General features: G+C 71.4%; 411 protein-coding genes, 8 pseudogenes and 2 riboswitches (1 of these 421 cut by a window edge). Of the genes and pseudogenes, 203 read left to right on the top strand and 216 right to left on the bottom strand.

What is annotated here, in order from left to right; genetic code table 11:
• Positions 1–5,434 carry the 5' portion of an SDR family NAD(P)-dependent oxidoreductase gene (locus ACIOHP_RS22175; RefSeq protein ID WP_401889927.1) on the bottom strand. The gene continues 2,414 nt to the left of window position 1, outside the view, so 5,434 of the gene's 7,848 nt are visible here — the first part of the coding sequence; it begins with the start codon at positions 5,432–5,434; its stop codon lies beyond the left edge, outside the window.
• A 250-nt stretch (positions 5,435–5,684) separates the two neighbouring features.
• On the opposite strand from ACIOHP_RS22175, the gene ACIOHP_RS22170 reads away from it, so the two are divergent.
• Entirely contained in the window at positions 5,685–6,836 is a 1,152-nt protein-coding gene (locus tag ACIOHP_RS22170; RefSeq protein ID WP_401889924.1) for a S1 family peptidase, read from the top strand.
• 90 nt (positions 6,837–6,926) lie between these two features.
• On the opposite strand, the gene ACIOHP_RS22165 is transcribed toward ACIOHP_RS22170, so the two are convergent.
• Complete coding sequence (locus tag ACIOHP_RS22165; protein WP_401889922.1) at positions 6,927–7,973, bottom strand: LacI family DNA-binding transcriptional regulator; 1,047 nt, start codon at positions 7,971–7,973, stop codon at positions 6,927–6,929.
• Between the two features lie 148 nt (positions 7,974–8,121).
• On the opposite strand from ACIOHP_RS22165, the gene ACIOHP_RS22160 reads away from it, so the two are divergent.
• The gene (locus ACIOHP_RS22160) at positions 8,122–9,177 is read left to right on the top strand and encodes a glycoside hydrolase family 5 protein (protein WP_401889919.1); all 1,056 of its coding nucleotides are present in this window, start codon (positions 8,122–8,124) and stop codon (positions 9,175–9,177) included.
• Positions 9,178–9,240: 63 nt separating this feature from the next.
• On the opposite strand, the gene ACIOHP_RS22155 is transcribed toward ACIOHP_RS22160, so the two are convergent.
• Positions 9,241–9,759: a CGNR zinc finger domain-containing protein gene (locus tag ACIOHP_RS22155; protein WP_401889917.1), complete on the bottom strand. Its 519-nt coding sequence runs from the start codon at positions 9,757–9,759 to the stop codon at positions 9,241–9,243.
• 26 nt (positions 9,760–9,785) lie between these two features.
• Between ACIOHP_RS22155 and ACIOHP_RS22150 the strand changes: the two genes are divergently transcribed.
• Positions 9,786–10,280, top strand: a complete 495-nt coding sequence (locus tag ACIOHP_RS22150) for a GNAT family N-acetyltransferase (protein ID WP_401889914.1) — start codon at positions 9,786–9,788, stop codon at positions 10,278–10,280.
• Between the two features lie 19 nt (positions 10,281–10,299).
• On the opposite strand, the gene ACIOHP_RS22145 is transcribed toward ACIOHP_RS22150, so the two are convergent.
• The 3 genes from ACIOHP_RS22145 to ACIOHP_RS22135 are packed head-to-tail and all read right to left on the bottom strand — an operon-like array spanning position 10,300 to position 13,120.
• Positions 10,300–11,286, bottom strand: a complete 987-nt coding sequence (locus ACIOHP_RS22145) for an ABC transporter substrate-binding protein (RefSeq protein WP_401889912.1) — start codon at positions 11,284–11,286, stop codon at positions 10,300–10,302.
• Between the two features lie 8 nt (positions 11,287–11,294).
• The gene (locus ACIOHP_RS22140; RefSeq protein WP_401889910.1) at positions 11,295–12,062 is read right to left on the bottom strand and encodes an ABC transporter ATP-binding protein; all 768 of its coding nucleotides are present in this window, start codon (positions 12,060–12,062) and stop codon (positions 11,295–11,297) included.
• A gap of 2 nt (positions 12,063–12,064) precedes the next feature.
• The gene (locus ACIOHP_RS22135; protein WP_401889908.1) at positions 12,065–13,120 is read right to left on the bottom strand and encodes a FecCD family ABC transporter permease; all 1,056 of its coding nucleotides are present in this window, start codon (positions 13,118–13,120) and stop codon (positions 12,065–12,067) included.
• A gap of 124 nt (positions 13,121–13,244) precedes the next feature.
• Positions 13,245–13,319: riboswitch (cobalamin riboswitch) on the bottom strand.
• A gap of 124 nt (positions 13,320–13,443) precedes the next feature.
• Here ACIOHP_RS22135 and ACIOHP_RS22130 point away from each other — a divergent pair.
• Positions 13,444–14,457: a serine/threonine-protein kinase gene (locus tag ACIOHP_RS22130; RefSeq protein ID WP_401889905.1), complete on the top strand. Its 1,014-nt coding sequence runs from the start codon at positions 13,444–13,446 to the stop codon at positions 14,455–14,457.
• 2 nt (positions 14,458–14,459) lie between these two features.
• Here ACIOHP_RS22130 and ACIOHP_RS22125 read toward each other — a convergent pair whose 3' ends face one another.
• The 9 genes from ACIOHP_RS22125 to ACIOHP_RS22085 form a co-directional block, all read right to left on the bottom strand.
• Positions 14,460–15,488 carry an acyltransferase family protein gene (locus ACIOHP_RS22125; RefSeq protein WP_401890078.1) on the bottom strand — a complete coding sequence of 343 codons (1,029 nt, stop codon included), beginning with the start codon at positions 15,486–15,488 and terminating at the stop codon, positions 14,460–14,462.
• A 186-nt stretch (positions 15,489–15,674) separates the two neighbouring features.
• Complete coding sequence (locus ACIOHP_RS22120) at positions 15,675–16,361, bottom strand: LuxR C-terminal-related transcriptional regulator (RefSeq protein ID WP_401889902.1); 687 nt, start codon at positions 16,359–16,361, stop codon at positions 15,675–15,677.
• 105 nt (positions 16,362–16,466) lie between these two features.
• On the bottom strand, positions 16,467–17,630 hold the full coding sequence (locus ACIOHP_RS22115) for an acyl-CoA dehydrogenase family protein (RefSeq protein ID WP_401889900.1): 1,164 nt from the start codon (positions 17,628–17,630) through the stop codon (positions 16,467–16,469).
• An 89-nt stretch (positions 17,631–17,719) separates the two neighbouring features.
• Positions 17,720–18,709: an ABC transporter ATP-binding protein gene (locus ACIOHP_RS22110; RefSeq protein ID WP_401890075.1), complete on the bottom strand. Its 990-nt coding sequence runs from the start codon at positions 18,707–18,709 to the stop codon at positions 17,720–17,722.
• Positions 18,703–19,719, bottom strand: a complete 1,017-nt coding sequence (locus ACIOHP_RS22105) for an ABC transporter ATP-binding protein (protein WP_401889897.1) — start codon at positions 19,717–19,719, stop codon at positions 18,703–18,705. The genes ACIOHP_RS22110 and ACIOHP_RS22105 overlap by 7 nt, the downstream gene beginning before the upstream one ends.
• Positions 19,712–20,680 (bottom strand): ABC transporter permease, encoded by a 969-nt coding sequence (locus ACIOHP_RS22100; RefSeq protein ID WP_361557425.1) that lies wholly within the window; start codon positions 20,678–20,680, stop codon positions 19,712–19,714. The genes ACIOHP_RS22105 and ACIOHP_RS22100 overlap by 8 nt, the downstream gene beginning before the upstream one ends.
• Before the next feature lie 5 nt (positions 20,681–20,685).
• Positions 20,686–21,711: an ABC transporter permease gene (locus ACIOHP_RS22095; RefSeq protein WP_361557428.1), complete on the bottom strand. Its 1,026-nt coding sequence runs from the start codon at positions 21,709–21,711 to the stop codon at positions 20,686–20,688.
• Complete coding sequence (locus tag ACIOHP_RS22090; RefSeq protein WP_401889894.1) at positions 21,699–23,435, bottom strand: ABC transporter substrate-binding protein; 1,737 nt, start codon at positions 23,433–23,435, stop codon at positions 21,699–21,701. The genes ACIOHP_RS22095 and ACIOHP_RS22090 overlap by 13 nt, the downstream gene beginning before the upstream one ends.
• 18 nt (positions 23,436–23,453) lie before the next feature.
• Positions 23,454–24,350: a proline iminopeptidase-family hydrolase gene (locus tag ACIOHP_RS22085; RefSeq protein WP_401889892.1), complete on the bottom strand. Its 897-nt coding sequence runs from the start codon at positions 24,348–24,350 to the stop codon at positions 23,454–23,456.
• 232 nt (positions 24,351–24,582) lie between these two features.
• On the opposite strand from ACIOHP_RS22085, the gene ACIOHP_RS22080 reads away from it, so the two are divergent.
• On the top strand, positions 24,583–25,350 hold the full coding sequence (locus tag ACIOHP_RS22080) for an FCD domain-containing protein (protein WP_361557437.1): 768 nt from the start codon (positions 24,583–24,585) through the stop codon (positions 25,348–25,350).
• Here the strand turns inward: ACIOHP_RS22080 and ACIOHP_RS22075 are convergent.
• Positions 25,292–25,831 carry a DUF2269 domain-containing protein gene (locus ACIOHP_RS22075; protein ID WP_361557440.1) on the bottom strand — a complete coding sequence of 180 codons (540 nt, stop codon included), beginning with the start codon at positions 25,829–25,831 and terminating at the stop codon, positions 25,292–25,294. The genes ACIOHP_RS22080 and ACIOHP_RS22075 overlap by 59 nt on opposite strands.
• Positions 25,832–25,912: 81 nt before the next feature.
• The gene (locus ACIOHP_RS22070; RefSeq protein WP_401889889.1) at positions 25,913–26,230 is read right to left on the bottom strand and encodes a hypothetical protein; all 318 of its coding nucleotides are present in this window, start codon (positions 26,228–26,230) and stop codon (positions 25,913–25,915) included.
• 361 nt (positions 26,231–26,591) lie between these two features.
• Between ACIOHP_RS22070 and ACIOHP_RS22065 the strand changes: the two genes are divergently transcribed.
• Positions 26,592–28,673, top strand: coding sequence for a SpoIIE family protein phosphatase (locus tag ACIOHP_RS22065; RefSeq protein ID WP_401890072.1), 2,082 nt, complete (start codon positions 26,592–26,594; stop codon positions 28,671–28,673).
• Between the two features lie 25 nt (positions 28,674–28,698).
• Here ACIOHP_RS22065 and ACIOHP_RS22060 read toward each other — a convergent pair whose 3' ends face one another.
• Entirely contained in the window at positions 28,699–29,016 is a 318-nt protein-coding gene (locus ACIOHP_RS22060) for a hypothetical protein (RefSeq protein ID WP_401889887.1), read from the bottom strand.
• A gap of 180 nt (positions 29,017–29,196) precedes the next feature.
• Between ACIOHP_RS22060 and ACIOHP_RS22055 the strand changes: the two genes are divergently transcribed.
• On the top strand, positions 29,197–30,147 hold the full coding sequence (locus tag ACIOHP_RS22055) for a zinc metalloprotease (RefSeq protein ID WP_401889884.1): 951 nt from the start codon (positions 29,197–29,199) through the stop codon (positions 30,145–30,147).
• Between the two features lie 3 nt (positions 30,148–30,150).
• On the opposite strand, the gene ACIOHP_RS22050 is transcribed toward ACIOHP_RS22055, so the two are convergent.
• Positions 30,151–31,077, bottom strand: coding sequence for a LysR family transcriptional regulator (locus ACIOHP_RS22050; protein ID WP_401889882.1), 927 nt, complete (start codon positions 31,075–31,077; stop codon positions 30,151–30,153).
• Between the two features lie 50 nt (positions 31,078–31,127).
• Here ACIOHP_RS22050 and ACIOHP_RS22045 point away from each other — a divergent pair, with 50 nt between their 5' ends.
• The gene (locus ACIOHP_RS22045; RefSeq protein WP_361557458.1) at positions 31,128–31,823 is read left to right on the top strand and encodes a type 1 glutamine amidotransferase domain-containing protein; all 696 of its coding nucleotides are present in this window, start codon (positions 31,128–31,130) and stop codon (positions 31,821–31,823) included.
• 193 nt (positions 31,824–32,016) lie between these two features.
• Here the strand turns inward: ACIOHP_RS22045 and ACIOHP_RS22040 are convergent, their stop codons facing one another.
• Positions 32,017–34,299 carry a heavy metal translocating P-type ATPase gene (locus ACIOHP_RS22040; protein WP_401889879.1) on the bottom strand — a complete coding sequence of 761 codons (2,283 nt, stop codon included), beginning with the start codon at positions 34,297–34,299 and terminating at the stop codon, positions 32,017–32,019.
• Positions 34,300–34,477: 178 nt separating this feature from the next.
• Here ACIOHP_RS22040 and ACIOHP_RS22035 point away from each other — a divergent pair, with 178 nt between their 5' ends.
• Positions 34,478–35,416 (top strand): hypothetical protein, encoded by a 939-nt coding sequence (locus tag ACIOHP_RS22035; protein ID WP_401889876.1) that lies wholly within the window; start codon positions 34,478–34,480, stop codon positions 35,414–35,416.
• Positions 35,417–35,507: 91 nt separating this feature from the next.
• Here ACIOHP_RS22035 and ACIOHP_RS22030 read toward each other — a convergent pair whose 3' ends face one another.
• Both ACIOHP_RS22030 and ACIOHP_RS22025 read right to left on the bottom strand, forming a co-directional pair.
• Positions 35,508–37,334 carry a glycoside hydrolase family 15 protein gene (locus ACIOHP_RS22030; protein WP_401889873.1) on the bottom strand — a complete coding sequence of 609 codons (1,827 nt, stop codon included), beginning with the start codon at positions 37,332–37,334 and terminating at the stop codon, positions 35,508–35,510.
• Positions 37,335–37,392: 58 nt separating this feature from the next.
• A complete protein-coding gene (locus ACIOHP_RS22025) occupies positions 37,393–38,172 on the bottom strand; it encodes a DeoR/GlpR family DNA-binding transcription regulator (protein ID WP_401889870.1) in 780 nt (259 codons plus the stop codon).
• Between the two features lie 137 nt (positions 38,173–38,309).
• Between ACIOHP_RS22025 and ACIOHP_RS22020 the strand changes: the two genes are divergently transcribed.
• Together ACIOHP_RS22020 and ACIOHP_RS22015 are read left to right on the top strand one after the other, a co-directional pair.
• Positions 38,310–39,194, top strand: coding sequence for an SIS domain-containing protein (locus ACIOHP_RS22020; RefSeq protein WP_401889867.1), 885 nt, complete (start codon positions 38,310–38,312; stop codon positions 39,192–39,194).
• Between the two features lie 8 nt (positions 39,195–39,202).
• Complete coding sequence (locus tag ACIOHP_RS22015; RefSeq protein ID WP_401889864.1) at positions 39,203–40,051, top strand: ketose-bisphosphate aldolase; 849 nt, start codon at positions 39,203–39,205, stop codon at positions 40,049–40,051.
• Positions 40,052–40,056: 5 nt separating this feature from the next.
• On the opposite strand, the gene ACIOHP_RS22010 is transcribed toward ACIOHP_RS22015, so the two are convergent.
• Positions 40,057–41,190 carry a methyltransferase gene (locus ACIOHP_RS22010; protein WP_361544644.1) on the bottom strand — a complete coding sequence of 378 codons (1,134 nt, stop codon included), beginning with the start codon at positions 41,188–41,190 and terminating at the stop codon, positions 40,057–40,059.
• A 67-nt stretch (positions 41,191–41,257) separates the two neighbouring features.
• On the opposite strand from ACIOHP_RS22010, the gene ACIOHP_RS22005 reads away from it, so the two are divergent.
• Both ACIOHP_RS22005 and ACIOHP_RS22000 read left to right on the top strand, forming a co-directional pair.
• Positions 41,258–41,932 carry an alpha-ketoglutarate-dependent dioxygenase AlkB family protein gene (locus tag ACIOHP_RS22005; RefSeq protein ID WP_401889861.1) on the top strand — a complete coding sequence of 225 codons (675 nt, stop codon included), beginning with the start codon at positions 41,258–41,260 and terminating at the stop codon, positions 41,930–41,932.
• A 36-nt stretch (positions 41,933–41,968) separates the two neighbouring features.
• Positions 41,969–43,213 (top strand): ROK family protein, encoded by a 1,245-nt coding sequence (locus tag ACIOHP_RS22000; protein ID WP_401889859.1) that lies wholly within the window; start codon positions 41,969–41,971, stop codon positions 43,211–43,213.
• On the opposite strand, the gene ACIOHP_RS21995 is transcribed toward ACIOHP_RS22000, so the two are convergent.
• Positions 43,199–44,038, bottom strand: coding sequence for a helix-turn-helix transcriptional regulator (locus ACIOHP_RS21995; protein WP_361543848.1), 840 nt, complete (start codon positions 44,036–44,038; stop codon positions 43,199–43,201). The genes ACIOHP_RS22000 and ACIOHP_RS21995 overlap by 15 nt on opposite strands.
• 101 nt (positions 44,039–44,139) lie before the next feature.
• On the opposite strand from ACIOHP_RS21995, the gene ACIOHP_RS21990 reads away from it, so the two are divergent.
• On the top strand, positions 44,140–44,847 hold the full coding sequence (locus ACIOHP_RS21990) for an SDR family NAD(P)-dependent oxidoreductase (protein WP_401889856.1): 708 nt from the start codon (positions 44,140–44,142) through the stop codon (positions 44,845–44,847).
• On the opposite strand, the gene ACIOHP_RS21985 is transcribed toward ACIOHP_RS21990, so the two are convergent.
• On the bottom strand, positions 44,814–45,128 hold the full coding sequence (locus ACIOHP_RS21985; RefSeq protein ID WP_401889854.1) for a hypothetical protein: 315 nt from the start codon (positions 45,126–45,128) through the stop codon (positions 44,814–44,816). The genes ACIOHP_RS21990 and ACIOHP_RS21985 overlap by 34 nt on opposite strands.
• An 83-nt stretch (positions 45,129–45,211) precedes the next feature.
• Between ACIOHP_RS21985 and ACIOHP_RS21980 the strand changes: the two genes are divergently transcribed.
• Both ACIOHP_RS21980 and ACIOHP_RS21975 read left to right on the top strand, forming a co-directional pair.
• A complete protein-coding gene (locus ACIOHP_RS21980) occupies positions 45,212–46,213 on the top strand; it encodes a LuxR C-terminal-related transcriptional regulator (protein WP_401889852.1) in 1,002 nt (333 codons plus the stop codon).
• 10 nt (positions 46,214–46,223) lie between these two features.
• Positions 46,224–46,673 (top strand): RpiB/LacA/LacB family sugar-phosphate isomerase, encoded by a 450-nt coding sequence (locus ACIOHP_RS21975; RefSeq protein ID WP_401889850.1) that lies wholly within the window; start codon positions 46,224–46,226, stop codon positions 46,671–46,673.
• Positions 46,674–46,685: 12 nt separating this feature from the next.
• On the opposite strand, the pseudogene ACIOHP_RS21970 reads toward ACIOHP_RS21975, so the two are convergent.
• Positions 46,686–46,814, bottom strand: a pseudogene (locus ACIOHP_RS21970) (transcriptional regulator); the annotation flags it as partial.
• A 1-nt stretch (position 46,815) separates the two neighbouring features.
• Here ACIOHP_RS21970 and ACIOHP_RS21965 point away from each other — a divergent pair.
• Positions 46,816–47,055: pseudogene (locus tag ACIOHP_RS21965) on the top strand (ketol-acid reductoisomerase); the annotation flags it as partial.
• 47 nt (positions 47,056–47,102) lie between these two features.
• Positions 47,103–47,645: a GNAT family N-acetyltransferase gene (locus tag ACIOHP_RS21960; protein WP_401889847.1), complete on the top strand. Its 543-nt coding sequence runs from the start codon at positions 47,103–47,105 to the stop codon at positions 47,643–47,645.
• On the opposite strand, the gene ACIOHP_RS21955 is transcribed toward ACIOHP_RS21960, so the two are convergent.
• From ACIOHP_RS21955 to ACIOHP_RS21935, 5 genes are read right to left on the bottom strand one after another with little or no spacing between them, the layout of a single operon-like run.
• Positions 47,642–47,818, bottom strand: a complete 177-nt coding sequence (locus ACIOHP_RS21955) for a DUF1272 domain-containing protein (protein WP_401889845.1) — start codon at positions 47,816–47,818, stop codon at positions 47,642–47,644. The two genes, ACIOHP_RS21960 and ACIOHP_RS21955, sit on opposite strands and share 4 nt — an antisense overlap.
• Before the next feature lie 21 nt (positions 47,819–47,839).
• Entirely contained in the window at positions 47,840–48,748 is a 909-nt protein-coding gene (locus tag ACIOHP_RS21950; RefSeq protein ID WP_401889842.1) for a phosphotriesterase, read from the bottom strand.
• The gene (locus ACIOHP_RS21945; protein WP_401889839.1) at positions 48,745–49,329 is read right to left on the bottom strand and encodes a DUF4865 family protein; all 585 of its coding nucleotides are present in this window, start codon (positions 49,327–49,329) and stop codon (positions 48,745–48,747) included. The genes ACIOHP_RS21950 and ACIOHP_RS21945 overlap by 4 nt, the downstream gene beginning before the upstream one ends.
• 11 nt (positions 49,330–49,340) lie before the next feature.
• The gene (locus tag ACIOHP_RS21940; RefSeq protein ID WP_401889836.1) at positions 49,341–49,736 is read right to left on the bottom strand and encodes a cupin domain-containing protein; all 396 of its coding nucleotides are present in this window, start codon (positions 49,734–49,736) and stop codon (positions 49,341–49,343) included.
• A gap of 12 nt (positions 49,737–49,748) precedes the next feature.
• Positions 49,749–50,309, bottom strand: coding sequence for a TetR/AcrR family transcriptional regulator (locus tag ACIOHP_RS21935; protein ID WP_401889833.1), 561 nt, complete (start codon positions 50,307–50,309; stop codon positions 49,749–49,751).
• Positions 50,310–50,486: 177 nt separating this feature from the next.
• On the opposite strand from ACIOHP_RS21935, the gene ACIOHP_RS21930 reads away from it, so the two are divergent.
• The 3 genes from ACIOHP_RS21930 to ACIOHP_RS21920 are packed head-to-tail and all read left to right on the top strand — an operon-like array spanning position 50,487 to position 54,099.
• Entirely contained in the window at positions 50,487–50,777 is a 291-nt protein-coding gene (locus tag ACIOHP_RS21930; RefSeq protein ID WP_401889831.1) for an SHOCT domain-containing protein, read from the top strand.
• Positions 50,774–51,541 carry an ABC transporter ATP-binding protein gene (locus ACIOHP_RS21925; protein WP_267017672.1) on the top strand — a complete coding sequence of 256 codons (768 nt, stop codon included), beginning with the start codon at positions 50,774–50,776 and terminating at the stop codon, positions 51,539–51,541. The genes ACIOHP_RS21930 and ACIOHP_RS21925 overlap by 4 nt, the downstream gene beginning before the upstream one ends.
• Complete coding sequence (locus tag ACIOHP_RS21920; RefSeq protein ID WP_401889829.1) at positions 51,538–54,099, top strand: ABC transporter permease; 2,562 nt, start codon at positions 51,538–51,540, stop codon at positions 54,097–54,099. Before ACIOHP_RS21925 ends, ACIOHP_RS21920 begins: the two co-directional genes overlap by 4 nt.
• Positions 54,100–54,134: 35 nt before the next feature.
• Here ACIOHP_RS21920 and ACIOHP_RS21915 read toward each other — a convergent pair whose 3' ends face one another.
• Entirely contained in the window at positions 54,135–54,674 is a 540-nt protein-coding gene (locus ACIOHP_RS21915) for an ATP-binding protein (RefSeq protein WP_401889826.1), read from the bottom strand.
• Positions 54,675–54,861: 187 nt separating this feature from the next.
• A complete protein-coding gene (locus tag ACIOHP_RS21910) occupies positions 54,862–55,185 on the bottom strand; it encodes a hypothetical protein (RefSeq protein WP_307034315.1) in 324 nt (107 codons plus the stop codon).
• A 332-nt stretch (positions 55,186–55,517) separates the two neighbouring features.
• Between ACIOHP_RS21910 and ACIOHP_RS21905 the strand changes: the two genes are divergently transcribed.
• Entirely contained in the window at positions 55,518–56,642 is a 1,125-nt protein-coding gene (locus ACIOHP_RS21905) for a PLP-dependent cysteine synthase family protein (RefSeq protein ID WP_307034317.1), read from the top strand.
• On the opposite strand, the gene ACIOHP_RS21900 is transcribed toward ACIOHP_RS21905, so the two are convergent.
• The gene (locus ACIOHP_RS21900; protein WP_401890069.1) at positions 56,639–57,109 is read right to left on the bottom strand and encodes an SRPBCC family protein; all 471 of its coding nucleotides are present in this window, start codon (positions 57,107–57,109) and stop codon (positions 56,639–56,641) included. The two genes, ACIOHP_RS21905 and ACIOHP_RS21900, sit on opposite strands and share 4 nt — an antisense overlap.
• A gap of 51 nt (positions 57,110–57,160) precedes the next feature.
• Positions 57,161–57,991: a DeoR/GlpR family DNA-binding transcription regulator gene (locus ACIOHP_RS21895; protein WP_327715361.1), complete on the bottom strand. Its 831-nt coding sequence runs from the start codon at positions 57,989–57,991 to the stop codon at positions 57,161–57,163.
• A 292-nt stretch (positions 57,992–58,283) separates the two neighbouring features.
• Here ACIOHP_RS21895 and ACIOHP_RS21890 point away from each other — a divergent pair, with 292 nt between their 5' ends.
• Positions 58,284–60,575: a hypothetical protein gene (locus tag ACIOHP_RS21890; protein WP_401889823.1), complete on the top strand. Its 2,292-nt coding sequence runs from the start codon at positions 58,284–58,286 to the stop codon at positions 60,573–60,575.
• A gap of 9 nt (positions 60,576–60,584) precedes the next feature.
• Here the strand turns inward: ACIOHP_RS21890 and ACIOHP_RS21885 are convergent, their stop codons facing one another.
• From ACIOHP_RS21885 to ACIOHP_RS21870, 4 genes are all read right to left on the bottom strand, one after another.
• Positions 60,585–63,023, bottom strand: a complete 2,439-nt coding sequence (locus ACIOHP_RS21885) for a right-handed parallel beta-helix repeat-containing protein (RefSeq protein ID WP_361544647.1) — start codon at positions 63,021–63,023, stop codon at positions 60,585–60,587.
• Positions 63,024–63,212: 189 nt separating this feature from the next.
• Positions 63,213–63,818: a hypothetical protein gene (locus tag ACIOHP_RS21880; RefSeq protein ID WP_361543900.1), complete on the bottom strand. Its 606-nt coding sequence runs from the start codon at positions 63,816–63,818 to the stop codon at positions 63,213–63,215.
• A 169-nt stretch (positions 63,819–63,987) separates the two neighbouring features.
• Positions 63,988–64,818 carry an MOSC domain-containing protein gene (locus ACIOHP_RS21875; RefSeq protein WP_401889820.1) on the bottom strand — a complete coding sequence of 277 codons (831 nt, stop codon included), beginning with the start codon at positions 64,816–64,818 and terminating at the stop codon, positions 63,988–63,990.
• 42 nt (positions 64,819–64,860) lie between these two features.
• Positions 64,861–65,298 carry a DUF6643 family protein gene (locus tag ACIOHP_RS21870; protein ID WP_046258145.1) on the bottom strand — a complete coding sequence of 146 codons (438 nt, stop codon included), beginning with the start codon at positions 65,296–65,298 and terminating at the stop codon, positions 64,861–64,863.
• Between the two features lie 295 nt (positions 65,299–65,593).
• Here ACIOHP_RS21870 and ACIOHP_RS21865 point away from each other — a divergent pair, with 295 nt between their 5' ends.
• On the top strand, positions 65,594–66,868 hold the full coding sequence (locus ACIOHP_RS21865; protein WP_361544650.1) for a TerD family protein: 1,275 nt from the start codon (positions 65,594–65,596) through the stop codon (positions 66,866–66,868).
• 4 nt (positions 66,869–66,872) lie between these two features.
• On the opposite strand, the gene ACIOHP_RS21860 is transcribed toward ACIOHP_RS21865, so the two are convergent.
• Positions 66,873–68,039 carry a glycosyltransferase gene (locus ACIOHP_RS21860; protein ID WP_401890065.1) on the bottom strand — a complete coding sequence of 389 codons (1,167 nt, stop codon included), beginning with the start codon at positions 68,037–68,039 and terminating at the stop codon, positions 66,873–66,875.
• 66 nt (positions 68,040–68,105) lie between these two features.
• Between ACIOHP_RS21860 and ACIOHP_RS21855 the strand changes: the two genes are divergently transcribed.
• Positions 68,106–68,891, top strand: coding sequence for an aspartate/glutamate racemase family protein (locus ACIOHP_RS21855; RefSeq protein ID WP_361543907.1), 786 nt, complete (start codon positions 68,106–68,108; stop codon positions 68,889–68,891).
• Between the two features lie 94 nt (positions 68,892–68,985).
• Complete coding sequence (locus ACIOHP_RS21850) at positions 68,986–69,531, top strand: hypothetical protein (RefSeq protein WP_361543910.1); 546 nt, start codon at positions 68,986–68,988, stop codon at positions 69,529–69,531.
• Between the two features lies 1 nt (position 69,532).
• Here the strand turns inward: ACIOHP_RS21850 and ACIOHP_RS21845 are convergent, their stop codons facing one another.
• Positions 69,533–70,606, bottom strand: coding sequence for an O-antigen ligase family protein (locus ACIOHP_RS21845; RefSeq protein ID WP_401889815.1), 1,074 nt, complete (start codon positions 70,604–70,606; stop codon positions 69,533–69,535).
• A gap of 235 nt (positions 70,607–70,841) precedes the next feature.
• On the opposite strand from ACIOHP_RS21845, the gene lnt reads away from it, so the two are divergent.
• The 4 genes from lnt (at position 70,842) to ACIOHP_RS21825 (ending at position 75,789) form a co-directional block, all read left to right on the top strand.
• Positions 70,842–72,452 (top strand): apolipoprotein N-acyltransferase, encoded by a 1,611-nt coding sequence (gene lnt / locus ACIOHP_RS21840; RefSeq protein WP_401889813.1) that lies wholly within the window; start codon positions 70,842–70,844, stop codon positions 72,450–72,452.
• Between the two features lie 10 nt (positions 72,453–72,462).
• Positions 72,463–72,942 (top strand): NUDIX hydrolase, encoded by a 480-nt coding sequence (locus ACIOHP_RS21835; protein ID WP_401889810.1) that lies wholly within the window; start codon positions 72,463–72,465, stop codon positions 72,940–72,942.
• A 54-nt stretch (positions 72,943–72,996) separates the two neighbouring features.
• Positions 72,997–73,797 carry a 3-hydroxybutyrate dehydrogenase gene (locus tag ACIOHP_RS21830; RefSeq protein ID WP_401889808.1) on the top strand — a complete coding sequence of 267 codons (801 nt, stop codon included), beginning with the start codon at positions 72,997–72,999 and terminating at the stop codon, positions 73,795–73,797.
• Positions 73,798–73,863: 66 nt separating this feature from the next.
• Complete coding sequence (locus ACIOHP_RS21825; protein ID WP_401889806.1) at positions 73,864–75,789, top strand: helix-turn-helix domain-containing protein; 1,926 nt, start codon at positions 73,864–73,866, stop codon at positions 75,787–75,789.
• Positions 75,790–75,853: 64 nt separating this feature from the next.
• On the opposite strand, the gene ACIOHP_RS21820 is transcribed toward ACIOHP_RS21825, so the two are convergent.
• Positions 75,854–77,239, bottom strand: a complete 1,386-nt coding sequence (locus tag ACIOHP_RS21820; RefSeq protein ID WP_361543928.1) for an MFS transporter — start codon at positions 77,237–77,239, stop codon at positions 75,854–75,856.
• Positions 77,240–77,498: 259 nt separating this feature from the next.
• On the opposite strand from ACIOHP_RS21820, the gene ACIOHP_RS21815 reads away from it, so the two are divergent.
• Entirely contained in the window at positions 77,499–78,392 is an 894-nt protein-coding gene (locus ACIOHP_RS21815; protein ID WP_401889802.1) for an alpha/beta hydrolase, read from the top strand.
• Positions 78,393–78,419: 27 nt separating this feature from the next.
• Here ACIOHP_RS21815 and ACIOHP_RS21810 read toward each other — a convergent pair whose 3' ends face one another.
• The 6 genes from ACIOHP_RS21810 to ACIOHP_RS21785 form a co-directional block, all read right to left on the bottom strand.
• The gene (locus ACIOHP_RS21810; RefSeq protein WP_401889799.1) at positions 78,420–79,271 is read right to left on the bottom strand and encodes a hypothetical protein; all 852 of its coding nucleotides are present in this window, start codon (positions 79,269–79,271) and stop codon (positions 78,420–78,422) included.
• 174 nt (positions 79,272–79,445) lie between these two features.
• Complete coding sequence (locus tag ACIOHP_RS21805; RefSeq protein WP_401890062.1) at positions 79,446–80,099, bottom strand: DNA alkylation repair protein; 654 nt, start codon at positions 80,097–80,099, stop codon at positions 79,446–79,448.
• Between the two features lie 157 nt (positions 80,100–80,256).
• A complete protein-coding gene (locus tag ACIOHP_RS21800; protein ID WP_401889796.1) occupies positions 80,257–81,108 on the bottom strand; it encodes an SDR family oxidoreductase in 852 nt (283 codons plus the stop codon).
• 123 nt (positions 81,109–81,231) lie between these two features.
• The gene (locus ACIOHP_RS21795) at positions 81,232–82,716 is read right to left on the bottom strand and encodes a family 43 glycosylhydrolase (protein WP_401889794.1); all 1,485 of its coding nucleotides are present in this window, start codon (positions 82,714–82,716) and stop codon (positions 81,232–81,234) included.
• Entirely contained in the window at positions 82,713–85,988 is a 3,276-nt protein-coding gene (locus tag ACIOHP_RS21790; RefSeq protein ID WP_401889792.1) for an MGH1-like glycoside hydrolase domain-containing protein, read from the bottom strand. Before ACIOHP_RS21790 ends, ACIOHP_RS21795 begins: the two co-directional genes overlap by 4 nt.
• Before the next feature lie 108 nt (positions 85,989–86,096).
• Complete coding sequence (locus ACIOHP_RS21785) at positions 86,097–87,125, bottom strand: LacI family DNA-binding transcriptional regulator (RefSeq protein ID WP_401889790.1); 1,029 nt, start codon at positions 87,123–87,125, stop codon at positions 86,097–86,099.
• Positions 87,126–87,295: 170 nt separating this feature from the next.
• Here ACIOHP_RS21785 and ACIOHP_RS21780 point away from each other — a divergent pair, with 170 nt between their 5' ends.
• The 4 genes from ACIOHP_RS21780 to ACIOHP_RS21765 are packed head-to-tail and all read left to right on the top strand — an operon-like array spanning position 87,296 to position 92,380.
• Complete coding sequence (locus tag ACIOHP_RS21780; protein ID WP_401889788.1) at positions 87,296–88,618, top strand: ABC transporter substrate-binding protein; 1,323 nt, start codon at positions 87,296–87,298, stop codon at positions 88,616–88,618.
• Between the two features lie 28 nt (positions 88,619–88,646).
• Positions 88,647–89,609, top strand: coding sequence for a carbohydrate ABC transporter permease (locus ACIOHP_RS21775; RefSeq protein ID WP_401889786.1), 963 nt, complete (start codon positions 88,647–88,649; stop codon positions 89,607–89,609).
• Between the two features lie 14 nt (positions 89,610–89,623).
• The gene (locus ACIOHP_RS21770) at positions 89,624–90,451 is read left to right on the top strand and encodes a carbohydrate ABC transporter permease (RefSeq protein WP_401889783.1); all 828 of its coding nucleotides are present in this window, start codon (positions 89,624–89,626) and stop codon (positions 90,449–90,451) included.
• Between the two features lie 39 nt (positions 90,452–90,490).
• Entirely contained in the window at positions 90,491–92,380 is a 1,890-nt protein-coding gene (locus ACIOHP_RS21765) for a glycoside hydrolase family 127 protein (RefSeq protein ID WP_401889780.1), read from the top strand.
• Here ACIOHP_RS21765 and ACIOHP_RS21760 read toward each other — a convergent pair.
• A complete protein-coding gene (locus ACIOHP_RS21760) occupies positions 92,369–95,533 on the bottom strand; it encodes an RICIN domain-containing protein (RefSeq protein WP_401889778.1) in 3,165 nt (1,054 codons plus the stop codon). The genes ACIOHP_RS21765 and ACIOHP_RS21760 overlap by 12 nt on opposite strands.
• A gap of 77 nt (positions 95,534–95,610) precedes the next feature.
• Here ACIOHP_RS21760 and ACIOHP_RS21755 point away from each other — a divergent pair, with 77 nt between their 5' ends.
• From ACIOHP_RS21755 to ACIOHP_RS21745, 3 genes are read left to right on the top strand one after another with little or no spacing between them, the layout of a single operon-like run.
• Complete coding sequence (locus ACIOHP_RS21755) at positions 95,611–95,784, top strand: hypothetical protein (protein WP_361543967.1); 174 nt, start codon at positions 95,611–95,613, stop codon at positions 95,782–95,784.
• Positions 95,781–97,835 (top strand): discoidin domain-containing protein, encoded by a 2,055-nt coding sequence (locus ACIOHP_RS21750; RefSeq protein WP_401889775.1) that lies wholly within the window; start codon positions 95,781–95,783, stop codon positions 97,833–97,835. The genes ACIOHP_RS21755 and ACIOHP_RS21750 overlap by 4 nt, the downstream gene beginning before the upstream one ends.
• 20 nt (positions 97,836–97,855) lie before the next feature.
• Positions 97,856–98,455, top strand: coding sequence for a TetR/AcrR family transcriptional regulator (locus ACIOHP_RS21745; RefSeq protein ID WP_401889773.1), 600 nt, complete (start codon positions 97,856–97,858; stop codon positions 98,453–98,455).
• Here the strand turns inward: ACIOHP_RS21745 and ACIOHP_RS21740 are convergent.
• Complete coding sequence (locus tag ACIOHP_RS21740) at positions 98,452–99,831, bottom strand: Tat pathway signal sequence domain protein (RefSeq protein WP_401889770.1); 1,380 nt, start codon at positions 99,829–99,831, stop codon at positions 98,452–98,454. The genes ACIOHP_RS21745 and ACIOHP_RS21740 overlap by 4 nt on opposite strands.
• A 368-nt stretch (positions 99,832–100,199) precedes the next feature.
• Between ACIOHP_RS21740 and ACIOHP_RS21735 the strand changes: the two are divergent.
• A pseudogene (locus tag ACIOHP_RS21735) lies at positions 100,200–100,682 on the top strand (hypothetical protein); the annotation flags it as partial.
• A 46-nt stretch (positions 100,683–100,728) separates the two neighbouring features.
• On the opposite strand, the gene ACIOHP_RS21730 reads toward ACIOHP_RS21735, so the two are convergent.
• Both ACIOHP_RS21730 and ACIOHP_RS21725 read right to left on the bottom strand, forming a co-directional pair.
• Complete coding sequence (locus ACIOHP_RS21730) at positions 100,729–102,183, bottom strand: glyceraldehyde-3-phosphate dehydrogenase (RefSeq protein ID WP_361489229.1); 1,455 nt, start codon at positions 102,181–102,183, stop codon at positions 100,729–100,731.
• A 79-nt stretch (positions 102,184–102,262) separates the two neighbouring features.
• Positions 102,263–103,366, bottom strand: coding sequence for a PP2C family protein-serine/threonine phosphatase (locus ACIOHP_RS21725; RefSeq protein WP_401889768.1), 1,104 nt, complete (start codon positions 103,364–103,366; stop codon positions 102,263–102,265).
• Positions 103,367–103,600: 234 nt separating this feature from the next.
• Here ACIOHP_RS21725 and gndA point away from each other — a divergent pair, with 234 nt between their 5' ends.
• The 11 genes from gndA (at position 103,601) to ACIOHP_RS21670 (ending at position 113,143) form a co-directional block, all read left to right on the top strand.
• Positions 103,601–105,040 carry an NADP-dependent phosphogluconate dehydrogenase gene (gene gndA, locus ACIOHP_RS21720; protein WP_401889766.1) on the top strand — a complete coding sequence of 480 codons (1,440 nt, stop codon included), beginning with the start codon at positions 103,601–103,603 and terminating at the stop codon, positions 105,038–105,040.
• 100 nt (positions 105,041–105,140) lie between these two features.
• Complete coding sequence (locus tag ACIOHP_RS21715) at positions 105,141–105,647, top strand: MarR family transcriptional regulator (RefSeq protein WP_361543991.1); 507 nt, start codon at positions 105,141–105,143, stop codon at positions 105,645–105,647.
• A gap of 147 nt (positions 105,648–105,794) precedes the next feature.
• Positions 105,795–107,852: a molybdopterin cofactor-binding domain-containing protein gene (locus ACIOHP_RS21710; protein ID WP_401890060.1), complete on the top strand. Its 2,058-nt coding sequence runs from the start codon at positions 105,795–105,797 to the stop codon at positions 107,850–107,852.
• Positions 107,853–107,862: 10 nt separating this feature from the next.
• Positions 107,863–108,315, top strand: a complete 453-nt coding sequence (locus ACIOHP_RS21705; protein WP_361543994.1) for a (2Fe-2S)-binding protein — start codon at positions 107,863–107,865, stop codon at positions 108,313–108,315.
• 47 nt (positions 108,316–108,362) lie between these two features.
• Entirely contained in the window at positions 108,363–108,836 is a 474-nt protein-coding gene (locus ACIOHP_RS21700; protein ID WP_401889762.1) for a hypothetical protein, read from the top strand.
• Between the two features lie 79 nt (positions 108,837–108,915).
• On the top strand, positions 108,916–110,406 hold the full coding sequence (locus ACIOHP_RS21695; protein WP_401889759.1) for a purine-cytosine permease family protein: 1,491 nt from the start codon (positions 108,916–108,918) through the stop codon (positions 110,404–110,406).
• Positions 110,403–110,951, top strand: coding sequence for an isochorismatase family protein (locus ACIOHP_RS21690; RefSeq protein WP_401889756.1), 549 nt, complete (start codon positions 110,403–110,405; stop codon positions 110,949–110,951). The genes ACIOHP_RS21695 and ACIOHP_RS21690 overlap by 4 nt, the downstream gene beginning before the upstream one ends.
• Positions 110,952–110,958: 7 nt before the next feature.
• Complete coding sequence (locus ACIOHP_RS21685) at positions 110,959–111,618, top strand: hypothetical protein (RefSeq protein WP_401889754.1); 660 nt, start codon at positions 110,959–110,961, stop codon at positions 111,616–111,618.
• 249 nt (positions 111,619–111,867) lie between these two features.
• A complete protein-coding gene (locus ACIOHP_RS21680) occupies positions 111,868–112,293 on the top strand; it encodes a hypothetical protein (RefSeq protein WP_401889752.1) in 426 nt (141 codons plus the stop codon).
• Entirely contained in the window at positions 112,290–112,628 is a 339-nt protein-coding gene (locus ACIOHP_RS21675) for a hypothetical protein (protein WP_401889749.1), read from the top strand. Before ACIOHP_RS21680 ends, ACIOHP_RS21675 begins: the two co-directional genes overlap by 4 nt.
• A gap of 107 nt (positions 112,629–112,735) precedes the next feature.
• Positions 112,736–113,143, top strand: a complete 408-nt coding sequence (locus ACIOHP_RS21670) for an SseB family protein (protein ID WP_361489205.1) — start codon at positions 112,736–112,738, stop codon at positions 113,141–113,143.
• A 165-nt stretch (positions 113,144–113,308) separates the two neighbouring features.
• On the opposite strand, the gene ACIOHP_RS21665 is transcribed toward ACIOHP_RS21670, so the two are convergent.
• From ACIOHP_RS21665 to ACIOHP_RS21620, 10 genes are all read right to left on the bottom strand, one after another.
• Positions 113,309–114,295: an AraC family transcriptional regulator gene (locus ACIOHP_RS21665; RefSeq protein WP_401889746.1), complete on the bottom strand. Its 987-nt coding sequence runs from the start codon at positions 114,293–114,295 to the stop codon at positions 113,309–113,311.
• A gap of 85 nt (positions 114,296–114,380) precedes the next feature.
• Positions 114,381–115,757, bottom strand: a complete 1,377-nt coding sequence (locus tag ACIOHP_RS21660) for an FAD-linked oxidase C-terminal domain-containing protein (RefSeq protein ID WP_361544024.1) — start codon at positions 115,755–115,757, stop codon at positions 114,381–114,383.
• Positions 115,754–116,860 (bottom strand): acyl-CoA dehydrogenase family protein, encoded by a 1,107-nt coding sequence (locus tag ACIOHP_RS21655; protein ID WP_401889743.1) that lies wholly within the window; start codon positions 116,858–116,860, stop codon positions 115,754–115,756. The genes ACIOHP_RS21660 and ACIOHP_RS21655 overlap by 4 nt, the downstream gene beginning before the upstream one ends.
• Entirely contained in the window at positions 116,857–117,855 is a 999-nt protein-coding gene (locus ACIOHP_RS21650) for an ABC transporter substrate-binding protein (protein WP_401889740.1), read from the bottom strand. The genes ACIOHP_RS21655 and ACIOHP_RS21650 overlap by 4 nt, the downstream gene beginning before the upstream one ends.
• 10 nt (positions 117,856–117,865) lie before the next feature.
• Complete coding sequence (locus ACIOHP_RS21645) at positions 117,866–118,969, bottom strand: LLM class flavin-dependent oxidoreductase (protein ID WP_361544033.1); 1,104 nt, start codon at positions 118,967–118,969, stop codon at positions 117,866–117,868.
• A 15-nt stretch (positions 118,970–118,984) separates the two neighbouring features.
• Positions 118,985–119,953, bottom strand: a complete 969-nt coding sequence (locus ACIOHP_RS21640) for an ABC transporter substrate-binding protein (RefSeq protein WP_401889738.1) — start codon at positions 119,951–119,953, stop codon at positions 118,985–118,987.
• Entirely contained in the window at positions 119,950–120,666 is a 717-nt protein-coding gene (locus ACIOHP_RS21635; protein ID WP_361544039.1) for an ABC transporter ATP-binding protein, read from the bottom strand. Before ACIOHP_RS21635 ends, ACIOHP_RS21640 begins: the two co-directional genes overlap by 4 nt.
• 2 nt (positions 120,667–120,668) lie before the next feature.
• Positions 120,669–121,502, bottom strand: a complete 834-nt coding sequence (locus ACIOHP_RS21630; protein ID WP_401890058.1) for an ABC transporter permease — start codon at positions 121,500–121,502, stop codon at positions 120,669–120,671.
• A 17-nt stretch (positions 121,503–121,519) separates the two neighbouring features.
• Positions 121,520–122,359, bottom strand: a complete 840-nt coding sequence (locus tag ACIOHP_RS21625) for a sulfurtransferase (RefSeq protein WP_401889735.1) — start codon at positions 122,357–122,359, stop codon at positions 121,520–121,522.
• A complete protein-coding gene (locus ACIOHP_RS21620; RefSeq protein ID WP_401889733.1) occupies positions 122,356–123,045 on the bottom strand; it encodes an alpha/beta hydrolase in 690 nt (229 codons plus the stop codon). Before ACIOHP_RS21620 ends, ACIOHP_RS21625 begins: the two co-directional genes overlap by 4 nt.
• Positions 123,046–123,386: 341 nt before the next feature.
• On the opposite strand from ACIOHP_RS21620, the gene ACIOHP_RS21615 reads away from it, so the two are divergent.
• A complete protein-coding gene (locus ACIOHP_RS21615; protein ID WP_401889730.1) occupies positions 123,387–124,238 on the top strand; it encodes a LysR family transcriptional regulator in 852 nt (283 codons plus the stop codon).
• Here ACIOHP_RS21615 and ACIOHP_RS21610 read toward each other — a convergent pair.
• The gene (locus tag ACIOHP_RS21610) at positions 124,207–124,848 is read right to left on the bottom strand and encodes a TetR family transcriptional regulator (protein WP_401889727.1); all 642 of its coding nucleotides are present in this window, start codon (positions 124,846–124,848) and stop codon (positions 124,207–124,209) included. The two genes, ACIOHP_RS21615 and ACIOHP_RS21610, sit on opposite strands and share 32 nt — an antisense overlap.
• A gap of 99 nt (positions 124,849–124,947) precedes the next feature.
• Between ACIOHP_RS21610 and ACIOHP_RS21605 the strand changes: the two genes are divergently transcribed.
• Complete coding sequence (locus tag ACIOHP_RS21605) at positions 124,948–125,361, top strand: nitroreductase family deazaflavin-dependent oxidoreductase (protein WP_401889725.1); 414 nt, start codon at positions 124,948–124,950, stop codon at positions 125,359–125,361.
• A gap of 6 nt (positions 125,362–125,367) precedes the next feature.
• On the opposite strand, the gene ACIOHP_RS21600 is transcribed toward ACIOHP_RS21605, so the two are convergent.
• The 6 genes from ACIOHP_RS21600 to ACIOHP_RS21575 form a co-directional block, all read right to left on the bottom strand.
• Positions 125,368–125,757: a MarR family transcriptional regulator gene (locus ACIOHP_RS21600; protein ID WP_361544060.1), complete on the bottom strand. Its 390-nt coding sequence runs from the start codon at positions 125,755–125,757 to the stop codon at positions 125,368–125,370.
• A 52-nt stretch (positions 125,758–125,809) separates the two neighbouring features.
• Positions 125,810–126,154, bottom strand: coding sequence for a VOC family protein (locus tag ACIOHP_RS21595; RefSeq protein ID WP_171140046.1), 345 nt, complete (start codon positions 126,152–126,154; stop codon positions 125,810–125,812).
• A 629-nt stretch (positions 126,155–126,783) separates the two neighbouring features.
• Entirely contained in the window at positions 126,784–127,815 is a 1,032-nt protein-coding gene (locus ACIOHP_RS21590; protein WP_361544066.1) for a LacI family DNA-binding transcriptional regulator, read from the bottom strand.
• Positions 127,812–128,717, bottom strand: coding sequence for a carbohydrate ABC transporter permease (locus ACIOHP_RS21585; protein ID WP_401889721.1), 906 nt, complete (start codon positions 128,715–128,717; stop codon positions 127,812–127,814). Before ACIOHP_RS21585 ends, ACIOHP_RS21590 begins: the two co-directional genes overlap by 4 nt.
• Positions 128,714–129,637 carry a sugar ABC transporter permease gene (locus tag ACIOHP_RS21580; protein ID WP_361544069.1) on the bottom strand — a complete coding sequence of 308 codons (924 nt, stop codon included), beginning with the start codon at positions 129,635–129,637 and terminating at the stop codon, positions 128,714–128,716. Before ACIOHP_RS21580 ends, ACIOHP_RS21585 begins: the two co-directional genes overlap by 4 nt.
• Positions 129,634–130,962 carry an extracellular solute-binding protein gene (locus ACIOHP_RS21575; protein ID WP_361489186.1) on the bottom strand — a complete coding sequence of 443 codons (1,329 nt, stop codon included), beginning with the start codon at positions 130,960–130,962 and terminating at the stop codon, positions 129,634–129,636. Before ACIOHP_RS21575 ends, ACIOHP_RS21580 begins: the two co-directional genes overlap by 4 nt.
• Positions 130,963–131,145: 183 nt before the next feature.
• On the opposite strand from ACIOHP_RS21575, the gene ACIOHP_RS21570 reads away from it, so the two are divergent.
• Complete coding sequence (locus tag ACIOHP_RS21570) at positions 131,146–133,167, top strand: beta-galactosidase (protein ID WP_401889717.1); 2,022 nt, start codon at positions 131,146–131,148, stop codon at positions 133,165–133,167.
• 133 nt (positions 133,168–133,300) lie between these two features.
• Positions 133,301–134,860, top strand: a complete 1,560-nt coding sequence (locus tag ACIOHP_RS21565; RefSeq protein ID WP_401889714.1) for a glycosyl hydrolase 53 family protein — start codon at positions 133,301–133,303, stop codon at positions 134,858–134,860.
• A 68-nt stretch (positions 134,861–134,928) separates the two neighbouring features.
• Here ACIOHP_RS21565 and ACIOHP_RS21560 read toward each other — a convergent pair whose 3' ends face one another.
• On the bottom strand, positions 134,929–135,165 hold the full coding sequence (locus tag ACIOHP_RS21560; protein WP_401890092.1) for a hypothetical protein: 237 nt from the start codon (positions 135,163–135,165) through the stop codon (positions 134,929–134,931).
• A 105-nt stretch (positions 135,166–135,270) separates the two neighbouring features.
• Here ACIOHP_RS21560 and ACIOHP_RS21555 point away from each other — a divergent pair, with 105 nt between their 5' ends.
• The 14 genes from ACIOHP_RS21555 (at position 135,271) to ACIOHP_RS21490 (ending at position 149,368) form a co-directional block, all read left to right on the top strand.
• Entirely contained in the window at positions 135,271–135,558 is a 288-nt protein-coding gene (locus ACIOHP_RS21555; RefSeq protein ID WP_361544079.1) for a helix-turn-helix domain-containing protein, read from the top strand.
• A gap of 45 nt (positions 135,559–135,603) precedes the next feature.
• The gene (locus ACIOHP_RS21550) at positions 135,604–136,572 is read left to right on the top strand and encodes an SMP-30/gluconolactonase/LRE family protein (RefSeq protein WP_401889711.1); all 969 of its coding nucleotides are present in this window, start codon (positions 135,604–135,606) and stop codon (positions 136,570–136,572) included.
• Positions 136,573–136,631: 59 nt separating this feature from the next.
• The gene (crcB, locus tag ACIOHP_RS21545; protein WP_361544082.1) at positions 136,632–137,087 is read left to right on the top strand and encodes a fluoride efflux transporter CrcB; all 456 of its coding nucleotides are present in this window, start codon (positions 136,632–136,634) and stop codon (positions 137,085–137,087) included.
• Positions 137,084–137,464: a DUF190 domain-containing protein gene (locus ACIOHP_RS21540; RefSeq protein ID WP_266831649.1), complete on the top strand. Its 381-nt coding sequence runs from the start codon at positions 137,084–137,086 to the stop codon at positions 137,462–137,464. The genes crcB (ACIOHP_RS21545) and ACIOHP_RS21540 overlap by 4 nt, the downstream gene beginning before the upstream one ends.
• A complete protein-coding gene (gene crcB / locus ACIOHP_RS21535) occupies positions 137,461–137,823 on the top strand; it encodes a fluoride efflux transporter CrcB (RefSeq protein WP_401889708.1) in 363 nt (120 codons plus the stop codon). The genes ACIOHP_RS21540 and crcB (ACIOHP_RS21535) overlap by 4 nt, the downstream gene beginning before the upstream one ends.
• Before the next feature lie 73 nt (positions 137,824–137,896).
• A complete protein-coding gene (locus ACIOHP_RS21530; protein WP_361544091.1) occupies positions 137,897–138,733 on the top strand; it encodes an undecaprenyl-diphosphate phosphatase in 837 nt (278 codons plus the stop codon).
• 159 nt (positions 138,734–138,892) lie between these two features.
• Positions 138,893–139,576, top strand: a complete 684-nt coding sequence (locus ACIOHP_RS21525) for a FadR/GntR family transcriptional regulator (protein WP_361489375.1) — start codon at positions 138,893–138,895, stop codon at positions 139,574–139,576.
• Entirely contained in the window at positions 139,573–141,027 is a 1,455-nt protein-coding gene (locus ACIOHP_RS21520; protein ID WP_361544094.1) for an amino acid permease, read from the top strand. The genes ACIOHP_RS21525 and ACIOHP_RS21520 overlap by 4 nt, the downstream gene beginning before the upstream one ends.
• A 32-nt stretch (positions 141,028–141,059) precedes the next feature.
• Positions 141,060–142,076 (top strand): asparaginase, encoded by a 1,017-nt coding sequence (locus tag ACIOHP_RS21515; RefSeq protein ID WP_361544097.1) that lies wholly within the window; start codon positions 141,060–141,062, stop codon positions 142,074–142,076.
• 113 nt (positions 142,077–142,189) lie between these two features.
• Positions 142,190–143,605 carry an aspartate ammonia-lyase gene (gene aspA / locus ACIOHP_RS21510; RefSeq protein WP_401889705.1) on the top strand — a complete coding sequence of 472 codons (1,416 nt, stop codon included), beginning with the start codon at positions 142,190–142,192 and terminating at the stop codon, positions 143,603–143,605.
• A gap of 320 nt (positions 143,606–143,925) precedes the next feature.
• The gene (locus tag ACIOHP_RS21505; protein ID WP_361544103.1) at positions 143,926–144,957 is read left to right on the top strand and encodes a UDP-glucuronic acid decarboxylase family protein; all 1,032 of its coding nucleotides are present in this window, start codon (positions 143,926–143,928) and stop codon (positions 144,955–144,957) included.
• On the top strand, positions 144,954–146,825 hold the full coding sequence (locus tag ACIOHP_RS21500; RefSeq protein WP_361544106.1) for a glycosyltransferase: 1,872 nt from the start codon (positions 144,954–144,956) through the stop codon (positions 146,823–146,825). The genes ACIOHP_RS21505 and ACIOHP_RS21500 overlap by 4 nt, the downstream gene beginning before the upstream one ends.
• Positions 146,826–146,880: 55 nt before the next feature.
• Positions 146,881–147,903 carry a UDP-glucose 4-epimerase GalE gene (gene galE / locus ACIOHP_RS21495; protein ID WP_401889702.1) on the top strand — a complete coding sequence of 341 codons (1,023 nt, stop codon included), beginning with the start codon at positions 146,881–146,883 and terminating at the stop codon, positions 147,901–147,903.
• 37 nt (positions 147,904–147,940) lie between these two features.
• Positions 147,941–149,368, top strand: coding sequence for a UDP-glucose dehydrogenase family protein (locus tag ACIOHP_RS21490; RefSeq protein ID WP_401889700.1), 1,428 nt, complete (start codon positions 147,941–147,943; stop codon positions 149,366–149,368).
• On the opposite strand, the gene ACIOHP_RS21485 is transcribed toward ACIOHP_RS21490, so the two are convergent.
• Positions 149,302–151,053 carry a right-handed parallel beta-helix repeat-containing protein gene (locus ACIOHP_RS21485; protein ID WP_401889698.1) on the bottom strand — a complete coding sequence of 584 codons (1,752 nt, stop codon included), beginning with the start codon at positions 151,051–151,053 and terminating at the stop codon, positions 149,302–149,304. The two genes, ACIOHP_RS21490 and ACIOHP_RS21485, sit on opposite strands and share 67 nt — an antisense overlap.
• Positions 151,054–151,280: 227 nt before the next feature.
• On the opposite strand from ACIOHP_RS21485, the gene ACIOHP_RS21480 reads away from it, so the two are divergent.
• From ACIOHP_RS21480 to ACIOHP_RS21470, 3 genes are all read left to right on the top strand, one after another.
• The gene (locus ACIOHP_RS21480; RefSeq protein WP_401889696.1) at positions 151,281–152,210 is read left to right on the top strand and encodes a glutaminase; all 930 of its coding nucleotides are present in this window, start codon (positions 151,281–151,283) and stop codon (positions 152,208–152,210) included.
• A gap of 90 nt (positions 152,211–152,300) precedes the next feature.
• Positions 152,301–153,695 (top strand): polyprenol phosphomannose-dependent alpha 1,6 mannosyltransferase MptB, encoded by a 1,395-nt coding sequence (gene mptB, locus ACIOHP_RS21475; RefSeq protein WP_401889694.1) that lies wholly within the window; start codon positions 152,301–152,303, stop codon positions 153,693–153,695.
• Complete coding sequence (locus ACIOHP_RS21470) at positions 153,692–155,074, top strand: glycosyltransferase 87 family protein (RefSeq protein ID WP_401889691.1); 1,383 nt, start codon at positions 153,692–153,694, stop codon at positions 155,072–155,074. Before mptB ends, ACIOHP_RS21470 begins: the two co-directional genes overlap by 4 nt.
• A 59-nt stretch (positions 155,075–155,133) precedes the next feature.
• Here ACIOHP_RS21470 and ACIOHP_RS21465 read toward each other — a convergent pair.
• The 4 genes and pseudogenes from ACIOHP_RS21465 to ACIOHP_RS21450 form a co-directional block, all read right to left on the bottom strand.
• Positions 155,134–155,970, bottom strand: a pseudogene (locus ACIOHP_RS21465) (D-alanyl-D-alanine carboxypeptidase family protein); the annotation flags it as partial.
• An 83-nt stretch (positions 155,971–156,053) separates the two neighbouring features.
• Positions 156,054–157,193: a transcription termination factor Rho gene (gene rho, locus ACIOHP_RS21460; RefSeq protein ID WP_361544124.1), complete on the bottom strand. Its 1,140-nt coding sequence runs from the start codon at positions 157,191–157,193 to the stop codon at positions 156,054–156,056.
• A gap of 242 nt (positions 157,194–157,435) precedes the next feature.
• Entirely contained in the window at positions 157,436–158,263 is an 828-nt protein-coding gene (locus tag ACIOHP_RS21455) for a class I SAM-dependent methyltransferase (RefSeq protein ID WP_401889688.1), read from the bottom strand.
• 89 nt (positions 158,264–158,352) lie between these two features.
• The gene (locus tag ACIOHP_RS21450; RefSeq protein ID WP_401889686.1) at positions 158,353–158,754 is read right to left on the bottom strand and encodes a nuclear transport factor 2 family protein; all 402 of its coding nucleotides are present in this window, start codon (positions 158,752–158,754) and stop codon (positions 158,353–158,355) included.
• A gap of 97 nt (positions 158,755–158,851) precedes the next feature.
• Between ACIOHP_RS21450 and ACIOHP_RS21445 the strand changes: the two genes are divergently transcribed.
• Positions 158,852–159,577, top strand: a complete 726-nt coding sequence (locus ACIOHP_RS21445) for a class I SAM-dependent methyltransferase (RefSeq protein WP_401889684.1) — start codon at positions 158,852–158,854, stop codon at positions 159,575–159,577.
• Between the two features lie 161 nt (positions 159,578–159,738).
• On the opposite strand, the gene ACIOHP_RS21440 is transcribed toward ACIOHP_RS21445, so the two are convergent.
• Positions 159,739–161,814 carry an ATP-binding protein gene (locus ACIOHP_RS21440; protein ID WP_401889682.1) on the bottom strand — a complete coding sequence of 692 codons (2,076 nt, stop codon included), beginning with the start codon at positions 161,812–161,814 and terminating at the stop codon, positions 159,739–159,741.
• A gap of 106 nt (positions 161,815–161,920) precedes the next feature.
• Between ACIOHP_RS21440 and ACIOHP_RS21435 the strand changes: the two genes are divergently transcribed.
• Both ACIOHP_RS21435 and ACIOHP_RS21430 read left to right on the top strand, forming a co-directional pair.
• Positions 161,921–162,802: an MEDS domain-containing protein gene (locus tag ACIOHP_RS21435; RefSeq protein ID WP_401889679.1), complete on the top strand. Its 882-nt coding sequence runs from the start codon at positions 161,921–161,923 to the stop codon at positions 162,800–162,802.
• Entirely contained in the window at positions 162,799–163,731 is a 933-nt protein-coding gene (locus ACIOHP_RS21430) for an anti-sigma factor RsbA family regulatory protein (RefSeq protein ID WP_401889677.1), read from the top strand. The genes ACIOHP_RS21435 and ACIOHP_RS21430 overlap by 4 nt, the downstream gene beginning before the upstream one ends.
• On the opposite strand, the gene ACIOHP_RS21425 is transcribed toward ACIOHP_RS21430, so the two are convergent.
• The 3 genes from ACIOHP_RS21425 to ACIOHP_RS21415 all read right to left on the bottom strand — a co-directional run bounded on the left by ACIOHP_RS21425 (position 163,667) and on the right by ACIOHP_RS21415 (position 166,778).
• A complete protein-coding gene (locus ACIOHP_RS21425; RefSeq protein WP_401889675.1) occupies positions 163,667–164,422 on the bottom strand; it encodes a GntR family transcriptional regulator in 756 nt (251 codons plus the stop codon). The genes ACIOHP_RS21430 and ACIOHP_RS21425 overlap by 65 nt on opposite strands.
• A 121-nt stretch (positions 164,423–164,543) precedes the next feature.
• Positions 164,544–165,710 (bottom strand): serine hydrolase domain-containing protein, encoded by a 1,167-nt coding sequence (locus ACIOHP_RS21420; protein ID WP_401889672.1) that lies wholly within the window; start codon positions 165,708–165,710, stop codon positions 164,544–164,546.
• A gap of 99 nt (positions 165,711–165,809) precedes the next feature.
• Complete coding sequence (locus ACIOHP_RS21415; RefSeq protein ID WP_361489117.1) at positions 165,810–166,778, bottom strand: acetylxylan esterase; 969 nt, start codon at positions 166,776–166,778, stop codon at positions 165,810–165,812.
• Positions 166,779–166,878: 100 nt separating this feature from the next.
• Between ACIOHP_RS21415 and ACIOHP_RS21410 the strand changes: the two genes are divergently transcribed.
• Positions 166,879–168,237, top strand: coding sequence for an 8-oxoguanine deaminase (locus ACIOHP_RS21410; RefSeq protein WP_401889670.1), 1,359 nt, complete (start codon positions 166,879–166,881; stop codon positions 168,235–168,237).
• A gap of 31 nt (positions 168,238–168,268) precedes the next feature.
• Here ACIOHP_RS21410 and ACIOHP_RS21405 read toward each other — a convergent pair whose 3' ends face one another.
• The 3 genes from ACIOHP_RS21405 to ACIOHP_RS21395 form a co-directional block, all read right to left on the bottom strand.
• Positions 168,269–168,856: a hypothetical protein gene (locus ACIOHP_RS21405; RefSeq protein ID WP_401889667.1), complete on the bottom strand. Its 588-nt coding sequence runs from the start codon at positions 168,854–168,856 to the stop codon at positions 168,269–168,271.
• 119 nt (positions 168,857–168,975) lie between these two features.
• Entirely contained in the window at positions 168,976–169,749 is a 774-nt protein-coding gene (locus tag ACIOHP_RS21400) for a ferredoxin reductase (protein ID WP_401889665.1), read from the bottom strand.
• Entirely contained in the window at positions 169,742–170,347 is a 606-nt protein-coding gene (locus ACIOHP_RS21395; protein WP_361544158.1) for a sulfite oxidase-like oxidoreductase, read from the bottom strand. Before ACIOHP_RS21395 ends, ACIOHP_RS21400 begins: the two co-directional genes overlap by 8 nt.
• Positions 170,348–170,498: 151 nt before the next feature.
• On the opposite strand from ACIOHP_RS21395, the gene ACIOHP_RS21390 reads away from it, so the two are divergent.
• Complete coding sequence (locus ACIOHP_RS21390; protein ID WP_401889662.1) at positions 170,499–171,425, top strand: zinc-binding alcohol dehydrogenase family protein; 927 nt, start codon at positions 170,499–170,501, stop codon at positions 171,423–171,425.
• Positions 171,422–172,159 (top strand): GNAT family N-acetyltransferase, encoded by a 738-nt coding sequence (locus ACIOHP_RS21385; protein ID WP_361544164.1) that lies wholly within the window; start codon positions 171,422–171,424, stop codon positions 172,157–172,159. Before ACIOHP_RS21390 ends, ACIOHP_RS21385 begins: the two co-directional genes overlap by 4 nt.
• A 4-nt stretch (positions 172,160–172,163) precedes the next feature.
• On the opposite strand, the gene ACIOHP_RS21380 is transcribed toward ACIOHP_RS21385, so the two are convergent.
• Positions 172,164–172,559 (bottom strand): MarR family winged helix-turn-helix transcriptional regulator, encoded by a 396-nt coding sequence (locus tag ACIOHP_RS21380; RefSeq protein WP_401890055.1) that lies wholly within the window; start codon positions 172,557–172,559, stop codon positions 172,164–172,166.
• 134 nt (positions 172,560–172,693) lie between these two features.
• Between ACIOHP_RS21380 and ACIOHP_RS21375 the strand changes: the two genes are divergently transcribed.
• Positions 172,694–173,479 carry a putative protein N(5)-glutamine methyltransferase gene (locus ACIOHP_RS21375; RefSeq protein ID WP_401889659.1) on the top strand — a complete coding sequence of 262 codons (786 nt, stop codon included), beginning with the start codon at positions 172,694–172,696 and terminating at the stop codon, positions 173,477–173,479.
• A gap of 108 nt (positions 173,480–173,587) precedes the next feature.
• On the opposite strand, the gene ACIOHP_RS21370 is transcribed toward ACIOHP_RS21375, so the two are convergent.
• Positions 173,588–175,666 (bottom strand): SpoIIE family protein phosphatase, encoded by a 2,079-nt coding sequence (locus tag ACIOHP_RS21370; RefSeq protein WP_401889656.1) that lies wholly within the window; start codon positions 175,664–175,666, stop codon positions 173,588–173,590.
• A 304-nt stretch (positions 175,667–175,970) separates the two neighbouring features.
• On the opposite strand from ACIOHP_RS21370, the gene ACIOHP_RS21365 reads away from it, so the two are divergent.
• Entirely contained in the window at positions 175,971–176,333 is a 363-nt protein-coding gene (locus tag ACIOHP_RS21365) for a hypothetical protein (protein WP_361544176.1), read from the top strand.
• A 79-nt stretch (positions 176,334–176,412) separates the two neighbouring features.
• Here the strand turns inward: ACIOHP_RS21365 and ACIOHP_RS21360 are convergent, their stop codons facing one another.
• Positions 176,413–177,579 carry a M20 family metallopeptidase gene (locus ACIOHP_RS21360; RefSeq protein WP_401889653.1) on the bottom strand — a complete coding sequence of 389 codons (1,167 nt, stop codon included), beginning with the start codon at positions 177,577–177,579 and terminating at the stop codon, positions 176,413–176,415.
• Positions 177,580–177,697: 118 nt separating this feature from the next.
• On the opposite strand from ACIOHP_RS21360, the gene ACIOHP_RS21355 reads away from it, so the two are divergent.
• Together ACIOHP_RS21355 and ACIOHP_RS21350 are read left to right on the top strand one after the other, a co-directional pair.
• Positions 177,698–179,713, top strand: coding sequence for an FAD-dependent oxidoreductase (locus ACIOHP_RS21355; protein WP_401889650.1), 2,016 nt, complete (start codon positions 177,698–177,700; stop codon positions 179,711–179,713).
• Positions 179,714–179,736: 23 nt separating this feature from the next.
• A complete protein-coding gene (locus ACIOHP_RS21350) occupies positions 179,737–180,285 on the top strand; it encodes a PadR family transcriptional regulator (protein WP_361544185.1) in 549 nt (182 codons plus the stop codon).
• Here ACIOHP_RS21350 and ACIOHP_RS21345 read toward each other — a convergent pair.
• Both ACIOHP_RS21345 and ACIOHP_RS21340 read right to left on the bottom strand, forming a co-directional pair.
• Positions 180,273–180,797, bottom strand: a complete 525-nt coding sequence (locus ACIOHP_RS21345; protein ID WP_361489081.1) for a hypothetical protein — start codon at positions 180,795–180,797, stop codon at positions 180,273–180,275. The two genes, ACIOHP_RS21350 and ACIOHP_RS21345, sit on opposite strands and share 13 nt — an antisense overlap.
• Positions 180,798–180,963: 166 nt before the next feature.
• On the bottom strand, positions 180,964–181,902 hold the full coding sequence (locus ACIOHP_RS21340; protein WP_401889647.1) for a fibronectin type III domain-containing protein: 939 nt from the start codon (positions 181,900–181,902) through the stop codon (positions 180,964–180,966).
• A 442-nt stretch (positions 181,903–182,344) separates the two neighbouring features.
• Between ACIOHP_RS21340 and ACIOHP_RS21335 the strand changes: the two genes are divergently transcribed.
• Complete coding sequence (locus ACIOHP_RS21335; RefSeq protein WP_401889645.1) at positions 182,345–183,046, top strand: glycoside hydrolase family 75 protein; 702 nt, start codon at positions 182,345–182,347, stop codon at positions 183,044–183,046.
• Positions 183,047–183,048: 2 nt separating this feature from the next.
• On the opposite strand, the gene ACIOHP_RS21330 is transcribed toward ACIOHP_RS21335, so the two are convergent.
• From ACIOHP_RS21330 to ACIOHP_RS21315, 4 genes are all read right to left on the bottom strand, one after another.
• Complete coding sequence (locus tag ACIOHP_RS21330) at positions 183,049–183,459, bottom strand: PTS-dependent dihydroxyacetone kinase phosphotransferase subunit DhaM (RefSeq protein WP_401889642.1); 411 nt, start codon at positions 183,457–183,459, stop codon at positions 183,049–183,051.
• On the bottom strand, positions 183,452–184,051 hold the full coding sequence (gene dhaL / locus ACIOHP_RS21325; protein WP_361544195.1) for a dihydroxyacetone kinase subunit DhaL: 600 nt from the start codon (positions 184,049–184,051) through the stop codon (positions 183,452–183,454). The genes ACIOHP_RS21330 and dhaL overlap by 8 nt, the downstream gene beginning before the upstream one ends.
• Positions 184,052–184,098: 47 nt before the next feature.
• Positions 184,099–185,091, bottom strand: coding sequence for a dihydroxyacetone kinase subunit DhaK (gene dhaK / locus ACIOHP_RS21320; protein ID WP_351688169.1), 993 nt, complete (start codon positions 185,089–185,091; stop codon positions 184,099–184,101).
• 111 nt (positions 185,092–185,202) lie between these two features.
• Positions 185,203–185,568, bottom strand: a complete 366-nt coding sequence (locus tag ACIOHP_RS21315; protein ID WP_401889639.1) for a DUF6479 family protein — start codon at positions 185,566–185,568, stop codon at positions 185,203–185,205.
• 107 nt (positions 185,569–185,675) lie between these two features.
• On the opposite strand from ACIOHP_RS21315, the gene ACIOHP_RS21310 reads away from it, so the two are divergent.
• A complete protein-coding gene (locus tag ACIOHP_RS21310) occupies positions 185,676–186,050 on the top strand; it encodes a ferredoxin (RefSeq protein WP_401889636.1) in 375 nt (124 codons plus the stop codon).
• A 12-nt stretch (positions 186,051–186,062) separates the two neighbouring features.
• Here ACIOHP_RS21310 and ACIOHP_RS21305 read toward each other — a convergent pair whose 3' ends face one another.
• Positions 186,063–186,635 (bottom strand): histidine phosphatase family protein, encoded by a 573-nt coding sequence (locus tag ACIOHP_RS21305; RefSeq protein ID WP_401889633.1) that lies wholly within the window; start codon positions 186,633–186,635, stop codon positions 186,063–186,065.
• 95 nt (positions 186,636–186,730) lie between these two features.
• Positions 186,731–186,884, top strand: a riboswitch (cobalamin riboswitch).
• A gap of 38 nt (positions 186,885–186,922) precedes the next feature.
• On the opposite strand from ACIOHP_RS21305, the gene ACIOHP_RS21300 reads away from it, so the two are divergent.
• From ACIOHP_RS21300 to ACIOHP_RS21275, 6 genes are all read left to right on the top strand, one after another.
• On the top strand, positions 186,923–187,144 hold the full coding sequence (locus tag ACIOHP_RS21300) for a CbtB-domain containing protein (protein WP_266896598.1): 222 nt from the start codon (positions 186,923–186,925) through the stop codon (positions 187,142–187,144).
• A 25-nt stretch (positions 187,145–187,169) separates the two neighbouring features.
• Positions 187,170–187,931, top strand: a complete 762-nt coding sequence (locus tag ACIOHP_RS21295; RefSeq protein WP_361544207.1) for a CbtA family protein — start codon at positions 187,170–187,172, stop codon at positions 187,929–187,931.
• Positions 187,932–188,071: 140 nt separating this feature from the next.
• A complete protein-coding gene (locus tag ACIOHP_RS21290; protein WP_361544210.1) occupies positions 188,072–189,250 on the top strand; it encodes an acyl-CoA dehydrogenase family protein in 1,179 nt (392 codons plus the stop codon).
• A 10-nt stretch (positions 189,251–189,260) separates the two neighbouring features.
• Entirely contained in the window at positions 189,261–190,103 is an 843-nt protein-coding gene (locus tag ACIOHP_RS21285; RefSeq protein WP_401889630.1) for an oxygenase MpaB family protein, read from the top strand.
• A 57-nt stretch (positions 190,104–190,160) separates the two neighbouring features.
• A complete protein-coding gene (locus ACIOHP_RS21280; RefSeq protein WP_401889628.1) occupies positions 190,161–192,398 on the top strand; it encodes a tetratricopeptide repeat protein in 2,238 nt (745 codons plus the stop codon).
• Positions 192,399–192,460: 62 nt separating this feature from the next.
• Entirely contained in the window at positions 192,461–194,029 is a 1,569-nt protein-coding gene (locus tag ACIOHP_RS21275; protein WP_401889625.1) for a phytoene desaturase family protein, read from the top strand.
• Positions 194,030–194,158: 129 nt separating this feature from the next.
• On the opposite strand, the gene ACIOHP_RS21270 is transcribed toward ACIOHP_RS21275, so the two are convergent.
• The gene (locus ACIOHP_RS21270; protein WP_401889623.1) at positions 194,159–195,916 is read right to left on the bottom strand and encodes a serine hydrolase; all 1,758 of its coding nucleotides are present in this window, start codon (positions 195,914–195,916) and stop codon (positions 194,159–194,161) included.
• An 85-nt stretch (positions 195,917–196,001) separates the two neighbouring features.
• On the opposite strand from ACIOHP_RS21270, the gene ACIOHP_RS21265 reads away from it, so the two are divergent.
• Both ACIOHP_RS21265 and ACIOHP_RS21260 read left to right on the top strand, forming a co-directional pair.
• Entirely contained in the window at positions 196,002–197,111 is a 1,110-nt protein-coding gene (locus ACIOHP_RS21265; protein ID WP_361544225.1) for a nitronate monooxygenase family protein, read from the top strand.
• Positions 197,108–198,661 carry an acyl-CoA synthetase gene (locus ACIOHP_RS21260; protein WP_401889620.1) on the top strand — a complete coding sequence of 518 codons (1,554 nt, stop codon included), beginning with the start codon at positions 197,108–197,110 and terminating at the stop codon, positions 198,659–198,661. The genes ACIOHP_RS21265 and ACIOHP_RS21260 overlap by 4 nt, the downstream gene beginning before the upstream one ends.
• A gap of 99 nt (positions 198,662–198,760) precedes the next feature.
• Here ACIOHP_RS21260 and ACIOHP_RS21255 read toward each other — a convergent pair whose 3' ends face one another.
• A complete protein-coding gene (locus tag ACIOHP_RS21255; protein ID WP_401889617.1) occupies positions 198,761–201,154 on the bottom strand; it encodes a penicillin acylase family protein in 2,394 nt (797 codons plus the stop codon).
• 107 nt (positions 201,155–201,261) lie between these two features.
• Between ACIOHP_RS21255 and ACIOHP_RS21250 the strand changes: the two genes are divergently transcribed.
• Entirely contained in the window at positions 201,262–202,761 is a 1,500-nt protein-coding gene (locus ACIOHP_RS21250; RefSeq protein WP_401889615.1) for an acyl-CoA synthetase, read from the top strand.
• Here ACIOHP_RS21250 and paaK read toward each other — a convergent pair.
• Positions 202,758–204,053, bottom strand: coding sequence for a phenylacetate--CoA ligase PaaK (paaK, locus tag ACIOHP_RS21245; RefSeq protein ID WP_401889613.1), 1,296 nt, complete (start codon positions 204,051–204,053; stop codon positions 202,758–202,760). The two genes, ACIOHP_RS21250 and paaK, sit on opposite strands and share 4 nt — an antisense overlap.
• A gap of 193 nt (positions 204,054–204,246) precedes the next feature.
• On the opposite strand from paaK, the gene ACIOHP_RS21240 reads away from it, so the two are divergent.
• Complete coding sequence (locus ACIOHP_RS21240; protein ID WP_401889610.1) at positions 204,247–205,101, top strand: alpha/beta fold hydrolase; 855 nt, start codon at positions 204,247–204,249, stop codon at positions 205,099–205,101.
• Positions 205,102–205,106: 5 nt separating this feature from the next.
• On the opposite strand, the gene ACIOHP_RS21235 is transcribed toward ACIOHP_RS21240, so the two are convergent.
• Both ACIOHP_RS21235 and ACIOHP_RS21230 read right to left on the bottom strand, forming a co-directional pair.
• The gene (locus ACIOHP_RS21235) at positions 205,107–206,861 is read right to left on the bottom strand and encodes a sulfatase (RefSeq protein ID WP_401889608.1); all 1,755 of its coding nucleotides are present in this window, start codon (positions 206,859–206,861) and stop codon (positions 205,107–205,109) included.
• 145 nt (positions 206,862–207,006) lie between these two features.
• The gene (locus tag ACIOHP_RS21230; protein ID WP_401889606.1) at positions 207,007–208,617 is read right to left on the bottom strand and encodes an acyl-CoA synthetase; all 1,611 of its coding nucleotides are present in this window, start codon (positions 208,615–208,617) and stop codon (positions 207,007–207,009) included.
• A gap of 165 nt (positions 208,618–208,782) precedes the next feature.
• Between ACIOHP_RS21230 and ACIOHP_RS21225 the strand changes: the two genes are divergently transcribed.
• The 10 genes from ACIOHP_RS21225 (at position 208,783) to ACIOHP_RS21180 (ending at position 221,026) form a co-directional block, all read left to right on the top strand.
• On the top strand, positions 208,783–209,583 hold the full coding sequence (locus ACIOHP_RS21225; protein ID WP_401889604.1) for a crotonase/enoyl-CoA hydratase family protein: 801 nt from the start codon (positions 208,783–208,785) through the stop codon (positions 209,581–209,583).
• Between the two features lie 115 nt (positions 209,584–209,698).
• Positions 209,699–210,640: a Zn-ribbon domain-containing OB-fold protein gene (locus ACIOHP_RS21220; RefSeq protein ID WP_401889601.1), complete on the top strand. Its 942-nt coding sequence runs from the start codon at positions 209,699–209,701 to the stop codon at positions 210,638–210,640.
• The gene (locus ACIOHP_RS21215) at positions 210,637–211,680 is read left to right on the top strand and encodes a thiolase domain-containing protein (protein WP_401889599.1); all 1,044 of its coding nucleotides are present in this window, start codon (positions 210,637–210,639) and stop codon (positions 211,678–211,680) included. Before ACIOHP_RS21220 ends, ACIOHP_RS21215 begins: the two co-directional genes overlap by 4 nt.
• A complete protein-coding gene (locus ACIOHP_RS21210; protein ID WP_384167870.1) occupies positions 211,677–212,843 on the top strand; it encodes a thiolase domain-containing protein in 1,167 nt (388 codons plus the stop codon). Before ACIOHP_RS21215 ends, ACIOHP_RS21210 begins: the two co-directional genes overlap by 4 nt.
• Positions 212,844–212,949: 106 nt before the next feature.
• Positions 212,950–213,192, top strand: coding sequence for a DUF397 domain-containing protein (locus ACIOHP_RS21205; protein WP_307034554.1), 243 nt, complete (start codon positions 212,950–212,952; stop codon positions 213,190–213,192).
• A 128-nt stretch (positions 213,193–213,320) separates the two neighbouring features.
• Positions 213,321–214,256: a universal stress protein gene (locus ACIOHP_RS21200; RefSeq protein ID WP_401889595.1), complete on the top strand. Its 936-nt coding sequence runs from the start codon at positions 213,321–213,323 to the stop codon at positions 214,254–214,256.
• A 30-nt stretch (positions 214,257–214,286) separates the two neighbouring features.
• Complete coding sequence (locus tag ACIOHP_RS21195; RefSeq protein ID WP_401889593.1) at positions 214,287–214,940, top strand: CGNR zinc finger domain-containing protein; 654 nt, start codon at positions 214,287–214,289, stop codon at positions 214,938–214,940.
• Between the two features lie 117 nt (positions 214,941–215,057).
• Entirely contained in the window at positions 215,058–217,940 is a 2,883-nt protein-coding gene (locus ACIOHP_RS21190; RefSeq protein ID WP_401889590.1) for an AAA family ATPase, read from the top strand.
• A 152-nt stretch (positions 217,941–218,092) separates the two neighbouring features.
• Positions 218,093–218,590: a hypothetical protein gene (locus ACIOHP_RS21185; protein ID WP_327715231.1), complete on the top strand. Its 498-nt coding sequence runs from the start codon at positions 218,093–218,095 to the stop codon at positions 218,588–218,590.
• A gap of 207 nt (positions 218,591–218,797) precedes the next feature.
• Positions 218,798–221,026, top strand: coding sequence for a glycosyl hydrolase family 95 catalytic domain-containing protein (locus ACIOHP_RS21180; RefSeq protein WP_401890053.1), 2,229 nt, complete (start codon positions 218,798–218,800; stop codon positions 221,024–221,026).
• Positions 221,027–221,124: 98 nt separating this feature from the next.
• Here ACIOHP_RS21180 and ACIOHP_RS21175 read toward each other — a convergent pair whose 3' ends face one another.
• Both ACIOHP_RS21175 and ACIOHP_RS21170 read right to left on the bottom strand, forming a co-directional pair.
• Positions 221,125–223,080 (bottom strand): N-acetylmuramoyl-L-alanine amidase, encoded by a 1,956-nt coding sequence (locus tag ACIOHP_RS21175; protein ID WP_401889587.1) that lies wholly within the window; start codon positions 223,078–223,080, stop codon positions 221,125–221,127.
• A 273-nt stretch (positions 223,081–223,353) separates the two neighbouring features.
• Positions 223,354–224,493: an aminoglycoside phosphotransferase family protein gene (locus ACIOHP_RS21170; RefSeq protein ID WP_401889584.1), complete on the bottom strand. Its 1,140-nt coding sequence runs from the start codon at positions 224,491–224,493 to the stop codon at positions 223,354–223,356.
• A gap of 252 nt (positions 224,494–224,745) precedes the next feature.
• Between ACIOHP_RS21170 and ACIOHP_RS21165 the strand changes: the two genes are divergently transcribed.
• Positions 224,746–226,236: a hypothetical protein gene (locus tag ACIOHP_RS21165; protein ID WP_361544279.1), complete on the top strand. Its 1,491-nt coding sequence runs from the start codon at positions 224,746–224,748 to the stop codon at positions 226,234–226,236.
• 48 nt (positions 226,237–226,284) lie between these two features.
• Here the strand turns inward: ACIOHP_RS21165 and ACIOHP_RS21160 are convergent, their stop codons facing one another.
• Complete coding sequence (locus tag ACIOHP_RS21160; RefSeq protein WP_401889582.1) at positions 226,285–227,712, bottom strand: PP2C family protein-serine/threonine phosphatase; 1,428 nt, start codon at positions 227,710–227,712, stop codon at positions 226,285–226,287.
• A gap of 479 nt (positions 227,713–228,191) precedes the next feature.
• Between ACIOHP_RS21160 and ACIOHP_RS21155 the strand changes: the two genes are divergently transcribed.
• On the top strand, positions 228,192–228,605 hold the full coding sequence (locus ACIOHP_RS21155; protein WP_361544285.1) for an SsgA family sporulation/cell division regulator: 414 nt from the start codon (positions 228,192–228,194) through the stop codon (positions 228,603–228,605).
• 13 nt (positions 228,606–228,618) lie between these two features.
• On the opposite strand, the gene ACIOHP_RS21150 is transcribed toward ACIOHP_RS21155, so the two are convergent.
• On the bottom strand, positions 228,619–229,716 hold the full coding sequence (locus ACIOHP_RS21150; protein WP_361544288.1) for a chemotaxis protein: 1,098 nt from the start codon (positions 229,714–229,716) through the stop codon (positions 228,619–228,621).
• A gap of 171 nt (positions 229,717–229,887) precedes the next feature.
• On the opposite strand from ACIOHP_RS21150, the gene ACIOHP_RS21145 reads away from it, so the two are divergent.
• Together ACIOHP_RS21145 and ACIOHP_RS21140 are read left to right on the top strand one after the other, a co-directional pair.
• The gene (locus tag ACIOHP_RS21145) at positions 229,888–231,306 is read left to right on the top strand and encodes a basic amino acid/polyamine antiporter (protein WP_401889580.1); all 1,419 of its coding nucleotides are present in this window, start codon (positions 229,888–229,890) and stop codon (positions 231,304–231,306) included.
• Between the two features lie 29 nt (positions 231,307–231,335).
• Positions 231,336–232,592: an arginine deiminase gene (locus ACIOHP_RS21140; RefSeq protein ID WP_401889577.1), complete on the top strand. Its 1,257-nt coding sequence runs from the start codon at positions 231,336–231,338 to the stop codon at positions 232,590–232,592.
• Here ACIOHP_RS21140 and ACIOHP_RS21135 read toward each other — a convergent pair whose 3' ends face one another.
• A complete protein-coding gene (locus tag ACIOHP_RS21135) occupies positions 232,593–233,006 on the bottom strand; it encodes a PaaI family thioesterase (RefSeq protein WP_401889575.1) in 414 nt (137 codons plus the stop codon).
• Between the two features lie 79 nt (positions 233,007–233,085).
• Here ACIOHP_RS21135 and ACIOHP_RS21130 point away from each other — a divergent pair, with 79 nt between their 5' ends.
• Positions 233,086–233,511 (top strand): MarR family winged helix-turn-helix transcriptional regulator, encoded by a 426-nt coding sequence (locus ACIOHP_RS21130; RefSeq protein WP_401889573.1) that lies wholly within the window; start codon positions 233,086–233,088, stop codon positions 233,509–233,511.
• Between the two features lie 40 nt (positions 233,512–233,551).
• On the opposite strand, the gene ACIOHP_RS21125 is transcribed toward ACIOHP_RS21130, so the two are convergent.
• Positions 233,552–235,108: an alpha/beta hydrolase gene (locus ACIOHP_RS21125; RefSeq protein WP_401889570.1), complete on the bottom strand. Its 1,557-nt coding sequence runs from the start codon at positions 235,106–235,108 to the stop codon at positions 233,552–233,554.
• Positions 235,109–235,381: 273 nt separating this feature from the next.
• Between ACIOHP_RS21125 and ACIOHP_RS21120 the strand changes: the two genes are divergently transcribed.
• Entirely contained in the window at positions 235,382–236,035 is a 654-nt protein-coding gene (locus ACIOHP_RS21120) for a chaplin (protein WP_401889568.1), read from the top strand.
• 179 nt (positions 236,036–236,214) lie between these two features.
• Here the strand turns inward: ACIOHP_RS21120 and ACIOHP_RS21115 are convergent, their stop codons facing one another.
• Positions 236,215–236,694, bottom strand: coding sequence for a nucleoside deaminase (locus ACIOHP_RS21115; RefSeq protein ID WP_401889565.1), 480 nt, complete (start codon positions 236,692–236,694; stop codon positions 236,215–236,217).
• 145 nt (positions 236,695–236,839) lie between these two features.
• Between ACIOHP_RS21115 and ACIOHP_RS21110 the strand changes: the two genes are divergently transcribed.
• Complete coding sequence (locus tag ACIOHP_RS21110; RefSeq protein ID WP_401889563.1) at positions 236,840–237,616, top strand: GNAT family N-acetyltransferase; 777 nt, start codon at positions 236,840–236,842, stop codon at positions 237,614–237,616.
• Positions 237,617–237,680: 64 nt separating this feature from the next.
• Complete coding sequence (locus ACIOHP_RS21105) at positions 237,681–238,589, top strand: NAD-dependent epimerase/dehydratase family protein (protein ID WP_401889561.1); 909 nt, start codon at positions 237,681–237,683, stop codon at positions 238,587–238,589.
• Here the strand turns inward: ACIOHP_RS21105 and ACIOHP_RS21100 are convergent.
• Complete coding sequence (locus ACIOHP_RS21100; protein ID WP_401889559.1) at positions 238,578–239,450, bottom strand: GNAT family N-acetyltransferase; 873 nt, start codon at positions 239,448–239,450, stop codon at positions 238,578–238,580. The two genes, ACIOHP_RS21105 and ACIOHP_RS21100, sit on opposite strands and share 12 nt — an antisense overlap.
• Positions 239,451–239,619: 169 nt before the next feature.
• Positions 239,620–239,889: a GlsB/YeaQ/YmgE family stress response membrane protein gene (locus ACIOHP_RS21095; RefSeq protein ID WP_361488962.1), complete on the bottom strand. Its 270-nt coding sequence runs from the start codon at positions 239,887–239,889 to the stop codon at positions 239,620–239,622.
• Between the two features lie 151 nt (positions 239,890–240,040).
• Here ACIOHP_RS21095 and ACIOHP_RS21090 point away from each other — a divergent pair, with 151 nt between their 5' ends.
• A complete protein-coding gene (locus ACIOHP_RS21090) occupies positions 240,041–240,802 on the top strand; it encodes an ArsR/SmtB family transcription factor (RefSeq protein ID WP_401889557.1) in 762 nt (253 codons plus the stop codon).
• A gap of 60 nt (positions 240,803–240,862) precedes the next feature.
• Here the strand turns inward: ACIOHP_RS21090 and ACIOHP_RS21085 are convergent, their stop codons facing one another.
• Both ACIOHP_RS21085 and ACIOHP_RS21080 read right to left on the bottom strand, forming a co-directional pair.
• Positions 240,863–241,303, bottom strand: a complete 441-nt coding sequence (locus ACIOHP_RS21085) for an SPW repeat protein (RefSeq protein WP_361544324.1) — start codon at positions 241,301–241,303, stop codon at positions 240,863–240,865.
• A gap of 383 nt (positions 241,304–241,686) precedes the next feature.
• Positions 241,687–242,298 (bottom strand): sigma-70 family RNA polymerase sigma factor, encoded by a 612-nt coding sequence (locus ACIOHP_RS21080; RefSeq protein ID WP_401889555.1) that lies wholly within the window; start codon positions 242,296–242,298, stop codon positions 241,687–241,689.
• Positions 242,299–242,408: 110 nt separating this feature from the next.
• On the opposite strand from ACIOHP_RS21080, the gene ACIOHP_RS21075 reads away from it, so the two are divergent.
• On the top strand, positions 242,409–243,437 hold the full coding sequence (locus ACIOHP_RS21075) for a MerR family transcriptional regulator (protein WP_401889553.1): 1,029 nt from the start codon (positions 242,409–242,411) through the stop codon (positions 243,435–243,437).
• Positions 243,438–243,463: 26 nt separating this feature from the next.
• On the opposite strand, the gene ACIOHP_RS21070 is transcribed toward ACIOHP_RS21075, so the two are convergent.
• Positions 243,464–244,837 carry a cryptochrome/photolyase family protein gene (locus tag ACIOHP_RS21070; RefSeq protein ID WP_401889550.1) on the bottom strand — a complete coding sequence of 458 codons (1,374 nt, stop codon included), beginning with the start codon at positions 244,835–244,837 and terminating at the stop codon, positions 243,464–243,466.
• 36 nt (positions 244,838–244,873) lie between these two features.
• Entirely contained in the window at positions 244,874–246,403 is a 1,530-nt protein-coding gene (locus tag ACIOHP_RS21065; protein WP_401889547.1) for an SDR family oxidoreductase, read from the bottom strand.
• Positions 246,404–246,494: 91 nt separating this feature from the next.
• Here ACIOHP_RS21065 and ACIOHP_RS21060 point away from each other — a divergent pair, with 91 nt between their 5' ends.
• The 8 genes from ACIOHP_RS21060 (at position 246,495) to ACIOHP_RS21025 (ending at position 254,360) form a co-directional block, all read left to right on the top strand.
• The gene (locus ACIOHP_RS21060) at positions 246,495–247,001 is read left to right on the top strand and encodes a MarR family winged helix-turn-helix transcriptional regulator (protein ID WP_401889544.1); all 507 of its coding nucleotides are present in this window, start codon (positions 246,495–246,497) and stop codon (positions 246,999–247,001) included.
• A gap of 117 nt (positions 247,002–247,118) precedes the next feature.
• Positions 247,119–249,215, top strand: a complete 2,097-nt coding sequence (locus tag ACIOHP_RS21055) for an MMPL family transporter (RefSeq protein ID WP_401889542.1) — start codon at positions 247,119–247,121, stop codon at positions 249,213–249,215.
• 101 nt (positions 249,216–249,316) lie between these two features.
• Positions 249,317–249,502, top strand: a complete 186-nt coding sequence (locus ACIOHP_RS21050; protein ID WP_401889539.1) for a hypothetical protein — start codon at positions 249,317–249,319, stop codon at positions 249,500–249,502.
• 349 nt (positions 249,503–249,851) lie between these two features.
• Positions 249,852–250,517 (top strand): hypothetical protein, encoded by a 666-nt coding sequence (locus ACIOHP_RS21045; protein ID WP_401889537.1) that lies wholly within the window; start codon positions 249,852–249,854, stop codon positions 250,515–250,517.
• A gap of 156 nt (positions 250,518–250,673) precedes the next feature.
• Complete coding sequence (locus tag ACIOHP_RS21040) at positions 250,674–251,288, top strand: sigma-70 family RNA polymerase sigma factor (protein WP_401889534.1); 615 nt, start codon at positions 250,674–250,676, stop codon at positions 251,286–251,288.
• A gap of 206 nt (positions 251,289–251,494) precedes the next feature.
• Positions 251,495–252,535: an ABC transporter substrate-binding protein gene (locus ACIOHP_RS21035; protein ID WP_401889531.1), complete on the top strand. Its 1,041-nt coding sequence runs from the start codon at positions 251,495–251,497 to the stop codon at positions 252,533–252,535.
• A 56-nt stretch (positions 252,536–252,591) separates the two neighbouring features.
• The gene (locus ACIOHP_RS21030; RefSeq protein ID WP_401890050.1) at positions 252,592–253,566 is read left to right on the top strand and encodes a FecCD family ABC transporter permease; all 975 of its coding nucleotides are present in this window, start codon (positions 252,592–252,594) and stop codon (positions 253,564–253,566) included.
• A complete protein-coding gene (locus ACIOHP_RS21025) occupies positions 253,563–254,360 on the top strand; it encodes an ABC transporter ATP-binding protein (protein ID WP_401889529.1) in 798 nt (265 codons plus the stop codon). The genes ACIOHP_RS21030 and ACIOHP_RS21025 overlap by 4 nt, the downstream gene beginning before the upstream one ends.
• Positions 254,361–254,415: 55 nt before the next feature.
• On the opposite strand, the gene ACIOHP_RS21020 is transcribed toward ACIOHP_RS21025, so the two are convergent.
• Positions 254,416–255,324, bottom strand: a complete 909-nt coding sequence (locus ACIOHP_RS21020) for a LysR family transcriptional regulator (protein WP_401889526.1) — start codon at positions 255,322–255,324, stop codon at positions 254,416–254,418.
• Between the two features lie 138 nt (positions 255,325–255,462).
• Between ACIOHP_RS21020 and ACIOHP_RS21015 the strand changes: the two genes are divergently transcribed.
• From ACIOHP_RS21015 to ACIOHP_RS20990, 6 genes are all read left to right on the top strand, one after another.
• Positions 255,463–255,546, top strand: a complete 84-nt coding sequence (locus ACIOHP_RS21015; RefSeq protein ID WP_350955400.1) for a putative leader peptide — start codon at positions 255,463–255,465, stop codon at positions 255,544–255,546.
• Between the two features lie 123 nt (positions 255,547–255,669).
• Positions 255,670–256,779 (top strand): dimethylsulfone monooxygenase SfnG, encoded by a 1,110-nt coding sequence (gene sfnG, locus ACIOHP_RS21010; RefSeq protein WP_401889524.1) that lies wholly within the window; start codon positions 255,670–255,672, stop codon positions 256,777–256,779.
• Positions 256,780–256,792: 13 nt separating this feature from the next.
• On the top strand, positions 256,793–258,010 hold the full coding sequence (locus ACIOHP_RS21005) for an acyl-CoA dehydrogenase family protein (RefSeq protein ID WP_401889521.1): 1,218 nt from the start codon (positions 256,793–256,795) through the stop codon (positions 258,008–258,010).
• Positions 258,011–258,068: 58 nt separating this feature from the next.
• Positions 258,069–258,623: an NADPH-dependent FMN reductase gene (ssuE, locus tag ACIOHP_RS21000; protein WP_361544366.1), complete on the top strand. Its 555-nt coding sequence runs from the start codon at positions 258,069–258,071 to the stop codon at positions 258,621–258,623.
• 5 nt (positions 258,624–258,628) lie between these two features.
• Positions 258,629–259,813: an SfnB family sulfur acquisition oxidoreductase gene (locus ACIOHP_RS20995; protein WP_401889519.1), complete on the top strand. Its 1,185-nt coding sequence runs from the start codon at positions 258,629–258,631 to the stop codon at positions 259,811–259,813.
• A gap of 37 nt (positions 259,814–259,850) precedes the next feature.
• Positions 259,851–260,996 carry an LLM class flavin-dependent oxidoreductase gene (locus tag ACIOHP_RS20990; protein WP_401889516.1) on the top strand — a complete coding sequence of 382 codons (1,146 nt, stop codon included), beginning with the start codon at positions 259,851–259,853 and terminating at the stop codon, positions 260,994–260,996.
• On the opposite strand, the gene ACIOHP_RS20985 is transcribed toward ACIOHP_RS20990, so the two are convergent.
• Positions 260,993–261,343 (bottom strand): nuclear transport factor 2 family protein, encoded by a 351-nt coding sequence (locus ACIOHP_RS20985; RefSeq protein WP_401889514.1) that lies wholly within the window; start codon positions 261,341–261,343, stop codon positions 260,993–260,995. The genes ACIOHP_RS20990 and ACIOHP_RS20985 overlap by 4 nt on opposite strands.
• A complete protein-coding gene (locus ACIOHP_RS20980) occupies positions 261,340–262,398 on the bottom strand; it encodes an acyl-CoA dehydrogenase family protein (RefSeq protein WP_401889512.1) in 1,059 nt (352 codons plus the stop codon). Before ACIOHP_RS20980 ends, ACIOHP_RS20985 begins: the two co-directional genes overlap by 4 nt.
• Before the next feature lie 98 nt (positions 262,399–262,496).
• Between ACIOHP_RS20980 and ACIOHP_RS20975 the strand changes: the two genes are divergently transcribed.
• Together ACIOHP_RS20975 and ACIOHP_RS20970 are read left to right on the top strand one after the other, a co-directional pair.
• Positions 262,497–262,853: a YciI family protein gene (locus ACIOHP_RS20975; RefSeq protein ID WP_361488914.1), complete on the top strand. Its 357-nt coding sequence runs from the start codon at positions 262,497–262,499 to the stop codon at positions 262,851–262,853.
• Positions 262,853–264,019 carry an RNA polymerase sigma factor gene (locus ACIOHP_RS20970; RefSeq protein WP_401889509.1) on the top strand — a complete coding sequence of 389 codons (1,167 nt, stop codon included), beginning with the start codon at positions 262,853–262,855 and terminating at the stop codon, positions 264,017–264,019. The genes ACIOHP_RS20975 and ACIOHP_RS20970 overlap by 1 nt, the downstream gene beginning before the upstream one ends.
• Here the strand turns inward: ACIOHP_RS20970 and urtE are convergent.
• The 6 genes from urtE to ACIOHP_RS20940 form a co-directional block, all read right to left on the bottom strand.
• Positions 264,009–264,701, bottom strand: coding sequence for an urea ABC transporter ATP-binding subunit UrtE (gene urtE / locus ACIOHP_RS20965; protein WP_361544384.1), 693 nt, complete (start codon positions 264,699–264,701; stop codon positions 264,009–264,011). The genes ACIOHP_RS20970 and urtE overlap by 11 nt on opposite strands.
• Positions 264,701–265,462 carry an urea ABC transporter ATP-binding protein UrtD gene (urtD, locus tag ACIOHP_RS20960; protein ID WP_361544387.1) on the bottom strand — a complete coding sequence of 254 codons (762 nt, stop codon included), beginning with the start codon at positions 265,460–265,462 and terminating at the stop codon, positions 264,701–264,703. Before urtD ends, urtE begins: the two co-directional genes overlap by 1 nt.
• On the bottom strand, positions 265,459–266,547 hold the full coding sequence (gene urtC, locus ACIOHP_RS20955; protein ID WP_361544390.1) for an urea ABC transporter permease subunit UrtC: 1,089 nt from the start codon (positions 266,545–266,547) through the stop codon (positions 265,459–265,461). Before urtC ends, urtD begins: the two co-directional genes overlap by 4 nt.
• On the bottom strand, positions 266,544–267,440 hold the full coding sequence (urtB, locus tag ACIOHP_RS20950) for an urea ABC transporter permease subunit UrtB (RefSeq protein ID WP_361488900.1): 897 nt from the start codon (positions 267,438–267,440) through the stop codon (positions 266,544–266,546). Before urtB ends, urtC begins: the two co-directional genes overlap by 4 nt.
• A 63-nt stretch (positions 267,441–267,503) precedes the next feature.
• Positions 267,504–268,772: an urea ABC transporter substrate-binding protein gene (gene urtA / locus ACIOHP_RS20945; RefSeq protein ID WP_401889504.1), complete on the bottom strand. Its 1,269-nt coding sequence runs from the start codon at positions 268,770–268,772 to the stop codon at positions 267,504–267,506.
• A 206-nt stretch (positions 268,773–268,978) separates the two neighbouring features.
• Positions 268,979–270,091, bottom strand: a complete 1,113-nt coding sequence (locus ACIOHP_RS20940; RefSeq protein WP_401889502.1) for a substrate-binding domain-containing protein — start codon at positions 270,089–270,091, stop codon at positions 268,979–268,981.
• A gap of 78 nt (positions 270,092–270,169) precedes the next feature.
• Between ACIOHP_RS20940 and ACIOHP_RS20935 the strand changes: the two genes are divergently transcribed.
• The 4 genes from ACIOHP_RS20935 (at position 270,170) to ACIOHP_RS20920 (ending at position 273,847) form a co-directional block, all read left to right on the top strand.
• Complete coding sequence (locus tag ACIOHP_RS20935; protein WP_401889500.1) at positions 270,170–270,607, top strand: MarR family winged helix-turn-helix transcriptional regulator; 438 nt, start codon at positions 270,170–270,172, stop codon at positions 270,605–270,607.
• 65 nt (positions 270,608–270,672) lie between these two features.
• The gene (locus ACIOHP_RS20930; protein ID WP_361544679.1) at positions 270,673–272,052 is read left to right on the top strand and encodes an aldehyde dehydrogenase family protein; all 1,380 of its coding nucleotides are present in this window, start codon (positions 270,673–270,675) and stop codon (positions 272,050–272,052) included.
• A 24-nt stretch (positions 272,053–272,076) separates the two neighbouring features.
• A complete protein-coding gene (locus tag ACIOHP_RS20925) occupies positions 272,077–272,739 on the top strand; it encodes a hypothetical protein (RefSeq protein ID WP_401889498.1) in 663 nt (220 codons plus the stop codon).
• A 214-nt stretch (positions 272,740–272,953) separates the two neighbouring features.
• The gene (locus ACIOHP_RS20920) at positions 272,954–273,847 is read left to right on the top strand and encodes an aldo/keto reductase (RefSeq protein WP_401889495.1); all 894 of its coding nucleotides are present in this window, start codon (positions 272,954–272,956) and stop codon (positions 273,845–273,847) included.
• On the opposite strand, the gene sph is transcribed toward ACIOHP_RS20920, so the two are convergent.
• Both sph and ACIOHP_RS20910 read right to left on the bottom strand, forming a co-directional pair.
• A complete protein-coding gene (gene sph / locus ACIOHP_RS20915) occupies positions 273,848–274,822 on the bottom strand; it encodes a sphingomyelin phosphodiesterase (RefSeq protein WP_401889492.1) in 975 nt (324 codons plus the stop codon).
• 158 nt (positions 274,823–274,980) lie between these two features.
• A complete protein-coding gene (locus ACIOHP_RS20910) occupies positions 274,981–275,439 on the bottom strand; it encodes a pyridoxamine 5'-phosphate oxidase family protein (RefSeq protein WP_361544405.1) in 459 nt (152 codons plus the stop codon).
• 174 nt (positions 275,440–275,613) lie between these two features.
• Here ACIOHP_RS20910 and ACIOHP_RS20905 point away from each other — a divergent pair, with 174 nt between their 5' ends.
• Together ACIOHP_RS20905 and ACIOHP_RS20900 are read left to right on the top strand one after the other, a co-directional pair.
• On the top strand, positions 275,614–276,009 hold the full coding sequence (locus tag ACIOHP_RS20905) for a VOC family protein (protein ID WP_401889489.1): 396 nt from the start codon (positions 275,614–275,616) through the stop codon (positions 276,007–276,009).
• Positions 276,010–276,075: 66 nt separating this feature from the next.
• Complete coding sequence (locus tag ACIOHP_RS20900; protein WP_401889486.1) at positions 276,076–277,149, top strand: adenosine deaminase; 1,074 nt, start codon at positions 276,076–276,078, stop codon at positions 277,147–277,149.
• On the opposite strand, the gene ACIOHP_RS20895 is transcribed toward ACIOHP_RS20900, so the two are convergent.
• The 3 genes from ACIOHP_RS20895 to ACIOHP_RS20885 form a co-directional block, all read right to left on the bottom strand.
• Positions 277,137–277,646: a DinB family protein gene (locus ACIOHP_RS20895; protein ID WP_401889484.1), complete on the bottom strand. Its 510-nt coding sequence runs from the start codon at positions 277,644–277,646 to the stop codon at positions 277,137–277,139. The genes ACIOHP_RS20900 and ACIOHP_RS20895 overlap by 13 nt on opposite strands.
• A gap of 28 nt (positions 277,647–277,674) precedes the next feature.
• The gene (locus tag ACIOHP_RS20890) at positions 277,675–279,168 is read right to left on the bottom strand and encodes a carotenoid oxygenase family protein (RefSeq protein ID WP_401889481.1); all 1,494 of its coding nucleotides are present in this window, start codon (positions 279,166–279,168) and stop codon (positions 277,675–277,677) included.
• A gap of 67 nt (positions 279,169–279,235) precedes the next feature.
• Positions 279,236–280,153 carry a LysR family transcriptional regulator gene (locus ACIOHP_RS20885; protein ID WP_401889479.1) on the bottom strand — a complete coding sequence of 306 codons (918 nt, stop codon included), beginning with the start codon at positions 280,151–280,153 and terminating at the stop codon, positions 279,236–279,238.
• A gap of 117 nt (positions 280,154–280,270) precedes the next feature.
• Here ACIOHP_RS20885 and mgrA point away from each other — a divergent pair, with 117 nt between their 5' ends.
• The gene (mgrA, locus tag ACIOHP_RS20880) at positions 280,271–281,266 is read left to right on the top strand and encodes an L-glyceraldehyde 3-phosphate reductase (protein ID WP_401889476.1); all 996 of its coding nucleotides are present in this window, start codon (positions 280,271–280,273) and stop codon (positions 281,264–281,266) included.
• Here the strand turns inward: mgrA and ACIOHP_RS20875 are convergent.
• Both ACIOHP_RS20875 and ACIOHP_RS20870 read right to left on the bottom strand, forming a co-directional pair.
• Positions 281,256–281,543 (bottom strand): DUF1905 domain-containing protein, encoded by a 288-nt coding sequence (locus ACIOHP_RS20875; protein ID WP_401889474.1) that lies wholly within the window; start codon positions 281,541–281,543, stop codon positions 281,256–281,258. The genes mgrA and ACIOHP_RS20875 overlap by 11 nt on opposite strands.
• Positions 281,544–281,621: 78 nt before the next feature.
• Positions 281,622–282,005, bottom strand: coding sequence for a nuclear transport factor 2 family protein (locus ACIOHP_RS20870; RefSeq protein ID WP_401889471.1), 384 nt, complete (start codon positions 282,003–282,005; stop codon positions 281,622–281,624).
• A 350-nt stretch (positions 282,006–282,355) separates the two neighbouring features.
• Between ACIOHP_RS20870 and ACIOHP_RS20865 the strand changes: the two genes are divergently transcribed.
• Genes ACIOHP_RS20865 through ACIOHP_RS20850 form a run of 4 tightly spaced genes read left to right on the top strand, consistent with a single transcriptional unit; the run spans position 282,356 to position 286,686 of the window.
• Positions 282,356–282,766 carry a hypothetical protein gene (locus ACIOHP_RS20865; protein ID WP_361544429.1) on the top strand — a complete coding sequence of 137 codons (411 nt, stop codon included), beginning with the start codon at positions 282,356–282,358 and terminating at the stop codon, positions 282,764–282,766.
• Between the two features lie 52 nt (positions 282,767–282,818).
• On the top strand, positions 282,819–285,158 hold the full coding sequence (locus ACIOHP_RS20860; protein WP_401889469.1) for an FHA domain-containing protein: 2,340 nt from the start codon (positions 282,819–282,821) through the stop codon (positions 285,156–285,158).
• Positions 285,159–285,167: 9 nt separating this feature from the next.
• Positions 285,168–285,707 carry a hypothetical protein gene (locus ACIOHP_RS20855; RefSeq protein WP_401889467.1) on the top strand — a complete coding sequence of 180 codons (540 nt, stop codon included), beginning with the start codon at positions 285,168–285,170 and terminating at the stop codon, positions 285,705–285,707.
• Entirely contained in the window at positions 285,697–286,686 is a 990-nt protein-coding gene (locus ACIOHP_RS20850; protein ID WP_401889465.1) for a serine/threonine-protein kinase, read from the top strand. Before ACIOHP_RS20855 ends, ACIOHP_RS20850 begins: the two co-directional genes overlap by 11 nt.
• Here the strand turns inward: ACIOHP_RS20850 and ACIOHP_RS20845 are convergent.
• Positions 286,673–287,086: a nuclear transport factor 2 family protein gene (locus ACIOHP_RS20845; RefSeq protein WP_401889462.1), complete on the bottom strand. Its 414-nt coding sequence runs from the start codon at positions 287,084–287,086 to the stop codon at positions 286,673–286,675. The two genes, ACIOHP_RS20850 and ACIOHP_RS20845, sit on opposite strands and share 14 nt — an antisense overlap.
• Positions 287,083–288,387, bottom strand: a complete 1,305-nt coding sequence (locus ACIOHP_RS20840) for a streptophobe family protein (RefSeq protein WP_401889459.1) — start codon at positions 288,385–288,387, stop codon at positions 287,083–287,085. Before ACIOHP_RS20840 ends, ACIOHP_RS20845 begins: the two co-directional genes overlap by 4 nt.
• A gap of 161 nt (positions 288,388–288,548) precedes the next feature.
• Here ACIOHP_RS20840 and ACIOHP_RS20835 point away from each other — a divergent pair, with 161 nt between their 5' ends.
• Both ACIOHP_RS20835 and ACIOHP_RS20830 read left to right on the top strand, forming a co-directional pair.
• Positions 288,549–289,784, top strand: a complete 1,236-nt coding sequence (locus ACIOHP_RS20835; protein ID WP_401889456.1) for a DUF6777 domain-containing protein — start codon at positions 288,549–288,551, stop codon at positions 289,782–289,784.
• Positions 289,785–289,920: 136 nt separating this feature from the next.
• Entirely contained in the window at positions 289,921–290,376 is a 456-nt protein-coding gene (locus ACIOHP_RS20830) for an ATP-binding protein (RefSeq protein ID WP_327715171.1), read from the top strand.
• 56 nt (positions 290,377–290,432) lie between these two features.
• Here ACIOHP_RS20830 and ACIOHP_RS20825 read toward each other — a convergent pair whose 3' ends face one another.
• The gene (locus tag ACIOHP_RS20825; protein ID WP_361544450.1) at positions 290,433–291,320 is read right to left on the bottom strand and encodes an RNA polymerase sigma factor SigF; all 888 of its coding nucleotides are present in this window, start codon (positions 291,318–291,320) and stop codon (positions 290,433–290,435) included.
• A gap of 354 nt (positions 291,321–291,674) precedes the next feature.
• Between ACIOHP_RS20825 and ACIOHP_RS20820 the strand changes: the two genes are divergently transcribed.
• Positions 291,675–292,064, top strand: coding sequence for a helix-turn-helix domain-containing protein (locus ACIOHP_RS20820; RefSeq protein WP_401889453.1), 390 nt, complete (start codon positions 291,675–291,677; stop codon positions 292,062–292,064).
• A gap of 15 nt (positions 292,065–292,079) precedes the next feature.
• Here ACIOHP_RS20820 and ACIOHP_RS20815 read toward each other — a convergent pair whose 3' ends face one another.
• The 3 genes from ACIOHP_RS20815 to ACIOHP_RS20805 all read right to left on the bottom strand — a co-directional run bounded on the left by ACIOHP_RS20815 (position 292,080) and on the right by ACIOHP_RS20805 (position 294,651).
• Complete coding sequence (locus ACIOHP_RS20815) at positions 292,080–292,682, bottom strand: ClpP family protease (RefSeq protein WP_266896808.1); 603 nt, start codon at positions 292,680–292,682, stop codon at positions 292,080–292,082.
• A gap of 1 nt (position 292,683) precedes the next feature.
• Positions 292,684–293,322, bottom strand: a complete 639-nt coding sequence (locus tag ACIOHP_RS20810; protein ID WP_361544459.1) for an ATP-dependent Clp protease proteolytic subunit — start codon at positions 293,320–293,322, stop codon at positions 292,684–292,686.
• A gap of 123 nt (positions 293,323–293,445) precedes the next feature.
• On the bottom strand, positions 293,446–294,651 hold the full coding sequence (locus ACIOHP_RS20805) for an epoxide hydrolase family protein (RefSeq protein WP_401889449.1): 1,206 nt from the start codon (positions 294,649–294,651) through the stop codon (positions 293,446–293,448).
• 124 nt (positions 294,652–294,775) lie between these two features.
• Here ACIOHP_RS20805 and ACIOHP_RS20800 point away from each other — a divergent pair, with 124 nt between their 5' ends.
• Positions 294,776–295,255 (top strand): VOC family protein, encoded by a 480-nt coding sequence (locus tag ACIOHP_RS20800; RefSeq protein ID WP_361544465.1) that lies wholly within the window; start codon positions 294,776–294,778, stop codon positions 295,253–295,255.
• Positions 295,256–295,258: 3 nt separating this feature from the next.
• Here ACIOHP_RS20800 and ACIOHP_RS20795 read toward each other — a convergent pair whose 3' ends face one another.
• From ACIOHP_RS20795 to ACIOHP_RS20785, 3 genes are all read right to left on the bottom strand, one after another.
• A complete protein-coding gene (locus tag ACIOHP_RS20795) occupies positions 295,259–296,164 on the bottom strand; it encodes an SGNH/GDSL hydrolase family protein (protein ID WP_401889446.1) in 906 nt (301 codons plus the stop codon).
• An 80-nt stretch (positions 296,165–296,244) separates the two neighbouring features.
• Positions 296,245–297,903, bottom strand: coding sequence for an ATP-binding protein (locus tag ACIOHP_RS20790; protein ID WP_401889444.1), 1,659 nt, complete (start codon positions 297,901–297,903; stop codon positions 296,245–296,247).
• 9 nt (positions 297,904–297,912) lie between these two features.
• On the bottom strand, positions 297,913–298,587 hold the full coding sequence (locus tag ACIOHP_RS20785; protein WP_361488827.1) for a response regulator transcription factor: 675 nt from the start codon (positions 298,585–298,587) through the stop codon (positions 297,913–297,915).
• 220 nt (positions 298,588–298,807) lie between these two features.
• Here ACIOHP_RS20785 and ACIOHP_RS20780 point away from each other — a divergent pair, with 220 nt between their 5' ends.
• The 3 genes from ACIOHP_RS20780 (at position 298,808) to ACIOHP_RS20770 (ending at position 300,854) form a co-directional block, all read left to right on the top strand.
• Positions 298,808–299,203: an STAS domain-containing protein gene (locus tag ACIOHP_RS20780; RefSeq protein WP_401889441.1), complete on the top strand. Its 396-nt coding sequence runs from the start codon at positions 298,808–298,810 to the stop codon at positions 299,201–299,203.
• A gap of 111 nt (positions 299,204–299,314) precedes the next feature.
• Positions 299,315–300,109, top strand: a complete 795-nt coding sequence (locus tag ACIOHP_RS20775; RefSeq protein WP_401889439.1) for a VOC family protein — start codon at positions 299,315–299,317, stop codon at positions 300,107–300,109.
• Between the two features lie 34 nt (positions 300,110–300,143).
• On the top strand, positions 300,144–300,854 hold the full coding sequence (locus tag ACIOHP_RS20770) for a ribonuclease H (protein WP_401889436.1): 711 nt from the start codon (positions 300,144–300,146) through the stop codon (positions 300,852–300,854).
• On the opposite strand, the gene ACIOHP_RS20765 is transcribed toward ACIOHP_RS20770, so the two are convergent.
• Both ACIOHP_RS20765 and ACIOHP_RS20760 read right to left on the bottom strand, forming a co-directional pair.
• Positions 300,855–301,679 (bottom strand): tyrosinase family protein, encoded by an 825-nt coding sequence (locus ACIOHP_RS20765; RefSeq protein ID WP_401889434.1) that lies wholly within the window; start codon positions 301,677–301,679, stop codon positions 300,855–300,857.
• A gap of 31 nt (positions 301,680–301,710) precedes the next feature.
• Entirely contained in the window at positions 301,711–302,058 is a 348-nt protein-coding gene (locus tag ACIOHP_RS20760; RefSeq protein WP_361488813.1) for a tyrosinase cofactor, read from the bottom strand.
• Positions 302,059–302,371: 313 nt separating this feature from the next.
• Between ACIOHP_RS20760 and ACIOHP_RS20755 the strand changes: the two genes are divergently transcribed.
• The 3 genes from ACIOHP_RS20755 to ACIOHP_RS20745 all read left to right on the top strand — a co-directional run bounded on the left by ACIOHP_RS20755 (position 302,372) and on the right by ACIOHP_RS20745 (position 305,699).
• Complete coding sequence (locus tag ACIOHP_RS20755; RefSeq protein ID WP_401890046.1) at positions 302,372–303,583, top strand: FAD-dependent monooxygenase; 1,212 nt, start codon at positions 302,372–302,374, stop codon at positions 303,581–303,583.
• Positions 303,584–303,663: 80 nt separating this feature from the next.
• On the top strand, positions 303,664–305,118 hold the full coding sequence (locus ACIOHP_RS20750) for an MFS transporter (RefSeq protein ID WP_401889431.1): 1,455 nt from the start codon (positions 303,664–303,666) through the stop codon (positions 305,116–305,118).
• On the top strand, positions 305,115–305,699 hold the full coding sequence (locus ACIOHP_RS20745) for a TetR family transcriptional regulator (protein WP_401889429.1): 585 nt from the start codon (positions 305,115–305,117) through the stop codon (positions 305,697–305,699). The genes ACIOHP_RS20750 and ACIOHP_RS20745 overlap by 4 nt, the downstream gene beginning before the upstream one ends.
• On the opposite strand, the gene ACIOHP_RS20740 is transcribed toward ACIOHP_RS20745, so the two are convergent.
• Positions 305,696–307,375 carry a cholesterol oxidase substrate-binding domain-containing protein gene (locus ACIOHP_RS20740; protein ID WP_401889426.1) on the bottom strand — a complete coding sequence of 560 codons (1,680 nt, stop codon included), beginning with the start codon at positions 307,373–307,375 and terminating at the stop codon, positions 305,696–305,698. The two genes, ACIOHP_RS20745 and ACIOHP_RS20740, sit on opposite strands and share 4 nt — an antisense overlap.
• 138 nt (positions 307,376–307,513) lie before the next feature.
• On the opposite strand from ACIOHP_RS20740, the gene ACIOHP_RS20735 reads away from it, so the two are divergent.
• Positions 307,514–308,497 carry an aldo/keto reductase gene (locus ACIOHP_RS20735; protein WP_361488799.1) on the top strand — a complete coding sequence of 328 codons (984 nt, stop codon included), beginning with the start codon at positions 307,514–307,516 and terminating at the stop codon, positions 308,495–308,497.
• Positions 308,498–308,555: 58 nt separating this feature from the next.
• Positions 308,556–309,044, top strand: a complete 489-nt coding sequence (locus ACIOHP_RS20730; protein ID WP_361544499.1) for a DUF6328 family protein — start codon at positions 308,556–308,558, stop codon at positions 309,042–309,044.
• A 24-nt stretch (positions 309,045–309,068) separates the two neighbouring features.
• Here ACIOHP_RS20730 and ACIOHP_RS20725 read toward each other — a convergent pair whose 3' ends face one another.
• The 3 genes from ACIOHP_RS20725 to ACIOHP_RS20715 all read right to left on the bottom strand — a co-directional run bounded on the left by ACIOHP_RS20725 (position 309,069) and on the right by ACIOHP_RS20715 (position 311,663).
• Positions 309,069–309,494, bottom strand: a complete 426-nt coding sequence (locus ACIOHP_RS20725; protein ID WP_361488796.1) for an SsgA family sporulation/cell division regulator — start codon at positions 309,492–309,494, stop codon at positions 309,069–309,071.
• Between the two features lie 65 nt (positions 309,495–309,559).
• Positions 309,560–310,591, bottom strand: a complete 1,032-nt coding sequence (locus ACIOHP_RS20720) for a hypothetical protein (RefSeq protein ID WP_361544502.1) — start codon at positions 310,589–310,591, stop codon at positions 309,560–309,562.
• A 97-nt stretch (positions 310,592–310,688) separates the two neighbouring features.
• A complete protein-coding gene (locus ACIOHP_RS20715; protein ID WP_401889423.1) occupies positions 310,689–311,663 on the bottom strand; it encodes an LLM class F420-dependent oxidoreductase in 975 nt (324 codons plus the stop codon).
• 84 nt (positions 311,664–311,747) lie between these two features.
• On the opposite strand from ACIOHP_RS20715, the gene ACIOHP_RS20710 reads away from it, so the two are divergent.
• Positions 311,748–313,160 (top strand): serine hydrolase domain-containing protein, encoded by a 1,413-nt coding sequence (locus ACIOHP_RS20710; protein WP_401889420.1) that lies wholly within the window; start codon positions 311,748–311,750, stop codon positions 313,158–313,160.
• Here the strand turns inward: ACIOHP_RS20710 and ACIOHP_RS20705 are convergent.
• From ACIOHP_RS20705 to ACIOHP_RS20685, 5 genes are all read right to left on the bottom strand, one after another.
• On the bottom strand, positions 313,152–314,759 hold the full coding sequence (locus tag ACIOHP_RS20705) for a serine/threonine protein kinase (protein WP_401889418.1): 1,608 nt from the start codon (positions 314,757–314,759) through the stop codon (positions 313,152–313,154). The two genes, ACIOHP_RS20710 and ACIOHP_RS20705, sit on opposite strands and share 9 nt — an antisense overlap.
• A gap of 119 nt (positions 314,760–314,878) precedes the next feature.
• Positions 314,879–315,838: a threonine/serine dehydratase gene (locus ACIOHP_RS20700; protein WP_401889415.1), complete on the bottom strand. Its 960-nt coding sequence runs from the start codon at positions 315,836–315,838 to the stop codon at positions 314,879–314,881.
• A gap of 97 nt (positions 315,839–315,935) precedes the next feature.
• The gene (locus tag ACIOHP_RS20695) at positions 315,936–316,613 is read right to left on the bottom strand and encodes an AIM24 family protein (RefSeq protein ID WP_327715148.1); all 678 of its coding nucleotides are present in this window, start codon (positions 316,611–316,613) and stop codon (positions 315,936–315,938) included.
• 56 nt (positions 316,614–316,669) lie between these two features.
• Positions 316,670–318,049 (bottom strand): CAP domain-containing protein, encoded by a 1,380-nt coding sequence (locus tag ACIOHP_RS20690; RefSeq protein ID WP_361544520.1) that lies wholly within the window; start codon positions 318,047–318,049, stop codon positions 316,670–316,672.
• Between the two features lie 81 nt (positions 318,050–318,130).
• Positions 318,131–319,357, bottom strand: coding sequence for a serine hydrolase domain-containing protein (locus tag ACIOHP_RS20685; RefSeq protein WP_401889412.1), 1,227 nt, complete (start codon positions 319,355–319,357; stop codon positions 318,131–318,133).
• 302 nt (positions 319,358–319,659) lie between these two features.
• Here ACIOHP_RS20685 and ACIOHP_RS20680 point away from each other — a divergent pair, with 302 nt between their 5' ends.
• Entirely contained in the window at positions 319,660–321,417 is a 1,758-nt protein-coding gene (locus tag ACIOHP_RS20680) for a M4 family metallopeptidase (protein ID WP_401889410.1), read from the top strand.
• A 15-nt stretch (positions 321,418–321,432) separates the two neighbouring features.
• On the opposite strand, the gene ACIOHP_RS20675 is transcribed toward ACIOHP_RS20680, so the two are convergent.
• Positions 321,433–322,173, bottom strand: coding sequence for a hypothetical protein (locus ACIOHP_RS20675; protein ID WP_401889407.1), 741 nt, complete (start codon positions 322,171–322,173; stop codon positions 321,433–321,435).
• 95 nt (positions 322,174–322,268) lie between these two features.
• Here ACIOHP_RS20675 and ACIOHP_RS20670 point away from each other — a divergent pair, with 95 nt between their 5' ends.
• The 4 genes from ACIOHP_RS20670 to ACIOHP_RS20655 are packed head-to-tail and all read left to right on the top strand — an operon-like array spanning position 322,269 to position 328,820.
• Entirely contained in the window at positions 322,269–323,435 is a 1,167-nt protein-coding gene (locus tag ACIOHP_RS20670) for an ROK family protein (protein WP_401889405.1), read from the top strand.
• Positions 323,436–323,461: 26 nt separating this feature from the next.
• Entirely contained in the window at positions 323,462–325,258 is a 1,797-nt protein-coding gene (locus ACIOHP_RS20665; protein WP_401889402.1) for an alpha-galactosidase D, read from the top strand.
• Between the two features lie 20 nt (positions 325,259–325,278).
• On the top strand, positions 325,279–327,624 hold the full coding sequence (locus ACIOHP_RS20660) for a glycosyl hydrolase family 95 catalytic domain-containing protein (RefSeq protein WP_401889400.1): 2,346 nt from the start codon (positions 325,279–325,281) through the stop codon (positions 327,622–327,624).
• Entirely contained in the window at positions 327,621–328,820 is a 1,200-nt protein-coding gene (locus ACIOHP_RS20655) for an SGNH/GDSL hydrolase family protein (RefSeq protein ID WP_401889397.1), read from the top strand. Before ACIOHP_RS20660 ends, ACIOHP_RS20655 begins: the two co-directional genes overlap by 4 nt.
• Here the strand turns inward: ACIOHP_RS20655 and ACIOHP_RS20650 are convergent, their stop codons facing one another.
• The 5 genes from ACIOHP_RS20650 to ACIOHP_RS20630 all read right to left on the bottom strand — a co-directional run bounded on the left by ACIOHP_RS20650 (position 328,821) and on the right by ACIOHP_RS20630 (position 335,686).
• The gene (locus tag ACIOHP_RS20650; protein WP_401889395.1) at positions 328,821–331,739 is read right to left on the bottom strand and encodes an AAA family ATPase; all 2,919 of its coding nucleotides are present in this window, start codon (positions 331,737–331,739) and stop codon (positions 328,821–328,823) included.
• A 41-nt stretch (positions 331,740–331,780) separates the two neighbouring features.
• Positions 331,781–332,134: a UBP-type zinc finger domain-containing protein gene (locus ACIOHP_RS20645; protein ID WP_307034738.1), complete on the bottom strand. Its 354-nt coding sequence runs from the start codon at positions 332,132–332,134 to the stop codon at positions 331,781–331,783.
• A complete protein-coding gene (locus ACIOHP_RS20640) occupies positions 332,131–333,588 on the bottom strand; it encodes an ATP-binding protein (protein ID WP_361544548.1) in 1,458 nt (485 codons plus the stop codon). The genes ACIOHP_RS20645 and ACIOHP_RS20640 overlap by 4 nt, the downstream gene beginning before the upstream one ends.
• Positions 333,585–335,261, bottom strand: a complete 1,677-nt coding sequence (locus ACIOHP_RS20635) for an FAD-dependent oxidoreductase (protein WP_401889391.1) — start codon at positions 335,259–335,261, stop codon at positions 333,585–333,587. Before ACIOHP_RS20635 ends, ACIOHP_RS20640 begins: the two co-directional genes overlap by 4 nt.
• A 65-nt stretch (positions 335,262–335,326) precedes the next feature.
• Positions 335,327–335,686, bottom strand: a complete 360-nt coding sequence (locus ACIOHP_RS20630; protein ID WP_361544554.1) for a VOC family protein — start codon at positions 335,684–335,686, stop codon at positions 335,327–335,329.
• Positions 335,687–335,747: 61 nt separating this feature from the next.
• Between ACIOHP_RS20630 and ACIOHP_RS20625 the strand changes: the two genes are divergently transcribed.
• Complete coding sequence (locus tag ACIOHP_RS20625; RefSeq protein WP_401889388.1) at positions 335,748–336,620, top strand: universal stress protein; 873 nt, start codon at positions 335,748–335,750, stop codon at positions 336,618–336,620.
• A gap of 1 nt (position 336,621) precedes the next feature.
• On the opposite strand, the gene ACIOHP_RS20620 is transcribed toward ACIOHP_RS20625, so the two are convergent.
• The 3 genes from ACIOHP_RS20620 to ACIOHP_RS20610 form a co-directional block, all read right to left on the bottom strand.
• On the bottom strand, positions 336,622–337,857 hold the full coding sequence (locus ACIOHP_RS20620) for a DUF4032 domain-containing protein (protein ID WP_361488744.1): 1,236 nt from the start codon (positions 337,855–337,857) through the stop codon (positions 336,622–336,624).
• 41 nt (positions 337,858–337,898) lie between these two features.
• A complete protein-coding gene (locus tag ACIOHP_RS20615) occupies positions 337,899–338,645 on the bottom strand; it encodes an MBL fold metallo-hydrolase (protein WP_401889385.1) in 747 nt (248 codons plus the stop codon).
• Between the two features lie 174 nt (positions 338,646–338,819).
• Entirely contained in the window at positions 338,820–339,446 is a 627-nt protein-coding gene (locus ACIOHP_RS20610; RefSeq protein WP_401889384.1) for an alpha-ketoglutarate-dependent dioxygenase AlkB, read from the bottom strand.
• Between the two features lie 118 nt (positions 339,447–339,564).
• On the opposite strand from ACIOHP_RS20610, the gene ACIOHP_RS20605 reads away from it, so the two are divergent.
• Entirely contained in the window at positions 339,565–340,284 is a 720-nt protein-coding gene (locus tag ACIOHP_RS20605; RefSeq protein ID WP_401889382.1) for a TetR/AcrR family transcriptional regulator, read from the top strand.
• Positions 340,285–340,300: 16 nt separating this feature from the next.
• Positions 340,301–341,974 (top strand): FAD-binding dehydrogenase, encoded by a 1,674-nt coding sequence (locus ACIOHP_RS20600; RefSeq protein ID WP_361488736.1) that lies wholly within the window; start codon positions 340,301–340,303, stop codon positions 341,972–341,974.
• Positions 341,975–341,995: 21 nt separating this feature from the next.
• Here the strand turns inward: ACIOHP_RS20600 and ACIOHP_RS20595 are convergent, their stop codons facing one another.
• A complete protein-coding gene (locus ACIOHP_RS20595; RefSeq protein WP_401889381.1) occupies positions 341,996–342,343 on the bottom strand; it encodes a DUF488 domain-containing protein in 348 nt (115 codons plus the stop codon).
• A 141-nt stretch (positions 342,344–342,484) separates the two neighbouring features.
• Between ACIOHP_RS20595 and ACIOHP_RS20590 the strand changes: the two genes are divergently transcribed.
• The 4 genes from ACIOHP_RS20590 to ACIOHP_RS20575 are packed head-to-tail and all read left to right on the top strand — an operon-like array spanning position 342,485 to position 347,172.
• Positions 342,485–343,870, top strand: a complete 1,386-nt coding sequence (locus tag ACIOHP_RS20590; RefSeq protein WP_401889378.1) for a M1 family metallopeptidase — start codon at positions 342,485–342,487, stop codon at positions 343,868–343,870.
• A 41-nt stretch (positions 343,871–343,911) separates the two neighbouring features.
• A complete protein-coding gene (locus ACIOHP_RS20585; protein ID WP_401889375.1) occupies positions 343,912–344,643 on the top strand; it encodes a L,D-transpeptidase family protein in 732 nt (243 codons plus the stop codon).
• A 19-nt stretch (positions 344,644–344,662) separates the two neighbouring features.
• Entirely contained in the window at positions 344,663–345,343 is a 681-nt protein-coding gene (locus ACIOHP_RS20580) for a response regulator (RefSeq protein ID WP_401889373.1), read from the top strand.
• A complete protein-coding gene (locus ACIOHP_RS20575) occupies positions 345,340–347,172 on the top strand; it encodes a sensor histidine kinase (RefSeq protein WP_401889371.1) in 1,833 nt (610 codons plus the stop codon). Before ACIOHP_RS20580 ends, ACIOHP_RS20575 begins: the two co-directional genes overlap by 4 nt.
• Here the strand turns inward: ACIOHP_RS20575 and ACIOHP_RS20570 are convergent.
• Together ACIOHP_RS20570 and ACIOHP_RS20565 are read right to left on the bottom strand one after the other, a co-directional pair.
• Positions 347,128–347,382: a WhiB family transcriptional regulator gene (locus ACIOHP_RS20570; protein ID WP_401889368.1), complete on the bottom strand. Its 255-nt coding sequence runs from the start codon at positions 347,380–347,382 to the stop codon at positions 347,128–347,130. The two genes, ACIOHP_RS20575 and ACIOHP_RS20570, sit on opposite strands and share 45 nt — an antisense overlap.
• 108 nt (positions 347,383–347,490) lie before the next feature.
• The gene (locus tag ACIOHP_RS20565) at positions 347,491–348,711 is read right to left on the bottom strand and encodes a saccharopine dehydrogenase family protein (RefSeq protein WP_401889366.1); all 1,221 of its coding nucleotides are present in this window, start codon (positions 348,709–348,711) and stop codon (positions 347,491–347,493) included.
• A 109-nt stretch (positions 348,712–348,820) separates the two neighbouring features.
• Between ACIOHP_RS20565 and ACIOHP_RS20560 the strand changes: the two genes are divergently transcribed.
• Positions 348,821–349,543, top strand: a complete 723-nt coding sequence (locus ACIOHP_RS20560; protein ID WP_401889364.1) for a TetR/AcrR family transcriptional regulator — start codon at positions 348,821–348,823, stop codon at positions 349,541–349,543.
• Between the two features lie 80 nt (positions 349,544–349,623).
• Here ACIOHP_RS20560 and ACIOHP_RS20555 read toward each other — a convergent pair whose 3' ends face one another.
• Positions 349,624–350,523 carry a LysR family transcriptional regulator ArgP gene (locus ACIOHP_RS20555; RefSeq protein WP_401889362.1) on the bottom strand — a complete coding sequence of 300 codons (900 nt, stop codon included), beginning with the start codon at positions 350,521–350,523 and terminating at the stop codon, positions 349,624–349,626.
• 66 nt (positions 350,524–350,589) lie between these two features.
• On the opposite strand from ACIOHP_RS20555, the gene ACIOHP_RS20550 reads away from it, so the two are divergent.
• Both ACIOHP_RS20550 and ACIOHP_RS20545 read left to right on the top strand, forming a co-directional pair.
• Entirely contained in the window at positions 350,590–351,207 is a 618-nt protein-coding gene (locus ACIOHP_RS20550; RefSeq protein WP_401889360.1) for a LysE/ArgO family amino acid transporter, read from the top strand.
• A 104-nt stretch (positions 351,208–351,311) separates the two neighbouring features.
• Positions 351,312–352,607: an MFS transporter gene (locus ACIOHP_RS20545; protein ID WP_401889358.1), complete on the top strand. Its 1,296-nt coding sequence runs from the start codon at positions 351,312–351,314 to the stop codon at positions 352,605–352,607.
• A gap of 4 nt (positions 352,608–352,611) precedes the next feature.
• Here the strand turns inward: ACIOHP_RS20545 and ACIOHP_RS20540 are convergent, their stop codons facing one another.
• The 3 genes and pseudogenes from ACIOHP_RS20540 to ACIOHP_RS20530 all read right to left on the bottom strand — a co-directional run bounded on the left by ACIOHP_RS20540 (position 352,612) and on the right by ACIOHP_RS20530 (position 353,930).
• Positions 352,612–353,064 (bottom strand): cyclic nucleotide-binding domain-containing protein, encoded by a 453-nt coding sequence (locus tag ACIOHP_RS20540; RefSeq protein WP_361544606.1) that lies wholly within the window; start codon positions 353,062–353,064, stop codon positions 352,612–352,614.
• 275 nt (positions 353,065–353,339) lie between these two features.
• Positions 353,340–353,558, bottom strand: a pseudogene (locus ACIOHP_RS20535) (ornithine decarboxylase); the annotation flags it as partial.
• 138 nt (positions 353,559–353,696) lie between these two features.
• A complete protein-coding gene (locus tag ACIOHP_RS20530) occupies positions 353,697–353,930 on the bottom strand; it encodes a hypothetical protein (protein WP_361544609.1) in 234 nt (77 codons plus the stop codon).
• A gap of 194 nt (positions 353,931–354,124) precedes the next feature.
• On the opposite strand from ACIOHP_RS20530, the gene ACIOHP_RS20525 reads away from it, so the two are divergent.
• The 4 genes from ACIOHP_RS20525 to ACIOHP_RS20510 all read left to right on the top strand — a co-directional run bounded on the left by ACIOHP_RS20525 (position 354,125) and on the right by ACIOHP_RS20510 (position 357,374).
• Positions 354,125–354,544 (top strand): ATP-binding protein, encoded by a 420-nt coding sequence (locus ACIOHP_RS20525; protein WP_361544612.1) that lies wholly within the window; start codon positions 354,125–354,127, stop codon positions 354,542–354,544.
• Positions 354,545–354,735: 191 nt separating this feature from the next.
• Entirely contained in the window at positions 354,736–355,563 is an 828-nt protein-coding gene (locus tag ACIOHP_RS20520) for a SigB/SigF/SigG family RNA polymerase sigma factor (RefSeq protein WP_401889355.1), read from the top strand.
• A gap of 58 nt (positions 355,564–355,621) precedes the next feature.
• Positions 355,622–356,473, top strand: coding sequence for an ANTAR domain-containing protein (locus ACIOHP_RS20515; protein ID WP_401889353.1), 852 nt, complete (start codon positions 355,622–355,624; stop codon positions 356,471–356,473).
• Positions 356,474–356,528: 55 nt separating this feature from the next.
• Complete coding sequence (locus tag ACIOHP_RS20510; protein WP_361544620.1) at positions 356,529–357,374, top strand: DUF1206 domain-containing protein; 846 nt, start codon at positions 356,529–356,531, stop codon at positions 357,372–357,374.
• 12 nt (positions 357,375–357,386) lie between these two features.
• On the opposite strand, the gene ACIOHP_RS20505 is transcribed toward ACIOHP_RS20510, so the two are convergent.
• The 10 genes from ACIOHP_RS20505 to ACIOHP_RS20460 form a co-directional block, all read right to left on the bottom strand.
• The gene (locus ACIOHP_RS20505) at positions 357,387–359,672 is read right to left on the bottom strand and encodes an FUSC family protein (RefSeq protein WP_401889351.1); all 2,286 of its coding nucleotides are present in this window, start codon (positions 359,670–359,672) and stop codon (positions 357,387–357,389) included.
• A complete protein-coding gene (locus ACIOHP_RS20500) occupies positions 359,644–360,987 on the bottom strand; it encodes an NAD(P)/FAD-dependent oxidoreductase (RefSeq protein WP_361544688.1) in 1,344 nt (447 codons plus the stop codon). Before ACIOHP_RS20500 ends, ACIOHP_RS20505 begins: the two co-directional genes overlap by 29 nt.
• Before the next feature lie 220 nt (positions 360,988–361,207).
• Positions 361,208–361,612, bottom strand: a complete 405-nt coding sequence (locus tag ACIOHP_RS20495; RefSeq protein ID WP_401889349.1) for an ATP-binding protein — start codon at positions 361,610–361,612, stop codon at positions 361,208–361,210.
• Between the two features lie 114 nt (positions 361,613–361,726).
• A complete protein-coding gene (locus ACIOHP_RS20490) occupies positions 361,727–363,631 on the bottom strand; it encodes an AMP-dependent synthetase/ligase (protein ID WP_401889347.1) in 1,905 nt (634 codons plus the stop codon).
• Between the two features lie 154 nt (positions 363,632–363,785).
• On the bottom strand, positions 363,786–364,871 hold the full coding sequence (locus ACIOHP_RS20485) for a glutamate--cysteine ligase (protein ID WP_401889345.1): 1,086 nt from the start codon (positions 364,869–364,871) through the stop codon (positions 363,786–363,788).
• A gap of 60 nt (positions 364,872–364,931) precedes the next feature.
• A complete protein-coding gene (glgB, locus tag ACIOHP_RS20480; protein WP_401889343.1) occupies positions 364,932–367,133 on the bottom strand; it encodes a 1,4-alpha-glucan branching enzyme in 2,202 nt (733 codons plus the stop codon).
• Between the two features lie 4 nt (positions 367,134–367,137).
• Positions 367,138–368,502, bottom strand: a complete 1,365-nt coding sequence (locus ACIOHP_RS20475) for a maltokinase N-terminal cap-like domain-containing protein (RefSeq protein WP_361544637.1) — start codon at positions 368,500–368,502, stop codon at positions 367,138–367,140.
• A gap of 28 nt (positions 368,503–368,530) precedes the next feature.
• The gene (gene treS, locus ACIOHP_RS20470) at positions 368,531–370,249 is read right to left on the bottom strand and encodes a maltose alpha-D-glucosyltransferase (protein ID WP_361544640.1); all 1,719 of its coding nucleotides are present in this window, start codon (positions 370,247–370,249) and stop codon (positions 368,531–368,533) included.
• Entirely contained in the window at positions 370,246–372,225 is a 1,980-nt protein-coding gene (locus ACIOHP_RS20465) for an alpha-1,4-glucan--maltose-1-phosphate maltosyltransferase (protein WP_401889340.1), read from the bottom strand. Before ACIOHP_RS20465 ends, treS begins: the two co-directional genes overlap by 4 nt.
• A gap of 71 nt (positions 372,226–372,296) precedes the next feature.
• Entirely contained in the window at positions 372,297–372,596 is a 300-nt protein-coding gene (locus ACIOHP_RS20460; protein ID WP_361559371.1) for a DUF5133 domain-containing protein, read from the bottom strand.
• A gap of 225 nt (positions 372,597–372,821) precedes the next feature.
• Between ACIOHP_RS20460 and ACIOHP_RS20455 the strand changes: the two genes are divergently transcribed.
• Together ACIOHP_RS20455 and glgX are read left to right on the top strand one after the other, a co-directional pair.
• The gene (locus ACIOHP_RS20455; protein ID WP_361489417.1) at positions 372,822–373,307 is read left to right on the top strand and encodes a pep a2; all 486 of its coding nucleotides are present in this window, start codon (positions 372,822–372,824) and stop codon (positions 373,305–373,307) included.
• A 26-nt stretch (positions 373,308–373,333) separates the two neighbouring features.
• Entirely contained in the window at positions 373,334–375,451 is a 2,118-nt protein-coding gene (gene glgX, locus ACIOHP_RS20450; protein WP_401890042.1) for a glycogen debranching protein GlgX, read from the top strand.
• Positions 375,452–375,476: 25 nt separating this feature from the next.
• On the opposite strand, the gene ACIOHP_RS20445 is transcribed toward glgX, so the two are convergent.
• Positions 375,477–376,280, bottom strand: coding sequence for a VOC family protein (locus tag ACIOHP_RS20445; protein WP_361559362.1), 804 nt, complete (start codon positions 376,278–376,280; stop codon positions 375,477–375,479).
• 162 nt (positions 376,281–376,442) lie between these two features.
• On the opposite strand from ACIOHP_RS20445, the gene ACIOHP_RS20440 reads away from it, so the two are divergent.
• A complete protein-coding gene (locus tag ACIOHP_RS20440) occupies positions 376,443–376,775 on the top strand; it encodes an ANTAR domain-containing protein (protein ID WP_401889336.1) in 333 nt (110 codons plus the stop codon).
• A 10-nt stretch (positions 376,776–376,785) separates the two neighbouring features.
• Here the strand turns inward: ACIOHP_RS20440 and ACIOHP_RS20435 are convergent, their stop codons facing one another.
• Positions 376,786–377,577, bottom strand: coding sequence for a SigB/SigF/SigG family RNA polymerase sigma factor (locus ACIOHP_RS20435; RefSeq protein ID WP_401889334.1), 792 nt, complete (start codon positions 377,575–377,577; stop codon positions 376,786–376,788).
• Positions 377,578–378,113: 536 nt separating this feature from the next.
• Here ACIOHP_RS20435 and ACIOHP_RS20430 point away from each other — a divergent pair.
• Positions 378,114–378,290: pseudogene (locus ACIOHP_RS20430) on the top strand (ABC transporter permease); the annotation flags it as partial.
• A 184-nt stretch (positions 378,291–378,474) separates the two neighbouring features.
• Positions 378,475–378,990 carry a hypothetical protein gene (locus tag ACIOHP_RS20425; protein ID WP_361489430.1) on the top strand — a complete coding sequence of 172 codons (516 nt, stop codon included), beginning with the start codon at positions 378,475–378,477 and terminating at the stop codon, positions 378,988–378,990.
• Positions 378,991–379,029: 39 nt separating this feature from the next.
• Here ACIOHP_RS20425 and hemC read toward each other — a convergent pair whose 3' ends face one another.
• From hemC to ACIOHP_RS20395, 6 genes are all read right to left on the bottom strand, one after another.
• Entirely contained in the window at positions 379,030–379,965 is a 936-nt protein-coding gene (hemC, locus tag ACIOHP_RS20420) for a hydroxymethylbilane synthase (protein WP_361559353.1), read from the bottom strand.
• A gap of 49 nt (positions 379,966–380,014) precedes the next feature.
• Positions 380,015–380,842, bottom strand: coding sequence for a hypothetical protein (locus ACIOHP_RS20415; RefSeq protein WP_401889331.1), 828 nt, complete (start codon positions 380,840–380,842; stop codon positions 380,015–380,017).
• A 41-nt stretch (positions 380,843–380,883) separates the two neighbouring features.
• Positions 380,884–381,903: a questin oxidase family protein gene (locus ACIOHP_RS20410; protein WP_401889328.1), complete on the bottom strand. Its 1,020-nt coding sequence runs from the start codon at positions 381,901–381,903 to the stop codon at positions 380,884–380,886.
• 100 nt (positions 381,904–382,003) lie between these two features.
• On the bottom strand, positions 382,004–382,780 hold the full coding sequence (locus tag ACIOHP_RS20405; RefSeq protein ID WP_401889325.1) for an NPP1 family protein: 777 nt from the start codon (positions 382,778–382,780) through the stop codon (positions 382,004–382,006).
• A gap of 144 nt (positions 382,781–382,924) precedes the next feature.
• Entirely contained in the window at positions 382,925–383,905 is a 981-nt protein-coding gene (ligD, locus tag ACIOHP_RS20400) for a non-homologous end-joining DNA ligase (protein WP_401889322.1), read from the bottom strand.
• 130 nt (positions 383,906–384,035) lie between these two features.
• The gene (locus tag ACIOHP_RS20395) at positions 384,036–384,773 is read right to left on the bottom strand and encodes an SDR family oxidoreductase (RefSeq protein ID WP_361559338.1); all 738 of its coding nucleotides are present in this window, start codon (positions 384,771–384,773) and stop codon (positions 384,036–384,038) included.
• 114 nt (positions 384,774–384,887) lie between these two features.
• On the opposite strand from ACIOHP_RS20395, the gene ACIOHP_RS20390 reads away from it, so the two are divergent.
• The gene (locus ACIOHP_RS20390) at positions 384,888–385,568 is read left to right on the top strand and encodes a TetR/AcrR family transcriptional regulator (RefSeq protein WP_401889319.1); all 681 of its coding nucleotides are present in this window, start codon (positions 384,888–384,890) and stop codon (positions 385,566–385,568) included.
• Between the two features lie 4 nt (positions 385,569–385,572).
• Here ACIOHP_RS20390 and ACIOHP_RS20385 read toward each other — a convergent pair whose 3' ends face one another.
• Positions 385,573–386,241, bottom strand: coding sequence for a response regulator (locus ACIOHP_RS20385; protein ID WP_401889315.1), 669 nt, complete (start codon positions 386,239–386,241; stop codon positions 385,573–385,575).
• Positions 386,238–387,440 (bottom strand): sensor histidine kinase, encoded by a 1,203-nt coding sequence (locus ACIOHP_RS20380; protein WP_401889312.1) that lies wholly within the window; start codon positions 387,438–387,440, stop codon positions 386,238–386,240. The genes ACIOHP_RS20385 and ACIOHP_RS20380 overlap by 4 nt, the downstream gene beginning before the upstream one ends.
• A 337-nt stretch (positions 387,441–387,777) precedes the next feature.
• On the opposite strand from ACIOHP_RS20380, the gene ACIOHP_RS20375 reads away from it, so the two are divergent.
• The 6 genes from ACIOHP_RS20375 to ACIOHP_RS20350 all read left to right on the top strand — a co-directional run bounded on the left by ACIOHP_RS20375 (position 387,778) and on the right by ACIOHP_RS20350 (position 392,714).
• Positions 387,778–388,461, top strand: a complete 684-nt coding sequence (locus tag ACIOHP_RS20375; RefSeq protein ID WP_401889309.1) for a TetR/AcrR family transcriptional regulator — start codon at positions 387,778–387,780, stop codon at positions 388,459–388,461.
• Positions 388,451–389,164, top strand: a complete 714-nt coding sequence (locus tag ACIOHP_RS20370) for a response regulator transcription factor (RefSeq protein ID WP_401889307.1) — start codon at positions 388,451–388,453, stop codon at positions 389,162–389,164. The genes ACIOHP_RS20375 and ACIOHP_RS20370 overlap by 11 nt, the downstream gene beginning before the upstream one ends.
• 280 nt (positions 389,165–389,444) lie before the next feature.
• Positions 389,445–390,650: a cytochrome P450 gene (locus ACIOHP_RS20365; RefSeq protein ID WP_401889305.1), complete on the top strand. Its 1,206-nt coding sequence runs from the start codon at positions 389,445–389,447 to the stop codon at positions 390,648–390,650.
• Positions 390,651–390,703: 53 nt separating this feature from the next.
• Positions 390,704–390,898 (top strand): ferredoxin, encoded by a 195-nt coding sequence (locus ACIOHP_RS20360; protein WP_327715088.1) that lies wholly within the window; start codon positions 390,704–390,706, stop codon positions 390,896–390,898.
• On the top strand, positions 390,895–392,064 hold the full coding sequence (locus tag ACIOHP_RS20355; protein ID WP_401889302.1) for an NAD(P)/FAD-dependent oxidoreductase: 1,170 nt from the start codon (positions 390,895–390,897) through the stop codon (positions 392,062–392,064). The genes ACIOHP_RS20360 and ACIOHP_RS20355 overlap by 4 nt, the downstream gene beginning before the upstream one ends.
• Before the next feature lie 134 nt (positions 392,065–392,198).
• Positions 392,199–392,714 carry a MarR family transcriptional regulator gene (locus ACIOHP_RS20350; RefSeq protein ID WP_361559314.1) on the top strand — a complete coding sequence of 172 codons (516 nt, stop codon included), beginning with the start codon at positions 392,199–392,201 and terminating at the stop codon, positions 392,712–392,714.
• Here the strand turns inward: ACIOHP_RS20350 and ACIOHP_RS20345 are convergent.
• Positions 392,672–393,841 carry an MFS transporter gene (locus tag ACIOHP_RS20345; RefSeq protein WP_401889299.1) on the bottom strand — a complete coding sequence of 390 codons (1,170 nt, stop codon included), beginning with the start codon at positions 393,839–393,841 and terminating at the stop codon, positions 392,672–392,674. The genes ACIOHP_RS20350 and ACIOHP_RS20345 overlap by 43 nt on opposite strands.
• A 54-nt stretch (positions 393,842–393,895) precedes the next feature.
• On the opposite strand from ACIOHP_RS20345, the gene ACIOHP_RS20340 reads away from it, so the two are divergent.
• From ACIOHP_RS20340 to ACIOHP_RS20325, 4 genes are all read left to right on the top strand, one after another.
• The gene (locus ACIOHP_RS20340) at positions 393,896–394,645 is read left to right on the top strand and encodes an AraC family transcriptional regulator (RefSeq protein WP_401889296.1); all 750 of its coding nucleotides are present in this window, start codon (positions 393,896–393,898) and stop codon (positions 394,643–394,645) included.
• Between the two features lie 71 nt (positions 394,646–394,716).
• Complete coding sequence (locus ACIOHP_RS20335; protein ID WP_327715083.1) at positions 394,717–395,097, top strand: DoxX family protein; 381 nt, start codon at positions 394,717–394,719, stop codon at positions 395,095–395,097.
• Positions 395,094–395,561, top strand: a complete 468-nt coding sequence (locus ACIOHP_RS20330; RefSeq protein WP_361559305.1) for a peroxiredoxin — start codon at positions 395,094–395,096, stop codon at positions 395,559–395,561. Before ACIOHP_RS20335 ends, ACIOHP_RS20330 begins: the two co-directional genes overlap by 4 nt.
• A gap of 64 nt (positions 395,562–395,625) precedes the next feature.
• Positions 395,626–397,965, top strand: a complete 2,340-nt coding sequence (locus ACIOHP_RS20325; protein WP_401889293.1) for a SpoIIE family protein phosphatase — start codon at positions 395,626–395,628, stop codon at positions 397,963–397,965.
• On the opposite strand, the gene ACIOHP_RS20320 is transcribed toward ACIOHP_RS20325, so the two are convergent.
• Positions 397,966–398,403, bottom strand: coding sequence for a cupin domain-containing protein (locus ACIOHP_RS20320; protein ID WP_361559299.1), 438 nt, complete (start codon positions 398,401–398,403; stop codon positions 397,966–397,968).
• Between the two features lie 92 nt (positions 398,404–398,495).
• On the bottom strand, positions 398,496–399,326 hold the full coding sequence (locus ACIOHP_RS20315) for an aldo/keto reductase (RefSeq protein WP_401889290.1): 831 nt from the start codon (positions 399,324–399,326) through the stop codon (positions 398,496–398,498).
• Positions 399,327–399,424: 98 nt separating this feature from the next.
• On the opposite strand from ACIOHP_RS20315, the gene ACIOHP_RS20310 reads away from it, so the two are divergent.
• Positions 399,425–400,486: a LacI family DNA-binding transcriptional regulator gene (locus tag ACIOHP_RS20310; protein WP_401890039.1), complete on the top strand. Its 1,062-nt coding sequence runs from the start codon at positions 399,425–399,427 to the stop codon at positions 400,484–400,486.
• On the opposite strand, the gene ACIOHP_RS20305 is transcribed toward ACIOHP_RS20310, so the two are convergent.
• Genes ACIOHP_RS20305 through ACIOHP_RS20290 form a run of 4 tightly spaced genes read right to left on the bottom strand, consistent with a single transcriptional unit; the run spans position 400,449 to position 405,053 of the window.
• Positions 400,449–401,834, bottom strand: a complete 1,386-nt coding sequence (locus ACIOHP_RS20305) for a glycoside hydrolase family 32 protein (protein ID WP_401889287.1) — start codon at positions 401,832–401,834, stop codon at positions 400,449–400,451. The two genes, ACIOHP_RS20310 and ACIOHP_RS20305, sit on opposite strands and share 38 nt — an antisense overlap.
• Positions 401,831–402,685, bottom strand: coding sequence for a carbohydrate ABC transporter permease (locus ACIOHP_RS20300; protein WP_401889284.1), 855 nt, complete (start codon positions 402,683–402,685; stop codon positions 401,831–401,833). Before ACIOHP_RS20300 ends, ACIOHP_RS20305 begins: the two co-directional genes overlap by 4 nt.
• 14 nt (positions 402,686–402,699) lie before the next feature.
• On the bottom strand, positions 402,700–403,647 hold the full coding sequence (locus ACIOHP_RS20295; protein WP_401889281.1) for a carbohydrate ABC transporter permease: 948 nt from the start codon (positions 403,645–403,647) through the stop codon (positions 402,700–402,702).
• Positions 403,644–405,053, bottom strand: coding sequence for an extracellular solute-binding protein (locus tag ACIOHP_RS20290; protein WP_401889278.1), 1,410 nt, complete (start codon positions 405,051–405,053; stop codon positions 403,644–403,646). The genes ACIOHP_RS20295 and ACIOHP_RS20290 overlap by 4 nt, the downstream gene beginning before the upstream one ends.
• Positions 405,054–405,212: 159 nt before the next feature.
• Between ACIOHP_RS20290 and ACIOHP_RS20285 the strand changes: the two genes are divergently transcribed.
• Positions 405,213–406,769 carry a glycoside hydrolase family 32 protein gene (locus ACIOHP_RS20285; RefSeq protein ID WP_401889275.1) on the top strand — a complete coding sequence of 519 codons (1,557 nt, stop codon included), beginning with the start codon at positions 405,213–405,215 and terminating at the stop codon, positions 406,767–406,769.
• Positions 406,770–406,928: 159 nt separating this feature from the next.
• A complete protein-coding gene (locus tag ACIOHP_RS20280; protein ID WP_401889273.1) occupies positions 406,929–407,900 on the top strand; it encodes a TauD/TfdA dioxygenase family protein in 972 nt (323 codons plus the stop codon).
• A 37-nt stretch (positions 407,901–407,937) separates the two neighbouring features.
• Here ACIOHP_RS20280 and ACIOHP_RS20275 read toward each other — a convergent pair whose 3' ends face one another.
• The 7 genes from ACIOHP_RS20275 to ACIOHP_RS20245 form a co-directional block, all read right to left on the bottom strand.
• Entirely contained in the window at positions 407,938–408,402 is a 465-nt protein-coding gene (locus ACIOHP_RS20275) for a Crp/Fnr family transcriptional regulator (protein WP_401889270.1), read from the bottom strand.
• 127 nt (positions 408,403–408,529) lie between these two features.
• Entirely contained in the window at positions 408,530–410,266 is a 1,737-nt protein-coding gene (locus ACIOHP_RS20270) for a SulP family inorganic anion transporter (protein ID WP_401889267.1), read from the bottom strand.
• A 262-nt stretch (positions 410,267–410,528) separates the two neighbouring features.
• Positions 410,529–411,731, bottom strand: a complete 1,203-nt coding sequence (locus tag ACIOHP_RS20265) for a globin domain-containing protein (protein ID WP_401889264.1) — start codon at positions 411,729–411,731, stop codon at positions 410,529–410,531.
• A gap of 523 nt (positions 411,732–412,254) precedes the next feature.
• Positions 412,255–413,283 (bottom strand): LLM class flavin-dependent oxidoreductase, encoded by a 1,029-nt coding sequence (locus tag ACIOHP_RS20260; protein WP_401889261.1) that lies wholly within the window; start codon positions 413,281–413,283, stop codon positions 412,255–412,257.
• Positions 413,284–413,365: 82 nt separating this feature from the next.
• On the bottom strand, positions 413,366–414,868 hold the full coding sequence (locus tag ACIOHP_RS20255) for a metallophosphoesterase family protein (protein ID WP_401889258.1): 1,503 nt from the start codon (positions 414,866–414,868) through the stop codon (positions 413,366–413,368).
• Between the two features lie 103 nt (positions 414,869–414,971).
• Positions 414,972–415,865, bottom strand: a complete 894-nt coding sequence (locus ACIOHP_RS20250) for an MHYT domain-containing protein (protein ID WP_361559260.1) — start codon at positions 415,863–415,865, stop codon at positions 414,972–414,974.
• A gap of 234 nt (positions 415,866–416,099) precedes the next feature.
• Positions 416,100–416,360: a ribosomal protein L7/L12 gene (locus ACIOHP_RS20245; protein ID WP_401889254.1), complete on the bottom strand. Its 261-nt coding sequence runs from the start codon at positions 416,358–416,360 to the stop codon at positions 416,100–416,102.
• Positions 416,361–416,503: 143 nt separating this feature from the next.
• Between ACIOHP_RS20245 and ACIOHP_RS20240 the strand changes: the two genes are divergently transcribed.
• Positions 416,504–417,028, top strand: a complete 525-nt coding sequence (locus ACIOHP_RS20240; RefSeq protein WP_401889251.1) for an FABP family protein — start codon at positions 416,504–416,506, stop codon at positions 417,026–417,028.
• Positions 417,029–417,242: 214 nt separating this feature from the next.
• A complete protein-coding gene (locus ACIOHP_RS20235; protein WP_401890037.1) occupies positions 417,243–417,752 on the top strand; it encodes a GNAT family N-acetyltransferase in 510 nt (169 codons plus the stop codon).
• 96 nt (positions 417,753–417,848) lie between these two features.
• Here the strand turns inward: ACIOHP_RS20235 and ACIOHP_RS20230 are convergent, their stop codons facing one another.
• The 4 genes from ACIOHP_RS20230 to ACIOHP_RS20215 all read right to left on the bottom strand — a co-directional run bounded on the left by ACIOHP_RS20230 (position 417,849) and on the right by ACIOHP_RS20215 (position 421,639).
• A complete protein-coding gene (locus ACIOHP_RS20230) occupies positions 417,849–418,628 on the bottom strand; it encodes an SDR family NAD(P)-dependent oxidoreductase (RefSeq protein WP_401889248.1) in 780 nt (259 codons plus the stop codon).
• 121 nt (positions 418,629–418,749) lie between these two features.
• Positions 418,750–419,949, bottom strand: a complete 1,200-nt coding sequence (locus tag ACIOHP_RS20225) for a glycoside hydrolase family 64 protein (RefSeq protein WP_401889246.1) — start codon at positions 419,947–419,949, stop codon at positions 418,750–418,752.
• 202 nt (positions 419,950–420,151) lie between these two features.
• On the bottom strand, positions 420,152–420,907 hold the full coding sequence (locus tag ACIOHP_RS20220) for a dienelactone hydrolase family protein (RefSeq protein WP_401889243.1): 756 nt from the start codon (positions 420,905–420,907) through the stop codon (positions 420,152–420,154).
• A gap of 111 nt (positions 420,908–421,018) precedes the next feature.
• The gene (locus ACIOHP_RS20215) at positions 421,019–421,639 is read right to left on the bottom strand and encodes an L-threonylcarbamoyladenylate synthase (RefSeq protein WP_266897055.1); all 621 of its coding nucleotides are present in this window, start codon (positions 421,637–421,639) and stop codon (positions 421,019–421,021) included.
• 159 nt (positions 421,640–421,798) lie between these two features.
• Between ACIOHP_RS20215 and ACIOHP_RS20210 the strand changes: the two genes are divergently transcribed.
• The gene (locus ACIOHP_RS20210; protein ID WP_401889241.1) at positions 421,799–423,307 is read left to right on the top strand and encodes a helix-turn-helix domain-containing protein; all 1,509 of its coding nucleotides are present in this window, start codon (positions 421,799–421,801) and stop codon (positions 423,305–423,307) included.
• 121 nt (positions 423,308–423,428) lie between these two features.
• Here the strand turns inward: ACIOHP_RS20210 and ACIOHP_RS20205 are convergent, their stop codons facing one another.
• The 9 genes from ACIOHP_RS20205 to ACIOHP_RS20165 all read right to left on the bottom strand — a co-directional run bounded on the left by ACIOHP_RS20205 (position 423,429) and on the right by ACIOHP_RS20165 (position 431,293).
• Complete coding sequence (locus ACIOHP_RS20205; protein WP_401889238.1) at positions 423,429–424,664, bottom strand: cytochrome P450; 1,236 nt, start codon at positions 424,662–424,664, stop codon at positions 423,429–423,431.
• Entirely contained in the window at positions 424,661–425,899 is a 1,239-nt protein-coding gene (locus ACIOHP_RS20200; RefSeq protein ID WP_361559236.1) for a cytochrome P450, read from the bottom strand. The genes ACIOHP_RS20205 and ACIOHP_RS20200 overlap by 4 nt, the downstream gene beginning before the upstream one ends.
• A complete protein-coding gene (locus ACIOHP_RS20195; protein ID WP_401889235.1) occupies positions 425,896–426,525 on the bottom strand; it encodes a GTP-binding protein in 630 nt (209 codons plus the stop codon). The genes ACIOHP_RS20200 and ACIOHP_RS20195 overlap by 4 nt, the downstream gene beginning before the upstream one ends.
• Positions 426,497–426,847, bottom strand: a complete 351-nt coding sequence (locus tag ACIOHP_RS20190) for a DUF742 domain-containing protein (protein ID WP_361559230.1) — start codon at positions 426,845–426,847, stop codon at positions 426,497–426,499. Before ACIOHP_RS20190 ends, ACIOHP_RS20195 begins: the two co-directional genes overlap by 29 nt.
• Positions 426,844–427,266, bottom strand: a complete 423-nt coding sequence (locus ACIOHP_RS20185) for a roadblock/LC7 domain-containing protein (protein ID WP_361559227.1) — start codon at positions 427,264–427,266, stop codon at positions 426,844–426,846. Before ACIOHP_RS20185 ends, ACIOHP_RS20190 begins: the two co-directional genes overlap by 4 nt.
• Positions 427,263–428,600: an ATP-binding protein gene (locus ACIOHP_RS20180; RefSeq protein WP_361559224.1), complete on the bottom strand. Its 1,338-nt coding sequence runs from the start codon at positions 428,598–428,600 to the stop codon at positions 427,263–427,265. The genes ACIOHP_RS20185 and ACIOHP_RS20180 overlap by 4 nt, the downstream gene beginning before the upstream one ends.
• 207 nt (positions 428,601–428,807) lie before the next feature.
• On the bottom strand, positions 428,808–429,848 hold the full coding sequence (locus ACIOHP_RS20175; RefSeq protein WP_401889230.1) for an NAD(P)-dependent alcohol dehydrogenase: 1,041 nt from the start codon (positions 429,846–429,848) through the stop codon (positions 428,808–428,810).
• A 19-nt stretch (positions 429,849–429,867) separates the two neighbouring features.
• Positions 429,868–430,641 carry an SDR family NAD(P)-dependent oxidoreductase gene (locus ACIOHP_RS20170; RefSeq protein ID WP_401889227.1) on the bottom strand — a complete coding sequence of 258 codons (774 nt, stop codon included), beginning with the start codon at positions 430,639–430,641 and terminating at the stop codon, positions 429,868–429,870.
• Positions 430,642–430,648: 7 nt separating this feature from the next.
• Positions 430,649–431,293, bottom strand: coding sequence for a TetR/AcrR family transcriptional regulator (locus tag ACIOHP_RS20165; protein WP_401889224.1), 645 nt, complete (start codon positions 431,291–431,293; stop codon positions 430,649–430,651).
• 138 nt (positions 431,294–431,431) lie between these two features.
• On the opposite strand from ACIOHP_RS20165, the gene ACIOHP_RS20160 reads away from it, so the two are divergent.
• The 5 genes from ACIOHP_RS20160 (at position 431,432) to ACIOHP_RS20140 (ending at position 435,342) form a co-directional block, all read left to right on the top strand.
• Positions 431,432–432,781 (top strand): transaminase, encoded by a 1,350-nt coding sequence (locus ACIOHP_RS20160; protein ID WP_401889221.1) that lies wholly within the window; start codon positions 431,432–431,434, stop codon positions 432,779–432,781.
• 20 nt (positions 432,782–432,801) lie between these two features.
• Entirely contained in the window at positions 432,802–433,242 is a 441-nt protein-coding gene (locus tag ACIOHP_RS20155) for an Lrp/AsnC family transcriptional regulator (RefSeq protein WP_361489549.1), read from the top strand.
• A gap of 62 nt (positions 433,243–433,304) precedes the next feature.
• Complete coding sequence (locus tag ACIOHP_RS20150; RefSeq protein ID WP_361489551.1) at positions 433,305–433,541, top strand: hypothetical protein; 237 nt, start codon at positions 433,305–433,307, stop codon at positions 433,539–433,541.
• Between the two features lie 102 nt (positions 433,542–433,643).
• A complete protein-coding gene (locus ACIOHP_RS20145) occupies positions 433,644–434,564 on the top strand; it encodes a phosphotransferase family protein (RefSeq protein ID WP_401890034.1) in 921 nt (306 codons plus the stop codon).
• A 145-nt stretch (positions 434,565–434,709) separates the two neighbouring features.
• Complete coding sequence (locus ACIOHP_RS20140; RefSeq protein ID WP_401889217.1) at positions 434,710–435,342, top strand: SRPBCC family protein; 633 nt, start codon at positions 434,710–434,712, stop codon at positions 435,340–435,342.
• 73 nt (positions 435,343–435,415) lie between these two features.
• On the opposite strand, the gene ACIOHP_RS20135 is transcribed toward ACIOHP_RS20140, so the two are convergent.
• Positions 435,416–435,976, bottom strand: coding sequence for a hypothetical protein (locus ACIOHP_RS20135; protein ID WP_401889214.1), 561 nt, complete (start codon positions 435,974–435,976; stop codon positions 435,416–435,418).
• A 324-nt stretch (positions 435,977–436,300) separates the two neighbouring features.
• Here ACIOHP_RS20135 and ACIOHP_RS20130 point away from each other — a divergent pair.
• Positions 436,301–436,486 (top strand): annotated as a pseudogene (locus ACIOHP_RS20130) (cellulose binding domain-containing protein); the annotation flags it as partial.
• A gap of 24 nt (positions 436,487–436,510) precedes the next feature.
• Here ACIOHP_RS20130 and ACIOHP_RS20125 read toward each other — a convergent pair.
• Positions 436,511–437,173: a lipoprotein gene (locus ACIOHP_RS20125; protein ID WP_361557965.1), complete on the bottom strand. Its 663-nt coding sequence runs from the start codon at positions 437,171–437,173 to the stop codon at positions 436,511–436,513.
• Positions 437,174–437,372: 199 nt separating this feature from the next.
• Here ACIOHP_RS20125 and ACIOHP_RS20120 point away from each other — a divergent pair, with 199 nt between their 5' ends.
• Entirely contained in the window at positions 437,373–438,074 is a 702-nt protein-coding gene (locus tag ACIOHP_RS20120) for a DNA polymerase beta superfamily protein (protein ID WP_401889211.1), read from the top strand.
• Here ACIOHP_RS20120 and ACIOHP_RS20115 read toward each other — a convergent pair.
• On the bottom strand, positions 438,047–438,340 hold the full coding sequence (locus tag ACIOHP_RS20115) for a hypothetical protein (RefSeq protein ID WP_401889208.1): 294 nt from the start codon (positions 438,338–438,340) through the stop codon (positions 438,047–438,049). The two genes, ACIOHP_RS20120 and ACIOHP_RS20115, sit on opposite strands and share 28 nt — an antisense overlap.
• A 214-nt stretch (positions 438,341–438,554) precedes the next feature.
• Here ACIOHP_RS20115 and metG point away from each other — a divergent pair, with 214 nt between their 5' ends.
• Positions 438,555–440,078, top strand: a complete 1,524-nt coding sequence (gene metG, locus ACIOHP_RS20110; protein WP_401889205.1) for a methionine--tRNA ligase — start codon at positions 438,555–438,557, stop codon at positions 440,076–440,078.
• Here the strand turns inward: metG and ACIOHP_RS20105 are convergent.
• Both ACIOHP_RS20105 and ACIOHP_RS20100 read right to left on the bottom strand, forming a co-directional pair.
• Positions 440,079–440,546 (bottom strand): annotated as a pseudogene (locus ACIOHP_RS20105) (enolase C-terminal domain-like protein); the annotation flags it as partial.
• A gap of 111 nt (positions 440,547–440,657) precedes the next feature.
• Positions 440,658–441,710, bottom strand: coding sequence for a sugar ABC transporter substrate-binding protein (locus ACIOHP_RS20100; RefSeq protein ID WP_401889202.1), 1,053 nt, complete (start codon positions 441,708–441,710; stop codon positions 440,658–440,660).
• A gap of 105 nt (positions 441,711–441,815) precedes the next feature.
• Here ACIOHP_RS20100 and ACIOHP_RS20095 point away from each other — a divergent pair, with 105 nt between their 5' ends.
• On the top strand, positions 441,816–442,337 hold the full coding sequence (locus tag ACIOHP_RS20095) for a hypothetical protein (RefSeq protein WP_401889200.1): 522 nt from the start codon (positions 441,816–441,818) through the stop codon (positions 442,335–442,337).
• 6 nt (positions 442,338–442,343) lie between these two features.
• Here the strand turns inward: ACIOHP_RS20095 and ACIOHP_RS20090 are convergent, their stop codons facing one another.
• Both ACIOHP_RS20090 and ACIOHP_RS20085 read right to left on the bottom strand, forming a co-directional pair.
• Positions 442,344–443,009 (bottom strand): formylglycine-generating enzyme family protein, encoded by a 666-nt coding sequence (locus ACIOHP_RS20090; RefSeq protein WP_401890032.1) that lies wholly within the window; start codon positions 443,007–443,009, stop codon positions 442,344–442,346.
• A gap of 18 nt (positions 443,010–443,027) precedes the next feature.
• Positions 443,028–444,203: an alanine--tRNA ligase-related protein gene (locus tag ACIOHP_RS20085; RefSeq protein ID WP_401889197.1), complete on the bottom strand. Its 1,176-nt coding sequence runs from the start codon at positions 444,201–444,203 to the stop codon at positions 443,028–443,030.
• Positions 444,204–444,391 lie beyond the last annotated feature (188 nt).

Here is a 444,391-nt window from a genome sequence, read left to right as displayed (position 1 = left end):
ACTCGACCGTGGCGATCGGCTGTCCGGCGTGGTCGGTGAGGGCGACCCGGACCTCGTCCGGGCCGAGCCGCTCCAGCTCCGCCCGGGCGGAGGTGGCGCCGGTGGCGTGCACCGTCAGTCCGGCGCAGGTGAGCGGGACCCGCGTCTCGCCCGGGTCTTCGGCCAGCAGGGCGGCGTGCAGCGCCGCGTCGAGGAGCGCGGGATGCAGGGTGTACGAGCCGGCGGTCGCCGCTTCCCGGGGCGGCAGGGCCAGTTCGGCGAACAGGGACGTCCCCCGGCGCCACAGCGCCGTCACCGCGCGGAAGGCCGGACCGTAGTGGTGGCCGTGCGCGGCGAGCCCGTCGTAGTCGACCGGCAGCCGCTCGGCACCGGCGGGCGGCCATGTCGCGCGCGCAACGACGGGCGCCGCGGCGGCCGGAGCGATGGTCGCGGTGGCGTGCCGCGTCCACGCGTCCCCCGCCCGGGCCCAGACCGTGACCGGCCGGTTCCCCGCCTCGTCCGGACCGTCGGTGACGACCTGAAGGCGCACCGGCTCCGATTCCGGCAGGACCAGCGGTTCCCGGAAGGCCAGTTCGGTCAGCCGGACCGGACCCGACGTCCCGGCCGCGTGGCAGACCAGCTCGGCGAACGCCGTCGCGGGTACCAGGACCCGGCCGCCGATCGCATGGTCGGCGAGCCAGGACTGACGTACGACGGACAGCACCCCGGTGTGCCGCACGCCCGGCCCGTCGGCGTCCGGCTGCGGCTCGCCCAGCAGCGGATGCCCGGCCGGGGCGGCGTGCCGTACCGCGTCCAGCCAGTAGCGCTGCCGCTGGAACGGATAGGTGGGCAGCGGGCGGCGACGGGCACCGCTGTCCGCGAACACCGACCGCCAGTCGACCGGGACGCCCTGCACATGGAGCGCGGCCAGCCCCGCGAGTGCGCCCCGGGCGTCGGCGCACGGAGTGAACACCGCGCCCGCGTCGGGGGCGACACAGTCCTCGGCCGCCACACTGAGCGCGGCGGCCGGACCGGCCTCGACGAACGCCGTCACGCCCGCCTCCGCCAGCCAGTTCACCGCGTCCGCGAACCGGACGGTCTCGCGCACCTGCCGTACCCAGTAGTCGGCGCCGGCCAGCGCCTCGGGCTCGGGACGGCCGGTCACCGTGGACACCACCGGTACCGACGGCCGGTGGTAGGTCACCGTCTCGGCGACCGCCCGGAACTCGGCCAGCATCGGGTCGAGCAGCGGCGAGTGGAAGGCATGGCTCACCCGCAGCCGGGTGCTCCGGCCGCCGAGCGAGTCGGCCAGCGCGGTCACCGCGTCCTCGTCACCGGACACCACGACGGACGCCGGCCCGTTGACCGCGGCGATCGCGACGCGACCGCGCGCCTCACCGAGCCGGCGTGCCACCTCGGTCTCCGGTGCCCGCACCGCGATCATCGCGCCACCGGCGGGCAGCGCGGCCATCAGCCGCCCGCGTGCGGCGACCAGCCGGACCGCGTCGCCGAGCGAGAACACTCCGGCGAGGTACGCGGCCGTCAGCTCGCCGACCGAGTGGCCGACCAGGTAGTCCGGCCGTACGCCCCAGTCGGCGAGCAAGGTGTGCACCGCGACCTCGAAGGCGAACAGCGCGGGTTGCGCGTAGTCCGTGCGGTCCAGCAGGTCGCCGTCGGGATCGTCGATCACTTCCCGCAACGGCCGGTCCAGCAACGGCCCGAACCACGCGCACACCTCGGAGAGCGCCGCGTCGAACACCGGGAAGGCCGCCGCGAGTTCACGGCCCATCCCGGCTCGCTGCATGCCTTGACCGGCGCAGAGCAGCGCCAGCCCGGGCGTCCCGCGCACGGAGTTCCTGAGCAGCGTCGGACCGTCCTCGCCGGCCGCCAACCGGCGCAGACCGGCGAGCAGTTCGGAGGCGTCGGAGCCCAGTACGGCCGCGCGATGAGGCAGGGGAGCCCTGGTGGTCGCCAGTGAGTACGCGATGTCCAGCGCGGCTTCGCCGGTCGCGTCCGACGCGGTGTCCGCGTCCGCCGCCAGTGTCGCCGCGAGCTTTTCGGCGTGGGCCCGGAGACCGGCCGCGTCGCCGCCGCTCACCAGCCAGGAGGCCACCGGCAGCCGACGCGTGGCCCCGGCCGTGCCGTCCGCCTCCGACGGCTGCTCGATGATCACATGCGCGTTGGTGCCCCCGATCCCGAACGAGGAGACCGCCGCCCGGCGCGGCCGGTCGCGCGGCGGCCACGGCCGCGCCCGGTCGAGCAGCCGTACCGCTCCCGCGGACCAGTCCACGTGCGGTGACGGCCGCTCCGCGTACAGCGAGCGGGGCAGTTCGCCGTGGTGCATCGCCTCGATCATCTTGATCACGCCGGCCACCCCGGCCGCGGCCTGCGAGTGCCCGAGGTTCGACTTGACCGAGCCCAGCCACACCGGATCGGCCCGGTCACGGTCCTGCCCGTAGGTGGCGAGCACGGCACCCGCCTCGATCGGGTCGCCGAGCGCGGTGCCCGTGCCGTGTCCCTCGACCACATCCACGTCGGCCGGTCCGAGGCCCGCGTCGGCCAGCGTCAGCCGGATCAGCTCGCGCTGCGCCTCGCCGTTGGGGGCCGTCAGCCCGTTGGACGCGCCGTCGGAGTTCACCGCGGACCCGCGCAGCACGGCCAGCACCGGATGGCCGTTGCACCGGGCGTCCGACAGCTTCTCCAGCAGCACCAGGCCCACGCCCTCGGCCCACGCGGTGCCTTCCGCGTCCGCCGCGAACGAACGGCACCGGCCGTCCGCCGACAGCCCGCGCTGCCGGCTGAACGCGATGAACGGCTGCGGGCTCGACAGCACGGTGACCCCACCGGCCAGCGCGAGCGTGCACTCACCCGCCCGCAGCGCCCGCGCCGCCAGGTCCATCGCGACCAGCGACGACGAACAGGCCGTGTCGACGGTCATCGTCGGGCCGCGCAGGCCCAGGACGTACGAGATCCGGCCCGAGGCCACACTGCCCGACGACCCGATGCCGATGTGCGACTCCAGCTCGTGCGGCGACAGGCCGGTGCCGTAACCGGCGTGCATCAGACCGACGTACACCCCGGTACGGGAGCCGCGCAGCGACGGCGCGGGGATGCCGGCGCGTTCCAGCGTCTCCCAGGCCACCTCCAGGAGCAGCCGGTGCTGGGGGTCGGTGGCCAGTGCCTCGCGCGGGGAGATACCGAAGAACAGCGGGTCGAAGTCGGCCACCCCGTCCAGGAAGCCGCCGCGCCGGGTGTAGGTCGTGCCGAGCCGGTCGGGGTCGGGATGGACGAGGGTGTCGATGTCCCAGCCGCGGTCGGTGGGGAAGTCGCCGGTGGCGTCCACGCCCTCGGAGACCAGCCGCCACAGGTCCTCGGGGGAGCTCACGCCGCCGGGGTATCGGCAGCCGACGGCCACGATCGCCACCGGTTCGGCGTCCGGGCCGCGGCGCGCTGCGGTCGTCGCGGCAGCGGGTGAGGACGCGGGAGCGAGGGGGTCACCGCTCATCCGGCTGTCCAGGTAGGCGGCGACCGCGGCCGGGTTGGGATGGTCCCAGACCAGCGTCGCCGGCAGCCGCAGTCCGGTGCGCAGACTGAGCCGGTGCCACAAGGTCATGGCGTCCAGCGAGGTCAGGCCGAGATCGGCGAACGCGGTGCCGGGATCGGCCGCCGTGCCCCGGATCGCCTCGGCCTGAGCGCACACCAACTCCGTGAGCGCGGTGCGTCGTTCGCCGGCCGTGAGACCGGCCAGCCGGGCCAGTTCCGGTGCCGGCGGACGTTCGGCGAGCGTCTCGCGCAGCACCGCCCGCCGGGGCTTGCCCGCCGCCGTGCGCGGGACGGCCGGCGTGAACAGGACCTCCTCGGGCACCTTGTGCGCCGACAGCACCTCGGCGCAGCCCCGCAGCAGACCGGCCGGGTCGAGCGACTGCTCCGCCGGCACCACGAACGCCACCGGGACCTCGCCGAGCAGCGGATGCTCCCGTGCCACCACGGCCGCGTCGCGCACCCCGGGCAGCGAGCGCAGCACCCGCTCGACCTCGGCGGGGTCGACGTTCTCGCCGCCGCGCACGATCCGGTCGCCCAGCCGGCCGGTGACGGTCAGAACGCCGTCCGCTCCGAGCCGGCCCAGGTCACCCGTGCGGTACCAGCCGTCGCGTACGGCATCGGCGGTCGCCTCGGGCCGGTTGTGGTAGCCGAGCATGACGCCGGGGCCACGTACCCAGATCTCACCTTCGCCGCCGTCCGAGTCCTCCCCGCCGTCCGAGTCTTCGGCGCCGTCCGCGTCCAGCCCGCTGTCGGGGTCGACCAGGCGGACCTCCATGCCGGGCACCGGAGTCCCGCTGCCGCCCCGTGCCCGCGGCCCGCTCACCGCCTCCATCGCGATCTTGCCGCAGGTCTCGGTGGAGCCGTAGCCGTCCAGGAGCGGTGCGCCGAGTCGCCGCTCGGCCTCCTCCCGCAGATCCGCGTCGCTCGGTGCGCCCGCGGTGACGCACAGCCGCAGCGAGGGCACCGCGCCCAGGCCGCTGTCGAGCAGCTGCCGGAAGGTGAGCGGCACGCCGCCCAGCACGGTCGGCGCGAACTCGCCGATCAGCCGGACCAGCCGGGCCGGGTCCGGCGTCGAGGTGATCCGCGCGCTCGCCCCGGCCACGGTCGTGCCCAGCACACAGAGGGAGTGGGCGTAGGTGTGGGCCAGTGGCAGCGGCCAGAGCACGCGGTCCGTGTCCGTGAGCCCCAGCCGTGGCAGATAGCAGGCGAACGAGGACCAGAGCGCGGACCGTTGGCTGGACACGGCCGCCGTCGGCGTCCCGGAGGTGCCGGAGGTGTAGAGCAGCCAGGCCGGTTCGTCCAGCCCGAGATCGTCACGGGGACCGGCCGAGCCCCCGGCCTCCAGGCTGCCCCCGACCCCTCCGAGACCGCCCTCGACTCCGAGGCTGCCCCCTGCTCCGGGACCACGCCTTGCCGTGAAAGCACCCCCAGCCGTGAAGCCGTCCCCGGCCAAGTGCGCGCCCTCGGCGATGAGTTCGTCGATGTGCGCGGCGTCGTCCGGCACCTCGCCCTCGCCGGTCACCACCAGACGCACCGACCGCCCGGCGACCATTCCGGCGATGCGCGGCAGACGCCGCTGATCGGTGACGACCACGGCCGGATCACAGTCGGCCAGCAGGTACGCGAGTTCGGCATGGGTGGCGCGCGGAGGAAGCGGCACACCGACCGCCGCGGCACGGACAGTGGCCAGCAGCCCCTCGACCAGCTCCACACTGTTGTCCAGGCAGAACGCCACCCGGGTACCGCGCTCCACCCCGAGTCCGGCCGCCAACCGGGCGGTCCGACGGTCCAGTTCGGCCCAGCTGACACCGCGCCGGTCGTCGGCGAACGCGAGCTTCTCGCCGTACCGCACGGCGTTCTCCGCGAGCAGCTCCGCCACCGGCCGAACCACGACCGCTTCCGCCAAACCCATCGGGCCTCCTGTCAGGGGGAATCCGCACCGCGGCGGATCTTGAAGCAGCGTACGTCGGTGCACCACAACCATGGCCGAAACCCGGCCAGTTGAGCGGGAGAGAGCAGTCGGAAGCAGACCGTCCGTTGGTATGGACCTGTTCCTGATCGGCCGCTAGGCTCTGCCACGCCACACCCCTGAGAGCGCTCTCAGAGATCCACTGCTCCTGCGGTTCCACCCCACTCCACTGGAACGACGAAGGGCAACCCCCATGAGACGCACCAGATTCACCCGTGCCGCGCTGGCCGTGCTGCTCACGCTCGGTGCGGGTCTCGCCGCGGGCACCACCCCCGCCTCGGCCGGTGATTCCGCTGCCAAGGCGCCCGCCTCGGCCGGTCTCCTCACCGCCATGCAGCGCGACCTGAACCTCTCGAAGGCCGAGGCCGAGGAGAGGCTCGCGGCCGAGCGGCGGGCCACGGCCCTGGAGCCCAAGGTCCGTCGGGCCGCCGGGACTTCCTTCGGCGGCACCTGGTTCGACGCCACCGCCGGCCGGCTGACCGTCGGCCTCACTCCGGACGCGACGCCGGCGACCCTTCGCGACGTACGGGCCACGGGCGCCGCCGTCCGCACCGTCACGCACAGCGCGCGCGAACTGGCCGCCACCCAGGCGCGACTCGACAAGCTGTCCGCGCCCGCGGGAGTGAGCAGCTGGCACGTGGACCCCGAGGTGAGCACGGTCGTCGTGAACGTCGTCGCGAGCGAGCGAGCCGACAACGATGTCCGGCGGTTCACGGACCGGGCCCACCGTGCGGGCCCCGTCACCGTCCGGCACGTCTCCGCCGCACCGCGGACCCTTGCCGCCGGAACCGTCGGCGGCGACCCCTACTACACCGGCAACGTCCGCTGCTCCATAGGGTTCTCGGTGCACGGCGGGTTCATCACCGCCGGGCACTGCGGGCAGCCGTCCGCCGCCGTCTACGGCTGGGACCGCAGCTATATCGGCAACTTCCAGGGCTCGTCCTTCCCGGAGAACGACTACGCCTGGGTCAACGTGGGCAGCGGCTGGTGGACGGTACCGGTCGTGCTCGGCTGGGGCACCGTCTCCGACCAGCTCGTGCGCGGCTCGAACGTGGCACCGGTCGGCTCCTCGGTCTGCCGCTCGGGTTCGACCACCCATTGGCACTGCGGCACGGTCCTCGCGATGAACGAGACCGTCAACTACAGCCAGGGCGCCGTGCGTCAGATGACCAAGACCAGCGTCTGCGCCGAACCCGGTGACTCCGGCGGCTCGTTCATCAGCGGCGACCAGGCGCAGGGTGTCACCTCCGGCGGCTGGGGCAACTGCGGCAGCGGGGGCGAGACCTGGTTCCAGCCCGTCAACGAGATCCTCAACCGGTACGGCCTGACCCTGCACACCGCCTGACCCGTGGGGCCCGGCCCGCCCGGCCGGGCCCTCACGCGTCCTCACGTCCGGGGCGTCGTCACCGCGGTTTCGCCCCACGGGCGAGTGGCTTCAGCTCCGTGGGGGTGCGGTGCTCTGTCTGAGCACCAGTCGGGTCGGGACCAGGTCGGTGCCGGGCCGGGAGCCGTCCCGGGTGCGGATCTGCTGGAGCGCCTTCTGCACACAGCGGTGCCCCACCTCGGCGAAGTCCTGGTGGACGGTGGTCAGGGGCGGCACGAAGAACGCGGCCTCGGGGATGTCGTCGAAGCCGACCACACTGATGTCGTCGGGGACGGCGCGGCCACGCTCGTGGAAGGCGCGCAACAGCCCCAGCGCCATCTGGTCGTTGGCCGCGAACACGGCCGTGCAGTCGGCCTGTTCGGCGAGCGCGAGGCCGGCCGTGTACCCCGACTCGGCCGACCAGTCGCCGTGCAGCGGCGGTGGTACCGGACGTCCGGCCTCCGCCAGGACCTCGCGCCACGCCTGGGACCGGCGCTGACCCGAGAAGGAGGTCTGCGGACCGGTGACATGCCATACGGTGCGATGGCCCAGGTCGAGCAGATGCTCCACTGCCTGGCGCGCGCCGTCCGCCTGGTCGGTGTCGACCACGGTGTAGCGGTCGCCGGCGTCGGAGTCCACGACCACGGCGTGCACGCCGGGCGGGAGTTGGACCGTTCCGGCGTCGAGGAGACGGATCTCCATGATGACGATGACGGCGTCGACGGCCAGCTCGCCCATGCGTGTGAAGGCGCCCAGCACATTGTCCTGCGTCGGGACGTCGATGGGGATCAGGGTGATCGCGTAGCCCTCGGCCGCCGCGTGGGTGGCGATCGCCTCCACGGTACGGCTGCTGCCGGTGGAGGAGAGGCTGAAGAGGATCACGCCGATGGTGTTGAACTGGCCGTAACGCAGGGCGCGGGCCGCGCTGTTGGGCCGGTAGCCCAGCTCCCGCATCGCCGCGAGCACCTGCTCCCGCGTCGAGTCGATCACCCCTGGCTGGCCGTTCGCGACCCGCGAGACCGTCTGGGACGAGACGCCCGCGAGCCGGGCGACGTCCGCCATGGACACCCGCTGTTTACGGCGTCCGCCCGGCACGTCGGAGCCACCCCGTTCCACCACTGATGCCTCCTTCGATCGGATGTGAGCGCGGTTGCGCGGCGCATCGGATGTTACGTGTGGGAAACCTTGACGGCTGCTGGGGCGGATGTCACGATTCCGGCGCCGTCATGTTTACGTAAACATGCTGTCGTTCCGGAAGGGCACGTCGATGCGCAAGACCCCTGTCAGCAATCGCCTCACCCCTCGACTGCGCGCCACCTTCGCCGCGGTCGCGGTCGCCGCAGTGACCGGCGCCACCCTGGCGGGCAGCCCGGCCTCCGCCGCGCCGAGCACCGACACCACCCAGTTCAAGGGTGTCAACTGGGCCGACCCCCGCGACAACTTCGCCGACGACCTGCTCCAGCTGTCCGGTCTGTCGACCTCGGACAGCTACCGGGAGACGTACACCAAGTCGAGCCGGATCATCGCGGCGTTCCGCGCGAACCTCGGCGCCAACACCGTCCGGCTGCCGATCAACCCGTACACCGTCAACGGCTCGTACTGGAAGTCGTACCGTGGTGTCATCGACGCGGCGACCGCGCAGGGCTTCAAGGTCATCGTGTCCTACTGGGAGGGCACGGGGGAGCGCAAGGACGGCTACATCGACGACACCGCCACCTACTGGCCCATGTGGGACACCGTGGTGAAGGCGTACAAGAACAACTCGAAGGTCTACTTCGAGCCGATGAACGAGCCCCACGGCTACACCGACACCGAGTGGGCCGACATAGCGGCGAAGTGGCTCCGGACCTACTCGAAGGTGCCGCGCAACCGGGTGTTCGTCAGCGGCGCCGGCTACAACGACCACGTCACCTCGGTCTGCGCCGACCCGCGCCTCAAGGGCACCTACCTGTCGCTGCACCACTACGGCTTCTGGAAGTCGTACGCCACCTACGACGAGTGGGTCGCCGACCTCAAGGTGCGCATCGGTGACTGCGCGAACCGGACCGTCGCGGACGAGTTCGGTGCCCCGATGACGACCGGCCTGAACTACAACGTGCCGACCCCGGACGACAACTACGTCAACTTCATCCAGGCCGTCACCGACACCTTCCGTGAGCTGAAGATGGGCTCCGTGTACTGGCCGGGGCTGCGGACCGACGACACGTACTCGATCCAGAAGCTGACCGGCGACCCGGCGAAGCCCTGGCTGGCCACCACCAACCAGTCCGGCGCGGACCGCCTCGCCTGGGCGTGGGGCCGGGGCAAGCCCGTCCAGGGCTGATCCTCTGCGACCGGTTCGGCCGCGGTGCGCGCTCGCGCCGCGGCCGACGGTTGTCCGGTACCCCTAGGCGGCGCGGGACCGGTGGCGGCGGACCGCGTCGCGGTTGGCGCAGCGTGGGGAGCAGTAGCGCTGTCTGCCCGTGCGTGAGGTGTCGGCGAAGGCCGTGGTGCACTCCGTCACGGCGCACCGCCTGAGACGGTGCACGCCGCGTCCCGTCAGGTGGAGTGCGGTGCCCACGGCGATCAGGGAGAACAGCACGCCGCTGAGGGGCTGTCCCTCGTCGCGGTAGTGCAGATGCCAGCCGGTGCCCACGTGGTCGCTCATCCGCGGGTAGGCGGCGGCCGCGGCCAGCATCCGGTTGACCAGCTCGGCGCGCTCGTGCTCGTCCGTGGTGTCGACGACCTTCTCCCAGGTGTCCAGCACGACCGCTGTGCGCTCCAGATCCTCCGGCGTGGCCGGACCCTCCACCACCAGACCGGCGGCACGGCAGCGGTCGGCGAGCTCCCCGGCGCTCGCCGGGCGGCGGTTGGCCAGGTCGGCCGCCAGATTCACGGCATCCTCGCCGTAAGGGTTGAGGTGCATAAGGTCATTACATCAGGGTCATGGTCATGGAACAACGCACCGGACCCCGATCCGACGTACGCCAGGCCGTGGAGTACGACCTCGTCGAACTCGTCCGCCTGCGGACGCTGCTGTTCGAGCACCTCGGAGGCGACTTCTTCGACCCCGCGGCCGCGGACGACGGCTGGCTGGACGCCCTGGCCGTGGTGCTCAAGGAGCAGCTGACCGCGGACGGCGTACGCATCCTCGTCGTGGACGGCACCGACGGAGGCCTCGCCGCCTGCGGGATCGGCACCATCGAGCAACGGCTGCCGGGGCCGCATCTGCACAACGGCCGGATCGGGCAGGTCATCGGAGTGATCACCGACCCCGCGCACCGGCGGCGCGGGCACAGCCGCGCGATCATGCGAGGCCTGCTCGACTGGTTCCGGGACCGCGAGGTCGCACGCGTGGACCTGTACGCCTCCGCGGAGGGCGCACCGCTCTACCGCGAGCTCGGCTTCACCCCGCACCCCGACCCCGCCCTGTACCGGCGCCCGTGAGGCGCCGTTCCCTGGCCGGTCACCCGGCCGTTCGCAGATACGCGCCGAGGCGGGCGATCGCCGAGGGATTGCGGGGGCTCTCGACCAGGTCGACGTAGTCGAGTGTGAAGATCCGCCGGTGCTTGACGGCGGAGACGTTGCGCAGGGGGGCGTAGGAGAGCAGGAACTTCCTCTTCTGCTCCGCGCTGACGTCCCCGTAGTCGCAGATCACGATGGTGTCGGGGTTCCGCTCCACCACGCTCTCCCAGCCGACCGTGGTCCAGGAGTCCCGCACGTCGTGCATGACGTTGACGCCGCCGGCCTCGCTGATGATCTGGTCGGGGGCGGCGTAACGGCCGGAAGTGAAGGGCTGGTCCTGGCCGCTGTCGTAGAGGAACACCGTCGGCTTCTTCGCCGGCGCCTGGGCATGGACGTCGGCGATCTCCTTCTTGAACCCGGAGATCAGCGTGGCCGCGCGCTTCTCCACGCCGAACAGTTTCCCGAGGTTGGTGAGGTCGGTGTAGAGGGCCTCCAACGGCGGCATGATGCCGCGCGAGGTCTTCGTCCGGTCGTTGCGGCAGGACTCGGTGAGGATGTACGAGGGGATGCCGAGCTTCTTCAGTGCGTCGGGGGTGAAGCCGGCGTCCTCGCGGAAGCCGTAGTTCCAGCCCGCGAAGACCATGTCGCCGCGGGCGTCGAGGACGTTCTCCTTGGTCAGCTGGTCCTTGGAGAGCCACGGGACCTTGTCGTAGCCGTCCTTCCAGGGGACGCCGCTGAGGTCGCCCTTGTCGTCGGGCATGGCGAACCCGGCCATCCGGTCCTCCAGGCCGAGCGCGAACATCAGCTCGGTGATCCCGACGTCGTTGGTGACGACACGCTCGGGGACCTTGTCGAACGTCACCTTCTTGCCGCAGTTGGTGAGGGTGACCGACGAGGACCTGGCGTCCTTCGGCGTCGTCTCGACCGACGCGCCGCATCCGGTGGCGGTCGCGGCGAGACACAGGGCGGCGGCGAGCAGTTTGCGCATGGGGGTCCTCACGGTGTGTGCGGGAGCAGGTCGAACAGGAGCTGGACGGCACCGGTCTCCGGATGCCGCACGGGATGCGCGCGCACCCCGAACACCTCGGCGAGCAGGTCCGGTTGAAGCACGTCGTGCGGTGATCCGGACGCGACGACACGGCCGTCCGCGATCACGTACAGGACATCGCAGTGCGCGGCGGCCAGGTTGAGGTCGTGCAGGGCGGCGAGCACGGTCACGCCGCTGGCGCGCACCAGGGACAGCACGTCCAACTGGTGGGCGATGTCAAGGTGGTTGGTGGGTTCGTCCAGGACGAGCACCCGGGGGCGCTGGGCGAGGGCGCGGGCGATCAGGACGCGTTGCTTCTCACCGCCGGACAGGGCGAGGAACCCCCGCTCGGCGAGGTGCTCCACACCGGTCCGCCCCATGGCCTCGGCGCAGATCTCCGCGTCGGCGGCGGCCGTACGGTCCCGGTGCGGCAGCCGCCCCATGGCGACCACCTCGGCGACCGTGAAGTCGAACTCCGCCGACGACTCCTGCGGCAGCGCCGCCAGCACCCGGGCGGTGTCCCGGGCCGGCATCGCGTGCACGTCCTGCCCGTCGAGCCGGACCACGCCCCCGGAGGGCCGCAGCGCCCGGTACACACAGCGCAGCAGCGTCGACTTGCCGCTGCCGTTGGGGCCGACGAGTCCGACGAACGCCCCGCTGTCCACGGCCAGTCGGAGGTCGTCGACGATTCGCGCCCCGGCGATCTCGACCGTGACGTCCTCGATGTCGAGCCTCATCGTCAGCGGCCTCCGAACGCGTAGCCGCCGCGCCGCATCAGCAGCAGGAAGGCGGGCACGCCCACCACGGCGGTGATCACTCCGACGGGCAGCTCCGCGGGCGCCAGCAGCAGCCGGGACAGTACATCCGCCCACACCAGCAGGACGGCCCCGGCGAGCGGCGCGACGGCCAGCACCCGCCGGTGGTCCGCGCCGACCAGCATCCGTACGACGTGCGGCACCATCAGCCCGACGAATCCGATGGCCCCGCTCACCGCGACCACGGTCCCGGTCACCGCGGCGGTCACGAGGAACAACTCCCGTCGCAGCGACGCCGGCCGGACACCCAGCGCGGACGAGGTCTCGTCGCCCATCGCCAGCGCGTTGAGCGACTCGGCCCGCCACCGCAGCCACGCCCACCCGGCCGCCACGGTCACGGCGACGAGCGGCACCTGCGCCCAGGTCGCCCCGCCCAGACTGCCGAGGAGCCACATCAGCGCCGACCGGGCCGCCTCACCGCGCGCCGCGCCGAACACCATCACCGTGGTGACCGCCTCGAATCCGTACGCCAGCGCCGTACCGGTGAGAACCAGCCGCAGCGGGGTCAGCCCGTGCGGAGACCGGGCCGCGGCGTACACCAGCACCATCGCCGCGAGCGCCGAGGCGAACGCCGCCCCCGACAGGGCCCAGATCCCGAGCCCGGCGAACGCGCCGAGCAGGATGACCGCGTTGGCGCCCACCGCGGCTCCGGAGGAGATGCCGAGCACGAAGGGGTCGGCGAGCGCGTTGCGGACCATCGCCTGCACGGCCACCCCGACGGCCGCGAGCCCCGCCCCGACGACGGCACCGAGCACGACCCGCGGCAGTCGGATCTCCCAGACGATGGTGTACGCGGCGACGTCGTCGGCGTGCACGGTCCCGCCGGTCAGCCCGGCCCACAGGAACCGGAAGACCTCCGCCCAGCCGATCCCGGCGGCCCCCAGCCCCACACCGCCGACCAGGGACACCAGAAGGAGCAGCGCCGCCCCTGTCACCAGCGGAGGCAGGGGTATGCGGCTCGGTGCGGTACTTCGGCGCACGATCGGGGCGGTCCTTCGGGTGGGGCCGCCTGATGAACGTCAAGGAGCCGGCCCGTACGACCCCGAGGTCGCGCGGTCCCCTCTCGCAGTCCTCGGCGAGCAGTCAACGGGTCGCGCCACCCACGGGCGATCGGGCTCACGCGACACACGGTCGCGCACACCGTTGCGGGTCAGCGCCGGACTCTCACCGGACTTCCCCCGCGGGAGGCTCGGGGAGCGTAACAAACCGGGGTGCCGACCGGCCGTGGGGGTAGGCGCAGTTGTGCCCTGTCCGGTGTCGGGCGGTCTGCGCTGTCATGGGAGGGGCGGGGAGGTGAACACCCATGCGCATCGGGGGCCGGTACCGGCTGGGGGAGCGGGTCGGGCAGGGTGGCATGGGGCGGGTGTGGCGGGCACGGGACGAGATGCTCGAACGGCCGGTCGCGGTCAAGGAGTTGTGGCTCGACGGCCCGGACGCGGGCGAGGATCCGGGCACCCGTCGGGAGCGGGCGTTGCGGGAGACCAGGGCGAGTGCGCGCGTCGACCACCCGGGCGTGGTCCGCGTCTACGACGTGGCCGAGGAGGACGACCGGCTGTGGATCGTCAAGGAGTTCGTCGAGGCGCCCTCGCTGGAGCGGTCGGTCGCCGAACGCGGCCCACTGGGCGTCCGGGAGACGGCACGGATCGGTCTCGCGCTCGCCGAGGCGCTGCGCCGGGTGCATGCCGCCGGGGTGCTGCACCGTGACGTCAAACCGGGCAACGTGCTGCTCGGCCCCGGCCGTCGGGTCGTCCTCACCGACTTCGGCATCGCCGCCCTCCAGGACGCCCAGGGCCTGACGAGGGGCGGCATGGTGATCGGCTCGCCGGAGCACCTCTCGCCGGAGCGGGCCACCGGCCGTGACCCGGGGCCCGCCTCCGACTGGTGGTCGCTCGGTGCCACTCTCCGCACGGCCCTGACCGGCCACTCGCCGTTCGCCCGGCCCTCGATGCCGGCGACGCTCCTCGCGGTGGTGTACGAGGAGCCCGAACTTCCCGGGGCCGACTGTCCGTTGACGCCTCTGCTGCGCGGGCTGCTTGCCAAGGACCCGGCCCTGCGGCCCGGCGCGGACGAGAGCGTGGCGTTCCTGACCGCGGTGGCCGCACGGCCCGAACCTGCGTGTGAGCAGCCGAGCGACCCGCGCTCCCGGCTGCTCACGGCCCTCGTGCTGATCGCCGCGGCCGCCGTCGCCGTGGTGATGGTCATGACCGCGATCCCGTCAGGGGGCGAGACCCGGCTGCCGGAGGTCACCCCGCCCCCCACGGTCGCGGGCACCTCACGGCCGCCGTCCTCGCCGGCCACCACCCCGGCGCCGCGCTGAGCTCATGCGCGCAGGACGACACGCTCCCGGTTCCGTTCGCCGCGGAAGGCCCACTTCAGGTCCGGCTCCATGACGAACCGGAACACCCTGCGCACGGGCGGGGTGCACAGCACGGTCACGATCGCGGCCGCGACGACGGTGACGACGATCTCGCCGAGCGGCTCGTACACCCAGGCGGGGTCGTACCAGCCCCAGGGCTTGGAGCCCTGGGCGACGAAGCCGTGCAGCAGATAGCCGTAGAGCGTGCCCGCGCCCAGCGCCGTGAACCACATCCGCCGTCCGGGCACCCAGGACAGGAAACAGGCCACCAGCAGCGTCGAGCAGGCGAAGACGACCAGGGTCATCAACGGGCCGTACCAGGCGGGCGCACCGAGTTCCTGGGCGCTGTCGCGGTGGTAGAACCAGGCGCCGCTCATCCGCGGCACCGCCCAGTACGCCGCCGCGAGCGCGACGGCGAACACCGGCACCGCCGCCATCCGCACCTTCCAGCGCCGGATCAGCCGGAAGTGGTCCGGCTTCATACACAGGCCGAGCACGAAGTACGGCAGGAACTGCAGGGTGCGTTGGAGGTCGAAGTCCTCGCCGATGGACGGTGCCGTGGTCGCCAGCATGGCGACGGCGAGGGCGAGCGGCAGCGGCCACCGTACGGAGCGCCACACCGGGGTGGTCAGCCGCCAGATGAACAGGGCGGCCAGGAACCACGTCAGATACAGCGGCTCCTGGAGGCTGACCGGGCGGTCCGGGACCCCGTCGGTCCACCGGGTGTAGAAGGTGTACGCCGTCTCGAAGACGACGTAAGGGACGGCGACCCCGGTCACCAGCCGCCTAAGCCGCTGCGGGCTCGCGTCGAAACTCCGGGAGAAGTAGCCGGCGATCATGATGAACGCGGGCATGTGGAAGGCGTAGACGAGCATGTAGAGCGCGGAGACGGCCCTGCTGCCGTCGCGCAGCGGCTCCCAGGCGTGTCCCGTCGCCACCAGCACGATCGCCAGGTACTTGGCGTTGTCGAAGAACGCGTCCCGCTGCTTCACCGGCTCCGTCCGCGGCGCCGTGTCCTGCCGGGGTGTCCTGGGCGGAACGTCCGTGGGCGCGCTCACCACACCGCCCCCTGCGCACCGCGCAGGAAGTCGGCCGATACGTGTCTGACGGAAGTGACTGCTGGGATGAGTACCTGGGACATCCCACGCGCCTGACCAGTTCTCGGCGCGGCAAACCTCTCAGGCCGCCGGACGCACCAGCCCGGACTCGTAGGCGAAGGTCACCGCCTGGACGCGGGCACGTCCGCCGATCTTGGCGAGGATGTGGCTGACATGCGATTTGACGGTGGTCGGCGCGATGGACAGCCGCGCGGCGATCTCGGCGTTCGACCAGCCGGAGGCGACGGCGGTCAGGACGTCGCGCTCCCGCTGGGTGAAGGTGTCGAGCCCCACGCCCGCCGCGGTGGGGCCGAGGGGCTGCAACTGGCGGACCGTGTCGATGAGAGCGCGGGTCAGATGGGGGGTGATGACCGAGTCCCCGGTGGCCACGACGCGGATGGCCGCGATCAGCTCGTCCGGGGTGGCGTCCTGGGGGAGGAAGCCGCCGGCTCCGGCGCGCAGGGCGGCGTAGGCGTGGCCCTCGTCGCTGGTGGGGGTGAGGACCAGGACGCGCGCCGGGCCGGCGGGCTGGGCCGACACGGCGAGGGCCGGGGGCCGGGTGATCCGGCGGATGACCTCGGTGCCTTCCGTCTCGTGGATACGGCCGTCCAGCAGGACGACGTCCGGGCGGAGCACGGCGGCCAGCCGGACCGCCTCGGTTCCGCTGCGGGCTTCACCGGCGACGGTCAGATCGGGCACGGCGGCCAGCAGGATGCGCAGGCCGTGGCGTTGGAGGGACTGATCGCTGGCGATGAGTACGGAGGTCATGCCGGCTCCTTCTAAACGAAACCGTTTCGTTCACCTGGACCTCAGAATACCCCTCCATCATCGAAACGGAGCCGTTTCTTTTGTGGTCTCGATCACCTCCTCCGCTCAGAGGAACGGCGTGCCCGGGTCCAGCCCGGCCAGGACCCGGCCGTACAGCTCCAGGTTGGTCGCCGGATTGACGAACGCATGCAGATTCAGCGCCTGCACATCCCGTACGGCCCGCTGGATCGGCACCTCCCGATGCAGGGAGGAGGCCCCGGAGGCGGAGGCGACGAGATCCACGGCCTCCTTGGCCAGCCGCGCCGCATAGCCCGTCTGCGCACGGATCCTCGCCCGCTCCTCGGTCGTGAACGGCTCACCGGCCTCGATCCGGGCTACGAGGTCACTCGTCAGCAGCTCGGCGCAGGAGACCTTCATCGCGGCCTCGGCCGACTGGAGATGGGTGACGGCGGCTTCGTGCTGCCGCTGATGGAAGGTGTACGTGATGCCCCGCCGATGGATGCGCTCGGTGAACTCCGCCAGGGCGCCCCGGGCCACACCGAGCGCGTGGGAGGCGGTCCAGACGCAGAACATCAGCAGCACGGGCATCCGGTAGAAGGGGTCGTCGGCGTTGGCCTTCGAGGGGAACTCGCCCGCCAGTAGCGGCCCGACGGGCAGGACCCGGTGCGCGGGCACGACGACGTCGCGTGCGACGACACTGTTGCTGCCGCTCCCGGCCAGCCCCGAGACGTACCAGTCGTCGAGAACCTCCAGCTCCGCCATGGGCACGGCGGTCCACAGCACCTCGGGCGGCCCCTCATCGGACTCGACCCGCGCCGTCAGCAGATGCCAGTCGGCGTCCTGGCAGCCGGTGGCGAAGCCCGAGGTGCCGTTGACGACATAGCCCTCGTCCGTCGCGACCGCCGTGGCGTCCGGGACCAGAGTCCCGCCGACCCGCACGTCGGGGCTCGCGAAGATCTCGTCCTGCGCCTCGTCGGGAAAGAGCGCGGCGATGAAGGCGCAGCCGGCCTGGATCAGCGCCGTGAACCCGGCCGAACCGCACGCGGCGGCGACCTCCGCCAGCGCGTCCACCTGGGTACGCGGCCGCGACTGATAACCGCCGTACCGCCGGGGCACGTTCATCCGGTACACCCCGGCGTCCGTCAACGCGGCGAGGACCTCGGTCGTCACCCTCCGCTGCTCCTCGGCGCGCAGCGCGTGCTCGCCGATCAATGGCCGGAGCGCGTGGAGACGCGCCACGAGGTCCGTGTCGGAACGGGGTGCTGGCATGGCGACCTCCGGGGCCTCGCGGGAACCCACACGGTTACCCGGATTGTCTCCATCGTCAATGACCGCACCAGTAAAGGGAGTTGAGGGGCTTATTCCGTCAGTGGGTAGTGGCAGGCGGTGAGCCGGCCCGAGGGCGCCGCCGTGAGCCGGGGGCGTTCCTCGGCGCAGCGCTCGCGGGCGTACGGGCAGCGGGTGCGGAACGCGCAGCCCGTCGGCCTGGCCACCGGGTCGGGCACCTCGCCGGTGAGGACGATGCGCTCCCGGACCGGCGTGCCGGTGCCGTCGTCGATGTCGGGCACCGCCGACAACAGCGCCTGTGTGTAGGGGTGGGCGGGGGACTCGTACAGCTCCTCCGTCCCGGCCAGTTCGACGATCTCGCCCAGATACATGACGGCGATCCGGTCCGACACATGGCGGACCACACCGAGGTCGTGCGCGATGAAGACGTAGGTGAGCGCGAACTCCTCCTGGAGATCGGCCAACAGGTTCAGCACCTGCGCCTGGATCGACACGTCCAGCGCGGACACCGGCTCGTCGGCGACGATCAGCTTCGGGTCCGTGGCCAACGCGCGGGCGATGCCGATGCGTTGCCGCTGACCGCCGGAGAACTCGTGCGGATACCGGTCCAGATGGGCCCCTGCCAGCCCTACGACGTCGAAGAGCTCGGCGACCCGGCGGCGGACCGCGGACACGTCGCCGTAGCGGTGCACGAGCAGTGGCTCGGCCACGATGTCCCCGGCGCGGCGGCGGGGGTTGAGCGAGGCCTGCGGGTCCTGGAAGACCAGCTGCATGCCCGGGCGCACGGGGCGCAGCCGGCGAGCGGACAGACCGGAGATGTCCTGGCCGTCGAACTCGACCTGTCCGCCGGTGAGTTCGGTGAGCCGGACCAGGCAGCGGCCCAGGGTGGACTTGCCGCACCCCGACTCGCCGACCACGCCGAGGGTTTCCCCGGTGCGCACCTCGAGGGACACGCCGTCGACGGCACGCAGCACCTTGCGGCCCAGGGGGTAGTGCTTGGAGACGTCCTTGGCGCGCAACAGGACGTCACCCGTCCTCGCGATGTCCTGTGCGGTCACGATGCCGCCTCCGTGTCGATGCCGGTTCTTGTCGTCAGGCGCAGTGAATCCCGGTCGTCCGGCGGCAGCCAGCACGCGTCGCGATGAGTGTCGCCGGCCAGCGCGGGCCGCTCCTCGCACCGCTCGTGCCGCAACCGGCAGCGCGGCGCGAAGGCGCACCCCTCCGGGACGGCACCGGGCGACACCGGTATGCCCGCGATGGTGGGAAGCCGCCGCAGCCGGGGCCCGCCGACGCGGGGCACCGAGTCGAGCAGCCCCCAGGTGTAGGGGTGCCGGGGACCGTGGAAGACCGCCCGGCGCGGACCCTCCTCCGCGGCCCGGCCGCCGTACATGACCAGGACCCGGTCGGCGATCCGGGAGACCACACCCATGTCGTGCGTGATGAGGACCATTGCCGAGCCGCGGGTGTTCAACTCGCGCATCAGGTCCAGGATCTGAGCCTGGACGGTGACGTCCAGGGCCGTGGTCGGCTCATCGGCGATCAGCAGCGCGGGACCGCACGAGAGGGCCATCGCGATGACCGCACGCTGGCGCATACCGCCGGAGAACTCGTGCGGATAGGCGTGCACCCGCGAGGCGGCGTCGGGGATGCCGACGTCGGAGAGCAGCTGGACGGCGCGGGCCCGTGCCTCCTTGCGGGACACCCGCTCGTGCGCCCGGATCTGTTCGGCGATCTGCCAGCCCACGGTGTAGACGGGTGTCAACGCGGTCATGGGGTCCTGGAAGACCATCGCGATCTCCCGGCCGCGCACCGCGCGCATCTCCTTGTCGGGCAGGGTGAGCAAGTCGCGCCCACGGAAGCGGACTTCGCCGGTCACCGTCACATTCGGGTTGGTGAGCAGCCGCAGTACGGCGAGCATGGACACGCTCTTGCCGGAACCCGACTCGCCCACCACGCCCAGGACTTCGCCGGGGTCGACCGAGAAGGAGAGCCCGTCGACGGCCGTGACGGGTCCGGAGCGGGTGCGGAAGGAGACCCGTAGATCCCTTACGTCCAGCAGAGGTTCAGGCATGGCGGGCCCTCGGGTCGAGTCGTGCGTACAGGATGTCCACCAGGGCGTTGGCGAGGACCACGAAGAACGCCGCGTACAGGACGGTGCCCATGATCACGGGCAGGTCCAGGTTCTGCAGGGCGTCGAAGGTGAGCTTGCCGATGCCGGGCAGGCCGAAGACCACCTCGGTCAGCAGGGCGGCGCCGCCCACGAGGGCGCCGAAGTCCAGGCCGAACAGCGACACGATCGGGATGAGCGAGCAGCGCAGGGCGTGGCGGACCAGGATCCGGCGCTCGGACAGCCCCTTGGCGCGGGCCGTGCGGACGTAGTCCTCGCTCAGGGCGCTGACGACCTCGCCGCGCAGGAGCCGGGCGTAGATCCCGGCGTACAGCAGGGCCAGGGTCAGCCAGGGGAAGAGCAGATGCAGGGCCCACTGGCCGGGATCGTGGCCGAGACCGACGTATCCGGGCGGTGGCACCCAGGAGAACACCGAGTCGTGCAGCTGCTTCTGGGTGATGAGGTTGACGACCTCGCCGAGCCAGTAGGCCGGGAGCGAGACGCCGACGACCCCGACCAGCATGATCAGGGGGTCGGCGGCCTTGCCGCGCAAGGTCGCCGCGGCCGTGCCCATGAGGATGCCGGCCGTCATCCAGATCAGCGCGGCGCCCACCACCAGCGACAGGGTCACCGGGGTCGCCTGCACGATCTGCGGGATGACCCGGGAGCCGCGGTTGACGAAGGACTCCAGGTCCCGGTCGATCAGCAGGTGGCGCATCATCAGCAGATAGCGGATCGGCAGCGGCCGGTCGAGGCCGAAGGAGTGGCGGACCTGGGCGAGGGTGGCCGGGTCGGCGTTGCGGCCCGCGATACGGGCGGCCGGGTCGACTCCCGGGGTGGCGAAGAAGATCAGGAACACCAGCACACTGATCGCGAACATCACCAGCAGGGCCGAGGTGAAGCGCTTGAGGGCGAACTGCAGCATGGAGGTCACACCCCTCCGCGCAGCCGGGCACCCGGGTCGAGGGCGTCGCGCACCCCGTCGCCCAGGACGTTGAGGGCAGCCGTGGTGAGGGCGATGAGCAGGCCCGGGGCGATGGTGACGGTCGGCCGGGTGTAGAGGAGGCCGAGTCCGTCCTGGATGATCGTGCCCCAGCTGGCGTCGGGCGGCTGCACCCCGACGGACAGGAAGGACAGGGCCGACTCGGTGAGCATGGCCAGCGCGGCCATCAGCGGGACGAAGACGATGGCGGTGGGTACGACGTTCGGCAGCACCTCGCGGCGCAGGATGCGCAGGGTGGGGGCGCCGGAGCCGACGGCCGCGTGGATGAACTCCTTGTTGCGCAGCACCAGCACCTGGCCGCGCATGGGGCGGGCGACGTAGGGCACATAGATCGCCGAGATGATCGTCACAGGCAGCCAGAGGCTTCCCGCTTCGACCGTGATCGGGCCCAGTTTCAGTCCGTCGGTCAGCAGGACCACCGACAGGCAGATGGCCAGCAGATATACCGGGAACGCCCAGATCACGTCCAGGATCCGGGAGATGACCGAGTCCACGACACCGCCCGCGTACCCGGCGACGACTCCGACGGCCGTCCCCAGCACGCAGGTGAGCAGAGCCGCGGTGACGCCGATGAACAGGCTGGTCCGGCCGCCGTAGAGCAGCCGGGCCATGACGTCGCGGCCCTGGTTGTCGGCGCCGAGGAAGTAGTGGGCGGGGTCCCAGGTCGGGCCGATCGGGGTGACGCCGAGGCCGAGACCGGTGCTGCTCGGGGTGAGCACCGGCACGGTCCTGCCGTCGACGACCGTGGTGCCGGAGACATGGGACTGGAAGGGGTCGGTGTGGGCGATGTGGTCCGCGTAGAGCGGGGCGCACAGGCTCGCCAGCACCACGAACAGCAGGACCGCGGCGGCGGCCAGCGCCGGCCTGTTGCGCAGCAGGTCGCCGGCGGCTGTCCGCCAGGGACCCGGCGAGCGCCGGGTCCCGAGCGACGGGGGCGGGATCACTTGACCCACAGCTGCCCCACCAGCATGTAGAACTGCTTGCTGAACTGGTAGTTGCCGACCCGCGTCGACGTGAAGTCGACGATCTTCGGGTTGATCAGCGGCACCACCGGGGACTCGGCCATGATCGCCTGGTCGATCGCGCCCCACTGCTTGTTCGCGCCCTGCGGATCGGTCTGGGCCGTCTTCAGCGCCGTCTGCATCCTGGCGTCGACGCCCTTGTCGCAGAAACCGGAGATGTTGATGCTGGAGTCGCTGCCCGGGTGGTAACTGGCGCAGGACAGCAGCACGTTCAGGAAGTCCGAGGCCGCCGGATAGTCCTGGTACCAGGACGTCAGAGCCAACTGCACCTTGTTCTTGGTGTTCTGGATGTAGGTGAACTGGATGTTCGCCGACAGCGGTTTGAGCGTCGCCTTGTACCCGAGCTGGGTGAGCAGACTCTGGAGATACTGCCCGATCGATTTGTTGACGTCGTCGTCCTGGACGACGATGCCGACCTCCTGACCGGCCGTACCGGACTTCTTCACCAGTTCCTTGGCCTTGGCCAGGTCCGCGGCCTTCCAGGTGGTGCCGCCGCCCTTGGTGTAGTCGCAGGAGTCGACGTGTCCGGGGAAGCCCGGTGGCAGGATCGTGCACGCGGGAGAGGCGAGGTTGGTGCCGCCGTACAGCCGCACCACGGCCGCCCGGTCCACCGCGTAGTTGATCGCCTGACGGGCCAACTTGTTGTCGAACGGTGCCATGTTGACGTTGAGCGTCGCGTACCAGAACGCGGTCAGCGGGTTCACATGGGCCTGGGAGGCGTACTTGGTGCCGATCTCGTTGAGCCGGTCGGCGGGCGGTGGGTCGTACATCCAGTCCGCCTGGCCGTTCTGGACGGCGGTGACCTCGGACTCCACGGTCTGACCGAAGGCGTAGTCGATGACGTCCGGGTAGCCCTGTGGCTCGGCCTCCCGCGACCACTCCTTGAAGTGCGGGTTGCGCACCAGCTTCAGCGCCCGGTTCGGGTCGTACGAGGCGGCCATGTAGGGACCGGTCGTCGGCAGCGGCTTGGTGCCGGAGTCCTTGGTGGGCGAGTCCTTCGGTACGACGACGGCGTGTGGGACGGCCAGTTTGTACGGGAACTCGGTGTCCGCCGCGGTGAGGTTGATGGTGACCGTGTTGGTCTTCGCGTCCCCGACGACGCCCTTGTCCAGCGTGCAGGAGGCGGGCTTCTTCAGACAGGCGTCGGCTCCGACGATGCCGTTGTAGAAGGTGCCGGCGGTGGGGCTGGAGACCTTGAAGATGCGCTGGAAGGAGGCCACCACGTCGTCCGTGGTCACCGCCTTGCCGGTGGAGAAGGAGATGCCCTTGCGGAGGGTGAAGGTGTAGGTCTTGCCACCGTTGGTCACCTTCGGCAGCGACGTGGCCAGGTCGGGGACGACAGTGAAGGACTGCTGCCCGCCGACCTTCTTGAACGCGAGCAGCCCGTCGTACATGGATTGGTACAACTGCCAGTACTGGAGCGTGTAGTTGACCTGCGGGTCGAAGGTGCCCGCGGCCGCGTGGGCGACGAGCTTCAGGGTGCCGCCCTGGTGCTGAGGCTGGAAGGCGGTGGTGCCGGAGCCGGAGGAGGAGGCGCTCGGGTCCGAGGAGGAGCCCGAGTCGGAGGAGGAACAGGCGGCGGCGGTGAGGGCGAGCGCGACGGCGGCGGCGGTCAGCGCACCTCGTCTGGCGCGACGGGTCAGGGGCACGGACATGGCGGACAACTCCCGGGATCAGTCGGTGGAGTCGAGGAACTCGCCGACGACCCGGAGGTAGAGCTCCTCCTCCTCGACGTGCGGCATATGGCTGGAGTGCTCGAACAGGTGCCAGCGCACGTCGGGAATGTGGTCGGCGAAGGGCTTGACGGTCTCCGGGGTCGCCTCGTCGTACCGTCCGGACACCAGCAGGGTCGGTGCCTCGATCAGCGGGAGCCGGTCGATGACGGACCAGTCCTTGAGGGTTCCGACGACATGGAACTCGTTCGGCCCGTTCATCGTGTGGTAGACGGTCGGGTCGGCGGCGATGTTGTCCCACGTGGCCTGTACTTCGGGCGGGTTGGGAGACAGTCGGCACACATGACGGTCGTTGAAGACCTGCTCGGCCGCCCGGTAGTCGGGGTGGTCCGTGGTCCCGGCGGCCTCGTGGGCGAGCAGGGTCTGCTGGACCTCGGCCGGAAGCCCGGCGCGCAGTTCGGCGGCTCCCTGGAGCCACAGCTCCATGGACGCGGGGGAGTTGGCGATCACCAGGCCGCGCAGCCCCGGCGGCCGCCGTACGGCGTGTTCGGCGGCGAGCATGCCGCCCCACGACTGACCGAGGACGTGGTAGCCGTCGGCGATGCCCAACTCCTGGAGGAGATGGTCGAGTTCGTCGAGGAAGAGCTGGACGGTCCAGAAGTCGGCGCCCTTGTCGGGCAGGTGGGTGGAGCGTCCGGTGCCGAGTTGGTCGTAGTGCACCACGGGGCGGCCCTGCTGGGCGATGTTCGCGATGCTGAGCGTGTAGTCGTGACCGGCGCCGGGTCCGCCGTGCAGGACCACCAGGGGTGTCCTGCCCGGTTCGCCCGTGATCCGGTACCAGGTGGACCCGCCGTTGAAGTCGACGGTGCCGGTGTGGTTCGGTTCGGGGATCGCCACGATGAGGCCTCCCAGGCCGGCCGGAAAGCATCGGCCGGTGTCTGAAAATCGTTGGGTGTGACGGGGATGGATGAGATAGTGGAGGCGTAAAAGGTCAGCGCACAAGACCTTTTAGTGGCGCCTGGGGAAGACGTAACGACGCATTCACGTGGACCGCGCGCGTTAACAGAAGCGGCGATCCGGAGGAGGACAACTGACATCCGCACCTGAGCCGGGGGACGAGTTCTCCCGGGTGCTCGACCGGGTCCTGCTCGGCGGCAACGCGTCGTCGGCCCTGCGCCCGGTGCGCGTGACCTCGGCGGTCGACGAGGTCTCCGACCGGCTGCTCACCGCGATCGCCGTCGGCGACTTCCTGCCGGGCGAACGGCTGCCCGCCGAGCGCGAACTCACCACACTGCTGCACGTCAGCCGGCCCACCGTGCGCGAGGCCGTCGCCCGCCTCCAGGCCCTCGGCGTCATCGAGATCCGCCGGGGCCGCAACGGGGGAGCCTTCGTCCGCGACAGCTGGAGCGAGTCCTCCGGCGCCGCGGTCCGCCGCACGCTGCTGCCCCGCTGGGAGGAGTTCGAGCAACTCTTCGACCTGCGCGGGCTGGTGGAGGGGATGGTGGCCGCGACGGCAGCGCGGCGCCGACGGCCGGAAGACCTGGAGCCGATGCGGGAGGCGCTGGCCGCGCACCTGGCGGCCGACACCCCCCGCGAGGAACAGGCCGCCGACAGCGCGTTCCATCAGGCCGTCTGCGCGGCCACCCGCAATCCGCAGATCGCCCTGCTCAGCCGTGACCTGCTCACCCGGATCAGCCTCGGCTTCCCGATCGAACCCTGGGGCAGGGGCGAGCGCTCCCACCACCACCGGGCCGGCCAGGGGCACACGGCCCTGTACGAGGCCATCGCGGCGGGGGAGCCCGAGCGGGCGGCGGAGACCGCCCGCGAGCACTTCATGATCAGCGCCGAGATGATTCGAGACGTGCTGGCGCGGGTGCGGGCCGGGGAGTCGCCCTGAGCCTGCGGCCCCGTCGGGTGAGGCCCCAGGGCTTGAGGATCGAGATCACCGTCATGAAGACGTAGGCGGACAGGGACACGATCGGCCCGAACAGCACGTCGCCGGCGTCGGGCAGCGGTCCGCCCGCGGCGACGGCCGCGACCGCGGAGTTCACCCCGGGGCGCAGCGCGAAGACCGTCGCGGTGGTCGTGGCGAGGGTCAGCCAGAACTTCGTCCAGACCCAGCGATGCCGCGCCAGACCCCACTGGGTGCCCAGCGAGAGCAGCAGGCCGCTGAGGAGCGTGAGGAACGCCAGCGGGAGCAGCAGCCAGTCCGCGAACAGCTTCATGGTCCGGACGGAGGCTTCGACGGTCACCGCCGACCCGGTGGTGGCCGCGGTGATCCCCAGCGCCAGCAGCCCGAGCGTGAGCCCGAGCCAGCCGGCGGAGGCGGTGACATGGACGACGAGGGAGGCCCGGCGGGCGGGACGTATCAGTTTCACCCGGGCCACGGTGCCGGGCCGGGGCTCCCGAGGCGTCTGACGGCGGGAGTAACCGCGCGTACTTGCCTCGGAGTACGGTGCTCAGCCCTTCGGCAGAAACGCGCTCAGGGCGCTGATGAGCGCGTCGAGGGGCGGCTGCTCGGCGGAGCGGTCCGTACGGACGGTGCGGCCCTCGAAGCGGACCTCGTACTGGAACATGTCCGCGGCACTCATGTTCATCGTGAAGTCCGATACGTCGTCCAGCGCCGGATCGCCGAGGAGCAGGCGCAGCTCCCTGAACTCGGCGGCGGTCGTCCGTCGCACCACCGAGCCCTCGCGGTCGTCCCTGGCGTGCACCGTGCCGTCGCCCCGCAGGACCACCGACCGGCCGACCCCGGCGAAGCCGCCGCTGATGTTCATGGACACCAGTGTCTGCCCCGGACTCCTGACGGGCACCGGTGTCGGCGACAGGCTCGCGCTCGCGCCCGGACCGGCAGTCGGACTCGCACTCGGGGACGCGGAGGCCGGCTCGGGTGACGAGGCGGGCGTGGACGGGGCACTCACCTCGGTCTCCGTCGCCTCGGCCGCCGTACTCCCGCTGCCCTCGAAAGCGCAGCCCGCCAGCGCCGGCACGCAGACCACCACCACAGCCGCCGAAACCCTGCCGAACACGGTGCCCCCACCTGTCGATCACCACAGCTGCAGAGTCCCTATCACGGAATCCCGCACTCCGACCCGGAAGCGGCCCCCACGCGACGGCGAGCGGCGTACCGTCGTAAGAGTGGACGTCACCGCGGACCGTCTCGTGTCCCGGGCCGCGCACGCCCTGAGCCGGGCGGCGGACGGGCTGATCCGTGATGTCGAGGAGTGTCTGCGCGACGAGGTCCCCGAGCTGTGGGACGACCCCGACGTCATGGCCTCGGCGAACATCGCCCACCATGTCGTCGCCGTACTGGACGGCCTGGAGCACGCCGTCGAGCCGAGCGGCATCGAACCGCCGGCCGCGGAGATCGAACGGGCCCGCCGGTTCGCCCGGCACGGCATCCCCGTCAGCACGCTGCTGCGGGCCTTCCGCCTCGGCCAGGGCGTCGTCCTGGACCGGCTGCTCCAGGAGCTGCCGCGGCTCACCGACGACGCCGAACTGCTCAGCGCCGCGACCCGCGAGCTGCTGGCGACCGGGACCGGCTATGTGGACCGCACGTCCGAGTACGGCGTCCTGGCCTACCAGGAGGAGCGGGAACACCGGCTGCGGGCACGCCTCTCCCTGGTCAACGAGGCGGGCCTGCGCATCGGGACCACGCTGGACATCACCCGCACCACCCAGGAACTGGCCGACCTCGCCGTCGAGCACTTCGCCGACCGCGTGACCGTGGACCTGCTCGACTCCGTCCTGCACGGACACGACGTCCCGACGACGGGCCCGCCCGTCCTGCGCCGGATCGCCCAGCGACCGCACGCGCGGGAACCGCGGCTCCACACCTGCCCGGACGGATCGCCACCGGCCCGGGCCCTGGCCACCGGAGAGCCCTACCGGGACCGTTCGACCCTGGTCGTGCCGCTGCGCGCCCGCGGCACGACCCTCGGCGTCGCCCAGTTCGTCCGTCACCGCATCGCCGACCCCTACGACGACGAGGACCTGCTGCTCGCCCAGGAGATCGCCGCGCGGGCCGCGGTCGCCGTCGACAACGCCCGCCGCTACACCCACGCCCGCGCCACCGCCCTCACCCTCCAGCACAGCCTGCTCCAGCAGCACATGCCGCAGCAGTCCGCCGTAGAGGTCGCCTGCCGCTATCTGCCCGCCGGCGACCGGCTCGGCGTGGGCGGCGACTGGTACGACGTCATCCCGCTCTCCGGCGCCCGGGTCGCCCTGGTGGTGGGCGACGTCGTCGGCCACGGCATCCACGCCGCCGCCACCATGGGCCGGCTGCGCACCGCCGTACGCACCCTCGCCGACTTCGACCTGCCACCCGACGAACTCCTCACCCACCTCGACGACATCGTCCTGCGCCTGTCCGCCGAGGCTGCCGGAGACCCGGACGGCGAGCTCGCCGGCGACATCGGCGCGACCTGCCTCTACGCCGTCTACGACCCCGTCTCCCGCCGCTGCACCCTGGCCCGCGCGGGTCATGTGCTGCCGGTCCTGGTGACCCGCGACGGCACCGTCGACCTCCTCGACCTGCCGCCGGGCCCGCCGCTGGGTCTGGGCGGCCTGCCCTTCGAGGCGGCGGAGGTCGACCTGGCCGAGGGCAGCCTCCTCGCCCTCTACACCGATGGACTGATCGAGGCCCGCGACCACGACGTCGAGACGGGCCTCGCCCTGCTGCGCGGCGCCCTCGCCGAGGCCGGCCCGTCCCTGGAGGCCGCCTGCGACTCCGTCCTGGAGGCCCTGCTGCCGACCCGCCCGGACGACGACGTCGCCCTTCTCCTCGCCCGCACCCACGCCCTGGGCGTCCGTCAGGTCGCCACCTGGGATCTGGAGGCCGACCCCGCCGCCGTCGGCCGGGCCCGGGCCGCCGTCGCCCGGCAACTGAGGATCTGGGGGCTGGAGGAGCTCGACTTCAGCACCGAACTGGTCGTCAGTGAACTGGTCACCAACGCCATCCGCCACGGCCGGCCCCCTATCCAGCTGCGCCTCATCCACGACCGGGGCCTGCTGTGCGAGGTCTCCGACGCCGGCGGCACCACCCCGCACCTGCGCCGGGCCCGCACCTTCGACGAGGGCGGCCGCGGACTGTTCCTGGTCGCCCAGCTCGCCGAGCACTGGGGCACCCGCCACGCCTCCCATGGCAAGACGGTCTGGGCCGAGCTCAACGAGTCCGACGAGGCGCTCCAGACGTTGTTGAAGGTCACCGTGCCAGAGTGAACGCCCGCCCGCCCCGCGGCCGTGATCAGTCGAGGGCCCGCACCTTGAGCACCTGATCGTCGACGTACAGAACCTCCAACTGGCGGTCCGCGCCAGGGACGCTGAGCGCGAGCCGATGCCCCTCCGCGTCCGCCGTCGCCCAGCGGCCGGTGCGCCGTCCGGGTGCGTCGGCGCGGCCGAGGGGGTGGTCGGTGAAGGTGCCGTCCGCGGCGAACTCCAGCCCCCGGCGGCCGCGTGCGGGCGGCAGCGGATAGCCCGCGGGGCGGTACACCGAGACGCCGGGGGAGTCCTCCTCGTACGCGTGCACCCATGTTCCGATCAGTTCCGGCGGCGGACCGCTCATGGCCGGGCACCTCCTGATCTGTGGCAGGTTGAACCGATACGGAAGCGAACGCCGTACTTACGGCGGAATTTGCGATTCTGCTTACCGTGTCCGTTCCGTCGCCCTACGGTAAACCTCAACGGGCCCGCTCCACCCTCCCCTCCGCGCCGATGCGGTGCGGCCATCTCCAGGCGGTGCGACGTGCCCGAGAACGAGACCGACGAGACCACCCCCACCCCCGCACACCGTGTCTGCGGCACGATGCCGGTGCACCGGCGGCTGCTGACCGAGGACCCCTCGTACGCCGTGGCGCGGGACGAGGTGGAGAACCGGGCCTTCGCCTTCGAGCAGGGTCTGGAGACGCCGGCCCGCGTCGGTGTGACGGTGATCCCCGTCGTGGTGCACGTCGTCCACCGCACCTCCGAGCAGGACATCGGCGACGACCAGATCGCCAGCCAGATCGACGTCCTGAACCAGGACTACCGGATGCTCAACCCGGACGTGTCGAAGGTGCCCGCGGTCTGGCAGCCCCTCGCCGCCGACTGCCGTATCGAGTTCCGGCTCGCCTCCCAGGACCCCGAGGGCCTGCCCACCAACGGCATCACCCGCACCCGGATCGGGACGGACACCTTCGGGATGGACGACGCGATCAAGTTCACGGCGAGCGGCGGACGGGACGCCTGGCCCGCCGACCGGTACCTCAACTTCTGGGTGGCCCCGCGCCTCGAGGACCCCACCGTCGGCGAGATTCTCGGCTACGCCCAGTTCCCGGGCGGCCCGGCCGCCACCGACGGCGTCGTCATCGCCCACCCCTTCGTCGGTACGACCGGTACGGCGAGGGCCCCGTTCGACCTCGGTCGCACGGCGACCCACGAGGTGGGCCACTGGCTCAACCTGTTCCACATCTGGGGCGACGACGGACAGGGCTGCAGCGGCAGCGACTTCGTCGCGGACACCCCCAACGCGGGCGGCCCCAACTTCGGCACACCCACGTTCCCCCATGTGACGTGCAACAACGCGCCCGACGGGGACATGTTCGTGAACTACATGGACTACACCGACGACGCCGGGATGTTCATGTTCACGCAGGGGCAGGTGGCCCGTATGGACGCCACTCTGGAGGGCCCGCGCTCGTCGTTCCTCAAGCTCTAGCCGTCAGTTCCGGGCGGCTCTCAGCAGGTGATCGCGGACCAGGGCCACGTGAGGATTGCCCGAGGCGCCCGGGCGCTGCACGAGGAAGCCGGTGTTGATGGGCGGGTCGTCCGGATCGTGGAGCAGGACGAGCGCGCCCGAGGCCAGTTCGGCCGCGCACAGATAGCGGGGGAGCACCGAGAACCCCGCCCCGCCCATGACCGCCGCCTTCACCGCGTTGAGGTCGGGCATCGTGACCGCGGGGTCACGCGCCAGGCGCTTGCCGAAGACATGCCGCCAGTAGCGGCGCACGATGGGGAGGTCCTCGGCGTACGCGACCAGGGGGACGCCGTGCAGCGCGGCCGCCCCTTCCGCCGCGATCCTGGCCGGAGAGCCGATCCGCTCCGCTCGCTCGGGGGCGGCTACCAGCACGAACTCCTCGTCGTTGAGGGCCACCGAGGTCAGCGTGCGCCCGCGCGGCCGGAAGGTGGCGATCACCAGGTCGTGGCGGCCCGCGCGCAGATCGTCCAGGAGCGGCTCGGTCAGACCCGGGGTCACGCGCAGCCGTACGCCCGACTCCACCAGCGGCGCGATGCCGGGCAGGACGGAGACGGTGAGGAACTCGGCCGGGCCGGCGAGGTGCACGGGCTCGGCCGGGGCGTCGTCCGCTCCCGTGGCCGTGGCGAGCGAGTCCAGGGGCTCGGTGATCCGGGCGGCGAGCTCGTCCGCGTAAGGCCTGGGCGCGACACCGCGGGCCATCCGCTCGAACAGCTCGCGGCCCAGTTGCCGCTCCAGGGCGCGGATCTGGGTGGTGACCGTGGGCTGGGACAGTCCGAGGAGCCGGGCGGCGGCGGTGAAGGAGCCGGTGCGGTACACGGTCAGGAACGTGCGGAGCAGATTCAGGTCCAGCGGTGCCGCGATCGAGTGGTGATTGGATTCCCTATCTCTCACATACGTGAGCCTATTGGATTCTTATGGGTGGATCGACTTACCGTCGGAGCATGGCAAAGATCCTCTTCGTAATCACCGGCGCCGACCACTGGACGCTGGCCGACGGCACGCAGCACCCCACCGGCTTCTGGGGCGAGGAGGCCGTGGCCCCCTACGAGGCCTTCAAGGCCGCCGGTCACGAGATCACCGTGGCCACCCCCGGCGGCGTCGTCCCCACCGTCGACAAGGGCAGCCTGGCCGCCGAGGTCAACGGCGGCCAGGAGAACGCCGACCGGATCGCGGGCGTCATCGCCGCGGCGACCGAGCTCCAGAACCCGATCCGCCTCGAGGACGTGCACCTGGACGACTACGCCGCCGTGTTCTACCCCGGCGGCCACGGCCCCATGGAGGACCTCGCGGTCAATACCGACTCCGGTGAACTGCTCACCAGCGCCCTGGAGTCCGGCAAGCCCCTCGGCGTCGTCTGCCACGCCCCGGCCGCGCTGCTCGCCGCGGTCAAGCCCGACGGAGGCAACTCCTTCGCCGGGTACCGGATCGCCGCCTTCACCAACGCCGAGGAGACCCAGGCCGGCTTCGCCGACAAGGCCAAGTGGCTCCTCCAGGACCGGCTGACCGAGGCCGGCGTCCAGGTCCAGGTGGGCGAGCCGTGGGTGCCGAACGTCGTGGTCGACCGCAACCTGGTCACCGGCCAGAACCCGGCGTCCTCGGCCCCGCTGGCCGTGGAGCTCCTGAAGAAGCTGGGCTGACTTCACCGGGGTGGGGGGGGCCCCCCCGGGGGGGGGGCCCCCCCCCCCCCCGGGGGGGGGGGGGCCCCCCCCCCCCCCCCCGGCCCCCCCCCCCCCCCCCCCCCCCCCGCGCCCGGGGGGGGGGTGTCGCCCTTTTCGTGGGGGGGGTGGGGGGGGGGGGGCCCCCCCCCCGGGGGGGGCCCCCCCACCCCGCTCACTCGGCTGCTGTGAACGACCGCAGCCGCAGCGAGTTCCCCACCACGAACACCGACGAGAACGCCATCGCCGCTCCGGCCAGCATCGGGTTCAGCAGGCCCGCCGCGGCCAGCGGCAGCGCTGCCACGTTGTAGGCGAACGCCCAGAACAGGTTGGACCGGATCGTGCCGAGGGTCCGGCGGGCGAGCCGGATCGCGTCCGCCGCCGCGCGCAGGTCGCCGCGGACCAGGGTCAGGTCACCGGCCTCGATCGCCGCGTCCGTGCCCGTGCCCATGGCCAGCCCCAGGTCCGCCTGGGCGAGCGCGGCCGCGTCGTTGACGCCGTCACCGACCATCGCGACCGAACGGCCCTCGCCCTGAAGCCGCTTGACGACATCGACCTTGTCCTGCGGCAGTACCTCGGCGATCACGTCCTGCGGTGCGATACCGACCTCGCGGGCGACGGCCCGCGCCACCGCCTCGTTGTCACCGGTCAGCAGGATCGGGGTCAGACCGAGCGCCCGCAGCCGCGTGATCGCCTCCGCGCTGGTCTCCTTCACCGCGTCGGCCACCTCGAGGACCGCCCGCGCCTCGCCGTCCCAGGCGACCGCGACGACCGTACGACCGGACGCCTCGGCCTCCGCCTTCAACCGGGCCAGCTCCACGGGCAGTTCCATCGCCCTCCCCCACTCTCGGCTGCGCTCGAGCGGGGGGACCCCCATGCCCAACAGCCGTTCCCGGCCGACGAGTACCGCGTGGCCCTCGACGATGCCCTGCACCCCGAGCCCCGGCACGTTCGCGAAGTCCTCGGGTGTGGGCAGCGCACCCAGCTTCTCCAGCGCCCCGTCGGCCACCGCCCGGGCGATCGGATGCTCCGAGGCGTGCTCCAACGCGCCCGCCAGCCGCAGCACGTCGGCCTCCCCCGTACCGTCCGCGGTGTGCACGGCCAGCAGCGTCATCCGGCCCGTGGTGACCGTGCCCGTCTTGTCGAGGACGACGGTGTCGACCTTGCGCGTGGACTCCAGGACCTCCGGACCCTTGATGAGAATCCCGAGCTGCGCGCCGCGCCCCGTACCCACCAGCAGCGCGGTCGGCGTCGCCAGCCCCAGGGCGCACGGGCACGCGATGATCAGCACGGCGACCGCGGCGGTGAACGCGGCTGTCAGACCGGCCCCGTTGCCGAGCCAGAAGCCGAGGGTGCCCAGCGCGAGGGCGATCACGACGGGCACGAACACGGCGGAGATCCGGTCCGCCAGCCGCTGGGCCGCGGCCTTCCCGTTCTGCGCGTCCTCCACCAGCTTCGCCATCCGCGCCAGCTGCGTGTCCGCGCCGACCCGGGTCGCCGCGACGACAAGCCGTCCGCCGACGTTGACCGTGGCCCCGGCGACCGCGTCACCCTGGGCGACCTCCACCGGCACGGACTCGCCGGTCAGCATCGACGCGTCCACCGCCGACGAGCCCTCGATGACGGTCCCGTCGGTCGCGATCTTCTCGCCCGGGCGGACGACGAAGTGGGTGGCGACCTTCAACTCGCTCACCGCAACAGTGTGTTCACTGCCGTCGGCCCGTAGCACGGTGACGTCCTTCGCGCCCAGCTCCAGCAGTGCCCGCAGCGCCGCGCCCGCCTTCCGCTTGGACCGCGCCTCGAAGTACCGCCCGGCCAGGATGAAGGCGGTGACCCCCGCGGCGGCCTCCAGGTAGATGTTCCCGGCACCGTCACCGCGAGCGATCGTCAGCTCGAAGGGGTGCGTCATGCCCGGCGTCCCCGCGGTCCCGAGGAACAGCGCCCACAGCGACCAGCCGAACGCGGCCAGCGTGCCGACGGAGATCAGCGTGTCCATCGTCGCCGCGCCGTGCCGCGCGTTGGTGAACGCCGCCTTGTGGAAGGGCCATGCGGCGTACGTCACCACGGGCGCGGCGAGGGTCAGCGAGAGCCACTGCCAGTACTCGAACTGCAGGGTCGGGATCATGGCCATCGCGACGACGGGGACGGCGAGGAGCGCCGCGGTGACCAACCGCTCGCGCAACGAACGGAGTTCATGGTCCACCGGTTCGTCCGAGGGTTCCTCCGGTACGGGTTCCTGCGCGGTGTACCCGGTCTTCTCGACGGTCGCGATCAGGTCCCGCACGCTGACCTCGCCGCCGTAGCTGACCTTGGCCTTCTCGGTGGCGTAGTTGACGGTCGCGGTGACCCCGGCCATGCGGTTCAGCTTCTTCTCGATGCGCGCGGCGCACGAGGCGCAGGTCATGCCGCCGATGGCGAGTTCTACCTCGGCAGGGGCTCCGGTCGCGGTGGTGGTCATCGCTACTCCTTGTGGAATACGGGGCAGGGGTATCTGCGGCACGTATTCCTGTATACCCATGGGGGGTATCAAAGGCAAGTGGTGCGAAGGGGTTGACTTCATACCCCCTAGGGGTATTGTCAGCTGCATCGAGGCCTCGTATCCCAGGCAGGAGGCCGTGTTTCTCCAGGAGCTGGCCATGCACGCAGGACTCAAGATCTCCGCGTTCGCCGCAGCACTGGCCGCGACGTTCGGCACCGCGTACGGAGTGGGCAAGGGCATCGACCCGTTCGTCACGGAGAGTGCGCCCGTGCGTCACGAAAGTCACGAAGAGTCGCCGGACGGCGGCGGCGCCGCGGATGCCGGAGGCGCCGGCCACGCGCCCGGGGGCCTGCAGATCTCCGAAGGCGGCTACACCCTCGACCTGCAGACCCCGAGTGTCGCCGCAGGGCAGCGAGCCGAGCTGCGGTTCGCCGTGCGCGACGCGAGCGGCCGTGCCGTCACCGCGTACCGGCGTGAGCACGAGAAGGAACTCCACCTCATCGTCGCCTCACGCGACCTGGTCACCTACCGCCATCTGCACCCCACCCGCGCCGCCGACGGCACCTGGAGCATCCCCGTCGAACTGCCCCGCGCCGGCGGCTACCGCGTCTTCGCCGACTTCACCCCGGCGAAGAAGGGCGCCGAGAACCTCACTCTCGGCGCGGACCTGGCGGCCTCGGGCTCCTACGCGCCACAGCGGCTTCCCGCGCCGGACGCCACAGCCGAGACGGACGGCTACGAGGTCGAGCTGAGCGGCGGCCTGCGCCCGGGCGGCGAGAGCGAGGTCAAGCTGACGGTCTCCCGTGACGGCAGGCCCGTCACCGACCTCCAGCCCTACCTCGGCGCCTACGGCCACCTCGTCGCCCTGCGCTCCGGCGACCTCGCCTACCTCCATGTCCACCCCAACGGTGAACCGGGCGACGGGAAGACCGCGTCGGGCCCGGGCATCTCCTTCACCGCCACGGCGCCGAGCGAGGGCTCGTACCGCCTGTTCCTGGACTTCAAGCACGAAGGTCAGGTGCACACGGCGGCGTTCACGGTCAGGACCGGAGCGCAGGCAGGTACGCATACCGACGAGGGCGGCCACGGCCACTGACCCGGATCCGAGCAACGCTCCACGCTCGAGCGACACCTTCGGCGAGGAGCGCGACCTGAACCTCTGGCGGCGCCTGCCGCCGTGACCGTGCTCAGCCCAGCGCGCGATCCAGGTTGAACGCCGCGCTGATGAGCGCGAGATGCGTGAACGCCTGCGGGAAGTTGCCCTGTTGCTCGCCGGTGTGGCTGATCTCCTCGGCGTACAGGCCCAGATGGTTGGCGTACGTGAGCATCTTCTCGAAGGCGAGCCGTGCCTCGTCGACCCGGCCGGCGTGCACCATCGCCTCGACGTACCAGAAGGAGCAGATGGAGAACGTGCCCTCGTCGCCGCGCAGTCCGTCGGGGCTGGCCAGCGGGTCGTAGCGGTAGACCAGGGAGTCGGAGACCAGCTCCTGGGTGAGCGCGTCCAGGGTGGACAGCCACTTGGGGTCGGTCGGGGCGATGAACTTCGTCAACGGCATCATGAGGACGGCCGCGTCCAGCACGTCGCCGTCCTCGTGCTGCACGAACGCCTTACGGGTCTCGGACCAGCCGCGGCTCATGATCCGCCGGTAGATCGTGTCCCGGCACTCCAGCCAGCGCGGCAGATCGGCCGGCAGACCACGGCGGTTCGCCATGCGGATCGCCCGCTCGATCGCCACCCAGCACATGAGACGTGAGTAGAGGAAGTTCTTGCGGCCGCCCCGGGTCTCCCAGATCCCCTCGTCGGGCTGGTCCCAGTGCGCGCACACCCACTCCACCAGGGCGCACACGTCGTCCCACTGGTCGCTGGAGATCGGCTTGGCCCACTTGTCGTAGAGGTAGATCGAGTCGATCAGCGCGCCGTAGATGTCCAGCTGGAGCTGGTCCGCCGCGGCGTTGCCGATCCGCACCGGCGCGGAGCCCTGATGCCCTTCGAGGTGGGGGAGTTCGATCTCGGTCAGGTCGGTGCGGCCGTCGATGCCGTACATGATCTGCAGCGGTCCGGAGGGTTTGCCGTCGCCCGGACTGATGTGCTTGGTCACGAAGTTCATGAACGCCTCGGCCTCGCCGGTGAAACCGAGCCGCAGCAGGGCGTACACGCAGAACGCGGCGTCCCGCACCCACACGTACCGGTAGTCCCAGTTGCGTTCCCCGCCCAGCTGCTCGGGCAGGCTCGTGGTCGGCGCGGCCACGATCGCGCCCGTCGGCGCGTAGGTGAGCAGCTTCAGGGTGAGGGCCGAGCGGTGCACCATCTCCCGCCACCGGCCCCGGTACTTGGAGGCGGAGAGCCAGCGGCGCCAGTAGGCGACCGTGCTGCTGAACTGCTCCTCGGCCTCGGTGCGGGCGCATCTGCGCGGGGTCACCTCACCACCGACCTGGTCCAGCGCGAACACCGCCGACTCGCCCTCGGCGAGCTTGAAGTCGGCACGGGCGTCCTGGCCGTCGGTCTCCAGGGGCACGGTCGCGGTCAGGCCGAGCGAAAGCTGTGCCGATTCGAAGACGGCGACGTCTCCGGCCATGCGCACGGCGTGCGGCTGCCTGCCGTAGTCGAACCGCGGGGCGACGCGGGTGCGGAACGGGATGGAGCCGCGTACGCACACCACCCGCCGGATCAGCCGGTGCCGCTCGGTCTCGGCCGACTCGCCGTCCACCGGCATGAAGTCCTGCACCTCGCCGACGCCGTCCTCGGTGAAGAAGCGGGTGATCAGGACGTTGGTGTCGGGGAAGTAGAACTGCTTCGTCTTCGCGGGCACCGATGCGGCGAGCTGGAAGGAGCCGCCGCGCTCCGCGTCGAGGATCGAGGCGAAGACGCTGGGGGCGTCGAAGGCCGGGCAGCAGTACCAGTCGATCGTGCCGTCCGTGCCCACCAGCGCCACGCTCCGCAGGTCGCCGATCAGCCCGTGCTCGGCGATCGGCAGATACGGCTGGTCCGGCTGGTCCAAAGGTGTTGCGCTCATCGCGGCCTCCCTGCAACCACCCTAGGTCGGTTCGGCCCGGCAGGTGCTGCGAACGGACTCAGACCGCGACGACCCGGACCCCCGCCTCCTCGAAGGACCGCACGGCGCCCTCGTCGGCCGCCGTGTCCGTGACCAGCGTGTCCACCGCGTCGGAGCCGCAGATCCGGGCGAAGGCGCGCTGCCCCAGCTTGCTGGAGTCGGCGGCGACGATCACCCGCGCGGCGCGCTCGCACAGCAGCCGGTTGATGGCGGCCTCGGCCTCGTCGTGCGCGGCCGCGCCGTGCGTGACGTCGAAGGCGACCACCCCGAGCACCGCCACGTCGATGGTGATCTGGCTCAGCACCCCGTCGGCGAGCGGCCCGATGAGCTCGTACGACTGCGGACGCGCCACCCCGCCGGTCACCACGATCTTGAACTGCGGGCGTACGGCCAGCTCGTTGGCGATGTTCAGCGCGTTGGTGACGACGGTGAGCGCGGGGGAGCCGGATGCCAGCTCAGGGCGCACGGCCAGGGCGCGGGCCACCTCGGTGGTGGTCGTGCCGCCGGTGAGGCCCACGGCTGTGCCGGGGGTGACGAGACCGGCGACGGCCCGGGCGATGCGCTGCTTCTCGGAGGCGTGCCGGGCCGTCTTGTAGCGCAGCGGCAGCTCGTAGGACACCCCGTGCACGACCGCGCCGCCCCGGGTGCGCACGAGCATCTGCTGCTCGGCCAGCTGGTCGAAGTCGCGGCGGATCGTGGCGGACGAGACCTGCAGCTCGGCGGCGGCCTCCTCGACGTCCAGCCGGCCGCGCTCCACGAGCAGTTCCAGCAGCGACTTCCAGCGGGCGTCGCGGGACATTCGCGCCCTCCATTCCTCGATCTCCCCGTGACCCTAGCGCACCCCGATGTCACGTGAATGCTTGATTCTGCTCGAAAACTCGCTATATCTTGCAGAAACAATCACCGCGGTGTTCGTTGACGGGGAGGGACCGCGACATGACGCATGTCGAGGACGAGCTGGTCAGTCAGCCCGAGTGCTGGATCCGCGCGGCGGCCGAGGCGCCGGACCATGCCGCCGTGCTGCCGGCGCCGGGGGAGCGGGTCGCGATCGTGGGGTGCGGCACCTCGTACTTCATGGCGCAGTCCGTCGCGGCGCTGCGCGAGGGCGCGGGCCAGGGCGAGACGGACGCCTTCGCCGCGTCGGAGTACCCGCACGGCCGCCCGTACGACCGTGTCCTCGCCCTCACCCGCTCCGGAACCACCACCGAAGTGCTGGAACTGCTCCGGCGGTTGAAGGGCCGTACCCGTACCACGGCCCTCACCGCCGACCCGCACACGCCGGTCATGCGGGCCGCCGACGACGTCGTCGTGCTCGACTTCGCGGACGAACGGTCCGTCGTGCAGACCCGGTTCGCGACCACCGCCCTGACCCTGCTCCGCGCCCACCTCGGGCTGCACACCGACGCCGTCGTCGCCGACGCCCGCACCGCACTCGCCGCCCCGCTGCCGGACGGACTCGTCGACTGCACGCAGTTCACCTTCCTCGGCCGCGGCTGGACCGTGGGGCTGGCCAACGAGGCCGGGCTGAAGATGCGCGAGGCGGCACTGTCCTGGACCGAGGCCTACCCGGCGATGGAGTACCGGCACGGCCCCATCAGCATCACCACCCGGGGGACCGCGACCTGGATGCTCGGCGAGGCGCCCGAGGGACTGGCCGAACAGGTGCGGGAGACCGGCGGACTGTGGGTCGCGGGCGGTCTCGACCCGCTCGCCGAACTGGTCCGCGCCCAGCGGCTCGCCGTGGCCGTCGCCGCGGACCGGGGGCTCGACCCGGACCGGCCACGCCATCTCACCCGTTCCGTGATCCTCGCCGGTTCGTAGGAGCAGCCGTGCCTCTGGTGACCACCGGCGAGCTCGTCGCGCGGGCCGCCGCCGCGCACCGCGCCGTCGCCGCGTTCAACGTCGTCACGCTCGAACATGTCGAGGCGGTCGTCGCCGGCGCCGAGTCGGCTGACGCCGCCGTCGTCCTCCAAGTCAGCGAGAACGCCGTCAAGTTCCGCCTCGGACGACTGCAACCCCTCGCCCGCGCCGCCGTCGCCGCGTGCGAACGTGCCGCCGTCCCCGTCGCGTTGCACCTGGACCACGTCCGCAGCGACTCCCTCCTGCGGCAGGCCGCGGACGCCGGATTCAGCTCCGTGATGTACGACGCAGCCCACCTGCCCTACCGGGAGAACCTCGCCGCCACCCGTGCCGCAGCGGACTGGGCCCATGCCCAAGGCCTCTGGATCGAGGCGGAGTTGGGCGAGGTCGGCGGCAAGAACGGCGAGCCTCCGCTCGACGCCCACACGCCCGGCGCCCGCACCGACCCCGCCGAGGCCCGCACCTTCGTGACCGACTCCGGCGTGGACGCTCTCGCCGTCGCCATCGGCAGCTCGCACGCGATGACCACCCGCACCGCGACCCTCGACCACGCCCTCCTCGCCCGCCTCTCCGGCGCGCTGGAGGTACCGCTCGTCCTGCACGGCTCGTCGGGTCTGCCGGACGACGAACTGACCGCCGCCGTCGCGGGCGGCATCACCAAGGTCAACATCGGCACCGCCCTCAACATCGCCATGACCGGCGCCATACGCGAGTTCCTCACCGCCCACCCCGAGGCGGTCGACTCGCGCAAGTACCTGGGTGTGGGGCGGGCGGCGATGGCGCGGGCCGTGGCGGAGATCATCCGGGTGCTGGGCTGACGCGGCTACTTCCTGACAGCCCTCAGCACCACGAACTTCGGGTCGCTGGCCATCAGTTCACTGTTCCCGAACAGCCGGCGCAGCTTGGCGTGGTAGCCCAGATGACGGTTGCCGATCACCCACAGCTCGCCGCCCGGCCGCAGTGCGCCGTGCGCGCCCGTGAACATCCGCCAGGCCGTGGCGTCGGTGGTGGTCTGATGGGAGTGGAACGGCGGATTGTTGAGCACGAGGTCGGCGCTCCCGTCCGCCACTCCGGCGAGCCCGTCCCCGACCCGGAACTCGGCATGCCCCGGAACGCCGTTCGCCTTGTACGTCGCCTCCGCCGAGGCCACGGCCTGGAACGACTCGTCCACGAACAGCACCTCGGCATCGGGGTTCGCCAGCGCCACCGCCGTACCGACGACCCCGTTGCCGCAGCCCAGGTCCACGACGCGCTGCGCACCCTTGCTGTCCGGCAGGTGCTGGAGGAAGAACCGGGTGCCGATGTCGAGCCGGTCGGCACAGAAGACACCCGCGTGATTGACCACGGTGCGCCCCGAGACCGCGCCGACGCCGTCGGGCAGCTCATAGCGGTACGGCCACGGGCTCGTGGTCGTGCGCGGCGCCGGCCCGGGCGTGCAGAAGATGAGCCGCGCCTTCTTCTCGGCGAGCGAGGTGCGGGTCGGTCCGAGGATCCGCTCGAACAGCTTCAGCGTCGAGGTGTGGATCTCCTTCGCCATCCCGGTCCCGACGACGACGGTGCCCTCGTGCACCGCGGGCGCCAGCCGCAGCAACTGGTCCTCCAGCAGGGCCAGGCTCTTCGGCACCCGCACCAGCAGGACGTCGATCCGGCCGGGCGGCGGGTCCTGGGTGGTGAGGAGCCGTACCGCCCCGGTCTCGACACCGCCCCGGGCCAGGTTCGCCCGGGTCGCCTCCTGGGAGAGGTACGAGTCGGTGATCTGCACCGGCCGGTGCGCGGCGAGCGCCGTGGCCAGCGCGCCCCAGCGGTCGCCCAGGACAACGACCGTGCCGGACAGCGGGACCGCCTGTTCGGCCAGGTGCGTCAGCAGGTACTCGTCCGAGGCGTCCCAGGCACGAAGCCTGTCACGCGGGTCCTCGGGGAAACGGGCCAGCGCGAGCTGGCCCCAGGGCGTCGCCATACGGTCGTTCATCGTGGGTCCAGGCTAGCGGAGCCGCAGCTCAGGACTGTTCGGGCAGGATGGCCTCATGGACACCGAGCTGTTCCCCAGGCCCCGCACGGAGGTCGCGCCGGGCGCGGTGCACCTGCCGGACTGGCTCGACGCGGGCCGGCAGCACGAGCTGCTGGGGGCCTGCCGCGAGTGGGCCCGCCCCCCGGCGGGGCTGCGTTCGGTCCGCACCCCCGGCGGCGGCACGATGACGGCCCGGCAGGTCTGTCTGGGCTGGCACTGGTACCCGTACGCCTACGCCCGCACCGTCGTCGACGGCGACGGCGCCCCGGTCAAGCCGTTCCCCGAGTGGCTGGGGGAGCTGGGCCGCAGCGCGGTGCGGGACGCGTTCGGGGCGCCCTCTGCCACGGCGGGGAGCGCACCCGGGGCGTCCTCACCGTCGTACGACATCGCACTGATCAATTTCTACGACGGCGACGCCCGCATGGGCATGCATCGCGACAGCGACGAGAGGGCGGACGACCCGGTGGTCTCCCTGAGCCTCGGCGACACCTGTGTCTTCCGGTTCGGCAACACCGAGACGCGGGCGAAGCCGTACACGGACGTCGAGCTGCGCAGCGGCGACCTGTTCGTGTTCGGCGGGCCCTCGCGGCTCGCTCACCACGGGGTGCCGAAGGTGTACCCGGGTACCGCGCCCCCGGAGTTGGGGCTGGCCGGGCGGCTGAACATCACGCTCAGAGTCAGTGGCCGGTAGGACGGCGGCACAGCGGATCATGGGAGACTCGCCCTCATGAGCGGCAAGGCGGACCCCCGGCCGACGGGGGAAGGAACGACCTCGAGGACGCGGTTGGACCGGGGACGCGGTGCGCTCGGGCCCGCTCTGGAGCTCGTGCACACCGGACGCGCCCCCACCCGTGCCGTGCTCACCGCCGAACTCGGAGTGACGCGCGCCACTGCCGGCGCGGTCGCCGCCGAACTGGAGGCCCTCGGGCTGATCCGGGTCGACGCCCGGCCCGGCGCGGCCGCCGGTTCGCAGGGCCGGCCCTCGCACCGGCTCGCGATCGCCGAGGAAGGCCCCGTCGTCCTCGCCGCGCAGGTGCACGCCGACGGATTCCGGGCGGCGCTGGTCGGCCTGGGCGGACGGATCGTCGCCACCGCACCCGGCTGCGAGACCGTCGACGCCGACCCGGCGAAGGTCCTCGCCTCGGTCGTCGAGGCGGGCGCCGAGCTGCTGCGTACCACCGGTCTGCGCTGCGTGGGCGCCGGTCTCGCGGTCCCCTCCGCCGTCGCCGAGCCCGACGGGACCGCGCTGAACCCGCTGCACCTGGCCTGGCCCGTGGGCGCCCCCGTCCGCCGGATCTTCGCGGAGTGCGTCCGTGCCGCCGGGATCGCCGGACCGGCCTTCGCGGGCAACGACGTCAACCTTGCCGCGCTCGCCGAGCACCGGCACGGCGCGGGCCGCGGCGCCCGCGACCTGCTGTGCGTGGCCACCGGGCACCGGGGCGTCGGCGGGGCGCTGGTCCTCGACGGCCGTCTGCACACCGGCAGTTCGGGCCTCGCGCTCGAAGTCGGCCACCTGACCGTCAACCCCGAGGGCCGTCCCTGCCACTGCGGCAGCCGCGGCTGCCTGGACGTCGAGGCCGACCCGCTCGCCTTCCTCGACGCCGTGGGCCGCGCGCCCGGACCCGAGGTGTCCCTGCTCCAGCAGTCCAACGAACTGATCCGCGACCACTACGACGACCCGGCCGTCCGCACCGCCACCGAGGCCCTCATCGACCGCCTCGGACTGGGCCTCGCGGGCCTGGTGAACATCCTCAACCCGGACCGCATCATCCTCGGCGGCCTGCACCGCACCCTCCTCGACGCCGACCCGCACCGGCTGCGCGCGGTCGTCGCCGACCGCAGCCTGTGGGGGCAGAGCGGCGGCGTACCGATCCTCGCGTGCACCCTCGACCACAACAGCCTGGTCGGTGCCGCCGAGTTGGCGTGGCAGCCGGTGCTGGACGACCCGCTGGGGGCGCTAACCCGCCAGTGACTGGATGCCGAGCACGGAGACCAACTCCAGCTTCTCGGCGGCCTCGGTGCCCGGTTCGGCCGAGTAGACGAGGATGTGCAGATCGCTGCCCTCGACCCGGAGCAGATCGCAGTCCAACGTCACCGGGCCCACCTGCGGATGCTCGATCGTCTTGCGCGAAGCCTCCAGCCGGCCGACCGCACCGGCGTCCCACAGCTCGGCGAACCGCTCGCTGCCCGCCCGCAACTCCGCTATCAGGCGCCGCAGTTGCGGGTCGGCGGGATACCGCGAGGCGGTCGAGCGCAGTTCGGCGACCATGCCGGCCTCGAAAGCGCGCCGCTCCTCGGGAGTGTGCCGGACCCGGCCGGGCGCGCCGAGGAAGTTGCGCCACACCCCGTTGCGTTCGAAGCCGCGCAGACCGGAGGGGTCGCCCATCAGCGCCGCGTACATCGGATTGGCCACGAGCAGGGTCATCGCCGCGTCGGAGACCCCGACGGGGGTGCCCACCAGCCGGTCAAGCAGCCGCTGCACGCTCGGCGTGATGTACCCGGGCACCGTCTCGGGACCCGGCGGCACCAGCCCGGCCAGCCGGAACAGATAACCCCGCTCGTCCCCCGACAGCCGCAGCGCCCGCGCCAGCGCCTCCACGACCTGTCCCGACGGACTGGCCGCCCGGCCCTGCTCGAGACGGGTGACGTAGTCGACCGAGATTCCCGCCAGCAGCGCCAGTTCCTCGCGCCGCAGCCCGGCCGCCCGCCGCTGACCACCGGACGGCAGCCCCGCGGCCCCGGGGGCGACCCGGTCGCGCCAGCGCCGCAGCGCCCGCCCCAGCTCCGTCGTCGTCATGCCTCCAGTCAACCGCGTCGGCCGACACCGTGCCTGGTACTGCCAGTCCCAGGAAGAAGGGTCTTCTGGCTGTCCCGCCGGTCCGGCGGGACGGTGGATCCATGACTACGACACTCATCACCGGAGCCAACAAGGGCCTGGGCCTCGAGGCCGCCCGCCAACTCGTCGCCGCAGGTCACACCGTCTACATCGGCGCCCGGAACGCCGAACGCGGCCGCCACGCCGCCGCACGGCTCGGCGCCCGCTTCGTCCAGCTCGACGTCACCGACGACGCCTCCGTCCAGGCCGCCGTGAAGACCATCGAGGCCGAGGGCGGGCTCGATGTCCTGGTCAACAACGCCGGCATCGAGGTCCGGGGCGAGAACAACGCCATCCCGGCCGCCGCCGACACCACCGCCGACGAGATGCGCACGGTGTTCGAGACCAACGTCTTCGGCGTCGTCCGTGTGACCCACGCCTTCCTGCCGCTGCTCCGGCGGTCCGCGGCCCCCGTCGTCGTGAACGTGAGCAGCGGCCTGGCCTCGCTGTCCCGGCTGTCCGACCCGGACTCACCGGCGCACTTCTACCCGGCCCTGGCGTACCCGGCCTCCAAGACCACGGTCAACATGATCACCGTGCAGTACGCGAAGGCGTTCCCCGAGATGCGTATCAACGCCGTCGAGCCGGGCTTCACCGCCACCGACCTCAACGGCCGCACGGGCACCCAGTCCGTCGAGCAGGGCGCCGAGATCATCGTCCGCATGGCCCGGCTGGGCCCCGACGGCCCGACCGGCCGCTATGTCGACGTCGACGGCTCGCTGCCCTGGTGATCCTCGGCGGTCTCCAGGATCCGCGTCCGAGGCGCCCCGGCCAGCGCCGGGGCGTTCCCGGGCGAGGCCCATACCGTCGACTTCAGGAATCCCAGGAACCGCTCGGCAGCCGCCACGTCGTCGAAGTCGAGGTCCACGACGACATAGGCGGGGTCGTCGACGGGCCGCTGGACGCGATGGCGCCTCACGCCCGCGTCGGCGCGCGCGGCCGCGAAGCGGTCGAAGGCCGTCTTCCAGGTGGCGAAGTCCGTGATCGGATGCTCGATGTGCAGGGTCGGCATGCTTCCTCCTCGGCGCTCGTCACCAGGCTGCGCCGGACCGCACACCGCCGTACATCCCAGAAATATGGGGATACGCTCGGACCATGTCCGGACGGGACCGCGTCGTGCGGCTGTGCGAGGCGGGCGGCGATGCCCGGGAACTGCGTCTGCGGCTCCTCGACGAGCTCCGCGCCACCATCGGGTTCGACGCGTACGCCTTCCTCCTCACCGACCCGGAGACCTCGGTGGGCTGTGCCCCGATCGCCGACGTCCCCGTCCTGCGGGAGCTGCCCCGGGCGATCCGCCTCAAGTACCTGACACGGGCGAACCGTTGGACGGAGCTGAGGGACGCCGCCCTGCTCAGCGACCTCCCCGACCGCTCGGCGAGCCCGCTCTGGAACGAGCTCCTGCGCCGGCACGGCATCCGCGACATCGCCTCGGCGGTCTTCCGGGACCGCCACGGCACTTGGGGCTTCCTCGACCTGTGGCGCCGCGACCGCGACTTCACCCCGGCGGAGGCGGCTCTCCTCGCCGACCTCACGGTCCCGATCACGACGGCGCTGCGCCGCAGCCAGGCCGCCACCTTCGTCGTGCGACCGCCCCACGAGCCCCGCTCCGAACCCCTGGTGCTGGTGCTCTCGCCCGACATGGGGGTCGTCGGCCAGACCCCGGGCACCCACGCCTACCTGCGTGTCCTGGTCCCTCCGGAGAACGGCCGCCCGACCGTGCCGGCCGGCGCCTACAACGTCGCCGCCCAGCTCCTGGCCGTGGAGGCCGGGGTCGACGACCATCCGGCACGGGCCCGCGTCCACCTCGCCGACGGACTCTGGCTGACCCTGCGCGCCGCGCGCATGGAAGGCGCCGTCGCCGTCACCATCGAGGAGTCCGCACCCGCCGAGCGGCTGTCCGTCTTCTGCCGGGCCCACGCCCTCAGCGCCCGGGAGACCGAACTCGTCGGCCTGCTCGCCAAGGGCGGCGACAGCCGTACGGTCGCCGCCACCATGCACGTCTCCGAACACACCGTGCAGGACCACCTGAAGTCGGTGTTCGCGAAGACGGGCACCCACAACCGCCGCGCCCTGCTCGCCCGCGCGCTCGGCGCGTAGGCTCGGGGGCATGCGGATCTCCGTCTCCTCGGACATGGACGAACCCGTGGCCCGCGGCCTCGTCGCCGAGCTGCGCGCACGCGGTCACGAAGTGACCGCCCACGGGGCGTTGCACCCCGGTTCCGACCCCCAGTGGGCGGCGTGCTCGGAGGCGGCGGCCCGGGACGTCGCCACCGGAGCGGCGGACCAGGCGGTCGTGTGCTGCTGGACCGGCACGGGCGCGTCGATCGCCGCGAACAAGGTCCCGGGCGTACGGGCCGCCCTGTGCACCGACGCCTACACCGCGGACGGCGCCCGCCGCTGGAACGACGCCAACGTCCTCGCCCTCAGTCTGCGCCTGACCTCCGAGCCGCTGCTCAAGGAGATCCTCGACGCCTGGTTCACCGCCGAGGCGAGCGAGGACGCCGAGGACCGGGAGAACATGGCCCGTATCGGGCGCCTGGACCGCAGGGAGCCCTGAACCCGGGCGGGCTCAGGGCGCCGTGAGGCTCCACAGCGCGGCCACCAGCGGTCGGCGCAGATCGGCCCGCCGTACACACAGCCCGATGGGGAACGGCTCCGGCGCGGGATCCGCCGCGACGACCGACAGCCGGTCGCGCACCATGCCCTACATGCACGCCCGCGACGTCGCCCACATGGTCGACAACTGCTCCCGCACGGCCCGCCTCGGCGCCCGCCGCCGGGGCCCGCGCTTCCAGAGCGCCTACGAGCAGATCGCCTTCCCGGCCGCCGGACTCCCGGCGGACACCGTCCTGTTGGCGGCCTTCGACGCCCACCCGGTGCACGACGCCCTGGCCGCGGCGGCCAAGCTGAGGCCGTCGGTGGACATCTCGGTGGCGTAGGAGGAAATGGTTTGTGGTCGGTGCTCCCGGTCGGATAGGAAGCCTGCATGCTCAAAGGCACCAAGGTCGGGCTCAGGGCCCGCCACGAGGACGACATCCCGATCCTGCGGACCGAGCTCTACGACGACGTGGCCAACTCCGCGCGGGCCGAGGGCCGGCCGTGGCGGCCGATCTCGCCGGGCTCCAAGGACTCGCGGCTCGTGGTGGACGACGAGCAGGAAGGGCACGTTCCGTTCTCCGTGGTGGAGCTGGACGGCGGCACCCTGATCGGCACCGCCACCCTGTGGGGCATCGACAACCACAACCGGTTCGCGCACATCGGCCTCGGACTGCGTCCGTCCGCTCGCGGCCAGGGCTACGGCACCGACGTGGTCGCGGTGCTGTGCCATTACGGCTTCATCGTGCGCGGCCTGCATCGGCTCCAGATCGAGACGCTGTCGGACAACGCCGCGATGCTGCGCTCGGCCGAGCGCAACGGCTTCGTCCGCGAGGGCGTGCTGCGCTCCTCGGCCTGGGTGATGGGCGAGTTCCTCGACGAGGTGCTGCTCGGGCTCCTCGCCCAGGACTGGAAGCCGGGTTCGAAGGGTTAGGTCCTCCGCGGCCGGGGGACCAGTTCGCCGCCGCAGTTGGGGCAGATGCCCTGCATCGCCTCGGTGCAGGGCACACAGAAGGTGCACTCGTACGAGCAGATGCGGGCCGGGGCGTCCGGTGGCAGCGCGGCCGTCTCACAGCGTTCGCATCTCTCGCGCATCTCCAGTGCCATCCGTACTCCCGCTTTCTCCGGTCAGTGCCACTCGACGGCGAGGGCCCGCCCAGGATTCTCGCTCATGATGCGTTCGACCAGTTCGGCGCCCAGTTCCGCCGCCAGTCGCGGCCGTACCCGGCGCAGCAGATACGGCATCCCGGGACCGCCGTTGACCGAACGGGCCGCCGCGGTCGTCGTGTCGCCGCCCAGGAGTAGTCGATCGCCGTGGCCCGCCTCGGCAAGGGCCCGTACGGCGTCCGGCATGCGCCAGTCCGTGGCGTGGTTCGCGCGTGAGGGACCGTCGAAGGCCAGGTAGCAGCCGGTCGCCGCGGCCTGCCGGTGCACCACGAGGTCGGGGGAGCGGTTCAGATGGCCCAGGATCACCCGGTTCGGCGCGACGCCCAATCCGCCGCACAGCAGGTCCAGTACGTCGAGCGCGCCGGTGCCCAGCTCCAGGTGGACCGCGATCGGCGCACCGGTCGCGTGGTGTGCCTCGGCGGCCGCGGTCATCGTCCAGCGGGCGTGTGCGTCGAGGGCGTGGAAACCGCCGGCGACCTTGATGAGTCCGGCGCGGACGCCCGATGTGCCGATCCCGTCGGTCAGTTCGGCGACGAAGACCTCGGCGAGCCTGTCGCCCAGTTCCCTCAGGGTCCGGTCGTCGTAGTGGACGGCCTGGTGCAGCCCGGTCGCGGCCACGATCAGGACCCCCGTCTCCCGGGACAGCGGCGGCAGGTCGGCGGCCCGTCTCCCCAGCCCGTACGGCGTCCACTGCACGACGCTGTGCCCGCCCTGGGCGCGGAACGCCGCCAGCTCCGCGCGGGCCGCGGACACGTCCCGCAACTCCTGCCCGGGCAACCGAGGGCTGCCGAAGAACAGATGGTCGTGCGCGTCGCACATACCGAGCCGCTCCGGCCCCACGTCCCCGGCAACCGTACGGACCGCGCTCACCACCGGCGCCCCCGCGGCAGCCCGGCGAGCCCCGGCGCCGACAGGTGCAGCACCTGGAACACATCGCCGTCGGCCTTGGGCGTGTCATGGGCCCAGAGCGAGAAGTGGAGCAACTCCCAACGGCTGGAGTCCACGACGGCTGCCGCGAGCACCGCCCCGTCCTGCGCCGCCAGCCGCCCCGCCTCACGCACCGCGTCTTCCATGACCTCCGCCAACTCCACTCCGTCCGGCACGGGTCGCCGCCTCCGTACGGCGACCTGTGCGGGCGAACCGGCGGCGCCGCCCTCCTCGTGGGCCAGCCCGGTCCACTGCCGGACCGACGGCCGCCCGAAGTCGTCGCTCAGCCTCTGGAAGGCACCTCCCCACAGGAAGGAGTTCATGCCCGCCAGGGTGTCCCAGAGGTAGAACGGTGCGTACTGGTTCACCGGCGAGCCGTGCACCCCGCGCTCACGCATCAGGTACGCCTTGAGTCCGAGGCCCTCCCACTCGTCGAGGAGATGTCCGACGCGGGCCACGCGACCGCGGATCACGCCCATGTCGTAGTCGGCGGGCAGGGTGAGTTCGTACTGCATGGCATGCATCGCGTGCCTCCTCAGGCGGGGTACTCCGCGGTGTCGACGTGTGCTTCCCAGTGCGTGGTCGTGCCGTCGTCGGTGGCCTCCACGACCGCGAGGTGGGTCATGAAGGTGCGCGGTCCTGCGCCGTGCCAGTGCCGTTCGCCCGGCTCGATCCACACGGTGTCGCCCGCCCGGATCGCCTCGATCTCGCCGCCCTCGCGCTGCACCAGCCCCTCGCCCTCCAGGACGTGCAGGACCTGGCCGCGCGGATGACGGTGCCAGGCGGTGTGCGCGCCCGGGGCGAAGTGGACGTTGAACATCCGCAGCCGTGAAGGGGGTTCGGGCGCGGCGATCTCGTCCAGCCACACCGTGCCGGTGAAGTTCTCCGCCGGACCCTGCCATGTGTCGGGACGCTTCCTCGTGATGTGCACGTGCGTGGACTCCTAAGGCCGTGGTGAGAGGAGGGAGAGCAGTCCGCGGACGCCCGCGTCGAAGGCGGCGGGGGAGCCCGAGGCGCGGGCGAGGACATAGCCGCCCTGCACGGTGGCGACGACCGTCGCCGCGATCGCCTCGCCGTCGAGCGAAGCCGCGAACTGCCCCTGCTCCCTGCCCTCCTCGACGATCCCGGCGATCCGTTCACGCAGCCAGTCGAGGGTCTCGTCCACCGGCTCGCGCAGCTCGTCGCTCGCGATGATGTCCGGATCCATCGTCAGCCGCCCGACCGGACACCCGCGCAACACCTCGCGCTCGCGCAGCAGATACGCCTCGATGCGCTCGTGCGGCGTCCCCGGCCCGCCGAGTACTTCCTCGGCGGTAGCACGCAACTCCGCGGCCGTGCGCCGGATCGCGGCCAGCGCGAGGTCGGGCTTGCCCTTGAAGTGGTGGTACATGCTGCCCTGCCCGGCACCCGAACGCTCCAGGATGGCCTTGGGGCTGGTGCCCACGTAACCGCGCTCCCACAGCAGCTCTCGGGTGGACTCGATCAGACGCTCCGGGGTGCTCATACACTGACTGTACATACTAGTAGTTACAGAAGTCGAGCCCTCGCGGAGCAGCCGGAACGGCCCCCCGTACTCCCCGGGAGGTACACGCACTGCCGCTGGCCGTACGACGACCCGCACCCCTGCCCGGAGCCAGTCTCGAGACATCAACCGGACACACCACAAGGGAGATGACCCGAGATGCAGACCCTGGCGCACTGGGACGGCGGGCCCGGCCCGTGGATCCTTCTCTTCCCGCTGATCTGGGCGGCCGTCGTGGTCGGCGCCGTCACCGTCCTGCGCCGCACCGGCCGACGCGGCCGCCGTGGCCCGTGGGGCGCGACGGCCGACACCGGTCCGTCCGGCGACTCGCCCATCGCGGTGCTCGGCCGCCGCTTCGCCTCCGGCGAGATCGACGAGGACGAGTACTGGCGTCGGCTGTCCGTCCTGGACGAGCAGTTCGGCCGCACGGGCAAGGGCGGTGCGGCATGACGACCACGACCGCGGTCCGGTCGGCCGCCCGGGTGGTCGACGCCGTGAAGGTCTACGGCACCGGCGACACCAGCGTGAGGGCCCTGGACGGGGTGAGCGTCGACTTCCCGGTCGGCCGCTTCACCGCGATCATGGGGCCCTCGGGCTCCGGCAAGTCCACCCTGATGCACTGCGCGGCCGGTCTCGACACGCTCACCTCGGGTACCGCCCACATCGGCGACACCGAACTGGGCTCCCTCGACGACCGCCGCCTGACCCTGCTGCGCCGCGACCGTGTGGGCTTCGTGTTCCAGGCGTTCAACCTGGTGCCCACCCTGACCGTCGAGGAGAACATCACGCTCCCCCTCGACCTGGCGGGCGGCAAGGGCGACCGCGAGTGGATCGACGCGCTCGTCGACGTCGTCGGTCTGCGCGACCGCCTCCACCATCGCCCCTCCGAACTCTCCGGCGGCCAGCAGCAACGCGTCGCCGTGGCGCGGGCGTTCGCCGGCCGGCCGGACGTCGTCTTCGCCGACGAACCGACCGGCAACCTGGACTCCCGCTCCGGCGGCGAGGTCCTCGGCCTCCTCGGCCGTGCCGTACGCCAGACGTCCCGCACGGTCGTCATGGTCACGCACGACCCCGTGGCCGCCGCCCACGCCGACGAGGTCGTCTTCCTCGCGGACGGGCGCCTGGTCGACCGTATGACCGCACCGACCGCCGACAAGGTCCTGGACCGCATGAAGGCCTTCGACACCACCTCACCCCTCGGAGGGCCGTCATGAACGCCTCCGTCCGTCTGAGCGTGTCCTCTCTGCGCGCGCACAAGCGCCGCTTCGCGGGAACCTTCCTCGCGGTGTTCCTCGGCGTCGCCTTCCTGGCCGGCACGCTCGTCATGGGCGACACCCTGCGCGCCGGCTTCGACACGATGTTCGGCAGGGCGACCAGCGGCACGGACGCCGTGGTCCGCAGCGCCGACGCCATCACCACACCGGGCGAGAGCGAGGGCGTTCGCCGGCCGGTCGCCACCGACCTGGTGCGGGCCGTCGAGCGCGTTCCCGGCGTGGCGGCCGCCGCCCCCAGCATCCAGGGCGCGGGCCAGCTGGTCGGCGCGAACGGCGACCCCATCGGCGGCCAGGGTCCGCCCACCCTCGCGGGCAACTGGATCGCCGACCCCGAGCTCAACGCCTACCAGCTCGCCGAGGGCCGTGCCCCGGCCACGTCGGGCGAGGTCGTCATCGACCGGGGCACCGCCGAGCGCGGCGACCTGAGGATCGGCGACACGACGACTCTCCGGACGCCGGACCCGCTCGAGGTGACGATCGTGGGCCTGGCGACGTTCGGCGGCGAGGACGGCATGGCCCAGGTGACGTTCACCGGCATGACGCGGGCCGACGCCGAGAAGTACCTCACCGCACGGCCCGGCGAGGCGGCCACCATCCAGGTGCGCGCCGGTCCCGGCGTCAGCCAGCAGGAGCTCGTCGACCGGCTGACTCCCGTACTGCCCGCGGGAGTCGAGGCGATCACCGGCCAGAAGTCGGCCGAGGAGAACACCGAGATGATCTCCAGCCAGTTCCTGACCGTCTTCACCCTCTTCCTCCTCGTCTTCTCCGGCGTCGCCCTGCTGGTGGCGACCTTCTCCATCCACAACACCTTCGCGATCGTCGTCGCCCAACGCACCCGCGAGAACGCCCTGTTGCGCGCCCTGGGCGCCTCCCGCCGCCAGGTCACCGCGTCGACCCTCGTGGAGGCGACCGCGGTCGCGGTGACGGCCTCGCTCGCGGGCCTGGCGGGGGGCATCGGCATCGCCGCGGGTCTCCAGATCCTGTTTCCGGCGATCGGATTCCCCTTCCCCGAGGGCGACTTGGTGGTCAGCGCACTGTCCATGCTGCTGCCGCTCGCGGTCGGCGTCGTGGTCTGCCTCGGCTCCGCGCTCCTGCCCGCCGTACGGGCGGGCCGCACCGCCCCCATGGCGGCACTGCGCGAAACCGCCGTCGACACCTCGGGCGCCTCCCGCGTGCGTGCCGTCACGGGAACGGGCCTCGCCGCCCTCGCCCTCGGCGTGACGATCAGCGGTGTCCTCGTCTCCCCGTCGCTCTGGCTCGCGGGCATCGGTGCCGTCCTGGCCCTGGCCTCGTTCGTGGTCCTCGGCCCGGTCGCCTCCACCACCGCCGTACGCGTCCTCGGCGGCCCCCTCGACCGACTGCGCGGAGTCACCGGGGGCCTCGCCCGCCGCAACGCCCTGCGCAGCCCCAAGCGCACGGCAGCCACCGCCGGCGCCCTGATGATCGGCGTCGCGGTGGTGTCCCTGTTCACCGTGTTCGCCGCGTCCCTGAAGGCGACCATGGACCAGACCGTCTCCCGTTCCTTCGCGGGCGACATCGCGGTGAGTACCCCGGCCTTCGGTGCGGGCGGCAGCGGCCTGAGCCCTCGTCTGGCCGGCGCCGTCGACAAGCTGCCCGAGGTGGACACGGCCGTCGGACTCGGCCGCGGAGTCGCCGAAGTCGACGGCAAGGGCAGGGCGTTGACCGTCACCGACCCCCTGGCGCTGGAGCGCACCTTCGACCTGGGCACGGTCAGGGGTTCCCTGAGCGGTCTCGGCACGGACGGCATCGCCATCACCGAGAGCGAGGCCGACCAGCAGGGACTGAAGACCGGCGACACGACCCGGCTGACGTTCACGGACGGCGAGAAGGAGACCTTCACGGTCCGTGCCGTCTACGGCCGGTCCGAGCTCGCGGGGGAGTACGTCATCACCCGCGCGGCCTGGGAACCGCACCGCACCCAGGACGCCGACACCCTCGTCGCCGTCTCGTTCGAGGACGGCGTGAGCGCGGACACCGGCAAGGCCGCGGTGGAGAAGGTGGCCGAGCGCTACGGCAACCCCGAGGTGCAGACCCGGGACGAGTACGCGCGGTCCTCGGCGGGCGGCATCGACATGATGCTCACCCTGGTCTACGCCCTGCTGGCCCTGGCGGTCCTCATCGCGCTCCTCGGCATCGCCAACACCCTGACCCTGGCGATCCACGAGCGCACCCGGGAACTGGGCCTGCTGCGGGCCGTCGGCCAGACCCGCTCCCAACTGCGGGCCATGGTCCGCTGGGAGTCGGTCCTGGTGGCCGCGTTCGGCACGGTCGGGGGACTGGCACTCGGAGGGTTCCTCGGCTGGGTCCTGGTCAAGGCCTCCGACGGCGCGAGCGACAGCGACTTCGCCTTCGCGGTGCCGCCGCTGAACCTCGCGATCGTGGCCCTGGTGGGCCTGGCGGCGGGCGCCTTGGCGGGCCTGCGCCCGGCCCGTCGCGCGGCACGCCTGGACGTGCTGCGGGCGATCGCCACCGAGTGAGACAGGGGCCGCCGCTACAGGATGTCACCGCCCGATCAGCCGACAACGGCCGACCGGGCGGGAGCATGTTCGGTCCTCAGGGCGTCGACCTCGGCGAACACCCGAGGTGTCTTCTCCGCGAGACGCCGCGGCGGCCGCCCCGTCCCGGCCTTCACGGCGGCGGGAGCGGAGAGCGCGAACCACACGACCTTGCCCGCCTCCCCGTCCGGCCGCACGCCCCAGCTCTCGCTGAAGGCGGCCACCATGGCGAGCCCTCGCCCACGGGTGGCGAGCGTCTCGGCTTCCAGGAGGTCGTCGGGCATGTCCTCCACGACCGGCAGACGCGGGTCGTGGTCGTGCACCGAGACCATGAGCCGGTCGAGGACCAGCTCGATCTCCACGGTGCACATCTTGTCGGGCTGGGCGTGCCGGTGGACGTTGGTCAAGAGCTCCGTCACACCGAGCGCCGCCCGGTCTATGAGGGGGTCGAGATGCCAGTAGCGCAACTGCGCAGAGACGATTCTGCGGACCTGGCCGATCCGCGACGGCAGGGCTTGGAGCTCCACCGTGCAGTGCCTGCTTGGGTGACTGATCACGGCTGCGACTCCCCGACTGAAGAGGTCCGGAAGAACACGGAGTTCGGATCGATCCAGCAAGGCGCCTGGTGAGACGGCTGCCTGCTGCCATGCCCGGCGGGCTGGTTCGCAGCGTTATCGCCGGTAAACCCAGAGTGACGTGAGAACAGCGTGACTCAGGGGGCGGGGTCCCGCAACTCGCGGTGCCTCACCCGTGACGTCCCGCGGCCCTCCGTACGGCCTCGATGAACCGGCGTGCCGCGGGTGGACCCGGCTCGCCCGGCGCTGGATCGTGATCGCCGAGGGTCAGCAGATACCGCTTGCCGTTGAGGTCGGCGAGTGCCCGGTCGTCGGCGGCGAACCAGGGTTTGGACGCCCGTACCGCCTGCACCGGCGCGCTGTCGATCTCGCTGCCGTAGCTGGTGAGCAACTCCAGCCTGCCGTCGCTGATCCGGACCTGTCCGGCCCGGGTGAGCGAACGCAGCCGCTTCCCGATCCGCACGCCCGTGGCCGTGAACTCCGGCTCCGCCATGCTCCCGCCCCCTAGTGCGTTCTCGGTGTGCCGGCCCATGATCCGGCTGGTTGTGTGACCCAGTGTGCGCCCCCGTCCGGGACCGGCGCGTCCCGTTCGGTGCAGTCTGCCCGCACCCGGCGTCGAGCACCAGTGCGCATGCGACCCCTGGTAGGGGAGCCCGGAGCACTCGTCCGAATGCGCCCCCATGGCCTTGCGGAGCCCGGCCCCCAGGGTGGCCTTTGAGGTGCTCAAAGGAGTGTTTATGCAGGTGAGAAGGGTGCGGAAGGTGCTTATGATCGATGCGTCGACAGCGCGACCCGCCGTCGGCGCGAAGCCTAAGGAGCCCCGCCGTGAGCACCCCTCAGCAGATCCGGACCGGCGCCACCCTCGACGTCGACCACAGCGACGCCGCCTACCGTGCCTGGCTGAAAGAGGCCGTCCGCAAGGTCCAGGCCGATGCCAACCGCTCGGCCGACACGCACCTCCTGCGCTTCCCGCTGCCGGAGCAGTGGGGCATCGACCTGTACCTCAAGGACGAGTCGACCCACCCGACCGGCAGCCTCAAGCACCGCCTCGCCCGCTCCCTGTTCCTCTACGGCCTGTGCAATGGCTGGATCCGGCCCGGCCGCCCGGTGATCGAGGCGTCCAGCGGCTCGACGGCCGTCTCCGAGGCGTACTTCGCCGGGCTGATCGGCGTGCCCTTCATCGCCGTCATGCCGCGCACGACCAGCGCCGAGAAGATCCGCCTCATCGAGTTCCACGGCGGCCGGTGCCACTTCGTGGACGACTCGCGCAGGATGTACGAGGAGTCGGCCCGGCTCGCGGTGGACACCGGCGGCCACTACATGGACCAGTTCACCTACGCGGAACGGGCCACGGACTGGCGCGGCAACAACAACATCGCCGAATCCATCTTCCGACAGCTGGAGTTGGAGCGGTTCCCGGAACCCGCGTGGATCGTCGCCACGGCCGGCACCGGCGGCACCTCGGCGACCATCGCCCGCTACGTCCACTACACCCAGCGTGACACGCGCATCTGTGTCGCCGACCCGGAGAACTCCTGTTTCTTCGAGGGCTGGACCACCGGCGATCCGGACGTCACCTGCGACTGCGGCTCCCGCATCGAGGGCATCGGCCGGCCGCGCATGGAGCCGAGCTTCGTGCCCGGCGCCGTCGACCGGATGATGAAGGTCCCCGACGCCGCCAGCGTCGCCGCCGTACGGGCACTGGAACAGGCCATCGGCCGCAAGGCGGGCGGCTCGACCGGAACCGGCCTGTGGAGCGCGCTGAAGATCGTCGCCGAGATGGTGGCAGAGGGGCGCCGGGGCAGCGTGGTGACACTGCTGTGCGACCCGGGGGACCGGTATCTCGACAAGTACTACTCGGACGCGTGGCTGGCCGAACAGGGCCTGGACATCCAGCCGTACGCGGCGGCGATCGAGTCGCTGCTCGAGACGGGCGTCTGGCCCTGCTAGCCGGCGATACGCCGGTCCAGTGCGGCGACCGCGCCCCGGAACGCCCGCCCCAGCCCGGCACGTCCGAGCTTCGCCATGAAGCGGACCGGGGCCGTGCCGTCGAGGGCGAAGGTCCAGCGCACCAGGGTGCCCGTTCCCGAGGGGGTGAGCCGCCACTCCTCGGCGAAGGCGTGGATGCCGGGCGTGTTCGCCACGTCGACGCGGTAGGCGTAGACCTCGGGCTCCTTCGCCGCGATGATCGTCTCCTGGAAGCGTCCGCCGCCCCTGAGCCGGACCTCGCGCGTCGAGCCGTCGCCGGTCGGCCGGGCGAAGGTGACCGCCGAGAACCACTCCGCCCAGCCCGGCACATCGTCGGCGAGAGCCCGGTAGACGGCCTCCGGGCCGGCGGACATCTCCCGGGCGAAGACCAGGCGCACGGGAGCGACCTCGATGAAGTCGAGCCCCACGGCGCGCAGTTGGTGAGCCACGGTCACACCCCCAGGTGACGACAGAGGGGTCACACCCTAACTGACACCCAGTCAGCTGTCTGCGGCCCCACCGGGCTCACCGGCCACCACCAGCCGCCGCAGATGCTCGGCGACCTCCTCGCGCGCCGCCGTCGGCAGCCCCGCGTCCGTCACCAGCGTGTCGACCTGCTCCAGCGCCGCGAACGAACTCAGGCCCACCGTGCCCCACTTGGTGTGGTCGGCGACCACCACGACCCGTCGCGCCGACTGCACCAGGCGCCGGTTGGTCTCCGCCTCGGCGAGGTTCGGCGTGGACAGCCCGGCCTCGACCGATATCCCGTGGACCCCGAGGAACAGCACGTCGAAGTGGAGCGCCGCGATCGCCTGGTCGGCCACCGGGCCCACCAGCGAGTCGGACGGCGTACGCACACCGCCGGTCAGCACGACCGTGGCCGCACCCTGACGGGGGCCCGTGGTGCGCTGCGCCGCGTGGAAGACGTCGGCCACCCGCACCGAGTTGGTGACGACCGTGAGGTCGGGCACGTCCAGCAGATGGTGGGCGAGCGCGTACGTCGTCGTGCCGCCCGAAAGGGCGATCGCGGAGCCCGGGGCGACCAGTTCGGCCGCCGCTCGCGCGATGTCCTCCTTGGCGGTCAGCTCCAGGCCCGACTTGGCCTCGAAGCCCGGCTCGTGCGTGCTCGCCTCGACCACCGGGACCGCGCCGCCGTGCACCTTCTCCAGAACACCCTGCCGGGCGAGCGCGTCGAGATCACGACGCACGGTCATGTCCGACACGCCGAGCTTGCGGGTCAGCTCGTTGACCCGGACGCCGCCGCGGCGCCGGACCTCGTCCAGGATCAGGGCGCGCCGCTGCTCCGCGAGGAGGTTCTGATTCTCGCTCACGTACGCTCCGGTCCTTTCGCCTCAACCCGTCCGACACGCCCCGCACACCCGCTCCGACGAGGACATTCTCGCCGCTCCCGGTGCATGGACGCCCCATCCTCGCACGGCACGGTACCGGTCGCGCCACCGACCGTCACGACGCGCGCATGTCACTTCGGCCTTATCCTCCGCCCCGACCGTCACACAGAACGGGGAGATTCCGTGACGAGAGGTGTACGGCACGGCCCCAGCGGAGATCCTTGAGGCCGCACCGACATATGCGGACGGCGCGTCACGGGGGAAGAGCGAAACAGTGGAACATGCGCAGGAACGTGCCTCGACGGGCGGGCCGGAGGGCTCCGCGCTGGAGCTGCTGGTCCACGGGGTGGGCGGTACGACGCCCGAGAAGATGCTCGACGATCCGCGGACGGTACGGATCACCGGCGACGACACGGCGGCCGTGTTCCGGCGCGCCGAGGACGCCGAGGCCGACACCGGACCCGGCAACCCGCGGCGCGAGCCGGTGCCCGAGGCGTACGTGTGGTGCAACCTCACCTCCGGCAACGCCTCGCGCGCCCTGTGGCTGCTGCTGCTCCCGTTCATGGTGGTCAACCTCGCCCACTGGATGCGCCCCGCCGCCCGCGGCCGCACCCGCACGGTCCGCCTGTACGGGCTGCTGGTGCGGCTGGCGGCACTGTCCCTGACGGTGCTGCTGGTCGCGGCCGTCTGCGAGGTGGCCCTCGACCTCACGGCCTGGCAGTGCGCGGGCACGCGCGCGTGTGCCGACCGGCACTCCTGGCTCGGCTTCCTGTCGCCCACCGTCTCCGACGGCGGCTGGTGGAGCCGCCCCGGCCGCAGGCTCGCCCTCGCCGCCCTGCTCCCCGCCGTGCTCACCTGCCTGCTGTGGTACCTGTCCCACCGCACCTGGAACGCCTACGAGTCGCAGGCGCCGATGTCCCGCCCGGCCGAGCCCGACGAGGACACGGCCCGCACCGCCCTCGGCCGCCCCGGCTTCTGGTACGGACGCCGACTGGTGGCCAGGCTGCGCGCCGCCCACACCGCCGCAGCCCTGCTCACGGTCGCCGCGGCCGTCGGCTCCGCCGCGGCCCGCTTCGACCGCCGTCCCGACGGACCCGCCCTGCTCGACGCGCTGGGCCGGCTCCTGATGGTGTCGCTCGTCGGCGGCGCGGTCATGGTCGTCTGGGTGGTCTGCCGCCGCGGCCGCAGCGAGAACCGCCTCGACCGGGAGCTCGACGAGCACCTCGTACGACGTCTGCCGCTCGCCGCGCTCGGCCTGCTCGCCCTGACCATGCTGTACGCCGGCTGGGAGCGCCCGGGATGGGAGTCGCGGGGGCGGCTGCCGGGCGACGCCACCTTCGGCACCATCGCCCTGGTCCAGGGACTGATCGTGATCGTCATGGCCGTCGTGGCCCACACCCTGCACCGGACCCACCCCGACCGGCGCGCCGCCATGCGCGGCCTGGGCGGGCCCGCCGTCGCGATGCTCGCCTGCGCCCTCGGCGGGGTGATGTCGGGCGGAGTGTCCCAGCGTGTGGCCGACTGGCTGGACGGCACCGGAACCACCATCACCGGGCCACCCGTCCTGCTGACCTGGCAGGCGTCCGTGATCCCGCCGCTCATCGTCGTCCTGCTGGTGCTGTGCGGCTGGCTGGGACGGCGCACCTGGCAGCTGCGCCGCACCGAGCTGGCCGCCGTGGACACCGACTACCCGGACAAGCCCAAGGACCGGGCCCGCACCCGGCGTATCGCCAACGCCCGCGCACTGGCCACACTCACCGACCGGGGCCCGCTGATCGTCGCCGTCACCTCCGCCGCGACCCTGCTCCTGGGCGCCGCCGCACTGGTGGGCGCCCTCGCCACCGGCAAGACACCCGGCGAGGCGGCGGACAGCACCTACGCCGTCGTCCAGGGCGCCGCCGAGACCGCACAGGCCCTCGGCTCCTGGCTGATCGGATTCGGCTTCATACTGTTCGTCACCTGGGGGCGGCGCGCCTACAAGGACGCCTCCGCACGCCGCACCATCGGCATCCTGTGGGACGTCGGCACGTTCTGGCCGCGCGCCGCCCACCCCTTCTCGCCGCCCTGCTACGCCGAGCGCGCGGTGCCCGACCTGACCTGGCGGATAGCCACCTGGACCCGCGCCACCGGCGGCCGTCTGGTGATCTCCGGACACTCCCAGGGCAGCGTCCTCGCCGCCGCCGCGGCCTGGCAGCTGACGCCGGCCGACCGCAGGCGGGTCGCGCTGCTGACGTACGGCTCACCGCTCGAGCGGCTCTACGGCCGCTGGTTCCCGGCCCACTTCGGGCCGGCCGCGCTCAGCGCCCTGCACCACGACGTCGCCTGCTGGCGCAACCTGTACCGGCCCACCGACCCCATCGGCGGCCCGGTCCGGCTGTCCGGCGAATGCGGCCCCGAGGTCGACCACGAACCCCTCGAGGACCCACTGGCCTACGGCCGCACCGAGCAGCACCCGCTGCCCACACCGATCCTGGGCCACTCCGACTACCAGGCCGACCCGGGCTTCGCGCAGGAGCGGACGAAGCTGCTGGCCCGGCTGCGTCCGGACGTACCGGCGCAGCGGTAGCCGCTCAGGTCAGCCGAGCTCCGGCAGATCCTCCGCGTACAGCAGCGTCAGATCGTCCGTGCTGGGCTCCGCGACCTGGGCGACGCGGCTCGCGTGCCGCTCGACCATGGCCTCGAAGGTCTGGCGGGCGGTGCGGCCGTTGCCGAAGGCGGGACCCTTGGGGATCGCCGTGAAGTACTTGAGGAGGGCCTCCGGCGCGCCCGACGCCAGTCGGTACTCGTGCTCGTCGGCCTGCTGCTCCACGATCCGCAGCAGTTCGTCGGGGGTGTAGTCGCCGAAGGTGATGGTCCGTGAGAAGCGGGACGCCACACCGGGGTTGACCGAAAGGAACCGCTCCATCTCGGCCGTGTAGCCCGCGACGATCACCACGACCGCGTCCCGGTGGTCCTCCATGAGCTTCACCAGGGTGTCGATGGCCTCCTTGCCGAAGTCGCGGCCGGAGTCCTCGGGGGAGAGCGCGTACGCCTCGTCGATGAACAGCACACCGCCGCGTGCCTTGTCGAAGGCCTCCTGGGTGCGGATCGCGGTGGAGCCGATGTGCTCGCCGACCAGGTCGACGCGGGACACCTCGACGAGATGTCCCTTCTCCAGGACACCGAGCGAGGCGAGGATCTCGCCGTAGAGGCGGGCGACCGTGGTCTTGCCGGTTCCGGGGGAGCCGGTGAAGACCAGGTGGCGCTTGACCGAGGCCGCCTTGAGGCCGGCCTCCCGGCGGCGCCGGCCGACCTCGATCATGTCGGTGAGGGCCCGCACCTCGCGCTTGACGCTGTCCAGGCCCACCAGGGCGTCGAGTTCACCCATGACGGCCTGGGAGGTGCGTGAGGGCTGCTCCGGCTCGGCGGGGGCGGCAGGCTGCTCCGGCTCGGTGATGCGCTGCCCGGGGATCGCGCCGAGCAGACCGGGGGACTGGCTCGCCGTCTGCACGACGGGCTCCGGGTCGGCCGACGGGCGCCGCCCCGCGCTCTCGTCGCTCGTGCAGTCCTCGACGACCGGGCCGACGCCGGACCCCGTGTCCGGGCCGGCGTCCGCGAACTCGTACCCGCCCCGTGCGCACCGCTCCGTGCGGCACTTCTTGAGCGTCGTACGGGAGCCGTCGATCACATGGAAGCCGTAGCCGCCGCTGCCGGTGACGCGGCAGTTGAGGAAGCTGCCCCGGCCGCCCGCCGACACGTAGAAGCCGGCCTCGGCGGGGGAGTCGACCGTGCACCGCTCGATCGTCGGGTCGGCGCCCTTCGTGACGATCACGCCGGTCTGGGTGCCGTCCACCGTGCAGTTGTTGAGGGTGCCGCCACTGCCGTGGTCCCGGAACCAGGCGCCGGTGGCCGCGTCCCGGATACGGCAGTCGTCGAGCTGCGCGGTGGCTCCGTCGCTCACCGACACGGCCGTGTTGCGCACCTGGGAGAGGTCGCTGTCGACGACGTCCGCGCGGGAGCCGCGGTCCAGGACGAACAGCGCGTCCGGCACGTCGTGCACCCGGCACGAGTCCAGCACCACGGTCGCCCCGTCGCTCACCCACACCGCGGGGTAGTCGCCGGTGCTGTCGAAGATCTCGCACTGGTTGGCGTCCACGCGCGTGCCCGGATCCCACACCGACAGGCCGTTGCGCCCGAACCGGCGCACCGTTGTGCGGGTGAGGGTGAGGACGGAACGCGACCTGAGGTCCACCGCGTTCTCGGGGATGTCGTGGATGCTGCAGTCGGCCAGGGTCAGCACGGCGTCCGTGTCGAGCGTGACGCCGTCCCCGGTGGTGCGGTGCACATCGCAGTCGGTGAGGTGCGCGGTGGCCTTGCCGGTGATCTGCACGCCGCTGCCACGGACCTCGTAGACCTCGCAACCCACTGCTTCCAGCGCGGAGTTCTCACCGGTAACCGACAGGCCCACACCCGACGCGTGATGCACCCGGCAGCGCTCGAGGCGCGGATGGGCGCCGCCGCGGACCGCGACGCCGGCCTGGCCGGCCGCCACGACCTCGCACTCCTCGAACACGCCGCCGCCCTCGTCGAGTACGGCGATGCCGATCCCGGCCGGGTTGTCGACGGTGCAGCGCCGCACGGTCGGCCGGGCGCCGCCGCGCACCTCTATCCCGGCCGCTGACCGGGTGACGATGCGGATGTCCGTCAGCTCCGGGGTGCCCTCCTCGACGAGCAGCGCGGGCGCTGCCGCGTCCTGGCCCTCCACATGCAGGTCCTGGACCACCGCCGAGGCGCGTACGGTCAGCGGCACCCCGTCGAGGGGCGCGATGCGCACCGAGCCGGGGGAGCCCTCGGGCCCGCGCAGGGTCACCGCCCGCTGCACGACGAGGTTCTCCCGATAGGTGCCGGGGGCGACGGTGAGGACGTCGCCGTCGGCCGCGGCCTCCAGGGCGGCGGCGAGCGATGCGTACTCACCCGTGCGGCGCCGCCACCGCGAGGTGCCGGTGTGCGTCACCTGGACCGTGCCCTGTGCCATGGCGTTGCCGTGCCCCCACTGTGCGGTACTCATGGCTCGCGGGCCGTCGGGACACCGGTACGACGTCAACTGCCCGACACCGGCACGTCCCTGCGGCTCGCTCGCTCGCGGGTTCGTGCTGCCGAAGAAGTTCGGCCGGTCCACCGTAGCGTGCGCGCAGGCGGTGGGTTGACCAGAGAGGGAAGGCTGTCAGCTGCCGGTGCCGGTCCTGCCCCAGTCCGGGCCCACCCGCTCCCAGGCCTGGTCCCAACGGGCGTACCGGCGACGGACCATGCGCCAGACGATCAACCGGCGGGCGCTCTCCACGAGTCCGATGCCGAGCAGGGCCGCGCCGAACCCGGCGAGGACGGCATGTGTCGTGGCGGTCGCGGAGTCCAGCGGCCGGGCCACTATCTGGCCCTGGGCGTCCGTCCATATCGTGAAGTGGTCGCCCCGGTGCGGGTCCTTGAGGTTCGCCAGCACCGGGCCGTGCTGTGAAGTGCCGTCCGGCGCGGTCCAGTCGGCGAGGACGCGGGTGCGCATCTCCCGCCCGGTGGAGGTCTCGGGGTCGGCGTCCAGCGGGGACCGGTCCAGCTCGCGGGTCACGGTCGCCGTCACCACATGACGGGTGACGCGCTGGTTGCGCACCGATTCCTGGAGGGAGTCCTGGGCGAGGCCGCCGATGACGACGCCCGCCACCGGCGCGACGACCAGGATGAGCAGCAGGGCCGCGAGGGCGACCCACGCCTCGGCCAGATCGGTCGCACGGCGCAGCGGATTGCGCCGCCAGCGCCAGAGTCCCCTCATCGCTCGCACCGTCCGCACCCCCTTCCCGCTCCGTGATAACCCCTGGCGGAGATGTTCACGCGCAGGCCCGGTCAAAGAGAGAGCGAAATCACCAGCCGGACCTCTCATGCACTTCTCACGATTATCAACGCATGGTCCCCCGCGGTGGGTTCCCGCACATCAGGCGTTGAGCGGGTCTCTACCGATCGAGGATCGTGACGGGGTCGCCGACGCGGATCGTGCCACGGGAGCGGGCCACCAGGTTCTGCCCGAAGACCAGCTTTCCGCTCAGCCGCCGGTGGCGTCCCAGGGTGTGCAGAGGTTCCCTGCCGCGGGCGGCGGTGGACTGGTCGGTGGTGGTCACGACACAGCGCCCACAGGTCTTGGCGACCCGGAAGACGACCTCGCCGATCGCGAGCCGCGACCAGTCGTCCTCGGCCCAGGCGTCGGTGCCCGACACGACCACGTTGGGCCGGAACCGGTCCATGGGCAGCGGGCCCTCGTCGGCATGGTCACCCTGCGCGATCAGGGAGTTCAGGGCGTCGAGCGAGGCCGTCGTGGTGAGCAGCAGGGGAAAGCCGTCGGCGAAGGAGACGGTCTCTCCCTCGAGCGCGTACTCCGGATCGACGGGCCGGCGCGTGGCGGGATCGTCCATGTGCACCAGACGCACGTCCGCGCCGAGATAGTCGCTGCACCAGGCGTGCGCGGCCGCGTCCTCGGCGGGCACCGCCTCCACCTTGTCCTGGAAGATCGCCACCGGCACGGTGCCGACCGGGCGCGGTACGGGGACCTCCAGCGGCTCCATGCCGGGTGCGGACAGCCGGACGCCGCCGCCGGGCAGCAGCTCGGCGGCGGCAAGCGCGACACGCGGCTCCCGGCGTTGCGAGACGACCTTTCCCCCGTCGTCGATCAGCGCCCAGCGCCTGTCTCCGGCCAGCCCCCAGGGCTCCACGTCGGCCTCCCCGGGCGCGAGGCCCCGGAACGCCTTGACCGGGTGGACATGAACCGACTGAAGCCGCGCATTACCCATGAACCCATCGTGCCACCAGGCAGGACAGGTCCAGGGCTCGGCTCAGTAGCCGCGGTACTGCTGGTTGTTGTACGGGTCCTGGTACGGAGCCGGAGCGGGGCGGGGAGCCGCGGGGCGCATCGCCTCGTAGCCCATGCCCTGCGCCGCCGCCGGACGGGGCTGCTGTGTCTGCGGGCCGGGATAGCCGCGCGGGGCACCGGCCTGCTGCGGGATGTACGCGGCGGGCGCCTGTTGCAGCGGAGCCGGCTGTTGCGCCTGCGGGTAGCCGTAGGAGGGCTGGGAGGGACCCGCCGGGAGGGCGGGCAGGGCCGACGGCAGCGCGGGCAGGTTGCTGCTGCTCGGCATGGCGTACTCGGCCGGGACCCGGATCGGGGCGATCTGCGGGGTACCCCGCTCGGCCACGAGCGAGTCGTAGATCGGAGTGTCCGGGAAGGAGGCGGAGTAGTAGCCGCCGCCATAAGTGGAGCGGGGGGAGGTCATGGCACATAAGTTAAGCCCACGATGTGCTGGTTGGGGAGACCGATAAGAGGGTTGTTTTCCGTGTCCGCAGTGACGTCGGACCCCCAATGCGAGCGAAGGTGGGGAAAAGGGGCAGCGGCAGGGGGCCGGATCCTGTAAAGGCCGAGTTCCGAGCGGGTTACCGAGGGTTGGCGGGCGGTCTCCCTGTGCACCGGATGGGAGTTCGCTGTCGCGGGGAATAGGTTGGCCCTGTAGAGAACAATGGGCTGCCGGGACATGCCTGGCGCGGTGACACGTGATGGGGGCGGACATGTCCATGCCGAAAGGGTCCAATGCTCCGGTGCCGACGACGGCGCTGCGGGTCGAACTGGGCTGGAGTTCCGGACCGGGCGTACCCGACGCGGATGCGTCGGCGCTGCTCCTCGTGGGCGGAAAGGTCCGTTCCGACGGCGACTTCGTCTTCTACAACCAGCCGGCGCACACCTCCGGCGCGGTCCGTCACGAGGGCAAGCAGAACGCCGGTGGCCGGGTGGTCGACTCACTTCTCGTCGACCTCGCGCGCGTGGAGCCCGCCGTCGAGACGGTGGTCCTGGCCGCCTCCAGCGACGGCGGGTCGTTCGGACAGGTGCCGGGCCTCTACATCGAGGTCAAGGACGCCGCCCAGGGCACGGTGATCGCCCGCTTCGACAGCACCGGCGCCAGCGTCGAAACCGCTTTCGTCCTCGGCGAGTTCTACCGCCGCCAGGGCAACTGGAAGTTCCGTGCCGTCGGCCAGGGCTACAGCAGCGGGCTGGAAGGGCTGGCCACGGATTTCGGGATCACCGTGGACGAACCGCAGCAGGCCGCCCCGCCCGTACCGGCGGCCCCGCCTGTCACCGCCCCGCCTGTCACCGCCCCGCCGGTGACCGTGCCGCCCGCGCCGGCCGCCCCTCCGGCACCTCCGGCGCAACCGGTCCGCCTCACCAAGGTCACGCTCACCAAGGCGTCCCCGTCGGTCTCGCTGACCAAGCAGGGCGGCACCTCGGGCGCGATGCGCGTGAACCTCAACTGGGAGGTCCGCAAGCAGTTCTCGGGCTGGGCGAGCAAACTGGGCCGCCCGGTCGCCACGCACAACGACCTCGACCTGGACCTGTGCGCCCTCTACGAGCTCACCGACGGCAGCAAGGGCGTCGTCCAGGCCCTCGGCAACGCCTTCGGCGCGCTGCACCAGCCGCCGTTCATCCACCTCGACGGCGACGACCGCACCGGCGCCGTCGCGAGCGGCGAGAACCTCACCGTCAACCTCGACCACAAGCAGGCCTTCCGGCGCATCCTCGTCTTCGTCACGATCTACGAGGGCGCGCGTTCCTTCGCCGACCTGCACGCCACCGTGACCCTGCAGCCGCAGTTCGGCGCCGCGATCGACTTCTCCCTCGACGAGTGCACCGTCCCCTCGACGGTCTGCGCGCTCGCCCTGATCACCAACACCGGCTCCGACCTCGTCGTCCAGCGCGAAGCCCGCTACCTGGTGCCCGAGCGCGGAGTGAGCCCGCAGCGGACCGTCGACTACGCCTACGGCTGGGGCATGAACTGGACCCCCGGCCGCAAGTAGCGGGTCAGCCCTTGTCGGGCACCGCGTCCGGACGTGCGTAGGTGCGGCCCTTCCAGGCCGCACCGCGCCCCCGGTAGTGCTGGACGGCCGAGTCGACCGTCATCAGGAGGTAGAGGAACGCCGTGAACGGCAGCAGGGGAGCGAGCCACAGAGGCTGCCGGTAGTAGCGGAGCATCGGGACGTACGTGCCCGTCATCACCAGCCACGCGAGCCCTCCGAGGACCGCGGCCGCCGTACTCCCCGCGACGAGCCCCACCACCAGGGCCACGGGCGGCACCAGGTAGATCAGCGCGAGTCCGGCCACCGTTCCGGCCAGCAGTGGAAGGCTGTGCCGCAACTGCGCGTACGCGCTGCGCGAGACCATGCGCCACAGGTCGTGCAGCCGCGGATACGGCCGGACGCTGTCCACCCGCTCGGCCAGCCCCAGCCAGATGTGACCGCCCCCGCCCTTGACCGCGCGCGCGAGCGCCACGTCGTCGATGACGGCGTGCCGGATCGCGTCCGGGATCCGCGCCCGCTCGGCGGTCTCCGTGCGCAGCAGTACGCAGCCGCCCGCGGCGGCCGCCGTCCGGGACCCCCTCTTCCCGATACGGCGGAAGGGGTACAGCTGGGCGAAGAAGTAGACGAAGGCCGGCACGACCAGCCGCTCCCACAGGCTCTCCACCCGCAGCCGGGCCATTTGCGACACGACGTCGAAGCCGCCGGTGCGCGCCGCCGCGACCAAGGCGCGCAGGCTCTCCGGCTCGTGCGCGATGTCCGCGTCCGTGAGCAGCAGGTACTCGGGGTCACGCGCACGTGCCAGGCCGATGCCGTGGCGCACCGCCCACAGCTTGCCGGTCCACCCGGCGGGCGGCTCACCGGGCGAGCCCACGGTGAGCGGCAGTCCGCCGTACCGCTGGGACAGCTCGCGGGCCAGCTCCGCGGTGCCGTCCGTGCTGCCGTCGTCGACGAGGAAGACCTCGGCCGTCCCGGGGTAGTCCTGGGCCAGCAGCGACGGGAGACTGGCGGGCAGGACGGCGGCCTCGTCGCGCGCGGGGACGACGACGCAGACGGACGGCCACTCGTCGGGTTCTCGCCGCTCGGGCAGTCTGACGTCCGTACGCCAGAAGAAGCCCTGGCAGAGCAACAGCCACAGCCAGGCGGCGAGGGAAGCGGCGGCGGTCCACGTCATGGCGCTCACAGGCGCAGTGTCCCCCACCGGACCGGCCCGCAAGTGCTCATCGTCTATCGTGGCCGGGTGAAGATCGCGCTCATGGACTCCGGAATCGGTCTGCTTCCAGCCGCTGCCGCGGCACACCGGCTCAGGCCCGACGCGGATCTCGTCCTGTCCTGGGACCCCGACGGGATGCCCTGGGGGCCGCGCACACCCGAGGACATCACGGAACGGGCGCTGGCCGTCGCCGAGGCCGCCGCGGCGCACCGCCCCGATGTGCTGATCGTCGCCTGCAACACCGCGTCGGTGCACTCGCTGCCCGCGTTGCGGGCCCGTTTCGAGCCGGACCTGCCGATCATCGGGACCGTTCCGGCGATCAAGCCGGCCGCCGCGGGCGGTGGCCCCCTCGCCATCTGGGCGACCCCCGCCACCACCGGCAGTCCCTACCAGCGCGATCTCATCGAGCGGTTCGCCATGGGTGTGGACGTCGCCGAGGTGCCGTGCCCGGGGCTCGCGGACGCCGTGCACCACGCCGACGAGCCGGCCATCGAGGCCGCGATCGCCGCCGCCGCGGCACGCACTCCCGCCGACATCACGACCCTCGTCCTCGGCTGCACCAACTACGAACTGGTCGCCGAGCGCATCCGCGCGGCAGTGCAGCAGCCCGGCCGGGCGCCGCTCATCCTGCACGGCACCGCCGGCGCCGTGGTCGCCCAGGCACTGCGCAGGATAGGCGAGCTGCCCGCTCCCGAGGCAGCCGCCGACGGCAGTCTCACCGTGCTGCTCAGCGGCCGTGAGGCCGAGCTGCCCGGGACCGCGCTCACGTACGCGGAAGGCCGCTTCCTCTCGGCGGTCAGCCCCGCCCGCTGACCGAGCGTGGGGAACAAGCCCCGCTCGCTCCACCGGCCCACTCACCCTCCGCTACGCGGTACCCGCGCAGCGAAACCTGAGTAACCTCATAAGCATGAGGGACCACCCCCACGGCGTGAACGCGCCGCATCCCGACGTCTGGACCGGACGCGCCACCAACCGGGTCCAGTGGCTGCTGGCGCTCGTCGGCGCCGCGTGCATGGCGCTCGGCATCGAGCTGGCCGTCGACTCGGCGTGGACCTCGGGCATCGCCCCGCTCGCCATGGCGGTCGTCGGGTGCATCGCGGCGGGCCTGCTCGTCCTCTTCGGCACCCTGGCGTTCGTGCATGTCGCGCTCAAGGTCGACGAGGAGTCCCTCGAGGTGCGCTGCGGCCACATGGGCCTGCCGCGCCGCCGCATCCTGCTGTCGAACGTGGCGGGTGCCGAGGTCGACCATGACGTCACCCCGCGCCACTGGGGAGGCTGGGGCTACCGCTGGCGGCCCGAGAAGGGCACCGCCGTCGTCGTACGCCGTGGCGAGGGCATCGTGCTGAGCCTGTGGGACGGGCACACCTTCACGATCACCGTGGACGACGCCGAGGCCGCCGTGCAGATCATCAGGGACCGGCTGCGCTCGCGCACGCACGGCGGGGCGCACTAGGTCACGGAGCCAGTCGGTCGTCCCAGGGGCGGGTCTCGTCCGAATCGCGCCGTGCCGACTCGTCGACCAGCGGGCGGGCCGTGGCCAGCCCCGCCAGGAGGCCGGCGCCCACCGACACCGTCGTGAAGCTGAGCGCGTTGCCGACCGCGGCGATGGCCGCGAGCGCGGTGAGCGCCGCACCCGCGGTGAGCACGACCGGCGTGGGGCGCGGTGAGCGCCAGAGGGTGTAGAGAAGCCAGCAGAAGGCCGCGGCGAGCAGGACCACGCCGACCACTCCCTGTTCGGCGGCCTGCTGGAGCGGCGCCGAGTGCGGTTTGCCGTCCGGCAGCAGCGTCTGGGCCGCCGTCGTGCTGAGTTCGCCGAAGCGTCCGGGGCCGACGCCCAGGGCGGGGTCCCGGTGCGCCATGTGCAGCGCGTCCTGCCACAGCCCGATGCGATGCCGGGTCAGCTGGCCCTCCAGCGACACGGCGAGTCCCTCCGGTACCGCCCGGCCGGCGACCGCCCAGGCCAGCCCGGTCACCAGGGCCGCCGTCAGGACGAGCCCGGCGAAACCCGCGCCGCGGTGGTCCCCCATACGGCTCGCGGCGAGCGAGCACAGCAGCACCGCGGCACAGGCGACGCATCCGCTCGCCGAACCCAGCACGGCGGCGGTCACCACGATCCCGACGGCCGACGCCCGCAGCACGAGCCGCCAGACCGGTGCCCGCACGGCCCACGCGGCACAGCACACGGCACCCGTGGACAGGGTCAGCACGGCGGCGGTGGAGCCGGCGTGGCCCAGCGGTGCGGCGATCTCGGGCCCGGCGGAGAGATGAGGGGCTGCGGCGGTGAGGCCCACCCCGGCGGCCGCCGCCGCACAGAGCGCCGCGACCTGCAGAATCGCTCCGCAGATCCGTCCCGCCGCATAGCCGGCGGCCACGGCGAGGACGGCGAGCAGCACGCCCTCGGGACGGCCGTCGTGCACGGCCGCCGTGATCAGGGACCAAGTGGCGCAGGCCCCGAGCACCACCACGCCCGTCGCGTCCGAAACGTTTCGTCTGTCGCCGTCCGCCGCCGGACCGGCCGCAGACGTCATCCCCGTCGACCCCACCCGATCCCCCGAACCGGCCGCCCCCGCGACCTGTGCCGGGCCCCGGTCGTACGGCCGCCTGACCGGCGGTACGACAAAGGCTCCGGCACACGGTAACGGCTGATGGACGGTTTGTGGACGAGTTGCGCAGGAAGGATGCGTCAGGAGTGGTCGCCGGAGCCCCGTACTGCCGTACGGACCGCGCTGTCGGTGCCAAGGTCAACCGCCGTACACTCCCGGAGTGACCGTCACCGCAACATCCGTGGACGAGTCGGACCAGAAGCAGCCGACCGCGCCCGCCTCGCGCACGGCCCGCCTCGCGCGCTTCGTCCCGGCTCTCGCCGCCGCACTCTCCGGAGTGCTGCTCTACGTCAGCTTCCCGCCGCGCACGCTGTGGTGGCTCGCCCTCCCGGCATTCGCCGTCTTCGGCTGGGTACTGCGTGGCCGCAGCTGGAAGGCGGGTCTGGGCCTCGGCTACCTCTTCGGCCTGGGCTTCCTGCTGCCGCTGCTGGTGTGGACCGGCGTGGAGGTCGGGCCCGGCCCGTGGCTGGCGCTCGTGGTGATCGAGGCGGTCTTCGTCGCGCTGGTCGGCGCGGGTATCGCCACGGTGTCGAAGCTGCCCGGCTTTCCGCTGTGGGCGGCCGCCCTGTGGATCGCCGGAGAGGCGGCACGCGCGCGTGTGCCGTTCAGCGGCTTCCCGTGGGGCAAGATCGCGTTCGGCCAGGCCGACGGAGTCTTCCTTTCGCTCGCCGCGGCGGGCGGGACCCCGGTGCTCGGCTTCGCGGTCGTCCTGTGCGGCTTCGGGCTGTACGAGGCCGTCCGGCTGGCGGTGGAGAAGCGCCGCTCCCGAGAGGTACGCCGGTCGGCCGCCGTGGTCGCCCTGCTGAGCGTGGCCGTTCCCGTGGTGGGGGCCCTCGCCGCCCGCCCGCTGGTCAGCGACAAGGCCGAGAACGGCACCGTCACCGTCGCGGCCATCCAGGGCAACGTGCCCCGCGCGGGCCTCGACTTCAACGCCCAGCGACGGGCCGTGCTCGACTACCACGCACGCGAGACCGAGCGGCTGGCCGCCCAGGTCAAGGCCGGCAAGATGCCCAGGCCCGACATCGTGCTGTGGCCCGAGAACTCCTCCGACATCGACCCGTTCGCCAACGAGGACGCCCGCGCCGTCATCGACGCCGCCGCCAAGGCCATCGACGCGCCGATCTCGGTCGGCGGAGTCGTCGAGCGGGACGGCAAGCTCTACAACGAGCAGATCCTGTGGGATCCGGTCAAGGGACCGACCGACACCTACGACAAGCGCCAGATCCAGCCGTTCGGCGAGTACCTCCCGCTGCGCTCGCTCATCGGGGCGATCAACAGCAACTGGACGTCCATGGTCGGCCAGGACTTCAGCCGCGGCACCGAACCCGGCGTGTTCACCATGGCCGGCGCCAAGGTCGGACTCGTCACCTGCTACGAAGCGGCCTTCGACTGGGCCGTGCGCTCCGAGGTCACCGACGGCGCCCAGCTGATCTCCGTGCCGAGCAACAACGCGACCTTCGACCGCAGCGAGATGACCTACCAGCAGCTGGCCATGTCCCGGGTCCGCGCCGTGGAGCACAGCCGGACCGTCACGGTGCCGGTGACCAGCGGCGTCAGCGCGATCATCATGCCGGACGGGAGGATCACCCAGAAGACCGGCATGTTCGTCGCCGACTCCCTCGTCCAGAAGGTGCCGCTGCGCTCCTCCGAGACTCCGGCCACGAAGCTCGGCATCCTGCCGGAGATGCTGCTGGTGCTGGTCGCGGCGGGTGGACTGGGCTGGGCGATCGGTTCGGGTGTGCGCAACAGGCGGGCGGGAGCCGCCGGTTAAGGTCGGGAGCATGGCTACTCCTGACTTCATCCGTGAGATCCGGGCCTCCGCCGGGCACCAGCTGTTGTGGCTGCCCGGCGTCAGCGCCGTCGTCTTCGACGACGAGGGGCGGGTCCTGCTGGGGCAGCGCGCGGACAACCACGAGTGGACGGTGATCTCGGGCATACCCGACCCCGGGGAGCAGCCCGCGGCCGCCGCCGTCCGGGAGGTCCACGAAGAGGCGGGCGTGCACTGCGTCGTCGAACGGGTCGTCCTCGTCCGGTCGGGGAGAGAGGTCGTCTACCCCAACGGCGACACGTGCCAGTTCATGGACATCACCTTCCGCTGCCGGGCCGTCGGCGGCGAGGCACGGGTGAACGACGACGAGTCCCTCGAGGTCGGCTGGTTCGAGGTGGACGCGCTGCCCCCGATGGGCGAACGCCAGCTGTTCCGGATCAAGCAAGCACTGTCCGATGAACCCACATGGTTTGAGCCCATGAGTTCCGAATGAAGTATGGGCTCTGACCACATGGGGGCAGTCAAGGGCGCTGCTTAGGGTCGAGCCATGACCCCGCCCAGCGCCCTCTCGGCCCCCCACGCCTCCTCGCTCGACCTCGGCGGCCGCACCGCCCTCGTCACCGGCGCCGCCGGTGGCATCGGCCGCGCCTGTGTGCTGCGGCTTGCGGCCGCAGGGGCGAAGGTGAGAGCGGTCGACCGGGAGGCGCGGGGGCTGGAGGAGCTGGTCGACGGGGCCCGGAACCTGGCGGGCGCCATCGAACCGCACGTTCTCGACCTGACCGACCTGGACGCCGCCGAGCACGCCGCCGCCGGCACCGACGTGCTGGTCAACAACGCCGGGCTCCAGCTCGTGCGCCCCATCGAGGAGTTCCCGCCCGACGTCTTCCACACCGTGCTCACGGTGATGCTGGAGGCGCCGTTCCGGCTCATCCGCGGCGCCCTGCCCCACATGTACGGGCAGGGGTGGGGCCGGATCGTCAACGTGTCCTCGGTCCACGGGCTGCGGGCCTCGGCGTTCAAGTCGGCGTACGTCGCCGCCAAGCACGGCCTGGAAGGGCTCTCCAAGACGGCCGCCCTGGAGGGCGCGCCCCACGGTGTCACCTCGAACTGTGTGAACCCCGCCTATGTGCGCACCCCCCTGGTCGAGAAGCAGCTCGCCGACCAGGCGCAGGCGCACGGCATCCCCGAGGAGCGCGTCCTGGCCGAGATACTGCTCCAGGACAGCGCGGTCAAGCGGCTCATCGAGCCCGAGGACGTCGCCGAGGCCGTGGCGTATCTGTGCGGTCCGCAGGCGTCCTTCGTGACCGGCACGTCCCTGGTGATGGACGGGGGCTGGACGGCGCACTGAGCCGCGCCCCGGCGGGGTTGTCCACAGGGCTGACGAGGTGACGGTGCGATGAGGAATCCTGTGAGCATGTCCCGCGATCACGTGCAGTCCGCCGAGCGCCCCGCCGGCAGCGCCGAGGCACCGTTCCTCGAGCTGCTGGCCAGGGGCGCGTCCGCCGATGCCTACGAGCAGCCGGTGCTGGTCGCCCGCGCCGAGGGCCGGCCGGCCGAGCGGATCGCCGCGCTGGAGCAGGCCAAGCTGGTCGCGCTGCGCGTGCGCTCGGAGCTGGAGGGACGGCGCCGGCGCGAGGCCGAGCTCTCCGCTCTCTTCGAGACCGCGCACGACCTGGCGGGACTGCGCGACCTGGACGCCGTGCTCCAGGCGATCGTGCAGCGCGCCCGCTCACTGCTCGGCACGGACGTCGCCTACCTCAGCCTGAACGACCCGGTCCGCGGCGACACCTACATGCGTGTGACGGAGGGCTCGGTCGCCGCCCGCTTCCAGCAACTGCGGCTCGGCATGGGCGAGGGGCTCGGCGGCCTCGTCGCCCAGACGGCCCGGCCCTACGTCACCGACGACTACTTCAAGGACGAGCGCTTCCAGCACACCCGCACCATCGACGGCGGCGTACGGGACGAGGGCCTGGTCGCCATCCTCGGCGTGCCGCTGATGCTGGGCCACCACGTCATCGGGGTGCTGTTCGCCGCCGACCGGCGCGCCCGGGTCTTCGAGCGGGAGCAGATCGCCCTGCTCGGCTCCTTCGCCGCCCTGGCGGCCGCCGCCATCGACACCGCGAACCTGCTCACCGAGACCCGCTCGGCCCTCGCCGACCTGGAGCGGGCCAACGAGATCATCCGCGACCGCAGCGGCGTCATCGAGCGGGCCTCCGATGTCCACGACCGGCTCGCCGAACTCGTGCTGCGCGGCGGCGGGGTGCACGACGTGGCGGCCGCGGTCGCCGAAGTCCTCGACGGCAAGGTCGAGTTCACCGAGGCCGCCGCCACCCCCGCCGAGGCACTGGAAGCCTCCCGGGCCGAAGGACACGCCGTACGGCACGGCGACGACTGGATCGCGGCCGTCTCCGCCGGCGGCGAACTGCTCGGCGCCCTCGTGCTGCACGGCCACCCCGGACTCGACCCCGTCGACCAGCGCACCCTGGAGCGCGCCGCGATGGTCACCTCGCTGCTGCTGCTGGCCAGACGCTCGGCGGCCGAGGCCGAACAGCGCGTCCGTGGCGAACTCCTGGACGACCTCCTCGACGCCCGTGACCGCGACCCGCGCCTGCTGCGCGAACGGGCCTCCCGGCTGCACGCCGACCTCGACGCCACCCATGTCGTCCTGGCCGCGCGTCTCGACGGCACCGCGGCCGACGCCGAGCAGGAGGCGGACGCCCGCAGACGCCTGTGGTCCGCCGCCTCCCACCTTGCGGCGACCCGGCACGGACTGGCCGCCGCCCGCGACGGCGGCACCGTCCTGTTGCTGCCCCTGAGACCCGGCGACACCGCGACCGCCCTGGCCCGCCGCACCGCAGGCCACCTCGGCACGGCCGTCCACGAGGCCGTCACCGTCGGCGCGTCGGGCCCGGTCGAGGACCTGGCCACCCGCCCGGACACCGTGGCCGCCGCCTACGAGGAGGGCCGCCGCTGCCTCGACGCCCTGCGGCTCCTGGGCCGTTCCGGCGACGGGGCGGCCGCCGAGGACTTCGGGTTCCTCGGCCTGCTCCTGGCCGGCGACCGCGACATCACGGGCTTCGTCGACCGCACCATCGGCCAGGTCGTGACCTACGACGAACGGCGCGGCACCGATCTCCTGCGCACCCTGGACGCCTACTTCGCCTGCGGCATGAGCCCGGCCCGCACCAAGGACGAACTGCACGTCCACGTGAACACGGTCGCCCAACGCCTGGAGCGCGTCGGCCGCCTCCTCGGCGACGACTGGCAGAGCCCCGCGCGCGCCCTGGAGATCCAGCTCGCCCTGCGCCTGCACCGGTTGTCCGCACCGACACAGCACTGAGTGCGCCCATCGCCACAGCACGGACCCCCGCACGCACGAGCGCACGGGGGCCGGCCGGGGCAGATCAGACGGTGCGGGCGTCCGCGGTCGCGGCCTTCACCGGCTCCGCGTCCGCGGGGGCGTCGACGTCGGCGAGGTCCCGGTTGCGGGTCTCCTTGGCCACCCCCACCGCGATGAGGGTCAGCACGGCCGCCGCGATGACGTACAGGGCGATCGGGGTGGAGCTGCCGTAGTCGTCCAGGAGCGCGGTGGCGATCAGCGGCGCGGGCGCTCCGGCGGCGACCGAGGCGAACTGGGCACCGATGGAGGCGCCGGAGTAGCGCATCCGGGTCGCGAACATCTCGGAGAAGAAGGCGGCCTGGGGCGCGTACATCGCCCCGTGCAGCACCAGACCCACGGTGATGGCGAGGATCAGGTTGCCGAAGCTGCCGGTGTCGATGAGGGAGAAGAACGGGAACATCCACAGGCCGATCCCGGCCGCGCCCAGCAGGTACACCGGCCGCCGCCCGATCCGGTCCGACAGGGCGCCCCACATCGGGATCACCGCGAAGTGCACGGCGGAGGCGATCAGTACGGCGTTCAGCGCGGTCTGCTTGGAGACGTCGGCCGCGGTGGTGGCGTAGACGAGGATGAAGGCGGTGATCACGTAGTAGCTGATGTTCTCGGCCATGCGCGCGCCCATCGCGATGAGCACGTCGCGCCAGTGGTGGCGCAGTACGGAGACGATCGGGAGCTTCTCCGCGGCGGCCCCCTGCTCGGCCTTGCGGGCCTGGGCGTGGGCCAGGGCCTGCTTGAAGACCGGCGATTCATCGACAGACAGACGAATCCACAAACCGACCATCACGAGGACGCCGGAGAGCAGGAACGGGATCCGCCAGCCCCAGCTGGTGAAGGCGCTGTCCGAGAGGACGGCGGTGAGCAGGGACAGCACACCGGTGGCCAGCAACTGCCCCGCGGGGGCGCCGGTCTGCGGCCAGGAGGCCCAGAACCCGCGCCGCCGGGCGTCCCCGTGCTCGGACACCAGCAGCACGGCCCCGCCCCACTCGCCGCCGAGCGCGAAGCCCTGGACCAGGCGCAGCACGGTCAGCAGCACGGGTGCCGCCGAGCCGATCGTCGCGTGGGTGGGCAGCAGCCCGATCGCGAAGGTCGCCCCGCCCATCAGCAGCAGGCTCAGCACCAGCAGCTTCTTGCGTCCCAGCCGGTCGCCGTAGTGCCCGAAGACGAGGGCACCGAGCGGACGGGCGGCGAATCCGACGGCGTACGTCAGGAACGACAGCAGGGTGCCGACGAGCGGGTCGGAGCCCGGGAAGAACAGCTTGTTGAAGACGAGGGCCGCGGCGGATCCGTAGAGAAAGAAGTCGTACCACTCGATGGTCGTGCCGATGAGGCTGGCGGCGACTATGCGCTTCAGGTTGTTCGGCGACGGTGGAGCGGGTGCTGCGGAGGCCATGTGCGCCACTTCCTCGTGTGCGGTGGGGACGGGTACGTGTCGGAACACCGTAGGAATCCGCACGTCAGGCGCACATGTGGCGGGACAACATACTTCGGGGCCGGAGTATAAGCGCGACCCCCACGTCCGCCTCGTCGGCCGGCGGTGGCGGTCGGTTCCTGACCGATCGCGCTCCTGTCTGCCCATTGCGGAATGAGGAACGAGGCTCCATTATCAGGAATCCTGTTAATTTAACTTTGTAGCGATTGGTGGTCAGGTCATGCCGTTCAGCGCCGAACTCCAGGCCAGAGGGATCCAACTGTTCCTGGGCCGCGTGATGGCCCGTGTGCACAAGGACTTGCGCTTCACCGACATCCCGAAGCGCACCGAGATCCTCCGGGTGGAGACCGGGGCCGGACCGGTCTCCTGCACCGTCTACCACCCGCCCGTGGCCACCGCGGCCCCCGCTCCCGTGTACATCAACTTCCACGGCGGCGGGTTCGTGGTCGGCCGCCCCGAGCAGGACGACCACATCTGCCGCTACATAGCCGCCAAGGCCGGCTGCGTCGTCATCAATGTCGATTACGCCGTGGCCCCGCAACGGCAGTTCCCTGTTCCCGTCCATCAGGCCTACGACGTCGCCGCCTGGGTCGCCGCGAACGGCTCCGCTGGCGGCTGGGACGGTTCGCGCCTCGCCGTGGGCGGACACAGCGCAGGCGCCAATCTGACCGCCGCGGTCTGCCGGCTGGCCCGGGAGCGCGGGACCTTCTCTCCCCGGCTCCAGATCATCGACTCGGCACCACTGGACCAGCTCGCCGACCCGGCCACCAAGCAGTCCCTCATCGCCAAGCCGCTGCTCAGCCCGCAGCTCATGCGGACCTTCACCGCCGCCTACGTCCTGGACGCCGCCGACCGGGCCGATCCGCTCGTCTCGCCCGCACTGGCCGACGACCTCGCCGGACTCCCCGCCGCCCTGGTCATCACCGCGGAGAACGACCGCCTGCGCGACGAGGGCGACGCCTACGCCAAGGCACTGGCGGCCGCGGGCGTCACGGTCACCCACCGTGTCTTCGAGGGCGTCGACCACTACTTCACCCACACCGGCCCGGTCGAGGCAGGAAGGGAGGCCATCGATCTGATGGCCACCACACTGCGCACGGCACTCCGCGCCTGACGACCCTGACCCCTGCGGTGTGCGGGGTCAGCTGATGCAGACCAGCCCGAGCAGGCAGAGCCCCGAGGGCGAGGACGACGAAGAGGACTCGGAGGCCGGGGGAGTCGCCGACGACGTGTCCGTGCTCGACGTGTCGGTGGTGTCCGTGTTGTCGGCGGGAGTGGGCGAGGCCGACGCCTGGGGGACCGAGTCCGTGGTGTCGGACACCGTGGAGGCGGTCTGCGACCCGGCGGAGGACACCGCTGTGGTCAGCGAATCCGTGACGCTGTCCTGCTGGACCGCCTCGGTCGTGGGCGTGGCCCGGGGCGTGGTGGCCGTCTGCTCATGGGGCGCGTTCGCGGTGGACGGGCGTTTCGCGGACGAGGTGCCCTTGGACCGGTTCGTGTCGGCCGGTGTCGCCGAAGCCGGCACCGGCGCCGTGGCCTGCTCCTCCGCGATGCCCATGGCCTGCCTGTCCGGTGCGGAGGCCGCCTGCGCGCGGTCCGTGGACTGGCGGTTCATCGAAGTGACGGTCAGACCGCCGCCGACCAGGGCGACCGCGGTGGCCACCAGGGCCCTGCGCTGGGTCTTCTTCCAGCGTTCCCGCTGGCGCCGCCGTGCCGCCCGGCCCGTCGGCGCGAGAGGCGGGGCGTCCGGGCTGTCGTACGGGTGCTCCTGCGGTGTCTCGCCGCTCTCCTCGGCGCCGGAACCCTGGTCGTGCCACAGGTGGCTCGGGGATTGCCACGGTGCCACGACCGGGTCGGGGGCCGGTGCGGTCGTTCCGACGGCGAGCGGCGCGATGTCCGGGGCGTAGGCGCCGCACCCGGGGCACACCAGGGCGCCGTTGAGATGCCGACGGCATGTGGAGCAGTAGTCCATCTGCGGTCTTCCTGTGTTCACTTTTCGCACGGGGGAGCGAGTCGCGAGCAAAGGTAGCGACGCTTTCGAAGGGGTGTGTGCAGCCTGTGTGACATCCCTGCGCAGATGTGCCCAGGGCGTGACCGCACAACGACACATCCGGGTGTCGTTTTCCTTGATTGCGGGGCGTTTGACCTGTTTCCCGATCGAGCCGCTTCAGGCACCCGGCTTCTCGTGCTGTCGGCGCACCATCTCGGAGATCCAGACGGGGGCGAACGGGGAGGTGCAGCCGGGAGGGGTCGGGTAGTCCTTGAGGACCTGTAGGTGTTCGCCGATGTCGATGGCGCGGGCGCGGTGTCCGGGGTGGTCGATGCCGATCTGGGCGAGGCAGTGGTTCATCGCCCATTGCAGACGGTCCGGGGCGTCCTTCATGTCGGCTTCGATGACGTCGAGCAAGCCCTCGAGATCGAGGCCCTGGGGCTTCTTCGCGACACGCTCGGTGGTCAGTGCCCAGCCGGCGCTCGCGACCACGGGATCCGGATCGGCGAACCAGGCCTGGCGCAGCTCCTCGGAGTGCGGGCTCTTCTTCACCACGTAGTTCACGAGCCAGTCGTGCACCTTGGGTGTGCGTGCCGTGCGCAGCATGGTGTCCAGCTCGTCACGCTCGAACGCCTTCGGGCGGCAGACCAGGGTCGCCAGCAGCTTCGCCGCGGTGTCGTCGGTCTCCCAGAGCCGGCGCGCGAGTTCCTGCTGTGTCTTGAGCCGCTTCGCGAGCGCGCGCAGCTTGCCGAGGTTCACCCCGTGATCGTCACCGTGTCTCTCGTTGACCTGGCGTACCTTCGGGTCCTCGAGCCCGGCCAGCTCGGCCATGACCTCGGCCACCGTCGTCCCGGTCACCTCAGCCTCCTGTTCCTGGCCGCGTGGGCCTCCCGTCCGTCATGAGCGGGATTCAGCCTACGAGGGAAGCCGGCGCGATCGCGGCCCGGCAGGCGGCCCGAGGTGACATGAGGTGACATCGAGATTCTTGTCAGCGGGGCGGCATACCGCGCACGACGTCGGCGACGCTCGTGGCGGGATGCCCGGTGAGGCGGGGAATGGCATCGCTGACGCCGTCGAGCTCACCCGCCGCGATGGCCGTGTAGGTGGACACCCAGGCGTCGAGCTGCCACTGCGGGGCGCCGTAGGAGGCACGAGAGGCGTAGGCCTCCTCGACGGTCTCCGGGTGGTAGGTGACGGTACGGCCCCGCACCTCGGACAGGACGGCCGCGGCCTCGTCCAGCGACAGGGATGCGGGTCCGGTCAGGTCGTAGGTCGCACCGGCGTGATCGGCCGGGCGGGCCAGGATCGCGGCGGACGCGTCGGCGATGTCGTCCTGCGCGACGAACGCGGCCCGCCCCTGCCCGGCCGGGCCGCGGATGACGCCGTCCGCACCGGCCAGGTCGGGGACGAAGTCGGCGTAGATGTTGTCCCGCAGGAACGTGTACGCCAGGCCGGTGGCGCGGATGTGCTCCTCGGTGTGGAAGTGGTCCCGGGCGAGCGTGAACGTGGCGTCGGGCGCCGCACCGAAGAAGGAGACGTACACCAGGTGCCGTACGCCGGCCTCGACGGCGGCGTCCACGAAGACCTTGTGCTGGGCGAGCCGGTCGGCGCTCTCGGAGGCGGACACCATGAACACCGTCTCCGCGCCGCTCAGGCCGCTCACGACGGCGTCATGGTCGTCGTAGCTGGCGCGGACGGGTGTCGCACCGGGGAGTTGCGGCGTCCTCTCGGGGCTGCGCACCAGCAGTCGCTGCGGCACCTCCCGCTCGGCCAGGCGGCGGGCGACGCGCCCGCCGAGGCGGCCCGTGGCTCCGGTGACCACCACTGTCGGCTCGGCCATGGTCCAGATCACTTCCTTGTACGGTCGGTGCGTTCGGAGCCGGTCCGCCCCGCAGGGCACGGACAGCGGACGGGCTCCCAGGTCGGCGGAAACGTCCGGTATCGGAGCGAGTCCGCCGACAACCTACTCCCCGGACGGCGCGGTCAACGGCACGCCCAGGGCCACCGGGGTGCCGAAGGCGGGTGTGCCGTCCGCGTTCCAGGTGAACTTCTGTGCCCTGGTGGTCCGGTTCATGTCGCAGCCGCCGCTCGTGGAGTTGTTGGCGTGGTAGACCATCCAGTCCTCGGTGCCGTCGGGTGACTTGAAGAAGCCGTTGTGGCCGGGGCCGTACACACCGTTGGTGTTGGACCGCTGGAAGACCGGGTTGGGGGACTTGACCCAGGAGGCGGAGTTCAGCGGGTCACCGCCGTTGTAGGTGAGCATGCCCAGCTTGTAGTCGGGTGTGGAGCAGTGGCTGGCGGAGTAGACGATGAACGTCTTCCCGTTCCGCTGGAGGACCTCCGCGCCCTCGTTGACCGCGCCGCCCACCGTCTCCCAGCTGTAGGTCGGGGTGGACAGGATCCTGCGGGTGCCGCTCGCGGTCCACGGGTTCGACAGCGGCCGGATGAACATCGGCTGCGAGCCGTTGTAGAAGGTGCCCAACAGATAGAGCTGTCCGTTGAGTTGAAGGATGCCGGGGTCCAGCTCCCAGGTGTTGTCCTGGGTCGGGTCGAGCAGGTCGGCCTTGAAGCTGTACGGCCCCATCGGGTCGAGGCCGGCGCTCTCCAGGACGTGGATGCGCTGGGTGCCCAGGTCGTACGGCTCGCGTCCGGCCGTGTAGTAGAAGTACCAGCGCCTGCCGTTCGGACCGTCGAGGAGATGGAACTCCGGCGCCCACATCGTGCCCGCCCCGTTGGGCCGGGTCAGGTTGAAGATCACCTGGTCGCCGGCGGTGGCGAGACCGGCGAGCGTGTCGGCCTTGCGCATGGTGATCGTCGAGTTCCAGGTGGTCGTGGCGAGGTAGTAGTACCCGTCGTGGTACGTCAGCCAGGGGTCGGGTCCGTGCTGGGAGAGCGGGTTGGTGAAGGTGCCGGGGGTCGTGCCGCCGCCGGTGAAGCCGGGCAGCCGCCACACCCTGGCGTTCGCGGCGGAGCACGGCAGCTGCACCAGGTTGGTGTTCGAGGCGGACGAACCGCCGCTGGGGGCGACGCACTTGCCGGAGCCGACGGAGACGATGTTGAACGTCTTGTCGGTGCCGGCGACCGTCACCGGGACGAGCCGCCACTGCTGGTTCGTGCCGCTGTGGCAGGGCCACTGGATGATTGCCGCGTTGTCCGCCGTGGACGCGCCGTACACGTCGACGCACTGACCGGACTGGGTGGTGATGGTGTATGTGTCGCCGGTCCCGGAGACGGGTGTGTGGACGAGGTTCTGGTTGGCGCCGTTCGAGCAGGTGAAGGCGCGCAGTTGGGTACCCGCCGTGGTCGAACTCCCGGGCAGGTCGATGCAGTTGCCGCCGTTCTGGTTCACGGCCGTCGAGGTGAATGTGACGGCGGCGGACGCCGGTGGTGCGACGAGGAGGGCCGCCGCCAGGGCGAGCAGGGCCAGGAGGAGTCTGGATCTGGTCACGGGCCGTACACCTTCGCTTCGAGGAGGCCGACGGAATCGGTGCCGTTGCTCGTGAGCAGCACCCGTAGTCGTGTGGTGCTCGTCGCGGTGAACGTGACGCTGTTGTACTGGTTCTTGGCCAGCGTGTACGCGCTCGCGCCGGGGATGTCGACGTAGGCGCTGCCGTTCCAGTACTGCAGTTTCCAGGCGGACGGCATGTCGATGCCCTGGTCGTCGTCGAAGAAGTAGACGTCTGCCTTGTTGAGGGTCTTCGCGGACGGCCAGGTCAGCTCGGCCCACTGCTGGCCGGTCTCCGGCCAGGTTCCCCAGCGCGGGTTCACCGTGTCGTTGGAGGACGGCGGGTCGATCCCGTCGTTGACCGCGGTGACGGTCTCCCAGGGGGAGGTGTACGACGCGGTCGCGGTGGCGGATCCGGCCTGGTTCGCCGGTGGTTGGGCCCCGCCCCGGTGGAACACCTTCACCTCGGTGAGGCCCGTCTTGGCGCCGGAGGCGTTGGTGGCCAGGACCCGGACGCGCTGGGCGCTGACCGCGGGGAACGTCACCAGGTTGTAGTTGGCGCGCGGGGCGGCCGGACTCCTGGTCTGGCTCGGCACGTTCACCCATGAACTGCCGTTGTAGTACTGGACGGTGTACGCCGACGGCGCCCGGTAGGTCGTGCTCGCCGGGCGGCTGTCCTTGAAGTGCAGCCGCACCTCGTTGAGCGTGCGGGCGGTGCCGAAGTTCAGCTCGTACCAGTCCTGGCTGTTGGGCGAGGAGCCGGCGCCCCAGAAGGGTTCGTTGGTGGGGTAGCCGTCGACCGCGCCGGACGGGGTGCTGCCTGACCCGGTGTGGGAGGCGGACACGGTCGCGCCGGAGGCCAGGTTGGTCAGGTCGGCGGTGAGGTCGACGCCCGCCTTGGCGAGCATGTCGACCATCCGGGGGCTGCTCTGCACGACCTGGTGGGGTGCCTTGAGACCGGAGACGGCCGTGTGGTGGGTGACGGTGCCGTTCGTGGTCACCTCGCCCGTGGCCGGGTCCCAGGTGAACGGCGCCAGGGTGCTCACCGTGGCGGCCCGGCTGCCGTTGACGTAGATCGAGTAGCCCTCCGGGATGCCCGGGTAGCGGACCACGCCGTCGGAGGGGTCGTCCCAGACGATCGACAGATCGGCGCCCCGGTAGCGGAGGTTGTTGACGGTGAAGTGGCTCCACCCGATGTCGATGGGGGAGAGCTCGACCTTGGCGTCGCTGCGGGGCCGCAGTCCGGCGACGTCCTCGATCACGGTCCAGTTGCCGCTGCCCAGGATGTTGTGGTGGATCCAGGAGCGGTAGCCGATCGAGCTGCCGTTCCAGTCCGCCCAGAACTCGTTGGCGTCGGGCCACTGGGTGTTGCCGCCGATGTACTGGGCCCAGGTGTTCCAGTAGAGGAGCTTCTTGTAGTCGGTCGCGTTCATCCAGGAGTTGGGGTAGTTGCGCAGGACCGAGGAATAGAGCCGGAACTGGACGGTGGAATTGATGGTGGAGAAGTTGTTGGAGCCCGGGTTCCCGGCGTCGGCCGCGGCCTTCTTGTCGACCTGGTTGGCCGTGTAGAAGGGGAAGATCGGGTACTGGGCCGGATCGTCGTACAGGCGCAACGCCTGTTTGTACGTGGTGGTGTTGGGGACGGCGCCGACCGAGAACGGGTAGTAGTTGTTGATCTCTTTCCAGGGCACCCACTCGTTGGTCGACTTGAGCCGGTGCTCGAACAGCTGCCGGTTCGGGTTCCACAGCACGTTGACGATCGCGTCCTTGATCTGCGTCGCGAGCGTACGCATCTCGGTGGCCTTCGCGGTGTTGCCGATCGCCTCGTAGGCCTGAGCGGCCGCCGTCGCCCCGCTGTACTGGTAGGCGGACTCGGCGCGGTCCATGTTGCCGGGCTTCCAGTGGAAGGAGACGGCGTCGGCGTCGTTGCCGGTCAGGGCGCCCCAGTCGTACTCGATCAGCTTGTTGTTGTCGTGGTCGTAGTAGGCGAGTTGGCCTTTGACGTCGCCCTCGGCGTAGTGGGCCAGGCTGGCGGCGATGCCCGGCTGGCCGCCGTGGATCTGGTAGCTCTTCCAGGCCGCCTCGGCGATGTACTGGGTGTAGCTGTTGGACCAGTTCTCCGGGTCGCCCGGGTTGTCGAGGAACCGGCCGCCCTTGGAGGTCTGGCCGACGCTCAGCCAGTCCCCGTACGCGTAGGACGGGTCCCGCAGGTACTTGAGGTCGTCGATGTGCATCGGCTGGGTCAGCGCGATCGCGTTGTTGTAGCCGAGGACGCCCTCGGTGGAGGTCGGGAACTGGAAGGTCTGCCCGGGCATGTCGGCGTCGAGGTTGTTGAAGCGCATCAGCCACCAGCGGTAGTAGATGTGCTTCTTGATCGCCGGTTCGGGCACGTCGATGTAGGGCACGTTCTGCGCCCACCACTGGTTGTAGGCCCGGACATGGGTCGCGAAGGCGGTGGCGTCGGAGTAACCCGCGTAGGCGGTGTACTCGGTGAGCGAGGCCGGGATCTCGTCGGTGACGAAGCCCATCACGACCTTCGCGGTCGCCGTGGCTCCGGCCGCGACGGTCACCGAGCGGTTGAGGCCGCCGCCGGAGACGCTGAAGCCGTCGCCGGTGAGCCGGGGGCGCAGCGTGGTCAGGTTGTTGTACGCGTTGACCTGGCCGGTCAGTTCGCTGCCGCTGCCCGTGGTGGCGTACGGCGACGTCGCCCGCAGCTGGAGGGTGGTGGAGCCGCTGCCGTTGTTCTTGATCGACAGGTTCGTCACGGCGACGTTGTTGTCGGTGATGAACTTGGTCTGGGTGACCGCGATCGACCCGCTGGAGTGCACGCTCCTCCAGTGGCTCGGCACCTGCCGGCGCTGCGAGACCTGTTCCGTGAAGGTGCCCGGGCTGATCGTGACGCTGTAGGCGTTCTGGTCGTTGACGCTCTCCCAGTAGGCGACGTTGCCGCCGAAGCCGAGCACCGCGGGGTTGTGGGTCTTCATGAACAGGGCGCGCCCCCGGCTCATCAGCCAGGGGCCGGCCGGGTCGTCGCCGGAGCGGGCCAGCAGACGGTCCATCCAGAAGTCGGTGCCCGTACTCTCCGCGTCGTAGATCGCCTTCATCATGTCGCCGGGCGTGTGGGCGACGGGCGGGGCCGGGATCGCGGGGCCGCTGAAGGTGGGGAAACCGATGGTCTGGGCGGCACGAGCGGGGGTGGCGGTGAGGACGGAACAGACGAGGAGCGCCAGGACGATCAGGAGGCGCTGTAAGACGGGCTCGGTTCGTCTTCGCATCGGATGCTCCCTTTGGCGGAAAAGACCTAAAAGGTTTTCGCAACGTAGGAGCGAGCTGATGGAGTGTCAAGGGAGCTCGGAGAGACGCCAGTTGGCGGACCGTACGGTTCAGGACAGTGGGGCTGTGGAGCCTCGGATCACCACCCGGCAGGGGAGCGCCTCGATGCCGGAGTCCGTCGCACCGCCGATCGCGCCGAACAACGCCTGCGCCGCCGCCCGGCCGACCTGCTCCAGGTTCATGTCGACGCTGGTGAGCAGCGGGCGGGAACCTGACGTCAGGACCTGCCAGTTGTCGAAGCCCATGACCGCCACGTCGTCCGGCACCCGGTGGCCGCGCTCGCGCAGCACGTCCATGACGCCCCGGGCGATCTGATCGCTGCCGCACAGCACGGCGTCCACATCCGGATGCCGGTCCAGCAACAGCGCCGTGGCTGCCCGCCCCCACCCCTCCGACCAGGCGCCGAACCGCGGCTCGCCGACCGGGACGACCCCGGCGTCGGCGAGCGCGGCCCGCGCGCCCTCGGCCCGGTCGTGCGCGGCGGCGTAGCCGGGATCCCCGGTGATGTGGGCGATCCTGGTGCGGCCGCAGGCCAGCAGGTGCTGCACCGCGATCCGGCCCGCGTCGACGTTGTCCGGGACGATGGACAGGTCCGCCGGATCGTCGGACGGCGCATACGCGTAGACCACGGGAACGGCCAGGTCACGGCCGAGCGAGGGCCGGGGATCGGTCCGGCTGCCCACCACGATGAGGCCGTCCACCCGACGCCCGAGCAGCGCGCGGACATGGTGCTGCTCGCGGATCGCGTCCCCCCGGGCGTCGCACAGGAACACCGCCACCTCGCCCGCCCCGAAGGCGTCCTCGGCACCCATCAGTATCGGGATGCTGAACCGGCCCTCCAGATCACTGGTGAGCAGACCCACCGTCCCGGTCCGCCCGGCGAGCAGACCGCGGGCCAGCTGGTTGGGGCGGAAGGACAGTCGCTCGGCGGCCTCGATCACCCGCTGCCGGGTCTCGGCGCGCACCTGGCTGCGCCCGTTGAGGGCCTTCGAGGCGGTGGCGACCGACACCCCCGCCAGCCGGGCGACGTCGCTGAGGGTGGCGGTGCGCGAACGAGCGGGGCCGGTGGCTGGTGTCATGCGTGTCTCCTGTCTCGCATCACGTCCGTAAACCGTACGCGAGAACTTTCGGCATGCACCTGAAACTGCGTTTGTACGCGAGGGATTGACGGGTCATCAGCTCGGCTCTAGCTTGACGAAAGCCTTTTCGGCCCGTTTCTTCCCGGTGTTCGTCGCGGAGGGAGATCGTCATGGGGAGCCCCACCGGATCGCACGGACGTGTCCGCCGCCTCGTCACGGCCGCGGTCCTTCTCACCAGCCTGGGACTGGCCACGGCATGCGGGTCGGGCGACGGCGAACCGGACGACGGAGGCGGCGGGGGAGGGGGCGCGGCGGCGAACGCCACCGGCGTCGACGACGGCGCCGAGCTGACGATGTGGACGCGTGCGGCGACCCGGCCGCAGAGCGAGGCCCTCGTCAAGGCGTACAACGCGAGCCACAGGAACCGGATCAAACTCACCGTCATCCCCACCGACGACTACCAGGCCAAGGTCGGTGCCGCCGCCGGCTCCCGCGACCTGCCGGACCTGTTCGCCTCGGACGTCGTGTTCGTGCCCAACTACACCAGCAGCCGGCTCTTCGCCGACATCACCGACCGCATCGACGCCCTGCCCTTCGCCGACGACCTGGCCCAGTCGCACATCAAGGCAGGGACGTACGAGGACAAGAAGTACGTCGTACCGCACACCCTCGACCTGTCGGTGCTCTTCTACAACAAGGACCTCTACCGCAAGGCGAAGCTCGACCCCGACAAGCCGCCCACCACCCTGGCGGAGTGGGACGAGCAGGCCCGCGCCGTCGACAAGCTCGGCGGTGGCGTCAACGGCACGTTCTTCGGCGGCAATTGCGGCGGCTGCGGTGTCTTCACCTGGTGGCCGTCCATCTGGGCCGCCGGGGACGAGGTGATGAACGAGGACGGCACCGCGGCGACGCTCGACTCCGCCACCGCGAAGAAGGTCTACGACATCTACCGCGGCTGGGTCGACGACGACATCGTGGCCCCCGGCGCCCGCGACGAGACGGGCGCCACCTGGACCGGACTGTTCCCGAAGGGACGGATCGGCGTGATGCCGATGCCGTCGACCACCCTCGGTCTGATGCCGAAGAACCTCGACCTCGGGGTCGCGCCCATCCCCGGTCCCGACGGCGGCAAGGCCACCTTCGTCGGCGGTGACGCCATCGGCATCTCCGCCACCAGCAAGTCGGCCGACCAGGCCTGGAACTTCCTCGCCTGGTCCGTGGGCGACAAGGCACAGGTCGACGTGGTCGCCGCGCACAAGGACGTGGTGGCACGCACCGACCTCGCGTCCAACAAGTACTCGGACGCGGACCCGCGCCTGGTCACCATCAACGAGCTCGTGGCGGACGGCCACACCCCGTACGCGCTGAAGTTCGGCCAGACCTTCAACGACCCCAACGGGCCCTGGCTGACCATGATGCGCAACGCCGTCTTCGGCAACGGGGATTCCGTCGACAAGGACAACGACGAGGTGAGCGCCTCGCTGGCGGACTGAGCCCACCGAGCCGACCGACAGGAGAGCCATGCAGGTCAAGGCGCCCGACCGAGCGCCGGTCGATCACTGGGTGCGGCCACCACGTCCGGCCCGCCGACCCCGTACAGCCAAGTCCCTGTGGCGCTCCCGCACGGTCCAGGGACTCGGATACGCGGCTCCCACGGCCGTGTTCGTCGCCGTCTTCTTCGTGTGGCCCCTGCTCCTGGTCGGCCGGATGTCCCTGAACGACTGGCCGCTCCTCGCGGGCGACCAGGGCGGCAACGCCCCCGAGAACTACACCGACATCACCGACAGCCCCCTGTTCTGGCCCGCCGTCCGCTTCACCCTCCTCTACACCGTGATCGTCACGGTCGTCCTCCTCGGACTCGCGCTCCTGCTGGCCCTGCTGGTCCAGGAGTCCCGCCCCGGCGCGGGCTTCTTCCGCACCGTCTACTTCCTGCCCGGCGCCCTCGGACTGGCCTCCGCCTCCCTGCTGTTCTGGGGCCTGTACAGCCCCACCACCGGACCGATCAGCAGCACCCTCGAAGACCTGGGCCTGGTCGACGAACCGGTGTCCTTCCTCGGCACCCCGACCAACGCCCTGCTGTCGACGGTGTTCCTGGTGGTCTGGAAGTTCGCCGGGTTCTACATGCTGATCCTGCTCGTGGGTCTGCAACGCATCCCCCACGAGCTGTACGAGGCGGCCCGCATGGACGGCGCGAGCCGCGGCCAGGTCTTCCGCCGCATCACCCTGCCGCTGCTGCGCCCGTCGCTCGCCCTGTCCCTCCTCCTCTGTGTCACCGGATCACTGCTCGCCTTCGACCAGTTCTTCGTCCTCACCAAGGGCGGACCGGACAACAGCACCGTCACCATCGTGCAGTTGATCTACCGCGAGGCGTTCCAGCGGCTCGACCTCGGCACCGCGGCGGCCCTGTCGATCATCGTGCTGGGAGCACTGGTGCTCCTCAACGTCCTGCAGTTCCGCGGCCTGCACCGCTCCGACGAGTCATAGGAAGGGGGCCCGCCATGCTCAACCGAGCCCAGGTCCTCGGCCGGACGCCTTACTACGTCGTCGCCGGAGGACTGGCCGTCATCTTCCTGTTCCCCCTGGTGTGGAACGGCTGGGCCTCGGTCAGTGAACAGCCGGGCACCGCACAGGACTCCGGCTACGGCTTCGGCAACTACCGCACCCTGCTCGACCACGACGCCGGCCTGTGGCGGTACCTCCTCAACAGCACCCTCGTCTCGGCGCTCACCGTGACCCTGACCCTCGGGGTGTCCCTGCTCGGCGGCTACGCCTTCGCCCGCTTCCGGTTCCCGGGCAAGAACCTGCTGTTCCTGCTGACCCTGGCCATCCTCATGGTCCCGTACGCCACGCTCCTCATCCCGCTCTACGTGCTGCTCGGCAGACTTCATCTGCAGAACTCGCTGATCGGGCTGAGCCTGGTACTGGCCATGTTCCAGCTGCCGTTCGCCACCTTCATGATGCGGATCTCCTTCGAGGCGGTACCCCGCGAACTGGAGGAGTCGGCCCTCGTCGACGGCTGCGGCACGGCGGGCGCACTGCGCCGGATCCTGCTCCCGGCGGTGCGGCCGGGGCTGATCACCGTGGGACTCTTCGCCTTCCTCGCCGCCTGGAACGACTTCATCGCACCCCTGATCCTCATCTCCGACAGCGAGAAGGCGCCCCTGCCGCTGGCCGTGGCCACTCTGCGGCAGCAGAGCATGGGCGCGGTCGACTACGGCGCCACCGAGGCGGGGGTCGTGGTCCTCGCCGTGCCGTGTCTCCTCGTGTTCCTGCTGCTGCAACGCCACTACGTGCGGGGCTTCATGTCGGGCGCCCTCAAGGGCTGAGTCCGGCGTCCTCAAGGGCTGAAAGGACGAAACGAAGGCATGAACAAGGAGCAGTCCACTGTCCTGCCCGTGGCACCCACCCGGGGACGGTTACGCCCGCTCGGCCTCGACGAGGTCAGGATCACCGGTGGTTTCTGGGCCGGACGCCGGCATGTCAACGCGACGGCCAGCCTCGACCACTGCCGTGACTGGATGGAACGCGCCGGCTGGACCGGCAACTTCCGTGCCGCGGTCGAGGGCCGCCTTCCACGCGACCGGCGTGGGAGGGAGTTCGCCGACTCGGACGTCTACAAGCTCCTGGAGGCCATGTCCTGGGAGACCGGCTACGACGTCGACCCCGCCCTCAGCGAGGCCGTCGCCGCCGCCCAGGAACCGGACGGCTATCTCAACACCGCCTACGGCCGCCCCGGTCAGCAGCCCCGCTACAGCGACCTCGCATGGGGCCACGAGCTGTACTGCTACGGGCACTTGATCCAGGCGGGCGTGGCCCAGGCCCGGGCGCGCGGCGAGGGCGAGCTGACGAAGACCGCCCGCCGCGCCGCCGACCATGTGTGCGCCCTCTTCGGTGCCAGAGGCAACCAGGGTGTCTGCGGGCATCCGGAGATCGAGACGGCCCTGGTCGAACTGGCCCGGCTCACCGGCGAGCAGCGCTACCTCGACCAGGCCGCGCTGTTCATCGACCGCAGGGGCCAAAGCACCCTCGGTGACGGCGAGTTCGGCCGTGCCTACCATCAGGACGACCTGCCCGTGCGGAAGGCGACCGTCCTGCGCGGCCACGCCGTCCGCGCCCTCTACCTCGCCGCCGGCGCCGTCGACGTGGCCGTGGAGACCGGGGACGAGGACCTGCTCGCCGCCGTCGTACGGCAGTGGGAGACCGCGGTCGCCCGGCGTACCTATCTCACCGGCGGTATGGGCTCGCACCACCGCGACGAGTCCTTCGGCGACGACTTCGTCCTGCCACCCGACCGCGCCTACTCCGAGACCTGCGCCGGCGTCGCCTCCGTCATGCTCAGCTGGCGCCTCCTCCTCGCCACCGGCGAACCCCGCTTCGCCGACCTGGCCGAGCGGACCCTGTTCAACGTGGTCGCGACCTCCCCGGCCGAGGACGGCCGGTCCTTCTTCTACTCCAACACCCTGCACCGGCGCCGCCGCGGCACCGTGCCCGCGGCCGACGTCCAGATCCCGCGCGCCGAGTCGAGCCTGCGCGCACCCTGGTTCGCGGTGTCCTGCTGCCCGCCCAACGTGGCACGGACCCTGGCCCAGCTGCCCGGATACCTGGCGACGACCGACGACCACGGCCTCCAGCTCCACCAGTACGCCGACGCCGAGATCACCACGGGCGGCATCGCGCTGCGGATCCGTACCGACTACCCCTCCGACGGACGCGTGACCGTTCACGTCGTCCGGTCGCCCGACCGCCCGTGGACCCTGTCGCTGCGTGTCCCCGCCTGGGCGGAGGGCGCCACGGCATGGCTCGCCGACCCGGACGGGGGCCGCCGTGCGGTCGCCCCGGGCACGGCCGAGGTCACCCGCGTCTTCCGGCCCGGCGACGAGACCGTCCTCGAACTGCCCGTACGGCCCCGCTGGCTCGGGGCCGACCCGCGCGTCGACGCGATACGCGGCACCGCGGCCGTCCAGCGCGGACCGCTGGTGTACTGCGCCGAGTCCGTGGACCTGCCGCCCGGCCACGAGGTCGACGCGGTGCGCGTGGATCCGTCCGCCCGGCCGGAGGGGAGGGCGGACGGATCCGTCGTGGTCGCGGGCGAGATCAGCGCCCCGGGGGACCGGCCGTGGCCGTACCCGCCGTTCGACGCCCCGCCGACGGCCGGCGACCGCGCGGGCATCGTCCTGGTCCCCTACCACTCCTGGGCGAACCGGGGGCCCTCGACGATGCGCGTGTGGCTGCCGACCGTGGACTCAGCGCCGTAGGAGCGTGAGGCGGTACGTCGTCGTCCGTGACCTGTCCTCGCTGGTCACGGTGACCACGGCGCGCCCGTGGCTCCGCTCGACGTCGACCGTCGCGTAGGGGTCGCGGGCCGTCGCCGTGACCACCGCGTGGTGCGGGTCGGCGGTCCGGACCCGGTAGTCGGTCGTGCCGGGGGCGAAGTCCGCGACCGGCACACCGGCCACCTCGATCGACGCGGCGGCCGCGTCCGAGGAGACGCCGGGAGCCTTGGCGTACACCTCGACCTCGCTCATCGTGATGTAGCCGCCGGACCGGGCGGTCATCACGAGCCGCACCCCGGTCGCCGGGCCCGCCTCGACCGGCACGTCGACCACGGGCGTGCCCTCGGTCCCGACCGTGATCTCCTCGCTCGCGTCGGCCCAGGCGCCGTCCGCCGCGCGGCGCACCTGCGCCTTGAGGCTCGCGGGGAAGGAGACGTTGCTCCCGTCCCGGTAGAAGTGCGCCACGACACGGTCGAGGTCACGTGCCGTCGGGAGGGTGAAGGCGATCGTGTCGGACGGGTTCTTGGTGCCGGACCGCCAGTTGGACCAGCCCTTGTCGGAGGTGTCGCCGTTGCGCAGGCGCTCGGCGGAGTAGCCGCTCTCGGTGTACGTGGCCGCGACCGAGACGCCGGCGTCCGAGGCGATGTCGCTCTGCGTCGGCTCGGTGACCTGCACGCGCACCGACGCGTCGACCGTGCTGCCGTCCACCACCCGTGCGGCACCCCGCAGGGTCACCACTCCGGGCTCGGCGAACGCGCCCTCGGGGGCCGCGTCCCAGGTCACCGGAAGGTCGGTGCGGCCGCCGTGCGCGCCGACACCGACGACCGTGTCCGGCAGGCCGGGACTTCCGCCGACGTAGGTCTTGGCGCGGCCGGGCACCGTCGAGGCGATGGTGTCGACGGTGACGACCGCCTTGGCGCGGATCTCCCGACCGAGCGGATCGGTCGCCGTGCCCCTGACCCGTACCGTGCCCGGATCGGCCCACGCGTCGTCCGACGGCGGGTCCCAGACGACCGGCAGCGCGCCACGGGCGCCGTCCCGGTAGACCGGCGTCACCGTCTCCGGAAGCGCCGGTGTCCGACCCGGCACGGTGAACACCTCGGCCTTCTCGGTGCGCAGTACGGTCTCGTCGCTGACCGTCCAGCGCTGGTTCGCCGCCGAGGTCGGGGTGTACGTCGACACCTTGGCGCCGTCCGCCGACGACTGCCCGGCGACATCCAGCAGCCGGCCGGTGGCGGCGTTGACGAACGTCCACGTGTCGTCGCCGGTCGACGACAGGATCCACTGCGCGGCATCGCTGTCCGACGGATCCTCCAGAACGGCCTGGTTCTCGCGTACGGCGAGCTGCTTGCCGCTGGTGGCACTGGTGAGGGCGTAGCGCTCGCGATGGTCGGTGCCGGGCGTCAACTGGCTTACCGACCACAGCTGTTGGGCGCTGCTCGCGTCGTTCGTGCGGATGACGACACCGGTGCCGTCGTCCGACGGGGCGAGAGACTTGCCGCTCTGTGCGCCCTTGAGCCGGTAGGCGTGGCCGGGCTGGACGAGCGCGGCGTCCTTCGCGACGCCGCTGACGCCCTTGACGAGGAAGCTGGTCACCGACTTCGCGGGGACGGTGAGGGTGGCCGACCGGTCGGTGACGCGGACCGGGGCGCCCTGGACGAGGGCGCCGTCCGTGCTGGTCACCACGGGGGTGACGGTGGCGCCTGGGGTGACCTTGCCGAAGCGGGACAGGTCGAGGGTCACGGAACGGGCGGTCGTGCCGCCGTTGACGTGCACCACGGTCGCGGAGCGGCCGGACTTGCCGACGGCGGCGACGCTGGAGGTGTCGTCGACCTTCACGAAGCGGTCGCCGGGGCGGATGTAGTGGGTGAAGTTCCGGATGGTGTGGAACTTCGAGTTGGCCCGGATCGGGCAGCTCTCCAGGGTGTCCTCGGCCGTGCAGTTGAACGGGACGTGGATGCTGCCCCAGTTCTTGCCGGCGGCGGCCTGCGGGACGGAGTCCTCGACGGGCTGCCAGAACACCCAGGCGGAGGGCTCCAGTTCACGCATGTCGTCGACCATGCGGGTGGCGATGCCGAGGCCCGGCTCCATGCTGGTGAAGTCGGTGCCGGTGCCCCAGGTGCCCTCGACCTCGCTCATCCACAGCTTCTTGTCGGCGCCCTTGGCGATGTCGCGGGCGCTGGTGCGCTGGCCGGTGCCGTAGGTGTGCACGTTGAGCTGGTCGACGGCGGCCCGGGCCTCGGCGGTGTAGGCGTTCCAGTTCGTCGTGAAGATACCGGGGTTGGTCTCGTCCATCGCGGAGACCTCGGCCTTGGTCGTCGCTCCCTCGAGGGCCTTGTCGAGGGCGAGGATCGCCTTCTGCTGGAGGGCGGGCCCGGCGTGCGCGCCTTCCTGCCGGCCGCCCGTGGGCTGCCCGTTGGCGCCCAACTGGGTACCCCAGTAAGAGGTGTTGGGTTCGTTGAGCGGGTCGATGGTGTCGAAGGTGATGCCGTGTTCCTTCTCCATCTCCTCGCTGACGCGGACGAGGTAGGCGGCGAAGTCGTCGACGCGGTCGGCGCGGATCTGGTCGGCGCCGGCGTCGAAGCCGCCGGAGACGTATCCGCTGACCGTCTGGAACCACGGCGGCGAGTTGCTGAACGCCTCCCACTTGGTGACCTTGTCCTTCACCTGGTCCACCCACCACCGCTGGTTCGCGTCGGCGTTCCAGTCCCAGTGGTCCGCGTTGTCCGGGTCCCACCAGTCCATATCCTTCTGGGTGGTGCCCTCGGGCGCCTTCCAGAAGCCCTCCATGGTCGCGCCGGCCTTCATGTAGTCCTTGCGGACGTCAGGGGCGTTGCCGCCACCGATGTTGTAGCGCGCGATGTTGAGGGCCAGTCCGTCCTCGCCGAAGAGCATGTCGACGAGCTGTCTTCGGATCGGCTCCGGATAGCCGCCGGTGGCGTTGGCGAACCAGACGAGACTCGTCCCCCAGCCCTCGAACTCCTGCTGCTGGTACGACGGATCGACCCGTACCGTCACCGAGCTGAGGGGTGCTGTCTCCGCGGGGGTGGCGGGGGCGGCGGTGACGAGTCCTGCGGCGAGCGTGAGGGGGATGGCCGGCGTCAAGACCCGGACGATGCGGCGTCGGCTGGACACGGAGCTCCCTTCCGGAGCGCGGAGCGGCACAAGCGCGAAGAGGAACAGAATCAACCAGAAGCGATCAGGCTCAAGGCATGCTCATCGACGAAAATGAACACGTCAAGACATCGCGCACGCCGGGCGCTCATCAGGTCAAGCGTCCCGGACTATTGACTCGTAACTCGCCAGTAGCCATTCTCGTCGAACAGATTGCGCCGGTCATGACAAACTCATGGGGCGCCGACCGAGGGGCGTGGTATCGACCATGACTCGATGTTCGTATCGCAGACGCAAAGACGTGACCGTCGTGTCGCTGCTCCTCTTCGTCCTGGCCATCGCCCTCGGCCCGACGCCGAGTTCGGCGGCCGCGAGCGACTGGTGGAACCCGAGCGCGCGTCCCTCGCCGGACTCCCAGGTCAACGTCACCGGCGAGCCGTTCACCGGCACCAACTCCGCAGGTGAGGTACGCGGGTTCGTCGACGCGCACAACCACCTGTTCTCCAACGAGGCCTTCGGCGGCCGGCTGATCTGCGGCAAGGTGTTCTCCACCGCGGGCATCGCCGACGCGCTCAAGGACTGCCCCGAGCACTACCCGGACGGCACCCTCGCGATCTTCGACTACATCACCCACGGCGGCGACGGCAAGCACGACCCGGTCGGCTGGCCGAGCTTCAAGGACTGGCCGGCGTACGACTCGATGACCCATCAGGCCAACTACTACGCCTGGATCGAGCGCGCCTGGCGCGGCGGGCAGCGGGTGCTGGTCAACGACCTCGTCACCAACGGCGTGATCTGCTCCGTCTACCCGTTCAAGGACCGCAGTTGTGACGAGATGACCTCGATCAGACTGCAGGCCAAGCTGACCTACCAGCTCCAGGACTACGTCGACGCGATGTACGGCGGCGCGGGCAAGGGCTGGTTCCGGATCGTCACCGACACCGCGCAGGCCCGCAAGGTCATCCAGCAGGGCAAACTCGCCGTGATCCTGGGCGTCGAGACCTCCGAGCCGTTCGGCTGCAAGCAGATCCTCGACATCGCGCAGTGCAGCAAGGCGGACATCGACAAGGGGCTCGACGAGCTCTACGACCTCGGTGTGCGCAGCATGTTCCTGTGCCACAAGCTCGACAACGCCCTGTGCGGCGTCCGCTTCGACGAGGGCGGCCTCGGAACGGCCATCAACGTGGGCCAGTTCCTGTCGACCGGCACCTTCTGGAAGACCGAGAAGTGCACGGGCCCCCAGCACGACAACCCCATCGGAACGGCCGCGTCCGACGCGGAGGCGGACCTGCCGGCGGGCACCGAAGTACCGGAGTACGACGAAAACGCCCAGTGCAACGTCCGCGGGCTCACCGACCTCGGTGAGTACGCCGTCCAGGGCATGATGAAACGCAAGATGATGCTCGAGATCGACCACATGAGCGTCAAGGCGACCGGCCAGGTCCTCGACATGTTCGAGGCCGCGTCCTACCCGGGAGTGCTCTCCTCGCACAGCTGGATGGACCTCAACTGGACCGAGCGGGTCTACTCCCTCGGCGGTTTCGTCGCCCAGTACATGCACGGCTCCGAGGGCTTCAGCACCGAGGCGAAGCGGACCGACGCGCTGCGTGCCAAGTACAACGTCGGCTACGGCTACGGCACCGACTTCAACGGCATCGGCGACCACCCCGCCCCGCGCGGCGCCGACGCCACGAACAAGGTGACGTACCCCTTCAAGAGCGTCGACGGCGGCTCCGTCATCGACAAGCAGACCGTCGGCTCGCGCACCTTCGACTTCAACACGGACGGCGGCGCCAACGTCGGCCTGATCCCTGACTGGATCGAGGACATCCGGCACGTCGGCGGCCAGGACGTCGTCGACGACCTGTTCCGCGGTGCCGAGTCCTACCTCGACACCTGGGGCGCCTCCGAGCAGCACCAGGCCGGCGTCAACCTGGCCAAGGGCCGTACCGCGACCGCGAGTTCGTCCGAGTCCAACCCGTTCACCAGCTACCAGCCGGGGCGGGCCGTGGACGGCGACGGCGACAGCCGCTGGGCCAGTGACTGGAGCGACGACCAGTGGTGGCAGGTCGACCTCGGCTCCACCAACCTGGTCTCGCGGGTGACGCTCGACTGGGAGCGCGCGTACGGGAAGTCGTATCGCATCGAACTCTCCACGGACGGCGCCAACTGGCAGACCGCCTGGTCCACCACCTCCGGCGACGGCGGCCTGGACACGGCCAGGTTCACCGGCACACCGGCCCGTTATGTTCGTGTCCACGGCCTCGACCGCGGCACCGACTGGGGATACTCGCTCCACGAGGTCGGCGTGAACAGCGCCTGACGAGCACGGGGGAGCCGCACATGGCACGGATGCCGTCGACCGAACGGCGTCGGCAGCTGACGGAAGCGGCGATCAGGGCGATGGCCCGGGACGGCGTGGCCAAGACCACGACCCGGTCCATCGCCGCCGAGGCGGGCGTCTCCCTGAGCGTCTTCCACTACTGCTTCGATTCCAAGCAGGAACTGATCGAGTCCGTCATCACCACCATCACCGACCACTACGTGATCATCGTGAAGGAGGCGCTCAAGCCCCGGGAGACCCTCGAGGAGACCGTCCGGGCCGGTTTCCAGGCGTACTGGGACCATGTGCGCGCTCACCCCGACGAGCACATGCTGACCTACGAACTCACCCAGTACGCCCTGCGCGAGCCGGGGTTCGAGCAGCTGGCGCGGCGGCAGTACGAACTGTACGGCGAGCTCTACACCGAGCTCATCGAGCAGCTGAGCCAGGACATCGACTTCCGGCTCCGGGTGCCCGTCTCCGCGTTGGCCCGCTATCTGGCCGCCATGACCGACGGGCTCACCCTCAACTACCTGGTACTCGGCGACGAGGGGGCCTGGACCGACATCCTCGACACCGTCACCGCCCACATCGCGGGGCTGGTGACGGCCGAGGGCTAGGCCGTGAGCGGGTTGGACCTCGCGGCGGCCAGCAGGTACCAGGCGGTGGCGCCGGTGTGCAGGTACGGGTAGTAACCGAACCCGAAACCGGTGTCGAGCGGGCTGCTCGCCGACACTACCCCGGACCTGGCGGCCACGGCCTTGCCGCCGAAGGTCTGGCCCGCGCCCAGCAGGTCCTGGGCCCGTTCGATGGAGGCGATCAGGCGCCGGGCGCGCTTCTCGTCCCCGGTGCCCTGGCGGTGGCGCAGGGCGAGCGCCAGATGGGCGGTGCCCTCGAACCACACTCCGTTGCGGTCCGGCCTGGGCTGGCCTTCGGCGATCGGGGCGTCCTCGTTCGCCAGCAGGCTCGCCGAGCTGAAGGTGACGCCCTCGTACGACTGGCCCGCGGGGACCGTGCTGTTGGGGCGCTCGGGCGTGTCCAGAACGGCCAGTTCGGTGGCGGCCCAGTCCAACGAGCGGCCGTACACGGGGGAGTTCAGTGCGAGGTGGGTCCAGGTCTGGGTGTCCTCGGGGATCGGCGACTTGTTGATCGTCACGCCGTCGTTGGTGCCGGTGTAGAAGAAGCCCCCGTCCGGCTCCCACATCTTCCTGACGAACGCCCCGGCGACCGCGCGCCGTTCCCGCCACACCCGGTCCCCGGTGAGCCGGGCGAGCCGGCCGAACAGGCCGATCAGGTCGGTGTTGTGCTCGGTCGAGGTGAACGGCAGCTTCTTGTTCGCCCCGTCGACCCCGAACTTGAAACCGCCGAGCGGTTCGTCGGTGCGCCCCGTGCGGTCGATCCACTCGCCGATCCGCACGGCGCCGGCGAGGAAGCGGCGTTCCCCGGTCCGGCGGGCCAGCGCGGCGAGGGCGATGCCGGCCCAGGCCATGTCGCCCACGGCGGTACCGGTGAAGCCGAACTGCCAACCCACGTTGGCCTTTCCGTCCGCCCGCACGAACCCGTCGGGCTGGGGGGTGCCGTCGTAGAAGGTGTACGGGCCCACGTTGTAGGCCTGACGGAGCCGGCCGTCGTCGTGGTTGGGATCGTTGGCCTGGGCGTAGAGAAGAGCGTCGCCGAGTGTCGCCGCGCGGGATCTGCCGGCCGCGGTGTCGCAGGCCAGGTTCGCCAGGATCGCGAGGGCGTTGTCGTAGGTGAACGCCGTGCTGAACAGGCCGGCCTGGTCGGTGTAGCTCTGGGCGAGGCGGATCGTCCCGTGGTCCGGGTAGGCGTCCATGGCGGCGGCGAGGAAGGCCTGGGCCCGGCTCCGGGCGGAGACCGGGGCCCGGTCCGCCGCGCGGGCGGTGCCCGAACCGGCGGCGAGGAGGACCGTGGCACCGAGTCCGGTTCCGATGAGTGCGCGGCGACTGAACGCGGGGCGGCCTTGGCTGCCGGTCATGGGTCTCCTCGAATCGAAGGGGCGGGCGCGCTTGAGAGCGCTCTCAGGAGTGCGCGCTCATTCTGCTGTCGCCTCAGGTCCGGGTCAACGGCTGGGAGGGGTGGAGCAGTTGGGGAGTCAGCTCCGGGGACCGTCGCCGGACGGTGACCACGCCGGCACGCAGAAACTCGGCAACGTACTGCAGGACTTGGTGGCCCGGTTCTACCAGCCACGGCTGGAATGCGGGACCCATGACGAGGGCATTGGATACTTCCACAGCCTCGGGCGGGCGCAGAGCAGGGTCTTCCTGGGCAACGCCCGCGGCGACGACTTGCTCGCCCAGCGGCTACACGCTCCAGGAGCCCACCGGCCGCTGAAAGGGGTGCTCCATGACGACGATCGCGGTGACCGGGCACATCGACCTCACGGCGGAGACCTCCGTCCTGGTGCGCGCGGTCCTGGACGAACTCCTGAGGCGGCACGCCGGCGACGGAGAGCTGGTCGGGGTCTCCTGTCTCGCCAGGGGCGCCGACTGTCTGTTCGCGGAGGCCGTGCTCGCCGCCGGCGGACGGCTGGCCGTCGTCATCCCCTCCCGGGACTACCGCCGCGCCCGGGTGCGGCCCGACCACGCCCCCGTGTTCGACCGCCTGGTCGAGGCCGCCGAGGACGTGGTCGTCCTGCCGATCGAGACGGCCGGCCGACAGGCCTACGAGGCGGCGAACAGCGTTCTCGTCGAACGCGCCGACCGGCTCGTGGCCGTATGGGACGGCACCCCGCCCACCGGCAGAGGCGGCGGCACCGCCGACACGGTGCTCGAGGCCCGGGCGGCGGGCGTCCCCGTCGACGTGGTGTGGCCCGACGGGGCCGCCCGCACCCGCCGGGAGCGCCGCGAGGGCGCCGCCGACGGGGGTGCCGGGATCAGACCGCCGTCGCCGGGAAGGTCGGGTACTCCACCCCGGAGACGTGCTGGACGACCCGGATGACCTGGCAGGAGTAGCCGAACTCGTTGTCGTACCAGAGGTAGAGGATCGCGTTGTCGCCGTCGACCTTGGTGGCGCCGGCGTCGACGATCGAGGCGTGGCGCGAGCCGACGAAGTCCATGGAGACGGCGTCGGGGGCCGTGGTGAAGTCGATCTGGCGCTTCAGCGGCGAGTTCAGGGAGACGTCCCGGAGGTACTCGAGGACTTCCTCGCGGTTGGTCTCACGGCCCAGGCGCAGGCTGAGGATCGCGATCGACACGTCCGGCACGGGCACCCGGATCGAGCTGCCGCTGATCGGTGCCTTCAGGTCGGGCAGCGCCTTGGCGACGGCCGAGGCGGCACCCGTCTCGGTGATGACCATGTTGAGCGGCGCCGAGCGGCCGCGACGGTCGGCCTTGTGGTAGTTGTCCAGCAGGTTCTGGTCGTTGGTGAACGAGTGCACCGTCTCCACGTGGCCGCGCAGCACACCGAACTCGTCGTTCATGGCCTTCAGCGGCGGCACGATCGCGTTGGTGGTGCAGGAGGCGCAGGACAGGATCTGCTCGTCCGGCTTCACGCTGTCGTGGTTGACGCCGTGCACGATGTTCGGGACGTCGCCCTTGCCGGGCGCGGTCAGGACGACCTTGTCGATGCCGGGGCGCAGGTGCTTGGACAGGCCCTCGCGGTCGCGCCACTTGCCGGTGTTGTCGATGAGGATGGCGTTCTTGATGCCGTGCGCGGTGTAGTCGACCTCGGACGGGTCGTTCGCGTAGATGACCTTGATCGCGTTGCCGTTGGCGGTGATCGTGTCGGTGGCCTCGTCGACGGTGATCGTGCCCTGGAACTGGCCGTGGATCGAGTCGCGGCGCAGCAGCGAGGCGCGCTTGACGAGGTCCTCGGAGGCCCGCCCGCCGCCGCCACGGACGACGATGGCGCGCAGCCGCAGTCCGTTGCCGGAGCCGGACTTCTCGATCAGCAGGCGGGCGACGAGCCGGCCGATGCGGCCGAAGCCGTACAGGACGACGTCACGGCCCTCGCCGCGCTCGATCTTGTTGGCACCGGTGGCACCGGCGACGGCCTCGGCGGTGAACGCCTCGACCGACAGACCGCGGTCGTCGGCGCGGTAGGTCGCGGCGAGCATGCCGATGTCGATCTGGGACGGGCCCAGGTCGAGGGTGGTGAGTGCCTGCAGGAAGGGCAGCGTCTCGACGACCGACAGCTCCTCGCCCGCGATCTGCCGGGCGAAGCGGTGGGTCTTGAGGATGCTGACCACCGACTTGTTCACCAGGGAGCGGCTGTGCAGCAGAACGGTGACGTCCCGCTCGCGGTGCAGCTTCCCGATGATCGGGATCATCGACTCCGCGATCTCCTCGCGAGTCTTCCAATTGGTGAACGAGTCCTCATTGACAGTCACAGATCTATCTCTCGATCGAGCTAGGTGGCGCTCATATGCTAACCCCATGGTCGTTTGACCCCTCGAACGGGGTCACGGGTCAGGAGTTGTGCAGCGCGCCGTCGGTGACCGGCAGGGGTGTTCCGGTGAGTTCGGGCCGGCACAGGACCAGGGTCAGATCGTCGGCGGGGGGCCGTCCGATGTGGGCGGTCAGCCGGGCGTGGAGGGCGTCGAGGGCCCGCTCGGGGAGCGGGTCGCGCAGGGTGCCGGCCGCTTCGTCGAGAAGGCGGAAGGGTGCGCCGTCGCGGTCGCGGGCCTCGGTGAGGCCGTCGGTGTAGAAGAGGATCCGGTCGCCGTCGTCCAGGCGGTGGCGGGACTGGGACGGCCTCGGACCCAGACCGAGCGGGGGCGCCGACTCACCTGGTTCCAGCAGTTCGAGCCCGGCCCCGACGCGCAGGGGGGCGGGGTGGCCGCAGTTGACGAGCCGGAGCTCGCCGGGCGCGAACTCGGCGAGCACGACGGTGACGAAGTCCTCTGGTCCGAGCTCGGGGGCGAGCCGCGCGTCCAGGTCGGCGGCGAGCCGGGGGAGACGCGGAGCGAGGGGGGCGAGGTCGCGGAAGGCGGCGAGGGTGGCCGCCGCGAGCCGCAGCGAGTCCAGGTCGTGGCCGCGGACGTCGCCGACCAGGAGACGCAGTCCGTACGGCGTCACGGCGACGTCGTACACATCGCCGCTGAGGTCGGACTCGCGGGTGGCGGAGTGGTAGCGGGTGCACACCAGGGTGCCGGCGAGGGTCGCGGAGACAGGACGGAGAAGGGCGTTCTGGGTAGCGCGGGCCACCTCCCGGGAGCGGTCCAGAGTCGTCCGCAGCACGGTGTGCCGCCGGGCGCCCTGTACGGCGAGTACGCAGCCCAGAAACAGTCCGAACCACTGTACGGAGAAGTCGGGAACGAGGAGATCGCCCGACGTCGCGCCGAGTAACAGACCGAGGAGCAGGGCGACGCCGCAGACCAGAGCGGTGGGGCGGGCGCCGAGCCGCGTACTGGCCAGGAACGGGCCGACGAGCAGTAGCGCGACGAGGTGGTCGACCGTGTCGAACAGCAGGCCCACCGCCGTGACCACCAGACACGCACCCAGCGACGGCAACAGTGACAAGGCTGTACGGCGGGACGGCGGCCGGCGTCCCACGGCGCGGGTGGTCGTCATGTGCGTCTCCCCATCAAGGCCTCGGGCCACGGACGTCGCCACTATTCCGCCCCCGCCGCCGGGCCCATGCGAAGTGATCGCAACACGCTCCAAAGTGAGCAGGAACTTATGTTTCCGTCCACGGTGACGTAGGCCTCCCGAGCCGGCATCGAGAAGACCGGGCCTCCCACGCGTATCTGCGGGCAAGGGGCCGCGTGCTCCGGGACCACGCCATCGATCCAAGGGACGGACCTCATGAACGCAAGCGCAGCCATCGGCGTCACCGGACTGGGCGTGATGGGCCGCAACCTGGCGCGGAACTTCGCCCGCCACGGGGTCGCCGTCGCCGTCCACAACCGGTCAGCGGGCCGCACTCGAGCGCTCGTCGAGGAGTTCGGCCACGAGGGCGCGTTCGTCCCGGCCGAGTCGCCCGAGGAGTTCGTCGCGGCCCTCGAACGCCCGCGCCGGCTGATCATCATGGTGCAGGCGGGCGCCGCCACCGACGCGGTCGTCGAGGAGTTCGCCCCGCTGCTGGAACCCGGCGACATGATCGTCGACGGCGGCAACGCCCACTTCGCCGACACCCGGCGTCGCGAGGCCGCCCTGCGCGCACGCGGCATCCACTTCGTCGGCACCGGCATCTCCGGCGGCGAGGAGGGCGCGCTGCACGGTCCGTCGATCATGGTGGGCGGGTCGGAGGAGTCGTACAGCCTGCTCGGCCCGCTGTTCGAGACCATCAGCGCCAAGGTCGACGGCGAGCCGTGCGCCGCCCATATCGGCACCGACGGCGCCGGGCACTTCGTGAAGATGGTCCACAACGGCATCGAGTACGCCGACATGCAGCTCATCGCCGAGGCGTACGACCTGCTGCGCCAGGTCGCCGGATACACCCCGGCCGAGATCGCGGGCGTCTTCCGCCGGTGGAACGAGGGCCGGCTCGGCTCCTACCTCATCGAGATCACCGCCGAGGTCCTGGCCCACACCGACCCGGCCACGGGCGCGCCGTTCGTCGACATCGTCGCCGACGCCGCCGGACAGAAGGGCACCGGCCGCTGGACCGTGCAGACCGCCCTCGACCTTGCCTCCCCGGTCACCGCCGTCGCCCAGGCCACCTTCGCCCGCGCCGCCTCCGGCCAGAGCGAACTGCGCGCCGCCTACCGGGGCCTGCCCGGCGGCACCACACCCCCGCTCAGCCGCACCGAGGCCGAGCGCTTCACCTCGCAGGTCGAGCAGGCGCTGTACGCCTCGAAGGTCGTCGCCTACGACCAGGGCTGGACGATGATCCAGGACGCGGCCGCCGAGTACGGCTGGAAGATCGACCTCGGCTCGGTCGCCCGGATCTGGCGCGGCGGCTGCATCATCCGCGCCTCCTTCCTCGACCGTATCCGCGCCGCCTACGCCGCCGACCAGGATCTGGTGAGCCTGCTCGGCGAGATGGAGTTCGCCATGGAGATCACCGACGCGCAGGTGCCGTGGCGCGAGACGGTGGCCTCCGCCGCCCGCCGCGGCATTCCCGTGCCCGCGATCTCCGCCGCCCTCGCCCACTACGACACCCTGCGCGCCGACCGTCTCCCCGCCGCGCTGCTCCAGGGCCAGCGCGACTACTTCGGCGCCCACACCTACCGGCGCACGGACCGGCCCGGCACCTTCCACACCCACTGGGCGGCGGCGGGGAGGCCGGAGACATCGGAGTGAGGCAGAGCCCCCGGCCGCATCCCGGCCGGGGGCTCATATGGCCGTGCCGGCACCCGTGCAGCGTTTGAAACTTCAAACGAAAGCCCGGTAAGGTGTGACCATGTCCGCGACGCCACGTTGGCTCAACGCCGAGGAACGACGGGCCTGGCTGGCCTACATCGACTTCTCCACGCTGCTCAACGACCATCTGAACCGCCAGCTGCGGCGTGACGCCGGCATGACGCACGCCGACTACAGCCTGCTGGCCCGCCTCTCGTCGGCGCCCGACCACGCCCTCGGCATGTCCGAGCTCGCCCAGCGCCTCAAGATCACCCGCAGCCGGCTCACCCATGCCGTGAACCGGCTGCGCGAGACCGGTCTCGTGGACCGGCGCGAGGATCCGGCGGACGGACGCGGGCAGCTCGCGGTGCTGACGGACGCGGGGCAGGCCCTGCTGGAGGAGATCGCGCCCGGCCATGTGGAGGCCGTGCGCCGGGCCGTCTTCGACGCGCTCACCCCCGAGCAGGTACGTCAGCTCGCGGAGATCGGGGAAGCGGTGAGCGACGCGCTGCACCGGGCGGAGGCCGCGGAGACCGACCCGACGGTCCTGCCCTGGCGTCGCCGGTAGGGGCTCAAGCCACGGGCCGCCCCGCCCACTTGCCCAGGAACCGACCGCGGGACGCACGCAACCTCACCCCCCTCCACGCCCTCCTATCAGGCACACAGGCCGTCCACAGAGGAGTGCGCGTTGGCAGAGCTGTCCCGCCGCAGATTCATGGTCTACACACTCGCCGCGTCCACCCTCACCGTCGCCGCCCCCCTCGGCTGCGACGCCTCGCAGGCGGAAGGAGTCACACCCGCGCGCTCCGACACCGTCGTGACCGGCACCGACGACGAGATGCTCGTCCTGGAGGTCACCCGCGAGAACAAGGTCGTCGTACGGCTGCCGCGCGTCGAGGTCGGCCAGGGTGTCACCACCGCGGTCGCCATGATGATCGCCGAGGAGCTCGACGCCCGCCTCGTCGACGTCGACATCCCGCTCGCCGACGCCCGCAGCCGGGGCAACCAGTTCACCGGCGGCTCCAGCTCGGTGAGTTCGCTCTACGGCCCCGCCCGCAACCTCGCCGCCACGGCACGCGCCCGCCTGATCACCGCGGCCGCCCAGCGCTGGCGCCTGCCCCCACGGGTGCTGCGAACCCGGGACACCATGGTCGTCGCCCCGGACGGACGCAAGGCCACCTTCGGATCACTGACCGAGACCGCCGCACGGATACGCCGACCGCGCGTGTCCAGCAAGCCCAAACCGGCATCCCGGCACCGGGTGATCGGGAAGCCGACGACCCGGATCGACGCACGGGACATCGTCACCGGCCGCGCCCGGTACACCGGGGACCTGACGGCCGCCGGGGCGAAGCCGACCGTGGTGGCCCGGCCGCCCACCCTCGGCGGGAAGATCGTCTCGGTCGACGACCGCGCGGCCCGTGCCCTGCCCGGAGTCCTCGACATCGTCAGAGTCGCCGGGGGAGTCGCCGTCGTCGCGGACTCCTTCCACCACGCCTTCAAGGCCCGGGACGCCCTGAAGATCACCTGGAAGGCGGGCCCGCTCGCGGGGGTGTCCGATACCCAGATCCGCTCCCGGCTCAAGGCCGCCGTCCCCGCGCTCGGCAGCCCGCCGCGCGGATCGACGCAGGTCGAGGCCCGGTTCGAGTTCGCGTTCGTCAGCCACGCCCCGATGGAGGTGCTGACCGCCGTCGCCGACGTACGGGCCCGCCGCGCCGAGATCTGGTTCTCCTCCCAGTCACCCATGGACGCGCGCGACAGCATCGCCCAGGCGGTCGGGCTGCCCGGGTCCGCCGTCAAGGTCCATGTGGTGCGAGGCGGGGGCTCGTTCGGACGCCGGCTGAACCACGACGCGGCGATCGAGGCAGCCCTCATCTCCAAGGCGGCGGGCCGCCCGGTGAAGCTGATGTGGAGCCGCGCCGACGACATCCGGCACGGCCGGATGCGCCCGGCCTCCCAGCACCGGATCCGGGTCAGCCACGCGCAGGGCAGAGTCGTGGCCTTCGCCCACGCGACGGCCTCGGTGAGCGAGTCGTACAGCGGGATCACCACCGCCTCCTTCCGCGCGGCCGCGCCCCTGCCCAGCGACAGTGGCCTCTACAACTTCGGAAAGCTGTCCGGGGATTCGGGCTCGGTCGAGCTGGCCGCGATACCCCTCGGCGCCTGGCGTTCCGTCGACTCCGGGACCGTGCGGACGGCCGAGGAGATCGTCGTCGACGAGATCGCCCGGGCCCTGGCCAAGGACCCCGTCGCCTTCCGTCGTACGACACTCAGGAGCAAGACCGTCAAGGCCGTGCTCGACAAGGTCGCGACCGCCGGACACTGGGGCCGCACCATGCCCGCGGGGCAGGCCCAGGGGGTGGCCGTCCACGAGGAGTACGGCTCCTGTGTGGCCTGCCTGGTCGAGATCGACGCCACCGATCCCGAGAACCCCCGGGTGACCAAGGTGGTCATGGCCGCCGACGTCGGCACGGCCGTCAACCCGCGCGGCCTGGAGGCCCAGCTCATGGGCACGGCGATCGACGGCATCTCCACGGTCCTGCGGGCCGGCCTCCACATCGACAAGGGCGCTGTCCGCGAGGACAGCTACGCCGACTTCCGCTACGCCCGTCAGCGGCACGCCCCGCTCCACTTCGAGGCGCACATCCTGCCCACGGGCGGGGAACCGGGCGGGGCGGGCGAACTCGGCGTCCCGGCGGCGGCCGGCGCCGTCGCGAACGCGTACGCCCGCGCGACCGGTACCAAGCCCCGCCGCTTTCCGATCGACTTCTGAGAAGGTGCCGATGCCGTCCCACTCCTTCGTCCTCAACGGCAAGCCCGTCACCGTCGAGGCCCCCGCCGACATGCCCCTGCTGTGGGTACTGCGCGATCTGCTGCACGTCACCGGCCCCAAGTACGGCTGTGGCGTCGGTGTCTGCCGCGCCTGCACCAGCCACCTCGACGGTGAGGAGATACAGCCCTGTGTCGTGCCCGTCGCGGACTGCGCGGAGCGGAACGTCACCACCATCGAGGGCCTCGCCGACGGCGACACCCTGCACCCCGTCCAGCAGGCCTGGCTGGAGTGCGACGTCTCCCAGTGCGGCTTCTGCCAGCCCGGCCAGATCATGGCCGCCGCCGCTCTGCTGACGAAGACGTCCCAGCCCACCGACGCCGACATCGACCGCATCGAGAACGTCTGCCGCTGCGGCACGTACTCCCGCATCCGCGAGGCGATCAAGAAGGCGGCGGACGCCTGACCTCGTGACCAATCCCAGGACGCGGTCGTTCCGGTTGCATGATCCACATGAAGCGCGGACTCACCACGGCCGCCCTGGTGTTCGCCGGACTCGCGGGCCTCGTCGCCCCCGCCGCCCACGCCACCGACAACGTCCCCTGCCACAGCCCCGCCACCAGGGACCTGACCGACCCCCTGAGCGGCCGCCTCTGGCCGCGCACACAGGTCAGGTTCTGCAACCTCACCCGCGGCCATGTGCCGGTGTACGCGAGCCGCTCGCCCGGCGCCGCCGTCGTCGGCCACCTCGAACAGGGCGGCGCCGCCAACTGGTTCGTCACCGAGATGAACGGCGAGACCTTCCGTGACGGATCCGCCGAGAACCACTGGTGGGGCAGCACCCTGGCGGACAACGGCCGTTGGGGCTGGGTGCCCGAGGTCTGGTTCGCGGGCGGCGAGAACAACGAGGACGACGCGGGCCTGCTGATGCCCGGCGGCTACACCTGCGCCAACACCTGCCCGCCGCTGCCCTTCTGGGCGAGGTGACGCGGGCCACCGGGGTGCTTGACGCCCCGGTGCCACCCACTTAGCGTCACCTCGACATGTACGGACAGGGAGGACGACGATGACGGACGCCCAGGACTCCCTCGACCACAGAGCCGGACAGCTCCAGGTGGAGACGCACGGCCTCGACGTGATCGGCGACGCCGAGCGCAAGGGCACACCCCGGACCCTGTTCTGGCCCTGGTTCGGCGCCAACGTCTCCGTGCTGGGCCTGAGTTACGGCGCCTTCGTGCTCGGCTTCGGCATCTCCTTCTGGCAGGCGCTGGTCGCCGGGGTCATCGGCATCGTCTTCTCCTTCCTGCTGTGCGGCTTCGTCGCCGTAGCCGGCAAACGCGGCTCGGCCCCGACGATGGTCCTCAGCCGGGCCGCCTACGGGGTGCGCGGCAACCGTCTCCCCTCGGTGATCTCCTGGGTCCTCACCGTCGGCTGGGAGACCGTGCTGTGCGCCCTCGCCACCATGGCCACCGCGACCGTCTTCGGCCGGCTCGGCTGGGGCGGCGGCACCGGGACACAGGTGGTCGCCCTGATCGTGGTCGCCGGGCTCACCGTCGTCGGCGGAGTGATGGGCTTCGACCTGATCATGCGGCTCCAGACCGTGATCACCGTGGTCACGGGCGTGCTCACGATCGTCTACATCGCCCTGGTCGCGGACCACATCCACTGGAGCACCGTCAGCGCCGTCCCGGCGGGCTCCGCCCAGGAGTTCATCGGCGCGCTCGTCTTCATGATGACCGGCTTCGGTCTCGGCTGGGTCAACGCCGCCGCCGACTACTCCCGCTATCTGCCCCGCACCTCGTCCAGCCGCGGTGTGATCGGCTGGACCACCTTCGGCGCCTCCGTGGCCCCGCTCCTGCTGCTGGTCTTCGGGCTGCTGCTCGCCGGGTCCTCCAGCACCCTCAACGAAGCCGTCGCCGCCGACCCCATCGGCGCGCTGACCACGATCCTGCCCACCTGGTTCCTCGTCCCGTTCGCCGTCGTCGCCGTACTCGGCCTGGTCGGCGGCGCGGTCCTCGACATCTACTCGTCCGGACTCGCCCTGCTGTCGGCGGGCATCAGGATCCCCCGCTACCTGGCCGCACTCGTCGACGGCGTCCTGATGATCGCGGGCGCCATCTACATCGTCTTCTTCGCCGACGACTTCCTCGGCCAGTTCATGGGCTTCCTCACCACCCTCGGCGTCCCCATCGCCGCCTGGTGCGGCATCATGCTCGCCGACCTGCTGCTGCGCCGCCGCGACTACGACGAGGGCGACCTCTACCGCCCGCACGGCCGCTACGGCGACCTCGCCCTCACCCCGCTGCTCCTCACCCTCGCCGCCACCGCGCTCGGCTGGGGCCTGGTCACCAACTCGGCCGCGAGCTGGCTGGAGTGGCAGGGCTACCTCCTCGACTCGCTGGGCCTCGGCGGCAAGTCGGGCTCCTGGGCTTACGCCAACCTCGGCGTCCTCGTGGCCCTCGCCCTCGGCTTCCTCGGCACCCTCGCGCTGCGCCGCGGCCACGTGAGGGAGCAGGAGGCGCGGGACCCGAGCCCGGCGGAGGTACCCGCCGTATGACGACCGGCCGACTGACCGTCATCGACATGCAGCACGTCTTCGCCGACCCGGACAGCCCCTGGGCCACGCCGCGATTCGCGCAGGCCGCCGAAGGTGTACGACGTCTGCTGCCGGCCTTCGAGGACCGGGTCACCTTCACCCGCTTCCTGGCCCCGGACGAACCCACCGGCGCCTGGAAGGGGTACTACAAGCAGTGGCCCTTCGCCCTGCAACCCCCTGACGCGCCGCTGTGGCGGCTGACGGACGAGTTCGCCGACCCGGCGCACCACGTTCTGGACGCCCCGACCTTCGGCAAATGGACCCCCGAACTCGCCGCCCTCGTGGGCCCGGAGGGCCGTCTGGTCCTCGCAGGCGTCAGCACCGACTGCTGCGTGCTGTCCACGGCACTCGCGGCCGCCGATGCCGGAGCGGAGGTCGTGGTCGTCGCCGACGCGTGCGCGGGCGCCGACGACGACTCGCACACCAAGGCGCTGTACGTGATGGACCTGTACCGGCCCCTGATCCGGGTGAGCACGGTCGCGGAGCTTCTCGAAGGGGATGGGTGAGACGGGGATGACCGCTGCTCCCGGGCCGGTCGTGACCGCCGATGAGATCCACGCGTATCTGGTCCGGCAGTTGAACCGCGCCCTGCGGTACCCCGAGGGGTACGGGGGCGAGTTGGGGCTTGTGCTGCTGTACCGGCACCTGCTGTTCACGGAAGGGCGACCCGACGCCTGGGCCGAGGCTTCGGAACGGCTGCGGGAGAGCGGTGCGTGGACCGCCATCGGCGTCAGGGGCGCGTTCCGCGACCTGATCCGGGGCGACGACTCGTCCGGCATGGCCTCGGTGCACGCGGAGTTCGCCCACCGTCGTGGCTGGCTCGAGACGGACCGGCTCCTGGACGCCCGAACGCACCAGGCCCTTCTCGACAGCGCCCGTCAGTGGGCCGGGGACGACCGGGTGCGGTCGGATGTCCTCGCCGAGTTCGGTGCGCCCTCGGTGCTGCTCGGCGACGACGACCCGCGCTACGGCAAGACACTCGGCTACGTCAGCGAGGACCCCGACCGGCCGATCGTCTTCTTCCACCTCTGGAACGGACGCCTGGACGAGGACACCTCCGTGGGGGACCGGGCGTATCCGGAACCGGTGCTGTGGGCCGTGCGCTTCGGCGACGGACCGTTCCGCGAGAGCTTCACCTTCACTCCCGAGGGACGGCGACTCCAGCCCTCCTGATCCCCGCCCGCCACCGTGATGTCTCCGCCTTCGTCTCCGGCGTAGTTGGCGCTATCCGGTGGGTACAGGAGCGGCGGCCGCCGTGTTCCATCACTCCTGTCGCGACACGTACGGACGTCCCCACACGTCAGGAGGCACCGTGATCGCCGCTCCCGAATCCGCGCTCACCGGAGCAGAACTCGTCGAACGGGCCGTGCGGCTGCGGCCCGTCCTGCTCGAACGACAGCCGGAGACCGAACGGTCTACCGGGTGGTCACCGAGGTCGCCCGCGGCTGCCTCTCCACCGGCTGGGCCCTGTCCCTCACCTCGGCCCACGTCCTCCAGGTCGCCGGGTTCTTCGAGGAGCGGGCGCAGGACGAGATCTTCGGCACCGACGGCGACTTCCGGGCGGCCTCCACGGTCGCGCCCGTCGGTGTCGCGCGGCCCGGCGGCGACGGGCACGTCGTCCTCGACGGCACCTGGCCCTACTCCTCGGGCGCCCCCTACTCCACGCAGTACGTCGGACAGACCCTGAGCGCGGGTGACCCGCCCGGACCCCCGCTGCTGTTCGTCGCCCCGCGCGGCAGCGGCTCCAACACCGTCCGCATGGAGCAGGCCCGCATACCGGCGTACCGCACCTGCGCGGCCAGTATGGGGCGCCGAGCTTCTACCACGGTGAACCGGCCGCCGTCATGATCGGCACCGGATACGCCGCCGCCGACTGGACGGAGACCTGCCGTCGCAACGTCGCCGGCGAGGCCCCGTTCACCGTCGCGGAGGACAACCGGCTCGCGCTGATGTTCCTGAACGCCGGCCGTATGGCCTGGGACGCGTTCCAGAGCACCCTCTTCCGCACAGCCGGCTCCCGGCACGCGCGCGACGGCGAGCGGATGCAGTGCTACTTGCGGGACGCGGCCACCTACTGGACCCATGTCGGCCCGAGCATGGCCGAGCCGCTGTTCCGCCGGGTCGGCTGCGACCGGCTGGGGCCGCCCTCGGAGCACATCGCGCTCATCCCCTGGATCCCCTGAAGCCCAGGGGAATGCTCGCGTCCGGATCGGGTACGCGAGCAGGGCCGCCCCCGGGGCCGAGTACGCCCCGGGCCGACCGCAAGACCGCCGCTACCAGGGGATTCGTCATGCAGACACCCGCGAACGACAACTCCACCACACCGGCCCGGCGGGCGCTGGACGCGCTCGCCGAGAACACCGAGGACACGGTGGCGCTGGACAGGCTCGCGAGCAGCGATGTCCTCGTCCCCGTGCCCGACGACGCCAGCGACGAGGACGCCGCCGATCCCACGGCGGTGGCGCTTCCCGTGATCGAGCAGCCCGGCGGAGCGCCGGTGGTGCCCGTGTTCACGTCGGAGTCCGAACTGGCCGGACTGCTGCCCTACGTCTCGCGCTACCGGCTGGTGCCGCTGGGCGCGCTCGCCTCGGAGTGGCCGACGGACGATCTGGCGCTCACCATCGACGCCGCCTCCGAGCACCCGCTCACCCTGTCCTCGGAGGGGGTGCGGACGCTGCTGGGCCGGTCGTACGGGTGACTCGGCCGGTACGTACAGGCGGTGGGGGGAGGAGCGGCGCCGACTCCGTTCCTCCCCTGACGCCCACGATCGACGTGCCCCGACGATAGGACCGCACCGGCGGTCCCGTCGCTCCGCGATACGCGGCGACTGTCCGCAAAACGCGGCGGATCGGGGCGGATCACGTCACACGCCGCGCAGCGTGTGCGAGGGAGCCTCGCCGAACCGGTCACGGTAGCGCCGCGCGAACCGGCCCAGATGGACGAACCCCCACCGGTGCGCCACGGCGGACACGGTCGTGGACCCCGGCGCCGAGACCCGCAGCTGGTCGTGCGCCCGCTGCAGGCGGACGTCGTACACGTACGCCATCGGCGACATGCCGACGTGACTGCGGAACGCCTCCTGCAGGGTCCGCAGGCTCACCTGCGCGATCCGGGCCAGACGGGCGGCGTCGTACGTGTCGGCGGGCCGCTCCTGGATGACGTCCATGACCCGCTTGACCGCGGCGGGCCGCATGGGTGGCGCGGAGGCCTGAAGTTCCTGGCGGTAGGTGTGGTCGGTCGCCAGCAGCAGCCCTTCGAGCAGGATCTGCTCGACGCGGCCGCGGATGAGCGGACGGCGCAGCAGCCCGAGCGAGGTGTCGTTGTCCAGCAGACTCCACATGGCGAGCTGCGCCCAGCTGCGGCCGGGCCCTCTCAGCACGTCGACGGACGGCCCGAAGACAGGCGGACGGGACAGCTGCCGGTCGAGCCGGGCCTCCAGAGCCCGGTGCAGGGCCTGCTTGTCCATCTTCACGGTCAGGGCCCGGCACTGGGGCGACCAGGCGTCGATACGGACGTACTGGGCGGGATCGAAGAACACGGCGTTGCCCGTCGTCGCGAACACGACGTCCCCGCGCCCCTGCTGGACGCTGAAACAGCCGCTCACCGGCACGGCCACGTGGTAGGCGCCCGGCGCGGCGAAGCCGGTGCGGATCTCGGTGCCGAAACTGACCTCGCCCACGGTGAGCGATCCGAGGTCGAGCACGCTCAGGCGGGTCGACAAGTCCTCGGCGGCTCCCACGAGACTCAGGCGCATGTCGTAGTAGTGCGCCGCGAGCGCGTCGTGCGTCGCCTCCAGGGATCGTGTCGCGTAGCTGCTGAATTCTGCGGTCCGGTCCCGCTGAACGGCCACGGCGAGGTCTCCCCCTCCTGCACGGGATGCTCGCCTTCAGCATGGCCGTGCGCGGGAGGGGCATGCCCCGGTCTCTTCCGGTTCGTCACAGGCTCTTCCCAGGATTGAGGATTCCGCGAGGATCGAACACCTCCTTCAACCGCCGCTGCAGTCCGTGCGCGGCGGGTCCCAGCTCGTCGGCCACCCACTGCCGCTTCAGGGTTCCCACCCCGTGCTCGCCGGTCAGCGTCCCGCCGAGCCGCAGCGCCAGCGCGAAGATCTCACCCGCAGCCTCCCAGGCCGCCTCCGGAAGCCGGTCCAGGGACGGGTCCACGACGATGATCGGGTGCAGATTGCCGTCCGCCGCGTGCGCGATGGTGAACACCGGCACGTCATGGCGCGCGGAGATCGCCCGGATCTCCCGCACGGCCTCGGCCAGCCGGGAGCGCGGCACCGCGATGTCCTCGATCAGCGGCCTGCCCAGCCGCTCCAGCGCGGGGAGAGCCCCGCGCCGGGCCGCCAGCAGCACCTCGGCCTCGGCGGGGTCCTCGGTCGTCTCGACGGTGACGGCCAGTGGTGCGAGCAGCCGCGCGACCGTCGCCGCCTCGGCCGCGGCGCCCGCGCCGTCGCACTGCACCACCAGCAGCGCCGCCCCGCGTTCCCGCAGCGCCGGATCGACGGCCTCCAGCACGGGCCCGTCGACCAGTTCGGCGAGCGCGGGCTCGACGCCCGCCCGGCCGATGGCGTACGACGCCTCGGCGGCCGCCTCGAAGGTGGCGAAGTAGGCGGCGAGCGTGGCGGTGGCCACCGGAACGGGCCGCAGCCGCAGGGTGGCCGAGGTGATGACCGCGAGCGTGCCCTCGGAGCCGGTGAGCAGCGCGGTGAGGTCGTAGCCGGTGACGCCCTTGACCGTACGGCGGCCGGTGCGCACCACCGTCCCGTCGGCCAGCACCGCCTCCAGGCCGAGCACGCTGTCCCGGGTCACCCCGTACTTGGCGCACCGCAGTCCGCCCGCGTTGGTCGCGATGTTGCCGCCGAGGGTGGACAGGGCCGCGCTCGCCGGATCGGGTGCGTACCGCAGTCCGTGCGCACCGGCCGCCCGGTCCAGCTCGGCGGTGATCACGCCGGGTTCGACGACGGCGAGCTGGTCGTCCGCCGAGAGCTCCAGGATGCGGTTCATCCCGGACAGGTCCAGGACCAGGGAGCCCTCGCCCGCCGTCGCCCCTCCCGATAGGCCGGTGCCCGCGCCGCGCGGCACCACGGGGACCCGCAGGGCGTGCGCGTGCCGGAGCGTGACGGTCACGTCCTGCGTCCGCCGCGCGTGGACGACGGCGAGCGGCTCACCGTCGGGCCCCGCACCGGAGCGGTCGGTGGCGTGCGCGGCGAGCACGGCCGGGTCGGTGGTGAGCCGGTCGGGCGGCAGATCGCGGGCGAGCAGGCCGAGGAGCTGGGCGGAGACGGTGGTCTCCGGGGCTGCGGTCACAGGTCGAGTGCCTTCGTTCCGATGGCGAGCAGGGAGATGTCCGCCTGGGGCGCGTGCACCGGGGCGCACTGGATGTCGCGGAAGTGCCGCTCCAGGGGGTTGCCCCGGGCCAGCCCCGGGTTCCCCAGCAGCCGCACCGCCAGCTCGACGGCCCGTACCCCGTGCCGGTCGGCCAGTACGCGCGCGCCGAGGGCCTGTTCCGGGGTGTACGACGTGTCGCCGGCGTCGAGCTTGGCGGCACCGTCGAACACCAGCTGCTCGGCGGCGGCCAGCAGCACCTCGATCTCCCCGGCGGTCCGCCGGAAGCGTTCCGTACGGGCCACCGGATGACCGAGGTTGGCGGGCACGCGCGTGTGGGCGAACGTGTGGAAGAAGGCCTGCGCGGCCCGGGCGACGCCCAAGTAGAGCGCGGCCAGCGGGAGATGGAGCGCCGCGCCCGCCCGGTTGTCCTGCTCGGCGGCCCGGCCGTGCGGACCGAGCCCGACGACGTGTTCGTACGGGATCTCCACCTCGTCGAACGTCACGTCGTGACTGCCGCTCGCCCGCAGCCCCAACGGGTCCCAGTTCCCGGCGATCTCGATGCCGGGTGATCCGCCGGGCACCAGGAACGTGCCCACGCGCGGCTCGGGTTCGTCGGTCGTCGCCCACACCAGGAACCAGTCCAGCCCCTCCGCGCCGGTCACGAAGCGCTTGGTGCCGCTGACCGCCCAGCCGTCGGCGGTGCGCCGGGCCTGGGTGGCGGGCAGTCCGCCCCGCGCGGGGGAGCCCAGGTCGGGCTCCACGCGCGCGTGGTTGACGAGAACGGGACGTGCGAATGACTCCTTGACCACGCGCGCGTACAGCTCCTCCGGCCAGTGCGGCTGCGCGGCCTGGCGGGCGTGGTTGGTGAGCGTCATCGCCGCGATCAGGGCGACGGAGGGATCACCCTGCCCGAGCCGGTGCAGGATCCGCGCGGTCTCCCGCACGCCCGCGCCGCGGCCGCCGTAGCGCTCCCCGACGGTGGCGGTGAGCAGTCCGGCCTCGTGCGCGAGGCGCAGGGACTCGGCGGGGAAGGCCCCCGACCGGTCGTACGCGGCGGCGAGTTCGGCGATGCGCTCGGTCACAGGGCCTTCTTCAGTTCGGCGTTCAGAGCGGCACTCCAGAACGACTTCACGTCCAACGTCGACTTCAGCGCTCCGAGTTCGGTGAACACGTCGGCCACCCTCTGCTGCGAGGCGATGGCGTCGTCTCCGACGGTCCGGGCCTCGGTCGGTCGCTGGGTCTGTGCGGCGACGAGGTCCTTCCTCGCCTGGGCGAGCGGCTGGTGGGTGGCGTCGGCGGTGACCTCGGCGAAACCGTCGAGGTGCCCGTCACGGACGTAGGCGTACGCCTTGGTGATCCGGGCGATCAGATCGGCGGCCGCCGCCGTCTCCTCGGGACTCTCCAGCACGCTGTCGCGGGCCGACCAGAGGAAGTTGCCCGACAGGATGTCCTTGCCCGAGCCGACGGTCGTGGCGCCCTGCTGGTGGGCGGTGATGACCGAGGTGCCGTAGGAGGCGAAGGCGTCGATGCCGCCGCCGTTGAGGGCGGCCAGCCCGTCGTTGGGCAGCAAGGGCTTGGCGTCGATGTCGGACCACTTCAGGCCCGCCTGCTTGAGCAGCTCGTACAGGAAGTAGTGGGCGGTGGTGTTCTGGACGTAGCCGACCTTCTTGCCCTTCAGGCCGGCGATGCCGGTCACCTTCGAACCCTTGGGGACGACGACCTCCTGGTTGAGGGTGGCGCCGCGCTGCACGGCGACGACCTTGAAGTTCGGAGTGCCGTCGGCGGCGGCGAAGACCGGGGGGATCTCGCTGGAGGAGGCGAGGTCGAGGGCTCCGGCGCGGATGGCCTGGAGCTGCTGGTCACCGCCCTGGAAGAGGCTCCACTTGACGTTGTAGGGGGTGTCGTCGAGGCCGGCGTACTTGAGCACGGCCTCCTCGGTCTTCCATCCGGTGGAACCGACTCTGAGGGTGACGTCGGCGGGTGAGTCGGCCTGGGCGTCGCCTCCGCAGGCCGCGGCGAACGGGAGCAGCAGGGCGAGCAGGGCGGCGGACGAGCGCAGGGTACGGCGGAACAACACGGGCTCTCCATCAGGCGGCGTGGGTGGTCGTCGTGGCGCGGTGGGCGAGCTCCTGACGGACCAGTGGCAGGACATGGCGGGCGTAGTCGACGGCGTCGTTCAGCGGGTCGTAGCCGCGGATCGACAGCAGGTCGCAGCCGATGTCGACGTAGTCGAGCAGTGCCTTCGCGACCGTCTCCGGGGTGCCGACCAGCGCGGTCGAGGCGCCGGCGGCGTTGGTGGCGACGGCGGGCGCGGTCCACAGGCAGCGGTCGTGGACCTCGCCGCGCTCGGCGATGTCGAGCAGCCGCTGGGAGCCGACGTTGGCCGGTCGGCCGCTGGTGCGGTAGTGGCGGAGCAACTCGGTGTTGCGCGCCTGGTCCTTGAGGACTCCCAGGGTGCGGTGCGCCTTCTCCCAGGCCAGTTCCTCGGTGGGCGCGATGATCGGGCGGAACGACACCCAGATGCGGGGCCGGGGGCGCCCGGCGGCATCGGCGACCGCGTTCACGGCGGCGATCTGCTCGGCGGTCTCCTTCAACGGCTCGCCCCACAGACCGAAGATGTCGCCCTGCTGACCGCCGACCCGGTAGGCGTCCTGCGAGGAGCCGCCGACGGAGATCGGCACGAGCCCGTTCACCGGCTTCACGTCCGAGTAGTAGCCCTCGAACGTGAAGTACTTGCCCTCGTGCGAGACCGGCCCGTCGGCCTGCCACACCTTCCGCAGGATCTGGATGTACTCGTCCGAACGCTCGTACCGCTCGGCCTTGCCGAGGTAGTCGCCCTCACGGCGCTGCTCCTCGTCGCTGCCGCCGGAGATGATGTGCACCGTGAGCCGTCCGTTGCTGATCCGGTCCAGGGTCGCCAGCGCACGGGACGCGTGGGTGGGGAAGACGACACCCGGCCGGTGCGCCAGGATCGGGCGGATGCGCTCGGTGTGCGTGGCGACGAACTGGGCGATCTGGAAGGCGTCCGGCGAGGCCGAGTGGTAGGCGACCAGGGTGTGGTCGAAGCCGCCGTCGTCCAACGCGCGGGCGTACCTGCGCAGATGGTCGGTGTCGAGGCCGGTCCTGCCGGCGGCGGCGGGACCGGACGCCCCGGCGTCGGTGTGGACGGCGCTGATGAACTCGACAGGCATGAATGACTCCCGTGACTACTTGAGAAGGGACGTGTCGGACGACTTCGCGACGTCGACGTTCGGGTCCAGCACACCGATGCCGTTCATGAGGTCGGCCACGCCCTGGACGGTCGTGTCGATGTCCGGGGTGATCGGCAGCACCTGGCTGTACGCGGCCGAGGCGAGCGTCTTCGCCACCGACGCGTCGGCGCCGTTGCGCTCCTCGATGGCCTTGGCGTAGGCGTCCTGGTGGGTGCTGGTCCACTTCAGGCCCTTGCCGAGACGCTTGAGGAAGTCGGCGAGCGCGGCCTTCTTCTCGGCGTCGGCGAGGGTCTTCTCGGAGGCGTTGACGAAGCCGATACCGCTCACCCGGCCGTCCCCGCCGTCCACGAGGAGCTTGCCGCCCTGCTCCAGGGCGACTGCCTGGTAGACGCCGAAGATCGCCCAGGCCTTGATCCTGCCGGAGGCGAACGCGGCCTGCGCGTCCGTCGGCAGCAAGTACTGGACCTTGACGTCCCGGTAGCTGAGCCCGTTCTGCTTCAGCACGTTGGCCAGCAGATACTCCGAGACACTGCCCTTGGCCGAGGACACCACGACCTTCTGGCCCTTGAGGTCCTTCACACTGTCGATCCCGGAGCCCTTGCGGACGACGATGCCGACGTGGGTGCCGTCGTTCTTGAGCGCGGCGACGTTCTTGACGTTCACCCCGCCACTGAGCGCCTGGAGCGCGGGCAGGTCGGCGGAGTAGCCGGTGTCGGCGGCGCCCGCCTGGACGGCCTGGTAGAGCGGGGCGGCGCCCTCGAACTCGGCCCACTTCACCTTGTACTCGGCACCCTTCAGCGCGTCCGACGCGGCGACGATCGTCTGGAGGGTCTTGGCCTGGTCACCGATGGTGAGCGTGACCTGCCCCGAGGACGAGGCATTGGCCGACGAGTCCGCGCCGCAGGCGGTCAGCGCCAGCAGGGAGGTCAGGCTCAGTGCGGCGGCTGTGATGCTGCGGATCACGAGGGGATTCCTTCCAGGGTGTGGGTCACGCCGAGCCAGTTCAGGAGGCGGGCGCGCAGGTTCACGAACTCGGGGGCGGTCAGATCACGGGGGCGCGGCAGATCGACGGTGAGCTCGTGGGCGATACGGCCCTCGTCCATCACCAGGACCCGGTCGGCGAGCAGCAGCGCCTCCTCCACGTCATGGGTGACCAGGAGGATCGCGCAGCCGTGCCGACGCCACAGTTCGGCGACGAGTTGCTGCACCTTGCCCCGCGTCAGGGCGTCCAGGGCGCCGAACGGCTCGTCCAGGAGCAGGAGTTCGGGCTCGCGCACCAGGGCGCGGGCGAGCGAGACGCGCTGGGCCTGGCCGCCGGAGAGCGTCTTGGGCCAGACGGCGGCCCGGTCCGCGATGCCGACCTCGTCGAGCGCCTTGAGTGCCAGCGCCCTGTCGGGACGGCCGGGCAGTCCGAGGACCACGTTGCGCCACACCTTCAGCCACGGCAGCAGTCGCGGCGACTGGAACGCGGCACTGCGCCGGGCGGGCACGGTGACCTCGCCGCCGATCTCGTCGTCGAGCCCGGCGAGGATCCGCAGCAGCGTCGACTTGCCGCAGCCGCTGTGCCCGAGGAGGGCCACGAACTCGCCCTCGCGGATGTCGAGATCGAGTTCGTGCAGGACGGTGTTGCCGTCGAAGGCCCGCGAAAGGCCCCGTATCTCCACGCTGTTGGGCATGTCTAGGCCTCGCCCTCGAAGTTGGCCCGCCAGGTCAGCAGCCGGCGCGAAAGGATCCGTACGGCGAAGTCGCAGGCCAGGCCGAGCAGCGCGTACACGGCGAGGCAGAGCACGATGACGTCCGTGCGGAAGTACTGCTGGGCGTTGCTCATCAGATAGCCGAGCCCCGCGTCCGCGTTGATCTGCTCGGCGAAGACGAGCGCGAGCCATGCGGTGGACAGCGCGTACCGGAGGCCCACGAGCGCCCCGGGCAGTGCGCTGGGCAGGATCACGTACTTGATCAGCCCGAGGCGACCGAGCCCCATCATCCGTGCGGCCTCGACGAGTTGGGAGTCCGTGGAGCGGATGCCGCCGTAGATGTTGAAGTACAGCGGGTAGGTCACACCGAGGGCGACCAGTGCGATCTTCGGGGTCTCCTCGATGCCGAACCAGACGATGAACAGGGGGATCAGGCCCACCCAGGGGATCGCCCGGAACATGCCCATCGAGGAGTCGATGACGTCCTCGCCGAGCCGGAACAGGCCGGCCAGCAGGGACAGGATGAGTGCCACGCTCGCGCCGATGAGGAAGCCGATGGCGGCGCGGCGGCCCGACGCGGCGATGGCGCTGGGGAGTTCACCGTTCCTGGTGAGCTCGACCGCCTGTTTGATCACGTCGACGGGTGAGGCCAGCACGGATTCCGGGAGCAGACCGGTGGCCGAGGTCAGGAACCACAGGGCCACGAGTCCCACGGGGCCGGCGGCCCGGCGGACGGAACGCGGGACGGAGAAGCTGCGGCGCGTCCTCGCGGTGCCGCGGATGGTGACACGGGTGGGTGCCTGTTCGGCGGGGGCCATCGTGTCCAGTGAAGCCGTCACGGCTGGTCCCCCTTCACGGCCGGGCGGGACGGATCCGTGGACCACGCGGACCAGGAGCCGGGGAAGAGAGCGGCCTCGAAACCGGCGATCTCCAGCGCGGCGATCTGATGGGCCGCCGTGACACCGGAGCCGCAGTACACGCCGATCCGCGCGGCCGAAACCGCGCCCTTCTCCTCGAACCGCTTGCGCAGCTCGTCGGCGGGAAGGAACGTGCCGTCCGCCGCGAGGTTCTCCCCGGTCGGCGCGGACACTGCCCCCGGGATGTGCCCCGCCCGGGGGTCGACGGGCTCCACCTCGCCTCGGTAGCGCTCGGCGGCACGGGCGTCCAACAGCAGTCCGGTGGCGGCGAGTTCGGCGGCTCCGTCCGCGTCGGTGACCGGCAGCCCGCCCGGTTCCAGGAGGACGTCCCCGGGCTCGGGCTCGGCGGGGATCCCGGACTCCAGCGGCAGTCCGGCCGCCCGCCACGCGCCCAGTGCCCCGTCGAGCAGCGTCACCCGGGGGACTCCCGCGTGCCGCAGCAGCCACCAGGCCCGTGCCGCGGCGGTGTTGCCCAAGTCGTCGTGGACGACGACCGGTCGGTCCGATCGGATGCCCCACCTGCGAGCGGCGGCCTGGAGGGCGTCGAGCGGCGGCAGCGGATGCCGTCCGCCCTCCGGGCTCGGCGGTCCGGCCAACTCGCTGTCCAGGTCGACGTAGACCGCACCGGGGATGTGCCCCCGGGCGTAGTGGTCGCGGCCGTGCGGGTCGCCCAGGGCCCAGCGGACGTCGAGGACGACCGGAGGGTTATCGGAGTCCAGCAGGTCGCGCAGCTCGCTGACCGTGGTCGTGACGCTCATGCCGGTCCCTCCGCGATCGCGGGCAGCTCGGGGGACAGGCGCAGTCGCTCGAGGAAGAGCACGACGGTGGCGGCGGCCGTGCGGTGCAGCGCGTCGTTGAGGACGTCGTGGCGGCCGCCGTGGAAGGTCACCAGCCGCACGCCCGAGCCGGCGTAGGCCTCCCGTGCCGTCTCCAGAGGGCTCACCGTGTCGTCGGTGCCGTGCAGGGCCAGTACCGGGACGGTCACCCGGTCGAGGCGCGGGGCGGGCAGCCTAGGGTTCTCGGCGAGTGCCCCGCGTCGGAAGTCCGGGTCGGCGGCGAGGCGGCCCTGATGGGTGGGGCAGGCCGTGCGGGCCTCGACCTCCTCCTCCCAACTCCCGGACGTCCAGGGGGAGGTGGGCAGGCCCACGAGGATCAGCGCGTCGGCGTCCGCGGCCAGCTGGGCGGCGTAGTGGGCGCCGGTGTCCGAACCGACCACCACCATCGGACCCGGCAGCGACTCGTCGGCGAGCAGCTTGGCCGCCTCGTCGAGCACGGACGGATCGGCGGCCGGGTCACCGAGTGCGCGGACCCGGTAGGCGTCGAAGGCGAGTCGGCGGCCGAACCGCTCGTACACACCACCGTGCTCGCCCCGCCCGGACAGCACGATCAGCGTGCCGCGCGCGGCGAGACCTTCGGGTTCGTCCCAGGAGAAGGAAGAGGGCATGAGGGGATAACTCCCGTTCAGGGCAGCGGAAAAGCCAGGGGAAGAGCCATGGGAATGGGCAGGCCGGAACGGCTGTCACGTGTCAGCCGGAGGGGAAGCGCACAGCGTCAGAGGGCAGGCGCGGGCGCCCCGGGGCGATGAGCGGCAGAGGTCAGCGACAACGCGCGCTGCACGCCACGCCGAAGTCGATGACTCGGCGCTGCGTCAGAAGGGCAGCAGTAGCGGTCGCGTGCAACATGCGCTCATCATGACCGCCGGTGACCGAACACGTCCAACGATGATTCCGCATCGAAACCGATCAGGGATCGCGATCGATCGCGGTGAGCGGATACTGTCGCGGCATGTCCCGACCCGTCCTCGACATCGTGGCCCTGCGCAGTCTGACCGCGGTCGCCGACTGCGGAGGGTTCCACCGAGCCGCGCAGGCGCTCTCGCTCAGCCAGTCCGCGGTCAGCCAGCATGTCCGCAAGCTGGAGAAGACACTGGGCCGCCCGGTCGTCGAGCGGGAAGGGCGCGGCACCCGGTTCACGACCGAGGGCCGGCTGCTGCTGGAACAGGCGCGCCGCGTCCTCGCCGTCCACGACGAGGCCGTACGCACCCTGCTCGGTTCGGACGGCGACACCGTCACCGTGGGCTCCACCGAGCATGCCGCCGACCAGTTCCTGCCCCGGCTGACCGCCGCCGTCCAGGAGGTGCGCCCCGGCTGCCGGGTCCGCTTCCGCATCGACCGCTCCGCCCGGCTCGTCGAGGCCGTGGAGCGCGGGAGCGTCGACGTGGCGGTGTACGTCACCGAGGCGGCCGCCACCGAGGGCGTCTCCGTCGGTGGGCTCCCGCTCACCTGGCACGCGGTCCCCGGCTGGGAGCCGCCCACCGCTCCCGCCCCCGTCCCCTTGGTCGCCATCGAGGATCCGTGCGCGATCAGGCGCCGGGCCATCGCGACCCTCGCCGAGCACGGGGTGCCCGCCTCGGTCGTCGGCGACGCCGGCTATCTCGCGGGCGTCCTCGACATCGCCCGCACCGGCCAGGGCGTCGCCCTCCTCGCCGCGGTCGGCCCCGCTCCCGACGGCCTGACCCCGTACAACGGCCTGCCGCCCGTCCCCCCGATCCCCATGAGCGCCCTGGCCCGCCCGGGCGCGGACCCGGCGACCGTGGAGGCCGCCTTCAGCGCCGTACGGGATCTGCTGCGCCCGTGATGCCGTAGTCCCGCATCCCGCCCTCCAGCAGCGAAAACGCCTGGGCGGCGAGCCGGCGTACGTCGGCGGCGAGCGAGGCGGGGTCGTCGTCCGCCAGGACCCGCTCGCGCACATGCTCGATCAGGGCGCGGTGGACGCCGAACAGCGCATCCGCCACCACCCGGGCCGAGATGTCGCCGCCCAGCGTCTCGGCCAGGGCGTCGGCGCAGGTGGCGAGGGCGCGCTGCTCGCGGGAGCGAAGCGCCGGACTGTCCGCGATCAGCCCGTTGACCGTGCGGAGCTGGTCGAGCGCGTCGGCGTCCCCCGCCGCGACCCGTGCCAGCAGCCCCCCGGCGTCCAGGAGCCGCTTCCGGAAGGCGGCGAGGGCCGAGTCACCCGGCGCGCGGGTGCGGACGGCCTCGACGAGCCGCTCCCCGAAGGACTCGAAACGGGAGGAGAAGAGGTCCTCCTTGGTCGGGAAGTAGTTGAAGACCGTGGCCTCGGAGACCTGCGCGGCACGGGCGACCTCGGCGACGGTGACCCGGTCGAAGCCCCGCTCCGTGAACAGCCGCCAGGCGGTCTCGGCGATCCGGTCCCGCATCTGCCGCTTCTTCTGGGCCCGCAGGCTCAATGACCCCTCCTGCTTAGGGTGACCCTAATATTAGAGCTACCCTAGCATTCTGCGATCGTCCGACAGGCCATGACGCGTTCTTCAGGAGATGAGGAGCCGATGACGTCCCGCACCTACCTCAAACCACCCTGGATGCAACGGAACATCGGCAACCGCCTGGCGCCGATCTTCGGCAGGTCCGTCGTGTCCCGGCTGTCCGTGCGCGGGCGCCGGAGCGGACAGTGGCGCACGGTGCCCGTCGCGGTACTGGAGCACGAGGGGGAGCGGTACCTCGTCTCCTACCGCGGCCTCAGCGACTGGGCCCTCAATCTGCGGGCGGCGCCCGACTGCCGGCTGACCGTGCGCGGCCGTGCCGAGGAGATCACGACGGAGGAGGTGCCCGAGTCCGAGCGTCCGGCGCTGATGGCGGCGTACCGGAAGAAGTACGGAGGGATGCCGACGGTCTCCGACGTGCTCACCGCGCTCCCCGACCCCGCCGACCATCCGATCTTCCGCATCCGGGCCCGCGACTGAGGGGAATCAGCCGCCCAGCGTCCGCTCCAGCGCGCCCCGCTGCAGCGGCAGCACCTCGGCGTGCAGATCGCGGCCCTTGCGGGTCAGCGTCACCCACACACCGCGCCGGTCCTCCAGGCACACGGAACGCTCCACCAGGCCGTCCTTCTCCAGCCGGCCGATGAGCCGCGACAGCGCGCTCTGGCTGAGATGGACCCGGCCGACCAGGTTCTGCACCCGGCACAGGTCGCCCTCCGCGGGCGCCTCGGCCGCGAGGATGTCGAGCACCTCGAAGTCGCTCGCGCCCAGTCCGTGCGGGTGCAGCACCCGGTCGATCTCGCACATCGTGCGCGCGTGCGTCCCCAGGATGTCCCGCCACTGTTCCTCGAGCCGGGAGCCGGCCGCGTTCACTGCCATACACCGAATGTTAATGCGCTTGCATCGACATCCGGTCGGCGGGCGTGAGCGCTCAGCTGTCCTGGGTGATCCCGACCAGGTTGCCGTCCGCGTCCTTCACGGAGGCGATCAGCTTGCCGCCGCCGACGTCCGTGACGTCCTGGAGCAGTTCGGCGCCCGCGTCGAGCAGCGCGGCGAGCCGGGCCCGGATGTCGGTGACGTGCCAGTAGGGGACCGGGCCGGTCATGCCCCGGGAGTGACCGTTCGGGTCGAGGCCCACGTCCTGGCCGGCGTCCTTGAAGCCGACGTAGTAGGGCTCGTCGGCGTAGGGCTCGGTCTCCAGCAGCGCGCTGAACAGGGCCTTCGCCCGGGCGATGTCCTTGACGGGGTAGATGATGGTGTTCAGTCCTGCGGTCATCGGGATGCTCCTCCGTGGGTTCCTTCGTCGGTGGTTTCACCGTAGGACGGGGAGCGCGAGACGGCTTCTCCGATCCTGACCGCTTGCCGCGAGGCCGCGCCGGAAGGCCGGGCACGGGAACAGGTCCCCGTGTGAACGGTTCGCCCGCTGCGACAGCCCCGCCTCCTTGCCGCACGGACACGAAGGCGATCCGCACGCGCGGCACATGCGGCTCCGGACCGAAGCGCCGGGCGAGCACCGTCGCCGAGCTGACCGGGCGTCGCGTCCAGTCCGTCGGCGCCGACCCTGACGACCGGATGCACGCCGTCGCGGGAACTCACACGCCGAACCGCAGCGGGCGTTGGCCGAGGTCCTCGCACCCCGAGCCGATCCGCGCGCTCGTGCACAGCCGCGCCGAGCGGGCGGCGGCCCGCGCGTGCTCACCGCAACCTGCTGCTCGACGCGGGCTTCCAGGACGTAGAAGATGCGCGCCTTCGTGCTGACCGGGCCGCAGGCGTTCCCCTTGCTCATGGGCCTCGGCGGCGTCACAGACGAAGGGCGCGCCGTCGGCTGGAGGGCCGAGCAGCGCGCCCGGGCGAAGAAGGGCCGCTTGTTGGTCGCCGTACCGATGTTGGCGGCGACGGCGCCCGTCAGGTCGAGTCGCGTTTGACCAACTCGGTGGGCAGTATGACCGCGGCCGAGTCCTCGCCGCCGATCTGGGCCAGCAGCACCCGGACCATCTCGGCGCTGATGCGGTCATAGGGCTGCCGGATGGTGGTGAGCTGGGGACGGGCGGTGAGGGCGGCCGCCGAGTCGTCGAAGCCGCCGACCGAGACGTCCTCCGGAACCCGCCGTCCCGCCCGCTCCAGCGCTGCCAGCACCCCCTGCGCCATCAGGTCGGACGCGACGAACACCGCGTCCATGTCCGGGGCTTGGGCCAGCAGCCGTTCGGCGCCCGACTCACCGCTGGCCCGGCTGTAGTCCCCGGAGGTCACGAGCCGCTCGTCGATCTCGATGCCCGCTTCGGCGAGCACCTCCTTGTAGCCGGCGAGGCGGTCGACGCCGCCGGGGGAGTCCAGCGGACCGGTCACGACGCCGATGCGGCGACGGCCCAGCGACAGCAGATGGCGCACCATGTCGCGGGCGCCGTCCCGGTCGTCGGCGGCCACGTAACTCACCTTCGAGCCGGGACTCATGGGCTTGCCGCACTGGACCAGGGGTACCCCCGCCTCGTGCAGTTCCTTGGCGACCGGATCGGCGGAGTGACTGGACACCAGGAGCACTCCGTCGACGTGCCCCGCCGTGATGTACCGCGTGATGCGCCGCCGTTCGTCCTCGGTGCCGGCCAGCATCAGCAGCAGCGGGATGTCGTGCGAGGCCAGCGCCTGGGTGCAGGCCCGCAGCAGCACATTGAAGTTGGGGTCCTCGAAGAACCGCTCCTGCGGCTCGGTGAGCAGGAAGCCGACCGAGTCCGAGCGTCCGGTGATCAGTGAACGGGCGTGCCGGTTGACGACGTAACCCGTCTTGCGGATCGCGGCGTTGACCGCCTCCTGGGCGGCCGGGCTGACGTAGTGCCCGCCGTTGAGGACGCGCGAGACGGTACCCCGTGAGACCCCGGCCTCGCGGGCCACGTCGTGGATCGTCGGCGGTCGGCGCCGGCCCCCCGTATTGCTCATGGTCATGACTTTACGGCTCCGGAGAGCAGATCGAGGCTCCAGAACCGCTGGATGACCAGGAAGAGCGCGACGAGCGGGATGATCGCGAGGAACGCGCCGGTGATCACCAGTGTGTACAGGGCCGGGGAGTTGGCGCCCTGCTCCAGCAGCGTGTAAAGACCGAGGGTGATCGGGAACTTCTCGTCGTCGCTCAGCATGATGTACGGCAGCAGGAAGTTGTTCCAGATCGCCACGAACTGGAAGAGGAACACCGTCACCATGCCGGGCACCATCATCGGCAGCGCGACCCGGGTGAAGATCCGCCATTCGCTCGCGCCGTCCATCCGCCCAGCCTCGACCACGTCGGCGGGGACCGCGGCGGCGGCGTAGATGCGCGCGAGGTAGACGCCGTACGGCGACAGGACCTGCGGGAGCAGCACCGAGAGGTACGAGTCGGTGAGGTCCGCCTGGGCCATCAGCAGGTACTGCGGGACGGCGAGGATGATCGGCGGCATCAGCACGCCCGCGAGCAGGACGTTGAACATCGTCTCGCGGCCGCGGAAGCGGTAGGTCGCGAGCGCGTAGCCGCTGAACGCGGACACGACCGTCGACAGGAGGGCGCCCAGAACGGCGTAGAAGGCGGAGTTGGCCATCCACCCCCAGTAGACGCCGTCGCGGTAGGCGCTCAGGTCCTTGATGTTGTCGACGAAGCCCGAGCCCGGCAGGAACGTGAACGTGGAGAACAGCTCCGTGCCGGACTTGGTGGACGCGATCACCACCCACGCCACCGGCAGCAGCGTGTAGAGGGCGCCGATCAGCAGGGTCACGGTCGGGACGAGCGAGATCCGGCGGCGCAGCGGCGGTCCCTGGGCCGCGCCCGGCGTGGTGCCCGCGGCCGGTTCGGTCTTGCGGACGGCAAGAGAACTCATCGTGCTGCCTCCTGCTTCTGACGACGGTTCGCGGCCCGCAGGAACCCGAAGGACAGCAGCAGCGTGGCGAGCGCGATGATCACGGCCTGGGCGGCCGCCGCGTAGATGTCACCGGTGCCGAACGCGTCCCGGTACACCTTCATCAGCGGGCTCCAGGTCGTGGACACGGAGTTGGTGAGCGGCTTCAGCGTGGTCGGCTCGTTGAACACCTGGAGCGTGGCGATGATCGAGAAGAAGAAGGTCAGCACCAGCGAGGGCGCCACCATCGGGATCTTGATCCGCAGCGCGATCTGCGTCGGGGTGGCGCCGTCCAGCCTCGCCGCCTCGTACACCTCGGCCGGGATGGACCGCAGGGAGGTGTAGATGACGATCATGTTGAAGCCGGTGCCGCCCCACACCGCGATGTTCGACAGGGCGAGATACAGCGGACCGCCGTCCAGCAGGTCCGGCTGCGGCAGGCCCAGCTTCTCCAGCACGTAGTAGAAGGGGCTGACGTCCGGCAGGTACAGGAAGCCCCACAGCAGCGCCGCCACGACGCCGGGGATGGCGTACGGCAGGAAGATCGCGAGCCGGGTGAAGGGGGTGAACCGCACCTTGTCGGAGTCGAGCATCAGCGCGAACAGCAGGGCGAGGCCAAGCATCACCGGGACGACGATGCAGCCGTAGCCGAGGACGCGCAGCGCGCCGTTCAGCAGCTCGCTGTCGGTGAGGGCGTCCGTGTAGTTCTCCAGGCCGGCCCAGACCTCCGAGCGGGCGCCCTTGCCCAGGCCGAGCCCGGAGACGTGCACCTTGCGGAAGCTGAGCCACACCGCGTACCCGATGGGCAGCGCGAAGAACAGCGCGAAGAGGACCGTGGCGGGGATGAGGAAGGCGTACGGGGCCCCCTTGACCCCGTACGACTTCCGGCGTGCGCTCGTCACTCGGAGACCCCGAAGCCCTGCTTCTTGAGGTCGGCGACGGTGTCGTCCTGCATCGTGTCCAGGGCGGCGGTGAAGTCCGACTTGTTCTTGGCGGCGGCGCCGAACGCGTCCTTGAAGGTCGTGTAGGCGACGTTCACGTTCGGGCCCCAGGCCGAGGGCGCCGTGGTCTTGGCGATCTCGGAGGCCTTGGCGTAGAAGTCCGACTGGTTGGAGAAGTAGTCCGGCGGGGTGGTGAAGGCGCCGCTGGTCTGGGCGTTCGTGGCGGCCGGGTAGATGCCGCTCTCCTTGGCCAGGGCCTGCAGGGCGGCGTCGTCGGTGTTCAGCCAGGCGGCGAACTTCGCGGCGGCCGCCTGGTGCTTGGAGTCCGTGGTGACGGCGGTGGAGGAGCCGCCCCAGCTGCCGGTCTTGTTGTCGCCCGCGGTCCACTGGGGGAGCGGGGCCATGGCCCACTTGCCCTTGGTGTCGGGCGCGGCGGTGGTCAGGGTGCCCGGAGCCCACACGGCGGAGACCCAGGCGATCTGCTTGCCGGTGTTGAGCGCCTTGTTCCAGGCCGGGGTGTACATCGGCTGGTTGTCGATGGCGCCCTCCTTGACGAGACCGCCCCAGAAGTCGGCGACCTTCTTGGTGGCCGTGTCGTTGATGCCGACCTTCCACTTGTCGCCCTCGGTGGTCCACCACTGGGCGCCGGCCTGCTGGGCCAGGCCCGCGAAGAGGCCGGAGTCGTTGGCGGAGAACGTGGTGAGGTCGGTGTCCGAGGACTTCTTCTTCAGCGCGCGGGCCGTCTCGGCGAACTCGTCCCAGGTGGTCGGGACGGTCAGGCCGTACTTCTTGAAGAGGTCCTGGCGGTAGTAGAACATCATCGGGCCGATGTCCTGCGGGACCGCGTAGACGGCGTCCGTGCCCAGCGTGGTCTGCTGCCAGACACCGTCGGCGAACTTGCTCTTCGCGTCGCCCACGTTCTTCGATATGTCCGCGAGCGCGTCATTGCTGACCAGGGTCGGCAGCGCCTGGTACTCGGCCTGGACCAGGTCGGGAGCCTTGCCGGCCTTGTGCGCGGTGAGGATCTTGGTGATCAGCGTGTCGCCGGACGCCTGCTTCTTCACCGTGACGGTGATCTGGTCCTTCTTGCCCTGGCCCTTGTTCCAGAGGTCGACGACCTTGTCCATGCCGGGCGTCCAGGTCCAGTACGTCAGCGAGGCCGGCCCGGAGTCGGCCTCGCTGTCACCGTCGGACGAGCCACAGGCGGTGAGTGCGGTGGCGCCGAGGGCGACGGCGACGGTGGATGCTGCGATGCGACTGAGCCCGCTGCGCTTTGTGATGGGCACGGATCTCTCCCCTGACCTGGGTCCCCGCCTGCTGCGAGAACCTGCCATGCTTCTGTGAGCGTTCACAGTAGAGAAACATCCCGGACACTTGTCAATGGTTGTTGCTGTGCGGTTATGTTGGGCTCGCACCGCTGATCGACTGTGTGCACGTTCCCAAAAGATCGACCACAACGGGAGAAATCCATGCCGGAAGCCACCCCCAGGGGCCTCACCAGGCTCGCCTTCGGTGGGGACTACAACCCCGAGCAGTGGCCGGAAAGCGTCTGGCAGGAAGACGTCCGGCTGATGCGCGAGGCCGGCGTCACCATGGTGAGTGTCGGAATATTCTCCTGGGCGCTCCTGGAGCCCTCACGTGGGGTGTACGACTTCGGCTGGCTCGACCGCCTGATCGACCTGCTGGACTCGAACGGCATCCGCGTGGACCTCGGCACGCCCACCGTGGTGCCGCCGGTCTGGTTCTACCGGGCCCACCCCGACGCGCTGCCGGTGTCGCAGGAGGGCGTGCGCTACGAGTTCGGCTCGCGTGGCGCCATCTGTCACAGCAACGCCGACTACCGCGCGGCCGCCGCGAACATCACGACCCGGCTCGCCGAGCGCTACGGCGACCACCCGGCGCTGGCGATGTGGCACGTGCACAACGAGTACGGCGTCCCCGTCTCCGCCTGCTACTGCGACTCCTGCGCCGCCCACTTCCGCCGCTGGCTGGAGACGACGTACGAGACGGTCGAGGCCGTCAACGAGGCCTGGGGCACCGCGTTCTGGGGCCAGCGGTACGCGGACTTCGAGGACATCAACCCACCGCGCCTCGCCCCCACCGTCGGCAACCCGGCCCAGGCGCTGGACTACAAGCGCTTCGCCGACGCCACCATGCGCGAGAACTTCGTCATGGAGCGCGACATCCTGCACCGCCTCGCGCCCGGCGTCCCGGTGACGACCAACTTCATGACCGCCCTCAGCCAGTGCGACTCCGTCGACTACTGGGCCTGGGGCCGCGAGGTCGACATCGTCACCAACGACCACTACCTGATCACCGACGGCCGCCGCACCCACGTCAACCTCGCCATGGCCGCCGACCTCACCCGCTCGGTCGCCGGGGGAGCGCCCTGGATCCTCCTGGAGCACTCCACCTCGGGCGTCAACTGGCAGGCCCGCAACCCCGCCAAGGCCCCCGGCCAGATGGCCCGCAACTCCCTCGCCCACGTGGCGCGCGGCTCCGAGGGCGCCATGTTCTTCCAGTGGCGGCAGTCCCGGCGCGGCGCCGAGAAGTTCCACTCGGCGATGCTCCCGCACGGCGGCACCGACACGCGCGTGTGGCGTGAGGTCGTCGAACTCGGCGCGTCCCTCGACTCGTTGAGCACCCTGCGCGGCAGCCGCACCCAGGCCGACGTGGCCGTCCTGTGGGACTGGCACTCCTGGTGGGCGCAGAACCTCGCCTGGCGACCCAGCGAGGACCACGACCCGCGCGAGCGCGCCGACGCCTTCTACGAGGCGCTCTACGACCGGCACCTCACCGTCGACTTCGCCCATCCGGAAGCCGACTTGTCGAGGTATCCCCTTGTCGTCGTGCCCGCCCTCTACCTGATGACGGAGGCGGCCGGGAAGAACCTCGAGGAGTACGTGGAGAACGGCGGCACTCTCGTCGTCTCCTTCTTCTCCGGCATCGTCGACGAGCACGACGCCGTGCACGAGGGCGCCTACCCCGGCGCGCTGCGGGACGTCCTCGGCCTGACGGTCGAGGAGTTCTCACCGCTGCTCCAGGGCGAGAACGTGCGCATCACCGGACCCGACGGCTCCGAGCTCAGCGGCGACGTGTGGACCGAGTTCGTGGTGCCGCGCGGCGCGGAGACGGTGTGGACGTACGCCGAAGGCCTCACCGAGGGGCGGCCGGCGGTCACCCGCCACCGCCTCGGCCGGGGCACCGCCTGGTACGTCTCCACCCGCCTCGGCGCGGAGGGCCTCGACGCGCTGCTCGGCTGGGCGATCGAGGACGCCCAGGTCGCGTCGCGTGTCGACCTGCCCCGGGACGTCGAACTCGTGCGCCGCGCCGGCGAGTCGGGGACGTACCTCTTCGCGATCAACCACACCGCTTCGGACGCCAAGGTGCCGCTGGAGGTCTCCGGCACCGAGCTGCTGACCGGTGAACGTGCCGCCGGCCGCCTCGAGGTCCCCGCGGGTGGCGTCCGGGTCGTACGACTCGACGGCTGAGCCGGGGCCGCACCGGCCGAACCGACTCCCCTCCGCCCGTGCGAGCCGCTCGTGCCGCGGGCGGAGGGGCCCTTCGCCGGCCCCGGCGAGGGAATCCCCAACCCCATTTTTGTCGAAGGGACGACGGACGAAGATGTTCCATCCCAGACGCACTCTCCGGGCCCTGCTCCTCCCGCTCACCGCGGGGCTCGCCCTCACGGCCCTGCCCGCGCAGACCGCCCAGGCGGCCGGCACGCTCACCAACGGCGGTTTCGAAGCGGACGGCGCGGGCTCGGCAGCCCCGACCGGCTGGTCCGAGTACGGTTCGACCGGCGCCTCGTACTCCGAGTCCGGTGGCCACGGCGGCAGTTACCGCCTCAGCCACTACGCGTCCTCCGCCTACAAGGTGGAGACGTACCAGTACCTGTCCGGGCTGACCAACGGGAACTACACCCTCACCGCCTGGGTCCGCTCCGGCGGCGGGCAGAACTCCGCGTACATCTCGCTGAAGAACTGCGGCAGTTCCGAGCAGCGCACCAACCTGCCCGTCTCGGCCAGCGGCTGGATACGCGTCGTCACCTCCATCGCGGTGACGAACAACCAGTGCACGATCAGCATCAACTCCGATGCCAACGCGGGCAACTGGATCAACGTCGACGACCTGACCTTCGCGTCGGGCTCGACCGGCACGTCCATCAAGGGCTCGGACGTCTCCTCGCTCGCCAAGAGCGAGGCCCTCGGCGGTACGTACAGGACCAGCTCCGGCACGAACGGTGACGCGCTCGCGATCCTGAAGTCCGCCGGACAGAACTACGCCCGCGTCAAGGTCTGGGTGAGCCCGAAGGACGGCTACAACACCAAGACGCAGGTCCTGGCGCTCGCCAAGCGCATCAAGGCGCAGGGCATGAAGCTGCTGGTCGACTTCCACTACTCGGACACCTGGGCCGACCCGGGTGCGCAGACCGTGCCGTCCGCGTGGTCGGGGCACAGCTACAGCCAGCTCAAGACGGACGTCTACAACCACACGTACGACGTCCTCAACGCGCTGAAGGCGCAGGGCACCACGGCCGACATGGTCCAGGTGGGCAACGAGATCAACGGCGGCATGCTGTGGAGCGCGGGCTCCACCTCCAACTGGTCGCAGCTCGCCGGTCTGCTCAACTCCGGCTACGACGCGGTCAAGGCGGTCAGCTCCTCCACCCAGGTGGCGCTGCACCTCGCCAAGGGCGGTGACCTGACCGGCACCCGCTGGTGGTTCGACAACGCGGTCTCCAACGGCGTGAAGTTCGATGTCATCGGCCTTTCCTACTACGGCTACTGGCACGGTTCGCTCGCCGACTTCCAGACGACCCTGGACGACGCGGCGTCCCGTTACGGCAAGCCGGTCTTCGTCGCCGAGACGGCCTACCCCTTCCGTCTGGACAGCGACGACTCCTTCGAGAACATCATCGACCTCTCCAGCGAACTGGTCTCCGGCTACCCGGCCACGACGGCCGGCCAGACCCGGTGGATGAACGACGTCGCCGGCATCGTGGAGGCCGTCCCGAACGGCCGCGGCCTCGGCGTCTTTTACTGGGAGTCGACCTGGACCGCGGTCACCGGCAACGGCTGGGACCCGACCGACAGCACATCCGGCAACGGCTGGGAGAACCAGGCGCTGTTCGACTACGACAACAAGGCGCTCCCGGCGATGGCGTGGTTCAGCCACCGGTAGTTCCGTCCTGACAGGTGCCCGGCCGCAGCAGTGCGGCCGGGCACCTTCGCGCGGGCGGTCGGGCGCGGTCACTTCTCCGTGAGCGGGGTCACCGCGATCCCGTCGATGACCGGGACGGTCAGTTCCCACAGCGGCGACACCTGGACCAGCTCAAGCCTCCTCGCGGCCCCATAGCCGAGAACTTCGACGCCCTCACCGGCACGGGACCGCGCGACCGGGCGTACACCTGGACCGCCGCCGCGTATCTCCTCCTCGCCGAGAACCGCCGACCGGATCGCCCATAAAGACACAGACGTTCCACGCAAGTGGGTTCGGTATCGGACAAGCCGTGTGAAGTCCGTACACGGCGGCCTGGACTGCGGGACAGTGGGAGCACGCGGTACGAGGAGGCCGGTCCGGAGGGGGACGACATGCTGAGGACTCCCGTCAGTGAGCGACGGCTGGACATTCTGGAATGGCTGAAGGATCCGGCCGCGCACTTCCCGTCGCAGCGTCGCCGCGATCCGACCGAGGACGGCGTCACCGCGAACGCCGTGGCCGCCAAACTCGGGGTGCGCCGCCAGGTCGCCGACACCCACCTCGAACTCCTCACGGACATCGGCCTGTTGCGCGCCAAGCGGATCCGGCGGCGCACGTATTACCGACGGGACGAGGTGCGGATAGCCGAGGTGGCGCGCATGTTCGAGAAAGGCTGGTAAGAAAGGCTCTCGGGCCGCGAAAGGCTCCGAGGCGACGAAGGGCGGATGTCCGTGGAGCGTGCACAGGTACTGGTCCCGCGCAGGTACGTCGCGATCGGCGGCCGCGGCCCCGAGGACGTCGTCGCCGACAGCCGGGGCCGCGTGCTGACCGGTGTGGAGGACGGCCGTATCCTCCGCCTCGACGGTCTCGCCGACCCGGCCACGACCCGCGTCGAGGTGCTCGCCGAGACCGGCGGCAGGCCGCTCGGCCTCGAACTCCTCGCGGACGACACCCTGTTGGTGTGCGACGCGGAACTCGGGCTGCTGCGCGTCGACCTGGACACGGGCGTCGTGCGCATCCTCGCCGACTCGGTGGCGGGGGAGCGGCTGCGGTTCTGCAGCAACACCGTCGCCCTCTCCGACGGCACCGTGTACTTCACGGTCTCCAGCCGCCGCTACCCCCTCGACCAGTGGATCGGCGACCTCGTCGAACACACCGGTACGGGCCGGCTCCTGCGCCTCGCGCCCGGCAGCGAGACACCCGAAGTCGTCCTGGACGGGCTCCAGTTCGCCAACGGCCTCGCCCCGAGCGGCGACGAATCGTTCCTCGTGGTCGCCGAGACCGGCGCGTACCGCCTGACCCGCCACTGGCTCACCGGCCCGGACGCGGGCCGCTCCGAACCCTTCGTCGAGCACCTCCCCGGCATGCCCGACAACATCTGGCGCGCCCGGCCCGACGGGCCGATCTGGGTGTCCCTGGCCGGACCCCGCGTCCCCCCGCTGGACCTTCTGCACCGCGCCGGCCCGGCCGCCCGCCGTACCGCCGCCCGGCTGGCCGTGCGCGCCCCCTTCCGCCCCACGGGCACGATCGGTGTCCTCGCGGTCGACGACCACGGCGAGATCGTCCACCACCTCGCCCGCCGCCACTCCGGCTTCCGCATGGTCACCAGCGTCTGCGAGGCGGCCGGCCACCTGGTCCTGGGCAGCCTTCGGGAGCGGGGCGTGGCCCTGTGCGAGCCGCCCGCGCCCAAGTGAGCCCGGCGTTACCCTGTTGACGGCCGTGATCAGGCCGTCCAGGCAGGAGATGTACGACCATGACAGCCCCGGAGACCGAGACTCTCCGCGTCCCCACCCCCCGGCAGCCGGTCCTGCGCGGCCAGGGAACCGTTGTCGCCGTGGTCGCGCTCGGCGGTGCCCTCGGGGCGACGGCCCGGTACGCACTCGCCCTGTGGTGGCCCCCGCAGCCCGGCGGATTCCCCTGGGCGACCTTCTGGACCAACGTCCTCGGCTGTGCCGTGATCGGTGTGTTCATGGTGGTCATCACCGAGATGCGGGCCGCGCACCGCCTGGTCCGCCCCTTCTTCGGGACCGGCGTCCTCGGCGGCTTCACCACCTTCTCCACGTACGCCGTCGACGTGCAGAAACTCCTCGACTCGGGCCACCCCGGTACCGGCCTGGCCTACCTCGCCGCGACCCTGCTCGCGGCCCTCACGGCGGTGTGGCTCGCCGCGACGGCGACCCGCCGCGTCCTTCGGCGGAGGCGACCATGACGAGGCTGACCGGCGACGCACTGCGGGTGACGGTGTTCATCGGCGAACACGACACCTGGCACCACAAGCCCCTCTACAGCGAGATCGTGCACCGCGCCCACGCGGCGGGTCTGGCGGGCGCCAGCGTCTTCCGGGGCATCGAGGGCTTCGGTGCCTCCTCTCGGATCCACACCTCACGGCTGCTGTCCCTGAGCGAGGACCTGCCGGTCGCGATCGTCATCGTCGACACCGAGGAACGCGTACGGGCCTTCCTGCCGCAGCTCGACGAACTCGTGACCGAAGGCCTGGTCGTCCTCGACGACTGCGAGGTCATCAGGTACGCCGGACGGGGCGAGGAATCCGGCGAATCGGACGCGAACGGTAAGAGGTCGTTGTGAACTGGCTGCTGGTCGTCGCGGGCGCCACGGTCGGTGCCCCGCTCCGCTATCTCACCGACCGCGCGATCCAGTCCCGCCACGACTCGGTCTTCCCGTGGGGCACCCTCGTCGTCAACGTCACCGGCTGCCTGATCCTCGGCCTGCTGACCGGCTCCGCCGGGTCCCACCACCTCCCGCTCCTGCTCGGCACCGGCCTGTGCGGCGCCCTGACCACGTACTCGACCTTCTCGTACGAGACCCTGCGGCTGACCGAGACGGGCGCGGGGCTGTACGCCCTCGCCAACGTGGGCGGGAGCCTGGTCGCCGGTCTGGGGGCGGCGTTCGCGGGTGTGGAGCTCGCCCGTGCCGTCTGGGCGTAAGGATTCGGGACACGTCCGCGTGTAGTAAGACTGTCCCCGCCGAACCCCCTCCCCGCCGGAAGGACTGGAACCCATGAGCGTCATCAGCGTCGGTCAGGCCGTCGTCCTCGGAGCCGTCGAGGGGGTGACCGAGTTCCTGCCCGTGTCCTCCACCGGTCATCTGAAGATCGCCGAGGGGCTCATGAACATCCCCGTCGACGACGACGCCGTCGTCGGGTTCTCCGCCGTCATCCAGGTCGGCGCGATCGCCGCCGTGCTCGTGTACTTCTTCAAGGACATCGTGCGGATCGTCTCCGCGTGGGGCCGTGGGCTGCGGAACAAGGAGGAGCGGTACCACCACGACTACAAGTTCGCCTGGTGGGTCATCTACGCCACCATCCCGATCGTCGTCGTGGGCCTCGCCGCCAAGCCGCTCATCCAGGGCCCGCTCGCCTCGCTGTGGGTGGTCGCGGGCTCCCTGATCGTCGGCAGCGGTGTGATGTGGGCGGCGGACCAGATGGGCCGGCACAAGCGCGGGGAGGACGACACCTCGTTCAAGGACGCGATGCTCGTCGGCAGCTCCCAGATCCTCGCTCTGCTCTTCCCCGGCTTCTCCCGCTCCGGCGCCACCATGTCCACCGCGCTCATGCTGGACCTGGACCGCGTCGCCGCCACCCGCCTGTCGTTCTTCCTGGGCATCCCCGCCCTGACCGGCGCCGGAATCTACGAGCTCAAGGACGCGCTCGGCACCGGCGCGGGGGCGGCCCCGCTGGCCGTCGGCACGGCCGTCTCCTTCGTCGTCGCCTACGCCTCCATCGCCTGGCTGCTGAAGTTCGTGGCCAAGCACTCCTTCAACGCCTTCGTCGTCTACCGGATCGTCGTGGGCTTGCTGCTGTTCGGCCTGCTGGCGACGGGTGCACTGAGCAGCTGACCGGCCGCTCGGGAGGTGTGAGACGGCTTTCACGTCTCGCACCTCATGAAAATCTCCATTCGCACGCCTTGACAGCACCCTCCCGCCGCCCGGAGTATCACTCCCGTGAACCTGTCAGACAGCCGGACAGCCGGACAGCCCCCGCGACGCGTCAGTGCCATGGAAGCGGTGCTGGCGTATCTGCGTGGCGCCATCGAGAGCGGGGAGTACGCCATCGGCGACAAGCTCCCCTCCGAGGCCGAGCTCTGCCGCACCCTCGAGGTCAGCCGGCCCGTCCTGCGCGAGGCCCTCAGGGCCCTGCAGACCATGGGCCTGACCGTCTCCAAGACAGGCAAGGGCACCTTCGTCGTCGCCAACGCGGTGGAGGACCCCACCTTCGGCGACTACGCGGCCAGCGACCTGCTGGAAGTGCGCCGCCACGTCGAGATTCCCGTCGCCGGGTACGCGGCCCTGCGCCGCACCCCGGAGAACCTCGACCACCTGGCCCATCTCCTGGACCGCATGGAGCGGGAGACGGACACCACGGCGTGGGTCGCGATGGACACCCTCTTCCATCTCGCCGTGGCCGAGGCCGCCCAGAACCCGGTCTTCCGCCGGGTCATCGAGGAGATCCGTGACGCACTGGCGCGTCAGTCGGCCTTCCTCAACGAACTGGGCGGCCGCCGGGAGCAGTCCAACCGGGAGCACCGGGCGATCGTCGAGGCGCTGATCGACGGTTCCGAGCTCGACGCGGTGGAGGCCATGTCCCACCACCTCGACCGCGTCGAGACCACCCTCACCGACATCGTGCGTTCCCCTGGCAAGGGCACGGACACCCCCACGGAAGGCAACCCCCAGGCGTGAGCGAGCAAAGCCTGCACGACGGCGTGCAGAAACGTTCCGGCCATGTCGACGCCGGAGACGAGGGCTACAGCAAGTCGCTGAAGTCCCGGCACGTCAACATGATCGCCATCGGCGGCGCCATCGGCACCGGCCTCTTCCTCGGAGCCGGCGGCCGCCTGGCCGATGCCGGCCCCTCCCTCTTCATCGCCTACGCGGTCTGCGGAGTCTTCGCCTTCCTCGTGGTCCGCGCTCTCGGCGAACTCGTCCTGTACCGCCCGTCCTCCGGCGCGTTCGTGTCCTACGCCCGGGAATTCCTGGGCGAGAAGGGCGCCTACATCGCGGGCTGGATGTACTTCCTCAACTGGGCCACCACCGGCATCGCCGACATCACCGCCGTGGCCGTCTACACCCACTACTGGGGCATGTTCTCCGACATCCCGCAGTGGGTGATCGCGCTCATCGCCCTCGCCGTCGTCCTCACCGTGAACCTCATCTCGGTGAAGATGTTCGGCGAGCTGGAGTTCTGGTTCGCCATCATCAAGGTGGGCGCGCTCGTGGCGTTCATGCTGATCGGCATCTTCCTGCTGGTCACCCAGCACGAGGTCGGCGACACCACCCCGGGCCCGGCCCTGATCACCGACCACGGCGGCATCTTCCCCAACGGTCTGCTGCCCATGCTGCTGATCCTCCAGGGCGTCGTCTTCGCCTACGCCTCCGTCGAACTGGTCGGCGTCGCGGCCGGCGAGACCGAGAACCCCGAGAAGATCATGCCGAAGGCGATCAACTCGATCATGTGGCGCGTCGGCCTCTTCTACGTCGGCTCGGTCGTCCTGCTCTCGATGCTGCTGCCGTGGAACAAGTACACCGGCGGCCAGAGCCCCTTCGTCACCGTGCTCTCCAACATCGGCATCCCGGCGGCCGGCGGCGTGATGAACCTCGTCGTCCTCACCGCTGCCATGTCCTCGCTCAACTCCGGCCTCTACTCCACCGGCCGCATCCTGCGCTCCATGGCGATGTCCGGCTCCGCGCCCAGGTTCACCGGCGTCATGAGCCGCAGCCAGGTCCCCTACGGCGGCATCCTGCTCACCAGCGGCATCTGCGTCCTCGGCGTCGGGCTCAACTTCGTGGTCCCCGCCGACGCGTTCGAGATCGTGCTCAACTTCGCCGCGATCGGGATCCTGTCCACCTGGGGCATGATCATGCTCTGTCACCTGCTCTTCTGGCAGAAGACGGAGAAGGGCGAACTGACCCGCCCCGGCTACCGACTGCCGGGATCTCCCTGGACCGAGCTCGTGACGATGGCGTTCCTCGCCTCCGTCCTGGTCCTCATGTACGCCGACGGCGGGGTCGGACGCACCACCGTGCTGTGCCTGCCGCTGATCGCCGGAGCACTCGTCGCCGGGTGGTACGCCATCCGTGGCCGGGTCGCCCGCACCTCCACCGAGACCGAATCCACCGCCGCCGACGCGTGACCCGCGTGGCGCACCCTTAGAAGCAGGAAGTGATGTACAGCAGTCTCGTCGCGGACCCACCCCTGATCCGCGAGCCCCTCCACGCCCCCGTCGCCCACCTCATACGCGGCGGGGTCGTGGAGGGCATCCACTACGGCTCCGTCGTCGTCCTCGGCGCGGACGGGCACGTTCGGTTCCAGCTCGGCGACATCGAGGCGGCGTTCTATCCGCGCTCGGCGCTGAAGCCGGTCCAGGCCGTCGCCATGGTCCGCGCCGGACTCCCGCTCGACGGAGAGCTGCTGTCGCTGACCGCGGCGAGCCACTCCGGCGAGGAGCGCCATCTCGCCGGTACGCGGCGGATCCTGGAGCTCGCGGGAGTGGGCGAGGACGCCCTGCGCAACGTGCCGGACATGCCCTTCGACCCGGTCGTGCGCGACGGGTGGGTCCGGGAGGGCCGGCTGCCCTCGCGACTCGCGCAGAACTGCTCCGGCAAGCACGCGGCGATGCTCTACACATGCGTGCTCAACGACTGGCCTCTTGAGGGGTATCTCGACCCCGCGCATCCGCTCCAGCAGGCGATCGCCGAGATCGTCGAGGACCTCACCGGGCAGCGGATCGCCCAGGTGACGGTGGACGGTTGCGGGGCGCCGCTGTTCTCCGTGTCCCTGCACGGACTTGCCCGGGCCGCCGCGCGGATCACCTCCGCGGCGCCGGGTACGCCCGAGGCCCGGGTCGCCGACGCGATGCGGACGCATGCGGAGATGGCGTCCGGGGCGGGGCGGGACGTGGCCGCGTTGATGCGGGCCGTGCCGGGGCTGCTGGCCAAGGACGGGTTCGAGGGCGTGCAGGTCGCTGCCCTTCCGGACGGGCGTTCCGTTGCTGTGAAGATCGCTGACGGGGCGAATCGGGCGCGGGTGCCGGTCGCTGCGGCCGCGTTGGCGTGGGCCGGGGTCTCGCCTGAGCTGCTCAAGGAGTTCCAGGGGGAGGCGCTTCTCGGGGGTGGCCGTGAGGTCGGGCGTGTGCGGCCGGTCCGTTCGCTGGAGCCCGTTGTTGTTTCGGCTTGCGCCTAAGGGGGTGCCGGACTTCTTGATTTGCGGCTGCGGGCCCGTCGTGGCTGGTCGCGCAGTTCCCCGCGCCCCTAGGTAGCTCACCTTCACCCCCTCAGAAAGGGACCCGAACTCTCATGACCGCCGTCGTCGCCCGTCGCGAGCACGATCTGCTCGGTGACCGTGATGTTCCTGCCGACGCCTACTGGGGTGTGCACACCCTGCGGGCCACCGAGAACTTTCCCATCACCGGGACCCCTATCTCCGCTTACCCCCACCTCATCGACGCCCTGGCCGCCGTGAAGGAAGCCGCCGCGCTCGCCAATGAGGAGCTCGGGCTGCTGGAACCGCGCAAGGCCGCCGCGATCGTCGAGGCCTGCCGGGAGATTCGTGAGGGCAAGCTGCACGACCAGTTCGTCGTGGACGTCGTCCAGGGCGGCGCCGGTACCTCGACCAACATGAACGCCAACGAGGTCGTCGCCAACCGGGCGTTGGAGCTGCTGGGGTTCGAGAAGGGGCAGTACCTGCATCTGCACCCGAACGAGGACGTCAACCTCGGCCAGTCCACCAACGACGTCTACCCGACCGCAGTCAAGGTGGCGACGGTCTTCGCGGTGCGTGGACTGCTCAAGGCGATGGCGGTACTTCAGGACTCGTTCGCCCGTAAGGCGGTCGAGTTCCGTGATGTGCTCAAGATGGGCCGTACACAGTTGCAGGACGCGGTACCGATGACGCTCGGTCAGGAGTTCTCCGCGTTCGCCGTCATGATCGACGAGGATCGTCATCGTCTTGACGAGGCCGTCCAGTTGATCCATGAGATCAACCTCGGCGCCACGGCCATCGGTACGGGACTCAACGCTCCCGCCGGGTACGCCGAATCGGCCCGCCGCCATCTCGCCGAGATCACCGGTCTGCCGCTGGTCACCGCCGTCAACCTGGTCGAGGCGACCCAGGACTGCGGGGCGTTCGTCCAGATGTCCGGCGTCCTCAAGCGGGTCGCGGTCAAGCTGTCCAAGAGCTGCAACGATCTGCGGCTGCTGTCGTCCGGTCCGCGCGCGGGGCTCGGTGAGATCAACCTGCCGCCGGTCCAGGCCGGTTCGTCGATCATGCCGGGCAAGGTGAACCCGGTGATCCCCGAGGTGGTCAACCAGGTCGCCTTCGAGGTGATCGGGAACGACGTGACGATCACGATGGCCGCGGAGGCGGGGCAGCTCCAGCTCAACGCGTTCGAGCCGATCATCCTGCACTCCCTGTCGGAGTCCATCACGCACCTGCGCGCCGCGTGCCTCACGCTCGCCGAGCGGTGCGTGGACGGCATCACCGCCAACACCGAGGTGCTGCGCGCGAGCGTGGAGAACTCCATCGGCCTGGTGACCGCGCTCAACCCGCACATCGGGTACACGGCCGCCACCGACATCGCCAAGGAGGCCCTCGCCACGGGCAGGGGAGTGGCCGAACTCGTCCTCGAGAAGGGTCTGCTGCCGGCCGAGCGGCTGGCGGACCTCCTGCGTCCGGAGGTGCTCGCCGGCAGCGGCACGGCACGGGCGGTCTGACGAGCGGTCTCCTGGTGCCGCAGGACACCGGTGTGCCGCGCCGCGCCGACACGCGGCGCCGTCACACCCAGGGGTGAACCGCGCGAGGGTGGCGCACCCGTCACATCCGAGTGGTGGCGGGAGGACGAGAGACAGCGCCCCTCGGGCGGTACCCGCTGATCGGCGCAGCTCGTGTCGGCATTCCCATTTATGTCCTATTAACGCCCATATCGTGAATTCTGCGGCCTCCGAAACAGGCCGTCTCCTGTCCCGGTGCAAGATCCCGCACCTTCCCCGCCGGGCGGAGCGATGGAATCCCTTCGGTGAGTCCAGGAGAATTCATGCGTGTGGCCGTGACAGGTGGCGGCGGTTTTCTCGGTTCGCATCTATGCGAAGCACTCCTTCGGCGCGGCGACGAAGTCGTGTGCCTCGACGACTTCTCCACCGGCGACCCCGCGAACATCGCCCCCTTCCTCACAGACCCGGCTTTCGAACTCGTCCGCGGGGACGTCAGCCTGTCCGTGGAGGTCTCGGGCACCGTCGACGCGGTGGCCCACCTCGCCAGCCCCGCCTCGCCTCCCGACTACCTCGCCCGCCCGCTGGAGACGCTCGCCGTCGGCAGCCGGGGTACGGAGAACGCGCTGCGGCTCGCGGCGCGCCACGACGCCCGCTTCGTCCTCGCCTCCACGAGCGAGGTGTACGGAGACCCGGAGGTACACCCTCAGGACGAGACGTACTGGGGCCACGTCAACCCCGTCGGCCCGCGCAGTGTCTACGACGAGGCGAAACGGTTCTCCGAAGCGCTGACCCAGGCCTACCGGACGAACCGCGGAACGAACACGGGAATCGTGCGGATCTTCAACACCTACGGTCCGCGCATGCGCCCGCACGACGGCCGGGTCGTCTCCAGCTTCGTCGTCCAGGCACTCGCCCAAGAGCCGTTGACCGTCTACGGAGACGGAAAGCAGACCCGCAGTTTCTGCTACGTCGACGACTTGGTGCGCGGCATCGTCGCCATGCTGGACCACGACGAACCCGGACCGGTCAACCTCGGGAACCCCGTCGAACTGACGGTCCTGCAACTGGCGGAACTCGTACTCGACCTCACGGGATCGCAGGCCGAGATCCAGTTCCACTCGCTGCCGGTGGACGACCCCACCCGCCGCCGGCCGGCGATCGCCCGAGCGGCGCAGCGCCTCGGCTGGAGCCCCGAGATCGGCATCGAGGACGGCCTGCGGCGAACGGTGGAGTGGTTCGCCTCCCGGCCGGACGACATCGCCGCCGCGCTCTGCGCGATCCGGGGCGGCCAGCAGGACGGCGTCGTCAAGGCCGCCTCGCACCAGGTCGGCACGACCGTCGCCGCCGCGTCGTGACCGAGACGGATCACGGGCGGAGACACGGCACCGCTCTGGACGGTGCTCCGGGCGCCGCGCACACCGACGAGGCGATGCTGAGATCCCACCTGCGGACACTGTCGGCGGGCAACGTCGTCGACATGCCCGCCGACGGACCGGTTTTCGGCAAACCGCGCAGACGGCTCACGCCCGGCCCCGCGTCCTGCGTCCCCCTGCTGGGGCGCCTCGACCGGATGAAGGTGTCCCTGCTCGCGATCGGCTGGTGGGTCGCCTTCGTCTGCTTCTGGGAGTGGTGGCTGCGCCCGGAACACCGCCTCGGCCTGGTGGGCTTCGCGGTGAACAGCGCCCTCCTGCTGTACCTGTCCGCGCTGCCGCTGTACTTCGTCGTCGTGATGGTACGGCTGCGCACCTTCGACCCCGCCGTCGAAGTGCCCCGGCTCCGGACCGCGTTCGTGGTGACCCGGGCACCGTCGGAGCCCTGGCAGGTCGCCCGCACCACCCTGACCGCCATGCTGCGCCAGGACTTCCCGCACCCCTACGACGTATGGCTGTGCGACGAGGACCCGAGCCGGGAGATCCTGGACTGGTGCGAGGCCAACGCCGTGCGCGTGTCCTGCCGCCGCGGCGCCGCCTCGTACCACCGCGACGCCTGGCCCCGCCGCACCCGGTGCAAGGAGGGCAACCTCGCGCACTTCTACGACCACTGGGGCTACGCCGACTACGACGTGGTCGCCCAGCTCGACGTCGACCACGTGCCGCACCCCGGCTATCTGGGGGAAGTGGTCCGGCCGTTCGCCGATCCGGCCATCGGCTACGTCGCCGCACCCAGCGTGTGCGACGCCAACGCCCGCACCTCGTGGTCGGCACGCGGACGCCTGTATCGCGAGGCCACCTTCCACGGACCGATGCAACTGGGCCACTCCGACGGCCTGGCACCGCTGTGCATCGGCTCCCACTACGCCGTACGGACCCGCGCCCTGAAGGACATCGGCGGCCTCGGCCCTGAACTGGCCGAGGACTTCGCCACCACGTTCCTGCTGAACTCGGCGGGCTGGCACGGGGCGTTCGCCATCGACGCGGAGGCGCACGGCGACGGCCCCATCACCTTCGCCGCCATGGTGACGCAGGAGTTCCAGTGGTCGCGGAGCCTGGTGTTCATGCTGCTGGGCATGCTCCCGAAGCATCTGTGGCGCATGCCCGGCCGGCTGCGGATCCGCTTCGCCTTCGCCCTCTCCTACTATCCGCTGCTCGCGCTGACGACCACCGCGGGCCTGATGCTGCCGCCGATCGCCGCGGTCACCGGCCGGCCGTGGATCAACGTGAACTACGGCGCCTTCCTCCTGCACTTCTGGGCCATGTCGTTCTTCCTCGTCCTGCTCACCCTGCTGCTGCGCCGACGCGGTCTGCTGCGTCCTGTCGACGCGCCGCTGCTGAGCTGGGAGGGCTGGCTGTTCGCGCTGACCCGCTGGCCGTGGGTGGCCTGGGGCGCCGTGGCCGCGCTGGTGCAGCGCCTGCGGCCGCGGAAGGTCGTCTTCAAGGTGACGCCCAAGGTCCGCGAGGGCATGGAGCCGTTGCCGCTGCGCCTGATGCTCCCCTACCTCCTGATCACCGTCGTCCTGTCCGGCGCGGCTGTGGTCGGGCAGCTGACCGGCCCCGCCATCGGCTATGTGTTCCTGTGTCTCCTCGGCTCGATCTCGTACGCGCTGGTGACCCTCGCCGTCAGCCTGCTGCACATCCGGGAGACCGCGAGGTCCGCGGGTGTGGGCGCGCACCGGGCGCTGCGGACCGCGATCCTGCCGCTGACCTCGGGTCTCGTCGCGCTCGTGCCGCTGGGCTTCGCGCTGCTGCTGTTCCCGACCTATGTGCGGGGTTTCCTGTCGGGCTGATGCCCGTGCCCGTCCGCAACGCCCCACTCCTTCGTGACGAAGAACGAGGTGCCCGATGCCCGAAACGGTCCTGGTGACCGGTGGCGCCGGCTTCATCGGCAGCCACACCTGCGTCGAACTGCTCGCCCACGGCTACGAAGTGGTCGTCGTCGACAACCACGTCAACAGCTCTCCCCTCGCCCTGGAGCGCATCGCCAAGACCGCGGGCCGACCGCTCGCCGCCGCCTACCAGGTCGATGTGCGCGACCGGCCGGCCCTCTCGCGGGTGTTCGCCACCCACCAGGTGGACGCGGTCATCCATTTCGCGGCCCACAAGGCGGTCGGGGAATCGGTGGCCCTGCCGGTCGAGTACTACGACACGAATGTGGGCGGCACCTGCGCCCTGCTGTCGGTGATGCACGAGCACGCCGTCCGCCGGCTGGTCTTCTCCTCGTCGTGCTCCGTCTACGGCGACGCGCGGACCGTGCCCCTGACCGAGCAGAGCCCGGTGGCGCCCACGAACCCCTACGCCCGCACCAAGCTGACGTGCGAGCGGATCCTGGAGGACGTCTGCGCCCACCTGACGGACATGAAGGTGCTCGACCTGCGCTACTTCAACCCGGTGGGAGCCCACCCCGGCGGGCTGCTCGGCGAGGACCCGCAAGGGGTCCCCAACAACGTCATGCCGTACGTCGCCCAGGTCGCCGTCGGCCGACGCGAGGAGCTGAGCGTCTTCGGGGACGACTACCCCACACCGGACGGCACCGGCGTGCGGGACTACATCCACGTCATGGACGTCGCCGAGGGACACCGGGTGGCCCTCCAGCACCTGGACGACCGCACCGGCATGCGGGTGTTCAACCTGGGCACGGGCACCGGCACCTCCGTACTGCAACTGGTCGCGGCCTTCGCCGAGGCGAGCGGCCGTCCCGTTCCCTACCAGGTCGTCGACCGCAGAGCCGGCGATGTCGCCGAGCTCGTCGCCGACGCGAGCGCGGTGGCCGAGGCCTGGGACTGGACCACCACGCGTGACCTCGCCGCCATGTGCCGTGACGCCTGGCGGTTCCAGGAACTCAACCCCCACGGCTACGCCCGCTGACCCGTCGGCTCGGCGGTCCCAAGACAGGAGTACTCCTATGCGGTTGACCGTCATTGGTACGGGCTACCTCGGAGCCGTGCACGCCGCGTGCATGGCCGACATCGGACACGACGTCCTCGGTGTCGACACCGACAGCGGAAAGATCGCGGCCCTCGCGGCAGGCCGGGCGCCCTTCTTCGAACCCGGCCTGCCGGAGATCCTCATCAGGAACACCCGTGCCGGGCGACTGCGTTTCACCACCTCCCTGCGGGAGGCCGCCGACTTCGCGGACGTGCACTTCGTGTGCGTCGGCACACCGCAGCGCGCCGACTCCCTCGCCGCCGACCTGAGCCATGTGGAGGCGGTCGTCGACGGTCTGGCACCGCTCCTCACCCGCGACAGCCTCGTCGTCGGGAAATCGACCGTGCCGGTGGGCACCACCCGGGCTCTCACCCGCAGGGTGACCTCACAGGTCCGCCCCGGCGTAGCCGCCGAGGTCGCCTGGAACCCGGAGTTCCTGCGCGAGGGATTCGCCGTCCAGGACACCCTGCGCCCCGACCGGCTGGTCGTGGGAGTCACCTCGTCCCACGCCGACCGGACGCTGCGCGAGGTCTACGAACCGATGCTGCGGGACGGTGTCGCCTACGTCAGCACCGATCCCGCCACCGCGGAGCTGGTGAAGGTCGCGGCCAACTCCTTCCTGGCGACGAAGATCTCCTTCATCAACGCCATGGCGGAGGTGTGCGACGCCTCGGGCGCCGATGTGGTGACGCTGGCCGACGCCCTCGGCCATGACGCCCGCATCGGGCGTGCCTTCCTGTCCGCGGGCCTCGGGTTCGGCGGCGGCTGTCTGCCCAAGGACATCCGCGCCTTCCTCGCCCGGGCCGAGGAACTGCAGGTGGGGGACGCCGTGTCCTTCCTGCGCCAGGTCGACGGGATCAACCACCGGCAGCGGCGGCGGACCGTCGCTCTGGCCCGGCAGCTCCTGGGCGGTGAGTTCGCCGGACGGCGGGTCGCGGTGCTGGGTGCCACCTTCAAACCCGACAGCGACGACGTGCGGGACTCGCCGGCCCTGGCCGTCGCCGCCGAGATCGTCGCCGAGGGTGCCGACGTCCGCGTGCACGATCCGGAAGGCATCGACAACGCGCGGCTGGCACTGCCCGGACCGTCCTACTCCACGGACGTGCTGGAGACGTGCCGGGACGCGGATCTGGTGTTGCACCTGACCGAGTGGCGCCACTACCGGGCGCTGGACCCGGTGAAGCTGTCCCAGGTGGTCCGGGCCCCGCGGATGATCGACGCGCGCAACGCCCTGGACCCGGCGCTCTGGCGGGAGGCCGGCTGGCACGTGCGCGCCCTGGGCCGCCCGGTCCACGTCCCGACGCCGGGCCCGGGCGACACCCTGCGGGTCACGATCCCTCAGGCGGGCGGACCGGTCTCCACGGCTCCCACGCCGGGCGATCCGCTCAGCGGCGCTCCGAAGTAGTCCATCCGCCCGGGGTCGACCCCCATGGCCCGCAGGTCCACCGCGGCAGCGGCCAGCGTGCCGGCGCACCGTCCCGCGAGTGCGCCGCGCACCGGTTCGCCGCCGCGCAGGGCCGGACCGGCCGCGGACACCGGGACCTGGGCGAGACACGGGTCCCGGTCTGTGCCGGTGACCTGTGCGCCCAGCGACTCCTGACGCGCCTCCCGGCGCCACGTGGCCATGTCGCCGTACGCGCGCCCGCCCCACAGCAGGGACCAGGTTCCCGAGCTGTGGTAGTCGTTGCCCTGCAGCAGCACGGACGACGCGTCGAAGGCCCCCTGTGTCGCGACGACGGGCGAGCCGTCCGTGGCGAACACGTTGTTGCGCACGGTGACGCCGCGCAGGCTGGGCTCCAGCCGGAGCGCCGGTGCGCGGACGGCGCCGTTCGCCGTGGTCAGCACCGTGTTCTGGTAGATCGAGAGATCGGCGACCTGCGATCCCAACGCGACGATGCCGCCGTACTGCGCGAGCTTGCGGGCGTCGTTGTGGCTGATGTTGTACCGGATCGTGTTGTCCCTGTGCGCCGTGTTCGGGGCGGCGGAGTAGGCCAGGAAGCCTGAACCGTCGTTCCCGTAGGCCAGGTTGTACTGCATGAGCGAGTGGGACACGTTGTTGTCGAGGCCGAACCCGCCGCCGTCCACGGTGGAACCGGTGTGGTTGGCGTAGGAGACGTTCTTCTCCAGCGTCATCCGCGTCGAGTCGTACGTCCAGATGCCCTCGGGTCCCTCGACGGCGTCCGGCGAGGACGAACTCCCGTTGCTGTGGCTGACGGACCGCTCCACCGTGCCCTGGTGGACACTGCCGAGGACGATGCCGCTGCCGGTGTTGCGCTCGGACGCCTGCGGGTCTCCGGAGTTCCGGTACGCGGTCACCCTCGACACCGTCACCTCGGCGTGCGCGTAGGCGGGCGCGGCCGCGGAGAAGGGCGGACCGTCGGACACGAGACCGGCGTCCTGGTTGTCGTGCAGTGCGCAGTTCTTGATCACCACGTCACGGAAGCCGGATGCCTCGGCGCCGCCGTGCAGCCGGAGGCCGTTGTGGAAGCCCGACACCTCGACGTCCGAGACCCGGACGTACGGCAGCTTCCGGTCGCCGGGCAGGTCGTTGACGAAGGCGATGCCGTCGTGCGACCGGTAGGACGCGGCGTCGCCGACGAGGGTCAGGTCACGGACGACGACTCCGCTCGTGTTGTGCACCTCGATGGCGCGCGTGCCGCGGGCCGTGATGGTCGCGCGACCCTCTCCGTAGGATTCGATCACGACAGGCTTGCGGGCGTTTCCGGCGTCCCCCGTACCAATGCTCAGTGTGCCCGGGAAACGTGCCCCGGCCTTCAGCCGCAGCCGGTCGCCCGGCTTGAACCGCAGGGCGTCGGCGCGCAGGAGTGTGCGCCAGGCGGTCTGCGGTGTCCGCCCGTCGGCGCCGTCGTTTCCCTGCGGACTGAGATAGAACGTCCGTCCGTCCCTGGGGTTCTCCAGCAGGGGCACATACGGGTCGGGTGTGTTGCACCCGGCCAGCAGCAGCACGGTCGCGCACAGGCTGGCCGCGGTACTGCGCCGCAGCGGACCGGCGGCCGCGCCGGCGCTTCTCCGGTGGGCCGACCCCTGCAAGCCGGTGGCTCCGTCGCCTTCGTTCCGTTGGCGCAACATCGCTCCTGTCCGCTCGATGGCCGAGCGGCCCCCGATTGATGGAGACCGCGGACTCACCCTGACGTGCGAGGCCGGGATCGGCGGGCCAGCACGCGGAGTTCGGCCCAAGACATGCCTGATTGGCCTCCTGCCGGTACCGCTGCCGCACACGGAACCGGGCCGCGTCCCTGCCGGGCGGACGCAGGTCCCGCACAGACCCGCGGATGATCCCGGGACAGGTGTGCGGCATGATGACGCTCATGTCCTCGCAGTTCCAACCGGTCCTGGCACGCATCGCCGAGGAGATCGAACGCACCCCGGGGCGTGGCCGGCCCGCCGACTACATCCCGGCGCTCGCCGCCTGCGACCCGCGCCGCTTCGGCATGGCCGTCGCGGAACTGGACGGCACGGTGTACGGCGTGGGGGACTGGCGGCAGCCGTTCTCCACCCAGTCCATCACCAAGGTTTTCACCCTCGCCCTCGACCTGGCCCGCGAGGGCGACGCGCTCTGGGAGCACGTGGGCCGCGAACCCTCCGGCAACCCCTTCAACTCCCTGGTCCAGCTGGAGTACGAGAACGGCATCCCGCGCAACCCGTTCATCAACGCGGGCGCGCTCGTCGTCACCGACCGCCTGCAGACCCGTACCGGGGACTCCGCGGGAGAGCTCCTGTCGTTCCTCCGCGCCGAGAGCGGCAACCCGGGCCTGGACTTCGACGAGGAGGTCGCCGCCTCCGAGGCCGCCCACGGTGACCGCAACGCCGCCCTCGCCCACTTCATGGCGGCGTACGGCAACATCGACAACCCCGTCCCGGTCCTGCTCGACCAGTACTTCCGCCAGTGCTCGCTCCTGGCGTCCTGCGCCGATCTGGCCCTCGCCGCCTCCTTCCTGGCCCGCCACGGCATCCGCGCCGACGGCACCCGCCTGCTCACCCGCAGCCAGGCCAAGCAGGTCAACGCGGTGATGCTGACCTGTGGGACGTACGACGCGGCGGGGGAATTCGCCTACCGGGTCGGGCTGCCGGGCAAGAGCGGCGTCGGCGGCGGGATCATCGCGGTGGTGCCCGGCCGCTGCACGCTGTGCGTGTGGAGTCCGGGGCTGGACGAGCGGGGCAACTCGGTGGCGGGAGTGGCGGCGCTGGACAGGTTCACGACGCTCACGGGCCTGTCGGTGTTCTGAACACACGGCGGTCACACGGCCGCCGTCGTACCGAGGGCGCCGCGTCGGTTTCCGGCCACCCGGCGTTGACACGCTTCCCGAGTGTTGGCCATGGCTTTCCCCGTCGATCTCCGCCGCTGTCAGGTTCTGGGCCTGGCCGGAACCGCGTTCCTCGCCCTGGGCGGTGACACGGCCGGCGCCCTGCCCGTACGGGAGCTCCTGGCTCCCGCCCATGCGCGGGTCGCCCTCGGCCTGGTCGGCGTCTATTTCGGCGTCGTCCTGCTGATAGCCGCCTGGCTGCTGCTGGGACGCCTCGTCCGCGGCGCCGCACCACCCAGCCCGCGCGCCCTGCTGCTGGTCCTCGCGATCTGGGCGGCCCCGCTGCTGTTGGCCCCGCCCCTCTTCAGCCGCGACGTCTACAGCTACCTCGCCCAAGGCGCCATGGTCGACGCTCACATGGACGTGTACACCCACGGCCCCGCCCAGCTCGGCGGCCCGCTCGCCGACGAGGTCGCCCCGGCCTGGCAGCACACCGCGGCGCCGTACGGCCCGGTGTTCCTCGCCGTCGCCTCCGCGCTGACCGCACTGACCCGGGGCGAACTCCCCGCCGGGCTGATCGGAATGCGGCTCGTGGCACTGTGCGGGGTGGCCCTGATGGCGGCCGCGCTGCCCCGTCTGGCCCGGCACAGCGGCGCCGACCCGGCCGCCGCGCTCTGGCTCGGCGCCCTCAACCCGCTCGTGCTGCTGCACCTGGTGGCGGGAGCCCACAACGACGCCGTCATGCTGGGTCTCCTCGGCGCCGGTCTGGTCGCGGCGCTCGGCCGGTGGCCGGTGCTCGGTGCCGTCCTCGTCACCCTCGCGGCCCTGGTCAAGGCGCCCGCCGCGCTCGGCCTCGCCGCGGTCGTCGTCCTCCAGCTCCGCGCGGGCCGTAGCCCGGTGACGGCGGTCGCGACGACCGCGGCCGCTGCCGCCGCCACGACCGTCGCGGCGACCGCCGTGGCAGGCACCGGATACGGCTGGATCGGAGCCCTGAACACACCCGTGTCACCGCAGAACTGGGCCCTCACCAGCCTCCTCGGCCGCGCCACCCGTGCGCTCCTGGAACACCTCGGCAGCGACCTCGCGCCCCTGGCGATACCGGCCTGGCACGCCCTCGGCATCGCGGCCGCGGGACTGACCGTCCTGGCCATATGGCTGCGACTGCGCCCGCGCCCGGTGTACGCGCTCGGTCTGAGCCTGGTCACGGTCGCCGCCCTCGGCCCGGCGATCCGCCCCTGGTACGCCCTGTGGGGGCTCTTCCTCATCGCCGCGGCGGCCCCCAGCACCTCGGTACGGCACCGCACGGCCGCCGTGACCGGTGTGCTCGCGCTGGCCACCCTGCCCAGCGGCGGTCCGGCGGACACCGGGCAACTGGTCCTGGCCGTGTGCGGCGGCGCGCTCGCCGTGGTCGTCCTGTGGCAGGCCCACCAGACGGCCCAGGCACCGGCGTCGGGCCGCACCGCATGAAGGCGCCCCGCACCGACCGCGGCCGACTCCTGCTGGTCCTCGCCCTCGCCGCCGCCGTCACCGCCTTCACGGCGACCGTGCCGCTGCTGCGCGACTGGTTCGACCTGCGCGTCTACTACGGCACCGTCGACAGCTGGGTCCACCACGGCGGCCGGATCTACGACTACAGGGTGCCCGGCACGACGTACGGCTTCACCTACCCGCCCTTCGCGGCCGTCGCCATGCGGCCGATGGCCCTGTTCCCGCTGCGCGTCGTGATCGTCGTCGCGCTGCTGCTCAACCTGGCGGCCCTCGCGGTGATCGTGCGTCTCCTGGCCGGACGGTCCTGGCGACGCCACGGCTGGTTCGGCTGCGCTCTGGGGGCGTGTCTGCTCGCCCTGTTCGAGCCGCTGCGGGACACGTTCAGCTTCGGTCAGGTCAACCTCCTGCTGATGGCCCTGGTGCTGACGGACGGATGGCTGCTCGCCGCGGGGCGGGGGCGCCGGGCCGGCGTGGGAATCGGTCTGGCGGCGGCGGTCAAACTCACGCCCGCGCTCTTCGTCGTGCTGTTGCTGCTCGCCGGGCGGCGGCGGGCCGCGGCCGTGGCGGCGTCGGTGGCCGTGGGCGCGACCGCGCTGGCCGCCTTGGTGGCCCCCGACGCCTCGCGCTTCTACTGGACGCGGGCGATGTGGGACACGACGAGGGTGGGTCGCCTGGACTACGTCTCGAACCAGTCGCTGCAAGGGATCCTGGCCAGGCTGGGCGAACCGGGCCGCGTGTGGTGGGCGGCCGCGGTGCTGCTGGTGCTGGCCGTCTGGGCCGTGCGGGCCCGCCGGGCGACGGCCGCGGGGGACTGGCCGGCCGCGATCGCCCTCACCGGGCTGACCGCCTGCCTCATCAGCCCGATCACCTGGGTGCACCACCTGGTGTGGCTGCTGCCGGCGTTCGCCGTACTGGTGCGCGCAGGGCACCCGCGCGTGGCGGGCGCCCTGTACGCGGTGCTGTGCACCAGCGTGGTGTGGCTGTGGTTCGACGACGCCTCAGGCGTCGACGGCTTCCTCGGCGGCAACACGTACACCTGGATCACTCTCGGTCTGCTGCTGTGGCTGCCGGCCGGTCAGCTCCGGGGCGGACGACCGGCCTTGGCCCGCAGGACGAAGGCGACGGCGACCGCGCCGAGCCCGGCGGCGCCCGCGATCGCCCCCGTCCGCGGCCAGCCGGACCCGTCGTGCGGGACGGGCGTGGCGGCCGCGGCCGCGGGCGCCGGTTCGGGGCCCGGCCGCGGCCTGACCCGCAGCGCGTCCAGCGAACCCACCGGATCCACCCGCCCCGACGCGTCGAACCCCCAGTCGAGCAGCGCGCGCGCCTCCTCGTACACGGCGAAGCCACCGCCCGACTGAGGGTTCATCACCGTGACGACGAGCCTGCGCCCACCCCGCTCGGCGGCGGCGACGAGCGTGTTGCCCGCGTTGCTGGTGTAGCCGTTCTTGACCCCGACCAGCCCGTCGTAGGGCTCCACCCCGTCGGCGCCGGTGAGTAGCCGGTTGGTGTTCTGGATGGCGTACGACCAGCCGCCGCCACCGGGGAACTTCGCCTCGACCGTGCCGCAGTACCGGGCGAAGTCGGGGTTGTGCAGTCCCGCTCGCCCGAACACGGCGAGGTCGTACGCGGACGAGACCTGGCCGGGTGTGTCGTAGCCGTCGGGCGAGCGGACGTGGGTGTCGAGGGCGCCGAGCGCTCGGGCCTTGGCCTGCATCCGGGTGGCCGCGAAGCGCCAGCCGCCGCTGAGCCGGGCCAGCACGTGCACGGCGTCGTTCCCGGAGTTGAGGAACACTCCGCGCCACAGATCGGCGACCCGGTACGTCTGCCCTTCCCGCACCCCGACGAGGCTGCTGCCGGCCCCGACGTCCGCCAGCTCCTCGTTCCCGACCTTGTGCCGGATCCCACCGGGCAGGGTGGGCAGCACGGCCAGCGCGAACAGCGTCTTGAGCGTGCTGGCGGGCGGCAGCTTGCGATGCGCGTCGTGCGCGGCGAGCACCTCCCCGCTCTCCGTGTCGGCCACGACCCACGACAGCGCGGAGACGTCCGGCACCCGGGGCGCGTCCCGGTGCGGGCGGACCTGTGTGCCGGAGCGGTACAGCAGTGCGGGCCGCGCGGCCGCGGCCCGCGGGCCACCGGGCGCATCGGGGTCGGAGCCCGTGCGGGCGGCCGCCGAGACAGGGGCGAGCGCCAGCAGGCCCGCCGTGCACAGGGCGCAGGCCGACACGGCAACCCGGGAGGTAGATCCGATAGTCATACCGCAAACCTAGGAATGGACCCGCCCTACACCTCGCTGGCCGGGCCGTGCGGGGCGCGCGTGCACCCGGACGGGGGAGTGCGTCAGCCGCTGGGCAGCGTCGGCAGGACGCGGCGCAGGAACGTCGCGTTGTCCGGGGTCTCGCGCATGCGCTCCAGGAGGGTTTCCAGGCTGGGCTGGCCGTCGCGGGTCTGCAGGGCCCGGCGCAGGCCGCGTACGGCGGTCAACTCGGCCGGGGGCAGCAGGAGTTCCTCGCGGCGGGTGCCGGAGGGGTTGATGGCGACGGCCGGGAAGACGCGGCGGGAGGCGAGTTCGCGGTCGAGGCGGAGCTCCATGTTGCCGGTGCTCTTGAGCTCCTCGAAGAAGAAGTCGTCGGCACGGGAGCCGGTCTCCACCAGGGCGGTGGCGAGGATGGTGAGCGAGCCGCCCTCCTCGGCGGCCCGGGCGGCGCCGAAGAACCGCTTGGGGCCGATGAGCGCGGTCGCGTCCACGCCGCCGCTGAGGGTGCGGCCACCGGCGGCGGCCGCGTTGTTGTGCGCCCGGCACAGCCGGGTCAGCGAGTCGAGCAGGATCACGACGTCCTCGCCGTCCTCGACGAGCCGCTTGGCCCGCTCGATCACGAGGTCCGCGAGCGCGATGTGCTGCTTGGGTGTGCGGTCGAACGTGGAGGCGTACACCTCGCCGCGCACGGAGCGCCGCATGTCGGTGACTTCCTCGGGGCGCTCGTCGAGCAGCACGACCATCAGCCGGCACTCGGGGTGGTTGCCGGCTACGGCCGCCGCGATCTGCTGGAGGAGGACCGTCTTGCCGGTCTTGGGCGGGGCGACGATCAGACCGCGCTGACCCTTGCCCACAGGGGCGATGAGGTCGGCGACCCGGCCGGTGAGACCGGACGCCGGATGTTCGAGGCGGATGCGCTCGCTCGGGTGCAGCGGCGTCAGGTCGCGGAAGTGGCGGCGGCCGCGCAGGTCGTCGGGGGTGCGGCCGTTGACCCGGGCGACCTCGGTGAGGGCGCGCTGGGTGCCGCGTACGCCGTCGACGACGTCGCCCTTGCGCAGACCGTACTTGCGGATCAGCGCGGGGGAGACCTGGAGGTCGGACGGCAGGGGCAGCATGCTCTCGGCGCGCAGAAGGCCCTTCCCGTGCGCGTCGATGTCGAGGACGCCGGTGGCGGCGCGGACCGGGAGCTGCTGGACAGGGGGGTGTTCGAGTGTGGTGGTCATGGTGGTCGGTCCTTTCGAGGACACAGGGCATGGGACATGCGGAAGGAAGGGGAGTGCCGCGGAGTTCGGGAAGGCGGACAGAAGGCCTTCGGGCGGCGGAGAGAGCACCTCGGAAACGGTGAGGACCGTCGACTGCGAGGTGCGGGGAGAGCCGGTACGACGACCGGCGAAGTGAAGGTGAATCGGCACCGGCGCCCAGGACCGGGCGTACACAGGTGCTAACGGGACGGTACCACGGTGGGTCAGCGTGTGGCGAGGAGTCCGTAGAGAAGCGGGATCCGCGGCTCGGGAAGACGCCACCAGCCGGACGGGGTGCGGACCATCTGCGGCCAACGCGGCCAGGGAAGCTCGTCGCTCTCCCGGAGCCGCCGAATGGCCAGTCCTGCCCCGGTCAACGCGTTGATGACCTCGTCTATTCCGTGCATCCACTCATAGCTGTCGGTGGCGTCCGCCACGGCCGGCCCGTCGGTGTAGGTGTGCGTCGCGTCACGGTGCACGGCGTCGCCACCGCCCAGATAGTCGTGCCGGAGCAGCAGCTCGGGCCCCTCACCCGGGGCGGGCTTCGGTCCCAGCGAGTTGAGCAGCGGATGGAACTCGGCGATGTACAACCGCCCGCCCGGGCGCAGCAGTTGAGCGACGACACTCGCCCACCGCTCCAGGTCGGGCAGGTAGCACAGCGCGCCCTTCCCGGTGTACACGACGTCGAACTGCCGCCCGCCGAGCGCCTCGACGGCGTCGTAGACATTGGCCTGCACGTACGCGACGTCCAGCCCCGCCTTCGCCGCGATGTCCCGCGCGGCCACCACTGACGCCGCCGAGAAGTCCAGGCCCGTCGCCCGGGCCCCGCGCCGGGCGAAGGCGATCGTCTCGGTGCCGAGGTGGCACTGGAGGTGGAGCACGTCGCGGCCGTTCAGCTCGCCGAGGTCGTCCCACTCGAACCCGGCGAACCAGCGCGCGGGATCGAGGTCCTGGTCGAGACCGTAGAAGCGGCTGGCGAGGTGGACGGGGGTACGGGCGTCCCAGTTGGCCTGGTTGGCCCGCATGAACCGCGCGTGCTCGTCGGTGCTCATGAGGCCATCCAACCGGAAGAGCCCGCACTCCGAGCCGCATACCAGCCATCGGAACCCCCGAGGGCGGTTCGCCGGCGTATCTCGTGACGTCAGGAGGCGGAGGTCGCCTCGGCCTCCTTCGCGATCCGCTCGAACTGGGCGCCCATGGCCTCCGCGAGAGCCTGGGCTCCCGACAACGGCCGCACCATGACCGTGAGTTCGTCGATCAGACCGTCCTCATTGACGTGGATGAAGTCGCAGCCCGTCAGCGCGCGGTCGCCCACCCGGGCGGCGAACACCAGAGCATGGTCGCGGCCGTCGGCCCCGGCGAGCTCGCGCTCGTAGCGGAAGTCCTCGAAGACCCGGGAGACACCCCGAAGGATCGCCGCCGTGATCGCCTTGCCGGGGTACGGCTTGAAGACGACCGGGCTGGTGAAGACGACGTCCTCCGCCAGCAGCGCCTCGACCGCGTCGAAGTCCCACGCCTCGACGGCCTCACGGAAAGCACGCATACGACCTCGCCTCATAGTCAATTAGTTGAGTATTCGTGTTCTACGGTATGCCTCGGCCTGCGGCGTGTCCATGGGGGTGCTCCCCTAAGCTGACGCGATGTTCAGCCCAGAAGGCCCGAGCCTCCGCGAACTCGCCGTCCAGGCCCTGTCCTCCGTGGAGCGCGGCTACGACCTCCTCGCCCCGAAGTTCGACCACACGCCCTTCCGGACCCCGGACTCGGTGCTCGACTCCGTCGCGCGGGCGCTGCGGCGGAGCGGTCCCTTCGACGCCGGGCTCGACCTGTGCTGCGGCACCGGGGCGGGGGTGGAGGTGCTCGCGCGGGTCTGCCGGGAGAGCGTCACCGGCGTGGACTTCAGTGCCGGCATGCTGGACGTCGCCCGCGAGCGTGAGCGGCCCGCCGGGCCCCGGGTCGACTGGGTCCGAGCGGACGCCCGCGCGCTGCCCTTCCGGCCCGCCTTCGATCTTGTCGTCAGCTTCGGGGCCTTCGGGCACTTCCTGCCGGGGGAGCTGCCGGGGCTGTTCGGCCAGGTCCGCTCCGTACTGCGGCCGGGCGGCCGCTTCGCCTTCCCGGTTGTCGCCCCTCCCCGGCCCGGATCGCTCGGCTACTGGATGCTGCTGGGCTTCGACATGGTGATGCGGGTGCGCAACGCGGTGTGGCGGCCGCCGTTCGTCATGTACTACCGGGCCTTCCGGCTGGGGGAGGTGCGCGGGGAGCTGGAGCGCGCCGGTTTCCGCGTCGAGCTGGTGGCGCTGCCCGAGTTCGGCCGCCGGGGCGACGGAAGCCCGCGCGTCCGGATGGTCGTGGCGCGGCTGCCGTATTGAGGGACGGAGCCACTGAGGGGGATCCGGTGCTGGTCGGCGCGGCACTGTCCGGCACCGGGGCCCGGCCGTCGTACAACGGACAGCCGGCCCCGGACGTGCCGGTACCGGCCCGGTGCCCTCACCGACGCCCCGCCATCCGCCGGCCGTGCCTGGCTTACGGGCTAGAAACCCTCCCCCGTACCGTCTCCGCCCAGCGCCAGTCCGATCGCCGCCTCCGGCCCCAGCTCCCCGCCCTCGCGCACCGCTGCGGTGAACCGGGCATCGCCCAGGGAGGCGCGCAGTCGGCGCTCGTACTCGCGGTGGAAGACGGAGGTGTCGGGTCTGCCCAGCTGCGGCAGCCCCGCCGTGCGCCACAGGCTTCTGCTGACGCCCAGCAGGCGTGCCGCCAGCTCGTCCTCGCCCCGGGCGGCCTGCGCGGCGACCAGCAGGTCGGCGACCGCGGCGGCGCCGAGCCGGTCGTGCACCCGCCACTTCGCGGTCAGCGCCTCGCGGGCCGGGCGCAGCGCCTCGTCCGGCCGGCCGAGGCCGATCGCGGCGAGCGAGACGAAGAAGTCACCCCAGGCCCGCATCCACAACTCGCCCCGCTTCTCGCACTCCTGGCGCAGCCGTCCGGCGACCGAGGCGCAGCGCTCGAACGCGGCCTGCCCGGCCAGGAGATACGCCTGGAGGGCGAGCGTCATCAGCTGGAAGAACTCGGCGCCGCCGTCGCCCCCAGGGGCCTGCCGGGTGCTCCCGTACAGCACCGCCGAGCGCGCCGACTCGCCCCGCACCGCCAGGCTCGCCCCGGTCAACGGCAGCGCGGGAACCGGGAGACGGCGCTCCTCGGCCAGCCACACATAGGCGGTGCTCACCGACTCGGCGGCCTCCAGGTCGTCCGGTACGAGCGTGACCAGCCGGTGCGCCCACACGGCGAGGGTGTGTTCGGCCCCGCCGCCCTCGGAGGCACGGAGGAGCGCCTGCTCCAGACAGCCGCGGCCCTCCTCCGCGAACCCGCAGGCGAACCAGAAGTACCAGAGGCTGCCCGTGAGTTCGAGCGCGATCTCCGGCTCGGGCGCCGCCAGGCACTCCTCGACCGCCAGCCGCAGATTGGCGTGCTCCGCGGTCAGCCGCTCCGCCCACATCCGCTGGCCCGGCCCCAGCCACTCCGCCTCGCCCTGACGGGCGATCCACCGGAAGTAGTCCCGGTGGCGGCGCCGGACCGCCTCCTCCTCGCCGAGCCCGGCCAGCCACTCGGCGCCGAACGAGCGGACGGTGTCGAGCATCCGGTAGCGGCCCGCCACGCCCTCGCCGTCCCGGGCCACGATCGACTTCTCGCTGAGCGAGGCGAGCAGCGCGAGGACGTCCTCGGCACTCAACGGGCCGCCGTGGCACACGAACTCGGCCGCCTCCACGTCCCAGCCGCCGACGAAGACCGACAGCCGGGCCCACAGCAGCCGCTCCAGCGGTGTGCACAGCTCATGGCTCCAGCCGATGGCCGTGCGCAGCGTCTGGTGCCGGGCAGGCCGTGGGCGGGCGGACGAGACGAGCAGGTCGAAACGTGAGCCCAGCCCTTCCAGCAGCCGGTCGAGAGGCAGGCCCCGCAGCCGTACGGCCGCGAGCTCCAGGGCCAGCGGGATCCCGTCGAGGCGGGCGCAGACTGCCGCCACACCGGCCCGGTTGGCCTCGGTGAGCGCGAACGACGGCACCGCGGCCGCGGCCCGGGCCGCGAACAGCGCCACCGCGTCGTCCCGTTCACCCAGCGGCAGCGGCGCCACCGCCAGCAGCTGCTCGCCCGGTACACCCAGCGCCTGACGGCTGGTCGCCAGCACCCGCAACTCCGGTACCTGGGACAGGAGTTCCTGCACGACGCGCGCGCACTCCGCCAGGACGTGCTCGCAGGTGTCGAGGACGAGCAGCAGCGGCGGCCCGGCGAGGTGCTCGCACACGGCTCCCAGGAGCGGCCGCAGGGTCTGCTCGGTCAGCCGGGTCGCCTGCGCCACCGTGTTCGTGAGCAGGTCCGGATTCCTGAGCTCCGAGAGCTCCACCAGCCAGGTCCCGCCGCGGAAGGCCGGCTTCGCGGCATGCGCGGCGCGCAGTGCGAGCCGGGACTTGCCGACACCTCCCGGTCCCGTCAGCGTCACCAGGCGCGCTGTCCCCAACAGCCCTGCCATCTCGGTGAGTTCGAGCCTGCGGCCGATGAACTCGTTCGCCTCGGCGGGAAGGTTGCCGATCCTGCCGCCCTGCACAGAGGCCGCCATCGTCCCCCCTCACCGCAACCCGACGGTAGGTCACCCTAGACCCTGACGGGGAACCGGAATCCGGCGTAGCGTGGAAGCGGTGACGCCCCGTCGAGGGAGGCGCGCGATGGTCCTCGCATCCGCTGTGACGGCTGTGGGCCAGATGCGCCACGGTGACCATCTGCTCCTCGGCTACGACACGGACGAGGAGCGCGAGACCGTCCTCGCCGCGTTCCTGCTCGACGGCCTGGCCAGCGGCCACCGCGGACTGCTCCTGCCGCCGGCCGACATGCCCGCGGGCGTCGCCCTGTCGTTCCTGGAGGCGCACGGCTGCCTGGTCGACGAGGAGGTCGCGGCCGGCCGGCTGTGCGTCGACGCCCATCTCGCCACCCCCGAGGGGCTGTGGGACCTCGACGAGATGATCCGCCGCGAGACGCGCCGCGCGGTCGGCGACGGTTTCCTGGGGCTGCGGGTGTGCACGGAGATTCTGCGCGCGCAGGCGGGGAAGGGGCTCAAGACGCTCCACGACAGCGAACTCCTGCTCGACCCCGTGTTCGCCGCCCTGCCGGTGCTCGGCATCTGCCAGTACGACAGCCGGGTCTTCGACGAGACCGAACTGGCCCCGCTCGCCGGGCTCCACCACGGCCTGGTGGGCGCCGACCAGGTGTGGCGTGACGACCTGCTGACCATCACCCGCACCTTCGCACCCCCCGGACTCGCCCTCGCCGGGGAGGTGGACGACACCAACGTCACCGCCGTCGCCCGCGCCCTGCACGCCGAACGGGCCCGCCCCGCGAGCGGCGCCCGCATCCGGCTCGACCTGCACGAACTGCACTTCATCGACGTCGGCGCACTGCGCCTGCTGGTCTTCTCCGCTCTCGCCCTCTCCGCCGTGGACGGCACCCTCGTCCTGTCGGGAGTCGCCCCGCACATCCAGCGGGTGATGCGGGTGACCGGCTGGGACCGCGTACCCGGCCTGCGCTTCGAACCCGACGGAGACACCCCATGACCCGCACACGCTTCGTCCATCAGGCCCTCCGCTACGGCTCGGACACCGAATTCCTCGACGGCACGGCAGACTTCGTCACCGACGGCCTCGACGCCGGCGACGCCGTCCTCGCGGTGGTGAGCCCGCACAACATCACCCTGCTCGTCGAGACGCTCGGCGACCGCTCCCGCGAGGTCGAGTTCGTCGACGCCCACGACTGGTACGACTACCCGTCCCGCACCCTGGGCCGCTACCACGCCTACTGCGACCGGCAGGGCACCGGACGACGTGTGCGCGTCCTCGGCGAACCCGTCTGGGCGGGGCGCAGCGACTTCGAGACCAGGGAGTGGATGCGCTACGAGTCCCTCCTGAACGTCGCCTTCGCCGGTACGGGCCACTGGATCCTCTGCCCGTACGACACCCACGCACTGCCCGCCGACATCGTCCGCACCGCGGCCCGCACCCACCCCGAACTCACCCACGGAGCAGCCGACTTCACCGACCCCACCGACTTCTGTGCGGAGTGCGACGCGCTGAGGCCCGCCCGCCTGCCCGCGAGCCCGGACGACCTCCCCTTCGCCCGCGGTGGCTCGGCCGCCGTGCGCCAGGGGCTCGCCGCGTACGCCCGCCGCGTCGGCCTGCCCGAGCAGCGGGCGTACGACCTGGTGGCGGCGGTGCACGAGAGCGTCGCCAACGCCCTGCGCTACGGCGGCGGGCGGGGTGTCGTACGGCTGCGCAGCGACCCCGAGTACGTCATCTGCGAGATCAGGGACGAGGGAGCGCACTCCTCGGCGCCCCGGCCGCCCTTCCCCGGCCATCTGCCGCCCGAGCCGCGCGCCCCGGGCGGCCACGGGATGTGGCTCGTACGGCAGCTGACGGACCTGGTCACCGAGGACCTGGACCCGACCGGTTCCGCCGTGCGGCTGTACTTCCGTCGGCCGGCAGCGTGAACTCGTAGACCAGTGCCTCCTGTCGGGCGTCCAGGACCAGGTCGGTGATCTCCAGGGGGCGGGCGTACTGGTCGTGGACCCGGCGGGTTACCCGGACCGAGGGGGTGTCGGCGAGCGGCGTGATGGAGTCGCGGTGGTGCAGGGTCAGGCCCGCCTTGCGCATCCAGTCGTAGGCCCGCCGCAGCTGAGCCGAGGCGTTGCCGTCGGCCCGCCCGCGGTACCGGGCCAGCTCCTCGACCTCGGCGAGCGCCACGGCGGAGAAGGAGGTCAGGGCCGTACGACGGCCCGACTCGTAGCGATGCACCAGGGTCGGGCGGTGCGGGGCGAGCCCCAGTGCCTCGGCGTGTTCCGGCGGGGGAGTCTCCCAGGTGACGGTCGCCCGGTCGGCCGCACCCGGGCCGGCGGTGTCGGCGCCGACCGGAAAGGCGAGCGTGGACGGAGCCTCGACCGGCGTCGCGGGAAGGGCGGCATGGCTGCCCCGCCGGTCGGTGGCGACCAGGCCGTCGCGGCGCAGCACCTGGAGCGCCTGGCGGACGGTCTCCCTGCTGACCCCGAAGTGCTCGGCCAGCTTCCGCTCACCCGGCAGCCGTTCACCGGGTGCGATGGTGCCGTCGCGCAGCTCGTCGAGCAACTGTGTGGCGATCCTCCAGTACAGGGGCTGGTCCTCGTGCGGGGTGGTGGTGCGGGCCATGCCGCGCCTCCTGTCGGTGACGTGCCGTAGCCGTGCGGGCTCATTGCGCCACCAGATCTAGCATTGGTCTAAACCACAAGGGAAGGGCGGCCCGTGGGATCGACCGAAACCGGCCCACCCGTCACAGGGCCTCGTAGAGGGCACCGATCAGCGCCATCTTCCGGGGGTCGTCGGCGATATGAGGCCCCATCCGGTTCATGACGTAACCGAGCGACACCTCCGCCTCGGGGTCGGCCAGCCCGCAGGAACCGCCGAATCCGTCGTGCCCGAAGGCCCGGGGATTGGGTCCGTACGACGCGTTCGCCCCGCTCAGCCACAGCCCAAGACCGATCTCGGTCTCGCTCTCGAAACCGGCGCCCAGCACCAGGTCCCGGCAGCTGCCCTGCCCCTCGCGCACCCGCTCGGCCGCCTCCGGCGACAGGATGCGGCGGCCGTCGTACGTCCCCCGCCCCGCGAAGACGCCGTACAGCTGGGACACGGCACGGGCGGTCCCGTGGCCGTTGGCGGCGGGGATCTCGGCGGCCCGCCACTCGGGCGTGTTCGCCTCGGCCGCACCGGCCGGCGGGTTGGCCAGCGCGGCCAGCGCCAGGGGCGCCAACTGGCTGAAGATCGCGGCCTGTTCACTGCTCGACGCGGCCGGCGGATGGACCAGCTCGGCCGCGCGCCCGTACTCCTTCTCCGGCAGCCCCACGGTGAAGTCGATGTCGAGCGGACCGGTCACCTCCCGCTCCAGGAAGGCCCCCGGAAGCAGCCCCGACACCCTCCGCACCACCTCGCCGACCAGGAAGCCGTACGTCAGCGCGTGGTACCCGGACCGCGAGCCCGGCTCCCACCAGGGCTCCGTCCCCGCGAGCCGCCGCGTCGTCAACTCCCAGTCGTAGAGCTGCTCCAGCGAGTGCGGCTCCCGCGGCCCGGACAGCCCCGCCCGGTGCGACAGCAGATGCCGTACGAGCACCTTCTCCTTGCCCGCCGCGGCGAACTCGGGCCAGTACGCGGCCACCGGCGCGTCGAAGTCCAGCAGCCCCCGGTCGGCGAGGATGTGCGCGCACAGGGCCACCGGGCCCTTCGAGGTCGACCACACATTGACCAGCGTGTCCCGCTCCCACGCCCGGGTGCGCGCGGCGTCCGCCCACCCGCCCCACAGATCCACCACGGTCCGCCCGCCGACGGTGACGGCCACCGCCGCCCCCAGCTCGCCCCGCTCCCGGAAGTTCTCCTCGAACGCGACACGCACCGCCGCGAAACGCTCGTCGCAGTGCCCCTGAACGCGGGCTCCGTGCTCGGACATGGCTGGCCTCCGTCGTCCGCCGAAAGCCCGGACCGCGGCACTGCGGTCCGGGCCCGATGAACGTACCGACTGGTCGGACTGGAGGGAAGACCTGGTTCCTCAGACGTACGAGCGCAGCCAGCGCAGCTTGACGGCCTGCTGGTAGGGGCCGCCGCCCTCGTGGTCGTTGAAGTCGTAGACCTCGATCTCCTTTTCGTCGTGCGCCCAGGAGTTGAACGCGGCGAAGACCGTCGAGGGCGGGCAGGTCTGATCCTCCAGGGCCGTGGAGAAGAGGGCCGGGGCACGGCCGCGGGCGGCGAAGTGGACGCCGTCGAAGTAGGACAGGGTGCGCAGGGCGTCCTCGGTGCGGCCGCGGTGGGTCTTGAGGAACAGGCCGATCTCACGGTACGGGTGACGGTCCGTCAACTTCGCCGCCCGGGGGAAGTCGCACAGGAACGGCACGTCCGGCGCGACGGCGACCAGGTCAGGTACCAGACCGCCCACGGCGATCGTGATGCCGCCGCCCTGGCTGGTGCCGAGCACGACCGTGCGGGAGGCGTCGGTCGCGGGATGCGAACGGGCCGCCTCGACGGCGCGCACCCCGTCCGTGAACACCCGGCGGTAGTAGTAGTTCTCGGGTGCGTCGATGCCCCGCGTCATGAAACCGGGGTAGGCGGGCGCCCCGCCCACCGGATCCGCCGTGCCGCCGCCCCCGCCCCACGCGCTGCCCTGGCCGCGGGTGTCCATCACGAAGTGCGCCCGGCCCGTGGACGCCCACAGCAGATGCTCGTGCGGCAGCCCGCGCCCGCCTCCGTACCCGATGAACTCCACCACCAGCGGCACCGGTTCGGCGGCTCCGGCGGGCAGTGTCAGCCAGCCCTTCACCGGGTGCCCGCCGAACCCCGCGAACGTCACGTCGTACACCTCGACCGTCGTCAGACCGGTGTCGACGAGTTCGAAACGGGCGTCCAGGTCGTGCTCGCGGGCCTCCTGGAGGGTCTTGGTCCAGAACGTGTCGAAGTCCTCGGGCTCGACGGACGCGCTGCGGTACTCGTGGAGCTCGTCGAGGGGGAGGTCGAACAGGGCCATGCAGGACCGCCTTTGAAGAGGGCCAGTGATGATCACACCGTACGTGTGAGGTCCGACGACTCGCCAGGCCTTCGGCCAGGTACCTGTCTACGATGACGTCATGACGTCAGCCGTTGATCTGCTGGTCAAGGACGCCGAACTGCTGGTCGTGGACGGGGATCGGGAGATCCCCGGCGGCTGGGTCGCCGTCGCCAATGGTCGGGTCACCGGCGTGGGCACCCCGGGAAGCGAACCCGGGGCCGCGACGACCCTCTCCGCGGCGGGACGGCTCGTCACCCCGGGCCTGGTCAACACGCACCATCACCTCTACCAGAACCTCACCCGCTCCTACGCGCCCGCCGTGAACGGCACGCTCTTCGACTGGCTGACCACTCTCTACCCGCTGTGGGCCGCCCTCGACGAGGAGGCCGCGTACGTCTCGGCCTACGTGGGCATGGCCGAGCTGCTCATGGGCGGCTGCACGACCTCCTCGGACCACCTCTACGTCCACCCGCGTCCACGCCTGGTCGACGCCGAGATCAGCGCCGCCCGCGACATCGGCTTCCGCTTCCACGCGACGCGCGGCTCCATGACCCGGTCCGTCGAGGACGGGGGACTGCCGCCGAGGAGCGTCACACAGAGCACGGACGAGGTGCTCGCCGACAGCGAGCGTCTGATCAAGGCCCACCACGACCCGGCACCAGGTGCCCTGATCCGCGTGGCGCTCGCCCCCTGCTCGCCGTTCTCGGTCACCAAGGAAGTCATGACGGCCACGGCCGAACTCGCCGAGCGCCACGACGTACGCCTCCACACCCACCTGGCCGAGGACCACGACGAGGACACGTACTGCCTGGAGACCTACGGCTGCCGGCCCGTGGAGTACTTCGAGGACTGCGGCTGGATGAGCGACCGGACCTGGGTCGCCCACTGCATCCACCCCAGCGACGACGAGATGCGCCGCCTCGCGGCCGCGGGCGTCGGCGTGGCGCACTGCCCCAGCTCCAACATGCTGATCGGCGGCGGCACGGCCCGGGTGCGGGAGATGCGCGAACTCGGCCTGCCCGTCGGCATCGGCTGCGACGGCTCGGCCTCCACGGACCACGCCTCCCTCTGGATGGAGACCCGGAACGCCCTGCTGCTCGGCCGCTACCGCGGTGGCCCCGGTGCGATGAGCGCGCGGGACGCCCTCGACATGGCCACCCGCGGCTCGGCCCGCTGCCTCGGCCGCGACGAGGAGATCGGCCATCTGCGCCCCGGCGCCTGCGCCGACCTCGTCGTCTGGGACCTCCACGAGGTCGCCCTCGCGGGCGCGCTCAGCGATCCGGTGGAGGCCTGGCTGCGCTGCGGGCCGGCCCGGGCGTGGACGACGGTGGTCGGCGGGCGGGTCCTCGTCGACCGCGGGGAACCCGTGCTGCCGGGCCTGGCGGGGGCGTTGCGGGACCACGGGAAGATCGCGCGGCGGATGCAGAGGATGGGCTGACGCGGGACCGCCGGGCGCTCGCGGGGTCGGCTCACGCCCACCGCCACCGCGACCACTCCGGCTCGGTGCGCGCCCACTCCTCCTCCCACTCCGCCAGCCGGTGCCGCGTGGACACATGCCGTACGGCGGCACGGCCCAGGAGGATCAGAGCGGCCGCGCCGCCCGTGGCGCAGGCGCCCATGGTGAGGGTGTACTGCCAGACGGAGAAGCCGTCCGGGGGCGGCTTGACGTTACGGCCCCGGGAGTCGAACCACACCTCGACCACGTCACCGTCGCGCGTGCCGCCCGGGACCCGCGCCGTGGCGGTCCGCTCGTTCCCGCCCGGTTCCGTCCAGCGGACCGTCGTGAGATACGTGTGCTGTCGGGCGCCCTGCATCGTCGCCGGTGAGCCGGGATCCACACCGACCACCTCGGCCCGCACGCTGTGCCGCTCGGCACGCTGGGACGCCGCGGTCGCCTGCGCCTCGGAACGCGCCCAGCCGGCCGCGCCCACCCCGGCGAGCGGCGCGGCCACGAGCAGCAGTACGGCGACGGCCAGCACCGTCCACGCCTCCACGACGTCCGACCGGCGCCGCAGCGGATTCCGCCGCCACCGCCAGCCGCGCACCCGGGTTCGCATGTCGACCTCCGCACCGCGTACGCCTGCGAGTGCCCGCACAGACCCAGTACCCGCTCACAGCCTCGCTGCACAGGAGTGCCCGGCAGTGTCGCCGTGAAACGGAGGGACGCCGGGGAGGGTCAGCCGAACCGTTCGATCCGGATCCGCTCCACCGGCTGCCCCGCCGCGACCAGCAACCGCGACGCGTGCTCCGCGAAGGCATTGGAGCCGCACACATAGGCCTCCCACCCACCGGGAGGCTGCTCGGCCAGGAGCGGCGCCACATGTGCGGCCGCCATACGTCCCACCGGTACCCCCTGCGGGGCCCTGCGGGTGAAGACGGGCGTCGTCTCGGCGTCGAACTCGCCCGCGTAGATGAGCTCCTCGGGGCTGCGTGCCGACACCAGCAGCCGCAGCGGCACGGACAGGCCCTGTGCCCGGTGGTGCCGCACCATCGACATCAGCGGGACGACCCCGGAGCCGGCGCCGATCAGCAGCGCGGGCCGGTCGCCGGGCCAGGCGAAGAAGCCGCTGAGCGGGCCGCGCACCTCGACCTCGTCACCGGGCTCGGCGACCTTGTGGAACCAGCCCGAGACCTCGCCGCCCTCGACATGGTCCAGGGTCAGTTCGATGTGCCCCGCGTCGTCGGGCGCGGACGCGATCGAGTAGTGGCGCTGGGCCACATAGCCGTCCTCGGCGGTCAGCCGCAGCATCAGATGCTGACCCGGCAGATGCCCCGCCCAGGCGGGCACCGCGAACCGGAAGGTGGCGGCGTGCGGAGTCTCCCGGCGGATCTCGGTGAGCGTCGCGGTCTGCCACAGCGCGGCGGCCCGGTTGCTGACGGCGATGCGCCCGGGCACGGCGAACCGCGTCGGGGGAGTGAACGAAGGCGCTTGCACGGCTTGCTCAGTCACCGGAGTACCTCTGCTCCTCCCACGGGTTGCCCCGCGCGTGATAGCCGTTCTGCTCCCAGAACCCCGGCTCGTCCTGGTCGAGGAGCCGCAGGCCCGCGATCCACTTGGCGCTCTTCCAGAAGTACAGGTGCGGTACGAGCAGCCGCGCCGGCCCCCCGTGCTCGGGGGACAGCGGCTTCCCGTCGAACTCCCACGCGATCCACGCCTTGCCGCCGGTCACGTCGGCCAGCGGCAGGTTGGTGGTGTAGCCGGTGTGGGAGTAGGCGACGACATGGGTGGCGGACCCATGTGGCCGGACCACATCGAGGAAGGCGTCCAGCGAGACACCCCCGAACCGCACCCCGAACTTCGACCAGCTCGTCACACAGTGGATGTCACCCTCGTACACCGAACCCGGCAGCGCGTGCGCCTCGTCCCAGTCCCAGGTGCGCGGTTCCTCGACCAGCCCGTCGACGCGGAAGGTCCACTCGGCCGGCGACAGCTCCGGTGTGACCTCCGCGGACAGCACGGGCCAGTCGTCGCCCGCGTCGTACTGGCCGGGCGGCAGCCCGGCGTTGTGGGCGCGGGGGCGCCCGGTGAAGCCTCGGGTGACGTTCATGGTTCAACCGTACGCTGTGGTCGGCAGTGCTCCGTCCCTGGTCAGGACCGCGATCATTGCGGCCGTATGAACACTCCGCCGCCTGGGGAATAGCTGTTCGCCGATCTTCCTTCCGACTGGTGCCCGGCGCGAGCGAAGGAGAGTGGGAGCCATGCCCAAGGCGTACGTGTTCACGCGGTACGGCGGTCCGGAGACCGAGGCGCTCGTCGAGGTCGAGCGGCCCGTGCCCGGACCCGGACAGCTGCTGGTCGCCGTGCGTGTCGCAGGCGTGAATCCGGTCGACTGGAAGCTGCGGACCGGATACCGCCGGCCCACCGACACCGGCGAGCGCGTGTTCCCCGCGGTCCTCGGCAGCGAGGTCTCCGGTGTCGTCGAGGCGGTCGGCGACGGCGTCGACGGGTTCACCGCCGGAGACGAGGTCTTCGGCAACACCCTGACCGGCGGCTACGCCGAGTACACCCTGCTCCCCGTCGCCCTGGCCGCGCGCAAGCCGGCCGGGCTGGCGTTCGCCGACGCGGCGACCCTGCCCGTGGCCGCCGCGACGGCGTACGACGGGGTGCGCCAGCTGGACCTGCCCACGGGAGCGACCCTTCTGGTCACCGGGGCGGGCGGCGGGGTCGGTGCCGCGGCCGTGCAGATCGCCCGGGCGCTGGGAATCCGCGTGCTGGGCGTCGCGAGCGCGGGCAAGAAGGACTTCGTCGAGTCGCTGGGCGCCGTCCACGTCCCGTCGGGACCGGACTGGTCCGAGCGGGCGCGGGCGGCGGCACCGGACGGCGTCGACGGGGTCTACGACCTCGTGGGGGGTGAGGTGCTGACCGAGGCGGCGCAGCTGCTGACCGACCGGACGAAGCTGATCACCGCGGGGGCGTCGGAGCAGGACGTGGAGCGGCTGGGCGGCGCCCGGGTGGCCCGGGCCCGTACCGCCGCCGTACTGGAAGCCGTGGCGCGGTTGGTGGTGAAGGGCGATCTGGACCCGCATGTCGTGCGGCGGTTCCCGCTCGCCGAGGCCGGCGAGGCGTTGCGCACCGTCGAGGACGGTCATGCGCGCGGCAAGGTCGTGATCGAGGTCGCCGGATGAGCCACGGCACCACGTCGGCGGGCACGCCCCGCCCCGGCATACCCCACGTCCTCGACAACCCCGCCCTCGCCTCCCTGACCGGGCCGCACGCCCACTTCGCCGAGCGCCGCGGACGTGTCGTGCGCTACCCGCTGGACGTCTCGCCCTGGCTGGCCCTGCCGGACGAGCCGGACGCCGACGACTGGGCCGACCTCGCGGCCCTCGCGGGTCCCGGCGCCGAGGTCCCGCTGCCCGGCTACCGGGGCGAGGTGCCGGACGGCTGGGAGATCACGGCCCGCATCGACGGCGTACAGCTCGTCGACGACGGGGTGGCCGCCGCACCGGAACCGGAGGCCGTGCGCCTCGGCCCCGCCGACGTACCCGAGATCCTCGACCTGGTCGAGCGCACTCGGCCCGGGCCCTTCCTGCCGCGCACCATCGAGATGGGTACCTACCTGGGCATACGCCGGAACGGTGCCCTCGTCGCCATGGCGGGGGAGCGGCTCCACCCGCCCGGGTGGACCGAGATCAGCGCGGTCTGCACCGACCCCGCCTTCCGCGGCGAGGGCCTGGCGACCCGGCTGATGCACGCCGTCGCGTACGGCATCAGGGAGCGCGGTGAGACGCCGTTCCTGCATGCGGCCGCGGGGAACACCGGTGCGATCCGGCTGTACGAGTCGCTGGGCTTCCGGCTCCGTCGCAGGACCGCGTTCGCCGCGGCACGGGCGCCGGAACGGCTGGTGGCCGTGTCCTAGGCGCTCAGCCCTCCTGCGGGCCCGACCAGGCGTTGTACCGCACGAGGTAGTCGGCGAACCGTGCGAGATCCTCCTCCGGCCAGTTCGCGAGCCGCTCCCGGAAGGCGGCCCGGCGGCTCACGGTGACCTGGGCGAGGATCTCCCGGCCGGTCTCCGTCAGATGCAGCACGTGGACACGGTGGTCCTCCGGGTCCCGGCGCCGCTCGACGAGCGCGGCGCGTTCCAGCGCGGTCACCTGGCGGCTGACGGTGGATTTGTCGAGGGCGTAGTGCGCGGCGAGGTCGGTGGCGCGGCAGCCGTCGCGCTCCTCCAGGTGCCCGAGCAGCGTGTACGAGACCAGCGACAGCTCGGGGTGCATACGGCCCGCCGACGCCCGGGCCCGCCGGGCGAAGATCGTCATCTCGCGCTGGATGCTCTCGACGGCCTCGGTTGCGTCCACGGGACCTCCTCCACGGCTCTCGTTGCATACTACAACTTGCGAGAGTTGGGTATGCCAACCATGGGAGGTCGTGGGCGGGTAGGGTTGCTGCCTCCATGACTTCCACTTCTGCCTCCTTGCGCGACTCCGTCGTGGCGGCACTGCGCGCCGCGGGCTGTGTCTTCGCCGAGGACGAGGCCCAGTTGCTCCTCGCCGCCGCCCGCACCCCGGACGAACTCACGGCGATGGTGGACCGCCGCGCCGGCGGCGCCCCCCTCGAACTCGTCGTCGGCTGGGCCGAGTTCCGCGGGCTGCGCATCGCCGTGGAACCCGGGGTCTTCGTGCCCCGCCGCCGCACCGAGTTCCTGGTCGAACAGGCCCTCGCCCACGCCCCGGACGCCTCCGTCGTCGTGGACCTGTGCTGCGGCTCGGGCGCGGTGGGAGCGGCCCTCGCCGACGCGCTCGGCGGTGCCGAGCTGCACGCCGCCGACATCGACCCGGCCGCGGTGCGCTGCGCGGGGCGCAACATCGCCCCCTTCGGCGGCCACGTCCACGCGGGCGACCTCTACGGGGCGCTGCCCGGGCGACTGCGCGGCCGCGTCGGCATCCTCGCGGCGAACGTGCCGTACGTCCCCTCCGACGAGGTCGCGTTCCTGCCCGCGGAGGCGCGCGAGCACGAGCCGCTGGTCGCCCTGGACGGGGGGAGCGACGGGCTGGACGTGCTGCGCAGGGTCGCCGCCGGGGCGCCCGAGTGGCTTGCGCCCGGCGGCTGTCTGCTCGTCGAGACGAGCGAACGGCAGGCGCCCACGGCCGTCGACGCCTTCACCCGCGCGGGGCTGACATCGCGGGTCGTCGTCTCCGAGGAGTGGTACGCCAACGTCGTGATCGGCGTCAGGTCGTAGCGCCGCCGCCGGACCGGGTACCGGCCACGTACACCGTCTCGTCCCGCTTCAGGCCGTCGCCACCTGGTCGTCGTCCGCCTGGTGACGGGTTCCTGTGAATCGGGAAGGTCAACCCGGTGTCTGGGCGCGGGCGATGAGCAGCGCCACGTCGTCGGAGTTGTCCGGCTGGTGCAGTGTGCGCAACAGGAGGTCGCACACCTCCTCCAGTGGGCGGTCGGGGCCGTCGAGGAGGTCCAGGAGCGCGTCCAGGCGTTCGTCGAGGGGATGTTGGCGGGTCTCGACGAGACCGTCCGTGTAGAACACCAGCCGGTCGCCGGGTTCCAGGTCGACGGTCGTGGTGGAGAAGGCGACCCCGCCCACGCCCAGCGGCGCCCCGGTGGGCAGGTCGAGGAGTTCCGGCTTGCGTCCCGAGCGGAGGCGGACGGGCGGCAAATGCCCGGCGTTGGCGATCCGGCACTGGCGCAGATGCGGGTCGTGGACGGCGTAGACGCAGGTGGCGATGGAGTCCTCGAGGTCCTGGGTGATCCGGTCGAGGTGCTCCAGGAGCCGGGCCGGTTCCAGGTTCAGGGAGGCCAGGGTGTTCGTCGCGGTGCGCAGCCGGCCCATGGTCGCGGCGGCGTTGATGCCGCTGCCCATCACGTCGCCCACGACCAGCGCGGTCTTGCGGCCGTCGAGGGGGATCACGTCGAACCAGTCGCCCCCGACCTCGGCGGTCGCCCCCGCGGGCTGGTAGCGGGAGGCGACCTCCAGGCCGCCCGTCACCGGCGGATGGCTGGGCAGCAGACTGCGCTGCAGCGTCAGGGCGGTGTCGCGGGCGTTCTGGTACCAGCGGGCGTTGTCGATCTGCACGGCGGCACGGGCCGCCAGCTCCCGGGCCAGCAGCAGGTCGTCCTCGCTGAACGGCAGCGGATTGCGGGTGCGTTTGAGGTCGAGGGCGCCGAGCACCTCGCCGCGCGCGATGAGCGGCACGGCCAGATACGAGTGGACGCCCGCGCGGGCCAGCTGTCCCGCCGCCTCGGGGGAGCGGGCGATGCGGGGCAGGTCGGCTTCCTCGACCTCGGCCACCATGACCGGCCGGCCCGTGCGCACGCACTCGGTGACCAGACGGTCGGCGCCGTACCGGGCGACCTGTCCGGGCGGGTCGGCGGCGCTGAGGGCCTCCGTGGGATGGTCCGCCTGGACGGCCAGGGCCCGGATCACGGCCGGCTCGGTGGGGCCGAGGATGCTGCGTCTGCCCTCCATCACCGCGTCCAGCAGATCCACGGCGGCGATGTCGGCGAGCTCCGGCACGGCGACCTCGGCCAGCTCGCGGGCCGTGCGGTCCAGTTCCAGAGTGGTGCCGATACGGGCGGAGGCGTCCGCGATGACGGCCAGGCGCCGTCGGGCCGCTTCGGCCGCGACGGCCGTCCGATGCTGCTCGGTGATGTCCACCACCGAGACGGCGACGCCCAGCACGGTGCCGACCGCGTCCTCCAGCCGGTAGAGCGAGACCGACCAGGCATGGTCCTCGTCCGGGTCGGCCGGGGTACGGCCCAGGGTGTGCTGGTCGACGAGCGGGCGACCGGTCTCCAGCACCCCGCGTGCCGCCGCCTCGATGCTTTCGACGTCGATCTGCGGCAGGACCTCGCCCATGGTCCGGCCGATGTGCTCCTCGGCCGGGACGCCGTTGAGCCGTTCGAGTTCCGGGTTGACCGTGACGTACCGCAGGTCGGTGTCCAGGACGGCGAGCCCGATGGGGGACTGGGAGATCATCCGCGTCGACAGCGCCACGTCCCGTTCCAGGCCGCGCACGGTGTTCTGGTCGGCCGCGAGCCCCAGCGCGTACACGTCCCCGCGGTCGTCGAGGAGGCGCATGTTGCGGAACTCCACCAGCCGCGTGGTGCCGTCCTTGCGCCGGATCGGAAAGGCACCGGCCCAGCCCTCGCCGGTGACCATGACGTCGGCGAACAGCTTGACGACCAGGTCGAGGTACTGCTCATGGACCATGATCCGGGCGGCGAACTGCCCCAGCGCCTCGCGTGCCGAGTAGCCGAACAGCTCCTCGGCCTGGGGACTCCACAGCACGATCTTCCCCTCGGCGTCCAGGACGACCGAGGCCACGCCCAGTACGTCGAGCAGTCCGCTGGGCCGTACCGCCCCGCGCACCGGCCCGTCGCCCTCGGCGACCGGAGACCCGGTTGCACTCATCGCACGCACCGCCTTCGACCGTCCACACGGCACGTCGTCCCCCGTGCCGACTCCCCTGTTGTACCGCGCCCAACTGTCGCCGGGGCGCCTGTGGCGCCCTCCTCCACCATCCCTCAACACGCCGGAGAACGTCCGGCGACGTTAGCAGTACGACGCCTGCGCCCTTTGGTCTGTGCATGATCAATACGTCGGGAGCCGGGGTCCTCACTGGTCCCGTCGGCACAGTGGTGCTTTTCTGGGGATGTGGCGCGGTTCGCGGGGAACCCGTGGGTACCGCGCCATCGCCACGAGAGGAGCCATCGTGATGGACCGATCGCATGAGGAGTCCGTCTCCATCGAGATCAGCGGATGCAGCAAGGAGGACGCCCGCATCGTGTTCGACACGCTGTCGACGTGCTTCGAGTCCGACCGGGGCGCCGACGAGGTGCCGCAGCAGCTGCACGAGACACGGCCCATGGTGTGGCTCGGGACGTTCGAGGTCAGCGACGCGCGCGCGTGTCCGCCGCCCGCGAGGCTGTCGTCCTCCGTGGAGGCCGACGCGCAGGGTGGCTACTGGGCCATCGAGCGGTTGCGCACCACCCTGGACTCCATGTTCACGGTGCGTGATCTGTCGTCGGCGTCCGGGGACCAGGAGCGGGAGCTGCACGTCCGTCTGGAGAGCCGCTGAACCGGAATGCCGCGGACGGGTCGTCGTCTCGATGCGGGCCGGTGGGGGCTTGTCGCGCCCGCGCGGTGGCAGCCGCATGTCAAAGACAGCCCCGCGCCCCTTCGGGGCGCGTCGTCGGGCCGCCGGCCAGGAGGCCTGACACCGCCTCGCGGTAGACGGCGAGCACCGTCGGCAGGTCCGCCAGGTAGGCCCGTTCGTCCGTGCCGTGCAGGCCCTCGTACCGCACGCCGAATCCCGCCGTGGCCGGGATTCCCTCCGCCGCCAGCAGGTTGCCGATGTTGGAGGGGCCCGCCGTCTTCGCCCGGACCGTCAGCCCCGTACGGGTGGCCGCGTCCAGGAGCGCGGCGGCGGGCTGCTCGTCCTCGGCGAGACGGAAGGGCGGCCAGGAGGCCATCGGAGTGACCGTGGCCGGTGTGCCGAGTTCTGCCGCCGCCGCGCGGACCAGGGCCTCGGCCGCCCGGGCGTCGAAGGCGGGCGTCGTGCGGATGTCCACGCCCACCTCGCACCGGTCCGGCACGACCGAGAAGCCCTCGCCGCCCCGGATCGAGGTGACCGTCAGCTTCGGCGGCAGCGGGAAATCCCCTTGGGCGCCGGGTAGTTCGCGCTCCTCCAGGAGCCGTACGAGCCGCGCCGCACGGGACACCGCGCCCGGCGTCGTACGCCTCGAGCCCGAGTGCCCCGACTCCGCGTGCACCACGACAGTCGCCCGCCAGAAACCCCGCCCGCCGACCACCACCTCGGCCGGCCCGGGGTAGCCGATCATCACCCCCGCCGGGCGCACCGCCGTCGGATCGGCCAGATAGGCCCGGGCGCCGCCGAAGCCGCCGGTGTGCTCGTCGACGTCCAGCAGGACCGCGAGCCCGCCGCGGAACGTACGGCCGTGCAGCTCCGCCGCGATGGCGCAGAACATCGCCGCCGCGAGCTTCGAGTCGGCCGCTCCCCGTCCCCGCAGCCAGCCGTCCACCACGTCCCCGGAGTCCGGCGGGAACGACCAGGCGCCCTCGTCGCCGTAGGGGGCGGTGTCCACGCAGGCGTCCAGCGCCCACCACGGACCGGGCAGGCCGCCCGGGACCTCCACCAGCAGACCGGTGAGGCTGCCCGCGTCGTCGTACAGGCGTCGGTGCGGCAGCTCCCGCGTGGTCAGCCAGCCCTCCAGAACGCCCAGGACGGGGGCGTAGTCGTCGATTCCGCCGCGGCTCGGGCGGCGGATCAGCTGCTGGGCGAGTTCGACGATCTCGGCGGTCATGGGGCCACTGTGCCCGAGGGTGTCCGGTGTCACGCACCCCCGATTATGCAACTAGTTGCAAAAAGCGCCCGCCGTCCTCTACAACAGAAGCCACGACACCCGCCCACGGAGGGGCCCCATGAGCCGTTACCCGCACCTGCTGAGCCCGCTGGACCTGGGCTTCACCACGCTGCCCAACCGGGTCCTCATGGGCTCCATGCACGTCGGCCTGGAGGAGGCCGAGCGCGGCTTCGAGCGGATGGCGGCGTTCTACGCGGCACGCGCGCGTGGCGGAGTGGGCCTGATCGTCACCGGTGGCATCGCGCCCAACGAGGCGGGACGGCCCGGCGAGGGCGGCGCGAAGCTCACCACGGAGGCGGAGGCCGAGCAGCACCGGGAGATCACCGAGGCCGTGCACCGCGAGGGCGGCCGCATCGCGATGCAGATCCTGCACTTCGGCCGGTACGCCTACCACGAGGGCCTCGTCGCGCCGAGCCCGATCCAGGCGCCGATCAGCTGGTTCCCGCCCCGTGAGCTCACCGACGCCGAGGTCGAGCAGACCATCGACGACTACGCCCGCGCCGCCACTCTGGCCAAGGGGGCCGGTTACGACGGTGTCGAGATCATGGGCTCCGAGGGTTACCTCATCAACGAGTTCATCGCCAAGCAGACCAACCACCGCACCGACCGCTGGGGCGGATCGTACGAGAACCGCATGCGGTTCCCGGTCGAGATCGTGCGGCGGGTGCGCGAGGCCGTCGGCGAGGACTTCATCATCATCTACCGCCTGTCCATGCTGGATCTCGTCCCGGGTGGCTCCACCCACGACGAGGTCGTCACGCTCGCCAAGGCCGTCGAGGCGGCCGGCGCGACCATCATCAACACCGGCATCGGCTGGCACGAGGCCCGCATCCCCACCATCGCCACGTCGGTGCCGCGCGGCGCCTACACCTGGGTGACCAAGAAGCTCATGGGCGAGGTCGGCATCCCCCTGGTCACCACCAACCGCATCAACACCCCCGAGGTCGCCGAGGAGTTGCTCGCCGACGGGTACGCGGACATGGTGTCCATGGCCCGCCCGATGCTCGCCGACCCCGACTTCGTCACCAAGGCCGCGGCGGGCAGGCCCGAGGCCATCAACACCTGCATCGGCTGCAACCAGGCCTGCCTCGACCACACCTTCAGCGGTCAGATCACCTCCTGCCTGGTCAACCCGCGCGCCTGCCACGAGACCGAGCTGGTGCTGTCGCCGACCCGGCTGCGCAAGCGGGTCGCGGTCGTGGGCGCGGGCCCGGCCGGACTCGCCTGTGCCGTGAGCGCCGCCGAGCGCGGTCATGACGTGACGCTCTTCGACGCCGCGGGCGAGATCGGCGGCCAGCTCAACGTCGCCCGCCAGGTCCCCGGCAAGCAGGAGTTCGACGAGACCATCCGCTACTTCCGCCACCAGCTCGACTGGCACGACGTCGACGTACGGCTGAACACCTGGGCCGCCGCCGCGGACCTCGCCGCCTTCGACGAGGTCGTCGTCGCCACCGGTGTCACCCCGCGCACCCCCGACATCCCCGGTGTCGACCACCCGAGCGTCGTCGGCTACCTCGACGTCCTGCGCGACCGCGTTCCCGTCGGCCGGCGGGTCGCCGTCCTCGGCGCGGGCGGCATCGGCTTCGACGTCGCCGAGTTCCTCACCGACGGCGGCGACAAGGCGCACGAGGACCCGGCGACGTACTTCCGCCTCTGGGGCGTCGACATGGACCACACCGGCCCCGGCGGACTCACCGCCCCCGAACGCCCCGCCCCGCCGCGCACCGTGCACCTGCTCCAGCGCAAGACCACCAAGGTCGGCGCGGGGCTCGGCAAGACCACCGGCTGGATCCACCGCACCGAACTCAAGCACCGCGGCGTCACCATGGTCCCGGGCGTGCGCTACGACCGGATCGACGACGCCGGACTCCATGTCACCGTCGGTGAGGAGAGCACGGTCCTGGAGGTCGACACCATCGTCCTGTGCACCGGACAGGAGCCGCGCCGCGACCTGTACGAGGCGCTGGTCGCCGCCGGCGTGAGCGCCCACCTCATCGGCGGCGCGGACGTGGCCGCCGAACTGGACGCCAAGCGGGCCATCAAGCAGGGCACCGAGGTCGCGGCCGCCCTCTAGGGGGCCGTCCCTAGGATGACCCCATGTCACTCCCGCACGCGATCCTCACCGCCCTGCTGGAAAGGCCGTCCTCGGGGCTGGAGCTGACCCGCCGTTTCGACAAGTCGATCGGCTACTTCTGGTCGGCGACGCATCAGCAGATCTATCGCGAGCTGGGGAAACTCGAGGCGGAGGGCCACATCCGGGCCCTTCCGTCGGAGCAGCCGGCCCGTGGGCAGAAGAAGCGGTACGAGGTGCTGCCGACGGGCCGGGACGAACTGGCCCGCTGGACCGCCGCGTCCCAGGATCCCAGGCAGTACCGCGACAGCCTGTTCCTGCGGCTGAGGGCGGCGGCCGTGGTCGGCACCGAGGGCATCGAGGCCGATCTGCGCCGCCATCTGGAGGTGCACGGCAAGCTGCTGGCCGAGTACGAGGAGATCGAGAAGCGGGACTTCCCGCCCGGGAAGGACAGCCCGCAGGACCGGTTGCAGCACCTGATCCTGCGGGCGGGGATCGATCTGGAGACCTTCTGGACGCGGTGGCTCACCCACGCGCTGGAGGAGTTCGCCGAGCTGCCCGATCAGAGCCGGTAGGGCTTGGCGCGACGGCGCAGGAACCAGGCCGCCGCGATCCCGCCGATCCCGACGAGGGCGGCGCCGGCACCCAGGGTGAGCGGACCGTAGTCCTTCGCGGCACCGCCGAGGCCGCCCATGACGCCGCGCGACGGGGAGGCCGTGGCGGAGATCGTGGGAGTGGTCGTCGTCGAGACGATGACCGACTGGGTGCCCGCCGTGGTGTTGTTCGAGCACATCACGATGACGGTGTAGGTACCGGGGCTCACGTTCGACCAGGCGGCCGACTGCAGGGAAGTCGTCCCCGACAGCGTCACCTGACGGCCCTGGGCGAAGTTCGCCTGGCCGCTGTTCAGGAGCGAGGCGGTTCCCCAGCTGCCGTTCACCTGGGTGCAGGCACTGGTCGTGACGGACACGGTGGATCCGGTGGTGCTGACCGAGATCCCCGAAGCCGCGGCCGCCGGTACGGCGGCCAGCGCGATGGCGGCGGCAGCGGTCAGGCCGGAGCGGAGGAGAAGCTGAGTAGTACGCATGGACTGCCCTCCGGCGGCACGGTTGGCGGTACATCCGTAGCGCCGCCGAGGTCGGGAATCGCCCGTGCGCCTCAGGGGCAGCCAACGTGCCCGCGGCCCGGCGCGCACCCGGACCGCCTCCGGGCAGGTGACGGATTCCTTCGTACGGCCCAGGCGTGAGGTGCCGTCACGGCTCCCCGCCGCCGGTCGTCACCGTCCGCTCCGCCGAGAATCCGCCCCAGGTCCCGTCGGGCAGCCTGGCCCGGATCCGCACCCGGTGGGTGACCCCGGCCTCCCGGCCCGCATAGAAGTCGTACGTCGCCCGGCCGCTCGGCGGGTTCCCGCCGAACACCAACGAGGTGGCCGGACGGCCGTCCAGGTGGACCTGGTACTCCGTGACCACGCCGTCCGCGCGCGGCGGGACCCAGGAGAGGGCGAGGTAGTACGCCCCGTCGTCGCCGAGACGCGTCGCCGCGCGGAAGCCGGTGGGTGCCGTGCCGCGACCGTCGTCGGTGCCCGGCGCGGTGGTGAGGCGGACGGTGCCGCTCGCCGGGGAGACGTTGTCGGCCGCGTCCCGGGCGCGCACGGTGAAGGCGTAGCGGGTGCCCGGCCGCAGCCCCGTCACCACGGTCGCCGTCTGGTTCCCGCCCACGCTGTGGATCTTCGTGGCGCCCTGGTGGATGTCGTACGACAGCACACCCCGGTCGTCCGAGGACGCGGACCAGGACAGCTGTACGGCCCGGCTGCCGATCACCCGGCCCTGCGGCCTCCCGGGCGCTGTCGGCGCCGAACCGTCCGCCGTCACGGCCGCCGGCGTGGTGGCGCGGACCTCCCGGCTGCTCGGGCCCACCCGCCCGTCGGTGTCCCGCGCCCGCACGGTGAAGACGTAGGTGGTGGACGGCCTGAGCCTGGTGACGTCCACCATGTGCGCGGAACCCGGTACCTCCTTCACCTTCGTGGTGTCGCGATACACCTCGTAGGCCTTGACGTCCCCGTCGGTCGCGTTCCACATGACGTGCACGCTGGTCGCGCTGCCGGCCGCGGCGGTGATGCCCACGGGTGCCGCGGGGAGCCGGCGGGCCTCACCGTCGCCGTTCCAGGCGCAGGAGGCGAGGAGCGTGAGCATTCCGCAGAGCATTGCGCGGAGTGCTCCGCGGAGTGCTCCCGGCAGTGCGAGGGCACGGCGCACGGACGGCCTCCCCGGGACGGTATTGGTCCGGACCAATATGGCGCCGTCGGCGGGAGAACATCAAGAGGGCCGTCGTGGGTGACCGGACGGAACGGTTACGTATGCTGAAGCTCCTCACGGTCGAACTCCCCTTGAGGGATCGGGAGTTCGTGCCGTTGGCGCGGGCCGCTGTCGTCGCTGTTCCCGCGCCGGACGCGGGCGGCCGGGCGGCCGGAGCCGACGCGGGCTCAGGCGCCCGGCCCCTGTCGCCAGTTCGGGGACATGTGCCACCGACCAGGGGGTGTGCACCGTCCGGCCCCCTATCGGTGGCCGCTTGATCGGAACGGCAGCAGATTTGGCTGAGTGTCCGTCAATGTCCCCCAGGAGAGGGTCCCTCATCGTGCGTGTGCAGTCACTGACGCTGGTCGCGGCAGGAGCCGCCCTGCTCGCCGCTCCGACGATGTCGCCCACTGTCGAGCCGACGGCCCGGCAGGAGCCGGTGGCCGCTCGGCACGAGGGCGACGTCCGCGCCGCCGATCTGCTGGCCAAGGTGCGTGACTGCGCCCAGGTCTCGCGCGGCCGCTACCGCAGCGACGACGGCCGGCCCGCCACCATCCCCGTCTGCGGCACCCGGGAGGCCGTCTTCTGGAAGGCGGACATGGACATCGACTGCGACGGCCGGCCGGGCCTGCGCTGCAACCGCGGTACCGACCCGTCCTTCAGCGCCGCCACCGCCTACCAGCAGTCCGACGGCCGCCAGCTGAACGCCGAACGCCTCCCGTACATCGTCGTACCCACCCCGAGCGCCATCTGGGACTACCGCGCGAGCGGCGTCCGCGGCGGCTCGGTCGCCGCCGTCATCCACCGCAACCGGGTGCAGTACGCGGTGGTCGGCGACGTGGGCCCCCGCGGCATCATCGGCGAGGCCTCCTACGCGAGCGCCGAGGCGCTCGGCATCGAGCCGGACCCGCGCGGCGGCGGCACGGCCTCCGGGGTCACCTACATCGTCTTCAAGGACTCGCAGGTGAAACCCATCGAGGACCATGCCGCCGCCATCGCGACGGGGGAACGGCTGGCCCGCCTCTTCGTGCGCGGCAGCTGACCTCAGATCTTGCGGTAGGTGTACGCCTCCGCGGCCGCCGCCTCCACCGCCGCAAGGCCGGCGCCCGTCGCCGCGGTGACCACCGCCGCCACCGCGCCCTCCACGAACGGGGCGTCCACCAGGCGGGTGTCGTCCGGGAGTTCGTCGCCCTCGGCGAGCAGCGCCTTCACGGTGAGCACCGCGCTGCCGAGATCGGTCAGGACCGCGACCCCGGCACCGCGGTCCACCGAGGCGGCGGCCGCGGCGATGAGCTCCGAGCTCGTGCCCAGCTCGCCGCCCTCGGTGCCGCCCGCCGCGGCGACGGGTACCGCGACCCCAGGGCCCGCCAGCCCCTTGGCGAGCTCCGCCACCGACGCGGCCACGTCCGCGCTGTGCGAGACCAGCACGATCCCGACGAGCTTGCCGTCACTCACCGTCGGCCTCCGTGAGCGCGGCGATCAGCAGAGCGGCCGAGGTGGCCCCGGGATCCTGGTGCCCGATGCTGCGCTCCCCGAGATAGCTCGCCCGCCCCTTGCGGGCCTGCAACGGCGTCGTCGCCAGGGCGCCCTCCTCGGCGGCGGCCCGTGCCGCGACGAAGCCGTCGCCGAGCGCGTCCACGGCCGGCACCAACGCGTCGATCATGGTCTTGTCGCCGGGCGCGGCACCACCCAGCGCCATCACCGCGTCCACTCCGGCCCGCAGCGCCTCGGTGAACCGGTCCTCGCTCACCTCCGCGTCCTCCCCGAGCGCCTTGCCGGTCCGCCGCAGCAGCGTGCCGTACAGCGGCCCGGACGCCCCGCCGACCGTCGAGATGAGCTGGCGTCCGGCGAGCGTCAGCACCGCACCCGGGGTACCCGGTGTCTCCTTCTCCAGCACCGCCGTCACGGCGCGGAACCCCCGCAGCAGATTGCTGCCGTGATCGGCGTCCCCGATGGGCGAGTCGAGGTCCGTCAGCCGTTCCGCCTCACGTTCGACGGACGCGGCGGTCGCTGTCATCCAACGGCGGAAGAAGTCGGCGTCGAGCACTGGATCTCCTTGCGTGGTAGGTACGTTGACTGCTCGCTGCCGTCGGCTCACATGCCCCAGCGCAGCCCCGCGGTCTTCACCGGCTCGTCCCACAGTCGCAGCAGTTCCTCGTCGATCTGGCACAGGCTGACCGAGGCGCCCGCCATGTCGAGGGAAGTGACGTAGTTGCCTACCAGCGTGCGGGCCACGGCCACGCCCCGCGCGGTGAGCACCCGCATCACCTCGGCGTTGAAGCCGTACAGCTCCAGCAGCGGGGTCGCTCCCATGCCGTTGACCAGCAGCAGGACCGGGTTGCGCGGGTTCATGTCCTCCAGGATCGCGTTCACCGCGAAGTCGGCGATCTCGCCGGAGGTCATCATCGACCGCCGCTCCCGGCCCGGCTCGCCGTGGATGCCGATGCCCAGTTCCAGCTCCCCGTCGGGCAGGTCGAAGGTGGGGCTGCCCTTGGCGTACGTGGTGCACGCGCTCAGCGCGACGCCGAAGCTGCGGGAGTTCTCGTTGACCTGGCGGGCGATCGACTCCACCCGCTCCAGCGGCTGGCCCTCCTCCGCGGCGGCGCCCGCGATCTTCTCCACGAACAGGGTGGCGCCCGTGCCGCGCCGGCCGGCCGTGTACAGGCTGTCGGTGACCGCCACGTCATCGTTGACCAGCACCTTGGCGACCTGGACGCCCTCGTCCTCGGCGAGTTCGGCGGCCATGTCGAAGTTCAGGACGTCACCCGTGTAGTTCTTCACGATGAACAGCACGCCGGCCCCGCTGTCCACGGCGGCCGCCGCCCGCACCATCTGGTCCGGGACCGGGGACGTGAACACCTCACCGGGGCACGCCGCCGACAGCATGCCGGGGCCCACGAAACCGCCGTGCAGCGGCTCGTGCCCGGAGCCGCCGCCGGAGATCAGCCCTACCTTGCCGGCCACGGGCGCGTCCCGCCGTACGATCACGCGGTTCTCGACATCGACGGTGAGTTCGGGATGGGCGGCCGCCAGGCCTCGCAGGGCGTCCGCGACGACGCTCTCCGGGACGTTGATCAACATCTTCATGGAGGACCTCCTGATGGCCGAAAGGCTGCTCCTGGCAGTATCGGTCCTCAGAAGGCGCGGGTCACGGGGGCGAAGGGTCCTGGGTGCGTCGTACGGCGTGCGGTGCGGGGGTCAGCGGCCGCCGGGTCCGCCGCTGCCGAAGGAACCGCCACTGCCCTCGCTCCACTGGGGCCGTTCCCTCTCCGGGCCGGTCCGGGTGCCGGAATTGCCGAACGCGGGCGACTCGTGCGGGGTCATCCGGTGATCGCTCCGGGGCACCTCGTCGGGCTCCCGGTTCTCCACGACCTCACGGACGGGTCCGCCCTCCGGCAGCCGTGGCTGCTCCTCGGGGGTCGGCGGCGGGAGCTCGCGGCGCCGTAGCCGGGAACCCAGCCAGAAGGCACCGATCAGCAACGTCACGACCACGACACCAGCGACGATCAGCCCGACGCCGACAGCGCCGCGGCCCGCGGCCACGTCCATCCATGCAGTAGTCATGGCACGCGAGTACCCCTGGCCTCCCGCATGAACCACAACGGAAAATCCGGCCGCACCCCCTGGGGAACACCGGGTTTGACACGATCCACCGCGGCTACCCGCGCGGTGTGACAACGACGACGACGCAGCAGGAGCTCTTCCGATTCCTGGAGGACCGCTTCGCGTGTGCGCAGGCGTGCACCGAGTGTGCCCGGGCGTGCGCGCTGCGGGCGAGCCTCGTGGATCCGGACGGCACCGAGCAACAGGAACTCGTACGACGCAAGGGCATCATGTGCGCGGAGGTCTGCGACGCGACCTGCCGACTGCTGTCCGAGCAGAACCGACTGGACGAGAACGGCATCCGCGTCCAGCTGGAGTGGTGCAGGACCGTGTGTCTGGAGACCGCGCACGCCTTCGACGCGATGCCGGGCGGCGAAGAGGGCGCGAAGGCCTGCCGGACGTGCGCACAGGCCTGCACGGACTTCATGGCCACACTGCGCTGACCACGTTCGGCCTCAGCCCCGGCCGAGGGTGTGCCCCAGGCGTACGTTCCAGCGCCCCGCCCGGCCGCTGAGCTCGACCGCCGACAGCGGTGGGACGTCCGTACGCCAGAACGCCGACTCCGGTGCGCCCAGCGCCCGGACGACCGCCGCCCGCACGATCTCCGGCTCGGCCACGGCGACGGTGCGCCCCTCGCCCTGGGCGACCGTGTCCAGCCACGAGCCGACCCGGTCGCACACCGCGCGCACCGATTCCCCGCCGTGCGGCGCGGCCTCGGGGTCGGACAGCCAACGCGCCAGCGCCTCCGGCTCTTCGGCGCTCACCCCGGCCAACGTCGAGCCGCGCCACCGCCCGGCGTCCAGAGCCGCCAGCAACACGGCGTCCGCGGCGTCGAGTCCGAGCGCGGCGGCCGTCTCGCGGCAGCGCACGGTGGGGGAGCAGAGGACCCGTTCCGCCACCGGCAGCGAGCCCGCTGCGGCCTGGGCGAGGCGGCGGCCGGACGCGTCGAGAGAGCAGCCGTCATCGAATACGGCCTCCCGCAGCGCCTTGGTGACCGCCGGTGAGATCAACGTCACTCGACTCGTCATACGCCCGTTCCCCCGCTCAACAGCCCCTCCAAGATCGGTACTTGACGGGCCGAACGGCCCTCGCCGGGCGCTCGGGGTGCTCCCGTGCGCTCTTGGCCGCACCTCTCCCACGCGGTACCGTCTCGTCGATATCGACGACGGTTCGGTGGAAGCCGGTGGGATTCCGGCACGGTCGCGCCACTGTATGCCGGGAACGCCCTTCGGGTGCGGGCCGGGTGAGTCAGACCCGCCCCGTCGTCCTGTGCACCACTGACACGGGACGCGAGTTCCCCCAGGAGGTACCTGCCATGGCGCAGTCCGTCGCCCCGCCGACCACCGGTTCCACCGCGGTACCAGCAAAGCTGCCGATCGGCGCCATCGCCCCTTGGGCGGTCTTCTTCGGCGTGCTGATGCTGGTCCTGCTCTACTTCGTCGGCGCCGAACAGGGCGCCACCTCCCTCATCTCCGGTGAGGGGGTCCATGAGTGGGTGCACGACGCCCGCCACCTGCTCGGCTTCCCCTGCCACTGACAGCGACGAGGAAGCACTCCTGCGCATGAACTCCGCAACTGTCAGAAACCTGCTGGTCCGTGGCATGCTCGCGGGCCTCGCCGCGGGCCTGGCCGCCCTCGTCGTCGCGTACTTCCTGGGCGAACCGCGCGTCGACCAGGCCATCGCCTTCGAGGAGGCCCACGCCCACGAGCACGGCGGCGAGGAACTCGTCAGCCGCACCCTGCAGTCCACCGCGGGCCTGTCCACCGGCGTCCTCGTCTACGGGGTCGCCTTCGGCGGCATCGCGGCGCTCGCGTACTGCTTCGCGCTGGGCCGGATCGGCCGCTTCGGGCCGCGCGCGAGCGCGCTGCTCCTGGCGGCCGCCGGACTGGTCTGCGTCTACGTCGTCCCGTTCCTGAAGTACCCGGCCAACCCGCCGGCCGTGGGCGACCCCGACACCCTCAACCAGCGCACCGCGCTGTTCTTCCTGATGATCGTGCTCAGTGTGCTGCTGGCGATCGGGACGGTCATCCTGGGCAAGCGCCTCGCGCCGCGCCTGGGCAACTGGAACGCCACCGTCGCGGCGGGCGCGTTCTTCGTCCTCGCGGTCGGTCTGGCGTACGCCTTCCTGCCGTCGTTCAGCGAGGTCCCGGAACACTTCCCGGCCGGCCTCCTGTGGCAGTACCGGCTTGCCGCCCTCGCCGTCCAGGTGACCCTGTGGACCTCCTTCGGGCTGGTCTTCGGGCTGCTGGCGGAGCGGCTGTTGGCTCCGAGGACGGCTGCGGAGAAGGCCGCTGCCGCGCGGCCGGCTCCCGTGGCCCACTGAGCCGTTCAGGCGTCACCGCACCGACGAAAGGGCCCCCGGTACTCCGGGGGCCCTTTCGTGTGCCCTCGCCATTCCCAATTTCTGGAACACGTTCTACCGTGTGCGCCGACAGGACCGGTCCCGGGGAGCCTGGAGGCGCCGTGCATCTCGAATACACGCCCGAGCAGCAGCGGCTGCGCACCGAACTGCGCGCCTACTTCGCCGAGCTGGTGCCCGAGGACTCGCTCGCCCGCCACGGCGACCGGCGGGAGCAGAAGCGCTACTACCGCGACATCATCCGGCGGCTCGGCGCGGACCGCTGGCTCGGCGTGGGCTGGCCCAAGGAGTACGGCGGACGCGGGCTCAGCGCGATCGAGCAGTTCATCTTCTTCGACGAGGCCGCCCAGGCCGGTGTGCCGCTGCCGCTCATGGCACTGAACACCGTCGGACCGACGATCATGCAGTTCGGCACGGACGAGCAGAAGGCGTACTTCCTGCCCAGGATCCTCTCCGGCGAGATCGACTTCGCGATCGGCTACAGCGAGCCCGACGCGGGCACGGATCTGGCGTCCCTGAAGACCCGAGCGGTGCGTGACGGCGACGCGTATGTCGTCAACGGCCAGAAGATCTGGACGACCAACGGCGACACCGCCGACTGGGTCTGGCTCGCGACCCGCACCGACCCGTCCGCCCCGCCCCACAAGGGCATCAGCATGCTGCTGGTGCCGACCACCGACCCCGGCTACTCCTGCACCGTCATCAACACACTCGCCGGCCACGACACCACGGCCAGCTACTACGAGGACATCCGCGTCCCCGTCACCCGCCGCGTCGGCGCCGAGAACCAGGGCTGGCGGCTGATCACCAACCAGCTCAACCACGAACGCGTCACCCTCGCCGCCCACGGCACCATGGCGATCCGCGCCCTGCACGACGTCCAGCGCTGGGCCACGGAGACCAAGCTCGCCGACGGCCGTCGCGTCGTCGACCTGCCCTGGGTGCGCCGCCTTCTCGCCCGGACCCACACCAGGCTGGACGCCCTCAAGCTCCTCAACTGGCAGATGGTCAGCGCGGTCCAGGACGGCACGCTCACCCCGCAGGACGCCTCCGCGGTCAAGGTGTACGGCTCCGAGGCCCGCCGCGACGCCTACGCCTGGCTGATGGAGATCGTCGGCGCGGCGGGCGCCCTGAAGGAGGGCTCCGCCGGCACGGTCCTCCATGGGGAGCTGGAACGCGGCTACCGCTCGGCCGTGATCTTCACCTTCGGCGGCGGCAACAACGAGATCCAGCGGGAGATCATCTCGTGGATCGGCCTGGGGATGCCGCGGGTACGGCGTTAGCCTTCGTGACATGGGTGATCCCGGACTGTTCACACCGAAGTCGGTGACCTGGCAGATGCACGGCGACCCGATGATGTGGGTCGCCGGTGTCCGCGCGCTCTATTTCCAGGCCCTGCACCCGCGTGCGGTGCGCGGGGTCATGCAGAACTCCGACTTCCGCAAGGACGCCTGGGGCCGGCTGCTGCGTACCGCGAACTTCGTCGGCACCATCAGCTACGGCACCACCGAGGCGGCGGAGAAGGCGGGTGCTCGCGTCCGGAAGATCCACACCATGCTGTCGGCCGTCGACCCGGACACGGGGGAGCGGTACGGCGTCGACGAACCCGAGCTGCTGTTGTGGGTGCACTGCGCGGAGATCGACTCCTATCTGCATGTCGCGCGCCGCTCCGGATTCCGGCTCACCGACGAACTGGCCGACCGCTACATCGCCGAACAGCGGGTCGGCGCCCGCCTGGTGGGCCTCGACCCCGACGCCGTACCCGCCGACCAGGCGGAACTGGCCGCCTACTTCGAGAAGGTGCGCCCCGAACTCGCCGTCGGACCCGAGGCACGCGCCGTGGACGACTTCCTGCTCCGCCCGCCGACGCACCCCCTCCTCGTCCCGGCGCGCGAGGTGCTGTGGCGGCGCGTGGCACAACTGGCGTACGCCTCTCTGCCGCCGCACGCCCACGAGCTGTACGGCAGACCGGCCCCGAAACCCGCCACCGTCACCCGCCAGTTGCGTGCCACAGGCACCCTTCTGCGCGGTGTCCCCGCACGTCTTCGCTGGCAACTCCCGCCCAAACACATCCTCCGGGCCATGTCACGGCTCGGCCCCGGCTCCCGCCCGACCCCGTACAAAGTGGGTGGATAGCTCGCCATACTGGACGGGCCAGGGGCGGGGCGAGACCATCGGGGGCGATCGCAGCAGATGGGGGACAGCAAGCTGATCCAGGGCCGCTACCGGCTGCTCGATCCGATCGGGCGCGGCGGCATGGGCGAGGTGTGGCGGGCGCGCGACGAGTCGCTGGGCCGTCGGGTCGCCGTGAAGTGCCTCAAACCGCTGGGTCCGTCCCACGACCAGTCCTTCACCCGGGTGCTGCGCGAGCGGTTCCGCCGAGAGGCCCGGGTGGCCGCCTCCCTCCAGCACCGCGGGGTCACCGTCGTCCATGACTTCGGAGAGTCCGACGGAATCCTCTACCTCGTGATGGAGTTGCTGGAGGGGCGCAACCTCAGCCAGCTCCTGGAGGACAACAAGCATCACCCGCTGCCCGTCGCGGACGTCGTGGAGATCGCCGACCAGGTGGCGGCGGCCCTCGCCTACACCCACCAACAGGGCATCGTGCACCGCGACTTGAAGCCCGCGAACATCATGCGGCTCACCGACGGCACGGTGAAGATCTGCGACTTCGGCATCGCCCGCCTCGGCCACGACATCGGCTTCACCTCCCGCCTCACCGGCACCGGCATCGCCATGGGCACCCCGCACTACATGTCGCCCGAGCAGATCGGCGGCTCCGAGGTCGACCAGCGCAGCGACCTGTACTCGCTGGGGTGCGTGCTCTACGAGATCGCCACCGGGGTACCGCCGTTCGACCTCGACGACGCCTGGGCGATCCTCGTCGGCCACCGCGACACCCCGCCCCGCCCACCGCGCAGCCACCGCGCGGAGGTCCCCGCGTACCTCGAGAAGATCATCCTGGATCTGCTGGCCAAGCTGCCCGAGCAACGCCCGCACGACGCCCGCGAGGTGGGCCGCCGCATCAGCCTGGGGCGTACGACACCGACGTACGTGCCCACCGTCGTGACACCCCAGCCGACGCTCGGGCCCGAGCCCACCGCCCGCGCGGCCCGGCTGCCGTCCTGGACCCGTGGCATGACCACCGGCCACAAGGCCACCGGCGCCGGCCTCGCCGCCACACCACCGGACGCCGGAGCGGGGCTCACCGGCGAGTGGATCCCCCGGCCCCCCACCGGACGGCAGGTCGAGGAATCCGGCCCCTTCGACCCCGCCGCCCCGCCCCCGGAGGGGCTCACCGCCCTGACCGGACGGCACAACGCGGGGCTCAGCCTGGGCCGGCTGGGCCGCTGGGCGGAGGCGGGCGAGGTGCACCGCGCGGTGGCCGCCGAGCGCGAGCACCTGCTCGGCCCCGACCACCCGGACACCCTCGCCAGCCGCTACGAGGTCGCCTTCACCCTCAGCCGCACCGGCCGCGCCGCCGACGCCCTGCGCGAGTACAAACACGTCGCCCGCAGCCGCAGTCTCGCCCTCGGCCCGGACCACCCCGACACCCTCGCCGCCCGCCAGGAAATGGCCTATGTGCTGGGCCAGTTGGGCCGCCACTTCGACGCCCACCAGGTCTACACGTCCGTCCTCGCCGCCCGTGAGCGCACCATGGGCGCCGACCACCCCGACGCCCTGCGCTGCCGCCACAACCTCGCCTTCAACCTCAGCCGGCTCGGCCGCCTGGAGGACTCCTACCGCATGGCCTGCGACGTCGCGGCGGCCCGCGCCCGCGTCCTGGGCCCCGCCCACCCCGACACCCTGGTCACCCGCTACGAGGTCGCCTACGCGCTGGGCCAGTTGGGACGCTGGCCGGAAGCCCTGCAGACCTACCACGAGGTCGCCGAGGCCCGCGCCCAGGCCCTCGGCCCCGACCACCCCGACACCCTCGCCGCCCGCTACGAGGTCGGCATCAGCCTCGGCCGCCTCGGCCGCAGCACGGAGGCGCTCCAGCTCTACCGCGACCTGATCGACGACCGCACCCGCGTCCACGGCCCCGCCCACGCCGAGACCCTCCGCGCCCGCCACGGCCTCGGCGTCAACCTCGGCCGCCTCGGCCGCTGGGAGGAGGCCCTCGCCGAGTCCCGCGACGTGTGCGCCATCCGCGAGCGCGTCCTCGGTCCGGAACACCCCGACACCCTGGTCAGCCGTCGCGAGGTCGCCGTGGGCCTGGGCTGGCTGGGCCGGTGGGCCGACGCCCTCACCGAGTACCGCAGAGTCGCCGCCGCCCGCGAACGCGTCCTCGGCGCCGACCACCCCGACACCCTCGCCAGCCGCAACGACGAGGCCCACTGCCTGGAACAGCTCGGTCGTGGCGCCGAGGCCGTGGAGCTGTACCGGAGGGTGGCGGTGCTGCGACAGCAGCGGGCGTCCCAGGGACCCTGACCCCGTCGCCGTACCGCCGTACACCCCTGGCCGCCGGTGATCATCGCGTGTTACGAAGAGACATGCCTGCTCTCGAGGGACACACGTACGACGCCGTGATCGTCGGCGGGGGCCACAACGGCCTCGTCGCCGCCGCCTACCTGGCCCGGGCCGGACGCTCCGTCCTGGTCCTGGAACGCCTCGACCACACCGGCGGCGCCGCGATCTCCAGCCGGCCCTTCGCCGGCGTCGACGCACGGCTGTCGCGCTACTCGTACCTGGTCAGCCTGCTCCCGAAGAAGATCGTCCGGGATCTGGGCCTCACGTTCCGGGTCCGTAAGCGCACCATCTCCTCGTACACCCCCGTCGAACGCGACGGACAGCCCACCGGCCTCCTGGTGGGCGGCGGCGAGCGACGCACCCGCGAGGCCTTCGAGCGCCTGACGGGCGGGAAGCGCGAGTACGAGGCCTGGCAGCGCTTCTACGGGATGACCGGCCGTGTCGCCGAACGGGTCTTCCCGACCCTCACCGAACCGCTGCCCACGCGGGACGAGCTACGGCACCGGGTGGACGACGAGGAGGCCTGGCGGACGCTGTTCGAGGAGCCGATCGGCGTGACGGTGGAGGACCGTTTCGCCGATGACCTCGTCCGGGGTGTCGTCCTCACGGACGCCCTGATCGGCACTTTCGCCGACGCCCACGACCCCTCGCTGAAGCAGAACCGCTGCTTCCTGTACCACGTGATCGGCGGCGGCACCGGCGACTGGGACGTCCCCGTCGGCGGTATGGGCGCCCTCACCGACGCCCTGGCCGCCGCCGCGCGCGACGCTGGTGCCGTCATCGCCACCGGGCACGAGGCGGTGCGGATCGCCACGGACGGTCGTATGGCGGAGGTCGCGTTTCGGACGACCGAGGGGGAGGGGACGGTGGCCGCCCGGCACGTCCTGGTGAACGCCTCCCCGCAGGCACTGGCGGACCTGACCGGCGATGAGCCGCCCGCCCCCGCGGAGGGCGCGCAGCTCAAGGTGAACATGCTGCTCAAACGGCTGCCCCGGCTGCGGGACAGCTCCGTCGATCCGCGCGCCGCGTTCTCCGGCACCTTCCACATCGCGGAGGGGTACGAGCAGCTCGCCACCGCCTACGCCCAGGCCGCGGCCGGTGAGCTGCCCGCGGCCCCGCCCTCGGAGATCTACTGCCACTCGCTGACGGATCCGACGATCCTCGGCCCGGAGCTGGTGGAGCAGGGGTACCAGACGCTGACGCTGTTCGGCCTGCACACGCCTGCGCGGCTCTTCGAGGAGGACAACGACGGCGTCCGCGAGGAGCTGTTGAAGTCGACGCTCGCCCAGCTCGACGCCCAGCTCGCCGAACCGCTGGCCGACTGCCTGGCCGTCGACGCGGAGGGGCGGCCCTGCATCGAGGCGAAGACACCGCTCGATCTGGAACGGGATCTGCGACTGCCCGCAGGGAACATCTTCCACCGGGACCTGTCCTGGCCGTACGCCCAGGAGGGAGCCGGGCGGTGGGGCGTGGAGACACGGCACGGGAATGTGCTGCTGTGCGGGGCGGGTGCCGTGCGTGGGGGCGGGGTCAGCGGGGTGCCGGGGCACAATGCGGCGATGGTGGTGTTGGAGGGGGCGGCCGGGGGCTAGGGCTGTCCGGCGGATCATGCCGGCGTCGCGGAGTCCGGCACGCGCATCTGCCGCGTCGACAAGTGCCGTTGCTCGCAGCCGGCCTGATCCGTCGGACAGACCCTGGGCGGGGGGTGCTGACGGGCGCCTTCAGTCGGCGGCCGGAACCCACCCCACGGCTGCGATCCGTTCGGCGTCGCTCGAGCGCGTCTCGTCGAAGAGGACGCCGTCGGCGGCGCCCACGCGCAGTCCGTCGACGTACGCTCCACGGCCCACGTACAGCCGGTCGGTCGTGTACCGCCAGCGCAGGGCCAGTTGACGGTGCGTCGGAAGATCCGCCGTGAGGCGGTGCCATACGCGGCCCGACCAGCCGGTGAGCGTGCCCGTGGGATGCGTCTCGGCGGGTCGTGTGGTGGTGAACGGGACCGGCTGCCAGGTCGCCCCGCCGTCCGTCGTCCCCTCCAACGCGAGGGTGTCCGCCTGGGGTTCGGTGTCCCACCACAGTGCGCACCGCAGCCGAGCGCCGCCGGACGACGTGTCGAGCGGCGGCAACGTGAGCGTGGCCGTCGTGGCGCTCGCCATGCCGGAGAACCAGGCGCCGCGGCCGTACCGCGGGCGTACCGGAACAGCGCGCGCCAGGTTGTTCGCGGCGGCCACCCGGGGAGCGGAGCCGGAGCGCCAACTCCGCACCGGGTGGACCGAGTTGCCCAGCGCGATCAGGAACGAGTCCGTCGTCGGGTCGAGGACCAGCGACGTGCCGGTGAAGCCCGTGTGCCCGGCCGTGCGCGGTGTCGCCATCGCGCCCATGTACCAGTGCTGGTAGAGCTCGAAGCCGAGCCCGTGTTCGTCCCCGGGGAACGCGGTGTTGAAGTCGGTGAACATCAACTCCACGGACTCGCGGCGCAGGATGCGGGCCCGGCCGTAGGAGCCCCCGTTGAGCAGTGTTCTGCCGAGGACCGCCAGGTCCCAGGCGCAGGAGAAGACGCCCGCGTGGCCCGCGACTCCGCCCAGGCTGAACGCGTTCTCGTCGTGCACCTCACCCCACACCAGTCCTCGGTCGAGGCCGGACCAGGGCTTTCGCGCGTCCTCCGTCGCCGCGATCCCCGGTTTCCAGGAGGCGGGCGGGTTGTAGCGGGTGCGACGCATGCCGAGCGGGGCGGTGATCTCGTCGTGGAGGAGCGTGTCCAGGGTGCGGCCGGTGATCTTCTCCAGGACCAGCTGGAGGGAGATCAGGTTGAGGTCGGAGTACAGGTACTTCGTACCCGGCGGGTTGAGCGGTGCCTCGTTCCAGATGAGCTGGAGCTTCTGCTCGTACGTCGGCGCGTTGTAGAGCGGGATCCAGGCGCGGAACCCCGAGGTGTGCGTGAGGAGCTGCCGGATCGTGATGTCCCGCTTGCCGGCGCCGCCGAACTCCGGGAGGTACGCGGCGACCGTGCCCTCCAGCTCCAGCGCGCCCCGCTCGATCTGCTGGACCGCCAGGATCGAGGTGAACAGCTTGGACACCGAGGCCAGGTCGAAGACGGTGTCCTCGGCCATGGGGATCCGGTCCTCGGGCGGGAACTCGACGCCGGTGTCGGTCTTCTCGTCGTACGCCGAGTAGCGCACCGCCATGCCGATCGGCCGGTGCAGCGCCACGGTGTCGCCGCGGCCGGCGAGCAGCACGGCCCCCGCGTACCAGGGATGCTTGGGGGAGGGGGCGAGGAACGTCTCCGCGTCGGTGACGAGTTGGCGCAGGTGGGCGGCGAGGAGGCCGGCCTGCGCCGGGGTGCCGTGGCGCAGTGTGCTGCGGCCGGTGGACGCGGCCGCGGGCCCGGCGGGGAACGGGGCGATGGCCAGCGCGCCCCCCAAGGCGAGGGCTCTTCGCGTGATGTGACGGTGGGTCAGTCCGGTGGACACCTCATCAGTCATCGTGGAACTCTAACCCGGCGACCAAATCTGACGGAGCATCAGAAAACCTCTTCCGTCCTCCGGAGGACTGCGGCATCCTGCGCCCATGCAGACGGAGCTGAGCAAGAAACTGGGAGTCGAGCACGCCATCTTCGGCTTCACGCCGTTCCCCGCCGTCGCTGCGGCCATCAGCCGGGCCGGCGGCTTCGGCGTGCTCGGCGCGGTCCGCTACACCGCCCCCGACGATCTCAAACGCGACCTCGACTGGATCGAGGCCCATGTCGAGGGCCGGCCGTACGGGCTGGACGTCGTCATGCCCGCCAAGAAGGTCGAGGGGGTGACCGAGGCCGAGGTCGAGGCCATGATCCCCGAGGGGCATCGGCAGTACGTCAAGGACACCCTGGCCAAGTACGGCGTGCCCGAACTGGCCGAGGGGGACGCGTCCGGCTGGCGGATCACCGGGTGGATGGAGCAGGTCGCCCGCACCCAGCTCGACGTCGCCTTCGACTACCCGATCAAGCTGCTCGCCAACGCCCTCGGCTCACCGCCCGCGGATGTCGTGGAACGCGCCCACGACCGGGGCGTACTCGTCGCCGCGCTCGCGGGCAGCGCCCGGCACGCCGTCAAGCACAAGGAGGGCGGCATCGACATCGTCGTCGCCCAGGGCTACGAGGCCGGCGGACACACCGGTGAGATCGCCTCGATGGTGCTGACCCCCGAGGTCGTCGACGCCGTCGGCCCGCTGCCGGTACTGGCCGCCGGCGGCATCGGCAGCGGACGGCAGGTGGCGGCCGCGCTGGCGCTCGGCGCCCAGGGTGTGTGGCTGGGCTCGCTGTGGCTCACCTGCACCGAGGCCGAGATGTCCTCGCCCGCGGTGACGCGGAAACTGCTGGAGGCCGGCTCCGGCGACACGGTCCGCTCGCGTGCCCTGACCGGGAAGCCCGCACGTCAGCTGCGGACCGAGTGGACGGACGCCTGGGACGACCCGAACGGCCCCGGCACCCTGCCCATGCCCCTCCAGGGCCTGCTCGTCGCCGATGCCCTCACGCGCATCCAGAAGTACGAGGTCGAGCCCCTGCTCGGCACCCCCGTCGGACAGATCGTCGGCCGGATGAACAGCGAACGCAGCGTCCAGGCCGTCTTCGACGACCTCACCCGCGGCTTCGAGCAGGCCGTCGACCACGTCAACCGCATCGCCGGAAGGAGCGGCCAGTGACGAGCACACCCCCGCCCGGCTTCTGGGCCCAGGCCACCGCCGACCCCGACCGCACCGTCCTCGTCGCCCCCGACGGCGAGAAGTGGACCGCCGGCCGGCTGCACGCCGCCGCCAACCGCCTCGTCCACGGTCTGCGCGCCGCAGGGATGGAGCGCGGGGACGCCTTCGCGGTCGTCCTGCCCAACGGCGTCGACTTCTTCACCGCCCATCTCGCCGCCACCCAGGCCGGTTTCTACCTCGTCCCGGTCAACCACCACTTCGTGGGCCCGGAGATCGCCTGGATCGTCGCCGACTCCGGCGCCAAGGTCTTCCTCGCCCACGAGCGCTTCGCCGGCCCCGCCCGCCAGGCCGCCGACGAGGCCGGCCTGCCCGCCACCCACCGCTATGCGATCGGCGAGATCGAGGGCTTCCGCCCGTACGCCGAACTCCTCGAAGGGCAGCCGGAGTCAGCGCCCGGGGACCGCACCCTCGGCTGGGTCATGAACTACACCTCGGGCACCACAGGCCGCCCCCGCGGCATCCGCCGCCCGCTGACCGGCAAGCTCCCCGAGGAGGCCTACCTCGGCGGCTTCCTCGGCATCTTCGGCATCCGGCCGTACGACGACAACGTGCACCTCGTCTGCTCGCCGCTCTACCACACGGCGGTGCTCCAGTTCGCGAGCGCGTCGCTGCACATCGGTCATCGCCTGGTGCTGATGGACAAGTGGACGCCCGAGGAGATGCTCCGGCTGATCGACCAGGAACGATGCACCCACACGCACATGGTCCCGACCCAGTTCCACCGCCTGCTGGCGCTGCCGGGGGACACCAAGGCACGCTACGACGTGTCCGCCATGCGGCACGCCATCCACGGCGCCGCGCCCTGCCCCGACCACGTGAAGCGGGCGATGCTCGACTGGTGGGGACCCTGTGTGGAGGAGTACTACGCGGCCAGCGAGGGCGGCGGCGCCTTCGCCACCGCGGAGGACTGGCTGAAGAAGCCGGGCACGGTCGGAAAGGCCTGGCCCATCAGCGAGTTGGCGATCTTCGACGACGACGGCAACCGTCTGCCGCCCGGTGAACTGGGCACCGTGTACCTGAAGATGAACACCGGCGGCTTCTCGTACCACAAGGACGAGACGAAGACGAAGAAGAACCGCATCGGCGACTTCTTCACCGTCGGTGATCTCGGCCTCCTCGACGAGGACGGCTATCTCTTCCTCCGCGACCGCAAGATCGACATGATCATCTCGGGTGGGGTCAACATCTATCCCGCCGAGATCGAGTCCGTCCTGCTCCAGCACCCCGCGGTCGCCGACGCCGCCGCCTTCGGCATCCCGCACGACGACTGGGGCGAGGAGGTCAAGGCGGTCGTGGAACCGGCCCCGGGCCACGAACCCGGACCCGACCTGGCCGCCGACGTCCTCGCCCACTGCGTCGGCCGGCTCGCCGGCTACAAGTGCCCCAAGACGGTCGACTTCATCACCGAGATGCCCCGCGACCCCAACGGCAAGCTGTACAAGCGACGGCTGCGGGACCCGTACTGGGAGGGCCGGGTCCGCCCGGTGTGAACCCCTGTAAGAAGGGTTCCCCGAACCCGACGGCGCCGTCCGGCTCTCGCCGGAGAGCCGGACGGCGCCGGGTCCGGCTACGCCCTGGTGACGTGGGACTCAGCGTTCGCGCACATGGACCACCTTCAGTCCGGGCGACGTCAGGATGTCCTTCTCGCAGAAGCGCGACGTCACCCACTTCTCCTGGGAGTACAGCCGGGTCTGGTCGCTGTGGTGCGGCGAGTTCGGGTTCGAGGACTGGGAGTACGACAGGAGGGTGCGGGCCACCGGGCAGCGGCTGCCGTCCCAGCCGACCGCCTGGATGTAGCTGGAGCCGGTGGTCACCTCCGTGTAGCCCCCCTGAGCCGGGTCCCACACCGGCTCGACCTTGTTCCAGACGCCCAGGGACTCGGTGCCGCCCGAGACCGCGATGCGCTGACCCTTGCGCACGACGAACTGGTGCTGTCCGAGAGGGGAGTTCAGCGCGATGCCCGCCGCCCGCAACTCGGTGACCGCGTCCGCCAGGGCCGTGGCGAAGGCGGGCGACGCCGTGTTGAGGGTGTTCGGTGTGTGCACCGGGTCGGCGGCCGAGAACGGCACCTTCCACAGCTGGGCCGCCGGGATCTTCCGCCACAGCCGGTCGAAGAGCAGCGCGCCCCGGCTGTCGGTGTTCACCGTACGGTCCCACGTGGCGAGCACCCCACAGGCCGCGCTGACATCAACGGCTGTGCCGCCACTGCCCGTTGCGGTACCTCCCGGCAGCGCCGCGCACGCCTTCGCCGCGTCGGCCGCGGCCAGGTCGCCCGCGGGCACCCGGTTGGCGAACTGCTGCGCCTGCAGGTCCCGCACGGTCAGCCGACCGCGCTGTGCCATCGCCGACACGTCCTCGATCGCGCCCCGGGTCCGCAGCGACCGCTGGGTGCCGATGGTGCCGAAGACCCGCTCGTACCCGGTCAGCGGCCGGTCGGCGTTGGCGAGCCAGGCGCTGTCGTTGGAGTTCTCCGCGTACGCGGCGTCCTTGAGTGTCGGCATCTTCGCCGGACCGAAGACGCCCGGCTGCACGGCGTCGGGATCGGAGCCGGGCGCGCAGTCGCCACGCGAGCCGTCGAGGATCGCCAGCCCGGCGGAGGGATAGGTGACCTTGCCGAGCGGTGTGGAGCAGCGCTGGGCCAGCTCGTCGGTGATCCGGGGGAGCACCTGGGACTGGGTGAACAGGGTGTGGCCGCCCGAGTCGGCGGCGACCGTGTTCACCCACGGCAGCCCCTGGGTGCGCTGGAGCGAGCCGAGCACCTCCGCCGTGGAGCGCGCCTTGCTGAAGCCGAGGGCGGTGTCGGAGGCGCGCAGGTTGGCGGCGTTGGGATCGTTGAGGGCGTACGCCGTCGTGCTGGACCAGGGCAGGGGCAGCGAGGCGCCGAACGACGTGACCACGGGTCCGTACCGGGTCCACCACTGCGTCCGTGTCACCGGGACGCCGTCCTTCACCCGGACGGTCACCGTGCGCTTGGTCATCCTCTCCGGCTCGCCGTCCACGAGGTAGGCCGTGGGGTCGGCCGGATCCAGCGTCAGCTGATGGAGGTTGAGGGGGACGCCGGTCGCGACGGTGTGGCTCCAGCCCACCTTCGCGTTGTGGCCGATGGAGACCGTCGCGGAGCCGAGCAGGGAGCCGCCGGAGACGTTGAGTTCGCCGGGGATCGTCTGCTGCGACTGCCAGAAGCGACGGCCGCCCTGCCAGGGGTAGTGGGGGTTCCCGAGCAGCAGCCCGCGGCCGTCGGCGGTGGTCGTGCCGCTGAAGGCGACGGCGTTGGAGCCCATGTCGGCGGTGTCGGCGGCCAGCAGTTCCCGGGCCGCGCGGGCGGTGTCCTGGGCGTCGGGCGCGGCCGTGGAGGTCGTGGTGGGCGGCTGGGCGGCGGTGATGCCGTCCACGCCACGCCCCTGCCCGCCGAGGACGGCGAGCGCGAAGCCGCGCGCGGCCACGTCGAGGGCCGTCACCGGGCGGACCCAGGCGGCGCCCTTGCAGGCGGGGTCGGTGACGCGGTTCTGCTCGAGCCAGGCGTTGTAGCCGGCCGCGAAGCCCCGCATCAGGTCCTTCGCCTGGCGGCTCGGCCCCCGCGGTGCCGGTTCGGCGAGCAGCTTCTCGACCGTGCGCGCCTCCCGCACGCCCTGGAAGTAGAGGTCGCTGGAGAGGTTCCTGGCGGCCGAGGAGAGCGAGAAGTCGGGTGCCGCGTCGGGCCCGAAGTACCGGGAGCGTTCCCCGCGCACGGTCACGAAGCCGTCGGCGAGCGTGCACACCTGGTCGGCGGCCTGCGCCCAGCCGGTGCCGAAGCCGAGGTCCGTGTAGTTCTTCGCGAGGATGTGCGGGATGCCGTACTCGGTGTAGCGGATCGTGGCGGACAGGCCGCCGTGCGAGGGGTGCTGCTGACGGTTCTGGCCTTCGGCCGCGGCTGCCGGCAGCGCGGCCGTGGCGGTGAGCAGGGCGACTGCCGCGACGAGTATGCGTCTGAGGCGGGTGCGCATCGTGCCTCCCAACGTCATTGAGGGAAGGGGCGGTTGAGCGTACCAACGGGTATGTGTCCTCGACCCGTGCTTGACCTCCCGCGGTGAGGGACCGAGGATCATGTGTCATGACGCCTGGACACGGCAGCACGGTTGACGGGGTGCTGCGGCGCAGCGCCCGGCGCACCCCGGCACGGGTCGCGGTGGAGTACGGCGACCGCTCATGGACGTACGAGGAACTGGACGAGGCCGTCTCGCGCGCGGCGAGCGTCCTGCTCGCCGAAGGCCTGTCGCCGGGCGACCGGGTCGGCGCCTTCGGCCGCAACTCCGACGCCTACCTCATCGCCTTCCTCGCCTGCGCCCGCGCGGGCCTGGTGCACGTCCCGGTGAACCAGCACCTGACCGGCGAGGACCTGGCGTACATCGTCCGCCAGTCGGGCAGCGCGCTCGTCCTCGCCGATCCGGACCTGGCGGACCGCCTCCCGGACGGCGTACGCACCTTGCCGTTGCGCGACGCGGACGACGCGCTGTCGGCCCGGCTGGAGTCGGCGCCCGCGTACGACGGGCCCGAACCGCGCGGCGAGGACCTGGTCCAGCTGCTCTACACCTCGGGCACGACGGCGCTCCCGAAGGGCGCGATGATGACGCACCGCGCCCTGGTGCACGAGTACCTGAGCGCCATCACCGCACTGGACCTGAGCGCGGGCGACCGTCCCGTGCACGCCCTCCCGCTCTACCACTCGGCGCAGATGCATGTGTTCCTGCTGCCGTACCTGGCGGCCGGGGCGACCAACATCATCCTCGACGCGCCCGACGGTGACCGGATCCTCGACCTGATCGAGGAGGGCCGCGCGGACAGCCTCTTCGCGCCGCCGACGGTGTGGATCGGCCTGTCGAACCGCCCCGACTTCAGCACCCGCGATCTCGGCGGACTGCGCAAGGCGTATTACGGCGCGTCGATCATGCCGGTGCCGGTCCTTGAGCGACTGCGGGAACGGCTCCCGAAGCTCGCCTTCTACAACTGCTTCGGGCAGAGCGAGATCGGCCCGCTGGCCACGGTCCTGGCCCCGGACGAGCACAAGGGCCGGATGGACTCGTGCGGCCGGCCGGTGCTCTTCGTCGACGCCCGCGTGGTCGACGAGGACGGCAAGGAGGTCCCCGACGGCACACCGGGCGAGATCGTCTACCGCTCACCGCAGTTGTGCGAGGGCTACTGGGACAAGCCCGAGGAGACCGCCGACGCCTTCCGCGACGGCTGGTTCCACTCGGGCGACCTCGCGGTCCGCGACGCCCACGGCTACTTCACGATCGTCGACCGTGTGAAGGACGTCATCAATTCCGGGGGTGTACTGGTCGCTTCACGCCAGGTCGAGGACGCGCTCTACACCCACGACGCCGTCGCCGAGGTGGCGGTGATCGGCCTGCCGGACGAGCGCTGGATCGAGGCGGTGACGGCTGTCGTCGTCCCCCGCGAAGGGGAAGAAGTGGAGGAGGCCGAACTCATCGCTCACGCACGCGAGAAGCTCGCCCACTTCAAGGCGCCGAAGCGGGTGCTGTTCCTGGACGAGCTGCCCCGGAACGCGAGCGGGAAGATCCTCAAGCGGGAGCTCAGGGACCGGTTCGCCTAGCGGGGACGCAGATCCACGATCCGGCGGATCTTGCCCACCGACCGTTCCAGCGACTCGGGTTCGACGATCTCGACGGTGACGGAGACGCCGATGCCGTCCTTGACGGCGGTGGTGATCGCCGACGCGGCCGCTTCCCTCGCCTCGGGGGTGGCGCCGGGGCGGGCCTCGGCACGTACGGTGAGGGCGTCGAGGCGGCCTTCGCGGGTGAGGCGGAGCTGGAAGTGCGGTGCCACGCCGGGCGTCCGCAGGACGATCTCCTCGATCTGGGTGGGGAAGAGGTTCACGCCACGCAGGATCACCATGTCGTCGCTGCGGCCGGTGACCTTCTCCATACGGCGGAACACGCGTGCCGTGCCCGGCAGCAGCCGTGTCAGGTCCCGGGTCCGGTACCGGATGACGGGCATCGCTTCCTTGGTGAGCGAGGTGAAGACCAGCTCGCCCTTCTCGCCGTCCGGCAGCACCTCACCGGTGAACGGGTCGACGACCTCCGGGAAGAAGTGGTCCTCCCAGATGTGCAGCCCGTCCTTGGTCTCGACGCACTCCTGCGCCACTCCCGGACCGATCACCTCGGACAGTCCGTATATGTCGACCGCGTCGATCGCGAACCGTTCCTCGATCTCCTGGCGCATCCGCTCCGTCCAGGGCTCGGCACCGAAGACGCCGACGCGGAGCGAGGTGCCGCGCGGGTCGATGCCCTGGCGCTCGAACTCGTCCAGCATCGTCAGCATGTACGACGGGGTCACCATGATGATGCCGGGCTTCAGGTCCTGGATCAGCTGGACTTGACGGGCCGTCATGCCGCCGGACGCGGGGATGACCGTACAGCCGAGCCGTTCGGCGCCGTAGTGGGCGCCGAGGCCGCCGGTGAACAGGCCGTAGCCGTAGGCGACGTGGACGATGTCGCCCGGCCGCCCGCCCGCCGCCCGGAGGGAGCGGGCCACCATGTCGGACCACAGGGAGAGGTCGCCCTCCGTGTACCCGACGACCGTCGGGCGGCCGGTGGTGCCGCTCGAGGCGTGGATGCGGCGGATGCGGTCCTGCGGTACGGCGAACATCCCGTACGGGTAGTTCTCGCGCAGGTCCGCCTTGGTGGTGAAGGGGAAGCGGGCGAGATCGGCGAGGGACCGGCAGTCGTCGGGACGGACACCCGCTTTGTCGAAGGACTCCCGGTAGAACGGCACATGGTCGTACGCGTGCCGCAGAGACGTCCGCAGCCGCTCCAGCTGGAGCGCCCTCAGCCCCTGCGCGTCGAGTCGTTCCCCCGCGTCCCACAGCTCCGTCGCGTCCGCCACCGGAACGTCTCCTTCACCAATCACGGCAATACGGGCGACCGATCATTCGGTCGAGTTCCTGGGGATCAGTAATCCAGGCCACCGGCGATCAAGCAAGGGGTCGGCCCGCACTTTCTCGACGCGCCGCCTCCGCATCGGGCTCCGGCAGGGAACTCCGTTGCGACGGGGACGCGGGACGGTGAGGATCAGCGCCATGCCGACCTTCACCTCGTACGACGGGACCGAACTCGCCTACCACCTGAACGGTGAGGGGCCGCCCCTCGTCGTCCTGCCCGGCGGACCCATGCGCGCCTCCGTCTACCTCGGTGACCTGGGCGGCCTCGGCGCCCACCGGCGACTCGTCCTGCTCGATCTGCGGGGCACCGGAGCCTCCGCGACCCCCGCTGATCCGGCGACGTACCGCTGCGACCGGATCGTGGACGACGTGGAGGCGCTGCGGGTCCACCTGGGACTGGCGGAGATGGATCTGGTCGGGCACTCGGCGGGCGGCAGTCTCGCCATGCTGTACGCCGCCCGGTATCCGGCACGGGTACGGCGGCTCGCGCTGGTCACGGCCATTCCGTGGGCGCTGGGCATGCCGGTGACGGACGAGGACCGGCTGGCCGCGGCTCCGCTGCGCAAGGACGAGCCGTGGTACGAGGAGGCGTTCCCCGCGTTCGCGGCCTCGCTCGACGGGACCGGCGGCTACGACCCCGTGTTCGCGCCCTTCTTCTACGGCCGCTGGGACGGGGCCGCCGCGGCGCACGACGCGCGCGGGGACGAGGAGTTCAACGACGAGGCGGCAGACGCGTACGGATCGGCCGGCGCCTATGACCCGCCCGCCGCCCGGGAGGCGCTCGGGCGGCTGGACCGTCCGGTGCTCGTGCTCGCGGGGGAGGTCGACAACGCCCCCCGGCCCGAGCTCGCCCGCCGTGCCGCGGACGTGTTCCCGCACGCCGAGCTCGTGGTGCAGCCCGGTGCCGGGCACTATCCGTGGCTGGACGACCCGGAGTGGTTCGTACGACGGATCGTCACGTTCCTCGGGGCGCCGCTGCCCTCGGCAGGGTAGGGACGTTACTTCGCGTACGCCCTCATGAACCGGTCGCGGAACGTGTCCATGCCCCACTCGGGCGCGTTCCCGGCGGGCTTGAGGCCGTCCGTCCAGCCCCAGTCGGCGATCCGGTCGAGGATCTTCGGGTCGCGGGCCACGATGGTGATGGGCACGTCCTTGTTGGTGTCACCCCCGGTGACGGTCGGGACGGGCTGGTGGTCGCCGAGGAAGACGAGGACCGTGTCGTCGTCGCCGTAGCGCTCGACCCACTCGGTCAGGCTCTGCAGCGAGTACTCGATCGCCTTGCGGTACTCCGTGCGCACGGACTTGGAGCTCTTCCAGACCTCCTTGGGGTCCGTGCCCTCCTTCTTGATCTGCTCGAAGACCGAGCCGTCACCGAGCTGGTCCCAGTCGACCATGCGGGCGATGGGGGACCAGGGGTTGTGGCTGGAGGCCAGGATGATCTCCGCCATGATCGGGTCGCGGTTCTCCTTGCCGTGCTCCAGACGCTCGAAGGCCTCCAGGCTGAACTGGTCGGGCACCGGCGTCCAGCTGAAGTAGGGGCCGTTGTAGCCGAGGTGCGTGGAGTCGTAGATGTGGTCGAGGCCGAAGTACTTGCCCTCGGGCCAGGCCTTGCGCACCCCCGGCACGATACCGACCGTGCGCCAGGCGCCGGTCTTCTGGAAATAGCTGGTCAGGGTCGCGCGGTCGCCACCGGTCAGGCTCCGGTAGCGCTGCTGGTTCTTGACCCACAGGCCGGACAGGAACGTCGAGTGGGCGAGCCAGCTGCCGGCGCCCGTCACGGGCGACCGGAGCCAGCCGCTGCGCGAGGCGAAACCGGCGGCCTTGAGCCTGCTGTTGCCCTCCTGGAGGGCCGCGTCGATCTGCGGGGCCATCGCCGGGTCGTCGATGGCGACCCGGCCGTAGCTCTCGATGAAGGTGAACAGGACGTCCTTGCCGCGCAGCCCGGTGAGCAGCTGGTCGGGCGGGGTCTTGGCGAAGGCGTCGACGGCGGCCTTCTTCTCGAACTCCTGGGCGTCGAAGATGCCGTCGCGCACCTGCTGCACCCGGTTGGCGACGAACTGCGTGTTGCCCTTGGTGGCGAAGGGGACCCCGCCGAACTGCACGCCCAGTGTGAAGCAGACGATCCACACGATGCCGAGGACGAGCGTGCTGCGCAGCGCCACGGGACGGTGCCGGACCAGGAGGTTCGTCAGCCGCACCACCGCGAGCGTGCACAGGGCGAGGACGGCGACGGCCAGCACGATGGCCGCGGTCACCGCGAGCACCTGTCCCGAGCGGCCGAACGACTCCCTGACGAAATCGGTCGCGTCGTCCAGCAGGATCCAGTCGAAGACCAGGTCGAAGGGGCGGGCCAGGGTCTGGCGGAAGCCCATGTCGAGGAACTTGACGATGGTGAACAGCCCGATGAACACGCCCGAGACGACGGCCGTGACGCGCCGTGCCCGCCTCGGCAGCGCGAGGAGGAGGCCCGCGAGGAGGATCGCCTCCACGGGCAGGCGCAGGAACGCCTGGACGTTCATCCGGTCGAGGCGGTTGGGCATGAGCAGCGCCCCGAGCACCAGGGCGGCGGCGAGGACGGTCGTGCCGATGGTCACGCCGCGCGCGGTACGGGGGAATCGGGTCCGCCAACCGAACCAGCCGGACTTCTCCCTGACCTCCTCGACCGACTGCTGCCCCGTCTCCTGGTCGTCCGTCTCCGCACCGCCCTCGGTGGCTTCCGGCAGCTGACGAGAGCGAGGTGTGAAGAGCGACACCCGGCGGTCCTTCCGTACGGTCTTGCGATGGCATGCCAACAGGGCCCTGTGGCCGAGCCTGCCACCACCAGTACGTCCGCACGTCACCTTCGGTTCAATCCCCCGGGACCGAAACCGAGGAAAAGCCGAGGAAGGGACCGGGAAATCACCCGTCCGCCCGCACCGCCACCGCCCGTGCCCACCGGTAGTCGGCCTTCCCGCTGGGGGACCGCTGGATGGAGTCCTCGATCACCAGCTGACGCGGGACCTTGTAACCCGCGAGCCGGCTGCGGCAGTGCGTGCGGATGTCGTCGAGGGACGGCCGGGGCGCGCCCTCCCGCAGCTGTACGACGGCTGCCACGTGGTGGCCCCACTTGGCGTCCGGCACCCCGGCCACCAGTGCGTCGTACACGTCGGGGTGGGACTTGAGCGCCTGCTCGACCTCTTCGGGGTACACCTTCTCGCCGCCGGTGTTGATGCACTGGGAGCCGCGGCCGAGGACGATGACGACGCCCTCCTCGTCCACGGTCGCCATGTCGCCGAGCAGCACCCACCGCTCTCCGTCCTTCTCGAAGAACGTCTCCGCGGTTTTCCGCGGGTCGTTGTAGTAGCCCAGCGGCACATGGCCGCACTGCGCGACGCGGCCCACCTCGCCCACGGCGATCGGCTCGTGCGTGGCCGGGTCGACCACCTGTGTACGGGAGTTGACGCGCACCCGGAAGCCGCGCTCGGGGCCGGCGTCATCGGTGGCCGTGCCGTTGAAGCCGGATTCCGAGGAGCCGAAGTTGTTGAGCAGCATCACGTTCGGGACGAGCTCCAGGAACTGCCGGCGCACGGTGTCCGACATGATCGCCCCCGACGAGGACACGCTGAACATCGACGAGGTGTCCGTGCCCTTCATGGGGCCCTTGAGGGCGTCGATCAGCGGCCGCAGCATGGCGTCCCCGACCAGGGACATGCTGGTGACCTTCTCCCGCTCGATCGTCCGCAGCACGTCCTCGGGTGAGAACTTGCGGTGCAGTACGACCCGTTGGCCGAAGTTGAAGCCGATGAAGGCGGTGAGCGTGGAGGTGCCGTGCATCAGCGGGGGAGTGGGGAAGAAGGTGATCCCCGAACCGCCGGCCGCGACCCGCTCGGCGAGCTCCTCGGGCTTCTTCACCGGCTCGCCGGTCGGCGCCCCGCCGCCCATTCCCGAGAAGAACAGGTCCTCCTGACGCCACATCACACCCTTGGGCATCCCGGTGGTGCCGCCGGTGTAGATGATGAACTGGTCGTCGCCGGAGCGCTGCGGGAACCCGCGCTCGGGGGACCCGGCGGCCTCGGCGTCCGTGAAGGCCACGGCGTCCACGCCGGGCACGGGGTCGCCCACGCGCACCAGGTGGCGCAGCTTCTCGGTCAGCGGCAGCGCGGCGGCCACCCGGTCGGTGAGCTCCGCGTCGAAGACCAGTCCCACCAGATCGGCGTCCCGGTAGAGGTACACCAACTCGTCCTCGACATAGCGGTAGTTGACGTTCACCGGCACGGCCCGGGCCTTCAGGCAGCCGAGCGCGACCTGGAGGTACTCGATGCCGTTGTACATGTGCAGCCCGACGTGCTCACCCGGCCGTATCCCGCTGTCGATCAGATGGTGACCGATGCGGTTGGCCGCCGCGTCCAGCTCCGCGTACGTCAGCCGGCGCTCCGCACCCGTGCCGGGGACGTCGATGTACACCAGCGCCTCGCGGTCCGGGACCACGTCGACGACCGACTCGAACAGGTCGGCAAGGTTGTACTCCACCGCTCCTCCTGACCTCGCTCCGCACCGGTTGCCGGTCATCAGAGCAAAGGGCGCCCCAACTGTGAAGGCTCCGCGCGAAGAAATCTGACTGACTGTCAGAAAACTCTTGAAGAGCCCGGGCCGCTCCTGCAACCTGTTCTCGTTCTTTCAGAGGGGAGATGGGCGATGGGTGGCACGGAACACCTCACTGTGCAGCGCGAAGGCGCCACACTGGTGCTCACACTCAACAGGCCGGAGGCCAAGAACGCGCTCTCGCTGGCGATGCTCGTCGGCCTGTACGACGGCTGGGTCGAGGCCGACGCCGACGACTCGGTCCGCTCGATCGTGTTCACCGGCGCGGGCGGCTCGTTCTGCGCCGGCATGGACCTCAAGGCCCTGGCCGGCAAAGGCATGGAAGGAGAGCAGTACCGGGACCGGCTCAAGGCCGACCCCGACCTGCACTGGAAGGCGATGCTGCGCCACCATCGCCCCCGCAAGCCGGTGATCGCCGCGGTGGAGGGCCACTGCGTGGCCGGCGGCACCGAGATGCTCCAGGGCACCGACATCAGGGTCGCGGGCGAGTCGGCGACCTTCGGCCTGTTCGAGGTCAAGCGCGGCCTGTTCCCGATCGGCGGCTCCACGGTCCGCCTCCAGCGCCAGATCCCGCGCACCCACGCCCTGGAGATGCTGCTCACCGGCCGCCCCTACAGCGCCCGCGAGGCCCTGGACATCGGCCTGGTCGGACACGTGGTCCCTGACGGCACGGCACTGACCAAGGCCCTGGAGATCGCGGAACAGATCAATGCCTGCGGCCCGTTGGCGGTCGAGGCCGTCAAGGCCTCGGTGTACGAGACCGCCGAGATGACCGAGTCCGACGGCCTCGCCGCCGAACTCAAGCGCGGCTGGCCCGTCTTCGACACCGCCGACGCCAAGGAGGGGGCCCGCGCCTTCGCGGAGAAACGACCGCCCACCTACAAGCGAGCGTAGCGCTCGGCTGGGTGCGGCGGTTCGGACACCGCGGGCCGTCAGTGGCCGGCCGCGCAGTTCCTCGCGCCCCTTTCGGGCGCGAGCCACCCACCCCGCTCCGAAGGAGGCAACCCCGATGCCCGCAGTCCTCAAAGCACCACTCGTCGTCGAATTCCCCTTCACCCGCTCCCTCGGCCCCGTCCAGAGCGCGTTCCTCACCGGCCTGCGCGACCGCGTCGTCCTCGGTGTGAAGACCGGCGACGGCCGCACCCTCGTACCCCCCGTCGAGTACGACCCTGTCACCGCCGAGGAGATCCGCGACCTCGTCGAGGTCGCCCCCACCGGCACGGTCACCACCTGGGCCTGGAACCACGAACCCCGCCGCGGCCAGCCCCTCTCCTCGCCCTTCGCCTGGGTGATGGTCCGCCTCGACGGCGCCGACACCGCTCTCCTGCACGCCCTCGACGCGCCCGGCCCCGACGCCGTGCACACCGGCCTGCGCGTCCGCGTCCGCTGGGCCGAGGACCGCGTCGGCGCGATCACCGACATCGCCTGCTTCGAGCCGTACGACGGTGACCCGGCCGAACCGGCCGGCCACAGCGGCACGTTCGAGGACCCGGTCACCGGGATCGTCGCGGCCGCCCGCCTCGACTACACCTACTCGCCCGGACGCGCCCAGAGCGCCTACATCAACGCCCTCTCCGAACGGCGCAACGTCGGCGAACGCTGCCCGTCCTGCCGCAAGGTGTACGTGCCGCCGAGGGGCGCGTGCCCCACCTGCGGCGTCGCCACCTCGGAACAGGTGGAGGTGGGACCGGGCGGCACGGTCACCACGTTCTGCATCGTCAACATCAAGGCGAAGAACCTCGACATCGAAGTGCCCTACGTCTACGCCCACATCGCCCTCGACGGAGCCGGGCTCGCGCTGCACGGACGCATCGGCGGCATCCCGTACGACCAGGTGCGGATGGGCCTGCGCGTCGAACCGGTGTGGACGGAAGGGGGCCGCTTCCCCGACCACTACCGGCCCACGGGAGAACCCGACGCGGACTACGAGATGTACAAGGAGCTGCTGTGACCAGGGACATCGCCGTCGTCGCCTTCGCACAGTCCGACGTCCTGCGCACCACCGAGGAACAGTCCGAGGTGGAGATGCTCATGCCGGTCCTGCACGACGTCCTCGACCGGACCGGCCTGAAGACCGCGGACATCGACTTCACCTGCTCCGGCTCCAGCGACTACCTCGCAGGCCGCGCCTTCTCCTTCACCCTCGCCCTCGACGGCGTGGGCGCCTGGCCGCCGATCTCCGAGTCGCACGTCGAGATGGACGGCGCGTGGGCGCTGTACGAGGCCTGGACCAAACTGCTCACCGGGGACGCGGACACCGCGCTCGTCTACTCCTACGGCAAGTCCTCGCCCGGGTCGCTGCGCGATGTGCTGACCCGCCAGCTCGACCCGTACTACGTGGCCCCCCTGTGGCCCGACTCGGTCGCCCTCGCCGCCCTCCAGGCGCAGGCACTCATCGACGCGGGCGCCACCGACGAACCGGCGCTGGCCGCGATCGGTGCCCGCAGCCGTGCCGTCGACAACCCGCGCGCCCAACTCAAGGGACCCGTCCCGCAAGGGGAGTACGTCGTACGGCCGTTGCGCACCGGCGACTGCCCGCCGATCGGCGACGGAGCGGCCGCCGTGGTGCTCGCGGCAGGGGAGCGGGCCCGCGACCTGTGCACGCGCCCCGCCTGGATCCGCGGCATCGACCACCGCATCGAGGCACACGCCCTCGGCGTCCGCGACCTGACCGACTCGCCCTCCGCCCGCCTCGCCGCCCAGAAGGCGGGCGCCTTCGAACGACCCGTCGACACCGCCGAGTTGCACGCGCCGTTCAGCTCCCAGGAGATCGTGCTGCGCAAGGCGCTGCGGCTGGACGACGACGTCCGGGTCAATCCGTCCGGCGGGGCACTCGCCGCCAACCCGATGATGGCCGCCGGGCTGATCCGCATCGGTGAGGCCGCCGCCCGCATCCATCGAGGCGAGTCCGACCGGGCCCTCGCGCACGCCACCTCAGGGCCCTGTCTGCAACAGAACCTGGTCGCCGTACTGGAAGGGGATCCGCGATGAGCAAGGAGCCCGTGGCCGTCATAGGCGTCGGTCAGACCAAGCATGTCGCGGCCCGGCGGGACGTGTCGATCGCCGGGCTCGTACGGGAGGCGGCGCGACGGGCCCTCGACGACGCCGAGTTGGACTGGGCCGACATCGACGCCGTCGTCATCGGCAAGGCGCCCGACTTCTTCGAGGGCGTCATGATGCCGGAGCTGTATCTCGCGGACGCGCTCGGCGCGGTGGGCAAGCCGATGCTGCGGGTGCACACGGCGGGCTCGGTGGGCGGTTCGACGGCACTGGTCGCCGCCGGGCTCGTCGCGGCCCGCGTGCACGGCACCGTCCTGACGCTGGCCTTCGAGAAGCAGTCCGAGTCCAACGCCATGTGGGGCCTGTCCCTGCCGATCCCCTTCCAGCAGCCCCTGCTGGCCGGGGCGGGCGGCTTCTTCGCCCCGCACGTGCGCGCGTACATGCGGCGCAGCGGCGCGCCCGACACGGTCGGCTCGCTGGTGGCGTACAAGGACCGGCGCAACGCGCTCAAGAACCCGTACGCGCATCTCCACGAGCACGACATCACCCTGGAGAAGGTCCAGGCCTCGCCCATGCTCTGGGACCCGATCCGCTACTCCGAGACCTGCCCGTCCTCCGACGGGGCCTGCGCGATGGTGCTCTCCGACCGGGCGGGGGCGGCTCGCGCGCCGCGCCCGCCCGCGTGGATGCTCGGCGGCGCCATGCGCAGCGAGCCGACCCTCTTCGCGGGCAAGGACGCGGTCTCGCCGCAGGCCGGAAAGGACTGCGCGGCCGATGTGTACCGGCAGGCGGGCATCGCCGATCCGCGCCGGGACATCGACGCCGTGGAGATGTACGTGCCGTTCTCCTGGTACGAGCCCATGTGGCTGGAGAACCTCGGCTTCGCCGACGAGGGCGAGGGCTGGAAGCTCACCGAGGCAGGGGTGACGGAGCTGGACGGCGATCTGCCCGTCAACATGTCGGGCGGTGTCCTGTCCACCAACCCCATCGGCGCCTCCGGCATGATCCGCTTCGCGGAGGCGGCACTGCAGGTGCGCGGGCAGGCCGGGGAGCACCAGGTGGAAGGGGCCCGCCGGGTCCTCGGGCACGCCTACGGCGGCGGATCGCAGTTCTTCTCGATGTGGCTCGTGGGGTCCGAACCCCCTGATGCGTGAATTGCCTCCCGGAAGGTCACCGAAAGGTCCCCCTCACGTGGCCTGTCGGCACTCGGAGTCGATCGCTAGGCTGACCGCGGACGACGCAATCGGGAGGAGCACGGACGTGGCCGAGACCACCATCCAGCAACAGCCGCTCATGGGCTGGGACAAGCCCGAGCTGGACCTCACCAGCGCCGACTGGCACTCCAGCAGCCGTGGCCTGGGGGATGTCCAGATCGCCTTTGTCGAGGGTTTCATCGCGATGCGCAACAGCGGCCGCCCGGAGAGCCCTTCCCTGATCTTCACACCTGCCGAGTGGGGCGCGTTCGTGTCGGGCGCGCGGGAAGGGGAGTTCGACCTCACGTGAGGTGACGGGCCGATCCGGCGGTGTTTCACCTGTTTTTCCGGACACGCGACCTTGAGCAGCCTGCCGGGGCCGGCGTCTGAGCGACGCTGGCGCCGGGGGGAAGGTCGTACTCCGGAGGTGAGGAACCCATGAGCACCCTGCCGGTCATCGCGGCGGTCGACGGTTCGGACGGCAGCCTGCGCGCCCTGGACTGGGCCCTCGACGCCGCCCGCGGGCGCCGGGCCCCGTTGCGGGTGGTCCATGTGCGGCAGTACGCCGCGTGGGCCCGACCCGACGTCCTGGCCGCCGGGCCGCCGGAGTCGGACCGGGACTCGGTGCTGGACCTGGCGCGCACCCGGGTGGCGGAGATCGCCGACCCGCCGGCGACGGAATATCTCGCGCTGGAGGGCGCACCGCCCGCGCTGCTGCCCGAACTGGGCTCTACCGCACAGCTGTTGGTGCTCGGCTCGCGGGGGCGCGGTGGCTTCGCCGGCCTGCTACTCGGCTCCAACGGCATGGCCGCCGCGCGCGACGCGGAGTGCCCGGTGGTCGTGGTGCCGCGGCCGGGCCGTGATGGGGGCACCTCCCACGCCTTTCGGGCAGTGGGGGAGGACTCGCGGACGCCCGCCGAACCGGGCCCGCGCGTGGTCGTCGGCCTCCAGGCCGACAGTCCCGACGAGGCCACGCTCGCCTTCGCCTTCACCGAGACCGCCCTGCGGGGCGCCCGCCTCCAGGTCGTCACCGCCTACCAGTGGCCCCTCCAGACGTGGGCGATGCCGGGCGAGCTCGTCCCCGTGATGATCGACCAGGACGCCGTCGAGAGAGAGACCCGCACGCTGGCCGAGGGCTTCCTCGCGCCGCACCGCGAGCGGCATGCCGGGGTGCGGGTCGATCTCCGTGTGGCCCCGGGGGACGCGGCCGGGCAGCTCGTCGGGGCCTCCGAGGGTGCCGAGCTGGTCGTCGTCGGCCGGCACCGGCGTCGGCTGCTGGCGCCTGCCCGCATGATGGGCTCGGTGACGCAGGCGGTGCTGCTGCATGCGGCGAGCCCGGTGGCGGTGGTGCCGCCGGGATCCGGGAACGCCTAATGGGTGAGAATGCCGCCTATCATTAGGTCCATGCAGGACTCGACCGACAGGGACACCCGCCTCGCGCTCGACCTCGCCCTCACCATCCGCCATGACGGACACGGAGGCGTGGCCGATGACCTGGGCGAGCCCGCCGGGCTCACCGCATGGGTGCGGGCCCACCCCGACATGGTGCCGAACGTCGCCGCGTACGAGGCGGAAGACGCGGAGCTGACCGCCGTACGAGAGCTGCGTGCCGCCGTCCGGGCCCTGTTCGCCCGCGCGGTACGGCCCGGAGAGCCGAGCCCCGCCGATGCCGCGCGGCTGCTGCCCGTGCCGGAAGCCGTCGAACTGCTCAACGCGGCTGCTGCCCGCACCCCCACCGTCCCCGTCCTGCGATGGCCCGACGGCTCCGGACCCGCCGTGCGGCGCCGTGCGGCGCGGGGCGAGGGAGAACTGACGGCGGTCCTCGCACAGGCCGTGATCGGCTTCCTCGCGGGCCCGGACCGGGAACGGCTGCGCGCGTGCCATGCGCCGCGCTGCGTCCGGTACTTCATCAAGGAGCATCCGCGGCAGGAGTGGTGCAAGCCTTCCTGCGGGAACCGGGCCCGGGTGGCCCGGCATCATGAGCGGCACAAAGGGAGTGCCCAGCCGCGCACCATGGCGTTCGGACCGGCCAAGGTCGACGCGTTCGAGGCGACTTGAGCGGAGCCCGCCGACAGGGGCTCGCGGCGCCCGCCGGAAGCGTACGCTGAGGTGCCTGTAGGCCACGGCGCGCGCCCGCTCCCCGCGTGGGCGCACCACCGTGGCAGGGGGTGCACCATGGGTCGGCGCAGCACCAGGAGCAGCAGGACGCTTTTCGAGCGCGAGAGTGAACTCGCCGCCGTGGACGAGGCGTTGGGCGAGCTCACCGGTTTGCGTGCGGACGGGTCGGAGTCGGTCGGCCGCCCTCGCGGCGCGCTGCTCGCCTTCGCCGGAAGGGCGGGGATCGGCAAGACGACCCTGCTGGCCGAGGTCCGTCGGCGTGCCGCCGCGCGGGGCTGCACCGTGCTCTCCGCGCGCGGCGGGGACCAGGAGCAGCGCGTCGCCTTCCATGTGGCCCGGCAACTTCTGCAGCCCCAGTTCGCCGGAGCGGCGCAGACCGATCTCCGTGCCCGGCTGGGCAGTTGGTACGACATCGTCGGCCCGGCCCTCGGGCTGTGCGCGCCCACCGACGGCGCCCCGCCCGATCAGCAGGGCCTGCGGGACGGGCTGGACTGGGTGCTCACCCATCTCGCCGTGCAGCGCGCCCCGATGGTCCTGGTCCTCGACGACGCCCACTGGGCGGATCCTGAATCACTGCGCTGGCTGGCCGCTTTCGCACCGCGCGCCGAGGAACTCCCGCTGCTGCTCGTCGTCGGGTACCGGCCCGACGAACTCCCCGATCACGCCGAGTCGTTCCGGGGACTGCCCGGCCGGGCCGGTGGCCGGCCCATCGACCTGGAGCCGCTCAGCGCGGTCGCCGTCGCCGGTCTCGTCCGCGAAGCACTCGGCACCTACGCCGACGACGCGTTCTGCCGCGAGTGCTGGGCCGTCACCGCGGGCAACCCCTTCGAGACCGTCGAGCTCACGGCCAAGGTGCGCGACCGCGGCCTGACCCCCACCGAGGCCGGTGCCCACCTGCTGCGCGACCTCGCCGCCGCGGTCAAGGGCAGCGGACTGATCGCCCGGCTCGAACGGCTCGGCACCTCCACCGTCCGCTTCGCCTGGGCCTGTGCCGTCCTCGGCACCGAGATCCACCCCCAGCTGGCCGCCGCCGTCGCGGGGCTCGGCCAGGAGGAGGCCGCGGACGCCGCGGACGCCCTGCGCGGCGCCCGTGTCCTCACCGGTGCCGAGACCCTGGAGTTCGTCCACCCGCTCATCGCCACCGCCGTCTACCGGGCCATCCCCCAGGGGGTCCGCGTCGCCCTGCACGGCCAGGCCGCCTGGTGCGTCATCAACGACGGACAGGGTCCCTCGGCCGCCGCCCGCCACCTCCTGGAGACCCACCCCGACGGCGACGCCTGGGTCGTCCAGCAACTGCGCGCCGCCGCCGACGAGACGGTCCGCTCCGGAGCCCCCGACGCCGCCCGCAGCTACCTCGCCCGGGCCCTGCGCGAACCCCCGCTCTTCGAGGACCGGGCAGCCGTGCTGTACGAACTGGGCAGCGCGTCCCTGCTCACCGAACCGGCCACCACGGTGAACCACCTGCGCGCCGCGCTGGAGGAGCCCATCGCCGACCGCCAGTTGCGGCATCACATCGTCTACCGGCTGTCCCAGGTCCTGGCCCACAGCGACCGGCTCGCCGAGGCCTCCGACACCCTCGCCCGGGAGATCCGCGTCACCGAGGACGCGCGCGTCAAGCTGCGCATGGTCGCCGAGCAGTTCATGTGGGACGCCTTCCGTGCCGACGAGCCCGACCACCCCTCCCGCTCCCGCCGTCTCACCAAACTCGCCGACCGCCTCAAGGGCCGCGACCTCACCGAGCGGTACATCATCGGCCTGCGCGCCTGGGACGCGACGCTGCGCGGCGAACCCGCCCATGTGGTCCTCCACCACGCCGAACGCGCTCTCGCCGGCGGTCTCGGCTGGGCCGAGCCCGACCGCGGTTTCGAGGTGCCCGTGCTGGTGGCGATGGCTTTCATGTACGCGGACCGTCCCGGCCGTACGGAAGAGCTCTTCGCCGCCGGGATCGCCGACTTCGAACGGCAGGGCTGGCGCGGCGCCCACCTCTCCTTCGGCTACACGCTCCTCGCCTACCTCCGCTTCCGCCGCGGCCGGCTCGCCGAGGCCGAGGACTTCGTGCGCGCGGGACTGAGGCTGGCCGAACGCGTCGGGCCGGGCACACCCGCCCACTGGTACGCCGTCGGCATCCTCATCGAGGTGCTGCTGGCCCGCGGGCGCGTCACGGAGGCCGCGCAGACCGCCGAGGACTACTCCTTCAACGAACCCTTCCCGGCCGCCGTGGTCTTCCCCGACGTCCAGACCGTCTACGGCGAACTGCTGCTCGCCCGCGGCCTCACCAAGGACGCGGCCGCCGAGCTGGCGGCGGCCGGCCGCCGTCTCGACCCCCGTGGCATCCGCAACCCCGCCTGGTGCCCCTGGCAGCTCCACCTCGCCCGCGCCGAGAGCCACGACGCCCCCGAACGCGCGATCACCACCGCCCTCGAAGCGCTGAGCCGCGCCCGCCAGTTCGGCGCCCCCTCCGCCATAGGCCAGGCGCTGCGCACGGCCGCCGAGGTGTCCTCGGGCACGGTCCGGGTGAAGTACCTGGAGGAGTCGGTCGCCCACCTGGAGTGCTCCCCGGCCGCGTACGAGCTGGCATGCGCGCTGGTGGCGCTGGGGACGGAGCTACGGCGCACGGGGCGCTCCACGGAGGCGGCGGAGCACCTCTACCGGGGCCTGGACGCGGCGGTGCAGTGCGGAGCGGACGGCCTGGTGGAGGCGGCCCGCGACGAACTCGCGGCGGCGGGGTTGCGCCCGCGCCGCCTGCACAGCACGGACACGGACACGCTGACGACTCGCGAACGCGCGGCAGCCTCCCTGACGGCCGAGGGGCGCACCAAGCGTGAGATCGCCGACGAGCTGGGCATCGACGAGCCGGCGGTCACCCGCCTGCTCTCGGCGGTCTACCGAAAGATGGGCACCGACCACAGCGGACTGGCGGCGGCTCTCAGGCCGACGTAGTGCCCCACCCACCAGGGGGCGCGGAGCCGTGTCGAGGTGCGGCTCCGCCGCGTGGGCGCGACCAGCCCCCGCCCACCCGCACCCGTACATCGACCGAAGCACCCCAGGACCGCACGTGCCCATCGCCGAACGGCACCCCGTACCATTGGCGCATGTCGTTCCTCCGCCGCCGCAGCGCAACTCCCGCCGGCCCCGACTTCGACGTCCTGGCCATGGACCCGGGCGACTGGCCCGGCAATCTCGGCGCCGGTCTGCTGCCCGCCCCGGACGGCACCTGTCAGGGTGTCTTCCTGCGCTACGACCTGTTCGGCGGCCGCGGCCCCGCGATGATCATCGGTAACCTCCCCGAGGGCTCCCCGGCTCGGGAGCTCGCCGAGGGCGAGGTCCCCTTCGAGGTGGCCCAGCTGCTGATCGCGCTGGAGAACGAGGAGGAGGTGACCGTCGTGGGCGCCGAGGACGTGCCGGTGATGCAGGGCGACAACCTCCTGGTGGTGCGGCGCCTGAAGCTCTCCGAGGGCCGGATCTCCTGCGTGCAGTTCGACCGCAGCGACAATGTCCTGGTGACCATCGCCGCGTGGGACCGCCCGATCACCGACGATCTGTACGCCCTCCTGAAGCCGCTGCCGGCGGAGCTCTTCCAGCAGGGCTGACCCCGCCCCTCCCTGTTCGGCCTTCCGCACGTCTTGTCATGAGCCTTGTCGCCAAGTCATCGGACCTCTAGCGTCAAGGTCATGTCGTATGAGATCACTCGAAGAACGACGTTAAAGGCTGCGGCAAGCGGTGCCGGTGCGCTCGCGTTAGGGCCCGGTGTCAGCGAGGCGGCCGCCGATTCCTCCGATGTATCGGTGCAGCCCTTGGTGCTCTGGTACGCCGCCCCCGCCGCCGACTGGGAACGCGAAGCCCTCCCCATCGGCAACGGCGCACTCGGCGCCATGATCTTCGGGGCCCTCGCCTCCGAACGGCTCCAGTTCAACGAGAAGACCCTGTGGACCGGCGGCCCCGGTTCGGCCCAGGGCTACGACCACGGCAACTGGCGCGACGCCCGCCCCGGCGCCGTCACCGCCGTCCAGGACGAGCTCGACGCCCGGACCACCCTCGACCCCGACGCGGTCGCCGCCCGCCTCGGCCAGCGGCGCGTCGGCTACGGCGCCCACCAGACCTTCGGCGACCTCCACCTCGACCTCCCCGGCGCACCGGCCACCACCCCGGACGACTACCGCCGCGAGCTCGACCTCGACAAGGCCGTCGCGTCCGTCACATACACCCACCAAGGGGTGCGCCACCGGCGGGAGTTCTTCGCCTCCCACCCCGACGGCGCGATCGTGGGCCGACTGAGCGCCGACCGGCCCGGCAGCGTCACCTTCACCCTTCGGTACACCTCGCCGCGCGCCGACTTCACCACCACCGCGGCCGACGGAACCCTGACGGTGCGGGGCGCGCTCGCCGACAACGGTCTGCGCTTCGACGCGCAGATCCGGGTGCACAGCCAGGGCGGCACCCTCAGCTCCCGCACCGACGGCACCGTCACCGTGACCGGCGCCGACAGCGCCTGGTTCGTCCTGGCCGCGGGCACCGACTACGCCGACACCTACCCGGGCTACCGGGGCGCGGACCCGCACACCACCGTCACCCGGACCGTCGAGCGGGCGGGCGCCGACCACCAGGCGCTCCTGCGCCGCCATCTGCGCGACCACCGCGCCCTGTTCCGCCGGGTCGCCCTCGACATCGGCCAGGAACTGCCCGCGGACCTCCCCACGGACCGGCTGCTGTCCGCCTACACCGCCGGTCCGGCCGCGGCCGACCGCGCCCTGGAAGCCCTCTTCTTCCAGTACGGCCGCTACCTCCTCATCGCCTCCTCACGCCCCGGCTCCCTGCCCGCCAACCTCCAGGGCGTCTGGAACCAGAGCACCTCGCCCCCGTGGTCCGCCGACTACCACGTCAACATCAACCTCCAGATGAACTACTGGCTCGCCGAGGCCGCGAACCTCGCCGAGACGACGGAGCCCTACGACCGTTTCGTCGAGGCGCTGCGCGCTCCGGGACGCCGCAGCGCCCAGGAGATGTTCGGCTCGCGCGGCTGGGTCGTGCACAACGAGACCAATCCGTACGGCTTCACCGGTGTGCACGACTGGGCGACCGCGTTCTGGTTCCCCGAGGCGGCGGCCTGGCTCACCCAACAGCTGTACGAGCACTACCGGTTCGGCGGCTCCACGGCCTACCTCCGCACCACCGCCTACCCGGTGCTGAAGGAGGCCGCCGAGTTCTGGCTGGACAACCTGCGCACCGACCCGCGCGACGGCACCCTCGTCGTCACGCCCAGCTACTCGCCGGAGCACGGGGACTTCACGGCCGGTGCGGCCATGTCGCAGCAGATCGTCCACGACCTGTTCACCAACACCCTCGAAGCGGCTCGGATCCTCGGTGACTCACCCGGCTTCCGCCGCCGTCTGGAAGAGACGCTCGGGCGGCTCGACCCCGGCCTGCGCATCGGCTCCTGGGGGCAACTCCAGGAGTGGAAGACCGACCTGGACGATCCCACCGACGAACACCGGCATGTCTCCCACCTGTTCGCCCTCCACCCGGGACGCCAGATCGAGCCCGACAGCCGGTGGGCCGAGGCGGCCAGGGTCTCCCTCACCGCCCGGGGCGACGGCGGCACCGGCTGGTCCAAGGCGTGGAAGGTCAACTTCTGGGCCCGGCTGCGCGACGGCGACCACGCCCACCTCATGCTCGGCGAACAACTCAGACTCTCCACCCTGCCCAACCTCTGGGACACCCACCCGCCGTTCCAGATCGACGGCAACTTCGGTGCCACCTCGGGGATCGTGGAGATGCTCCTGCAGAGCCAGCACGACGCGATCGAGGTACTGCCCGCCCTGCCCGCCGCCTGGCCCGACGGCTCGGTCCGGGGACTGCGTGCCCGCGGCGGTGCCACCGTCGACATCGAGTGGGCCGGCGGCCGGGCGACCCGGATCGCGCTGACGGCGTCCCGGACACGTGAACTGACCGTACGCAGCGACCTGTTCAGCAGCGGGGAGCTGACCTTCAAGGCGGTCGCGGGCCGTCACTACACCTGGGAGGCCTGAACCTCGTGGACTCCGGAGGCCGCCGCCGACACCGTCCGCCGACGGGTCCGCGACGGCCTCTCACCCGAGGAGTGGCACCGCCGACTGCTTGACGTCCCCTACCGGGAGACCTGCACGTCGACGTCGGCCGCCCGCACGAACGCCACCCGGTGACCGAACTGGATCTCGTAGTAGAGATCCTTGCCGACCACGACCTTGTGCGAGTCCGTGGTGAACGTGACCGCGTAGTAGTACTCACCCGGCACCTTGTCACCGACCACGTACTTCTGGCCCTTGGGCAGCTTGTACGGCAGCGGCGACACCGCCTGCGCGGGCACTCCCGTCGGGTACGCGGAGGCCTCGGGGTAGGCGCGCCCGTACACCGGGACGCTCTCCACGCCGGCCTTGGGCGTCACCACCTGGCCCTTCGCGCTCACCGCGGCCGGGTCCTTGCTCGGGTTCCGGAACCAGGCCTTCTGACCCAGGTACCAGATCGCCGTCCAGTCGCCGTCGCGCCCGGCGACCGCGTACTGCTGACCGGTGGAGACCCGCGAGGAGATGTCGTTCACCCCGGTGCCCGGCACCGTGCCCAGGCCGATGTCCTTGATCAGGGGGTAGGTCGTGCCCGGACCGGAGTACAGGCGCACCTCGCTGGAGCCGTGCGCCGCGCACGGCTCGCCCTTGGTGACGCAGCCCGTGTACCCCGGCTGGTTGGTCGCGTAGTCGGGCCGGATCGTCACCAGCGCGGCCTGCTTGCCGCCGGCCGCCTTGAAGGGGCGGCCGAGCAGCTCGAAGTAGTGCCGCCAGTCCCAGTACGGCCCGGGGTCGGTGTGCATGCCGCCGACGGTGGCCGTGGTCGGGCCCGGCACATTGTCGTGGCCGAGGATGTGCTGCCGGTCCAGCGGGATGTCGTACTTCTTGGCGAGGTACTTCACCAGCCGCGCCGAGGAGCGGTACATCGCCTCCGTGTACCAGGCGTCCGGATTGGCCAGGAAACCCTCGTGCTCCAGACCGATCGACTTGGCGTTGACGTACCAGTTGCCCGCGTGCCAGGCCACGTCCTTGGCCTTCACATGCTGGGCGATATGCCCGTCGGTGGAGCGCAGCGTGTACTGCCAGGAGACGTAGGTGGGGTCCTGGACGAGGTTGAGGACGCCTTCCCAGGCGCCTTCGGTGTCGTGGACGACGATGTACTTGATGCTCTGTGACTCCGGCCGGTCGCCCAGGTCGTGGTTGCCGTAGTCGTTGTCGCCAAACTCCTCGTACGGCGCCGGGATCCACTCGCAGGACACCGACTTCGGGCACTCCGTCGCCCCGCTGTCGAGCGTCCGGAGACCGGCCCGCTTCATCGTGGAGGTGTCGGGGGCGACGTCCGGCCGGGCCGCCAGGGCGACCAGCTGGCCGGCGTCCGTGGCGCGTTCCTCGCCGGTGCGGATCACGTCGTACACGTCATCGGCGTAGGCCGCCGCCGTCGCGGTGTCGTCGGCGCCCGAGAAGCGGGACACCGCCGCGTACCAGTCCGCGGGGTCATCGCTGAGCGGTTCGCCGAGGCTCTTCTGCGCGTCGGCCAGGAGTGCGGCGCCGCCGGCGATGTTCGCCGCGGGATCGGTCCGCAGTTCCTCGGTGCTCAGTCCGGTCAGTTCCGCCGCCTTCGGCAACGTCGTGAGCCGGGCCGGGAACTCCGTCGGCGCCGGCACCTGCGTCTCGGGCAGCAGGGCCGCCCGGGCGCTGTCGCCGCGCGCGTCCTCCGTGCCCTCGCTGTGGTGCGGCGCCTCGGCGAGCGCGGTCCGGGCGTCGGTCAGGTGCATCGGGCCGTAGCCGCCGGTCACGCTCGGCGCCCCGGCGTGCGTGTCCCAGCGGGACTGCAGATAGGAGACGCCGAGGAGGACGCTCTGCGGGACCTCGTATCTGGCGGCCGCCGAGGCGAACGCCAGCTGGAGGCTGTTCGCCGAGGTCCGAGCGCCGGAGGGGGTCGCGCCGAGCAGGGGCAGCAGCAGCGCCGCGGTGGCGACCGCGCCGACGGCGGCTCGCGTATGTCTGTGCCCGGAGACGCTGGTCGGGTCGGATCCTCGCATTGCAGCCTCCTGGGACGGTCGGTCGCGATGAGCCGTGCGGGGCCGGTGTGCGTCAGTGGTACCGGCTGGCCGACGATCCGTCAATCATGCCCAGGGGAAGAAGAATTCCCTTGTCAAGCGGGTGTCCCGGGAGTTTCGTGGCGGCACCGTTCGGGCCTGCGGGGCGTCAGTGGCTTACACCATTGGGCCTTTTGCGAGGGGCCGTGCGAGGGCGGACATACGAAGGTCCGCGGTGCGCCGCTGTCTCGGGCGCGCCGCGGACCTTCGTCCCCGTCAGCGAGTGCCGACCGCCGCGCGTACGGCCCGTCGGGCCAGCTGGCAGTCGTCGTGCAGCCGCCTCAGCAGTAGGCGCTGCTCCTCGCCGGACGGCGCAGCACCAGGGTGGGCCACTCCCGGTGCCGCCGGGGTCGTGTCGTGCATCGAACGCTGCACGGCCGTTTCATAGGTACGGATCTCACGGGTCAGTACGAGCATCAGGTTCACCAGGAACGCGTCGCGCGAGGCCGGGCCCGCCGACTGCGCGATCTGGCTGATCTGACGACGGGCCACCGGCGCGTCTCCGAGCACCGACCACAGCGTCGCCAGGTCGTACCCCGGCAGATACCAGCCCGCGTGCTCCCAGTCCACCAGCACTGGACCGGCCGGTGACAGAAGGATGTTCGAGAGCAGTGCGTCGCCGTGGCAGAACTGTCCCATGCCCTGCCGGCCCGCCGTCGTCGCGATGCCGTGCAGCAGCTTCTGCAGGTCGCCCATGTCCCGGTCGGTGAGCAGCCCCAGCTCGTGGTAGCGGGAGATACGGGCCGCGTAGTCCAGCGGAGCGTCGAAGGTGCCCGCCGGAGGCCGCCAGGCGTTCAGCCGGCAGATCGCGCCGAGCGCCGCCCGGATGTCCGCCCGCGGCGGCGCCTCCGCCGGGTGCCGGTGCAGCGCCGCCACGCGTCCCGGCATCCGCTCGATCACCAGAGTGCAGTTGTCCGGGTCCGCCGCGATCAACCGGGGTACCCGCACGGGCGGGCGGTGCCGGACGAACGAGCGGTATGCCGCTATCTCGTGGCGGATCCGCTCGGCCCACGCGGGGGAGTGGTCCAGTAAACACTTGGCGACGGCCGTGCTGCGCCCGGTCGTCCCCACCAGGAGGACGGAACGACCGCTGCGGCGCAGCACCTGGACCGGAGCGAACTCCGGACAGATCCGGTGCACCGACGCGATCGCCGTACGCAGCTGCGCGCCCTGAGGGCCGGACAAGTCGAGTCTCCCGCTGAGCGGTTGGGTGCCGATCCCCGGAGCGCGCCGCGTCCTGCCGGCACCGAGCACGGGGGCCGCCGGGCGAGCGGGGTCGAGGTAGGGGCCGCTGCCCGCCGGGCGGGGGTGCAGCGGCCGGGGCGGGGCGGACACGGAGGACGATGCTGCGTACATGGGCGAAACAGATCCCTTCGTGTGCCTGCAGTGCATGTCTGCGCAATGCGCTACCCGGCCCGACCGCCCGAGGTGCACCCTGGGGAGTGCTCCCGTCATATGGCAGCGGCCGGGTCGGGGTGGCGCGTTCCTACCTGACACCCATGGCCCAGTGGCACACCATCTGGCGCACCCTGGCGAACCCTGGCGAATAGTCGCTCGGCATCTCCCACCGGGCTACTGTCAACTCAGCCGAGAACCTGGGGGCTTGACGTGAGCGGACAACCCAACACCCGACTTTCGGACCTGTTCGGCCTGGCCGGCTGGTCCAAGGGTGAACTCGCGAGGCTGGTCAACCGGCAGGCGGCGGCCATGGGCCACCCCCAGCTGTCGACCGACACCTCACGGGTGCGGCGTTGGATCGACACGGGAGAGATCCCGCGCGATCCGGTGCCCCGCGTGTTGGCTGCCCTGTTCACCGAGCGTCTCGGCCGTGTCGTGACCATCGAGGACCTCGGTCTGGTCCGGCACGGGCGTACGGGGAAACGGCAGGACGCCGGGAGTGTGGAACATCCCGACGGTGTGCCGTGGGCGCCCGAGCGGACCGCGGCGGTCCTCACCGAATTCACGGGAATGGACCTCATGCTCAACCGACGCGGCTTGGTGGGTGCGGGCGTCGCGCTCACCGCAGGCTCCGCACTCAGCAGCGCCATGCACGACTGGCTGCACTCCGATCCGGCCCTGACGGCCGACGCTCCCCGAATCGACGATCCCCTGCACGCCGACCCCGCTGGGTTCGACCGCTACGAGGCCGCCCCCATCGGATCTCAGGAGATCGAGGAACTGGAGCGTTCCGTCGAGGTGTTCCGGGCGTGGGACGCGGCTCGCGGCGGCGGGTTGCAACGCAAGGCCGTCGTAGGCCAGCTCAACGAGGTGGGCGGCATGCTCGCCTACCGACACCCCGACCATCTGCAGCGGCGCCTGTGGGGCGTCGCCGCCAATCTCGCCGTCCTCGCGGGCTGGATGTCGCACGACGTCGGCCTGGAGCCCACGGCCCAGAAGTACTTCGTCATCGCCGCCCATGCGGCCCGTGAGGGCGGCGACCGGCCCCGCGCCGGGGAGGCGCTCTCCCGAGCGGCTCGCCAGATGGTGCACCTGGGCCGGCCCGACGACGCACTCGACCTGATGAAGCTCGCCCAGTCCGGCTCCGGAGAACAGGTGCTGCCGCGCACCAGGGCGATGCTCTACACCATCGAGGCCTGGGCACAGGCGTCCATGGGCAAGGGGCAGGCGATGCGCCGCACCCTCGGACAGGCGGAGGACCTCTTCGTCTCGGACCAGGGCGACGTGCCACCGCCGAGCTGGATGCAGACCTTCAAGGAGGAGGATCTGTACGGTATGCAGGCCCTGGCCTACCGCACGCTGGCGGAGCACGAGCCGACCGCGGCCGTACACGCCCAGCACTATGCGGAGAAGGCCCTGGCCCTGCGGGTCGACGGACGGCAGCGGTCGAAGATCTTCGACTTCCTGTCGATGGCCTCGGCCTGCTTCATCGCGGACGACCCGGAACAGGCGGACCGGTACGCCCGGCTGGCCCTGGTGTCGATGGGGTCCAACTCCTCGCACCGCACCTGGGACCGGCTGCGCCAGATGTACCGGCTCACCGCCGAGTACTCCAGCTACCCGAAGATCTACGAGCTGAGGGAGGAGATCAAGCTGGCCCTGCCGAGGACGGCCAAGGGCGGCAAAAGCGCACGGGCATAGGGGGTTTGTGCGCTGGAACCCCGAATTCTCGGGCTGGGCCGTCGATTCTCAGCCGGTCACCTTGGCGATGAGCACGCAGGCGTCGTCCTCGCGCTCGGTCCCGCCGCACTCCTCCACGACCATCCGTACACAGTCCTGTGCGGTGCGCGCCTCGTCGAAGCGCGGGGCCAGGTCGAGGAGAAGGTTCACGGCCGCCATGCTGTCGTGCCCGGGCATCAGCCCGTCGGTGTGCAGCACAAGCAGGTCGCCGGCTTCGAGGGGCTCTTCGGCCTGCTCGTAGGAGGCGCCCGCGGTCGCGCCGAGCAGGACACCGTCCGGTGCGCTCAGCCTGCGCCCCGTCCCGTCGCGGAACAGCAGCGGGGCGGGGTGTCCGGCCTGCGCCCAGGCAAGTGTGCGGGTCTCGGGCCGGTAGCGGCAGCAGATCGCGCTGCCGAGCGCGGGCTGCACGGTGGCGTCGAGTAACTGGTTGAGCCAGGACAGCAGTTGTCCCGGCTGGGTGCCCGCCATGGCCATGCCGCGCACGGCACCCAGCAGGGTCGCCATGCCCGAGGTCACGGCGACGCCGTGGCCGGTGAGGTCGCCGACGCTGAGCAGCATGTCGCCGTCGGCGAGTTCGAGGGCGTCGTACCAGTCGCCGCCGATCATCGCGCTCGTCGAGGACGGCAGATAGCGCGCCGCCAGATCGAGGGTCTCGGGGCTGCGTTGCGGGAGCCGCAGGGAGCCGCGCCACGGCGGCAGCACAGCCTCCTGCAGCTCTACCGCGAGCCGGTGCTCGGTCTGCGCGCGGTGCTGGTGGTGCTGCAGCGAGTCACGGGTCTCGCTCACCACCCGTTGGCTGCGGCGCAGTTCGCTGACGTCCCGCAGCACGGCCCACATGGACGTGGTGCTGCCGTCGGCGTCGAGCACGGGCTCGCCCATCATGTGCACGGTGCGCACGGCACCGTCCGGGCGCGCGACGCGGAACTCCCCGTCGATGGGCTTGGCGTCGACGAGGCAGTCCGTGACCATCGACGTCAGCTTCGGCCGGTCCTCGTCGAGCACCAGGGACGGCAGTTCGTCGAGGGTGAGCGGGGGAGCGGCCGGGTCGCGGCCCAGGATCTGGTAGAGCTCGCCGGACCAACTGGCCTCGTCCGTCAGCAGGTTCCACTCCGCGCTGCCCACCCTGCTGAGCAGGGAGTCGCGCCGGGGGGCGGTCGGCGCGGTCCCGGTGGCGGGGGCCGGCTCGACCACCGCGGGCGCGGGTGGGCCCTCCCGCAGCTGGGCCAAGTGCTCGTCGAGGTCGTTGAGTTGGTGCAGCGCCAGGTCGTACAGCGCGCGCTGCCAGCGTCCCTGCGGGTCCGATCCGTCGTCCTGGGCGTCCCGTCGTACGGCGTGCACGTCGCCCTTGAGCCGTCGCGTCTGCGATATGAGCGCGTCGACCGAGCCGCCGCCTGGCGGCTGGGCGGCTGGGCGGTCCGCAGAGAGATGGGACGGCATGACGCGCTCCGATGCGGGGAGATACGGCCAAGGTTGAGGGAGGGACCGTTACGACTGTGGCACAGCCCGCGACGCCCTGTAAGGGATTCGGCAACACACGATACGGTGGTGCTTCTGGCATATGCCACAGTCTTCACGGAGGGGTTTCCCCGTGCGATTGGCGTACGTCGCCGGATGGGGCAAGTCGTAGTCAGAGTACGTGAGTTGACGGATCGGGAGAGCCTCGGGGTCGGCATTCATTTATGTGTTCGACGGCTCCCTGTTCTATGGGGTGCGGCAGGCGGGGATCGGGCCGTGCCGGGGCTCGCACACGGGGGCCGCGCTGACGGGTTCGGAGGGCGCGGAACCGCTCGGACCGCTTGATGCGTGATGTAGGTCACACTAATTGATGCGGGCTTCGGCGTAATGCAAACGGCATCTGCGAGGTCGTACAGACATCGGCAATACGGCCGACCTCCGACCCGTAGTGGAGACCGACCATGGACATCGACCTCGAGCAGTCCGCCCACGGCCGCCTGATCACCGGCGACGAGCAGGAACTGCCCGTCCCCACGACGCTCCGCTACACCTCCGCGGACCCGCTCGCGGTGCACCTCGACTTCCCGCCCGAGGTCGCGCTCGACGGTGAGGTGGTCAGCTGGACCTTCGCCCGCTCCCTCCTGGAGGCGGGGCTGCGCGGCCCGGCGGGCGCCGGGGACGTGCACCTGTGGCCATGCGGACGCGCCCGTACGGTGGTGGAGCTCCACTCCCCGTACGGGCTGGCCCTGCTGCAGTTCGACACCTCGGCGCTGCGCCGCTTCCTGCTGCGGACGTACGCGGTGGTCGCGGCCGGTGAGGAGGATCTGAGTGCGGAGGTGGACCGCGGTCTGAGCGCCCTCTTCGGAAGTGTCTGAGGGCGCTCCGGTGTCAGTACCGCAGAACTCCCGCGATCCCGCTCGCGTCGCCCAGCGTGCCGTCCGGGACGAAGCGGACCTCGGCGCCGGTCTCCAGACACTGCTCGACGATCTCGTCCACGATGTCCTCGCGGGCGTCGAGATCGCCGCTCATGGCGGGGACCAGGTGGTCGCCGCCCTCGTCGCGGACGGTCACCCGGTAGTTCTCCTCGACGGCCAGCAAGCGGACGCGGCCTTCCCTGGCGCTCTGCCACACCTCGTCGACGCCGGCCGCGAACGCCCGGCGACCGCGTGCCGTCTCCAGCTCGCGGGCCACGGCGGCGGTGTTCTTGCGGGCCTCGGCCTCCTGCAGAGGCCGTACGGTCTGCCACACCGCGTCCGGGGTGCCGTGCGCGAGGCCGCCGTGCGGGACATGGACGGCGTCCTTGGTGGCGCTTCCGACCTCGTCCAGCGCGGACAGCGCCGCGGTCTCGCCCGTGATGTAGAGCGGCCGGGGATCCTCTCGCAGGAGTCTGCCCATCGCGGTGTCGGCATCCCGCAGGAAGTGGCGGGTGTCCTCGTCGCGGAAGGTGCTCGGCAGGTCGCCGATCCGCTCCTGGCGCTCGGCGTCGAAGTTCTCCCGGCTCCTGGTCAGCGGGAAGCCGCCGGCGCGGTGCTCGGTGACCCGGTCCGTGCCGCCGTTCCACAGCGTGACCTGGTCGGCGGAGACCGAGAGCACCCAGAACGGCCGCTCGGAGGCCTGCGCGGAGACGAGATTGCGGGTCAGGAAGGTGTCCGAGAGGACCACGCGTTCGGGTACGGCGCGGGCCAGCGACCACACCTGGTGCTCACCCGGAGCGGCGAAGATCACCAGGCCGTCCTCGGCATGGGCCAGGTCCACCTCGGAGAGGGCCTGGTCCAGTTGTCGTTCGACATCGGCGCGCCGCTCCCGGCTGACCGCGGGATCGGCCTCCAACTGCTTCTTGGCCGCGGCCACGACATTGCGCAGCCGGACCGGGTCCTGGGTGTTCTCGGGCTCCCGGCGATGTGTCGGCGTCAGCACGGACACGGCCGGATAGGGGCGCGGGCGCCGCAGCTCTGTGAGGGTCGTGGGACTGAGTGCGTGCTCCATATCAGCACGATAGGACTGATTGCCGGATAGGGCATCAGGGGCAACCAAGTCGGGCATTCAGGGTAATTCGCTGCTAGCGTCGCTCGGGTCGCCGGATGACGTTCTCCGCATCACCGAGGGACGGCCCTGTGCCGCGCACGATGGTGGTGCCCCCACCGTCGTAGGACGCACATGACCCAGGCCGACGCGCAGACCCAGGCTCCCCCCGCCGCGAAGCTCTCCCTGCCGACGCTCACCACCATGGTGGTCGGCTCGATGGTCGGTGCCGGCGTCTTCTCCCTGCCCCGCAGGTTCGCGCAGGAGACCGGCGTCGCCGGTGCCCTGATCGCGTGGGCCGTGGCCGGTACCGGGATGCTGATGCTGGCCTTCGTCTTCCAGACGCTCGCGGTGCGCAGACCCGATCTCGACGCGGGCGTGTACGCCTACGCCAAGGCGGGTTTCGGCGAATACCTCGGCTTCTTCTCGGCGTTCGGCTACTGGGCGAGCGCCTGCGTCGGCAACGTGACGTACTGGGTGCTGATCATGTCGACGGTCGGCGCGATCGCACCCGCGCTCGGCGACGGTGACACCGTGCTCGCGGTGGTGCTCTCCTCCGTGGGGCTGTGGCTGTTCTTCGCGCTCATCAGCCGGGGCGTGAAGGAGGCGGCGGCGATCAACCGGATCGTCACGGTCGCCAAGGTCGTGCCGATCATCGTCTTCGTCATCCTCGCGCTCTTCTATCTCGAGCCGAGCGTCTTCGCCGACAACTTCGGCGGCGCCGACTACGCGGGTTCCCTGTTCAGCCAGGTCAAGGGCACGATGCTGGCCACCGTCTTCGTGTTCCTCGGCGTCGAGGGCGCCAGCGTCTACTCCCGGCACGCCAAACGCCGTGCGGACGTCGGCCGGGCCACGATCCTCGGTTTCCTCAGCGTCTTCGCGGTCTTCGCGTCGGTGACGATCGTGTCGTACGGCCTGATGCCGATGGAGGAGATCGCCGAACTGCGTCAGCCCTCCATGGCGGGGGTGCTGGAGCATGCCGTCGGCAACTGGGGCCAGGTCTTCGTCAGCGTCGGCCTGATCGTCTCCGTCCTCGGCGCCTATCTCGCCTGGACGCTGATGGCCGCCGAGGTGCTGTACGTGGCCGCCAAGGACGACGACATGCCGCGGTTCCTGAAGCGCGCGACCCCGGCCGACGTGCCGGTGCCCGCCCTCGTGATGTCCACGCTCCTCAGTCAGATCTTCCTCGTCATCACGCTGTTCTCGGACGACGCGTTCAACTTCGCCCTCGATCTGACCAGCGCGCTGACGCTGATCCCGTTCCTGCTGGCGGCCGCCTTCGCGGTGAAGATCGGCTGGGGCGGGCAGCGGGGGCAGTTGATGATCGCCGCGCTCGCCACGATCTACACCGCGTTCCTCATCTACGCGGCCGGGCTGAAGTTCGTCCTCGTCTCCTTCATCATCTACGCCCCCGCCACCGTGCTGTTCGTGATGGCACGCAGGGAGCAGGGCAGACAGCTGTTCTCGCCGCGCGAGTACGTCATCCTCGCCGTCTCGGTCGTCGGCGCGGTCCTCGGGATCGTCGCGCTGGCCCTGGGCTGGATCAGCCTCTGACCTCCCAGTCGTCCGGAAAGGTGCCCACCGTGACCAGTCAAGACACCCGTCCCGCCCACGGCGTCCACTCCGAGGTCGGCAGACTGCGCAAGGTGCTGGTCTGCGCCCCCGGGCTCGCCCACCGCAGACTCACCCCCACCAACTCCGACGACCTGCTCTTCGATGACGTCATGTGGGTGGAGAACGCCCAGCGCGACCACGCCGACTTCGTCAACAAGCTGCGCGAACGCGACGTCGACGTGGTCGAGCTGCACGACCTGCTCGCCCAGACCATGGCGGTGCCCGGCGCCCGCGACTGGCTCCTGGAGCGGAAGATCGTCGCCAACGAGGTCGGCCTCGGCCTCGTCGACACCACGCGCGCCTTCCTCGAGTCCCTCGAACCGGAGCGCCTGGCCAAGTACCTGATCGGCGGTCTCGCGACGACCGACCTGCCCGACGACTTCCGCACCCCCTACCTCGAACTCGCCCGGGAGTCGACCGGCGTACGCGAGTACCTCATGCCCCCGCTCCCCAACACCCTCTACACCAGGGACACCACGTGCTGGCTCTACGGCGGCCTCACGCTCAACCCGCTGTACTGGCCGGCCCGGCACGACGAGACGCTGCTGATGAAGGCGGTCTACAGCTTCCATCCCGACTTCGCGGGCTCCACCGTCTGGTGGGGCGACCCCGAACTCGACTGGGGGCAGGCGACGTTCGAGGGCGGCGACATCATGCCCGTCGGCAACGGCGTCGTCCTGATGGGCATGAGTGAGCGCACCTCACGCCAGGCCATCACCCAGGTGGCCGCGGCGCTGTTCCGGAACGGCGCCGCCGAGCACGTGATCGTCGCCGGCATGCCGAAGCTGCGCTCCGCCATGCACCTCGACACGGTCTTCACGTTCGCCGACCGCGACCTGGTCACCCTCTACCCGGCCATCATGGACGGCGTCCACACGTTCTCCCTGCGGCCCGGCGACAAGGCGCCGGGTGTCGAACTCGTCGACGAGGGCTCGACGCCCTTCGTGGACGTCGTGGCCAAGGCGCTCGGCCTGCCCGGCCTGCGGGTCGTGGAGACCGGCGGGGACGTCTACGCCTCCGAGCGCCAGCAGTGGGACAGCGGCAACAACGCGGTCGCGCTCGAGCCCGGCGTGGTGTTCACCTACGACCGCAACACGCAGACCAACACGCTGCTGCGCAAGGCGGGCGTCGAGGTCATCACCATCGTCGGCGCCGAGTTGGGGCGCGGGCGCGGTGGTGGGCACTGCATGACGTGCCCGATCGTGCGGGACCCGGTGGCGTTCTGACTAGCTCTTCGCGTCGATCACCGCGATGTTCCCCTGGGCCACCGCGCACAGCGTCTGCTTGCCGTCGGCGTCGACCGTGCTCACGTCGCAGCGGCTCACGACGCGGGTGCGGCCGGCCCGCACCACCTGGGCGTGCGCGCGCAGGATCGCGCCCGTCGCCGGGCGCAGGTAGTCGATGGTGAAGCCGGAGGTGATCAGGCCCGGCCCCACCACGGTCGCCGCGGCGAGCGTCAGCGTGTTGTCGGCCGCGTAGGAGACAACTCCGCCGTGGACGAAGCCGTACTGCTGGAGCAGGTCCTGCCGGATGTCCAGTTCGAGAGTCGCCTCGCCGTCCCCGAAGTCTGTCACGCGGGCGCCCAGGAGCCTGCTGAAGGGCTGCTCCGCGAGCACCTTCTGTGCGAGGTCCAGATCCATGGCCAGGCCCACCTCTCGCTCTCACTTCACTAGTGAAGTGAGGGTGGCGCGGCTCGGTGTCGTCTGTCAAGATCGGCCCATGGTCGAGCCGGATCAGCGCCTGTACTACCTGCTGCAGCGGGCGGCACACCGTCTGCGCACCACGCTGGACCGGCGCTGCCTCGCCGTCGCCGGCGTCACCACCGCACAGCTCGGTGCGCTGTTCGCCGTACAGGAAGAGCCGGGCATCACCCAGCAGCGGCTCGCCCACGCGCTCGGTCTGCGAGAGTCCGCCGTCACCGGACTCGTCGGACGCCTCACCACGGCGGGGCTGCTCTCGCGGCAGACGCACCCGAGGCAACACCGGGCCGTGGTGCTGGAGTTGACGGAGTCCGGGGAGGCGGCACTGGAGGCGGCCCGGCCCGAGATCGACCGCTTCAACGCCGAAGTGCGCGCCCTGCTCGGCGACGACGGCTTCGAACGGACCGCGGCCGCCATGGGCCGCCTCGCGCACTGGGAAGAGTGAGTCCCGGACACCCCCGATGCCCGGTCCGCGGCGGCGGATCTCACTCGTCGTCCTTCTCCGAACCGCAGGAGCTGCCGCTGGGCGGCAGGGTCCCGTACAGGAGGAAGTTGTCGACCTTGCGCTGGACGCACCGGGAGGAGGCGTACCCGGTGTGGCCGTCGCCCTTGTTGTCGAGCACGACCGCCGAGCCGCCGAGCCGCTTCGCCGTCTCCACGGTCCAGCGGTACGGCGTCGCCGGGTCGCCGCGGGTGCCCACGAGGAGCATCTTCGGGGTGTCGACGTTCCGGACCTCGTCGCGGATGAAGTCGGTGCCCTTGGGGCGGCCGTAGCACGTCAGCACCTCGGTGAGACGGTAGCGGCCGAAGACGGGGGAGGCGTCCTCGTACTCGGCGCGCAGACGGCCGAGGCCGCGGGTGATCTCGTCGGCGGTGGGCCGGTCGGGGTCGTCCGCGCAGTTGATCGCCATCAGCGCCGCCGACAGGTTGTCCAGCGGGACCTCGTCCCCGTCGGCCAGCTCGCCGTCGCTCTTCGCGCGGCCGGGGAGCGTGATCCCGCCCGACGCGAACGCCTCGATGCCCCGGGTGTCCCCGTCCTCGACGAGCTGGGCCAGGGCCCGCTCCAGCAAAGGCCACAGTTCCCTGCTGTAGAGGGCCTGTGCGATGGCGCCCACGAGGTCCTGGCCGGTGAAGTCGTAGCCCCAGTCGGACGGCACCGGATCCTGGTCGAGCGAGTCGACGAGCCGGACGACCTGCTCCCGGGCCGTGCGCGGGTCCTGACCGAAGGGGCACGCGATGTCCTCGGTGCACCAGTCGATGAAGTCCTCCAGCGCGATCTGCTGGCCCTCCGCACCCACTCTGCTCTGCTCGGTGAGAGGCTCCGTCAGCGTGTCCACACCGTCGAGCACCAACCGGCCGACCTTCTTCGGGAATTGAGCGGCGTAGACCGCGCCGAGCCGGGTTCCGTAGGAGAAGCCCAGGTAGTTGAGCTTCTTGTCGCCGAGGGCCGCGCGCATCACGTCCATGTCGCGGGAGGCGTTGACCGTGCCGATGTGCGGGAGGACGGGGCCGGAGTGCTCGGCGCAGGCGGCGGCGACCCGCTTCAACTGCCGCAGCAGGGCCTGCGGGTCGCCGCCGCTCTCCGTCGCCGCGAGCGCCTCGTCGGTGCCGTCCCCGCAGCTGACCGGCGAGGACCGGCCGACGCCGCGCGGATCGAAGGACACGACGTCGTAGCCCTTGGCCAGCCCCATGAACTCGTTGCCGCTCGCGGCGAGTTCACTCACCCCGGCGCCACCGGGGCCGCCGAAGTTCAGCAGCACCGAACCTCTCGGCTTCCCGGTCGCCCGATAGCGGGCCAGGGCCAGTTGAAGGGTTCCCGACGCGGGCCTGGCGTAGTCGAGGGGGACCGTGACCTTGCCGCACTGGAGATCCTTGGGGGCCTCCATGCCTTCGCACTTCGACCACCTGACCTTCTGGTCGTAGAACCGTGAGAGGTCGGGGCCTTCGCGGTGGGTGGTCGCCGTCTGCAGCCCCCCGCCCAGCAGGGCGAGGCCGACCGCTCCGGTCATCACGCAGCGCCGCGTGGACAGCTTGGCCAGCATCGATGCCTCCAGGGGCGCCCGCTGCGGACCGCGAGAACAGCGCCCTCGATCACGATAAGCGGCGCCCGGAGGCGCCGCCTCCGGGCGGGCGGGCCGGTGCGGAGTGCCTTACGCTGCGCCCCTCCGTACGCATTCGACGGTTTTACGACTAGTTCGACAACCGTGACGCTCGATGGGGTGAAAGGCCGATAAGCCATAACTCGGATGGTTCGCCTGCGTTTTATGCCATGCGGGCGAGTGCCCGCGAACCATGTTCTGGAAGGCAGGGAACCTATGAAACGGGTTACCCGAAACGGTGTGATCGCCGTCGCCGCCGTGTCCGGCGCGATGGCTGTGGCGATGCCCGCTTACGCCGACTCCGCGGCGGACGCCGAGACGGCCGGCTCGCCCGGGGTCGTCTCCGGCAACACGATCCAGCTCCCGGTGCATGTCCCGGTGAACGCCTGCGGCAACACCGTGAACGTGGTGGGACTCCTCAACCCCGCCGCGGGCAACACCTGTGTGAACGAGGGCGGCGAGAACGGCCCGGCGCCCGCGGGCGCCGCCGCGCAGAGCAGCGGAAAGGATTCGCCGGGAGTGGTCTCCGGCAACGGTGTCCAGCTTCCGGTCCACCTCCCGGTGAACGTCAGCGGGAACGGTGTGAGCGTGGCGGGGGCCGGCAACGCGGCCGCCGGCAACGAGTCCGTCAACACCTCCGGCGAACAGCCCGCCGCCGGGACCCCCGTGAAGCCGGTACCCGAGCCGGAGGCCGCCCCTCCGAAGTCGCACCCGGGTCCGAAGGCCGACGAGCCCGGGCCGAAGCGGCCCGTGTCCTCGCTCGCCCACACCGGAGCGGACCAGACCCTCCCCGCCGTCGCGGGCAGTGCCGCGCTGATGCTGGGCGGAGCCGCCCTGTACCGCCGCTTCCGCCCGCGGTCGGAACGCTGACCGCTCCCCGCGGAGACGGAAGGCCCCACCGGGTGATGACCGGTGGGGCCTCCGCCGACACCGGCCGAGCACACGCGGCCCCTCACGTCAGGACGCCGGAGCCTCCCGTCGGCCACCGCGGCGAGCGGGACCGTCCCCGGCCGGTGCCATACGTCGGGAGAAGGCCGAGACCGTGGGCGTCACCCCTGGTGGAAGCGCCGGTGGAGTGCGTGCACCTCCTCGGCGAGCGCCGGCACCGGGCCCTCCACGGCCACCCCGGGCGCCACCTCGCGCACCGGCAGGGTCCGCACCGGTGGCGCCGGAACCCCCAACTGGCTCAACCACTGGGCCAGTTGTTCCGAGGAGGCGACATAGACGATGCGGCCGAGGCCCACCCACGCGTGGGCGGCCGAACACATCGGACAGTGCTCGCCGGAGGTGTAGACGGTCGCCGCCGCCCGCTCCTCGGGCGTCATGTGGGCCGCGGACCAGCGCGCCAGCTCGAACTCGGGGTGGCGGGTGCGGTCCCCGGAGGCCACCCGGTTGTGGTCCTCGGCGAGCACCTCGCCGTCCGCTCCCACCAGCACCGAACCGAACGGCTCGTCCCCCGCCTCCAGGGCTTCGGCGGCCAGTTCCACACAGCGGCGCAGATATCGCAGCTCGGCGTCCTTCACGACCATGACGTACGACCCTTCCGGCGGTGTGATCTTCGATCAGGCACCCTATGTCCGCCCGCGCGCGACCAGGAAGGCGCGGCGCCCGAGCCTCCTGGTGATGGCCCGTAAACGTGTTGCCGCACGGGCTCCCTGATGCTGGAGTGAATCCATGGATCACACCGCGGTACTCGCCCTGTACGACCGGGACATGCGTGAAGGCGCACGGCCGGACAGCCCCGAGTCCCGGATCGAGCGGGTCGGCAAGGTGGTCCGCCAGGTCTCCTCCGAGCAGGGCTGGAACGGCGTGGTCTGGTCCGGCCTGGACGCCGGCGGCGCGGACGCGGCGATCGCCGAGCAGATCTCGTACTTCTCCGGGCTCGGTCGAGAGTTCGAATGGAAGCTCTACGGGCACGACCTGCCGGTCGACCTCGGACAGCGGCTCAGGGCGGCGGGGTTCACCGCCCAGCCGGAGGAGACCCTGATGATCGGCGAGGTCGCCGACCTGACCCTCGACGCCGAGCCGCCCGAGGGCGTCCGCGTCCTGCCCGTCACCGACCGGGCGGGCGTCGACCTCGTCGCGGACGTGCACGAGGCGGCCTTCGGCACCGACAGCACCCGGCTGCGCCACCAGCTGCTCGCCCAGCTCACCGCCGACCCGGACAGCGTGGTCGCCGTCGTCGCCCTGGCCGGGGACACCCCGGTCAGCGCGGCCCGGATGGAGCTGGTGCCGGGCACCCGGTTCGCCGGTCTGTGGGGCGGCGGCACCGTCGAGGCCTGGCGCGGCCGTGGTATCTACCGCGCCCTGGTCGCCGTGCGCGCCCGTGAGGCGGTGGAGCGCGGGTACCGCTATCTTCAGGTGGATGCCATGCCGGCCAGCCGCCCCATCCTGGAGCGGCTCGGCTTCGAGCCGCTGAGCACGACCACTCCGTACCTGTACACACCGTGACGCGGACCACACTCCGGGGGGATGTCACATCCGCGGCCACCCGATCCGTCGCAAGGGCATGACGATGAACCAGAGCATCCTCCTCGCAGGCGCCAGCGGAGCCCTCGGCCGCCAGATCAGCCGAGCCCTCACGGAGGCGGGCCACAAGGTCACCGGGCTCGGCCGCAGGCCGGGCAGCGACATCCAGGCCGACCTCCTGGACCGCGACGCCGTGTTGCGCGGCGTCGACGGCCACCGCTTCGACACCGTGATCCACGCGGCGACGGCCCTGAGCAAGCCGCCCATGCGGCACCGCGACATGTACGCCACCGACGCACTGCGCATCGAGGGCACCGCGCACCTGATCGAGGCCGCCCAGGCCGCCGGGGCCCGCCGCTTCGTGTCGGAGTCGATGGTCTTCGGGTACGGCTACGGCGACCACGGCGACCGGGAACTCACCGAGGACGACACCTTCGGCCCGCGCGGCAACGACCCGGAGCTGGAACGGCACCTCGACGGCATGCGCACCAAGGAGCGGCTGACCTTCGAGGCCGAGGGGCTCGAGGGCATCGCGCTGCGCTACGGCGCCTTCTACGGCCCCGGCGGCACCGAGAACCTGGTGCCGATGCTGCGCAAGCGGCAACTGCCCGCCCCCGCCGACCACGGCCGGGTCCTGCCGTGGATCGAACTCGCCGACGCGGGCCGCGCCATGGCCGCCGCCGTCGACAAGGGCCGCCCGGGACAGGCGTACAACATCGCGGACCGCACCCCCATGGGGTTCCGGGGGTATCTCGAATGCGTGTCCGAGGAGTTCGGCCTGCCGAAGCCGATGACCGTACCGATGTGGCTGATGCGGCCGATGTCCTACGCGCAGGTGGTGGTCGCGGCGACGCTGCGGGTGTCCATCGCCAAGGCCGAGCGGGAACTGGGCTGGTCGCCGGTGTACCCGTCCTGCCGCGAGGGCGTGGCCGCGCTGCGTGCCTCACAGGTCTAGCTGGTACTCCACCGCCTTGTGGGTGGGCACGTAGCCGAGGGCCTCGTTGACGGCGAGCATGGGCGCGTTGCTGTTCGCGGTGTCGGTGAGCAACCCGGCGAGTTCCGGGTGCCGTTCACGGGCCCGGCGGATCGACGCCGCCTTCATCCAGCGGGCGAGGCCACGGCCGCGGTGCTCCGGCAGCACCGCCGTACCGTAGTGCTGTCCGTCGCCCCGGCCGTCGCCCGGCACGACGAGTTCGGAGAAGCCGACGACCGACCCGTTCGCCGTGTCCACCGCGGCGACGGTGTGCAGCAGTTCACCGCGCCGCGCGACCGCCTCGGCCGCGGCGACCACCCGCTCCACGTCCCAGACGACCGTGCCGTAGTCGGTGCCTTCCATCGGCATGTCGTCCATGGCGCGCCGTGAGTCGGCGTACGACTGGGCGAGTTCGTCCGGCACGATGCCGTCCCACTCGGTCAACTCGTAGCCGGGGCAAGGCTGTTCCTTCGCCGAGGTGACGTCCGCCGCGGCCAGCGCAAGTCTGGCGTAGGTCAGGGAGAGCACCGGGCGGAAGCCCCGGGCCGCCAGGAACCGGTCGGCGGGGGAGTCCTGTTCGGCCTGCGCGACGATGGACCGTCGCCCCTCGGCCCGCGCCGTGGCCACGGCGGCCTCCAGCAGGAGGGTGCCGACGCCCCGCCGCCGCTCGGCGCCGTGCACGGCGATCTCCAGTTCCGCGAGATGCTCCTGCCCGGCCTTCGTGAACAGCCGCAGGAAGGCGGACCCGGCCGGTGCTCCGTCGGGTGCCGCGGCCAGCCAGGCCAGACGGCGGCTGGCAGAGCCGGGTTCAGGGTCGGCCAGCGGGATGATGCGCGGGGTCAACGGGGCTCCGTCAGGGTCGGGTGCGGCGGTGGGCCGCAGAAGCAAACCACCGCCGGACCACGCCCGCAACGGGATTTCGGTGCCGCGGACCGCGCCCACCGTGCCCGTCGGACTTGCCGCGCCCGCTTGCTCGCCGGGCCCGTCCACTGGCCGAACCCGCCGCACACGGTCAGCGGCGCGCCCTCGGCCTCGACCGGTCCAGAGCGGCGACGCCGAGCGCGGCGAGACCGATCTGGATGAGCCACTCGACCCAGTCGATTCCCTTGGTGTCGGCCACGTCGAACCCCGCGGCGATCGCCGAGCCGAGCAGTGCGGCCACGATGCCGACGACGATGGTCAGCAGGATCCCGATGCGCTGCCGGCCCGGGATCACGAGTCGGCCCAGCACACCGATGACGATGCCGATCACGATCGCGCTGATGATGCCCGAGATCTCCATCTCCGCCCCTTTTCTCAAGACCCCCGCAGTAGTCCGGATGCCCCCGGGTGGCCCGTACAGTCCGGCCGGTTTCCACCGCCGGTCGTGCCGCCTTGACATGCAAGTAAATGCCTGCATAACGTGGAGTGTGCGATCAGAGGGTGACCCGGGAATGGACAAGGTCTTCAAGGCGCTGGCCGACGACACCCGCAGACGGCTGCTGGACCGGCTGCACGAGCACAACGGCCAGACGCTCGGCGAGCTGTGCGAGCGCATCGCCATGACGCGTCAGTCGGTGACCCAGCACCTGGCCCTCCTGGAGGCGGCCAACCTGGTCAGCACGGTGCGGCAGGGGCGGGAGAAGCTGCACTACCTCAATCCGGTCCCGCTCCATGAGATCCAGGAGCGGTGGATCGACAAGTTCGAGCGCCCGCGCCTGAGCGCGCTCGGGGCCGTGAAGCGACGAGCCGAGGAAGCCATGAGCGACAAGCCCGCGTTCGTGTACGTCACCTACATCGAGAGCACACCCGAGAGGGTCTGGGACGCCCTGACCGACGCCGACCTCACCGCGGCCTACTGGGGGCACAGCAATGTCTCCGACTGGAAGCAGGGGTCCCGCTGGGAGCATGTGCGCACGGACGGTTCCGGCGTCGCCGACGTCGTCGGCACCGTCGTGGAGAGTGAGCGTCCCACCCGCCTCGTCACCAGCTGGGCCGCGCCCGAGGATGAGGGCCGGGACGACAAGTACTCCCGGGTCACCTTCGACATCCGGCAGCACGGCGGCATCGTCCGTCTCACCGTCACCCACGAGAACCTGGCCGACGACAGCGAGCGTGCCGCGGCGGCCTCCGGCTGGGCGGCGGTGCTGTCCAACCTCAAGTCGCTGCTGGAGACCGGCAGTCCGCTCCCGCAGGAGCCGTGGCTGGTGCCGTGACACGGAGCGGCCGGCCCGCGGTGCGCGGACCGGCCGGGGTCGCTTCCTCTCCGGGTGTCCCTAGGCCCTGGGGACGCTCTTCGCCGCGGTGACGGTGCACATCAGCCCCAGGACGACGGCCAGGGCACCGATGATGATGTTGTTCAGGATGACGCCGGCGTCCGGGCTGTCGCCGACGATCCACGGCGACACGATCATCCACAGACCGACCGCGCAGAAGGCCCAGCTGAGGCCGTACATGCGTTCCGGGGTCTGGGTGAACCCGAGGGCCAGCAGGCCGATCGCGATGCCCACGATCAGGTTGTGGGGCACCAGGGCGGGCTGGCTCGTCGTGTAGTGGAGTATCCAGGGGGATACGGCGCAGTACAGACCGAGCAGGAACACCGGTCCGTCCACGAGTGCCACATCGCGGCCGCCGAGCATGCGGGCGTACCGCGCCCGCATTTCGGAAGCGTCAGGGTGGCTGGTGATGTCACCTCGGGTGGGCGAGACGTTGGCCATGATTCGTCTCCTTTGACTCACAGGCCGAACCGCGTCTTGTGCGGTGTGCGGTAAGCGCCGCGCAGATACATCATGCGCTTATTTCTCCCTTATGTGTAGAGGTCAGCCGGTCCGGTATGACATGCGGGGAGATGTCCGGGCGGAGTGGTGAGGCGGGGAGGCGACGGCCCCCGGGGAGCACCGACTCTCCCCGGAGGCTGTCGAGGAATCGGAGGGGGCGATCCGGCCGGTGCGACCCGGTCGGCCGATTCCGCGACATGTTCCTTCTTCTGGAGCGGTCCCGGCGGTGGATGCAGGGACGGGTCCGTAGACGTCGACGGCCGTGTGCTTCATACATGCAACGTTTCTGCGTCGAAAGGGTGTGCGCCCGGCCGCGGAGGCGTTCAGTCGAATGCCTCGTCGCGCAGGCGCCGGTGCAGCAGGTGAAGTCCGCGCCGCGCGTGGCTCTTGACCGTGCCCAGCGGCCAGCCGGTGCACTCCGCGATCTGCGCCTGGGTCAGGTCCTCGTAGAAGGTCAGCTTCAGGACCTTCTGCTGTGCCGAGGGCAGCTTCGCCAGCTCCTGGCGGACGAGGGCCCGGTCCAGGACCGACTCGGGCTGTCGTGCGGAAGGATCCTTGAGCGGCAGGGCGGCGCCGACGGCGGCGACGAGGTCGGTGCGGCGGGTCCGGGCGGTGAGCGCGTCGGCGATCTTCCGCCTGGTGATGCCGATGATCCAGCCGCCGAACGCGCCCCGCTCGGGGCGGAATCCGCCGCGGCCCCGCCACACCCCCAGGAACACCTGCTGGGTCACGTCCTCGGCCTCCCTGAGGTCCCCGAGGGAACGCCAGGCGAGTGTGTGCACCAGCGTCGACCACCGGCGATAGGCCGCTTCCAGGCATGCCTCGTCGCCGGCCACCAGACCCCGGGCGAGCTCCTCGTCGGCGTACGACTCCTCCACCGGCGCCCACAGGGGTGCGGTGGCGGACGGGAGTGCGGCGTTCCGCTGCTGGCTCATGGCGACCGCTCCTCACTCGTCGGCGTCTTCCGGACGCGTCCTGTCACCATCGTGGAAGCGGTCGAGCAAGGTCATCAACTTGCATCGATTCTGCGTCGTATAGTCGCCCCATGACTGAGCCGCCGGTCGAGCCAGGGCCCCAGGCCCCACCGGGACCCCTCTCGGAGACCGCCGACGTGCCCTTGACGACCGGTGCGCTGGCCCGGCGTCTGGGGGTCTCGCCCACCACGCTGCGTTCCTGGGACCGCCGGTACGGCATCGGGCCCGCCGTGCGCGCCGACGGACGCCACCGTCGCTGGTCTCCCGGAGACGTCGAGGTGCTGGAGAGGATGTGCCGACTGACCTCGTCGGGGGTGCCGCCGGCCGAGGCCGCCCACCTCGCCCGGCGGGCGACGGGCTCCCCACCGCCCGTCGTCGACGTCCCCGAACAGCCCCGTCCGCGTTCGCGGGCGGCGGGCACACTGCCGCTCGGCGACGTACGCCAGGAGTGCCGGGGGCTCGCGCGAGCCGCCGTGCGACTCGACGCCCCCGCCGTCGAGCGACAGCTCGAGGCCGCCGTGGAACAGTACGGAATCACCGGCGCCTGGCAGGAGGTGATGGTGCCCACGCTGCACGCGGTGGGGCGCAAGTGGGCGTCCGCCGACGACCGTTACGTGGAGGTCGAGCATCTGCTGTCCTGGCATGTGTCGACCGCGCTGCGCCGGTGCACACCGTCCGGCGCACCGCAGCGCACGGCCCCCGCCACCGGGCCGGTCGTCCTGGCCTGCGTGCCCGGTGAACAGCACACCCTGGCGATCGAGGCGCTCAACGCCGCGCTGTGTGAACTCGGCCTGCCCACCAGGATGTTCGGCGCGGCGGTGCCCGGAGAGGCGCTCACCACCGCCGTACAGCGCCTGGGTCCCGTGGCGGTGTTCCTCTGGGCGCAGGCACGGTCCACCGCCAGCCTGCCCCTGGCCCGCCATGTCGCCGACACCTCATGGGGGGTCAAGGGCGCCCGGCGGCAGCCCCTGGTGGTGGTGGGCGGACCCGGCTGGTCAGGACCGGCGGCGCGGGAACTGCCGCGGCCGACGACCCTGCAGGACGCGGTCGCGATCCTGTCCGGAGCGATCGCGACCGCGGGCACCGGCGAACGGCACTGACGCCCACACGGCGGTGCGGGCTCGCTTCAGTCCAGTCCGCGGGCCCGCTTGAACCGGGCCAGGCCGTCGGACAGGCCGACCACCGGGTCCGGATAGTCGTCGATCGCCGCCCGGTCCAGGCCGCGCAGCTTCCACGGCTCGTGCACCGAAGGGGCGTCCAGGCCCGCCAGTTCGGGCACCCAGCGCCGGACGTACGCGCCGTCCGGGTCGTACCTCTTGGCCTGGGTGACCGGGTTGAGCACCCGGTTGGGACGGGAATCGGTGCCGGTGCCCGCCATCCACTGCCAGTTGAGCTGGTTGTTCGCCACATCACCGTCGACCAGGAGCTCCAGGAAGTGCCGGGCGCCGACGCGCCAGTCGACGTACAGCGTCTTGGTGAGGAAGCTCGCGGTGAGCAGCCGGCCGCGGTTGTGCATCCAGCCCTCGTGCCGCAACTGGCGCATCGCCGCGTCGACGACCGGGAAGCCGGTGCGCCCGTTCCGCCAGGCCTCGACGTCCTCGCGTGCCGACTCCTCGGACCGCCAACGGTCGTGCTTCGTGCGGTAGTCGGCCGTGGCGGCGGCCGGGCGCGCCGCGAGGACCTGCCGGTGGAAGTCCCGCCAGGCGAGCTGTCGTACGAAGGCCTCGGCGCCCGGCCCTCCCGCCTTGCGCGCCCGGTGGACCAGTTCGACCGGGGACAGGGTGCCGAAGTGCAGATGCGGCGAGAAGCGCGAGGTGGCATCCCCGGCCAGGTCGTCGTGGCGGTCCTCGTACGAGGCGATGCCGCTGCGCAGCCAGGACGTCATACGGGCCCGGGCCTCCTCCTCCCCGCCGGTCGCCAGCCCCTCCGAGAGGCCCGACAGTCCGCCGCGATCGGGCAGTTGCTCCGAGCCGATGCCGTCCGGGACCCGTACCGCGCGCGGGGCCGCGACGGGCTCGCGCAGCCGTACGCCGGCCCAGTGCCGGAAGTACGGGGTGAAGACGGCGAAGTGGTCCGAGGAGGCCGGGGCCACCGCGCCCGGCGCGACCGCCGAGGTGACCGTCTCGTGGACGTGGAGCCGTCGGCCCTCCGCTTCCAACGCGCGTCTGAGCCGCTGTTCGCGGCGGTGCGCGTAGGCGCTGACATCGGCCGCCATGTGCACCTCGTCGGCGTCCGTCTCGTCGGCCACCTTGCACACCTCCTCGACGACGTCACCGGAGCGGATCACCAGGCGGCCGCCCCGTCGGCGCAACCCCGCGTCGAGGTCCCGCAGACAGTCGGCGAGGAAGGCCAGCCGGTTCGGCGCGGTGAACCCGGCGCCGGTCACCCCCCGGTCGCGCACGAACAGGGGGATCACCTGATCGGCCTCGTGCGCGGCCCGCAGCGGCGGATGGTCGTGGAGGCGCAGGTCGGCGGTGAACAGGACGATCGAGACGGTCATGGTGCGAGCTCCGGGGAGGGGTGGGGTGCGGGGCGGTCAGCCGGTGGGGGAGGGACGGCGCGCGGAGGCGGCCGGAGTGCGGGCCGCGGTCCGTGCGATGTTGCGGGCCATCCCGCCGAACACCGCGGCGTGGAAGGGCGAGACGCTCCACCAGTACGCGTGTCCGAGCAGACCGCGCGGATGGAACAGCGCCCGCTGGCGGTAGCGGGTGCGACCGTCGTCGTCGGTCTCCGCGCACATCTCCAGCCAGGCGAGGCCGGGCAGCCGCATCTCGGCCCGCAGTCGCAGCAGACGCCCCGGCTCGATCTCCTCCACCCGCCAGAAGTCCAGGGAGTCGCCGACCCGCAGCCGCGCCGCGTCACGGCGCCCCCGGCGCAGCCCGACTCCGCCCACCAGCCGGTCCAGGCGCCCGCGCACGGCCCAGGCCAACGGGAAGGAGTACCAGCCGTTGTCCCCGCCGATCCCCTCGATGACCCGCCACAGGTCCGGGCGCGAGGCGTCCACGGGCAGCTCCCGCACATCCGTGTACAGGCTGCCGCCGGCCCAGTCGGGGTCGGTGGGCAGCGGGTCGCTGGGGGCACCGGGGAACGACGCCGAGGACCAGCGCGTCACCACCTGTGCGTCGCGGACCCGCTGGAGGGCCAGACGCACCGCCTCGTCGAAGCCGAGGGGGTGACCGGGTGGATCGGGCACGTACCGGGCGATGTCGTGCTCGTGGCAGACGACCTCGTGACGCAGGGACTCGGCGAGCGGTCGCGCGATGGCGGCCGGTACGGGTGTCACCAGTCCGACCCAGTGACTGGACAGGCCGGGGGTGAGCACGGGCACGGGAAGGATGATCCGCCGCGGAAGCTCCGCGACGGCCGCGTACCCATTCATCATCTCCCGGTACGTGAGGATGTCCGGCCCGCCGATGTCGAACGTGCGGTTGACCTCGGCCGGCATCCGCGCGCTCCCGACGAGAGCGCGCAGCACGTCCCGCACCGCCACGGGCTGGATCCGGGTGCGCACCCAGCTCGGTGTCACCATCACCGGCAGCCGCTCGGTCAGATAGCGCAGCATCTCGAAGGACGCCGAGCCCGAGCCGATGACGACCGCCGCCCGCAGGACGGTGGTGGGCACCCCGGAGGCCAGCAGGATCCGGCCCACCTCGGCCCGCGACCGCAGATGCGGCGACAATTCCCGCTCCGGCACGCCCTTCGGGGTGAGCCCGCCCAGGTAGACGATGCGCCGTACTCCCGCGGCGCGGGCCTGCTCGCCGAAGATCCGGGCCGCGCGCCGGTCGGTCTCCTCGAAGGTGGCGCCCGTGCCGAGCGCGTGGACCAGGTAGTAGGCGACGTCGATCCCGCGCATGGCCTCGGCGACCGCGGCGCTGTCCAGGACGTCTCCGCGCACCACTTCCGTCTCGCCGGCCCAGGGATGGTCGCGCAGTTTGCCGGGGGACCGGGCCAGACAGCGCACCCGGTGCCCCTCGGTCAGCAGCTCGGGGACGAGCCGGCCTCCGATGTATCCCGTAGCGCCCGTCACCAGGCAGCGCAGCCCGGGTCCGGTGTCCTCGGCGTTCATCTGTCCTCGGTCCTCCGTGTCGACGTCCCCCCTGTGATCACTTCCACCGGCTGAGCCGTAACGGATGCGGTCGTTTCTATAGGCTGCTCGCGTGGCCACAGCAGACGACCCGGACCAGCGCGCGACGACGGCCGGACCTTCCACGGTTCCCACGGGGACCGATCTTCAATCGCTCGCCGTGCAGCTGCGGCGGATGAACGGCGAGATCAACCGTCTGGTCCACGGGTTCGCCGGGGAGCACGGACTGCACGCCACCGATGTGCAGGCGCTGGCGGCGATCCTGGACGCCGACGGACCGATGACGCCGGGACGGCTGCGCGCCCACCTCGGGCTGACCTCCGGAGCCGTCACCGCCTGTCTGGACCGGCTGGAGGGCGCCGGTCACATCCGTCGTGTCAGGGAGAGCAGCGACCGGAGGGTGGTGCACCTGTACTACGCCTCCGACGCCAGGGTCGCGGCCCGCACCTACTTCCGTCCTCTCGCCAGGGCCGCCGAGCAGGCTCGCGCGCGCTTCACGGAGGAGGAACTCGCCGTGGCGGCCCGCTTCCTCGCGGCGATGAACGAGGAGATGTCGACGCTCAGACCCTCCGGGGCCTGAAGTCCTCCAGACCCCAGGAACTTCGCATCAGCTGCATCCAGGGACGCCCTCCCCGCAGAAAGCTCAATGATTGAGATTGTTTATTGTTGAGATACCTGTTCATCGACCGGGAGAACCATGTCCCTCACCCCGCGCCGAGGCCGATTCCTCGTGCCGCTCCTTCTGCTCGTCGTCTGGCTCGGCATCGGCGGCGTCCTGGGCCCCTACGCCGGACGGCTCGGCGAGGTCGCGACCAACGACCAGGCCGCCTTCCTGCCGCGCAGCGCCGAATCCACCGAGGTCATCGCCGCCCAGCGGGCCTTCCGGCAGGACGAGTCGCTTCCGGTGATCGTCGTCTGGACCGACGAGCGGGGCGGCCCGGTCCAGGACCGCCGGACCACGGCCGGACGCGCGCTCGCCTCCCTCGGCGACCTGCCGGGCGTGGTCGGGGACGTGTCACCCGCGCTCGTCTCCAAGGACCGCAAGGCCCTGCAAGGCGTCGTACAGCTCAGCCCCGGCCTCGGCGACCGGCTGCCCGACACCCTCGACCGCGTCCGTGCGGCCGCCGAGCGCGTCCCCGGCAGCACCGTCCGGCTCGCCGGCCCCGCCGCGACCCAGGCGGACCTGTCCGAGGCCTTCGCCGGCATCGACGGGCTGCTCCTGGCCGTCGCCCTGGTCACCGTCCTGGTCATCCTGCTGCTCGTCTACCGCAGCGTGCTGCTGCCCCTCGTGATCATCCTCGGGGCCGTCTTCGCGCTCGGCCTCGCCTGCGCCGTGGTCTACGTGCTCGCCGACCACGACGTCGTCAGGGTCGACGGCCAGGTCCAGGGCATCCTGTCCATCCTGGTCATCGGCGCCGCCACCGACTACGCCCTGCTGCTCACGGCGCGCTACCGAGAGGAACTGGCCGAGCGCACCGACCGGTTCGCGGCCGCGCGGGCCGCGCTGCGGCAATCATGGGGCGCGATCGTGGCCAGCGCCGCCACCGTCGCCCTCGGGCTGCTCGCCCTGCTCATCAGCGACCTCACCAACAACCGCGCGCTCGGGCCGGTCGGCGCGATCGGCATCGGCTGCGCCGTGCTCAGTTCGCTGACCTTCCTGCCCGCGGTGCTCGTCCTGCTGGGCCGCTCCGCGTACTGGCCGGCCGCCCCGCGCCCCACGACCGCCGGCCAGGGTGTCTGGCGGCGCGTCGCCGCCCTGGTCGACCGCGCGCCCCGCAAGGTGTGGGCCGTGAGCCTCGCGGGACTGCTGGCCTGCGCCGCCTTCGCCCCCGCGCTCAGCTCCCGAGGCGTCCCGCTCGCCGAGACCTTCGTGGACGGGGCGCCCTCCGTGACCGCGCAGCAGACGCTCGCCCGGCATTTCCCCGGCGGCTCCGGCAACCCCACCGTCGTCATCGCCGACGCCGACCGCCTCGACCGGGTCGTCCGGACAGCCCTCTCCACCGAAGGAGTCGCCGCGGCGGCGGGCGTCACGAAGTCCGGGCGGCCCGGCGGTGACCCGCTGGTCGTCGACGGGCGGGTACGCGTCGACGTCACGCTGGTGTCCGCCGCCGACAGCGACGCCGCCAAGGAGACCGTGGCCCGGCTGCGCACGGCGTTGCACGCGGTGTCCGGCGCGGACGCCCTCGTCGGCGGCTACACGGCCCAGCAGTACGACACCCTTCGGACGGCCGAAAGGGACCGCACCGTCATCGTCCCCGTGGTCCTCGTGATCATCCTCGTGATCCTGACCGTCCTGCTGCGCTCCCTGCTGCTGCCCGCCCTGCTGGTGGCCACCGTAGCGCTCAACTACTGCGCCACGCTGGGCGTTTCGGCCCTCGTCTTCCCGCACGTGTTCGGCTTCGGCGGCACCGATCCGTCCGTGCCGCTGTACGGCTTCGTGTTCCTCGTCGCCCTCGGCGTCGACTACAACATCTTCCTCATGTCGCGGGTGCGGGAGGAGTCCTTGCGGCACGGGGTGCGCCAAGGAGTGCTGCGCGGTCTGGTCGGCACCGGGGGCGTGATCACCTCGGCCGGCGTGGTGCTCGCGGCGACGTTCGCCGCGCTCGGGGTGATCCCGCTGGCCTTCCTGGCGCAGATCGCCTTCATCGTCGCGTTCGGGGTGCTCCTCGACACCCTGGTCGTGCGCTCGCTGCTCGTACCCGCCCTGGTCCGCGATCTCGGGGCCGTCGCGTGGTGGCCCGGGGCCGGCGCGTTCCCCGCGTCCGCGGAGAGCCCGGCGGCCGCCTCCAAGTGACCGGCTTCGCCATACGGGTTCGGTTCAGCAGGGCATGGACACGTCGGTTACGGGCAAGCGGATTGGTACGACGCTCGCTCGTCGTTCAGAGTCGAAGATCGATGCTGGAGGTGTCTGCCGCTATGGGCGCGAAGGTGTTGGAGCGGTTTTCAGCGGGAGCTCCGCGCGGATCGTGGCCGGCGGAGGAGTACGCGGCCAAGCGCCGCGAGCAGGGTGAACCGGCTACGGTCGTCATGGACTTGAAGTCGGACGCGTTCCTGGTCGTGGTCCCGGCGGAGGGTGACTGACCCCGGCGCACCGCCGACTCGGGGGCCGCGCATGCGGCGTTCCTGTCGCCCGTACAGCTGAGCGTGCCCGGGCATGCCCGGTCGAGAGGTCCTCGGGCCCGTCCCGATCGGCCGAGGCATGCCCGTCGCACAGGTCACCTTGACCGCCCTCGCCCCTCTTCAGTCCTCTTCAGTCCTCGCGCTGACACTCCCGAGCCGGGCGTCGGGGTACGCGCGGTGGTGGTCCGGTCGCGTTCGCGACCGGGCGTATCGCCCGCCCGGGGGTGGTAGTCATCCGGTGTGAGCGAAGCGGGGGCGATATCCGTACCCCTGTGTGACGACCCGTGGCCGGATGCGAGGATGAGGCGCCATGACTGCAGGGTGGTGTTCTCGCACAGTACGGGCCGCGGTGTTCGCGGCCGTCTGTGTGCTGCTCGCCGCCCTGGGCCACGCGTTGATGTCCGGCAGTGACGTCCCGGTGTGGGCGCTGGTGGCCGGAACGGTCGTGACCGGCGGCGTGGGTTGGTGCCTGGCGGGCCGTGAACGCGGGCTGCCGTTGATCGTGATTGTCGTGGTCGCCGCACAGGCCGGACTGCACTCGGCCTTCTCGCTCGCCCAGTCGGCGACCGGGGGCGGGGGTTCCACGGGGCACGACATGGGGTCGATGGACATGGGCGCCATGCACATGGGGTCGATGCACATGCACTCCATGGACTCCATGGATACGAGGTACACGGATCACGCGGGCCCCACCATGACCGGCTCGACGTCCTTCGGCATGCTCGCCGCCCACCTGCTGGCCGCGTCGCTGTGCGGGCTGTGGCTGGCGTACGGCGAGCGGGCCGCCTTCCGCATCCTGCGGGCCGTGGCCGGTTGGCTGGCCGCACCGCTGCGGCTGCTGCTCGCCGCTCTGCCCCTTCCCTCCGAGCGTCCACGTGTCCGTGCGCGCCGGCCTTCCTCGGACCGGGTCCCGCGGCTCTTCCTCGTCCATGCGATCACTTCTCGGGGTCCGCCCGTGGGGACCGCTGTCGCCTGACGACAGCCGGTATCCCCGAGGCCGCCCCTGAGGCGCCTCGGGCCTTGGCCGTACGCCGCCCTCACAGGGTGCCGTACGGCCGTCTCCCCACGCACCGGACCGCCTGCGCTCTCCATGCGCCCGGTCCGGATCACGGATGACCGAGAAGGACACCAAGTGATCACTTCTGCCCTGTCGGCCGCGCGCGAGAACCACGACGCGGCGATGTCGATGGACGAGTCGATAACCGCGTGGGCGCTCGCCGCCCGCGGAGGTGACGCGGACGCGGTCGAGCACTTCGTACGCGCCCTGCACCTCGACGTGACGCGCTATGTCGCCCACCTCTGCGGTGACCCGCAGGCCGCCGACGACCTCGCCCAGGACACGTTCCTGCGCGCGCTCGGCAGCCTGCACCGGTTCGAGGGCCGCTCCTCGGCCCGCTCCTGGCTGCTGTCCATCGCCCGCCGCGCGGTGATCGACAGCTACCGGTACGCCTCCGCCCGGCCCCGCCTGTCCGATGTACCGGACTGGCAGTTGGCCGTCGAGAACGCGCAGCCGCGGGACCTGCCCGGCTTCGACGACGGCATCGCGCTGCTCGACCTGCTGGAGTCGCTGCCGGACGAACGTCGTGAGGCGTTCATCCTCACCCAGCTGGTGGGCCTGCCTTACGGGGAGGCGGCCGAGGTCAGCGACTGCCCCGTCGGCACGGTCCGCTCCCGCGTAGCACGGGCCCGGTCGGCCTTGATGGACCTTCTGGACGAGTCGGAGCGGCCTGCCCTGCAGGCGGCCTGAACCAGCGACGAGGGCGCCGGTGCCGAGCGGTGAACTCCGGCACCGGCGCCCTCGTCGGCATCTGAGGCGCTCAGACGGCGACAGCGCGCGCAGGGCTCTCAACTCCGTTGAGGAAGTGCGTAGTCACCGGGAACTCATGGGCTCGGTACCCCGACTACTGCAACAGAACCCGTCGCCTCACGAGCACCCCGCTCCAAGGAGCCCGCATGCCGAAGAAACGGCCCGCCGCGATCGCCCTGGCCGGCGCCCTCTGTCTGGTCACGGCGGCCTGCGGCTCCTCGACGGACCCCGCGGACGGCGACGGAGGCGAGGCGGCCGCGGGCGCCGCGAACTCCGGCTATCCGGTGACCCTGGAGAGCTGCGGAGTCTCCGAGAAGTTCACCGGGGAACCCGGCCGAGTCGTCGTCATGAACGGCGCCTCGGTCGCCGAGGTCTCCACCCTGCTCGCCCTCGGCGTCGGCGACCGCATCGTCGCCAACCAGCAGACCTACGGGATGTCCGAGGTCGCGGGCCGCGCCGACGCCATCGAGAAGCTGCCCACCGGTGACGTCGAGCTCAACGACGCCTACGACATCCCGCGCGAGGCGATGATCGGGCTCCGCCCGGACCTGGTGCTGTCGACGACGTCGTACGGCTTCGACGAGAAGAACGGCTTCGCCACCCGCGAGCAGCTGAAGCAGGTCGGTGCCCACACCTACGTCTCCCCGCAGGGCTGCGACCAGGACACCTCGAGGATGACCATCGCCGACAGCTACACCCTGCTGCGCGACCTGGGCAAGGTCTTCGGCAGGAGTGCCCGGGCCGAGAAGATCGTCGCCGCCTCCGAGCGGCACATCGACGAGGTCTCCGCCAGGGTCGAGGGCGAGAAGCGCCCCGAGGTCATGGTCCTGTTCTCCAACATGGCCATGGGCGGAAACGACTTCAGCTCGGTCGTCGCCAAGGGCATCTACAACGACATCCTCGCCGAGGCCGGCGGCTCCAACGCCTTCGAGAACGCCTCCGCGACCTCCTTCGCCGACCTCAGCAAGGAGAAGGTGGCCGCCACCGATGTCGACGCGCTCGTCGTCATCGGCTACAACGACCCGGACCCGGCGGCCTACGCCGAGAAACTGCTGAAGGAGTTCCCCCAGTGGCCGGCCGCGAGGAACAACACGTACGTGGCGCTGTCGGACTCGATGTACCTCGGTCCGAGCAACGACCTGGCCGTCGAGAAGATCGCGAAGGTGCTGCACCCCGACAGGTTCTGAGCCGGCTGCGGTTGCCCTTGGGCGTCCTCGGGCTCCTCGCCGTCCTCGTCGCCATGATGGTGGTGGCGGTCAGCATCGGCGCGGTGAACATCCCGGTGGATGAGGTGTGGAGGATCCTCCTGCACCACCTCACCGGCCGCGGAGCCACCGGCGATCCGGCCCTCGACCAGATCGTGTGGACCTTCCGGGCCCCCCGCGTCGCCCTGGCCGCCCTGGTCGGCGCGGGCCTGGCCGTGGCCGGGGCCGTGTTGCAGACCCTGGTCTCCAACCCGCTCGCCGACCCGGTCGTCCTCGGCTTCTCCTACGGCGCCTCCCTGGGCGCCGTGCTGGTCATCACCCTCGGCGGTGCCGCGCTCGCCGGACTGGGCGGACTCGGCGTCTCGGGCGCGGCCTTCGTCGGTGCCCTGGCGGCCGGGGCACTGGTCTTCGCGCTGGGGCAGCGGCGGGGCCGGCTGGCACCGACCCGTCTGGTCCTGGCCGGGGTCGCGGTCGGATACGTCCTGCTGTCGGTCACCAGCTTCGTCCAGCTGATGGCGACCCCGACCGAGCTGCGGACCGTGATGTTCTGGATGCTGGGCAGCGTCGCCGGCGCCCAGTGGAGCCAACTGCCCACCGTCGCCGTGGTGGTTCTCGCGAGCACGGTCCTGCTGACCCTGTTCGGGCGTCGCCTCAACGCCCTGCTGGCCGGCGACGAGTCCGCGACCGCGCTCGGTGTCGACGTCAACCGGCTGCGGGCCGCCCTGCTCGTGATCAGCGCCCTGCTCACCGGCACCGTCATCGCCGTCGCGGGCGGCGTCGGCTTCGTCGGCCTGATGATCCCGCACCTGGTCCGCATGACCGTGGGTGCCGACCACCGACGCCTGCTGCCTCTGACGGCACTCCTGGGCGCCAATTACCTGGTCCTCGTGGACCTGCTCTCCCGCACCCTCACCCGCCCCAACGAACTGCCGCTGGGCATCCTCACCGCCCTGCTCGGCGCCCCCTTCTTCCTGTGGCTGCTGCGCCGCGACAAGGGCCTGGACACCGTATGAAACTGACCGTGGACCAGCTCCACATCACCCTGGACCGCAAACCGATCCTCCGCGCCGTGAATCTGGAGGCGGACAAGGGGGACATCGTCGGGCTCGTGGGCCCCAACGGCAGCGGCAAGTCCACCCTGCTGCGCACCGTCTACCGTTCGCTGCGGCCGGCCGACGGAGTGGTCAGGGTGGGCGGCGACGACGTATGGGAGCTGTCCGCGCGGACCGCCGCCCGCCGCACCGCGGCCGTCCTCCAGGACGCCGGCACCACGACCGGACTGAGCGTCACCGAGATCGTCGCCCTGGGCCGCACGCCCCACCACGGTCTGCTGGGCCGGGACGGCGCCGACGACCGCGAGGCCGTGGCCGAGGCGGTCGCACGCTGCGGCGTCGGCCCCTTCGCGGACCGCGACTACGCCACCCTCTCCGGCGGCGAACGCCAACGCGTCCTGCTGGCCCGCGCACTCGCCCAGCGTCCCCGGCTCCTGGTCCTGGACGAACTCACCAACCACCTCGACATCCGCGCCCGCTTCGAGCTCCTGGACCTGATCCGCAGCACCGGCGTCACCACCCTGGCGGTCCTGCACGACCTCGACCTGGCCGCCCGGCTCTGCGACCACCTGGTCGTCCTCCACGAGGGCGCGGTGGTGGCGGCGGGACACGTCCTGGACGTCCTGACCCCGGACCTCCTGCGGGACGTCTTCGGCGTACGGGGTGGCACGGAACGCCACGCGGACGGCGTCGTCCGCATCACCTACGCCGCGCGGCCGCTCGCCCACGAGAAGCACACCGCACGACACGCGTGATCGTCTTCTGACTTCTCGGGCGACAGCCGGGCCCACTCCTGCGCGTGCCCGGCGTTCAGTTTCCCGAGACCAGCGCCCGCGCCCGCGCCACGAACGCGTCGTGCAGATCCCGGACCGCGCGCGGCACCGGGTCCGCGCGGCGGCGCTGGAGCATCAGCAGGACGCGGGTCGAGTCGTCGGTGAGCGGGCGGTGGGTGAGCGTGCCGCCGCGCACCAGCGGATCGTCCACGACGCTGAAGTCCGGCAGCACCGTCACACCGAGCCCCTCCGCGACCATCAGCTTGCCCATCTCGGCGCCGTCGGTGGAGTACGAGAACGAGGGCGCCCTGCCGTCCAGCAGCCGGTGCACATAACGGTGCATGACATAGCCCGAGCGCATCGCGATCAGCGGTGTGTCCAGGAGGTCGGTCACCGACAGCACGGTACGTGAGGCCAGCGGACTGTCCGGGCGCAGGCACACCACGGGGCGGCCGCGCAGCAGCTCCGTGCTCTCCAGTTCGGCCGGCACGTCGTCGCCCTCCAGATGGTTCACCAGGCCGAGATCGAAACCGCCCTCGGACAGCGCCCGGTGGATGTCGGTCTGCTGGGCACCGACCACCTCGACCTGGGTCACCGGATGGCCGGCGCGGAACTCCCGCACCGCCGGGATCAGCAGCGGCACGGTCGCCGCGTTCACCGTCCCCACCCGCACCATCCGGCTGATGCGGTGCTGCTCACCCGCCGCCGACCTCAGCCGGTCCACCGCGTCCAGCACATTGATGATGTGCGGCAGCAGCTCCCGGCCCTCCGCGCTCATCGTCGCGCCCGAGCGCTTGCGCTCCAGGAGGTCCACGCCCAGCTCGCGTTCCAGATTCCGCACCGTCTCGCTCAACGCGGGCTGGGAAAGGCGCAGTTCCTCCGCGGCCCGGCGCAGGGAACCGAGCCGGGTCACCGCGGCGATGTATTCGAGCTGTTCGGTGCGCATGACAGGAAGAATGCGGCGCATTTCCCGGAGCGTTCAAGGGTTTCCCTGTCACACCTTCGTGAAATTCAATGGTCCGCGATACGAGACCGGTCGGGTTTACCTTGACGGCCCGGACCGGCGGCTGTCACGATCGAGAACATGATGATGCGACTGGACCTCACGCGGCGACGCCATGTCGACCTCGCGCGCGTCTCCAGCGCCTCCTGTTGCCCCGCGGCCTGATCACTCCCCCCGAGATCCGCCGCGCTTTTCGCTCTCCACGCCTGAATTCAACGCGTCCGCGTTCCCTTTGACGACCTTCTTGAATTCGGCGTGCTCGAAAACATTCCGCAACTGGAGTTCCGCATGCCCGCAGAGCCCGTGAAATTCGCCTACTGGGTCCCCAATGTCAGCGGGGGCCTCGTCACCAGCAGGATCGAGCAGCGCACCGACTGGGGCTACGACTACAACCGCGAACTCGCCGTCCTCGCCGAGAACAACGGCTTCGACTACGCGCTCAGCCAGGTCCGCTACATGGCCAGCTACGGCGCCGAGTACCAGCACGAGTCGACCAGCTTCAGCCTCGCCCTCCTCCTCGCCACCCAGCGTCTGAAGGTCATCGCCGCCGTCCACCCCGGCCTCTGGCACCCCGGCGTGCTGGCCAAGCTCGGCGCCACCGCCGACCACCTGTCGAACGGCCGCTTCGCCGTGAACGTCGTGTCCGGCTGGTTCAAGGGCGAGTTCACCGCCCTCGGCGAGCCCTGGCTGGAGCACGACGAGCGCTACCGCCGCTCCGAGGAGTTCATCCGCGCCCTGCGCCAGATCTGGACCGAGGACCACACCGAACTCGCCGGTGACTTCTACCGGCTGCGCGACTTCTCCCTCAAGCCCAAGCCGCTCAACACCCCCGAGCGTCCGCACCCGGAGATCTTCCAGGGCGGCAACTCCAGCGCCGCACGGCAGATGGCCGGTCGGGTCTCCGACTGGTACTTCTCCAACGGCAAGGACTTCGACGGGGTCGTCGAACAGATCGAGGACGTCCGCAAGTCCGCCGCCGAAGCCGGCCGCACCGCACCGAAGTTCGGTCTCAACGGCTTCCTCATCGCCCGTGACACCGAGGCCGAGGCCCGCGACACCCTCCGGGAGATCGTCGCCAAGGCCGACACCGAGGCCGTCGAGGGCTTCGGCAACGCCGTGAAGCAGGCGGGCCAGTCCACGGCCGACAAGAAGGGCATGTGGCAGGACTCCTCCTTCGAGGACCTCGTCCAGTACAACGACGGCTTCCGCACCGGGCTCATCGGCACCCCCGAGCAGATCGCCGAACGGATCGTCGCCTACAAGAAGCTCGGCGTCGACCTGCTTCTCCTCGGTTTCCTCCACTACCACGAGGAGGTCGAGTACTTCGGCCAACGCGTCCTGCCGCTGGTGCGCGAACTGGAAGCCCAGCTCCCCGAGTCCGTCCCCGCCCAGGTCTGAGGAGGTCACCGACATGAGCACCGCCACCAACACCGACTGGCACAACCGTCCCGCGCCGGAGAGCGCCCAGGACTGGATCGCCCGCGCCGCCGACGTCGCCGCCGTCCTCGCCACCGACGCCGCCGCACGCGACCGGGCCGGCGCCACCCCCCACGCCGAGGTCCGACTCCTCAAGGACTCCGGCCTCGTCACCCTGCTCGGCCCCACGGAGCACGGCGGCGCCGGCCAGGACTGGCCGACCGCGTACCGCGTCGTCCGCGAGGTCGCCAAGGCCGACGGCTCCATCGGCCAGCTCCTCGGCTACCACTACCTGTGGAACTGGGCCGCCCGCCTGGTCGGCACCCGCGAACAGTGGGAGCACGTGGAGGCCGAGGCCGCCCGCAACCGCTGGTTCTTCGGCGGCGCCGTCAACCCGCGCGACAAGGACGTGACCGTCACCGAGGACGGCGACGACCTCGTCTTCACCGGCCGCAAGACCTTCTCCACCGGCAGCAAGGTCTCCGACGTCACCGTCCTGGAAGGCGTACTCGAAGGCACCGACGACCACGTCTTCGCCATCGTGCCCTCCGACACGCAGGGACTGACCTTCCACGACGACTGGGACAACATCGGCCAGCGGCTCACCGAGAGCGGCGGCGTCACCCTCGACGGGGTGCGCACGCCCTGGTCGTCGGCGGCCGGATACGTCGACAAGGTGTTCCAGCCGCGCGTCTACAACACCCTGAACGTCCCCACCATCCAGCTGGTCTTCGTCAACTTCTACCTGGGCATCGCGGGCGGCGCCCTGGAGACGGCCGCCGCCTACACCCGGGAGAAGTCCCGCTCCTGGCTGCACGGCGGCCATGAGCGCGCGGTCGACGAGCCGTATGTCATCGACATCTACGGCGACCTCACCGCGAAGCTCTGGGCGGCCGAGGCGCTCGCCGACACCGTCGCCGCCGAGGGGCAGAAGCTGCACGACGACCCCGACGCGGTCACCGAGCAGACCCGCGGCGACTTCGAGGTGCGGGTAGCGGCCGTGAAGGCGCGCGCCACCGACGTCGCCCTGGAGATCTCGAACCGGATCTTCGAGGTCACCGGAGCCCGCTCCACGGCCACCGGCGAGGGCCTCGACCGGTTCTGGCGCAACGTCCGCACCCACACCCTGCACGATCCGGTCGCCTACAAGCGGCGCGAGGTCGGCCGCTGGGTCCTCGAGGGCGAACTGCCCGAACCCACCTGGTACTCCTGACCGCTTCCCCGGGGGCGCCCGCCGTGTGCGGGCGCCCCGCTCCCCGAAAGAGGACCGCATGGCCACCGTCCTGTCCGTCTCCGGCAGCCCCTCCGCCTCCTCCCGCACCAACCGCCTGCTGCGCCACCTCGACCAGCGGCTGGCCGCACAGGGCCACCAGGTGATCCCGCTCGACGTCCGCACCATCCCCGCCGAGGCCCTCCTCGGCGCCGACTTCAAGCACCCCGCGATCGTCGAGGCCACCGAACTCTTCGCCCGCGCCGACGGGGTCGTCGTCGCCACCCCTGTCTACAAGGCGTCCTACTCCGGAGTCCTCAAGGCCCTGCTGGACCTGCTCCCGCAGTACGCGCTCACCGGCAAGACGGTGCTCCCGCTCGCCACCGGCGGCACCACCGCCCATGTCCTCGCCATCGACTACGCGCTGCGCCCGGTGCTCAACTCCATGGGCGCCGCCCACATCGTCCAGGGCTGGTTCACCCTCGACAAGGACATCACCGTGCACGAGGACGGCACCCTCAGCGTCGTCGCGACCAGCACCGAGGCCCTGACGCAGGTCGTCGACCAGTTCTCGGCGGCCCTGGGCCGCACCCCGGTCCTGGCCGCGGCGAGCTGACCCGGATGACCACCCATGTGATCGCCGACGACGCGGAGGCCCTCGCCGTCGCGGCCGCCCTGGCCGAGGAGTTCCGCGCGGGAGCCTCCGCGCGGGACTCCGAACGCAGGCTGCCGCGCGCCGAGTTGGACCGGCTCTCCGCGACGGGCCTGCTGGCCGTCACCGTCCCCGCGGAGCACGGGGGAGCGGACGTCGGCCCGCAGACCCTCGCCGAGATCTTCCGGCTGCTGGCCTCGGCCGACGCCAGCCTCGCGCAGATCCCGCAGAGCCACTTCGCCTACGTCAACGTGATTCGTCGTCAGGGCACTGAACAGCAACGGAAGTTCTTCTTCGCCGAACTCCTCTCCGGCCGCCGCCTCGGCAACGCCCAGTCGGAGGCGGGCACCCGGCACGTCCAGGACATCCGCACCCGCCTCGCACCGCGACCCGACGGTTCCTACGTCCTCGACGGCGTCAAGCACTACGCCACCGGCGCCCTCTTCGCGGACTGGATCCCCGTGCTCGCTCGTGCCGAGGACGACAAGCTGCACGTCGCGTACGTGCCCCGGGACGCGCCGGGCCTGACCGTGATCGACGACTGGGACGGCCTCGGCCAGCGCACCACCGCCAGCGGCACGGTCCGCCTCGAAGGCGTCGAGGTCCCGGCCGACCGGGTCCTGCCCCATCACCTCACCTTCGAGGGCCCCCAACTCCACGGCGCCGTCGCCCAGTTGCTGCACGCCGCCATCGACACCGGGATCGCCGGGGGAGCGCTGGCGGAGGCGGCGGAGTTCGTACGGACGAAGAGTCGGCCGTGGTTCGAGAGCGGCCTCGAAACGGCCGCCGAGGACCCGCTGCTGATCCAGCGGTTCGGCGAACTCGCCCTTCAGGTACGGGCGGCGGAAGCGCTGCTGCGGGAAGCCGCCCGCGGTGTCGAAGCGGCGCAGGCCGACCTGACCGACGACTCGGCGGCCGAGGCGTCGATCGCCGTGGCCGCCGCCAAGGTGCGGGCCGCCGAGGCGGCTGTCGAGGTGGCGAGCGCGCTCTTCGAGGTCTCCGGCACTCGCTCGGCCCTCAACTCTCTGAATCTGCACCGTCATTGGCGCGACGCCCGCACCCACACCCTGCACGATCCGACCCGCTGGAAGATCCAGCACATCGGCCGGTACGTGCTCAACGGCACCAGGCCGCCCCGCCACGGTCTGCTCTGACCCCGAAGATCTCGAAGCCCTGATCGGAGACCCCCACGTGTCCCTCACCTTCCACTGGTTCCTGCCCACCAACGGGGACAGCCGCCATGTCGTCGGCGGCGGCCACGGCACCCCGGCCACCGTCTCGGGGCGAGACCGGCCGCCGACGGTGGCCTATCTGAGCCAGATCGCCCGTGCCGCCGAGGACCTCGGATTCGTCGGCGCGCTCACGCCGACCGGCGCCTGGTGCGAGGACGCGTGGCTGACCACCGCCATGGTCAGCCAGCACACCGAGCGGCTGAAGTTCCTGGTCGCCTTCCGCCCCGGATTCGTCTCACCGACCCTCGCCGCGCAGATGGCCTCCACCTTCCAGCGGCAGAGCGGCGGACGGCTCCTGCTCAACGTGGTCACCGGCGGCGAGAGCCATGAGCAGCGGGCCTACGGCGACTTCCTCGACAAGGACGACCGCTACCGCCGTACCGGCGAATTCCTCGAAGTCGTACGAGGGTTGTGGGAGGGCAAGACGGTCGACCTGAAGGGCGAGCACCTCCGGGTCGAGGACGCCAAGCTCGCCCGGGTGCCCGACCCCGTCCCCGAGGTGTACTTCGGCGGCTCCTCGCCGATCGCCGGCGAGATCGCCGCGCAGCACGTCGACGTGTACCTGACCTGGGGCGAGCCCCCGGCCGCGGTCGCCGAGAAGATCGCCTGGATCCGGGGGCTCGCCGCGAAGCACGGCCGTACCCTGCGCTTCGGCATCCGGCTGCACGTCATCACCCGCGACACCTCCGAGCAGGCGTGGGCCGAGGCGAACCGGCTCCTCGAGGGCTTCGACCCGGACACCGTGAAGTCCGTCCAGGCCGGCCTCGCCCGCAGCGAGTCCGAGGGACAGCAGCGGATGCTCGCCCTGCACAGCGGTGGCAGCCGGGACGGACTGGAGATCCACCCCAACCTCTGGGCCGGCATCGGCCTGGTCCGCGGCGGCGCGGGCACCGCCCTGGTCGGCAGCCACGACGAGGTCGCCGAGCGCATCAAGGAGTACCACGCCCTCGGCATCGACGAGTTCGTCCTCTCCGGCTATCCGCATCTGGAGGAGGCGTACTGGTTCGGCGAGGGCGTCCTGCCGAGGCTCGCCGCCCAGGGGCTGTGGCGGCACCCGTTCGAGAAGGCGGCCGCTCCCTCGGCGCAGGTGCCGTTCACGAGCTAGCGGCGGTCGCCGACCTCGCCGCCGAAGAAGACCTGCACCTCCCGAACGAGTCCGTCCCGGACGGTGATCGCCTCGACATTGCGGTACCGGCTGCCGGTCGTGAGCTCGTACTCGTAGTGGACGAGTACGAGCTCCCCGTCGGCGGGGACGACGTGCAGCAGCCGCTGCTCCGTGAACCGGTCCGCGGTCGGGAAGCACCGCTCGAAGAAGGCCGCCTTGTCGATGTGGTCGTCCCGCGGACTGGTGAAGGTGAAGTCCTCGGCGTAGAGCGCGAAGGCGGCCTCGCGGTCCTGTGACCGGTAGTGGCGAAACGCCGCTTCGACGACGGCGGTCGGGCTGTTGTTCATTCGGGCTCCCGGGTCTGTGTCAGTGCGTCGAGGTGCGCCCCGCGCACCGGCGACGTCTGCCCCTGCACCAGCAGGAACAGTCCCTCCCTGGCCAGCCGCTGGGCAGGATGGCGTACGTCCATGGTGCGGCCGCCCCCGGCCACGACCGCGGCGGTCGTGGCCGCCCGCATCAGGTCGTACGAGCGGGTCTTCAGTGCCAGGCGTTCCTCGACGTGCTCGTGCGCGACGGGGTGCTCGGCCAGCTCGTACGCCTGCCGCCGTACCTCGTCGACCTGCCCGCGCAGCTCACGGGCCGCCTCCGCCTCCCCGGAGTCCTCCAGCACACGCAGCGCGGCATACGCCACCCCGAAGACCGCCGGGGACGCGTTGGTGCTCCGGGGCAGGTCGACGAGGGCGAACTTCTCCCGCGGGGTGCGCAGCACCACGCTCTCCTCGAGCAGCCACAGGCCCTCCAGCTCCAGGGAGACCGTACGGGCGGCCGTGAGCGCCGCCAGTCGCATGGGCTCCGAGGCACGCATGCCCGGCTGCTCGCGGGCGTCGGCGAAGGCGAACACGATCTCGTCGGAGTCGGTCACGCCCGCGAGCAGCATCACGTCGTTCAGCCCCCAGCCCGTGTACCAGGGCACGGTTCCGTCGAACCGCCAGCCGTCCCGCTCCGCCCTCGCCCGCACGGGGACCCGGGGGAACGCGCGGACATGGGCGTACGCGATCCCGGCCAGCAGTTCACCGGACGCCAGCGGGCGCAACAGCCGCTCCCGGAGCGGGCTTTCGGACTTCGCGAGCATCCGCACCGGAGTGTGGTGCTGGGTCTGCACGAACCAGGTCGAGCAGCACGCCCCGGCCAGGATCTCCTGGATCTCCCGCGCCACCGAGTCGGGGGCGCCGGCCCCGCCGTACTCCGGCGGCGCGCTCACCCCGAGCAGCCCCGAGCGTCCGATCTCCGCGACATGACTCGCGGGCACCTCCGACAGGTCGACCCGCGCCGCCTGCGGGGAGAGGAGGCGGTCGGCGAGCTCCTGGGTGCGGACGACGAGCGGGTGCGGTGCCATGGTCATGGAAAAGATTCTCCCGATGTCGTCGTGCGCGGTGTCGATCCGGGGGTGCGCCGTTCGTGTAGGAGCTGAGAGAACGACACGCCACCAAGGAGGACGTCATGCAGTACTACCTGCTCAGCGTGATCACCCCGACCGACGGAACACCGCCCGGACCCGAGGCCATGGCGGAGATCGTCCGTAACCTCGACACCTTCCACGCGGAACTGCGCGAGGCCGGCGCCTGGGTCTTCGCCGGCGGACTGCACGGCCCCGACACGGCCACCGTGCTGCGTCCCGGGGACGGCGACGTCCTGATCACCGACGGACCGTACGCCGAGGGCAAGGAGTACCTGGGCGGCATCTGCCTCATCAAGGCCCCCGACCTGGACGCGGCCCTGGAATGGGGCAAGAAGGCGGCCCGGGCCACCACCTTGGCCATCGAGGTGCGCCCGTTCATGCACCAGGCCGAGGACTGATGCCGGCGCCCGTCGACGTCGAGGCCGTCTTCCGCGCCGAGTACGGCCGGGCCGTCGCCGTCCTCGTCCGCTTCCTCGGCGACATCGACCTCGCCGAGGAAGCGGTGCAGGACGCCTTCACCACGGCCGTGCGGCGCTGGCCGGAGACCGGAGTGCCGCCGAGCCCGGCCGGCTGGATCATCACCACCGCCCGCAACCGCGCGATCGACCGGCTGCGCCGCGAGGCCAAGCGGGACGGCCGACACGCCGAGGCCGCCCTCCTGCACACCCCTGACGCGCCGCCCGAGGAGGGCCCCGTGCGCGACGAACGCCTCCGTCTGATCTTCACCTGCTGCCATCCCGCCCTCGCGCCGCAGGCCCGGGTCGCCCTGACCCTGCGCCTGCTCGGCGGGCTCACCACACCCCAGATCGCCCGCGCCTTCCTCGTCCCCGAGCCGACCATGGCGCAGCGCCTGGTCCGCGCCAAGGCGAAGATCCGCGACGCCCGGATCCCATACCGCGTGCCCCGCGACGCCGACCTCCCGGACCGGCTGCGCGGGGTCCTGGCCGTCGTCTACCTGATCTTCAACGAGGGCTCGGCCGGCCTGTGCGCCGAGGCGATCCGCCTCGGCCGGCTGCTGACCGACCTGATGCCGGACGAGCCCGAGGCCGCGGGCCTGCTCGCCCTGATGCTCCTCGTCGAGTCCCGTAGGGCGGCGCGGGAGGACAGCGAGGGCGTGCTCGTGCCGCTGCCCGAGCAGGACCGCGGGCGCTGGGACCGCGAGCTCGTCACCGAGGGGCAGGATCTCGTACGACGGTGTCTGCGCCGGAATCAGCCGGGGCCGTACCAGATCCAGGCTGCCATCCAGGCCGTCCACAGCGACGGGCCGCCGACGGACTGGACGCAGGTCCTCCAGCTGTACGACCAGCTGACGGCCCTGGCCCCCGGCCCGGTCGTCGCCCTGAACCGGGCGGTCGCCGTGGCCGAGGTCGAGGGGCCGCGCCCGGCCCTCGACCTCGTGGACTCCCTCGACCTCGACGGCTACCACGTCTTCCACGCGGTCCGCGCCGACCTGCTGCGCCGCCTCGGCCGGGACACGGAGGCGGCGCGGGCCTACGAGGCCGCCGTCGCCCTGGCCGGGAACCCGGCGGAACGCGCCTGGCTCGAACGCCGCCTCACACGCTGAGCGCCTCCCGCACCGCGAGCTCCGACTCCTTGCCGCCCTCGCCGAAGGACGTGACCCGCCCGGCCTCCAGGACGTAGTACTTCTGCGCCGCCCGCATCGCGAAGCCGACGTGCTGCTCGACCAGCAGCACCGAGAGCCCGCCCCGGGCGGCCAGCGCGAGGATGGTCTCCTCGATCTCGGCCACCACCGACGGCTGGATGCCCTCGGTCGGCTCGTCGAGCAGGAGGATCCGAGGCTCCGTCACCAGGGCGCGGGCGATGGCGAGTTGCTGCCGCTGGCCGCCGGAGAGCAGTCCCGCCCTTCGGCCGGAGAGGGTCCGCAGGGCGGGGAACAGGTCCAGCGCCTCGGCGATCGCCTCCTTGCCGCGTCTGCGGCCGTCCGCGACGAGCTGGAGGTTCTCCGCGGTGGTCAGGTGCGGGAACGACTGCTGCCCCTGCGGGACGTACGCCATCCCGCGCGCGACCCGCTCGTGCGGCTTGCGACGGGTGATGTCCTCGCCGTCGAGGCGGATCGTCCCGCTGCCCGGGGTGAGCAGGCCGACGGCGGCGCGCAGCAGTGTGCTCTTGCCGGCGCCGTTGTGCCCGAGCACCGCGGCCACGCCGTCCTTCGGTACCTCGACCGACACCCCGTGCAGGACCGTGCTGCGGTGGTAGCCGACGCGGACGTCCTCGATCTGCAGCATCACGCCTCCTGTACGACGGCAGGGACGTCCTCGGTCACCGCGTGCCCGAGGTACACCTCCTGCACCTTCGGGTCCGCCTGCACCTGGGCCACCGTGCCCTCGCTGAGCACCTTGCCGGCGTGCAGCACGCTGACGCTGCGCGCGAAGGAGCGCATGAAGTCCATGTCGTGCTCGATGACGACGACGGTGCGCTCCTCGCTGATGCGCTGCAACAGCTCCCCGGTCGCCTGCCGTTCGTCGTGGCTCATACCGGCCACCGGCTCGTCGAGGAGCAGCAGCTTCACGTCCTGCACGAGCAGCATGCCGATCTCCAGCCACTGCTTCTGGCCGTGGGCGAGGATTCCGGCGGGGGAGTCGGCGAGGTCCGTGAGCCCGACGGTCTCCAGCGCCTTCGCGACGGTCTCCGGGACGTCCTTGCGGCGCCGCAGCATGGTCCACATGCCGCGGCCGGCGCCCGCCGCGATGTCCAGGTTCTGAAGGACCGTCAACTCCTCGAAGACGGTGGCCGTCTGGAAGGTCCGCCCGATCCCGGACCGTGCGATCCGGTGCACGGCCCGCCCCAGCAGCTCCTGGCCGGCGAACCGTACCGAGCCCTCCGCCCGCACCAGACCGGTGACCGCGTCGACGAGGGTCGTCTTGCCCGCGCCGTTCGGCCCGATGAGGAAGCGCAGATCACCCGCGCTGACGTCGAGATCGACCCCGTCGACGGCGGTGAACCCGTCGAAGGACACCCGCAGTCCGCGTATCTCCAGCTCGCTCATGCTGCCTCTCCCACGGGAACGGCGGTCGGCTTCTTCTCGGTGGTCGCCTTGCGCCGCCGTACGAGGACGGCCAGGGAGGCGAGCCCACCCGGCAGGAAGGCCAGCGCCACGATGAACAGCAACCCCTGGAAGTACGTCCAGGCCGCCGGGAACTCCTCCGACAGCGCGGTCTTGGCCCACGCGACCGCGACCGCACCCAGGACCGCGCCCACCAGGCTCGCCCGGCCGCCCACCGCCGCGCCGATCACGAACTCGATGGACGGCACGATGCCGATCAGCGCCGGCGAGATGATGCCGACCGCCGGCACGAACAGCGCCCCCGCGAGGCCCGCCATACCGGCGGCGACGACGTACGCGACGAGCTTGACGTTCGCCGGGTCGTACCCCAGGAAGCGCACCCGCTCCTCGGAGTCCCGTACGGCGACGAGGAGTTCGCCGTACCGGCTGTTGATCAGCTGGCGGGCGATCACGATCAGGAGCAGCAGGGCCGCGGCGATGACGAAGTACACCATCCGCTGGTTGACCGGGTCGTCGAGGCTGTAGCCGAAGAAGCCCTGGATGTCGGTGAGCCCGTTGGTGCCGCCGGTGGTGGCCTGCTGGCCGATCAGCCAGATGGCCAGCGCCGCGGCGAGGGCCTGGCTGAGGATCGCGAAGTAGGCGCCCTTGACCCGGCGCCGGAAGATGAACAGGCCGAGCAGCGCGGCGACGGCCATCGGGAGCAGTACGGTCGCGGCGAGGGCGAACAGCGGGTTCTCGAACGGCTTCCACCACCAGGGGAGTTCGGTGGCCGTGCCGTACAGCTGCATGAAGTCGGGCAGGTTGCCCGGCCCGGCATCGGCGATCTTGAGATGCATCGCCATGGCGTAGCCGCCGAGTCCGAAGAACACCCCCTGTCCGAGCGTCAGCAGCCCGCCGCGGCCCCAGGCCAGACAGACGCCGACGGCGACCATGGCCGTGCACAGGTACTTGGCGAGCAGCCCGAGCCGGAAGTCGGACAGCGCGAGCGGAGCGACGGCGAAGAGGAGGACGGCGGCCCCGGCGAAACCCGCCCACACCCGTGCCGAGCGGCCTGTCAGGAGGTTCATACGAGACTCCTCGTACGCAGTGTGTACAGCCCCTGGGGCCGCCACTGGAGGAACGCGACGATGGCGACGAGCACCAGCACCTTGGCGACGCTGACGGTCGTGGAGTACTCCAGGACCGACTGGAGCACGCCCAGCACGAAGGCGACGATGACCGTGCCCTTGAGCTGTCCGATGCCGCCGACCACGATCACCAGGAAGGCGTCGATGATGACGTTGGTGCCCATCGTGGGCCCGATCGGACCGACCAGCGTGAGCGCCACCCCGGCGACGCCCGCGAGCCCGGAGCCGATGAAGAAGGCCGTACGGTCCACGGTCGAGGTCGAGATGCCGGACACCTCGGCCAGGTCCCGGTTCTGCACCACGGCCCTGATCCGGCGTCCCAGCGAGGTCAGCCGCAGCGTCAGCGACAGCGCGACCACGGCCGCCACGGCCAGTCCCAGGATGAACAGGCGGCTGTTGGCGAAGGTGAGCGGGTCGTCGCCACCGATGACGGTGATGTTCCCGGTGAGGAGGTCCGGCGCGCGGGTCTGGACATTGGGCGCGCCGAAGATGTCCCGGGCGAGCTGCTGGAGCATCAGCGAGACACCCCAGGTGACGAGAAGAGTGTCAAGTGGCCGCAGATACAGGCGCCGTATCAAGAGCCATTCCAGCAACGCGCCCAGCGCGCCCGAGACAAGAAATGCGACGGGAAGTGCGACCAGCAGTGAAATTCCCGCGCTGGAAATGGACTTCTGCAGGACGTATGTCGTGTAGGCGCCCGCCATGATGAACTCGCCGTGGGCCATGTTGATGACGTTCATCTGGCCGAAGGTGAGGGAGAGGCCGAGCGCGATGAGCAGCAGGACGGCACCGATGCTGATGCCGGTGAAGGTCTGACCGAGGATCACGGTCATACGGCGGCTCCGGAGAGGCGTGAGACGGCGGCCCCGCGGACGGGGCCGCCGTGTGACGGTCGGTCAGGACAGGCCGGAGGCCCAGGAGTAGCCCTTGAGGAACGGGTCCGGCTTGATGGGCTTGCCGGAGTTCCAGACCTCCTTGATCTGGCCGTCGGTGCCGATCTCGCCGATCCGGGCGGTCTTGTAGACGTGCTGCGAGGCGCCGTCGACGGTGACCTTGCCCTCGGGGGCGTCGAAGGTGATGCCGTCGGAGGCGGCCTTCACCTTCTCCGGGTCGAAGGACTTCGCCTTCTCGACCATCGCCTTCCACAGGTAGACCGAGGTGTACGCGGCCTCCATCGGGTCACTGGTCGGCTTGTCCTGGCCGTACTTGGCCTTGTACGCCTTCACGAACTTCGCGTTCGCCGCGCCCGCGGTGGTCTGGTAGTAGTTCCAGGCCGTCAACTGGCCCGCCAGATACTGCGTTCCGATCGACTTGACCTCCTCCTCGGCGATCGACACCGAGACGACCGGCATGGCCTTGGCGGTGAGCCCCGCGGACTTGTACTCCTTGAAGAAGGCCACGTTGGAGTCGCCGTTGAGGGTGTTGAAGACGGCGTCCGCCTTCGACGCCTTCACCTTGTTGGCGATCGTGGAGAACTCCGTGGAGCCCAGCGGCGCGTAGTCCTCGCCGGCGATCGTCATGCCGTTGGCCTTGGCGTACGCCTTGATCTCCTTGTTGGCGGTACGCGGGAAGACGTAGTCGCTGCCGACCAGGTAGATCTTCTTCAGGCCCTTGCTCTTGAGGTAGTCGAGGCCCGGGACGATCTGCTGGTTGGTGGTCGCGCCGGTGTAGAAGATGTACGGGGACTCCTCGAGCCCCTCGTACTGCACCGGGTAGAAGAGCAGCGACTTGTTCTTCTCGAAGACCGGCTTGACGGCCTTGCGGCTGGCGGAGGTCCAGCAGCCGAAGGTGGCCGCGACCCCGTCCTCCCTGATGAGCTTCTGCGCCTTCTCGGCGAACGTCGGCCAGTCGGAGGCGCCGTCCTCGCTGATGGGCTTGATCTGCTTGCCGAGCACCCCGCCGGAGGCGTTGATCTCGTCGATCGCCAGCTTCAGCGAGTCGCGTACGGTCACCTCGCTGATCGCCATGGTGCCGGAGAGCGAGTTGAGCAGACCGACCTTGACCGTGTCACCGCTGACGTCGATCTTCGCGGCCTTGTCGGACGACGAGCCGGCCGCGTCGGTCTTCGCGCCGCACGCGGAGAGGGCCACCACCGCGGTGAGCGCGGCGCCGCCGGCCAGGAAACGTCGGCGGAGAATACGGGAACTGCTGGAACCGCTGGACAAACCAACCCCCTCGGGTGACTGCCTGCTGAAGTGCGGTCCACAGACTCAAGTCCCCCTGTTTCCAGGGTGTTTCGCTCGACTTTCCCGGAGGCAACAAAAAACGCCCCTTGCGGCATGTGATCTGCATTGAGAAACAGAAATCACAATTCGCCCGAGGCATTCTAATTACTTTCTGTGGGAAGTATCTTGGCGGTGCCGGGTGCCTGTCAAGGGCGGGAGTCGTGCAGATCGAGCTCCGTGAGGACGTCGAAGTCCAGCCCGTCGGCGCGCGCCAGGTAGATCCGCTGGCGCACATGCCGGCCCCGCAGATGCATGAGCCCGCGCGGCCCCTCGTAGGACACCGACCCGGCCGCCGCCCCGATGGCCGCCACGTCCAGCGTCCCGGCTCGCCTGAGCAGCGCGGCGAGCAACAGCACGCCCTCGTAACAGGATTCGCCGAGACTGCCCAGCGCGGGCGCCTCGACGCCGTAGCGTCCGGCGTACTGCCCATGGAAGTCGAGGGTGTCCTGGTTGGCGAGCGAGGCGAAGAAGCCGGCGGTGCTGTAGAGGTCCTCGGTGGCCGAAGGGCCGCTCGCCATCAGCATGTTCTCGTCCATGAGGGTGCTGAGCCGCAGACAGCGCGCGGGCAGCCCGTAGGCGGCGAACGCCCGGTTGAAGCGCACCGCGTCGCTGCCCACCAGCAGCATCAGCACCGCGTCCGCCTCCGACCGCTCGATGCGCCGCAGCACCGGCTCGAAGTCATGGGTGCCCAGCGGGAGATAGACCTCCCCGTCCACGGCTCCACCGGACTCGCGGGCGTACCCGTGCGCGGCCCGTGCCGTACGCCGGGGCCATACATAGTCGTTGCCGACGACGAACCACCGGCGCACCCCGCGCTCGTGCGCCAGCAGCCCCATCGCGGGCCGGAGCTGGTCGCGCGGTGTCTCGCTCGTCAGGAACACCCCGGCGGTGTGCTCGCCGCCCTCGTACAGGGCGGTGTAGACGTACGGCACCCGATGGGCGATCCTCGGCGCCAGCGCCTGCCGCACCGAGGAGATGTGCCAGCCCGTGACCCCCTGTACGACCCCCAGGTCCACCAGCGCCTCGACGTGGTCGGCGATCTCCCGCGGCGAACCGCCGCCGTCCACGGGCAGTAGCCGCAGCTCACGCCCCAGGACCCCGCCCGCCCGGTTGACCTCCTCGGCCGCCAGCTGCGCGCACAGCTCGCAGGTCGGCCCGAAGATCCCCGCCGGCCCCTGCATCGGGACCACGAGAGCCACGCCGAGCACGGAGGCGTCGGCCGTGAACCACTCGGGTGCGGGGGCATCGTGGCGCAACATGGCGTCATGATTTCGGGTCCGCCCGGTGAACTCCAGCCTGTCTCATACGATGTACGCACCCCGTGACCTAGGAGCGCGATGCCCACCTCATCTCCGCGTCAGCCCCGCGACCTGGTGCAGCTCCTGACGCGGGCCGAGCGACTGGCGGCGCGCCGCCTCCAGACGGTCCTGGACGAGGAGGGCTGTTCGCTCGACGCCTGGCGGGTGCTCGGGCTGCTCTGCGACGGGCAGGGGCACCACATGACGGCGATAGCCGAGGCAGCGTTCCTGCCGCCGCCGACGCTGACCAAGCTCGTCGACCAGCTCGTCGACCAGAACCTCGTCCACCGCCGCGTCGACCCGCTGGACCGGCGCCGCATCCTCGCCCACCTCACCCCGCGCGGCGAGGAGTACTGGCGGCGCGTCGACCGCGCGGTCCGCGCCGACTGGCCCGGCCTCGGGGACAGCGACGAGGAGCTCCTGCGCGCACTGCTCGACCGGCTGGCGGGCACGCTGGACAGCTCCACCCGAGTGTGATCGCGGCGTAGCGGAAAGTTATCTACGTGGTGAGGGAATGTATCTGGGTGTAGAAAAGGTTGGTAATTACATCCAACCGTTCGAGGCCGTGCCCAGCGGCCGCGCAGCATCAGCGAGGCATCGTGAACCAGCCCACCCCCGAGCAGCCCGCCGACATCGTGGCCCGGCTGCGCGCCACCTTCCGCACCGGCCGCACCAAGCCTGTCGAATGGCGCACCACGCAGCTGCGCCGACTGCGCGAGATGCTCACCGAGCACGGCACCGACCTGGCCACCGCCCTCCACGCCGACCTGGGCAAGAGCTCCACCGAGGCCTACCGCACCGAGATCGACTTCGTGATCCGCGAGATCGACCACACCCTCGACCACCTCGAGGACTGGCTGCGCGTCGAGTCCGCCCCGGTCCCCGCGCACCTCGGCGCCGACGCCACCGCCTGGACGCAGTACGACCCGCTCGGCGTCGTCCTCGTCATCGCCCCCTGGAACTACCCGGCCCAGCTCCTGCTCGCCCCCGTGGTCGGCGCCCTGGCGTCCGGCAACGCGGTCGTCGTCAAGCCGAGCGAGATGGCCCCGGCCACCTCCGCCGTACTGGCCCGGCTCCTGCCGGCGTTCCTCGACACCGAGGCGTTCGCCGTCGTCGAGGGCGGCATCCCGGAGACCACGGCCCTGCTGGCCGAGCGCTTCGACCACATCTTCTACACCGGCAACGGCACCGTCGGCCGTATCGTCATGCGCGCCGCCGCCGAGCACCTCACCCCGGTCACCCTCGAACTCGGCGGCAAGTCCCCGGCGTTCGTCGACCGGGACGCCGACCTCCCCGTCGTCGCCGACCGACTGGCCCGCGGCAAGTTCCTCAACGCGGGGCAGACCTGCGTCGCCCCCGACTACGTCCTCACCGACCCGGAGACCGCCGCCGCTCTGGAGCCCCTGTTCCGCAAGGCGGTCGAGGCCGTCTACGGCAGTGACGCCTCGGCCTCCGGCGAGTACGGCCGGATCGTCAACGAACGGCACTTCGACCGGCTGAGCGGGCTGCTCGACTCGGGCCGTGTCGTCGTGGGCGGTGCGAGCGACCGTACGACGAAGTACATCGCGCCCACCGTCCTCGCCGACGTGGACCCCGCCTCGCCCGTCATGCAGGAGGAGATCTTCGGCCCGATCCTCCCCATCGTCACCGTGCCGGACCTCGACGGGGCGATCGACTTCATCAACGACCGCGACAAGCCCCTCGCCCTGTACGTCTTCACCGCGTCGCAGGACACCCGGGACCGCCTCGCCGCCGAGACGTCCTCCGGCGGCCTCGGCTACGGCCTCCCGCTGGCCCACCTCACCGTCTCCGACCTGCCGTTCGGCGGAGTGGGAGCGAGCGGCATGGGCAACTACCACGGGCGGTACTCCATCGAGACGTTCAGCCACCGCAAGGCGGTGCTGGACAAGCCGCTGGGCTGAGGCGCGTTGTGCTGAACTAAGGCCATGCGTAAGCGTGTTGTAGGAGTGGACGTCGGTTCGGTGGCCCTCGGCCGATTCGCCTGGGCCGCCGTCGACGTACCCTCTGCGGACCTCGTGGCCCAGGGAAGCGACCCGGAGACGGCTGTCCTGGCGCTGGCCGAAGGCCTGGCGTCCGGCGGGCGTGCCGCGCTCGTGCTGGAGGCGCCGTTGGCCGTACCTGTCCCGGCCGGGTGGCAGGAACTGGGCCGGGCACGCGTGGGGGAGGGCAACCGGCCCTGGTCGGCCGGAGCGGGCGCCGGCGTGCTGGCCACCGGAGTCGCGCAGGCGGCATGGCTGCTCGGGCGACTGGCGGACGTGCTCCCCGGCACGGCGGCCACCACCCGCCCGGACCGCTGGACGGCCCCCGACGGTCCACCCCTCCTGCTCGCCGAAGCACTGGTCTCCGGCGCCGGCAAACCCGTCCCCACGGAGTCCGGACCGCACGCCGCCGACGCCGAAGCCGCCGCCCGGGCCCTGGCCGAACGGCTGCCCGACCTGACCTCCGACGTGCACTGCGCCCCGCATCGCCCCTTCAACCTCATCGCAGCGGCCGCGCTCTGGGCCCGCCTGGACATCCCACCGGAGGAACTCCACACCGAGGTACTGGTGGTCCGGGCCCGCCCCGCTCCCGGCCGGGCGACCCCCTGACACAGGACCACCGACGGTTCGGTACCCCTGCGCACATCTGCCGACTCCGAGCTGGACCGGGCGATCGATGGCGCGATCGTCGTTTCCGAGGCCGACGAGACCGACGCGGCCATGCACTCCGGCCGGAGTGTCGTCGCAGCGGCCGACCAGGCCCGGCCCGCGTTCCTTGGTCCCGGCACCCTGTCCGCGGCCGTCCCTGTGTGACACTCCGCTGATGACCTCAGAAACGATCACCGCGGATGCCGCGGGCACCTGGAAACTGGGCGACCTGACCGTCAACCGCCTCGGCCTCGGCGCGATGCGGCTGACGGGCAGCGCCGCCTTCCACCACGGGACGCCGAGCGACCGGCAGCGCTCGATCGCCGTACTGCACAAGGCGATCGAGCTCGGCGTCGACCACATCGACACGGCGGCCTTCTACTTCTCGTCCCTGCGCTCCGCCAACGAACTGATCAACACCGCGCTGGCCCCGTACTCGGACGACCTGGTCATCGCCGCCAAGGTCGGCCCCTTCCGCGACTACACGGGGGAGTGGGGCACCTCGGCCCGCCCCGAGGACCTCCGCGGCCATGTCGAGGAGAACCTGCGCCAGCTGGGCCGGGACCACCTGGACCTGGTGTACCTGCGCCGCATGCAACAGGACTCGATCGCCGAGCACTTCGGCGCCCTGGCCGAACTGCGCGAGGCGGGCCTCATCCGCCACCTGGGCATCTCCGGGGTGAAACCCCGCCACCTCGCCGAGGCGCAGGCCATCGCCCCCGTGGTCAGCGTCCAGAACCGCTACGCCCTGGACCACCCCGACGAACTCCTGCGCATCTGCGGCCAACAGGGCATCGCCTACGTCCCGTTCTACGCGGTGGCCGGCACGGCGGGCGAACAGGGCGCGACCACGAACCACGACGACGAGGTGCTCTCCATCGCCCGGGCGCACGGTGCGAGCCCCGCGCAGATCCGTATCGCCTGGACACTGCACCAGGGCCCGCACGTATTGGCCATTCCCGGCACCGGAAACCCCGACCACCTCGTCGACAACGTGGCGGCCGGCGCGATCCGGCTGACCGACGACGAGCTGACCCGGCTCAACTCGTCGCACAACCAGGCAGGTTGATCAGCCGACGTCACCGATGACGGGATAGTGATCGGACAGATTCGTGTAGGTGTAGTCGGTTCCCCAGCTCGTCACCGTCCAGGGCGCCGACTCCTCCTCGACGACCTCGTTGCGCCACCCCGAGGGACGGGCGTGCCCCGCGCGGTGCAGGACGTGGTCCAGATCCTCGCGCGGGTCGTCCGGGTAGCGGTCACGGGCGATCGAGTTCTCCGCCGTGTCGAAGGAGTACGGATGCCCGGTGCGCGCGTCCGCACCCACCAGGTCCCCGTCGGCGAGCATCGAGTCGTACTCCGCGGTGCGCGAGTCGACGTTCATGTCCCCGGCGACCAGGACCTGCTCATTCGCCGGGATGTTCCTGGCGTCCAGGAACGCGTCGATGGCCTTGAACTGCCGACCGCGCATCGCGGCCGCCTCACCGGCGTCACAGCCCGGGTCGGTCGACTGCGCGTGGGTCCCGACGACGTGCACGCGCGCGCCGTTCACGTTCAGCACCACATACGCGAAGCCCTTGTTGGACCACCAGTCCGCCCCGCACGCGTCCTTGTACACATACTGCTCCTTGCGCAGCACCGGCCACCTGCTGAGCACCGTGACCCCGCCGTCCTCGGGCGTCGTCGCCGAGTAGGCCCCGCCCGTGGCGTCCCAGCCGGTCCTGCCCCGCCCCACCACCGGCGTCTGGTACGGGTACTCGCTCGCCGCGGCGCTCTTCAGCGCGTCCGACGAGGAGTTGTCGAACGCCTCCTGGAGCACCACGACGTCGTTGCCGTGGAAGAAGGAGGCCTTCGCGATCTCCGCGGCACGGTGGTCCTGTCCCCAGTTCGGATACAGGCTCTTGCTGAAAAGGAAGGCGTTGTACGTCAACACCCTTACGGGCGGCGCCTGATCGGCGGCCGTGGCGGTGGGAGCGGCGGTGGCCGCGAGGGCGAGCGCGAGCACGGTCGCGCCCAGGGTGCGGCGCGGTACGAGAGGCGTCACTGGGTCTCCCTGAGGGTGAAGGGGGTTGAGTGGCGCCGCACATCAAACCACCGGCAATTACTCCCAGGTAACACCCGTGCGAGGATCGGCTGACGGGAACCCGTCAGCTGTAGTCATCCCGTGCTTCGTGGACGGAATCTTCAGCGCCGGCAGCGGCACTAGACGACCCATTCGCCGTCCCGCATGATGTGCCGTTTCGGCAGCTCCCGCACCTCGTGCCACGCCTGCACCGCGTACGGCCGCACCTCGAAGAAGGCGTACGACGGGCTGTCCTCGCGCGGATCCCAGCCGTGCTTGGCGAGGAACGCGGCCGCCGCCGCGGGCGGCACCTCCTGGAGGGTGTGGGTCTCCACGGAGCCGTCCAGCAGAACCACGTCCCGGGTGTCCGCGAACGCCAGCCGCGCCCGGCGGCCGTCCCGCAGATTGCGGCCGGTCGGGTTCGTCAGGCGCGTCGCCAGCCATACGGCCCCGGCGTGCCAGACGAACCAGAGCGGGACCATGCACGGGAGCCCGTCGTCGTCCGCCGAGGCCACCCAGATGTCGCTCTCCCGGTCGAGCCGGGCCAGGACGTGTCGCTTGCGCTCCTCGGCATCGCGCGGAGGCTCGTCGATCTTCATGAACCGGACGGTAGTGAACCGGCGGGCGACCCCGCCTCGGTCCAGGGGCCCGCTCCGGCTCGGGCGTGCGTCCTAGGTCCGGGCGGGACGGAGACCGGCGGCCCGGGAGTGACTGGCGTCGGCGACGTTTTACGTATAACCTCTTCCGCTAACCCCGCCCTCCGAAAGGCCCCGATGAGACGCGTCGCCCTGGTCACCCTCGTCGTCGACGACTACGACGAGGCGATCCGCTTCTACACCGAGGCCCTCGGCTTCCGGCTCGCCGAGGACGCCCCGCGTCCCGACGGCTCCCGCTGGGTCGTCGTGGAGCCGGGGGCGGGACAGGGCGGGGGCACGGGCCTGCTCCTCGCCCGCGCCAAGAGCGAGGCCCAGCGCGGCAGGGTCGGCGACCAGACCGGCGGACGCGTCGGCTTCTTCCTGCACACCGACGACTTCGCCCGTGACCACGCCCGGATGACCGCCGCCGGCGTGACCTTCCTGGAGGAGCCGCGCCACGAGCCCTACGGCTCGGTCGCCGTCTTCCAGGACCTGTACGGCAACCGCTGGGACCTGCTCCAGCCCGCCGACTGAAGACCGCACCACACCCGTCGCACCGCCCCGACATCGCCCCGCCGCACCGCCAAGGAAAGATCCACCATGACTGCTACGCGCGTAGACTCCGACGCCATCCGCCTGCTGCCCAAGGCCGTGCTGCACGACCACCTCGACGGCGGCCTGCGCCCCGCCACCGTGGTGGAACTCGCGGACGCGGTCGGCCACACCCTGCCCACCACCGACCCGGACGAGCTGGCCGCCTGGTACTACGACGCCGCGAACTCCGGCGACCTGGTGCGTTACATAGCCACCTTCGAGCACACCCTCGCCGTGATGCAGACCCGCGAGGGCCTGCTGCGCACCGCCGAGGAGTATGTCCTCGATCTGGCCGCGGACGGTGTCGTGTACGGCGAGGTGCGCTACGCCCCCGAGCTGAACACCCAGGGCGGGCTCGCCATGAGCGAGGTCGTGGAGACGGTCCAGGAGGGGCTCGCGGCCGGTATGGCCAAGGCGGCCGCCGCCGGTACCCCGGTGCGGGTCGGCACCCTGCTGTGCGGCATGCGGATGTTCGACCGCGTCCGCGAGGCCGCCGACCTGGCCGTCGCCTTCCGTGACGCGGGCGTCGTCGGCTTCGACATCGCCGGCGCCGAGGACGGCTTCCCGCCCGCCGACCATCTCGCCGCCTTCGAGCACCTGCGCCGCGAGAACGTCCCGTTCACCATCCACGCCGGTGAGGCCCACGGCCTGCCCAGCATCCACCAGGCACTCCAGGTCTGCGGCGCCCAGCGCATCGGCCACGGCGTCCGGATCACCGAGGACATCCCCGACCTCTCGGCCGGCAAGCTCGGCCGTCTCGCGGGCTGGGTGCGCGACCGCCGTATCGCCCTGGAGATGTGCCCCACCTCCAACCTCCAGACCGGTGCCGCCACCTCGATCGCCGAGCACCCCATCACGGCCCTGAAGGACCTCGGCTTCCGCGTCACCCTGAACACCGACAACCGTCTGGTGTCCGGCACGACGATGACCCGCGAGATGTCCCTGCTGGTCGACGAGGCGGGCTGGACGGTCGAGGATCTGCGCACGGTCACGGTGAACGCCCTCAAGAGCGCGTTCATCCCGTTCGACGAGCGCAAGGCCCTCATCGAGGACGTCGTCCTGCCGGGCTACGCGCTCTGACGCAGTCCCCGGAGGAAGGCGGCCTGTCCGACGTGCTGCAGATCGTCGGACAGGACGCTGACCAGCCGGACGCCCAGGGTGACCGGCGGATCCCAGTTCGTGTCCACGACACGTTCCAGGTCCGCCGCGGTCACCCCGCGCAGCGCCTCCAGACTCTGGACGTGGACGGCGTCGTAATAGCCGGTCAGCAGGTCGGGGGAGTCGACCCGCACCTTCGCGACCTGCGCGGAGGTGTGACCGTACCCGTGGTCGCGGGGCGGCAGGTCCAGGCCGAAGCGCTTCTCCCAGTCCTGGGCCAGCCACACCTGGTCGAGGCCGAAGGCGTCGGCCAGATGGTCGTCCTGGATGCGGGTGAGGTGCCAGACCAGCCAGGTGACGGAGTTGGCGTCGGGGCTGAGGCGATGGTTGAGGTCGTCGGGGGCCAGGCCCTCGACGACGGCATGGACTTCTTCCTGGATACGGCTGAAACCGTCGATGAGGATGTCCTTTGCATGCATACCGTCCACCATCGCGCACCCGGCCGTCTCATGCGTCCGGAATCCAGCTCCCGTGGAACCCCAGCGGCACCCGGCCCGGCAGCTGGATCCGGGCGACCGGCTCGCCGGTGAAGTCCTGTGCGGCGAGGATCAGCAGGTCGGACGCTCCGCGGTCGGGGTCGTGGACGTAGGCGATCGCGTACCCGTCGTCCTCGGCCGCACTGTGTTCGCGCGGTACGAACACGGCTTCGCTCGCGGCCGCTCCTCGCGGCAGCCGGTGGACCTGGGTCGTGCCGCGCAACAGGTCCTGTTTGATGAGCGCGTTGCTGAACGCCCGGTCGGGCGGGTTGCCGTCGACCGCCATGTAGGCCACCGCCATCTCCGCGGACGCCGCCGCGTAGCCGTAGCGGTGCCTGCGGGACACCAACGCCTCGTTCACGCGGGGGAATTCCTGCGGGCGGTCGTCGAGGGTCCGGGTCCGCACCCGGCCGTGGCGCAGGTCGATCGTCCAGCGGTCGAGCCTGGGGGTGCCCGGGCTGTAGGGGCCGCCCGAGCCGTTGCCGGCGACGAGGAAGGGGGCGTCGAAGTTCGTCATGTCGATGACGATGTCCGGGCCCTCCTCGTAGGCGTTGAGGGTGTGCGAGTAGTAGACCGGGTCGACCTCGAACCAGCGGACCGCGCCGCCCTTGCGCGGCAGTACGCCGACCCGGGCCGGGTGCTCGTCGTTCCAGACGTACGGGACGATGTCCCCGCGCTCGGCGGCCAGCGCGTCGAAGGTGACCGGCATGTCGAGGATGACCACGTGGTGCTCGGTGAGGGCGAAGTCGTGGATCATCGGCGCGTCCGCCACCGGGATCTTGGTGGTGCGTGAGACGCGGCCCGTCGGGCCGATCACCAGGTGCCGGACGTGGTCCCAGGTCGGGTAGTAGGCGATGGCGTGCAGTTCACCGGCGTGGGCGTCGAACTTGGTGTGCGCGGTGAGCGGGCCCTTGAGGGTGCCCCGGAAGTCGTAGGTGCCCACGGTGTTGAGCTCGTCGTCGAGTTCGTACGGCAGCGGCCCGCTCTCCTGGAGTGTGAGGATCCGCCCCCGGTAGGGGATCACATGGGTGTTGCACGGGAAGTCGTCCGGCGGCACCGGACGCGGGTAGGGCTCGCCCAGTTTCTTCGCCACCTGGGAGGAGCGCACCCAGCGGTTGCGGTACCACTCGGCGCGGCCGTCGCGCAGCCGGACACCGTGCACCATGCCGTCGCCGAGCATCCAGTGGTGGGCGCGCGGGTCCTCCAGGCCGAGGACGTTGGGGCCGTTGCGCAGATAGCGGCCGTTCAGATCGTGGGGGATGCGGCCGGTGACCGGCAGGTCGAAGGCCGTCAGTTCCTCCGTGACGGGCTCGAACGCGCCCTCCAGGAAGGGGAAGCGCCGCGCGGTGGCCGCCTGGGGAGCCGCGGCGGCCGCCCGCGCTCCCGCTCCCGTGCCCACCAGTCCGCCCGCCGCCGCGATCGCCGCCGCGCCGCGCAGTACGTTCCGTCGTGTGTGGTCCGTCATTTCCCGTACTCCTGACCGCAGTTGCCGTGAGGGACGGTCACGAGTCTGCGGTGGGGGACGGGCCGGGTCAGGAGGGGTGGGCCCCGTCCGGGGGTGTACTTACGCCCCCTGTTTCCAGCAGCTCCATGAGTGCCCGGGCCGCCGGGCTGGTGGCCTGCTCGGGCGGCAGCAGGGCGACCGTCTCGTACACGGTCTCCCCGGTGCCCTTCACGGGCAGCGCGGTCAGCGACGGGCGCTTGTGGCGGAAGTGGCGCGGTACGACGGCGACACCCAGGTTCTCGTCCACCAGGTCCAGGAGGCTGTGCACGTCGTTCACCTCCAGCGCGACCGCCCGCCGTACGCCCGCGGCGGCGAACGCGGCGTCGGTGGTGCGGCGCGGGCCCCAGTCCGGGTGGAAGTCGACGAAGACCTCGCCGCCCAGATCCTCCGGGGTCACGGCCGCGCCGACGCGCGCGAGCCGGTGGTCGGGGTGGCACAGGACGGTCATCGGCTCCCCGGCCAGCGGGACGACCCGCAGCTGATCGGTGTCCTCCTGTGCCGTCCGCACCGCGAAGGCCAGGTCGAGGCGCCCGGCGGCGACCTCCTCGGCGAGCGCGCCCGAGCCCGCCTGCCGCAGACAGATCTCCACATCCGGGTGCCGTCGCCGGAACGTGGCGAGCAGGCCGGCCACATGCACCCCGGCGATGCACTGCTCCGAGCCGAGCGCGAGCATCCCGCGCAGCACGCCCTGCACCGCGGCGACCGCCTCATGGGCCGCCCGCACCTGCGCGAGGATGCGCTCGGCCTCACCCAGCAGCGCCCGGCCCGCGGGGGTGAGCGTCACCCGTCGGGTGGTCCGCACGAACAACGGCGTCTGCAGCTCCCGCTCCAGTGCCCGGATGGAGGCCGACAGACCCGACTGGGACACCAGCAGTCGCTCGGCCGCCCGGGTGAAGTGCTGGTCCTCGGCGACCGCGACGAAGTGCTGGAGATGTCGGAGTTCCATGACTGAGAAGCGTATCCGCTTAATTCCATCGGATTCTTCTGTTGGACCAATGCCCCCAGGTCGCGCGAGAGTGGACAGCGGTTCTCAGGAAACCGTGCCAACCCTTCTGGAGTCGCGTTGTACACCGCACACCCCGACCGCTACTCGGACATGCCGTACCGGCGCACCGGCCGCAGCGGCCTGAAGCTTCCCGCGATCTCGCTGGGCCTGTGGCACAACTTCGGCCCGGCGGACCGCACTGTCGAGACACAGCGCGCGATCCTGCGCCGCGCCTTCGACCTCGGGGTCACCCACTTCGACCTGGCCAACAACTACGGTCCGCCGCCCGGTGCCGCCGAGTCCGCCTTCGGCGAGGCCCTGAAGTCCGATCTCGCCGCCTACCGCGACGAGCTGATCATCTCCACCAAGGCCGGCTACCTGATGTGGCCCGGCCCGTACGGCGAGTGGGGCTCCCGCAAGTACCTGCTGTCCTCGCTGGACCAGAGCCTGACGCGGATGGGCCTGGACTACGTCGACGTCTTCTACTCGCACCGCCCCGACCCGGAGACTCCGCTGGAGGAGACGATGGGCGCCCTGCACTCGGCCGTGCAGCAGGGCAAGGCGCTCTACGTCGGTGTCTCCAACTACTCCGCGGAGCAGACCCGCGAGGCCGCCCGGATCCTCGGCGAGCTCGGCACCCCGCTCCTCATCCACCAGCCGCGCTACTCGATGCTCGACCGGCGCCCGGAGGACGAGGGCCTCCTGGACGCCCTGGACGAGCTCCAGGTGGGTTCGATCGTCTTCTCCCCGCTGGAGCAGGGCATGCTCACCGGGCGTTACCTCGACGGCATCCCGGAGGACTCGCGAGCCGCGAGCGACAGCCCGTTCCTGAACTCCGACGCGCTCACCGAGGACCTGGTCGCCCAGCTGCGCGAGCTGAACGACATCGCCCAGTCCCGCGGCCAGACCCTGGCCCAGCTGGCCCTGGCCTGGGTCCTGCGCGGCGGCCGGGTGACCTCCGCCCTCGTCGGCGCCAGCAGCCCGCAGCAGATCGAGGACAGTGTCGGCACCATCCGCAACCTCGACTTCGAGGCGGACGAGCTGGCCCGGATCGACGCCGTGCTCAAGAAGTAAGCCGCTCCTGGAGGCGGACGGTCACCGTGTCGCCCGCCTCCTTCCCGATGGCCCTGCGCACCTCGGCCTTCACGGGCAGCTTGTGCCTGCCGTCGCCCAGGGCCATGAAGGAGCTCTGGAACGGGTGCCCGTCGATCGTGCCGCGCACCTTGACCAGCCCGCGCGTGCCGAAGAACGCGACGGACTCGGACCACACGAGATAGGTCCAGCCCCCTTCTGCGGGGCTCTTGACCAGCTCGGCCGTGAAGTGCCGGTCCAGTTTCTCGGTCGTGCTCATGGCGCCGCCTTTCGCTCGCGGTGGTCTCCCGTCCAGGAGACCTCCCGTTCAGGAGACCCGCGCGAGCGCGAAAACTCATCACGCCCCTGCGGGCACCCGGTCCAGGAATCCGAGCACCGACCGGATACGGCCCTTCTCGTCCAGCGTGATCACGTCGAAGCCGGCGACGGGTGCGCTTCCGTCGGCCTCGTTCACCAGCTCCCAGGAGAAGCGCGCGGTGTCGTGATGGCCGTCCACGGCCGCGGTGGGACGGAAGGCGAACCCCGGGAACTGCTCGTGCGCCGCCGCGATCACGGCGGCGATCCGCTCATGGCCGCCCACGTCGGCCAGCGGGTCGGTGTAGGTGCCGTCCGGGGCCCAGGCGGCCGCCACCGCTTCGGCCAGCGACTCCTGATCGACGGCGTTCCAGGCCTCGAAGTAACGTGCGACGGCACTCTCGTAACGGTCGGTGTCGGCGGGCATGCGGAATCAGCCTCCATTGAGGTCGTATCTGCTGGTCAGGAACCGGATCCCGGTCGTGGTGAGCCGGTACCGCAACCTTGCCCGCACCGCCGCGGAGCGTCGATTACCCGTGGGGTAATGCCGACAGTCACCGGATTTCGGCCAACTCCCCCGGTGAATATGCCAGGAGACTGGCCGGAAAGTCATGGTGACAGTGTTTCAGTAGTGAACATACTCAAACCGACAGGGTATTCACATCCAGCGAGGATGTGATCACGCACCGCACATGAGCCCTGGGGTACCCGCAAGCACGAGAGCCGCACCGAAAGCGAGGCAAGCCGAGAGGCGCACTACGCACCGGGGGAGTGAACGTGCACGACGAATTCCTGTGCCATGTCACCGCGTACGGAACGTGCGAGGGGAAACGTATCGGCGTACCCCTGGGCAGCTATCGGGCCCCGACCCTCGCCCTGGCGCTCTGGTGGCTGCGTGACCGGGCCGCCTGGATCGCCGAGCGGCTCGACCCGCAGCCCGACGGCGAGCGCTTACCGGCGGGTGCCCTCGTCCCGGTCGCCGACACCGTGCCCGACGTGCCCTCCGTGCTGCGCGCCTGGTGCGGGAACGACGCCCAACAGGATCTGGTCGCCGAGGAGTTGGCGGCCGGGCGGCTGATCCGGATCGCCACCTGCGACGACACCACCGAGTACGAGCTGCTCGCCGAGTCGGTGGACGCCCTGCGGATGCAGCGGACGATTCCGGCTCTGGTGGTGTCGGTGGGCTGAGCCTCTGAGGCCGCGCCGGGCGCACATCTGGACGAATCGGTAGAATTTCGGCATGGCAGAGCGGCTGAACACGCCGACCGCGCCTGAACTCGTCCTGGAGACCGACACGGGATCCACGGTGATGAGCCCGGGCCGCGACTACCACGTCGGGCGCGATCCACTGAGCGACATCGTGATCGACGATGCCCGCGTCTCATGGCACCACGCGGTGCTGCGCCCCGAGGCCGACCACTGGACACTGGAGGACGAGCACAGCACGAACGGCACGTACGCCGACGGCCGCCGTGTCGACGAGTGGAGTGTCGGCCCCGGCAGCGTGATCCGCTTCGGCAACCCCGCCGACGGCCCCAGGGCGGTGCTGAGCAGTACCGCACCGGCCCCTCGGGAGCGCCCCTCGGCGGTGTCCATGCCCGCACTCACCGGCACCTTCCGACAGCCCACCACCGTCCGCCCGCTGCCCTCCCGCACCGTCCGCATCGGCCGCGCCGCCGACAACGACCTCGTCATCGACGACCTGGTCGTCTCCCGCCGGCACGCCGAGCTGCGCGCCCACCCCGACGGGACGTACGAGATCGCCGACCTGGGCAGCCACAACGGCACCTACCTCAACGGCGGCCCCGTCACCAGCGCCCAGCTCGGCCCCGGCGATGTCGTCGGTATCGGCCACTCGGCGTTCTGCCTGGTCGGCGACGAGCTCCAGGAGTACGTCGACACCGGCGAGGTCTCCCTCGACGTACAGGATCTGAGCGTCGCCGTCGACCACGGCCGCAAGACACTCCTCGAGCATGTGTCGTTCCCCGTGGGCGAGAAGTGCCTGCTCGCGGTCGTCGGCCCGAGCGGCGCGGGCAAGTCCACCCTCCTGGGCGCCCTCACCGGGCAGCGTCCCGCCGACCACGGCACGGTCCTGTACGACGGCCGCGACCTGTACCGCGACTACGCCGAGCTGCGCCAGCGCATCGGCCTCGTCCCGCAGGACGACATCCTGCACGCCCAGCTCACCGTCCGCGCCGCCCTGACCTACGCCGCCGAACTGCGCTTCCCGCAGGACACCGCCAAGGCCGAGCGGCAGGCCAGGGTCGAGGAGGTCATCCGCGAACTGGGCCTGGAACAGCGCGCCGACCAGGCCGTGCACAGCCTCTCCGGCGGTCAGCGCAAGCGCGTCAGCGTCGCCCTGGAGCTGCTGACCAAGCCCTCACTGCTCTTCCTCGACGAGCCGACCTCGGGCCTCGACCCCGGCATGGACCGCTCGGTGATGCACATGCTGCGCGGCCTCGCCGACGACGGCCGCACCGTCATCGTCGTCACCCACAGCGTCCTCAGCCTCGACGTCTGCGACCGGCTCCTCGTCCTCGCCCCAGGCGGGAAGATCGCCTACTACGGCCCGCCCGAGGACACCCTCGCCTACTTCGGCTACGCGCAGTGGCCGGAGGCCTTCGAGGCCTTCGAGCGCGACCAGGGCCGCGACTGGGCCGGAGAGTTCCGCGCCTCGTCCTTCCACCGGCAGTACGTCTCCGACGCGACCGGGCAGCCCCGGGTGTCCCGGTCCGGACCGGTCGTCATCGCCCCACCGCCCAGGCCCCGCAGCCGGGGCGCCCAGCTCGGCACCCTCATCCGCCGCTACGCCACGGCACTCGGCGCCGACCGCACCTTCCTGGCCATCATGATCGCCCTGCCGTTCGTGATGGGCGCGATGGCCCGCGCCCTGGCCGGCAGCAAGCTGACGCAGGAGACGGCGATGAACGCGCTGCTGATCCTGTGCGTCGGCGGCGTGCTCACAGGGGCGGCCAACGCCGTGCGCGAGCTGGTCAAGGAACGCGTGATCTACCAGCGGGAGCGGGCCGTGGGTCTGTCCAGATCGGCGTACCTGCTCTCCAAGGTCGTCGTCCTCGGCACGATCACCGTGCTCCAGGCGGTCGTGCTGACCCTGGTCGGCCTGTTCGGCGTCGACCTCAACGCGCCGGGCGGCCAAGGCGTGCTGATGCCGCCCCTTGTCGAAATCACCGTCGCCGTCGCCCTGCTGGCGTTCACGGCGATGATGCTCGGCCTGCTGGTCTCCGCGCTGGTGCGCAAGGAGGAGGTGACGATGCCGCTGCTCGTGCTGCTCGCCATCGTCCAAGTGGTCTTCTGCGGCGCCCTGCTGAAACTCGACGGTGTACCCGGCCTGGAGCAGCTGTCCTGGCTGGTGCCCTCGCGATGGGCGCTCGGCGCGATGGCCGGCACCGTCGGGCTCGCCCGGATCGTGCCCGGCGAGCTGACCGCAGACCCGCTGTTCCGGCACTCGGCGGGCGTGTGGCTGCTCAACGTGGCCATGCTCGTCGTGCTGTCGGCCGTCTTCGGCTACGCCGTGTCCCGGCTGCTGCGCCGGCACGAGCCGGCCGTCCTGCGGAAGTAGGGGCGCGCGATGGCGACCCCCGGCTTCCGGCCCACCCACGTCGTCCCCCAGCACGGCATGCCCGCCTGGGAGGCCCCCGACCCCGCCCGGCCCACCGTTCCCCTCGACCCGCTGCTGCCGGTCCAGCTGGTGGAGCGGCGCGGCGACTGGGGACACGTCCTGTGCGCCAACGGCTGGTCGGCCTGGGTCGACGGCCGCTTCCTGGTCGCCGTCCCCCCGGATCCGCCCGCAGCGGACGGCCCGCTCGCCCGGACCGCGGACCCACGGCCCCTGCTGGCCCGCGCCGAGCAGACCCTGGGCGACTACCGGGCCGCGGTCGAGGAGCTCGCCTCGGGCGGCCTCGACGGCGAGGCCTTCCGGGCGCGTACCCGCGGCCGGCGCGTCGGAGTCGTGGTCGACGGCGAGTCCGTGTGGCTCTACGACGCCCAGCACGGCCGCTGGGTGTACGCCGACGGCACCCGTCTGAGCACCTTCGCGACGGACGACGCACCCCGGGCCGCCGTCGAGAACCACGCCCCCACACAGGTCGTGACCCCCGATGGCCCGTGACACGAGCCTCTTCTCCGGCCGGCCCTCCGAGCTGATCGGGCGCCAGGTCGCCGGCTACCGCATCGAGCGCGAGATCGGCCGCGGCGGCATGGCCGTCGTCTACCGCGCCCGCGACCTGCGACTGGACCGCACGGTGGCGCTCAAGCTCCTCGCCCCCGAACTCGCCCGCAACGACACCTTCCGCCGCCGCTTCACCCACGAGTCCCGGGCCGCCGCCGCGATCGACCACCCGCACATCGTGCCCGTCTTCGAGGCGGGCGAGACGGACGGCGTCCTGTACATCGCGATGCGTTACGTCGAAGGCAGCGACCTGCGTCATCTCCTGGACCGCCGGGGCCTGTTGGCGCCCGCCGTCGCCCTGCGCATCGCCGCCCAGATCGCCTCGGCGCTGGACGCCGCCCACGAGCACGGGCTCGTCCACCGGGACGTGAAGCCCGGCAACATCCTGGTCGCCCGCGGCACCGACAGCGACCACCCCGAACACTCCTACCTCACCGACTTCGGCCTGACCAAGAAGTCACTGTCCCTGACCGGCTTCACGACGGTCGGTCAGTTCGTGGGCACCCTGGACTACGTGGCGCCGGAACAGATCTCCGGCAAGCCGGTCGACGGACGCTGCGACGTGTACGGCTTCGCCTGTGTCGTGTACGAATCCCTCGCCGGCCACCCGCCCTTCCGCCGCGACGACGACATGGCCCTGCTGTGGGCCCACCAGTACGACGATCCGCCCCCGCTGACCGAGTCCCGCCCCGACCTCGCCCCGGACGTCGACGCCGTGTTCGCGCGCGGCCTCGCCAAGAGCCCCGACGCCCGCTACGACTCCTGCCTCGCCTTCGTCGCGGCTCTGCGCGCGGCCACGACCGGTTCCCGTTCCGGCGCTCACGCGCCGACGGAGGTCGACCTGAAGGTCGTGGAGACGTCGCAGGAGGGCCCGAAACGGCCGCCGCCGTGGGCCCGACCGGTGTTCAGGGGCGGCTAGTTCCGCTCAGCGGCACCTGCCGCGGCGACACCTTGCGGTGCGACACCCGCCAGCCGGCCCCGGCCCGGACGACCGTGTCGTCATACGTCACCGACCCGCACGAACCGTCGGCCATGATGCCCAACCCCTTGGACCGGACGCGCACCCGGCCGTCCGGCGCCTCGCCGATCACCACGTTGGTGACGTGGTGCGCGACGGGATTCGCCGAGCCCAGGGTCAGGGCGGCCTCCCGCAGCGCGGCGACGCCGACGACCTCGCCCTGCCCGTAGTCGGAGAGGTCGTAGACGACCTCGGAGGTGAACACCTCCTCGAAGCGGTCGAGTTGCCCGTCGTCGACCAGATGGCCGTGCAGGGAGATCAACTCGGTGATGGCCAGGCGGTCTTCGAGCGGCAGTGTCATGGCCGCACACTGCCACGCCCGGCGTCGGTGGTCCCAGCTGTTTTCGCCTGTCCGGTCCGCCGCACCGGACGGGCCAGGAGCGCGCCCAGGAAGCCGGTCACGAGCCCCCACAGTGCGGCGAGACCGACGGCGGACCACAGTACGGGCTCGAGGAGGAGCTCCCCGCCGAGGTCGCCGCCGAGGTCGCCGATGCCGAGGACGGACAGGCCGTAGTGCGCGGAGACGCGGCCGAGAAGGCAGATCATCAGCACCGTGAGCGCGAGCGCGACCGCCATGTGCAGGGCGTGCTGCCAGGCGCGCATGCGGGCGGGGGAGCGCGCCGCCATCACGAACGCGGCGGCCAGCAGCAGGACCGCATCCACGGCGACGAGCCACCACACCCGGCCGTCGTACTCGGCCAGCGTGCGCAGATTCAGCGTGGCGGTGTCCGAACCGCGCAGCACCTCGTCGAGGACATGCGGCATCGGCAGTCCGAAGGGCCCGTCCACCCGGCCGTTCCAGGTGGCGCCCAGGCCGATCGTGAGCGCCAGCCACACCAGGTTCGGCATGCCGAGCAGGATCACGGCGAGGGTCGCCGCCGCATGCCCGCGCGTGAACGCCACGACGACGGCGATGACGATGCCCAGGGCCACGTAGGCAAGGAGCAGGACCACCATCGCGTACGCCGCCGGCCGTACCGTCGCCTGGAAGCGCAGCAGCCGGGCCGGGAGCGGCGCTCCGCGCGCGACCAGCAGGGCCAGCACCAGGACACCGGCCAGCCACAGCAGCCCGAAGAACAGCGTCGGGGGCAGGTCCGTCTCGAAGCCGACCTTCGGCGAGACGCCGAACGTGTCGCCCAGGTCGGAGAGCGTGCCGTCGCCGAGCGAGAGCTGGAAGGTCTGCCGGGCGCCGAGGGCCAGCGCGAGCAGCGCGAGCAGCCACAGCACGGCGACCCTGGCGGCCCAGCCGGCCAGTTCCCCGGCGCCCGTGACCGCCCGGTGCCGCAGCGGCCGCAGGAAGCCCGCGGCGATCACCAGTGCCCCGGCGAGCGTGACGGACAACGGGATCACGGTGAGGCCCGCCTGGGTGTCGGCCAGTCCGCCGGCGTTCCCGGAGAGCTCGATCGTGCCGCCGACCGCGGTGACCACCGTCGCCGCCACGACCCGGGGGAACGCGCCGTCGGGAAGGTCCGTCGCCCCGGCCGCCCACAGTCCCAGGGCCGCGGTGACGCCCATGGCGATCAGTGCGGACAGGACCGCGAGGAGGGCCTGTACCCAGCCGTGCGGGGCGATGGCCTGGTCGGAGCGGGTTCGCGGGCTCACCCTGCCACGCTAAGCAGGGCCCGGGGGCCCCGCCCGCCGAGAGGGCCGTCCGCGTCGGCTTGCGAGCGGCACGGCACCGGAGCACACAATGGAAGGGGCGTGGATAAAAGCGCGGTAAATGCACAAAAGCCGCAGGAGTTCCACGTCGGGAAGAAGGGCTCGTGAGCGTCGAACCGCCGTCCTCCGGCCGGCCCACAGGACCGCCCTCCGGTCCGTTGTCGGGCCCCTCCCAGCCGCCTTCGGGGCCACCGTCACAGCCCCCGGGCAGCGGTGGGGGAGAGCCCCCGCCGGAGCCGCACCGCCCCTGGTGGCGTTCCGTGCCCCGTATCGCCCTGATCGCCACCGCGGTCGTGGCCGCCGTGATCCTGGGCCTCGTCTTCAGCCGCTCCGACGGCGGCTCCGGCAAGAGCGCGAACGGCGAGGTCTTCCTCCAGGCCGCCGCCAAGAGCGGACCCGACCCCTTCACCGAGTCGACGGCGACCGACAGCTCCGCCGCACCCGCCTCCGCCTCCCCGGCCACCGAGTCGCCCTCCGCGAACGCGGTACGGGGCGTCGACGGCAGCGCCCCCGGTCTCTACGGAGGCACCCGCAACGTGGCCAGCTGCGACGTGGAGCGCCAGATCAAGGCCCTCCAGGCGAACCCGCCGGTCAACCAGGCCTTCGCCTCGGTCGCCGGGGTCCAGCCGTCCGGCGTCCCCGCCTACCTGCGCTCGCTCACCCCGGTCCAGCTGCGCATGGACACCCGCGTCACCAACCACGGCTACCGGGACGGACGCGCCACCAGTTACCAGGCCGTCCTCCAGTCCGGCACCGCCGTCCTGGTCGACGACCGCGGCGTACCCCGGGTGCGCTGCGCGTGCGGCAACCCCCTGACCCCACCGGTCGCCCAGCAGAGCACCCCGAAGCAGACCGGCGACACATGGTCGTCCTACCGGCCCTCGAACGTCGTGGTGGTCGCGCCCTCGGTGACCGTCATCAACATCTTCGTGATCTACGACGATGAATCCGACGACTGGATCGCCCGCCACCGCGGCGACACGGGTCACAAGGACAAGCCGACCGAGCCGCCGGCGAACCTGGTCTCCCCGTCCGAGAGCGTGATCACGCCGACCGCGCCGACGACGCCGACCTCGCCGCCCACCTCGCCCTCCTCCCCGGCACCGTGCCTCACCACCGCCACCGGCACCCCCTCCGGAACGCCCACGGGCACCCCCTCCGACTCGGCGACAGCGACGCCGTGCCCACCCACGTCGACCGCCCCGTCCTCGTCGCCGCCGAGCCCCGAGCCGCCCACGTCGGACCCCGGGACGACCGAAGAGGAAGGACCGTCGACGGACACCTCTGCGCCCCCGCCTCCACTGACATTCGGCACGCCGACGGAGTCGGGGTCCACGTAGAGTGCCGACGAGTCCGCGGTGACGTCACCGGCCATGTGACCGACACGACCCGTTATGGGGACTGCGGAGCCGCGCTCGGGGTACGAGCACTGGTGCAGCAGGCGTCCGGCCAGTCCGGCCTTCCGAGAGAGAACGCATGATCGAGCACCTGGACGGGGCAGTGATACCGACTGGTTTCGACGTGCCCGTGGATCCCCTACGGCGGGCGGCTCACTTCACCGGCGAACCGGGATGCATCGCCGAGGCGCGCAACTTCGCCGCGCACTTCCTCGAGCAGCTCAGGACCGAGTGGTGCGCCGAGATCGGGGACCGGGCCGACGGCGAGGTGCTTCTGGTGGTGAGCGAGCTGATCACCAACGCGGACCGGCACAGCAACGGGCCGTACATCCTCGACCTGGAGGGTACGGACGCGGTCGTCACCGTGTCCGTCTACGACAGCAGCGCGGCGCTGCCCCTGCGCTTCCCCAAGGACCCCCAGCGGGTCGGCCGGCACGGCCTGGAGATCGTGCACGCGCTGGCGGCCGAGGTCAGCGCGGAGCGGGTGCCGGTCGGGAAGAGAGTGAGCGCCGTCCTGCGCCTCGAGACGGAATGACCGCCGGAGACACCTCCGGCGGTCACCTCTCGTCTCAGGTCAGGTCTCGTCTCAGGTCAGGCGCAGCCCAGCTCGCCCAGCATGCCCGTACGCAGCCGTGTGATGATCCGCTTGATCAGCCGGGACACATGCATCTGCGAGCAGCCCAGCTGTTCACCGATCTCCGCCTGGGTGGCCTCTTCCACGAACCGCAGATGAAGGATCTGCCGGTCGCGCTCGCTGAGTTCGGCCATCAGCGGGGCGAGCGACTGGAAGTCCTCGACGAGGCGCAGTCCGTACTCCTCCACCCCGATGAAGTCGGCCAGGACCGACTCGCCGTTCTCGGGCCCGTCCCCGGTGAGTGCGGCGTCGAGCGACGAGGAGTTGTAGCCGTTCGAGGCGATCTGCGCCTCGATCACCTCGGACTCGCCGATGTTCATCAGGGTGGCGAGTTCGGCCACCGTCGGCTCCCGGTCCAGCCTACTGGCCAGCTCCTCACGTGCCTTGGCCAGCTCGACCCGCAGCTCCTGGAGCCTGCGCGGCACGTGCACCGCCCAGGTGGTGTCACGGAAGAACCGCTTGATCTCGCCGACGATGTACGGCAGGGCGAAGGAGGTGAACTCGACCTCCCGCGTCAGGTCGAACCGGTCGATGGCCTTGATCAGGCCGATCATGCCGGTCTGGACGATGTCCTCCATGTCGTCGCCGCGGCCGCGGAACCGGCCGGCGGCGAAGCGCACGAGGGACATGTTCATCTCGATGAGCGTGTTGCGCGCGTACTGGTATTCGTGCGTGCCTTCTTCGAGCTCGCTCAGGCGCTGGAAGAACTGGCGCGACAGTGCCCGCGCGTCACGCGGAGCCACGCTCCGGGGGTCCACGACTCCTGGCAGTGATGTCTCACCCGTGCTGGCCACGGCGGTCTTCTCCACGACCTGTGCCTCCGACCGGATCACGGCGGTGTCCATGTACCTCTCCCACGCAAGTCACGGCTTGACGTCAGCCTCTTCAGCCTCGGTTGTTTTCCGAGACTGTGCTTCGCGGTCCCTCGGGTACCCGGATCGCGAGGACATATGCATGTGTCCGCCGCTGACCAGCGGATGACCCGCGGGCAGTCTCTCTGGCGCCTACCCGGTGAGTGACGGCGCATGCCCGTGGCGTGTCCGGAATCGGGAAACCAGGAAGTGGCGGGCACGTGTGGCGTGCGACGGACGCTTGCCGTTGTGACCTATATCACACGCCTCCGTTCATTCCACCCAGAGCAGAATCCTGATCCCCTCCTGATCCCTTCCGCTGTGGTCCACGGCTTCTAGGCTGAAGAGGTGAGCGAAGAAGCGACGAACCAAGCCCGCGTCATCCCCCTGCGCCCGGGGACCGCCCGCCCTGCCGCCGCACCGCCTCCCAAGGAGCCTTTGCTGCGTGACCTGGTCGGCGACGTCCTGCGCCGTGAACGGCTCGCCCAGGAGCGCACGTTGAAGGACGTGGCCGATGAGGCGCGTATCTCCATGCCGTACCTCTCCGAGGTGGAGCGGGGCCGCAAGGAGGCCTCGTCGGAGGTCCTCGCGGCCGCCGCCCACGCCCTCGGAATGGGTCTCGGTGACCTGCTCGGACGGGCCCAGGGCGAACTCGTCCGGATCACCAGTCGGCACGCGGCCGGCAGCCGCAGGACGGCGCCCGGTTCGTCGTACGACGGCCTCTGCCTGGCCGCCTGAGCGGAAACCGGCGCCTCACACCCCCACGAGGCGCCGGCTCACCACCTCGTCCGCCAGCCCGTACGCCACCGCCTCCTCGGCGGTGAACACCTTGTCGCGGTCCATGTCCGCGCGCAGCGTCTCCACGTCGTGGTGGGTGTGGCGGGCCAGTACCTCCTCGACCTGGGAGCGGATCCGCATCATCTCCTTGGCCTGGAGAGCGAGATCGGAGATCGCGCCCCGGCTGCCGCCGCTGGCCGGCTGACCGAGCAGCACCCGCGCGTGTTCCAGCACGAACCGCCGCCCGGGATCCCCGCCGGCCAGCAGCACGGCCGCCGTGGACGCCGCCTGTCCGACGCAGAACGTCGAGATCGGCGCCTGCACGTACGTCATCGTGTCGTAGATCGCCATGAGTGAAGTGAACGAGCCGCCAGGGGAGTTGATGTAGATCGCGATCTCGTTGTCCGGCGCCGAAGACTCCAGATGGAGGAGTTGCGCGATGATGACGTTGGCCACCCCGTCGTCGATCTCGGTGCCGAGGAAGATGATCCGCTCCGACAGCAACCGGCTGAAGACGTCCGAGGACCGCTCACCGTTCGCGGTCCGCTCGACGACGTACGGAATCGTGTAGTTCCCCATGTCACAGCCCCATCCGTCGCTTCGAGGCGGCCGGGCGGACGTCGGCGAGCGACTCCACGACCTGGTCCACCATTCCGTACTGCCTGGCCTGCTCGGCCGTGTACCAGCGGTCGCGGTCGCCGTCCCGGGCGATGGTCTCCGGCGTCTGGCCGGTGTTCTCGGCGAGCAGCCGTTCCATGGTCCGCTTGCTGTGGTCCAGGTTCTCCGCCTGGATCTCGATGTCGGCCGTGGTCCCGCCGATGCCCGCCGACCCCTGGTGCATCATGATCCGCGCGTTCGGCAGGGCGTACCGCTTGCCGGGAGCGCCGCCGCAGAGCAGGAACTGGCCCATGCTCGCCGCGAAACCCATGGCGAGCGTCGACACGTCGTTGGGGATGAGCCGCATCGTGTCGTAGATGGCGAGGCCCGCGTACACCGAGCCGCCCGGGCTGTTGATGTACAGGCTGATGTCGGTGCGCGGGTCCTCCGCGGACAGGATCAGCAGCTGGGAGCAGACCCGGTTCGCGGAGACCTCGTCGACCTGGGTGCCGAGCAGGACGATGCGCTGTCCGAGCAGTTGGGCGGCCAGCTGGTCGTCGAAGCGGGAGGGCGCGGTGTCGCCCTCCTCCGCCCGCGGGGTGAGCGTGGTGAGTGGAGTCATCGGTTCTCCTCGTGGTGGCGGGGATGCCGTCGACTCCACTCTTGACCTCGGACGACGTCCTTCAGCCCGTTCTCTGCCCGCGGCAGATTCGCCGAGGGCAGAGCGCCGCTGCCACCGCGGGTGTCAGCCCTTCTCGCGCAACTGTCGGAAGAAGGCCCGTACGTCGTCCACCAGCAGGTCGGGCTCCTCCATCGCGGCGAAGTGGCCGCCCCGGTCGAGCTCGGTCCAGCGCACGATGTTCTCGGTCCGCTCGGCCTTGTGGCGCAGCGGGATCTGCGGGTCGCCGGGGAAGGAGGCCACCGCGGTCGGGGCGGTCGAGGGCTTGTGCTGGGCGGCGATCCGGTCGCCCTTGGCGTGGGCGCGCTCGTAGTAGACCCGGGCGGAGGAGCCCGCGGTGCCGGTCAGCCAGTACAGCATCACGTTGGTGAGCATCAGGTCCCGGTCGACGGCCTCCTCGGGCAGTTCCTCGGAGTCCGTCCACTCCTGGAACTTCTCGACGATCCAGGCGAGTTGGCCGACCGGCGAGTCGGTGAGCGCGTACGAGAGGGTCTGCGGCCGGGTGGACTGGAGGTGGAAGTAGCCCACGCCGTCGCGGAACCACGCGTCCCACTTGCGCCATGAGAGCAGGGTCCGCTCCCGCTCCTCGGGGCTCAGTGCCTGAAGCTCCTCCTCGGTCGGTTCCGTGGCCGCCTGCGCGCCGGGCAGCAGATTGAGGTGGATGCCGATCACCCGGTCGGGATGGACACGGCCCAGCTCGCGGGAGATGCCCGCGCCCCAGTCGCCGCCCTGGGCGCCGAACCGGTCGTAGCCGAGGCGTGTCATCAGCTCGGCCCACGCGTCGGCGATCCGGCGCGCCTCCCAGCCGGTTTCCCGGGTCGGCCCGGAGAAACCGAAGCCGGGAATGCTCGGCACCACGAGATGGAAGGCGTCGGCGGGATCGCCGCCGTACGCGGCCGGATCCGTCAACGGGCCGACGACGTCGAGGAATTCGACGATCGACCCCGGCCAGCCGTGGGTGATGATCAGCGGGGTGGCATCGGGCTCGGGGGAGCGGATGTGCGCGAAGTGCACATGGGCGCCGTCGATCTCGGTCGTGAACTGCGGCCACTCGTTCAGCCGCGCCTCGGCCGCCCGCCAGTCGTACTCGTGCCGCCAGTACCGCACCAGCTCGCGCAGATAGCCCTCCGGCACGCCGTACGCCCAGCCCACCCCGGGCAGCTCGTCTGGCCACCGGACCCGGTCGAGGCGGTCATGGAGGTCGTCGAGGTCGGCCTGCGGTATGTCGATACGGAAGGGGTGAAGGCCGCTGTCGGCGGGCGAAGACGTCATGACCCGGATGCTAGTTCCGAACCGTGTACCGGCCACCTGGATTAACCGGCCACGCGACCGATGAGTTTCGCGGCGAGGATCGGTCGACACAGGTGACATCGATCCGCACGCCCAGGAGGTACTCATGGCAACCGACGGTTTCACCACGTGTCTCTGGTTCGACGGCCAGGCCGAGGAGGCCGCCCACTTCTACGTCTCGGTCTTCAAGAACTCCAGTGTCGGCGAGGTCGCCCGGTACCCCGAGGGGGCGATGCAGCCCGCCGGCACGGTGATGACCGTCGAGTTCACGGCCAACGGCCACAAGTTCCTCGGGCTCAACGGCGGCCCTCAGTTCAAGTTCACCGAGGCGACCTCCTTCATGATCTTCTGCGAGAACCAGGAGGAGATCGACTACTACTGGACCAAGCTCACCGAGGGCGGCGAGCCCGGCCCCTGCGGCTGGCTCAAGGACAGGTACGGACTGTCCTGGCAGGTCGTCCCCGACACGCTGCAAGCCATGGTCACCGACCCGGACCCGGCGAAGGCGGCCCGCGTGACCGAGGCGTTCATGGCGATGGGCAAGTTCGACATCGCCGCGCTGGAGAGGGCCTACGCGGGCGAGTGAGGGTCAGTCGACGGGCGTCCGGCCGATCACCCGGGTGATCTCCCGGGCGATCCGCAGGATGCCGGGGGAGCGGACCGGACAGGGCTTCGGGGTGGACGTGGTGGGCGCCAGACAGAAGTGCAGATAGTCCTTGTCGAGGTGGAGGGCGGTCCGGTCCCGGCCCGGCTGGGTGCAGTACGCGGAGTGCTCGCGCTCGTAGGCGGTGCACGGCAGGTACTGGACCCAGGTGTATCGGGCCCCGGCCGCACTCACCTTGGCTCCCGCGTCGGCGACGAGGTCGCCCGAGGCGGCGGCCTGCCGCGCGTAGAGCTCGTTCACGCGCCGGACCCGGTCGGGGGTGATCGGGTCCGGGCCCTGCGCCACCCACACGATCCGGGGCCGATGGGCGCCGCCCGCCGTCGCGATCTGCTCGGTCAGACGGGCCATGTCGGCCCGGTACCGCTTGAAGTACGTCGTCGGCGTCTCGGCGTGGGTGATGCCGTCCATGCACCACGTGTAGCCCCACGCGTTGCCCCAGAACTGGAGCACCACGAAGTCCGGCCGCAGCGAGCGCACCAGGGCGGCCGCCTTGTCCCGGTCCGGGACGAGGGACTTGGCGCCGGTGCCCTCCAGGTAGTCGCACACCGTCGTCCCGGAGTACGGCTTGCCCGTGTACTCGGCACGCAGGTCCCGGCGGAGCTCCTGCCCGACCACCTTCTGGGCCTCCATCGCCAGCGAGTCCCCGAGATACAGCACCACCGGAGCCTTCGCCGGGGCACCGGGACTGCCGGCGGCCTGCTGCTGCGTCGTGCCGGCCGGCTTGGGCGGCGCGACGGACGACGGGGCCGCCTCGGGCCCGGACGCCGGGTCCGAGCACGCCCCGAGCAGCACTCCGGCCAGCACCATCCCCACGATCCACGGCTTCCGCATGCAGCAACTCCCGCCCCGGGCACCGAAAAACGGCTCCCCAGGCAAGCACAGCGGGGCACCGGGCGGAAGACATGTGCCGGTCATGGCTCGTCGAAGCGCTCCAGGAGGTCGATGAGGTCGTTCAACGGCAACGGCTTGGCCAGATGTGCGTCGAAACCGGCCGCCCGGGATCTGGTGCGGTCGCTGCCCTGGCTGAAACCGGACACCGCGATCAGCCGCAACCGCTCGCCGTGCGGCCGGGTCCTGATCGTGCGGGCGACCGTGTAGCCGTCGATGTCGGGCAGACCGAGGTCGCAGAGCACGACGTCGAAGAGGCGGTCCTCGGTGGCGGTGAGTGCGTCGGTGCCGCTGTGCACCGCCGTGACGTGGTGGCCCTGCCGCTGGAGCAGGGTGCGGTAGGTCAGGGCGAGATCCGCGTTGTCCTCCACGATCAGGACGGACAGCTGCCGCCTGGCCGGACGCACCACCACCGCTCGGGCCGGTTCGGGCGCGCCGGAGTCGGCGATCGGCAGCGTCACGGTGAACTCGGCGCCCCGTCCCGGCCCTTCGCTGTGCGCGGAGACCCGGCCCCCGTGCAGCTCCGCCACGGTGCGGGCGACCGCGAGGCCCAGCCCCAGCCCCTCCGGTGTGTCGGGCCCGGCCGGCGCCGCGCGCATGAACACCCCGAACAGGTCCTCGGCCTGACCGGGCGGAAAACCGATCCCGTCGTCCCGCACGGTGAGCCGGGCCCGGTCGCCCTCGATGCCCAGGGCGACCTCGGTGTGCCCGCCCGGTGACGTGTACTTGAGCGCGTTCGACAGCAGGTTGGTCAGCACCTGCGCCAGCCGCAGCCGGTCGCCGTCCACGATCACCGGCTCGCCCGGCACACCGACGTCGAGCTTGCGTCCCTCGTGCCCGAACAGATGGCGGATGTCGGCACACGCGCTCTCGACGACGGACCGGATGTCGACCCGCTCCCGCACCAGCTCCAGCCGCCCCGTCACCGCTCGTGTGCCGTCCAGCAGGTCGTTGCTCATCCGTACCAGCGTGCCCAGCTGCCGTTCCAGCACGGACAGCGCCGGATGGCCCTCGGGCATGTCGAGGGCCAGCAGCTCGGTGGCCGCGGTGGCCGCCGCGAGCGGGTTGCGCAGCTCGTGCGAGAGCGTCGCGATGAACCGGTCCTTGGCCTCCTGCTCCTCCCGCGACCGCCGCCCCGCCGCGTCCAGTTCGGCGTTGGCGCGCTGGAGCTGCTCGTTGACCTCGCGGATCTCCCGGGCCCGTACGAACAGGTCGATCTCCATGCCCTCCGCACGCATCTGCGCCTCGGCGGCCACCCGTTGCTGCTCCCGCCCCACGTGGCGCACATGCACGAACTCCGTGACGTCCTCGACCCGGTGGATGATGTACGACAGCTCCCCCTCGGCGTCCAGGACGGGCGAGTTCACCGGGCTCCAGTAGCGCTCGGCGAAGCCGCCGTCCTCCGCGGGGATGTCGTAGCGCTGGAGCGCCATGGTGTCGGTACGACCGGTGGCGACCACGGCTTCCAGGGAGCGGCGCAGATTGGCGACGCCGTCGGCCGACGGATCGTCGGGGTTGTCGGGGAACACGTCGAAGACGGGACGCCCGACGATGGCGCGTTCGGTGCGGGTGGCCGTGAGGTACGCGCGGTTGACCTCGACGATGGTGAAGTCGGGGGTGAGGACCAGCAGGGGGGACAGGACGGCGTCGAACAGGCGCCGGAAGTCCGGGGCGTCGGCCATGCGTCGCTCTCAGGGGTCGAGTCGGTAGCCGTAGCCTCGGACGGTGGTGATCCGCGGGGCGGGCGCGGGCAGCCGGGCGAGTTTGCCGCGCAGCCGGTAGACGTGCTCGATCACGGTCGCGGGCTGCTGCCAGGAGGCGCCCCAGATCCGCTCGAGGAGCTGTTCCGCCGAGAAGACCCGGCCGGGCGCGGCGGCCAGCAGCTCCAGCAGGGCGTACTCCTTGGGCCGCAGCGTCAGCAGGAAGCCCTCGGAGGAGGCCTGGCGGGCGGCCGTGTCGACCCGGAGGGAGCCGATCTGGAGCACGGTCGGAGTCTCCGGCGGCTGCGAGCGGCGCAGTACCGCGCGGATCCGGGCCACCAGCTCGCGCTGCGAGAACGGTTTGACGAGGTAGTCGTCGGCGCCGATCTCCAGTCCCGCCACCCGGTCGGCCTCCGCGCCGCGGCCGGTGACCACGATGACCGGGAGGCGGCTCGTGGAGCGCAGCGCTCGCAGCAGTTCCAGTCCGCTGCCGTCGGGAAGGCCCAGGTCGAGGACGGCCAGATCGACGCCGCCCTCGTACAGCGTGGACTTTCCGGCGCGGGCGTCCATGGCCCAGGTGACGGTGAAGCCCGCCCGTTCCAGATAGGAACGGCACATCAGTGCGAAATCGGAGTCGTCCTCGATCAGGGCGAGGTGCGGACGCATGCCGCATCACCTGGCCCAACTGCCGTCCGCTCGTTGTGCAACCGACGAGCGGGCGTTGATGCCCCGACCATGTGGTGAAGGTAGAACAGTGCATGCACACGGTTCAAGGGGGAGCCGCAAGGGGGAGTTCCGGCGCGGGTGCCTGCGGTGCGGGGATGACGAAGTCACCGCACGCGCCCGTGCCGGAACGCGCGGCAGGTACGGAACGGGGACGGACGGCTTGCACGACACCATCCTGGAGCCCGTCGGCGCGGCCGCCTGGCCCCCGGCCGGCGAGCACGCGCTGCTGCGTACGGAGACCGGACTGCTGGTCGCCGAACTGCACGGCGACATCGACCTTGCCTCCGCCGCCCACCTGAGCCTCTGGTTCGACTCCCTGGCGGCGGTGGCCGCCCCGGGCTATGTCGTCGACCTGCGCCCGGTCACCTTCATCGACTCGGCCGGCCTCAACGTGGTGCTGCGCCTGCGGCGCCGTGTCATCGGGGCGGGGTGCGGATTCGCCCTTCTGTGTGACACCGCTCAGCTGCGGTTGCTGCGCGCGAACGGCACGGCGGACGTGCTGAATCCTTCCGCCACCATGGCCGAGGCGGTGTCCGGGCTCCTACCGTCTCCGTGACGGCCCCCTTTTCCCACCCGAAACGGACCGAACCGCTCGGCGCGCGTCCCGGCGGCGGGGTGGCTAGCGTGAGGAGCCGGACCCACCACCGAACCGGAGAGGGCCGCAGTCATGGCCGTACAACCTGAGGGAACCCCCTGTTGGGCCGATGCGATGTTCAGTGACGTCGAGGGAGCCAAGAGCTTCTACGGCGACGTCCTGGGCTGGACCTTCGGCGAGGCGTCGTCGGAGTACGGCAACTACACCCAGGCCTACTCGAACGGCAAGGCCGTCGCCGCCGTCGTCCCGCCCATGCCGGGCCAGGAGGGCCAGTCGCAGTGGTGCCTGTACCTCGCGAGCCCGGACGCCGCGGCCACCGCCGCCAAGATCCGTGACAACGGCGGCGAAGTACTGATGGAGCCCATGGCGGTCGGCGACTTCGGCACCATGTGCCTGGGCCGCGACCCGAGCGGCGCCGTCTTCGGCGTCTGGCAGGCCGGACAGCACGAGGGCTTCGAGGCGATCGGCGAGCCGGGGGCGTACGCCTGGGCGGAGGTCTTCACCCGCGAGCCGGCGAAGACGGACGAGTTCCTCACGGCCGTCTTCCCGTACCGCGCGAAGCAGATGGAGGACGACGCGATCGACTTCCGCATCTTCGACATCGGCGAGAACACCGTCCTCGGCCGGATGAAGATGACGGACGACTTCCCGCCCGAGGTCCCGTCGTACGTCAACGTCTACTTCGCCGTGTCCGACTGCGACGACGCCGTCGCCAAGGCCACCAAGCTCGGTGGCGTCCTGCGCTTCGGGCCGATGTCCAGCCCCTTCGGCCGGTTCGCCGCGCTGAGCGACCCGCAGGGCGCGAGCTTCTCGGTGATCGACCTGAGCACGACCGAGGGTGAGATGCCGAAGATCTCCGAGCTCTGAGGACCGGTGGCCGGGCGCCCCGCCCCTCCGTGGCATGATCGGGGCCATGCGTGAACGTGTGGTGGCCGCTTGCGACGGCGCTTCGAAGGGAAACCCCGGACCGGCCGGCTGGGCCTGGGTCGTCGCGGACGACACGGAGACCCCGGCCCGCTGGGAGGCGGGGCCGCTCGGCACGGCCACCAACAACGTCGCGGAACTCACCGCGCTGGAACGCCTGTTGACGGCGGTCGAGCCGGACGTGCCGCTGGAGATCCGGATGGACTCCCAGTACGCCATGAAGGCCGTCACCACCTGGCTGCCCGGCTGGAAGCGCAACGGCTGGAAGACGGCCGCCGGCAAGCCCGTCGCCAACCAGGACCTGGTCGTCCGGATCGACGAACTGCTCGACGGCCGCAAGGTCGACTTCCGATATGTCCCCGCCCACCAGGTCGACGGCGACCGTCTCAACGACTTCGCGGACCGCGCCGCCAGCCAGGCCGCCATCGTCCAGGAGCCCGCGGGCAGCGACCAGGGCTCGCCCGAGCCGCCGCCCTCGCCCGACACCCCGAAGGCCTCCCGCCCCGCCAAGGCCAAGTCGCCCCGGCGCAGCGGCGGTTCGGCCTCCTCGGCGTCCTCGGGGTCTCGTACCATCAAGGCCAAGTTCCCCGGCCGCTGTCTGTGCGGCCGCCCCTACGCGGCCGGCGCGGACATCGCGAAGAACGCGCAGGGCTGGGGCCACCCGGAGTGCCGCACGGCGGACGCCTGATCAGTCCGTGTCGAACGTGTAGTGCGCCCGGTGGTCCAGCAGGTCCGCCGGACGTACGTCGTTCCACGGCTTCATCGTCTCGTCCAGGTCGACCACGTCCCGCGTCCCGGCGGCGGGCAGATACCCCGAGTCCGGGTGCCTGCGCTGCCACTCGGCCCACAGCTTGTCGACATAGGCGTGGTGCAGCCAGAACACCGGGTCGTTGGGGGAGACCCCGGTCGCCATCTGGCCGCCGACCCAGACATGGACCCGGTTGTGCAGATTGACCCCGCGCCACCCTTCGAGGTGGTTGCGGAAGCCGTCCGAGGCGCTGTTCCAGGGCGCCATGTCGTACGTCGACATGGCCAGCACGGAGTCGACCTCCGCCCGCGTCGGCAGTTCGCGCACCGATGTGCCGAGCGAGCGGCGCAGGAACGCACGGGCGTCCACCCGTACGGATATGGGCCAGTTGCCGGCCGACGCGGCGAACGGCCCGTCCATCACCTGGCCGTCCCGGCTGCGGCCGGTGCCGCCGAGGAAGTCCGGCGCCCACAGCGAGGCGCGCGGGGAGCGGTCGGTGGACCAGTCCCAGTACGGGAGCGCCACCGACGCGTCCACCGACTGCAGGGCCCGCTCGAACTCGAGGAGGTATCTGCGGTGCCAGGGCAGGAACGACGGTGAACGGTGGCCCGTACGCTCGCTGTTGTCGGTGTCGGACATGATGAAGGCGTTGTGCGTGGTGACGAAGGCGTCGTAGCGGCCGCTGCGCTTCAGCTCCAGGACGGCGGCGACGAAGCGTCGCTTCTCGTCGGCGCTCAGGCTCGCCTGGTTCTTGCGGACGGTCATGTGCGGTACTCCAAGGTGCGTGCGGAACAGGTCAGTTGGCGGGGAAGGGGACGAGTCGTGCGCCCCGCAGCTCGTCGACGGCGGCCCGTGCGGCGGCCTTCGGCGTCGGCACCGGGTCGTAGTGGCTGACGACGCTGATCCAGGTGCCGTCGGCGTTCCGCATCACGTGCAGTTCCGCGCCGTCGACGAACACGGCGTATCCGGTGCCGTGGTGGTGACCGCCCGCGGCGGCGGGGCGGCCCTGGATGCGGCGGCCCTTGTAGACCTCGTCGAAGGCCTCGGGGGAGTGGTCGTGGGCGGCGGCTCGGGGCGCGACGGCGACCGTGGTGGCGAGGGCGGCCGCGGCGGTGAGTGCGCGGCGCCGGGTCAGTTCAGGCATGGGAGTCCTTCCGGTGGTGGGCGACTCCGCATGCCTATCGGCCCCGCGGAGAGCGGGAGAAATCCCTCGGCACCGGTTGGCTACGATCCGGACAATTACCAACATGTCGTGCAACGTTGAACGAAGATGATCTTGCTCCGGCGGGACCCGTGGCGGGCCGGAACGGGAAATTCCTTCTGCTGGGGGCCGTGTTTCGGGTGGTCCTTGGCGGACGGGTGTGCCGTCGGTGGCCTGGCTCACCTGGAGAAACTGGCGCAATCGCCTGCTACTCTGCGTCGTCAACTGACCGCTTTGAGTAATTCCTGGGGTGCGCGTGAAGGTCGCCTGCGTCGGTGGCGGGCCCGCCGGCCTGTATCTGTCGATCCTGCTGAAACGGCAGGACCCGTCCCACGACATCACCGTCTACGAGCGCGATCCGGAGGGCTCGACCTACGGCTGGGGCGTCACCTACTGGAGTGGTCTGCTCGACAAGCTCCACGAGCACGACCCCGAGACCGCGCGGGCCGTCGAGGAGCACTCGGTTCGCTGGAACGACGGCGTCGCCCATGTGCGGGACCTGACGACCCGCCACCGCGGCGACGAAGGGCACGGCATCGGCCGCCACCGCTTCCTGGAGCTCCTCGCCACCCGCGCCCGCGAGCTCGGTGTACGGCTGGAGTTCGAGCACGCGGTCACCCCGGAGAACCTGCCCGACGCCGACCTGGTCGTGGCCGGCGACGGCGTCCACAGCGCGCTGCGCACCGCCCACGCCGACCACTTCGGCACCGAGGTCAGGGCAGGCCGCAACCACTACGCCTGGCTCGGCACCACCAAGGTCTTCGACGCCTTCACCTTCGGTTTCGTCGAGACCGACCACGGCTGGATCTGGTGCTACGGCTATGGCTTCGGCCCCGACCGCAGCACCTGCGTCATCGAATGCGCCCCGGAGACCTGGTCGGGCCTCGGCCTCGACCGCGCGGACGAGGCCGAGGGTCTGACCCTGCTGGAGAAGCTCTTCGCCGACGTCCTGGACGGCCACTCCCTCATCGGCCGCCCCGGTGCCGACGGCGGCGCCCAGTGGCTCAACTTCCGCACCCTCACCAACCGCACCTGGTCCCGCGGCAACCTCGTCCTCATCGGCGACGCCGCCCACACCACCCACTACTCCATCGGCGCCGGCACCACCCTCGCCCTCGAGGACGCCATCGCCCTGGCCGCGGCGCTCCGTGAGCACACCGAGCTCCCGCAGGCCCTCGCCCGCTACGAGCGGCAGCGCAAGGCCGAGCTCCTCTCCGTCCAGAGTGCCGCCCGCTACAGCGCCCAGTGGTACGAGAACCTCCCGCGCTACATCCACCTGCCCCCGCAGCAGATGTTCGCCCTGCTCGGCCAGCGTCACTCGCCCCTGCTGCCCTATGTCCCGCCCCAGCTGTACTACCGGCTCGACAAGGCCGCGGGGCAGCTCGAAGCGCTGCGGCGGCTCAAGCGCTGGCTGGGTCCGAAGATCGCGCGCAGCGCTCACACCCGGGCTCTGAGCGAGCGGAAGTAGCGAATTGATCTCTTGGGTGAATGGCAATTCACCGGTATGGTGAATTGCCATTCACCCATATTTTTTTCGCTGGAGTGCCGATGGACGAGCCCGCCGCGATACCCCGGCCCCTGCGGGAACGGCTGACGGTCCCGGTGCTGGCGTTCGGCGGCATCCTCATGGCCGTCATGCAGACCGTGGTCGTCCCGCTGCTGCCGGACCTGCCGCGGCTCACCGGTGCCTCACCCGGCGCCGTCTCCTGGATGGTCACCGCGACCCTGCTCGCCGGCGCCGTCCTGACCCCGGTCCTCGGCCGGGCCGGCGACATGTACGGCAAGCGCAGGGTGCTCATGGCGGCGCTGGGTCTGATGACCGTCGGCTCGGTGCTGTGCGCCCTGTCCTCCGACATCCGGGTGCTCATCGCCGCCCGCGCCCTCTCGGGCGCCGCCTCCGCGGTCGTGCCGCTGTCCATCAGCATCCTGCGCGACGAACTGCCGCCGGAACGCCGGGGTGGCGCGGTGGCGCTGATGAGCTCGACCGTGGGTATCGGCGCCGCGCTGGGCCTGCCGCTCGCGGCGGTCATCGTGCAGTACGCGAACTGGCACGCCATGTTCTGGGTGACCGCCGGCCTGGGCGCGGTGGGCGTCACCTCGGCGTGGTGGGCGGTACGGGAGTCGCCGGTGCGCGAGCCCGGCCGGTTCGACGTGCCGGGCACCCTCGGCCTGGCCGCCGGGCTCGTGAGCCTGCTGCTCGGGGTGTCGCAGGGCGGGCAGTGGGGGTGGGGCAGTGCGCGGATCCTGGGGCTCTTCGGCGCCGCCGTCGTCGTACTGTCGCTGTGGTGGTGGCAGCAGTTGCGGGCCGAACGGCCGCTGGTCGACCTGCGGCTGGTGTCGAAGCCGCGGGTCGGGCTCTCGCATGTGGCGGCGCTGCTGACCGGGTTCGCGTTCTACGCCAACTCCCTGGTCACCGCCCAGCTCGTGCAGGCGCCCCGGGCGACGGGGTACGGGCTCGGGCTGTCGATCGTCCAGACCGGTCTGGTGCTGCTCCCGGGCGGTTTCATCATGCTGCTGTTCTCGCCGGTCTCGGCCCGGATCTCCGCCGCCCGCGGACCGCGCGTCACGCTCGCCCTCGGGGCGCTGGTCATCGCGGCCGGTTACGCCGTGCGCATCGCCGACAGCCACGACCTGTGGATGATCATGGTCGGTGCGGCGGTCGTGGCCACCGGCACCACCCTGGCCTACTCGGCGCTGCCCACCCTCATCCTGCTCGCCGTCCCGGCAGGACAGACCGCCTCCGCCAACGGAGTCAACGTCCTGATGCGCACGATCGGGCAGGCGGTGTCGAGTGCCGCCGTCGCCGCGGTCCTGGTCCGCCACACCAGCCTGGTCGGCGGTGTTCCCGTACCCGCCCTGGACGGCTATCTGCTGGCCTTCGGCGTCGCGGGGGCGGTCGCCCTGGCGGCGTGCGCGACCGCACTGAGCATCCCCGCCGACCCGGAGGCCGGCGGAACACGCCGGGCCCGGGGAGCCCGCAAGGGGGTGATGGAGGGAGCATGAGTGCCGTGAGCACCCCACCGACCGCCTCCACGTCCGCACGCCGCGACGCCGAGGCGACCAAGGCGGCCATCCTCAGGTCGGCCCGCTACCTCCTGGCCCGCCACGCCCACGCCGACATCACCCTGAAGGCGGTCGCCGAACGCGCCGGTGTGAGCCCGCCGTTGATCCTGAAGTACTTCGGCAACAAGGACGCCCTCTTCGCCCGCGTCATGTCCTTCGAGGCCGACGCGGAAGCCCTGCTGGACGCGCCCCTGCCCGAGCTGGGCCGGCACATGGTCCGCCACGTCCTGGAGAGCCAGAGCGAGCGCGGCGCCGACCCCCTGCTGCGCATCGCCTTCGCCCCCCTGCACGGCGAACAGGGCGACATCCTGCGCGCCAACTTCCGCGCCCAGGTCACCGAACGCCTCGCCGAACGCCTCACCGGCCCCGACACCGGCCTGCGCGCCGAACTCGCCGTGGGCACCCTTCTCGGCCTCGGCGTGATGTACGGCATCGCCCGCGGCCCCCATATGAGGGCGAGCACGCTGGACATCCTCGTGGAGCGGTACGCACCCGTGGTGCAGGCGCAGCTGACGCCCTAGCCGAACAGCCGGTCCAGGAAGGCGTTGCCGTACACGCCGTGCGGGTCGAGCCGGTCCAGGATGCCGGCCGCCTGCTCCCAGACGCCGTCGCCGAGGGACGCGGGCACCGCCGTGCCGAGCACCTGCTCGTCGTCCCACACCGCGTCGTCCGTGTAGGCCCAGCCCTTGGACCACTCGACGCGGGTCAGGGCGTCCGTGCCGTCGTGGCTGTCCAGCAGGAACCGCTCCAGCTCACGCAGGAAGGCCTCCGCGTACGGGGTCCCCGGCAGTGTCAGCACGTCCAGCCAGACGGCGGTGTCCCACTGCGGGTGCGCGCTGTCCGGCCGCAGCGCGGAGAGCAACGGGGCGCGGGCTCCGTCGAGTTCGGCGTCGGCCGGGTCGTCGAGGCCCGTGACACGGATCTCCACCGAGCCGTTGACCGGGAAACGGCCCAGGGCCGCGTATGCCGCGAGCCGTTCGCGGTAGAAGGCGGTGAACCCGGCCACGACCCGCTGCACCTGGTCCCGGGAGGTGAGCACCGCGTAGCCGTTGGCGTTGATCCGCAGGGTGGTGGGCTTGATGTAGAGCAGCGTGTTCTTGGACGGCCCCCAGATGTCGGCGGACAGCGTCGCCACGAGCCCGAGCGCGGCCGTGTCGTACTGCGCGTTGCCGAGCACCGGTGCCAGATACCAGGCCGCGTCCGAGACCATCCGCCCGGCGAGGTCCGCCACCAGGGTCGGCACATTGTCGGAGAACGGATAGTTGTACGGCGACGTCACGCGGCGCGAGGTGAGCGGCTTCGTCGGCTCGACGCTCCACACCTTGAACCACGGGAACTCGGTGAAGGCGAACCAGATCGCCTCGACGCGCCCGGCCTCGTCCAGGTAGCTCGCGAGGGTGCGTCCGTCGCTGCCGGGCGCGGCGAAAAGCTCACCTGCCGGGATGTCCATACGGCTGACACAGCGCAGGTTCACGTTCGCGCCGACCCGCAGGACGACCTCCGTGACGAAGGTCCGCCCGAGATGGGTCAGCAGTGCGGCGGCGTCCGCCTCGTCCCGTTCGAAGGTCCGCAGAACGTAGGCCCCGCTGCCCTCGTCCCACACGACCGCGGTCACCGACAGCACCCGGTTGCTCAGTGAGCCGTACGTCTGGCCCGGCAGCCGTCGTTCGCCCTGCGCGGGGACGGCGCTGCCGTGCGCGTCGATCGCGAGGGCGCCGCCGAGGGTGAGGTCGCCGGGCGCGGGCGCGGCCGTCAGGCCGAGGCGGTGTCCCTCCAGGAAGGTCAGCAACGACTCCATCGAGGCTCCGGCGCCGGCTCGCACGGCGTCGGCGGACTCCAGGGCCAGACCGGTGAGGTGCGCGGTCGTGTCGACGAGCAGCACGGGCGCGTCCGGTGAGGTGCCCTCGGTGATCGTCAGCGGGGACCAGCCGTGCGAGAAGCCCCGGGCGCGCACATGCCAGCCGTGCTGCCAGGCCCAGTTGACGACGGCGGCCACCTGCTCCCCGTCGGTGGGCGCGCAGGCCCACAGTCCGGCGGCGGTGATCTCGCCGACCCAGTTCCGGTACGCCGAGCGGTAGAGCGCCACCTCGTCCGGGAAGCCGGGCAGTTCCTGCGCGGCGACGGCCGGGTCGGCCGGCACGAGGGTCAGGGCGGCGGCGCCGAGGAGGAAGCTTCTGCGGGTCCAGTTGTGGGTCACCTGGGTCAAGCTAGGGACCTGCTTGTCAGAGAGCGCTTGCTCGTCGAGTTCATTCACTCGTGTGAGTGAATGATTCACAGGAGAGTCTCCGGAGGAGCCCGTTCCGCGCACAGAGGTGACGGATGACAGACTGACGCCATGGACGAGCGCACTTTCGGTAGGTCGGGTCAGCACGCATCCGTCGTCGGTCTCGGTACATGGCAGCTGGGTGCCGACTGGGGAGACGTCGACGACAAGGAAGCCCTTTCGGTACTGGAGGCCGCCGCCGAGTCGGGCGTGACCTTCTTCGACACCGCCGATGTGTACGGCGACGGCCGCAGCGAGGAGACCATCGCCACGTTCCTGCGGAGCCGGCCCGACCTGCACGTCCTGGTCGCCACGAAGATGGGCCGCCGGGTCGACCAGATCCCGGAGAACTACGTCCTCGACAACTTCCGTGCCTGGAACGACCGTTCCCGCCGCAACCTCGGCGTCGACCGCCTCGACCTGGTCCAGCTGCACTGCCCGCCCACGCCGGTCTACTCGACGGACGCGGTGTACGACGCGCTGGACACCCTCGTCGAGGAGGAGCGCGTCGCCGCGTACGGCGTCAGCGTGGAGACCTGCGAGGAAGCCCTGACCGCGATCGCCCGGCCGGGCGTGGCCAGCGTGCAGATCATCTTCAACGCGTTCCGCATGAAGCCCCTTCAGCGGGTGCTCCCCGCGGCGCGGGAGGCGGGCGTCGGCATCATCGTCCGGGTGCCCCTGGCCTCCGGTCTGCTGTCCGGCAAGTACACCAAGGACACCGTCTTCCCCGAGAACGACCACCGCACCTACAACCGCCACGGCGAGTCCTTCGATGTCGGCGAGACCTTCTCCGGCGTCGACTACGCGACCGGCGTGGAGGCGGCCGCCGAGTTCTCCGCCCTCGCCCCCGAGGGATACACCCCGGCCCAGCTGGCACTGCGCTGGATCATCCAGCAGCCCGGCGTGACCACCGTGATCCCCGGCGCACGCAACCCCGAGCAGGCCCGCGCCAACGCGGCCGCCGCCGCGCTGCCGGAGCTGTCCGAGGAGACGCTCACCGCGATCCGGGACCTCTACGAGGGGCGGATCAAGGACCAGGTCGAGAACCGCTGGTAGGCCACGCGGACGGGAGCCCGGCTGTTTGAACGATCAGACGCCGGGTTACCCGTCCCGCATGGTGGAGGCTGCGGAAAGACGAACGGGACGCGACGAGACCGAGGACGAGCGAGCCGACCGCATGTGGGTCGAGCTCATGCAGGAGATCCGTGTCGCGCAGATGGGCGTGCAGCTCCTGTTCGGCTTCCTGCTGACCGTCGTCTTCACACCGAAGTACGCCGACCTCGGCGACACCGAACAGACGATCTACATCGTGACGGTCGTCCTCGGCGCCACCGCCACCGGCGCCCTCATCGGGCCGGTGTCCCTGCACCGCCTGGTGTCCGGACGCCGCATCAAACACCGCGCGGTGCAGTGGGCGGCCCGGCTGACCTTCGTCGGCCTGGTGCTGCTGCTCGCCACCACGACCGCGTCACTCCTGCTGATCCTGCGGGTCGCCACCCATGACCCCTACGTGCCGTGGCTGGTCAGCGCGGTGGTCGCGTGGTACCTGGTGTGCTGGTTCCTGCTGCCGCTGTGGATCCGGCGCCGCTACACGACGGAGTGAGCCGACGCCCGCACCGTCACTCGTTCAGCCCCGTGCGATGACCTCCGCGAGGAAGTCGTCGACCTCGACCTCCTCCTGCCCCGGCAGCACCACTTCGTAGGTCCGGCTCAGGAACGCCGCGACCGTCGGGGCCCAGAGGAACACCACGGCGTGATGTCTGCCGCCGCCGGGCCGGGCGTCGCCGAGGAGTTCCATGCGCAGCTCTTTCCCCGCGCCCGAGGACACGGGCCGCAGACGCACGTCGCCCAGCCCGACCGGCCCGGTGAGCCCCTGCGCGAGCATCTCGCGGTCCAGGCGCCACCGGGCGAGCACCCGGCCGTCGTGGCTGAACACCACGGTGACGGCGAACGGGTCGGAGGCGTCGTAATCCAGATGGGCGAGCACGGGGAAACGGCCCGTGTCGCCCGCCTGGAGCTGTACGACCAAGGTCTTGTGCGTCGAGAAGTTCACCTGGGGGCCTCCGGAAAGTACGAACGCGGTGCTGCCCTCAAGTACCCCTCTCACGCACGAAATGCTCACTCGTGAGGCTGATTCCCCCGAGCACTGCGCAGGGACGTGATGCACGCGCCGATGGCCTGCTGCAACTCCTCGAGCTGCTGGACCATGTCGTCCTCGTAGAAGTCCTGCGCGTCGTCGAAGGTCAGCTCCTCGAACACCTTCGTCGCCTTCTGGAGGCTGCTGTAGAACTTCGTCCGCCGTTCCTGGACACGGAGTTCGGGATCGGCCTCCACGGCCTCGACGACGAGGGTCTTCATGGTGCCGTAGGCCTCGGTGGCCCACTCGCCGGTGTCCTCGTCCTCGTCCAGCTCGTCGAGGAGGGAGAGGTGCCGCTCGGCCTCCTGGCGGAGGTCGGCGGGCGCGTCGACGGTCTGTCCGGCGGGGGTCTTGATCTGGCCCGACTCGGCGATCTGACGGACGTAGCCGATGCGGTCGGCGGACCTGCTCTCGGTCGCGACGGCCTTCTTGAGGTCGTCGGTGCGCACCACGTCGCGGGCCAACTCGGCCTGCAGGTCGGGGTCTTCGCGCACCCGGTCCAGGAGCGCCTGACGGGCGGCCCGGGCGGTGGAGGGGTCGGCGAGGATCGCGGCGCGCAGCGCGGTGGGGTTCTCGGCGACCTCCAGGGCCTTCGTCGGCCGGATGCCCTCGGCCTCGGCGGCCTCGGTGATGGCGGTGCCGCGCTCGGAGGTGGCGCTGTTGCGGGAGACGTAGTAGGTCAGCCACACGTCGGCGTCCGGCAGCTCCACCTCCTGGCCCGGTGCGAGCGCCTCGAAGTGCGGGACGAGACCGTCGTCGGCGGCCCGGTCCCACGCCTTGTAGTAGCGCATGACACGATCGGCGGAACAGCCGGCGAGCTCGGCGAACTCCTTCGCGGACACCTTCGGCGTCTCGTCCGCGCCCTGGCCGCCGGGCCGTACGCTGCGCGCCACCATCAGCCCGAAGGCCCAGCCTCCGGTCCGCGCGTAGACGCCGAACTCACGAGCGTCCCGCGCCACGAGGTCGGACAGGGGCGCGGGGGACGTCTCGGACGGGGCGATCGCTAGGGTCACAGGTGACTCTCCTGAGTGGGGGGCCGGTCGAACTGCACGAGTGCAGGGAGGCAGCCTATATCCACCCTTTGGCGATGCTTTGGCAACCCCTGTGTGTCTAGTGGTCCAGGGCGTCGTGGAGCGCGGGCAGCAGCGTCTTGTCCGCCCAGTCCAGATACGCCGGCTGCGACTCGCCGCCGATCTGCACCAGCGCGATCTCGGTGAACCCGGCCTCGGCGTAGGGGCGTACGGCCTCGACGAAGTCGTCCGGATCGTCACCGCACGGGATGGAGGCGGCGACGTCGTCCGGTGTCACGAACTGCGTGGCCCCCTCGAACGCGTCGGGATGCGGCAGCTCCGAGTTGACCTTCCAGCCGCTGCCGAACCAGCGGAACTGCGCGTGGGCACGCTTCACGGCGGTGTCCCGGTCGGGGTCGTAGCAGACCGGCAGCTGGCCCACGCGCGGCTTGCCGGTACCGCCGTTGCGGTCGAAGGCGTCGAGAAGGCCGGCCTTGGGCTCCGTCGCGATCACCAGGTCCGCGAGCCGGCCCGCGAGGGCGCAGGACTGCTCGCCGGAGACCGCGATGCCCAGCGGCGGCGCTTCGTCGGGCAGATCCCACAGCCGGGCGGACTCCACGTCGAAGTGCGTCCCGCGATGGTTCACATGTCCGCCCCGGAAGAGCGCCCGGATGATCTCGACCGCCTCCTCCAGCATCTCGTGCCGTACGTCCACTGAGGGCCAACCGCCGCCCACCACATGCTCGTTGAGATTCTCTCCCGAGCCGAGCCCCAGCCGGAACCGGCCCTCGGAGAGCAACTGCATCGTCGCCGCCTTCTGCGCCACGACGGCCGGATGGTAGCGGAACGTCGGACAGGTCACGTACGTCATCAGCGGGATGCGTGAGGTCGCCTGCGCGGCGGCGCCCAGCACACTCCAGGCGTACGGCGAGTGACCCTGTGCGCGCAGCCACGGAAAGTAGTGGTCCGAGGTCACCGAGAAGTCGAAGCCCACCTCCTCGGCCCGCACCACATGGTCGACGAGCTCACGGGGCCCGGCCTGCTCGGTCATCATCGTGTATCCGATTTGCACCATAAGGAGCGAGTCCCCGGGCTACGGCACCGAAAACGGCTCGTGGGCGTCTGGATCATGGCGTGATCGCCGGGGGAGGATGGTCGTATGAGTGTTCGCCCTCTGCCCACGAGCGCCCCGTCCGCCGAAGGTGTCGACGCGACCGGCGTGCAGGCCCTGCTCGACGCCCTCGAATCCGCCCCGGACATCGAGCCGCACAGTCTGATGGTCCTGCGCCACGGGAAGGTCGTGGCGTCCGGATGGTGGGCGCCGTACACCGCCGACCGTCCCCATCTCCTGTACTCGCTCAGCAAGAGTTTCACCGCGACGGCCGCCGCCTTCGCCGTCGCGGAGGGCCTGCTCCGGCTCGACGACCCGGTGATCTCGTACTTCCCGGAGTTCGACGCCGACATCACCGACCCGCGCAGCCGCGCGATGCTCGTCCGGCACATCACGACGATGGCCAGCGGTCATGCGGCGGAGACCCATGACCGGGCGCTGGCGACGGACCGCGAGGAGCCGGTGCGCGGCTTCCTGCTGCTGCCGCCGGACCGCGACCCGGGCACGGTCTTCGCCTACAACCAGCCCGCCACCTACACCCTCGCCGCGATCGTCCAGCGGGTGACCGGCCGGCCGCTGACCGAGTATCTGCGGCCGCGTCTTTTCGATCCCCTCGGCATCGGCGACGTGGCGTGGCTGCGCGGCCGGACCGGACGCGAGCTGGGATACAGCGGACTGCACGCCACCACCGACGCGATCGCCCGGCTGGGCCAGTTGTACCTCCAGGACGGCGTGTGGGAGGGCGAGCGGCTGCTGTCTCGGGAGTGGGTCGCCGAGGCGACGCGGTCGCACATCGTCAACGGGGACGGCACGTGGCCCGACTGGGCGCAGGGGTACGGCTTCCAGTTCTGGATGGGCCGGCACGGATACCGCGGGGACGGCGCGTACGGGCAGTACTGCCTCGTGCTGCCCGAGCAGGACGCGGTGGTCGCGATCACCGGGGCCACCGACGAGATGCAGAAGGTGCTGGACCTGGTCTGGAGCCATCTGCTGCCGGCGTTCGGCGCGGGCCCGCTGTCCGGTCGCGAGAAGGACGATGTCGCGCTGGCCGAGCGGATGTCCCGGCTCGCGCTGCCGCCGGCGGAGGGCACGTCCGCGCCGCCCGGGCAGGCCGTCGCGTTCACCCCGCACGGCGGAGGCTGCGAGGGGCTCCCGAAGCTGACCGCGGTCGAGGTCGACGCGGAGGGCCGGCGGCTGACCCTCGTCGAGGACGGCCACCGGCTGGAGTTGCGGTGCGGCGAGCCGGGCTGGACCGTCACCGACGGACCGGTGCCCGCGGCGGTGAGCGGCGGATGGACCGGCCCGGACACCCTCGCCCTGGACGTGGCCCTCCTGGAGACCCCGCACCACCTCGACCTGACCTGCTCGCTCACGGACCGGACGTTCACCGCGCGGTGGCGCACCCAGCCGCTGCACAGCTCCCGCATCCGCGCGATGCGCGCGCCCCGCGACTCAGTCTGAGGGCACGCGGAACGTCCGCAGGATCGTGTCCAGGGTCTGCTGGTTGGCGTCGTCGTCCCAGTCGGACGCCGGAGTGGTCCAGCGCAGCGAGAAACCCCGGCCCGAGCCGAGGAGGAAGCCACGGCCCAGGGTGTGCACGCGGGTGCCGTCGACGGTGGCGAGCCACTCCAGGTCGGCGGCCTCGCGGCCCTGGTACGTCGTCGCGCGGATCTCCCCGATCCGCTGGTAGTCGCCCGACTGCTGAAGCCTCGGCTCGACGTCGTCCCGCCACACGGCGACCGGATCGTCGCCCACGCGCGTGCTGTACGTGACCGCTAGCGTGCGCGGGTCGCCCTTCGCGCCGAGGACGACCCGGTACGCGAGGTCGTCCTGCTTCGTCGTGCTCAGCGCCTCCCAGCCCTCGGGGAGGGAGACGGAGAAGCCCTGCGGTGACGTGTAGTGCTGGAACTCCGGCTGCGGAGCCGCCGGCGGGGCGCTCGTAGGAGTGGGCGTGGGCGTGGGAGTCGGGGTGGGACTCTGGGCCGTCGGCGTCGGGGCGGGCGCCTGACTGGGCTGCGCGGCGGGCACGGAGGCGGAGGCGGACGGTCTGGGCGTGGCCGCGTCGGTAGCGGAGTCGTCCGAACCGCCGGGCAGTTCACGCGCCACGGCGACGACCGCCACCGCGACGGTGACGATGGCCAGCGCGGTGCCGGCGGCCATGGTGCGGCGGCTCCAGCCCGGTCCACCGGAGGTGAGGCCGCGCAGCCGGGACCGGGGGGCCGATGCCAGGGCCGCCTCGGGGTCCTCGGAGACGACACGGACGAGCGCCTCGCGGACCGCCTGGCGGTTCAGCCGCTCCCTGGAGTTCTTCCGGAGCAGCCCCTGCACGGTCGGGGTGAGCGGTCCGGCCCGCACCGGGCTGCGCAGCGGAAGCCGGTCCACGCCCTTCAAGGTGGTCTCCGGGCTGTCCCGGTCCCGGAAGGGCGGGCGGCCCTCGACCATCGTGTACAGCATCGCGCCGAGCGCCCACAGGTCCGCGGCCGGCCCGATGCGCTCGTCGCGGGCCTGTTCCGGGGAGGCGTACGACGGTGCGCTGACGCGGGGGGCCAGCGTCGCGCCGGTCAGGCCGAAGCCGGTGACCACGACGGGGCCCTTGTCCCGCACGAACACCTGGCCGGGGCTGAGCTCGCCGTGGGTGATGCCCTCGCCGTGCCCGGCCTCCAGCACGTCGAGCAGTTCGAGGCCGATACGGGCCGCCCGCACGTAGCTGAACGTGCCTTCCCTTTCCAGGACTTCGCCCAGCGGGGTGCCCTCGATCCACTCGGTGACGGTCCACAGGGTGCCGTACTCCTCGACGGCGTCGACGACCGAGGCGAGCCGGCCCGGGCAAAGCTGCCCCATGGTCTCGGACATCCGGATGACCCGGGCGATCGCGCGGCGCGAGCTCTCGCCGTGAGGATCCGGTGGCAGCCCGATCTGTGTGAGCAGGCACGGACGGCCGGCCTCGACGTCCTCCCCGTACCAGCAGACGCGGTTCGTTTCGCGGTGGAGGACCTCCAGGAGCCGGTACCTTCCGGCCACCAACTCGTGTGTGGAGACGTGCGCCTTGACCATGGTCATCCCTTGCTGAACCTGTCTCTCACCTTTCCCACTGGTACGGGGGGCGTGACCGGGTGCGTTCAGCGGAAAGCCGGGTGCTTTTCCTGACGGGCTGTCACGCGAAGGGATTTGACGAAGGGTCAGAGCAATTCGAAACGTTCTGCCCAGGTTTTGACATCTCCGGTCGTCGCGTTGCCTCCGCACACCACCAGCCCCAGCCGGGCGTCGTCGCCCACCCGCCGGAGCACCCGCCGGGCCGCGGGCAGCAGACAGCCTGCGGCGGGTTCGGCCCACACCTTGGCGTGATCGGCGAGTTGCAGCGAGCCCCGCACCGCCTCCCGGTCGGTGACCACGAGGACCTCGTCGACCAGGGCCGACACATGGTCGTACGTCAGTTGCGACACGGACGGCGCGCTGAGGGTGGACACGATCGACGACAGCGCGACCGGCACCGGCCCGCCCGCGGCCAGTGCCTCGGACATGGCCTGGGCGCCCTCGGTCTCCACACCCCAGATCCGCACACCGGGGCGCCGGGCGCGCAGCGCCGCCGCGACACCGGCGATCAGCCCGCCGCCCCCGATGCTGACGACGACGTCGGTGAGGTCACCGGCGTCCTCGGCGAACTCCAGTCCCACGGTTCCCTGTCCGGCGATCACGAGCGGATCGTCGAAGGGGTGGACCAGGGTGAGGCCCTCGTCCCGCAACCGTGTCACCAGCGAGAAAGCGCCGTCCATGTCGTCGGTCACCCGCACCGACGCACCGGCGTCCCGGGCGATCTCCACGGCGTGGGCGGGCGCCGAGCGCGGCATGACGACCGTGGCCTTCACATCGAGCGCCGCGGCCATCACCGCGAGGGCGATGCCGTGGTTGCCGCCGCTGACCGCCACCACTCCGGCGGCCCGCTCGGCCCGGGTGAGCGAGAGCAGCTTCGCCGTCGCGCCGCGCGCCTTGAACGAACCGGTGCGCTGGAGGAGTTCGAGCTTGGCGGTGACCGGAGCGCCGAGCAGTGCCGACAGCCCGGGGCTGGGCACGGTCGGGGTGCGGATCACGTGTGCGGCGATCCGCTCGGCCGCGGCTTCGATGTCGGAGATCCCGATCAAGACCCTCACCCTTCCGGCACGGACGATCCGCACCGCTTCGACCCTGGCGCGGTGCGGGGCGCCGGTCAACACGGTTTCGGGCGGTGGGGTGACCGGCTCAGTGCTGCTGCGGCTTCTGCGGTGTCGCCTCGCTCGGCCGTACGACGACGTACCCCTGGCCCTGGAGCATCAGCTGCACGGCCTCGCCCGATCCGCCGCGCAGCATCGACCCGATGGATTGCGAACGGTGCAGCGAGGTCTGCAGACCGGCGGTCCAGCCGACGACCGCGTCGGTGTCGACGTACACCGGGTACTGCTGCGAGACCGGGATCACCAGCGGGTTGCCCTCGCACACCAGTCCCAGCCGGCCGCTGCCCGTGAAGACGCTGTTGAACAGACCGCCGCCCGAGATGCCCGCGCCCTTCACCGTGGAGATCCGGTACGACAACGAGGCGTCGAAGCACAGGACGTTGCGGCCGTTGACGGTGAACTCGTCGCCGGGGTCGACCTCGACGACGAAGCAGTTCTGCGCTTCGTGCGCGAACCAGGCCTCGCCCTGGCCGCGCACGGTCATCAGCGGCAGCCCCTCACCGGTGACCGCGCGCTTCAGCATGCCGCCGACGCCCTGGCCCTTGCGCTCGAACTGGAGGTTGCCGCGGTAGGCGATCATCGCTCCCTGCCGGGCGAGCATCTCGCCGTTCACCGTGTACCTGATGCACTTCGCGTTCTCGACGTTCATGCCCGGCGTCGTGGCCGGCTGGACCATGTGCTCACTGGAAAAGAGGTCACCCTTCATGGGGGCATGGTGTCCCGGACGTCTCCGTTCCGCCATGGGCTCTCCGGCGTGTCGGTTCAGGCGCCGAAGAGCTGTGTCCAGTACGTGCCCGACGAACCGCCGCCCGCGAAGCCGATCCCGATATGGGTGAAGCCGGGTTTGAGGATGTTGGCGCGATGGCCCGGGCTGTTCATCCAGCCCTCCACGACTTCGGCGGGGGACCGCTGTCCGCAGGCGATGTTCTCGCCGATCGAGCGCCGCCCCGATCCGGCGGCGGCAGCCCGGTCCCAGGGTTGGCTGCCGTCCGGTGAGGTGTGGGAGTAGAAGGCGCGAGCGATCATGTCGGCGCTGTGGGCCTGTGCGGCGGTGGTGAGGAAGGGGTCGACGGCCAGGGGAGGCAGGCCGTGGCGGGCGCGCTCGCGGTTGGTGAGGTCGACGACCTCGGACGCCGTACGGCTCAGGTCGCCCGGGGTGAGGGGCCTGGCCCACAGCGCCGTCCAGTAGGTGTCGCCGGTGCGGCCGTCGGAGGCGTGGGCCAGACCCGCGTGGGTGAAGGCCGGGTCGCTCAGGGTCCGGCGGGGCTGGGCGGTGCGCAGACAGTAGTCGACGAACTCGGCGGGGGTGCGCGGGCCGGAGACGAGGTGTTCGCCGACGGTGACGTACGCGTATCCGGTGGCGGTGAGCCGCTGGTAAACGGAGAGGCCGTCCGCGCCCTGGACGCCGAGGCGTTGGGCCGCGGCCATCGCGGATGCGTGGGCCTGGGCGGCGGAGGCGAGGCGGGCGTCGAGGGAGACGGGCGGGGAACCGGCGGCGGCGCGGGCGGAGTTGACCAGGGTGAGGAAGGCGTCGGGGGCGGGAGAGGGCCTGTGCGGCCAGACAGGGCCCGGGGGTGTGCGTGGGGCCACGGGCGGCCGTGAGGGTATCGGCGGGGGCACCGGCGTCGTTGCCCCCACGGGGGGCGTGGAGACTGGGCCCGGCTCCTCGGCGACGTCCACCCCGAAGTCCCGCGCCAGTCCCGCCAGGCCGTCGGCGTACCCCTGGCCCAGCGCGCGCAGCTTCCAGTCGGTGCCACGCCGGTAGATCTCCGCGAGCAGCAGCACGGTCTCCTGGCGGGGGCGTGGCGGGGCGAACCGGGCCAGCGCGCGGCCGCCCGGGCCGGTGAGGTGGAGGGTGGGCGCGGGCAGGCGGCCCAGGGGAGTGCCGGGGTCGGCGGGGGTGACGGCGACCGTGATCCGTGTGGCGCCGGCGCGCAGTCGCGCCGGGTCGAGGGTCAGGGTGTCGCCGGAGAGCCGGGCTCCCGGGGCGGCGGGCTGGTTGTAGAACACGAAGTCGCCGTCGCCCCGGACCCTGCCGCTGTCGTCGGTGATGAGCGCGGACACATCGAAGGGACCGGACACCCGGACGGTCACGGCACCGCCCGGGAGGGGCAGATTGCCCCCGGGGACCAACTCGGTCATCGCGCCGTCCTGGAGTCGTCGTACGGAACCCGGTGGGGGTGTCCGAAGAACGTGCGCCCGGTCACCGGGGTTCCCGCCCGGTCAGTCCAGCGCGACGCCCGGGGCCATGTCCTCGTGCCGCTCGACGTGCGCCGATCCTCGGACCGTGGCCGCCCGCTTGCCGCAGAAGGCCGACTCGAGGGTGCCCATCATCGTGTTGAGCACCGTCGCGTTGTTGGAGGTGTTGGCGAGTGCGCTGAGGCTGCGCTTACCGTCCTTCGACGTGAACGCGTACGTGTAGTAGCCCTGGACGGCGCCCGTGTGGCCGTACACCGACGTCCCGCACGACAGGGTGCGGCGGCGCAGGCCGAGGCCGTACGCCGTGGTGCTGTTGACCTTCCACCACCGCTCCATCTGCTCCAGGCTCCTGGCGGAGGTCAGCTTTCCGCCGAGCAGTGCCGACAGGAAGGTGTTGAGGTCCCCGGCGGTGGAGATGAGCGCACCCGCGCTCTGCGCCCAGGACGTCGTCTGCCGGGTGGCGTCGATCGGTGCGGCGCCGGCCGTGTCCGACGTCATGTAGCCGCGGGTGTGGCGGCCGGGGATCGTCGTGGCGGGGTGCACGTACAGCGTGTCGCGCAGCTTGAGCGGCTCGATGATGCGGCTCTGGTAGGCGGTCCCCACGGAGCGGCCGGTCAGCTTCTCGATGAGCATGCCGGCGACCACGAAGTTGGTGTTGGAGTACGCGTAGGCGGCGCCGGGGCTGTTGGTGCGGGCATGCCGCAGCGAGCGGTCCACCAGCTGGCGGTAGGTGAAGACCTTGGTGCGGACGGCCTCGAAGCCCGGGACCGACCTCGCGAACATGTCGTTGGTGTAGTCGTACAGACCGCTGCGATGGCTCAGGACGTGCCGCACGGTGATGCGGTCGTCGGGCAGCAGGCCCGGCAGATAGCGGTTGACCGAGGCGTCGAGCTTGAGCTTCTTCTCGTCGCGCAGTTGCAGCAGCACCACGGCGGAGAAGGTCTTGGTGACGCTGCCGATGCGGAACCGGTCGCGGGTGCTGATGGTCCGTCGGGTCTTGCGGTCGGCGAGGCCGGTGACCATCCGGTGGACGGTGCCGCCGTCGTCGATCCGTGCCATCGCCCCGGGCGCGCCCTGCCGCAGGGCGGTGCGCAGCACGCCGCGCAGCCCCGCGATGTCGGGCTGGGGCAGGGCCGCGGCGCTCGTCGGGGCCGTGTCGCTCTCGTCGGCCGTGGCGTGGGCCGGGACCGCGAGCAGGGACAGCAGGACCGCGCCCGAGACCGTGGCCCTGCGCAGCGTTGCTGATGTCATCCGAGTGTTCTCCCGTTTCTCCTCGATGCGAGATCGATCACACGTACGCCGGGCAACCTCCTCGCACCCCGTCACATCTCCACAGCCGACGCACAGTTGGTCACTCGTTGCTCACTGAGCGCTGCGGATTCGCAAAGTATTGCCATGAACTGTTGGAAAAGCGACTATTCAGGCTTTACATGTACATGACTCATCCGTAAGGGTTTCGTCCCGGGGCCCGACCAGCCCCCATGGCGCGCAACCGCGTCATGAACCAGGGCGGTTGGTGATCCCGGCCGCCTTCGCACGAAGGAACCCTCATAGTGCGTAGACCCCATATACGCAGCCTGGCCGTCGCCGTCGCGGTGACGACGGCCGCCACGGGGCTCGCGGGCACGGCCTTCGCCGACCCGTCCACGGGACAGCCGAAGAAGGCCCCGGCCGTCACGGCCACGTCCGTCGTCGACGCGGCCCGCGCCGCCGCGTTCGCCCACACCTCGGCCACCGGTGTCGCCCCGGGCGACGAACTCCGGGCCCAGGATGTGCTGATCGACCCGGAGGGCGCCCGGCACGTCCGGTTCGTCCGGGCCCATCGCGGCATGCCGGTCCTCGGCGGCGACCTCGTCGTCCACCTCACCGAACAGCTGGCCTACGCGGGCGTCACCCGCGCGGCCGACCACGCCGTCGAGCCCAAGGCCGACCGTGCCCGGCTGACGGCCCAGCAGGCCCAGGAGCGCGCCGCCGCGGCCGCCAAGGGCGACGCCGGTCCGGCGGAACTCGTCGTCGACGCCCGTGACGGGGCCTCGGCCCTCGCCTTCCAGGTGCGGGTCACCGGCAGCGCCACCGCCGAGGCGGGCGGCTCCCGCACGGTCGTCGTCGACGCCGTCACCGGCAAGGTGCGCAGCAACACGCCGGACAGCGACGAGTTCCTCTCGCCCCAGCTCATCGACACCCTGCGCGAGCGCGGCGAGAAGCTGGACCCGGCCACCGGCACCGCCCCGCAGGCCGACGCCCTCGCGGCGACCGCCTCGGGCACCGGCAACTCCCTCTTCGCCGGCAAGGTCACACTGACCACCACGAAGACGGCCAGCCGCAGCTACGTCCTCAAGGACCCCAACCGCTGGGGCACCGAGACCCGGGACGCGAAGGGCCAGGAACTGGAGAACTTCGCCCGCGGCAAGAAGTTCACCAGCACCACCAACAAATGGGGCAACGGCACCGTCTCCAACCGTGCCAGCGCCGCCGTCGACGCCCAGTACGGCATCACCAAGACCCTGGACTTCTACAAGAAGACCTTCGGCCGCAAGGGCATCGCCAACAACTCCAAGGGCGCCAAGGCGATGGTCCACTTCGGCAACAAGGTGGCCAACGCGTTCTGGGACCCGGCCTGCGGCTGCATGCTGTACGGCGACGGTGACGGCGACATGTTCAAGAAGCCGCTCGTCGTCCTCGACGTCACCGGCCACGAACTCACCCACGGAGTCGTGGACGCCACCGCCCGCCTGGAGCCCACCCGCGTGGACGCGGACGGCAACCAGTACGGCGAGGCCGGCTCCCTCAACGAGTCGCTGGCCGATATCTTCGGCTCGAACGTCGAGTTCAGCGCCAACAACCCGAAGAACCCGCCGAACTACCTGGTCGGCGAGAAGCTCGGTCTGGACCAGAAGTTCCTGCGCCGCCTCGACAAGCCCTCCCTGGACGTGCTCGAAGGCGCCATCGACTACTGGTCACCGGCCGTCTACGACGCCGAGGTCCACGCCGGCTCCGGCGTCTCCTCGCACGCGTACTACCTGCTCGCCGAGGGCAGCGGCCGCAAGAAGATCGGCAGCGTCACCTACGACTCGCCGACCGTCGACGGACTGCCCGCGAAGGGCATCGGACGCGCCAAGGCCACGGCGGTCTACTACCGCGCCCTGACCCGCTACATGGTCTCCACCACCGACTTCCACGACGCCCGCACGGCGACCCTGAAGGCGGCGAAGGACCTCTACGGGGCGGGCAGCACCGAGTACAAGGCGGTGAACCGGTCCTGGGCCGCCGTCAACGTGACCGCGGCCAACACCCCGGCCGCCCGGCACTGACGGCGCACCGCGCGGTCAGGCCCACTGTCTCTCCACCTCGTCGGACACACCGAACCCGGCGTCGCAGGAGGGGCAGTGGGCCCTGCCGAAGACATACGTCAGGGCGAGCGCGACCTCGTTCCGGCCCGCCTCCACGGCCTCCCGGTGCAGACGGGCGCCGATGCCCTCCAGCCGCTCTGGGGTCGTGGGCGCGAGGCTCGCCCGGCCCTCCTCGTCCTCCTTGCCCGGCCCGGTGACGTAATCGCCCGCCACGGAGAAGTAGCCGTACGAACCGAAGGCGACGAAGAGACCGTCCTCACATGCGGGGCACTCCAGTTCGTACTCCTCGTTGAGCAGCCCCTCCAGCGCCGCCGCCCACACCCCGGCGTCCTCGAACGCGAGGATGGCCATCTGGAGATAGACGAAGTCGCCCACCTCCAGATCCCTCGCCGCGAACAGCCCGCGCGCGACGCTCAGCAACTCCTCGATCTCATGGGCGTAGTGCTCGCGGCGGGTGGGGTCCGGGTCCGTCGTGATCAGCCCGGCCATCAGCACCGCCTGGAGCGGCTCGCCGGGCGCCCGGCCCCGCGCGATGTCCGCGAGGACCGGCAACGTCGCCCAGCTCGCCTCGTACACCGAGCCCTGATGGCACAGCGCGGACCACAGGTCGTTCCACACCTTGCCGTCGTCAGGGCCGCCGAGCTGCGCGAAGAGCCCCGGGATGTCCTCCGCGCTGCCGTAGGCGTGGGTCAGCTCGGCCCAATTGATCGTCGTCATGGGGCGATTGTGCCGCCCGGCACTGACAGCCCGGTCACAGACGAATCCTGCTTCTTTTATTGACGACGGAAAAGAACCCCTCTAAGTTCCCGGCCATGCGCCCGATCTCCCGCGCCGAGACGTTCCCCGTGAACACCCCCGCCGCCTCGCAGGTGTTCACCACCGTCCTGTCCCAAGGCCCGCTCGCCCGACTGGAGGTGGCCCGCCGGGTGGGGCTGTCCGCGGCCGCCGTCACCAAGGCGGTCCGGCCCCTCATCGAGGCCGGGTACCTCGTGGAGGGCGCGGACGACGAGGCCCGCCCCGCACTCGGGCGGCCCGCGAACCTGGTGCGGGTCGACGGCGGACGCGCCCTGTTCATCGGCGTCAAGGTGACCGGCGACGAGATCATCGGCGTCCTCACCGACCTGTGCTGCCGCATCCGCGTCGCCCGCCATGTGCCGCTGCCCGACCGTGCGGCCAAGGCGGTGCTGGCGTCCGTGGCGGACCTGGTCCAGGACCTGCTGACCGAGGCGGACGGCGTCCCGGTACTGGGCCTCGGCGTCGCCGTCTCCGGAGACGTGGACCGGGCCGAGGGCACCGTCCGCTACTCGCCGTTCCTCGACTGGCGCGACGTACCCCTCGCCGAACTCGCCGCCCTGACCACCGGGTTGCCGGTCACCGTCGACAACGACGTGCGCGCCCTGACCGTCGCCGAGCAGTGGTTCGGCGCCGGCGCGGGCCTGTCCGACTTCGCCGTGGTGACCGTCGGCGCGGGCATCGGCTGCGGCCTCGTGGTGCACGGCCGGGTGGTCGCCGGAGCCCACGGCGTGGCCGGCGAGATCGGCCATGTGACCGTCGACCCGAACGGCCCGCTGTGCCACTGCGGCAACCGCGGCTGCGTGGAGGCGATCGCGGGGGAGGCCGCGATCGTCCGCCACATCCAGGAGATCACCGGCGTCGAACTCGCCGACGCTGCCGAGGCGTTGGCCCTGGCCCGACGAGGCGTCGCCGGAGCCCGCGAAGTGTACGCACGGGCCGGGGAGGCGATCGGCCGCGGCATCGCCACCGTCGCCAACCTCCTCGGCCCCGAACGCGTGATCATCTCCGGCGAGGGGCTCGCCGCCTACGACCTGTTCGCCGAACAGATCCGCGACGCCTTCGTCGCGGCCGCCTTCGGCTCCGCCGCGCAGTGCGATGTCCTCACCCGCCCACTGCCCTTCGAGGAGTGGGCCCGCGGGGCCGCGGCCACCGCGATCCAGTCCTTCGTCCGAGCCGACGTATAACTCCCACGACCCAGGAGGTACGGCCCATGCGGTCATCCTCGTACTCCGTCATGCCCGCACGCACCCTCAGAGCCCTCGTGGTCCTGGCCCTCGCCGCCGGTGCCGTCACCGTCGCCCCGACGGCCGGCGCCGAGACCGCCGCCCCCGCCCTCGCTGCCAAGCCCTACATGGGCTGGACCAGCTGGAGCATGCAGTCGTCCAAGTACCCCGGCCTCAACCCGGACGGCGACTACAGCTACCTCACCGAGGCCAACGTCCTCAAGCAGAGCGACGCGATGGCCGCCAAGCTCAAGAAGTTCGGCTACGAGTACGTCAACATCGACGCCGGCTGGTGGATGGACAAGACCTGGAAGTCAGGGTTCGACGGGTACGGACGCCAGAAGGCCGACCCGGTCCGTTTCCCCAGCGGCATGAAGGCCGTCGCCGACCGCATCCACGCCAAGGGCCTCAAGGCCGGCATCTACCTGCCGGCCGGCCTGGAGAAGGGGGCCTACGGCGAGGGCAGGACGCCGATCTGGAACGCCGACGGCTGCACCACCGCCGACATCGTCTACGGCGACCTGCGCACCACCAACGGCTGGGACAGCTCCTACAAGCTCGACTTCTCCCGCCCCTGCACCGCGAAGTACATCGACTCCCAGGCCCGGTTGATCGCCGACTGGGGCTACGACTTCCTCAAACTCGACGGCGTGGGCCCCGGCTCCGGCAAGAGCGGCGACCAGTACGACAACGTTGCCGACGTGGCCGCGTGGAACAAGGCGATCGCCGCCACCGGCCGCCCGATCCACCTCGAACTGTCCTGGTCCCTCGACATCGGCCACGCCGCGGACTGGAAGAAGTACTCCCAGGGCTGGCGCGTCGACACCGACGTCGAGTGCTACTGCAACACCCTCGTCAGCTGGGAGAACTCCGTCGACGACCGCTGGGACGACACCCCCGCCTGGACCCGGCACGCCGGTCCGGGCGGCTGGAACGACCTCGACTCCCTCGACGTCGGCAACGGCGAGATGGACGGTCTCACCAAGGCGGAACGGCAGAGCTACGCCACCCTGTGGGCCATCGCCAAGTCGCCCCTCTACACCGGCGACGACCTCACCCGCCTCGACTCCTACGGCCTGTCCCTGCTGACCAACCGCGAGGTCATCGCCCTCAACCAGGGCGCCAACCCGCCCGCGCACCCGGTCACCCCGTCCGACCCCCAGCAGGTGTGGGCCGCGAAGAACCCCGACGGCACCTACACCGTCGCCCTGTTCAACCTCGCCGACGCCCCCGCCGCCGTCACCGCCGACTGGACGACCCTCGGCTTCACCGGGAAGGCGACGGTCCGGGATCTCTGGAACCACGAGAACCTCGGCACCTACAAGAACAGGATCACCCAGGCCCTGCCGGCCCACGGCTCCCGCCTGTTCACGGTCACCCCGCGCGGAGACCGGCTCACCTGGACGGGCATCGAGGCCGAGTCCGCCACGAACACCCTCGCCGGCAACGCCTCCGTCGCCGACTGCTCCGCCTGCTCCGACGGAAAGAAGGTCGGCAACGTGTACCTCGGCGGCAAGTTGACCTTCAACGACGTCCTCGTCGCCCGGGCGGGCACCTACCAGATCAAGGTCTCGTACATCAGCGGCGACGCCCGCTCGGTGGACGTCTCGGCGAACGGTGGCGGCGCCACCCGCCACAAGCTCCCCGCCACCGGCGACTGGGGGACCGTGTCCAGCGTGTACGTGCCCGTGACGCTCAAGGCCGGCTCCAACACGATCACCTTCGACAGCGGCACGGGCTACGCACCGGACATCGACCGGATCGACGTACCGAAGTCGTCCTGAACGACCCTCCAGGAGCCGCCATGACCCCCGAACCGTCCAGACGCAACCTCCTCGCCCTCGCCACCGCGACCGGAGCCCTCGCCACGCTCCCCGCCTTCACCGCCTCGGCCGCACCGCGGCGGCCCGACGCCTCGTACGACACCGCCGCACACGACGAGCTCCGGTGGCAGGCCCCCGCCGACGAGCACTCGATGATCGAACAGGGCCTGCCCCTCGGCAACGGCCGTCTCGGCGCCCTCGCGAGCAACGACCCCGGCCGCGAACTCCTTCTCGTCACCGACGCCACGATGTGGACCGGCGGCCTCAACGACACGCTCGACGCCGACGGACAGTTCCCCTACGGCCGAGCGGACTTCGGCTCCTTCACCCTGCTCGCCCGGCTCGCCGTCGACATCCCCGACCACGACCTGTCCGCGGTCTCCGGCTACCGCCGCACCCTCGACCTCGACCGAGGCGTGCTCACCACGTCGTACGTCCGCTCCGGAGTGACGTACCGGCGGCAGATCTTCGCCAGCCGGCCCGACGACGTGATCGTCCTGCACTTCTCCCAGAGCGGAGGCGGCCGGTACTCCGGCACGGTGACGCTGGCGGGGACGCACGGCGAGGGGAGCGCGGTGTCGTTCGGGGCGGCCTTCGCCAACGGGCTGCGCTACGGGGCCGCCGTCACGGCGTACGGCACCGGTGGCACGGTCACCACCGGCGGCTCGGGCATCTCCTTCGCCCGCTGCAAGGACCTCACCGTGGTGCTCAGCGGCGGCACCAACTACGCGCCCGACGCCGCCACCCACTACCGGGACCCCTCCCTCCACCCGGAGAAGCTGGCCCGCACCAAGGTCCGGGCCGCCGCCCGCCACACGGCGGACACCCTGCTGCGCACCCATGTCGCCGACCACCGCGCCCTGTTCGGGCAGTTCGACGTCTCCCTCGGCACGTCGTCCGAGGAGCAGCGCTCCCTCGACACCTGGGAGCGGATCCGAGCGCGCGCCCGGGACGGCGTCCCCGATCCCGAACTGGAAGCCCAGTACCTGCAGTTCGGCCGGTACCTGATGATCGCGGGCTCACGCGGCAGCCTCCCCCTCAACCTCCAGGGGCTGTGGCTCGACGGCAACGACCCCGACTGGATGGGCGACTACCACACCGACATCAACCTCCAGATGAACTACTGGATGGCCGACCGGGCCGGACTGTCCGAGTGCTTCGACGCCTTCACCGACTACTGCGTCGACCAGCTCCCGTCCTGGACCGAACTGACCCGGACCCACTTCAACGATCCGCGCAACCGCTACCGCAACTCGACCGGAAAGATCGCCGGCTGGACCGTCGCCATCTCCACCAACATCCACGGCGGGATGGGCTGGTGGTGGCATCCGGCGGGCAACGCCTGGCTGTGCGACTCCCTCTGGGAGCACTACGAGTTCACCGGGCGCCGCTCCCATCTGGAGAAGATCTACCCGCTGCTCAAGGGCGCCTGCGAGTTCTGGGAGGCCCGACTCCTCACCATCACCCTCCCGGGCACCACCGAGGAGGTACTCGTCGCGGACAGCGACTGGTCGCCCGAGCACGGACCGCTCGACGCCAGGGGCATCACCTACGCCCAGGAACTCGTCCGGTCGCTCTTCGGCAACTACTGCGCCGCGGCGGCGGAGTTGAAGAAGGACACCGGCCTCGCCGACCGGATCGCGGGCCTGCGCAAACGGCTGTATCTGCCGCGGGTCAGCCCCACCACGGGCTGGCTGGAGGAGTGGATGTCCCCCGACAACCTCGGCGAGACCACCCACCGCCACCTCTCCCCGCTCGTCGGCCTCTTCCCCGGCGACCGCATTCGACCCGACGGCTCCACCCCCGCCGCCCTCGTGGAAGGCGCCACCGCCCTGCTCACCGCGCGCGGCATGGAGAGCTTCGGCTGGGCGAACGCCTGGCGGAGCCTGTGCTGGGCCCGGCTCAAGAACGCGGACAACGCCTACCAGCTGGTCGTCAACAACCTCCGTCCCTCGACCGACGGCCGCAACGGCACCGCCTTCAACCTCTTCGACATCTATGAGGTGGAACAGGGCCGGGGCATCTTCCAGATCGACGGCAACTTCGGCACCCCGGCCGCGATGATCGAGATGCTGCTGTACTCACGCCCGGGCCACCTCGAACTCCTCCCGGCCCTCCCGGACGCCTGGGCCGAGTCCGGCTCCCTCACCGGGGCCGGTGCGCGCGGCGGTTTCGTCGTCGATCTACGGTGGAGGGATGGGAAACCGACCGAGGCACGCATCCGCAGCATCGGCGGCCGCACCACGACGGTCGCGTACGCCGGGACCTCCCGGACCGTGGCACTGGAGCCCGGTGCTTCCGTGACGCTCAAGGACCTCGACCGATGACGGGCCGCCCCGCCCGGACCGTCCGTCTGCTCGTCGTCACGCTCATGGCCGCCTTCCTCCAGGCCGCACCGGCGCGAGCCGCCGTCCAGGGCCCGCCCGACGGGGTCGTCACCTGGGGCGCGAGCGCCGACCGCATCGGTGAGGCGGTCGCCGACCGCGGCTACCGCATGGTGGTGCACACCAGCGTCGGCGGCCGTGACCCGCGCATCCGGCTCTCCAACGCCTTCGGCGACCGACCGGTGACCTTCGACAGCGTCTACGCGGGCCTCCAGAAGGAGGGACCCGAACTCGTCCACCGCACCAACCGCCGACTCACCTTCGACGGCTCGACATCCGTCACCGTCCCGCCCGGCGCCACGGCGTACAGCGACCCGCTGCCGGGCAGACTGCCCGCCGGGAGCGACCTGGTGGTCAGCGTCCACACGCCGGACGCGGCGGGCCCGCTCACCGGCCACTGGATGGCCATGCAGACCTCGTACGCCACCCAGGGCGACCACACCGCCGAGGAGGGCGGCGCGCACTGGACCGAGACCGTCGGATCCTGGTTCTACCTGGACGCGGTGTCGGTGCGCGCCGACGCCGGTGCCGTGGCCGCCCTCGGAGACTCCATCACCGACGGCTGGCAGTCCACGACCGACGTCAACCGCCGCTGGCCCGACTACCTGGCCCGTCGGCTCCAGAAGTCGCAGAACGTGGTCAAGGGCGTGGCCAACGAAGGGATCTCCGGCAACAAGGTGCTGGCGGACGGCGCCGGGCAGAGCGCCCTGAACCGGCTGGACCGGGACGTGCTCTCCCAGCCCGGCGTGCGGACCGTGTTCCTCTTCGAGGGCGTCAACGACATCAAGGCCCACACCGGCGTCACCGCCCAGGACCTGATCGACGGCTACCGGGAGATCCTCGACCGGGCGCACGCGGCCGGCACCTGCGTGGTCGGCGCCACGATCGCGCCCTTCAAGGGCTGGTCGGAGTGGGACCCGGCCGCCGAGGCCGTACGCCAGGAGGTCAACGCGTTCATCAGGGACAGCGGCGAGTTCGACGCGGTCACCGACTTCGACCGGATCCTGCGCAGCCCCTACGACCGGGAGCGGATGCTCCCCGCCCTGGACGGCGGGGACCACATCCACCCCAACGACAAGGGGATGCAGGCCATGGCGGACGCCGTCGACCTGCGGAGCCTCGACTGCCCGGACCGTTGATCACTCCGGGGCGATCAGGCCTTCCCGATAGGCGACGGCCACCGCCTCGGTACGGCTCGCGGCACCCAGCTTGGCCAGGATGTTGGAGACGTGCACGCTCGCCGTCTTGCCGCTGATGAACAGCTCCTCGCCGATCTGCCGGTTGCTGCGGCCCAGCGCGAGGAGCCGCAGCACGTCCTGCTCGCGGGCGGTCAGGGGCGAGGGGCCGTCCGCGTTCTTCGGTGCCGCCGACAGGCGGCCCCGGCGTATCAGCGTGTCCGCCTCCTCCAGCAGGAGGGTGGCCCCGAGCCGTACGGCCGTCTCCCGCGCCGCACCGGCCTCGACGGCCGCCTCCTCGCGGCGCTCGGCCGTCAACAGGGCCTCGGCGTACCGGAGTCGGCAGCGCGCGTGCTCGTAGGTGTCACCGAAGTCGAACGCGGCGATCGTCTTCTCCCAGGCCGCCACGTCCGGCCCGGTCATCGCCCGAACCCATTCCGCCTCGGCGCGCGCCAGCCACGCCTGCCCCTCCGGCCCCTGCGGAGTGCCGTCCTCCCCGCGCGCGGCCGTGTGCCGCGCCACGTCCACCAGTTCGTCCGCCGTGGCCTTCCACCGTCCCGCGCCCGCCTCGTCGCCGGTGAGGCGCAGCCCGGCGGCCGTGTCGGCGACCGCGGACAGCGCGCGGGCGGCGAGCCGGACCGTGACGTCGGGGCGCGTGCCCGCGTCGTCGGTGAGGGCCTTGACCGTCGACCACAGCTGCTCCACCGCGGCCTCGGCGTCACCGCGCAGTGCCGCCGCCTCGGTCAGCGCGATGCCCGCGACGAGCGTGGCCATCCAGTCGAAGGGTCCCTGGAGGAGGGCGCGGGCCCGGTCGGCGGCCGTGAAGTCACCGCGCGCGAGGGCGACATAGAGCGCGGGCCCGGCCGCGTACCCACTGAGCACGGGCAGCTCGGCCCTGCCGGACACCGCGCGCAGGCACTCGTCCCAGCGGCCCAGCGTGTAGAGCACCACGAGCTGGAGATGGCGCATCGCCCGGGGGTAGGCCGAGGACAGCAGCCCGGCCCGGCGGGCCCGGTCGAGGCCCTCGGCCAGCAGGGGCAGCGACTCCTCGAGGTCGCCGGTCTCGTAGGAGCCGATGGCGAGGTTGAACAGCGCGCGCATCTCCACGGGGGCGTTGCCCGCGGCGTGGGCCAACTCCCTTGCCTCGCTGATGAGTCCGCGGCCCTCCGGGGTGCCGCGGCCGCCACTTTCGAGGGCGGCGAGGGAAATGATCAGGTCCGCCCGGGCGTCCTTCGCGTCCAGGTGCTCGGCCACGCGCAGGGCCTCGCGGGCGACCCGGAGCGCGGTCTCGTTCTCGCCGACGTGGCGGGCGGCCATGACATGGGTGGCGGCCGCCCACACCCAGGTCCGCGACGGCGGATCGGCCGGGATGAGGGCGAGGGCCTCGCTGCTGTACCGGAACGCCGCGGTGAGGTTGTCGACGTCGATCAGGTTCCCGGCGAGCGTGTAGCGGACACGGGCGGCGAGTTCGGAGTCGGCGTCCTGGTCGGTACCGGCCAGCGCGGCCCGGGTGAGGGAGACCGCGCGGTGCAGCTCTCCGGCGTGCGCGGCCGCCGCGGAGGCACGCAGGGTGAGCGTGACCCGCTCGTCCGAGGGGCGATCGGCCGGTTCCACCGCCGACCACAGGTCCAGGGCCGTCTCGAGGTGCCGCAGCTCCTCGGCGGGTGCGCCGACCCGCTGGGCGTGGTCCGCGGCCTCCAGCGAGGCGGCCAGCGCCTCGGCCAGGTCATGGCTCTCGCGGTAGTGGTGGGCGCGCTCGGCGGCGGACTCGGCCCGGTGCCCGTGGCCGGCCAGCAGGCGGGCGAACGCGCCGTGCAGCCGGGCCCGTTCACCCGGGAGCAGATCGGCGTAGACGGCCTCCCGGGCCAGTGCGTGCCGGAAGGAGTACGTGTCGCCGTCCCCGGGCACCAGGAGTTGCCGTCCGACGGCCTCCCGCAGTGCCGACTCCAGCTCGTCCTCGGGAAGGCGGACCGCGTCCCGCAGCAGTGCGTGCTCGACACGGCGCCCGGCGACGGCGGCGGTACGCAGCACCTGCTGGGCGGTCTCCGAGAGCTGCTCGAAGCGGATGAGCAGCACGTCGGCCAGCCCGCTGGGCACCCCGCCCGCCTCGGTGTCGGTGGCCGCGACCAGTTCCTCGGCGTAGAAGGCGTTGCCCTCGGCCCGGGCCACGATGCCCCGGACCGTGGCGTCCGGGAGCGGCCGGTCCTGCAGCGCCTGCACGAGCCGTGTCACCTCGGCATCGCCCAGCGGCCGCAGTTCCAGCCGCTCCACAGCGGGCAGTCGCACGAGCTCGGCGAGCAGCGGCCGCAGCGGATGACGCCGATGCAGATCGTCCGCCCGGTACGACGCGAGGACCGCCAGCCGATGGGTGGGCGCCCCGCCCGCCGACCGCTGCAGGATGCCCCGGCTGAGCAGGAACCTCAGCAGGTCCCGCGAGGACTGGTCGGCCCAGTGCAGGTCCTCCAGCACGAGCAACAGCGGTGCGACATCGGCCAGATCGGCCAGCAGCCCCGCCATGCCCTCGAACAGTTGCAGGCGTCCGCCGTCGCCCTCGCCCCCCAGCAGCCGCCCGGCCACCGGATGCCCCGACAGCACGGGAGCGAACCGCTCGTCGGAGGCGAGGACCCCCAGGATCTCGGTGAACGGCAGATACGGCAGTCCGACGTCCCCGAGATCCACACAGTGCCCGGTGAGCACGGTCATCCCGGCACGGGCGGCCCGCTCGGCGGCTTCGCCGAGGAGCCGTGTCTTGCCGACTCCGGCATCCCCGGCGATCAGAACCGCACGCGCTTCACCACCGCGGGCACGCGACAGCACACCGTCGAGCCGGGCGAGTTCGTCGGCACGGCCGATGAGCGGAGAAGAAAAGGAGGTCGGAGGCACAAAGACATCCTGTCACCAAAGCACGGACGCCCCCGAGCCAATTAGCCCCGCAACGTCTTCGCCCAGTCCGCCGGAACCCGTCCCTCAGGGCCGGGCGCGGGCTGATCCACCGGATGACTGTCCGGTGCCGCGAGCGAGGGCCCGGACTCGAACATCTCCTTGGTCGCGAAGTTCCAGTACCACTGCTCACCCGGCTCGAAGCTCTGCACCAACGGATGCCCGGTCTCCTGGAAATGTGCCGTGGCGTGTTTCGCGGGCGAGGAGTCGCAGCACCCCACATGCCCGCACTGCGCGCACCGTCGCAGATGGAACCACCACCCGCCCGCGGCATCGCACTCGACGCACCCGTTCCCGCTCGGCGGCACGTCGGCGTCGAGTCCCTGGATCTCGGTCATTCCCACTCCTCGCTCGTCTCACTTTCCGCTGCGGTGAGCGGAAGCAGCACCTGGAACCGCGTGTCCCCGGGCCGGGACTCCACCTGAAGCGTCCCGTGATGCTTGTTCACCACGATCCGCCACGAGATGTCGAGGCCGAGCCCCGTCCCCTCGCCCACCGGCTTCGTGGTGAAGAACGGATCGAAGATCCTGTTGCGGATCTCCTGCGGCACCCCCGGCCCCGTGTCCCGGAACTCCACCAGCAGCCGCTCATGGTCGAGCGCCGTCCGTACGGTCAAGGTGCCTTCCCCGCCCGCACTGTTCATCGCGGCGACCGCGTTGTCGATCAGGTTGGTCCACACCTGGTTGAGTTCCGCGGGGTACGCCGGGATCTTCGGGAGCGTCCGGTCGTAGTCCTTGACGACCTTGATCCGCTGTCCGACCTTGCCGGACAGCATCAGCAGGGTGCTGTCCAGGAGTTCGTGCACATCGGCGTTCTGGAAGGGCGCCCGGTCGAGCTGCGAGTACTGCTTGGCGGCGTCGACGAGGTGGGAGATGCGGTTGGTGGAGTCGTTGATCTCGTCCATCAACAGCTCGGTCTCGACGGTGTAGTTGAGCCAGCCGATCGCGTTGGGCAGCAGTTCCTCGTCCACGGCCGCGGCGACCTGGTCCAGCCAGTCCACGTCGAGACCGGCCTGGACGAAGGTGGGGGCGAGCCGCCAGCCGTTCTGGATGTCGTGGTCGTCCAGCCAGTCGGTGACCGCGTCCTCCCGGTCCGAGGCCTCCAGCGGGCTCAACGTCGGTGCCTTGGCGACGCGTTCGGCCGTGCGGTCCTGGATGTCGATGAGGTTCGCCATGACCTCGGGCGCGTAGTTCCCCTGGGCGATGACGGCGAGCTTGTGCCGCATCTTGCCCACGCGCTCCCGCAGGGTCGCGGTGGCCCGTACCGCGGCGGCCGCCGGGTTGTTGAGCTCGTGGGTGAGGCCGGCGGACAACGAGCCCAGCGCGAGGAGCCGTTCACGCTGGCCGATGGCCCGCTGGGTGCTCTGCGCGCCGAAGAACAGCCCCTCCAGCAGGTGGACCGCCATCGGGAACCACTCCTGCATGAAGTCCGAGAACTTCTCACCGGGCAGCACGAAGAACCGCGTCGGCTCCGTGACCCGCATGGAGTTCTTGTAGACCTGCTGCACCCGGTCCCCGAGATAGGCCTGCATGGACCCCGCGTACACCCCGCGCTGCGAGGTCCGCGTGACCTCCACGTCGTCGCCGCCGACCCGGCGGGAGAGCACGACGGTGCCCTCGATCATCACGTAGAAGCAGGTGGCGGGCTCGCCCTCGGTGTAGACGGGCCCGGGTTCGAACTTCTCCACCCGTCCGGAACTGCACAACTGCCCCAGCTGTTCGGGGGACAGCTTCTCGAACAGGAACAGCGCCCCGATCTCCGTGGGGCTGCACGGGACGAGCTGCCCGCTCATGACTGCTCCAGGTACCGGTGGACGAGCATCACGGCCATGGCTCCCTCTCCGACGGCGGACGCGACCCGCTTGGCGGACTCGGCGCGGGCGTCTCCCGCCACGAACACGCCGGGGACGTTGGTCTCCAGGTGGTACGGCGGCCGGTCCAGCTCCCAGTCCGCCGGCGGCCGTCCGTCGGCGGTCAGGTCGGGCCCGGACAGGATGAAGCCGTGGTCGTCGCGCAGCACCGTGCCGTCCAGCCAGCCGGTCAGCGGGGCCGCGCCGATGAACACGAACATCCACTGCGCGTCGACGAGTTCGGTCTTTCCGGTGTCCACATCGCGCAGGGTGAGCTGCTCCAGGTGGTCGGAGCCGTGGGCGGACTCGACGACGGTACGCGCGCGTACCGAGATGTTGGGGGCCTCGCTGATCTGCTGGATCAGGTAGTGCGACATCGACGCCGCCAGGTCGGGGCCGCGCACCAGCAGGGTCACCGACTTGGCGCCCCGGGACAGGTACATCGCCGCCTGTCCCGCGGAGTTGGCGCCGCCGACGATGTAGATGTCCTGTCCCTGGCAGGAGGACGCCTCGGTCAGCGCCGAGCCGTAGTACACCCCGCAGCCGGTCAGATCGGTGCAGCCGGGCGCCTCCAGCGTCCGGTACGACACCCCGGTCGCGAGGATCACGCTGTGCGCGGCGACCGCGGACCCGTCCGAGAACCGCACGGTCCGCGCGGCCCCGTTCACCTCCAGGCCGGCCACCTCACGGGCGGTGAGGATCTCGGCGCCGAACTTCGCCGCCTGCCGCCGGGCCCGGTCGGTGAGCTGCCCGCCCGACACTCCGTCGGGGAAGCCGAGGTAGTTCTCGATGCGGGAGCTCTGCCCGGCCTGCCCGCCGGTGGCCGACCGCTCCACGAGAACGGTCCGCAGCCCTTCCGAGGCGCCGTACACCGCGGCCCCGAGCCCGGCCGGGCCGCCGCCGATGACGACGAGGTCGTAGAAGTCCGCGGTGGGCGTCGTGGCCAGGCCCACGTGCGCGGCCAGATCGGGTGCCTCGGGCTCGACCAGGGGCGTGCCGTCCGGGGTGATGACCACCGGCAGCCGCTGTCCGTCCTGGCCCGCGGCGGCCAGCAGCCGCTGCCCCTCGGGCTCCTCGGTCGAGTACCAGCGGTAGGGCACCTGGTTGCGGGCCAGGAACTCCCGCACGTCCGAGGAGCGCGCCGACCAGCGGTGCCCGACGACCTTGGTGGCGGGCACCGGACGGTACTCGCTGCACCGCCAGGCCTCCAGGAGGTCGTCCAGGACCGGGTAGAGCTTCTCCTCCGGCGGGTCCCACGGCTTGAGCAGGTAGTGGTCCAGATCCACGACGTTGATCGCGTCGATCGCCGCGTTGGTGTCCGCGTACGCCGTCAGCAGCACCCTGCGCGCGCCCGGGTAGACGTCGAGGGCCTGCTCCAGGAACTCGATGCCGTTCATCTGCGGCATCCGGTAGTCGGCCAGGATCACCGCCACCAGGTCCCCGCGCAGCTTCAGCTCGCGCAGCGCCTCCAGCGCGGACTCACCGGACTCCGCGCGCACGATCCGGTACGACTCGCCGTAGCGCCGCCGCAGGTCCCGGGCGACGGCACGGGAGACCCCCGGGTCGTCGTCCACGGTCAGGATGACGGTCCGCGCTGATTCGGCGGCCTGTGCCATACGTCTCCCACCCCGAGAGTTCGGCTGCGATGCGGCCCATCGTATGTTCGAAAGCCCCGCTCTGCTCAGGTTCGCGGTCGGTGATCGCTGAGCACGCAGAACTCGTTGCCCTCGGGGTCCTCGAGTACCACCCAGGACTGCTCGCCCTGCCCGACGTCCGCGTGCCGGGCGCCGAGTGCCAGGAGGCGGGCGACCTCGGCGGCCTGGTCGTCCGGGCGGAAGTCCAGGTGGAGGCGGTTCTTGACGGTCTTGCCCTCCGGGACCGGGCTGAAGAGCAGGCCGGGCAGGCGGTCCTTCTCCGGGCGGATCTCGTACTCGTCGGGGGCGTCGTTCACGACCACCCAGCCGAGCGCCTCGGCCCACCAGCGGCCCAGGGCCTCCGCGTCGTGGGCATCCACGTTCACTTGCTCCCACACCAGGCTCATACAGTCAGCGTAGTGAAGACCCGGCCCGAGGGACGTGGCCACGACACAGGGAGACAGCTGTATGACGCGCCCGATCACCGCAGGAGTGGACGGATCCGAGGAGAGTCTCGCCGCACTGGACTGGGCGGCCCGGGAGGCGGTCCGCCGCGACCTGGCGTTGCGGGTGGTCCAGGCCTGGCGGTTCGAGGCGTACGACGCCGTCGAGGTGGCCACCCCGGACACCCAGGCCGGGTGGGTGCGGGAGACGGTGGCCGAGGCGACCCGGGCCGTCACCGGGCGGTACCCGGGACTCACCGTGACCACCGACGTGCTGGAGGGAGGCACCGTCGAGACGCTGGTCGACGCGGCGGCGGACGCCGAGATGCTGGTGCTCGGCTCGCGCGGCCACGGGCCGGTCGTGGGGTTCCTGCTCGGTTCCGTCGGACAGCAGGTGATCGCCGAGACCACGCGGCCCGTCGTCCTCGTGCGGGCCGGGGACCAGCCCGCCGCCGAGGCCGCGGGCCGCGAGGTCGTCGTGGGCCAGCAGGGCGAACCGGAGGACAGCGCCGCCGCCCTGCGGTTCGCGTTCGAGACCGCCGCGTCGCGCGGGGCGACCGTGCGTGCCGTACGGGCCTGGACCCTGCCGCCGGTGTTCGCCTACAGCCCCGGCTCGCTGAAGCTGCTCGACGAGGCCGGGGGACTGGAACCGCGTGAGCAGCAGGCGCTGGGCGCGGCCCTGGAGCCGCTGCGGGAACAGTTCCCCGACGTCCCGGTGGTGGAGCACGTCGAGATGGGCAGTGCGGGACAGGTGCTGCTGTCGGTGACGGGGCGGGCCCAGCTGATGGTCGTCGGCCGGCGCGCCCACCGCACCGCAGTGGGCGCCCGGATCGGCTCCGTCGCCCATGGCGTACTGCATCACGCGGAGTGCCCGGTGGCGGTGGTCCCGCCCGTCTGAGTCAGGCCTCGACGGTGGGCTGGAGCGTCTCCCGCGCCTTGGGCAGGACGTTCTTGATGTAGTCCTCGACCGCCGTGTCCAGGCCGATGTCGTGCTGCGCCCGCTCCGACAGGTACCAGCGGTGTTCGAGCAGCTCGTGGTAGATCTCGGCCGGGTCCATCGACCCGCGCTGTTCCAGCGGCACCGCGCGCACGGTCGGGCGGAAGACGTCCCGCACCCAGCGGTGGGCGAGGACCTCGGGGCGGGCGCCGAGGGGGTCGCCCGGGGCGTAGTCGTCCTGGGTGGCCATCCAGCTCTCCAGGTCGTTCAGCAGCCGCCGGGCCTGGTTCTCCTCGGTGTCCAGGCCCGTCAGCCGCAGCAGCTGGCGCTGGTGGTGGCCGGCGTCCACGACCTTGGGCACAAAGGTGACCGTGTCACCGTTGGCCGCGTGCTCGATCTGCATCTCGGCCACGTCGAAACCGAGCTCGTTGAGACGGCGGATCCGGCGCTCGATGTAGTGGTACTTGCCCGCCGGGTAGACGGACGTGCGGGTCAGCTCCTCCCACAGGCCGCGGTAGCGCGCGCAGATCTCCATGCCGAACTCGATCGGGTCGACGGAGGGGTGCAGCGCCCCGGAGGCCTCCAGGTCGAGGAGTTCGCCGCTGATGTTCACGCGGGCGAGGTCGAGGTCGTACTCGCGCTGGCCGTTGCTGAGCTGGGGGTGCAGTTCGCCGGTCTCGGCGTCGACGAGATAGGCGGCGTAGGCGCCCGCGTCCCGGCGGAAGAGGGTGTTGGACAGGGAGCAGTCGCCCCACGCGAACCCGGCCAGGTGCAGTCGGACGAGCAGGACGGCCAGGGCGTCCATGAGGCGGTGCATGGTCGCCGGCCGCATCGTCGTCTCGAACATCGACCTGTACGGCATCGAGCCGCCCAGATGGCGGGTGACCAGGACGGACTCCAGCGGGTTGCCGTCCTGATCGGTGCGGCCGGTGACCACGGCCAGCGGATCCACGGAGGGAATGGCGAGCCGGTCGAGATCGCGGAGCATGTCGTACTCGTTGAGGGCGGGCCGCGCGGCGAGTTCCTTGACGGCGATCACCTCGTCGCCGGCGCGGGCGTAGCGCACGATGTGCCGGGATATACCGCGCGGCAGCGGGACCAGGACCTCTTCCGGCCACTGCTCCAGGGGGACGTCCCACGGCAGCTCCAGCAGGAGCGCGGGGTGCTCCGGGTTCGTCGCGCTGATCTGCAGTGCCATGGGCCGTTCGTCCTCGCCTCGCGGGTGATCGTCACCTCACCTTAGAGGGCGCGCTCCCTGGCCTGAAGTGCCGCTTCACGGACCGGACCGCGGTGCGCCGGACCGTGGCCCGGGAGCAGGAGGTCGCCCTCCAGGGCGGCGAGGACGTCCAGCGAGGCCACGGCACGGGCGCGCTCGTGGTGGAACATGTCCGGCAGCAGCTGAGGGCCCTTGACACGCGAGGTCGGGTGGCCGCTCACCAGGGCGTCACCGGAGATCAGTACGCCGGTGTCCGGGAGGTGGAAGGCGGCGTGGCCGTCGGTATGGCCCGGGGTGTGCACGGGGACCGGTCGGCCCGGCAGGTCGAGGGCGCCCTCGGAGGGGAACGCCTCGGGCTCGGTGACCGGGACGTGTGCCTTGCCTCCGGAGCGGATCGCGTGCAGCGCCCATGGCAGGACACCCGGCCGCCAGCCGTTCCGCACCACGTCACCGACGGTCACCTGGTGCAGGAACTCCCGGCGGGCATGCGGCACTTCGGCGTCGTGCAGGTACACGGGCGTGCCGTGCGCGGCGCGCAGGTACTCGGCCGAACCCAGGTGGTCGTTGTGGGCGTGCGTGATCAGCACCGCCGCGACCGCCTCCGGTGAACTGCCCACCTGCACAAGGGAGGCGAGCACCTGTTCGCGGTCCCCGGGGTAGCCGGTGTCGACCAGCGTGACGGCGTCCCCGTCGGTGAGGATCACCCAGTTGGTGTTGCTCCCGTGCACCAGGTAGGTGCCGTCGGCGACTTGCCGCACGTCCGTCTGCATGATCGTCCCGAGGGGTGAGGTGCCTGCTCGACAGGCACAGCAAAGCAGACCGGGCAGGGGCCGTGGTGGGTGGGCCGGGGCCGCCGGAGGAGAAGGGTGAGAGGGAAGGCCGCCTCCGGCGCCGTCCGCCGGAGGCAGCCCCCTGCGTGCTTCCGAAGCAGCCGCCTCTCTGCCTCAGTGCACGCCGTGCGGGCGGAACTGGACGCTGATGCGCGGTCCCGCGGCGCGCGTGGTCTTCGGTACGGAGTGCTCCCAGGTCCGCTGGCAGGAGCCGCCCATCACGATCAGGTCGCCGTGGCCCAGCGGGCGGCGCACGGCGCTGCCGCCGCGCATCGGACGCAGCAGCAGATCGCGGGGAGCGCCGACGGAGAGGATGGCGACCATGGTGTCCTCGCGGGCGCCCCGGCCGATCCGGTCGCCGTGCCAGGCGACGCTGTCCCGGCCGTCGCGGTAGAAGCAGAGCCCGGCCGTGGTGAACGGCTCGCCCAACTCATCGGCATAGTGCGCGGTGAGCGCCTCGCGGGCCTGGGTCAGCGCCGGGTGCGGCAGTGCGTCGTCCACTCCGTAGAACGCGAGCAGTCGCGGTACGTCGACGACGTGGTCGTACATCGTCCGGCGCTCGGCGCGCCACGGAACCTCGGCGGCGAGCTGTTCGAACAGCGCGTCGGAGCCGCTGAGCCAACCGGGGAGTACGTCGATCCAGGCGCCGTGTCCGAGCGTGGTCCGCCGGATCCCGTCGAGGCGGCCCAGGCGGAGCTCGTCCGTCTGGTCGAAGAGCGAGGCCTGGAGGTGCGTGGTCATGGATCCAGCGTACCCCTGATTCGAAAATATGTTCCCATCGAGTGGTGGAGTGCCGGACCCGACTCTTTCGATACATCGTTGTATCGGATACATTCCCGTATCGAACGGAGGGCCGGACATGGCACTGGAGGGCACGACCAAGCGCGTCACCAAGCGCCGGGTCCGCACCCGCGCCAACCTCCTGGACGCCGCGTTCGCGGTCTTCGCCGCCAAGGGCTTCGGGCGGGTCTCCATCGAGGAGGTCTGCGAGGCCGCCGGCTACAGCCGCGGCGCCTTCTACTCGAACTTCGACAGCCTGGACGAGCTGTTCTTCGCCCTCTACCAGCAGCGGGCCGACCTGATCGCCGACCAGGTCTCCGGCGCGCTGGCCCTGGACGGACCCGACCTCGACGTGCCCGCCGCCGTCGACCGTGTCACCGAGGTGCTGCTCCTGGACCGGGACTGGCTCCTGGTGAAGACGGACTTCCTGGTGCACGCCGCCCGGGAACCGGCCGTCGCGCAGACCCTGCTGGAGCACCGGGAGCGGCTGCGCCGGGCGGTCGCCGAACGACTGGCCCGGGCGCAGGGCCACACCGCGCTGCCCGCCGTCCTCGGCGACCTCGACGGGGCCGCCCACGCCGTCGTCGCCGCGTACGACGGGGTCACCACCCAACTGCTGCTGGACCGGGACCTCGAACGGGCCCGGACCTGGCTGGGTCAACTGCTCACCGCGCTGCTGACCGACGGCAGCACTGCACTGTCCCGGGGGACGCCCCCCGGACCCCCGGCAGAGAGACAGGCCGGCACGGACGGCCGGTGCGGATCTCGCGAGGCACGTCCGAACAACACCACCGCATAAGGAAGGGATGGTCGCCATGGATGCCGACGTCATCGTCGTCGGAGCGGGGCTCGCGGGCCTGGTCGCGGCGCATGAACTGACCAGCCGGGGCCGCAGGGTCGCGCTGGTCGACCAGGAGAACGCCGCCAACCTCGGCGGCCAGGCCTTCTGGTCCTTCGGCGGGCTCTTCCTCGTCGACTCCCCGGAGCAGCGGCGCCTCGGCATCAAGGACTCCTTCGACCTGGCCTGGAACGACTGGCAGGGCAGCGCCCAGTTCGACCGCGAGGACGACGAGGACTCCTGGGCGGTGCGCTGGGCGCGCGCCTACGTCGAGTTCGCGGCGGGGGAGAAGCGGTCCTGGCTGGAGGGGCACGGCATCAAGTTCCTGCCGACCGTCGGCTGGGCCGAACGCGGTGACCTGCGCGCACACGGGCACGGCAACTCCGTGCCGCGTTTCCACGTCTCGTGGGGCACCGGCACGGGCGTCGTGGAACCGTTCGTCAATTACGCCAAGCAGGCCGCCCGCGACGGGCTGCTCACCTTCTACTACCGACACCAGGTCGACGCACTGGTCGTGGAGGACGGGCAGGCGCGCGGCGTGCGCGGCACCGTCCTCGCCGAGGACAACTCGGCGCGGGGCGTGAAGTCCAGCCGCGACCGCGTCGGCGACTTCGAACTCACCGCCCAGGCCGTCGTCGTCACCACCGGAGGCATCGGCGCCGACCATGACATCGTCCGCCGCTACTGGCCCGAGCGCCTCGGCACCCCGCCCACCGAGATGGTCACCGGCGTCCCCGCGTACGTCGACGGGCGCATGCTCGACATCAGCGCCGAGGCGGGCGTACGCCTGGTCAACCGCGACCGCATGTGGCACTACACCGAGGGCGTGCAGAACTGGGACCCGATCTGGCCCGGCCACGGCATCCGCATCCTGCCCGGACCGTCCTCCCTGTGGTTCGACGCCCTGGGCCGTCGGCTGCCCGACCCGTGTCTGCCCGGCTACGACACCCTCGGCACCCTGAAGTACCTGCGCACCACCGAGGACATCGCCGGTTACGACCACTCGTGGTTCATCCTCACCCAGAAGATCATCGAGAAGGAGTTCGCGCTGTCGGGCTCCGAGCAGAACCCCGACATCACCGCCAAGGACCGGATCGGGTTCCTCAAGGAGCGGGTGTTGGGCAAGGGCGCCCCGGGGCCGGTCGACGCGTTCCTGCGCAATGGGGCGGACTTCGTGACCGCGCCGGACCTGGAGCAGCTCGTCGAGAAGATGAACGCCCTGACCGACAAGCCGCTCCTCGACGCGGCCACGGTGCGCCGGCAGATCGAGGCCCGCGACCTCCAGATCGCCAACCCGTACAGCAAGGACGCCCAGGTCCAGGGCATCCGCAACGCCCGCCGCTACATCGGCGACAAGCTCGGCCGGGTCGCCACCCCGCACCGCATCCTCGACGCGGACGCCGGCCCGCTGATCGGCGTCAAGCTGCACGTCCTGACCCGCAAGACCCTCGGCGGCATCCAGACCGACCTGGACTCCCGCGCCCTGGACGCCGACGGCAACCCGATCGGCGGACTGTACGCGGCGGGTGAGGTGGCCGGCTTCGGCGGTGGCGGTGTGCACGGCTACAACGCGCTGGAGGGCACCTTCCTCGGCGGCTGCCTGTTCTCCGGGCGGGCGGCGGGACGGGCGGCGGCGCGGCAGACCGCGTGAGGCGCCCCGGCTGAGAGCCCTTCAGCCCAACAGGCGTGCGAGTACGGCCGCGTGGCTCTCCTCGGGAGCCTTCGCGGCCGTCAGCAGCGTGAGGGGCCCCTTGCGGGCCAGCTCGCGCACATGGTCCAGGAGTTCGGCCGCCTCGGGTGCGGCCAGCTCCGCCTCGTATCGCCCGGCGAACTCCTCGTAGGACCCCTCACCCGCGTGGTACCAGCGGCGCAGCTCGGTCGACGGGGTCATGGCCTTGGGCCACTCGTCCACCCGCGCGGCGTCCTTGGACAGGCCGCGCGGCCACAGCCGGTCGACCAGGACGCGTACGCCGTCCTCCGGCTCGGGCGACTCGTAGACGCGGCGCACACGAACGCTCATGGTGGGGCCTTCCACGGGGGCTGGTGATGTGCCGGGAGCGTACTTCGGGGAGCGGCACGACTTGACCGGCTCAAGGGTGAGTTCCCCCGAGATCACCTTTAGTGTGAAGCCGTCTGCCACCCCCCAACCGCAGGAGCGCACGTGCCTCAGGCCGTCAGACGCACCTTCGTCCTCGGAACCGTCCCCGTCGCCCTGGTGGCGCTGCTCGGAGCGGCCGCACCCCCGTCGCCCGGCTCGTCCGGCGCCGGCGACCCGTACTTCCCGCTGGCCGGCAACGGCGGCTACCACGTCGGCCACTACGACCTGACCCTGCGCTACGACACGGACAGCCGCCACCTCGACGGCAAGGCCGTCCTCTACGCCCGCGCCACGCAGAAGCTCAGCCGCTTCGACCTCGACCTGAACGGACTGAAGGTCACGGGCCTGACCGTCGGCCGGGACAAGGCGGACTTCCGCCGCGACGGCCAGGAACTCGTCGTCACCCCGCGCAAGACCCTGCACAAGGGCCAGCGGTTCCGCGTCACCGTCACCTACAACGGCAAGCCGGCCCCGGTCACCGACCCGGACGGCTCGCTCGACGGCTGGATCCCCACGGACGACGGCGCCTTCGTCGCGGGGGAGCCGCAGGGCGCGATGACCTGGTTCCCCGCGAACAACCACCCCAAGGACAAGTCGTCGTACGACTTCACGATCACCGTTCCGAAGGGGCGCACCGCCGTCGCCAACGGCGTGTTCCTGGGGCAGTCGACCGCCCACGGGCGGACCACGTTCCGCTGGCGCCAGTCCGAGCCCATGGCGGCCTATCTGGCCACGGCGACGGTCGGGAAGTTCACCGTGGAGCGGTACACGACCCGCGACGGCATCCAGGTCTACAACGCCGTCGACCCGCGCGAGGCCGATGCCGCCGCGCCGGTCCTGAAGAAGCTGCCGTCCGTCCTGGCCTGGGAGAGCAAGCTCTTCGGGCCCTACCCGTTCAAGGCCGCCGGGTCGATCGTCGACCGGGCCCCGAACGTCGGGTACGCGCTGGAGACACAGACCCGGCCCGTGTACGACCAGGCCCCCGACCTGAGCACCCTCGTCCACGAGAGCGCCCACCAGTGGTTCGGCGACTCCGTCAGTCTGACCTCGTGGAAGGACATCTGGCTCAACGAGGGATTCGCGACCTACGCCGAGTGGCTCTACGCCGAACAGCACGGCGGCGACGGCGCGCAGAAGACCTTCGACGCGCTGTACGCCCGCCCGGCGAGCGACGAGCTGTGGGAGTTCCCGCCCGGTGACCCGGGCAGCGGCGCGAACATCTTCGGCACGCCCGTCTACGCCCGGGGCGCGATGGCCCTGCACCAACTCCGCAAGGCCGTGGGGGACCGGGTGTTCTTCCGGATCCTGCGGGCCTGGGCCGGCGAGCACCGCGACGGACACGGGACGACCGCGCAGTTCGTGCGGCTGGCCGAGCGGGAGTCGGGGAACGACCTCGACGGCCTGTTCCAGGAGTGGGTGTACGGGCAGGGCAAGCCGACCGCTCCCTAGAACCTGACGAGTTCCAAACAACTGTCGGCGAAGGTCGACGCATGATCACACGCAGACCCCACGTTGCGCTGTTGGCCGCCTCCCTCGTGCTCACCGGGTGCGGGGGAGGGGCGCCGGAGACCCCCGAGCGGCGGCCGACCACCACGACGATCCAGCCCGCGCCGACCATCTCGCTGGAGGTCGCCCCGCAGCAACTGCCCGGCCTGGGGCCCAGGACATGGGCGAAGGTGCCGGACGACGCCCGCCAGGCCGTCGTCGTCACCGGACGCGGCAAGGACTCCGCGCGGTCCACCGTCGTCCTGTACGAGCGCACCGACGCGGGATGGGAGGCCGGGGAGACCTGGCCCGCCCACAACGCGCTGCGCGGCTGGAGCGACGACCACCGCGCCGGCGACCTGCACTCGCCCATCGGCGTCTTCGGCCTCACCGACGCCGGCGGACGCCTCCGCGACCCCGGCACCCGGCTGCCGTACGACCACGGCACAGGCTTCACCGCGACCGGCACCGGCTTCGAGGGCGAAACCCTGGCGGGCTCCTTCGACTACGTGATCGCCATCAACTACAACCGCAGGCCAGGCACTTCACCCCTCGACTGGACCCGCCCCCTCGGCGCGGGCCGCGGCGGCGGGATATGGCTGCACGTCGACCACGGCGGGCCCACCCATGGCTGCGTCAGCATCGCCGAGGAGCACATGAAAGAGCTTCTGCTGGCACTGGACCCGGCCCGCCGTCCGGTCGTCGTCATGGGCGACGCCGACTCCCTGGCCCGCTGAGCGGCTTAGGATCCGCCAGGTGTGCGCACATGTGCTGGTCGCCGAGGACGACGAGATGCAGGCCGAACTCATACGCCGCTCCCTGCTGGCGGAGGGCCACACCGCCACCGTGGTCCACGACGGCGGCGCCGCCCTCGACGCGGTGCGACGGCTGAGACCCGACCTGGTCGTGCTGGACCTGATGCTGCCCGTGATCGACGGCCTCGGCGTGTGCCGGGCGCTGCGGCGGGCGGACGACATCCCGGTGCTCATGCTCACCGCCCGCTCCACCGAGGACGACGTGCTGCTCGGCCTGGACGTGGGCGCCGACGACTACATGACCAAGCCCTACAGCCCTCGTGAGCTGATGGCCCGGATCCGCACGATCCTGCGGCGCAGCGGGCGCACCGCGGACGTCGTACGGGTCGGGGGGCTTCAGGTCGATCCCGTACGGCACGAGGTGCGGTGCGAGGGCGAGGAAGTGGAGTGCACGCCCGCCGAGTTCGCGATCCTGCTCGCCATGGCCGCCGAACCCGAGCGGGTGTTCTCCCGGCGGCAGCTGCTGGAGTGCACCCGTGGCATCGACCGGGCCTCCACCGAGCGGGCCGTGGACGTCCACATCATGAACCTGCGGCGGAAGACCGAGACGGATCCGCGCAGGCCGGTCCGGCTGCTGACCGTGTTCGGCGTCGGCTACAAGCTCAGCGGCGGCCGCGGATGAGCCGCCGCATACCCCTGCGCAAGCGCCTCTCGGTGCGGCTGCTGATCACGTCCGTGCTCATCGCCGTGTGCTCGGTGGCCGCGACCGCCTGGCTGGCGGTGGAGACCACCACCCGTGCGCTGCGGGAGGAACAGGGGCAGGTCCTCGCCGAGGACATGGACGTCCTGGCCCGGCTGAGCGGGTACGCGGCAACTCACCCGCATTGGCGGGGAGTCGGGCCGCTCGTCCGCACGCTGTCCGAGAAGACGGGCCGGCGGATCGCCCTGACCACCACCGACCGCCGCACCCTCGCGGACTCGGCGCCGCCCGGCACCTCGCTGCCGCCGCGCGCAGCGGCCACCGTGGACCCCCTGCGGACCGACACCTACACCGAGCGCGGTGCCCAGCGCAGCGGCATCGATCCACGGGTGGTGGGACCGTACTGGCTGACGGCCCAGGAGCGGGCCAGGCTGGGGAAGCTGGCCGTGGTGCGGCAGCAGTGCTTCGCCCGCAACGGCATCAAGACCACGATCGCCAGGATGCCGAGCGGCCGCCCGTTCCTGAGCGAGGACGTCGAGACGCCCCTCGAGTGCGCCGACGGGAAGCTCAACACCCCGACCGCCGGGGAGGAGAAGGCCCTCGCGGACCTGATGGAACGTGCCCGCGGCTGTCTGGGCGGCCAGGACCTGAAGGCCGTCGCGCCGCTGTTCCTCTCCCTGGACGGCACCGACCGGGGCGTGGGCGGCCGCTATCAGGTGGGAAAGACCGATGTGGAGCCCGGGTCGGCGGCGGCCCGTACCGCGCGGAACTGCGTCGACAGCGCGCGCCGCGCCCAGCTCGACCCCTTTGTCGCGCCGGCCGCGGAGCTGTTCCTGGGCGGCGGGGATCGCACCGCCGTGCGGTTCGACATGTCACCGGCCAACAAGGCCAAGGTCGTCGGTGTCGCCGGACTCGTGCTCGCCGTCACCGTCGCCGTGACCGCCCTCGTCGCCACACGGCTCGTCCGGCCGCTGCGCGCGCTCACTGCGGCGGCCCAGCAGCCGCCGGAGCTGCACGCGCGGGTGCCCGTGACCACGCGGGACGAGACCGGCATCCTCGCGGCGGCCTTCAACGACCTCGCCGAACGCCGGGAACGACTGGAGGCGCAGCGCAAGGCCATGGTCAGCGACATCGCCCACGAACTGCGCAGTCCGCTCACCAATATCCGCGGCTGGCTGGAGGTCACCAAGGACGGGGTCGTGGCACCGGATCCGGAACTGCTCGCGTCCCTGCACGAGGAGGCCCTTGTCCTCCAGCGGGTCATCGACGACCTCCAGGACCTCGCCGCCGCCGACGCGGACACGCTGCGGCTGCACCGGGAGCCCGTCCGCGCCGACGAGCTGATCGGCCAGGTCGCCGCGGCGTACCGGGTGGCCGCGGACACGGCGGGCGTCGCCCTGCGCACCGAGACGGACGGTACGCCGTGGCTGGACGCCGACCCGGTGCGGATGCGGCAGGCGCTCGGCAACCTCGTCTCCAACGCGCTTCGGCACACGCCCGGGGGCGGGACCGTCACCCTCGCGGCACGGTGCGAGGGTGACGACGTCGTCCTCGAAGTCGCCGATACCGGCAGCGGGATCACGGCCGAGGAGCTACCGCAGGTCTTCGACAGGTTCTGGCGGGCCGAGAAGTCCCGCAGCCGTCGTACCGGCGGCAGCGGGCTCGGCCTGCCGATCGTCCGTCACCTGGTCGCCGCGCACGGCGGCACGGCTCAGGCGACGAGCGAACCCGGCGAGGGCAGTGTCTTCACCCTCCGGGTGCCGGCCCTAGCCGGAGGCGCGCCCGGCCCTGGCCCGGCGCCGTTGCAGTGAACGTCGCTCGGCCTCGCTCGTGCCGCCCCAGACACCGATCGCCTGCCCGGTGTCCATGGCCCACTCCAGGCACCGTGTCTGCACGGGGCAGCGGTGGCAGACCGCCTTCGCCTGTTCCGTCTGCACCAGTGCCGGGCCGGTGTTTCCGATCGGGAAGAAGAGGTCGGGGTCCTCGTCGCGGCATACGGCATGGTCTCGCCAGTTCTCCATTGATGTCACCTGCGTTCGAAGTCGTCCGTGCCCTCGCGGATGGCTTACTCGCTTTCGGGTCACCTGTCGATGCATGAGTGAAACAACGGAGTGCTGGGAAATTCGGATTCACTGCTCGCGCAGCCCCCACGGGGAGCCGTACGCGGTCAGCAGATCCAGGAAGGGACCGGCGGGGAAGGCCTCCGGGCCGAGGACGCCCGAGCCCGACCAGGCGCCCGTGGCGAGGAGTTCGAGGGCGACGACCGGGTTGATCGCCGTCTGCCACACCACCGCCTGGCAGCCGTACTCCGCCATGGACCACTGGTTGTCGACCACGTGGTACAGGTACACCTCGCGCGGTGCCCCGTCCTTGACGCCCTTCACCCAGGTGCCCGCGCAGGTCTTGCCGTGCATGAGCTCGCCCAGCGCCGCCGGGTCGGGGAGACAGGCGGCGACCACGTCCCGGGGCGAGACCCGGACCGGTCCGCTCGCGCTCGCCACGGTGACGGGCTCGGTGCGGTCCAGGCCCAGCAGGTGCAGCGTCCGCAGCGTCTGGATGAACTCCTCGCCCAGGCCGTACTTGAAGGTGACGCGCTTGGCGTCGACCCAGCGGGGAACGAGCAGCACCTCCTCGTGCTCGACGTTCACGCACTCCACCGGGCCGATGCCCTCGGGGAAGTCGAACACCTCGGGCTCGCTGAACGGTGCCGTCGTGAACCAGCCGCGGTCCTCCTCGTAGACCACGGGCGGGTTGAGGCACTCCTCGATGGTGGTCCAGATGTTGAAGGACGGCGCGAAGTCGTAGCCGTCCACCGTGAGGTTCGCACCGTCGCGGATGCCGATCTCCTCGATCTCGTCGAAGAGTTCATCGGCCGCGTACCGGGCGAAGACGTCCGACAGACCCGGCTCCACCCCCATGCCGACGAGGGCCAGCACCCCCGCCTTCTCCCAGCCGATGGCCTCCTCGAACTGGGCGTCGCCGAGTTTGACCCCGCACTCGTCGTAGGGGCGCTCGGGGTGCGGTCGCGACAGCGACATCGCCATGTCGACATAGGTCGCCTCGGCGGCGCGGGCCGCCCGGAACAGCGGCATCACGAAGCGGGGATCGGTTGCGTTGAGGAGGACGTCGCACGCGTGCCGCTCCAGCAGCGCCGCCACGGCCGCCTCGTCGCTCGCGTCGACGCGCTCGGCCCGGAAACGGGCGCCCTCGGCGCCGAGCGCCGACACGGCGGCCTCGGCGCGGGCCAGATCGTAGTCCGCCACCACCATCGCCTCGAAGAACGGCCGCCGGGCCGCGATCCGGGTGATGGCGGTGCCCACTCCACCGGCTCCCACGAGCAGTACACGCATGACAAGCACTCCGTCGGTCGAAGGTCCAAGACGTCGGTGGGGCCCCTGACGGAGATACAACGCCGCCCGCTCACATAAGGTCAATGGCGTTGGCATAAGGAGGAGCGGCATGCCGAAAGCGGTCGTACCCGAGGAGAAGCGGCGGCGGCGCCGTCCCACCAAGAGCGGCACCGTGCTGTCCGAGGAGCTGATCGTCGAGACAGCGCTGCGGATGCTGCGCGAACACGGCAGCGCCGGGCTCACCGCCCGCCGACTGGGCCTGGCTCTGGACGCCGATCCCAGCACCCTGTACCGCTACTTCCGGGGCATGGACGACCTGACCCTGGCGATCGGCGACGCGCTGATCGGGCAGGCGCTGCGGGGCTGGGAGCCGACGGGGCGGTGGCGGGCGGACCTGCGCGCGGTCGGGCTGCGCCTCCACGCCGCCTACCTCGCCCATCCGCAGGCCGCCGTGCTGACCACGAACCGGGTCACCGGGCGGCCCAACGAACTCGCCGCCGACGAGGCGGTCCTCGACGTGCTGCGCACCGCGGGCTTCCCGCTGGCGGACACGGTGCGCATCTACCACGCCTTCATCGACCAGACCCTGGCCTTCGCCGCCCTGGACGCCGCGTCCCTGGCCCTGCCCAGTGACGCGCTCCACGCCGACGAGGACATGTGGCGCTCGACCTATGCCCGCCTGCCCCGCAGCACCCACCCCCGGATCGCGGAGGCGGCACCCCTGCTGGCGGGGCGCATGGTCGACAGCGCCTATCCGACGGCGCTGGAGATGCTGCTGGACAGCGCCGAGGCCCGACTGGCCGCGCTGCTCAGCAGAACGAGCGGGCGATGAAGCTCTCCATCCTGCTGCCCTCGTAGTTGCCGTCCTCCCACATGCAGACGAGGCCGGCTCCGGAGGTGCGAGGTTGACGTCTAGGAGGTGAGCGCCTCGGCCGCCGCCGCGGACACCGCCTCGGCCACGGTCGCCAGCGCGGGCGAGTCCAGCTTCCACTGCTGCCAGTACAGGGGCGCGTCCATCGGGCGGTCGGGCGCGAGGTGGACCAGCCGGCCCGTGGCCAGCAGCGGTTCGGCCTGGACATCGGGGACCATGCCCCAGCCCAGGCCGAGCGCGACGGTCGCCACGAAGCCCTCCGAGGTGGGGACGTAGTGGCGGGCGGCGCTCGCGCCGCCCCCGCCGCGGCGCAGGTTCCGCACGAAGCGGTCCTGGTAGGAGTCGCGGCGGTCGAAGGCCACCGAGGGCGCCTGCGCGAGCGCGTCCCGCAGCGGACCGTCGAGCCACCGGTCGGCGAACTCCGGGCTCGCCACGGCGAAGTACCGCATCCGCCCCAGCGGGCGCACGGAACAGCCCGACACGGCGTCCGGCGACGAGGTCACCGCCGCCATCACCAGCCCCTCCCGCAGCAGTGTCGCCGTGTGCTCCTCGTCCTCGCGGTGCAGCTCGAAGGTGAGCCGGTGGCCGTCCGGAACGCGGTTCAGCGCCGGGAGGAACCACGTCGCCAGCGAGTCGGCGTTGACCGCGATCGACACCCGCGTCGACTCCCCGGGCACGCTCATGCCCAGCTCGGTCCGCGCGTCCCGCTCCAGTCGCGCCAGCTGTCGCGCGAAGCGCACGATCACCTCGCCCGACTCGGTGGGCCGCACCGGCTTCGTACGCACCAGCAGCACCCGGCCGGTGCGCTGTTCCAGGGCCTTGACCCGCTGGCTCACCGCCGACGGCGTCAGATGCAGGGCCGCGGCGGCGGCGTCGAAGGTGCCCTCGTCGACCACCGTCAGCAGGGTCCGCACCTGGTCGAGGGGAAGCTCTGTCGTCACGAGCACTAATGATACGTAAGAATCTTTAGCTGTACTCCAGATCGCCGCCCGCCTAGCGTCGATGCCATGACCGCTTCGCTCGCCGCCGCTGCCGCCGGATTCGGCACCGGCCTCTCGCTCATCGTCGCCATCGGCGCCCAGAACGCCTTCGTCCTGCGCCAGGGCGTCCGACGCGACTCTGTCCTCGCCGTCGTCGGCATCTGCGCCCTCTCGGACGCGGCCCTGATCGCCCTGGGCGTCGGCGGGCTGGGAGCGGTGGTGGTGGCGTGGCCGGACGCGCTGACCGCGGTCGGCTGGATCGGGGGCGTCTTCCTGCTCTGCTACGGCGCCCTCGCCGCCCGCCGGGTGTTCCGGCCGGCCGGCGGTGCCCTGCGCACGGACGGCGAGGCGGCCGGCTCGCGCAAGCGGGCCGTCCTGACCTGTCTGGCACTGACCTGGCTCAACCCGCACGTCTACCTGGACACCGTGTTCCTGCTCGGCTCCGTCGCCGCCGACCGCGGCGCACTGCGCTGGACCTTCGGGCTGGGCGCCGTGCTCGCCAGCCTGTGCTGGTTCGCGGTACTGGGCTTCGGCGCCCGACTGCTGGGCCGCTTCCTGGCCAGGCCCACGGCCTGGCGCGTCCTGGACGCACTGGTCGCCGCGACGATGATCACCATGGGCGGGATGCTGATCGCCGGGGCGTGAGCAACGCCCTGTCCGGAAGCTGGGATTGCGGGTCCCGCATGCTCAGACGCAACTGCCATAGTGAACCCTGGTTCCGAAAGATGTAACGACCAACCAGGAAGCCCGTGGACACGAGCGAGAGCAGCACCGAAGAGCAGCCGACGGCCCCAGCGGAGCAGCCGTCCCGGCGCGGCTGGCGCCGGTTCGCGATGGACACCCGTCCGCTGCGCCGCCCGGCCTACCGCCGGCTGTGGACGTCGACCATCGTCACGGCCGTCGGCAGCCAGCTCACCGCGGTCGCGGTGCCCAAGCAGATCTACGACATCACGGGCTCGTCCGCGTGGGTCGGCTACGCGAGCCTCGCCGGGCTGCTGCCACTCATGGTGTTCGCGCTCTGGGGCGGCGCGATCGCCGACAGCGTGGACCGCCGCAAGCTGCTCCTGGTCACCAACACCGGGATCGCCGTCACCTCGCTGCTCTTCTGGATACAAGCCGTCACCGGCCTGGAGTCCGTGGCCGTGCTGATGCTCCTGCTCGCGGTGCAGCAGGCGTTCTGGGGCCTGAACGCACCGGCCCGCAACGCCTCCATCGCCCGGCTCGTGCCCGCGGACGAGCTGACCGCCGCCAACGCCCTCGGCTCGACCGTCATGCAGACCGGGCAGGTGGTCGGCCCGCTCCTGGCGGGCGCCCTCATCCCGGTCATCGGCCTGCCGGAGCTCTACCTCATCGACGCCCTGGCGCTGTGCGTCACGGTGTGGGCGGTCTACCAGCTGCCCGCGCTGCCGCCCCTGGCGTCGCAGACCAAGCGCCGCGCGGGAGTGCGCGAGATCGCGGCCGGGTTCCGGTACATCTCCCTGCACAAGGTGCTGCTGCTGTCCTTCCTCGCCGACATCATCGCGATGGTCCTCGGCATGCCGCGCGCCCTGTTCCCTCAGCTGGCCTCGGAGACCTACGCGCCCTACGGCGAAGGTCTCGCCCTCGGTCTGCTGTTCGCGGCGATCCCCATCGGCGCCGTCCTCGGCGGACTGCTCTCCGGCACCTTCTCCCGGGCCCGCCGGCACGGCTGGATGGTCATCGGCGCCGTCGTCGCGTGGGGCGCCGCCATCACCGGCTTCGGGCTGAGCGACAGCCTCTGGCTCGCGGTCGCGTTCCTCGCGCTGGCAGGGGTGGCCGACATGGTCTCCATGGTCTTCCGCGGGGCGATCCTGCTGTCCGCCGCCACCGACGAGATGCGCGGCCGTATGCAGGGCGTCTTCACCGTGGTCGTCGCGGGCGGGCCCCGTCTGGCCGACGTCCTGCACGGCACCGCGGGCTCGGCCTTCGGGCCACGCGCGGCCGTCGCGGGCGGCGGTCTCCTCGTCGTGGCCGTGATGCTGGGCCTGGCCGCCGCCGTACCGGCGCTGCGCCGCTACCGGATCTGAGCCGTCAGCGGGCGCGCCGGGAGATCGAGTACTGCTCCAGCAGCTTGCCCCGGGTCGTCTCCAGCCGGTACGCCAGGATCTCGGCGACGCTGCGCACCAGGATCAGGCCGAGCTGGGGATCCTCCTCGCACAGCGCGAGCACCGCCGCCGCGTCGAACTCATAGGCCCGCACGGGACTGAAGGCCACCGCGCCGAAGTCCCACTGGTGCGGCGGGAACAGCCACGACCAGCCGAGCAGATCACCCGAGCCGAGACTGGCCACGGTCACCCGCTGCAGGGACGTCACCTGCTGGTCGAGGGAGACCGCGCCCGAGCGGATGACCCAGAAGCGGTCGGCCGTACCCCCTGGCTCGAAGATCCGGGCGTCCTCGGGGAAGGCGACCTCCCGGGCCAGGGCCATCAGGCGGGCCCGCTGGGGCGGAGGCAGGGCGGTCAGCAGTTTCGTCGCTTTGGTCATGACGCGGGGCTCCTCGCCGGCGATTCGGTTCCGGTGCTTTCCCTACGCCCATTTCAGCCGCTGCGGACGACCTGGGCACCTCGGCGGCGGACACTTCCGGCGCTGTCGTCACGCGGGCAGGAAAAAAGCCCTGGCTGGACGGGGGAGGCCAGCCAGGGCCGTATGAGAGGTGATCTATGGAGGACGTATACCGTCGACTCCATGACGACCTATGGATGAACCGTAAACCATCTCGGAGCCTTGTGCGTATACGAAAGCCGGGCTCGTGACCCGTTTCACTCCGCGCCGGCCCGGTCCGCCGCCGGCACCTTGATCGCCTCCAGACCGGGGTCGCTCGGGTCGGGCAGGTTCATCCCCGCGGTCAGTCCGGTCGTCAGACAGCGCAACACGGGCTCGGTGAGCCGCTCGCCGGGCAGCACGGCCGGGATCCCGGGCGGGTACGGCGTGACCATCTCCGCCGCGACCCGGCCGGCGGCCTCCCGCACCGCCGGATCGGCGCCCCGGGCCTGCTTGTGCCCGGGGGGTGTGAAGGACAGCCGCCCCTGGCGGCGGTAGTCGTCCAGCGCTTCGAGTACGGGTGCCCTGGTGTGATCCACAGTCATGGCGAGCCGGGTTCCCGGGAGCGTGGCCGTTCAATCGGACGGCTCGGCCGTCCCGGGCCGCCTGCCCGGCGTCAGGATCTCGTCCAGCACCCTGAGCACCGTCTCGTAGGCCAGCGTCCGCACGGCCGCGTCGCGCGAGGCGGCCGGGTCGCTCGGCCGCAGGGCGTCACTACGGGACCGCCAGGCACGCTCCTCCTCCAGAGCACAGGCCCGGGCACGCTGCATCCGCCGCAGCAGTTCATCCGCATCCACGACATCCGTCATGTCACCCGGGTACCCCGCAAATGATTCCGGATGGCCCGTGTGCACAAGGTTTGATGCGGCTCCGAGAGGTGAGCCGAAGGGGGAAGAGACCTGCGGTGCTCGCGGAGTGTGATGGATCCGCTGCCGCCAGGCGGGACTTCCGCGTCGTCCGCGAGCGCCCTGGCTTGCCCCCCATCGATTCAGGGAGCCCAGGGATGTGCGAGAAGCACAGGACCGAATCTGTCGAGCGGTACCAACGACCGTGCCAGCCGGCAGAGGCGCGCCGCGCCGTCGAGCGGGCCGTGGCCGAACGCTGCCGCGTCACCCATACCAGCTGCGACCGCGAAGCCCTGGGAGACGCCCTGCTCGTCGCCTCGGAGCTCACCACCAACGCGATCCTGCACGGCGGCGGAGTCACCGACTTCCGCGTCGACGTCGGCGAACCCGGCGTGCGCGTCTCGGTGAGCGACCGCAGCGACGCGTTCCCCGTGGCCAAAGAGCCCTTCGACCCGCGCGGGCGGCGCCGCCTGGGCGGCCTCGGCTGGCCCATCGTCTGCCGGCTGGCACGCGATGTGCGGGTCACCGACTTGCCCTCCGGAGGCAAGTGCATCACCGCGGTCGTGCCCCTGTCCTGACAGTCGGCCGATCTTCCCGGGAAAAGCGGAGTTTGGGCCCCCGGGGTGAGGGCAGACGCAGTTTCGTGCTTCGGACCGGAGGCGCGCCAGCGGGAGCGACATGGCTGCTGCAGGGCCCACGTCTGGTGTCCGGCCGGTAGTCCCCGTTCCCGCGGCAATTCCCTGAAACGACCGTTCAGGAGCGATTCCGCATGCCAATCGACATGTCGACAAGCCGTCCCGGCACCCCCACCACCGCGGCCGCCCGACGGCGCCACGACGACGCTCCCGACACCGCCGGGCTCTTCGCCCGCCTGGCCGTCCTGGAGGAGGGCCCCGAGCGGGACGCCGTACGCGACGAACTCGTCATCGCCTGGCTGCCCATGGCCCACCGCATCGCCGGCCGCTTCCGCGAGCGCGGCGAGTCCATCGAGGACCTGCGACAGGTGGCGGCCCTGGGCCTGGTGAAGGCGGTCGACCGATTCGACCCCGAGCGTGGCGCCTTCGAGAGCTACGCCGTGCCGACCATCACAGGAGAGGTCAAGCGGCACTTCCGCGACCGTATGTGGGCCCTGCGGGTGCCCCGCCGGGTGCAGGAACTCCGCAACAAGGTGCGGGTCGCCCGCCGCGAGCTGACCCAGACGCCGGGCAGTGCCGAACCCACTGTCGCGGACCTCGCCGCCCACACGGGACTGACGGAGGAGGAGGTCGCCACGGGACTGGAGGCGCTGGAGAGCTTCAGCACGCTGTCCCTGGACGCCGAACTCTCCAACGACGAGGACGGATACAGCCTCGCCGACACCCTGGGCGAGGCCGACGCCTCGTACGAGACCGTGGTCGACCGGGAATCCGCCAAGGCGGGTCTGCGCCGGCTGCCCGAACGCGACCGCGCCATTCTCTACATGCGCTTCTTCGAGGACATGACACAGAGCCGCATCGCCGACCAGCTCGGCATCTCCCAGATGCACGTCTCCCGTCTGATCAGCCGCAGCTGCGCCCGGGTGCGCGCCGAGGCGCTGGGAGAACGTGCCGGCACCTGAGTGACCCGGCCGTTTCCGGGCAGGTGTCAGTTCCTGCGAACAGGAACTGAGGAGACCTATGACCGAGCCCGGACAGACAGCCGCGGACGACGGAGCGGACCACGACGAGTACCAGCGGCTGCGGGCCGAGGTGCGCGACCTGCGCGCCCGGGCCCGCGCCCACGTCCTGATCGCGGAGGCACAGGGCATGCTGCGCGAGCGGTATGCCCTGTCCGACGCGGACAGGGCGTTCACGCTGATGCGGCTGGCGTCGCAGCGGTACAACGTCAAGATGCGCTCCCTGGCCGAGGTCCTGCTGTCCGCCCCGCGCCCGGACGCCCGGGAAGCGCTGTGGTTCCCGCGGCGCGCCCGGCTCGCACAGCCCCCCTTGAACTTCCCGGCGGCACGGGAGGTCGGGCCCGGCAACCGCAGCGCCGTCCTGAAGGCCGTGCTGAGCCAGACGCTCGCCGTCGTCGGCACGGACATGGGGAACGTGCAGCTCGTCGACCGGGTCAGGGGCGGCCTGCGAATCGAGGAGCACACCGGACACACAGCCGACTTCGTCGACTTCTTCGGCCATGTCGGCGAGCAGGGCACGTCCTGTGCGCAGGCCGCGCGCGACGTCGCCCAGGTCACCGTGCACGATGTCGAGTCGGATCCGGTCTTCACCACGTCCGCCCGCGAGGCGATCCTCGAGGCGGGCAGCCTGGCGTGTCACAGCGTGCCGCTGACCACCTCGTCCGGCATCTGCGTGGGGATGGTCTCGGCCCACCTCGACCACACCATCGGGGACCTGACGGCGGCGCAGCTGAAGGTGCTGGAAGTGGTGGGGGCGCAGGCCGGCCGGTGGATCGCCTGGCACGAGCGCACGGTGGTCCTGGACGCCCTGGAGTACCTGCACGCCCTGGGCAGCGGGCGCGCCCAGGCGTAGGCCCGTAGGGGTGTGCATGGCCGTGACCGGGGCATTCGGAGTGCGGGAGGCCGAGATGAACTTGACTGTCAGCGCACGGGCCGGCCGGATCGGGGCCGGGCGTTCGACCCGCCGTTCCGCGACGGAGGGCGCCGCCAGGGCGGGACTCGCCGCACGCGGCGTGATCTATCTGCTGGTCGGCCTGCTGGCCCTGCAGATCGCCTTCGGCGACGGGAAACGCCAGGCGGACCGCGGTGGCGCGCTCGCCGAGCTGTCGGACAAGCCCTTCGGTGCCGTCCTGCTGTGGGCCCTCGCCATCGGCCTGGTCTGCATGGCGCTGTGGCGCCTTTCGGAGGTGCTGTTCGGCTCGGTCGGCCCGGACGGACGCAAGGCGAAGAAGCGCCTGCTGGCGCTGGTCCGCTTCGTGTTCTACGGCTTCGTCGCCTACTCCGTGGTGTCGTTCGCGTCGGGCTCGGGATCGAGCGGCGGCGGCAGCGGATCGAGTGACAAGCAGTCCAAGGACGTCACGGCGAAGGTGCTGGACATGCCCGGCGGGCAGTGGATCGTCGGTATGGCGGGCGTGGGCATCGCCGTCGCCGGCGTATGGCTCGCGGGCCGGGCCGTCATGCGCTCCTACCGCGACAAGTTCAAGCTCGGCGAGATGTCGCCCGGGATGCGGCGGCTGGTGGACGTGACCGGGGTGGGCGGCGGCACGGCCCGCGGGCTGGTGTTCGCGGCCGCCGGTGCCTTCGCCGTACGGGCCGCCGTCGACTACGAACCCGACAAGGCGAAGGGCCTGGACGACACGCTCCGCTCCTTCGCCGAGACCCCGCTCGGCCCTTGGCTGCTGGCCCTGGTGGCGGTCGGCCTGGTGCTGTTCGGCCTGTTCTCCTTCGCGATGGCGCGCTGGCGCAAGGTGTGAGCCGCCCCGGCGTCACCCCTTCGGCCGCGCCACCGGTACCCGCAGTGGCCGGGCCAGCCCCACCACACCCTCGTCCAGCCGCTGGAGATGCCGCAGCACCCGGTCGGTGACCCGGCCGAAGCGCGGTGACCCGGGGACGGCGGGCTCCAACAGGGAGGCGACGCTCGGCCCCGTCTCGACCTCGTCGGTGGACCGTGAGTCCGCCACGCGTGCCGCGGTCGCACGGATGTTGCGCAGAATGCGCCGCCCCGCCCCACGAAGCCGGGGATCCGCCGCGATCGACGGGTGGGTGGGCAGCAGTTCGGCCGTCGCGGCCAGGGAACGCGCGTGATACGCACAGGTCTCCAGCAGCGCGACGACGTACCGCGCGGTGTCCCGCCGGGCCCGCAGCGGGGTGACGGGGTGGGTGAGCGGCTGGGTGGCGGCCCGCAGGTCGGCCAGCGCCTGGTCCAGGTCACGGGCCTTGTCGAGGAGCTCCGCCGGAGGCCCGCCGCTCAGCTGGTCCACCGCCGTCTCGGTGACGTCCGCGAGCCGGTCCAGCACCTCGACGAGGAGGTCGTTCGTCCGGCGGTCCGTGCGCACCGGCAGCACCAGCGCCGCCGCGAGGACACCGCACGCCGCGCCGAGTGCCGTCTCCTCCACCCGCAGCACCAGAACGGACAGGCTGTACGTGTGCAGCAGGGTGTACAGCACGCCCAGCGCGGCGGTGACGAAGAACGACATCAGCGTGTACGACAGAGGCGCCGTGTAGAACATCAGGAAGACGCAGACCAGCACCACGGCGAACGCCGTCAGGGTGTGGTGGCCGACCAGCGCCGCCAGCCCGATGCCGGCCACCACCCCGAGCACGGTGCCCAGGAGCCGCCGGTAGCCCTTGACCAGGATCTCGCCCGTGGAGGCGGTGTTGATGAACACGATCCAGCAGGTCAGCACCGCCCAGTACCAGCGCTGGCTGGACAGCAGCTCACCGCCCACCATGGCCAGCGACGACCCCACCGCGACCTGCACGGCCGCCCGTGTCGTGGGCCGCCGCAACCCCGCGGGCGCCTCCTGCGCAGGGTCCTCACCGGCGTCGATGGCCGCGTCCTCGGCGTCGAGCTCCTCACGCGAGCGGGTCGTGGCCGGGCTGTCGTCGGACTCGTCCTGCGGCCCGTCGAGAGCGGTCCGCAGCCCCAGCACCGCGCGGGCCGCCTCACCGATGCCCCGGAAGACGTCCTGGACGGCCGGTGGCGCCGCCGGCAGGTTCTCCTCGTCCCGGTAGCCCAGCAGCCGGTTGCGCACATGCGAGAGCCCCGTGCCGGGCTGTGCGGAGACCGGCCGCAGGACGAGCAGCCGCAGCGCCTCCAGGTCGCGCCGCACGGTGTCCGTCGCCCTGTCCCGCACGGGCAGCGTCCCGGCCCGCGGAACGGGCGCACCCGGCAGATGCAGGGTCAGCGTGTCCGCCCGCTCGGCGCTGCGCGCGGTCAGCAGCAACAGACCGAGCCGCTCGGCGGCGACCTCGGCGTCCGCGACGCGCCGCTGCACGAGCCGCGCCACCGTCTCGTCGGCGGTCCCCTCCTCCAGCCGGCCCTGGATCATCAGCGCCGTCTCGTGCAGCCGGGCCGTGCCGTCGCGCACATGCTCCAGCGCCTTCTCCACGTCCTCGGGGCCCGCCGCGTCCAGCAGTTCCAGCTGTGTCGCCACCAGCTGGGCCAGCCGGGCCCGGAAGGCCTCCCGCAGCCGCTCCAGCATCCCGGTGGGCGTCTCGGGCACGAGCGCGAAGCGCGCCACGGCACTGGCCAGGAAGGCGACGACGAGCGTGCCGTAGAGCTGGGGCAACGCGGAGACGGTGGCGCCGACGAACAGGGACGCGAAGTAGACCTGGAAGCCGATCATTCCGAGGGCGGTGCCCCGGTCGCCGTACCGGCGCCCGTAGACGGCGCAGAAGATCAACGCGACGAAGACCAGGTCGCCGACCACCACATGGGAGCGCAGCAGGGCGGCGAGCGTGACGGCGGCCAGCGCCACCGGCAGGCCCAGCGCGAGGGTGACGGCCTGCTGGGCGCGCTGCTTCTCCCGGATGGCGAAGGTGGCGACCATGGCCGCGATCGCCCCCGCCACCAGATGGGGCACCTGGGCCCCCAGCAGACCGAGCACGGCCAGCGTGAGCGCGATGGCGCCCACCGTCCGCAGCCCGGCCGCCAGCCGCAGCAGCCCGGGGTCGGACGCGGCCACCAGATCCCGCAGCCGCGCCCGCCCCGGACGACCCGCCTCTCGCACCCCGGGCGGACTACTCCTGACGGTCCGTCCCCTCGACATGCGCCTGGACCTGCTCCGGCGTCAGATACGCGTTGGTGTACTCGAAGTCGTGGAGCTTGGCGGCCTTGCGGGCCTGGAAGCCGGTGCGCACGAAATCGTCGCCCGCGAGGGCGTTGAGCGTCCAGTTGGTCGCGACGCGCACCTTGGCGACGTTGGTACGCAGCGCCGCCCAGTGGTATCCGCGGGCCGCGACCTGGGCGGGCAGGCCGCGCAGCTCGATGCCGAGCGGCTTGGACACGGCGTCCGTGCCGCCGAGGTCGACGACCAGGCCGAGGTCCTTGTGCTGGTAAGGCGTCATCGACTGCCCCCGCAGGGTAGCGATGACGTTGTCGGCGACATGCTTGCCCTGCCGCATCGCGTGCTGGGCCGTGGGTGGGCAGACCGCGCCCTCCTCGCCCTTGGCCTCGTCGGGCACCGCGGCGGAGTCACCGAGCGCGAACACCCCGTCGTGGCCCGGCAGGTTCATGTCGGCGGTGACCGCGAGCCGCCCCCGTACCGTCTCCGCGCCGAGCGTCGCGATGAGCGGGCTCGCGACCACGCCGGCGGTCCAGATCAGGGTGCGGGTGGGCACCACCCGGCCATCGGTGAAGGTGACCTCCTCGGGGCCCGCCTTGGCGATGGACGTGCCCAGCGAGATCTCGATGCCGCGCTTGGTGAGGATCCGCTGCGCGGTGCTGCCCAGCTTGTCGCCCAGCTCGGGCATCAGCTTGGGCGCGATGTCGATCAGGTGCCACTTGATGAGCCCCGGATCGATGCGCGGGTAGCGCTTGACGGCGGCGTGGGTGAGCTTCTGCAGACACGCGGCGGTCTCGGTGCCCGCGTAACCGCCGCCGACGACCACGAACTGCAGCCGCGAGGCGCGTTCGGCCTCGTCCTGGCTGGCGTCGGCGAGGTCGAGCTGGGCGATGACGTGGTCGCGGACATAAGCGGCCTCGGCGAGGGTCTTCATGCCGAACGCGTGGTCGGTGAGGCCTGGGATGTCGAAGGTACGGGTGACGCTGCCGGGGGCCAGCACGATGTAGTCGTACGGCTCGTCGACGATCTCGTCGGTGATGGTGCGGATGACGCACACCTTGGCCTTGAGGTCCACACCGATGGCACCGCCCGGGATGATCCGGGTGCGGTACTTCTTGCTGCGGCGCAGCGAGACGGCGATCGACTGGGGCGTCAGCACCCCGGAGGCGACCTGGGGGAGCAGCGGAAGATAGAGCTGGTAGGCGAACGGCGTCACCAAGGTGACGTCGGCCTCGTCGCGGGCGAGTTTGCGTTCCAGCCGGCGAACGCACTCCACGCCGGCGAAGCCTGCGCCAACCACCAGGATCCTGGGTCGTGTCACGGTCTTTCTTCCCTTCTGCGGCTCCGGCGGTCCGAGTCGGACGCCGTTCGCCTGCCCTGGATCTCCGCTTCGCAACATCGATCCCACCGTGCCTCATGCCGTTCCGCCAGCCGGGCGCGGCAGGCAGCCGAACGCGTTGTGCACCACCATGCCCGTCACGGTGCGCCCGCGCACCGGCTGCGAGTGAATGTCGTGTGTCTCACCAGGGCAGAAACACGTGCACGTCCTTGCCCCTGTCCTCCGTCACCACACTCACCTGGTCGCACAGGGCGTGGATCAGATGCCAGCCGACACCGCCACCGCCGGTTCTCGGGTGAAACGAACGCGGTGCCGGCGGGGTGGGATTCGTGTCGTGCAGCGTCACATGGACACCGTCGAAGGTACGGCGCAGAGACAGGTCGAAAGGGCCCGGGGCGAACTGGACGGCGTTGGCGGCCAGCTCCGTGACGACGAGCAGGATGTCGTCCCAGTGCTCGGGCGTCGTGGGCGGCGAGGCCTGCGAGAGCCCGTACAGGAACTCGTCCGCGTCGATCCGCGCAGCTGTGACGCTCTGCGGCTCACCCGCAAAACTCGTGGTGCGACTCGGAATCTCCACGGAGGCCAATGGTGCTTCCTGCCTGGTTCGGGTGCCGGTCCGGTACGGCGCTCCTCGTGGGCGCCACTTCTGCGAGTTCCCGGGGGCGCTGAGGTCAATCGGACTCCCGGGACCCGAACCGGGTCACCGGAACACGTTGTCCGAGTCGTCCCAGCCCGTGACCTCGTCCGCCATCTGCTGTCGCGGGGCGCGCGAGCGTGCCTGGTACATCGCGTCGATCTCGAACGCGTAGTGCTCGACGATCGCGTCCCGGCGCAGCTTCATCGACGGTGTGAGCAGCGCGCTGGTCCGGTCGAAGGACTCCGGCAGAACCCGGAACACGCGGATGGACTCCGAACGGGAGACGGAACTGTTCGCCGCGGCCACCGCGCGCCCGATCTCCTCCCGCAGCGCGTTCTCCTCGCGCGCCTCCCGGCTCGGTGCGTCACCCGGCATCGCGAGCCCGCCGCGCCAGTGCGCGAGGAACTCCGGGTCCAGTGTGATCAGGGCACCCACACAGGGCCGGTTGTCACCCACGATGACCGCCTGATGGATGAGCGGATGCATACGCAGCCGCTGCTCCAGGAAGGCCGGCGCCACGCTCTTGCCACCACTGGTGATGATGACGTCCTTCTTGCGGCCGGTGATCGTGAGATAGCCCTCCGGGTCCAGCTGCCCGAGGTCGCCCGTGGCCAGCCATCCGCTGCCCAGCGCGGCCCGGGTGGCGGCCTCGTCGTTGACGTATCCCTGGAACACCGAAGGGCCGTGGACCAGGATCTCCCCGTCGGCGGCCAGCCGGATGTCCGTGCCCGGCAGGGGCCGGCCGACCGTGCCCGACTTCTCCCGGCCCACGGGCTGTGCCGTGACGCCGCCGCTCGTCTCCGTCAGCCCGTAGGCGTCGTTCACGTAGATGCCGATGCCCTCGTAGAACAGACAGAGTTCGCGGCCCAGCGGTGACCCGCCCGAGGCCGCGCGGAGCACGCGGCCACCCAGCGCGGCCCGCAGTCTGCGGTACACCGTCCGCTCGTACAGCGCGTGCTGGAGTCGCAGGTCCAGGCCGGGACCCGCCCCGAGTCCCAGCCGATGGCGTTCGACGGCCGCCGCGAAGTCCCGTGCCGTCTCCGCGGCCCGCTCGAACAGGGCGCCGCGGCCCGCCTGCTGGGCCATCCGCAGGAAGTTCTTGTAGATCTTCTCGAAGAGCGAGGGCACGCCGCAGAAGTAGGTGGGCCGGAACGAGAGCAGGGACGCCGACAACGTCTCGGAGCTCAGATCGGGCTCGTGGGCCATCACCAGACTGCCGCGGATGCACAGGCTCTGCACCAGTAGTCCATACACATGGGAGAAGGGCAGGAAGGCGAGGACCGAGCCCTGCCCGCCCGGCGGCACCACCGTGTGGCCCCACCCCTCCAGCAGGACGTCGCAGGCGCTCGCCAGACCTCGGTGGCTCACCGCGCAGCCCAGCGGCCGGCCCGTGGTGCCGGAGGTGTAGACGACGGCCGCGGTGGAGTCCGGCATCACGATGCGGCGCAGCGACTCGATCGTGGTGAACGGGATGAACTCGCCCCGCTTCACGAGCTGTTCCAGTGACCCGTCGTCCAACTGCCAGACGTGGCGCAGCCGCGGCAGCGACGCGCACACCGAGCCGACCGTCATCACGCTCTGCTCGTCCTCGACGATCACACCGACACAGTCCGCGTCCCGCAGGATCCAGGCGACCTGATCGCGTGACGAGGTGGGATAGATGGGCACGACCTCGGCGCCGACGGCCCACAGCGCATGGCTGAGAACCGTCCACTCGTACCGGGTGCGCGCCATGATCGCCACGCGGTTGCCGGGGGCGATCCCGGAGGCGACCAGGCCCTTGGCGAGGTCGACGACTTCGTCCCGCACCTCCACGGCGGTCACCTCCTCCCAGGTCGTGGCGGAGGGGTCGGGGCGGCGCGCGAGCATCGTCTGGGTGGGGTTGCGGGCGGCCGTCTCGAAGACGCTGTCGGCGAGCCCGCCCGTCAGCGGCGAGACGGACGGGGGAGCGAGGGCGAGGTCGCGCATGCGCTGCTCCTGATGTGTACGGGGTGTGACTCCACCGATGAGAACTGTTATCGGCGGTGCCCGAATCTAGCCGAGGTGAGCGCGTTCGATGCAGGTATTCGACAACTGGTTCCGAGCTGATCCTTTCGGAGGGGGCGGGAACCCGAGGACCGCTCTATTCCTGCGTGTGGCGCACGCACTCCGTGACGACCTCCCGCAGGCTCCCGGTCCGCGCCAGCAGCTCCCGCTGGATCCGCGCGCCGTTACCGCGCCGCAGCAGCTCGGCACAGCCTTCCCGCGCCCGCTCGAGGTCGCCGGTCTCGGCCAGTGCGTCGCCGACGTGGTCGAGAAGCGCCCGGACGACGGTCTCCGCGGGCAGCCGTCGCATGGTCGCCGGATGCAGCAGTTCCTCCGTCAGGCCCGACCGGGCGGCCCGCCAGGCGGCCAGCCGCAGCAGGCTCACGCTGTGTCCCGACGGCTTTCGGCCCGCGCGCCAGTCACGTGCCGACGTCTCGACGAGGCCGCGGGCGAGGGTGGCGATGAGCGCGGCGGTGGACGCGTGCAGACAGACGTCCGCGACCCGGAGCTCCACCGTCGGGTACCGCCGGGCCAGCCGCGCGTCGAAATAGGCCATGGCCTCGTCGAGGATCACACCGGTCGCCACCATGTCCGCCACCCGCCGGTGATAACACTCGGCCGAGCCGAACACCTCGGTCGGACCGGTCGACGGCCACCGCTGCCACACCCGACTGCGATAGCTGCTGTACCGCGTGTCCTCACCCTGCCAGAACGGGGAGTTGGCACTCAGCGCCGCCAGTACCGGCAGCCAGGGCTGCATCTGATCGATCACGCCCACGCCCTCGTCGTCGGACTCGACGGACACATGGACATGACACCCCAGGACGAGATCATTGCTGGTGATGCCGTACTGCTCCGCCATCCACTGATAGCGCCGCCCCATCGCGACCGAGGGGCTGACGGGCAGCGGCGACGTCGCGAGCGCGGCGACGGCACAGCCGATCTCCCCGGCGTGCCGGGCCGCCTCCTTGCGGCAGCGGACGATCTCCGCGGCGAGTTCCGCCATCTCCGACTGGGGATGGGTGGCGAACTCGAGCATCTGGCTGTGGAGCTCCTTCTCGAAGACGTCACCGTTCGTGCCGTCGTGCGTGGCACGGGCGAGCACCGCGGCCGACAGTGCTCGTGGTTCGCCGGTCTCCGGGGCGACCAGGAGGAGTTCCTCCTCCACTCCGACGGTGCGCACGTGAAGCCGCCCTTCTGCCGCGACGAGGTCGTACGCCCCGACTGCCCAGGAGACGGCTGATCACACGGGCGACAGCCATACGGTTGCGAGCGGCGGCAGCGTGAGCCGTACGACACCGTCCTCCGGTTTCACCGGGTCGGGACAGGTGACGGCACCGCCGCCGTAGCGTTCCGCGTCGGTGTTGAGGACCTCCTGCCAGGCGGGGACGTCCCCCGGGATGCCCAGCGGGTAGTCGTGGCGGACGACGGGGGAGAAGTTCGAGACGGCGAGGAGGGGGGTTCCTTCGGCGTCCAGGCGCAGGAAGGCGAAGACGTTGTCGTCGGCCGCGTCTCCCACGATCCACCGGAAGCCGTCGGGCTCCGTGTCCCGCTGCCACAGAGCGGGCGTCGCACGGTAGACGGTATTGAGATCGCGGACCAGGTCCCGCACCCCGCGGTGATCGGGCTCGGCGCCGTAACCGGGGTCGAGGAGCCACCAGTCCGGGCCGTCGGCCTCCGACCACTCCGCACCTTGGGCGAACTCCTGTCCCATGAAGAGGAGTTGTTTTCCGGGGTGGGCCCACATGAAGGCGAGGTAGGCGCGGTGGGTGGCGCGTTGCTGCCACCAGTCGCCGGGCATCTTCGACACCAGCGCCTGCTTGCCGTGGACGACCTCGTCGTGGGAGATCGGCAGGACGAAGTTCTCGCTGTAGGCGTACACCATCGAGAAGGTCATCTCGTGGTGGTGGTACTTGCGGTGCACCGGCTCGTGCTGGATATAGCCCAGGGAGTCGTGCATCCAGCCCATGTTCCACTTCAGGCCGAAGCCCAGACCACCGCTCTCCGTGGGCCGCGTCACCCCGCCCCACGCGGTGGACTCCTCCGCGATCGTCATGACCCCCGGCACCCGCCGGTACACCGTCGCGTTCATCTCCTGGAGGAACGCCATCGCGTCCAGATCCTCGCGCCCGCCGAACACATTGGGCGTCCACTGACCGGAGTCGCGCGAGTAGTCGAGGTAGAGCATCGAGGCGACCGCGTCCACCCGCAGCCCGTCGATGTGGAACTCCTCGCACCAGTAGACGGCGTTGGCCACCAGGAAGTTGCGCACCTCGACCCGGCCGAAGTCGAACTCGTACGTCCCCCAGTCCGGATGCTCGGCCCGCCGCCAGTCGCCCGGCTCGTACAGCGGCTCCCCGTCGAACCGCCCCAACGCCCAGTCGTCCTTGGGGAAATGAGCCGGAACCCAGTCCATGATCACGCCGAGGCCCGCCCGGTGCAGGGCATCGACCAGATACCGGAAGTCGTCCGGCGAACCCAGCCGCGAGGTCGGCGCGTAGAACCCGGTGACCTGGTAGCCCCAGGAGCCGCCGAAGGGGTGCTCGGCGACCGGCATGAGCTCGACATGGGTGAAGCCGAGGTCCTTGACGTACGCCGGGAGCTGTTCAGCCAGTTGACGGTACGTCAGTCCCGGTCGCCAGGACGCCAAATGGACCTCGTACACCGAGAAGGGAGCCTCGTGCACCGGCACGTCCCCGCGCCGAGCCAGCCACTCCTCGTCGCCCCACTCGTAGTGGGAGGCCGTCACCACGGAGGCTGTCGCGGGCGGTACCTCGGTACGGCGTGCCATCGGGTCGGCCTTGAGGAAGCGGTCGCCGGAGCGGGACGTGATCTCGAACTTGTACCGTGCGCCCTCGCCGATGCCCGGCAGGAACAGCTCCCACACCCCGGACGCGCCGAGGGACCGCATCGGGAACGCCGTCCCGTCCCAGCAGGTGAACTCCCCGGCGACCCGGACGCCCTGCGCGTTGGGCGCCCACACCGTGAAGCGGGTGCCGGTCACGCCCTGGTGGGTCATCGGCTCGGCGCCGAGCGCCTTCCACAGTTCCTCGTGTCGGCCCTCACGGATGAGATGCAGGTCGACGTCACCGAGGGCGGGCAGGAAGCGGTACGGGTCGTGCACTTCCTGCTCGTCGTCCTCGTAGGAGACCAGCAGGGTGTACGGGGGAATCGCCTCCAGCGGGAGTACGCCGGAGAAGAGGCCGTCGCCCTCGGACGAGAGTCCGCTGCGCTCTCCCCCGACGACCACGTCCACCGCACGGGCGAAGGGGCGCAACGCCCGGAAGGCGATCCCGCCCGGCACCGGATGGGCGCCCAGCAGGGAGTGCGGGTCGTGATGGGCGCCCGACAGCAACCGCGTGCGGTCGGCGGGATCCAGGGAAGGCGCGGCACGGCAGGGGAGTGGACCGCCGGCCTCGGGAGGTGTGGTGTCACGCAGTGCCATGGCTTCAGGCTCCTCTCACGGCGAGACGCTCGATCGCCGCCATCGGCACGGGCAGCCAGTCGGGACGGTGCCGGGCCTCGTACAGGACTTCGTAGACGGCGCGGTCCGTTTCATAGGCGCGCAGCAGGCCGTGCTTCTTGCGCGGGTCCCACCCGGCGAGCGAGGCGTACCCCGCGCAGTAGGCCTCACGGCAGCGGCGCGCCCACTCCGGACGCCAGGGGCGGCGCTGGCGGGCGGCGTAGTCGAAGGAGCGCAGCATGCCGGCGATGTCCCGAACGGGGGAGTGGGTGCTGCGGCGCTCGGCGAGGGGACGGGACGGCTCACCCTCGAAGTCGATCACGAACCACTCGCGGCCGGCCCGCAGCACCTGCCCCAGGTGCAGATCACCGTGGATGCGCTGGGCGGGCGGACCGGGATCGCAGGAGGTCAGCGCGGCGAACGCGGTCTGCAGCGCCGGGACGTACGGCTGGAGCGCCGGTACGCAGTGCGCGGCGGCGCCGAGCCGCTCGGTCATCGCGGCCGCCGTCCGGCCGTTCTCGGCGTGGGCCAGGGCCGGGAAGGCCGAGGCCAGCGCGAGGTGCACCTCCGCCGTGGCCTGACCCAGTTCGTGGGCCTTGGCTGTGAAGTCGTCGCCGGAGGCAAGGGCCTGGAGAGCCAGTGTCCAGCCGTCGGACGCGTCGGGCAGGAAGGGCTGGAGCACCCCGAGCGTTGCCTCCTGCGGCTGCGTCGTGCGGAACCAGGCGACCGGCGCGGGCACCCGACGGCAGCCCTGCCCGGCCAGTGCGCCCGGCACCTCCAGGTCGGGGTTGACGCCGGGCTGGATACGCCGGAAGACCTTCAGGATGAACGAGTCCCCGTACACCAGCGAGGAGTTGGACTGCTCGGCGTCCAGCATGCGCGGCGCGAGCCCCGCGGGCACGGACGCGGACGGGTCGGCCTCGAAACGCAGGGGGCCCGCCGTGCCGGGGTGCCGCAGCCGCTCCAGGAGCAGCTGTGCGAGCCGCGGGTCCTGGAGCGCGTCGTAGACCGCCAGGCCGGCCAGCGGCCCTTCCTCCGCCCGTCCGATGAGGGCCCGGCCGAGACGCGGCGACAGATGCTTGCGTACGCCGAGCAGCAGCTGGTAGCAGTCGCCGGTCGTGGCGGTGGCGCCACCGGGGGCGGGAACGGGCGTGTGTCCGGTCTGCACCAGCAGGTGCAGACAGCCCGGGAACAGCTCCGTCATGGACAGCAGTGAGAGGTCCGTGACGGGCCGGTCCTTGCCCGCGAACCAGCGCTGCCGGGGCAGCCACTCGCGCAGCAGCCCGGCGAGCGAGGCCATGGGCCCGGGCGCGGTCGTGCTGCCCGGGCGGGGGAATGCGGTCTTCGGCATGGTGACGCCTCCTTTCACCGGCGGAGTTTCACGATCGGCGGCCGATGCGGGATGCGACTCGGGCGAGCCGGAACCAGTAGAAGCCGTGCCCTGCCAGCGTCAGCAGGTACGGCAGTTCACCGATGGCGGGAAAACGGACCCCGCCGATGAGTTCCACGGGGTGGCGTCCGTCGAAGGCACGGAGATCGAGTTCGGTGGGCTGTGCGAAGCGGGAGAAGTTGTGCACGCACAGGACGAGGTCGTCCTCGTACTCGCGCAGGAACGCGATCACGGCGGGGTTGGACGACTGGAGCTCGGTGTAGGAGCCGAGGCCGAAGGCGGGGTTCTGCTTGCGGATCTCGATCATGCGGCGGGTCCAGTGGAGCAGCGAGGAGGGCGACGACATCGACGCCTCCACGTTGGTGACCTGGTAGCCGTGGACCGGGTCCATGATGGTCGGCAGATACAGCCGTCCGGGGTCACAGGACGAAAAACCTGCGTTGCGGTCCGGTGTCCACTGCATGGGGGTGCGGACGGCGTCGCGGTCGCCGAGCCAGATGTTGTCGCCCATGCCGATCTCGTCGCCGTAGTAGAGGATCGGCGAGCCGGGCAGGGACAGCAGCAGCGCGGTGAACAGTTCGATCTGGTTGCGGTCGTTGTCGAGCAGGGTGGCGAGCCGGCGGCGGATGCCGATGTTGGCGCGCATGCGGGGGTCTTTGGCGTATTCGGCCCACATGTAGTCGCGTTCTTCGTCGGTGACCATCTCGAGGGTGAGCTCGTCGTGGTTGCGCAGGAAGATGCCCCACTGGCAGCCGGAGGGGATGGCGGGGGTCTTGGCGAGGATTTCCGAGACCGGGTAGCGCGATTCGCGGCGCACGGCCATGAAGATGCGGGGCATGACGGGGAAGTGGAAGGCCATGTGGCATTCGTCGCCGCCGGACTGGTAGTCGCCGAAGTAGTCGACGACGTCCTCGGGCCACTGGTTGGCCTCCGCCAGCAGCACCGTGTCCGGGTACATCAGGTCGATCTCGCGGCGCACCCGCTTGAGGAAGTCATGGCTGGCGGGGAGGTTCTCGCAGTTCGTTCCCTCGGCCGCGTACAGATAGGGGACGGCGTCGAGGCGGAAGCCGTCGATTCCCAGGTCCAGCCAGAAGCGAAGGGCGGCCAGGATCTCCTCCTGGACCGCCGGGTTCTCGTAGTTGAGGTCCGGCTGGTGGGAGAAGAAGCGGTGGAAGAAGTACTGCTTCCGCACCGGGTCGTAGGTCCAGTTGGAGGCCTCGGTGTCGACGAAGATGATCCGGGCGTCGGCGTATTGCTTGTCGTCGTCGGCCCACATGTAGTAGTCGCCGTAGGGGCCGTCGGGGTCGTTGCGGGATTCCTGGAACCACGGGTGCTGGTCGCTGGTGTGGTTCATGACGAAGTCGATGATGACGCGCATGCCGCGTTGGTGGGCGGCGTCGGCGAACTCCACGAAGTCGGCGAGATCGCCGAACTCGGGCAGGACGGAGGTGTAGTCGGAGACGTCGTAACCGCCGTCACGCAACGGGGACTTGAAGAAGGGGGGCAGCCACAGGCAGTCGACGCCCAGCCATTGCAGGTAGTCGAGCCTGGAGGTGAGGCCCTTGAGGTCGCCGACGCCGTCGCCGTTGCTGTCCTGGAAGGAGCGGACCAGCACCTCGTAGAAGACGGCACGCTTGAACCAGTCGGGGTCCCGGTCCTTCGCGGGGGTGTCCTCGAAGGTGTCCTGGACGGGCTCGTTGACAGTCATGAAGCGCTTGACCCTCCGGTCTCGGATGCCGATGGCTGGACATGGAGCACGTGCGCGGGCGCCCGACCGGGTTCGAGGCGCACATAGTTGGTCCGGCCCCAGCGGTAGGTCTCACCCGTCAGTTCGTCGCGCACGGACATGGACGGGTTCCCGTCCAGGCCGAGTTGCGGCATGTCCAACGAGACCGTGGCTTCCTGGGTGTGATGAGGGTCGAGGTTGACGACCACCAGAACCGTGTCCGGGCCGGTGCGCTTGCTGTACGCGATCACCGCGTCGTTGTCGGTGTGGTGGAAGTGGATGTTCCTGAGCCGCCGCAGGGCCGGGTGGCCCCGGCGGATCGTGTTCAGCTGGGTGATCAGGGGGGTGATGCTGTCGGCGGTGTCCCAGTCGCGGTGGCGGAGCTGATACTTCTCGGAGTCGAGGTACTCCTCGCTGCCCTCGCGCAGGGGAGTGTTCTCGCACAGTTCGTAGCCGCTGTAGATGCCCCAGGTGGGGGAGAGGGTCGCGGCCAGGACCGCCCGGATCTCAAAGGCGGGCCGGCCGCCGTGCTGGAGATAGGCGTGCAGGATGTCGGGGGTGTTGGCGAAGAAGTTGGGCCGCATGTAGGCGGCCGCCTCACCGGACAGCTCGGTCAGGTATTCGGTGAGTTCTTCCTTGGTGTTGCGCCAGGTGAAGTACGTGTAGGACTGCTGGAAACCGATCTGGGCCAGGGTGTGCATCATCGCCGGCCGGGTGAACGCCTCGGCCAGGAAGATCACGTCCGGATCGCCGGCGTTGATCTCCGCGATCACCCGCTCCCAGAAGACCACCGGCTTGGTGTGCGGGTTGTCGACCCGGAAGATCCGCACACCGTGCTCCATCCAGAACCTGAGCACCCGCAGCGTCTCCGCGACCAGACCGTCCATGTCGGCGTCGAAGGCGATCGGGTAGATGTCCTGGTACTTCTTCGGCGGGTTCTCCGCATAGGCGATGGTGCCGTCCGGGCGGTGATGGAACCACTCCGGATGCTTGTGCACCCAGGGATGGTCCGGCGAGCACTGCAGAGCGAAGTCCAGCGCGATCTCCAGGCGGTGCTCGCGGGCCCGGGCCACGAACCAGTCGAAGTCCTCGATCGTGCCCAGGTCGGGGTGGACCGCGTCGTGGCCGCCCTCCGGGGAGCCGATCGCCCACGGCACCCCGACGTCTTCCGCGGTGGCCGACAGGGTGTTGTTCGGGCCCTTGCGGAAGGTCGACCCGATCGGATGGACCGGCGGCAGATACACCACGTCGAACCCCATCGCCGCGATCGCCCCCAACCGCCGCGCGGCCGTGCGGAACGTGCCGTGCGGACGCTCCGGCGTGCCCTCGGAGCGCGGGAAGAACTCGTACCAGGCCCCGTACAGCGCCCGCTCCCGCTCCACCAGCAGCGGCAGCACCTCGGAGACCGTCACCAGCTCCCGCAGCGGATACCGCGCCAGCACCGCGTCCACCTCCGGTGTCAACGCACCCGCCAGCCGCGCCGAGACCGACAGCGCATCCTCACGCAGCGCCTCCGCGGCGGCCAGCACCAGTCCGCGCCCCGCTTCGTCCGGCACTCCGGCCGCCGCCCGGAAGTAGAGATCGGCGCCCTCTTCCAGCACCAGGCCGACGTCGATGCCGGCCGGGATCTTGATGCCGGCGCGGTGGCGCCAGGTGGCGATCGGATCGCCCCAGGCCTCCACGTGAAAGGTCCAGCGGCCCAGGGCGTCGGGGGTGACGTCGGCGCCCCAGCGGTCGCTGCCGGGCGCCAGTTCACGCATCGGCGTCCAGGGGCCCGGAACGCCCTCGGGGTCGGTGAGCACGACGTTGGCGGCGACCGCGTCATGGCCCTCGCGGAACACCGTGGCGGTCACCTGGAACGTCTCCCCGACGACCGCCTTGGCCGGACTCCGGCCGCCGTCGACGAGCGGCCGGACGTCCCGTACCGGGATGCGGCCGATGTGGGTGCTGGCACTCATGGGTCTCACCTCCGCCATGCTCGAGGCCGGGCCCGTGGCCCGGCCGGGGATCGAAGCTGCGCCGGAAGGGACTACCTCCCCGCGGGGGTACGCAGGAGCCTCACCGGCGGACCCCGCCTGGCCGAGGCGGTGGTGCACACCTGCTCGTCCTGCTCGCGGAGATAGGAGACCGGGTTCGTCCGCAGATAGCGCTCGGCGGCGTCCGCGGCCTCCCGCGCACAGCGCTTCCCCATGAGCACGCAAAGGGTGTAGCCCGAGTCCTCGAAGGACGCCCGCGCCCCGCGATCGGCGGGGGAAGCCAGCATCACGCGTTCGCAGGCCCGGTAACGCCGCAGTTGCCGGGCGACTTCGGCCTTGGCCGGTAGCAGCATGGCGCCGTTCACCTTCCAGGAGAGTTTCACTCATGGTGCATGGATGACGACGCAGCGTCTTGTTGGTTCTTCAACTACCTCGGTGGTCGCTCGTGTTGCACGAATGGCGTAGCACTCCCACAGTTGAGGTGACTCAGAAGCGATCACTGCTCACGCTGCGCGTTCGGGGCTCGTCCCGCCGGGGCGAGGAGGAGCGGGAGCTTCGCCGGTGAGGAGCCAACGAAGATGAAGACCGCAGTCCCCCGCTACTACCACCTCGATGTGGACGTCACCCCGGAACGGGTCGGCCAGGTCAGCCGGATTCTGGCCGCTCACCTCCGGTACTGGGACCTCGACATCCTGGTCGAGCCTGTCTGCCGCGGTGCCGAACTGCTGCTGAAGGCCATCGACGAGCACGCGACCGACAAGTTCACCTCGATCGAGATGTGGTGGAACGGCCAGCACCTCATCACGGCCGTCGGCGACAACGACCGTGATCTGCGTCCGGACCAGGAACTGCGCGGATGTCTGGAGCACATCGCCGCGATGAGCGACGGCTGGGGGTGCTGCGCCACGGACACCGGCAGCAAGGTCATCTGGTTCTCGCAGCGTGCCCGGGCCGGCGGACGTGTCCCGCTGGTGCCGACGCCGCCGGTGCCGAGCGTGCGCGAGGTGCTTCAGGTGCCCCGCGAGGAGCCGGTCGTGGGCGGCGTCCTGGAGGACGCCCGGTGACCGCAGAGCGCCGTCTCAAGGCAGGGGTGCCCGTCTGGAGCGGGCACCCCTACCCGTTGGGTGCCTCCTTCGACGGGCAGGGCACCAACTTCGCGCTGTTCAGCGAGGTAGCCGAGTGCGTCGAACTCGTCCTCGTCGAGGACGACGGCAGCCATCGCAGTGTTCCCCTCGCCGAGGTCGACGGCTTCGTGTGGCACTGCTACCTGCCCGGGATCGGTCCGGGGCAGCGCTACGGCTATCGCGTGCACGGACCCTGGCACCCGGATCTCGGCCACCGCTGCAACCCGGCGAAGCTGCTGCTCGATCCGTACAGCCGGGCGGTGGACGGGCAGGTGGACGATCATCCCGCGCTGTACGACCCGGCCGCCGACAGCGCCGGACACACCATGCTCGGTGTGGTCACCGACCCGTTCTTCGACTGGGGCGAGGACCGTCCGCCCCGACGGTCCTACGCCGACACCGTCATCTACGAGGCCCACGTCCGCGGTCTGACCCGCACCCATCCCGACGTCCCGGCCGAACTCCGCGGCACCTACGCCGGGTTGGCCCACCCCGCGGTCGTCGAGCATCTGACGTCCCTCGGTGTGACGGCGGTCGAGCTGATGCCGGTGCACCAGTTCGTGCAGGACGGTGTGCTGCAGGGCCGTGGCCTGTCCAACTACTGGGGCTACAACACGATCGGCTTCTTCGCTCCGCACAACGCCTACGCCGCCCAAGGCACCCGCGGTGAGCAGGTCAACGAGTTCAAGTCGATGGTGCGGACCCTGCACGCGGCCGGCCTCGAAGTAATTCTGGACGTCGTCTACAACCACACCGCCGAGGGCAACGAGAAGGGGCCGACGCTCTCCTTCCGGGGCATCGACAACGCCTCCTACTACCGGCTGGTGGACGGTGACTGGGGGCACTACTACGACACCACCGGCACCGGGAACAGCCTGCTGATGCGGCACCCCTACGTGCTCCAGCTGATCATGGACTCGCTGCGTTACTGGGTCACCGAGATGCACGTCGACGGCTTCCGCTTCGACCTCGCGGCCACACTGGCCCGGCAGTTCCACGAGGTGGACCGGCTCTCGGCGTTCTTCGACCTGATCCAGCAGGACCCGGTGATCAGCCGCGTGAAGCTGATCGCGGAACCGTGGGACGTGGGCGAGGGCGGCTACCAGGTGGGCAACTTCCCGCCCCTGTGGTCGGAGTGGAACGGCAAGTACCGGGACACCGTGCGGGACTTCTGGCGCGGCGGCGAGCACACGCTCGGCGACTTCGCCTCCCGGCTGACCGGCTCCTCCGATCTCTACCAGCACAGCCGGCGCCGACCGCGGGCCAGCGTGAACTTCGTGACCGCGCACGACGGCTTCACCCTGCGCGACCTCGTCTCGTACAACGACAAGCACAATGAGGCCAACGGCGAGGGCAACCGGGACGGCGAGCGGGACAACCGGTCCTGGAACTGCGGGGCGGAGGGCGAGACCGACGACGCGTCCGTGCTGGAACTGCGCGCCCGCCAGCAGCGCAACTTCCTGGCCACGCTCCTGCTTTCGCAGGGCATCCCCATGCTCTGTCACGGTGACGAACTCGGCCGCACCCAGCGCGGCAACAACAACGCCTACTGCCAGGACAACGAGGTCTCCTGGATCGACTGGGGGCTGACCGGCGAGCAGCGCGACCTCGCCGACTTCACGCGGTACGTCATCGGACTGCGCGCCGCCCACCCCGTACTGCGCCGTCGGCGCTACTTCCGCGGGGAGACGGTGACGCACGCGGGTCAGCCGCTGCCCGACCTCGTGTGGTTCGCGCCGGACGCGCGCGAGATGACCGACGGCGACTGGCTGCGCTCCGACGCGCACTCGGTCGGGGTCTTCCTGAACGGTGACGCCATCGCCGAGCCGGATCCCTGCGGTCGGCCCGTGCTGGACGACTCCTTCCTGCTCCTGCTCAACGGCTACTGGGAGCCGGTCGCCTTCCGGCTGCCGGACCCGGCCTACGGCGAGCGCTGGAGGACCCTGATCGACACCGCGGAGCCGAAGGCCGCCCCCGACGAGACGGAACACAAGGCGGACTCGATTCTTACGGTCGAGCCCCGCAGCCTGGTCCTGCTGTCACGGCCCCCGGCGAATCCGCCGCGGACCGCCTCAGCTCCGTAGGAAGGTGACGAGCGCGCCGCCGGGCTCAGTGCGCGCGGCGCGCCGTCACCGTGAACCGGGCACCGTCGGGATCGCGCAGCACGGCCTCGTCGCCGCCCTTCGACAGGACACTTCCGCCGTGCTGCTCCGCGGCCCGGGCGCAGGCACCGACGTCCGTGACGGCGAAGTGCACCTGCCAGTGCGGCCGAATGGTGGGGTCGGGCGCCGCGTCCAGCGCGCCGGACCCGATACGGGCCACGATGTCGCCCTCGCTGCGCAGCACGACCTCGCCGCCCTCGTAGCGGACCTCGCAGCAGCCGGGATGGTCCGACGCCCAGTCGAGGATCTCGCCGTAGAAGATGGCGGCGTCGAAGGCGTCGCGTGTGTGCAGTCTGATGAAGGTCGGGGCGGCGCGGCGCCACTTCCCCCAGTTGGCGACGAGCTCGCCCTCCCAGATTCCGAAGGTCGCCCCGTCCCGGTCGGCCAGCAGCGCCGCCCGTCCGGGCGGGAAGGAGAGCGGTCCGACGGCGGCCGTGCCGCCCCGCTCCTGCACCCGCGCGACGACCTCGTCCGCGCTGCGCACGGCGAAGTACGGCGTCCACGCGACCGCCATCTGCCACATCGTGGCGACCGCGGCGATTCCGGCCACCGGCGTGTCGTCCACCACGGCCATCCGGAACCGGTCGCCGAGCAGGGCCGGGCGCCATTCCCAGCCGAGGACGGCGGTGTAGAAAGCCTCGGCGGCCTCCTGGTCCCGGGTGGTCAGGCTCACCCAGCAGGGGGCGCCGAACACGGCGTGCGTGGAGACGACGTCCGTTGTGCCACCGGGTCGTCTGGTGTCGTGGTTCATGGCAGTCGCGTCCTGGTGGTCTCACCGGCCGGCGGACACCGGTCCGATACCAGTGTCCAACCGGAACCGTTCCGGGCGCCTGTCGAGTACCCGGCGGACGTGGCCGAAACGAGTGGTGTGTGCGCGGTGGCACTGGGCCGCTCGAGTGAGCAGGATGGAGGTATGAGCGCGCGACAGGATGACCTCGGTGTCGAGGCGGGCCGCATCTTCGAGCTGCAGGCAGAGGTCGAGCAGCTGAAGGAGGCCGTCTCCTCGCACGCCGTCGTGGACCAGGCGATCGGCATGATGGTCGCGCTCGGGCGCGTGACCCCGGACGAGGGCTGGGTCGTCCTCAAGGACGTCTCCCAGCGCACCAACATCAAGCTGCGCAATGTCGCCGATCTGATCCTGATCTGGGGGCGGAACGGGGACCTGCCCCCGGAGATCCACGCCGAGCTGGAGGCGGCTCTCGACCGCCACGGGCCGGCGCAGATCCCGGAGGCCTCGTCGGAGTGACCTTCCGGCGTCATCTGACCTCGGCCAGCAGCTCCTCACGGATCCGGTCGAAGCAGCCGCTGAGGAGACGGGACACGTGCATCTGGGAGATGCCCAGCTCCTCGGCTATGCGGCTCTGCGTCATGCCCTGGAAGAACCGCAGGTAGAGAATGGTCTGCTCGCGCTCGGGCAGGGCCCGCAGACAGGGGCCCACGGCGACGCGGTCCACGACGACGTCGAAGCGGGGGTCGGGCGCGCCGAGCGCGTCCCCGAGGGCGTACCCGTCGGTGCCGGGCATCTCCGCTTCCAGTGACAGCGCCGAGAAGCACTCCAGGGCCTCCATGCCGGAGCGCACCTCGTCCTCGCTGAGCTGGGCGCACTCGGCGATATCGGCGACGGTGGGGGCCCGCCCCGAAGTGGTCTGCGACAGCTCCTTGAGGGCGGCGCGCACCCGGTTGCGCAGATCCTGGACCCGGCGCGGTACGTGCAGCGTCCACAGGTGGTCGCGGAAGTGCCGTTTGATCTCGCCGGTCACGGTCGGCACGGCGTACGCCTCGAAGGCGTGGCCGCGTGCGGGGTCGTAGTGATCGACTGCCTTGACCAGGCCCAGGGCGGCCACCTGGTACAGATCCTCCAGGGACTCGCCGCGGCCCTTGAAACGGACCGCTATCCGCTCGGCCATCGGCAGCCACACCTCGACCAGCTCGTCCCGGAGCGCCTTGCGTTCCGGGCCGTCGGGCAGGGTGGCGAGGCGTTCGAAGGAAGCGGCGGTGTCGGGGGCGTCGTCGTGCGGATGGGGCTTCGTTCTGGTGGTGACGCGCATCGCGCGCACCTCCCTCAACGGTGCTGGGTGACAGACACCGTGGGAATCGCGCGGTCAGACCTGACGGAGGGCACCGGGGACGACTCCCACGGACGTGCCTCCTGTCCGAAGCACTGAGAAGCCAATTCCCGGTGGAGGCGATCCCAAACAATTCAGGACAATTCACTCAGAAAGCCGCACGGACGGAAACCGTTCGCTTTCTCAGCGTGAAAGACCTTGACCATCCGGCGCCGAGGTCGAACCGCTGCGGTTCGAGGCGGACCGGCCGGGCATCGCGCGGCTCGGCGAGGCCGGTGTACGCCTTCGGTGACACCCGCGCCGTCGACGGGCTCGGCCTCACCGTGGCGAGGTCTTCGCACTGCTCGGCTACGTGCCGCAGCGGCTCTCCGCCGCCGAGGGCCTGACCGGCCGCGAGAACGTCGCCCTGTTCGCCCGCGACGTCGCCAGCGGTGGACTCGACGAGCAGTCAGGAGACTTCCGCGATGTCCGAAGCACCCGCCGCACCGCGGGCCGTCCAACCCGCCCTGTGGCGGACGGGCTTCGGCCGGGCCGTCACCATGCCGCTGTTCTTCGGCTCCAACGCCCTCTATCCGCTGTCCGTCATGCCCGGCTTGCTCCAGGCCGTCAGCAAGGTCAACCCGCTCAGCTGTCAAGTCGACGCCCTGCGCGGCCTTCTCCCCGGCGCGTCCGCCATCTCGCGCGCCGATCATGCTCGTGGACGTGATGTGCGGCACGCCCGCCGGGCGCAGTGCGCCCCCTGTCGGCGAGTTCTTCCTGCGCACGGCTTGATCACTGATCAAAGGGGGTGAACCCGCTGGCCACAGCGCATTCCGCTCATTTGACAGTGCACTGAGCACACAGATAGGAAGCAGCTCTCTGAGGGACAAGAGGTGGATTGTGTACGAGCCGAACGTGGTCGGGGACTGGCAGGAGTACGACGAGCATGCCGGTCTGCGTGTCCGCGTCCACGGGCTGGAAGCCTCCGAGCCACCACGCGGCCGGGACGACGCCGCCGAGGGGCTCACGTACTTCACTGTCCGTGTGACCGTCGAGAACCGCGGCGGCCGGCACTCCACCATCCACCTGGAGGACGGCCAGATCGATGTCCGGGTGGGCCCCGACGGCGAGAGCGCGTTCATCGACTGGCGCAACTCGCAGTTCATCGAGGGCTTCGACGTCTACCCGCTGCGCCGGGCCACCGCCGTGCTGTACGCGGCCGGCCCCGAGGCGTCCCTGAGCCTGGTCGACGTGCAGATCCAGTTGCGGGTCGACGACGACTGGGCCGACCGCCGGCTGTGGGCGGGCGGCATCGGTCTGCAGGAAGGCGCCGTCCAGACGGCGGCCGGCCGGGAGGGCCTGGCCCATCAGGTGAGCAACTTCCTGCGGGACCAGGCCGAAGAGGGCACCGCCTGACGGTCGGTGCCCGGTGCGGTGCCGGTGCGGGATGTCGCCTCAGTGCGGGATGCCGTCGATGATCTCGCGGGCTCCCTGACGCAGCAGCGCCACCGCGACCGAGGTGCCCAGCGTGGCCGGGTCGAGCCGGCCCGCCCACTCGTGGGCGTTCAGCCGGGTCTTGCCGTCCGGGGTGAACACGCAGGCCCTCAGGGACAGTTCGCCCCCGTGGTCCACGCGCGCGTATCCGGCGATCGGGCTGTTGCAGTGGCCCTGGAGCACATGAAGGAACATGCGTTCCGCGGTGGCCTCCCGGTGGGTGTCCGGATCGCCGAGCCCGCTGACCGCGTCGATCAGCTCGGTGTCGCCCTCACGGCACTGCAGGGCCAGGATGCCCGCGCCGATCGGCGGCATCATCGTCTCGGGGGAGAGGATCTCGCTGATCACGTCCTCGCGTCCGATGCGCTCGAGGCCGGACACCGCGAGCAGCAGCGCGTCCGCCTCCCCGGCCGCCAGTTTCGCCAGCCGCCGGTTGGCGTTGCCGCGGAACGGCACGCACTCCAACTCCGGGTGGGTGGCCGCCAGCTGCGCGACCCGGCGCACCGAGGAGGTCCCGATGCGGGTACCGGCCGGAAGCTCGTCCAGGGTGAGTCCGCCCGGATGGATCAGGGCGTCGCGGATGTCGTCCCGCTTGAGGAACGCGGCGAACGTCGTCCCCGCCGGGAGCGGCCGGTCGGCGGGAACGTCCTTCACACAGTGCACCGCGAGGTCGGCCTCCCCGGCGAGCAGTGCGGCGTCGACCTCCTTGGTGAAGGCGCCCTTGCCCTCGACCTTCGACAGGTCGCCCATCCACTTGTCGCCGGTCGTCTTCACCGGCACGACCTCGGTGCGCACCCCGGGGTGCAGCGCGGTCAACTCGGCGCGGACACGCTCCACTTGGGCGAGCGCCATGGGCGAGTCGCGGGAGACGATACGGATCAGTTCGGGCACGGACATGCGGGACACGATAGACCCTCGCGGTCGAGCGGCCGTGCAGTATCGCGCTTCACAGGCGCCAGTCGAAGGGGAAGAAGTCCTCACCCGCCGCGCCTGCGGCGTCCGGCGTGCGCACCAGGCAGCGGTGACGCAGCAGTTCACGCCGTTCCTCCGGGGACAGCCCGGGTGCGGTCCAGTCCTCGGCGTCGACGTCCTCGCGCCCGCAGGCGTTGACCTCGTCACCGGCCGCGGTTCTCAGGTCCACCCGGAAGTCCGTACGCCACTGGGAGTTGTGCCCCCAGCCCTGGGACAGGTCCACGGTCGGGCGGTGCCGACGCAGATAGGTCCAGTAGAGCGGAGAACGGTCGGCCACCCCGCGCTCGGCGTGCCGCGCACCCGCGCGCACCCGCACCCCGGCCCGGGAGAACAGCAGGGACCCGAACCACAGCCCGGGCCACACGACATCGGTGATCCGTACCGGCTCGTCCGGGTCCTCGGCCTGCTCGACCTCCACGATCTCGTGCAGGAACGGGTCGAAGACATCGCCCTCCTCGAACGGTGTCAGGCCCAGGCCGGTGAAGAGCCCGAGATACTCGTCCTTCGAGACGGCGGGCCAGACGCCGGCGTGCTCACCCGCCGGCTGGAAGCCGGTCAGCAGGACATCGCTGACCCGGCTCAGCGCGTACAGCTCCCACAGCAGGTCGCCGCAGCGCTCGTCCGGTCCGTCGACCGCCGTCGCGACCAGCAGCTCGACGCCCGAGGCGAGCGCCTCGCGGTAGGCGAGCCGCGCCCGGGCGAGCCAGGGTTCCACCACGGTGGTGTGCACGTCCGGACCCTCGTGGTCGCGCAAGGCCTGGAACAGCATCCGCGCGTTGACCCGGGCTTCCTCCTCGTCCATGCGCGCACCCTAGCGACGGCCGGGAGCGGTGATCCACGCCTTTATCCGACGAGTGGAGCACTCATCTCCACCGAGCGCAGTGCCGCGGCGAGCGCCAGTTCGTCGCCGACGTCCAGCGCCGTGTCGGTCAGTTTGATGACGTGCTCGTCGCCGTGGGCGAGGGCACGCTCCATGACCTCCTCGGCGGTGAGCCGGGCGGGCGGTGTGTAGGCGACCGCCTCCGCGGGCGTGTACATCGCGGTGACCGCCGCGGACGCGCTCCATGCCGCGTGCAGGCTCGGTGCCCACAGTTCCCGGGGCAGCGAATCCAGTGCGCGGAGCACGGCGTTGGGCGCGGTGGCGGCGTGCACGAGCATGGTGGGCTCGCCGTGGCCGTGGGTGGCGTAGCGGTGGGTGGCGGCGTGGACGAGTTCGGTCAGTCGTGCGCGGGCCGTGTCCGGGTCGGTCACCTCGTCCGCCCATGCGGGCAGCCGCTGTACGGCGCCGAGGCGCTTGCGGAACCCCATGTGGCCCGGGTCGATCGGGGGTACGGCCTCCAGGGACTCCATGGCGGTCGGCGCGCCCGGCAGCGCGGCGACGTCGGTCACCGGCTGGTGCCGGGCCGCCCAGTAGCCCAGCGCGTGGGCGAGTTCGGTGGTCCGGGGCGCGTTCTCGCCGGTCTCCAGGGCGCGTACGGCGTGGCCGACCCGTATGACGGTGTGGGTGGCGCCGCCGTAGAGGCCGGGGAGCAGGCGCGGCCACCACTCGGCGAGGACGTCCCGCCACGGGCGCTCGGCGAGGGTGCGGGAGTAATGGTCGGTCCAGTCCGCGATCCGGCGTGGATCGCCCAGCGCCTCGGGCCAGTTGTCGTCGGTGACGGGGGCCACGCGGTCGGGGAAGTCCTCCAGCTTGTCCCGGTAGAGGTCCACCCAGTGGTGCACCGCCCCCGCCTGTCCGTGGGCGGCGAGCGCCTCGACGACCATGGGGGCGTGGTTGGACAGCCAGCCGTCGCGTTCGGGGCCGGAGGCGTGGAGGCGTTCCAGGGCTTCTTCGAGCTGTCCGCTCGTGTCGCTGTCGTCCATGAGCGGGACGTTATGCCTCATGAGCGGGTGCCGGGATCGGGCGCGGGACGGAAGCCGCGGGGTGCACGGGTCCTAGGTCCCGCGCCCGATGCGCGCCGGATCAGGCGTTGGGGTCGAAGGAGATCCCCGACGGCTTGGCCTTCGTCAGATCGGAGGCGAAGTTCGCGTCCTTCAGGGCGAAGTTGGCGCTGCCGAAGTTGTACGCGACCAGCTTGTCGCGTACGCCCGACGGGTAGCCGTTCCAGCCGACCAGCGGCGGGTACTGCCAGGTGCCCTTGGCGTTCTCCGGCGGCTCGTCATTGGAGTTGGCCAGTCGGAAGGCGTGGGTACTGACGCCGTCCTTGTGGTAGACGATCTTCGCGTGGGTGCCGTCGAAGCGGACGCCGGAGGTCGCGGTCGTCGAGTACGAGCCGTGGGCGGACGTCGAGACGTACTGGACGGTGCCGTTCTGCACCCAGATCACGACGTGTTCCCAGTCGTGCCGGTGTCCGCCGATGCTGCTGTTCGCCAGGGCCTGGTCCTTCTCGAAGTACAGGCCGTACATGTAGGCGCACCAGCCGTTGTTGCACTTGTAGCGCGAGTACGAGTTGGTGTTGTTCAGGTCCGAGAGGTCGTGGCACTCGCCGCTGAGCGAACCCGTCGGGTTGAGGCCGCCGTTGACCGTGCCGTCGGGGCCGATCGCGGGTGTGGGGTAGCAGCCGTCGGTGTCGTAGTCGAAGGCGGGCTGGTAGGTGTACTCGGCCGACTCGGCGTTGGTCGGCAGGGCCGCGGGCGGGGCGGCGAAGGCGGCGCTCGGGAACGCGACTACCAGGGCGGCGGCGCCGGCCAGGCCGGTGAACCACCTGGCGCGGTGCTTCTTGAACGACGGAGACGACACTGCGTCCTCCTCATGTTCCGGGCGCAGCCCAACGGCTGTGGGGGAATGGGAGGTTCAGCTTCCCGATTTTTCATGTCCGCGCCAAGATGGTGTAGGCGACTCTCTGGTAACAACCGTCCGAACAGTGGGATCTTGTTCGGGATGTCAGACAAGGTCGTCCGGAAGGTCGGCCGCCGACTCCTCCGGTGCGAGGTCCGGGCGCAGCCGCAGCCAGGACGGCTGGCGCAGCAGTCCCGCCCGGGTACGGGTGCTGTAGCGCACCTCGCCGACCAGCCGGGGCACGACCCAGTGCGCGCCCGTGACCGCTGGCGGGGCGTCGAAGGGGCACACGTCCGTCGCCGCGGCGCCTAGGAGGGCGGCGAGTTGGGTCCGTTCGGTCTCGCTCCAGCCGGTGCCCACGTTGCCGATGTACCGAAGGCGTCCGGCGGTGCGCTGTCCGACCAGCACGGCGCCCGGCAGACCAGTCAGTCGCCCCTTGCCGGGCAGCCAGCCGCCGACGATGACGTCCTCGCTGCGCATGTTGCGGATCTTGATCCAGGCACGGGAGCGCACCCCGGGCTCGTACACCGAGTCGAGCCGCTTGCAGACCAGGCCCTCGAGGTCGTGGTCGCGGGTGGCCTCCAGCGCCTGCCGGCCGTGTCCGACGATGGCGCCAGGGGTCGACCAGAAGGGTCCGTCCAGGCCCAGTTCCTCCAGCCGGCCGCGCCGTCGGACGTAGGGGAGCGCGGTCAGGGAGTGCCCCGCCAGATGCATCACGTCGAACAGCACCAGATGGACGGGGACTTCGGCGGCCTTCCGTGCGGCCTTGCCCGGGGCGTGGGCCAGCCCCATGCGGGACTGGAGCAACTGGAAGTCGGCACGCCCCTGTTCGTCGAGCGCCAGGACCTCGCCGTCCAGTACGGCGGGCAGCGTGCCGAGCGCGGCGCCGAGTGCTCCCAGTTCGGGATAGGCGGCGGTGATGTCCTCCCCGGAACGGGCGCGCAGCAGCACGCTTCCGTCCCCGGCGAGGTACGCCACGACGCGCTGGCCGTCCTGCTTGGTCTCATAGGCCCAGTGCGCGTCCTGGGTGGTCGACGGCAGGGTGCCGGAGGTGGCGAGCATGGGCGGGATCAGGGGGAGGGTCACGGGTCAGTTGTCGACGCGCCCCGGTGCCCGCACGCGCGCGTGCGGGCGGTTTCGCCTGAACGGCGGTGTCCCGGACGAGGGCAGGGGCACCTCGAGGGCCACTCGGCCCCCGGTCGCCCGGCTGGATCCCTCAGATGATCCCGCCGTTGGCCCGCAGCACCTGCCCGTTGACCCAGTGCCCGCCCGGACCGACCAGGAAGGAGACCACGGAGGCGATGTCCCGCGGTGTGCCGAGGCGCTCCAGCGGCGGCTGCGCGGCCAGCCGGGCGACGGTCTCCTCGTCCTTGCCGTCGAGGAAGAGGTCGGTGGCGGTCGGGCCGGGCGCGACCACGTTGACCGTGATGTCACGGCCCCGCAGCTCCCGGGCGAGGACCAGCGTCAGCGCCTCGACCGCCCCCTTGCTCGCGGCGTACGCGCCGTAGGTCGGGAAGGCGAGGCCGACGACCGAGCTGGAGAAGTTCACCAATGCCCCGCCCGGACGCAGCCGGCGGGCGGCCTGCTGGCCGACGGCGAACGTGCCGCGGATGTTGGTGCGGTACAGGGCGTCGAGCTCGTCGAGATCGAGCTCCGCGACGGGTGCCAGCAGCATCCGCCCCGCCGCGTGGACCACGGCGTCCACTCCGCCGTAGGTGGCCTCCGCCAGGTCGAACAGGGCGGCCACCTCGGCCTCGTCGCCGACGTCCGCGCGGACGGCGACGGCGGAGCCCCCGGTGGCCTCGATGTCGCGCACCACCTCGGCGGCGGCGTCCTTGTTGCCCGCGTATCCCACGAGGACGGCGAACCCGTCGGCGGCCAGCTGCCGGGCGACCTGGCTTCCGATGCCGCGCGATCCTCCGGTGACGATCGCGACGCGCTGCTGTGTGGTCATGTCCGCTCCTTCTGTTAGCGACGCTACGTGCATCACGTAACGACGATAACACGGCTTCGTATCGTTGATAATCCCCGGCTCGTATCAGCGCTACGAATGTCGTACCGTGCAGGCATGGACGCGAGGGAAAAGATCCTGGAAGCCGCCGCGGAGCTGCTGGCCACGGCTCCGGCCGCCGAAGTCTCCACGCGCGCCGTGTGCGAGGCGGCCGGGGTGGGCGCGCCGATGCTCTACCGGCTGTTCGGCGACAAGGCCGGGCTGCTCGCCGCCGTGGTGGACCGGGGATTCGAGCAGTACCTCGCCTCCAAGCGCGCGGCCCGGCCCGGTGAGGATCCCGTCGCGGACCTGAAGAGCGGCTGGGACAACCACATGCGGTTCGCGCGGGAGTACCCCCACCACTACCGCCTGATGTACTCGCCCGAGCTGACGCTCCCGCCCGCCGCCGTGAGCGAGGCGCACGCCCTGCTGCACGCGATCCTCGAACGCTGTGCGGCGGCCGGCCGGCTCACCGTCCCGCCCGTCCTCGCCACGCAGATCATCATGTCCGCCAGCGTCGGCGCGGCCCTGTCGATGCTCACCAGGCCGGAGCAGTACCCGGATCCGGGCTTCTCGGCCCGCTTGCGGGACGCGGTGATCGACTCCCTGACGCGCCCGGCCGGACCCGCACAGGGGGACGGAGTGCCCGTCGCGGCCGCCACCCTCGCGGCCCGGCTGCGCGCGGAGCCGCACGAGTCCTTCACCGCGGCCGAGTCCGGCCTGTTGCAGCAGTGGCTGGAGACCCTCGCCGGGAACTGACCTCTCAGGGCGCCTGGACGAGCCCCGACTGGTAGGCGATGACGACGAGTTGCGCGCGGTCCCGGGCGCTCAGCTTCGTCATGGCGCGGTGCACATGCGTGCGTACCGTCAGCGGGCTGACGAAGAGCTTCTCCGCGATCTCCTCGTTGGAGTGGCCCTCCGCCACCCACGCCATCACCTCACGCTCACGCGCGGTGAGCTCCGCGAGGTCGCCCGGCACCGCGAGGCGGGCGCCGCGCGCGGGCGCCGCCAGGAAGCGGGCGATCACCGTGCGGGTGGCGACGGGGGACAGCAGGGACTCGCCCGACGCCACGGTCCGCACCCCGGCCAGCAGCACGTCGGCGGTGACGTCCTTGCCGAGGAAACCGCTGGCCCCGGACCGCAGCGCCTGGGCGACGTACTCGTCGATCTCGAACGTCGTCAGGATCAGCACCCGGGTTCCGGCCAGGTCCGGGTCGGCGCAGATGGCGGCCGTGGCCGCCAGGCCGTCGGTGCCCGGCATCCGGATGTCCATCAGGACGAGGTCCGGGCGGTGGACGCGGGCGAGGGACACGGCCTCGGAGCCGTCGGCCGCCTCGGCGACCACCTCCATGTCCTCGCAGGAGTCGATCAGGATCCGGAAGGTGGCCCGCAGCAGGGCCTGGTCGTCGGCGAGCAGTACGCGGATGGTCATGGGTTCCGTTCTCCCGGTTCCGGAGCGATGGGGTACAGCGGCAGCCGGGTCGTCACCTCGAAGCCGCCCTCGAGGCGGTGCCCGGCCCTGAGGGCGCCGCCCATGGACCGGGCCCGCTCCCGCATGCCGATCAGACCGAAGCCCTGGCCCGGCTCCGCGGCGGCGGTCGAGGTGCCGTCGTCGGTGACGGTGATCGTCAGATGGTCGGTGGCGTATTCGAGGCGGACATACGCCGTCCTGGCCGCGGCGTGCTTGGTCACGTTGGTCAGCGCCTCCTGCACGATGCGGTACGCCGTCAGGTCCACGCCCGGCGACAGCGGCCGGGGAGTGCCCTCGGTGTCGACCCGGACGGGAAGCCCGGCCGCCTCGAACGCGGCCGTCAGTTCGTCGAGCCGGTCGATGCCCGGGCTGGGGGCGAGCGGGGCGTCGGGGTCGTCGCGCCGGCGCAGCAGACCCACGGTCGCCTTCGTCTCGCGCAGCGCCGCCGACGTCGTGACGGCGAGCTCGGTGAGGATCCGGTGCACCTGATCGGGGTGGGTGCGCGACAGGTGGGCCGCCGTTCCCGCCTGGGCGTTGGCCAGGGCCAGATGGTGGGCGACGACGTCGTGGAGCTCCCGGGCGATACGCATGCGCTCCTCGGCCACCCGGTGCCGGGCCTCCTCCTCCCGGCTGCGCTCGGCGTACTCGGCGCGGGCCTGCACGGCCTCCACATAGGCACCGCGCAGGCGGACCGCGTTGCCGGTGGCGACGGGGAGCAGCAGCCAGGCGGCGGGGCCGAGCGTGGTCATGGGCCATGGATGATCGACGGGATCCGCCATGGAGGCCGTCGTGATCAGCAGGGCGAGGGCGACGAGGAAGGCCAACCGCGCGGCTCGGCGGCCGGTGTGCACGGCCAGCCGGTACAGCGCCAGCATGAGCGGGGCCATCAGGAGCGGTGTGAGCAGCATGCCCAGCGCGGAGGCGGCGGCGGTGCACATCGTCGTCACCGTCGCGACGGTGCGGGGGTGGGTGCGCTGCCAGAGGAGGGAGCCGCAGGCGACGCCGGCCAGGGCGATCGCGGGGCCGACCACGTCCGGCTGCCTCACCTGCGGGAAGTTGATCTCGCTGCCGAAAAGGAAGCACGCGAACAGCAGCGCGGCCGTCATCGTGTCGACGGTGCGGGCGTGGTCGTCCGCGTATCGCTGCCAGGGGATGCTCATCGCCGCTCTCCGGTCGGTGTTGCCGCTCCAGGCTTCCGGGCGAGGGGCTGTCCTGTCGTCGTGCGCCTGTCGGCGATCGCGGCTACTGGGTACGCAGTACACGGCCCTGCCCACGTCATCCCCGGGAATGACCACGGACGGGCGGGGTTCCACGATATTAAGTCAACTGCTTGACTTGGTTGTGTCCCCGGGATTGCCTGACCGTGCGGCAACGGCGCCGAGCCGTCGGCGACGTGCTGTTGCGTAGGCTTTCGTCCTTGGAACTCGCCGTGGCGGCGGAGGACCTGCGACGGCTCGAGGGGCTGGCCGTCGGAGGGCTGAGGGAAGTCCCGGTGCGATGGTGATGATGGCGGCAGGCAGGGCGGTACGGGCGGAGCAGGTCAGTGCGACCCGGGAGCTGATCCTGACCGCGGCGGAACGGCTGTTCGCCGAGCGCGGGGTGTACGCCGTCTCCAACCGCCAGGTCAGCGAGGCCGCGGGACAGGGCAACAACGCCGCCGTCGGCTACCACTTCGGCACCAAGGCCGACCTCGTCCGCGCCATCGTCCGCAAGCACGCCGAGCAGATCGAGGAGATCCGCGCCCGGCTGCTGGCCGGGATCGGCGACTCCACGGACCTGCGGGACTGGGTGGACTGTCTGGTCCGCCCGGTCCCGGAACACCTCGCGGCCCTGGGCGGCCCCACCTGGTTCGCGCGGTTCTGCGCGCAGGTGATGACCGACCCGGCGCTGCACCGGATCATGGTGGAGGAGTCCCTGGCCTCCCCGTCCCTGCGGCAGATCGTCGACGGAATGCACCGGTGCCTGCCCGCACTGCCCCCCGAGGTCCGTGCCGAACGCGGCGACATGGCACGCCATCTGCTCATCCACCTGCCCGCCGAACGGGAGCGCGCCCTCGCCGAGCACCGGCCCACCGCGCGCTCCAGTTGGCACGACCACGCCACCGGGCTCGCCGACGCGGTCGTCGGCATCTGGCTGGCACCGGTGACACAGGAGAAGGAACAGCCCGCGCGTGAGCGGTGAGAGGCCCGCGCTCGCGCGTGGCTCCGGGCAGCACGTGCTGGTCGTCGGCGGACCGGAGGTGACCGAACTGCTCGCCACCACCCTGGAGTTGGCGGGGTACCGCACCTCCGTGGCCGGCACCGGGACCGAGGCGCTGACGCGGGCCGCGGGGCACCGCTACGACCTCGTCCTCCTCGACACGACGCTGCCCGACGTGCCCGACCTCGGCCGTCGGCGCCTGCCGCCCGTCACGCACCGACCGCCGGTCCTGTTCCTCACCGCGGACGACTCGTTGGGCAGCCTCCTGCCCGAACTCGGCCCGGGCGAGAGGGACTACGTCACCAAACCCTTCCGGGTGGCCGAAGTCCTGGCCAGGATGCAGGTGTTGCTGCGCGGCCCGGGCCCGGACCGACTTCACCACGGCGGACCGCGCTACGGCGACCTGGTGCTCGACGACGCCCTCTGCCAGGCGCGGCGCGGAACGCTGGCACTGGACCTCACGCCCGCGGAGTACCGGCTGCTGCGCCATCTCCTGGTCAACGCCCACCGGGTGCTGTCCAAGGACCAGATCAGCCGGTACGTCTGGGGCGACTTGCGAGGGGACAACGCCATCGAGCAGCTCGTGTCCCGGCTGCGGCGCAAGGTGGACCGGGACGCCCCGGCGCTGATCCACACCCGGCGGGGCTTCGGCTACTGGCTGGGACGGGCCGAGGCGGAGGCCTGAGGCGCGGTAGCAAACGCCGGGAACGCTCGCTCTTCGCGGCATCGGCCGGGGGTCGTCGTTCGCTCGCGCCGCTGTTCGACATGGTCAACTCATGGCGGGCAAAAGTGAGTTGTGAACCCATTCGACATGGGCTCGGTCTGTGATCCGGGTCACGTCAGCTTTCTGTCAGGGAACTGACCGGAGCCCGTCAGGCCCGTCTGTTTGCATGTGCTCATCGAGGCCTCACCCCTTCCCCCGGCGCTCCGACCCCCGACCGGAGCCCCCACCACCGAGGAGAACCATGGCCGAAGCACTGGCTGTTCCCGAGTTCCCCATGCCGCGCGCCGCCCGCTGCCCCTTCGACCCGCCGCCCGGCCTCAAAGAGCTCCAGGACCAGGGGCCGTTGGCGAAGGTGCGGCTGTGGGACGGCAGCGAACCGTGGCTCGTGACCCGCTACGCCGAGCAGCGCGCCCTGTTGGGCGACGCACGGGTCAGCTCGGACATCGACCGCCCCGGCTTCCCGCCCAAGGCCAGCTCCGAGGGTGCCGAGGGCAAGCTCAGCTTCATCATGATGGACGACCCCGAACACGCCCGGCTGCGCCGCTTGGTGACGGCGCCCTTCGCCATCAAGAAGGTCGAGGCCCTCAGGCCCGCCGTGCAGCGCATCGTGGACGGCCTGATCGACGACCTCCTCGCGGGCCCGCAACCGGTCGACCTCGTCGAGGCGTTCGCCCTGCCCATCCCCTCGCTGGTGATCTGCGAACTGCTCGGGGTGCCTTACGAGGACCACGAGATGTTCCAGTCCAACACCAAGACGATGGTCAGCAGCGCCGCGACACCCGAGCACCGCAACGTCGCGACCCGGGAGATCGCCGGCTACCTGGCCCAGATGATCGGCAAGCGGCTCGCCGAACCCAGGGACGACCTGCTGTCGAGCATCGCCGGACGGATCACCGCGGGCGAAATCGACCATCAGCAGGCCACCGAGATGGCGCTGCTCCTGCTGATCGCCGGACACGAGACCACCGCGAACATGATCGCGCTCGGCACCGCCGCCCTCCTCGAACACCCCGACCAGCTCGCCCTTCTGCGCGAGAGCGGCGACCCCGAACTGGTGGCCTCGGCCGTCGAGGAACTGCTGCGCTACCTGAACATCACCCACCAGGGGCGCCGCCGCGCGGTCACGGAGGACATCGAGATCGCCGGAGAGGTCATCAGGGCCGGCGAGGGCATCATCGTGGTGAACGAGATCGGCAACCGCGACCCCGCGGCCTTCGAGGACCCCGACCGTCTCGACATCACCCGGGACGCCCGCCGTCACGTGGCCTTCGGCTTCGGCATCCACCAGTGCCTCGGCCAGCCCTTGGCACGCATGGAGCTCCAGGTCGTCTACGGCACCCTCTACCGGCGCATCCCCACCCTCAGGCTCGCCTGCGACGTCCAGGACATCAAGTTCAAGCACGACGCGTTCATCTACGGCGTCCACGCACTGCCGGTGGCCTGGTGACGGCTCCCCGTCCCGCGAACCGACAAGCAACACGCGACAAGAAGGGCAATCCCATGAAGGTGGAGCTGGAAGCCGACAAGTGCGTCGCCTCGGGGCAGTGTGTGCTCGCCGCGACGGACGTCTTCGACCAGGACGACGACGGCATCGCGATCCTGCTCGCGGAGGAGGTCGGCGACGAACTCGTCGACGACGTCAAGGAAGCCGTCGCCGTCTGCCCGGCCGCCGCGATCCGACTCGTCCAGCAGTGAACCGGATCGTCGTCGTCGGCGCCTCGGCTGCCGGACTCGCGGCGGCCGAGACACTCCGCCGCGAGGGCTACGCCGGTCCGCTCACCCTCGTCGGCGACGAACCCCTTGCGCCGTACGACCGGCCGCCGTTGTCCAAGCAACTGCTGTCCGGCGAGTGGCAGCCCGAGCGGCTGGACCTGCGCACCCCCGCGGATCTGAGCGCGCTCGGCCTGGACCTGCGCCTCGGCGTCCGTGCTACCGGCCTCGAACTCGCCGAGCGGACCGTACGGCTGGCCGACGGCTCGACGGTGCCGTACGACGGACTGATCCTGGCCACCGGAGTCCGGCCGCGCCGGCTGCCCGGCGAGGGCGCGCATGTGCTGCGCACCCTCGAGGACGCCCTGACCCTGCGCGACCGGCTGGGCCCGGGGCGGCGGCTGGTCGTGGTCGGCGCCGGGTTCCTCGGCGCGGAAGCCGCCGCGGTGGCCTGGCGTCTCGGCGCCGAGGTGACCGTGCTCGAACCCGCCCCGGTGCCGCTGGCGCACGCCGTGGGCACGGAGGTCGGACAGGTGCTCTCGCAGGCGCATCTCGAGCGGGGCGTGGAGCTGCGCTGCGGGGTCACGGTCACCGAGGTGACCGAGGACGGGGTGCGGCTCGCGAGCGGCGAAGTGGTCGAGGCCGACGAGGTGCTGGTGGCCATCGGCTCGCTGCCCAACACCGAGTGGCTCGACGGCAGCGGTCTGGCGGTCGGCGACGGAGTGGTCTGCGACCAGTACTGCGAGGCCGCGCGGAACGTGTACGCGGCCGGTGACGTCGCCCGCTGGCACAACCCGCTGTTCGGGACGTCGATGCGGATCGAGCACCGCACCAACGCCGCCGAACAGGGCATGGCGGCCGCCCGCAACCTCCTCGCTCCCGAGGCGCGCAAGCCGTTCGCGCCGGTGCCCTACTTCTGGTCCGACCAGTACGACATGAAGATCCAGGCATACGGCTTCCTGCGCGGCCACGACGAAGTCGCCGTGGTGGAGGGCGACTTGGCCGAACGGCGGTTCGTCGCCGTGTACCGCACCGGCGACCGTGTGAGCGGCGCCCTCGCGGTCGGCATGCCGCCCAAGGCGATCCGGCGGTGGCGGCAGTCGATCGTGACCGGCGCGGCATGGAGCGAGACCGTACGGGCCGCGGTCTGAAAGCCGGGGCGCCGGGGGAAGCGGCCTTCGGCGCCCCACTCTCTCGGCGGGCCCGTACGATCGGCGCAGTAGTCCGCGGTAAACGCACGCAGTAGATTACTTGAGTTACGCAACAAGATGGTAAAGTGGTTTGCATGGCCACCCCATCGCTTCCCGAGCTCCCCGACGGCCCCGCGTCTCCGCAAGTGATAGAGATCGAGCGGGCGCTGACGCGCATCACGTACCTGAGCACGCGCGCCCGGCAGCACGACCGGCTGATGGCCCTGGCCGGAGTACCCCTGGACCGGGCCGCCGTGGCACTGCTGCGCCAGATCGCCGACTCCGAGCCGCTGCGCCCCGGGGAGCTGGCCAACCGGCTCGGCGTGGAGGCCTCGCACGTGACCCGTACCGTGCAGCAGCTCCAGAAGACCGGGTACGTCACCCGGGTCCCGGACCCCGACGACCGGCGCGCCCAGCGCATCGAGCTCACCGAGACGGGCCGGCAGGCGATCGACCGGGTCCGGGACGCCGGCGCGCGCGGCATGCAGCTCGCCCTGTCCGAGTGGGCCCCGGAGGAACTGGGGCAGCTGGCCACCCTCTTCCACCGCATGGTCGACGACTTCCTCGCCTACTCCGTCGACGACGACACGGAGCCGGCGGCCACCGTCTGATCCTCGGCGCCGGGTTCGCGCAGCCCGCACATCAGGAGCCGGCCCACCGCGGGCAGGGCGACCAGCGGGAGCAGCGCGGTCCGCAGGGACGTGGCGTCGGCGAGTGCCCCCAGGGCGGGCGCGGCCAGCCCGCCGACGCTCACCGTCAGCCCCAGCGTGACACCACTCGCCGTGCCGACCCGCCGCGGCAGATAGTCCTGGCCGAGCGTGACGTGCAGCGAGAACGGCACATACAGGCCGGCCGAGGTGAGCGCGACGAACACGTGGACGAGCGGCCCCGGCGCGAGCACCACCCCGGCAACGGCCAGGACCGTCAGCACGTACGACCACCGTACGACCGCCAGCCGCCCGTACCGGTCCGCGAGCCGCCCTCCGGCCACCGTGCCCACCGCACCCCCGGCGTAGAGCACGCACAGCGCGACCGTGCCGGCCGTCTCCCCGCCCCCGGTGCGCTCACGGACGTACAGCGAGACGAACGCGCTCAGCCCGACGAACACGACCGACCGGCAGACGATCGCCCCCGAAAGCCGCAGGAACGACGGCCAGTCGTCGCGGCCGGCACCGGCCGGGGTACGGCCGGGCACGGAACGGCGTCCGGCCGCGCGGACCGCCGCCGCGCACAGGACCGCCCCCGCGAGGGCGGGGACGATCAGCAGGGGAGAGGCGCCCAGGCCGCCGAGCCCGACCACGGCCATCACGAGCAGTGGTGCCGCGGCGAAGCCGAGGTTGCCGCCCAGGGCGAACCAGCCCATCGCCGTGTGGCTGCCGCCCGCCGCGGCGCGGGCCGCCCTCGCCGCCTCCGGATGGTAGGCGGCGACCCCCACCCCGGACACGGCGACCGCGGCGAGGGTCAGCGCGTACGAGTCGGTGACCCCGCTCAGCGCCACCCCCGCCCCGGCGGTCAGCGCGCTCAGCGGCAGCAGCCACGGCAGCGCCCACCGGTCGGTGAGCGCCCCGAACAGCGGCTGCACGACGGACGACAACAACGACGCGGCGAGGACGACACCCGAGGCGGCGGTGTAGGTGTAGGCGCGCTCGGCGACGAAGTACGGCACCAGAGCGGCCACCGCCCCCTGATAGACGTCGACGCAGGCATGCCCCAAGGACAGATGGCGTATCGCGGTCATACCGAGATCGTCGCGAGAGCGGGGCCTGGCGCGCTTTCGATAAACTGCCTGCTTGTGCCGGATATCCGCCATACGCCGAAGGCCCCCACCCGTGCCCAGAACCTGGCCGCGGGGGAGCGCATCGACGCGCACCGGCACGACGACCACCAGATCGTCTACGCCGGCTCCGGCGTCCTGGCCGTCACCACCGACGCCGGCACCTGGTTCGCCCCCGGCAATCGCGCCATCTGGGTCCCCGCGGGCACTGTCCACGCCCACCGCGCCCACGGCCACCTCGACCTGCACCTGGTCGGCCTGTCCGCCGACGACAACCCACTCGGCCTGGACGCCCCCACCGTCCTCGCCGTGGGCCCCCTCCTGCGTGAACTCATCGTCGCCTACACCCGCAACCCCGCGGACGACAGCCCCGAACGCCGGCGCCTGCTCGCCGTCCTCCGCGACCAGCTGCGCGCCTCGCCCCAGCAGCCCCTGCACCTGCCCGCAGCCACCGACCCGCGCCTGACCGCGGTCTGCGAGATCCTGCACACCGACCCCGCCGACCCACGCACCCTGGCCGCCCTCGGCACCGTGACCGGGGCGAGCGAACGCACCCTGAGCCGGCTCTTCCGCAGCGAGTTCGGCATGACCTTCCCGCAGTGGCGCACCCAGTCACGCCTTTACCACGCCCTGCGGATGCTGGCCGACGGAACACCCGTCACCACTGTCGCCCACCGCTGCGGCTGGTCGTCCACGAGCGCCTTCATCGAGGTCTTCCGCCGCTCGTTCGGACATACGCCCGGGATTCACAACCGCCATTCCCCGTAGGGGAACGGGTCGCCGTACGACCTGCTTGTACCGTCCAGTAATATCGCGCGGCAAGCCCCCTAGGAGGAACCGTGCCCCGGTCCCAACGCTCACCCCTGCTGCTGGCCGGTCTGCTGGCCGGCGTCGGGGTCACCCACTTCGCCGCGCCGCGCTCGTTCGACGCGACCATCCCGAAGTTCCTGCCGGGATCGCCCAGGACCTGGACCTACGCGAGCGGCGTCGCCGAGTTCGCGCTGGCGGCCGGTCTCATGGCGCCCCGCACCCGCAAGGCCGCCGCCCTGGCCTCGGCCGCCTTCTTCGTCGGGGTCTTCCCGGCGAACGTGAAGATGGCCGTCGACTGGCGCCACCGCCCCACCCCGCAGAAGGCCGCCGCGATCGCCCGGCTGCCGCTTCAGGTGCCCCTCGTCCTGTGGGCCCGCAACGTCGCACGGAACACGGAGAGCCAGGCATGAGCGCGCGCATAGACGTCGGCGACAAGATCGAGGACTTCGAACTGCCCGACGAGACCGGCACCCCGCGCAGCCTGACCTCGCTGCTCGCCGACGGGCCGATCGTCCTGTTCTTCTACCCCGCGGCGATGACCAGCGGCTGCACCGCCGAGGCCTGTCACTTCCGGGATCTGGCGGCCGAGTTCGACGCCGTCGGCGCCCGCCCCGTCGGCATCAGCGGCGACTCCGTGGAGCGCCAGCAGGAGTTCTCCGGCAAGCACACGCTGGGCATGCCGCTGCTGTCCGACGCCGACGGCACGATCCGGGAGCGGTTCGGGGTGAACCGAGGCTTCTCGCTGGCCCCGACCAAGCGGGTCACCTTCGTCATAGCGCAGGACCGCACCGTCCTGGAGGTCGTCCGCAGCGAGCTGCGGATGAACACCCACGCCGACCGGGCCCTCGCCGCTCTGCGCCACCACCGCAAGTGACGTACGAGTCCTGGTAGCCGTACCGAGGTTGTTGCGATGCGGCAAAGGGACCATCCTGGACGATATGGAGCACGCCTCGGCCGCGGCGGTCATCGACGCGCACGGCATGGTGACGGGGTGGAGCGACGGTGCCCGGCGGCTGACCGGATACCCGGCCGAGGAGGCCGTGGGACTCCCGGTGCGTGAGCTGCTCGCCGAGGACCCGTCGCCCGACGTCCTGGCAGCCCGGACCGGCACCGTCGTCCTGCGCCACCGGGACGGCACCCCCGTCGCCCTCCCGCTGCGGGCGTGCGAGGTGCTGGGCCCGGACGGCTCACCCAGCGGGTTCGTGATCACCGCGGAGCAGCCCGGCGGGGCGGAGCCGACCCTCGCCGGGCAGGCCTTCCAGCAGGCCTCCATGTCCATGTCGGTCTTCGATCCGCAGCAGCGCTATCTGCGGCTCAACGACGTCGCCTGCCAGGTGATGGGGGTGCCGGAGGAGGCCCTGCTCGGCCGGTTCTTCCCGGAGACAGTGGAGGACGCCGAGCACAGCCGGGGCTTCAACTGGCATCTGCGGCACGTCGCCGAGACCGGCGAGCCCCTCCACTACGAGAGCCACACGCGCGCCCCGTCCGGCAGCCGCTACCACGCCTGGAACATCGAGATGTGGCCCGTCCGCAACGGCGTCGACGACGTGGTCGGGGTCGCCCTGGCCGCCTTCGACAGCACCGAGCAGCACTGGGCCCGCCAGCGCCTGGCCCTGCTGAACGAGGCCGCGGACGCCATCGGCACCACCCTCGACGTGGTCCGCACCGCCGAGGAACTGGTGACGCTCGTGGTCCCCCGGTTCGCCGACTTCACCAGCGTCGACCTCCTCGAATGGGTCCTGGGCCCCGACGAACCGCCCAGCGCCACGCCCCAGGACGTCGTCCTGCGCCGCGTCGCCCACGGCTCCGCCCATGACGGCACCCCGGAGGCCGCCGTCCACCTCGGCGCGCTGGACGTCTACCCGCCGTACTCACCGCCCGCGCGGGCCCTGCGCGAGGGCCGGGCCGTGCTCAGCCGGGCCGGTGAGCCGTCCTTCGACCGCTGGGTCCGCGAGCGCAACGCCCGCGCCCCCAAGGGCCGGCCCTACCGCGAGGGCACCCACTCGATGCTGGCCGTACCCCTCAGGGCCCGCGGCATCACGCTGGGCGTCGCCGTGGCCGTCCGTATCGGCCCCTCGGACCCCTACGTCCAGGACGACGCCGCCCTCGCCGAGGAACTCGCCAGTCGCGCCGCCGTCTGTATCGACAACTCGCGCCGCTTCGCCCGTGAGCGCACGACCGCGCTCGCGCTCCAGCACAGCCTGCTGCCCCGAGGGCTGACCGGGCAGGCCGCCGTCGAGGTCGCCCACCGCTATCTGCCCTGCGGCTCCCTCGCCGGCGTCGGCGGCGACTGGTTCGACGTCATCCCGCTCTCCGGCAGCCGCGTCGCCCTCGTCGTCGGCGACGTCGTCGGGCACGGCATCACCTCCTCGGCGACGATGGGCCGCCTCTGCACGGCCGTCCGCACCCTCGCCGACGTGGACCTGCCGCCCGACGAACTCCTCACCCACCTCGACGACCTGGTCACCCACCTGGCGGCCTACGACAGCGACGACGACGTCGCCGAACTCGGCGCGACCTGCCTCTACGCCGTCTACGACCCCGTATCGCGCCGCCTCACCCTCGCCGCCGCCGGTCACCCGTCACCCGCCCTCGTCCTGCCCGACGGCAGCGCGGAGCTCGTCCCCATGTCCGCGGGACCCCCGCTCGGCGTCGGCGGGCTGCCCTTCGAGGCCACCGAGGTGGAACTGCCCGAGGGCGCCGTCGTCGCCCTGTACACCGACGGCCTCATCGAGGACCGCGACCGCGACATCGACCACGCCACCGGTGAGCTCTGCCGTGCCCTCACCGCACGCGCCAGCTCTCTCGAGGCCCTCTGTGACACGGTGCTGAAAGCCGTGCTCCCGGAGGAGCCGAGCGACGACGTGGCCCTGCTGCTGGCCCGAACCCGCGCCCTCGGCGCCGACCAGGTCGCCACCTGGGACATCACCCCCGACCCCGCCCGCGTGGCCGACGCCCGCCAGGCCGCCACCGAGCAACTCACCACATGGGGCCTGGACGAGGCCGGCTTCGTCACCGAACTCGTCGTCAGCGAACTGGTCACCAACGCCATCCGCTACGGAGCCCCGCCCATCCAGCTCCGGCTGATCCGCGACCGCACCCTCATCTGCGAGGTCTCCGACGGCAGTTCCACCTCGCCGCACCTGCGCCGCGCCCACGCCTACGACGAGGGCGGGCGCGGACTGCTGCTGGTCGCCCAGCTCACCCAGCGCTGGGGCAGCCGACAGACCGGCGCCGGCAAGACGATCTGGGCCGAACAGCCGCTGCCCCCGCACTGATCACTCGAAGTCGCAGCCGGGGTTCGGCACGTCCTCGGAGAAAGCCGATCCGTGCGGCAGCACGTACAACACCTCGAGGACGAGCGGAGTGTCGCCCAGGTTCCGGCCGAGATGGACGTCGCTCGGCCCGCCCGGCTCCCGGACGACGGTGCCCTTCGGATAGACCCCGTCACTGGCACAGTCGGAGTGATAGTGGCTGAGCGTGCCCTGCTTCACGTACCCGTACACGGGGCCGCCGTGGTAGTGCCAGCCGGTGGCCTGGCCGGGCGGAACGGTGATCTCTCTGACGGTGTAGTCGGTGCCCCCGACGGTGACCTGGCTGATCAGCTTGGCCGTGACGCCGGGGCCCGGCGGGGTCGCCTGGGCGGTGGTGCCACAGGTGAGGGCGGCGGCCGCGGCCACCGCCCCGGTGATGCCGACGCGGAGCGAGGTGCGCATACAGGGCCTCCTGACGCTTGAACGGAAGATCGATGGCGTTCCGCAGCGAACATAGAGGCAGAGATGGGCAGTCGGGCCGGATTCGGCAGAACTCAGAACTCCTCGTGCACCTCCGGATCCCCGCCCCGGCGCTCCTGGGTCCGGTCGGCGATCGCCGCCATCTGCTCGGGCCCGAGCTCGAAGCCGAAGATCTCCAGGTTGGCGCGCTGCCGGTCGGCGTTCGCCGACTTCGGGATCGGAACCGAGCCGAGCTGTGTGTGCCAGCGCAGGACGGCCTGCCCCGGCGTCACCCCGTGCGCCTCGGCGACCGCGGCGACGACGGGGTCGTCCAGCAGCGTCGAGCCGGGGGCCAGCGGGCTCCAGCTCTCGGTGCGGATGCCCTTGGCGGTGTGGAAGGCGCGCAGCTCGTCCTGGCGCAGGAAGGGGTGCAGCTCGATCTGGTTGACGGCGGGCAGGACCCCGGTCTCCTTCTCCAACCGCTCGATGTGCTCCACCGTGAAGTTGGAGACGCCGATGGAACGGACCAGTCCCTCCTCACGGAGCTTGATCATGGCCCGCCAGGAGTCGACGTACTTGTCGAGCCGGGGGAGCGGCCAGTGGATGAGGTAGAGGTCCACGTGGTCCAGGCCGAGGCGGCGGCGGGACTCCTCGAAGGAGGCCAGGGTCTCCTCGTAGCCGTGGTGGCGGCCCGGGAGTTTCGTCGCGACGACGATCTCCTCGCGGGGGACACCGCTGTGGGTGACACCGAGACCCACTCCCGCCTCGTTGCCGTAGTTCGTCGCCGTGTCGACCAGGCGGTAGCCGAGCCGCAGGGCCTGCGCGACCGCCCGCTCCGCCTGCGCGTCGTCCATGGGCCAGGTGCCCAGGCCGATGGCCGGGAACGTCGTACCGTCGTTGAGTGTGTGTACCGGGCTGTCGATCACTGTTGGACCTTTTCCCTCGACCGTGTCGTCCCCCCAGCCTCGCGGATAAGGTGAGCCGTGATCAACCGGACGGGTGGGGGATGAAGGCGGCGGACGGCATGGGCGGCACCGAGCGGAACCAGCAGCCGGGCGGACGTCCCACGTCGAAGGACGTCGCCAGGCTCGCCGGGGTCTCCCACACCGCGGTCTCCTTCGTGTTCAACGGCCGCGCCGAGGGCAATCTCTCGCCCGCGACCCAGGAACGCATCCGGCAGGCCGCCGACCGGCTCGGCTACCGCCCCGACCCCGTCGCCCGCGGTCTGCGCCGCCGCCGCACGGCCGTGATAGGCCTGGTCACCGACGAGATCGCCACCTCGCCCTTCGCGGGCCGTCTGCTGCGCGGCGCGATGGAGACCGCCTGGGACAGCGAGCACCTCGTGCTGACCGTCGACTCCGGCGGCGACCCCGCCAAGGAGGACGCGGCCGTCGCCGAGCTCCTCGACCGGCGCGTGGACGGCATCATCTATGCGGCCATGTCCCTGCGCCGGGTCCGCGTCCCCGAGGGCCTGCACCGTACCCACTCCGTCCTTGCCAACTGCGTCCCCGAGGACGACTCGCTGCCCGCCGTCATCCCCGCCGAGCGCGCCGGAGGCCGCACGGCGGCCCGGCTGCTGCTGGAAGAGGGGCACCGCCGGGTCGCCATGGTGGGCGGCCAGGACGACATGGCCTCCGCCGACCGGCTGCGCGGCTTCCGGGACGCTCTGCGCGCCGAGGGCATCACCGTCCCCAAGGAGTGGGTGGTGCGCAGCGGAGGAGAGATCAGCAGCGGGTACGAGGGCGCGCTGCGTGTCCTCGACGGTATCGCCGCCGACCGGCGGCCCACCGGGATCTTCTGCTACAACGACCGGGTCGCGGCCGGCGTCCTGCACGCGGCGACCCGGCTCGGCATCGCGGTCCCCGAGGAGCTGTCGGTCGTGGGTTACGACGACCAGGAACACATGGCCGCCTACCTCACCCCGGCCCTGACCACGGTCGCGCTGCCCCACCGGGCGATGGGCGAGGCCGCCGCACGGCTCCTCCTCGACTCCATCGATACCGGCAGGACCTCGCCCGCGACGGTACGGCGCCTCGCCTGCCCGGTGGTCAGTCGTGCGTCGGTGGGACCAGCTCCCAGCCGGTGACCGTGGCTCCGGTGCCCGTGACGACGAGCTCGGGCACATCGTCCGGCCGCCGGTAGACCCGCTCGGTCACCGTGGCCCGGCCGTCGACGAACAGCTCGAACAGCGAGCCGTCGACGAGGATCCGCACCTCTGCGGCGGGCGCCCGCACCACGATCGGCGCCGAGCCGTCCGGCCGTGCCCGCGGCCAGTCCGCGCGGTCGAGCGTCACCGTCCCCTCGTCCGGGTCGAGCAGGACGGTCAGCCGCGCGCCCGAGGCGGACCGCAGCAGACGCACGGTGGTGCGAGTCGATGCGGTCACGGTCAGGTCGTAGGCGTCCGGCAGCGTCGTGGGACGGTCCGCTGCCGTGGTGAACGGCTCGGCCGCACGCAGCAGTTCGAGCTCCGGAGCCGGTACGACGCTCAGGGCGCCGTCCGGACGGACATCGACGACCCTCGGTGCGCTGAGGACCCCGGCCCACCCGGCGCGATCCACCTCGCTCTGCTCGCGGGCCTCCCAGGACCAGCCCCACATCAACGCCCGGTCCGGTTCCTGGAGTACGGCGGGCGCGTAGAAGTCCCGTCCGTGGTCCAGCCGACCGCCGGCGCGAGCCTCGAAGCGCAACTCACCGTCTCCGACAAGTTGGAGACGCCCCGTCAGATAACCGGTGGAGCACGGGTCCCCGTCCCACAGCGACACCACGAGCACCCACTCCCCGCTCGCCGTCACATACAGCTGAGGGCACTCCCAGCCGACGGCCTTGTCCCCGAACACATCCACCGCGACCGGGTTGCCGCCGTCGAGCAGCACCCCGGCGAACCGCCAGTCGGTCAGGTCGTCGCAGTCGTACACGAGCACCGACGGAGTCCCGTCGGCGTGCCCCGCGCCGACCAGCGCCCACCGTCGGCCGTTGCTGCGGAACACGAAGGGGTCGCGGAACATCACCACGTCCAGGCCGGCCGGCGGGCCGGCCACCACCGGTGCGGGCAGCGGCTTCCAGTCGGTCAGGGTCTCGTCCTGAGGCACCAGCGCACGTGCCAGACAGATCGAGCCGAGCCCGGTGTGGTGCCGGTCGACGCCGGTGTAGACGGCGGTCGGCACGCCCTCGTCGTCGACCACGCACCCCGACCAGCAGCCCGCCTCGTCGGGACCGCCCGGGGTCGGGGCGAGGGCGACCGGATGATGTTCCCAGTCGGCGAGATCGGCGCTGGAGACATGGCCCCAGTGGACGTTCGCGTGGACCGGGGCATCCGGGTTGTGCTGGAAGAACAGGTGGTAGCGGTTCCGCCAACGAAACGGCCCATTGGGGTCGTTGACCCAGTTCGCGGGCGGACGGACCCTGAACCGGGGGGCGTCGGGGGTGTGGCTCAACGGTTGACTCCTGCGGAGGTGATGCCCTCGCGCAGAGGGCGCTGGCCGACGAGGAACACGGCGACGGCGGGGAGCATGGAGAGCACGACACCGGCGAGCACCACCGAGATGGAGCCGGTGCCGAGGTTGCCCTGGAGGGAGACCAGTCCCAGCGGGAGGGTGTAGTTCTGGCCGGAGGTCTCCAGGATCAAGGGCCGGAAGAACTCGTTCCAGTGGTAGTTGAAGGCCAGCACGCCGACGATCGCCAGGCCGGGCGCGGCCAGCGGCGCGTACACGGACCGGAAGATCCGCCAGGGCCCGCAGCCGTCCAGCATCGCCGCCTCGCCAAGGTCCTTCGGCATGCCGAGGAAGTACTGGCGCATCAGGAAGGTGCCGAACGCGGTCGGGAAGGCCGGGATGATCAGCCCGAGCAGGGTGTCGGTCAGGCTCATCGACTTCAGCACCAGGAACACCGGCACGATGGTCACCTGCAACGGCACCATCATGGTGGCCAGCACCAGGCCGAACAGCGGCTTCTTGAACCGGAACTCGAGGCGTGCGAAGGCGTATCCGGCGAGACCGGCCGTGATCATCTGGCCGACGGCGACCAGCGCGGTCACCAGCGTGGAGTTGAGCGCCAGCAGCCAGACGTCGATCTGGTCGAAGACCCCGCGGTACGACTCCGCCGTCGGGTTCGTCGGGATGATCTTCGGCGGCAGGTCGAAGGACTCGGCGGGGGTGCGCAGGGATGTGGAGACGGTCCAGATCACCGGGCCGAGGGTCAGCAGGGCGCACACGGCGAGGGCGGCGATCCGCGCCCAGGGGGTGAGCGAGTGGCGGGCACGGCTCGGATTCAGTGTCGCTTGGCTCATGGAGGTCACCCGGCTCACTGGTAGTGGACGAATCGCCGGCTGAGCCGGAACTGGAGGGCGGTGACCGCCAGGATCAGCACGAAGAGCAGCACACCCACCGCTGAGGCCTCACCGAAGCGCAGCTGTTCGAACGCGCTCTCGTAGATGACCATCACCACGGTCCGGGTGGAGTCACCGGGACCGCCGTTCGTGAGGACGTAGGGCTGCTCGAAGACCTGGAGCGCGTTGATGATCCCGACCACCGACGCGACCAGCAGGGTGGGGGAGAGCAGGGGCAGGGTGATGCTCAGGTGCTTGCGCAGGCCGGTCGCGCCGTCGAGGGAGGAGGCCTCGTGGATCTCCTTGGGGATGTTGTTCAGGCCCCCGACGAACAGCAGGAACGAGAACCCGAACTGCTGCCAGACATAGACCAGGACGACCGTCACCATCGCCGCGTTCTCCGAGGTCAGCCATGGCACCGGCGCGATCCCGACCGTTCCCAGCAGCCAGTTCACGACGCCGAAGTCCTGGTTGAACAGGTACTTCATCACCACCGAGATCGACGCGGCGGACAGCACCAGCGGGAAGAAGAACGCCGAGCGGAACACCGACCGCAGCCACACCGGCATCCGCCCGTTGACCGCCAGAGCCAGGACCAGGGCGATCAGCAGTTGCAGCGCGACCGCGAACACCATGAACACGAGCGTGTTGCGGAAGGAGACCAGGACGGTCGAATCGCCGAACACCTCACGGTAGTTGGCGGCCCCGGCGAAGCTCGGGTCGTCGATCACGTTCCAGTGGAACAGGCTCAGGATCACCGAGCCGACGATCGGCACGACGGTGAAGACGACGATGCCGACGATCGTGGGCGCCAGGAAGAGCGTGGCCAGCAGCCGGGTGCCGCGGTCACGCGCCGAGGGCCGTGAGGTGGTCGCGGGCGGGGTGAACGTCCTGACCGGCGCGGGTGTCTGAGTGCTCGTCATACGTCACGCTCCATGGCCTTCTCCAGATCGCCCTGCATCCGACGCAGCGCGGGGGCCACCGCACGCCGGGAGGCCAGCGCGGTTCCGGTGTGCTTGAGCAGTACCTGCTCGACCTCGGCCACCTGCGGCGGGGCGGGGATGGGCCCGGTGTCGGGGAACTTGTCGAGGGTGTCGTAGAAGACCTGCCAGTGCTTCGGGCCGATCTCCTGGTAGCGCTCCGCGGTGAGCATCGAACGGCGGGCGGGGGTGGTCTGGTTGGTCTTGAACAGCCGCATCAGGGTGTCCCGGCGGGCGGCGTACTTGATGAACTCCCAGGCCTCGTCCTGTCGCTTCGAGGTACGCAGCAGCGCGTAGCCGGCGGCGCCGAACTGCATGCGCTGAGTTCGCCACCGCGGGAAGTACTGCACGTCGAAGCTGTCGGGCTCCATGCCCGCCAGATGCAGACCGCCCGCCCAGAAGCCGCCGGCGGGCGTGACGCCGACCCGGCCGGTGGAGAACACACCGATCAGGTTCTGGCCGTTGCCGCCCTCGGGCCGGCTGCACAGGTCCTCCTGGATGAGGGAGGCGAGATAGTCGTACGTCTCCTCCACCCGCTCATGGGTGGCCTGCGGGGTCGTCCACCGGAACCCGCCGCCGCGCCCCTGTCGCTCGGCGGCGGGGTAGAAGGAGTCCCACAGCCACGTGCCGCCGGGCGCCTTGGACTCGGTGAGCAGATTGGTGTCGTTGGCGAAGAGCCACGGCACCACACCGCCCCACAGCCGGTTCGTCCAGAAGTACGGCGTGAACTGCGAGCCGCTGGACTTCTTCATGTCCCGCAGCAGGGCGGTGAAGTCGTCGCGGGTCCAGTCGGGGGCCGGGAAGTCCGCGCCCGCCCGCTTGAGGACCTGGTCGCTGAGGTACATGTCGGCGGCGTTGAACTCGACCGGCAACTGGTAGAGGCTGCCCTCGTACATCATCGACTCCACCAGCGAGGGGTGGACGTCGGCGAAGTACTCGCGCAGCTCCTCGGCGTCCCGCTTCACCCAGTCGTCCAGCGGGACCCCGAGGCGCTGCGCGAACAACTGCACGCCCTCGGTGGCGACGTACACGAGATCGGGTGCGGTGCCCGCCGCGATCTGGGTGAGGATCTTCGCGAAGAAGTCCGACCAGTCGACGGCCTGCACGGCGTTGATCCGGAGCTTGATGTCGGGGTGGACCTGCCGGAAGCCCTCGGTGAGGGTGCGCACGGCCTCCGGTCCGTAGGCGGGGCCGAGCGTGGCGACGACGAGCGAGCCGTCGTCGCGTCCGGGGATGTCGGCTCCGGTGAGCCGGTCCCAGCTGGCGGCGGTACCGGCGAGCGCGGCGGCGCCCGCGCCGTAGGCGCCGTACCGCAGCAGCGTGCGGCGGGTGAGATGCGAGTCGGTCATCCAAGGGCCTAACTCGTGTTAGTTCAGGGTTGACGCCCCAGATGATGGGAAGCGCGGCCCGGTGCTGTCAAGAGTCGTGCACCCCTTGACCTTTAACGAGTTAGGTCCCAGAGTCCTGGACCCATGAGCCGCCGTTTCCGACGAGAGGAACGATGTGTGATGCGTGGGTTGTCCAGGAGAGCGCTGTTCGCGGGGTCCACGGCCGGCGCGGCGGCCGTGCTGCTGCCGGTCACCGCCGCTCCGGCTGCCGCGAAGCCCAAGGCGACCGCCGCGTGCGCCCGGTACCGCGCCGCCTACCACTTCACGGTCCCCGACCAGTGGAAGAACGATCCGCAGCGACCGGTGTGGATCGACGGCGAGTACCACTACTACTACCTGTACAACGCGGACTACTTCACGGGCGGCACCGAGGCGGGGACCGCCTGGCGGCTGGCCACCAGCCGGGACCTGGTCTCCTTCACCGACCGGGGGATCGCCGTACCCAAGGACACCACCGTCAACGGCGATGTCTGGTCGGGCTCGGCGGTGGTCGACGTCGGCAACACCGCGGGGTTCGGCGCGGGCGCGGTGATCGTGCTGGTCACGATGTCACCGGGTGGTGGCACCGACCGCCAGGCGCAGTTCCTGTACTACTCCACCGACGGCGGACGCACCTTCCGCCCGCACGGCACCGACCCGGTCCTGCCCAACCCCGGCGTGCGCGACTTCCGCGACCCCAAGGTCGTCCGCGACGAGGAACGCGGCCGCTGGGTGATGACGCTCGCCGAGAACGACAAGGTGGGCTTCTATCACTCGGCCGACCTGAGGTCCTGGACGTACGTCAGCGGATTCGTCAAGGGCGGCATCGGCGTCCTGGAGTGCCCCGACCTGTTCCGCGTCACCGCGGACGACGGCACGTGGAAGTGGGTGCTGGGCGTGAGCGCCAACGCCAAGGGCGCCGGACTGCCCAACACCTACGCCTACTGGACCGGCTCCTTCGACGGCACCGCGTTCACGGCCGACGCGGACGCCCCGCAGTGGCTCGACCACGGCTGGGACTGGTACGGGGCCGTCACCTTCGAGAAACGGACCCCGGACGGCACGGTCGACGAAGGCACCCGGTACGCCATCGGCTGGCTCAACAACTGGGACTACGCGAACACCACGCCCACGATCGACTCCGACGGCTTCAACGGCACCGACTCGATCGTCCGCGAGGTCACCTTGAAGCGCGCGTCCTCCGGCGGGTACTACCTGGCCTCACGGCCGGTTGCCGCGCTGGACTCCTATGTGTCGCGCACGGTGAACCTGGGCGACCTGGAGGTGAGCGGCACCCGCGTCCTGGACTACACGGGGACGGCGTACGAGCTGACCTGCGAGATCACCTGGGACCAACTCAAGGGAGCGGGCCTCCAGCTGCGCCGCTCGGCCGACGGCGGCCGGCACGTCGACGCCGGGATCTACGCCGACTTCGCCTTCCTCAACCGCCGCACCACGGTGAACCCGGACGCCTCGGGCCGCTGGCAGGAGAGCCGCAGCCCCTTCGACCCGGGCGCCCGCACGGTGAAGCTGCGGATCCTGGTCGACCGTACGTCCGTCGAGATGTTCGTGGACGACGGCCGGTACGTGCACTCCTCGGAGGTCTTCCCCTATCTGGTCGACACCGGCCTCGCGCTCTTCACGATCGACGGGACGGCGGTCTTCCGGGACGTGCGGATACGGGAGTTCGCCGTCTGAGGCGGTGAACGCCCGTATCCCGAGGCGTGGGTGCGCGTCGCCGGAGTTCCGTACCGTCGTCGAGCGGGTGGACGTGTTCCTGGGCAGGCCCTGTCGCCAGGGCCCGTGATCGCTGACACGATCTTCGGGGAGCGGCCGCGGACGACCAACGGAGTACGGATGACGACGAACACGGGCACGGCGCAGGCGGAGCACATCCCGGGGATCGAGGTGAAACCGGTCGCCGGGCACATCGGGGCGGAGATCACGGGTGTCGACCTGGCCGGGGAACTCGACGACTCCGTGGTCGCCGCGATCCGGTCGGCGGTGCTGCGCTGGAAGGTGGTGTTCTTCCGGGAGCAGCGGCTCGATCACGCGGGCCAGGTGGCGTTCGCGCGCCGGTTCGGCGAGCCGGTGGTGCTGCGGAAGCGGGGCAGTGCCTCGCCGCCGGGCTTTCCCGAGGTGGAGACGACCGCCGACCGGCTGGAACTGGGTGGCAGGTTCGGCATGGAGCACGACGAGTGGCTCCGGCGACGCCGGCACACTCTGCTGCGCGGCTGGCACTGCGACCACGGCGCCCGTGTCGACCCGCCGGCCGCGACGATCCTGCGGGCGGAGACCGTACCGCCGTACGGCGGCGACACGACCTGGTCCAATCTGGCCGCCGCGTACGCCGGACTCTCCGCCCCGGTAAGGGAGTTCGTGGACGGACTACGGGTGGAGCACCGGCTGGGCGTCGGCTATCAGTCCCGTCCCGGAGACGACTCCTACGTCCGCCATCTGCTGGACCACCAGGTCGCCTCGCTGCACCCTCTGGTACGCGTCCACCCGGAGACGGGGGAGCGGATCCTCTCCGTCAACGGCTACTACGTCGAGCAGATCGCCGACATCTCCCGAGCCGAGAGCAGCGCGATCCTGGACATGCTCCTGGAGCAGGCCGTCCGGCCCGAATACACCGTTCGCTTCCGCTGGGAGCCGGGCAGCGTGGCCTTCTGGGACAACCGTGCCACCATCCACCTCGCCCCCGGCGACAACGCCCATCTCGGGTTCCCGCGGACCATGCACCGGGTGATGCTCGCCGGGGACGTCCCGGTGGGCGTGAACGGCAAGCCGTCGGAGCCGATCGTCGGCACCGAGGCCGGACGCTGGTGAGGCGGGCAGCCGGGTTGTTCGGAGTCGAGAAGGCCGGTCAGACAGCGCTGCCGGCGCCGTACGGGGCGTAGAGGTCCAGCAGCCGGATCCGGGCGGAGCGCAGGCGGTGGGCGAGTACGTCGCCGACCCACTGGGCGATGGAGTGGCCCATGGCCGGGTCCTCCTGGCACATCATGCGCACGGCTGTGGCGTCGAACTCGTACGCCCGCACCGGCGTCGTCGCCGTGGCGCCCAGGTGCCAGGCGTGCGGGGCGAACAGCCAGGACCAGCCGACGAGTTCGTTGTGCCGGAGGATCTCGATCACGGCCGCGCTGCGGCCGGGAACGTGCATGTCGAGTTTGACCGTGCCCGTGCGGATGATCCAGAACCGGTCCGCCTTGGCGCCCTCCTCGAACAGACGGGTTCCTTGCGGGAACGAGACCTCGTGGGCGGCGCGCATGAGCCGCTGCCGGTGCTCGGCGGGCAGGGCCCGCAGCATGCTGGGCGTGGGAGTGGTGATCACGGCGTGCCTCCCGACGGTGTGGGAACTGCCATCACCAGGCTCCGCCCGCCGGCGACGGCGGTCCATGGGCCACCCGGCCCCTGGACCGGGCCGCTCGGCCCCGAGGCCCCGTAGCGCCCCGTCTCCGCTACTTCGACGTGTTCTCCTCGGGGTTCGCCTCGCTCCACTGCCGGTAGGCGGTCACCGCTGTCGGAAGGGTGGGGAAGATGTGGTCGGTGCCGACGGAGTCCGTGAGGCCGTACGCCTCCAGGTCGTCCAGGAGGTCCTGCTTGACCCGGGCCAGGGCGAACAGGATGCCGCGCCCGGCGAGTTCGCGGCGCAGTTCGTCGACCGCGTCGAGTGCGGTGATGTCGACCTCCACGTTGGCCTCGGTGTTGAGGACGAACCAGCGGACGGGCCGGGTCTGTTGGTCGACGGCGGCCAGGGCGCGGCGGCGGAAGTCCTCGGCGTTGGCGAAGAACAGGGGTGAGTCGTAGCGGTAGACCAGCAGTCCGGGAATCGTGCGGGCCCGCGGGTAGTCGTCGATGTCGTGCATGCCCGCGACCCCGGGCACCAGGCCTTCGACGGCGTCGTGCGGACGGGCCACCCGGACCAGCAGCTCCGCCACCGACAGACCGACGGCGACGAGCACGCCGTAGAGGATGTCGAGGGCGAGCACCCCGGCCAGGCAGCCGAGGGCGAGCAGGAGTTCACGGCGGCGGAAGGATGCCAGGCGGCGGAAGCCCGCCAGGTCGATCATGCGGACGGCGGCGTAGACGACGAGCGCGCCGAGCACGGCGGACGGTGTGCGGGCGAGCAGAGGGCTGAGGAACAGCAGGACAGCGAGGACCACGACACCGGCGACCAGGGAGTACGCCTGACTGCGGGCGCCCGCCGAGGAGGCGAGCGCGGTCCGGCTGGCGCTGCTGCTGACGGGGAAGCCGTGCAGGAAGCCCGCGCCGAGGTTGGCCGCGCCCAGCGCCAGGAACTCCTGGTCGGCGTCGAGACCGGGGGCCTTGTCCTCCTCGCGTCCGGCGAACGCCCGCGCGGTGAGGATGAAGTCGGTGTACGCGACCAGGAGCACACCGAGGGCGGGCAGGACGAGATGCGGCACCTCGCTCCAGTCCGGCCACGCGAGGCCGGGCAGACCGGACGGGACCTCGCCGATCACCTTGATGCCGTACCGGTCGTCGAGGTCGAACACCACCACGGCCACCGTGGCCAGGACCACGGCGAGCAGGGGAGCGGGCACGGCGCGGAGATACCTGTTCGCCGTGAAGAGGAACGCGAGCACGACGGCCGAGAGAATCACTGTGGCCGGATGGGCGTCGGGCAAGTTCCCCACGAAGGACCACAGCTGGGGGAAGAACGTGGTTCCTGACGCCCCCGCGCCGGTGAGTTTCGGCAGCTGGTCCACCATCATGATCAGCGCGACGCCCGCCAGGTAGCCGATCAGGACCGGCCGGGAGAGCAGGTCGGCGAGGAAGCCCAGCCGCACCGCCCGCGCCACCAGGCACAGGAGGCCGACCGTGATCGCGAGGGTGGCCGCCAGGGTCGCGTAGCGGCCGGGGGCGCCGGCCGCCAGTGGGGCGACCACGGTGGCGGTCATCAACGCGGTCGTGGACTCCGGGCCGACCGAGAGGAGCCGCGAGGAGCCGAGGAGCGCGTACATGCCGAGGGCGGGCAGGATCGCCCACAGTCCGGCGACCGGCGGCAGTCCGGCGACGCCCGCGTACGCCATGACCTGCGGCACGAGATACGCGGCCACGGTGACCCCGGCCAGCAGATCGCCTCGCAGCCAGGCACGTCGATAGCCGGTGAGCGGTCCGAGCCCGGGCACCGAACGGCGCCACCCCGGAAGATGTCCGTCCGCGCTCCGGGACATGGGCCGCCTCTCTCCGTCCGGCACAGCAGCCACCGGCGAGGTGCCGGTGGTGTGCCGAGCCCGATCATGCACCCCGACGGGCCCTGTGGACAGGACCCTTCACTCCTGCGGGCACGCTGCGGGTACGAAGGGATTCCCGCCATGGCCGTGCACGAGCACTCTCACCGGAGTTCCGGCGTCCGCATGCCGTCCTTCCGCAGGTACCGGGGCCGCTGTGATGCGGTCCAGGCGGCGGCTGGGGACCGCGGGGCCGGATGGGTGATCAGGCCGTGTCAGGCAGCCACAGGTCCGGGCCGAACACCTCGTAGTGGATGTGGTGTGCGGGGATGCCGAGGCTCAGCAGCCGGGTGCGGATCGTGCGCATGAAGGGCAGAGGGCCGCACAGGTAGACGGTGGCGTCGGTCGGCACGTTCAGGCCGGTGAGGTCCATCAGGCCGGTGTGCGCGTCGGGTTCGGCGGGCGTGGGCTGCTCGTACCAGAACTCGGTCGCCGCGTGCGGCAGCCGGTCCGCCAGCTCACGCGTCTCGGCGCGCAGGGCGTGTGCGGGCGGGGTGGTGTCCGCGTGCAGGACGAGGACCCGGCGGGTGGAGCCGGTTGCCGCGAGGTGGGCGAGCATGCCGACCATGGGGGTGCAGCCGATGCCCGCGGAGACGAGGACCAGCGGTGTGTCGGCCTCATCGAGGGAGACGTCGCCGCAGGGCGCGGAGACGGTCAGCTCGTCCCCGGGCCGCACGGTGCGGTGCAGCAGATGCGACACCTCGCCGTTCGGGGCCGTGTCCGTCCCCGCGACGCGTTTGACCGTGATGCGGCGCAGGTCGCCGCCGGGGTCCGCGGACAGGCTGTACTGGCGCACCTGGTGCACGCCGTCCGGCATGCGGGTCCGGACGCTGACGTACTGTCCCGCCTTCGCCGCCGGGGCGGGGCCGCCGTCGGCGGGACGCAGCAGGAAGGAGGTCACGTCCGCGGTCTCCTCGTGGCGTTCGACGACGGTCCACGGCCGCCAGATCTCGCCCGGCGTCACCCCCGCCTCCTGGTAGAGGCGGGCCTCCTGGGCGATGAGGGCACCGGCCATCAGCCAGTAGACCTCGTCCCAGGCCTCGGCGACCTGAGGGGTGACCGCGTCGCCGAGGACCTCGGCTATCGCGCCGAAGAGGTACTTGTGGACGATCGTGTAGTGGGCGTCGGTGACGCCGACCGCGGTGTGCTTGTGCGCGATCCTCGCCAGCAGGGCGTCCGGCCTGGTGCCGGGGTCGTCGACGAGGGCGGCGGCGAAGCCGGCGATCGAGCCGGCGAGTGCCCGCTGCTGGGTGCCGTCGGCCTGGTTGCCGCGGTTGAACATCCCGTCCAGCAACTCGGGCCGGTCGCGGAACATCGTGGCGTAGAACCGGGTGGTGATCTCGTCGAGCGCCCCGGCCACGGCGGGCAGGGTGGCCTTCACGGCGGCGGTGGACTCGGCGGACAGCATGAAGCCTCCCAGGACAGGGACGGGGTGAGCGGGAACCGACGGTCGCTGATCGCGTGGCGGCGGCCCCTGTATAGCAAGCGGGAATCCGGCATATCGGTCGCTTCGGAGTGGTCCGGGGAGGGCGAGGACCATTGGCACCGTGATCGAGGACGAAGGTCCCGGTTCCGCGCCCCCGGGCGGGACCGACCGGTCCACGTCCCGAGCCGTTCGGCCCCGCGGCGGGCGGCCGCAGGGCCCGAGGACACCGCACCCGTTTCCGTGCCGTCACGCATGGCAGGTCGACACCGTGCGCGGTACCGGAGCGGGCGGCGTCCGTGCGGCCCACGGATCGGAGGAGACGCCGGTGGGAGGCCCCGAAGAGCCCCGGGAGGCCCGGGTACGGCTAGGCAGCTGAGGCTGGACGAGCTGCTGGAGGAGCTGCGGGATCGGACCGACGCGGCCCGCGGCACCCGCGACCGGGTGCACAGCCTGCTGGAGCCGGTGCTCTCCGCCGGCCGGGCGTCGCATCCTGGACGGGCTCGCGTCAGGCGGGCGGCTGCCAGCCGAGTGCCGGTCCGAGCCGCGTGGCCATGTCCGTGAGGATCTGCACGTAGTCCTCGTGGTCGAAGGTGAACGGCAGCGCGAAGGCGACCTCGTCGACCTCGCGGAACGCGACGTGCGCGTGCAGCCGTTCGGCGATCTCGGCCGAGGTGCCGACGATGTCCGGCGCGAACATCAGCCGGGCCGGGCCCTGTGGCGACGTGGTGCGAGGGGTGCGCTTCGCCGCGTACTCCTCGTACCGCGCGCGCTGTTCGGGTGTGGCCGAGTCGGTGGGGATGACGACCAGGCCCTGGGAGACGCGAGCGGCCTCGCCGTCGGGGTGGTGGTCACGGAAGGCCCTGATGTGGGAGAGCTGGATCTGGGCGAAGTCCGTTGTCTCCTCCGGGGTTTCGGCCTTGACGACGCTGCTGGTCAGGAAGTTCATGCCGTGCTCGCCGGCCCAGCGCGCCGAACTCAGGCTGCCGCCGCCGTACCAGAGGCGCCGGCCCAGGCCGGGGGAGTGCGGCTGCACCCGGTCGGAGAACACCTCGAAGCCCTCGACGCCGCTGAAGTCGGTCGCCGGCTTGCCGCGTACGAAGTCGAGCAGCCGCCGCACCCGCTCGTAGGAGAAGTCCTCGGCGTCGGCGGTGTCCGGGTAGAGCGCGTCCTTGACCTGGTCGTAGTGCATGGGCGGGCCCACGCTCACGCCCGGGTTGATCCGGCCGCCGGACAGGAGGTCGACGGTCGCCAGGTCCTCGGCCAGCCGCAGCGGGTTCTCCCAGCCGAGCGGGATGACCGCGGTGCCGAGTTCGATACGGCTCGTGCGCTGCGAGGCCGCCGCCATGACGGCGACCGGGGAGGAGATGCCGTACTGGAGGTGCCGGTGGCGCAGCCAGGCGCTGTCGAAGCCGAGCCGCTCGCCCAGCTCGATGATCTCCAGCGTGGACTCGTGGCCGCGGCGCGGATCCGCGTCGTCGAAGAGGCCGATGGTGAGAAAGCCCAGCTTGCGCAACGGGCGAGAGGTGGGGGGCACCGGCTCCTCCAGGTGAGCACCGATCGACGTCGTACAGCTGGGGCAACTTGATCGGGGCCCGCGATGTTCCCCGCCGCCGCGATCAGGTCAGGGGGATGGTGATCTCGTCCTCGACCGGCGGGTCCAGCTCCTGCCGGAGATTGCCCGTGGCCGCGTGGCAGCGCAGTCGGATCGCCTCCGGGGTGACGTCCAGGCGCAGGAAGCACTTGAAGAACGGCGGGCTGTAGGTGGCGGAGCCGGGGGAGAAAAGCTGTGTGTAGATCTTGCGGACCGGGAGGCGGAACCGCGAGGTGCGGTCGGGGCGGCCGCCCGCGCCCAGCAGACTGGCGACCAGACGGGTGCGGAAGGTGACGCGGGCGGGCCGGCCCGGTGAGCGGGTCTGGCGGATGCCCAGGCGCTCGGCGATCACGGCCGCCGCGTCGGCCTCGGTGAGGGTGAAGAAGCGGCGCAGCCGCAGCCGGCGCCCGTAGAGGGTGCTGTAGAAGGCGAGGGAGTCGCCGCGCAGCGGATAGCAGCGGAAGTCCTGCTCCGTGACGTTCGCGACGGAGACGCGCGGGATGGTGTGGGTGGCGTGCATAAAGGCACCGCCGCCTCCCGAGACGACGTACTGGATGGTGCGGCCGTCCACGTCGACGGGGTAGCGCTGGTAGTTGTGGATGTCGCCGCCTATCGCCGCGACGTAGTGGTGCTCGGGGTCGCGGACGATGTCGTCGACCGTGCCGCCCCCGTCGATGGGGCAGGGGTGGTGCTCCCCGTCCACATACAGGGGCGAGCCGGTGATGAGGAGCTTCGGGCGCGGTCCCCGGGACACCTCGCGGAGCCAGGCGCCCTGCTCGGCGTCGATCGTCCCGAGCAGTCCGGTGTCGATGCCTATGATCCGCACCGGCCCGGCGTCGATCGCCCAGTACGGGCCGGGCTGGGCCGCCTGTTGGCCGCTCGCGGAGCGCAACCGCCGTGCCTGGTCCAGGCGTTGTCCGTCGTGCGGGCTCGGACGGTGCCAGAGCAGGGAGCGCAGCCAGGCCCGGCTGAGAGGGCGCGGCCTGGGCTCGGGGGCGAGTGCCGGGGTGTCGGCGCAGAAGACGCGCATGAACGCGCCGAGGTCCTCGTACCAGTCGTGGTTGCCCGGTATCGCGTATATGGGCGCCGGGTAGTCCTGGTAGGGGCGGAAGAACTTCGTGCCGTAGTCGTCGGCGCTGCCCACCGGGTAGATCACGTCACTGGCGACGACGGAGAAGCGGGTGTCCTGACTGACCTTCAGGAAGCCCGGCACGACAGCGTACTGGGGCGCGTCGCCCTCTCCGGTGTCGCCGATCACCATGAAGGAGAACCGGTCCGGGTCGTCCCGCCGGATCACCTTGTCCGCGGGCGCTCCGGCCGCCGCCCGCTGGGCCACCCAACGGCTGCGGGTACGGCCGGTGGGGTCCCCGAACCAGGAGGCCAGCACGCCGTTGCGGGCCGCCCACAGGGTCCGCGGGTCGAGCCACGAGAGCTTCTCGACCTTGGGCGGCATCAGCCGCTCGTATGCGCCGGGTTCTGCGGCGCCCCAGCCGGCGCCCTCGGCGGTATCGCGTGATGAGTCAGACACCGGTGCACCGTAACAATGGTTCAGCGGAGGCCGAGCAGGGGGAGGGGCGTCCTGTCGCTCGTGAACGCCGCCGGGGTGAGCGGCTGTTGGCGGGAGGTGCCGGTCACCACTCGCCGGTGCGCTGCGACGCCTCGTACGGGTGCTGCCGGGCGCGCAGGCGTGCCGCGGGCGGGTCGAAGGCCGAGCTGTGCCGTGGTGCGGCCGGTTCCTCGGGGGGCGCCTCGGCGGGGCGCCGGCGCGAGGTGGGGCGGTTCCAGTCGCCGTCGCCCATGACGAGCAGGGGGTCGAACATCACGACCACGCCGGCGAGTACGAGGAAGATGACCGGTCCCAGCAGCATCGGCAGGAGCAGCGAGGAGGTCGATTCGCCGTCCCAGGTGCCTCCGGTCGTGCCGTGCACATGGACGCTGACCGCGGCCATCGCCGTGTAGTGCATCCCGGACACGGCCACGCCCATGATGAGACTGGCCCCGAGGCTCGTCATGAACCCCCGGATGGTGACGGCGGCCCACAGTGCCGCGCTGGCGGCGACGATCGCGATGAGGATGGACAGGGCGACGGTCAACACGTCGTAGTTGACCGCGCCGTTGAGCCGCATCGCGTACATGCCCAGGTAGTGCATCGCGGCCACGCCGAGTCCGGTGACCGTGCCCGCCAGCGTCAGGTTGGCGGTGCCGGCGCCGCGGTAGCCGACGATGAAGACACCGATGCCGACCACGATGACCGCCACGGCGAGGCTGAGGAGGGTCAGGCCCACGTCGTAGCGGATCCTTGTCTCCTCGACCTGGAAGCCGATCATGGCGATGAAGTGCATCGTCCAGATACCGCAACCGATCGACGCGGCGCCCAGCGCCAGCCAACCGGGTTTCCACGACTGGTCGTCGAGCAGGGACCGGACGATGCAGCGCAGTCCGAGCGCCCCTCCCAGACAGGCCATGAGATAGGCCGCCACCGGCGTCACGACGCCGTAGCGAAACCCGTCAACCGTGCCTTCCATAAGCCAACTCCCCCCAGAGTCACGGCCGCTAGTGGAGCAAGGTCTACGGGTAAAAGCCGGGTAAAGCAAGCATTTACCGCCAGTAACCAGTGAACTCTGAACTATCGCAGGTTCACTTTGGTCACTCAGCGACGAGATCCGGCCATGAACGACTCGGTCGGCGCGGGTGGCCTCAGAAAGCGGCGACCTTGACGCCGCTCATCTGAGTGAATCGCCGGAATCGGGCAGACCCGTTCAACTCCCGGCCCGCACCTCGGCCTGCGCACCCGCCGCCACCAAATCGGCCACGACCGCTTCCGCCATGTCCCGCGGCAGGTCGTCGAGCACGATGACAGGCGCCCTGGAGACGAGAAGCTTGCTGTACCAGAGGCTCAGCCCCGTCAGTTTCCGCACGACACGGACGACGTCCAGCGGGCGGCCTCCGACCTGGGTGAGCAGCGCGGCGTGCGGCTCGTCGTCGCAGATCAGCACGGCATACGTCACCGGTTCCACCATGTCGGGACCCTCCCTGGTGTCGAGTGGGCCAGTCTCGGGCGCGGAGGAAGGGCAGCGCACCTGCGTTTCGGTGGCGGGGGCGAGATGGCGAGGGCGGGCGGCCTAGGCTCTCACCCGGCACCGGCACGACCCCAGGAGAGCACATGGACATCCCGTACCCCGACGGCCGCGACCCCGACGAGGCGCCCGTTCCGCACGCGCTGCTCGCACCCGTGCTCGGCTTCCTGGGGACGTGGCACGGGCGGGGCCAGGGCGGATATCCCACGCTCGCCGAGGACTTCAGGTACGCGCAGGAGGTCACCTTCAGTCACGACGGGCGCCCCTTCCTCCGCTACGAGGCCAGGGCCTGGCTGCTCGACGGAGACGGGGCGCCCCTGCGCCCGGCGGCTCGGGAGAGCGGCTGGTGGCGACTCCAGCCCGACGGCGGGGTGGAGGCACTGATCACCCAGCCGACCGGCATCGCGGAGATCGCGGTCGGGCAGGTGGCGGACGGCGCCGTCGACCTCTCCACCCACGACGTGGCACTCACCCCCACGGCCAAGGACGTCACCGCCACCCGCCGCCGCTACACCCTGACCGACGACACGCTCACCTTCGTCCACGACCTCGCGGCGGTCGGCCAAGCCTTGCAGCACCATCTCTCCGCGACCCTGCGCCGCAAGCGGTAGGCTCGCCCGCGTTCGTGTGTGCCCGAGTCGAGGAATGCGGGGAGGCGAGGTCGATGACCGCGCTCAAGGCCACTGCCGTGCGCAGCGCCCGGACCTTCCTCACGCCCCGGGCGACGGTCTGACCTCCACCGGAGCCGCCACGCCGGGAGCGTGAGCTCGCGAGGCGTCACCCACACGAACACCTCCATGAAAGGGATCCCATCCCGTCATGAGCATGCGCACCGACTGGATCACGCGCGCCGAGACCGGCGCCGACATCCCCGCCATCCGAGCGATCGACCTGGCGGCCTTCGACACCCCGCTGGAGGCCGATCTCGTCGAGGCCCTTCGCAACGACACCGCCTGGATCGACGGCCTGTCCCTCGTCGTCACCGACCGGCACGGCACGGTCGTCGGCCACGCGCTGATGACCCGCTGCCACATCGACGACACCCCGGCGCTGTGTCTGGGCCCCGTCGCCGTACTGCCCGAGTACCAGAACACCGGCGCCGGGTCGGCGGCCATCCGGGCCGCGCTCGATGCGGCCGGGAAGAGGGGCGAGCGCTTCGTCACCGTCCTCGGACACCCGCCGTACTACCCGCGCTTCGGCTTCACCCGGGCCTCGGCGCACGGCATCCGCATCACCCTCGATGTCCCGGACGAGGCCATGATGGCCCTCGCCCTCGATGCGGCACACCCGCTGCCCGGCGGAACGGTCCGCTACGCGGCACCCTTCGGTATCTGAGCGGTCCCGGCGACGTCCGGTGCGGCCCCGCGACCCGTATGGGCCGTGGGGCCGCGTTCACGTGCGGCCACCGCCGCGTGGGCTGCCGTACGAGGCTCAGTGCACCGACAGCCCGCCGTCGACGAAAAGCGCCTGGCCCGTGACGTACGCGGAGGCACCGCTCGCCAGGAACACCGCCGCCCCCGCGAAGTCCTCGGCCAGACCGTTGCGCCCTACCATCGTGCGCGCGGCCAGCTCCGCCACCTTCTCGGGGTCGGACGCCAGCCGCGCGTTGAGCGGCGTCATCACGAAACCCGGCACGAGCGTGTTGCAGGTGACGCCGTACGACGACCACGCCTCTGCCTGTGAACGGGCCAGCGACTCCAGCGCCCCCTTGGAGACCCCGTAGGCGCCGCTCTGCACGAACGCCCGGTGCGCCTGCTGCGAAGTGACGTGGATGATCCGTCCGAAACCCCGCTCGGCCATGCCGGGCCCGAACCGCTGGCCCAGCAGGAACGGTGCCTCCAGATTCACCGCCATCGTGGTGTCCCACACGTCCTCACCCAGCTCACCCATCGGCGGCCGCAGATTGATCCCGGCGCTGTTGACGAGGATGTCGGGCTCCCCGAACACCTCCACCGCCCGCTCCGCCGCCTCCCGCACCCCGGTACGGGTGCCGAGGTCGCCGCTCACCCACCCCGCCCGGCATCCCTCCGCGGTCAACTCGTCGACCGTGGCGACCAGTTCCGCCTCCTTGCGCGCCACGACCACGACACCTGCCCCGGCGCGAGCGAGCGCCCCGGCGATCGCCCTGCCGATGCCGGAACTGCCCCCGGTCACCACGGCGACCCGGCCGTCCAGGGAGAACACTTCGGAGAGATATGTCTGCGAGCTCATGCCTCGCACCCTAGACGCAGCGATCGAATCGAACGCAGCCCTGTTCCCGCAAGCCATCAGCCTGGTGGGGACCGCGGTCACCACCAGGCTGATGGAGCGTCAACTGCGCTGTCCTCAGGGATCAGCTCAACGGATCGAGCGTGAGGTACGCCTGTTGCGGGTTCCCGTCGTGCACGAGGGACTCGTGGTTGCCCACGTCGTCGAAGGCGAACGCGTAGGCCTTGCCGTCGGCCATCCGGTCGTGGATGACGCGGGCGTAGTGGTTGGTGACCGCGTCCTGGTAGAAGGCCGCCGAGGAGGTGTCCGGCTGGTTGGGGTTGGTCAGGAGCGTGGAGCGGTTGAAGCCCGCGCAGAGCGTGCGGGAGATCGGTCCGCGGACCTGGTCGTTCGGGGCGTCGAGGAGCTTGTGACAGCCGAAGACGCTGGACGCGTCCGGCTTCTGGAAGCTGGTGACGGTGGCGCCGGCGGAGTTGGTGAAGTTCATGACGCCGCCGGAGACCCGGCCGAAGTACTTGGTGTTCGGCTGGTCGGTGAACGGGGTCACCGTGAGCGTTGTCGTGGCGTACTTCTGCCAGACGCGGTTGATGTAGTTGTCGAGCACGGAGGCGGGCAGGGCTCCGGTTTCCAGGCCGTAGGCGGGGGAGAGCGCGCGCAGCACCGTGCCGTCGGGGCGGCTCTGGACCAGGCCCGCCCAGCCGCCCGACTGGGCGCGCAGACCGTTGAGCACCGCGTTGTAGCCACCGGGCTTGAGGTGCCCCGTGTTGATCGTGGTGCCGTCGGAGCGCTGGACGCCCACCGCGTAGGGAGCGGAGAACATGTCGACCTGGGTGCTGTTGAGCCACAGGCCCGAGTCGTTGAGCGTGTACTCCGACCAGTTGAAGAGGATGTTGCGGTTCGGATCGCTCGGGTTCTGCACGGCCGGCTGCACCAGGCCGCCGGTGGTCAGCCGGAAGTCGAGCTTCTGGCCGTAGGAGAAGTAGACGCGGCCCGAGAACTTGGGCATCCGGATCGTCTTGGACTGCCCGGCGGCCGGGCCGGGGATTGAGGCGTCCGGGGCGGGCGTGGGCGGGTTGCCGCCCGCGGGCCAGGCGTGGAACGTGCCGTTCGCGTCGGCCCAACCCTGCTGGCCCGTCGCGAGGTTGGTGCCGAGGTTGTAGACGTAGACGGCGTCGCCTCGGCCGGAGTTGTTGGTCAGCTTCAGGGGGATCGTGGCGGGCACCGCGCCGCTCGCGGGCTGCGATGCTCCGAGCGCGAGGAGCCCGCCGAGCAGGGTGGCCGTCGCGGCCGTGGCGAGGAGTTGGTGCCTGAGTCGTCCGAGCACTCTCCACCTCCGTGTGGGGGGATGTGGATGGGGGATGTGGCTGGGGGATTGGTCCGTACCTGTTCTGAGAGCGCTCTCAGAGTTGCGCCGCGACGCGGGCATGTCAATGACATCGACAGAACTCGGGGCGTCCGTGGAGATCACGGAAGGGCGGCACCCAGGACCTGCCTGGCGTGCCGCCCTCCGGTCCGGAACGCGTGCTTCAGAACGTGCGCTTCAACAGGTCCAGCAGAGCCGCCCAGTGCCGCTCGTCGCCCTCGCGGTGGTACGCGGCGGTGTCGGCCTGCGTGAAGCCGTGGTGCGCGCCCGGGTAGACCTCGCAGCGGTGCCGTACGCCCGCCTTGGTGAGCGTGTCCTCCAGGAGCCGGATCTGCTCCGGCGGCAGCGAGGAGTCCTCGTCGGCGTGGCCGAAGTACAGCTCCGCGGTGATGTGTTCGGCCACCAGGTGCGGGCTGTCCGGGGCGTCCGTCGCCAGCCGCCCGCCGTGGAAACCGGCCGCGGCCGCCACCCGGTCCGGATAGGTGCCCGCGGTGAGCAGGGAGAGCCGGGCGCCCATGCAGTAGCCGGTCAGCGCGACCGGACCGTCGGCGACGAGCGGACTCCCGCCCAGCCATCCCAGGTAGGCGCCGGCGTCGCGCATCGCGAGCTCGGGGGTCAGGGACTGCATGACCGGGCCGATGCTGTCCCACAGGTCGGGCCGACTGTCGGTGTCGATGAACTCGGGCAGCTCGAAGACCGGAGAGCGTCCGTGACGGTAGAACACATTCGGGACGAGCACCGTGTAACCGGCCCCGGCGAGCCGGTCGGCCATCGACTCCAGGTGCGGGCGCAGGCCGAAGGCGTCCTGGTAGAGCAGGACACCCGGGTGGGGGAGTCCGTCGCCGGGATGGACGAGGTAGGCGTCGGCGACGCCGTCCTCGGTGCGGATGTCGACGGATGTTCCCTGTACGGAGGTCATGGGGGCTGCCTCTCTGCGCAACGGGCGGCGAGCGGTTCGCCGACCCGGGAAGGTGGGGCCGCCGATATGGTTTCACCCGCCATCCAACTGCGTCGCGGCACCCCCTGGGCCCTATTCGAACCGGGTGGTGTCCCCCGCCCCGTGCCGGATGATCTCCGCCTCGCCGTTCGAGAAGTCGATGACCGTCGTGGGCTCGGTCCCGCACTCGCCGGAGTCGACGACCGCGTCCAGCACATGGTCGAGCCGGTCCTTGATCTCCCAGCCCTGGGTCATCGGCTCGTCCTCGTCGGGCAGCAGCAGCGTGCTGGACAGCAGCGGCTCCCCGAGCTCGGTGAGCAGGGCGTGCGTGACGACGTGGTCGGGGATGCGCACACCGACCGTCTTCTTCTTGGGGTGCTGGAGCATGCGCGGCACCTCCCTCGTCGCCGGGAGGATGAAGGTGTAACTGCCCGGCGTCGAGGCCTTGATCGCGCGGAACACGTCGTTGTCGACCCGTACGAACTGGCCGAGCTGCGCGAAGTCCTGGCAGACGAGGGTGAAGTGGTGCCGGTCGTCCAGCTTGCGGATCGTCCGGATACGGTCGATGCCGTCACGGCTGCCCAGCTTGCAGCCGAGCGCGTAGCAGGAGTCCGTCGGATACGCGATGAGCGCCCCGTCGCGGATGCTGTCGGCGACCTGGGAGATGGTGCGCGGCTGGGGGTTGTCGGGGTGCACGTCGAAGTACTTCGCCATCCGCCGAGCTTATGCCGTCCGGGGGCGGCGGCGACGCAGGCCCGGGCCGCAGGGCCCGCTCCGCCCACCGTCCGGAGCGGGAAGACCCCTGGCCATCGGTGAGGTAACGTCCCCGACGACTGTGCCGAGGTCGATGCGAGGGACGAGGAGACGGGTGCCGTGGCTGGCGGGGAGGACGGTCGGGTGAAGGGCGCCGGCGCGTCGTGGGCGGAGGAACTGCTCGACCATCTGCGGCCCACCGGACGGGACGTCCGCCGGGTCGTCGCCTGGCTCGCCGACAGCGTGGACGGGACGGCCGCCCTGGAGAACGGCGAAGGCGTCCTGATCGCCGGAACCCGTGTCCCGCTCGACGAGGACCTGGTCGCCGAGATCGTCGCCGGCCGGATCGCCTCCGCCGCCTGGGAGGGCGAGGGACGCCACCAGCGCCTGGTCAGGGTGGAGCAGCCACACTCCGCGACGGCGGGCGTGCTGGCCGTGTCCCGGCCCGCGCCCTTCGACCGGCGGGCCGCCGACACGCTGACGCACACCGCCCAGGTCGTCGAACTCCTGCTCAGGGCACGCGAGACGACCGCCGCCGGACTCCGGCTGGCACGGGCCACCGCCGACCTGCGACTGGCGATCCTGCAGCTGCTGATGGTGGAGGACATCGTCTCCGCGCGCCGCGTCGCCGCGGGCCTGTGGCCCGGGCTGCTCGACACGGACTCCGCGTGCGTCTACGTCGTGGAAGGCACCATCGAGGAACGCGACCGGCTCGCCGAGGAGTGCCTGGCCGTCACCGAGGAGCAGGCCCTGGTCGTGCGCTGCCCGGCCGTGGACCGGCATGTGATCGTCGTGGCCCCCGCCGAGACCGCGGCCCGGGAGCTGCGCTCACTGGTCGAAGGCCGCCCCGACACCTTCATCGGCGGCAGCTCCCGGCAGACCCTGGCCCGCACCGCCACCGCCTACGGACAGGCCGTCAGCGCCCTCGCCGTCGCGCACTTCCGGCCCGACAACGCCGCCGTCTACGCCGAACGCACCCACCCGGAACGCCTCATGGACCCGGCGCTCCTGCACGGCTGGACCGCGGACCTGCTGCGCCCGCTCGACGTACTGGCCCACCACACCCACGGTGAACTCATCGCCACCACCCGGCTCGGCCTGGAGTTCACCGCCGTGAGCGCGGCCAAGGTCCTGGGCGTCAGCCGCAACACCGTACGCGCCCGCATGGAGCGAGTGGAGGGCCTGCTCGGCACGGACTTCTCCGACCTCACCGTCCGGGCCCTGGTCCACCTGGCACTGAACACCCGGGCAGGCACGGAACAGGCACCCGGAAGGGAGCGGTCCGGGCCCGTCCCGCTAGCGGACGTGCTGTCCGGCCCCGCCCTGCGCACCTGGGCCCTGGACCTGCTGGGCCGCCTCGACCCGGACGCCCGCGATCTGCGCCGTACCCTGCGCACCTGGATCGCCGTCGGCGGGAACTCCGAGCGGGCCGCGCAGACACTCGGTGTCCACGCGCAGACCGTGCGCGACCACGTCCGCAGCGCGGAGCCCGTCCTGGAACGGCAACTGCTGGCCGCGGGCAGCGATCTCTACGAGGTGGTCCTGGCCCATCTGGCGACAGGAGAGCTGGAACCGCCCCGGCTGACCGCAGAGAAAACGCGCCATTCGGACTCACCTGTGCACGGGTGAGTCCTCCGCGCCGTGCAACGGGCATCGGTGCGGTTCACAACCGCGCTGTTGTTCACGTAAGTTCGACGGGCCGCAGGGGCACGACCGGAACGGGGGACCGGTCCTGCCCCTGTTCGCCTTGTCAGCCGTGCGGCCGCACCGGCACCTCCTGCCAGCCGAACGCGATGAACGACGGCACCTGCCGCAGCTCCTCCTCCCCGACCGCGAGACGCAGGTCGGGGAAGCGGTCGAAGAGGGCGGGCAGCGCCGTCAGGGCCTCCACCCGGGCCAGCGGTGCGCCGATGCACCGGTGCACGCCGATTCCGAACGCCAGATGATCGTCCGCCCCGCGCGCGGCGTCGAAGGTGTGCGCGTCCGGTCCGTAGTGGGCGGGATCGAGCCCGGCGGCGGCGAAGGTGGTGATGATGGCGTCGCCGGCCGGGACGGTGACATCGCCGACCTCGAGGTCGCTGACCGCGAACCGCAGCGGCAGCGAGGCGATGGAGGGCTGCAGTCGCAGCGTCTCGTCGACGACGGCGTCCCAGCCGATCCGCCCGGACCGCACCGCGGCCAGCTGCCCGGGATCCCGCAGCAGGGCGACGATCGCGTTCCCGATGAGGTTGACGGTCGTCTCGAAGCCGGCGCCGATGACCAGCAGCAGCGTGTACAGCAGCTCCTCGTCGCTGAGCCGGTCGCCGTCCTCGTCCCGCACCCGGATCAGCTCGGTGGTCAGGTCGTCACCGGGGTGCGCGCTGCGGTGGGCGATCAGCGCGGGCAGCACCGTGCCGATCTGCTGCTGCACGGACGCCGCGTGCTCCGGAGTCGGGTCGGAGGTGTCCATGATGGCCGCGATCATCCGCGCGGTGTCGGCCACCAACTCGTCGGGGACGCCGAAGAGTTCGCAGATGATCCGCATGGGCAGCGCATGGGCGAGGGCCGCCCGCAGGTCGACCACCTCGGCGTCGTCCGCCGCCACCGCGTCGAGCAGCTCCGCCGTGATCGCCTCCACCCGGGGCCGCATCGCCTCGGTGCGCCGGTGGGTGAAGCTCGGCGCCACCAGCTTGCGCAGCCGCGTGTGGTCGGCGCCGTAGGTGGAGAGCATGTTGACCACGCCGATCCAGCCCAGGACCCAGCCCCACGAGGGGTGTTCGCCGAGCTCGGGCCAGAGCCGCCAGTGCAGCCGCGGATCCTTGCTGACCCGCGGGTCGAGGATCAGCTCCTTGAGGGTGTCGTAACCCGTGGGCGCCCAGGCGGGGATGCCGCCGGGCAGTTCGACGGGGACGATCGGGCCGAAGGCGCGCAGCCGGGCGCATTCGGCCGCGATGTCGGAACCGGACGGGTCGATGACAAAGCGGTCGATGCGGTCGGTCACGGTCACGACGGATCTCCTGGCTGGTCGGGGGAGCGAGGGCTGAACCTGACGGGCAGCGCCGTCAGCGAACGGTGGAACGGGCCCGGCCGCCAGGCGAGCCGCTCGCGCGGCAGCACGGGTGCGAGGTCGGGCAGCCACTGGGTCAGCCGCTCGATCGCCTCGGTGGCGATGAGCAGCGTGTGCTGCTTGACCGGGCAGGCGTGCGGGCCCGCCGACCAGGACAGGTGGGAGGCGTCCTTGGGGTGTCGGCCCTCGACGACCTCCTGCTCGGCGAAGTGGGCGAGCGCCCCGTACGACACCACGACCGGCACCGCCGCTCTGATCCACGTGCCGTGGAAGGTCATCGGCCGACGAGCGTAGTGGACGCCGTAGTTCGCGAGCGGGGTCTCGTGGTGCAGCACTTCGACCACGGCGTCCATCACCGGGCGGGCGCCGCTGGTGAGGGTGGAGTAGTAGGCCGGGTTGCCGAGGATGCGGGACAGCGCGTTGGACACCAGGTTCGCGGTCGGTTCGTGACCGGCCCCGAGGGTGAGGAACACCTGCCAGGTGACCTCCTCCGGGGTGAGCCCCGCCGGGTGGTCCAGGAGGTGGCTCGGCAGGTCGTCGCCGCGCCGCTCGGCCTTGGCGGCGATCAACTCCAGTACGTAGCCGCCGAACTCGGCCTCGCCCGCGGCCGCCTGGTCGCCGCCCTCCATCATCTTGCCGAGCGCTTGGTTGAGCCGCTCGCTCTGGCTGTCGGGCAGCCCGAAGAGGCTGTTGAAGACCAGCGCCATCAGCGGCCGGGCGAACTCGCCCACCAGATCCGCCTCGCCCTTCGGCCCGATCCGGCTCACCAGCAGATGCACCGCCCGGTGCACGCGGGCCCGCAGGTCGTGCGGCTCGACCAGGTCGAAGGTGTCGATCAGGGTGGTGCGGTAGCGGGCATGGGCGGCGCCGTCCGCGAACAGGGAGTTGGGCCGCCAGCGCATCATGCCGAGCACGGGGGAGTCGTCGGCGACCGTCGACTCCCACGGTCGAGGGTCGTGCGAGAAGGTCTCCGTGTCGTGCAGCAGTTCCAGCGCGGCCCGCCGGTCGGTGACGACGTACGCCGGCACGCCGGGCGCCAACTCCGCCCAGCCGACCGGGCCCTGGGCCCGCAGGTCGTCGTAGTAGCGGTACGGGTCGAGGGCGAATCCGTCCTCCCACAGCCGCACGGGGGCGGAGCGGGAGAAGTCCTGCCGGGCAGGGGGGTAGGTGGTCACCGGCTCTCCGAGGGGTGGCGGTCGATGAGGTGCTGGACCAGCGTGAGCAGTGCGTCGATCGAGGAGTTCGCGTCCCGCGCGTCACAGGTGACCATCGGCGTGCCCGGCTCCAGGTCCAGGGCGGCACGCAGCTGTTCCTCGGTGTGGTGGCTCGGCGCGTCCGGAAAGGCGTTGAAGGCGACCGTGTACGGCAGCCCGGTCTCCTCCACCAGGCCGAGGACGTCGAAGGAGGCGTCGATCCGGCGGCTGTCGACCAGGACGAGGGCGCCCAGCGCGCCGTAGGCGATGTCGTCCCACAAGGACCGGAACCGTTCCTGTCCGGGCGTGCCGAACAGATACAGGACGACCCCGCCCGCCAGGCTGATCCGCCCGAAGTCGATGGCGACGGTGGTCGTCGACTTGTCCCGTACCCCCTCCAGGTCGTCCACCTGCGCGGACGCCTCGGTGAGCTGTTCCTCGGTGTGCAGGGGCACGATCTCGGACACCGAGTCGATCAGGGTCGTCTTGCCCACCCCGAAGGGGCCCGTGACCAGGATCTTCACCAGATCGCGGGCGGTGTCCGGCAGATGGACGCGGCCGGGTGTGCCGGGGGCGCTGTCAGCTGTGCTTGAGGGCGCGGAGGCCATCGGCCACTCTCTTCAGCAGGTCGGGGTCGAACCGTTCGGCGGGCGGGACCGGGGCGCGGGACACCACCAGGTCCCGGTCGAGGAGGGCGCCCGCCAGGACACGGACGGCGGAGACGGGGAGCCGGAGCAGGGCCGCGGCCTCCACCACCGTCAGCGAGCCCTCCTCCAGGGCGTCCAGGAGGGCCAGTTCGGCGGCCGGGAGACCGACCGGCGTCGGTGTGCCGGTGGTGGTGAGGAGCGACAGCCGTTCCAGGTGCGGGCGGCTGGGGCGGGCGGTGCCGCCGGTGGACAGATACGCGGGGACCAGGGGGCGGCCGGTCATGCCGGAGCGCCGTCGTCGCTCCCTCGGGGTGCGGTGGCCATGGCCTTCTCGCCCAGCCGTGCCACCTGCGAGTGCACGCGGTGCGCGAGCAGGTCCAGACGCACCTCGCCGCTTCCGTACGCGGCCACGCAGGTGCCGTGGGCGGTCGGCACGATGAGGACGTACCCGTGGTCCGACTCGATGACGACCTGCCGTATCTCGGCCCGGTCCCGGTCGGCGAACGCGGCCGCGGCGGTACGGCACGCCCCCTGCACGGTGCTGGTGATCGCGGCCACCCGCTCGGCCGAGGGCCGCGACAGCGCGTCGGTGTACCCCGTGACCAGGCCGTCCCGGGTCAGCAGGACGGCGGCCACGACATGTGGCACCTCGAGGATCGGTTCCAGTACCCATGCCGTGTCGCCTGCGTCGCGGCTGGTCATCGAGCCGGTCCTCCCTCGTGGTCGGTCTCGTTCGTCGGTACGTCGGTGGCGGCACCGTCCGCGCGGGCCGCGGCGGTGCCGGACTGCAGGGCGCCGAGCGCGGCGGCGGCGTCCTCGGGACTGCGTGCCGGGTGCTCGGCCGCGGATGCCTTCGGAGCGGCGGCGCGGGTACGACGGCGGCGTTGTGGCAGTCCGTCGTGGTGCCCGGTGAGGGCGGCGGCGTCGTCGGTGCCGTAGCCGTGGGAGGCATCCACCGTGGCCTTGCGTGTCGAGCGCGGTGTGCTGACCGCCGGTGGCTGCTCGACGGGGTCGATACGGCTGAGGAGGTGGCTCTCGACTCTCAGTACCGCGCGTACCCCGCCGTACGGGGACGGCGAGGAGAGGTCGACGCCCAGATCGAACTGCCGGGTGAGCTGGCCGATCGCGGCGAGGCCCATGCGGGGCGGATCGCCGAGGCTGGTGAGGAGGATCGGCTCGGTACCGGCCACCGTCCGCTGGGCGTGGGCCCGTTCGTCCTGGGTCATGCCCACGCCCGCGTCGTCGACGGTGACGCAGACGCCGTGATGGACGTGTTCCAGGTTGACCACGACGTCGGTGTCGGGCGCGGAGTGGCGCAGCGCGTTGTCGAGGAGCTCGGCGACGATGATGGCGACCGGCTCGACGGCGTGCGAGACCAGGGCGGTGCCCGTCTCCAGATGGTTGTGGACCTTCACCCGGTGGTAGCCCGCGAGCCGCGACTGTCCGCCGGTCACCGCGTCCACCAGATGCGATTCCTCGCGGGCGAGCCCCACCCAGGCCCCGCACACCACGGCGGCGACCTGCGCCCGCCGCAGCGACTGCTCGTTCTCGTGGTCCAGCTGGAAGAGTGTCTGCGCCAACTCCGGGTCGTCGTAGCGCTGTTGCAGCTGACGCAGGGCGTCCTGCAGGCGGTACAGGGCCGCCTGGATCTCCCGGGTGGCGCCGCGCATCCCGGCCTGCGCGGCCGCGTCGATACGGGTGCGCTGTGCGGAGAGCTCGGCACGCAGCCCCAGCAGCACGCCTTCCAGGGCGATGCCCAGGGGCGTTCCCGCGGTGTGCGGATGGAGCGGGCCCGGGACCGTCACGTGCGGATGGGCGAGCTGCCGGGCGGCGGCGGGTGCCCGCTGTGCCGCCAGGTGCTCGACCTCGGCCGTCAACGTCTGCAGCGCGCCGTCGAGTCGGGAGCGCAGGGCGTCCGTCTCGGTTCGCTGCCGGGTCAGTTGACGCCGTGAGCGCAGCAGACCGCCGCCGAGGGCGAGCGCGGACAGTGTGCCGACGGCGAGACCGCCGACGGCCAGGTCCGGTAATTCGATCATCGAATCGGTTTCCAGGGGAAGTCGGGCAGGGGCGAGTCCGAGTGCCGGTGGCTAGGCGCTCGCAGCACAGTACACACCGTCGCCGACCCCTCTCGCACGGTTGATCGAGACTTCGCTCCGAAACCGAACGCTCTCTGTTCACTTCTGCGTCGACTGTCTGAAATGCCGTGCGGGGAAGGCCGGTTGACGCCTTCCCCGGCGCTCGGATCAGCCGTGCGGCACAATCACCGCACGCCCGTCGATCTTCCCGGCGTGCAGCCGCTCATAGGCGAGCGGGGCCTCGTCCAGCGAGAACGTCTCGGTGTGCACCGACACCGCGCCGGCCCGGGCCAGCGCCAGCACCTCGATCAGCTCGCCCCGGCTGCCCCAGTACGGCGCGCTGACCGACACCTCGAAGGGCAGCAGCCCGAACCCGACGGGCAGCGCCCCGCCACCGATACCGACGATGCTCACGTCGCCCTCGACCGCCGCGACGGCTCCCGAGGTCCGCACGGTGGGCTCGGCGCCGACGAAGTCGAACACCGCCTCCGCGCCAAGGCCGCCGGTGAGCCCGCGCACCGTGTCCGCGGCCCGCGCGTCCGACAGGACCGCCTCGTGCGCCCCGACCTCACGGGCCAGCCGCAGCTTGTCCTCGCTGACGTCCAGCGCGATCACCCGGGCCGGTGTCAGCGCGCGCAGCAACTGGATGGCGACGTGCCCGAGTCCGCCCGTACCGATCACCACCGCGGTCGATCCGGGCACCAGCTTGGGCAGCGACCGCTTGATCGCGTGGTACGGCGTCAGCCCGGCGTCCGTGAGCGGCACCGCGGCGACCGGGTCGAGCCCGTCCAGCGGCACCAGATGCCGGGGATCGTCCACGAGCAGGTACTCGGCCATGGCCCCCGGCGCACCGAGCCCCGGCGGACGGATTCCCAGCTCGTCGGCGCGCAGACAGTAATTCTCCTTGCCCTCCGCGCACTTGGCGCAGGCCCCGCAGCCCCACGGTCCGTACACGGCGACCGAGTCGCCCTCGCGGACCCCGGTCACTCCCGTGCCCAGCGCGGCGACCGTGCCCGCGCCCTCATGGCCGAGGGTGAGCGGAAGCTCGTACGGGAACGCCTCGGCGGGCCAGCTCATCACGGCGATGTCGGAGTGGCACACACCGGCGGCGGTGACCTTCAACAGGACCTGTCCGGGCCCGGGTTCGGGATCGGGAACGGTGACCACCTCGGGCGGTGCGCCGATGGTGCGGTACTGAAGTGCCTTCATGACGGAGTCCCTTCTGCGGTCAGACGGCGGTGTAGGCGCCGTCGACCAGGTGGTAGCTGCCGGCCACGAACGAGGCGCGCTCGGAGAGCAGGAAGACGATCAGCTCGGCGACCTCCTCGGCGCGGCCGAGACGGCCCGCCGGGTGCAGGCCCACCAGTCCGTCGTACGCGGCCCGGTCCATGCCCTGGAGGAGGGGCGTCTCGATGAAGCCGGGGCCGACGGCGTTGACCCGGATGCCCTTCGCGGCGTACTCGGCGGCCGTGGTCTTGGTCAGGCCGACCACGCCGTGCTTGGCGGCGACGTAGGCGGGGGAGCCGGCGAAGCCCACGGAGCCGAGGATCGACGCCACGTTGACGATCGCGCCGCCGCGGCCGGTCGTCTCGATGGCGGGCAGCTCGAAGCGCAGGGAGTAGAAGACGCCGTCGAGGTTGGTGCGCACGACACGGTCGTAGGCCTCGATGTCGTACTCGCCCGTCGGTGCGCTCGGGCCGCCGATACCGGCGTTGTTCACGGCCAGATCCAGGCCGCCGTAGGTGTCGACGGCGAAGGCGACGGCCGCTTCGACGGAGTCGGGGCGGGTCACGTCGACCTCGACCGCGGCGGCCTTGACGCCGTCGGCCCGCAGGGCGGCGGCGGCCTGCTCCGCGCCCTCGGCGTTGTGATCGGCGATGACGACGTTCGCGCCGCCCGCGCCCAGCCGGCGGGCGGTCGCGAGGCCGATGCCCGACGCGGCTCCGGTGACGAGGGCGGTCCTGCCGGTGAACTCGGCGGCGTAATCAGTGGTGGTGCTCATGGTGCTCTCACTCTTCGGCAGTGCTGTCGGGGACCGCGGACGCGGCCTCCGAGATCAGGGCGTCGTAGGCCCGCTCCACCAGGGCGGCGAGGTCTGCGGCTCCCGAGTCGGGGTCGGCGGCGCCGCGCGCCCAGATGCGCAGCGCGGCCGTGAGGACGCCGGCGGCGGCGTCGACCACGACGGCCGGGCGTACGTCCCGGACGTCGTCGGTGCCGAGCCGCTCGGCGAGGATGCGGATCGAGTCCTCCTGGGCGTCGACCCGGATGCGTTCGTAGGCGGCGAACAGGGCGGGCTCGCGGTCCACCAGTGCCAGGAGTGCGCGCATCCTCGGGCGCAGATGCCAGGCCGGGTTGTCCTCGTCGGCCAGCCAGGCGCGCACCGCCCTGCGGTAGGCGAGCAGCGGCGGCTCCACCGGCGGCCGCTCGCGCAGCAGGGCGTTGATGCGGTCGCCGTCGCCGCGGACGAAGTCCAGCGCCGCGTCCTCCTTGCCGGCGAAGTGCCGGCTGAAGGTGCGCCGCGTGACGTCCGCGCGCTCCGCGATCGCCTCCACCGTTGTGGCGGCGAGGCCGCGCTCCAGGATCAGGTCGACGGCCGCGGCGGCCATGGAGTTCCTGGTCTGCCGGGCTTTGCGCTGGCGCCGGTCCTCGTTCATGCCCTCGAGGCTACACCTTGATGTCCCAGTGGGACATGTGACCCAGTGAGACACTTGATTCGATTGTCTTGACGCTTGAATCCATCGTTCTAGAGTGGGATTGCCCAGTTTTCTTTCGTACGCACGCTCGGAGAGCCCATGGACCGCACCCGTCTCCAGAACCTCCTGGCCCGCGAGAGGGCGCAGGCCCAGCGCCGCTGCCCGCGCTCCGAGGAGGCGTACGCGCGCGCCGGGCATCTCTTCGGGCGGGTGCCGATGACCTGGATGAACAAGACCGCCGGGTCCTTTCCCCGCTACCTCGACACCGCCCGGGGCGCCCGGGTCACCGACATCGACGGGCACGAGTACATCGACTTCTGCCTCGGCGACACGGGCGCGATGGCCGGACACTCGCCCGCACCGGTGGCCGAGGCGGTCCAGCGCCGGTTCGCCGAGCAGGGCGGCGCCACGGCGATGCTGCCGACCGAGGACGCCGAGTGGGTCGGCGCGGAACTCACCCGCCGCTTCGGGCTAGCCCGCTGGAGCTTCTCGCTGACGGCGACCGACGCCAACCGGTGGGCCATCCGGCTCGCCCGCGCCGTCACCGGCCGCCCGAAGATCCTGGTGAACAGCTACAGCTACCACGGCAGCGTCGACGAGTCCCTGATCGTCGTCGGCCCCGACGGTCATGGCGTGGCCCGCCCAGGGAACGTGGGCGCCCCTTGCGACGTCACCCTCACCAGCCGGGTCGCCGAGTTCAACGACCTGGAGCAGCTGGAGCGCGAACTGGCCCACGGCGACGTGGCCGCCGTCCTCATGGAACCGGCGCTCACCAACATCGGCATCGTGCTGCCCGAACCGGGCTATCTGGAGGGCGTCCGGGCGCTGACCCGGCAGCACGGCACCCTGCTCATCAACGACGAGACCCACACCCTCTCCGCCGGACCCGGCGGCTGCACGGCGGCCTGGGACCTGGAGCCCGACCTGCTGACCGTCGGCAAGGCGATCGGCGGCGGCATCCCGGCCGGCGCGTACGGGCTGTCCGCCGAGCTCGCGGACCGGCTCCTCGACCGCGACGACCTCGACCTCGTCGACATGGGCGGCGTCGGCGGCACCCTGGCGGGCAACGCCCTCTCGGTCGCGGCGATGCGCGCCACGCTCGAACACGTCCTGACAGACGAGGCGTTCGGCCGGATGGCGAAGCTGTCGGAGCGGTTCGAGGCCGGCGTCCGGGCGGGCATCGACGCCCACGCCCTGCCCTGGTCGGTGAGCAGGCTCGGCGCCCGCACCGAGTACCGCTTCGCCTCCCCGGCGCCCCGCACCGGCACAGAGTCCGAAGCGGCCGGCGACGCCGAGCTGGAGGACTTCCTGCACGTCCACCTCGCCAACCGTGGCATCCTCCTGACGCCCTTCCACAACATGGCGCTGATGTGCCCGGACACCACCGAGGCGGACGTGGACACCCACACCGAGGTCTTCGCCGCCGCCCTGACCGAACTGGCCGGATGACAGACCCCGAAAGGAAGCACGTGGACGAGATCGACCGGGCCATCCTGCGCGAGCTCCAGACCGACGGCCGCATCGCCTACGCCGACCTCGGCCCGAAGGTCGGCCTGTCCGCCTCGGCCGCACGGCAGCGCCTGCAACGGCTCCTGGACTCCAAGGCGGTTCAGGTCGTCGGCGTCACCGACCCGATGGCCATGGGCGGCCAGGCGATGGCCCTGCTCGGCATCGGCGTGGACGGCGACCCGCGGACCGTCGCCGACGAACTCGCCCGGCGTGACGAGGTCGTCTACTCGGTGCTGACCTCCGGCGGCTTCGACCTGTTCGCCGAGGTGGTCGCCCCCGGCCCCCGGGACCTGCTGGACTTCGTCAACGACGTCGTACGCAACGTCGAGGGGGTCCAAGAGGTCCGCTCGTTCCCGTACTTCGGCATCCACACGCATCGTTTCCTGTGGGACGTCGGCTGATTGGCCCGCGCGGAACGGGTACCCGGGCGCTCCCGGAACGACAACCGCTGGAGGAGGCCCTCATGACCAGCAGCACGGAGACCGGCGGCGTGACCGGTACGCCGGACAAGGACTACAACCTCATCTGGTATGTGGAGGCGTGTCTGAGCAACGCGCTGCGCCTCGAGTCGTACATCCAGGACGCCGAACGGAACAAGGACACCCAGGTCGCGGACCTGTTCCGGAAGGCGCAGGCGGACAGCCGCAAGGGTGCCGAATTCGGCAAGGAACTGCTGCGCGCGCGGCTGAGCGGCGGCTGACCGCAGGTTCGTACGGGCGCTCGGCCGGGGGTGTCCGGCCGGGCGTTCCGCATGTCCAAAACCGTTTGCCTCGCTGCCACCGCCCGGCCTACGGTCGCGATCATGCTGCCCGTGGTGGAGACCGACGAAGAGTGGGACGCGGTCGTCGGGGACGAGACGCTGATGCGGGCCGGCGCGGAGGACCTCTGCGCCCGACTCCGACTCGGCGACGCGCCCCTGACCCGCTTCCCGGACGGCTCACAACCGGTCTACGCGGTGGGCGAGGACCGGGTCCTCAAGCTCTTCCCCACCTCCGCCGCCCGGGACGGCGTCGCCGAAGGCCGTGTCCTGTCCCATCTGCACGGGCTGCTCCCCGTGCCGACGCCCGGGGTGGACGACTTCGGGCCGTACGAGAACGGCTGGCAGTATGTCCTGATGTCCCGGCTGCGCGGTGAGAACCTCGCCCGGGCCTGGGAGCGCATCCCGCGGCCCGACCGGGAACGCCTCGTCACCGAGATCGGCGAAGTCCTCGCCGTACTCCACTCGCTCGACCCGGCCCCGCTCGAGGACGTCCTCGGGCCCGGCGACTGGGGCGCCTTCCTCGACCGGCAGCGCGCGAACGCCGTGGCACAGCAGCGCGGCCACGGTCTGCCGGACAGCTGGCTGGAGCAGATCCCCGGCTTCCTCGCCTCGACCCCGCTGCCCCGCACCCCACGGCGCTCGCTGCTGCACACCGAGGTCATGCAGCAGCACTTCCTCGTCGACCCCGACGGCTGGCGACTGACCGGCCTCTTCGACTTCGAGCCTGCCATGATCGGGGACGCCGCCTACGACTTCGTCGGCGTGGGCCTGTTCGTCACCCGGGGAGACCCCCACCTGCTCGCCCGGCTCACCGCGGCGTACGGCAGCGGCGTCGACCCGTCCCACGCCCTCGCCTACACACTGCTGCACGTGTACAGCAACCTGCCCTGGTACCTGAGGGAGTTGGAGGGCCCCGCCGAGGGGACCCTGTCCGGGCTCGCCCGCGCCTGGTTCGGCGCGTGACGCGCTCCGCGAGCGTCAGCCGCAGAAGACGCCGTAGCTGACGCCGCCCGGCCGGGACCAGGCGATCCCGGTCCCTTTGTGCGAGCGTGGCCCCAGCTACGCCGTCCGGGCCGAGGCATCGCGCCGAGAGAGGAAGTGAGCGGGGATGAGCGAGATCGTCGACCAGATCGACCGTGGACACCGGGAGGTCGGCACCCGCAAGGTCGAGGCGGAGGAGGCTCATGCGGTGCTGCTGCGGCGCACCTATGACGCCCGGATCGCCGACGTCTGGGGCGCGGTGACCTCCGCCGAGCGGATCGGGCAGTGGTTCCTGCCCGTCACCGGGGAGTTCCGGCCCGGCGGGCGCTATCAGCTGGAGGGTCATGCCGGGGGCGAGATCCTCGAGTGCGTGGAGCCGGAGCGGCTGCGGGTGAGCTGGCTGTACGGGCCCGACCCGGGCTTCAGCGAGGTCGAGGTGCGGCTCACACCGGACGGTGAGGGGCGGACGGTGTTCGAGGTGGAGCACGTGGCCGTGGTGCCGGAGGACTTCTGGAACCAGTTCGGGCCGGGCGCGGTCGGCATCGGCTGGGACAGCATCGCCCTCGGTCTCGGCATGCACCTCGCCGGTCGCGGAATGAGCCGGGAGGAGTCCGAGGCCTGGCAGGGCACGGCCGAGGCCAAGGAGTTCTTCAAGCGGTCCGGCGAGGAGTGGGGCGCTGCCTACGCCGCCTCCGGAGCCGATCCGGAGACGGTGGCGGCCACGACGTCGGCGACGGTCGGGGCCTACACGGGGAGCTAGTGGCGTCGGCGGGACTCACTCCACGCCGGGGTCGGTCCCGTCGCGGTGTGACGGGCCGATCCCGGCGGAGGCGTCAGGGCTTGGCGCTCCAGGAGTGGGCCACGTCCACCACGACCCGGTCGTCCACCCGCAGGACCCGGAACGGGAGCCGGGCACGGACGCCGAGGCCGAACTGTGTGTCTCCTTCGAAGCTGCCGGCGAATCGGGTGTCCCTGAAGGTCCGGTACCCGTCGAGGTCGACGCCCGGCAGGGGGCGCGCCACCCGTCCGGGGTAGGTCGGGGCGCCGGTGTCGACGTCGTAGGCGGGAGCGGCCACCCGTACTTCGAGGACGGCGCCGCCGGCGACGGGTATCAGCCGGCCCGATCCGTCCTGCTGGAGTCGGTCGACGTACCGGACGGAATAGCCGAGGTGCGCCTTCGCCGCGCCCGGAACGTCCACGACCAGACGGTCGTAGCAGGCGTGCCTGCCGGTCCGCGCGTTGGTCACCGATTCCGTCGTGCTGACCGCCTGCTTCTTGGCGATGCTGCCCCAGCCGGTGGGGCAGGTGGTGGCGGCCTGCGCGGGTACCGCGGCCACACCGAGCGTCGCGCCCATGAGAGCGACGGTGGCCCATGTTGTTCTGCTGCGTCTCATGATGTCCCCCGGGATGTTCATGTGCCTGATATCTGATGAGACAACACGGTTGGAGAAAAGGTTGCACCTTGTCCCGGTATCAATTTCCGAAACATTCGGCACTTCGATCGAATGTTTGGCGGGGCCTGGGTGTCTTCGGTCAAGAGCTGAGAGCTGATGTGCGGTCTGATGACGGTGCGGTGCGCCGCTCATTTGGTCGCGGCGCACTTCCGGAATCGGACCAAAACTTTCGAATGTCGCAGACGCCGCTAGCACTCTCGGTACGGCCGCGGCCGAGAGCACCCGCAACTCGTTCACCTACGCGTACGCCGACCAGATCGGGCCTCCCCGCAGAAGGTCTCCTCGACCTGGAACGGCACGCCCACCTGGGACAGCAGCGGCAGCGTGATGACCATGAAGCCGAGCGGCAACGGCAGCCTGGCGGCCGGCGCGTCGACGAGCTTCGGCTTCACGGTCATGAAGAACGGCAGCACCGCGGCGCCCGTCCTCGGATCTTGTACGGCGTCCTGACCCTGGAACGACTCAGACCGGCTGTCAGACCTTCTGGAGGGTCTTCTTCGCCAGTTCGAACGCCGGCGTCATCTTCTCGTGCTCCTCGGTGTCCATACCGCCGAGGTGCACGACGACGGGACCGTCCGGGGTGGCGACGGCGAAGGCGCTCTCCTTCTTCGTCTCGTCCAGGAGTGCGCTGGTGACGACGTACTCCACCTCGACACCGGCGAGGTCGCCCGACGTGAAGGAGGTGTACTTCGCCTTGCGTGCGCCGTCCTCGGCCGCGACGAACTCCTTCAGCACGGTGCGCGCGTCGTCGTCGCCGGGCTCACCGGTCCAGATCCGCAGGAAGCCGATGTAGCCGGCCGGCTTGGCGTCGACCTCGCACGCGGCGGCGACCGGACCCTGGCGGAGGATGGAGTCGAGGACCTCCTCGGAGATCTCGTCGTCGAGGTCACCGGAATCGGTCGGGGAGGCCTTGTCCTCGGCGGCCGCGGAGTCGATGGCCTCCGCCTCCCAGTCCTTGGCGAGGTCGAAACTCACGGGCAGCTCGCACGCCGAGCCCGCCGCCCCGATGCTGTCGCCGCTCTCGGCGACCTGGCCGGCGCTCGCCGAAGCACTCGCGGACGTCTTCGCGTCCTCCTTGTCGTCGGCGGCCTCGGAACAGCCCGCCAACACCCCCGCCAGCAAGGCCACGTAAGCCATCCGACGCCCTGCATTCCCCGCCCTGACCAGCACTTCGATGTCTCCCCTCGGTACAGGGCGCACACATTAGCGGAGGCCACCGGCAGGCCGTACCCGGGAGGTGCCCTCGCCGACCCGGCACCGGAGAAAAACCGAGTGACCGCATCCCCGCAGGTCAGCACAATGGACCGGCATACCCCCGACCCGAAAGGTGGCCGACGTGACCGTCCCGAACGTCCTGCTGTCCGGCATCGTCGGCTCCACCGCCTACGGCCTCGCCCACGAAGGCTCCGACGTGGACCGCCTCGGCATGTTCGCCGCACCCACCGAGTCCCTGCACGGCCTCCACGGGCCGAAGGAGTCCCACGTCAGCACGGCCCCGGACCGCACCCTGCACGAGGCCGCGAAGTGGTGCCGGCTCGCTCTGGGCGGCAACCCCACCGCCATGGAACTCGCCTGGCTGCCACCGGAGTTGTACGAGGTGCGCACTCCGCTCGGCGACGAACTGATCGGCCTGCGCACGTCCTTCCTGAGCGCGAAGCGGATCCGGGACGCCTATCTCGGCTACGCCACCCAGCAGTTCCGCCGTCTCGAGAGCCGGGCCGACCGCTCCTCCTCCGCGGAGACCCGCAAACGCACCTCCAAGCACGCCCGGCACCTCAAGCGACTGTGCCACCAGGGCCTGGAGCTGTACGCCACCGGCCACCTCACGATCCGCGTCGAAAACCCCGAGGAATACCGGGAGTTCGGCGAACGGGTCGCCGCCGACGCCTCAGTGGCCCGTCCTCTGCTCGCGTACTACGAGACGGCGTTCGACGAGACCCGCACGGTGCTGCCGGACCGCCCCGACGAAGCAGCGGTCGAGGCTTGGCTGCACCGGGTCCGCGACCGCTTCTACGCCCGGCTCAGCTCGACGGGGTAGAGCTCGGTGCGCGCGACAGCGGCGTCACGCTCGTCCGCCAGCGCGGTGCGACGCCCATCCGTCATGAACCCGTCGTACCCGTCCTGCGTGGCGAACTCGATCAACTGGATCTCGTCGGGGCGGCCGTCGCTTCCGTCGGCACGGGCCCGCTGCACCACCCGCCCGCCGTGCTCGCCGAGCAGGGACAGCACCTTGTCCTCGTACGCGGCCAGCGCGGCGGCGGCGCCCGGCCGGGCCCAGAGCAACACACACAGTTGAACCGTCATGGCGCCCGACCCTAGCGAACGAGGCCGTCCGTAAATCCGGATGCCCGGCCACGCACCCGTTGCTACCCTCGATCCCATGATCACGCCTACGCCTCAGCACCGCATGATGCCCCCGCACCGGGGCTGCTGAGCGCGCACGCGCACCGATACCGAGGCCCCCGGAACGGGGCCTTCACGCTGTGCGGATCAGGTCCCGTCGCCGGTAGGAGGACCGATGACCGGACCACGGCACTACATCACCACGACCATTCCGTACGTCAACGCCCGACCGCACCTGGGCTTCGCCCTGGAGCTCGTGCAGGCGGACACGCTGGCCCGGCATCACCGGCAGCGCGGCGGGCAGGTGCGGCTGCTGAGCGGGACGGACGACAACTCCCTGAAGAACGTCCTCGCCGCGGAGGCCGAGGGCGTCGACGTAAGGGAGTTCGTCGACCGCAACGCCGACGCGTTCGCCGCGCTGCGCGATCCGCTGGCGCTGTCGCTGGACGACTTCATCCGCACCAGCAGCGACCCCCGCCACCGCACCGGCGTGGAGCGACTGTGGCGGCGCTGCGCGGAGGCGGGTGATCTGTACCGCAAGCAGTACGAGGGGCTGTACTGCGTCGGCTGCGAGCAGTTCTACACGCCCGACGAACTCGTCGACGGCAGATGCGCCGAGCACGGCACCGAACCCCAGCTCGTCGCGGAGGAGAACTGGTTCTTCCGGCTGTCCCGGTACGCCGACCGCCTCCACGCACTGATCACCGACGGCACCCTGCGCATCGAGCCCGCCGCCCGCCGCAACGAGGTCCTCGCGCTCATCGCCGGCGGCCTGCACGACTTCTCCGTCTCCCGCTCCCACACCCGCGCCCGCGGCTGGGGCATCTCCGTCCCCGGCGACCCCGAGCAGGTCGTCTACGTGTGGTGGGACGCCCTGGGCAACTACATCACCAGCCTCGGTTACGGCACCGGCGACCCCGCCTACGAGCAGTGGTGGGCGGCCGGGGACCGCCGTATCCACCTCGTCGGCAAGGGCGTCGTCCGGTTCCACGCCGTGTACTGGCCGGCCATGCTGCTGTCGGCGGGTCTGCCGCTGCCCACCGACATCCTCGTCCACGACTATCTGACGGTCGGCGGGCGGAAGATCAGCAAGTCGGGAAACGGGACGGCCGTCGACCCCGTCTCCCTCGCCGCCGACTACGGCACGGACGCCGTCCGCTGGTGGCTGCTGCGCGACGTCCCCCGGGTCGGGGACGCCGACTTCACCACCGAGCGGCTGATCGCCCGCGCCGACGCCGACTTCGCCGGTGGCCTGGGCAACCTGGTCCACCGGATCGTGACGATGGTCCACCGCTACCGCGGCGGGGTCGTGCCCGCGCCGGGGAACGACCGGTTCCCCGTGGCGACACTGCTGGACGTATGCCGCGAGGCACCCGCCCGCATCGACGCCGCGCTGGCCGACTTCGACTTCCGCCGGGCCGCCGACGCCGCCTGGGGCATCGTGGAGGAGGCCAACCGCTGCATCGACGCGACCCGCCCCTGGGAACTGGCCAGAGCGGAACGGAACGGCAACACCGACGCCGCCGAACGCCTCGACGCTGTCCTCGCCGCACTGATCACGGCATGCCGGGCCCTGGCCGACGAGCTACGGCCCTTCATCCCCGGCGCGGCGGAGCACGTCACACGGCGGGTGACCCCCGTCGACGGCACTCTCCCGGAGACGGAACCACTCTTCGCCCGCCTCCAGGAGCAGCGTTGATCACCAGCGCGGCAGCCTCAACTCGTACGCGGGGTCGAAGCGTTGCATGTACCCGGTGTCGTCGCGGGAGCGCACGCCGGAGTCCACGTACAGGTGGTGGAGCCGGTCGAGGGCGTCGTGGTCCAGCTCGACGCCCAGGCCGGGTCCGGTGGGGACCTCGACGTGGCCGTCGCGCAGTTCCAGGACGCCGGGGACGATCACGTCGTCGGCTGAGTTCCACGGGTAGTGGGTGTCGCAGGAGTGGTCGAGGTGGGGGATGGCCGCGGCGACGTGGGTCATGGCGGCCAGGCTGATGCCGAGGTGGGAGTTGGAGTGCATGGAGAGGGCGAGTCCGAACGCCTCGCAGACGGCCGCCAGTTCGCGGGTGCGGCGCAGCCCGCCCCAGTAGTGGTGGTCGGTGAGGAGCACCTGGATCGCGTTCTGCTCGATCGCGGGCTTCAGGTGCTCCCAGGCGATCACGCACATGTGCCGGGTCTGCTGCTCGCCCTCGTCTTCAAGTCAGGAACAGCCAAGGGACGAGGGACCTCTTGCTGATCGCGCCGAGGACTCTGCGCGCCGCGGGGGTGGGGACGGTGGCGGTCATTTCAACAGGTCCTGGTCCTTGAGGTCGCCGGCGAGGGTCTCGTTGAACTCCCCCAGCTGGGAGCGCACATCACTGCCGCAGTAGGTGAAGACGGCGTTGAGGCTGTCGGCGGTGTCCTGTTTGATCGGGGCGAAGTCGGGTGCGTTGGGGAACTGTCGCGAGGCGTCCTCGTACGCCTTCTGCACCACGCTCCAGCGCGGGTCGTCGCGCACCTTTGCCGCGTCCAGCGTGGAGCTGACGGGGATGCGGACGACGGGCTGGTTCTTGGCGCCGAAGTAGATGTTCTCGCCGTCGGCCAGCACGTCGTCGCCGGCCGGACCGGCGGGGGCCGGGACCACCTCGTACTTGTCCTTGTCGAGGGTCGTGTCGAAGGTGGCGATGTTGTAGGGGCCGGTGAGGTACATCCCGGCGTTGCCGTCCTGGAAGTTGGTGGCGGTGCCGGTGAGGGCGCCGGGCGTGGTCGGGGTGTAGGTGTCCTTGCCGTCCGCCTCGATGATCCGGGCGTCGCCCTGCCAGAGGAAGCCGGCGCCCCACCAGGCGGCGTAGCCGTTCTGGGCGCTGCCGGGGACGACCATGCCGTAGGTGTCGGCCTTGCCGTCGCCGTCCGGGTCGCGGGTGGCGAACGCCTTGGCGACGGTGAGGAGTTGCTGCCATGTCGTGGGCGCCTTCAGGCCGAGCTTCTTGAGCCAGTCCGTGCGGATCATCAGGGTCTGGGCCTGGCGCGAGTACGGGATGCCGTAGTGCCTGCCGTCGATGCCGACGGTGGATGACCAGGTCTTGCCGGTGATCTGGCCGCTGCCCGCGATCGAGGCGGGGGTGAGGGGCTTGAGCAGGCCCTGGCTCTGGTAACCGCCCATCAACGCCGTGTCGTTGATCATGACGTCCGGGAGATCCTTGGTGGACGCGCGGCTCTGCAGCTGCTGGTCGAAGTTGATGACCGGCTGGTAGTCGATCTTTATGCCGGCCTTCTTGGTGAAGGCGGCGAAGACCCGCTCATAGGTGGCGGCCGGGTCCGGGTTGCTGCGGGTCCACACCCCGGGATATGTCAAGACATGGATCGGAGATTTCGCCGAGGTCACAACTTCCCCCACGGACCCCCTCCACGGGCTACCGTTTCCGCACTCCCCCCAGGCAGCGGTTGGGACGGTTCCCCAGTGCAAGCAGCTCTCTCCCCGGTCATCGCGGCCACCGCCCAGTGGCTGACGTGCGCCTACCCCGCCTCCGGCGGCGCCCTGGCCTCGGCCCTGTGCGAGGTGCAGGCCCGGCAGGCCGTCACGGTCGCGGCATGGCTGCGCTACCCCACGGCGATGGATGCCGCGCTGGTCGAGATGGCGGGACCCGGCGGCGCCGAGCGACTCGACCGGATCACCGGCGCGGACCGGCACGACGGCGATGGCGAGGCCTGGCGCACCTGGGTGGACGAGGTCGTCGCGAGCTGGGCCGCCTGTCTGCTGACCGACCCGGAACTGGCCCGCCTCGCCGTGGCCGCGGTGAGGGAGGGCGACCACACGGCCGGGACGCCGTTCGAGTTCCGGCGCCTGCTCGCCCCGGACGCGCACGACCGGCGGGCGGCGGCGCTGCTGCGCCACCCCGACCTGGCCGCGCCCGTGGCCGAACTGCACCACGCCCGGCTCCTGGAGCAGCTGGGGTCGCCGGACCAGGCGCTCATCGCCTGAGGACGCTCAGGACACCGGGCCCCGGCGCTGACCCGACCGGGCCACGCGGAACCCCACGTCGTCCACCCGGAACGTGGGATGGCTGCGGCGCCGCACGGAGGCCCGGCAGCTCCAGTGCTCGTCGAACCAGCCGCCGCCGCGCAGTACCCGGTAACTGCCGTAGACCTCGGCGTCGTACACGTCCCAGCACCACTCCCACACAGTGCCGAGGGTGTCGTGCAGCCCCCACGCGTTGGGTCGCTTGCCGCCCACCTCGTGGATGCGCTCGTTCGAGTTGCCGCGGTACCACGCGATGTCGTCCAGGGGGCCGTAGCGCGGGCCGGCCGTCCCGGCGCGGCACGCGTGCTCCCACTCCGCCTCGGTCGGCAGCCGGTAGCCGTCGGCCGAGGCGTCCCAGTCGACGTGATCATCGCCGGAGGACACGCGGTAGGCGGGCTTCAGCCCCTCGCGTTCGGACAGGGCGTTGCAGAAACCGATCGCGTCCCACCACGAGACGTTCTCGACCGGCAGCCGCTCCCCGTCGGCCGCGGCGGGACGCAGGCCGGTGACCTGCTCGTACAGTGCCTGGGTGACGGGGTGCGCCGCGAGTGCGCAGGACGCGACCTCGACCGCCCAACTGCGCTGCGTCCTGCGGTCCGACAGCGTGACCCGCCCGGCCGGGACGGTGATCATGTCCATGAGTGGGGGAGTCTATCCGCGCGGGCCCCGCAGTCCGACGACGAGATCGCGCGGCAGGCCGTGGGTGTCATGGAGGTAGTGGTAGTCCTCGTCGCTCAACTGTCCTTGATATTGCGGGCGGGAGAGGATCCGCCGGCCCTGCTGGAGGAGCCTGCCGAAGCGGCGCTCCTCGTCCCGCAGCACCTTGAGGACCGGGGTGGTGCCGCCGGGCAGACGGAAGTGGTCCAGGGTGTGCTCGACGAGTTCCGGCGGCAGGTCGGACAGAGTGCGGGTGGGGTCGTGCTGCCAGAGGGTGGTGAGGACACGGCGGACCAGGCGCCGCAGGACATAGCCGCGGCCGGTGTTGGACGGCCGGACACCGTCGCCGATGACGACGATGCCGGACCGCAGATGGTCGCAGACCAGCCGAAGTGACGGCGTCCCGTCCAGGTCCCACAGGGACAAAAGCAGACGCGTCCAGGGCTCGAACAGGTCGGTGTCGTAGACCGAGTCGTGCCCCTGGAGGACGGTCACGAGTCGTTCCAGACCCATGCCCGTGTCGATGGAGGGCTGCGGCAGAGGGGAGAGGCCGCCGTCCTCGTGGCGGCGGTAGCGCATGCTGACGTGGTTCCACACCTCGACCCAGCGCGGGTCGGTGGTGGGGGTGCCCTCCGGTGGGGTGTCGCCGGTCCAGACGAAGATCTCCGAGTCGGGGCCGCACGGGCCGACGGGGCCGTTGGACCACCAGTTGTCCTCGCGGGTCCGTTCCACGGGCATCCCCAACTCCCGCCAGGTGCGCAGGGATTCGGTGTCGGGTCCGACCTGGTCGTCCCCGCCGAAGACCGTGACGTACAACTGCCCGTCAGGGATGCCGAATCCGTCGTGCAGCAGCTCGTATCCCCAGCGCAGGCTCTGCGAATGGCCGTAGTCGCCGAGCGACCAGGAGCCCAGCATCTCGAAGACCGTCAGATGCGTGGAGTCGCCGATCTCGTCGAGGTCGGTGGTGCGCAGACAGCGCTGGACGTTGACCAGGCGCCGGCCCTGAGGGTGCGGGCGGCCTTCCAGGTACGGGGTGAGGGGGTGCATGCCGGACGTGGTGAACAGCACCGGGTCCGAGGGCGGTGGCAGCAGGGTGCCGCCGGTGATGAGGTGATGTCCGCGCTCGACGTAGAAGTCCGTGAAGGTGCGCAGGATCCGGTCCGTGTTCATGGTGGTGTTCCTTCGGGTCGGGGGACCGGAAAGAACCGCGGAGACACAGAAGAAGAAGGCGCACTGCACCGGCGGTCCGTTTCCGGCCGCCGGGGGGGGTGCCCCTATGTCTTTGGTCAAGGTGGTCGGGTCGGTGTCTGGTGGGTCTGGCAGTGTGGCTGTCGTGAGTGATGACGTGTCTGTTCGGG

Source organism: Streptomyces sp. NPDC087859, from assembly GCF_044742595.1.
Lineage (GTDB): Bacteria > Actinomycetota > Actinomycetes > Streptomycetales > Streptomycetaceae > Streptomyces > Streptomyces canus_F.
The sequence above is the reverse complement of the archived record's forward strand: the minus strand, read 5'-3'. Positions and strand labels throughout refer to the sequence as shown.

What these genes read in the sequence shown, in the direction of transcription:
- ACIOHP_RS21285 (WP_401889630.1), top strand. Translation starts at nt 189,261, where the DNA reads ATGGGTGATCCCGGACTGTTCACACCGAAGTCGGTGACCTGGCAGATG.
- ACIOHP_RS20710 (WP_401889420.1), top strand. Translation starts at nt 311,748, where the DNA reads ATGAGTGTTCGCCCTCTGCCCACGAGCGCCCCGTCCGCCGAAGGTGTC.
- ACIOHP_RS22060 (WP_401889887.1), bottom strand. Translation starts at nt 29,016, where the DNA reads ATGAGCGGTCCGCCGCCGGAACTGATCGGAACATGGGTGCACGCGTAC.
- ACIOHP_RS20985 (WP_401889514.1), bottom strand. Translation starts at nt 261,343, where the DNA reads ATGAACAACAGCCCGACCGCCGTCGTCGAAGCGGCGTTTCGCCACTAC.
- ACIOHP_RS21255 (WP_401889617.1), bottom strand. Translation starts at nt 201,154, where the DNA reads ATGCGCACCCGCCTCAGACGCATACTCGTCGCGGCAGTCGCCCTGCTC.
- ACIOHP_RS20190 (WP_361559230.1), bottom strand. Translation starts at nt 426,847, where the DNA reads ATGACCGGCCGCCCCCTGGTCCCCGCGTATCTGTCCACCGGCGGCACC.
- ACIOHP_RS20630 (WP_361544554.1), bottom strand. Translation starts at nt 335,686, where the DNA reads ATGAGCCTGGTGTGGGAGCAAGTGAACGTGGATGCCCACGACGCGGAG.
- ACIOHP_RS20365 (WP_401889305.1), top strand. Translation starts at nt 389,445, where the DNA reads ATGGCCGAAGCACTGGCTGTTCCCGAGTTCCCCATGCCGCGCGCCGCC.
- ACIOHP_RS21600 (WP_361544060.1), bottom strand. Translation starts at nt 125,757, where the DNA reads ATGGCAGTGAACGCGGCCGGCTCCCGGCTCGAGGAACAGTGGCGGGAC.
- ACIOHP_RS21945 (WP_401889839.1), bottom strand. Translation starts at nt 49,329, where the DNA reads ATGCATGCCATGCAGTACGAACTCACCCTGCCCGCCGACTACGACATG.
- ACIOHP_RS20395 (WP_361559338.1), bottom strand. Translation starts at nt 384,773, where the DNA reads ATGACCACACAGCAGCGCGTCGCGATCGTCACCGGAGGATCGCGCGGC.
- ACIOHP_RS20920 (WP_401889495.1), top strand. Translation starts at nt 272,954, where the DNA reads ATGACCTCAGAAACGATCACCGCGGATGCCGCGGGCACCTGGAAACTG.
- ACIOHP_RS21955 (WP_401889845.1), bottom strand. Translation starts at nt 47,818, where the DNA reads ATGGCACTGGAGATGCGCGAGAGATGCGAACGCTGTGAGACGGCCGCG.
- ACIOHP_RS20280 (WP_401889273.1), top strand. Translation starts at nt 406,929, where the DNA reads ATGACGACGAACACGGGCACGGCGCAGGCGGAGCACATCCCGGGGATC.
- ACIOHP_RS21200 (WP_401889595.1), top strand. Translation starts at nt 213,321, where the DNA reads ATGAGCACCCTGCCGGTCATCGCGGCGGTCGACGGTTCGGACGGCAGC.
- ACIOHP_RS20385 (WP_401889315.1), bottom strand. Translation starts at nt 386,241, where the DNA reads ATGACCATCCGCGTACTGCTCGCCGACGACCAGGCCCTGCTGCGGGCC.
- urtE (WP_361544384.1), bottom strand. Translation starts at nt 264,701, where the DNA reads ATGCTGCAGATCGAGGACGTCCGCGTCGGCTACCACCGCAGCACGGTC.
- ACIOHP_RS20520 (WP_401889355.1), top strand. Translation starts at nt 354,736, where the DNA reads ATGCCAATCGACATGTCGACAAGCCGTCCCGGCACCCCCACCACCGCG.
- ACIOHP_RS21455 (WP_401889688.1), bottom strand. Translation starts at nt 158,263, where the DNA reads ATGAGCACCGACGAGCACGCGCGGTTCATGCGGGCCAACCAGGCCAAC.
- ACIOHP_RS21095 (WP_361488962.1), bottom strand. Translation starts at nt 239,889, where the DNA reads ATGGAGATCTCGGGCATCATCAGCGCGATCGTGATCGGCATCGTCATC.
- ACIOHP_RS21305 (WP_401889633.1), bottom strand. Translation starts at nt 186,635, where the DNA reads ATGACGAGTCGAGTGACGTTGATCTCACCGGCGGTCACCAAGGCGCTG.
- ACIOHP_RS20170 (WP_401889227.1), bottom strand. Translation starts at nt 430,641, where the DNA reads ATGAGCACCACCACTGATTACGCCGCCGAGTTCACCGGCAGGACCGCC.
- ACIOHP_RS21515 (WP_361544097.1), top strand. Translation starts at nt 141,060, where the DNA reads ATGTACAGCAGTCTCGTCGCGGACCCACCCCTGATCCGCGAGCCCCTC.
- ACIOHP_RS20645 (WP_307034738.1), bottom strand. Translation starts at nt 332,134, where the DNA reads ATGACCGAGATCCAGGGACTCGACGCCGACGTGCCGCCGAGCGGGAAC.
- ACIOHP_RS21125 (WP_401889570.1), bottom strand. Translation starts at nt 235,108, where the DNA reads ATGCTGGCCAAGCTGTCCACGCGGCGCTGCGTGATGACCGGAGCGGTC.
- ACIOHP_RS21375 (WP_401889659.1), top strand. Translation starts at nt 172,694, where the DNA reads ATGACTTCCACTTCTGCCTCCTTGCGCGACTCCGTCGTGGCGGCACTG.
- ACIOHP_RS21625 (WP_401889735.1), bottom strand. Translation starts at nt 122,359, where the DNA reads ATGAGCGTCACGACCACGGTCAGCGAGCTGCGCGACCTGCTGGACTCC.
- ACIOHP_RS21355 (WP_401889650.1), top strand. Translation starts at nt 177,698, where the DNA reads ATGAGCCGTTACCCGCACCTGCTGAGCCCGCTGGACCTGGGCTTCACC.
- ACIOHP_RS20525 (WP_361544612.1), top strand. Translation starts at nt 354,125, where the DNA reads ATGTGCGAGAAGCACAGGACCGAATCTGTCGAGCGGTACCAACGACCG.
- ACIOHP_RS20885 (WP_401889479.1), bottom strand. Translation starts at nt 280,153, where the DNA reads ATGGAACTCCGACATCTCCAGCACTTCGTCGCGGTCGCCGAGGACCAG.
- ACIOHP_RS21075 (WP_401889553.1), top strand. Translation starts at nt 242,409, where the DNA reads ATGACTGAGCCGCCGGTCGAGCCAGGGCCCCAGGCCCCACCGGGACCC.
- ACIOHP_RS20180 (WP_361559224.1), bottom strand. Translation starts at nt 428,600, where the DNA reads ATGATCGAATTACCGGACCTGGCCGTCGGCGGTCTCGCCGTCGGCACA.
- ACIOHP_RS21225 (WP_401889604.1), top strand. Translation starts at nt 208,783, where the DNA reads ATGGGTGGCACGGAACACCTCACTGTGCAGCGCGAAGGCGCCACACTG.
- ACIOHP_RS22020 (WP_401889867.1), top strand. Translation starts at nt 38,310, where the DNA reads ATGACGCATGTCGAGGACGAGCTGGTCAGTCAGCCCGAGTGCTGGATC.
- ACIOHP_RS20440 (WP_401889336.1), top strand. Translation starts at nt 376,443, where the DNA reads ATGAGCGCGCGACAGGATGACCTCGGTGTCGAGGCGGGCCGCATCTTC.
- ACIOHP_RS21595 (WP_171140046.1), bottom strand. Translation starts at nt 126,154, where the DNA reads ATGACCGCAGGACTGAACACCATCATCTACCCCGTCAAGGACATCGCC.
- ACIOHP_RS22070 (WP_401889889.1), bottom strand. Translation starts at nt 26,230, where the DNA reads ATGAACATCAGCGGCGGCTTCGCCGGGGTCGGCCGGTCGGTGGTCCTG.
- ACIOHP_RS20995 (WP_401889519.1), top strand. Translation starts at nt 258,629, where the DNA reads ATGACCACCCATGTGATCGCCGACGACGCGGAGGCCCTCGCCGTCGCG.
- metG (WP_401889205.1), top strand. Translation starts at nt 438,555, where the DNA reads ATGACCGGACCACGGCACTACATCACCACGACCATTCCGTACGTCAAC.
- ACIOHP_RS21775 (WP_401889786.1), top strand. Translation starts at nt 88,647, where the DNA reads ATGCAGGTCAAGGCGCCCGACCGAGCGCCGGTCGATCACTGGGTGCGG.
- ACIOHP_RS21785 (WP_401889790.1), bottom strand. Translation starts at nt 87,125, where the DNA reads ATGACACCAGCCACCGGCCCCGCTCGTTCGCGCACCGCCACCCTCAGC.
- ACIOHP_RS20230 (WP_401889248.1), bottom strand. Translation starts at nt 418,628, where the DNA reads ATGAGCTCGCAGACATATCTCTCCGAAGTGTTCTCCCTGGACGGCCGG.
- ACIOHP_RS21615 (WP_401889730.1), top strand. Translation starts at nt 123,387, where the DNA reads ATGTCCCGACCCGTCCTCGACATCGTGGCCCTGCGCAGTCTGACCGCG.
- ACIOHP_RS21980 (WP_401889852.1), top strand. Translation starts at nt 45,212, where the DNA reads ATGTCCGGACGGGACCGCGTCGTGCGGCTGTGCGAGGCGGGCGGCGAT.
- ACIOHP_RS21685 (WP_401889754.1), top strand. Translation starts at nt 110,959, where the DNA reads ATGACCGCTGCTCCCGGGCCGGTCGTGACCGCCGATGAGATCCACGCG.
- ACIOHP_RS21740 (WP_401889770.1), bottom strand. Translation starts at nt 99,831, where the DNA reads ATGACCGGCAGCCAAGGCCGCCCCGCGTTCAGTCGCCGCGCACTCATC.
- ACIOHP_RS20675 (WP_401889407.1), bottom strand. Translation starts at nt 322,173, where the DNA reads ATGACGACGATCAATTGGGCCGAGCTGACCCACGCCTACGGCAGCGCG.
- ACIOHP_RS20770 (WP_401889436.1), top strand. Translation starts at nt 300,144, where the DNA reads ATGATCGGGGCCATGCGTGAACGTGTGGTGGCCGCTTGCGACGGCGCT.
- ACIOHP_RS20185 (WP_361559227.1), bottom strand. Translation starts at nt 427,266, where the DNA reads ATGACCAGCCGCGACGCAGGCGACACGGCATGGGTACTGGAACCGATC.
- ACIOHP_RS20875 (WP_401889474.1), bottom strand. Translation starts at nt 281,543, where the DNA reads ATGAGCACGACCGAGAAACTGGACCGGCACTTCACGGCCGAGCTGGTC.
- rho (WP_361544124.1), bottom strand. Translation starts at nt 157,193, where the DNA reads ATGACCACCACACTCGAACACCCCCCTGTCCAGCAGCTCCCGGTCCGC.
- ACIOHP_RS21035 (WP_401889531.1), top strand. Translation starts at nt 251,495, where the DNA reads ATGCCGAAGAAACGGCCCGCCGCGATCGCCCTGGCCGGCGCCCTCTGT.
- ACIOHP_RS20295 (WP_401889281.1), bottom strand. Translation starts at nt 403,647, where the DNA reads ATGACGAGCACTCAGACACCCGCGCCGGTCAGGACGTTCACCCCGCCC.
- ACIOHP_RS21995 (WP_361543848.1), bottom strand. Translation starts at nt 44,038, where the DNA reads ATGACGACGACGGAGCTGGGGCGGGCGCTGCGGCGCTGGCGCGACCGG.
- ACIOHP_RS20235 (WP_401890037.1), top strand. Translation starts at nt 417,243, where the DNA reads ATGCGCACCGACTGGATCACGCGCGCCGAGACCGGCGCCGACATCCCC.
- ACIOHP_RS20505 (WP_401889351.1), bottom strand. Translation starts at nt 359,672, where the DNA reads ATGTCGAGGGGACGGACCGTCAGGAGTAGTCCGCCCGGGGTGCGAGAG.
- ACIOHP_RS21380 (WP_401890055.1), bottom strand. Translation starts at nt 172,559, where the DNA reads ATGACGATCTTCGCCCGGCGGGCCCGGGCGTCGGCGGGCCGTATGCAC.
- ACIOHP_RS21530 (WP_361544091.1), top strand. Translation starts at nt 137,897, where the DNA reads ATGAGCGTCATCAGCGTCGGTCAGGCCGTCGTCCTCGGAGCCGTCGAG.
- ACIOHP_RS22035 (WP_401889876.1), top strand. Translation starts at nt 34,478, where the DNA reads ATGCACGCAGGACTCAAGATCTCCGCGTTCGCCGCAGCACTGGCCGCG.
- ACIOHP_RS22150 (WP_401889914.1), top strand. Translation starts at nt 9,786, where the DNA reads ATGGAACAACGCACCGGACCCCGATCCGACGTACGCCAGGCCGTGGAG.
- ACIOHP_RS21145 (WP_401889580.1), top strand. Translation starts at nt 229,888, where the DNA reads ATGACCCAGGCCGACGCGCAGACCCAGGCTCCCCCCGCCGCGAAGCTC.
- ACIOHP_RS21445 (WP_401889684.1), top strand. Translation starts at nt 158,852, where the DNA reads ATGTTCAGCCCAGAAGGCCCGAGCCTCCGCGAACTCGCCGTCCAGGCC.
- ACIOHP_RS20935 (WP_401889500.1), top strand. Translation starts at nt 270,170, where the DNA reads ATGCCCACCTCATCTCCGCGTCAGCCCCGCGACCTGGTGCAGCTCCTG.
- ACIOHP_RS20825 (WP_361544450.1), bottom strand. Translation starts at nt 291,320, where the DNA reads ATGGACACCGCCGTGATCCGGTCGGAGGCACAGGTCGTGGAGAAGACC.
- ACIOHP_RS21645 (WP_361544033.1), bottom strand. Translation starts at nt 118,969, where the DNA reads ATGCCTGTCGAGTTCATCAGCGCCGTCCACACCGACGCCGGGGCGTCC.
- ACIOHP_RS21490 (WP_401889700.1), top strand. Translation starts at nt 147,941, where the DNA reads ATGCGGTTGACCGTCATTGGTACGGGCTACCTCGGAGCCGTGCACGCC.
- ACIOHP_RS20380 (WP_401889312.1), bottom strand. Translation starts at nt 387,440, where the DNA reads ATGAGCATCCCCTGGCAGCGATACGCGGACGACCACGCCCGCACCGTC.
- ACIOHP_RS21630 (WP_401890058.1), bottom strand. Translation starts at nt 121,502, where the DNA reads ATGGCCCCCGCCGAACAGGCACCCACCCGTGTCACCATCCGCGGCACC.
- ACIOHP_RS21550 (WP_401889711.1), top strand. Translation starts at nt 135,604, where the DNA reads ATGTCCGTGGAGCGTGCACAGGTACTGGTCCCGCGCAGGTACGTCGCG.
- ACIOHP_RS20620 (WP_361488744.1), bottom strand. Translation starts at nt 337,857, where the DNA reads ATGGCACTGCAGATCAGCGCGACGAACCCGGAGCACCCCGCGCTCCTG.
- ACIOHP_RS22120 (WP_401889902.1), bottom strand. Translation starts at nt 16,361, where the DNA reads ATGACCTCCGTACTCATCGCCAGCGATCAGTCCCTCCAACGCCACGGC.
- ACIOHP_RS21085 (WP_361544324.1), bottom strand. Translation starts at nt 241,303, where the DNA reads ATGGCCAACGTCTCGCCCACCCGAGGTGACATCACCAGCCACCCTGAC.
- ACIOHP_RS20595 (WP_401889381.1), bottom strand. Translation starts at nt 342,343, where the DNA reads ATGAGCGTTCGTGTGCGCCGCGTCTACGAGTCGCCCGAGCCGGAGGAC.
- ACIOHP_RS20115 (WP_401889208.1), bottom strand. Translation starts at nt 438,340, where the DNA reads ATGACGGTTCAACTGTGTGTGTTGCTCTGGGCCCGGCCGGGCGCCGCC.
- ACIOHP_RS21480 (WP_401889696.1), top strand. Translation starts at nt 151,281, where the DNA reads ATGATGACGCTCATGTCCTCGCAGTTCCAACCGGTCCTGGCACGCATC.
- ACIOHP_RS21850 (WP_361543910.1), top strand. Translation starts at nt 68,986, where the DNA reads ATGAGGGACCACCCCCACGGCGTGAACGCGCCGCATCCCGACGTCTGG.
- ACIOHP_RS20310 (WP_401890039.1), top strand. Translation starts at nt 399,425, where the DNA reads ATGGGCGGCACCGAGCGGAACCAGCAGCCGGGCGGACGTCCCACGTCG.
- ACIOHP_RS20640 (WP_361544548.1), bottom strand. Translation starts at nt 333,588, where the DNA reads ATGAGCGGGCAGCTCGTCCCGTGCAGCCCCACGGAGATCGGGGCGCTG.
- ACIOHP_RS21390 (WP_401889662.1), top strand. Translation starts at nt 170,499, where the DNA reads ATGCCCAAGGCGTACGTGTTCACGCGGTACGGCGGTCCGGAGACCGAG.
- ACIOHP_RS21050 (WP_401889539.1), top strand. Translation starts at nt 249,317, where the DNA reads ATGCTGGAGGTGTCTGCCGCTATGGGCGCGAAGGTGTTGGAGCGGTTT.
- ACIOHP_RS20270 (WP_401889267.1), bottom strand. Translation starts at nt 410,266, where the DNA reads ATGTCCCGGAGCGCGGACGGACATCTTCCGGGGTGGCGCCGTTCGGTG.
- ACIOHP_RS21620 (WP_401889733.1), bottom strand. Translation starts at nt 123,045, where the DNA reads ATGCCCTCTTCCTTCTCCTGGGACGAACCCGAAGGTCTCGCCGCGCGC.
- ACIOHP_RS20830 (WP_327715171.1), top strand. Translation starts at nt 289,921, where the DNA reads ATGATCGAGCACCTGGACGGGGCAGTGATACCGACTGGTTTCGACGTG.
- ACIOHP_RS21015 (WP_350955400.1), top strand. Translation starts at nt 255,463, where the DNA reads ATGATGATGCGACTGGACCTCACGCGGCGACGCCATGTCGACCTCGCG.
- ACIOHP_RS21505 (WP_361544103.1), top strand. Translation starts at nt 143,926, where the DNA reads ATGCGTGTGGCCGTGACAGGTGGCGGCGGTTTTCTCGGTTCGCATCTA.
- ACIOHP_RS21725 (WP_401889768.1), bottom strand. Translation starts at nt 103,366, where the DNA reads ATGACGACCACCCGCGCCGTGGGACGCCGGCCGCCGTCCCGCCGTACA.
- ACIOHP_RS20750 (WP_401889431.1), top strand. Translation starts at nt 303,664, where the DNA reads ATGGACGAGCCCGCCGCGATACCCCGGCCCCTGCGGGAACGGCTGACG.
- ACIOHP_RS20975 (WP_361488914.1), top strand. Translation starts at nt 262,497, where the DNA reads ATGCAGTACTACCTGCTCAGCGTGATCACCCCGACCGACGGAACACCG.
- ACIOHP_RS20490 (WP_401889347.1), bottom strand. Translation starts at nt 363,631, where the DNA reads ATGCGCGACCTCGCCCTCGCTCCCCCGTCCGTCTCGCCGCTGACGGGC.
- ACIOHP_RS21360 (WP_401889653.1), bottom strand. Translation starts at nt 177,579, where the DNA reads ATGACCGCCGAGATCGTCGAACTCGCCCAGCAGCTGATCCGCCGCCCG.
- urtC (WP_361544390.1), bottom strand. Translation starts at nt 266,547, where the DNA reads ATGAACCTCCTGACAGGCCGCTCGGCACGGGTGTGGGCGGGTTTCGCC.
- ACIOHP_RS21885 (WP_361544647.1), bottom strand. Translation starts at nt 63,023, where the DNA reads ATGGCACAGGGCACGGTCCAGGTGACGCACACCGGCACCTCGCGGTGG.
- ACIOHP_RS22160 (WP_401889919.1), top strand. Translation starts at nt 8,122, where the DNA reads ATGCGCAAGACCCCTGTCAGCAATCGCCTCACCCCTCGACTGCGCGCC.
- ACIOHP_RS20765 (WP_401889434.1), bottom strand. Translation starts at nt 301,679, where the DNA reads ATGACCGTCCGCAAGAACCAGGCGAGCCTGAGCGCCGACGAGAAGCGA.
- ACIOHP_RS20890 (WP_401889481.1), bottom strand. Translation starts at nt 279,168, where the DNA reads ATGACGGACCACACACGACGGAACGTACTGCGCGGCGCGGCGGCGATC.
- ACIOHP_RS21420 (WP_401889672.1), bottom strand. Translation starts at nt 165,710, where the DNA reads ATGTCCGAGCACGGAGCCCGCGTTCAGGGGCACTGCGACGAGCGTTTC.
- ACIOHP_RS20800 (WP_361544465.1), top strand. Translation starts at nt 294,776, where the DNA reads ATGGCAACCGACGGTTTCACCACGTGTCTCTGGTTCGACGGCCAGGCC.
- gndA (WP_401889766.1), top strand. Translation starts at nt 103,601, where the DNA reads ATGAACGCAAGCGCAGCCATCGGCGTCACCGGACTGGGCGTGATGGGC.
- ACIOHP_RS20705 (WP_401889418.1), bottom strand. Translation starts at nt 314,759, where the DNA reads ATGACCATGGTCAAGGCGCACGTCTCCACACACGAGTTGGTGGCCGGA.
- ACIOHP_RS20605 (WP_401889382.1), top strand. Translation starts at nt 339,565, where the DNA reads ATGGCACTGGAGGGCACGACCAAGCGCGTCACCAAGCGCCGGGTCCGC.
- ACIOHP_RS20460 (WP_361559371.1), bottom strand. Translation starts at nt 372,596, where the DNA reads ATGCTGCTACCGGCCAAGGCCGAAGTCGCCCGGCAACTGCGGCGTTAC.
- ACIOHP_RS20290 (WP_401889278.1), bottom strand. Translation starts at nt 405,053, where the DNA reads ATGACCGACTCGCATCTCACCCGCCGCACGCTGCTGCGGTACGGCGCC.
- ACIOHP_RS20325 (WP_401889293.1), top strand. Translation starts at nt 395,626, where the DNA reads ATGGAGCACGCCTCGGCCGCGGCGGTCATCGACGCGCACGGCATGGTG.
- ACIOHP_RS21195 (WP_401889593.1), top strand. Translation starts at nt 214,287, where the DNA reads ATGCAGGACTCGACCGACAGGGACACCCGCCTCGCGCTCGACCTCGCC.
- ACIOHP_RS21585 (WP_401889721.1), bottom strand. Translation starts at nt 128,717, where the DNA reads ATGAGTTCTCTTGCCGTCCGCAAGACCGAACCGGCCGCGGGCACCACG.
- ACIOHP_RS21755 (WP_361543967.1), top strand. Translation starts at nt 95,611, where the DNA reads ATGCTCATCGACGAAAATGAACACGTCAAGACATCGCGCACGCCGGGC.
- ACIOHP_RS21925 (WP_267017672.1), top strand. Translation starts at nt 50,774, where the DNA reads ATGACGACCACGACCGCGGTCCGGTCGGCCGCCCGGGTGGTCGACGCC.
- ACIOHP_RS20695 (WP_327715148.1), bottom strand. Translation starts at nt 316,613, where the DNA reads ATGAAGGGTGACCTCTTTTCCAGTGAGCACATGGTCCAGCCGGCCACG.
- ACIOHP_RS20300 (WP_401889284.1), bottom strand. Translation starts at nt 402,685, where the DNA reads ATGAGCCAAGCGACACTGAATCCGAGCCGTGCCCGCCACTCGCTCACC.
- urtB (WP_361488900.1), bottom strand. Translation starts at nt 267,440, where the DNA reads ATGACCGTGATCCTCGGTCAGACCTTCACCGGCATCAGCATCGGTGCC.
- ACIOHP_RS21430 (WP_401889677.1), top strand. Translation starts at nt 162,799, where the DNA reads ATGACCCGCACACGCTTCGTCCATCAGGCCCTCCGCTACGGCTCGGAC.
- ACIOHP_RS21160 (WP_401889582.1), bottom strand. Translation starts at nt 227,712, where the DNA reads ATGCCGTCCCATCTCTCTGCGGACCGCCCAGCCGCCCAGCCGCCAGGC.
- ACIOHP_RS21825 (WP_401889806.1), top strand. Translation starts at nt 73,864, where the DNA reads ATGTCCCGCGATCACGTGCAGTCCGCCGAGCGCCCCGCCGGCAGCGCC.
- ACIOHP_RS21150 (WP_361544288.1), bottom strand. Translation starts at nt 229,716, where the DNA reads ATGGAGCACGCACTCAGTCCCACGACCCTCACAGAGCTGCGGCGCCCG.
- ACIOHP_RS20125 (WP_361557965.1), bottom strand. Translation starts at nt 437,173, where the DNA reads ATGGCTTACGTGGCCTTGCTGGCGGGGGTGTTGGCGGGCTGTTCCGAG.
- ACIOHP_RS21385 (WP_361544164.1), top strand. Translation starts at nt 171,422, where the DNA reads ATGAGCCACGGCACCACGTCGGCGGGCACGCCCCGCCCCGGCATACCC.
- ACIOHP_RS20845 (WP_401889462.1), bottom strand. Translation starts at nt 287,086, where the DNA reads ATGACACTGCCGCTCGAAGACCGCCTGGCCATCACCGAGTTGATCTCC.
- ACIOHP_RS21170 (WP_401889584.1), bottom strand. Translation starts at nt 224,493, where the DNA reads ATGTACGCAGCATCGTCCTCCGTGTCCGCCCCGCCCCGGCCGCTGCAC.
- ACIOHP_RS20940 (WP_401889502.1), bottom strand. Translation starts at nt 270,091, where the DNA reads ATGTTGCGCCACGATGCCCCCGCACCCGAGTGGTTCACGGCCGACGCC.
- ACIOHP_RS21190 (WP_401889590.1), top strand. Translation starts at nt 215,058, where the DNA reads ATGGGTCGGCGCAGCACCAGGAGCAGCAGGACGCTTTTCGAGCGCGAG.
- ACIOHP_RS20445 (WP_361559362.1), bottom strand. Translation starts at nt 376,280, where the DNA reads ATGAACCACGACACCAGACGACCCGGTGGCACAACGGACGTCGTCTCC.
- ACIOHP_RS21435 (WP_401889679.1), top strand. Translation starts at nt 161,921, where the DNA reads ATGGTCCTCGCATCCGCTGTGACGGCTGTGGGCCAGATGCGCCACGGT.
- ACIOHP_RS20390 (WP_401889319.1), top strand. Translation starts at nt 384,888, where the DNA reads ATGGACGCGAGGGAAAAGATCCTGGAAGCCGCCGCGGAGCTGCTGGCC.
- ACIOHP_RS20575 (WP_401889371.1), top strand. Translation starts at nt 345,340, where the DNA reads ATGAGCCGCCGCATACCCCTGCGCAAGCGCCTCTCGGTGCGGCTGCTG.
- ACIOHP_RS21070 (WP_401889550.1), bottom strand. Translation starts at nt 244,837, where the DNA reads ATGACCGTCTCGATCGTCCTGTTCACCGCCGACCTGCGCCTCCACGAC.
- ACIOHP_RS21695 (WP_401889759.1), top strand. Translation starts at nt 108,916, where the DNA reads ATGACGGACGCCCAGGACTCCCTCGACCACAGAGCCGGACAGCTCCAG.
- ACIOHP_RS20415 (WP_401889331.1), bottom strand. Translation starts at nt 380,842, where the DNA reads ATGGACGAGGAGGAAGCCCGGGTCAACGCGCGGATGCTGTTCCAGGCC.
- ACIOHP_RS20565 (WP_401889366.1), bottom strand. Translation starts at nt 348,711, where the DNA reads ATGCGTGTACTGCTCGTGGGAGCCGGTGGAGTGGGCACCGCCATCACC.
- ACIOHP_RS21605 (WP_401889725.1), top strand. Translation starts at nt 124,948, where the DNA reads ATGACGTCCCGCACCTACCTCAAACCACCCTGGATGCAACGGAACATC.
- mptB (WP_401889694.1), top strand. Translation starts at nt 152,301, where the DNA reads ATGGCTTTCCCCGTCGATCTCCGCCGCTGTCAGGTTCTGGGCCTGGCC.
- ACIOHP_RS21120 (WP_401889568.1), top strand. Translation starts at nt 235,382, where the DNA reads ATGAAACGGGTTACCCGAAACGGTGTGATCGCCGTCGCCGCCGTGTCC.
- ACIOHP_RS20905 (WP_401889489.1), top strand. Translation starts at nt 275,614, where the DNA reads ATGAGACGCGTCGCCCTGGTCACCCTCGTCGTCGACGACTACGACGAG.
- ACIOHP_RS21055 (WP_401889542.1), top strand. Translation starts at nt 247,119, where the DNA reads ATGTCCCTCACCCCGCGCCGAGGCCGATTCCTCGTGCCGCTCCTTCTG.
- ACIOHP_RS21220 (WP_401889601.1), top strand. Translation starts at nt 209,699, where the DNA reads ATGCCCGCAGTCCTCAAAGCACCACTCGTCGTCGAATTCCCCTTCACC.
- crcB (WP_361544082.1), top strand. Translation starts at nt 136,632, where the DNA reads ATGACAGCCCCGGAGACCGAGACTCTCCGCGTCCCCACCCCCCGGCAG.
- ACIOHP_RS21110 (WP_401889563.1), top strand. Translation starts at nt 236,840, where the DNA reads ATGGATCACACCGCGGTACTCGCCCTGTACGACCGGGACATGCGTGAA.
- ACIOHP_RS20265 (WP_401889264.1), bottom strand. Translation starts at nt 411,731, where the DNA reads ATGCTGTCCGCCGAGTCCACCGCCGCCGTGAAGGCCACCCTGCCCGCC.
- ACIOHP_RS21485 (WP_401889698.1), bottom strand. Translation starts at nt 151,053, where the DNA reads ATGTTGCGCCAACGGAACGAAGGCGACGGAGCCACCGGCTTGCAGGGG.
- ACIOHP_RS21210 (WP_384167870.1), top strand. Translation starts at nt 211,677, where the DNA reads ATGAGCAAGGAGCCCGTGGCCGTCATAGGCGTCGGTCAGACCAAGCAT.
- ACIOHP_RS20145 (WP_401890034.1), top strand. Translation starts at nt 433,644, where the DNA reads ATGCTGCCCGTGGTGGAGACCGACGAAGAGTGGGACGCGGTCGTCGGG.
- ACIOHP_RS20345 (WP_401889299.1), bottom strand. Translation starts at nt 393,841, where the DNA reads ATGACCGCGATACGCCATCTGTCCTTGGGGCATGCCTGCGTCGACGTC.
- ACIOHP_RS21105 (WP_401889561.1), top strand. Translation starts at nt 237,681, where the DNA reads ATGAACCAGAGCATCCTCCTCGCAGGCGCCAGCGGAGCCCTCGGCCGC.
- ACIOHP_RS21765 (WP_401889780.1), top strand. Translation starts at nt 90,491, where the DNA reads ATGAACAAGGAGCAGTCCACTGTCCTGCCCGTGGCACCCACCCGGGGA.
- ACIOHP_RS20790 (WP_401889444.1), bottom strand. Translation starts at nt 297,903, where the DNA reads ATGGCCGACGCCCCGGACTTCCGGCGCCTGTTCGACGCCGTCCTGTCC.
- ACIOHP_RS20810 (WP_361544459.1), bottom strand. Translation starts at nt 293,322, where the DNA reads ATGACTCCACTCACCACGCTCACCCCGCGGGCGGAGGAGGGCGACACC.
- ACIOHP_RS22030 (WP_401889873.1), bottom strand. Translation starts at nt 37,334, where the DNA reads ATGAGCGCAACACCTTTGGACCAGCCGGACCAGCCGTATCTGCCGATC.
- ACIOHP_RS20925 (WP_401889498.1), top strand. Translation starts at nt 272,077, where the DNA reads ATGCGTAAGCGTGTTGTAGGAGTGGACGTCGGTTCGGTGGCCCTCGGC.
- ACIOHP_RS20610 (WP_401889384.1), bottom strand. Translation starts at nt 339,446, where the DNA reads ATGACCACGCACCTCCAGGCCTCGCTCTTCGACCAGACGGACGAGCTC.
- ACIOHP_RS20635 (WP_401889391.1), bottom strand. Translation starts at nt 335,261, where the DNA reads ATGGCACAGGCCGCCGAATCAGCGCGGACCGTCATCCTGACCGTGGAC.
- ACIOHP_RS22130 (WP_401889905.1), top strand. Translation starts at nt 13,444, where the DNA reads ATGCGCATCGGGGGCCGGTACCGGCTGGGGGAGCGGGTCGGGCAGGGT.
- ACIOHP_RS21025 (WP_401889529.1), top strand. Translation starts at nt 253,563, where the DNA reads ATGAAACTGACCGTGGACCAGCTCCACATCACCCTGGACCGCAAACCG.
- ACIOHP_RS21835 (WP_401889810.1), top strand. Translation starts at nt 72,463, where the DNA reads ATGGCTACTCCTGACTTCATCCGTGAGATCCGGGCCTCCGCCGGGCAC.
- ACIOHP_RS22145 (WP_401889912.1), bottom strand. Translation starts at nt 11,286, where the DNA reads ATGCGCAAACTGCTCGCCGCCGCCCTGTGTCTCGCCGCGACCGCCACC.
- ACIOHP_RS22155 (WP_401889917.1), bottom strand. Translation starts at nt 9,759, where the DNA reads ATGCACCTCAACCCTTACGGCGAGGATGCCGTGAATCTGGCGGCCGAC.
- ACIOHP_RS20465 (WP_401889340.1), bottom strand. Translation starts at nt 372,225, where the DNA reads ATGAGTGCCAGCACCCACATCGGCCGCATCCCGGTACGGGACGTCCGG.
- ssuE (WP_361544366.1), top strand. Translation starts at nt 258,069, where the DNA reads ATGGCCACCGTCCTGTCCGTCTCCGGCAGCCCCTCCGCCTCCTCCCGC.
- ACIOHP_RS20745 (WP_401889429.1), top strand. Translation starts at nt 305,115, where the DNA reads ATGAGTGCCGTGAGCACCCCACCGACCGCCTCCACGTCCGCACGCCGC.
- ACIOHP_RS21295 (WP_361544207.1), top strand. Translation starts at nt 187,170, where the DNA reads ATGAACTCCGCAACTGTCAGAAACCTGCTGGTCCGTGGCATGCTCGCG.
- ACIOHP_RS20515 (WP_401889353.1), top strand. Translation starts at nt 355,622, where the DNA reads ATGACCGAGCCCGGACAGACAGCCGCGGACGACGGAGCGGACCACGAC.
- urtD (WP_361544387.1), bottom strand. Translation starts at nt 265,462, where the DNA reads ATGAGCGAGCTGGAGATACGCGGACTGCGGGTGTCCTTCGACGGGTTC.
- ACIOHP_RS20375 (WP_401889309.1), top strand. Translation starts at nt 387,778, where the DNA reads ATGGTGATGATGGCGGCAGGCAGGGCGGTACGGGCGGAGCAGGTCAGT.
- ACIOHP_RS21365 (WP_361544176.1), top strand. Translation starts at nt 175,971, where the DNA reads ATGGACCGATCGCATGAGGAGTCCGTCTCCATCGAGATCAGCGGATGC.
- ACIOHP_RS20320 (WP_361559299.1), bottom strand. Translation starts at nt 398,403, where the DNA reads ATGCGCACCTCGCTCCGCGTCGGCATCACCGGGGCGGTGGCCGCGGCC.
- treS (WP_361544640.1), bottom strand. Translation starts at nt 370,249, where the DNA reads ATGACTGTCAACGAGCCCGTCCAGGACACCTTCGAGGACACCCCCGCG.
- ACIOHP_RS20600 (WP_361488736.1), top strand. Translation starts at nt 340,301, where the DNA reads ATGGATGCCGACGTCATCGTCGTCGGAGCGGGGCTCGCGGGCCTGGTC.
- ACIOHP_RS21960 (WP_401889847.1), top strand. Translation starts at nt 47,103, where the DNA reads ATGCTCAAAGGCACCAAGGTCGGGCTCAGGGCCCGCCACGAGGACGAC.
- ACIOHP_RS20615 (WP_401889385.1), bottom strand. Translation starts at nt 338,645, where the DNA reads ATGCAGACGGACGTGCGGCAAGTCGCCGACGGCACCTACCTGGTGCAC.
- ACIOHP_RS21750 (WP_401889775.1), top strand. Translation starts at nt 95,781, where the DNA reads ATGACTCGATGTTCGTATCGCAGACGCAAAGACGTGACCGTCGTGTCG.
- ACIOHP_RS20175 (WP_401889230.1), bottom strand. Translation starts at nt 429,848, where the DNA reads ATGAAGGCACTTCAGTACCGCACCATCGGCGCACCGCCCGAGGTGGTC.
- ACIOHP_RS21555 (WP_361544079.1), top strand. Translation starts at nt 135,271, where the DNA reads ATGCTGAGGACTCCCGTCAGTGAGCGACGGCTGGACATTCTGGAATGG.
- ACIOHP_RS21935 (WP_401889833.1), bottom strand. Translation starts at nt 50,309, where the DNA reads ATGAGCACCCCGGAGCGTCTGATCGAGTCCACCCGAGAGCTGCTGTGG.
- ACIOHP_RS20410 (WP_401889328.1), bottom strand. Translation starts at nt 381,903, where the DNA reads ATGGACGACAGCGACACGAGCGGACAGCTCGAAGAAGCCCTGGAACGC.
- ACIOHP_RS20855 (WP_401889467.1), top strand. Translation starts at nt 285,168, where the DNA reads ATGGCGACCCCCGGCTTCCGGCCCACCCACGTCGTCCCCCAGCACGGC.
- ACIOHP_RS20140 (WP_401889217.1), top strand. Translation starts at nt 434,710, where the DNA reads ATGAGCGAGATCGTCGACCAGATCGACCGTGGACACCGGGAGGTCGGC.
- ACIOHP_RS22000 (WP_401889859.1), top strand. Translation starts at nt 41,969, where the DNA reads ATGAGCGGCAAGGCGGACCCCCGGCCGACGGGGGAAGGAACGACCTCG.
- ACIOHP_RS22115 (WP_401889900.1), bottom strand. Translation starts at nt 17,630, where the DNA reads ATGCCAGCACCCCGTTCCGACACGGACCTCGTGGCGCGTCTCCACGCG.
- ACIOHP_RS20895 (WP_401889484.1), bottom strand. Translation starts at nt 277,646, where the DNA reads ATGCATGCAAAGGACATCCTCATCGACGGTTTCAGCCGTATCCAGGAA.
- ACIOHP_RS20850 (WP_401889465.1), top strand. Translation starts at nt 285,697, where the DNA reads ATGGCCCGTGACACGAGCCTCTTCTCCGGCCGGCCCTCCGAGCTGATC.
- ACIOHP_RS21020 (WP_401889526.1), bottom strand. Translation starts at nt 255,324, where the DNA reads ATGCGCACCGAACAGCTCGAATACATCGCCGCGGTGACCCGGCTCGGT.
- ACIOHP_RS20670 (WP_401889405.1), top strand. Translation starts at nt 322,269, where the DNA reads ATGCGCCCGATCTCCCGCGCCGAGACGTTCCCCGTGAACACCCCCGCC.
- ACIOHP_RS20285 (WP_401889275.1), top strand. Translation starts at nt 405,213, where the DNA reads ATGCGTGGGTTGTCCAGGAGAGCGCTGTTCGCGGGGTCCACGGCCGGC.
- ACIOHP_RS21005 (WP_401889521.1), top strand. Translation starts at nt 256,793, where the DNA reads ATGAGCACCGCCACCAACACCGACTGGCACAACCGTCCCGCGCCGGAG.
- ACIOHP_RS20250 (WP_361559260.1), bottom strand. Translation starts at nt 415,865, where the DNA reads ATGGAAGGCACGGTTGACGGGTTTCGCTACGGCGTCGTGACGCCGGTG.
- ACIOHP_RS21985 (WP_401889854.1), bottom strand. Translation starts at nt 45,128, where the DNA reads ATGCCGACCCTGCACATCGAGCATCCGATCACGGACTTCGCCACCTGG.
- ACIOHP_RS21340 (WP_401889647.1), bottom strand. Translation starts at nt 181,902, where the DNA reads ATGCTCACGCTCCTCGCCTCCTGCGCCTGGAACGGCGACGGTGAGGCC.
- ACIOHP_RS21565 (WP_401889714.1), top strand. Translation starts at nt 133,301, where the DNA reads ATGTTCCATCCCAGACGCACTCTCCGGGCCCTGCTCCTCCCGCTCACC.
- ACIOHP_RS20475 (WP_361544637.1), bottom strand. Translation starts at nt 368,502, where the DNA reads ATGCCGAAGACCGCATTCCCCCGCCCGGGCAGCACGACCGCGCCCGGG.
- ACIOHP_RS21805 (WP_401890062.1), bottom strand. Translation starts at nt 80,099, where the DNA reads ATGGCCGAGCTGGCCGGGCTCGAGGACCCGAAGGTACGCCAGGTCAAC.
- ACIOHP_RS21345 (WP_361489081.1), bottom strand. Translation starts at nt 180,797, where the DNA reads ATGCGTACTACTCAGCTTCTCCTCCGCTCCGGCCTGACCGCTGCCGCC.
- ACIOHP_RS20195 (WP_401889235.1), bottom strand. Translation starts at nt 426,525, where the DNA reads ATGGCCTCCGCGCCCTCAAGCACAGCTGACAGCGCCCCCGGCACACCC.
- ACIOHP_RS21135 (WP_401889575.1), bottom strand. Translation starts at nt 233,006, where the DNA reads ATGGATCTGGACCTCGCACAGAAGGTGCTCGCGGAGCAGCCCTTCAGC.
- ACIOHP_RS21920 (WP_401889829.1), top strand. Translation starts at nt 51,538, where the DNA reads ATGAACGCCTCCGTCCGTCTGAGCGTGTCCTCTCTGCGCGCGCACAAG.
- ACIOHP_RS21875 (WP_401889820.1), bottom strand. Translation starts at nt 64,818, where the DNA reads ATGGGTAATGCGCGGCTTCAGTCGGTTCATGTCCACCCGGTCAAGGCG.
- ACIOHP_RS20910 (WP_361544405.1), bottom strand. Translation starts at nt 275,439, where the DNA reads ATGAAGATCGACGAGCCTCCGCGCGATGCCGAGGAGCGCAAGCGACAC.
- ACIOHP_RS20585 (WP_401889375.1), top strand. Translation starts at nt 343,912, where the DNA reads ATGATCACACGCAGACCCCACGTTGCGCTGTTGGCCGCCTCCCTCGTG.
- ACIOHP_RS20510 (WP_361544620.1), top strand. Translation starts at nt 356,529, where the DNA reads ATGAACTTGACTGTCAGCGCACGGGCCGGCCGGATCGGGGCCGGGCGT.
- ACIOHP_RS20690 (WP_361544520.1), bottom strand. Translation starts at nt 318,049, where the DNA reads ATGACCGAGTTGGTCCCCGGGGGCAATCTGCCCCTCCCGGGCGGTGCC.
- ACIOHP_RS21185 (WP_327715231.1), top strand. Translation starts at nt 218,093, where the DNA reads ATGTCGTTCCTCCGCCGCCGCAGCGCAACTCCCGCCGGCCCCGACTTC.
- ACIOHP_RS20160 (WP_401889221.1), top strand. Translation starts at nt 431,432, where the DNA reads ATGGACCGCACCCGTCTCCAGAACCTCCTGGCCCGCGAGAGGGCGCAG.
- ACIOHP_RS20775 (WP_401889439.1), top strand. Translation starts at nt 299,315, where the DNA reads ATGGCCGTACAACCTGAGGGAACCCCCTGTTGGGCCGATGCGATGTTC.
- ACIOHP_RS21715 (WP_361543991.1), top strand. Translation starts at nt 105,141, where the DNA reads ATGTCCGCGACGCCACGTTGGCTCAACGCCGAGGAACGACGGGCCTGG.
- ACIOHP_RS21410 (WP_401889670.1), top strand. Translation starts at nt 166,879, where the DNA reads ATGACGTCAGCCGTTGATCTGCTGGTCAAGGACGCCGAACTGCTGGTC.
- ACIOHP_RS20330 (WP_361559305.1), top strand. Translation starts at nt 395,094, where the DNA reads ATGAGCGCGCGCATAGACGTCGGCGACAAGATCGAGGACTTCGAACTG.
- ACIOHP_RS21870 (WP_046258145.1), bottom strand. Translation starts at nt 65,298, where the DNA reads ATGACCTCCCCCCGCTCCACTTATGGCGGCGGCTACTACTCCGCCTCC.
- glgB (WP_401889343.1), bottom strand. Translation starts at nt 367,133, where the DNA reads ATGGCACTGCGTGACACCACACCTCCCGAGGCCGGCGGTCCACTCCCC.
- ACIOHP_RS22045 (WP_361557458.1), top strand. Translation starts at nt 31,128, where the DNA reads ATGGCAAAGATCCTCTTCGTAATCACCGGCGCCGACCACTGGACGCTG.
- ACIOHP_RS21045 (WP_401889537.1), top strand. Translation starts at nt 249,852, where the DNA reads ATGACTGCAGGGTGGTGTTCTCGCACAGTACGGGCCGCGGTGTTCGCG.
- ACIOHP_RS21800 (WP_401889796.1), bottom strand. Translation starts at nt 81,108, where the DNA reads ATGGCCGAGCCGACAGTGGTGGTCACCGGAGCCACGGGCCGCCTCGGC.
- ACIOHP_RS21525 (WP_361489375.1), top strand. Translation starts at nt 138,893, where the DNA reads ATGGAAGCGGTGCTGGCGTATCTGCGTGGCGCCATCGAGAGCGGGGAG.
- ACIOHP_RS21450 (WP_401889686.1), bottom strand. Translation starts at nt 158,754, where the DNA reads ATGCGTGCTTTCCGTGAGGCCGTCGAGGCGTGGGACTTCGACGCGGTC.
- ACIOHP_RS20090 (WP_401890032.1), bottom strand. Translation starts at nt 443,009, where the DNA reads ATGATCACCGTCCCGGCCGGGCGGGTCACGCTGTCGGACCGCAGGACG.
- ACIOHP_RS22010 (WP_361544644.1), bottom strand. Translation starts at nt 41,190, where the DNA reads ATGGCGACGCCCTGGGGCCAGCTCGCGCTGGCCCGTTTCCCCGAGGAC.
- ACIOHP_RS21540 (WP_266831649.1), top strand. Translation starts at nt 137,084, where the DNA reads ATGACGAGGCTGACCGGCGACGCACTGCGGGTGACGGTGTTCATCGGC.
- ACIOHP_RS20135 (WP_401889214.1), bottom strand. Translation starts at nt 435,976, where the DNA reads ATGAGACGCAGCAGAACAACATGGGCCACCGTCGCTCTCATGGGCGCG.
- ACIOHP_RS20220 (WP_401889243.1), bottom strand. Translation starts at nt 420,907, where the DNA reads ATGACCTCCGTACAGGGAACATCCGTCGACATCCGCACCGAGGACGGC.
- ACIOHP_RS20660 (WP_401889400.1), top strand. Translation starts at nt 325,279, where the DNA reads ATGACCCCCGAACCGTCCAGACGCAACCTCCTCGCCCTCGCCACCGCG.
- ACIOHP_RS20540 (WP_361544606.1), bottom strand. Translation starts at nt 353,064, where the DNA reads ATGACCAAAGCGACGAAACTGCTGACCGCCCTGCCTCCGCCCCAGCGG.
- ACIOHP_RS21240 (WP_401889610.1), top strand. Translation starts at nt 204,247, where the DNA reads ATGCCGACCTTCACCTCGTACGACGGGACCGAACTCGCCTACCACCTG.
- ACIOHP_RS21425 (WP_401889675.1), bottom strand. Translation starts at nt 164,422, where the DNA reads ATGGCCCGCACCACCACCCCGCACGAGGACCAGCCCCTGTACTGGAGG.
- ACIOHP_RS21275 (WP_401889625.1), top strand. Translation starts at nt 192,461, where the DNA reads ATGCCTGCTCTCGAGGGACACACGTACGACGCCGTGATCGTCGGCGGG.
- ACIOHP_RS21175 (WP_401889587.1), bottom strand. Translation starts at nt 223,080, where the DNA reads ATGCGAGGATCCGACCCGACCAGCGTCTCCGGGCACAGACATACGCGA.
- ACIOHP_RS21820 (WP_361543928.1), bottom strand. Translation starts at nt 77,239, where the DNA reads ATGGCCTCCGCAGCACCCGCTCCACCGTCGCCGAACAACCTGAAGCGC.
- ACIOHP_RS20625 (WP_401889388.1), top strand. Translation starts at nt 335,748, where the DNA reads ATGACGCGCCCGATCACCGCAGGAGTGGACGGATCCGAGGAGAGTCTC.
- ACIOHP_RS21865 (WP_361544650.1), top strand. Translation starts at nt 65,594, where the DNA reads ATGCCGAAAGGGTCCAATGCTCCGGTGCCGACGACGGCGCTGCGGGTC.
- ACIOHP_RS20085 (WP_401889197.1), bottom strand. Translation starts at nt 444,203, where the DNA reads ATGAACACGGACCGGATCCTGCGCACCTTCACGGACTTCTACGTCGAG.
- ACIOHP_RS22040 (WP_401889879.1), bottom strand. Translation starts at nt 34,299, where the DNA reads ATGACCACCACCGCGACCGGAGCCCCTGCCGAGGTAGAACTCGCCATC.
- ACIOHP_RS20665 (WP_401889402.1), top strand. Translation starts at nt 323,462, where the DNA reads ATGCGGTCATCCTCGTACTCCGTCATGCCCGCACGCACCCTCAGAGCC.
- ACIOHP_RS20455 (WP_361489417.1), top strand. Translation starts at nt 372,822, where the DNA reads ATGAAGACCGCAGTCCCCCGCTACTACCACCTCGATGTGGACGTCACC.
- ACIOHP_RS21315 (WP_401889639.1), bottom strand. Translation starts at nt 185,568, where the DNA reads ATGACTACTGCATGGATGGACGTGGCCGCGGGCCGCGGCGCTGTCGGC.
- ACIOHP_RS20795 (WP_401889446.1), bottom strand. Translation starts at nt 296,164, where the DNA reads ATGCGGAAGCCGTGGATCGTGGGGATGGTGCTGGCCGGAGTGCTGCTC.
- ACIOHP_RS20735 (WP_361488799.1), top strand. Translation starts at nt 307,514, where the DNA reads ATGGACGAGCGCACTTTCGGTAGGTCGGGTCAGCACGCATCCGTCGTC.
- ACIOHP_RS20360 (WP_327715088.1), top strand. Translation starts at nt 390,704, where the DNA reads ATGAAGGTGGAGCTGGAAGCCGACAAGTGCGTCGCCTCGGGGCAGTGT.
- ACIOHP_RS20870 (WP_401889471.1), bottom strand. Translation starts at nt 282,005, where the DNA reads ATGCCCGCCGACACCGACCGTTACGAGAGTGCCGTCGCACGTTACTTC.
- ACIOHP_RS21470 (WP_401889691.1), top strand. Translation starts at nt 153,692, where the DNA reads ATGAAGGCGCCCCGCACCGACCGCGGCCGACTCCTGCTGGTCCTCGCC.
- ACIOHP_RS22170 (WP_401889924.1), top strand. Translation starts at nt 5,685, where the DNA reads ATGAGACGCACCAGATTCACCCGTGCCGCGCTGGCCGTGCTGCTCACG.
- ACIOHP_RS20165 (WP_401889224.1), bottom strand. Translation starts at nt 431,293, where the DNA reads ATGAACGAGGACCGGCGCCAGCGCAAAGCCCGGCAGACCAGGAACTCC.
- ACIOHP_RS20730 (WP_361544499.1), top strand. Translation starts at nt 308,556, where the DNA reads ATGGTGGAGGCTGCGGAAAGACGAACGGGACGCGACGAGACCGAGGAC.
- ACIOHP_RS20560 (WP_401889364.1), top strand. Translation starts at nt 348,821, where the DNA reads ATGCCGAAAGCGGTCGTACCCGAGGAGAAGCGGCGGCGGCGCCGTCCC.
- ACIOHP_RS22140 (WP_401889910.1), bottom strand. Translation starts at nt 12,062, where the DNA reads ATGAGGCTCGACATCGAGGACGTCACGGTCGAGATCGCCGGGGCGCGA.
- ACIOHP_RS22005 (WP_401889861.1), top strand. Translation starts at nt 41,258, where the DNA reads ATGGACACCGAGCTGTTCCCCAGGCCCCGCACGGAGGTCGCGCCGGGC.
- ACIOHP_RS20550 (WP_401889360.1), top strand. Translation starts at nt 350,590, where the DNA reads ATGACCGCTTCGCTCGCCGCCGCTGCCGCCGGATTCGGCACCGGCCTC.
- ACIOHP_RS21860 (WP_401890065.1), bottom strand. Translation starts at nt 68,039, where the DNA reads ATGACGTGGACCGCCGCCGCTTCCCTCGCCGCCTGGCTGTGGCTGTTG.
- ACIOHP_RS21990 (WP_401889856.1), top strand. Translation starts at nt 44,140, where the DNA reads ATGACTACGACACTCATCACCGGAGCCAACAAGGGCCTGGGCCTCGAG.
- ACIOHP_RS20815 (WP_266896808.1), bottom strand. Translation starts at nt 292,682, where the DNA reads ATGGGGAACTACACGATTCCGTACGTCGTCGAGCGGACCGCGAACGGT.
- ACIOHP_RS21130 (WP_401889573.1), top strand. Translation starts at nt 233,086, where the DNA reads ATGGTCGAGCCGGATCAGCGCCTGTACTACCTGCTGCAGCGGGCGGCA.
- galE (WP_401889702.1), top strand. Translation starts at nt 146,881, where the DNA reads ATGCCCGAAACGGTCCTGGTGACCGGTGGCGCCGGCTTCATCGGCAGC.
- ACIOHP_RS21675 (WP_401889749.1), top strand. Translation starts at nt 112,290, where the DNA reads ATGATCGGCACCGGATACGCCGCCGCCGACTGGACGGAGACCTGCCGT.
- ACIOHP_RS21700 (WP_401889762.1), top strand. Translation starts at nt 108,363, where the DNA reads ATGAAGCGCGGACTCACCACGGCCGCCCTGGTGTTCGCCGGACTCGCG.
- ACIOHP_RS20530 (WP_361544609.1), bottom strand. Translation starts at nt 353,930, where the DNA reads ATGACGGATGTCGTGGATGCGGATGAACTGCTGCGGCGGATGCAGCGT.
- ACIOHP_RS20970 (WP_401889509.1), top strand. Translation starts at nt 262,853, where the DNA reads ATGCCGGCGCCCGTCGACGTCGAGGCCGTCTTCCGCGCCGAGTACGGC.
- aspA (WP_401889705.1), top strand. Translation starts at nt 142,190, where the DNA reads ATGACCGCCGTCGTCGCCCGTCGCGAGCACGATCTGCTCGGTGACCGT.
- ACIOHP_RS21395 (WP_361544158.1), bottom strand. Translation starts at nt 170,347, where the DNA reads ATGAACGTCACCCGAGGCTTCACCGGGCGCCCCCGCGCCCACAACGCC.
- ACIOHP_RS21080 (WP_401889555.1), bottom strand. Translation starts at nt 242,298, where the DNA reads ATGAGCCAGCAGCGGAACGCCGCACTCCCGTCCGCCACCGCACCCCTG.
- ACIOHP_RS20350 (WP_361559314.1), top strand. Translation starts at nt 392,199, where the DNA reads ATGGCCACCCCATCGCTTCCCGAGCTCCCCGACGGCCCCGCGTCTCCG.
- sfnG (WP_401889524.1), top strand. Translation starts at nt 255,670, where the DNA reads ATGCCCGCAGAGCCCGTGAAATTCGCCTACTGGGTCCCCAATGTCAGC.
- ACIOHP_RS21830 (WP_401889808.1), top strand. Translation starts at nt 72,997, where the DNA reads ATGACCCCGCCCAGCGCCCTCTCGGCCCCCCACGCCTCCTCGCTCGAC.
- ACIOHP_RS21790 (WP_401889792.1), bottom strand. Translation starts at nt 85,988, where the DNA reads ATGCGAAGACGAACCGAGCCCGTCTTACAGCGCCTCCTGATCGTCCTG.
- ACIOHP_RS21975 (WP_401889850.1), top strand. Translation starts at nt 46,224, where the DNA reads ATGCGGATCTCCGTCTCCTCGGACATGGACGAACCCGTGGCCCGCGGC.
- ACIOHP_RS20685 (WP_401889412.1), bottom strand. Translation starts at nt 319,357, where the DNA reads ATGACATCAGCAACGCTGCGCAGGGCCACGGTCTCGGGCGCGGTCCTG.
- ACIOHP_RS20150 (WP_361489551.1), top strand. Translation starts at nt 433,305, where the DNA reads ATGACCAGCAGCACGGAGACCGGCGGCGTGACCGGTACGCCGGACAAG.
- ACIOHP_RS20240 (WP_401889251.1), top strand. Translation starts at nt 416,504, where the DNA reads ATGGACATCCCGTACCCCGACGGCCGCGACCCCGACGAGGCGCCCGTT.
- ACIOHP_RS21845 (WP_401889815.1), bottom strand. Translation starts at nt 70,606, where the DNA reads ATGACGTCTGCGGCCGGTCCGGCGGCGGACGGCGACAGACGAAACGTT.
- ACIOHP_RS20860 (WP_401889469.1), top strand. Translation starts at nt 282,819, where the DNA reads ATGGCAGAGCGGCTGAACACGCCGACCGCGCCTGAACTCGTCCTGGAG.
- ACIOHP_RS21930 (WP_401889831.1), top strand. Translation starts at nt 50,487, where the DNA reads ATGCAGACCCTGGCGCACTGGGACGGCGGGCCCGGCCCGTGGATCCTT.
- ACIOHP_RS20570 (WP_401889368.1), bottom strand. Translation starts at nt 347,382, where the DNA reads ATGGAGAACTGGCGAGACCATGCCGTATGCCGCGACGAGGACCCCGAC.
- ACIOHP_RS20785 (WP_361488827.1), bottom strand. Translation starts at nt 298,587, where the DNA reads ATGCGTCCGCACCTCGCCCTGATCGAGGACGACTCCGATTTCGCACTG.
- ACIOHP_RS22025 (WP_401889870.1), bottom strand. Translation starts at nt 38,172, where the DNA reads ATGTCCCGCGACGCCCGCTGGAAGTCGCTGCTGGAACTGCTCGTGGAG.
- ACIOHP_RS21405 (WP_401889667.1), bottom strand. Translation starts at nt 168,856, where the DNA reads ATGCGAACCCGGGTGCGCGGCTGGCGGTGGCGGCGGAATCCGCTGCGG.
- ACIOHP_RS20655 (WP_401889397.1), top strand. Translation starts at nt 327,621, where the DNA reads ATGACGGGCCGCCCCGCCCGGACCGTCCGTCTGCTCGTCGTCACGCTC.
- ACIOHP_RS21780 (WP_401889788.1), top strand. Translation starts at nt 87,296, where the DNA reads ATGGGGAGCCCCACCGGATCGCACGGACGTGTCCGCCGCCTCGTCACG.
- ACIOHP_RS21270 (WP_401889623.1), bottom strand. Translation starts at nt 195,916, where the DNA reads ATGACTGATGAGGTGTCCACCGGACTGACCCACCGTCACATCACGCGA.
- ACIOHP_RS21690 (WP_401889756.1), top strand. Translation starts at nt 110,403, where the DNA reads ATGACGACCGGCCGACTGACCGTCATCGACATGCAGCACGTCTTCGCC.
- ACIOHP_RS20435 (WP_401889334.1), bottom strand. Translation starts at nt 377,577, where the DNA reads ATGCGCGTCACCACCAGAACGAAGCCCCATCCGCACGACGACGCCCCC.
- ACIOHP_RS21440 (WP_401889682.1), bottom strand. Translation starts at nt 161,814, where the DNA reads ATGGCGGCCTCTGTGCAGGGCGGCAGGATCGGCAACCTTCCCGCCGAG.
- ACIOHP_RS22090 (WP_401889894.1), bottom strand. Translation starts at nt 23,435, where the DNA reads ATGTCCGTGCCCCTGACCCGTCGCGCCAGACGAGGTGCGCTGACCGCC.
- ACIOHP_RS21280 (WP_401889628.1), top strand. Translation starts at nt 190,161, where the DNA reads ATGGGGGACAGCAAGCTGATCCAGGGCCGCTACCGGCTGCTCGATCCG.
- dhaK (WP_351688169.1), bottom strand. Translation starts at nt 185,091, where the DNA reads ATGAAGATGTTGATCAACGTCCCGGAGAGCGTCGTCGCGGACGCCCTG.
- ACIOHP_RS21090 (WP_401889557.1), top strand. Translation starts at nt 240,041, where the DNA reads ATGGACAAGGTCTTCAAGGCGCTGGCCGACGACACCCGCAGACGGCTG.
- ACIOHP_RS21770 (WP_401889783.1), top strand. Translation starts at nt 89,624, where the DNA reads ATGCTCAACCGAGCCCAGGTCCTCGGCCGGACGCCTTACTACGTCGTC.
- ACIOHP_RS21910 (WP_307034315.1), bottom strand. Translation starts at nt 55,185, where the DNA reads ATGGCGGAGCCGGAGTTCACGGCCACGGGCGTGCGGATCGGGAAGCGG.
- ACIOHP_RS20715 (WP_401889423.1), bottom strand. Translation starts at nt 311,663, where the DNA reads ATGGTGCAAATCGGATACACGATGATGACCGAGCAGGCCGGGCCCCGT.
- ACIOHP_RS20900 (WP_401889486.1), top strand. Translation starts at nt 276,076, where the DNA reads ATGACTGCTACGCGCGTAGACTCCGACGCCATCCGCCTGCTGCCCAAG.
- ACIOHP_RS21350 (WP_361544185.1), top strand. Translation starts at nt 179,737, where the DNA reads ATGTCACTCCCGCACGCGATCCTCACCGCCCTGCTGGAAAGGCCGTCC.
- ACIOHP_RS21155 (WP_361544285.1), top strand. Translation starts at nt 228,192, where the DNA reads ATGGACATCGACCTCGAGCAGTCCGCCCACGGCCGCCTGATCACCGGC.
- ACIOHP_RS20760 (WP_361488813.1), bottom strand. Translation starts at nt 302,058, where the DNA reads ATGCCTGAACTGACCCGGCGCCGCGCACTCACCGCCGCGGCCGCCCTC.
- ACIOHP_RS21370 (WP_401889656.1), bottom strand. Translation starts at nt 175,666, where the DNA reads ATGAGTGCAACCGGGTCTCCGGTCGCCGAGGGCGACGGGCCGGTGCGC.
- ACIOHP_RS20245 (WP_401889254.1), bottom strand. Translation starts at nt 416,360, where the DNA reads ATGGTGGAACCGGTGACGTATGCCGTGCTGATCTGCGACGACGAGCCG.
- ACIOHP_RS20215 (WP_266897055.1), bottom strand. Translation starts at nt 421,639, where the DNA reads ATGGCGAAGTACTTCGACGTGCACCCCGACAACCCCCAGCCGCGCACC.
- ACIOHP_RS21710 (WP_401890060.1), top strand. Translation starts at nt 105,795, where the DNA reads ATGGTCTACACACTCGCCGCGTCCACCCTCACCGTCGCCGCCCCCCTC.
- hemC (WP_361559353.1), bottom strand. Translation starts at nt 379,965, where the DNA reads ATGTCCGTGCCCGAACTGATCCGTATCGTCTCCCGCGACTCGCCCATG.
- ACIOHP_RS21635 (WP_361544039.1), bottom strand. Translation starts at nt 120,666, where the DNA reads ATGCCCAACAGCGTGGAGATACGGGGCCTTTCGCGGGCCTTCGACGGC.
- ACIOHP_RS21250 (WP_401889615.1), top strand. Translation starts at nt 201,262, where the DNA reads ATGACGCCTGGACACGGCAGCACGGTTGACGGGGTGCTGCGGCGCAGC.
- ACIOHP_RS21745 (WP_401889773.1), top strand. Translation starts at nt 97,856, where the DNA reads ATGGCACGGATGCCGTCGACCGAACGGCGTCGGCAGCTGACGGAAGCG.
- ACIOHP_RS21065 (WP_401889547.1), bottom strand. Translation starts at nt 246,403, where the DNA reads ATGAACGCCGAGGACACCGGACCCGGGCTGCGCTGCCTGGTGACGGGC.
- ACIOHP_RS21705 (WP_361543994.1), top strand. Translation starts at nt 107,863, where the DNA reads ATGCCGTCCCACTCCTTCGTCCTCAACGGCAAGCCCGTCACCGTCGAG.
- ACIOHP_RS20805 (WP_401889449.1), bottom strand. Translation starts at nt 294,651, where the DNA reads ATGACGTCTTCGCCCGCCGACAGCGGCCTTCACCCCTTCCGTATCGAC.
- ACIOHP_RS21415 (WP_361489117.1), bottom strand. Translation starts at nt 166,778, where the DNA reads ATGGCCCTGTTCGACCTCCCCCTCGACGAGCTCCACGAGTACCGCAGC.
- ACIOHP_RS22100 (WP_361557425.1), bottom strand. Translation starts at nt 20,680, where the DNA reads ATGCTGCAGTTCGCCCTCAAGCGCTTCACCTCGGCCCTGCTGGTGATG.
- ACIOHP_RS22105 (WP_401889897.1), bottom strand. Translation starts at nt 19,719, where the DNA reads ATGCCTGAACCTCTGCTGGACGTAAGGGATCTACGGGTCTCCTTCCGC.
- ACIOHP_RS21265 (WP_361544225.1), top strand. Translation starts at nt 196,002, where the DNA reads ATGCAGACGGAGCTGAGCAAGAAACTGGGAGTCGAGCACGCCATCTTC.
- ACIOHP_RS21590 (WP_361544066.1), bottom strand. Translation starts at nt 127,815, where the DNA reads ATGACCATGAGCAATACGGGGGGCCGGCGCCGACCGCCGACGATCCAC.
- ACIOHP_RS21115 (WP_401889565.1), bottom strand. Translation starts at nt 236,694, where the DNA reads ATGGTCGTGAAGGACGCCGAGCTGCGATATCTGCGCCGCTGTGTGGAA.
- ACIOHP_RS20980 (WP_401889512.1), bottom strand. Translation starts at nt 262,398, where the DNA reads ATGACCATGGCACCGCACCCGCTCGTCGTCCGCACCCAGGAGCTCGCC.
- ACIOHP_RS21570 (WP_401889717.1), top strand. Translation starts at nt 131,146, where the DNA reads ATGCCGGAAGCCACCCCCAGGGGCCTCACCAGGCTCGCCTTCGGTGGG.
- ACIOHP_RS21815 (WP_401889802.1), top strand. Translation starts at nt 77,499, where the DNA reads ATGCCGTTCAGCGCCGAACTCCAGGCCAGAGGGATCCAACTGTTCCTG.
- ACIOHP_RS21030 (WP_401890050.1), top strand. Translation starts at nt 252,592, where the DNA reads ATGGTGGTGGCGGTCAGCATCGGCGCGGTGAACATCCCGGTGGATGAG.
- ACIOHP_RS21300 (WP_266896598.1), top strand. Translation starts at nt 186,923, where the DNA reads ATGGCGCAGTCCGTCGCCCCGCCGACCACCGGTTCCACCGCGGTACCA.
- ACIOHP_RS21670 (WP_361489205.1), top strand. Translation starts at nt 112,736, where the DNA reads ATGCAGACACCCGCGAACGACAACTCCACCACACCGGCCCGGCGGGCG.